Here is a 461373-nt window from a genome sequence, read left to right as displayed (position 1 = left end):
CGCGGCGATCGCCCACGACGTGGACGCGATCATGACGGCGCACATCGTGGTGCCCGGGCTCGACCGCTCCGGCGATCCGGCCACCCTGTCCCCGGCGGTGCTGACCGGGCTGCTCCGCGGCCGGCTCGGCTTCCAGGGCGTCATCATCACCGACTCACTGTCGATGGCCGGGGCGCGGGTGAGGTACGGCCCCGGCGAGGTGCCGGTGCGGGCCGTCGCGGCGGGCGCCGACCAGCTGCTGATGCCGCCGAGCCTGCCCCGCGCCTACCGCGCCGTGCTCCGGGCGGTGCACGAGGGCACCATCTCGCAGACCCGGCTGAACGACGCGGTGAGCCGGGTCCTGCGGATGAAGGAGATCCGGGGCCTGTTCGCCGGCCGCCGCGCCGATCCCGCCGCCGCCGAAGAGATCATCGGTTCGGCCGCGCACCGGGCCGTCGCCGCGAGCACCGCCGAGCGCGCGATCACCCTGGTGAAGAACGACGGGGTGCTGCCGCTGCGCGGTGACAGGCACGTCCGGGTGACCGGGGTGGAGAGCGCCCGGGTGGCCGCCGCGCTGCGCCGCCAGGGCGTACGGGTCGTACCCGGCGCACGGGGCGCCGACGTCACCGTGCTGACCACCCACAACGCGGGCGGCGCGACGGCCTCCCAGGTGCACGGGCTGCGCGGGCGGCCGGTCATCGTGGTGGCGCTCGGCCGTCCCTACGACCTCGGCCACACGAGGCACGCCGCGGCCGCGCTGGCCACCTACTCCGCCGGGGACGCGGCGATCGGGGCGCTGGCCCGGGTACTGACCGGCAAGGTACGGCCCACGGGCCGGCTGCCGGTCGCGGTATCCCGCGCCTACCCCTTCGGCCACGGCCTGACGTACTGACTTGACGTACTGATTTGACGTACTGACTTCCCGTCCCGGAGCCGTCCGGCTTGGGCGTTCCCGCCATTCGTTCCTCCGCTGCGGATGGACGCGACGGGTCCCCGGCTGGGAAGATCGGGCACCAACAGGCTCGCCGGCCCACCGTGACCACGCGCCGCCGCCTCGGCCCGGAGGAGGTCTCGAGTGCTCAGACGTCCCCGCCTGCTGACCGCATGCCTCTCACTCGCCCTGGTGCCGCCGCTGGCCGGCTGCGGGAGCGGCCAGCCGGACACCTCCCTCCCGCCGCTGACCCCCGAGCCGGGCCTGTCCCTGGGCGGCCCGTCCGACGGCCCCCCGCGCGACGACCGCACCGCCTCCCGGTCGGCGCGGGCCCCCGGCTTCGCGGCCAGGGTCGCGCTGCAGCGCCTCCTGCGCGCCGCCGCCGCCGGAAATCCCGGCGCCTGCGTCTACGTGGCCCCGGACTACCAGAAGACCCTGTTCGGCGCGGCGGGCTGCCGGGCCTGGATGGGCCAGGCCGCCGGCCACCTCACGGCGGCGGAGCGCGCCGCCCTGCGCGGCGTACGGGTACCGGCCGCGACCGAGGGGGCGAACGACTCGGAGTTCACCGTGCGGTTCACCGATCTGCGCTGGAGCGGCGCGGCTCCGCAGCCCCGCGGGATCCTGCGCACCGAGTACGTACTGCGCAAGATCGGCACGCGCTGGGTCCTCGCCGCCTGATCTGCGGGCACCGGCCGGCCTCGCGCCTGGATTCCCCCGCCCGGCCGGGCGGGGCGGGCGGCCTCCCCGTCACAGGCCCAGGCCGGCCAGGGCGGGCAGCGCGGTGGCGGCCGCGGCACGGGCCGCCGCAGCGGAGGTGGCGGCCCGGGCCAGCGCGGCGGCGTCCCGGCACTCCGTCAGGGTGTGGGCGGCCAGCGCGGCCCGGACCAGCGGCAGGGCGGGGGCGTTCATCGACAGCGAGGTGACGCCCAGCCCGGCCAGCACACAGGCCAGGGCCGGGTCTCCGGCCGCCTCGCCGCATACCCCGCAGCCCTTGGCCGCCTCCTGGGCCGCACGGGCGGTGACCGCGATCAGGTCCAGCAGCGCCGGCTGCCAGGGATCCTGCCACCGGGCGACCTCGCCCACCTGCCGGTCCGCCGCGAAGGCGTACTGGGCCAGGTCGTTGGTCCCGATGCTGAAGAACCCGACCGCACCGATCAGCTCGCGGGCGCGGAGCGCGGCTGCCGGTATCTCGATCATGACGCCGGGGTTCTCGATGCCGGCGCCCGCGCACGCGTCGGCGAAGAACCGGGCCTCCTCGGCGTCGGTCACCATCGGCGCCATGACCTGGAGCCGCGCGGTCAGCCCGGCGGCGGCACCCGCCAGCGCGGCCAGCTGGGCCGTCAGGACGTCCGGATGGCGCTTCAGCGTCCGCAGGCCCCGCACGCCGAGCGCCGGGTTGGGCTCCGTCTCCGCCGGTGCCAGGAAGGCCAACGGCTTGTCGGCGCCCGCGTCCAGGACCCGTACGACGACCGGAGCGGACGGGAAGGCCTCCAGCACGGGCCGGTAGGCCGCCTCCTGCTCTTCGCGGGTGGGCGGGACGGACCGGTCCAGGAAGAGGAACTCGGTGCGGTACAGCCCGATCCCCTCCGCGCCGGCCGCCAGCGCCGCCGCGACGTCGCGGGGGGCACCGATGTTGGCCAGCAGCGGGACGGCGTGCCCGTCCTTGGTCATGCCGGGGCCGGCGAGGGCCCGCGCCGCCCTGTCCCGGGCCCGCGCGGCCGCCCGCGCCCGGCTGACCTCGTCCTCGCCCGGTTCGACGCGTACGCTCCCGGAGGCGCCGTCGACCAGCACGGTCGTGCCGTCGGACAGCCCGGTGGCACCGTGGCAGGCGACCACCGCGGGCACCCCCAGGGTGCGGGCCAGGATCGCGGAGTGGCTGGTGGGGCCGCCCTCCTCGGTGACGAAGGCGAGCACCAGCGCGGGATCGAGCAGCGCGGTGTCGGCGGGCGCCAGGTTGCGGGCGACGAGAACGTAGGGGATCGGCTCGCCGTCGGGTCCCACCGGCTCGGGCATGGCGGGCATCGGCACGCCGTGCAGCCGGGCGAGGGTCCGGTCCCGTACGTCGTCGAGGTCGGCGGTGCGGGCGGCGAGGTACTCGCCCGCGCCGGCGAGCATCACCCGATAGTGGCGGAACGCGCCGGTGACCGCCCGTGCCGCGGGCAGTCCCTCCCGCGTCCTTTCCGTGATCTTGTCCGCGAGCCCGGGATCGCGGGCCATCAGCGCCTGGGCGTTGAGCACGTCCCGGGCGTCGGCGCGCCCGGCCGCGGCGGCCTTGCGGGCCCGGGTCTCCAGGTCCGCCGCGACCGCTTCGAGGGCGGCGCGCGCCCTGGTCCGCTCGTGCTCGGGGGTGCCGGTGTGCGGGCCCTCGGGAGGCGGGGGCAGGACCGTCTCCACGACGCGGTGCACCGGCCCGACCCCGACGCCGGGGCTCACTCCGAATCCGATCATCACTTCCTGGGGATCACCCAGGCTAGCCATCACCCGGCTCCGGTGCCGTCACCAGAGCCTCGAGCTGATCGAGCACCTCGTCGGCGCCCTCGCCGTCGGCCGCGATGGTGATCTGGTCACCGTGCCGCGCGTCCAGGCCGAGCACCGACAGGATGCTCTTGGCATTGACCGGGGCGCCGTTCCACTTGGCCACCGTGACGGCGGCGTCCGCCTTCATCGCGGTCTGCACGAACAGCGCCGCCGGCCGGGCATGCAACCCGACCTCGGGCTCCACTATGACCCGACGCTTCTCCATGAATACCTCCGTATGCTCCCGGCGTGCGGGATCGGCTCCCGAACGTCGGAAGCCGCCTCATTTTCGGCAGATGGTCCCCCACCTGGCCGACCGCGGAGCGAAGCGCCGGCGGCCGGGCGGTGGCCATCCTCCTACAACGCCCGGTAAAGGTCATACCCGTCGCCCGGCGACGGCGACCTCACCCACCCTCCTCCACCCCATCAACCCTTCCGTGATCATGCAATCGATCGTCGATGGATTGCATGATCACGGAGGGAGAGAGGGCCCGGCCGTTCGCCGGGCTCAGCCGGTCTGGGTGATCTTGTTGAGACCGCGCGGAACGTCGGGGTCGATCCCGATCCGGCGGGCCAGGGCCTCGGTGAGCAGCTGTCCTGGGACGATCAGGCCCAGCGGGGCGACCCACTCGGGCAGCGCCGGGCCGGGCAGGGCCAGCGAACCGGCCCCGGCCAGCCCCGAGCCACCGCCGACGGTGTAGACCCGGGCGCCCTCACCGGTCACCCGCCGGGCCAGGGCGATCGTGCCGGGCAGTGTCGGGCCGGAGTCCGCGGCGACCAGGATCGCCGGGGTCTTCGCGTCCACGACCGCGATCGGGCCGTGCAGCAGGTCCGCGTACGACAGTCCCATGGCATGCAGGTAGCACGCCTCCTTGAGCTTGAGCGCCAGCTCCAGGGCGGTGCCGAACGCGATCCCGCGGCCGGAGACCACCGCGCCGGGCACGTGCGCCAGCTCCGCCACGATGGCCGGCAACGCCTCCGACGCCTCGGCGGCCTCGATCAGCCGCTCCACCTCGTCGGGCACCCGCCGCAGGTCGGACGGGTCCACGTCGGCGCCCAGGCCCAGCCCGACCAGGGCGACCGCGGCGAGCTGGGTGGTGTAGGTCTTGGTGGCGGGGACGGCGAGCTCGTCGCCCGCCTCGGTGATCAACGCCACCTCGGCGGCCTCGGCCAGCGGCGACCCGGCGCCGTTGGTTATCGCGATCGTGCGGGCACCGCAGTCCGCCGCCCAGCGCAGCGTCTCGACGATCTCCTCGGTCTTGCCGGACTGGCTGATCGCCACTGCGAGAACGCCGGTCAGGTCGAGTCTGCGCCTGTACTCCGTGGCGACGGACGGCGCCGCCAGCGTGGAGAGCCTGCCGGTGTGGGTCTCGGCCAGGTACCGGCCGTAGACGGCGGCGTTGTCGGACGAACCGCGGGCGATGAACAGCACCTGACGGGTGCCCTCGGCCAGTGCCCGGATCTCCGGCACCCTCGGCACCAGGGAGTCGAGCGTGCGGCGCAGCGCCTCGGGCTGTTCGCCGATCTCGGCCCGCATGCGGGAGCTCATGGTCTTCCTCTCGTGGTGGTTCTGGTGGTGGTTCTGGTGGTGGTGCGCGGTACGACATCGGTCGTGCGAAGGTTCGTCTCGGCCGGGAGCGGGCCCGCCGCAGGGTGGTCGCCGGGGGTGTTCACGGGGCCTGGAAGACGGTCTCGCCCGCGATCCAGGTCCGGCGGGCGCGCAGGTCCTCGCCGAGCCACACCAGGTCGGCGGTGGCACCGGGTTCGAGACGGCCGAGGTCGGGCCGGCCGATCAGATCCGCCGGCACCCGGGTGGCGGCGTCCACCGCGGTGACCAGGTCTATGCCGATCAGGACGGCGTTGCCGATCGCGGCGTCCAGCCGCAGCGCGGATCCGGCGATGGTGTCCCCGCCCACCCGTACGGGCGGGCCCTGCGCCGGCAGGTCGATGGGCAGGCCACCGAGGTCGTACCGCCCGGGGGGCATCCCGGCCGCGGAGGCGGCGTCGGTGACCAGCACGATCCGGCCGGCCGCGGCCTGGAAGGCCAGCCGGCAGACCACCGGCGCCACATGGTGCAGGTCGACGACCAGGCCGGAGCTCAGCCGCTCGTCGGTGAGCGCCTGCGCCGCCACCCCGGGATCGCGGTGGTGAACGCCGGACTGCGCGTTGAACAGATGGGTGACCTTCCGGGCGCCGGCGTCGGCGGCCTGCGACACCTGCTCGGCGGTGGCGTCGCTGTGCCCGATGCTGACCAGCACGCCGGCGCCGGTCAGGACGCGTACGGCCGCCAGCCCGCCGGTGCGTTCCGGGGCCAGCGTCACCATCTGCACCAGGCCGGTCTCCAGCAGCGCCGCGAGCGCCTCCGGCGTGGGGTCGGCCAGGTGGGCGGGGTTGTGCGCGCCACGCCGTTTCTCCGACAGGAACGGCCCCTCCAGATGAACGCCCAGCACCCGGCTGCCCGTGGGCAGTCCGGGCAGCAGCGTCACCGTGCGGCGCAGCGCGTCGGCCAGCAGCTTCACCGGAGCGGTGATGAAGGTGGGCATGAACGCCGTGACACCGGTCTCGGGCAGGCGGCTGACCACGGTGTGCCAGCCGGCCTCGTCCGCGTCCACCAGGTCGTGGCCGTAGTAGCCGTTGACCTGAAGGTCGACCAGGCCGGGGACGAGGGTGCCGCCGGACAGGGTCACGTCCGGGACGCCCGGGGGCGGGCCCTCCCCCACCTCGGCGATGACGCCGTTCTCGACTCGCGCGTAGCCGGGCCCGAGGACCCCGCCCCCGCTGATGAGCCGATCCGCCGCGATAAGGGTGCTCACGTGTCACTTCCGCTCATTGACATCCCGTCGCCGTCTGTGGTCTAGTCCGGACTAGACCAGTACGAACCATACCTCCCGATCTTCCGAGCCACCAGAGGCGGTTCCGTGCCCATCGACCAGGGCGCCATCGACCCGGCCAGCCCCGTGCCCAAGTACACCCAGCTCCGTGAGCTGCTGGTCGGCCTCATGGAGCAGGCCCGGCTGCCCGTGGACGCCCCGATCCCCTCCGAGCGCGAGCTGTGCCAGCGGTACGGCCTGTCCCGGATGACGGTCCGGCAGGCCGTGGACCACCTGGTCGCGGAGGGGCGGCTCTACCGGGTTCCGGGCAAGGGCACCTTCGTCGCCCGGCCGAAGATCGATATGCCGCTGCGGCTGGTCTCCTTCACCGAGGACATGCTGGCCCGCGGCATGGTGCCGGGCGCGCGCGAGCTGGACCGCCGGACCATCCCGGCGGGGGCGCACCTGGCCGGCGCCTTCGGGCTCGGCGCCGGGGCCGAGATCCACGTCGTGGAGCGGCTGCGCACCGCCGACGCCCGGCCCATGGCGATCGAGCGCTCGCACATCCCGGCGGCCCTCGCCCCGGGGCTGCTCGGGCGCCGGCTCGCCGACCGGTCCCTGTACGAGGTGCTGGAGAACGTCTACGGCATCGTCTTCGACGCGGGCGAGCAGACCATCGAGGCGGCCGTCGCGGAGCCCTCCGACGCCAAGCTGCTCGACATCCCGCGGGGCAGCGCCGTGCTGCGGATGGAGCAGCGCTCGTACGCGGGCGGCGTCTGCGCCGAACTCGTCGAGTCCACCTACCGCGCCGACCGCTACCGGCTGCACACCGCCCTGGAGATTCCACGCCGGGGGCGCTCGGTCTCCCGTTGACCGTCTCGCTGAGCCCCGCCGCATGGGCCGCTGCTCCGGCGCGCCCCGCTTCTGTCTGCTACGCGCCCTGCTTGATACGCGCCCTGTGTGGCGCGCCCTGGGTGCTGCGCCCTGGAAACGGCCGCATCCGGCCAGAACGTATCGTCCGGCGCCTTCGCGCCTCTGGTGAGTGGCCGCCGTCATTCCACGGCGCCGGGCGACCGCTCGAAGGGGCCGTCGCTCCCAGGTCATTCACGTGGAGGCCTCCATGCGCAGGCGTGTTCCCCGCCGTCCCCCCGCTCCCGTACGGCTGATCCCCTATCCCGCGGGGCCGGGCGCCCGGCGTGCCGAGATCCGGGCCGAGGGGTCGCTCGCCCTGGATCCCGGCCACTCGCCGCCGACCGGCCCGCCAGGACCGCCGCGGGCGCTGCGTTCGGTCAGCCGCCCGCCGGCCCTCGAAGGCCCGCGCCCGGCAGTGCCCGGAGCGGATCGGGCGGCACGAACGGCCGGAGCGGGCCCGCAGGCGCGGCTGCGGGCCGTACCGGCGGGCGGTGCGCGGGAAGAGCCAGGCCCGCCCGCCGTGGCGGAGGCGATCACGCAGCTGGTGGTGGAGGTGCTGGTGGGGGTCCGGCCCGCCCATCAGCTGAGCCGGCGGGCCACCCCCTCGGTCTGCGCGGAGCTCGCGCCGTCCGCGGCGCGGCCGCCCGCCCGCCCGGGCACCGGCACCGGCACCGGTGCGGGCCGTACCGGCCGATGGCCGGCCACCCGGCCGCGAGTGGTGTCCTGGCGGGTCCAGGAACCCGTCTCCGGAGCGGCCGAGGTGTCGGCGGTGGTGCTGCTGGCCGGTCGCTGCCACGCCGTCGCGCTGCGGCTGGAGCTCTTCCGGGGCCGGTGGCTCTGCGCCGCGATCGAGACCACGCTCCGCCCGGCCTGACCGAGCCGTACGGCCCGGAGCCGGAGCCGGCAGGCGCGGCGCCCCGAACAGCAGGCGGCACATGGCCGCCGGTACGGGAACGGCCTCCCCGGGGATTCCGGGGAGGCCGTTCTCGATGCTGCTGGCTACGCGTGCCGCGGGTCGCCGTGGCAGCGCTTGAACTTCTTGCCCGAGCCGCAGGGGCAGGGGTCGTTGCGGTTCACGCCCGCGTACTCGTCGTCGGCGACCGCCTCGGTGTGCTCGACGCCGCCGTCCTCGCTGGGCCCGGAGTAGTCGAGCTTGCCGGGCCGCTTCGGCTTCTCCAGCCCCTTGGCGTGGATGGCGGGGGGCTCGGTGGTCTCGGTGGTCTCGACCTCGTCGGCCACGGCCGTGCCGGAGGCGGAAGCGGCGACCGAGACCGGCTTGGCACCCACCGTGGGCGTCTCCGGCTGCTCCTCGACCTCGACCTCGAGGTGGTAGAGGTAGCCGACCGACTCCTCCTTGATGGCCTCCAGCATGGTGTTGAACATGTCGAAGCCCTCACGCTGGTATTCCACCAGGGGGTCGCGCTGCGCCATCGCGCGCAGCCCGATGCCCTCCTGGAGGTAGTCCATCTCGTAGAGGTGCTCGCGCCACTTCTTGTCCAGCACGGACAGCACGACCCGGCGCTCCAGCTCCCGCATGACCTCGTCGCCGAGCTCTTCCTCACGCTTGTCGTAGGCCGCCAGCGCGTCCTCGCGGAGCTTGTCGGTGAGGAGCTTGGCGTCGACGTTCGCGATCTCGCCGCCGGCCTCCTCGATGATGTCGTCGGCCGTGAGGGAGATCGGGTAGAGCTGCTTGAAGGCCTTCCACAGCTTGTCGAGGTCCCACTCCTCGGCGAAGCCCTCGCTGGTGGCGCCGGCGACGTAGCCGCTGACCACCTCGTCGATCATGCGCCGGATCTGGTCGTGCAGGTCGGCGCCCTCGAGCACCTTGCGGCGCTCGGCGTAGATGACCTGACGCTGCCGGTTGAGGACCTCGTCGTACTTCAGGACGTTCTTGCGGATCTCGAAGTTCTGCTGCTCCACCTGGTGCTGGGCCGAGCGGATCGCGTTGGAGACGATCTTCGACTCGATCGGCACGTCGTCGGGGATGTTGAGGCGGGTCATGATCGCCTCGACCCTGGCGGAGTTGAACAGCCGCATCAGGTCGTCCTCGAGCGAGAGGTAGAACCGGGACTCACCCGGGTCGCCCTGCCGTCCGGACCGGCCACGGAGCTGGTTGTCGATGCGCCGCGACTCGTGCCGCTCGGTCGCCAGCACGTAGAGACCGCCCGCCTCGGCGACGTCCTCGTGCTCGCCCTTGACGGCCTGCTGGGCCTTCTCCAGCGCCTCGGGCCACGCGGCCTCGTACTCCTCGGGCGTCTCCAGCGGGGACAGCCCGCGCTGGTGCAGCTCCAGGTCGGCGCGGAACTCGGGGTTGCCGCCGAGCATGATGTCGGTGCCACGGCCGGCCATGTTGGTCGCCACGGTGACGCCGCCCTTGCGGCCCGCCTCCGCGACGATGGCGCCTTCCTTCTCGTGGTACTTCGCGTTGAGCACCTCGTGCGGGATGCCGCGCCGCTTGAGCAGCTTCGACAGCCGCTCGGACTTGTCGACGGAGGTCGTGCCGACCAGGACCGGCTGGCCGTTCTCGTGGCGCTCGGCGATGTCGTCGACGACGGCCTCGAACTTGGCCTGCTCGGTCTTGTAGACCACGTCGGCGACGTCCTTGCGGATCATCGGCCGGTTGGTCGGGATCGGGATGACGCCGAGCTTGTAGATCTTGTTGAACTCGGCCGCCTCGGTCTGGGCGGTGCCCGTCATGCCGCCGAGCTTGCCGTACATCCGGAAGTAGTTCTGCAGGGTGATCGTGGCGAGCGTCTGGTTCTCGTCCTTGATCTGCACGTTCTCCTTGGCCTCGATGGCCTGGTGCATGCCCTCGTTGTAGCGCCGGCCGTGCAGCATGCGGCCGGTGAACTCGTCCACGATGAGGACTTCGCCGTTCATGACGACGTAGTCCTTGTCCTTCTTGTAGAGCTCCTTGGCCTTCAGCGCGTTGTTGAGGAAGCTCACCAGCGGCGTGTTGACCGAGTCGTACAGGTTGTCGATGCCCAGCCAGTCCTCGACCTTCTCGACACCGGACTCGAGAATGCCGACGGTGCGCTTCTTCTCGTCGACCTGGTAGTCGCCGTCGTCGCCCTCGGGACCACCGCTGGACTTGCGCAGCCGGGGCACGATCTTGGCGAACTCGCTGTACCACCGGGAGTTCTGCTCCGCCGGGCCCGAGATGATCAACGGTGTCCGGGCCTCGTCGATGAGGATCGAGTCGACCTCGTCCACGATCGCGAAGTTGTGGCCGCGCTGCACGCACTCTTCCAGGCTCCAGGCCATGTTGTCGCGCAGGTAGTCGAAGCCGAACTCGTTGTTGGTGCCGTAGGTGATGTCGGCGTTGTAGGCCTTGCGGCGCTCCTCCGGCGTCATGTCGCCCAGGATCACGCCCACCTCGAGCCCGAGGAACTGGTGGATGCGGCCCATCCACTCGGCGTCCCGCTTGGCGAGGTAGTCGTTGACGGTGACGACGTGGACGCCGTCGCCGCCCAGCGCGTTGAGGTAGGCGGGCAGCACACAGGTCAGCGTCTTGCCCTCACCGGTGCGCATCTCGGCGATGTTGCCCAGGTGCAGGGCCGCCCCGCCCATGATCTGCACGTCGAAGTGACGCTGGCCCAGGGTGCGCTTGGACGCCTCACGGGCGGTCGCGAACGCCTCGGGCAGCAGGTCGTCGAGGGTCTCGCCGTCGGCAAGCCGTTCCCGGTACTTGTCGGTGAGCTCGCGCAACTCCGCGTCGCTCATCTCGACGAAGTCTTCCTCGATCGAGTTGACCTGGTCCGCGATCCGCTTGAGCTTGCGCAGGAGCTTGCCCTCGCCTGCCCGAAGGATCTTGTCGATGACTGCTGGCACTCTCGGAAGCTCCTTGCAGATTCAGGTGGCCCGGTGTGTGGCAACGGTTCCGGCGATCAACGGTGACACACCACGCGTACGCTGCCATCGTAGGCGAGTCCAAGGATGGTAGAGGCCAGCCCGTGACGCAATCTGCGCCGCTCTTTGAACCGGACCGTTTCAGCTCGGTCTTTAGCGGAAGGTTTGGGGAGTGTTCGGAGCAGTCCGGGACCAGTCGACGACGGAGAGAGGGACGATGGCGCAAGACCACGACCAAGGTTCTCACGGTGGCAGGCCGACGTCATGGATCGCGGTGGCCGTGATGATCACGGGTTTCGCGATCGGCGGGGCCGCGCTGACGACCGGCCCTTCCTGGCCGCTTTTCTGGATCGGCCTCGCGGTCGTCGCGGCGGGCGGGGTGTTCGGGCTGGCCGTCGGCATCCTGGGCGATGTCGTGGTGGACGCGCCGCGGGTCATCCCGGAGCTCACCGACAAGTCCGCCTTCGGGACGGAGGGATCGGGCCGCCGCGGCGGCTCGCACGGGGAGACCATCGACAAGCCGGTCCGCACCGACCCCCAGGAGGCCCCGCACGGATGAGCACGGCCTGACACCGGCTTTGTTGCTTTGTCGGTGTCGGGACGTACGATCGGCGGCGTGACACCTATTTCCCCCCTCGCTTCCATGGCGCCCATTGAGATCACCGCCGACGAGGCCCGGCGCATCCAGCTCCGCGCCCAGGGACTGCTCGGCACGGACGGACGCCGGGGCGGCGTCCCGGGAATGCTGGAGCGGCTCGGCGCCGTCCAGCTCGACACCATCTCGGTGCTGGCCCGCTCGCACGAGCTGGTGCCGTACGCCCGGCTGGGGCCCGTCGGACGGGACGCCATCGAGGACGCCTACTGGGGGGCGGAGGCCAGTTTCGAGTACTGGGCGCACGCCGCCTGCGTGCTCCCGATCGACGAGTGGCCGCACTTCGAGTTCCGCCGGCGCGCCTTCCGTGCCCGCGGGCAGCGGTGGCACGAGGTCCCCGAGAAGGTCTGCGACCAGGTGCTGGAGCGGCTGCGCGCGGACGGCCCGCTGACCACCGGGGACCTGGGCGGCGCCCGCGCCCGGTCGGGGCCGGGCGGCGGCGAGTGGTGGGACTGGTCCGAGGTGAAGGTCGCGGTGGAGTGGCTGCTCGACATCGGCGAGGTCGTCTGCGTCCGCCGGGTCGGCTGGCGGCGGGTCTACGACCTGCCGGAGCGGGTGGTGCCCGCGGAGCTGCTGGGGCGCGACGTGAGCGACGAGGAGTGCCTGACCCGGCTGGTCGGCCGGGCCGGCACCGCGCTCGGCGTGGCGACCCGGGCGGACCTGGCCGACTACTACCGGATCAAGGGCGAGCAGGTCGACGCGGTGGTGGAGGCCACCGGGCTGGTCGCGGTGACGGTTCCCGGCTGGCGGGGCGGCACGTGGGCGGACCCCGCCGCGCTCGCCGGTCCGGTACGCGGCCGGCACCGGACCACCCTGCTGTCACCGTTCGACTCACTCGTATGGGATCGCCGGAGAACCTCCCGGATGTTCGGCTTCGACCACCGGCTGGAGGCGTACGTCCCCAAGGACAAGCGCGTGCACGGCTACTTCACGATGCCGCTGCTGGCCGGCGGCAGGCTGATCGGGCGGGTGGACCCGGCCCGGGAGGGCGGGACGCTCGTCGCCCGGCAGGTGTCCTTCGAGCCACGGGCGGTGAGCACCCGGCCCAGGGCCGAGGCCGCCGTGACGGCCCTGCGCACCGCGCTGTGGCAGGCGGCAGCCTGGGTGGGCTGCCACGACGTACGGGTGGAGACGGTGCGCCCGCAGACTCTCAGCTCGCCCATCCGCCGGGCACTGCCCCTCGTCGCCCAGGCCGACCTCGACTGACCGGAGCGGACACGCCGCGCTCGCACCACCGGAGCGGAGCGGGGGCCGACGGCTAAGTGATCTCGAGGAGCTTCTCCCTGACGGCGTAGACCACGGCCTCCATGCGGGAGTGCAGCTGCAGCTTCTCCAGGATGTTGCGGACGTGGTTCTTCACCGTGTTCTCGGAGATGAACAGCTCCTTGGCGATCTCGCGGTTGCCCAGCCCCCTGGCGACGAGGCGGAGCACCTCCATCTCGCGGTCGGTCAGCTTGGGCGCCGGCACCTGCTGGCGGCGCTCCTCGCTCCGCTTGGCCAGCGAGGCGAACTCGGTGATCAGCTTGGAGGCCATGGACGGGCTGATGAGCGACTGCCCGCCGTGCACGGCGTGCACCGCCTGCGGGACCTCGTCGATGGCGATCTCCTTCAGCAGGTAACCGGTGGCACCGGCCTTGATCGCCTCGAAGAGGTCCTCCTCCTCGTCGCTGATGGTCAGCATGACGATCTTGGCGCTGGGCACCGCCTCCTTGATCGCCGCGCAGGCCTCGATGCCGCTGCGCCGCGGCATCCGGATGTCCATGAGCACGATGTCGGGCAGCAGGTCGCCGGCCTTCTGGACCGCCTCGTGACCGTCGCTGCCCTCGCCGACCACCTCGATGCCGTCCTCCCCGGCGAGCACCATCTCCAGCCCGCGGCGGAAGAGGGCGTGGTCGTCGACGATCAGCACGCGGATGGGCTCCCCGGCGCCGCCACCGGAGCCCTCGGGGGACGCCCCGGGGTCATGGCCGGAGACCTGCCGGGGGACGACCGGCGACCGGGGTCCGCCACCTGGGGTCGCGCCGCGAGACTCGGGGTTCACGCTCACCTGCTCCTCCTCACCGAGGCGCCCATGCGGGGGGTTGCCTTGATGGCTTCGGTCCGGGCGCCGGCCGCGGGCCCGCAGGCCCGGCCTCGGCGACGCCTTCGCGTCCGCCCGAGGGCGACCTGGGAGCAACCGCGGCCGCGCGCCCGGACTCTCCGCTCACGGCTTTCTAGATCATGGCACGGTCGGGGCGGTGACGTGACGCAAGCGGCACATCACTCTTCGACGAGACGGATGACGCCGTAGTCCCATCCGACCCGCCGGTAGACGACACTCGGTTGGCCGTTGTCGGTATCACGGAACAGGAAGAAGTCGTGGCCGACAAGCTCCATCTCGAACAGAGCCTGCTCGATGTTCATCGGTTCGGCCTTGTGGAACTTTTCACGGAGCACGACGGGACCGTCGCCCTCCATGGCGATCGGAAGTATGTGGTCATCCATCTCGGGCACCGGTGCGTACAGGTCTGGTTCCCGCTCCGCGACGGCCGCCTTCCTGGCCGCGGCGGTGGTCGCCATCTCGGGGACGGCCTCGCGCGGCGGCTCCATCGTGGCGAGCTTGGGCGGGGTGTGGTTGCCGTGGTGCACCTTGCGTCGATCCGCCATCCGCCGCAGACGGGAGTCGAGCTTGTCGAGTGCCAGGTCGAGCGCGGCGTAACGATCGTCGGCGGCGGCCTCCGCCCGGATCACCGGGCCACGCGAGAGGATGGTCAGCTCCACCCGCTCTCGCCGGTCGGCCTGCCTGGGATTGCGCTCCTGGGACACCTCCACATCCACCCGGATGACCTTCTGGTCCAGTTTTTCGATCTTGGCCAGCTTGGTGTCGACATGCCGACGGAACCTGTCGTTCACGTCCGTGCGGCGGCCCTTAACGATGATGTCCACCCTGGGACCCCCCTTCTCTTGGGAACTGAATGTCCACCTGGAAGCCCCTCAAAACTGGGCTCCCCGATCTACGGGGAGGCACCCGCCCGGCCGACCTGGTCTTCGTCCCCACATCCGCCTGCTGAAAGTCTCGCGGCGCTTCGCCGCTACTGCTCTTCTCTCGGTACGGGGGATATCTGATCCTCCGGCGAGGCAGGACTTACTTCTAAGCCACACCGTGATCGGTCGACGAGAAGTCGCCTTACGTGGACCGCTTCGCCTGCGGCTGGCATCGGCTTGCCGGACCATCGGTGCTCTCGATGAGCACCGTGCTCCGACGCAACCACGGACCCGGGCGGGTGCCATGTCCTGAACGCTAACCCCTCCGGCGGCGAATGTCAGGGGGGTGAACGCCAGAAAAACTCACGGACGGTCATCGGGCCCTCCACCTTCCGCGAGGGCCCGCGCGTCACGAACGGTGAGAAGCCCCGCCAGCGGGGCGTTCCCGGCCCGGGGGCCGACCCAGGTCGCGGCGAGGGGGCCGCCGGGCGGGCTTTCGAAACCGCACGAAAACTATGACCGGCCGTGACTTCGCGGGCGTGTCCTGCCCGACATATATGGATAAGTCTGGTCAAGAAATCTCTTACGGTACGTGACCGGGTATCAGGAACGTCGCCGCCGGGTGGCGGCGACCACCGCGACCGCGGGCACCTCCGCCCCGGCCGCCCGCAGCGCCCGGGCCGCCTCGGCGAGCGTCGCACCAGTGGTGATCACGTCGTCGACGACGATCAGGCGCCGGCCCCGGACGGCCGCCGGGCGCCGCACCGAGAGCGCACCGGCCAGGTTGGCCAGCCGTCCCGCCGCGGTCAGGCCCGTCTGGTCGGCCACCACGCGCGTCTGCGCGAGCACGTCCAGGCAGCGGGCGGGCAGCCGGCGGGCCCGCAGCGACCGCACCGCCGCGAGGGTGATGCGCAGCGCCGGATCGTGTCCGCGAGCGCGCACGGCGGTGCGCGCGGAGGGCACCGGGACCAGCACCACCCCGGCGGCGGGCCAGGCGGGGCCCGGGCCCGCCGGGGCTCCCCCGGCTCCGCACCGCGGCGGCGGGCCGGCCGGCGCCGCGGCCAGCACGCCGAGGGCCAGCGCCGCGCCGAGATGGCGGGCGAGGCCCATCCGGCCCGACTCCTTGTGCGCCACGATCATGCTGCGCACCGCCCCGTCGTACGGAGCGGCCGCGTACGGCGCCGGGAGCCCCGCAGGGGCGGGCACGGGCCACGCGAGCCGCACGGGGCCGCTCAGCCGCTCCTGGCACCCCGCGCACAGCAGCCCGGCCGCCATGCCGCACCCGGCGCACACCTGTGGCAGCACCAGATCGAGCAGGTCCCCCAGTGGCCCCATGGCCCCGACCCTGCCGGAGCGGGCCACCCGGCGAAAGGTTCTCCACAGCCTGTGGAGAACTCCCCGGCTATCCGGGGTAGGCCGGATCCGCTCCGGCGATCGGGCAGTCCCACTGGCTGAACAGCCGGTCGTCGGGGTCGTGCAGCCGGCACACCTGGTCGGCGGTGGAGTCCTTGCCGGTCACCGGGCCGCTGACGAGCACCGGGGAGTTGGGCGCGGCGGTGATGGTGCGCATGTTGCCCTGGGTGCCGGTGCCGATCGGGCGGCTCGATCCGCCACTGACCGGGACGGTGTAGGGCAGGGCCTGGCCGGCCTGGTCGGTCCGGCCGAGCACCGCGAGCTCGTCGGCGTCGGCCCAGGCCAGGTCGATCGCGTCCACGTCGGAGCTGATGGGCAGGAAGTTGTCCGCGGTGAGGCTGCCGCTGCCGTACCCCGCGATCCGGCCCAGGTGGATCTGGGCGTGCCGGTCCGCCTGGACGATCGCCGCCACCCGTACGCCGTCGCGGGCGACCCGCAGCGCGAGCACCTTGGAGGCGCCCAGATCCCAGTGGTCGACCCGCACCGGGGGCTTGCCCGGCTCCTTGATCCACAGCCAGGAGTGGTCGTTGGTCGTCTCGACCACCCACAGGTTGCCCAGCCGGTCCCAGGACGGCTGGGTGAAGGTGGATCCCGGCTGCCGGGAGGTGAGGACCCGCTGGATCGACGGGCCCGAGGTCAGGTCGCCCATCAGCACGCCGTTGCGCGTCTTGGTGAGCCCGGCGACCTGGTGGGCGTCCAGCGAGACCGCCGGCTCGAACATCCGGACCCGCGACAGCGGCAGCACCTTGCCCGTCTTGTTCCCGGCGAGCTCCTCCAGGCGCCCCTCGGGATCGCGCAGGTAGACCGGCTGGGAGGTCTCCCCCGCGGTGGAGTCGGGGTCGTTGCGCGCCCAGTCGCGGGGCGACTGGGTCGCGTCCGGGAGGCCGGGGTTGACGGTCTTGCCGTCGATCTGCAACCGCATGCCCTTGACCTCGGACAGCTGCTTGAGCGCCCACATCAGCTGCGCCGACATGCCCTGCCGGTTGCCCTTCTCGGCCTCCTTGCTGAGGTTGACCGTGGCGATCCCGTCGGTGACGTCGACCCCGCCGAGCAGCCGGGTGCCGGTGGGGAACCAGGTCGTGACGGCACGGGAGAGCCACGCGGTCGGGCCGTTGAGCTCGGCCACCACGATCTGGGCGGGCAGGTCCCGCCGGATCACCAGCGGCAGGAACACCGGGTTGGGCACCAGGACCTTGGCGTCGGGCGCGAAGAAGTAGAGATTGCGGGTCCGGAAGGCCCGGGCGACGTCCCGCGAGCTGAGCAGCAGGCTGTTGGTCAGCCGCTCCGGCAGCTCACTGATCCGCCACTGTCCCTGGGCGTTCTTGGCCAGCCGGAAGGTCTGCTCCAGCGGCCTGGCGTCGGCTTCGTACTGACCGTCCGAGCCGATCCGGCCGAGCTGGGAGCCGCGCACGCTGACCATGCCGGAGGGGTCGTCGGGCTTGCTGGTGGCCAGCACGTCGGTCTGCTTGTCGTACACGGTCACCACCGGCCGCGGGTCCGGCTGCCACACCACGCCGGGGGCGAGGTACTGCCGCGCCACCTCGTGCTGGTCGTCGAAGCCGGCCGAGGCGGCCAGGAAGCCCTCGACGATCCGGTCCGGCGCCCAGTCCTTGCCGGGCGCGACCGGGACCATTCGTACGTACGGGTCGTCGATCGGCTCGGCGCGCTGGGCGGGCCGGCCGGTGACCACGCGTCCGCCGGTCGGCACCGTCGCGCATCCGGCGGTCACCAGCACCGCCACCACCACGATCAGCCGGGCCGGTGCCCGGGTGCCCCTCATTCGCCCAGCTCCAGTCCTGCGAAGGGAGCGCGGGTCAGCTCGACGTCGGGCGGTACGAGCGGGAGCGGCGAGCCGCGCAGCTCCTCCCCGGCCACCCGGGGCAGCGACAGCCGGAACTGCGAGCCCACGCCCGGCTCGCCCCAGGCCTGCAGCCAGCCGCCGTGCAGCTGGGCGTCCTCCCGGGAGATGGACAGCCCGAGGCCGGTGCCGCCGGTGGTGCGGGCCCGGGCCGGATCGGCCCGCCAGAAGCGGTCGAAGACCATCTGCGCCTCCCCCGGCTTGAGCCCCACCCCGTGGTCGCGCACCGCCACCGCCACCGCGTCCCGGTCGGCGGCCACGGTCACCACCAGGTCCTCGCCCTCACCGTGCTCGACCGCGTTGACCAGGAGGTTCCGCAGGATGCGTTCCACCCGGCGGCGGTCCACCTCGGCCATGCAGGGCTCTCCGGGGAGCTGGAGGAGCAGCTTGCTGCCCTTGCGCTCGGCCAGGTCCTCGGTGTCGCCGACGGCGCGCAGCACGAGGTCGCGCAGGTCCACCGACTCGGCGTCCAGCGTCGCCGCGCCCGCGTCGTGCCGGCTGATCTCCAGCAGGTCGGCGAGCAGCGACTCGAACCTCTCCAGCTGGCTCTGCAGCAGCTCCGCCGACCGGTTCACCGACGCCTCGAAGTCCTCACGGTGCTCGTAGAGCATGTCCGCGGCGATCCGGATCGTGGTCAGCGGGGTGCGCAGCTCGTGCGAGACGTCGGAGACGAACAGCCGCTGCACCTGGGACAGCCCCTCCAGCGCCGCGAGCTTCTCCTGCAGGGTCGCGGCCATCCCGTTGAACGAGGCGGCCAGCAGGGCCAGATCGTCCTCGCCGCGGACCTTCATCCGCTCCTCGAGCCGTCCGGCGGCCAGCCGCTCGGCGGCCTGCGCGGCGAGCCGTACCGGGATCACCACCTGCCGGGTGACCAGGGAGGCGATGGCGGCCAGCAGCAGCACCAGCCCGGCGCTGACCCCGACCAGGGTGCGCTGCACCTCGGTGATGGTCTGCTGCTCCTGGGTCAGCGGGAACAGGTAGTAGAGCTCGAACCGGCCCACCCGGGCGCCGACGATCAGGCCCGCCACCGGGTCGTGCCCGATGTAGCTCAGCTCGCCGTAGGTGCGCTCCTGGGTGCCGTTGACGTCCTTCTCGAGCTGATCGCGGAGCCGTTGCGGAATGCTCTCGCTGCGCAGCTCGTTGGTCGCGAAGCCGCCGGACATGGTGTCGTCGGTGTCGCGGATGTAGACCTCGTAGAGGCCGAACGTCCCGCTGCGCGCCTTGAGCTGGTTGGCGATGTCCTCGAGCTTGGTCTCGGTGTCGCCGACGCCCGCCCGGGACAGCTCGGACTGGGCGATGCCCAGGCCCTCGTCGAGCTGGAGCACCGCCGTCTTTTCCTTGGCGTCGAGCAGGGCCGTGGTGATCTGCTGCATGAGGAAGACGCCGAGCAGGGCCACCGCCACCGCCGAGATGACCAGCGTCGTGGTCACGATCCGGACCTGGATGGAACGGCGCCAGCGGGTGTACGCCCGGCGCAGCCCACCGCGCAGTACGCGGCGCAGCGTACCGAGTGCGCGGCGGACGCGTCTCTTCCACGCCTTCACGGCCGGGCCTTTCAGGGGGTGCCTGGCCTCAGGTCAGGCCGGGCCGGCCTTGTAGCCGACCCCGCGTACGGTGACCACGATCTCGGGGTGCTCGGGGTCCTTCTCGATCTTCGCCCGCAACCGCTGGACGTGCACGTTGACCAGCCGGGTGTCGGCCGCGTGCCGGTAGCCCCAGACCTGCTCCAGGAGGACCTCCCGGGTGAAGACCTGGCGTGGTTTGCGGGCCAGTGCCACCAGCAGGTCGAACTCCAGCGGCGTCAGCGGGATGTGCTTGTCCAGCCGCTTCACCGAGTGCCCGGCGACGTCGATCGTGATGTCGCCGATCGTGAGCGTCTCGGGGGCGGGCTCGTCGGTGCGGCGGAGCCTGGCCCGCACGCGGGCGACCAGCTCCTTGGGTTTGAACGGTTTGACGATGTAGTCGTCGGCACCGGATTCCAGGCCGAGGACGACGTCGACGGTGTCACTCTTCGCCGTGAGCATGACGATCGGGATGCCGGACTCGGCGCGGATCTGACGGCATACGTCGATGCCGTCGGCGCCGGGCAGCATGAGATCGAGCAGCACGAGGTCGGGCCGGGTCTCCCGGAACGCCTCGAGCGCCTTGTCGCCGTCGTGCACGAACGACGGCTCGAAGCCCTCGCCCCGCAGGACGATGCCGAGCATCTCGGCGAGAGCGAGGTCGTCATCGACGACCAGTACTCGTCCTCTCATGGCCCTCATCGTTACATGTAGAAGCGAAAGACCTGCGGAGCTGCCAGGTGAGCTAGAGGCTACCCGCGTTTGCCGACCATCTGGCCCGCAGCGAGGCGAAGACCGGCACCCAGGTGACAAACACCCAAGGGCCGGATTGTAAGCGGGACCAAGCCCCAATGTCCTCGATTGGCCCCTTATTCGTCTGGCTGACCGGGGCACATGGGGGTTCTCCAGGCCACTTCCCCCAAAAACGCGGTGATCTGCGACACAAGGGGATACGCTACGTCGTGCTTCGCACACGGGGCGCCACCTCGGGTGCGGACTCGTCACGACACTTCGCCCAGGGGCGGGCACGCCGCAGACCAGAAACGATCATGGAGGGGTCCGGTCGATGGGTATTTCATGGATTCGTAGTTGACCGCCTGAGGGTGGCATTTCCCATACCGTGACAGGATGACCTGATCGAGTCATGGCAGGGGGCACCGATGGCGGGTCTACAGGCGTGGGCGGCGCCTGGCTCGGGCGTGCCCGAAGATCCATCGCCGTTGCACGAACCCGCCGGTCAGGAGCCGGGCCCCGTTCCGGTACGGCTCGCGGCGGACCGCTCCGAACTGCTCGGCGGCGACATCCCGCTGCGCCCGCTGGGGATCTCCGAGACGCTCGACGCCGCGATCACCAGTGTCCGGCGCAATCCGCGGGCGGTGCTCGGGCTGGCACTGATCCTGACGAGCGCCGTCCAGGTGACCCTCACGCTGGGGGCGTACTTCCTCGTCGGCCGCTCGGCGAGCGACGAGGTCACGCCGGGGCCCCTCGTGCGGTCGGTCGGTACCCAGTCGCTGCTGGTCGTCATCGGGCTGGTGCTCAACGCCTACATCGTCCTGCTGCTGGCCGGGATGCTCGCCCCGGTGCTGGGGCGCACGCTGTTCGGCCTGCCGGGGACGCTGCGCCAGGCCTGGCGTGACGTCCAGCCGAGCCTGGTCCGGCTGGTCCTGGTGTCCACGGTCACGATGACCCTGTCGCTGGTCGCGATGACCGTCCCGGTGGTGCCCTTCATCCTGCTGGCGGCCGGCGGGGCCCCGGCCGGGCCGACCCTGCTCGCCGGCCTCGTCGGCTTCCCCGTCGGCCTCGTGCTGATGATGTGGCTGTACGTCACGTGCGTGCTGGCCGCACCCGCCGTGGTCATGGAACGACAGACCGTGCCGCAGGCGTTCCGCCGGGCCCGTCAGCTGCTGAGCCGCCGCTGGTGGCGGGTCTGCGGGACCCTGCTGCTCACCCTGCTGATCACGATCTTCATAAGCCTGATCGCGCAGGTGCCCTTCTTCCTGCTGACCCGGATCCTCTTCGGCGAGGACCCCACCGGGTGGGCGGAGCTGCTGTCGCTGGCCGTGAGCACCGTGGGCCGCATCCTGAGCTGGTCGCTCATCGGCCCCTTCGACGCCGGAGTGATCGCCCTGCTCTACATCGACCTGAGGATGCGCCGGGAAGGGCTCGACCTCGAGCTGCAGACCCGCGAAGACCTGGAGATCCACGACTTCCTGGAGCTGTGGCGGCCCAGCCCGCTGGTGACCGGCCCCGGCTCGGGACACCGGCCGCCGCGCGGGGGCACCCCGCTGCTGCGCCCCGCCCCGCCCCAGGCCGCCCCGCCGTACGGAGCCGCCCCGCCGTACGGAGCCGCCTCGCCGTACGGTCCCACCCAGCCATATGGCCCCACCCAGCCGCACGGGCCCGCGCAGCCGTACGGCCCGACCCAGCCCCATGGGACGGACCCGGCCTACGGCCCCACGCAGCCGTCCTCCCCCTATGGGCCCCCGCCCTCGTACGGGGCCGCGCCGCCCGCCGCGGGCACGCCGCCGCACGACACCGTTCCACCGGCCGGGCCCGGCGCGCAGAGCGACGGTTCGCGATGACGGGCGCATGGCAGGGCCTGGCGTCGCTGGTGCCCGCCCCGATCGGCCGCGACCAGGCACGGGATCTCGCCCGCCGGGAGCTGGACAAGCCCATCTACCACCGGGACGAGCCCTCGGTCCTGGACAGGTTCTTCGACCGGGTCGGCGAATGGCTCGACTCACTGTTCCGGCAGACGCACGGCCCCGGGCCGGGCGGTGGAGGCGGCGGCGTCCTCGCGATGATCGTGATCGTGGTGCTGATCCTGGTCGTGGTGGGGCTGGTCCTGTGGTGGGCGCGCGGCGGCCGCAACACCAAGTCCGAACGCGAGGCGCTGCTGGAGGGCACGCCCTCCGCCGCCCGGGACCACCGGGCGCTGGCCGAGCGGCACGCCGCCGCCGGGGAGTGGGCGGAGGCCATCCGGGAGCGGCTGCGGGCCATCGCCCGGGGCCTGGAGGAGCGCGTCATCCTCGATCCGCGGCCGGGCCGTACCGCCGACGAGCTGGCGGCGGAGGCCGGGGTGGCGCTGCCGGAGCACGCCGAGGAGCTCATGCTGGGGGTGCGGATCTTCGACGACGTCTGGTACGGCGACCGGCCCGGCACCGAGGCGGGCTACGCGCGGCTCAAGCGGCTGGACGAGCGGGTGCAGGCCGCCAAGCCCCGGCCCATGGAGCAGGGAGAGCCCGCGTCCACGAGCGCCTGGAGCCCGATGTGAGCACCACGCTGACCGACCCCGGCCCGGCCCTGACCGCGGAACCGCCAAGCGCCGGCCAGATCGCGACGCGCCGGTGGCGGCGGTGGCGGGGGATCCTGCTCTTCGTGCTGGTGCTGGTCCTGCTTGGGCTGGTGCTCGCGGCGCTCCGCCCCCGGGTGCAGGCGCAGTACCTCGACCCGGAGACGGCCGGCCGCGACGGCGCCAGGGCGCTCGCGCAGATCGTCGGCGGGCACGGGACCCAGGTGACGGTGTCCCGGTCCGCCGCCGACGCGGCCGACCGCATGCGCACCACGCCCGACGCGGTGCTGGTGGTCGTCCGGGCGGAGCGGCTGACCGAGCCCGATTTGCGGACGCTGCGGTCCACGCCCGGGGACCTGCTGCTGGTCGAGCCCACCCGGACCGCGCTCGCGACGCTCGTACCCGGTGTGGAGCAGGCCGGCCCGGCCGCCAAGAACGTCGTGCCGCCGGCGTGCGGGCTGACCGCCGCGACCCTGGCCGGTGACGTCGGCTTCGACTACGCGATGACGTACGAGGTGACCCCGCAGGCGGGGTCGGCCACCACGTGCTATCCCGAGGAGGAGCACCCGCGGCTGGTCCAGCTCGCGATCGGCGGCCGCCAGGTCACGGTGCTCGGCTCCGGCGGGCCGCTCACCAACGGGCAGCTGCTCGAGCGGGGCAACGCGGCTCTCGGCATGAACCTCGTCGGAGGCCGGCCGAACGCCGTCTGGCTGATCCCCGGCCTGCCCGAGCAGGGCGCCGGCGGGGACAAGTCGATCCAGGACCTGGTGCCGTTCGGGGTGAAGCTCGCCGTCCTGCAACTGATGATCGCCCTCCTGCTGGTGGCGCTGTGGCGCGCCCGGCGGCTGGGCCCGGTCGTCACCGAGCCGCTGCCGGTGATCGTGCGGTCGGCGGAGACCGTGGAGGGACGGGCCCGCCTCTACCGTGCCCAGCACGCCCGCGACCGGGCCGCCGACGCGCTGCGTTCCGGCGCCCGCGAACGGCTCGTCCCCCGGCTCGGGCTGCCCCGCAGCCTGGCCCAGGATCCGGCCGCCGCCCAGGAGATCGTCACCGCGATCGCCGGGCGGCTGTACTCGACCGGTCCGGTCCCGGGCACCCGGCCTCGCCAATGGGACGAGACGACCATCGGCTTCGCCCTGTACGGTCCTGCACCAGCGGACGACGCCGGGCTGGTCGGGCTCTCCGACCTCCTCGACGATCTGGAGAGGCAGGTCCTCGGGTCGTGATCGCCGCAAGCATGCACGGCGGTTCCTCATCGCCGTGCGCCATAAGAGGGGAATCATGAGCGCGGACTATCAGCCGGACGTGGTGGACACCGGCGACGGAGCGACCGCCCGCAAGGCGCTGACGGCGCTGCGCGGCGAGATCTCCAAGGCCGTGGTCGGGCAGGACGCGGTGATCACCGGCCTGGTCATCGCCCTGCTCTGCCGGGGCCATGTCCTCCTGGAGGGCGTGCCGGGCACGGCCAAGACACTGCTGGTCCGTGCGCTGGCGCAGTCGCTGGCATTGGACTTCAAGCGGGTGCAGTTCACGCCCGACCTGATGCCCGGCGACGTGACCGGCTCGCTCATCTACGACAACCGCACCTCGGAGTTCGAGTTCCGGGAAGGCCCGGCGTTCACCAACCTGCTGCTGGCGGACGAGATCAACCGGACGCCGCCGAAGACGCAGGCGTCGCTGCTGGAGGCGATGGAGGAGCGGCAGATCTCGGTCGAGGGACATCCCCGGCCGCTGCCGGACCCCTTCATGGTCTGCGCGACGCAGAACCCGATCGAGTACGAGGGCACCTATCCGCTGCCGGAGGCCCAGCTCGACCGTTTCCTGGTCAAGCTGAACGTGCCCGTACCCGGCCGGGACGACGAGATCTCCGTGCTCCAGCGGCACGCGACCGGCTTCGACCCGCGCGACCTGTCCGCCATCGAGCCCGTGGCCGGCGCCCAGGAGCTCACGGCCGGCCGCGAGGGCGTACGGAAGGTGCACGTCGATCCGAAGGTCGCGGGCTACGTCGTCGACCTGTGCCGGGCCACCCGCCAGTCGCCCTCGCTGCAGCTGGGCGTGTCCCCTCGCGGAGCGACCGCGCTGCTGGCCACCTCGCGGGCCTGGGCGTGGCTGTCCGGCCGGGACTACGTGACGCCCGACGACGTCAAGGCACTGGCCCGGCCGACGCTGCGGCACCGCATCCAGCTGCGTCCCGAGGCCGATCTCGAGGGCGCGACCGCCGACGGCGTCCTCGAGGGCGTGCTCACCACCGTCCCCGCCCCGAGATAGGTGAACCGCCCCATGCCCCTGACCAGCACCTCCTCCGTGATCATGCAATCGTTCGCCGAACGATTGCGTGATCATGGACTGGAGGGGGGCCGGGCATGGCGCTGACGGGGCGGACCGGGCTGCTGGCCGCGCTGGGCGCCATCGTGCTGCTGTTCGTGCCGCACTGGTGGGCGCTGCTGGCGGTGGAGGGCGTGCTGGCCGCCGGCGTGGCGGTGGACCTGCTGCTGGCCGGCAACATCCGGCGGCTGCGGCTGCACCGGTCCGGGGACACCAGCGTGCGGCTCGGCGAGACCGCGCACGTGTCGCTGATCGTGGAGAACCTGGGACGGCGGCGGGTGAAGGCGCGGCTGCGCGACGCCTGGCCGCCGAGCGCCGGCGCGATGCCGGCGGGCATGGCCGTCTCCCGCGCCGGCCGGCTCCCGGACCTCCGCCGCACGCCGGCCAACGTCAAGCTGAGCGTCCCCGCGGGCGAGCGCCGCCGGGTGGACCTGACCCTGGTCCCGACCCGGCGCGGCGACCGGCGGCCCGCCGCCGTCACGGTGCGGTCGACCGGGCCGCTGGGGCTGGCCGCCCGGCAGCTCTCCCGCCCGGCCCCGTGGACGCTGCGGGTGCTCCCGGGCTTCCCGTCCCGCCGTCACCTGCCGGGCAAGCTGGCGAAGCTGCGCGAGCTGACCGGCAACCACGTGGCGCTGATCCGCGGGCAGGGCACCGAGTTCGACTCGCTGCGGGAGTACGTCGACGGTGACGACGTCCGCTCGATCGACTGGCGGGCCACCGCGCGCCGGGCCGACGTGGTCGTGCGGACCTGGCGGCCGGAGCGGGACCGGCGCATCTACCTGGTGCTGGACACCGGACGCACGGCGGCCGGCCGGGTCGGTGACATCCCCCGGCTGGACTGCTCGATGGACGCGGCGCTGCTGCTCGGAGCCCTCGCCTCCCGGGCCGGTGACCGGGTCGACCTGCTGGCCTACGACCGGAAGGTACGGGCGCGCGTCGAGGGCGCCTCCCGGACCGACCTGCTGACCTCCATGGTGCAGGCGATGGCGCCGCTGGAACCCGCCCTGATCGAGTCCGACGCCGCCGGCATGGTCTCGACGATCATGTCGAAGGTACGGCAGCGCTGCCTGGTGGTGTTGCTGACCGAGCTCAACTCGGCCGCGATCGAGGAGGGCCTGCTGCCGCTGCTACCCCAGCTCACCTCCCGGCACCTGGTGATGATCGCGGCGGTCTCCGACCCCCGGGTGACCGAGATGGCCGCCGCCCGCGGCGACCTGGCGGCGGTGTACGACGCGGCCGCGGCCGAGCGGGCCCGTGCCGAACGGCGCCGGCTCACCGCGGAGCTCCGCAGGTTCGGCGTGGAGGTCGTGGACGCGCCTCCCGACGCGCTGGCCCCCGCCCTGGCCGACGCCTACCTGGGGCTCAAGGCCGCCGGGCGGCTGTGACCTCCGTACGCACCCCCGAGGCCTGAAGCGGTACGGGGGTAACGGCGGTTCACGGGGGTGTCGGTCAGGGGGACTTTCGTTTGGAGGCCGTCCGGTGGACCTTGAGCGCCAGGGCGGCCGCGGGCAGCTCGACGAAGGCGGCGAGCAGGACGGCGGCCAGCAGCGGCCGGCCCGGAGCCGCCGTGGTGATGTCGAACCACGCGTCCGCGACCAGCAGGGCGGCGGTCGCCGCCGAGGTCGAGGCGACCAGGGGGCTGCGCCGATAGGCGAGCCAGGCGGTGGTGAGCACGAGAACCGCCAGCAGCGCGTCGAACCCGGCCCAGGCGACGTTGTAGTGCGGGCTGAGGCTCTGCGGCGGCAGGCTCAGGGCGAGATAGCCCGTCCACACCGCCAGCCCGGCACCACCGAGGCCGAACAGCGGGGCCGCCCAGGCCAGGACCTCCCGCCGGCCGGTGCGCGGCGAGGCCGGCTCCCGGGCCGGGGCGAGGGCGGGCTCGTCGGCGACACGCCAGTGCGCGAGGCCCGTGTCATCTCGCTCGTACACGAGGGTCGCCACGCTGCCACCCTCCTTCCTCACCAGGACGTCCTCACCGGGACGAGAACCGGAGATCTTCCTCCAGTTAATGCGACCCTAAAACACAACCGGAGGAAAGTCTACGGTTAGCTGCGCCACACTCGACCTGGTCAACCGGCCGTTCAGGACGTGTTAACCCTGGTCCAAGAGCCGCCGCCACTGGGCGGGCCGGGCTGTCCCGCACGTCGCCCGGTCGGCAGGTTGCGAATTAGCCGGAGGATATTCTCCGGATGAGCTAGGGTGAGCGCGTGGTAGATACTCCGCCCGCCGTGACGGCCGACCGGGCGCTCCGGGCCGATGCGGAGCGCAACCGGCGGCGGATCCTGGACGCCGCCGCGAAGGCGTTCGCGGAGCGCGGCCTGGAGGTGCCGCTCGACGAGATCGCCGAGCGTGCCGGGGTCGGCATCGCCACCCTCTACCGCCGGTTCCCCAGCCGGGAGGACCTGATCGCGGCGGCCTTCGCCGACAAGCTGGCCGAGTACGCCGAGGCGGCCGAACGCGCCCTGCGAGCCGCCGACCCCTGGGACGGCTTCCGCGACCTTGTCGAGCACATGTGCGCGCTTCAGGCCGCCGATCGCGGCTTCACCGACGTCATCACGCTCACCCTGAACTGCACCTCGGCTCAGGCTCAGCGGGACCGCGCGCAGACCGCCTTCGCCGTCCTGGTCCGCCGGGCCCAGGACGCCGGGGTGCTGCGCGACGACTTCGTACCCGAGGACCTGCTCCTGCTGTTCCTGGCCAACGCGGGCGTGGTGCAGGCGACCAACCAGGCCGCGCCGCACGCGTGGCGGCGCCTGGTCGCCCTCATGCTCGAAGCCTTCCGCGCCGACCGCCCCGGCCCGCTGCCCGCGGCGCTGACCCTCCCCCAGGCCGAGCGCGCCATGCGCGACCTCGCCCGCGACAAGGGCGTCTGCCCGGGACCCCTCCCACCCTGCTGAGACCGCACTGCGGCGCCACGTGCCGGTCGGTCCCCGAGACCGCACGTTCGGCCTGCCTCGTCCACCTACCGGTCGGCTGCATCGCCGGGACCGCCCTGCGCCTCGTGATGCCCTCGGGACAGTAGATCTCAATGCCTGTGGTTCAGCACTGGCGTTCACACAACCTGGGGGAACGAGATGAAGTTTTTCCAAGCCACCATCATCAGTGGCATGGTGGGAGGCACCGCCTACGTAGTCAAGGGTCACGGTGCCGGCTACCTGCACATCGGTAGCCTCGTGTGCATCATTGCCACGGCCCTTGCCGCCCTGGGCGGCGCCTACCTGGGTAGCATCATCCTCCGCCTTCTCGGCGGAAGAATTGGCGCAGAGACCCCCGGCACCTTCGCAGCAGGTCTTTGCGTCATCGTCATCGGCGCCGAGGTCATCGGAGGTCATGACGGCATCATCGTCGCCATCGGCCTCTTCCTCGGCCTCTTCCTCGGTCTCGCCACCGGCTGGCCTTCTCAGGCCCGGTGACCTGACCGCTCATCCGCAGGGGCCCGGTGGACACCACCGGGCCCTTGATCTTTGCCTGGCGCCGGCCGCCGGTGTCAGTCAGATCGCGGTGACGTGTACCGTGCGCCCACCCTGGAGCGGGCGGGTCAGGGCTTGAGGCGGGCCCAGGCCCATTTGCCGCCGGCCGGGTCGGGGGTGCAACCGCAGTCGGCGGACAGGGCCTGTACCAGGGCGAGGCCCCAGCCGCCGTTGTCGTCCCAGTGCTCCTCGCGGAGGTCGAGGGTCTCCAGGGTGGGTTCGGTGACGGGCCGGGCCACCGGAGGTCGCGGGCTGGAGTCCCAAACGGCGATCAGGATCCCGGCGCCGTCCCGGGCCAGCCGGAACCGGATCTCACGGTGGGGCGTCTCGGCGATCGCATTGGTGACGAGTTCGGTGATGACCAGAAGCGCGTCGCCTGACATATCCATCAAGCCCCATTTGTACAGCCGGGTCTCAGCGAGAGTCCGAGCGAGGCCGGCAGCCGCCTTTGTCGCGAGCAGAGAAATGCGCAGGTCGTGTGTCATCGGGCCACCGCCATACCGTTTCAATCGAGTTCCGCATCCACCACCCAAGAATCGTCGCCTCCAATTACCGTGCGTATTACCCGGACCAACTGGATACACAGGAGGCCTCATGGCGATCGTCCGCGACCCCCTCGACCCCAAGCTGTCCCACTGGCATCTGCTCGCCTACCTGCTCAGGTGGGAGCGGGAGAAGCACGACCTGTCGCTGGCCCAGTGGGGGAACATCATCAATGCCGCCCGCTCGACTGTTTCCAACGTCGAGGCCGGGCGGCGGAAGCTGGATGAGAACCAAGCGAAAATCATCGACAAGCGCTATCGCACAGGTGGGCTTTTCGAGCTTTTACTGTGGTATGCCAGAAATGGCCACGACCCCAACTGGGCCCAATCCGTCACGGAGTACGAAGCCGCCGCCCTGGTGATCAGGATTTACCAGGGCCAGATCATCCCGCCGCCGTTCCAGACCGAGGACTACGCACGCGCGCTGCTGATGGCGAGCAATGTCAAGGATCTCGAAGCCACGCTCAAGGCGCGCATGGACCGGCAGAAGGCGATCCTCGGTCGGCGGGACAGCCCGTTCGTCTGGGCCCTGCTGGACGAGAGGGTCCTGGACGACTGCATCGGCGGCCCCCGGGTCATGCGGGCCCAGCTCCGTCACCTGCTGGAGCTGGTGCGGCGACCGCACATCTCCATCCGCATCATCCCGAGGTCGGCGGGGGCACATCCCGGGCTGGACGGGGTCTTCCGGATCATCAGCATCGATTCCCGCGATATTGCCTACGCTGGAGCGGCACGGGGCGGTCGGCTGATCGAGATGCCGGGTGAGGTCGCGGCCTTCCGGCTCGACTTCGACCTGATCGGGCAGAGGGCGGCATCCGACGACGCCTCGCGCGTCCTGATCGAACGGCGATTGGAGGCCATCGAGTGATGGTGCACTGGCGCAAGAGCTCCCACAGCGGCGGGGTCAATGACGAGGCGTGCGTCGAGGTGGCGCGGCTGGCCGCCGGGCTCACCGGGGTCCGCGACTCCAAGCACCCCGGTGCCGGAGACCTCCGGCTGACCGGCGCGCAGTTCGCCGGCCTGCTGGCCCAGATCAAGAGCGGCGACCTCGACCGCTGACATGTCTCCCCTTGGGGTCATGCGACGCCCCACCGCATGGCCCCAAGGCGCCTGGCGACACCCGAATTCCCGAGCCCCTGAGGACAGCGGCACCGGCCTGGCTGACACCGAACGAGCGCCACACCGCTGAGGCCGCTGGGGCCGTGCATTCGCCAGGTGCCGTCATCTCGGACCAGGTCAGGTGCGGCCATGTTCACGCGTGCCTTCTGAGGCGGGGTTACCTCACAAAATGCTTTGCCCTGACCACCCGGAGGCGGCCCTGGTGGTCCGGGTGACGAATCGGGGGCGATGAGCCGGGCCGTTTGGCGGAGGTAGCAGGCCAGGGTGTTGTTCGTCGTGTCTCTCCCCCGGGACGGCGCCGACCCGCCGCCCGCGCCCTCGTGCTGCTGTGGCGGGATAACGCCACCGGCACTGGCCACAGTCTCAATGCGGCCATCAACGCCTCCGGTGGCCACGCACGTAGACGCCTCCATGATCACGCACGTACCGGATTCCTCGATCGCCTAGAACATCCTTGCGAGGACCACCGCCCTACAGGGGCCGTCACCGTCTACGGCGAGACCACCCGGTCGAGGCCCACGAGCAGGCTCCGTCCCAGGCGACCCGTCACACGTTCGAGGCCGGGTACGGCCACGGAGGCGGTCACGGCACATCACCCCGCCCCACCAACAATCCGCAGCCACGCAGAAGCCGACCCCCCCACCCTCGAGCCCAGGTACGACCACAAAGGCGGTCACAACACACCACCCCGCCCCACCAACAATCCGCAGCCACGCAGAGGCCGACCCCCCCACCTTCGAAGCCGGGTACGGCCACGGAGGCGGTCACGGCACATCACCCCGCCCCACCAACAATCCGCAGCCACGCAGAAACCGACCCCCCCACCCTCGAGGCCAGGTACGACCACGGAGGTGATCACAACACACCACCCCGCCCCACCAACAATCCGCAGCCACGCAGAAACCGACCACCCCACCCTCGAAGCCGGGTACGACCACAGAGGCGGTCACAGCACACCACCCCGCCCGACCGATAACGCGGCCGCGTAGATGTGGTCACGGCAATGCTTTTTGAGAGGCACTCCCTCCATGGCGGCGGGTGGCGCGCTGTCGACGAAGTGGCGGAACTGCTCGGCGGAGACGCGCACGTGCGGTGACGGTTCCCGGACGGGTCGTCAGGCGGCTATCGGGGCCACGTCGGGGGTGATGCCGTCGTCGGCGGTCTCGCCCCGTTTGACGGCCCGGCGTCCGAGGACGAACACGTAGGTGAGGAAGGCCGCCTCGGCGACGACCCCGATGCCGATGCGCAGCCAGGTGATGCTGACGTAGCCGGTGACGAAGCCCTCGATGGCACCGGAGATCAGCAGCACCGCGACCAGCCCGATGGCGATGCTCACCAGCGCCCGGCCCTCCTCGGCCAGGGCCCGGGCGCGCGGCCGGCCGCCGGGGTCGATGATCGTCCAGCCGAGTTTCAGTCCCGTACCGCAGGCCAGGAAGACCGCGCTCAACTCGAGCAGGCCGTGCGGCAGGATCAGGCCGAAGAAGATGTCGCCCTTGCCGTAGGCGAACATCAGCCCGGCGGTCACGCCGAGGTTCAGTGTGTTCTGCCAGAGCGCGAACAGCGTGAAGATGCCGAGCGTGATGCCGCCGATCAGGGCCAGCGCCGAGACCCAGAAGTTGTTGACCCAGACCTGGAACGCGAACGCCGCCGCGTCGTGCTCGGTGTAGTAGTTCGCGAAGTCGTGCTCGACGAGCCGGCGGATCTGACTGGGGGCACCGATCGACGCCTGGACGTCGGGATTGCGGACGACCCAGACGGCGATGATCGCCGCCACCGCGATCGACACCGCCGCGTTGCCCAGCCACCACCAGCGCATCCGGTAGGCGGCGGCCGGGAAGGTCACCGTGATGAACCGGGTGGAGTCCCGCCACAGCGGGGCTTGCGCACCGGTCACCGCCGCCCTGCCGCGGGCGACCAGCGACGACAGCCGGCCGACGAGCACCGGGTCCGGCGAGCTCGACCGCACCACGGACAGATGGGTGGCCGTCCGCTGATACAGCTCGATCAGCTCATCGACCTCGGCACCGGTCAGCTTCCGGCTACGGTTGATGAGCCGCTCGAGACGCGACCATTCGGTGTGATGTGCGGCCACAAAGGCATCGACGTCCACCGCCTGAGATTAGCGCTCCCGGCCACCGACCCGGCAAACTGGACCGTACAGAATCAGGACCACCGAAAACCCGCACCGACCGCAGGCCCTTTCCGGGCCGCCAGAGAGCAGGAGCGCCGTGGCCGAACTCGTCACCGGTGAGGCCGTGGCCCTCGACCTCCGGGTGGCACGGCTGCCCAGCCGAGGGATCGCCCTCTTCCTCGACGTCCTCTTCCAGTACGCGCTGCTCTACTTCGCCAGCATCCTGACCGCGATGACCGCGGCGCTGGACGAGGCCTGGGGCATCGGTTTCGGCATCCTCGGCACGGTGGTGATCCTGGTCGGCTATCCGACGGCCTGCGAGACGCTCAGCCGGGGCCGCACGCTCGGCAAGATGGCCCTCGGCCTGCGGGTGGTCAGCGACGACGGCGGGCCCATCCGGTTCCGCCAGGCGCTGGTCCGCGCGCTGTCGGCGGTGCTGGAGATCTGGGCGCTCTTCGGGTCGCCCGCGCTCATCGCGTCGCTGTTCAACCGGCAGGGCAAGCGGCTCGGCGACCTGTTCGCGGGCACGATCGTCATCCAGGACCGGGTGCCCGCCTCGGCGCTGCTGGGCCCGGTGGCGGTCATGCCGCCGCAGCTGGCCGGCTGGGCGCACTCGCTCGAGCTGTCGCAGATCTCCGACGGGCTGGCGCTGACCTCGCGGCAGTACCTCCTGCGCTTCTGGGAGCTGCTGCCCGAGGTCCGGGACGCCATGGGCCAGCGCCTGGTGGACCAGGTCGTGGCCCGCGTGAGCCCGCCGCCGCCCCCGGGCGTACGCCCGGAGATCCTGCTCTCGGCGGTGCTGGCCGAGCGCCGGCACCGTGAGGAATGGCGGCTGGCCCAGCGCCGGGGCCGCCGGAACGCGTTCGCCTGGGGCGGCGCCGCGGCGTACGGCCCCCAGCCGGTGCCCATGATGGCCGTCGCCGGCCGGGCACCGCAGCCGCCGCCGGCGAACCGGCCGCCCGCGCCACCGCCGTTCAGCCCGCCCGGCCCGGGGCAGCCGCGGTTCCTGCCGCCTCCGCAGTACGGGCGCGGCCCCTACGAGCAGGTGCTCGCACCCCGTCCTCCGCAGCAGCCTCCTGGCGGGCCCCTCGGCCACTGATCCGGGATCGCCGATCCCGGTCGTCCGGCGGCGGCTTCCCGCAGTACGGCCCCGCCGGCACGGCTCAGTCCGTCGTATCCGAGCGTTTCTCATGTTTGATCGGCCAGTGCCCGGGGACATCTGGGGCGTCCGCGTCCTCGCCGGTGGCGCCTTCCCGGCCCCGCCGGCGGCGACGGCCTCGAACCCTCCGCGCCGGTCACCGGGCGGAGACGGCGACCCGCCTCGGCGTCTCCGCCCGGGAAGTCCCCGCTGCACGGCCACGATGGTTGCGCCCCGCGTGGTCGTGCAGCGGCCCGCCGTGCGGAGATCTTGCCGGCGCGGTCCGCGCGGGCTCAGCCCAGGGTGGGCGGGCTCTGGAGGTCGGTGAGCTCGATGCCCGGAGCCGCGAGGACGACGTCACCGGCGAGATGCACCGCGACGACCTCCCCGGTGGCCAGGTCGGCGACCTCGTAACGCTCGACCGGCAGCGGCCCGAGGTCGGTGTCGTGCCGGGTGGTCCCGGCCAGTCGCCAGCGCTGCGTCACCGTGAGCGCCGCCAGCTGCGGGCCGGTCACCTGGACCAGCCGTACCTCCGCCTGCCCGCCCGGCTCCAGCCGGAGGGATCTGGCCACCGCCACCAGGAACGCCGGGGAGTCGCCGAGGAAGCCCGCGGCCCGCGCGACGTGCTCGGTGGTGCCGGGCGCGTCCAGCGGCGCCGCCCCGGACCCGGCGGGTGAGCGCAGCCACAGCAGCTCCGGGCCGGTCAGCCCGCCCCGGACCAGCCACTCCCGGGTGCGCAGCTCCAGCCTGACCGGGCACCACCGGCTGTCCACGGTGAGGTCGGTGTGCGGGCCGTCCGGGCGATCGGAGACGTACCGCCAGCCGGCCGGGCCGGGAGCGCACTGGAACCGCTCTTCCGCTCCGTCCTCGAGGTGGAGGTACGTCCCGCGGGGCACCGGCTCAGGAGCCGTGCCGCCAGGAGGAGAGATAGTCCTCCTGGTCCGCGGTGAGGGTGTCGATCTCGACCGCCATGGAGGCCAGCTTGAGCCGCGCCACCTCCCCGTCGATCTCGGCCGGCACGTCGTAGACCCCGGGGTCGAGGGTGCCGTGCGCCGTCGCGAGCCACGCGCAGGTGAGCGCCTGGTCGGCGAAGGACATGTCCATGACAGCCGCCGGGTGGCCTTCGGCGGCGGCCAGGTTGACCAGCCGGCCCTCGGCCAGCAGGACCAGGCGGCGGCCGTCGGCCAGGACGTACTCGTCGGCGAAGGGCCGGACGCCGTGGTGCGCCTCGACGGCGAGCTCCTGCAGTCCCCGGACGTCGATCTCCACGTCGAAGTGACCGGAGTTGGCCAGGATCGCCCCGTCCTTCATCCGGGCGAAGTGGTCGCCGGTGATGACGTCACGGTTGCCGGTGACGGTGATGAACACGTCCCCCTGCGCGGCGGCCTCGGCCATCGGCAGCACCGAGAAGCCCTGGAGCAGCGCGTCGAGGGCCTTCACCGGGTCGATCTCGGTGATGACCACCCGGGCGCCCAGCCCGCGGGCCCGCTCCGCCAGCCCCCGGCCGCAGTAGCCGAAACCGGCGATGACGATCGTCTTGCCCGCCAGCAGCAGGTTGGTCGCCCGGATGATGCCGTCGAGCGTGGACTGCCCGGTGCCGTAGCGGTTGTCGAACATGTGCTTGGTGTCGGTGTCGTTGACCGCGACCATGGGGAACTTCAGCGCGCCCTCGCGGGCCATCTGGTGCAGCCGGATGACCCCGGTCGTGGTCTCCTCGCAGCCCGCCTTCACACCGCCGAGCAGGTCGATGCGCTCGGTGTGCAGGACGTTGACCAGGTCGCAGCCGTCGTCCAGGACGAGATCAGGCTCGATCGCCAGGGCCTGCTGGATGTGCCGGTAATAGCCTTCCCGGTCGATGCCGGACCGCGCGTAGACGGTGGCGCCGTACTCGTGCACGAGGGCGGCGGCGGTGTCGTCCTGGGTGGACAGCGGGTTGGAGGCCGCCAGCGCCACGGTGGCGCCGCCCGCCTGCAGGGCCCGGATCAGGTTGGCGGTCTCGGTCGTCACGTGCATGCAGGCGGCGATCTTGAACCCGCTCAGCGGAAGGTCCGCGGCGAAGCGTTCCCTGATCTGGCGCAGCACCGGCATGGCCCGGTCCGCCCACTCGATCCGCTTCACCCCGCCGTACGCCAGCGAGGCATCGGCTATGTCGCTCATCGTCACCTCCCTGAAGCCTTCCCCGGAACCATCCCGACCTCCGTGATCATGCAATCGGTCGTCGATCGATTGCATGATCACGGAGGGGGCCGGGGACGGGACTCGTCACGGCCTCGGTCGGCGTCCGGTCGCTCAGTACCGGTAGTGCTCGGGCTTGTAGGGACCCTCGACGTCCACGCCGATGTACTCGGCCTGCACCTTGGTGAGCGTGGTGAGCTTCACGCCCAGCGCGTCGAGGTGCAGCCGGGCGACCTTCTCGTCGAGGTGCTTGGGCAGCACGTAGACGCCGACCGGGTACTGCTCGGTCTTGGTGAACAGCTCGATCTGCGCGATGACCTGGTTGGTGAAGGAGTTCGACATCACGAACGAGGGGTGGCCGGTGGCGCAGCCCAGGTTCATCAGCCGGCCCTCGGCCAGCACCAGGATCGAGTGGCCGTCGGGGAAGACCCACTCGTCGACCTGCGGCTTGATGTTGTTCTTGACGATGCCGGGGACCTTCGCGAGACCGGCCATGTCGATCTCGTTGTCGAAGTGGCCGATGTTGCTGACGATGGCCTGGTGCTTCATCCGGCTCATGTGCTCGGCCGTGATGATGTTGAAGTTGCCGGTCGTGGAGACGAAGATGTCCACGCTCGACACGACGTCGTCCAGGGTGGAGACCTGGAAGCCGTCCATCGCGGCCTGCAGCGCGCAGATCGGGTCGATCTCGGTGACGATGACCCGGGCGCCCTGGCCGCGCAGCGCGTCGGCACAGCCCTTGCCCACGTCGCCGTAGCCGGCCACGAGGGCGACCTTGCCGCCGATGAGCACGTCGGTGGCGCGGTTGAGGCCGTCGATGACCGAGTGCCGGCAGCCGTACTTGTTGTCGAACTTCGACTTGGTCACCGAGTCGTTGACGTTGATCGCCGGGAAGGCGAGCGTGCCGTTCTTGTGCATCTCGTACAGGCGGTGCACACCGGTGGTGGTCTCCTCGGTGACGCCCTTGATCTCAGCGGCGGCCGCGGTCCACCGGCCCGGCCTGGCCTCGATCGTGCGGCGCAGGGTGGCGAGGACGACGTGCCACTCCTCGGGGTCGTCCTCGCTCGCCGAGGGGACCGCGCCGGCCTTCTCGTACTCGGCGCCCTTGTGCACGAGCATCGTGGCGTCGCCGCCGTCGTCGAGGATCATGTTGGGACCGCTGCCGTCCGGCCAGGCCAGCGCCTGGTCGGTGCACCACCAGTACTCCTCCAGCGTCTCGCCCTTCCAGGCGAAGACGGGCACGCCCGCGGGGGCGTCCTCGGTGCCGTCCTTGCCGACGACGACCGCGGCGGCGGCGTGGTCCTGGGTGGAGAAGATGTTGCAGCTGACCCAGCGGACGTCGGCACCGAGCGCGACCAGCGTCTCGATCAGCACGGCGGTCTGGATCGTCATGTGCAGCGAGCCCATGATCTTCGCGCCGCGCAACGGCTGCGCGTCGGCGAATTCCCTGCGTACGGCCATCAGCCCGGGCATCTCGTGCTCGGCGAGCCTGATCTCCTTGCGACCGAACGCCGCCAGCGACAGATCGGCGACCTTGTAATCCATGGTTCGTAGCTCCTGAGGTCCATATCGTGCGGCCTGCTGCCGCGCCGTCGGTCCGTCCGGCCGCGTCGAACGCCCTGCCGCGATCGGCGCCGGGGACGGCGCGTGCGGCGGATTCGACGTGGCTTCGTCAGCGAGTCTAGGTGGGTGAATCACCGCAATGCACGGCCAGGCAGGTGCTTCTGACATTAATTTGTTAGCTTTGCGCCATACTTGAGCTCATGCGCATCACGGAGGCCGCCCGACGGCTCGGCACCTCACCTCGAATGCTCCGCTACCGCGAGGCACTGGGACTGCTGCCGCCGACCCGGGAGCGCGCGGGAGGGCCGGCCGACCACGGGGGCGACCACGGAGGGCACCGGCGATTCGGCGAGGCCGAGTTGCGCGCGGTCGCGCTGGCGCTCGCACTGGAGAAGAAGTACGACATCAGCCCCGGGGAGCTGGCCTTCGGGCTGCGGGTGCTGGCCGAGCCGGAGGTACGGATGCGCGTCCAGGAGCTGGGCGAACGCATCGGCCGACTGTCCGCGCCGCCCACCCGGGCACTGGACTTCGAGAAGGAGAAGGCACTGCGGCTACTGCGCCGCCGCTGACGCCGGGACCCGGGTGACGGAGTCCTCCCTCGCCGGCCGACCGATCCGGTCGTCCAGCCCCAGCCCAGGCGAAGACCGTACGTGCTCCCACGGAGACACGGCTCCGGTCGAACCGGCGAGGGACGTTTCTCGGTCACCTGCCCGCCCGGCTCCCGAACCGGGCGGGTCGGTGGCGTGACGGGCGGGTGCCTCCCGACCCCCTTGCCCCGGACCGCCGTAGGCTCTCAGCCTTCGGCACCCGCGACGCTCGCGGAGGCACACCGCCGTTGTCACAGCTATGACGTTACGTCCTCGCAGATCAGCGGGGCGTCCCCCGGGAGGAGGGAACGCGCGTCGTCCTTAAGGGGGACACCGTCGCGCGGCATCGCACCCCACGGTGAGGTGAGAAGCCGACGAGAAAGGTCAAGATGGTTCTGTGACCAGCAATGACACCCCGCCACTGGGCCAGGGCCTCGCCCACCACGCCTTCCGGCTGTCCGGCCGCATCGTGGCCGGGGTCGGCCAGATCCTGCTGTGGCTGCTCCACGGGCTCGGCCGGCTGCTGCGGCCGCCGGCCACCCGCATCGGCGGCTGGCTCTACGGCCGCACGTCCGGACGCCCGGCGGTCCCCACCGCGCCCGGCGCGCCCGGCGCGAGCCCGTACGCCCCGCCCGGGCCGCCGCTGGGGCCGCACGGCACCCGGCAGGTGCCCCAGGGGATGCCGTACGGCGCCCCGCCGCCGGCCCCGAACGCCCCCGGGAGCACCACCGCCCCGCTGCCCCGGTGGATCAACGCCTGGAAGGAGTTCGCTGGCTCGTGGTGGTTCGCGCCGCTGACCGGGGTGGCGCTCACCCTGTCCGCGCTGGCCGAGCTGTACGCCCGCACCAGGGCGCCGCTCAGCCTGGCCGGCGGGTTCGCGGTGGCCGCGACGCTGCCGCTGGTCTGGCGCCGGGAGTTCCTGTACCCGGTCGCGGCGGTCGCCCTCGGCGCCTTCGCCGCCGCCATGCTCTCCGGCCAGCTGCTCCTGGTCACGGTCGCGTTCGCGGCGCTCTGCACCCTCTACGTCCTGGGCCAGCACCTGCCCCGGCAGGCCGCGGGCGTGCTCGCGGTGGCCGGGGTGGCCAGCGTCCTGGTGGTCTACCTGGCCTCCAACAGCCTCAACGACATCCCGTGGCCGGTCGCGATCAGCGCGATCATCGCGGCGATCGGGCTCGGCGACGCCCGCCGTGCCGTCGAGACCGCCGGGCGCACGGAGGCGGAGGCGCAGGAACGCACGACCGAGACCCTGACCCGGCTCAACGCCGTCCAGCGTGAACAGGCCGTGCTCCGGGAGCGCGCCCGGATCGCCCGGGAACTCCACGACGTCGTGGCCCATTCGGTGTCGATGATCGCGGTGCAGGCCGAGACGGCCCCGTACACGGTCCGCGACATCTCCCCGGAGGCCGCCCAGGGCTACCAGGAGATCGCCAGCACCGCCCGGGAGGCCCTGGTGGAGATGCGGCGGCTGCTCAGCGTGCTGCGGGCCGACGCGAAGGGCGAGGCGGAGGTGAGCCCGCAGCCCCGCCTGGACCGGCTGCCCGAGCTCATCGAGAAGCACCGCGGAGCCGGCGGCAACGCCGAGATCTCGGTCCAGGGCGATCCGCGCACCCTGTCCGCGACGATCGAGCTGTCCGCCTACCGGATCGTCCAGGAGTCGCTGACCAACGCCCGGCGGCACGCTCCGGGCGCGAACGTGCGGGTGGAGCTGGTCTACCTGCCCGATCGCCTGGCGGTCCGGGTGCGCGACAACGGGCACGGCCAGACCCTGGTGCTGGATCCGCGTTCGGCCGGAGGAGGCCATGGGCTGCTGGGCATGCGGGAGCGTGCGACGATGCTGGGCGGACGCTTCTCCGCCGGGCCCGCCACCGAGGGCGGCTTCATGGTCGAGGCGGAGCTGCCCTTCAGTGAGGAGCGCGGCGGTGGCTGAGCGAGGAGCCGAGAGCGAGGAACGAGCTCTCGGACGACGAGCGATGCCGACGCCGTCAAAGCGCGACGAACCGCCGCCAATGAGCACGTGAGGAGCACCCCCGCCCGTGATCCGAGTGCTGATCGTCGACGATCAGACGATCGTACGCGCCGGTTTCGCCGCCCTGCTGTCCGCGCAGTCCGACATCACCGTGGTGGGTGAGGCGGGCGACGGCCGGGAGGCCGTCCACCTTGCCTCGCTGCACCGCCCCGACGTGGTGGTCATGGACATCCGGATGCCGGGCATGGACGGCATCGAGGCGACCCGCCGCATCCTGGCCCAGCCGGCCTCCGGCTCCCTCCGGGTGCTGATGCTGACCACCTTCGACGTGGACGAGTACGTCTACGACGCGCTGGCCATGGGCGCCAGCGGCTTCCTGCTCAAGGACGCCACGGCCGAGGAGCTCGTGTCCGCGGTCCGGGTCGTCGCCCGGGGCGACTCGCTGCTGGCCCCGCAGGTGACCGGCCGGCTGATCCACGAGTTCACCCGGCAGCGCCGCAACCAGCCGCGGCCCCCGGCCGAGCTGGCCAGCCTGACCGCCCGGGAGACCGAGGTCCTTGTGCTGATCGCGAGCGGGCTGTCCAACGCGGAGATCGCCGCCCGCCTGGTGGTCAGCGAGCACACCGTCAAGACCCATGTGGCCCGGGTCTTCACCAAGCTCGGCCTGCGCGACCGCGCCCAGGCCGTGGTGCTGGCCTACGAGTCGGGGTTGGTCACCCCGGGCACCTCCGCCCCGCCGTGATCAAGGAGCGCCCGGCCGGCGGCCACCGGTAGGGCAAGAGTCGGCAAACGAACGGCCAGGCTTCGGCGGGCCGCCCCGCCACCGGCCCCCGGGCGCGTCACCCTCCTGAGGGAACGAACTCGGGGGTCTCACCATGGCAGCGCGCCGCACCACGCACGGACCACCTGGCGGTCGAGCATCGGGCACCCGGGCACGGGGCCGGCGAGGTGCCGTGCGGCGTGCCCGGCGGCTGCTGCTGCCGGGAGCCCTCATGCTCGCCGTGGGCCTGGGGCTCACCGCGACCGCGATGCCCACTCTCTCGGCGGACTGCGGCTGCTGGCGCTACGTGCGGCTGAACACCCCCGGCACCCCCGCCGTGTCCACGGCCGAGACCACGCTGAGCGACGTGGCGGCCCCCTCGTACCAGGTGGCCTGGGCGGTGGGCAGCCGGGGCAGCGAGCCGCTGCTGGCGCGCTGGACGGGCGTCGGATGGCGGGAGACGGAGCTGCCGGTACCGGCCGACACCCTGATCGAGGGGATCTCCGCCGCGTCGCCCCGGGACGCCTGGACGATCGGGTACGGCCCCGGCGGCGTCCCCCGGGCCGCGCACTGGGACGGAGACGGCTGGCAGCCGGTGATGGTGCCCGGGCAGGCGCCCGCGTTCCCCCGGGGGATCGACGCCCGTACGTCCGGCGACGCGTGGATCGTGGGCAGCGCCGGCTCCGGGATCACCCAGGCGACCACCTGGCACTGGGACGGCCTGATCTGGCGCCAGGTCGTCATCCCGGACGGCCCGGGGACGGCGAGCACGCTGGCCGCGGTGTCCGCCCTGGCCCCCGACGACGTGTGGGCGGTCGGCGGCCGGGGCTCGTTCCCCGCCCGGCAGCTCCTGCTGCACTGGGACGGGCAGGGCTGGACCCCGTACACCGCCCCCGACCTCGCCGGGGAGGCCATGCTGTCCGACGTCGTCGCGCTCGGCCACGACGACGTCTGGGCCGTGGGTTCCACCACCGTCCCGCCGGGCACGGGCTCCGCCGCCGGCCCGGTGACGGACCGGCCGCTGGCCGAGCACTGGGACGGCCTGTCGTGGCGCGAGGTGCCGCTTCCGGAGGCGCGCGGACGGCTCTACGGCGTGACGGGCGACGGCCACGGCGGGGTCTGGGCGGCCGGTGAACGGCCGGACGGCCGCGGCTTCTTCGCCCGCTGGGACGGCCGCAACTGGGAGCTCTCCACCGCCCCGGTGCCCGGCCCGGCCGGGACGGCCGCTCCGGCGTCCGGAGTGTGGAGCCTGACCAGGATCGCCGCGACGGACTACCTCTGGGCGGTCGGTGCCTACGAGTCGCTCAACGGACGGCTCCCCGCCCGCCGGGCCGTCACCTGGACCAACTCCCCCCGGCCGCGCTGAGGCCGGGGGGAGGCCGCTGAGGAGTCCCGGCACTCCGGTCCCGGCGCTCCGGTCCCGGCGCTCCGGTCCCGGAGCCCCGGGGACGGGCCTGTGCCGCCGGGTCCTGCTGCGGAAGTGCCCTATGCCGTGGGCTCCGGGGTGGCGGGGTCCTGCCGGGCGACCCGGGCGGGATCTCCGAGCGCGGGCTCGAGGAAGATGTGACCGGCCATCGGGACGGCGGTGCGGATCCTGGCCTCGGCGGCGTCGATTCCCTTGGCGACCTGGGCCGCGCTGTCGTCGTGGTGGACCGCGATCTTGGCCGCGATCAGGAGATCGTCGGGGCCGAGGTGCTGGGTGCGGAGGTCGATGACGTGATCGACCTCGTCGACCGACTCCAGGGCGGCCCGGATGGAGCGCTCGACCTCCGGGTCGGCCGCCTCACCGATGAGCAGGCTCTTGGTCTCGATGGCCAGGATGATCGCGACGACGCCCAGCAGGACGCCGATGGTCATCGAGCCGATGCCGTCCCAGACGCCGTCCCCGGTGATCACGGCGAGCGCGACTCCGACCAGGGCGATGATCAGGCCGAGCAGCGCGGCCAGGTCCTCCAGCAGCACCACCGGCAGCTCCGGGGCCTTGGCCCGGCGGATGAACGCGACCCATGACCGCCCGTTGCGCAGCTCGCCGGCCTCCTTGATCGCGGTCCGGAAGGAGTAGCTCTCCAGCAGGATGGCGAAGATCAGGACGCCGAAGGCCCAGGCCGGCGCGTCCACCGGGTGCGGGTCGGTGAACTTGTGGAACCCCTCGTACAGCGAGAACAGCGAGCCGACGGTGAAGAGCACGACGGCGACGATGAAGGCGTAGAAGAAGCGCTCCCGCCCGAACCCGAAGGGGTGCTCGGGCGTACGGTCCCGTTCCGACCTCTTGCGGCCCAGGATGAGCAGCGCCTGGTTGCCCGAGTCGGCGACGGAGTGGACACCCTCGGCCATCATCGAGGTGGAGCCGGTGAATCCGAACGCGACGAACTTCGCCACCGCGATCCCCAGATTGGCCGCCAGTGCGGCCATGATGGCCTTGGTCCCGCCCTCGGCGCTCATCGATGTTTCCTTTCACATGTCACCCGTGATCATGCAATCCATCGACGAACGACTGCATGATCACGGCGGTGGGGGTCAGACGATCCTGGCCTTCAACGTCTGGATGGCTGCGACCGGGGTCGGGTCGACGCCCAACGCGATCGCCAGGTAAACCGTGGCATAGTCGGCCAAAGCGATCAACGTGGCGATCCGCTCCAGGGGGTGTACGCCCTCGGCCATGAGCTCGGTGACCGGCACACCGCGGTCGCGGGCCAGCGCCTCCGACACCTCGCGGCGCTTGGCCACCTGGGGGTGCTCCTCGGTGTCGCGCAGCAGGATCAGGTGCAGGCCGGTGTCGCTGTCATCGGCGCGGTCCCGGAAGAAGTCTTCCTCCTCGGACCCGGCGGCCTGCTCTCCGGAGGAGCCCCGGGCGCCGCCGAAGAACCCGTCCAGCGCGACGATCTGGTTGTGACCGGCCTCGGGGAGTTCACCGTGCACGGCCGGATACTTGGCGTTCTCGTTGAGCTGGCAGGCGAACCGGTAGGCCGCGACCCCGGCGAGCGGGGACGTCCCCCAGATCATGGGCACCGAGCCGGCCAGTTCGCCGGCCAGCTGCTTGCCGGGGTTGACGAACGTCTCCCTGGCGGGCCCGCACCGGTGGCTGACGTCCTCCAGCCGGGTCGCCGTGGCCTCCAGGGCCGCGTCCGGTACGTCGGCCAGCCCGAACGCCCGGGCGACCAGGAGCAGCGGGACGGTCAGCCCCCACAGGCAGGCGCGCGGCTGCCCCACCGAGTGCACCGGGATGAACAGCGCCCGCCCCTGGGCCGCGATCCCGGCCAGCGGGGAGTCCGGCGCACCGACGCACACCAGCCGGCAGCCGCGGCGGATCGCCTCGACCGCGACGGCGAGGGTCTCCTCCGTGCCACCGGAGCACGACACGGCGATGACGAGATCGGGCACCCCGACCCAGCCGGGCAGCATGTGCCCGCGGACCGTGACGACCGGCACGGGGCAGCTGGTGCCGCAGACGGCCGCCAGCACGTCGCCGGAGATGCCGGATCCGCCCATGCCGGCGACCACGACCGCACGGGGACGGTCCTCGTGACCGAGCCGGGCCAGACCGGCCTCGGCCGCCGCCAGCTGCGCCTGCCGGACCTGCGCGGCGGCAGAGGCCACCTGACGCAGCATCTCCCCGGGATCGGCGGCGGCCAGCGCCGCGGGGTCGTCGAGCGGGACGGTGAGGTTCATGCGCGCGCTCCGGAAGCCACCGGCCCGATCACGAGGCCGGGGCGCCCTTCTCCGGTCTCCGGCCTTCGTCCACCAGGAGCACCGGGATGCCGTCCCGCACCGGGTAGGCGTACTTGCACTCGCCGACACAGACCAGCTCGTCGCCCTCGGCGACGAGGCCGCCCCGGCAGTTCGGGCAGGCCAGTATCTCCAGCAGCCATGAGTCGATCTTCATAGGAGTCCGCCCCCACTCTGTCTACAACGTGTGTTCATGTTCGGTCACCGGACCGGCGACGGGGCCGGCTCCCTGACGGTGGAGAGCACCTCGTCGCGGATGGCCGCCATCGTCTGCTCGTCGGCGGCCTCGGCGTTGAGCCGCAGCAACGGCTCGGTGTTGGACGGCCGGAGGTTGAACCACCAGTCGGCGCCGCTGACGGTGAGGCCGTCGAGCTCGTCGAAGGTGACCCCGGCCCGGCCGGCGAACGCGGCACGGATCTTCTCGGTGGCCGCGGCCTGGTCGGCCACCTCGCTGTTGATCTCGCCCGAGGCGACGTACCGGTCGTAGACCCCCAGCAGCACCGACAGCGGCCCGTCCTGCTCGCCGAGGGCGGCCAGCAGGTGCAGCGCCGCCAGCATCCCGGAGTCGGCGAACCAGAAGTCCCGGAAGTAGAAGTGCGCGGAGTGCTCTCCGCCGAAGACCGCGCCCTGCTCCGCCATCGTCTGCTTGATGAACGAGTGGCCGACCCGGGTCCGGATGGGCGTGCCGCCGTGCTCCTTGATGATCTCTGGTACGGCGCGCGAGGTGATCAGGTTGTGCACGATCCCGGATCCCGGATGCTTGGCGAGCTCGCGTACGGCCACCAGCGCGGTGATCGCGGACGGGGAGACGATCTCGCCCCGCTCGTCCACGGCGAAGCAGCGGTCGGCGTCGCCGTCGAAGGCCAGCCCCAGGTCGGCGCCCTCCTTCAGCACGGCGGCCTGCAGGTCGCGCAGGTTGTCCGGCTCGATCGGGTTGGCCTCGTGGTTGGGGAAGGTGCCGTCCAGCTCGAAATAGAGCGGCACGACCTCGAGCGGCAGACCGTCGAACACGGCGGGCACGGTGTGCCCGCCCATGCCGTTGCCGGCGTCGACGACCACCTTCAGCGGGCGGATCCCCGACAGGTCCACGAGCGTCCTGAGATGGGCGGCGTAGCCGGACAGCAGGTCCCGGGCGGTGATGGTGCCGGGCGCGCCATGGTAGGCGGGGACACCCGCGGCGACGAGGTCGCGGATCTCCAGCAGGCCGGTCTGCTGGCCGATCGGCTTGGCGCCCGCCCGGCACAGCTTCATCCCGTTGTAGCGAGCCGGGTTGTGGCTGGCCGTGAACATCACCCCGGGCAGGTCGAGGCTGCCGCTGGCGTAGTAGAGCAGGTCGGTGGAGCCGAGGCCGGCCTCGATCACGTCGGCGCCCTGGCCGGCCGCGCCGCGGGCGAAGGCCCGGGCCAGCGGCACCGACGAGGCCCGCATGTCGTGCGCGGTGACCAGCGCCGTCGCCCCGGTCACCCGGACGAAGGCGGCGCCGGTGGCTTCGGCGATGTCCTCGTCGAAGTCGTCGGGCACGACTCCGCGGACGTCGTACGCCTTAAAGATCTTGGTGAGGTCGCCCACCCGCACTCCCCGCTCGCTGGCACACGCCGTGTCGCATTTGCCACCCGAGCCTATCGGGTCCTGTTGATGGCGTTCACTCCACTCGAACGGCGGCCTCAGCGCTCGCGGGGCGGCTTGGGCAGCGGGGGTGCGGACTTCAGCACCCGCAGGTGCCCGCGGCGGCTGACCTCCACCCCCTGGCCGACCGGCTCCTGCCGGTCGACGGGCTTGGCCGCCTCGCGCACGGCGTCCGCGAGCGCCTCGAGGTCGTCACTGCTGGGCTCGGAGATCTGCTCGGCGGGCAACCGCACCAGCTCCCAGCCCATGGGGGCGGTGAGGCGATCGGCATGGTCGGCGCACAGGTCGTAGCAGTGCGGTTCGACGTACGCGGCGAGCGGTCCGAGCACCGCGGTGGAGTCACGGTAGACATAGGTGAGCGTGAAGACTGCGGGCTCCTTGCAGGCGGTGCGGGAGCAAATGCGGACGGGGCTCACGATGGCCGACCGTACCCCCCTCTCGGCCCCTCCGCCACTATCTCGGCAACCGTGTCCTCGTTACTGCACTTTTTCGCCACGGACCGTTACAAAAAGCAGTGCTCTCCGGGGGTCTCAGCACCCACAGCGGCCCCATCACGTCGCGCGATCTCCCCCCGGGAATCGTCCTCGGATCGGGCCGGCTTCGCACGATCTTGAAGTTACCCGCCCGGGGTGTGCCCGAGCGCTCAGGCTTGTAAGCTCAGAGAGTGCGATCCCACATCGGCAGTGGAGGTGGGACCCTGTCTGAGGGCAGCAGGCAAGACGCCGGAGGCGGTCGCCCATCGAACGGCCGGCCACGCACCCGGCGGCGCGACCGGCGGGGCCGCGGCCTCCGCGGCATGCTGGCGCCCCCGGAGGTGCCGATCTCACGGTCCCGGTCCGAGCGCTTCGACGATCTGGTCACCGACGAGGTGCGCCGGGTCGCGCAGCGATGGAGCCGGGAGCTGGCCGGGGTCGAGTTCGCGGTCGAGGAAGTGCCTCCCACGGAGCCGTGGACCGGCGGGCCCGAGCCGGTGCCGCTGGGCCGCCTGCGGCCTTCGGCCGGGACCAACGCCGCCCGTATCGTCATCTACCGGCGCCCGCTGGAGGCCCGGGGCGGCGGCGACGAACGCGACCTGGCCCGGCTGATCCGCGACGTCGTGGTCGAGGAGGTCGCCGACCTGCTCGGCCTCTCCCCCGAGTCCATCGACCCCAGCTACGACACCCCCGACGAGTAACGGCGCCTCAGGGGATCAGCGAGGTCAGCGAGTCGGCCACCGGCGGGAACCGCACGCTGGTGGGGGCTGGCACGACCGGCACGATGGTGATCAGCTTGTTCATGGTGAGCACCCGGGAGGCGTAGACCGGACCGGACCCGGGCTGCGGAAGGACCATCACCCCGAACCCGCCGGTGGCCCCCGGCGGGGCGGCGAGCCGTACCTCCAGCGTCCGGTTGCCCGGGACCCTGGCGACGTACGGGTTGGCCGCCGCGCCCTGGGCGGTGAGGGCGACCAGCTTCACCGTCGCCGGGCCGTCCGGCGCGGTCAGCAGCACGGAGGACACGTCGCGGTTGTCGGCGACCGCCCCGCCGGACTCCCCGGCCGCGCCGCCGAGAGGCGGCGTCGCCGCACCGTAGGCCACGTCGTCGCCCTGCTGCACGACCAGCCCGCCCAGGATGGGCTGGTCCGCCACGAGCCGGACGGCGGCGGCCTTGCCGGACAGCGCGCGTTCGAGGTCCACCGGCGTGACCGTGCCCGCGGGGGCGTCCAGGGTGTCCTGCCCCTGCGGGGCGAAGGCCCCCGCCGGGGTGATCACCTGGATCTTGATCCGGGCGTCGACGTCGCCGGGCACCGCGATGAGCAGCTGCCGCCGGCCCGCCCCGGACGGTACGCCGGGCACGACCAGCCGCGGCGTGGCGGGCGCGGTGACGGGCAGCCAGTCCACGCCCTTGCCCTTGCCCATCCGCACGCGTACGGAGGCCGCGACCCGCCCGGTGTTGACGTGCACGTGCAGGGCCAGCAGCCGGGCCTGGGCCACGATCACGCCGAGCCCCTCCGGGCTGCCGCCGATGGGCACGACCCGGGTGGTGTGCGGTTCGACGATGGTGCCACGGCCGTCGGCGGTGTCCAGCGGCCCGTCGTCGGACAGCGCCGAGGCGTCCACCGCGGCGGCCTGGTCGTCCACGTTGGTGAGGTAGAGGTCGAGGTGCGAGGCGTCCGCCGGGCCCGGCCCGAGGAACCACAGGTCGGTGCCGGGATCGGCGCAGCGGACCGCCGCCAGGCCCCGGTCGTCGCCCTTCTTGGCCAGCGTCGTCTGCTCCGCCTCGAACCCGCCGGCCAGCGCGCCCGACGCCCGCAGGGTGTACGAGCCCTGGGCGGTCTTGACGTCCTGGGACCACGCGGTGCCCGGCACGTTGACCGAGCCGACCGGGGCGGCGCCCTGCGTCTGGGTCAGGTCGACCCGGCCCTCCCTGAGGGGTGCGGCCTCCTTGCGGCCGGACGAGGGCGGCGGAGGGGCCGACAGCGCGCTCAGCCTGGCACCGCCGGGAGCCGGGCAGGCCACCACGGTGGACCTGATCGGGGAGCGGCCGCCGCCCTCGGCCTGTGCGGTGCCGGCAGGCCGCGAGAAGTCCGCCGCACCGTACAGCGCGAGCACCGCCAGGAGCACCAGCAGCGTGACGCCGTAGCGGTGGGAGAGCAGTCGCAGGACCGAGCCCGGCACGTTCACGCGCCCACCTCGCTGGATTCGCTGGAGTCTCCGGGACCGCGGGACCTGCGGCCGCGCGCCGCCTCATCCCCGGCGCGGCCCACCGGCTCACCGGCGGCCGGCGTACCGGGCAGCGGATCACCGGAGCCCGGCTCATGACGATCCGGCTCGGTCGAACCCGAACCCGAACCCGAACCCGCCTCGCCGAGACCTGGATCGCCGTAGTCCGGCTCACTGAAACCCGGCTCACTGAGATCCAGGTCGGCGGGCTCGGTGTCGCCGAACCACGAGCCGCCGGACAGCGGGTCGCCCAGACCGGCATCACCGAAACCCGGCTCGCCGGGCTCCGGGTCGGCCGGACCGGGGTCGTCGAAACCGGTCGGGCCAGAGTCCGCAGCCAGACCGGGATCGCCGAGGTCCGGATCGCTCAGCCCGGCGTCGCCGTAGCCGGATGGCCCGGGATCCGGATCGCTCCAGGCCGATCCGCCGCGATACCGGTCGCCGGCGGCCGGCTCGCTCGAGCGGTACTCACCGGAGTCCTGAGCTCCGAGGCTCGGGCCCGGTGTGAAACCCGACCCGGTGTAGCCCGGGTCACCGGAACCCGGTTCATCGAAACTCGACCCGCTGAAACCCGAGCCGCTGAAACCCGACCCGCCGAAGCCCGTGCCGCCGAAGCCCGGCCCGCTGAGATCTCGATCGAGGCCCGGCTCGCTCGAGCCCGCTTCGTAGGATCCCGACCCGCCGGGGGGCCGTTCGCCGAAGCCCGGCCCGATGCGGCGGGTCTCACGACGCGGCGACCCGGCCGGATACGACCCGCTCGAGGACGACCCATCGGCACCCGGCCGGCCGGATCCGCCCGAAGGGCTCACCGGATCGGTCGCGGCGTCGTCCCGGCCACCGGACTTCCGGCGGCGCCCGCGCCCGGAGCGCGCCTTGCGCGACCGCGAACCGGTGGGGCTCTCGGCGTCACCGTCACCGCGGCCTGTGCCGTCGTCCGCCTTGCCGGGCTCTGCCGGCTTCGCGGTCGTCTTGCCGTTCGTCCCGGCGATCCCCTCGGCCCGCAGTGCCTCGGGTGGCCCGTCGGCGGCGTCGGTCCCGTCGCCGGAGGCGTCCTCGCCGTCGTCCGCCGGAGCGAGGTCGTCCCCCCGCCGGCCCCGCCGTGGCCTGCGCCATCCGCGCACCGCGTCCAGTGCCGCCCCGGTGCCCTCCTCCACCTGGCCACCGGGCAGCGCCAGCACCGCCACGACCGCGAGCCCGATGGCCTGCACCACCAGCCAGAAGTGCCGCCACCACATGCCGTGGGAGAGCTCGAACCGGCCGCCCGCGGCCGGGACGTCGTAGCCCTGGGCCCAGCCGTCGACGACCCGCGAGCGTATCGGGGACCCGTCGAGGGAGGCCTGCCAGCCGCCGTCGGCGGGCTCGGCCAGCAGCAGCGTGCGGGCGGGACCGCCGGGCGGGATCCGCACCGCGCCGTCCCGCTCCCCGACGGGCAGCGGAGTGATCGTCTGCCCTTCCAGGAGCATCAGCCGGCCGGCCGACGGCACCAGCCGCCACAGCGCGAACTCGTTGGTGCGGCTGAGCCGGGTGAGGTCCGGGGCCGCGTCCATCACGCGGGTCAGCGGGTCCTTCGCCGGCCGCGGGACGAGGACGAACTGGATGCCCATGCGGGCCAGGGCCCGGCCGTCACCGTGACCGGCGGCGAGCTCCCCCACCAGCGTCTTCATGCGGCGTGCGGCGTCGCCGGAGGTCGGGGTCTCGGAGTCGCCGAGCATGGGGGCCGAGCCGCGCAGCACCGTGTAGGAGACCTGGCCCGCGGGACGGCCGGCGCCCTGCACGAGGACGAGCGTCCGGGGCTGCATCGCGCCACCGGCGGTGGCCCCGATGAAGGCCGGGACGACGTCGGGGCCGACCTCGCGGAGCGGCCCCGGGACGCCGGTGACGATCCAGCTCCCCGCCGCGAGCAGCGGCGTGGACAGCGCCGCGAGCGCGACCACCGCCCCGCCCGCGCGGTAGAGGAAGTCCTTGCCGGCCAGCACCTCGGCGGCGCGCTGCACGGCGGCCGTCGCCGCCAGCAGCAGGCCCCCCGCCGCGACGAGGACCGCCACGCTCGGCCAGGCGCGGGCGGAGTCGGCCCCCAGGGCACCGCTGCGGACGGTGGCGGCGCTCACCAGGATCGCCCCGAGCAGGCCGAACAGCGCCAGCATCCAGCCGGCGAGCACGGCCGTCCGCCGGCTGCGCAGCGGGAGCGCCAGCAGCCCGGCGGCCACCAGCCCGGCCGTGACCCACCAGACCGGGGTGCCCGGACCGCCCGGATCCATCATGAAGATCGACTTGGCCTGGAGCCGGGAGTCCACCAGCTCGGGCCGGTGCAGCCCCGCCTCCAGCAGGAACCTGGACGGGTGCAGGAGCAGGCCGAAGGTCCACGGCAGCAGCAACAGCGGCGCGGTCGCCAGCGCGATGGCCAGGTCGACGCCGAGGCCACGGCCGGGGGTCCGCCGCGCCGCGCCCGAGCCGCCGGGAGCGAAGGCGACCCACACCAGGGTGCCGATGACCAGGGCGAGCAGCCAGGTCAGCGGGGCGAACGCCATCGCCACCGTGAGGAGCAGGCCCACCCCCCAGGCCGCCCGGCGCGCGCGCCTGGCCCGCAGGGCCCTGGTCTCACCGGCCGGGGCGGAGTGCGGACGCGGCACGCCGAGCATCCGGGCGACCAGCAGCCCGATCAGCGGCAGCAGGACGATCACGACCGCGGTGCCCAGCCGCCCGCCGCTGACTGCGCCGGTGGCGACCGGCAGCAGCGCGTACGTGCTCGCCAGCCAGGCGCGTACGTACGCGGCGGGGATGCGGCGGCCGTTGCGGGTACGGCGCTCGGACAGGGTGCTGTAGGTGTCGGGGACGAGCGTGCGGGCCGCGAGGTAGGCGGTGAGCCCGGCCAGCGGCACACAGCCCAGCAGCAGCAGCGCCACGGCCAGCCACGGCTTGCCCAGCAGCACGGTCGACAGCAGGGCCAGCACGCCGACGTAGGGCGGGGAGCCGCCGTTGGAGCCGAGGCCGGTCGGATGCCAGCCGGAGAGGTACTGGTCCCACAGGTCGGTGGCGCCGCCCCAGGCGGGCACCAGGGCCCCGCCGCCCAGCCGGCCGCCGGTCGCGATCAGGGAACGCTCCGCGACGAGGGTCACCGCGGTGAGTGCCATCATGAACACCACGCCGGGACTGCTCAGGAACCGGCGCAGCGGGCCGCTCTCGGGAACGATCGGATCGTCCTCGCCCGGCCGGCCGTGATGGGCTCCGATGGAGTCGCCGGACAGCAGCGAGGCGATCCACTCGCCCACCCGGCGCAGCGCGACCCGGCGCGCCATGAACCGGCGGATGCTGTGGTAGACGCGCTTGCGGTTGTGCGAGCGGGCGGCCCGGCCCCGGCGCAGCCGCGGCAGGTCCCGCAGCAGATCACCGACGGCCGCCAACTCGTCCCTGGCCGCGGCGGGCCGCTTGGTGATCAGCAGGGACAGCGCCCGGATCAGCGCGCCGACGAGGTTGCGCACGATCGCGCGCGGCAGCACCCGCAACGGCAGGTTCGCGAGCAGGACGAACAGGGCGTTGCGGCGGTCGAGCCGGCGCGGGTGGTCGGTGGTCACGCCCAGCGCGCGCTGCTGCCGGGCGGAGGCCTCGGCGTGGAAGACCACCGCGTCGGTCACCGCGACCACCCGGTGGCCTTCGGCGTGCGCCCGCCAGCCGAAGTCGAGGTCGTCGCGGAAGAGGCCGAGGTTGACGTCGAAGCCGCCGAGCTGGTCCCAGACGTCGCGGCGGACCAGCATGCCCGCGGTGCTGACCGCGAGGACGTCGCGCAGCCCGTCGTGCTGGCCCTGGTCGAGTTCGCGGCGTTCCACGCCGGTCTCCCGGCGGCCGAACCCGTCGATGGTGACGCCGATCTCGAGCAGCACCCGCCGGTCGGCCCAGTCACGCAGCTTCGGGCCGAGGACACCGATGCGGGGATCGCTCTCGGCGGCGTTGAGCAGCCGGTCGAGCGCGTCGTGCGCGGGCGCGGAGTCGTCGTGCAGCAGCCAGACCCATTCGACCCTGGCCTCCTGCTCCATGGCCCGCTCGTAGGCGGGCCGGTCGCTCGGCACCGCGATGGAGGCGGCCGGGTGCCGCAACGCCTCGGCGACGGCCTCGCCGTAGCCGCTGGTGCGCGGCAGGGACAGCAGGTTGCCCGCGCCGACGACCTCGGTGAGCACGGCCGGGCCACGGTCCTGGCTGTCGGTGTCGACGGCCACCAGACGCTGTACCGGCCGCGTCTGGGTGAGCAGCGCCTTCAACGTCTCCGGAAGCCAGCGCGCCCCGTCATGGCTGACGAGGACCGCGGTGACGACATGACGATCAAGGTCATGCTGCAAGCGTGCGATGTCACGGGCAGGCGACAAGGGTCCGCTCGATCTGTCAAGAGTAGTGAGCCGTGCCGACCCATCCGGTCGGCACGGCTGACCACTGTACGCGAAGCGCCGCTTTATCACGCCATCGATGGGCTCACAGCCCGCGGCAGCCCCCTAAACGGCCTGCCGTTTCAGCTTGCGCCGCTCCCGTTCCGACAATCCCCCCCAGATGCCGAAACGCTCGTCATGCTGAAGTGCGTATTCAAGGCACTCCGCACGCACCTCACAAGCGCGGCACACCTTCTTGGCCTCGCGAGTCGAGCCGCCCTTCTCCGGAAAGAACGCCTCCGGATCGGTCTGCGCGCACAACGCGCGCTCCTGCCAGCCCGGCTCTTCAACCTCTGTGCCGTGCGCCAGCGGGATGAGCACCTCGCTCACAGCGCACCTCCTAGCCCCCTGGAGCCCCTAAGTCATGCCTTCCCTCGAGCTCCATCCCCCGGGAAGGCGCAGAACTACACCGATGAAATTACACGCGTGATAGACCCGGCCCGTCAAGCGGAACGAGTTCCAGGGGGGATGAAGAGGCTGTTTTGGTGTGATAGCGACGTGGCTGGAACCGTGATTACTGCGAGCCGCGTTCGCCGCCGTACCAGTTGCGGTCGTTGCCCTCGGGGTTCTGGCCCTGCGAAGGCTGCTGACCGGCCTGCGGATCGTAGGTCTGCTGCGGGTTCTCCGCGCCGCCGTAGGCCTGTGTCCAGCCCGCCGCGCCCTCGGCCTCACCCTGACCGGGCTGCTGCTGAGGGTACTGCTGACCGTAGCCCGCCTGCTGGCCGTACTGCTGCTGACCGTAGCCCGCCTGCGGGTACTGCTGCTGCCCGTACTGCTGGGGGTCGTAGGCGGGCTGCTGGCCCGGCTGCTGCGGGTAGCCGTACTGCTGGCCGTAGGCCTGGTAGCCGGGCTGGAGGCCGCCCGGCTGCGCGCCGGGCTTCGGCGGCTGGAGCGTCTGGAACACCGTGAAGGCGAAGTAACCGGCCAGCCCGGTCAGCACGAGCTTGGAGACCTCGTACAGGAACGCGCTCAGCTTGATGCCGAGTCCGGCGCCGCTGACCACGGAACTGCCGGCCAGCATCCCGGCCAGCAGGGAGATCACACCGAAGAGCAACCCGGCCCCGAGCAGGCCGAGCCCTATCATCGTGACGGTCTTGGCCTGCGGCGACGGGCCGTCCCCACGGGTGACGAACAGCACTGCCAGGATCACCAGCACCGCCAGCGTGAAGCTGGCGAACAGCCCGTGGCCTTGCGCTTCGTTCAGCGCACGATAGGTGAATTTGTACTCACCGAACAGCAGGTACACCAGACCGGCCAGGAGCTGCAGAGCCGCAGCCCCGATGAGGGCCCAGGCGGCCGGTTCACGGAACCGCTGCAACGCATCCTTATCCACGAGAAACTCCAGAGAGAGATATTCCGCTTTTCATCGCAAGCTTTGCATACCACGTGCGTTCACGTCCCCCATCCAATGGTCGATCTTGCGTTTGTCAACGTTCCGCCCCAGGTCCCAGCCGATGTCCGGGCAGTGGGAGACTTGCCCGCATGCGCATCGTGGTGCTGGCGGGCGGGATCGGCGGAGCACGATTCCTGCGCGGGCTCAAGCAGGTCGTGGCCGGGCCGGACCCCGGCCGGGAGGCCGGCGCGGAGCCGACCGAGATCACCGTCATCGGCAACACCGGCGACGACATCAGGCTGTTCGGACTCCAGGTGTGCCCGGACCTGGACACCGTGATGTACACCCTCGGCGGTGGCATCAACGAGGAGCAGGGCTGGGGCCGCGCCGAGGAGACGTTCACCCTCCGCGACGAGCTCGCCGAGTACGGCGTCGGGCCCGCCTGGTTCGGCCTGGGCGACCGTGACTTCGCGACGCACATCGTGCGCACCCAGATGCTGGACGCCGGCTACCGGCTCTCCGCGGTCACCGAGGCCCTGTGCGCCCGCTGGCGGCCGGGCGTCCGGCTGATCCCGATGAGCGACGACCGGGTCGAGACCCATGTGGTGATCTCTGACGAGTCCGGCCGGCGGGCGATCCACTTCCAGGAGTGGTGGGTCCGGCTGCGCGCCGGCGTGCCGGCCGAGACCATCACCGCGATCGGCGCCGAGGACGCCAAACCGGCCCCCGGGGTGCTGGAGGCCATCGAGGCCGCCGACGTGGTGCTGCTGCCGCCTTCCAACCCCGTCGTCAGCGTCGGCACCATCCTCGCCGTCCCCGGCATCCGGCCCGCGATCGAGGCCAAGACCGTGGTGGGGGTCTCCCCCATCATCGGCGGCGCGCCGGTGCGGGGCATGGCCGACGCCTGCCTGACCGCCATCGGGGTGGAGACCTCGGCGCAGGCGGTCGCCGCGCACTACGGGGCCGGCCTGCTCGACGGCTGGCTGGTCGACACCGCCGACGCCGGCGTGACGGTGGACGGCGTCGAGGTCCGGTCCCGGCCGCTGCTGATGAGCGACCCCGACAGCACCGCCGCCATCGCCCGCGCCGCCCTCGACCTCGCCCTGGAGCTCCGGTGAGCCCGGTCGCCGCCGCGCGCACGCCCGGCGGCCTGCTCCGAGCGGACGGCGCACGATGAGCCCGCGGATCGAAATCTGGGGCCCGCCGGGCCTGCCCGAGATCCGTGAGGGCGACGACCTCGCCGCCCTCATCGCCGCCGCGAGCACCACCGAAGCCGTGAGCACCACCGAAGCCGTGAGCACCACCGAAGCCGTGAGCACCACCGAAGCCGTGAGCACCACCGAAGCCGTGAGCACCACCGAAGCCGTGAGCACCGCCGACGGACCGGGCACGCCGGGCATCCGGGACGGCGACGTGATCGTTGTCACGTCGAAGATCGTGAGCAAGGCCGAGGGCCGGGTGCTGGCCGCCGACGACCGGGAGAAGGCGATCGACGCCGAGATGGTCCGGCTGGTCGCGCGGCGGGCGCACGCCCGGGGCGAGACGCGGATCGTCGAGACCCGGCACGGGCTGGTCCTGGCCGCGGCCGGGGTGGACGCCTCCAACACCGCGGCCGGCACGGTGCTGCTGCTGCCCGAGGACCCGGACGCCTCCGCGGGCCGGATCCGGGCTGGCCTGCACGACCTGCTGGGCGTCAACGTCGGGGTCATCGTGTCCGACACCCTCGGCCGGCCGTGGCGCAACGGCCTCACCGACGCCGCCATCGGGGTCGCCGGGCTGCCGCCCCTGGACGATCTGCGCGGCCGCAGCGACGCCCACGGCAACCGGCTGGACGCCACCATCACCGCGATCGCGGACGAGGTGGCGGCCGCGGCCGAGCTGGTCAAGGGAAAGCTGGCCGGAGTGCCGGTCGCGGTGGTCCGCGGCCTCGGCCACCTGATCACCGCTCCGGGCGAGGACGGGCCGGGCGGCCGTGCCCTGGTGCGCCCGGCCGCCGAGGACATGTTCCGGTACGGCTCGGCCGAGGTCCTGCACGCCCGCCGCACCGTCCGGGAGTTCACCGCCGACCCCGTCGATCCCCAGGCCGTCCACCGGGCCGTGGCGGCGGCGATCACCGCGCCCGCGCCGCACCACACGACCCCGTGGCGGTTCGTGCTGCTGGAGTCGGCCGCGTCGCGGACCCGGCTGCTGGACGCCATGCGCGACGCCTGGATCGCGGACCTGCGCCGGGACGGTTTCACCGAGGAGTCGATCGGCCGCCGGGTCGCCCGCGGTGACGTGCTGCGGCGCGCGCCGTACCTCGTCGTGCCGTGCCTGGTCATGGACGGCTCCCACGACTACCCCGACGAGCGGCGGGCCCGGGCGGAGCGGGAGATGTTCCTGGTCGCCATGGGCGCCGGAGTGGAGAACCTGCTCGTCGCGCTCACCGTCGAGGGCCTCGGCTCGTGCTGGGTGTCGAGCACGATGTTCTGCTCCGAGGTCGTCCGCGAGGCCCTGGAGCTGCCGGCGTCCTGGGATCCGATGGGCGCGGTCGGGGTCGGCCATGCCGCCGCCCCGCCCCGGGCCCGCCCGGACCGCGACCCGGGCGCCTTCATCGTCACCCGCTGACCGGGCCGGGCTCAGGGCGAGGAGGCGGTGCAGGCGGGAGTGCAGAGGTGCGGAGCGAGCGCCTGCTCGAAGGGGACTCCGAGGCGCGCCGGGTCGCCGATCGAGTACAGGCCCCCGCCGGTCAGTTCCCCGACCCGCCGCAACTGATCGGAGCCGGCGCCTTCGGGCCCGAAGGCCACCGTGACGACCTGGACCGGCCGCCGCGGGTTCTGCTGGGCTCGTAGCGCGTCGTAGAGGCCGCGGAGGCGTACGGTGTCGTCATCACCGTCGGTGAGCACGAGGACGACGTCGGTCGAGCCGGCATCCCGATCCGCCGTGGAGCCCTGCCCGAGGGTCCGGTAGGCCGCGAGGATGGCGTCGTACAGGCCGGTGCCCGCGCTCGCCAGGGGCCGGATCCGGCTCGCCGCCGACCCGATGCGGTCGGCGGTGGCACTTCCGGTGGCGGCGCCCTTACCGCCGCCGGTGACCGGGCTCAGCGGCACCAGCTGCCGGTAGGGCGCTGGGCCGCCCGAGCCGGCGGGCGGGGCGGTGGCGACGGACCACAGCCCGGTCCGGGTGCCGTCCGGAAGGAGCCGCAGACCGGTCCGGAGCGCCTGAGCGGCGAGTTGCAGGCGGGTACGGCCGTCGGCGTCGTGCCGGCCCATCGAGCCGGACGCGTCGATCAGGACCAGCAGCCGGAGCCGGGGCGCCAGCCGGTTCCACTGCCGGATCGTGCTGACGACCACCTTGGCGGGGTCCGCCAGGGCCAGCTGCCTGGGGGCCGCCGCGCCCAGCCCGAAGCGCCGCGCCAGGTCGGCGTTGAGCGTGCCCTGCGGGGCACGGAACCCGAAACCCTGGAAGGTGTCCTGCGCGGCCCGGGAGAGCAGTGTGGCGCGGAACGCCTCGGCCGCCTCCTTCCGGGCCGGGTCCGTCGCCGTGACCAGGAACGGGTAGTTCAGGTTGAACGTCCCCTCCTCCGGCACCAGCGCCACCGCGGGGTTGGCCCGGTGGGTGTCGTTGTAGGCCACGACCTGCTGCTCGGTGGAGGCCATGAGCGATCGCTGGTCGCGGGTGAGCGTGGTCAGGTCCGTGAACATGGCGGGGGCAGTGAGCGCGGCACGCGATTCCATGGCGCCGACGAAGCCGGGCAGAGCGGCGGAGTCGACGGTATGGGCCGCCAGCAACGTGGTGATGCCGACCGCGCTGGCCGCCGGATCGAGGATCCGTCTCGACAGCCCGAGCGTGTCGGCACGGCCCTTGAGGAGCAGGTTCCAGCTCTTCGCGACCTTGCGCCGCCGGAGCTCTTCGGCCGTCCCGGCGGAACCGGCGAGCACCAGCGGCGAGGCGGCGACCGAGTCGCCCCCGAAAGGCACGTGTGCGGCGCCTGCCGGGGTCGACCGGGCGAGGTAGATCCAGATCCACGACTCGGGCAGCCAGCCGTCGACGGCGGGCCGGACCCCCTGGGCGCCCAGGGCCTGACCGGCGAACGTCCGGGCCACCGTGGCCGGGTCCCGCTCGGTGACCTCGACCCGCACGCACCGGCCTCGGACCTCATGGGTCTGCACGTTGAACCGCGCTGCGACCTTGCGGACGGCCGGGCCGATGTCGGGCTGCACCGCCACGCCGATCGCCATCGGGGCGCCGTGGCAGGTCCGGGGGATCTCCCGCAGCGCCCAGGCCCCACCGGCCAGCCCCACGACCAGCACTCCCGCGGCACCGATGGCCAATATCGGCCATCTTCGAGGGCGCGGTTCGGCGGCCGGCGCGGCCTCTGTCACGGATTCTCCCCTCGCTGGGCTATCGCCAAGAAGGTCTATCACCCCGGCACGCGGGAAGCCCGCCGCCACGGCACAACCCATGGCCCGCGTGGCGGCGGCCGGTGCTGCCCTCCAGCGTCAGACCAGCGGGAGGCTGCGTTCCTGCCGTGGGGCTCCGAAGTGGCCGATGCCGTCGGTGCGGCGGGCGGCCTCGGCGCGCTCCGGCGGTACGACGCCGTACGAGGTGGTGCGCTGCCGGGCGGGCCGCCCGGCGCGCGCCGCGACCTCCTCCAGCGAGCTCATCGTCTTGAAGGAGCCGTTCTCCGACCCCGCCATCCGGCTGATCGTCTCCTCCATCAGGGTGCCGCCCAGGTCGTTGACGCCGCCCCGCAGCACCTCCGCGCACAGTTCGTCGCCCAGCTTGACCCAGGAGCACTGGATGTTGTCGATGGCGCCGTGCAGCAGGATGCGCGCCAGCGCGTGCACGGCGCGGTTCTCCCGTGCGGTGGGGCCGGGCCGGGCCAGCCCGGCGAGGTAGATCGGCGCGTTGTGGTGCACGAAGGGCAGCAGCACGAACTCGGTGAACCCGCCGGTCCGCTCCTGGATGCCGCGCAGCAGCTTGAGATGCGCGACCCAGTGCGCCGGCGTGTCCACGTGCCCGTACATCATCGTCGAGGTGGTCGGCAGGCCCAGCTCGTGGGCGGTGGTGACCACCTCCACCCACGAGGCGGTGGGCAGCTTGCCCTTGGTGAGCACCCAGCGGACGTCGTCGTCGAGGATCTCGGCCGCGGTGCCGGGGAGCGAGTCCAGCCCCGCCTCCCTGGCCGCCAGCAGCCAGTCCCGGATCGAGAGGTTCGTCCGGCTCGCGCCGTTGACGACCTCCATCGGGCTGTAGGCGTGCATGTGCATGTCGGGGGCGCGCCGCTTCACCTCGCGGGCGATGTCGAAGTAGGCCGTGCCGGGCAGGTCCGGGTGGATGCCGCCCTGCATGCAGACCTCGGTGGCGCCGGCCGCCCAGGCCTCCTCGACCCGCTGCCCGACCTGCTCCAGGGACAGGGTGTAGGCGTCGGCGTCGGTCCGCCGCTGCGCGAAGGCGCAGAACCGGCAGCCGGTGTAACAGACGTTGGTGAAGTTGATGTTGCGGGTGACGACATAGGTCACCTCGTCGCCGACGGCCTCCTTGCGCAGGTCGTCGGCGAGCCGCATCAGCTCGGCCAGCTCCGGCCCGTCGGCGTGCAGCAGCGCGAGCGCCTCGTCGTCGGAGAGCCCCGCGGGGTCGCGCTCGGCGCTGCGCAGTGCCGCGCTGACGTCGGCGTCGAACCGCTGCGGGGCGTGCATGCGCGCCCGCAGCGCGTCCCAGTCGCCGTAGACCTCGTCGAAGTCGTCCCGGCGGTCATGGGTCCGCCCGGAGGTGTCGATCTCCACGTGCAGGTCGGTACGGCCGCTGGCGGTGAGCCCGAAGCCGCCGTCCGGCTCCTGCCAGGGCAGGCCCTGCGGCATGGCGTCCTCGCGGGCCAAGCCGGTCGTGCGGTCGGCCAGCGCGGCGACGTGCGCGGTCAGCCGCGGATCCAGCCACGGCTCGCCCCGCCGCACGTACTCGGGGTAGATGGTGAGCCGCTCGCGAAGGGTGAAGCCCTGCTCGGCGGTCCGCCGCGCGAGGTCGTCGATCTGCGGCCAGGGCCGCTCGGGGTTGACGTGGTCGGGGGTGAGCGGGGAGACGCCGCCCCAGTCGTCGATGCCGGCCCGCAGCATCAGCGCGTACTGCTCGGCCACCAGGTTGGGCGGGGCCTGGATCCGCGCCCTGGGGCCCAGGACCAGCCGGGCCACCGCGATGGTGGCGGCCAGCTCGGCGAGCTCCGCGTCCGGGGTGTCGCGCATCTTGGTGTCGGGCTTGGCGCGGAAGTTCTGGATGATCACTTCCTGGACGGCGCCGTACTCGCGCATCGTCTTGCGGATCGCGAAGAGCGCGTCGGCGCGCTCCGCGACGGTCTCCCCGATGCCGATGAGGATGCCGGTGGTGAAGGGCACGTTGGTGCGGCCCGCGTCCTCCAGCACCCGCAGCCGCACGGCTGGGTCCTTGTCCGGGGAGCCGAAGTGCGGGCCGCCGCGCTCGCTGAACAGCCGGGTGGCGGTGGTCTCGAGCATCATCCCCATCGACGGGGCGACCGGCTTGAGCCGCTGGAAGTCCTGCCAGGTCAGCACGCCCGGGTTGAGGTGCGGGAGCAGCCCGGTCTCCTCCAGCACCCGGATCGCCATGGCGCGGACGTAGGAGAGCGTGTCGTCGTAGCCGTGCGCGTCGAGCCACTCGCGGGCCGGCTTCCAGCGGTCCTCCGGGCGGTCGCCCAGGGTGAAGAGCGCCTCCTTGCAGCCCATCGCGGCCCCCTGGCGGGCGATGTCGAGGACCTCGTCGGGGCTCAGGTACGGCGAGTCGAGCTTGTGCGGCACGGTGGCGAACGTGCAGTAGCCGCAGCGGTCCCGGCACAGCCGGGTGAGCGGGATGAAGACCTTGCGGCTGTAGGTGATGATCCCGGGCCGGCCGGCCGCCTCGAGACCCGCGTCGCGGGTGCGCCCGGCATAGGCCAGCAGGTCGTCCAGCTGCGCGCCGCGGGCGTGCAGCAGCGTGGTGGCCTCGGCCTGGTCGAGGGTCTTGCCGTCCCGGGCCCGGGCCAGCGCCCGGCGCAGACCGGATTCGGTGGGCGGGCCGGCCGGCGCGGCGTCCGCTCCCGCCGCCCGCTCGGTCGCTGTGCTGCCTGCCTCGGTCCGCGCGGGGCTCACTGCATCGTCCCGGCCGGGCGTCACACCATGGTCCATAGGCGCACTGTATGCCAAGCGTCATATTGGCTCGCAAGCCACCTCCGGGCGGACGAGGCGATTCCGACCCGCGAGCTCACGCTTCGCACCATATGTCCCTTCGATCCCTTCCAGACCCGGCAGGGGTAGATCTCTTGCCGGGCAGCCCGGGATCGTTCAGCTTTGCTCAACTGTTCCAGGGAGAAACAATCGCTGGACCTGAACAGTCAGGCGGCGCAGACTGAAGTCGTTCCACCCCGCGGGAAGTCCCGGGCCACGGCCATGGCCCAGCACCTCGTCATGCGAAGGACACCCCCATGCTGGTCATTCTCGCCCTCTTCATCGCACTCGCCATCCTGACCCCGCTGTTCGGCGCGGACACCCGCGACGGCCTCGACCGGGTGCCCGGGCACTTCTGGCTGCGCCGCCGCCCCACCCCACGCGGACGCCGTGCCCGCCCGGACGACGACGTCAGAACGCCCGGTAGTCCCGCACGGGCATCCTCGGCCCCCTGCGCGGCGGACCGCCGCCGGACAGCTCCAGCAGCCGGGTGACCCGGTACCGCTGGCCCTGGTACGGCGCCAGCAGCTCCAGCATCCCGGCGTCGTCGACCTTGGTGCCGGCCAGCGCCCAGCCCACCAGGCCGGGCAGGTGGTAGTCACCGACCGAGACGGCGTCGGGATCGCCGAGCGCCCGCTGCCGGATCTCCGCGGAGGTCCACACCCCGATCCCCGGCAGCGACCGCAGCGTCTCGTCCGAGGCGCGGTCCTCCAGCCGGGAGGCCAGCCGGGCCGCGTGCACGATCGTACGGGCCCGTACCGCCTCCGCCCCCGAGCGGTGCCACTCCCAGGAGGGGATCTCCGCCCAGACCTGGGGCGGCGGGGGCACCCGGAGCCGGGGCGCCCCGGCCGAGGCGGGCGGCCCCGGGGCGGGCTCGCCGAACCGCCGCAGCAGGTAGCGCCAGGCACGCCAGGCCTCCCTGCTCACGACCTTCTGCTCCAGCACGGCGGGGACCAGCGCCTCGAAGACCCGGCGGGTCCGGCCGATCCGCAGACCCGGCTGCCGCAGCACCGCGTCCCGCAGGGCACGGTGCCCCGGGGTCAGCGCCGCAGGATCGTCGCCGGCGCCCAGCAGGTCCGGCAGCCCGTCGAGCAGCCACCCCGCGCCGGGGCCGTAGGCGGCCGCCTCGACGAGCTCCCGGCCGGGGACGATCCGCAGCGTGCCGGGGCCGTCGGGAGTGTGCGACGCCCGCCAGACCGCCCCGTCGGGCGTGATCTGGTAGGCGGGGTCGCCTGCGCCACGCCGGTGCGGGGACAGCGTGCCCCGCGCGTCGACGGGCCACGGTGGCCGCCACTGCCTGGTCAGCACGCTGGTCGGCATGGTTGCCAGTCTGCCGGTCGCATGCCGGGTGCTCGCGCCCGGCCCTCAGCCGTCGTGCGAGAAACGGACCGCCGTCTCGGGGAGCTCGACGCCGGGCCACAGCCGCAGACCGGCCAGCAGCTCGTTGCCCGACCCGACGACCGCGCCGTCACCGATCACCGCGTCCTCCAGCACCGCCCCGGCGCCGATCCGGGCCCCTCGCCCGACGACCGAACCGGTCACCCGGGCACCGGACTCGACCACCGCGCCGTCGAAGAGCACGCTCGCCTCGACGCGGGCCTCGGACTCCACCCGGGCCCCCGCTCCGACCGTGGTGCCGCCGCCGACCCGGGCGTCGGGGTGCACCACCGCGTCGTCCAGCAGCAGCACGCCGTGCGACGACGGGCAGGCCACCTCCGTGGGCATCGTCCCGAGCACCAGGTCGCAGGCTCCTCGCACGAACGCGGCGGGAGTCCCGACGTCCAGCCAGTAGGCGGACTCGACGTAGCCCAGCACCAGCCCGCCCGCGGCGAGCAGCCCGGGGAAGGTCTCGTACTCGGCGGAGACGACCCGGCCGGCCGGAATGCCGTCGATGACCGAGCGCCGGAAGACGTAGCACCCGGCGTTGACCTGGTTGGTCGGCGGATCGTCCGACTTCTCCACGAAGTCGAGGACCCTGCCGTCCGGGCCGGTCGGTACGGAACCGTACCGCCGCGCGTCCTCCACGACGGTCAGGTGCAGGGTGAGGCTCGCCTCGGACTTCTCGTGCGTCGCCACCTGCACCGCGATGTCGTGGCCGGAGAGGATGTCGCCGTTGAGCACCAGGACGGGGGCGTCCGGCCCGCAGGTGAGCGCGGCGGAGGCGTTGCGGATGGCGCCCGCCGTGCCCAGGGGCACGTCCTCGGTGACGTACACGAGCTCCAGGCCGAGGCGCGCGCCGTCGCCGAACGCCTCGTTGAACATCTCCGCCCGGTACGAGGTGGCGAACACGATGCGGTCCACCCCGGCCGCCCGGGCCCGGGTCAGCTGGTGCTCGAGCATCGGGACGCCCGCCATCGGCAGCAACGGCTTGGGCGTGGAGATCGTCAGGGGCCGCAGCCGGCTGCCCTGGCCGCCGACGAGGAGAATCGCTTCCATTCGGGCGAGCTTACTTGCCGACGGCCCGCTCGAAGGCCGCCATGTGAGCCTCCGCGGAGGCCTCCCAGCTGAACTCGTAGGACCGGATGTGAGCGGCGTCCCCGAGTTTCTGCCGCCGGGCGGGATCGCCGATCAGCTCGCCCAGTGCCTGCCCGATACCGGCCGGGTCGGGCTCGGTGTAGGCCACCGCGTCACCGCCCACCTCGGGCAGCGACGCACAGCGGGTGGTCAGCACCGGCGCCCCGCAGGCCATCGCCTCCAGGACCGGCAGCCCGAAGCCCTCGCACACGCTCGGCAGCACCACCACGGTCGCGCCGCCGAAGAAACCGGGCAGCGAGGACCAGCTGAGATAGCCGGGCCGGATCAGCCGCAGCCGCTCGGGCACGTCCGCCAGCGCCGCGTCGATGGCGTCGTCGCGCCCGCCCGCGCCGGCCAGCACCAGGGCGGGCGGGTCGGGCAGGTCGGCGGCGGCCGCCACCCAGCCACGGATGAGGTTGGGCACGTTCTTGCGCGGCTCCACCGTGCCCAGGAAGGCGAGGTAGGGCTGACCGTGCAGGCCGAGCCGGTCCGACACCCGGGTCCGCTCGTCCTCCCGCGGCCGGTGGAAGACCTGGTGGTCCACCCCGTGGGGGGCGACGTCCACCCGGTCGGTGTCGACGTGCAGCAGCCGTACGATCTCGTCGCGGGTGAACCGGGAGGGCACGATCAGCCGGGACGCGCGGCGCGCCGCCGTCCGGGTCGCGGACCGGAGGTAGGTGGCCTTGCCCGGGTCGTGGACGTCGGGGTCGGTGAAGTAGGTGACGTCGTGGATCGTGACGACCGTGGGCAGGCCGGGGCTCAGCGGGACCGTGTAGTACGGCGAGTGCAGGACGTCGGCGCCGACCTGCTTGGCGATGTACGGCAGGCCGTACTGCTCCCACGCCTGCCGGGCGGAGCGATGGGTGATCGAGGCCGGGCCGGCGACGACCCGCGCGCTCGGGGCGAGCGTCGCGTACCGCTCCTCGTCGGGGCGCTGACACGCGACCGCCAGATCCGCACCGGCGGCGTGCAGCGCCACTATCAGACCGTCGACGTAGCGCACCAGTGCCCCGCGGTCGGCGGGGGCGGCGGTGGCGTCGACCAGGATCCGAGGCGCCAAGATTCTCCCTTGCGAACAGACGGCGGGGATCGCTCCGGACGGCGAGCCTGTCTCCCCTGATCGCCAGACTACGCCGCCGTACCCCGGGAGACAGGGCCATTTCGCGTGATCATGCGTGTCCCGGGGGTTACCGCGGGCTCACTCGCTCGGCCGGGCTGAGGAGCGGGGGCCCGGCCGGGGGCCGCGGCGTCTTGGTGGCGACCCACAGGAAGGTCGGGATGATGGGGCGCAACGCACGGACGGCCTGCTCCGGCAGCTTGGCCACCGGGCCGGGCAGGTCGTCCTCCCCGTGGAAGCGATCCGGCTCGGCGATCACGGAGAAGGTGTAGTCCCAGACCTCGAAGTCGCTCAGCATCCGGCGCAGGTCGTTGCGGCCGCGGAACCGCTCGTAGTACTGGTCGGCCCGGCCGCTGGCGCGGACGTACCGGTCGGCCATGCCCGCCGGGAGGTACGACAGGAACGGCAGCCGGTAGTGCGGCTCCATGATCCCGTACTTGTTGCCCAGGCCGAGATAGAGCGCTCCGTCGTCGGCCAGCACCCGGTGCAGCTCCTTGACCACCGCGTCCGGGTCCACGACGTGCTCGTAGATGTGGTTGAAGACGATCGCGTCGAAGGTGCCGTCGGGGAACGGCAGCCGCTCGCCGTCGCCGCAGACGAAACCGACCCGCTCGCCGAACCGGTCCGCCGCCTTGCGCAGGCCCGGCACGTCGATGTCGATGCCGATGGTGTGCGCGGCCCCCGCCTGGGCCAGCTCGTCGGAGATGAACCCCGCCGAGCAGCCGACGTCGGCGACGGTCAGCCCGCCGAGGTCGTCGCGGCCCAGGAAGTGGCGCAGCACCGAGATCAGCTTTGCCGCCTTACGGCGCCGTTTGTCCTCCTCCAGCATCTTGCCCTGGAACTCGGAGTACGCCAGCTGTGGTGCCCGCTCCTTCGACATGCGCCCGATTCTAGGGGCGTCGCGCCGGTATCCCGGCGGCCTTCCCGGTGCCCACCTGCGGCTGTTTCCCCGCCGTTAGGCCAGCGTTCACGGAGTGCACCACCCCCTCGCGGACGTGATCTTGCCGTTGTCCCCATAGCCTGGGCGGGTGCTGCGCCGTCTGGTCGCGAGCCGGGCCCTGCGGCTGGGGTTCGTGCTGCTCGCCATCGCCTTCATGGCCTATGCCCTGATCTCCCAGTGGGACAAGGCCTGGGCCGCGCTGTCCGCGCTCTCCTGGTGGTCGGTGGCCGGGGCGCTGGTCGCCGGCGTGCTCGCCCCCGGCCCGGCCATGCTGGCGTGGCGGACGCTGCTGGCCGATCTCGGCTCGCCGTTGCGGCTGCCGGTGGCCACCCAGGTGATGTTCATCGGGCAGCTCGGCAAGTACGTCCCCGGCGGGGTCTGGCAGGTGGTGGCCACCGTGGAGCTGGCCCGCGACCACGCGGCCCCGCGCAAGCGGACGTTCACCGCCACGGTGGTCGCCATGGCGATCACGCTGGCCTCCGCGCTGGCGCTGACCGCGCTCGCCCTCCCGTTCACCTCCTCGTCCGCCGCCCGCGACTACTGGTGGGTGCTCGCCCTGGTGCCGCTCGCCCTGGTCGCGCTGCACCCCCGGGTGCTCAACTCGGCGCTCAACCTGGCGTTGCGGCTGGCCCGCCGGGAGCCGCTGGAGCGGGCCGTACGGCTGCCCGCCATCGGCCGGGCACTGGCCTGGACCGTGCTGGGCTGGCTGCTGCTCGGCGTGCAGACCTGGCTGCTCGTCGCCGACATCCACGGCGGCGGGCTCGGCGACCTCCTCCCGGCCGCGGCGGCCTTCATGCTGGCCTGGTCGGTCGGCTTCCTCACGATCTTCGCGCCCGGCGGGCTGGGCACCCGCGAGCTGGCCATGACCGCCGCCCTGGCCCCCCTGATGGGGCCGCCGCAGGCGCTGGTGGTCGCGGTCGTGGCCCGGCTGATCTCGACGGTGGCCGACCTCGCCTGGGCCGCCCTCGCCTTCGCGCTCAGCCGTACGGCCCGTACGTCCGTCACGGCCACGCCGACCGCACCGACCGCACCGGCCACGCCGGCCGCACCGGCCGCCGAGACGGACACCCCGGCCACGCCCGGCAGCACCACCCCCCTCGCCAATCCGTGATCATGCAATCGTTCGACGATTGATTGCATGATCACGGAGGTGGTCGGGGGTGAGGGGCCCGGGGTGGGGTGGGGTCAGGCGTCGAGCAGTGCTTTGAGGTAGGCGGTCCACAGTGGCTCGTGGTCCACGGGGCCGACGCCGGCCCGGAGCCGCTCCGGCTCGCCCGGGGCGTAGAAACGCCGGAGCGCCTCGGTGAGGGAGCCGACGTCGTCCGGTTCGCACAGCAGCCCGTCCACCCCCTCGCGGATCTGGCCGGGGAACGAGCCGACCCGGGTGGCGATGACCGGCACGCCGTGCTCGTAGGCCATCCAAACGTTCTGTGACGCGGTCGCCGACCGGTAGGGCAGCACCAGCGCGTCCGCGGCGGCGAACAGCCCGGGCACCTCGGCCGCGGGCACGTAGCCCGGCCGCAGTTCGACCCGCCCGTCCAGCCCGAGCTCGGTGATGAGCGCCCGGGTCTCCTCCAGGCCGCCCCAGAACTCCCCCGCCGCCGTCAGCGCGACCTCGGGCGGTCCCGCGGCCAGCGCCCGGAGCAGTACGTCGAGCCCCTTGTAGGGCCGGACCATCCCGAAGAACAGCAGCCGGTGGTGCAACTCCGGGTCCCCCGCCGGGCGGCCAGGCGGGCCCCCGGCGGCGGGGTCGGTGGGGAAGTGCGCGGGCAGTTCGGCGACCTGGGCCGGCCGGGTGGTGAGCGTGCCGGCCAGTGCGGCCTGCTGCTCGGAGTGCACCAGGACCCCGTCGACCCGCCGCAGCAGGGCCTTCATCAGCGGCTCGTCGTAGAACGCGCGCTCGTGCGGCAGCACGTTGTGGCAGAGCGCCACCACGCGGGGCCCCCGGCCACCTGTGGACCCGATTCCGGCGGACCCGGCACCGGCGGACCCGGCACCGGCGGGCGCGGCCGGGCCGGAACGCCGCGAACGCCGTCGCAGCCCGGTCAGGATGCCCAGGTAGGACGGCACCTGGACGGGGCTGAGCACGGCCAGGATCACCAGGTCGAACGGTGCGGCGTCCGGCCGCTCCCCGGAGCCGGCCTCGCCGCGGCGTCCGGCCCTGCGCCCGGAGCGGGCGCCGAGGCGGCGGCCCAGCCGCAGCCAGCCGTCCGGGCGACGCCAGGACAGCTCGCGGCGGGTCGCCGGAAACGGCCTGCCCTCGGGCTCGTCGATCATCTGCTCGCCGGGGTACAGGAACGACGGGTACTGCGCCTTCCAGGACTCCAGGGTGACCGAGTGCCCCGCCTCCGCCAGCCGGTGCGCCAGCTCGGTGGTGTGGTGCGCACCGCCGCCCTTGTAAGGGAAGGCCGGGCCTATGATCGCGATCCTCATCGGGCGCCTCTCCGTCGGGCCGCGGTCGTGTGCGGCGTCAAGCGTCGTTCCGGGAGCGGACGATGAGGTCTGCGAGCAGCGCCAGCGAGGCGATGATCAACCCGGTGACGAACAGCATCACCGTGTTGGCCGGGAAGTACAACGGGTGGACGATCATGTCGTAGAAGAGCCCCTTGCCCAGCCCGATGACCAGCAGCCACAGGGCGGGCGGCATGAGGACCTTCAACGGGTTGAAGTACATGACCATCCGCAGCACCTGGAGGATGTAGCGGTAGGCGTCCTTGGTGAAGTGGAACTTCGACGTGCCGGCCCGCTTGTAGTAGTCGATGGGCAGGTAGCGCACCGGGTGCTGGTTGGACAGGAAGGCCAGGGTGATGGTGGTGACGCAGGAGAATCCGGGCGGCAGCAGCCGCAGGTAGGGCAGCGACACCGAGCGCCGGAACGCCCGCAGGCCGGAGTTGAGGTCGGGGATGTGGGACGCCGTCAGCCGTTCGGCGATCTTGCGGATCAGCCACTTGGCCGGCACCCGCAGCAGCTTGTGGGTGCCCTCCTCGGTGGTGCGCGCGCCGACGACCTGGTCCACCGACGGGTCCTCGTCCAGGATCGCGACGAGCTCGGGGATCCGCTCGTTGGGATAGGTCATGTCCGCGTCGGTCCACACCACGATCTCGCCGCGGGCCTGCTGGGTACCGATCCGGCGTACCGTGCCCGAGCCGCTGTTGTGCTGGAACGCGATGACCTTCATCTGGGGGTACCGAGGTTCGGCCTCGCGCAGCCGTTCGAGAGTGTCGTCGGTCGACTTGTCGTCGACGGCGAGCAGCTCGTAGGTCTGACCGCTCGCATCCATGGTCTTGCAGATGCGGTCGACCTCGTCGATGACGTGGTCCTGCTCGTTGTAACACGGCAGGACGATGGTGACATGCACAGGCTCGGTACTCACGCACGGCGAGAATACTCGCCTCGTGGACCGCAATCGCTCCGCACGGCGACGTGATCATGACCAACGGATGAACAACGGAGGACCGAAAGCGCTTCCACGAAGGGCGGCCGCGGAATCGGGCCAGGACGGACCGCGGAGGCACGCGGCTCGGGCGCGCCGCGGCCCGCGCGGAGCGGCCGGCGGGTCAGCCGGGCCCGGGAGGCTCGGCCATCCAGACGGATATGTCCAGTCGCCAGGTGCCGTGCGGTGGGCTGACCAGCGAGTGACCGTCCTGCCTGGTGACCACGTGCAACGCGGGCTGCGGGGGTCCGTAGGGCGCCACCTGGGAGGCCTCCGCCCCCAGCACCACCGGGCGCCGATGTGAACCGTAGATCTTTTTGATGACCCGCTGCATCTCCGCCTGGTCGGGGGTCCTCGCCCCGGCCGGGATGCGGACCCGCGCCGTGGGCAGCCCGCACATCCCGCGCACCACCTGGGTGAACCGGTCGGCGGTGACCCGCTCCACGATGAGGACGGAGGCTCCGTGCCCGAGCTTCTGGCACAACTGGCGCACCGCGGTGATCTCACCCTGCTCGGTCCGGGTGAACATCAGCCCGACGGACGTGGCGGCGATCGGCACCAGCAGCAGCGCCGCGCCGGCCAGCGCCGCCGCACCGGTCGCCCGCGGCCCGTACCCCAGCCGCCGGATCCTGCGCACCAGCCAGGCGAGCGCCCAGATGGCGAACAGCAGCAGGCCGGGCACGACCACCGAGATCAGCCGGCGCGAGGCCCACGGGTGGTCGGGGGTGATGCCGGGCCGCAGCAGGGTGGTCACCGTGGTCCACACGATCACCGAGTACGGCAGCAGCCACTCCAGCGAACGGCGTCGTACCATCCGGCGCGCCAGCAGCGCGGCGCCGTAGGTCGCGAGCAGCAGCGCGGGCACCCCGATGTACCAGACCACCCAGTAGAGGGTGATCTCGGTGTAGAGCCGGCCGCGCTCGACCGGCAGGCCGGTGACCGTCTGCACGTACTGGATGAAGGCCGCGTTCACCTTGTCGTCGTGGGACCGCGGGATCCGGACGGCGGTCTGCAGGTACGGCCGGACCGCGAAGAAGATCATGACCAGCACGGTGGTGACCGCGGCGAGGTCCGGCCACCGGCCCGCGGAGACCCGGGCGCCGAGCCGGCGCAGCGGGACGCCGGTGACCGGCCAGAGCAGCAGCGTCACCATGAGGACGGTGGCGGCGACGACGGTGGCCGTCATCAGCAGCAGCGGATCGAGCGAGTCCCGCAGGTAGGAGAGGTACGGCCGGGACAGCGTGAAGCCCTCGAGCAGGCCCGCCCCCGCGCCGGCGGCCAGGCCGGCGAACAGCGGCAGTCCCGTGCGGCGGCGCCGGGCGACCAGCAGCCCGGCGAACACCGCGACCGGCAGCACGTCGCGCAGCCCGTCGATCCGGACCAGCACCGTCAGCCCGAAGGCCAGGCCGGCCAGCGCGGCCCGGATCCGGACCGGCTGCTTCCACCCCGGCACACCCTCCAGGTCGGCCGGGAGCTCCCGTACGTCGTGCATCAGCGCCAGCCCGCCCAGCAGCAGGACCAGCGCGGGCAGTTCGCTGTAGGTCGATCGCGAGACCCACTGCATCGGCAGGGTCAGGGCCAGGGCCAGCGCGCCGACCGGGGCCCAGCGGGGGCCGACCAGCCGGGCCGTCAGCCCGCCGAACGTCAGCACGGCGCAGGCTCCCAGCAGCGGGGCCATGGCGACCATGGCGGCGGAGCCGCCGATCCAGCCGCCCAGCGCCAGCACCATCGGCAGCCCGGCCATGAACTGCGGGACGACGGTGCCGCCGTCCTCGAAGAACCCGGGACTTCCGTACGACAGGGCCGGGTCGCCGCCGCCGAAGGCCCACTCGAACCGCGAGACCGGCAGCGAGCCGTGCTCCTGGAGCCAGACGGCGAACTGCACGTACGACGCGGGATCGCGGCGGACGATGATCTGTTCCGACTGCATGGCCAGCTGGAGCACGAGGAAGCCGGCCGTCACGGCGAGCACGCCGCCGACCACCCACCACGAGGCCGGCCCGCGGCGCACGTCGGTCCGGGGCGTCCCCCGGAAGCCCAGGACGAGGATGAGCCCGGCGACCACGACGAACAGCAGCAGCGCGGGCCCGATGCCGAACGTCCCGGCCATCAGCAGCGGCAGCGACACCACCAGCCACGCCACCAGGAGCAGCGCGGGGGCGACGGTGAGCCGCGCGAGCACGCGGTCGGGGCCGAGGTTGTCCATCAAACCCCGCAGCGTATAGGCCCGGACCGGGTGCTCGCTCGACAGTACGCCAGGTGGCGGCGTTGATCACGATTCGCGGTGGTCCCGTCCCGGCCCCCCGGACGGGGGCGGCCCGCACCGCCGCCCGGCCGCGGGTACGAGGTCGTACGCTCCCTGTCATGCCTCTGACAGGACCTGCGGAACTGCTCCGGCTGGTGGTGGCGGCGGAGCCGTCCCGCCCGCTGGTGACCTTCTACGACGACGCGGCCGGCGAGCGGATCGAGCTGTCGGCCAAGACGTTCGACAACTGGGTCGCCAAGACCGCGAACCTGCTCGTCGACGGGCTGGACGCCGAGCCGGGCGACCGGGTGGCGATCGCCCTGCCCCCGCACTGGCAGACCGCGGTGTGGTTGTTCGCCTGCTGGTCGGCCGGGCTGGCGGTCGAGCCGATCGACCCGGCCGGCGCCGCCGCGAGCGACGCGGAGATCGTCGTCGTCGCCGGGACCGGGCCGCCCGGCGGGGCGCCGGCGGCGCGCGACCTGGTGGGCCTCTCCCTGCACGCGATGGGAGCGCCGCTGCCGGACTGCCCGCCCGGGGTGGTCGACTACGCGGCCGAGGTCCGGGCGTACGGAGATCGCTTCGCGCCGTACTCCCCGGTCGATCCGGACGGCACCGCCCTCGTCCTCCCCGCCGCGGAGACCGCCGCGGAGACCGCCGCCGAGACGGCGGGGACAGCCGGATCCGAGGAGCCTGCGGCGACCGAACAGACCTCTGGGGCCCGTGAGTCAAATGTGATAAAAACCACATACAGCGGGACCGAACTGGTGGAGCGGGCCCGCGTGGCGGCCGAGAACTGGGGCCTGGACGCCCAGAGCCGGGTCTTGGTTGACATGCCCTTCACCACACTTACAGGGCTCCTAGCTGGGCTGATCGCACCCATCTATGCCCAAGGTTCAGTCATAATCTGTAGAAACCTCGACAAAGTAACCCTCGATCAGCGAGTCTCCGTAGAACGTGTGACCGCTGTGGCCGGTGTCGCCGGTTGGGATGAGCCATCCGTATACGTACGTCGGCTTCCCTGACCTATTCTCTGGAGCCGATGAGCACCAACTTGATGTACGTGGACTACGTCGACGACGCCGACCTGGAACCGGCGTCCCGGCGCGGCTGGCGCATCGCCGGATGGGTCTCCGTCGGGCTCTCGGTGATCATGGTCGCGGTCAGCCTCGTGGCCTACGGCACGTACCTCAAGTTCAACGGCAACATCAACCACGACGATCTCAACAGCCAGATCAACGCGGCCTCCCGCCCGAAGAAGCTCAACAGCGCGCTCAACGTCCTGATGCTGGGCACCGACTCGCGGGCGGGCAAGAACTCCAAGTACGGCGCCGGGCTGAAGAACGAGCCGCCCCGCTCGGACACGATGATCCTGCTGCACCTCTCCCCCGGCGGCGGCCAGGCCATCGGCATCAGCTTCCCCCGGGACCTGATGGTGCCGATCCCCTCGTGCAAGCGGAAGAACGGCAGCATCGTCCCGGCCCAGTCGGTGGCGATGATCAACTCGTCGTTCACCTCCGGTGGCGCCGCCTGCACCATCAAGACCATCGAGGGCATCTCCAACATCCGGATCGACCACTTCCTGCAGGTCGACTTCACCAGTTTCAAGAGCGTCGTGGACGCGCTCGGCGGGGTGGAGGTCTGCCTGCCCAAGGCGGTCAAGGACAGGGATTCCAAGCTCAACCTGTCCGCGGGCAGGCACGTCATCAAGGGCGAGGCGGCGCTGGCCTTCGTCCGCAACCGGCACGGCCTGGGCGACGGCTCGGACCTGCAGCGGATCAAGCGCCAGCAGCAGTTCCTGGGCTCGGCAGCCAAGAAGGCGCTCAGCGCCGGCACCCTCAGCGACCCGGCCAAGCTCCTGCGCCTGCTCAACGCCGCCACCAAGTCGCTCACCACCGACGAGGGCTTCGACGCCGGCGCGATGCTCAAGGTCGGCTCGGGCCTGCAGGGCATGACCAGCGGCAAGATCCGCTTCATCACGGTGCCGTGGGGGGCCTACCCCCTCGACCACAACCGGGTCGCGCTGGCCCAGCCCGCGGCGGACAACTTCTTCGCCTCGATCCGCAACGACAAGACCGTCCCGGCCGAGCCGAAGGCCACCGGCAAGACGATCCCGGCCGGCCAGGTGAAGGTGCGGGTGTACAACGCCAGCGGCACCCCCGGGAAGGCGCAGCGGATCGCCGACCAGCTGACCGCGCAGGGCTTCAACGTCATCAAGGTCGGCAACGCGAGCGCCGCGTACGGCAAGAGCACCCAGGTGCTCTTCGGGCAGGGCGCCGACGACCAGGCGGCCACGATCGCGGCGCTGGTGCCGGGCGCCAAGCCGCTGTCCCGGTCGGACGGCGTGGCCGGGGTCGTCGACCTGGTGGTCGGGGCCAACTGGACGACGCTGAAGAACAAGAAGTCGGCCGTCATTCCCAAGCTGCAGGGCGAGATCAAGGCAAACGACAACATCTGCAAGGCCGCCACCTGACGCTCGGGCTTGGATAGTCTCGGGTGTTCCGCCAGCGATCTGAGGCCCCCGGGATCCATGACTCAGCTTGTTCGTCCCCCCGCCCCCGCCGCGTCCGCGCAACCGGCCGCCCGGCCGGGTCCGTCCGCGCGCGACCCGTTCTTCGACAACGCCAAGTTCCTCGCGATCCTGCTCGTCGTGGCCGGTCATTTCATCGAGGGCGTGTGGGACGTGCACCTGGCGCACGCGCTGTACGTCTTCGTCTACCTGTTCCACATGCCGGTGTTCATCGTGATAACCGGCTACTTCTCCCGCAACTTCACGTTCAGCGGCGGCAAGGCGCGCAAGCTCATCACCAACCTGGGCGTGCCGTACGTCGTCTTCGAGACCTCGTACTCGCTGTTCGACTGGCTGGTGGGCAAGGACACCTTCCGGATCAGCCTGCTCGACCCCTACTACCTGACCTGGTTCCTGATGGCGCTGTTCCTGTGGCGGCTGTCCACCCCGGTCTGGCAGCAGATCCGGTGGCCGCTCGGCGTGGCGGTGGCGATCTCGCTGCTGTCCTTCATGGCGGAGCTCTCCGGCCAGCTGGACATGCACCGCGTCTTCGGCCTGGCGCCGTTCTACGTGCTGGGCCTGATGCTGCGCCCCGAGCACTTCGAGCTGCTGAAGCGGCCCGCGGCCCGCGTCCTGGGGGCCCTCACCCTCACCGGGGGCCTGGTGGCGGCGTTCCTGGTCGACCGGCACATGAGCACCGAGTGGGTCTACTGGCGGAGCTCACACGCCACGCTGGGCGTCGACAACGTCACCGGCACCCTGATGCGGATGGGGATGCTGGTGGGCTCCACCGTCCTGGTGGCCGCCTTCCTGGCGGTGGTGCCCGCGCGCCGCACCTGGTTCACCGCGCTCGGCGCCACCACGCTGTACGCCTACCTTCTGCACGGCTTCGTGCCCAAGCTGATGACGTTCATGGGCTGGTACCACATCCACTGGCTGCACACCGTCCCGGGAACACTGAGCCTGGTGGCGGGCGGAGTGGTGCTGGGGACCGCACTGTGCACCCCACCTGTGCAGCGGGCGATGCGGTGGGCGCTGGAGCCCCGCATGACGTGGGCCTTCACTCCGCTGCGCAGGCCGGGTACTCACAGCGAACGTTAATCACATCTCAATACAAATAGGGCAATCACCCTACTCTTAGTCGGTATCGTCGCCCCCTGTGGCCCCAATCGGCCGTCCAACCCCCCAGACGGAGCCGACCTATCAAGATGTCCGAAACCCAGCAGGTATCCGATCCGCAACAGCAGATACCCGGCCCCCCGCAGCAATCCGACCCACAGCAGGCATCCGATCCGAAGCAGGCGTCCGCCCCCCGGCAGACGGCGGAGACGCCCGGCGCCGAGGCGGCGCCGGTCAAACGACGCGACCCCTATTTCGACAACGCCAAGTTCATGGCGATCACCCTGGTGGTGCTGGGGCATCTCTGGGGGCAGTACTACCAGCGTGACGAGCTCATCCGGACGGTCTACACGTTCGTGTACGCCTTCCACATGCCGTTGTTCGTCTTCACCACCGGGTACTTCTCCCGGGGCTTCGCGCGATCCACGGACAAGGCCCGTACGCTGATCGGCCAGGTCGTCGTCCCGTACGTCATCTTCATCCTGCTCTACCGGGCCGAGGTCTGGTGGATCAACGGGGCGGGGTTCGACCTCAACGAGGCGTTCCGGCCGCACTTCCTCATGTGGTTCCTGCTGGCCCTGCTGGGCTGGCGGCTGTCGGCGCCGATCTGGCCGCACCTGCGGCATCCGTTCGCCGTGGCCGTCGCCGTGGCGCTGGTGGCCGGCAGCAGCCAGGTGATGCTGGACAGCACCACGGCCCGCATGCTGACCCTGCTGCCGTTCTTCGTGCTCGGCCTGACCATCACCCCCGAGCGGCTGGCGCTGCTACGCCGCCCGGCCGCCCGGTGGTACGGCGCGGCGGTGCTGGCCGGCGGGCTGGCGACCGCGATGGTGCTCGCCTACCGGTACCACCGGCATCCGTTCGAGATGCGCTGGCTGTGGTGGACCGACGGGTACCAGGCGATGGAGGTGGCGCCGCTCACCGGCATGGCCATCCGGTCGGGCATGATCCTGATCGGCCTCGTGCTGGCGGCCGCCTTCCTCGCGGTGGTGCCACGCGGACACACCTGGTTCACGTGGCTGGGCACCGGAACGATGTACGTTTTCCTCTTGCACGGGCTCATTCTGAAGGTGTTCGACTACCTTGGGCTGCTGACCGCATCGCCGCTCCTCAACCCGATAGGCGTCGTCGCCCTGACACTACTCTGCGTAGCGGCTACTATCGTGCTGGCCACCGAGCCGGTCCGGCGCGTCACCCGATGGGCCGTCGAACCCAACGTCTCCTGGCTGCTGCGCAGGAGCACCGATCGATGAGCCCACCTGGCAGAAGAGCTCGAGCCCCGACCTAGCCACACCATGTTCGACAGCCCGGCCGCGGGAACACCGCCCGCTATAATTGTCAACCACTCTCTAGCAGGTCATAGGTTCTTCTGAATGAGCGCGAATCCGGTTTCACTGAGCGTCATCGTCCCCGTGCACGGAGTCCAGGGATACCTGAGGCAGTGCCTCGACTCCATTCTTAACCCCGGATGCCAACATCTCGAGGTCATCGCGGTGAACGATGCGTCTCCAGATGGTTGCGGGAAGATTCTCGACGAGTACGCCGAACGCGACCCCCGAGTCCGGGTGTTCCACCTGGAGAAGAACGTCGGCCTGGGTGAAGCGCGCAATTTCGGCCTCGACAAGGCCACCGGCGACTACGTCTGGTTCTTCGACAGCGACGACTACGCCACCGAGGGCAGCGTCCAGGCCATTCACGACCGGCTCGCCGAGACCCGCCCCGACGTGCTCATCTTCGACTACGCGCGGGGCTACTGGCACGGCAAGGTGCAGCGCAGCGTCATCAACCACCTGTTCCGCGAGCCCCCGGCGCCCGAGGTGTTCACCCTCGCCGAGCGGCCCAGCGTGCTGCAGCTGATGATGACCGCGTGGAACAAGGCGATCCGCCGCGAGTACCTGCTGGACCTCGGGCTGCGCTTCAGCAGCGGGTTCTACGAGGACCTGAACGTCACCTACCCGATCCTGATGGCCGCGGACAAGCTGAGCCTGCTGGACCGGAACTGCTACGTCTACCGCCAGCGGCGGCGCGGAGCCATCACCCGGACCGCGGGCAAGAAGCACTTCGACGCCTTCCAGCAGTACGAGCGCGTCTTCGCGTTCATGGACGCCCACCCCGGCACCGCGGAGTACCGGCCGGTCATGTTCGACCGGATGATGTGGCACCTGCTGGTCATCCTCGAACGCGGCGACCGGGTGCACCGCAAGGACGAGCCCGCGTTCTTCACCGCCATGTCGGAGATCTACCGCAAGTACCTGCCCGCCGGCCACCAGCCGCCCACCGAGCCCGGCAACCTGGCCCGCAAGTACCGCCTCATCGAGAAGAACGCCTACGGCACGTTCACCCGGCTCCGGCGGCTGAGCGCGCAGCGGTCCAAGGCGCGCAAGCGGGTCAACGCCGTCAAGCGGCGGCTGGCGTCGCTGCGCAAGCTGACCAAGGGCAAGGGCCGGGGCCTGTACTACCGGCTGCAACTGCGCCGCCCGATCGACCAGAACCTCGCCGTGTACGGGGCGTACTGGTACCGCGGCTACGCCTGCAACCCGGCGGCCATCTACGAGAAGGCCGCCGAGCTCGCCCCGCACATCCGGGGGGTCTGGGTGGTCAAGCCCGGCGCCGTGCGGAAGATGCCCGAGGGCGTCGACTACGTGGTCGCCGGCTCCAAGGAGTACGTCGCGGCGATCGCCCGGGCGAAGTACTTCGTCAACAACGTGAACTTCCCCGACGACGTGGTCAAGCGCAAGGGCGCCGTGCACCTGATGACCCAGCACGGCACGCCGCTGAAGAAGATGGGCCTCGACCAGATGGACTCCCCGGTCGGCGCCAACGACATGGACTTCCGCAAGCTGATCGAACGCTCCGACCGGTGGGACTTCCTGCTGTCGTCCAACCCGCTGTCGACGGAGGCGTGGGACCGCGGCTTCCCCTGCCGCTACGAGATGCTCGAGATCGGCTACCCGCGCAACGACCGCTTCTTCCGGGTCACCGCCGAGGAGGTCGCCCGGCTGCGCGCCGAGCTCGGCATCCCCGAGGGCAAGAAGGCGATCCTCTACACGCCCACGCACCGCGACTACATGAAGAACTTCACGCCGCAGTTCGACATCGCGCGTTTCGTACGGCGGCTGGGCCCGGAGTACGTCCTGCTGCTCCGCGCGCACTACTACTACAAGGTCGGCGAGCCCCAGTGGACCGACGAGCAGGTGATCGACGTGTCGGACCACCCCACGGTCGAGGACCTGTGTATCGCCTCGGACGCGCTGCTCACTGACTACTCTTCGATTATGTTCGACTACGCGAACCTGGACCGGCCCATCGTCATCTACGCCAACGACTGGGACACCTACGTCCGTACCCGGGGAGTCAACTTCGACCTCACCAGGATGCCGCCCGGCGTGGTCGCCACCACCGAGGACGAGCTGGTCGAGGCGTTCCGGTCCGGTGCCGCCTGGGGCGACACCGCGGCCAAGGACCGGGCGGAGTTCCGGGCCCGGTTCTGCTCGTTCGACGACGGCCACGCGGCCGAGCGCGCCGTTCGCCGGGTCTTCCTCGGCGAGAAGCTGAAGTAGGAGATGGTGACAACCGCCCGGATCAGCGTCGTCGTCCTCACCCACGGCGCGGGGTCCTCTCTGCAGAGCTGCCTGGCGTCCATCGCCGACCAGTCCCGCCCCGACGTCGAGGTCCTGCTCGTCGACGACGGCACCGGCACCGTCGCCGAGGAGGACGGTTTCCGGCTGGTCCGGGCGGGTGCCCCCAGCCGGGGCGCCGCCCGCAACCTGGGCGCGGCGGCCGCCACCGGCGACTACCTGATGTTCCTCGACGGCGACGACGTCCTGATCCCCGGGGCGCTGGACGCCCTGGCGGGGGCGCTGGACGCCGGTGACGCCGACTTCGCGATCGGCAACGTGCGGCTGCCGGCCGACGTCACCAGGCGCTCCCGCGAGAGCGCGGAGCCCGAGCGGCGGGAGGTCCGCGCTCGCCGGGAGCTGTTCTCACGTCCCCGGCCGGACGCGCACATCACCCGCGACGAGGCGCTGCTGCACGACCGGCAGGTGTCGAGCCGGCTCTTCCGGCGGTCGTTCTGGAAGGACCGCCGGCTCGAGTTCCCCGACGGGGACTGCCACGAGGACCTCACCGTCGCGGTGCAGGCCCACTTCCTGGCGTCGTCGGTCCACGTCATCCCGGATCGGGTCGTACGGCGGCGCGCCGCGCTGCCCGAGCTCACCAGCGCCGCGAAGGACGTGGCCGACGGGTTCGCCGCGGTCGAGGCCGTGCTGACCCGGCTGGAGGGCCACTGGCGGGCCAAGGACCGGCGGCGGTTCCTGGAGACGGTGCTGGAGCGGGAGCTGCGGGTCTTCATCGACGCGCTGCCGGACGCCGACGACGAGGAGCGCACCGCCATCCTCGAGCAGGCGGCCGCGTTCGCCGGCGGCCTGGACCCGAAGGTCTTCGACCGGCTGCCGGCGTTGACCCGGCTGAAATGGCACCTCGCGCAGCGCCGGCTCAAGACCGAGCTGGTCAAGCTCGTGCGGTACGAACGAGGAAAGATCACTCCGACGATCGTCCGTAACCCGCTGCGCCGTTACGTCGTCTATCCGTACTGGAAGGACGACAAGCTGGCGATTCCCGAGCGCCTCTACCGCGCCCGGGACGAGGTCTCGCTGCGCACCCGGGTGCACGAGGTCACCTGGGAGGACGGCAAGCTGCGGGTCAGCGGCGAGGCCTACATCAACTCCGTCAACGCACGCCGCAAGTGGACCTCCGTCAAGGCCATCACCCTGCGGCGCGGCAAGCGCCGGATCCCCCTGCTGGCCACCCAGACGCACAAGCCCGGCAAGACCTCCGGCGCCTGGAGCGGGTTCACCTTCACGATCGACCCGAAGCGCCTGCGCCGCCGGGGCCGCTGGATCGACGGCGGCTGGAAGGTGCACGCCGCGGTGTTCAACTCCGGCGTCTACCGCAAGGCCGCGTTGCGCGGCGGTGTCTCCGGCAGCGGCGCCAACCCGCCGTACCACTACGTCTCCGACGACGTACGGATCGTGCCGAGGATCAAAGGCGGCGAGTTCCGGGTCCGGGTCGAGACCGTACGCGCCCTCGCCACCTCGCTGGAGTGGTCGGGCGACACGCTCACCGTGTCCGGGACCGCACGGGAGAAGGCACCGAGCGCGCTGCGCCTCAGCCGGGGCGACCGGGTCGTGCCGGTGCCGGTCTCGGTGTCCGGCCGTGACTTCACCGCCTCCGTCCAGCTCGGGGAGCTGGCCAACGACGCCGGTGTCCTCGAGTGCGGGCGAGGCACCGACGACACCAGTCACTGGTGCGTGAGCGCGGTCATCTCGGGGGAGTCCGTGCCCCTCGTGCTGGCCGAGGCGGTGGCCGACGCCAGACAGCTCAGCGGCACGCAGGAGGCGATCGCCGAGCGCGGCTCGGGCGGCTACCTGCGGCTGAGCGTGCGGACCGCGCGGCTGGTCGTCACCGGCTGCACGTGGCGCAACGACGGCACGCTGGTCGTCACCGGCGCGCATCCGGTGTTCGAGAGCGGGGAGATCCTGCTGCGCAGCCAGGGCCGCCGGCAGGAGTACGTCTACGGGCTGGTCCCGTCCGGCACCGAAATGCGGGCCGAGATCCCGGTGACGTCCGTGCCGACCCTGGCGGGCGTTCTTCCGCTCCGGCAGGGAAAGTGGGATGTGCTGTACCGGCCCACCGGGCCGGACCGGCACCGCGCGTTCGCCGTCTCGATGGCGCCGGAGGTGACGGCCGGGCTCCCCGTCTCCATCGAGAAGGCGTTGCGCTCCTACACCCTGCAGAACCAGCAGGGCCAGCTGGTCCTCGCGGTGGGGTCGGACCTGCGCCCCGAGGAGGTGGGCGCCGCCACCAGGCTGCGTGAGGAGGCCCGCCGGCTGGTCGCCAAGTCCGGTCTGCGCGACGCGGTGCTCTTCTCGTGCTTCAGCGGCCGGCAGTACTCCGACAGCCCGCGCGCCGTTCACGAGGAGCTGATGCGGCGGGGCAACGGTCTGGAACAGCTGTGGGTGGTCAACGACGCCCAGGTGGAGCTGCCCGACTCGCTCAAGGCCGTGCGGCTGAACAGCAAGGAGTGGCACGAGGCGATCGCGACCTCCCGCTACATCGTCGCCAACCACCGGCTCGGTGACTGGTTCCAGCGCCATCCCGACCAGGTGGTGCTGCAGACCTGGCACGGCACCCCGCTGAAGAAGCTGGGCAGCGATGTCAAGGAGGTGCACTTCGCCTACGCGCCCGGCATGAAGAAGGCGCTGCAGTCCGCCAAGTCCGACCCGAAGGCCCCGGCGCTGCCGGAGTGGAACTACCTGGTCTCTCCCAACGCGTTCAGCACCGAGATCTTCCGGCGGGCGTTCAAGTTCAAGGGCGACATCATCGAGGCGGGCTACCCGCGCAACGACGTGATGTACAGCCCGGAGGCCGACTCGATCGCCGCGTCCGTGCGCGCCCGGGTCGGCGTCCCCGCCGGCAAGAAGGTCGTGATGTACGCCCCCACGTGGCGGGACGACCAGTTCTACGGCCGGGGCCGCTACAAGGCCGACTGGCGGATCGATCTGGACCACTTCGCCGAGGTGCTCGGGGACGATCACGTACTGCTCGTCCGGCTGCACCCCAACGTGGTGGACGGCGCACCCGCGCACCCGCTGGTCTACGACGTGTCGGCCTACCCGGACATCTCCGAGCTCTACCTGATCACCGATGTCATGGTCAGTGACTACTCGTCGGTCATGTTCGACTTCGCCAACACCGGGCGGCCGATGCTGTTCTTCACCTACGACCTGGCGCACTACCGGGACAAGCTGCGCGGTTTCTACTTCGACTTCGAGGCCGAAGCGCCGGGCCCGCTGCTGGAGTCCTCCGCCGACCTCATCGAGGCGCTGCGGTCGGTGGACTCGATCTCGGAGTCCTACGGCAAGGCGTACGCGGCCTTCGCCGAACGGTTCTGCGCGCTGGAGGACGGCAAGGCCGCCGCCCGCGTCGTCGACCGGGTCTTCCCCGGCTGACGTCCCGCACGGTCAACCCCCGGCGCCCGGCTTCCATCTCTGGTCGCTGGTCGCCGGGGGCGATCCCGGCGTCCATGAGGGGTCAGCCGCCCTCGGCCTCGCGCATCCGCTCCGGGGTCCAGTAGGTCTCGACGTCGTGCGGGTTCTCCGTCATCCGGTGCCCGACGGAGCCGGCGGGGTCGCCGGAGCCGGGCCGGTCGTCCGCGCCCTCCGACGAGGTGACGGCCACGGCCACCGCCGCGGCGAGCAGGGCTCCCGCCACGGACACGAGCACGATCAGGCGTCGGTTCATCCTCCGGCCATCAAAGTACGGACGAGAGCTCCGCGTCAACGGGGGGCTGGTCGGCGCCCTGCTTCGGCGGCCGGAGGAACGCCAGTCCGGCGGCGACCGTCGCGAAGATCAGTGCGGGCAGGACGTACCGGTAGTCGAAGTCGGCGGTGGCCGCCGGGATGACCAGCAGGGCCACCGACGTCAGCCAGGGCAGCAGCGCCGGGCCGCCCCAGCGCCGCCACTGCAGGACCAGGCCGGCGAGCCCGGCGAGCAGGATGACCCCCAGGAGGGTGCCCCGGACGTACGCCCAGTTCTGGTAGCCGCGGATCCAGCCCGCGTACGGCTCTTTCACCTGGGGCGCCGCCGTCGATCCCCCGTACTCGTAGGCCACCTCGGCCAGATACCCGTTGATCGCCTTGGGCTCGGCCGGAAAGGTGTACTCGCGCACGGTCCACGGCGTCGGGTACGGCTCGCGGTCCCACCCGAAGGCCCGGAAGGTGTCGCGCAGCACGACCTGCGCGTAGTCCCCCGGCTGGGTCCTGATCGCCAGCCGGGCGAACTCCCCGGCCCGCCGGTTGGCCTCGTCGCTGCCCAGCTTGCCGGGAATCTGGTGGAATCCCGAGCTGCGCGTCCAGATGGCCTGGTACGCGGGCGCGGCGATCCGAGGATCCCGCTGGAGGTTCTCGAGACACAGCACGGCGACGTCGGGTGGCGGCTTCATCTTCGCGCATTCCGCGAACGCCACCGTACGGCCGTACAACACGACCTGGTCGGTGTTGGTCAGGGCGAACTTGCCGTGCGCCGACTGGTACCAGAACCCGTAGGCCAGCAGCGGAACCGCGAAGGCCACGGCGGCGGCGGTGACGGGCCGCCAGCCCGCGCGGCGGACCAGCAGGCAGGCCACGAGCACCACCAGCAGTGGCAGGCCCACCGACCGGGTCACCGCGCCGAACCCCATCAGCAGCCCGGCCGCCGCCCCCGTCCACCAGCGCGGCCGCGGCCCCCACAGCGCCACCGAGACGGCCGCGACCGTCAGGAAGATGAAGAACTCGTCGGCCATCAGCAGGTGCTCGAGCTGGATCAGATAGGCGTCGAGCAGCACCGGCACCGCCACCAGCCCGGCGAGCGGCCCGGTCCGCCGGCGCCGGTGGACCCCCGCCGCCCTGGCCACCCGCCATACGAGCGCGTACACCATCACCCCGACGGCCAGCCCCATCGCATGCTGCACGATCACCACGAGGGTGAGGCTGTGCGCGGGTTTCAGCAGCCACAGCAGGACGGAGTAGCCGCAGGGCCGCAGCAGCGACGGGGTGAGATCGACGGCGCTGCCGAGATAGGTGGCCGAGTCCCCGAACCAGGTGGGGCAGGGGTAGCCGAGCACGGTGAGGACGCGCAGCACCAGGCCCGTCATCAGCACGACCAGGAACACGCCGTGGGCACGGGCGAACCCGCCGACGTCCGGGCGGGACACGACGTCTCGGACGCTCAGCGCCCTTCTCACCGGCATGCAGGCGATCATAAAGGTCCGCTCCCGGCGGTGCCGCTGATGCCGGAAGTTCACCGCGGTCCTCGGGCGCGGCTCAGCCCCGGGCGGCGGACTCCGGACGTTCCAGGGCCGGTTCCGGGTCGGGCGCGACGCCCGGCGGGGCCGCCGGATCGCGCGGGCGGAGCCAGGCCAGGGCGGCGGACAGGACCGCGAAGGGCACCGCGGGCAGGACGTACCGGTAGTCGAAGTCGGCGGTGGCCGCGGGGATCACCAGCAGGGCCAGCGACGTCAGCCAGGGCAGCAGCGCCTCGCCTCCCCAGCGGCGCCACTGCCTGAGGATGCCCGCCAGCCCGATCAGCAGGACGGCCCCCAGCATCGTGCCGCGCAGGAAGAACCAGCGCTGGTAGGCCCGCATCCAGCCGGCCCACGGCTCCACCACCTCGGGGGTCGCCGAGGCCCCGCCGTACCGTCGCCCGAACCGGGCGTCGGCGGCCGACAGCGGGACGGGCCGGGCCGGGAACCGGTATCCCTCCATCGTCGCCCGGTTGGGGTAGGGCGCACGGTCCCACTCGAACGTCCGGAGGGTGTCGCGGCCGATGACCTTGAGATAGTCGCCCGGCTGCCGCTGGATCGCCAGCCGGGCGAACTCCCCGGCCAGCCGGTTGGCCTCGACCCCGCCGACGCCTTCCGGGATCCGGCGGAACGCCGAGCTCGGGCCCCACAGCGCCTCCCAGGCGGCGGCCGACTCCGGGTCCCGGGGCAGCCCGTCCCGGCACAGCGCCGCCACCTCGGGCCGCGGCTTCATGACCGTGCAGTCGGCGAAGTCGACGGTCCTGCCGTACAGCCAGATCTGGTCGGTACGGGTCAGCGAGTACGTCTTGTGTGCGGCGTGGAACCACAGGACGTACGCGCCCATCGGGATCGCGAACACCACGATCGCCGCGCAGACCGGCCGCCAGCCGGCCCGGAGCCCGCCGCCGCGCACGAGGCGGACCAGCAGGCAGACCACCAGCACGATCAGCAGCGGCAGCCCGGCCGACCGGGTCAGCGCTCCGAACGCCATGAGCAGGCCGGCCGCGGACGCCGCCCGCCAGGTGATCACGCCCGAGGCGGCGGGCCGCCACATCACGACCGTGACGGCGGCGACCATCAGGAAGGTGAACAGCTCGTCGGCCATCAGGAGCTGTTCGAGCTGGATCTGGTAAGCGTCCAGCAGGACCGGCACGGTGACCAGGGCGCCGAGCACCCCGGGCGGCCACCGGGCGTCCGGCCACCGGGCCCGCGCCGCCCGCCGGACGAGGGCGTACACCATCACCCCGGTCAGCACGCCCAGCAGATGCTGCACGGCGGCGACCAGGAACAGGCTGTGGAACGGCCGCAGCAGCCAGAGCAGGACCGAGTAGCCACTGGGCCGGATCAGGGACGGGACCAGGTGCAGCGCCGCCCCGAGATAGGTGCCGGAGTCGCCGAACCAGACCACCGACGGATAGCCCAGCAGCACGATCACCCGGAGCGCGATCGCCACCACGAGCACGACGGCGAACGCCCCGTGTGCCCGGGCGAACCGCCCGGTGTGCCTGCCGGCCCCTCCCATGGCGCCTCTCCCTGTCGCTCGCGTGTGCCGGACGCCAGCTTAGGGGCGGCACCAGACGGAGGCACCGTTTCGCCAGGTACGGGCTCTGAGCGAGAAGCCGGGCAGCGCCTGTGGCACGTCGAGGATCGCGGCTCCCTGGGAGAGGATGACGCATTTCACGTGGTAGCGCCCGGCGATGGCCGTCCGCTCCCGCGGGGTCGTGGACGCGGCGAAGAACGCCTGGCTGTCCCGGCGCCGCGCGGCCTCGTCCACGAACGGGTACGGCCAGGCCGGCACGACGGTGTAGGCGCCGCGGGCGTTGACCAGCCGGCCGGCCCAGGGGTCGTCACTGATCACCACGTCGCCGCGGTGGATCTTGGAAATGACCGGGTCGTAGCGGTTCGCCGGATCCCGCGCACGCCAGGTCGCCAGGTCGGCGCTGGTGACCTTGCCCCAGTACGCCCGGATCAGGCCACCGGCGTTCCCGTACACCCCGACGGCGCAGGCGACGACGGTGACGGTGGCGTAGGTGATCCACGGGATGTTCCAGCCCAGCGCCCGGTCGGCCAGGTAGGAGGCGAGCGCCAGATGCAGCGAGAGCACCACGACCGGGATGACCCGGGCGAAGCCGTACGACCCGGCCGCGGCGCCCAGGGCCACCAGGCCCGCGGAGAGCCCGCACAGGATCTGCAGCTCACGGCCGAGCGGGCGGCGGGCGGCGGTCACCAGCGCGGGCAGCCCGAGCAGGGCCAGCCCGTAGCCGAAGAAGCCCCAGTCGCGGACGACGTCCTCGATGAGGATCAGGTGGACGCCGGAGAACTCGCCGGACGCGCCGAACAGCGACAGCACGTCCGACCACGGCCACAGCACCACGATGGCCACCGCGGGCACGGCGGCCAGCGCGAGCCGGCCGGGCCGTCCGCGCCACAGCCCGCGCAGGTCGGCGAGGGCGAAGGCGATCAGGCCGAGCACGGTGTTGATGGCCGTGAACGGGTGGATGAGCGCCACCAGGGCGACCAGCACCGACACCACGGCGAGGTGCGCCCAGGCCAGGTTCTCCGCGGGCCGCGCCCGGAACCGCAGGAAGGCGTCCCAGGTGAAGAACATGAGGGCGGCGGCGAAGACGCTCGGATAGCCGAGCGTCCACGACAGGGAGTAGAGCCCGAGAAAACCGCTCCAGTCCCGCGGTTGCAGGCCCCACAGCGTCAAGGTGAAGACCAGCACCAGCGTGGCGGTGAGTGAGGGCCTGCGAAAATGGCTGCAGAAACGGCGGATCGCCACCAGGAGCAGCACGATGTTGAAAATCCCGGCGTATTCCACCAGGCTCCGCACCGAGACACCGGTGAGCTTGCCGAGCGCCGCGAGTACGACCACGTACGGCGAGTAGTAAGGGCTGCCCGAGACAGCACCCACCATGGGATCCCGCGGCGACCAGAAGTTCCGCTCCAGCGCGTAGATCGTCGCATAGTGGAGACGGATATCTCCGGCCCACACGTGCCGCGCCGTCACGAGAAACGCCCATACGACCACACAGATCGCAACGAATAGGTAAGGCCCGGGGCGCGGGAAACGGCGGCCGACTCGGTCGCCGACCTGTGATGCCAGGTCGGCGACCCCTTCTCGCACCAGCACGTCAGCCCACCGTCGCCCTATGAGAAATGGCCACCCCGATTTGAGGGATCCAGATTATGGGAAATCGCCGTAATCCGCGAAATCATGATCGCGGGTTTCGCACACTCCCCCTGAGGCGCTTGAGCACCCGTACCACCCGGCGGTCGCCGACCCGGAGGGACAGGTCCCCGTCCTTGGTCTCGTAGGGCTCGGCCAGCCGGGTCGCCGAGCACGACGACCGGCCGGGCGGCCGGTCGAGGGCGGCCACCCGGATCCGGGCCGTGGCGGAGCCTGCGGAAATCTGGCCCCACAGGTCCCAGCGGCCTCCTGCGGCACCGCGCAGGTCCAGCTCGACCGTGAAGCCGCCCCCTGCGTCCACCTCCGCCGAGGAGAGCCTCGTGTCGTCGGTGCCACGGCGCCGCAGCTCGGCGCGGAACGCGAACTCCCCCGACCCCGGGCCCGCGTCGAGCAGCCGGCCGGTCAGGCGCAGGCGGCCCCGGCGCACCCAGGCCGCCTCCGTCACCTGGACGGGCTCCCGGCGGCCCCGCGCGCCCAGGCCCACGGTGAGGTTGCCGTACTCGGTGAAGTACGGGGTGACATAGGGGCCGTCCGCCGCCAGCCGGATCCCGGGGGCGACGACCTCTTCGTCGCGAACCGCCCCCAGCCGGGCTTCCCGGACCAGTCCCTCGACGGCCACCTCGACGTAGGCGTCCCACTGGGACGGCGGCCGGAGCTCGGCGGGAGTGATGTTCGCGGTGAACCCGGCCTCGGGATAGGTGTAACGGCCCTCGGCCAGGTCCGGCGTGGCGACCCGCTCGACCGGCACCCGGTGCTCGATCCCGGGATGCTTCTTCGAGCGCAGCACCAGGGCGACCTCCTGCGCCTGGGTGCCCACCCGCCAGATGAGCGCGTGACCGCGCACCGTGAGGCCGGCGTCCGTCCAGGCCAGCCCGGTCAGCCGGTGGCCGGCGGTGAGCCGGTCGGTGATCTCGTAGCACTCGTCGGGGATGGCGACCGCCGGGTCGCGGAAGTAGGGGTAGGCGGCGAACGCCTTGCCCTTGTCCACCACGGTCACCGGCGGTTCGCCTCGACGGTGTGCCGCGATGATCTTTCGCAGCTCGTCCAGGAGGTCGTAGCGCAGGCAGTGCACGAGCAGCCGGGCGTGCGGCGGGAGCAGTTCCGTCGTACCCGGGGTCAGCCATCGATCGATCAGGCGCATGGCGGCCGCCCTGCTGAACGGCCAGTCGTCGTCCGATCCCAGGTACGGCTCGTCGAAACGCCAGTTCAGCACGTCCCACTCGAAGTGGCGGGCGAACATGCGGTCGCGCATCTGACCCGGTTCGGTGTGCGCCTCGACCAGCTCGAAGACCTCGGTGATGTAGGGGAAGAACGTCTCGGCGGGGGTACCGCTGTTCTGCATGATGCTGGTGCCGTCCTCACGGCCGACCCAGTAGTAGCAGTCGTAGTCGGCCAGCACCGATATGCCCTTGGCCTGCAGGTAGGCGTGCGCGGCGAAGATCAGGTCTTCGCCCGACAGCACGCCCTCGGGGAAGCGGAGCCGGTGGTCCTCCAGCAGCGACCGGCGGAAGAGCTTCAGCACCGAGAGCGTGGCATAGACGTTGGGGTCGGGCTCGGCCAGCGTCGTGACGGGCACGGTGCGGCGGAACATCCGCTCGGGCACGCTGCGGCCGACCCCGACGTACTTGCCGACGACCACATCCGTGTCGTGGGCGTCGGCCATGGCGGTCATGCGCTCCAGCGCCTCGGTGCCCAGCCAGTCGTCGGCGTCCAGGAAGAAGACGTACTCCCCGGTCGCCCGCTCGATGCCGGCGTTGCGCGGCCCGCCGGGGCCCCCGGAGTTCGCCTGGTGCAGGGCGATGAGCTGGGGATGCTCGCCGGCCAGCCGGTCGAGCTCCTCGGCGCTGCCGTCGTCGGAGCCGTCGTCCACCGCGACGATCTCGATGTGCTCCATGCCGAGTGACTGGGCGAAGACCGAGTCCAGGGCGCGGCCGAGGGTGCCCCGGCAGTTGTACACCGGGACCACAACCGTAACTTTCGGCCCCACTGGCCCCACATCCGTACGTGTCGAATTCGTCCAGACGTAGCGTACGGAATCCACCGGGGCGGCGCTCCACAGGCTGCCCAATTCGTCTACTGAGTTGATGTTTTAGGTAGATGTAGTGAACGCTGTACCTTCCGCCGGGTTCGGTCACCGGCACAGGGGGAGCAGGACCGAGCGATTGGGACCAGATGACGGCGACCGATGCCGATACCCAGAGTCAGCCGGAACGGGACGTACAACCCGCAGACGATCAAGGACGTGACGGCTCACGCCGCCGTCCCCTCATCCTCAGGCTGCTGTGCGCGCCGGGGACCGTTGCGCTCCTCACCTGGGTGGTCGTCGGGCCGATCGCCGCGTGGGTCCCGGCGAGACTCGACCTGAACCCGTTCCTGCAGGCCGGCGCGGACAAGCCACTGGTCATCGGCGGGCTGATGCTGGCCGTGGTCGGCGTGCTGTGCCGCTGGCAGCGGGGTCCGGTGGTCGCCGGCCTGGCCGCGGGGCTCTACGCGTCCTTCCTGGTGCTGGTGCTGCGGTCGGCCTGGGAGGGCACGCCGTTCCCCGCCGAGGGCGTGTTCGGCGACACCGGGCGGCTGGCCGCCATGGCCACCCGCTACACGATCACCTCCGCCAGCAGCGACGGCATCGTCGCCGGGGTGCCCTCGGAGTACCCGCCGCTGTATCCCTGGCTGATCGGCAAGGCCGCGGTCCACCTGCACACCGAGGCCTGGCGGCTGCTGGCGCCCGCGGCGATCATCGCCGTCTCGGGAGCGGTCGTGGCCGGCTTCGCGCTCTGGACCCGGCTCACCTCGGCCGGCCCCGCACTGGCGATCACCGTGCTCGTCTCGATCATCTTCAGCGACCCGACCAAGCCGTACGAGATCCTCGCCCTCGCGGTCGTCGTGCCCTGGCTGCTCCTGACGTTCGGCGATCGCAACCGCCTGCCCTGGCCGGTCGCCGGGGTCATCGGCGGCCTGATGTTCCTGGTGTACTTCGGCTACCTGGTCTACGCGGGCCTGGGCATCGTCGCGCTCGCCTGGTCGGCGTGGCGCGCGTCCACCGCCCGCCTCCGCTACGTGCTGTACCTGCTCGCCATCATGCTGATCATGCTGGTCATGGCCTCCTGGTTCCTGTTCCCCTACGGCTCGGCGATGCTGGACGGTGGTCAGCAGCTCGGCGACAAGTACGAGTCCAGCCTGATCTCCGCCAACCCGTTCCCCTTCCTGGAGTTCAGCCTGCTGGGGCTGGTCCAGCTGGCCGGCGTGGTGGGCCTGCTGTGCCTGCGCCGCTCGGTCTGGTGGGGCACGCCGCTGCTCGCCCTCGTGGTGGGGACGTACGGCTACTACCTGATCAGCCTGCTCCGCTACACGACGTCCGGGCACAGCGGCCTGCTGTACTACACCCGGCCGCTGATCTCGTCCTGTCTCCTCGCCGCCGCCGTGCTCACCGTGGCGCACATCGGCCAGGAACTGCTCGGACGGCTGGACCTGTCCGCCCCCTCGGGCAGCGGGGCCATCGCCCTGTCCATCGTGCTCGTCTTCGCCGGATACCACTACTGGCACGCCAACATGCCCGTCAACCGCTGGTCGGCGCTCCGGGAGGGCGGGGGCCAGCCGATGCTCGACACCGGCTCGGCCCTGTCGAACCGCAAGGCGGCGCACGCCCACAACCAGTCGCTCCCCGACGGCGAACGTCCGAGGTACGCCATCGCCGCGGCCAAGGCGGGAGACTGGTCCTACTTCCCCGCCGAGCCCATCCGGATGGCCGTCGAAGGCGTCCTCGGCCCGGGCGCACGGCCCCGCACGCTCTCCTACGACGACCAGCTCTTCGCCTTCTACCCGTGGCCCGGCTACATCGGCGTCGACCGCAACGCCTCCGGCGCCCCGGCCCGGTGGGACGACCGCTTCGCCGAACTGCGCAAGCTCGCCGGCACCACCGACCCGGCGGCGTTCGCGCAGGCGTCCAAGCACACGCCCTTCGGCGCCATCGACGTCTTCATCCTGCACCGCAGCCGCGGCGACCTGGTCTGGCAACCGCTCCGCCGGCCACAGGAGGTGCGTTTCACCCGCGAGCAGTTCGACCCGGCGAACTTCGTCACCATCGAGCCCCTCCAGAGCAACACCGTCGTAGTGATCCGCCTCCCCGGCCGCTGACGGGGCCGTGGGTCACCGGGCGGTACGGTGCTCGTCGTCGTGTCAGCGGGGCCCGTCGTCCCAGGGCTCCCATCCCTCGGTCGAGATCTCGAAGCCGAACGGCTCGGGGAGCGTGATGGTCTTGCCGAAAGCCCAGCTCGCAGACTTCGTGTAGGTACCCTCGCGCTGATCCGGATCAGTGAACAGCGTCGCCCGCGCCTGGGATGGCGCACGGTCGACCAGCAGGTAGTAGGGGATGTCCAGGTGCGCGTAGCCGCTCCACTTGGTGCCGTAAGTCCGCGTGGGGCCCGGCTCCCGGTCATCGGCGGCATTGGAACAGGAGGTCACCTCCACAACGAGGTCGACCTGGTGCGCCATGACGTACTTGGCCTTGAGACGGCCGATCTCAGCATCGATCTCGCGGTCGCTCGGACCTGGCGACACGACGATCTCTGCTCCGACGACCTCGACCCTGGTGCCGTCTTTGGGGAGATGGAGGTACTCGGCCAGCTCACCGCGAACCCACATGGCGTACGGGGTGTCCGGCATCAGACGCTCCGCCGCAGCTCTTCGAAGCGGCCCACGAGGCGTTCGACGAGGGCGGCGAGATCGTCCACCGGATGTACGGCGGGGGCGGTCTGGCCGTGCCGCCAGCGGAACCGCCCGTCCCGGCACCAGACCGTCAGGCCGTACGGGAGGGAGACCACCGACATGTCCCACCGATGGGACAGATAGACGGGCGCGACTCCACGACTCTGAAGGCGGGCGCGGAGCGTACGCCCGGCCTGCGCGGAGTCGAGCGGACGCCGGGACCACTGGGCCGGCATGTGCGGCGACTCCAGCCCGAACCAGACGAGCTTGCCCGGGACCGCTGTCCCCAGCCGCGAGCGGGTCACCTGGACGCCCCACCTGCCGCCGGACAGTTCGTGCACGATGGCCAGACCCCTGCCGGAGGTGGCGCAGAGATCGTGCTCGGACGCTTCGGTTGCCGGGAGCCTCGCCACGGGTGAGCCGTCGAAGACCCCGCAGACGAGCTCACCGCCCACAAGGTGTGGATAGAGCCACAGCTCATGCGGACCGTACTGCCCGGCGTGCCGATAGGCGTTGGTCGACAACTCGCTCGCGATGACCTCGGCGTCCCGGATCCGCTCTAACGGCAGTCGTACGGCGGCGAGTTTGTCCGCGACCAACGTCCGGGCCAGCCCCGCACAGGTCGCGTCACGCGGCAGCGCCCAGCTCCACCCGAGCTCACCACCCGACCCTGGCCAGGATAAGGGTTCGTTGCAGTTGGGGGACATGCTCGCACCTCTCTGCACCGCTGGGCTTTGCCGGACCTTCCGCCGCAAGTCCTTTGGAACTTTCACTGAGATTCCGACTACCGCTTTGGCCCATTTCAGGAGGCTGATCACATATGCCGCCACGGCGACGCAGACACGTGCCTACTGTCCCCAGCCAACGCCTGACCGAAGAACTCCGACGTCTACGAGAGAGCGCCGACCTGACCAACGACCAGGCCGTGGCCGCACTCCAGGAACAAGGCGATGGCCGCTGGTCAGCGGCGAAGCTCTCCCGGATCGAGAACGACAAGCAGCACGTAACGCTCCCCGATCTTCGCCGGATGCTCGACGTATACGGCGTGAAGATTCCCAGCGCGAGGCTCTGGAGACGTTGGCTCGTGGCGCCGGGGAGGACGAGTGGTGGCATCGCTACCGCGATCTGCCCGAGTGGTTCCAGATCTTTCTCAGCCTCGAAGACGCCGCGCTCGTAGAACGCCTCTACGACACCCACCTGGTTCCCGGCCTGCTCCAGGTCCCGTCCTACACCGAAGCCGTGATGCGGTCCGGACGACCCATGCTTCCCCGACGTGAGATGCAGCGTCGCCTTGAAGTGCGCATGAAACGGCAAGATCTGCTCGACAAGGCCGATGCGCTGGAGCTGTGGGCCATCATCGATGAATCGGTTCTCCACCGGGTCGTCGGTGACCGAGCCGTCATGGTGGAGCAACTGACCCACCTGCTCACCGCCATCCAGCGGCCCAACGTCACCCTGCAGATCCTGCCGTTCACCGCCGGAGCGAATCCAGCCGTGGGACGGCCCTTCGCGGTCATGGAGTTCGCGGCCTCGGCCGATCCCGTCGTCTACGTCGAGGTCACTGCGGGTGGCCTCTATCTACGCAAGCCAGACGACATCAGCATGTATAGGCTGATTTATGAGCACCTACAGGTATCGGCTCTACCCGAGTCGGCTTCAGCCGAGCTGATCACCAGGGCGCTGCAAAACCACTCCTCCTGACGCAAGGAAACCGCGACATGACGAACGTGGATCTTTCCCGCGCCCAGTGGCACAAGTCCTCCCACAGCACCGTCAACGGCGAGTGCGTCGAGGCCGCAGCGATGATCCTCATCCGCAACAGCAACGACCCGGCCGGCCCCACCATCGCCTGCACCCCCGAGGACTGGCGCACGTTCCTCGGCCAGGTCCGCACCTCCGACTATGACACCGCCGGCCCCTTCACCATCACCCACCGAGCCGACCGGAGCGTGTCAATCCGATACCTCACCGGCACCGAGATCACCTACACCGCCGCCGAATGGCAGGCCTTCGAGCAGGGCGTACGCACCAGCGACTTCACCCTGCTGTGACAACCGATAGTCAATTCAGCCCCGAGCCGTCATGCGCAGGAGCGGGCGGATGGTGGTGTTCTCGGGTTGCTTTGCCGTGACCACTCTGGCGCGGCCTCTACACGGTCTGGCGCCCAGATGGCCGGGGCCGCGTATCGGTGGTCAGGGCAAATCAACGAGAGAAGGTCACCCGGACCGGAGGTGAGGCATGCTGCGGTGAGCTTGCCGCAGCCGTGCGCCTCGGGCCGCCGCCGGTGGATGACGGACCCGCAGGCCGGAACCGAAACGTCGAGGTCCTGCTCCGGCCCCGGCGGAAGCCCGCGATGTACGCCGCGCCCAGCCCGTACCTGCTCGCACGGGAAACGGCTATTCCCGGCTCCCGGGATGGACGGCCGCTTCGCGGAGCAGGTTCCAGACCTGCTCGACGTGGCGCCTTTCGGTGTGCTCCTGGCCGACCGACAGGCGCAGCACCATCCGGTCGTCGAGCTTCGCGTGCGTGAGAAACGCCCGCCCGGAGGCGTTGATGGTGTCGAGGACATGCTGGGTCGCGGCATCGCCCGCCACGTGGCGGAAGCACACCAGACTGAGCGGTGTCGGGGCGGCCAGGGTGAACTCCTCGGACTCCTCGACCTGGGTGGCGAACCATCGCGCCAGTTCGATATGGCGTCGTACCATCGCGCGCAGTCCTTCGGCGCCGTAACTGCGCAGCACGAACCACAGTTTCAGGGCCCGGAACCGTCTGCCGAGCGGAATCTGCCAGTCGCGGTAGTCGATGACGGCGCCGGACTCCGTGGCGTAGTTGCGCAGATATTCGGGGACGATGCTGAGCGCGTTGATCAGCGCACGCCGGTCGGCGACGTAGAAACAGTCACAGTCGAAGTTGGTGAGCAGCCACTTGTGGGGGTTGAAGCAGTAGCTGTCGGCATGGGCGAGACCGGCCTGCATGTCACGGAATTCGGGGCAGATCGCGGCGCTACCGGCCATGGCGGCATCGACGTGAAGCCACACACCGTACTTCTCGCAGATCGCAGCGATCTTCGCGACCGGGTCGATCGCGGTGGAGGCCGTGGTGCCGATGGTGGCCACCGCGAAGCAGGGGGTGCGGCCTGCGGCGATGTCGGCCTCGATGGCTTCGGCGAGCGCGTCCGGGTCCATGGCGAGGGTGTCGTCGGTGGCGACCATGCGCAGGTTGTCGGCGCCGAGCCCGGCGATGCGCACGGCCTTCGGCACCGAGCTGTGTGCCTGATCGGTGGTGTAGGCGATCAGCGGGGCCCGCGTCCCCGACCGGTTGCTCTCGCCGCCGGTGGACCTCTCCCGTGCCGCGATGAGCGCGCACAGCACCGCGCTGGAGGCGCTGTCCTGGATGACCCCGCCACCGGCTCCGTCCGAGCGGAAGCCGGGCGGCAGCCCGAGCAGGTCGACGATCCAGTCAAGGACGTGGGTCTCCAACTCGGTGCACGCCGGGCTGGTGAGCCACATCATCCCCTGAACGCCCAGGCCGGCGGACAGGAGCTCCCCGAGAATCGAGGGCCCGGAGGCGTTGGCCGGAAAGTAGGCGAAGAAGTTCGGTGACTGCCAGTGGGTGATTCCGGGCATGAGGATCCGATCGACATCGGCGAGGATGTCGGCGAACGGTTCGCTCTGTTCCGGGGCCTTCTCGGGCAGCTGATCCCGTACCCATCCCGGCTTCACCTCCGTCAGCACGGGATACCGCTCGACCTCGGCCATGTAGTCGGCCAGCCAGTCGATGAGGCGATGGCCCTCCCTACGGAACTCTTCGGGTTTCACGAACGCACCTCCGAGGGCGTTTCTGCGATGAGCCGTTCGACGGCGGTCAGCAGGCCGGCGAAGAGGGCCGGATGGGTCACATGGCCGGGATGGCCGACTCCGTCAAGCTCCTCGTATCGGCCGTTCTGGACCAGGTCGGCGAGGTGAGCGGCTACACGTTTGTGGTGTGGCAGGCTCTCCGACCCCGCGGCGACGATCACCGCTGGGACGATGTCCAGGGGGTCGAACCCGGGCGGTTCCTCACCGAGTTGCCGCATTTCGGTGCTGAGCAATCGTCCTTCACCTCGTCGTTTGTCGCGGATCCGTTGTGGAAGGCGTTCCCAGTCGGCATCGCCGAGGAGTTCACGCATGAGTGCTTCGGCGGCCGCTTCGGGCTCGTGTCCCTCATCGAGGACGATCCGCTCCCAAGGTGCCCGCTCCGGCCACCACGGGAGCCAGGGAACGGGTGGCTCGTAGGCGACGACGCCTCGGACTCGTCCCGGGACCCGCGCGGCCGCGGCGAGTGCCAGTGTGCCGCCATAGCTGTGGCCTACAAGGATCGCTGGACTTTCGGGCAGCAAGGACAGCAGGTCCTCGAGGTGCTGCTCCGGGGAGGCGACGCCCAGCTCCGCGGAGCGCCCCCACCCACGGCGGTCGTAGGTGGTGACATCCCAGGCGGCCAGCCGGTCCAGGAGCCGGCGAAAGCCGGAACTCTCATCGAGAGTACCGTGTACGAGCAGAACCGGGCCGTGGGACTCTTCCCGTGCCGCCCTGGTCCGCGTGTCCGGGGAGTTCACTGCCGCCCCGCCTTCAGCAGCACCAGCTCGGCGATCCCCTCCGGGGTCGGAGTGGCGATCACCTCATCGACTTCGAGCACTGCCAGGTGTTCGTCCTCGATCGCGGTGAGGAACTCCGCGAAGGTGAGGGAGTCACCCCCCAGCAGAAAGAAGTCAGAGTCGGTGCGAACCCGGCGCTGGGGCAGTGTGAGGCAACCGGCGAACAGCCGCGCGATCTGCCAGACCAGCCGGGTCCGCCGCTTCGGATCAGGCGGAACGACCGGCGAGGATGCAGGCGGGCCGACCGGCAAGGATATGCGCGAAAAGCGCTGGACCGGTCTGGGCGGCTCCGCGTGCACGACCGGTACGGTGACTCCGTCGGCGTCGCCGAGGAGCAGTTTGCCGGTGACGGAGAGCGCAGGCGCGTCGGTCAGGGTGAACACGGCGGGAATCATGCCGCTGTGCAGTTTGCCGCTCAGGTGCTCGCGGACCTTCTTTTCGTCGAAGGCCCCGTCGGCACTGACGACGGTGGCGACCAGCCGATCCCCTTCGATGCGGACCGACGCGTTGCTTATCCCAGGTGCGGCACTGAGCACCCGCTCGACCTCGCCGAGCTCGATGCGCTGCCCCCTTATCTTGACCTGCCGGTCGGCTCGCCCGACGAACTCGAGGCTGCCGTCCTCGCGCCACCGGCACAGATCTCCGGTGGCGTACATGAGCCGGCCGGGCGGCGTGCCGAGCGGGTCAGGGCGGAACCGCTGTCGGGTCAGGTCGATCTGGCGGACATAACGCCCGACGCCGACACCCCCGATCCATAGTTCCCCCACGACGCCGGTTCCGGCCGGTCGTCCCTCCGGTGTGAGCACGTAGGCCTGCTTGTTGATGATCGGCCGGCCGATGGGCGGTTCGCCCTCGCCGGGTTCACACTCGTGCCAGGTACTCCAAACGGTCGCCTCCGCCGGCCCGTACAGATTGAGGACGCGCCGGCGTGGTGCGGCGAGCCGGTCGACGAGCTCGGCGGTGCACACCTCGCCCGCGGTGGCCGCGATGCGCAGTTTCAGCAGGTCACCGGTGGTGATCGTGCGCCAGGCGGAGGGCGTGAGAGCGGCGACCGTGATGGCCTCGTCGCGGAGTATCCGGTGCAGGGCGGAACCCACGCAGACCTGCGCGCTGGGCGCCAGCACCAGCCGGACTCCGGCGGTGAGGGCGAGTACGACGTCGAACGGCCAGCCGTCGAAGTTCGGTGAGAACCACTGCAGCACCCGATCATCAGGCGTCAGGCGGAAGATCTGCCGCTGGGCGACCTGCAGGTTGATGAGTCCCTCGTGGTCGATGGAGATCGCTTTGGGCCGCCCGGTGGAGCCGCTGGTGAAGACCGTGTACGCGGTGTCTCCGCGGCGAACCCCGGAGATGATCGGGGCCGGGCGCTCAGCGGCGGCGAGCTCGTCAAGGGTGACGGTGACGATGGGGACGCCGTCGGCGAGCCCGCCGGCCTTCGCTGCCAGCTGCGGCTGCACGCAGAGTATCCCGGCGTCGACCTCCGCCAGCATGGTGCGCAGCCGCTCCGGCGGACAGACGGTGTCGGCGGTGAGGAACGCCGCTCCGGCTCGTCCGACGGCGAGCGCGGCGACCAGCGCCTCGGGGCAGCGATCCATGACGATCGCCACGGTGACGCCCGGCTCCACGCCGAGATCCTGGAGCCGGGCGGCGAGAACGTCGGCGGCCCGGTCGAGCTGCGCGTAGCTGACTTGGAGCGTTCCGGCCTGCACGGCGACACGGTCCGGCGAGTGTCGGGCGTGTCCGGCGACGGCCTGCATCCATGGCCGTTCGCCGTCGAGCGAGACCGGGTTGTCGTTGCGCCCGCGAAGAATCTCCAGCTCGTCCGGTCCGACCTGGCCGACCTGGCCGCGGGCGGACACCGGCGCGGCTTGCGGTACGGCCAGCGATGCGGCCTGCGGTGCACCGAGGTCGATCATCACCCGCTCGGGGCACCTGGTGTTGGCGTGCGGGCCCCAGCTGATGGCGTCGGGCTCCGGGGCGACCTCGAAACGGGCGTACCTGTCGAGGAACGCGGCGATGGCGATCCGGGCGACCTGCTCGGCGTCCACCGCGCCGATGCAGTGGTGCCGACCTGCACCGAACCCCATATGGCGGCCTTCGGCACGCGTGATGTCGAACTGGTCGGGGTCACGGTAACGTCGCGGATCAAGGTTCGCGGCGCCGAGCAGGATCACGACGGACTGCCCCGGCTCGATCCGCCGGCCGGCCAGTTCGACGGGTTCGACGGCCTTGCGCGCAACATACTGACTGGACCCCTCCAAACGCATGATCTCGTCTACGGCGAAGTCGATGCGCTCGGGCTCGGCGCGCAGTGCCGCGAGCTGGTCCGGATGGCGGCTGAGCAACACGATCCCCATGGCGATGAGCTGGGTGAGCGTCTGGTATCCGCCGCCGAGCAGGACGAGACAGTTGGCCGCCACCTTGTCGAGGGCGCTGTCGAGCTCCGCTCCCGCCAGTGGGAGGGGGGCGAGCGCGTTGGCCAGCACGGTGATCAAGTCCTCGGACCGCGTGCCGCGCCGCCGCAGGGCTTCGGCACGAAGCGCGGCCAGGCATTCGAGGAGCGTTGAAACGACGGCACGATCGCGCACGTGCGGCAGGGTGGTGAGGCTGCCGAGCAGGGTCTCGTAGGCCGACGCCCAGGCGGCGACCGCACCGATGCGATCCGAGAGCCCGAGTCGTTCGGCGATGAGCAGGATGGGCAGCGGGCCGGCGAAGCCGGTGACGATGTCGACCGGGCCATGCGCGGGGAGCGTGTCGAGCAGGCCGAGAGTGATACGGCGGACGGTCGCCTCATGTTGAGCGAGCGCCGGCCTCGCGAATGAGCTCTTGAGGTGGTTCCGTATCGCCGCATGATCGCCTTGATCGAGGAACAGCATTTGCAGCGACAGCAGCTCGGCGATCCTGCTCACGTCGTTCATGCCCCGTTCACGGAGACTTTCCGCTTCGGGCAACCGCATGGATCGAAATCGTTTCTGGTCTGACAGGATCAGCGAGCACTCCGCGAACCCACTGCAGACCCAGACCTTTCCCACCTCGTCCCAGAACAGTGGTCCGAGCTCCCATACGGCATTTCGATAAATAGACGGATCAGCAACCACTTCGGGGCTTGACAAGCGATGAACCCCATGCCGCTGGCGCTGATAAACGGAGCTTGAAGGCGTTATGCCCACCATGAACTACCTCTGACGATCCCAAGTAAGTCAACACCGGTACGGCTGCGCCATCGCCTCGATGCCCGCTCCGGTACGGATCCGGTTCTCCGTGCTGCGCTTCTGTGGCTCAACGCACTCAGTCGCGCCACTTGCGTAACTTTGTCCCCTGGCATCTTATTTGCCAGATGATCATCCCACATAGCGTTCGAACGGCGCAAGACAGTCATCGCCTACTTCACCGGAATTACCACGACCAATCAACAGCCGATCCACGCGCCACGATCCGTCCAGGCTCGATCTTTTCGTGCGTAGGGTTGACCGCCAGTGACCGAACCCGACCGAACCCGATCTTGTCTCCGTCAGGTGGTCGTGATGCGGCGTCCGGTTGCGGAGAGCGGGCGTGGACGTTCGGATCTCCGGCGCGAGGTCACCCAGGCCGGGAAGTCGTGGGTGCCGCCCCGGTGGCCGGCGAGCAATTGCCAACGGGCCTGCCCTGTGGACGGTACTCGGCAGCAAGTATCTACAAACGGAGGAGAAGGCCATGCAACTACGTGACGAACTCACCGTACTGGCCATAGGCGGCCTGATCGTCCTGGGGTCGCAGGCGGGATACCACTTGATCGAATACGTGGATCCCCTCAAGGTGTCCATCGCTGTCACCCTCAACCTGCTGATCCTGGTGCCGTACTACCTGCGGTCGCGGGTCGGGGCCAGGCGGTCGCTTCGTCCCAGGCTCCGCGGCCGGCACATCAAGCGCGGCGCCGGCGCCGAGTAGGAACGTGCGGCCCCTGGGCTGCGCGAAGCAAGATTGCGTGCCGCCGGCTTTCAGCGGCACGTTTTGCTGTTCCTGCTACGGATCAGGCGGCGAACGCACAAGGGTGTTCGTCCGCAGGGCAGGAGGCCGTACGGGGCCTACCGGCCGCGGAGGCGGTTGAGGCGGCCCTCGACGCCCCAGACGGTGACCCGCCACATGGCCTCGGCCACGATGGACTGGCTCATCTTGCTGGTGCCGAGCACCCGCTCCACGAAGGTGATCGGCACCTCCACCACCCGCAGGCCCTGCCGGACGGCGCGCAGTGCCAGGTCGATCTGGAAGCAGTAACCCCGCGAGTCGACCCGGTCGAGCCCGATCTTCTCCAGCGTGGTCGCGCGGAACGCCCGGTAGCCGCCGGTGGCGTCGTGCAGCGGGACGCCCAGCATGAGCTTCACGTAGGTGTTGCCGCCCCGGGAGAGCACCTCGCGCGACTTCGGCCAGTTGACCACCTGACCGCCGGGCACGTAGCGGGCGCCGATCACCAGGTCCGCGTCCTGGAGGGCGTCCAGCAGCAGGGGAAGTTCCTCCGGCTGATGCGACCCGTCGGCGTCCATCTCGACCAGGACGTCGAAGCCCTGCTCCAGCCCCCAGCGGAAGCCCGCGATGTACGCGGCGCCGAGCCCGTCCTTGACGGTCCGGTGCAGCACCTTGACCTGCGAGTCGGCGGCGGCCAGCCCGTCGGCCAGCTCTCCGGTGCCGTCCGGGCTGTTGTCGTCGACGACCAGGACGTTAGCCTCCGGCACCGCGGCCCGCACCCGGCCGACGATCAACTCGAGGTTCTCCCGCTCGTTGAACGTCGGGATCACCACCAGCACCCGGCCGACATCGCCTGAGGTCTCCACCGGTCCAGCCCCCTCGTTTCGCTCCTTCTGGCGATCGTAAAGCGCCCCCGGCGGGGCCGGTGACGCGCTGCGAAGCGCCCATGGTGATCCGTAGGAGCGTACGCGAGAAACATCCCGAACACGGTCACCACAGGGCATCAGCTGACAGAAGGCGAACTCCCCCTGTCAGCATCCCCATTCGGACCAGCGGGCGGCGCGGGCACCGGCGGCCGGAGTCAGCCGGCGGAGACGGGAATGTGACCTCCTGCCAGCAGGTCCGTCCACTGCCTGCACACGTCGTCGAGGGCGTACGCGGCGCGTACCTCGGCGTGTGCCGCCGCCCGGTCCTCGTCCCAGCGGCCCTCGCGTACGGTCTCGGCGATCGCCGCGGCCATGGTGGCGGGTCCCTGGTGGATCCAGCGCCGGTCGTAGATGGTGTCCGCACCCGGCCAGCCGAGCAGCGCGGGCACCGCACCGGAGGCCATGCCCTCGGCGGGCGCCAGGTGGAAGCTCTCGTCGTCGCTGGTGGACAGCACCCAGCCGATCCTTCTCAGCCAGGCCGCCACGTCCCGGCCGTAGGCGTCGAAGACCACGGCCCCGGCCAGCAGCGGCGAGCGGCGGATCCGGCGGAAGACCTCCTCGAAATGGGCTCGCTCGTCGGGCCTGTCCCAGATCCACCAGTAGTCCCACGGCAGCTTGGACTTGACGAACAGGGTGTAGCGCGGGTCCTCCCGGCGCAGCGTCTCCAGGACGTCCAGTGCCAGGTCGAGGCGCTTCCGCGACGGCGCGATGCCGATCATGCCCAGGTGGAACTGCGCGCCGTCGAGCTTGGGCCGGTCGAGCTGGTCGACGTCGACCCAGTTCGGCACGGTGACGATCTTGTCCTCCGGCCAGCCGGTGAGCTTACGGGTCAGCTCCGCGTAGTGCGGGCTGACGCAGATCACCTGGTCGACGGCGTCGATGTTCAGCTTGGAGGGCCAGGCCGCGTACAGCTCGAAGCGGTGCAACCGGACGACCAGCCGCTGGCCGGGCCGCTTGTGCGCGGCGAACCACAGGGCGTTGGGCCCGCACCACTCGCAGACGATCACATCGGCCCAGTCGACCAGTTCCTGGCTGCGCTCCGGGTCGTGGACCTTCAGTGCGGCCCAGTGGTCGACCCGGACGTCGAGGTCGGGCCGGGACTTGAGGTAGTCCAGCAGCGCGGTGAAGAACTTCAGGTCGTGCCCGGCGACCCCCACCCGCAACGGCCGCTTGGGACCGCCGGCCCCGGCAGATCGCATGACCTCGTCGGAGGGGGCGGGGAAGGCCTGGGCGAGATAGCGGGTCAGCCTGCCCGCGGCGGCCTCCAGGCTGTAGCCGGCGGCCGCGGCCCGGCAGCGCTCGCGGGCCAGCGCGTAGACCTCCGGCTCCGTCGCCGCCCGAGCGAGCACGTCGACGACGTCGGTCTCGGTCGCGGCGAACAGCGGGTAGTCCGCGCCGAGCAGCCCCTCGTGCATGGGGGTGCGGTTGAGCACCACGGGCACCCCGAGCGTGCCGCATTCGAGGACCTTGGTGGACAGCTCCAGGCTGGCGTCGAGCTCCGGATCCCGCCAGGACAGCCCGATGTCGCAGCCCGCGGTCAGCCGCATGGCCTCCGCGCGGGGATGCCCGCCATGCCAGACGACCCCCCGTCCCGACTCCAGGGCGGCGCGCATCCGCTTGCCGTAGCCGGGGTCGGCGGGGTCCTCATGGATCTTGTCGCCGATCATGTGCAGCTCGGCGTCGATCCCGCGCGCCTGCAGCAGCCGGGGCAGCGCGGCCATCTCGTAGGTGTTCCACCGCGGCGCGAACTTGCCGGTGTAGACCAGCCGCAGCGCACGGCCGGCCGGCGGGGTGTGGTCCCGCGGGCGCAGCTCGTCCGGAAGCGCCACCACCGGCGGGAACAGCACGCACTTGCCCGCGGTCGCGGAGACCGCGCTCTCCAGGAAGGAGCGCAGCTCCTCGGTCTGGCAGAGCAGGAACCGCGACGACCTGGCGATCCGGGTGAGCTCCCCGCGTGCCTGGCCGGTCATCTCGGCGGCCGACTGCGGCATGTCGGTGAGGTAGGTCCACAGCCGTCCCTTGAGCGGGCTCTCCGCGAGCTTGCCCGCCAGCCGCTTGCCGCGGACCACGACGAGGTCGTACGGCTGCGCCGCGTCCAGCTCGGTGAGCACCCGCACCGCCTCCTTGGGCGGCATGCTGCGGCTCGGGTCCGCGACCATCGACGGCTGGTCGTGCGGCCGGAACACGGTGACGCCGGGGATGCCCGCCAGCGGGTCGACCAGCCGGCCTGTCCGCACCGGCGCCTTGAGCACGAGCGTCACCGAGCAGCCGGCCCGGGCGAGGGCCTGCACCACCCCCTGAGCCCAGATCGCGGAGCCGTCGATCAGGTTGAGGTCGACGTCGCCGTATACGAGGGCGCGTAGTCGCACGTACTTGCCTTTCTGAGGGGATGAGGGGCCGCGAGTTATGAGGGAGGTCAGACGGTGATGGCGAGCCGCCCGGCCAGCTCGGCGAGATCGCCGGCCGGCGAGGGGCCCGGCGTCACGGTGGCGTCCCAGCCGAGCCGGGTGAGGGTGGCGGGGGGCGCCGCACCCCACAGCACCAGCGGCAGGTTCCGTACGGTGGCCACGTCGCGCACGTCGAGCAGGGTGCGCTCCCGGTCGTACACCCCGGGCACCCCGAGGTAGGCCCACGGCCCGCCCGGAGCGCCCGCCGCGGCATCGACGATCACCAGGTCCACGTCGGCGGCGTCGAGCACCAGTGCGGCGTCGTGCGGGAACAGCCGGATCACCCGGGCGTGCGGGGCCAGCGCAGCGGCGGTCTCCGCGCCGAAGATGCCCGCGACGACCAGTCCCTCGTACGGATCGACGATGAGCAGCCGGTCCTCGATGCGGTCGAGCCCCTCCATGCGGGGGCGTTCCCGCAGCGGCCCGGAGGCCTGGGCGGCGTTGCGCTTCTTCCACAGCCCGTACAGCTGCTTGGGCAGCCGTACGGCGCCCCGCGCCTTCTTCCGGCCCGCCCCGGCGACGAGCTTGCCGACCTGGTAGGTCGTCGATCCCTCCAGCGCCGCGAGCCGCGTCTCGAGCTCGTACAGCCGCTCGTCGCGTTCCCGCAGCGCCCGGCGCAGCCGGGCCACCTGCCGGCCGGCGCGCGCCGAACTCTTCTCACTCACTCATCCACCTCGTGATCACTTCTGCGATGCGGGGACCCGCCTGGCCGTCCCAGAGCGGCGGGGTCCGGTGTGGCACGTCCTTCGCCGGGGACGCGGCGTCGATTTCGAGCACCTTCCGGGCCGCGGGCGCCAGCTCGTCGAAGGTGACCAGCCGGTTGGTGCCGTGCGTGATCGTGATCGGCCGCTCGGTGTTGGGCCGTACGGTCAGGCAGGGCACGCCGAGGATGGTCGTCTCCTCCTGGAGCCCGCCCGAGTCGGTCACCACCGCGGCGGCGCCCCGGACCGCCGCGAGGAAGTCGATGTAGCCCAGCGGCTCGAGGATGTGCACGCCGGAGTGGTCGTCCAGGCCCGCGCCCAGCAGCACCTGCCGGCCGCGCGGGTGCAGCGGGATGACCAGGTCGGCGAGGTCGGCGACCTCGTGCAGCCGGCGGACCAGCGCGGCGGCGGTCTCGGGCGAGTCGACGTTGGCCGGCCGGTGCATGGTGGCCAGCACGTAACGGTCCGGCAGGCCGTAGGTCTCCCGGACGGCGGCGGTGTCGAACTGCTCGAGGTTCTTCAGCAGAGTGTCGATCATCGGGTTGCCGACGAAGTGCACCCGGTCCACCGAGACGCCCTCGTTGGCCAGATGGCCGATCGCCTCCGGGCTGGTGACGAAGCACAGGTCGGAGAGCTGGTCGGTGAGGCGGCGGTTGACCTCCTCGGGCATGGTCAGGTCGAAGCTGCGCAGCCCGGCCTCCACATGGGCGACCGGGATGCGCAGCTTGGCCGCGACCAGGGCGGCGGCGATCGTCGAGTTCACGTCGCCGTACACGATGACCAGGCCAGGTGAACGCTCAGTGAACTCCCGCTCGAGGCCGACCATGAGCGCGGCGGTCTGCGCCGCGTGGCTGCCCGAGCCCACCCCCAGGTTGACGTCCGGTTCGGGCAGGCCCAGGTCACGGAAGAAGATCTCCGACATGCGCTCGTCATAGTGCTGGCCGGTGTGGATGACCGTCTGCTCGGTGCCCTGGAGGGCATCGATCACCGGGGCCGCCTTGACGAAGTTGGGCCGGGCGCCCAGGACATGGGCAATGGGGGCGAACATTATTTCCTCTCTGTTCATCAGGGGTGTCTACGCTCGGCCGCCGTGTTGAGAACACTGGGACAACGGGCCAAACTGATCGTCTTTCTGTCCGGTCTGAGCTGGCGGCAGCTGCGCGACGATCCGCTGCGGGCGCTGCGGCTGGCGGTGCGGGTGCTGCTGCGGGTGACCCCCGCGCGGCTGGTCCCCGCCCGGCTGCGGACCCGGCTGTCCGCCGTCGCCGTGCCGCGCCCGCGTGACCCGGAGCGCGAGGCCCGCGATCTTCAGGCCCTCCTCGACGGCGGCCCGGAGACGGGTCGTGCTCAGAACGCATTGCCGTGGCCACCCATACGCGGCCGGCGGACCGGCGGCAGCGCCGAGGTGGTCACGGCAAATAAGCCCGGGACCACACCCCCGCCCGGCACGGGGAGCGCGACGGGCGACCCGGCGGCCGTCCTGCAGTTCGTGACCAACGCCCTCCCGCGGACCAACGCCGGCTACACCGTGCGCACCCACAAGATCGCACTCGCCCAGCGGGAGCTGGGGCTGGCGCCGCAGGTCGTCACCCGGCTGGGCTATCCGATGGCCCAGGGCATCGCCGACGTCCGGCCGCGGGTCGAGGTGGACGGGATCGCCTACCACCGGCTGCTGCCCTGGCTGCCGCCGCGCGATCCGGCCGCCGCGGTCGCGAAGGGCGCGGATCTGGCCGGCCCGCTGGTCGAGCGGGTACGGCCCGCCGTGCTGCACGCGGTCAGCAACCACCTGAACGCCGCCGTGGCACTGGAGCTGGGCCGCCGGCACGGGCTGCCGGTCGTGTACGAGGTGCGCGGCTTCCTGGAGGACTCCTGGCTGTCCCGTGATCCTGCGCACACACCCGAGGCCGCCTTCTACCGGCTCACCCGGGAGCTGGAGACCCGGTGCATGCGCGACGCGGACGCGATCGTCACCCTCGGCGCCGCCATGCGCGCGGAGATCGCCGAACGCGGCATCGACCCGGCCAAGATCTTCGAAGTGCCGAACGCGGTCGACGAGGAGTTCCTGCGCCCCCTCCCGGACGCCACCGGCCTGCGGCGGGAGCTCGGCATCGAGGCGACGGAGTTCGTCGTCGGCCTGACGTCGTCGTTCTACGGCTACGAGGGCATCGACACCCTCATCGACGCGACCGCGCTGCTGCGGGACCAGGGCACGCCGGTCGTCCTGCTGCTCGTCGGCGACGGCCCGGAACGCGGCGCGCTGGAGGACCGGGCCGCCCGGCACGGCCTGCTCGCCCGCCCGCCCGGCACCGGCGGCGCGGGGGACGGCGGACGGCCGGGCGCCGCCCGGGTCCTGTTCACCGGCCGGGTGCCGATGTCGTCCATCCGTCAGTTCCACGCCGTCCTCGATGTGTTCGCCGTCCCCCGCCGGGCGGACCGGGTCTGCCAGTTGGTCACCCCGTTGAAACCGGTGGAGGCGATGGCCGGGGGAATCCCAGTAATAGCAAGTGATGTCAAAGCACTCCGCGAAATAGTGGAACCTGGCGTGACCGGCACGTTAACTCTTCCCGAAGAGCCGGAAGCATGGGCGATTTCGCTCCGAGAGCTGATTTACAGTCCCGAACGACGCCAAAAAATCGGACAGGCTGCCCAGGAATGGGTCAGGGCGGAACGCACCTGGCGTGCGGTGACCGCCCGCTACGAGGACGCCTACCGATGGGCGCGGACCGGCTCCGCCCGGAACCCGCGCGACGGCGTCGGCTGACCGGGACGCACCGCCCCACCCCCGGCCGGCCACCTCTCCGGGGCATCGTTTCGAAGGGAGCCACCGCGTGGATCTGGTGGTCATCGGGCTCGGCTATGTCGGGCTCCCGCTCGTCCGGGAGGCCTGCCGGGCCGGGTTGCGCGTCGGCGGCCTGGATCGCGACCCCCGGGTCGTGGCCGGTCTCACGGCGGGGCTCTCACACATCGACGACGTCTCCCCGGACGAGGTCGCGCAGATGCTGGAGGCCGGGTTCACGCCCAGCACGGACGAGTCGATCATGGACGGTGCGCGCACCGTGGTGATCTGCGTGCCGACCCCGCTCTCCGAGGACGGCGGCCCGGACCTCACCGCGGTCCGCGGCGCGACCGAGGCCGTCGCGCGGCACCTGGCCCCGGGCATGCTCGTGGTGCTGGAGTCGACGACGTACCCGGGCACCACCGACGAGGTCGTCAAGCCGCTGCTGGAGAAGTCCGGGCTGGTGGCCGGCGAGGAGTTCCACCTGGCGTTCTCCCCCGAGCGCATCGACCCCGGCAACCCGGTCTACGGCGTGCACAACACCCCGAAGATCGTGGGGGGTCTCACCCCGGCCTGCGCCTCGCTGGCGGCGGCCTTCTACGGCAAGTTCGTCGAGCGGGTCGTGCAGGCCAAGGGCACCCGCGAGGCGGAGATGGCCAAGCTCCTGGAGAACACCTACCGGCACGTCAACATCGCGCTGGTCAACGAGATGGCGGTGTTCTGCCACGAGCTCGGCATCGACCTGTGGGACGCGATCGAGTGCGCGGCGACCAAGCCCTTCGGCTTCCAGGCGTTCCGCCCCGGCCCCGGCGTCGGCGGCCACTGCATCCCGATCGACCCGAACTACCTGTCGTACAAGGTGCGGTCCCTGGGCTACCCGTTCCGGTTCGTGGAACTGGCCCAGGAGATCAACGACCGGATGCCGCGGTACGTGGCGGAGCGCGTCCAGCAGCTGCTCAACCGGGAGGGCCGCGCGGTCAGGGGCGCCAAGGTGCTCCTCCTCGGCGTGACCTACAAGGCCGACATCGCCGACCAGCGCGAGTCGCCGGCCCGGCCGGTGGCGCGGCGGCTGCTGCGGATGGGCGCCGAGCTGAGCTTCCACGACCCGTACGTGGACTCCTGGCAGGTGGACGGCGCGGACGTGCCGAGCGCCGGAGCCGATCTCGCGGCCGCGCTCGCCGCCGCCGACCTGGCGATCGTGCTGGCCGACCACACCGCGTACGACCCCGCGACGCTGACCGGGCACGCGCGGCTGCTCTTCGACACCCGCGGCCGCACCCGTGACCATGCCGGCGCTCGCTCCGGCCCGGCCGTCGAACTGTTGTGAGATGGCCATCTTGAATTCACCTGCAATTTCCATGACGCCACCAGAGTCACCAAAGGTGGTTTTTCGAGGAGAGCGGCGAATGCGGGTTTGCGTGTGCACGGTGGTGCACCATCCCGAGGATGCTCGAATTCTGCATCGGCAGATTCGTGCCCTTCTCGATGCCGGTCATGAGGTCACCTACATAGCGCCCTTCCGGGCCTGCAATGTGACGCCCTGGCCGGATGTCGCGCCGGTCGACGTCCCCCGGGCCACCGGCCGCAACCGGCTGGCCGCCCTGCGCGCTGCCCGCACGGTGCTCGCCCGGCACGCCCAGTACGCCGACGTGGTCCTGCTGCACGATCCCGAGCTGCTGCTCGCCGTGCCTCGCAAGATCAAGGCGACGGTGGTGTGGGACGTGCACGAGGACACCGCCGCCGCCCTGTCGGCCAAGGGCTGGGTCCCGCGTCCGCTGCTCCCGCTGGCCCGCCCGCTGGTGCGCATGCTGGAGGCACGGGCCGAGCGGCGGCACCGGCTGCTGCTGGCCGAGGAGGGCTACCGCCCCCGGTTCCGCAGGGAGCACCCGGTGGTGCCCAACACGACCTACGTCGCGGACGCGCCTCCCGGTCCGCCGGGAGACCGGCGCGTGGTCTACGTCGGCCACCTGTCGGCCGCCCGCGGCGCCCTGGACATGATCGAGGTCGCCCGGCTGGTGCGCCCGTACGGCATCGAGGTGGAGCTGATCGGCGCCGCCGACGCCGACATCCGGCCGACCCTGCGGGACGCCCAGCGCGAGGGCATCCTGCGGTGGTACGGCTTCGTGCCCAACGACCGGGCCCTGCGGATCGCCGAGGGCGCGATGGCCGGCATGGCCCTGCTGCACGACGAGCCGAACTACCGGCACTCGATGCCCACCAAGATCATCGAATACATGGCGCACGGCATCCCCGTCGTCACCACCCCCAACCCTCCGGCGGCCGGCATCGTCGAACCGGCCGGCAGCGGCCTGGTCGTGCCGTTCGGCGACCCCGCCGCGGTCGCCGAGGCCATCCGCCGCCTGCAGGGTGACCCGGTGCTCCGGGCCGACATGGCCAAGCGCGGGTACGAGACGGCCAGGGCCCGGTTCCACTGGCCGGTACAGGCCGAGCTGTTCGTCGCCCAGCTGGAGTCCTGGGCCGGCCTGCACGCCGAGGCCCCGCTGCTCTCGTGACCTGAGCCGGGCCGGTGCCGTGCCCACGGAGCGGGCGCCGGACGGCGGGCTACGGCGCCGTCACGGTGATCATCAGGATGCTCTGGCGTGCAGGGCGAGGGCGACGGCACGGGCCAGCCGGGTGGCGAGCCCGGGGGTCTGGAAGGCGCTGACCCCGATGAGGTAGCGGCCGACGCGGGCGGCGATCGTGCCCGAGGACGGGTTGAGCTCGTACGCCTCGTCTCCGATCTCCACCGGACGTGCCTGCGGCTCGGAGGCCCGCAGGGCGGCGAGGAGCGCGGAGGCCGAGGCGGCGCTGTCGGCCACCCATTCGATCGTCACCGTCGGGGCCCCGGCGCTCTGCTCCCGGCCCGACGGCTTGGGCCGGTCGCCGTCCGGCTCGTAGGTGCAGCTGACCGGGCGCGGCAGCCGTACCGTGCCGACCGTGACGTACACCGGGCGGGAGCGGTGCCCGCCGGGCAGGTCGCGGCGGTTCAGCAGGCCGCACGCGTCCGGCCAGTCGGCGGCCGGGACCCCGCCCAGCTCCGCCGGGCCGGGACCGCCGGCGGCGGCGCGCAGCGCCATCAGCCGGACCGCTCCCGACGGGCTGGGCAGCGCCTCCGGCACGGACACGTACAGCAGCCCGCCCCCGGCCGCCAGCCAGGGCCGGGCCCGGTTGGGCCCGGGCGGCACCACCAGCGGCGCCGGCACGGTGGCCGTCCGCCCGTCGCCGGCGTCGATGACGTCGATGCCGGCGGGCCGCAGCTCGGGCGTGAGGTTCGGCCGGAGCGCGTAGAGCCGGTCCCCCTTGGCGACGAGCGCCGGGTAGGCGGGCGCGGTGCGGCGCCACGCGCTGCGGTGCGAGGAGATCTGGATCGACTCCAGCCGCCGGCCGTCGTCTCCCGGCCCCGACCGGTAGACCACGATGAGGTGCCCGCCGGAGACCACCGCCGGGCACATCGTGGCGCCGCAGACGTCGTCGCCGGGCCGGGTGAGGAACTCCCGGCCCGCCTGGTCGTAGGCGCGCAGCGCCGTGCCGTCGGAGACCAGGACCACCTCGCCGCGCACCGCGATCTCCGGCGGATCCTGCGCGTCGAACTCGCGAACCCACCTGGTCCGCCCGCTCTGCGGGTCGATGGCCAGCACCCGGCTGCGGTCCTCGCAGTCCAGCGAGATGGCGGCCAGGGCGTCGTCGGCGTCCGAGGCGTACGTGCCCGCCTCGGGGAGCGTGCAGCCCCGGGGCAGCGCGTGCGTCCAGACCTGCTCCCCGGTGGCCACGGAGCGGCCCCGCAGCACGCTCCGATCGCCCGCGGCGGCGGTGAGCACGACGTCCGAGCCGGCCGGCCAGCGCAGCGTCGAGCGCTCCGTGGCGGCCGGGACCTCGTCCTGCTGACGCCACAGCAGCCGCCCGCCGGCCGCGTCGAAGCCGAGGATCATCCGGTTGTCGCGATGGCCCGCCCGCTCGACGTAGGCGATCAGGTGGTGCCGGGTGGCCGCCCAGCCGAGCAGCACCCAGTCCTCGCGGTGGTAGTGCCACCTCCGCTCGCCGGTGCGCGCGTCCCGGACGTCGAGGCCGCGGGTGGTCGCGACGAGCAGCTGGCCGTCGACGAGCGCGTGCGCCACCTGGTCGTAGGGGGAAAGACCGCTCCGCCGCACCACGGTGTCCAGCTGCCAGCCCAGCGCCACCGGCCCGGGGGGCGGTCCCACGTCCAGCAGCGGCGGCGCGGGCTCGGTGGTGGTGCGGTGGTCCTCCTGCCACCATTCGGCCTGCAGGACGAACTTGTCGACCACCACGCCGAGGGTGGCGACGGCGAGCATCGCGGCCACGAGGCCCACCACGGCCCGCTGCCGGCTCCCCGCCACGTCGTCTCCCGCCTCTCCTGCGCCTGTCCCGCGCGGTGACGTCGTGCGTGACGCCACGGTCGCTCGGCTCATCGTCCCGCACAGCTTGCCGTGCCCGGGCGGCCTGCGCGAGGTGACCGCGCTTGCGGTGCCCCGGGTAATTGAGGACCCTTGCAAGTGTGGAGACCTTCACCAGCTGGCGCACCTGGGACGGTGCCCGCCCCGTCCTCGCGGAGACGCTTCCCGCGCCCACGATGGACGTGCTGGACCGGGCGGCGAGCGCGGCGATCGGCTGGCACGGCACCCAGTTGCGCCCGACCGGGGTGCCCTACGTCGAGCACCTGCTGGAGGCGCTCGAAGTGCTGGTCCGCGGGGCCGAGGTGACCGACCCCGACGCGCTGGCCGCGGTGCTCCTGCACGACACGGTGGAGGACACCGGGGCCACGCTCGGTGACATCGAGGACAAGTTCGGGCCGGGCGTCGCCGAGCTGGTCGACTGGGTCACCAAGCCGCCGCCCAACGGCCAGGGCCGGACGGCCAAGCGGACCGCCACGACCGTCTACCTGCGCCGGCTCCGGCAGGCCCCGCGCCGGGCGATCCAGGTGAAGCTCGCCGACCGGGCCAGCAACGTCCAGCGGCTGTTCCAGATGTCCGCGGACTTCCAGCGCCGCTACTACGCCGAGACCGTGACCTACCTCGTGCCGCTCACCGCGCAGGAGCCGTTCTTCGGCCCCTGGTACGAGTCGTGGCGCCGCGAGTTCGCCTACCTCGCCTAGAGCCTGGACAGGCCCCGCCCGGGCCGAGCTCGGGGGCTCCGGACCGGCCGCTCAGGTCTCCAGGGCGGCCTTGATGCGGGCCAGGGTGGAGCGCATGCCCTCACGGTTGAGGGCGGCGCGGTCGGCCGCGGGCACCCCGGTGAAGATCCGGCCGAGCACCGAGATGACGCCGGCGCCGCGCGCGTCCCGGCGCAGGTCCTGCCAGTACTCCGTCAGCCGGGTCCCGTCCGGGCCGCCCTCCATCCGGTAGCCCCACAGGGCGACCTCCACGCCGAAGCTGGAGATCCGGAAGGCGAAGACCTTTCCCGGCTCGGCGGCCGTCACCCGGCCGTTGGTGAACCAGACCCGGGGGCCCCGGCGGTTGAAGCCGACGAACGTGGTGTCCGGGCCGACCGTGGCGCCCCGCACCCGGACGGCGAAGCACTCCGGGCTCCACTCCCCCATGCGCCGCAGATCCGCCACGGCCGCGTACACCTGCTCCGGCGACGCCGCGATCACGACGCTCTCCTCGGCCACCCACTCCCGCTCCATGAGCGATCCTCCCCTGAACGCTGATGACAGAAAAACAAGAACCTGTTCTACTTAGCAAGTGACGACTACAGCCGACACCCATGTGATTCAGAACCACCGGGTCACGATGCCCGTCGAGATCCGGGATGCGGCCGTCGCCTCCGCGATGTTCCCGGTCCCGGCCACGATCGCTCAGGCGATCATCGCCTATTCAGGTCTCGAAGTGGCCCAGCCACTTGCGGGCCGGGCGGTCTGCTCGCTGGCGTTCATACGCTACGCGGACGGCGATCTCGGGCCATATCACGAATTCGCGGTCGCGTTCCTGGTCCGGCAGCCGGACACACCCCCGGCCGACGGGGCACTGGACCGGCTCCGGGAGCTGAAGAACGTCGGGGCGTTCATCCACTGGCTGCCGGTCAACCAGACCTTCACGCTGGAGGCGGGCCGGTCCATCTGGGGCTTCCCCAAGGAGATCGCCGACATCCCGATGGACCTGTCCGGGCGGATCAAGCGCTGCGCCGTCCGGCTCGAGGGCCGTACGGCCCTCGAACTCGCGATCAAGCCGGGCCTGCCGATGCCGGCCGGGGCGGCGCCCGCCGGCAGCACGGTCGAGGCGTACTCCTGCCTGGACGGGGTCACCCGGCTCACGCCCTGGACGATGACCCCGGCCGGGATCCGCACCCGGCTCGGCGGCGCGACCCTGCGGCTCGGCCGCCACCCCGTGGCCGACGAGCTGCGGCGGCTCGGCCTGGACGGCGCCCGCGCGCTCAGCACCAGTACGATCTCGCGCCTGAGCATGAGCTTCGGCTCCGCCACGGAGCTGGTCCGATGATCGCCGGGCCGGGACCGGCGCCCCGGCGGACCGCCCTGGTGACCGGGGCGGCCAGCGGGCTCGGAGCGCTCGCCGCCCAGCGACTGGCCGCCGCGGGCTGGGCCGTCATCGCGGCCGACGTGGACGAGGCGGGGCTGGCCCGCACCGCGCTGCGCTCGCCCACCATGCACACCAGGGTCTGCGACGTCTCCGAGGCAGCGGCGATCGCGGAGGTGGCGGCCGCGGCTGGACCGCTGGACCGGGTCGTGCACGCGGCCGGGATCTCCCTGGTCGGCACCGCCCTGGACCAGCCCCTCGAGGACGCCGAGCGGATCTGGCGGGTCGACTACCTCGGCACCGTGCACGTCGTGCGGGCCACGCTGCCCGGGATGCTCGAGAGAGCCCAGGGAGAACTCGTTCTCTTCTCCTCCCTGGCCGGCTGGCTGCCGTCTCCCCGGCTGTCGGCGTACGCGGCGGCCAAGGCGGCGGTCAACGCCTACGCGGAGGTGCTGGCCCAGGAGCACCGAGGCGGCGGAGTGAAGATCCGTTGTGTCTGCCCGAGCCAGGTCGACACCCCGCAGTTCCGCCGGATCGCGGCCCAGGACCCCTCCGTCGTGGCCGGCCGGGCGGGCATGCCCGCCGGGCTCGTGCTCGACGAGGTGGAGCGCTCACTGGCCCGCGACGAGCTGTTCGTCTTCCCCGGAGCGACCGCCCGGCTGGCCGTACGGGGCAAGCGCTACGTGCCCGGCCTGCTCCAGCGGGTGGTCTCCCGCATGACGAGCGGCTGATCTACGCATAAGCTCTCTCTTTCGACTTGTTCACTGCACGTCTCGAGGGAGTCTCCGCATGTCGTCCCGGGTCAAGGACCAGGAGATCGCCGCCGAACAAGAGCGCGTCGATATCGCGTACGCACGCCTGGAGGAAATGCGCCAGGACGCCCAACGGATGATCAAGGAGGGGTTCCGGCAGTCGCTGGCCGGTACCAAGGCCTCGCTCGTCGACCGGGACGCCATGGTCTACCAGGGTTCCCTGCGCGCCCAGGCACTGGACGTCGCCGATGACGGCCTGGTGTTCGGCCGGCTCGACATGAAGCTGAGCGAGATCAGGTACGTCGGCAGGATCGGCGTGCGCACCCGTGAGCACGACTCCCTGGTGATCGACTGGAGGGCCCCGGCCGCCGAGGCGTTCTACCGCGCGACCCCCGAGGACCCGCAGGACGTGATCCGCCGCCGGGTGCTGCACTCGCGCGGGCACGCGGTCATCGACATCGAGGACGACCTGCTGGACCCGGCCGCCGCCGGTGATCTCACGATCGTGGGCGACGGCGCCTTCCTGGCCTCGCTGGCGCGCACCCGGGACGGCTCGATGCGCGACATCGTGGCGACCATCCAGCGGGAGCAGGACGAGGTGATCCGGGCCCCGGCCGACGGCACGGTGATCGTGCGCGGCGGGCCCGGCACCGGCAAGACCGCGGTGGCCCTGCACCGGGTGGCCTATCTGCTGTTCCGGCACCGGCGGCGGTTCGGTACCCGGGGCGTGCTGATCGTCGGGCCGAACCGCCGGTTCACCTCCTACATCGAGCGGGTGCTGCCGTCGCTCGGCGAGGGCTCCGCCGCGCTGCGCTCGCTGGGGGAGCTGGTCGACGGGGCGTCGGCCTCGGTGCACGACTCGCCGGACCTCCTGCGGATCAAGGGCGCCGCCGTGATGGCCCGGGTGCTGCGGCGGGCCGTCGTGGACCACGCTCCGGGCGCTCCCGACCAGGTGACCGTGGTGCACGCGGGCGTGGTCGTACGGCTGGACCGGACCCGGCTGGACAAGGTCCGGCGCAACGTCCACCAGCGCAGCCGCAACTCGGTCAACCGGGCCCGGTCCCGCGCCGCCGAAATGCTGCTCGACGCCCTGTGGGACCGCTTCCTGGAGATCGGCGGGCTGGTCGACGCCCCCGGGATCAAGAAGCGGGAGTTCGTGGCGAACGTCCGTGACCAGCAGACCTTCTCCGAGTTCCTGGTCGCCTGGTGGCCGATCCGCCGTCCGCTGGACGTACTCCGGTCGCTGGGGGACCTCAAGCGGCTGCGCGAGGCCGCGGGCCGTGACCTCGGCCGCGAGCAGACGGAGCTGCTGGCCGCCTCCTTCCGCGGCGACGCCCTCTCCTACCAGGACATCGCGCTGCTCGACGAGATCGACAACGTGCTCGGCCCGCTGCCCCGCCAGGCCCGCACCGTGGCCGACGACGATGACCCGTTCACCGTCGACGGGGTCAACATCATCACCGGCGAGGACGCCGCCGGCGACTGGGAGCCCGCGCTGCGTGAGCTGACGACCTCGGCCGAGCGCATGGAGCGCTCACGCCGGGTCGACGACGAGACCGGCGACGACCCCACCGAGTACGGCCACATCGTGGTGGACGAGGCCCAGGACCTGTCCCCGATGCAGTGGCGGATGCTCGGCAGGCGCGGCCGTCAGGCGACCTGGACGGTGGTGGAGGACCCGGCACAGAGCGCCTGGGAGGACCTGGAGGCCTCCCGGCAGGCCATGGCCGCGGCTCTGGGCACGGTGGCGTTCGGCGACGCGGCGACGGGCCGCTCAGAGCGCTCCGCGGAGCGCTCCCGGCGCAACCAGAACAACTTCGAGCTGACCACCAACTACCGCAACTCCGAGGAGATCGCCGCGGTCGCCACCCGGGTGCTGTCGGTGGCCGTGCCGTCGGCCCGCCCCGCCAGGGCCGTACGGGCCTCGGGGCACGAGCCGGTCATCGGCCTGGTGACCATCGAGGGGCCGGAAGGGTCTTCCGCCCCGCCGGCCGCCTCTTCCGGCTCTTCCGGGGCGCCGCTCACGGAGGCCCTGCTGGTGGCGGTCCGCGAACAGATCGGCGCCCTCCTCGGCCAGGTCGAGGGGACCATCGGGGTCATCGTGCCCCTGTCGGACCTCCCGGCCCCGTCCGGCGGCTCCGGCTCAGGCGCCGGCGGCCGGTCCGACAACGGTCAGACGGCCCTGTCGTTCGACGATCTCGACGATCTCGATGACCTCGACGCGGCTCCGGCGCCGGTGGGCGGCTCCACCGTCACCTGGACCTCCGCGGATCGGCGCGAGCTGGAGGCGGGCCTCCCGGACCGGGTCCAGGTGCTGGACGTGCTGGAGGCCAAGGGCCTGGAGTTCGACGCCGGGCTGATCGTGGCGCCCGAGCTGGTCGCCGCCCAGTCCCCCACCGGCCTGCGGACCCTGTACGTCGCGGTCTCCCGGGCCACCCAGCGCCTGGTCGTCCTCACCACCGACCCGGAGTGGCGCGACCTCCTGACCGGATGAGCGGTGCGGCCCACCCGGAAAAGGTGCAGGGCCGTCAGACCCGCTGGTCTGACGGCCCTGGCCGGCCCGCTCATGGTCAGGCCTTGTTGAAGGTGCTCTTGGCCCAGAGGTAGGAGACGGCGGCGATGCCGGCGCACCAGGCGGTGGCGATGGCGGCGCTGTTGCCGATCGGGGTGCCCAGGAGGAGACCGCGGACGGTCTCCATGATCGGGGTGAAGGGCTGGTACTCGGCGAACCAGCGCAGGATGGTGGGCATGGAGTCGGTGGGGACGAAGCCACTGCCGAGGAAGGGCAGCAGGATCAGGGGCATCGGGGCGTTGCTGGCGGCCTCGGGGGTCTGGGCCTTCAGGCCGAGGGCGACCGACAGCCAGGTGATGGCCACGACGAACAGGGTGAGCAGACCGGCGGCGGCCAGCCATTCGACGACGGTGGCGTTCGGGCTGAAGCCCATGGCCAGCGCGACGCCGATCAGGACGGCCATGCCGAGGAGCTGCTGGATCACGGCGCCGACGACGTGGCCGGTCAGGACCGCCGGCCGCCAGATCCGGATGGTCCGGAAGCGGGCGATGATGCCTTCGGTCATGTCGGTGGCGACCATGACCGCGGTTCCCGTCGCGGCGGTCGCCACGGCCATGAGCAGGATGCCGGGGACGACGTAGTTGACGTAGACATCGCGGCCGCCGCCCAGGCCGGCGCCGAGGGTGCCGCCGAAGACGTAGACGAACACGAGCAGGAGGATGACGGGCGTGGCGATCAGCTGGATGGTCATGGAGGGGTAGCGGAGCAGACGCTTGAGCTGGCGCCGGATCATGGTGGAGGAGTCGCGCATGGCGAGGGTGATGGCGGTCATCGGGTGGCCTCCTGCTTCTGGCCGGTGAGGGTGAGGAAGACGTCGTCGAGGTCGGGGGTGTGGACGCTCATCTCGTCGATGTCGATCGAGTGTTCGTCCAGGAGGGTGAGCAGTTCGCGGATGGCGCGGACGCTGCCGTCGCTCGGCACCCGCAGGGTGAGCGCCTCGGGGTCGGCGCCCCCTGTGCCGGCGAGGTCGCGGGCCTTCTCGAGCAGGTGCGCGTCGGCGAACTTGAGCTCGATGTGGCCGCCGGGGATGAGCCGTTTGAGCTCTTCGGCGGTGCCTTCGGCGATCAGCCGTCCGTGGTCGAGGAGTGCGATCCGGTCGGCGAGTTCGTCGGCCTCCTCCAGGTACTGGGTGGTGAGGAAGATGGTGACGCCGCCGGCGACGAGTTCGCGGACGATCTGCCACATGGAGCGGCGGCTGCGCGGGTCGAGCCCGGTGGTGGGCTCGTCCAGGAAGATCAGACGAGGGTCGCCGACCAGGGTCATCGCCAGGTCGAGGCGGCGCTGCATGCCGCCGGAGTAGGTCGCTGCGGTCTTGCTCGCGGCGTCGACCAGGTCGAACCGCTCCAGCAGCTCGGCGGCCCTGCGCTTGCCGTCCCCGCGGGACAGGTGGTGCAGGTCTGCCATGAGGAGCAGGTTCTCCTCGCCGGTCAGCAGCTTGTCGACGGCCGAGTACTGCCCGGTGACGCCGATCGCGCCGCGCACGTCGTCCGGCTGCCGGGCCAGATCGAACCCCGCGACCTGGACGGTGCCACCGTCGGCCTGGATCAGGGTGGACAGGATCTGGACGGTCGTGGTCTTGCCCGCACCGTTCGGGCCGAGCAGGGCGAAGACGGTGCCCTGCGGAACGTCCAGGTCGATGCCGTCGAGCACGACCTTGTCGCCGGACTTGTCGCGGTAGGACTTGCGCAGCCCGTTCGCCGCGATGGCCAGGTTCGTCATGGGGGGAGCTCCTTCGAGGCTGAGGGTCACAGGCTGCGGGCGGTGATGTCGCCGTAGGCGGTGGTCGCGTGGATGTCGAGCTCGGGGGCGCCGTCGTTCTTGAGCGCGTTGTGGATCCGGCCGTAGGGGGTGCCGGCGTCCAGCGAGGCCGAGACGCCAGGGGCGGCGCCCACCGAGATCGCGCCGGCCTGGGTCCGCAGCGCGACCGTGCCGCGCACGGCCTCGGTGATCCGGATGTCGCCCTTGCTGGTGCTGATCTCCGCGGGGCCGCCCAGGCGGCCGACCTCGACGTCCCCGGCGACGGCGGTGAGGCGGACGCTCGCGGCCTCGTCGACCTTGATCTGGTCGTAGGCGCCCTCGAATGCGACGTCGCCGAACCGTCCCACGGCCCGGAATTCGGCGGCGGCCGCCTTCGCCTCGATCCGGGAACCGGCGGGCAGCTGGATGGTCACCTCGACGGATCCGGTGGGGCCGAAGAACTGGTCCTTCACCAGGGCCTCGATCCGCAGGACTCCGTCGGCGTACTCGACCTTGGTCTGCTCCGCGGCCTTCACGTCGCGGCCCTTCGAGGCGTCCGCGGGCAGGACCTCGACCGCGGTGTCGGCCCGGTCTGCGGCGATGAACTGCACGCGCCCGGCGGGGATGTTCAGGACGGCGGCGATCGGGGCGGGGGTGTCGAACTTCTGCATCGTGCTCTCCTGCGACTCGTTGTTTCCGATGTTGGAAAAGCTACGTTGCATTCAAGAATCCTTCAACTGCTTCATTGCGCTTGAGATTCATCATTGCAGGTAGATGGCGTGAAATCGTTGCAATCGCTCTGATGATAAATGCAACGTTAGGCACGAGGCCGTTGCAATGGCGGCGAGTGAACGCTATGCTCGGGGCATCACGGAGCACGAAGGAGAACGCGATGCCAGGGGGCAGACTCACCCAGCAGGAGCGCCAGCAGATCGCCTTGGGGGTGGCCGACGGGCTCGCCTACGCGGAGATAGCCAGACGTCTGGACCGTCCGACCTCGACGGTCACGCGTGAGGTGATGCGCAACGGCGGCCCCACCGGCTACCGCGCCGACCTGGCCCACCGCGCCACGGAACGGCGCTCGCACCGGCGCAGGCCCGCCTCACCCGGAGGGGCGGAGTCGGCCCCTCAGCCGCACGGACGCGACGCCGAGGCCGTCCGTGAGTACGAGGAGATGTTCACCACCTTCATGATGGCCTCAGGCCTGCCGAAGATGATGTCGCGGGTACTGGCCTGCCTCTACACCACCGACTCCGGCAGCCTCACCGCCTCAGAACTCGCCCAGCGGCTCCAGGTCAGCCCGGCGTCCATCTCCAAGGCGATCGCGTTCCTGGAGAGCCAGGACCTCGTCCGCCGGGAACGCGACGAACGCCGCCGCGAACGCTACGTCGTCGACAACGACCTCTGGCACCAGTCGACGATCGCCAGCGCCCGGTCCCTCGTCCAGCTCGTCGAGGTCGCCCGGCAGGGCGCCGGCGTCCTCGGCCACGGCACCCCGGCCGCCGTCCGCCTCGAGAACATCGCCCGTTACCTCGACTTCGTCGCCGAGAGATTCACCCGCGCCGCCGAACAAGCCCGCGAAATCCTCTACACGAAAGCCGAAACGACCTCGGACGGCACTGCCGAGCCGAGTTCGGACCGCGGATAGCCGCCACCCGACATGCCGCGCCGCGAACCCGATATGCCACGACGCCCGCGCGGCGCACGTCGCCCACGGCATCCGGCCTCAAGTCACCTGTGCCTGCGGCCGAACCGCAGCCTCCACGGGGTGAGCGCGGACTCGATCTGGGTGCCCAGGCTCATCTTCGACGCCCCCTTGGCCCGTTCCTCGAACCTGATCGGCACCTCGAGGATCTCGAGCCCGCGCTGGACGGTGCGGTGGTTCATCTCAACCTGGAAGGAGTACCCGTTGCTGTGGATGGAGGGCAGGTCGATGGCGCGGAGGGTGCCGGCGCGCCATGCCTTGAACCCGGCGGTGGCGTCCTTCACGTGCAGCCGCAGGACCGCGTTGACATAGAAGTTCGCCCACGCCGACAGGAGCCGGCGATGCCACGACCACTCCGCGGCGGTCGAGCCGCCCGCCACATAGCGGGACCCGAGCACCACGGCGGCGTCCGTCGACGACAGGGTCTCCAGCATGACCGGGATCACCGAGGTCGGATGGGACAGGTCGGCGTCCATCTGGATCACCACGTCGGCGTCCTCGGCGAGCGCCCGGGACATCCCGGCGATGTAGGCCCGCCCCAGCCCGTCCTTCTCGGCACGGTGCAGCACTCCGATGACGCCCGGCGACTCGGCCGCGAGCTTGTCGGCGACCTCGCCCGTGCCGTCGGGCGAGTCGTCGTCCACCACGAGCACGTGCAGGTTCGGTATTTTCAGGTCCGCGAGCAGGCCGACGAGAATGGGCAGGTTCTCCCGCTCGTTGTACGTGGGTACGACGACAACGACCTTCGGGGAAGCCTCTACCATGATCAATCCCTTGCGTGATCTTCGGAACACGAGCGCGAGGCCCGTGCGTCACTACATTCTTCAGTCTGCCCAGTGCTCGCGGCGACCAAGAGGTTCCAGGAGACCGAGGCCCGTGACGGCACGCGCCGGGAGGCGCTCCCTGATCACGAGGGCTCGGTCTCAGATGATCGGCGGCCGGCCGATCCGGGTCATCCGCCAGGCCGTACGCCACCGGATGGGGCGGCGCCGTCCGGCGGGGTTGCGCCAGCCCTCGGCGAAGCCCCTGAGCCACGGCCGCAGCGCGGAGGGCTTGCGTTCCCGCAGCACGGTCAGCGTCAGCCAGACCCCGACATAGGTAAAGGCCAGCGCCCAGGGCAGATTGCGCTTGGCCAGCCAGACCCGGTTGCGGGCGTTGTAGCGGTAGAACATCTCGTGCCGGGTCGGCAGCACCGCCGGGTGGTACATCACGGCGGAGGCGTCGTACTCGATCCGGTAACCCGCGTTGAGGGCCTGCCAGGCCAGGTCGGTCTCCTCGTGCGCGTAGAAGAAGCGCTCCGGCAGCCCGCCCGCGGCGTCGAAGGCCGCTCGCCGCATGGCGCAGGCGCCGCCCAGGAAGGTCGTCACCTCCGAGGAGCGCTCCGGGTCACCGGCGCGCAGCCGGGGTACGTGCCGCCGCTCCCCCGCGCCGCCCTCGGGGTCGCGTACCCGGAAGGAGATGATCCCCAGCGAGGGATCAGCCTCGAACCGGTCCCGGAGATAGGCGCCGAGCCGGGTCGAGCGGTACCACCCGTCGTCGTCCAGGAACAGCACGAGCTCGCCGCTGGAGGCCTCCACTCCCCGGTTGCGCCCGGCGGGGATGCCGACGTTCGCGGGCAGCTGCACGAGCCGTACGCGCTTGTCCGCGAGCGGCGAGGAGTCGGGCAGGCCGACGGGCAGCGGGTCCGCGCCGTTGCCGACCAGGACCACTTCGACCTCGACGTTCTCCTGGGCCAGCGCGGAGGCCACCGACCGCTCCAGCTCCATCGGCCGGTTGCCCATGGTCAGTACGACCACCGAGACCTTCACCGACCCACCACCCTCTCAACCGTGATCTTGCAGAAGTCTGTCATCTCGATGACACCTTCGTGCAAGAGCCCGGCCACCGGGATGTGATCTCCCAGGTGTTTACACCGGAGCGTCACTTGAGCCTCCGCGAGGCGACGATGCTGACGAAGTGCAGCACCGTCTGCACGCCGGCCACGAGCGCGACCGCGACCGCGAGCACCCGGGTGGCGGTCAGCCCTCCGGCGAGCATGTCGATGACTCCGGCGACGAGGATCAGCAGCGACAGCTCGACCGCGCCGATGATGCGGTGGAACCGCAGCGCGGCGGCCGCCTGGCGGGCCAGCGCCAGCCCGGTCGACCGGGGCCGGGCCGCCCGGTCACCGGACGCCGGCTCGGCCGGCAGCCCGGACTTGGCCCGCGCCACCACCACGTTGTCGGTCTCCGCCTTGATGAGCGCGGCACCGAGGGCACCGATCAGGCCCAGCTCCACCCAGCCGCCGTTGGTGAGGGCGCCCTGGGCACGGAAACCGAGCCCGATGAGCAGCGACACCTCGGAGAAGTAGTGGCCGAGCCGGTCCAGGTACACGCCCGCCACCGAGGTCTGGCCGGTGAACCTGGCGGCCTCCCCGTCCGAGCAGTCCAGCAGCAGGTACAGCTGCACCAGCACGGCCGTCACGATGGCGCCGGCCAGGCCCGACCACAGACCGGCGACGACGCCCGCTCCGATGCCGCACGCGATCATCAGATAGGTGAGCTGGTTGGGCGAGAAGCCGACGCGCAGGAACACCCACGTGAAGTAGGGCGACAGCGAACGCATGTAGAGGCGGCCGGCCCAGTGCTCCTCGTTGCGCCGTTGCTTCAGCCCGGGAGGCTGGCCGCCGGCCCGGACATCGGCGACCGACGCGGACCGCCGGGAGGGGCGCGCCTGCTCGGCGGGGCCGGAGTCGGAGGTCTCCGGCCCGCCGGCCGAGTCAGCGTCCGTAGGCGTCGACATAGTCTCCTACCGCCTTCAGGGCCGCGCTCTCGTCGAGGCCCAAGTGCTCGAGGATGGTGTACCGGCCGGGACGTGTCTCCGGGGCGTGCAGCACGGCCCGGGCGAACTGTTCCTCGGTGAGGCCGATATGGGAGGGCACCAGCGGGAGCTTGTGCCGGGCCAGGCACTCGGCGACAACGCGGGCCCGCTCGGGGTCCTCGCCGAGATGCCGCTGACGCAGGAAGAAGCAGAACAGCGCGCCGATGCCCGCCAGCTCGCCGTGGTTGGCGGTGCCGGGGTAGAGCGCGTCGACGGCGTGCAGGATCTCGTGGTCCCCGCCGCTGGACGGCCGGGACGATCCGGCGCACGACATCGACATTCCCGACAGCACCAGCCCCTCGGCCAGCACGGTCAGGAACTCGTCGGACTCGATCGACCTCGGCTGGTAGATGAGCGCCTCGGCCGCGGTGCGCGACAGGGTGAGCGCCAGCCGGTCGATCGGGTCGCCCTGCTCGCTGTGCGACAGTTCCCAGTCCGCCACCGCGGACAGGTTGCTGATCACGTCCCCGACGCCGGAGCGCACCAGCCGCTCGGGTGCCGCCCGGACGTAGTCCAGGTCGACGACCATCGCGATCGGCAGTGCGACGCCGAACGAGCCCTTGCCCTTGTCGTGCTCCAGCGACGCCACCGGCGAGCAGATGCCGTCGTGCGAGAGGTTGGTCGCCACCGAGACCATGGGGATGCCGGCCAGTGTCGCGGCGTACTTCGCCACGTCGATCGTCTTGCCGCCGCCGATGCCGACCAGCGCCTCGTACGACCCGCCGCGCAGCTTCGACGACAGCGCGACCGCCTCGTCCACGGTGCCGCCGTCGACCTTGAAGACCTCGGCGGAGCCCAGGGTGGGGGCGATGTCCGCGGCGATGGCGTCACCCTGGCCGGGTCCGACGGCGACCGCGACCCGCCCCTCGGTGGCGATGCGCCGGTCGGCGAGCAGCTTGCCCAGGTCCTGGATCGCCCCGCGTCGTACGTCGATCGACAGCGGGGCGTTGAGCATCCTGGTCAGCAGCGGCATCAGCGGACTCCTGCGCGGTACCCCTTGGCAATGACGCGGGCCTTGGCCAGGTCGTCGTGGTTGTCGACCTCGACCCAGTCGACCGCGCCGATCGGGGCGACCGCGATCGTCCCGCCCCGGTTCACCAGCTCCTGGTAGCCGTCCTCGTAGTAGAGGTCCGGGTCGCGCTTCCAGGTGGCCTCCAGCGCGTCCGCGAGGGCCTGCGCGGCGGCGGGCTCGATCAGCGTCGCCCCGATGTACTCGCCGTACGCCTGCGCGGGGTCCATCAGCTTGGTGATGCGCAGCAGGTTGCCGGCGGCGTCGAGGGTCGTCTTCATCTCCTCGTCGGCCAGTGTTTTCACATCGTCCACTGCCAGGAGGATGTCCGGTCCCCGCTGGGCCAATAGAGTCTTCTCGATGCTCACCGGATGCACCGTGTCCCCGTTGACCATGAGGACGCCCTTGGCGAAATACTCCCTGGCCAGCCACATGGAGTAGGCGTTGTTCCACTCCTCGGCCTTGTCGTTGTGGACAAGGGTGATGGTGACGCCGTACTTCGCCTCGAGCTCGGCCTGCCGCTCCTCGACGGCGTTCGCGCAGTAGCCGACGACGATGACGACGTCGGTCAGCCCGACCTCGGCCAGGTTGCTCAGCGCGATGTCGAGAATCGTGGTCTCACCGTCGGCGTCTGAAGCCACGGGGACCAGCGCCTTGGGCAGCGTGTCGGTGTACGGGCGCAACCTGCGTCCGGCCCCCGCTGCGAGCACCATGCCGATCATTGGGCTTCCTCCTCCTCTTCGAGATTGACCATCACGCCACTGCCGCGATCGGTCCGCGTCCAGGTGAGGACGCTCTCGACAACGAACAACACGCCAAGGTAGGCGGCGAGTGCCGCATACGCGAACGGCAGGACACCGGCGAAACCGGCGGCCGCCACGACGAGCATGCGCCCCTCCCAGCCGAGGCCGGCCCGGAACACCCATTCCTGGGGCCAGAGCTTCTGCCGGGTGCGGTACACGGTGTCGTAATGGTGGTAAGCCAGCACCGCGATCAGCACATAGATCAGTGGTTCCGACACACCGTGTGCGAATCCCAGGACGGCGAGGTAACCATACTCGATCGCCCGTATCAGGGGGGGTACGAGCCAGTCGAGGCGGCCGTCGTGCGGGTGCGTGGACGCCGGACCGGTGAGCAGCAGCGCCACGACCGGGGCGAACAGCGCGAGGCCGCCCTCGCCGCCGACTCCGGCGAGCAGCAGCACCAGGGTGACGACCGCCGCGACCAGCGCGGGCAGCAGCGGCGGCAGGTTGCCCTGCGCCAGCCGTCCCAGCACGCCACAGATCGGGCCGTCGTCCCGGTAGACCACGAGCTGGTCGGTCCGGCCGGCGACCGCGGGGCGGGAGAGCACGCTCATTTGGCGAGAGACCTCAGAACTCGTCCGGTCAGGGTGTACGCCGCGGCAAGGGAACCCCATACCAGCAGCGCGATGAATGTCACCTGCGCGTTGAACAGCGCGGCGGTGATCGAGATGAGCGCGAAGCGCTCGCCGATGGGCAGCACGACTATCTTCTTCGCCCACCGCAGACCCGGGATCTTCTCCGTCCGGTGGGACAGCCGGACCACCAGCCGGCCGGCACCGGCACCCCGCCCGGCCGGCCGCGCCACCGGGGCGGCGGCCGGTTCGCTCACCGGCTGCGCGCCGTCTCCCGGCTCCGCCAGGGCGCGGGTCGGGCGCGGCTCCGGGGTGGCCCGGGTGCGGCCAGCGGCGAAGGAGAAGTCCACCATGTGCCGGAGAGTCTGCAGGATGAGCGTGGCGACGGCCAGGCCCCAGACGTCTCCGCCGGACACCCCGCTGCCGGCCGCCGCGACGGTGGAGCCGACCGCGAGGCCCGCGTAGACGACGTACTCCTTGGCCCGGTCGAAGGTGGCGTCCAGCCACGCCCCGAGGGTGCTGTACTGCCGGGTGTAGCGGGCGAGCTGCCCGTCCACGCAGTCGAAGACGAACGAGAAGTAGAACAGCACCGCGCCGACGACCATGCCGAGCCGGGTGCCCGCCGCGAACCAGACCGCGGCGACCACGGCGATCCACATGGAGAAGGACGTCACCATGTTGGGGGTGAGCCGGCGCTTGGCGGCCCAGCGCGCGATGTACCGCGAGTACGAGCTGACGGCGTAGGTGGTGAAGAACCCGTCGTTGCTCTTCACCGCGGCGTCGAGGCGGAGCTTCTCCTCGTCGACCGCCTCCACGGCGGTACGGGCCGCGGCGGCCTCCTCGGCGGTCAGCACCCGGTCGCAGACCAGCCCGCCGGCGCCGCGCGCGGTCACCCGGACCCCGGACCGGACCAGGCCGACCAGCAGCAGCGCGGGTACGTCGTCGCCCGTGGGAGCGGTCGTGGCCGGCGGCCCGGACACCCCGCCCTTCCCCGCGGCCAGGTCGCCGTCCACGTCGTTGTCGACGAAGACCTCGAGGTGCTCGGCGATCTCGCCGCTGGTCCGGTGCACCGGGTCGGGGCGGCCGAGGGCGCCCGGGGTCTCCACCAGTGTGGCGAGCTCCTCGGCGGCGTCCGCGAGCACCCCGGTGGCGGGCGGCGCGATCCGCAGCACGCCCCGGAAGACGCCGTCGGGGTTGGTGACCTGGTGATGGCGGGAGCCGGCCGAGTCGATGAGATGCCGGCTCACCCGGATGGGCGGGCGGGTGTCGGTGAACGGACCGGTCACCGCGGCGGCGGGGCCCTTGGCCCCGCGCTCCAACCGGCTCAGCAGCTCGTCACTGGCGACGACGTCGCCGTGCAGGACGAGCATCGGCTCCGTCGCGGCGCGGGCCAGCCGTGAGATCTCCCGCAGGTCCTGCGCCAGGTCATCGGACTCGATGACCTTCAGGCAGGGCTCCTGCGCGTCGTTGCCGGTACCCGGCCCGGGGCTGAGCGTGCGGAGCACCGGGACCATGTCCCGCCTGGCGATGACGTGGATCTCCGGTACGTTGAGCGAGGCCAGCTGGTCGAGCAGACGCCCCAGGAGCGACCTGTCCGCGTCGTACGCGAGCCCGGCGGCGGCCCCCAGGTCGATCGGTTCGGTGGCGACCACTACGGCCAACGTCATCGACGCCCTCCACGGCAGGACAGGTTATGCACCGCAAAGATCGGGATCATGGAAGCGGGCGCCCCCACAGCGTAGCGGCTCCCATGAGAACGCTCGCCGTGATTCTGGCCGGGGGCACCGGCCAGCGCGTCGGGTCGGCGATCCCCAAGCAGTTGATCGAGGTGGGCGGGCGGTCGATCCTGTCCTACGCCATCGAAGCGTTCGACACTTTCCCCCGGAGCGATGACCACACCGGGGGCATCGACGAGATCATCGTGGTGATGGCGCCGGGGTGGGCCGACGAGGCCCGGACCATCGCGGCGCCGTACGGCCGGGTCTCCGCGGTGATCGAGGGCGGTGCGAGCCGTACCGAGTCGACCGTACGGGCGCTGACGGCGCTGGCCGCGGAGCCCGACGACGCCCGGGTGCTGTTCCACGACGCGGCCCGGCCCTTCGTCGGCCACGACGTGATCGGCCGGTGCCTGACGGCGCTCTGCTCGTACGAGGCGGTGGCCGTCGGGATGCCCGTCGCCGACACGATCGTCGAGGTGTCCGGCGAGCTGGTGAGCGCGATGCCGGCCCGCTCCGGGCTGCGCCGGTTCCAGACCCCGCAGGGCTTCCGGCTCGGCACCATCCGCAAGGCGTACGAGCTCGCGCTCGCCGCCCACGCGGGCCCCCTCGGCTCCGCGACCGACGACTGCGGCATCGTGCACCGCTACCTGCCCGACGTGCCCATCCCGGTCGTGGAGGGCAGCGAACGCAACCTCAAGGTCACGCATCCGATGGACGTGGCCATCGCCGAGCACCTGGCCGGGCACCCGCCGCTGTGACCAGGCGGACCCGCCGCCCCCATGTCTCTGACGCTGACGGGAGAACCTCGTGATCTTCACTTCCAGGCCGGCCATCATCGGGCACCGTGGCTCCGGCTCCGGCTCGGTGCCCGTGCGCGGTGTCAACGCGGCCGGCCGGGCCGCCGGCGCGCCGCACACCGGCGGCAGGCTGCTCGAGGGCGTGCTGGACCCGGTCGACGCGAGTCCGGACGGCGGCCTGGTGGTGGAGAACACCGTCGACTCGATGCTCGCCGCGGTCCGCGCCGGAATCTCCTGGGTGGAGATCGACGTGCAGCGCACCGCGGACGACGAACTCGTGCTGCGGCACGACCCGGTCACGGCCGGCGGCGACTTCGTGGTCGAGCTGACCGCCGACGCGTGCGGGCTGCCCCGGCTGCGGGACCTCTTCGAGGCGCTGCCGACCTCGGTGGCCGTGGACGTGGACGTCAAGACCATCCTCGAGGACGCCGTGGACGCACCGGCCCGCCGCACCGGGCAGTTGCTGCTGCCGGTGCTGGCGGCCGAGGCCCGGCGCCGGGAGTTGCTGGTGACCTCGTTCGACCCGGCGGTCCTGCTGCATCTGAAGGAGCACCTGCCGGGAGTGCCGCTCGGGCTGCTCACCTGGCTGGGCTTCCCGATGTGGCACGGCATGGCCGCCGCGGCCGGGCTCGGCCTGCAGGCGGTGGGCCTGCACACCGGCTCGTTCCGGTTCACCGAGGCCGGGGCGGGAACCGGCGGGACGGACCCGGGCACGACCGCGCGGCCCCGGCGGTATCGGCCGGTGGAGCACTCGGTCGAGGTCGCGCACCGGGCGGGGCTGGAGGTCCTGGCGTGGTGCCCGAAACCGGAGGACGCGCCCGCCTACGCGCGAGCCGGGGTCGACGCGTTGGTCGTCGACGACGTGCCCGGCACCGTGGCAGCCCTCTGACCGGCCTCTGACCGGCCTCTGACCGGCCTGGCCGGTCTCTGGGCGGCTAGGGCCGGAAGGGGGGCGGGCCGGGGGGCGGCGAGGCCCAGTCCGGGGGGTCCTGGTCCTCGCGGGACCGATATCCGGGGGCGGGTCCCGGGCGCCCGGGCACGGGGCCCGCGGAGCCCTGGCCACGGTAGGAGAGCGGCCGTGCGTCCTGCGGGCTCTGCAGGCCCGGCGGGCGGAACACGTCCGGCTGCCCCGCCCGGTCGGGCCGCTGCCCCGCGGTCCCGTACTCGTCGGTGTGCCGGGCCGCGTGCCGCGGCTCGCGTGCCCGCCATCGGGACGGCGGCAGCGAGGCGACGAGCAGCAGCAGCCCGAGGACCAGCATCACTCCGTACGGGCCGACGACCTGGTAACCGCGGTCGAGGCTGTCGGGGAGCTCGCGCGCGGTGTGCCGCGCCATCCACGTGGGGGTGAGCGCCCAGAGCCCGCCGACGGCGGCGAAGAGCAGGCCGGGGACGAGCGAGGCGAGCGGCGAGATCCGCGAGCCGGCCAGCACTCCCAGGGTCACGCCGACGGCGGTCAGGACCGCGAGGGGCACCCACTGCGCGCCGCTGTGGAAGAAGTAGACCTGGAAGGCCCGAACCATCCGCTCGGTGCCGTAGAACAGCCCCACCGCGACCGCCGGGGCCAGCACCAGACCCGCGATCAGGCCGAGTACGTGCCGTAGGCCGTTGGGCATCGCTACCTCCTCGGCCCGCAACAGGGCCCGACTTGGCGCGCCGCGCGCCGGTCACGCAGCAGCGTAGCCCGCAATGCGGGGGTTTGAGGCTGTCCGCAGGTCAGGCTACTTGCACAGGACGTTCTGGGTGGCGGTCCGCGCCGTGGGCTGCTGCCCGCCGCCACCGGCCGGGGTCACCTTGACCTTCTTCACTCCGGCCCAGTTACGCCCGACGAGCACCTGCACGGTGTTGCCGAGCGCGGGCACCTTCTTGAGCCTGGCTCCCGGGATCGCCGCCGCGAGGGTCTTGGCGGAGTCCTCGCGCCCCGGGCCGTACTGGATCAGCGTGGTCTTCATGCCGATCGTCTTGGCCGTGCCGGAGACCACCACGGGCACGAAGCCGGCCTTTCTCAGGTCGGCCGCCGAGTCGCGCGCGATCCCCCGGGTGCCGACGCCGTTGAGCACCCGGACGGTGATCTGGGCGGGCGGCACGGTCAGCTGGTCCTTGGGCTTGGCCTGCGACGGCCCCTGGCCGGGGGCCGCCGTCGGTGTGGGCTTGATGAGCGGCTGGTCCTTGCGGAAGTGGGCGAAGAGGTCGGCCGCCGCCGGGCCGTCCCACAGCACCGTCGACTGCGGCAGCCGGGCGTTCCACATCACCACGTTGTAGCCGGGGTTGGACAGCGGCACCTTGGCGAACGCGACGCTGTCGGTGGACAGGCTCTTCATCTGGCCGGCCAGCGCGGGGAGGTTCTTCTTGAGGTCGTTGTCGACGCGTACGGCCTTGAGCGCGGCACTGAGGAACTTCGCGGACTTGATGGGGTCGCTGAGCGTGTTGGAGCTGAGCGCCTTCTTCATCATCGTCGACATGAACTGCTGCTGGCGGTCGATCCGGCCCAGGTCGGTGCCGTCGCCGAGGGTGTAGCGGGCCCGCGCGAAGCCGAGCGCCTGCACGCCGCCCACGTTGGGATGCTTGCCCGCCGACAGTTGCAGGCCGCTCTTGGGATCGTTGATCGGCTCTTCGGCGCAGATGTCCACCCCGCCGAGCGCGTCGACCATCTTCACGAAGCCGAAGAAGTTGACCTCGATGTAGTGGTCGATGGCCACTCCGGTGGCGCGGGAGATCGTCTCGACGGCGAGGTCGCGCCCGCCGAACTGGTAGGCCCAGGTGAGCTTCCCGTAGCGGGCCGGCACCGGGCTGTTCTTGGCGCCTTCGGAGCCGTTGGACCGGTGCGCCGGGATCATGACGTACGAGTCGCGGGGCAGGCTGACGACGGAGATCTTGTCGTGGTCGGCGGACACGTGCACCAGCATCATCGTGTCGGAGCGCTCACCGGGCTCGTGGCCGAGATGCAGTTGCTGCTGCTGGGCCCTGGTCAGCCCCTCGCGCCGGTCGACCCCGGCGATCAGGATGTTCATCGCTCCCTTGGGCCCGTCGTTCTTGCCCTTCCGGAGCCCGCCGACGTCGACGCCGTCGATGCTGCCGGTGATGTAGCTCTGGAACGCCCAGGCGCCGCCGGAGGACAGCAGCACGAAGCCGGATATCACCGAGGCCACCATGAGGAACCTGCGCTGCCGCCGGGCGCTGACCACACCGCGGCGCGGCGACCTGCGCTCGGCTCCCGGGCCGTCGGGCTTGCGGTGACCGCGCGGCGCGGGGACCGAGACGTTCACCCGGGGCGCCCGGGTGTCGTCGATGGCCACGCCCGCGGGCGGCCCGTCGTCGGGCGAGCCGGAACCACCGGGGTCGCCGGGAGCGTCCCCGCCCGGTCGCGGCCGGAAGTAACGCTCGAACGGTTCTCCGTCGTTCTCGTCCGCCATGCTCGACACCGCCTCCCGGCGCCTGGTCAGGCGCCCCCTGGTCCGGTTTCTCGCGCGTCCTCTGACAATCGACAGATAATGGACACCGGAAACCGTACGTTCGTTGCCTGCAACCCGGGATTCGTACAGTAGCGTGGCGGCGTCATGAAACCCTCTCCCAACGCGCAGAGCAGCAGCGAAGTGAGTGTCGACCAGCGCACCTGGCCGGCCGTATCGGTGATCATGCCGGTCCTCAACGAGGAACGGCATCTGGCCGACGCGGTCGGGCACATCATGCAGCAGAACTACCCCGGCGAGCTGGAGCTCGTTCTCGCCGTGGGCCCGTCCAGGGACCGCACGCAGCAGATCGCCCAACGGCTCGCCGCCGAGAACCCGCGGGTCATCGTGGTGTCCAACCCCACCGGCCGTACGCCGCAGGGACTGAACATCGCCATCAAGGCCTCGCAGTACTCGATCCTGGTGCGGGTGGACGGGCATTCACTGCTGCCGTCCGACTACGTACGCGCCGCGGTCGAGACCATGGAGGAGACCGGGGCCGACAACGTCGGCGGCATCATGGCCGCCGAGGGCGTCACCCCGTTCGAGAAGGCCGTGGCCCGCGCGATGACCTCGAAGATCGGTGTGGGGAACGCACGGTTCCACACCGGTGGCGAGGCGGGCGAGGTCGAGACCGTCTACCTCGGCACCTTCCGGCGTACCGCGCTCGAGCGGGTCGGTGGTTACGACGAGACGTTCGTCCGGGCCCAGGACTGGGAGATGAACCACCGCATCCGGCAGAGCGGCGGCCGCGTCTGGTTCACGCCCCGGATGAAGGTCACCTACCGGCCCCGGCCCGACCTGCGCTCGCTGGCCAGGCAGTACTTCCACACCGGCCGCTGGCGGCGGGTCGTCGGCCGCGAGCACCAGGGCACCCTCAACCTGCGCTACCTCGCCCCGCCGATCGCGGTGGTCGCCATGGTGTGCGGTTCGGTGGCGGGGGCCTTCGGGTTCTGGCCCGGCTGGATCATCCCGGGCGGTTACGCCGCCGCGGTGATCATCGGTTCGGTGCCGACCGGCCGGGGGCTGCCGCCGGCCGCCTGGGTACGGCTTCCGCTGGTGTACGCGACCATGCACATCTCCTGGGGACTCGGTTTCCTCACCAGCCCTCCCAGGCTCGGCCAGCCCAAGGTCTAACCTGGACACGTCACGGTTTCTACCGGACGGGGGCGTGATGGCAGCCAGGGGATCGCGGGGCCGGCCGGGCTCGGGAGCACGGCGATGACGCTGCACAAGGGTCGTCGGGACGCGCGGCCGTTGTCGGTGAACCCGCTGGTGGGAGAGGCCGATCCGGCCGCGGGAGTGCAGACGCCGCTGCCCCGGCACCGGCTGCCGGACGGCCCGATGGCGCCGACCGTCGCCTACCGGCTGGTCCACGACGAGATGATGCTCGACGGCAACGCGCGCCTCAACCTGGCCACGTTCGTCACCACCTGGATGGAGCCGCAGGCCGACCGGCTGATGGCCGAGACCGTCGACAAGAACATCATCGACAAGGACGAGTACCCGCACACCGCCGAACTGGAGCGGCGCTGCGTCTGCATCCTGGCCGACCTGTGGAACGCCCCGGTCCAGGACGAGGCGATCGGCTGTTCCACCACCGGTTCCAGCGAGGCGTGCATGCTGGCCGGGATGGCGCTGAAGCGGCGGTGGATGCGCCGCAACGCCGGCCGGTACCCCGCGACGGCCCGGCCGAACCTCGTGATGGGCACCAACGTGCAGGTGTGCTGGGAGAAGTTCTGCAACTTCTGGGAGGTCGAGGCGCGGCTGGCACCGATGCGCGGGGACACCTTCCACCTGACCGCCGAGCGGGCCGTGGAGCTGTGCGACGAGAACACCATCGGTGTCGTCGGCGTGCTCGGCTCCACGATGGACGGCAGCTACGAACCCATCGAGGAGATCTGCGCCGCCCTGGACGACCTGGAGCGACGCACCGGGATCGACGTGCCCGTCCATGTCGACGGCGCCTCCGGCGCGATGATCGCGCCGTTCCTCGACCCGGATCTGCGGTGGGACTTCCGGCTGCCCCGGGTGCAGTCCATCAACACCTCCGGCCACAAGTACGGGCTGGTCTACCCGGGGGTCGGGTGGGCGCTGTGGCGCGACAGGGAGGCGCTGCCGGAGGAACTGGTCGAGCGCGTCAACTACCTCGGCGGCAACATGCCGACCTTCGCGCTGAACTTCTCCCGGCCCGGCTCCCAGGTCGTCGCGCAGTACTACAACTTCCTGCGGCTCGGCTTCGACGGCTACCGCGCCGTTCAGCAGGCCGCCCGCGACGTCGCCGCGCACCTGGCCGGAAAGATCGAGGAGCTGGGCTGCTTCCGGTTGCTCACCCGCGGCGACCAGCTTCCCGTCTTCGCGTTCACCACCACCGACGACGTCAGGGAGTTCGACGTCTTCGACGTGTCGCGGCGGCTGCGCGAATTCGGCTGGCTCGTGCCCGCCTACACCTTCCCGCCGGACCGCCAGGATCTCGCGGTCCTGCGGGTGGTGTGCCGCAACGGTCTGTCCCTCGATCTGGCCGACGACCTGATCGAGGACCTGCGCAGCCTGCTGCCCGGGCTGCGCCGGCAGCCCGGGCCGCTGTCCGGTCCGGAAGACGGCACCGGCTTCCACCACTGACCGAGGTCACCGGCCGGCGTCACCCGGCATCCGAGGTGTGCGGTGCTACTTGAGGAGCTGGCGTGCCATGACGACGCGCTGGATCTGGTTGGTGCCCTCGTAGATCTGGGTGATCTTGGCGTCCCGCATCATCCGCTCCACCGGGAAGTCACGGGTGTAGCCGTAACCGCCCAGCAACTGCACCGCGTCCGTGGTGACGTCCATCGCCACATCCGAGGCCAGGCACTTGCACGCCGACGACACGAACGTCAGGTCGGGAACCTTCTCCCCCAGCATCGCCCGCTCCGACTTCACCGCGGCGTGGTAGGTGAGCTGGCGAGCCGCCTCCAGCCGCATCGCCATGTCGGCGACCATGAACTGCACGCCCTGAAAATCCGACACCGGCCGGCCGAACTGACGGCGCTCCCTGACGTACCCGATGGCATAGTCCAAGGCGCCCTGCGCGATGCCCAGCGCCTGCGCCGCGATCGTGATCCGCGTGTGGTCCAAGGTCGCCAGCGCGGTCTTGAAACCCGTGCCCTCCGCCCCGATCAGCCGGTCCCCCGGGATCCGCACGTTCTCCAGGACCACCTGGCGGGTCGGGGACCCCTTGATGCCCAGCTTGCGCTCCTTCGGCCCGAACGAGACCCCTTCGTCCTCGGCGTCCACCACGAACGCCGAGATCCCCCGCGCCCCCGCCGACGGATCGGTCACCGCCATCACCGTGTAGAACCGCGACACCCCCGCGTTGGTGATCCACATCTTGGTGCCGTTGAGCACCCAGCCGTCCCCGTCCCGCACCGCCCGGGTCTTCATCGACGCCGCGTCACTGCCGGCCTCCGCCTCCGACAGCGCATAGGAGAACATCGCCTCACCCCGCGCCACCGGCCCCAAAAACCGCTTCTTCAGCTCCTCCGACCCCGACAGCAAGATCGGCACCGTTCCCAGCTTGTTCACCGCCGGAATCAACGACGACGACGCGCACGCCCGCGCCACCTCCTCGATCACCACCACCGTCGCCAGCGCATCCGCTCCCGCGCCCCCATAAGCTTCCGGAATGTGGACCGCATGCAGATCAGCGCCCACCAGCGCGTCGAGGGAGTGCTGGGGGAACTCGGCCGACTCGTCGACCTCGGCGGCACGAGGCGCGATGGTGGCGTCGGCCAGGTCACGGACGACTCGCCGGAGAAGCTCATGCTCCTCCGAGGGTGCATATGCGGGAAAGTCTGCGTTCATGTCCCAGATGCTACCCATGAGTAAAATGCGCCACCGGTGCAAGGGGGCACCACCCCGGAAGGAGCGGCCATGACCCTGCGATTGACGGTTATCGGCACCGGATATCTCGGTGCCACCCATGCGGCGTGCATGGCGGATCTGGGCTTCGAGGTACTCGGTCTCGACGTCGACAAGGACAAGATCGATCGCCTGTCCGCAGGGGATCTCCCGGTCTTCGAGCCGGGTCTGGAGACGGTGCTGCGGCGCAACCTGGAGAACGGGCGGCTGCGCTTCACCACCTCCTACGACGAGGTCGCCGAGTTCGGGGACGTGCACTTCATCTGCGTCGGCACTCCGCAGAAGGCCGCCGAGTACGCCGCGGATCTCACCTATGTCGACGAGTCGCTGACCGCGCTGGCCCACCGGCTGGAGCGCCCGTGCCTGGTGGTCGGCAAGTCCACGGTGCCGGTGGGCACCGCCGAGCGGCTGGCCGAGCGGCTGGCCAGGCTGGCCCCCGTCGGCGCGGACGCCGAGCTGGCCTGGAACCCGGAGTTCCTGCGCGAGGGCTTCGCGGTCCAGGACACGCTGCATCCCGACCGGATCGTCGCCGGGGTGCTGTCCGAGCGGGCGGAGAAGACCCTTCGCGAGGTGTACGCGCCGATGATCGCCGATGGCACGCCGTTCATCGTCGCCGACTACCCCACCTCCGAGCTGGTCAAGGTCGCCGCCAACGCCTTCCTGGCCACCAAGATCTCTTTCATCAACGCGATGGCCGAGGTGTGCGAGGCCGCGCACGCCGACGTGACCAAGCTCTCCGAGGCGCTTTCGCACGACGACCGGATCGGCGGCAAGTTCCTCGGGCCGGGGCTGGGCTTCGGCGGCGGCTGCCTGCCCAAGGACATCCGCGCCTTCATGGCCCGGGCCGGTGAGCTCGGGGTGGACCAGGCGCTGTCGTTCCTCCGCGAGGTCGACGCGATCAACATCCGCCGCCGGCTGCGGATGGTGGACCTCGCCCGCGAGCTCATGGGCGGTTCCTTCATCGGCCGTACGGTCGGGGTCCTCGGTGCGGCGTTCAAGCCCAACTCCGACGACGTACGCGACTCGCCGGCACTCGACGTCGCCGCCTCCATCCGTGCCCAGGGCGGGCACGTCACCGTGTACGACCCGCAGGCGCTGAACAACGCCCGCCGGGCGCAGCCCGATCTCAACTACGGTGCCTCCACCCTCGACGCGGCACGCGGCGCGCACGTCATGTTGCTGCTGACCGAGTGGGCCGAGTTCCGCGACATGGACCCCGACACGCTCGGGGCCGTGGTCGCCGAGAAGAACATCGTGGACGGCCGCAACGCCCTCGATCCCGAGGTGTGGCGCAGCGCCGGCTGGAACTACCGCGCCCTCGGCCGCCCCTGAACGGGAATCCTGGGCCGGTGACCGCGTTGTAGGGGACATGGATGTCAGGTTCGCGGACCAGAGCGTGATCAGGCGGCTGCTACGGGAGTCGAAGACCTGGGCCTTCGTCGGCCTCAGCGACAATCCGCACCGGACGGTGTACGACCAGGCCCGGTTGCTGCAGTCGCGCGGGAAGCGGATCGTGCCGGTCCATCCGGCCGCGGCGACCGTGCTGGGCGAGCAGGGCTACACCTCACTGGCGGAGGTGCCGGTCCCGGTCGACGTCGTCGGTGTCTACCGGCGCACCGAGCACGCCGGCGCGGTGGTCGACGAGGCCATCGCGGCGGGCGCCGGGGCCGTCTGGCTGCCCCTCGACGTCATCGACGAGGCCGCCGCCGGGCGCGCCCTCGGCGCCGGGCTGGACGTCGTCATGAACCGCTGCCCCGCCGTGGAGTGGACACTGCGCCGCTGACCCGGCGGGCCGCGGCGCCGGTCACGGGGAGGGGGGTGCGGCCTGCTCCGGAGAGACGATGTCCCGGAGCCGGGCTCCCTTGGCCTTGGCCTGGTCGTAGAGGTCTCGCTGGAAGGCCGTCATCTTCGCCTGGAGGCTCTGGTCGGCGGTCGCGAGGATGCGTACCGCCAGCAGGCCGGCGTTGCGGGCCGCGCCCACCGCGACCGTCGCCACCGGGACGCCCGCCGGCATCTGCACGATGGACAGCAGCGAGTCCATGCCGTCGAGGTACTTCAGCGGCACCGGCACCCCGATCACCGGCAGCGGGGTCACCGAGGCGAGCATGCCCGGCAGGTGCGCCGCACCGCCCGCCCCCGCGATGATCACGCGCAGCCCGCGGGCGGCCGCCTCCGAGCCGTAGGCCATCATGTCGTGCGGCATCCGGTGGGCGGAGACGACATCGGCCTCGAAGGGCACGTCGAACTCCTCGAGCGTCTCCGCCGCGGCCCGCATCACCGGCCAGTCCGAGTCGCTCCCCATCACCACACCGACCAGTGGCGTCGTCATGCCCCATTCCCCTCTGTCAGGACCGGCTCCCACCCCGTCACGAACGGGAAGGGCCCCGGCGCAGGTAGTCGGCGGCGTGGCGGGCGCGCTCGCGAACCTCGTCGAGATCGTCGCCGAGCGCGGTCACATGGCCGATCTTGCGGCCGGGCCGGACGTCCTTGCCGTAGAAGTGCACCTTGATCGCTGGATCGTGGGCCATGACGTGGATGTAGCGAGGGTAGACGTCGGGGTCGGTCCCGCCGAGCACGTTGGCCATCACCGCGTACGGAGCGGTGGGCGACGGGGTGCCCAGGGGCAGGTCGAGCGTGGCCCGCAGGTGCTGTTCGAACTGGGAGGTGCGGGCGCCCTCGATGGTCCAGTGACCGGAGTTGTGCGGGCGCATCGCCAGTTCGTTGACCAGGAGCCCGTCGGCGCGTTCGAACAGCTCGACGGCGAGCAGCCCCACCACTCCCAGCCGGTCGGCGATCTCCAGCGCGAGGCGCTGAGCCTGCGCGGCGACCTCGTCGTCCAGGCCGGGCGCCGGGGAGATCACCTCGTGGCAGATCCCGTCCCGCTGGACGGTCTCCACGATGGGGTACGCCGCGCCCTGGCCGTGCGGGGACCTGGCCACCAGCGCGGCCAGCTCCCGGCGGAACCCCACGTGCTCCTCGGCCAGCAGCCCCACGCCCTCCGTGGCCGCCCGGTCCACCACGGCCGCGGCCTCGCCGGCCGAGCCGCAGACCCACACGCCCTTGCCGTCGTAGCCGCCCCGGGTAGCCTTGAGCACGACCGGCCAGCCCGTCTCCTCCGCGAAGGCCATGACGTCGGCCGCCGAGGAGATCACGGCGAATCTCGGGCAGGGCACGCCCAGCGCGGAGAGCCGCTCGCGCATCACCCGCTTGTCCTGGGCGTGCAGCAGCGCGGCCGACCCCGGCCTGCAGACCACTCCGGCGGCCTCCAGCGCCTCGATGACGCGGCCGGGCACCTGCTCGTGGTCGAAGGTGACCACATCACAGCCCTTGGCGAAGGCCAGCAGATCATCGAGCCGGTCGGGGTCGCCGATCCGTACGTCCGCGCAGACCCGGGCCGCGGAGTCACCGGCGGACTGGCTGAGCACCCGGAGCGTCACACCGAGCCCGATCGCCGCCTGCTGGGTCATCCGGGCGAGCTGGCCCCCGCCCACCATTCCGACGATCGGCATCTGACCTGGATCTCTCACGCTCGAAAGGGTAGCCGCAGCAGGGTGCTCCCACGTCAGGAGTCCCGTGGGAGGGCTCCCGCCGGGCCGGAGGTCCACCCGGCGCCCGGCCCGGGGCCTCTGCCCGGGTATTCGCGGGGGCCGTGAACGGACCGGGGCCCTCGTGCGTCAAACTGAACATGACCTCGGTGTCAGGGACGCGTTCGCGCCATCGCTGTTCCGATCATGAACTGGAATTTCGCGATGGCCGCAACACGTTGACCAAGCGATGCCACAATGATCACGGTGAGCGCCGCCATCGTCGGCGGACGGCCGGTGTTCCACATGAAATCGCCGGGCCCCACGGGGCTCTAGTGCCCGTGGTCCACCGGGTCGGCGCCCAGAGGGAAGGTCTTTCTTCGTGAGCTTCATCGCTGGTCTCAACCGGAGGTTCGCCCATCTGCGGCGTGAGCTCGCGAAGTTCGGAAGCGTCGGTGCGATCGCCTTCCTCATCACCTTCGGGATCTTCAACCTCCTGCACGTCAGCCTCGGCGTCGGCCCCGTCTCCGCCAACGTGATCGCCACCGTGGTGGCCACCACGTTCGCCTACTTCGCCAACCGCCACTGGACGTTCCGGCACCGGGACCGCACCGGGGTGGGCCGCGAGTACGTGCTGTTCTTCCTCCTCAACGGCGTCGGCCTGGTGATCACCTCGCTGTTCGTCGGTTTCACCACGTACGTGCTCGGCCTCGAGGGCGTCATCCCGTCCAACGCCTCCTTGATCATCGGCACCGGGGTGGCCACGCTCTTCCGGTTCTGGTCGTACAAGAAGTGGGTGTTCCGGTCCGTCCGGCACGCCACCCCCCACGAGGCGTACTCCCGCGCGGCCGGCGCCCGGACCGCGGAGCACACCCGGCCGGACCCCGTCACCCAGCCCCGCTGACCGCCCCTGCCACGGGCCCGCCACGGCCCCTCAGACGGGTCCGCTGACCACCCGCTGGTTCGCGAGCCGGACCTCGGTGGCCTTGCGCAAAAAAATGGCAAAGCTTGCCGGCCGGGCCCGTACGAGCTCGAGCCGGCCGCCGTCGACGGCCGCCAGCGACCGGGCCAGGTAGAGCCCCAGCCCGGTGCCCTCGCCGCCGGTGACGCTGCGCTCGAACACCCGGCGCTCGATGTCGGCGGGCACGCCGGGGCCCTCGTCGCCGACCTCGATCACCACCGAGGCGTTGGTGACCTTGACGTGCATGGTGACGGTGCCGGCGCCGTGCACCAGGGAGTTGTCCAGCAGGGTGGCGATGATCTGCGACAACCCAGCCGGAGTGGTGATCGCGACGAGGCCGCGCTCGCCGGTGAGGCGCACCTCGCGGCCGTCCCGGCCGAAGATCGGCTGCCATTCCTCGATCTGCTGAGCGACGATCTCGTCGATGTGGGCCGGGACTGCCGCGCCCGTGCGGTCATGCCGGGCCCGGGCCAGCAGCTGCTCCACGACCGCGACCAGGCGCTCGATCTGGGCGAGCGCGGCGTGGCCCTCCTCCCGGACGACGTCGGGGTAGTCCGCAGCCTCCACCATCTCGTCCAGCCGCATGGTCAGCGCGGTGAGCGGCGTACGGAGCTGGTGGCTGGCGTCGGAGGCGAACTCCCGGCTGGCCGCGAGCAGGTCGGCGATCCGCACCGCACTGCGGTCCAGCACCTCCGCCACCCGGTCCACCTCGGGGATGCCGTAGCGACGCCGCCGGGGACGGGCGTTGCCGGTGCCCAGCCGGTCGGCGGTCTCGGCGAGATCGATCAGCGGCAGGGTCAGCTTCCGGGCCTGCACCATCGCCAGCCCGACCGTCACCGCCACGCCGAGCAGGACCAGGCTCCCGATGAGCAGCATCGAGCGCAGCGCGTCGTCCTCCACCTGCGACGCCTCTTCGGAGACCTCGACCTGGACGCCCGCCGCGGCCCGGCGCTCGGAGATGACCGAGGTGTTCCTGGCCGGGGACCCGCCCGCCATGAGCAGCGTGTCGTCCGGCAGCCGGACCATGATGTAGCGGCCGGGGAACTCCTGTGCGATCAGCTCTTTGGTGATCGGCTGCTTGGACTCCAGCCGGAACTGCACGCCGGCCAGCACCGTGGAGGCCTCTCGCTCCAGCGATTGCTGGGCCTCCTCGTGGATGAGCCGGTTGGTCGCGTAGGCAAGGGGGATGCCGAGCAGCAGAATCGCGACGAGCGCGACGGCGAGCGTCGACAGAAGCAGCCGACGCCTCATCGGGGGCTCCTTACGTTGTGGGGAGGCCGCGCCAGGGCGCGGTCGTAAGGTCACCGCGCGGGCGATTCACCCCCTGGAGAGTGAACGCCCGCGCGCACACGGCTTCGGGCAGGGGCTGGGAGCCGGTCACGGCGAGGTCTAGTCGCCGCGCTCGAACCGGAACCCGACTCCCCGCACCGTGGTGATGTAACGAGGGCTGCCGGCGTCGTCCCCCAACTTGCGCCGCAACCACGATATGTGCATGTCAAGGGTCTTTGTGGATCCCCACCAGTTGGTATCCCATACCTCCCGCATGATCTGTTCTCGGGTGACCACCTTTCCGGCGTCCCGGACGAGCACCCGCAGCAGATCGAACTCCTTGGTGGTCAGTTGCAGCTCCTGTTCCCCCATCCAGGCGCGGCGTGATTCGGCGTCGATGCGGACGCCCTGCACGATCGGGGTCTCGGTGCTGCCCCTGCGCAAGAGCGCCCGCACCCGGGCGAGTAATTCGGCGAGCCGGAAGGGCTTGGTCACATAGTCGTCGGCGCCCGCGTCGAGACCGACGACTGTGTCGACCTCGTCGGCGCGGGCGGTCAGGATGAGGATGGGAACGCCGTGCCCTTCGGAACGGACCCGGCGTGCCACCTCAAGCCCGTCGAGCTCGGGCAGCCCGAGGTCGAGAACGATGAGGTCCACACCGCCCCCGAGCGCCCGCTCGAGAGCCTGTGGCCCATCGGGGCTGACTTCGACGTTGTACCCCTCCCGTCGCAGTGCGCGAGCGAGGGGCTCAGAGATGGACGTGTCGTCCTCGGCGAGCAGTACTGAGGTCATGCCTTGATGTTAGGACCAATGATGAACGTTTCCCGGCTACTGCAAGGGCCTTGACCTGTGGTTTGCCACTCGTAGTACATCCTCGAACACGGCATAACACTTTATAGGGGGAGTAACTCTATGTGATCAGACGCTCACCGGCCGGGCGTCTGAGATACTTGCGGCCTCACCCACCGCCACCAAGATGCCACCCGGACGCCATCCGGACGTCACGAAGAACGGAAGAGCTCGTCCGTGCCCGCACGAGAGACCGGCCCGCGCGCCGCCTGGCCTCCCCGTCCGGTCTATCTGACCGCCCTGCCGTTCTTCGTGCTCTACACCCTCTACTCGCTGCTGCGGCACGCCCAGCTCGGCACCGCCGGCTTCGATCTGGGCATCTTCGACCAGGCGGTCCGCGCCTACGCGAACTTCGACGCACCGGTGGTGCCGCTCAAGGGCCCCGGGTTCAACCTGCTCGGGGACCACTTCCACCCGGCCCTGATCGTCCTCGTGCCGCTCTACTGGCTCTGGGCCGATGCCCGCATGCTCCTGATCGCCCAGGCGGCCCTCATGGCGATCTCCGTCGTCCCGATCGCCCGGCTGGCGATCGGCCGGCTCGGGGTCCGGGCCGGGCTGGCGGTCGCCGCCGCCTACGGGCTGTCCTGGGGGATCCAGGGCGCGCTCGGATTCGACTTCCACGAGATCGCGCTGGCCGTGCCGCTGATCGCCTACGCCATGGCGGCGCTGGCCGAGGAGCGCTGGCGGGCCGCCGCGCGGTGGACCCTTCCGCTGCTGCTGGTCAAGGAGGACATGGGCCTGACCGTCGCGGCGGTCGGCGGCTACCTGCTGCTGCGCCGGCAGTGGCGGCTCGGCGGCGCGCTGGTCGCGGCCGGGGCCACGGCGCTGGCGCTGATCCTCCTGGTGGTGATCCCGCACTTCAGCCCCTCCGGTGAGTACCGCTACTGGGGCTCGGTGCGCCAGGGCGGCGATCAGGGCCTGCTGGGGCAGTTGCTGAGCCTGCCCGGCGGCTTCGCGGAGCACCCGGACAAGTGGATCCTGCCGATCTGCCTGCTCGGCGTGACCGCCTTCGCCGCGCTGCGCTCGCCGTTGCTGATCATCGCGGCCCCCGTCGTGCTGTACCGGCTGGCCTCGAACAATCCGCTGCACTGGAGCGTCGGGTTCGTGCACTACAACGCGATCCTGATGCCGATCGTCTTCGTCGCCTTCCTCGACGCCCTGAGCAGGCTGGGGCAGAGTGACCGCCGGGCCGCCCGCGCCTTCGCCCGGCTCTCGGTGCCGGTGGCCGTGGTGTTCGCGGTCGGGGTGCTCCCGCAGTTCGCCTTCTGGCGCTTCACCAGCCCCGACTTCTACCGGTTCTCGCCGGGGGTGACCGCCGCCCGGGACCTGATGCGCGAGATCCCCGACGGTGCCACCGTCGCGGCCGGCGACTACCTGGCGCCGCAGCTGACCGATCGCTGCGCCGTGGTGCTCTTCCCCGACCCGTTCCGCCGGGCCACCGACTGGGTCATCGTCGACACCACCCGCCTGTCGGTCGTGCCCGCCCCGGAGGCACAGCAGCGGGCCGCCCTGCAGGCCCTTCCCGGGCAGGGGTTCCGGCTGGTCGGCGACCGGGCCGGCATCCTGCTCTTCCACCGGGCCTGACCGGGCCTAAGAGGGCTCCGGCGCGGCGCGCTCCAGTACCCCGACCGATGACGGCGGCAGTTCCAGCTCCGCCCCGTGCTCTCCGGTGGTGAGCCGTACGGCCGGCGCGGAGGCGAGCAGCAGGCGGTCCGCCCGTACCAGCAGGCGCAGGGCCTCGGCGCCCAGGTTGGCGGCGACCAGCAGCGACCCCCGGGTCATCAGCAGCCGGCCGGTGTCCTCGTCGGCCTCCACCTCGACTTCGGTGAGCCGGGGGTCGGTCAGCTCCGGCCTGGCCCGGCGAAGCGCGATCAACGCCTGGTACCACTCCAGCAGCTCGCGGTGCCGGGGCTCCTCCGGCTCCGTCCAGTCCAGCACCGACCGCCGGAAGGTGTCCACAGCCTGTGGATCGGGCACCTCGACGGCCGGCCCGGCGCCGTCGTCCGTCCCCTCCGGCCTCCCCTCCGAGATCGCCCCCCAGTCGTGCCGGGCGAACTCCCGGCGCCGGCCCTCGGTCACCGCGCGGGCCAGTTCCGGCTCGAGGTGGTCGGTGAAGTAGCACCACGGGGTGGTGGCCCCCCACTCCTCGCCCATGAAGAGCATCGGCGAGTACGGCGAGGTCAGCAGCAGCGCCGCGCCCGTCTTGAGGCGATCGGCGGTCAGGCTCGCCGACAGCCGGTCGCCCGCCGCCCGGTTGCCGATCTGGTCGTGGTTCTGCAGGAAGCCCAGGAACCGGTGGCCCGGCGTGCGGAGCAGGTCCACCGGCCGGCCATGGCGGCGTCCGCGGAACGACGACCACGTGCCGTCGTGGAAGAACACCCTGGTCAGGACCTTGGCCAGCGCGGCCATCGAGCCGAAGTCACCGTAGTAACCCTGGCGTTCACCGGTGAGGGCGCTGTGCAGGGCGTGGTGGAAGTCGTCGCTCCACTGCGCGTCCAGCCCGTACCCGCCCGACTCCCGGGAGGTGACCAGCCGGGGATCGTTCAGGTCGGACTCGGCGATGAGGAACAGCTCCCTGCCCGCCCGGGCCCGCAGCCCGGCCACCTCGGCCGCCAGCTCCTCGAGCAGGTGCACCGCCCGCTGGTCGTTGATGGCGTGCACGGCGTCCAGCCGCAGCCCGTCCAGGTGGTAGTCGCGCAACCACATCAGCGCGTTGCCGACGACGAAGTCCCGGACCTCGTCGGAGCCCGGCTGGTCGAAGTTGACCGCCGCCCCCCACGGGGTCTGGTGCGCCTCGGTGAAGTACGGGCCGTACCGGCTCAGGTAGTTGCCGCTCGGGCCGAGGTGGTTGTAGACGACGTCGAGGGCGACTGCCAGCCCCCGGCCGTGGCACGCGTCGACGAACCGCTTCAGCCCGTCCGGGCCGCCGTACGGCTCGTGCACCGCCCACAGGTGGACGCCGTCGTAGCCCCAGCCGTGCCGCCCCGGGAACGCCGCCACCGGCATGAGCTCCACGACGTCGACCCCGAGCCGGACCAGATGGCCGAGCCGTCCGATCGCCGCGTCGAAGGTGCCCTCAGGGGTGAAGGTCCCCACGTGCAGCTCGTACAGGACGCTGCCCGCCAGCGGCCGGCCGCGCCACAGCCGGTCCGTCCACGCGAAGCCCTCGTGGTCGTGCACCCGGCTGGGCCCGTGCACGCCGTGGGGCTGCCGGGGCGACCGCGGATCGGGCAGCGGCCCGTCACCGTCGAGGTAGAACCCGTAGTCGGTGCCGGGCCCCGCCGCGGCGACGTCGGCCGCCCACCAGCCGGGCCGCCCGGCGGGCCGCATCTCCCGGCGGGCGCCGGCACCGGGTCCGGGCAGGATCTCGACCTCGACGCGTTCCGCCTCGGGAGCCCACACCTCGAACGTCGTCACTCGACCTCCCCATGACGTCACCGAGACGTCGACTGAACGGCACTGAACGGCCCGGCCGGACGGGTCATGGGCCCGCCTGCTCGACGAGCAGCGCCACCGGCAGCCCGTCCAGCACGTCGGCGAGGCGCAGGGACGGGCCGTGGTGGACGCCGTCCGTGAGCACGTCCCGGTAGCGGGCGCCCGGCACCGTCAGGGTGGTCTCGCCCCACCCGCCGCGCCGCCGCAGGCCGTGCGGCAGCCGGGTCACGACGGTGAGGGCGCGGCCCCGGCGGAAGGCGACGACATGCGCGGCCGCGGGCCCGTCGGCCAGGACCGGCTCGTAGGGCGCGGCGCCCGCGTCCGGGCCCACCCCGGCGCCGAACCAGCCGGGCTCGCTCCGGCGCAGCCGCAGCGCACGTGAGGTGACCAGGAGTTTCTCGTCGTCGAGGTCCTGAGGGGGCTTGCCGGTGTCCAGCCGGGCCAGCCGCTCGCGGCGGACCGCGTAGTCGACCGGGCGCCGGTTGTCCGGGTCCACCAGGGACAGGCCGGTGAGCTCGCAGCCCTGGTAGACGTCGGGCACGCCCGGCATGGTGAGCTGCACCAGCTTCTGCCCCAGTGTGTTGACCCGGGCGTACGGCTCCAGGGCGGCCACGAACTCCGACAGCTCGGTCACCAGGGCGGGGTCGGCGAGGACCCCGCGCGCGTAGTCCAGGACGTCCCGCTCGTACCCGGGGTCGCCGTCCGTCCACGAGGTCCGGGTCTTGGCCTCGCGCATGGCCTTGGTGAGGTACTCGGTCAGCCGGCCGGCGTCGATCGGCCAGGCCCCCACCAGGGTCTGCCACATGAGGTACTCCAGGTCGGGCTCCAGCGGGGAGGCGTGCTCCCCGGTGCGCTCCGGCCCGTGCCGCGAGGCGTACCCGGCGGCCGCCCGCTCCCGCCACCCGGTCACCGACGCCCGCCAGCGTTCCGGCAGCTCGGCGAGCACCGCCAGCCGGGCGCGGACGTCCTCCTGGCGCTTGGTGTCATGGGTGGACAGCGTCGTCATCGTGGCCGGCCAGTCGTGGGCCAGCCGGGTGGCGTAGGCGTGGAACCCCCCGGGCGACACCGAGAACCGGGACGGGTCGCCGCCGACCTCGGTCAGCGCCACCAGCCGGGACCAGCGGTAGAAGGCGGTGTCCTCGACCCCCTTGGCCATCAGCGGAGCGGAGGTCTGCTGGAACCGCACGGCGAACTCCGCCCGCGCGTCCGGGACCGCCCCGCCGGAGCCCTCGGCGGAACCGCCGGAGCCCTCGGCGGAGCCGCCGGGCTCGCCCAGGGCGAGCCGGGCCACCGCGTCGAGCTCCGGGCCCAGCTCGGCCGGCAGCCGGGTCATGGCGCGTTCCACCGCCTGGCCGATGATCTCCACCGAGGTCCGGGGCGCCTTCTCACCGGGTACGACGTAGGCACGGTAGACCGGCATGGCGACCAGCAGCTCGACGAGCACCCGCCGCAGTGCCTGCGCGTCGCCGGACGGCAGGCACCGGCACAGCACCCGGTGCAGGCGCTCCACCTCCGGCCGCAGCCCGCCCTCGACCGCATCCCGTTTGGCCGCCTCCTCCACCCGGGCGAAGCCGTACTCCCCGGCGGGCACGGCCGGCCCGTGATCGCCCGCCTGGCCGCCGGTGAACGCGCGGTGGGCGTCGGTGAGGGGCTCCTCGCCGGCGGGGTCCACGAAGAGCCCGCCGACCCGCCCCAGCGCGTCGTACCCGGTGGTGCCGGCGCACGGCCAGTCGGCCGGCAGCCACTCCGTGCCGGTGAGGATCTTCTCCACCACCGTCCAGGTGCCCGGGGCGGCCCGGTCGAGCATCCGCAGGTAGCCGCGCGGGTCGGTGAGGCCGTCGGGGTGGTCGATCCGCAGTCCGTCGATCAGCCCCTCCCGGACGAGCCGCAGCAGCACCTCGTGGGTCTGCCGGAAGACCTCCGGCTCCTCCACCCGCAGGCCGATGAGCGTGGAGATCTCGAAGAACCGGCGGTAGTTGGGCCCCTCCCGCCAGTACGCCAGCCGGTAGTGGTCGTCCGGCAGCGGGAAGCGGTGCCCGAAGTAGTGCAGCTGTCCGTCCACGGGCCGGAGGTCGCCACGGCTGTCCTCGTACGGCCCGCCGAGCACCGGCAGCACGATCCGCTCGCCCTCGACGTCGAACCAGGCGGCGTACGGCGAGGCCGGGCCGTCCGCCAGGACCGACCAGAACTGGCGGTTGAGGGTCTCCGGCTCCGGGGCGGCCATGTGGTTGGGCACCACGTCGACGATCACCTTCAGGCCGCGGGACCGGAAGCGGGCGGCCATCGCGCGGAAGGCCGCCTCACCGCCGAGGTCGTCCGAGATCCGGGAGTGGTCCACGACGTCGTAGCCGTGCGCGGAGCCGGGCACGGCCTGCAGGATCGGGGACAGGTAGACGTGCGAGACGCCGAGTGCCGCCAGGTGGTCCGCGATCTCCGCGGCGTCGGCGAACCCGAACTCCGCGCGCAGCTGAAGACGGTAGGCACCCGACGGTGACCGGTGGGCGGGCTCAGACACGTCGCAGCACCTGGGTGGACCGCGCCTCCACTTGGATGATCTCTCCTGCCTTCGCCGCCGGCCGTTCGTTCTCCAGCAACGGGATGGGGACGGCGGTGTCGAGCTCCTTGCGCCACATGGCGCCGTAGCGGACCGGGGGCATGGTGAACGGCAGATCGCCGTAGTGCGCGTTGAACAGCAGCAGGAAGGAGTCGTCGCGGACCCGCTCGCCGCGGCGATCGGGTTCGGCGATCGCGTCGCCGTTGAGGAAGACCGCCAGCGACTTGGCGAAGCCCGCGCTCCAGTCGCTGTCCGACATCTCCTCGCCGCCCGGGGTGAGCCACGCGATGTCCGGCAGGTTGGAGTCGTCGGCCTGACCGCCCGCGGGCGTGTCCCGGATGGGTTTGCCGTGGAAGAACCTGCGCTGGCGGAGCACCGGGTGATCGGCGCGCAGCCGGATCAGCCGCTGCACGAACTCCATCAGCGTCCAGTTGTGGCGGGCCGTGGCCCAGTCGATCCAGGCGAGTTCGTTGTCCTGGCAGTAGACGTTGTTGTTGCCGCGCTGGGTGCGCCCGATCTCGTCGCCGTGCGACAGCATCGGGACCCCCTGGGACAGCAGGACCGTGGTGAGCATGTTGCGCTTCTGCTTCTCGCGCAGCGCGATCACCTCGAGATCGCCGGTCTCGCCCTCGTACCCGCAGTTCCAGGAGCGGTTGTCGTCGGTGCCGTCCCGGTTGGCCTCGCCGTTGGCGTCGTTGTGCTTGGTGTTGTACGAGACCAGGTCGTGCAGCGAGAAGCCGTCATGGCAGGTCACGAAGTTGATCGAGGCCAGCGGCCTGCGGCCGTCGTCGGCGTACAGGTCGCTGGAGCCGGTCAGCCGGGAGGCGAAGTCGGGCATGGTGGCCGGCTCGCCGCGCCAGAAGTCCCGGACGGTGTCGCGGAACTTGCCGTTCCACTCCGTCCACAGCGGCGGGAAGTTGCCGACCTGGTAGCCGCCCTCCCCGACGTCCCACGGCTCGGCGATCAGCTTCACCTGGGAGACGATCGGGTCCTGCTGGACCAGGTCGAAGAAGGCCGCCAGCCGGTCGACCTCGTGCAGCTCGCGGGCGAGGGTGGCGGCGAGGTCGAAGCGGAACCCGTCCACGTGCATCTCGGTCACCCAGTACCGCAGCGAGTCCATGATCAATTGCAGGACGTGCGGGTGCCGCATGAGCAGGCTGTTGCCGGTGCCGGTGGTGTCCATGTAGAAGCGCGGATCGTCGTCGACCAGCCGGTAGTAGGCGGAGTTGTCCAGCCCCCGGAACGACAGCGTCGGGCCCAGGTGGCTGCCCTCGGCGGTGTGGTTGTAGACGACGTCGAGGATGACCTCGATGCCCGCCTCGTGCAGGGCCTTCACCATCGACTTGAACTCCAGCACCTGCTCGCCGCGCTGGCCGCCGGCGGAGTAGGCGTTGTGCGGGGCGAAGAACCCGATGGTGTTGTAGCCCCAGTAGTTGCGCAGGCCCTTCTTCACGAGGTGGTCGTCGTGCACGAACTGGTGGACGGGCATCAGCTCGACGGCGGAGACGCCCAGCCCCTTCAGATAGTCGATCATCACCGGATGGGCGAGGGCGGCATAGGTGCCGCGCTGCCGCTCGGGGATGTCCGGATGCAGCCTGCTGACACCCTTCACGTGGGCTTCGTAGATCACCGTCTCGTGGTACGGCGTCCGCGGCGGCCGGTCGTCGCCCCAGTCGAAGTACGGATTGACCACGACGGACCGCATCGTGTGCGGCGCCGAGTCGAGATCGTTGCGGGAGGACGGATCGTCGAAGTCGTAGCCGAAGCAGGACGGATCCCAGTCCATCTCGCCCTCGATCGCCTGGGCGTAGGGGTCGAGCAGCAGCTTGGCGGGGTTGCACCGCTGGCCCTTGGAGGGGTCGTAGGGCCCGTGCACCCGGAATCCGTAGCGCTGCCCCGGCATGACGCCGGGCAGGTAGCCGTGCCAGACGAACCCGTCGACCTCCGGCAGGTCGTAACGGGTCTCCGCCCCGTCCGGCGCGGCCCCGTCGAAGAGGCACAACTCGACCCGCTCCGCGGCTTCGGAGAAGACGGCGAAGTTGGTGCCCGCTCCGTCGAATCTGGCGCCGAGCGGATAGGCCTCGCCCGGCCAGAGGTTCGTCACATCGTGCCCTTCCCTAGGTCAGCAGGGGCCTTTCCCAGGCGGGGCAGGAACATGCCGACGATGAGCGACTAGCCATATTCATCACACTTGGGGTAACTTAGGGAAGCCTTACCTTAACCCCTGTTCACCGGCTGTTCCGCCTGATCAAAGGTTGCTCCGTATGTACGTCTGCGTCTGCAACGCCGTCACCGAGGACGATGTGCGCGGCTGTGTGCTGGCCGGCGCCTGCTCCACCCGGGAGGTCCGGTCGGCCTGCGGCATGCAACCCGGCTGCGGGTCCTGCACCAAACGTATCCGCGCACTGGTGAGCGAGAGCCTGACGGCCATCGACCTGGTCGACTCGATCACCGGCGGCCCCCGGCGGGCCGCGGACGCCGTGCCGGCGCCGCCGCGGACCGCGCCCGGTGCCGCCCCGGCGGCCCCGGCGGCCCCGCTTGTCACGGCAGGCACCCGCGACACGGGACCGGTCGAGCACGCGGCCTGACACACGTGTCACGATGAGGGGTATGGAAGGCGACAAGGACATCATCATGCTGCTCAACGAGCAGCTGACGGCCGAACTGACCGCGATCAACCAGTACTTCCTGCACGCCAAGATGCAGGAGCACTGGGGCTACACGGCGCTCGCCCGGCACACCCGCGCCGAGTCCTTCGACGAGATGCGGCACGCCGAGACCCTCACCGACCGCATCCTGTTCCTGGAGGGCCTGCCCAACTACCAGCGGCTGGGCACCCTGCGCATCGGCCAGACGGTGCCCGAGCAACTGCGCTCCGACCTGGACATCGAGATGGAGGCCGTGGCACGGCTGCGGCCCGGCATCGAGTTCATGCGATCGCGCGGCGACGTCACCTCCGCCCGGATCTTCGAGATGATCCTCGCCGACGAGGAGGAGCACGTCGACTACCTGGAGACCGAGCTCGGCCTGCTGCAGACCCTCGGGGAGGGCCTCTACCTCCAGCGGTTCGCCACGCCACCCGGCGACGACTGATCCGGCTCTCGTCACGATCACGATCGGGTGTCATGCTGAGTCCACCTCCCTTCGAGTCTCCCGGGAGGAGACTGCGTGACCCAGCATCTCGAGATCGAACGCAAGTACGACGCCGACTCGCATTTCGTCCTTCCCGACCTGACCGACCTTCCGGGCTGCGCCTCGGTGAGCGCGCCGGAGACCCACCATCTGGTGGCCCGGTACTTCGACACCGACGACTTCCGGCTGGCCGGCCGGAGCATCACCTTCCGTCGGCGTGAGGGCGGCGAGGACGCCGGCTGGCATGTGAAGATCCCGGCCGGCCGGGACGCCAAGAAGGAGATACGGGCCCCGCTCGACGGCTCCGACCCGCCCGGCACGCTCACCGACCTGGTCGCCGGCTGCCTGCGCGGGCACGCCCTGAGCCCGGTCGCCACCCTGGAGACGCACCGGACGGTCGTCCGGCTGCTCGACGCCGACGGGCGGATGCTCGCCGAGGTCGCCGACGACGCCGTGTCCGGGGAGGTGCTCACCACCGAGGACACCGCCCTCAGCACCTGGCGGGAGATCGAGGTCGAGCTCGGGCCGGCCGGCTCCCCCGAGCTGCTGAAGGCCGTCGGCCAGCGGCTGCGGCTGTCCGGGGCCCGCCGGGCGGGGTCTCACTCGAAGGTGGGGCGCCTGCTGGAGACGCACGGCGCCGTCCCCGCCAAGCACGCGGCCCGCCCGTCGCGGCAGCCGCGGACGGCCGGTGCCGTCGCGATCGCCTATCTCGCCGCCCAGCTCGAGGCGCTGGCGGTGTACGACCCGAAGGCACGGCTGGCGGAGCCCGACGCGGTGCACCGGATGCGCGTCGCGGTCCGCCGGATCCGCAGCCTGCTCAAGAGCTACGGCCCGGTACTGGACCGCGCCCGGACCGACGCGCTGCAGCCGGAGCTGAAGTGGCTCGCCGACGGTCTCGGCGAGGTGCGCGACCTGGAGGTGCTGTGCGAGCGCTTCTCCGGGCGCCTGCGGGACCTGCCCGCGGAGGTCAGCCGGCACCGTGGCTGGCTGGACGCGATGACGGCCCAGGAGCGGGAGGCCTACCGCCGGGTCAACGCGAACCTCAACAGCCGGCGCTACTTCGACCTGCTGGACGCGCTGGACCGGCTGGTGGCCGAGCCGCCCTACACCGACCGGGCCGGGCTGGACGCCGCCCGGGAGGTGCCCCGGCTGGTGATCCGGGCCTGGCACCGGCTCGCCCGGGCGTACGAGCTCATCGCGGGCCTCGACGATCCGGCCGAGATCGACCTGGCCCGGCACGAGGCGCGCAAGGACGCCAAGCGCGCCCGCTACGCCGCCGAGGCGGCCACCGCCGCGCTCGGCCGGCCCGCGGCCAGGGTGGCCGCGCAGGCCAAGAAGGTCCAGGAGGTCCTCGGCGGCTACCAGGACGGCGTGATCGCCCAGGAACGCCTCGCGCTGGCCGCCGCGTCCGCCGCCCCGGAGGAGCTGTTCACCCTGGGCGTGCTGTCGGGCATCGAGTACTGCGCCGCCCAGGAGGCGCTGCGCGAGATCCCCGAGGTCTGGCGACAGGTGACCCACCCCAGGCATCTCAAGCCGCTGCTCACCCAGGCCGACACCTCTCCCGGCCCCTGATCCCCGGCGTCCGCGGCCTCCTCAGGTGCCGTGGCGTTCCAGGCAGGCGAGGGTGCCGTGGGCGACGTGCAGGATCCAGAAGCCGCCCTTGCGCAGTGCCGGCTCGTCCGGGGGCTTGCCGTCCAGCCGGGCGCAGATCTCGGGGACGAGGTCGGTCAGCAGCTCGCCGTGGGTACAGACCAGCGTGGGCACGCCGTCCGCGACGAGGTCGTCCATCCGGTCCGCCGCTCCCCCGGTGGTCGCCGGCCCCACCGTGAAAGCCCGGTCGGTCATGACGCTGACGCCCAGGTGCAGGGCGTACGGCAGCACGGTCTCGGTGCAGCGCGCCGTACCGGAGCTGAGCGTCCGCAGCGGGCCGAAGCCGGCCAGCAGCCCGGGGAGCCGCCCCGCCTCAGCCCTGCCGCGCGGATCCAGCGGGCGCAGCACGTCGTCCCCGAGCCAGTCCTGCTTGTCGCCGGCCGAGCCGTGCCGCAGCAGGATGTACGGGGTGGTCAGCAGCGGGCCGGCCAGCATCTCGTCCAGGACGTCGAGGTCGCGGGGGTAGGTCAGCCGGTCCCTGGCGACCTGGACGGACGACCATTCGAACCGGTCCACCTCGTGGCCCGGTGTGAACCGTCCCGCCCCGCCGGGGGCCACGGAGGCGACCCAGTAGTCCACCCGCTTGGGCCGCCCGTCCTTGGTGTAGAACACCGGCCGCAGCCGGCGGCCCAGCCGGGGCGTGCACCCGGTCTCCTCCTCCACCTCGCGCACGACGGCCCGCAGGACGTGCTCGCCCTTCTCCAGCTTGCCCTTGGGGAACGTCCAGTCGTCGTACCTGGGCCGGTGCACGAGCGCCACCTCGATCCCCGCGCCGTCCCGCGCGCCGGGATCCTCGACCGGCCCGAAGTCCTCGTCGCCGGCAGCCTCCGGACCGGGCCGCCGCCAGAGCACCGCTCCGGCGGCCCGGATCAGGTCCGGCTCATCCTGTGGTGGTCTCAAGGCCGCCGTCCGCCCCCAGCCTGTCGCCGCCCAGCACCGTCTTCCAGCGCCGGGATTTCATCAGTTCGACCTGGATGTCCACTCGTCCGGCGGGGTCCTCCGGCCCGCGGGTCCACACCCCGTCGCCGTCGAGCCGCCAGGAGCAGGTCGAGTCGTCCATCGCCCGGTCCAGCAGTTCGAGCAGGTCGTCCCGCTGGGCCCGGTCCTCCACGCGTACCAGCGCCTCGACCCGGCGGTCCAGGTTGCGGTGCATGAGGTCCGCGCTGCCCAGCCAGACCTCGGGCTCCCCGCCGCATTCGAAGGCGAACACCCGCGAGTGCTCGAGGAACCTGCCGAGCACGCTCCGCACCCGGATGGTCTCCGACAGCCCCGGGACGCCCGGCCGGAGCGCGCAGATGCCCCGCACCCACACGTCCACCGGGACCCCCGCCTGGGAGGCGCGGTAGAGGGCGTCGATCAGGGCCTCGTCCACCAGCCCGTTGCACTTGATCCGGATCCGGGCCGGCCTGCCGATCTGGTGGAACTCGACCTCACGTTCGATCCGGCTGACCAGGCTGGTGCGCAGCGCGTGGGGCGCCACCACCAGCCGCTTGTAGGAGTTCTGCCGCGAGTAGCCGGTCAGGTGGTTGAACAGGGCGGTCACGTCCTCCCCGACCTCGGGATCGGCCGTGAGCAGGCCGAAGTCCTCGTAGACCCGGGCGGTCTTGGGATGGTAGTTGCCGGTGCCGATGTGGCAGTAGCGGCGCAGGCTCCCGTCCGCCTCCTCCCGTACCACCAGGGCCAGCTTGCAGTGCGTCTTCAGCCCCACGAAGCCGTAGACCACGTGGCAGCCCGCGTGTTCCAGCTTGCGCGCCCACTCGATGTTGGCCCGCTCGTCGAAGCGGGCCTTGAGCTCCACGACCACGACGACCTGTTTGCCCGCCTCCGCGGCGTCGATCAGCGCGTCCACGATGGGGGAGTCGCCGCTGGTCCGGTAGAGCGTCTGCTTGATCGCCAGCACCCGGGGATCGGCGGCGGCCGCCTCGAGCAGCCGCTGCACGCTGGTGGTGAAGGAGTCGTACGGGTGGTGGACGAGGACGTCGCGCTCCCGCAGCACCGCGAACAGGTCCTTGTCGAGGGGCAGCGTCATCTTGGACGGGACGAACGGCGTGTACTTCAGCTCGCCCCGGTCGAGATCCGCGATGGCGTGCAGGCCGGCCAGGTCCAGCGGGCCGGGGACCCGGTAGATCTCCCGTTCCTCGAGCTCGAGCTCGGTGGTGAGCAGGTCGAGTACCTCCGCGGAGATGTTCTCCTCGACCTCCAGCCGCACCATCGGCCCGAACCGGCGCCGCAGCAGCTCCCGCTCCAGCGCCTGCAGCAGGCCCTCGCTGATGTCCTCGTCGACCTCAAGGTCCTGGTTGCGGGTCACCCGGAAGGCATGGTGCTCCATGACCTCCATGCCGACGAACAGCTGGTCCAGATGGGCGGCGATGACGTCCTCGAGCGGGGTGAACCGGTTGGCCGAGGCCTCCACGAAGCGCGGCAGCACCGGCGGAACCTTGACCCGGGCGAACATCGTCGCCTCGGTCTCCGGGTCCCGCACGACCACCGCGAGGTTGAGGGAGAGCCCCGAGATGTAGGGGAAGGGGTGTGCCGAGTCGACCACGAGGGGGGTCAGCACCGGGTAGATCCGCTCTCGGAACATCCGCCGCAGGCTCTCCTGCTCGGTGTCGGCGAGATCGTCCCAGCGGAGGATCTCGATGCCCTCCTTGGCCAGGTCGGGCCGGATCTCGTCGCGATAGCAGGCGGCGTGCCGCAGTTGCAGATGGTGGGTGACGGTGGCCACCCGCTCCAGGACCTGGCGGGGCTGCCGGCCGCTGGCCGACTGCACCGCCAGCCCGGTGGCCATCCGCCGGGTCAGCCCGGCGACCCGCACCATGAAGAACTCGTCGAGATTGCTCGCGAAGATCGCCAGGAACCGTACCCGCTCCAGCAACGGCAGGTCGCGGTCTTCCGCGAGCTCGAGGACCCGCTGGTTGAACCGCAGCCAGCTCTCCTCGCGATCAAGAAATCGGTCTTCGGGCAGGGCATCATCTCCGAGAGGGAAATATCCGGTATTGATACTCATAGACCTAATGATCCCCACTGGAAGTGAACATCAGTCGAACTTCCGGGTCAGGTTTGACGTCGCAGGTCAGATCGTTCCCACGGTACGGGCGTCAGGTCAGTGCTCGGGCCACACGGGCGGCCGTTTCTCGGTGAAGGCGGCGATGCCCTCGCGCCGGTCGGCCGAGAAGGCCACCGTCCGCCACGCGGCGTCCTCGATGTCCAGCCCGGCCGCGAGATCGACGCTCGCGCCGTGCCGCATCGCCCGCTTGGCCGCGCGCACCGCGAGCGGTGAGTTCCCGGCGATCCGCGCGGCGACGCCCAGCGCCTCGGCGCGCGCCGCCACCCCCGGCCGTTCACCGACCGGGACCCGGCGGTCGACCAGGCCGACGGCGACCGCCTCGTCGATGGCCAGCCGGCGGCCGGTCAGCACCAGGTCGGCCGCCCGGCCCGGGCCGAGCCGGCGCGTCGCCAGCTGGGTGCCGCCCCCACCGGGCACCAGCCCGACGCTCACCTCGGGCAGCCCGAACACCGCGGACTCCTCGGCGACGATCAGATCGCAGGACAGCACGAACTCGCAGCCGCCGCCCAGCGCGAAGCCGTGCACCGCCGCCACCACCGGCTGCGGCAGGCCGAGCACTCCCCCGAACGCGGCCCGGAAGACCTCCCGCTGGTCGAGGATCTGCTCGTCCGACATGGCGTTGCGTTCCTTGAGGTCGGCGCCCACGCAGAACGCCTTCTCCCCCGCCGCGGCGAGGACGACGGCGCGCACCCCCCGGTCGGCGGCCACCTCGGCGCACACCGCGGCGAGCCGTACGGCCATCGCGGTCGACAGGGCGTTGAGCGCCTCGGGCCGGTCCAGCACGATCTCGGCGACATGACCGTCGCGCCGCAGCGTCACACCATCCACACGATCACCTTAAACAACGCCAGACCCCACCACACCGGCCCCCCGACCGCGCACACCCACCAAACCTCGGCCCACCCCTCCCACCAGGCCCCGCTCTTCCGTGATCATGCAATCAATCGTCGATTGATTGCATGATCACGGAAGGGTGGCCGGGAGAGGCGCGTGTTGGGTGGGTGCGGGCGGGCGGGGGCAGGTGCTCGGGGTCAGTCGAAGAGGCCGCCGATGGCGTCGCCGATGTCGCCGAAGCCGTCCCCGGCCGCGTCGAAGACATCGCCGGCGACGTCGAAGCCGGCCCCCGCCACGTCGCCGGCCACGTCGAAGCCCGCGCCCGCGACATCGCCGGCCGCGCCGAAGGCGTCTCCGGCGAAGTCCCCGACCGCCTCGACTCCGTCACCGATCGCGCCGGCACCGCCGCCGATGAGCGCTCCGCCCACCAGGCCGGCCGCACCCGCGGCGGCCACTCCGCCCCAGCCGGGGCCGCTGCGGTGCCCGCCGTGATGCCCGCCGTGGTAACCGGGGTGACCGTGGCCGCCCTGGGCGTAGGGGTCATGGTGACCCGGGGCGTAGCCGTACCCGGGCTGGGGCGGGTAGCCGTGCCCGCCGCCGTGGCGGCGGCCGATGATCGCCTGCAGCCAGCCGGAGAGCTCCTGCTCCCAGGGCATGCTCAGGGCCTGGTCGTGACTGACGTGGAAGCGCCCGAACGCGTCGCTGCCCTCGTGGAACAGCCCGCCGCGCTTGTCCGCCTCCAGGATGACGACGAGCCCGTGCGGGTCGGCCACGAAGGTCAGCTCGACCTCGTTGATACGCCCGCTGTACTCGTGCGAGGCGTAGAACTCGATCTCCTGGTAGAAGGGCAGTTGCTGGTGCACTCCGCTGATGTGCCCCTGCTCGACGTCGGCGCCCTTGAAGCGGAAGCCCAGCTGGCCGAAGGCGTCCAGGACCCGCTGCTGGGACGGCAGGGGGTGGATCGCGATGGGGTCCAGATCGGTCTTGTCGATGGCCCGGGCGACCTCAAGCTCGGTCCGGACGCCCATGTTCATGCCGTGCAGGTGCTGGCCGTGGACCACCGTGATCGGGGTCTCCCAGGGCACCGGCATCTGGAAGGGGATGGAGTACGGCTGGCCGGGCGCGAGGTGGAAGGCCCCGGTGATCGCGCCGCGGTGGAACTCCCGCGTCGACTGGCCCTCATGGTCGTCGTACTCGGTCTCGACCCGGGTGACCAGGCTGACCAGCACCTGGTGGATGTCCACCGGCTGGTCACCGCCACGGATGTGAACCTGCCCGGCCACCTGCTCACCAGGGCGACCGTGCGGCGCCGCCAGCACGGTTTCCACCGACGGGCCGCCGACCCCGAAGGCACCCATCAACTGTTTGAAGACCACCGGACTTCCCTTCACTGCCTCGCTGCGCGCCGCTTCGCAGTCACCCGTACGTCCTTCCGACGCAATCATGAACCCGCAGGTTCCCACGTGAAAAGGCGGAATGTGGCCACAACTTCGAGTACCCGAGCCGCGATCTGGGCGGCGTCGCGAGCCGGTCAGTCTCTGGCTTTGCGCCGCAGGACGTACGGCTGGATGATCCCCAGGCCGCGAGCGGGACGGCGCACGATACGGGTGATCTCGTACCGCTCCGACTGCTCGAGCTCGCCCGCCAGGCCGGCGTCGACCACGATCGAGCCGGGCCGGGCGATGGAGGTCAGCCGGGCCGCCAGGTTGACCGTGGTGCCGAACAGGTCGCCCATGAGCGGCACCACCGACCCGTACGCCACCCCGACCCGCACGTCGGGCACCTCGGCCTGTTCCTTGATGGCCTCGGAGATGCACAGGGCCAGCTCGGCACCGAGCTGGGGGGAGTCTGCGCTGAACAGCACCTCGTCGCCGAGCGTCTTCACCAGCCGGCCGCCGTTGGCCGCCACGACGTCCGAGGCGGTCTCCTCGAAGCGCTCCACCACCCGGGCGAGATCCAGCTCGTCGAGCTCACGGCTCATCTGGGTGAAGGCGACCATGTCGGCGAAGCCCACGGCCGCGTACGTCCGGGCCGGCGCCGACTCGTCGTCCTGACCGGCGGCCACCGCCCTGGTGCCGGCCGCCGCGAGCTGGCGGCGCCAGGCGTGCACGATCAGGGGTTCGAAGTCCGCGATGTGCTTCTCGGCGATCTCCAGGATCAGCTCGACCGCCTCCGAGCTGGGCGTCTCGGCCACCTCGCTCACCAGCCTGGCGGTGAGCAGGTCGACCTGCCACTCGGCCAGCCGGGACATCGTCTGGCCGACCGCCCGCACCATCCGCATCACGCCGTCCTCATCGAGGACGTCGTCCTCGATGAGCCGCCGGACCCGGCACAGGGCGGCGATGTCGCCCTCGGTGAAGGCCACCGCGTCGTCGGGCATGTGGGGATAGCCGAAGGCCCGCCAGAGGCGCTGGGAGAAGTCCGGGGTGACACCGGCCAGGCGCACCGCGTCCATCCGGGTATAGCGCAGCTCGCCACCGAGCAGGAGCTCTTCGATCTCCTTCGGATCCGGCGTCCGAGCCGACATCCCCGAGCTCCCTTCGCGATCACCCTCTGGGCCACCCCGTCACCGGGACCGCCCAGGCGAGATCACCGTTGCTGGCGCGGCCCGTCGTAATGCCCGTCGGACAGATCCTCGATGATCCGGTACAGCTCGCTCTGTACCCGCTCCACCTGCGGAATGTTCCGGAGGACCAGCTGGCCACGCTCGCCGCCGGACTCGACGACCAGCGTTCCGGTGCCCAATATCCTCTGGATCAGATTATGGGAGAACGACACGTCGTTGACCCGGGTGAGAGGGATATCTCGCCCAGATCTGGACAAGATGCCCTCACGCAGGGTGAACCGTTGCGTGGTGAGCACGTAACGCGTGGTGAACCAGCGCAGGAAGGGCACCAGGCAGAAGATCAGCGCCACCAGCACGGCGGCGCCCGCGATACCGAGACTCACCTGCGTCCGCAGATCGAAGTCCGGCAGGAAGAAGATCACGGCACCCGCCACGACCGCTACGAGGAGCAGCAGGAGGAACGACTTGAGCAATGTCGTCCAGTGCGGGTGAAAGTCGAGGACGATCTGCTCGTCATCGGTGAGAGCGCGCTCGGGAAGACCCATGCGACGTATCGTGGCAGATGGTCTCGTCGAGGGGGCACTGATCGCGGCGAACTTCACCTGACATGTACGACATCGCCTGCTGTCAGCGCATGGTCATCGACCACCAGGCGCCCGATGCCGTCTATGTCGCGAGCCGTACCGGTGATCGTTCTGTCGCCGGGCAGCTCCGCGCGCACCTCCCGGCCCAGGGTGGCGCTGAGGTTCTTGTACGCCTTCCGCAGCCCGCCCTCCAGCGACTCGCTCACCGGCACGCCGCTCACCATCGGATAGCCGCCCGGCACCTCGGCCTCCGGGTCTCCCGCGACCGTGCACCAGGCGGAGTACCACAGCTCGAACTCGCGGAGAATCGCGCGCAGCAGGGGTTCCCGGTCGGTGAAGGCCGCCTGCTCGATGGCCAGCGAGGTCGCGGCGGGCACCGGCAGTTCGTCCTCGTGCAGGCTCACGTTCAGCCCCACGCCGACCACGATCCCGCCGTCGGCCCGCTCGGCGAGGATGCCGGCCAGCTTGCGCTCACCGACGAGCACGTCGTTGGGCCATTTGAGCCGCGCGTCGAGCACGTTGCCACCCGCCGCGTGCCCGGCCTCCGCGCCGGTGCCCTCCAGGTCCGCCAGCGCCGAGAACCGCGCGTTGCGGCCCTGCGCGGTGGTCTTCCGTACGGCGGCGGCGACGGCCACCCCGGTCAGCAGCGGCAGCCAGGCCTGCCGGACCACCGGTACGCCGACCTCGGCAGGCCGCAGCAGCATGGAGAACATCAGCCCTGAGCGGGGCGGCGCCGACCAGGCACGGCCCAGCCGCCCGCGGCCGGCCGTCTGCTCCTCGGCGATCAGCACGACCCCCTCGGGTGCGCCCTCCGCCGCCCGGGCCATCAGGTCGGCGTTGGTCGAGCCGGTCTCGGGCACCACCCGGAGCTCCCGCCACAGCGATCCGGGCCGTACCAGCAGCCTGGCCAGGGCCTTCTCGTTCAGCGGCGGCCGTTCCAGGTCGCTGTAGGGCGAAGAGCTCACCCCTCCATCCAACCGCACTCCACCTGCCCCGCCCGTCACCGGTGTCAGCCGCTCACCGCCGTGTCCCCTCCGCAGCCGGCCGGTGCGCATCGAACTCCTCCAGATCTTCCGCCTCGTCGAGTCCGCCGAACGCCTCGTACTCGGCCACGGACCCGGTCTCCGAAAGGAGGATGGGCCCGGAAAGCCCGTCGTTGCGACCCGACGCCGCACGGCTCCGCTCAGCGCGTTTCTCCCGCAGGTACTCCACCCAGGCGACAGGAGCGGAGGGCGGCAGATGGGAGAGATACCTCTTCTTGCGAACCTGCCACGCGGAGAGACGCCGCCGATACTCCCGGACTTCCGGGGGGTCGCGGTGAAACGTCTCCGGCGGACGCTCGAATCCGTAGATGTCCGCCCACCATTCGCCCAATGCCGGGTCGAGCACGACGTGGAGGTGCGCGGGATAACGCCGCCCTGCTCCGTCGCGCACTCCGCCTTGCCAGTCCTCCATAGGCATCACCACATGACCCGCGTCATCGATCACTACCAGGTGGAGCGCCGCCACAGCCAGAATGCGCTGTAACGCATCCATGCTCGGGATCAGGTCACCTGTCTCCGCCCGCTGCACCGTGGATCGGGACAGCCCGGCGGACGCCGCCATCTGCCGTTGGCTGAACCCGGCGATCCGCCGTGCCCTCCGGATGAGGCCCGGGATCGGATAAGCGCCCAAAGTCGGTCCGTGCTCTTCTGCCCTCGCCATCTCCCAAGCCTGCGTGCCGTCCTCACCATGGCGCCAGACCTGCTCGTACATGTGGACAACTCGAAAGTTCAGTGCTCCGGCGCCGTCATCGCCCTCCCTGCTCTTCCGGGGGGGGGAGAGCTCCCCGCAACGCTTTGCCCTGACCACCTATACGCGGCAACCGCGGGCGGCGGCGGGCTACGCAGAGCAATTTGCCGTGACCATTCATACGCGGCAACCGCTGGCGGCGCCAGGCTATGCAGAGCAGTTTGCCGTGACCATTCATACGCGGCCGGACCCGACCCCGCCCCGACTCGAACCCCACTCGGCCCCACCCGGCTTCTGGCCCCGGGCCAACCCCGTCCCCACCGCCGGCCTGGCTCCGGGCGCGGCCCGGCCCGGCCCCGAGAGCGAGAGCGGCCGCGCAGGGGTGGTCACGGCAACCGCCCCGGCCAATCGCCCTGGCCGCGCAGAGATGGTCAGGGCAACCGCCCCGGCCAATCGCCCTGGCCGCGTAGAGGTGGTCAGGGCAATGCTTTTTGCGGCACCTTCCTCCCCCAGCCGTGGAAGGCGCATGTGATCACGACTTCAGAAGGGGTTCAGCCCGAAGACGGCAGGACCTTGCGAAGGTGGACCGCTTGGCGGCCTTCGATGGTCTCGTGGTCGGTCCGCTGGTAGCCGAGCGACTCATACAGGGCGATGTTCGAGGTCATCTTCACGTTGGTGTAGAGCCGCATGACCCGCAGTCCCCGGGAGCGTGCCTGGTCCTCGGCGAAGGCCAGCAGCCTGCGGCCGAGCCCCCGGCCCTGCGCGGCCGGGTGAACGGCCACGTTGTCCACCAGCAGCGCACCGTCCTCGGGGATCAGAACGATCAGGGCGTCCACCGGGCCGCCCGGCACATCCCCGCTCACCCAGACCCGGTCCGCCGCGATCAGCGCCGGGTAGTCGGCCTCCATGGGCATCGGCCGCATGCCGATGATCTCCACCCAGGGGAGGTACGCCTCCCGTACGAGCTCCCGCACGGCGGTCGTGTCGGCCGCGGTCGCGAGCCTGAGTCCGGCACTCGTCCCAGGCTGGTCCCGACCGGCCTCCTCCCGGCCGGTCCCGTCCTGGCCGATCCCCTCCCGGCCGATCCCCTCCCGGCCGATCCCGTCCTGGTCAATACGATCCTGGCCGATCCCGTCCTGGTCCACCGCCGAGACCCGCTCAGCCGGTGTTCTGCAGGCCGGCGGCGACGCCGTTGACCGACAGCAGCAGCAGGTTGTCCAGCTGTTCGCGTTCGCTCGGGTCGGAGACCCCGGACCGCAGCGCGGTGAGAGCACGCAGTTGCAGATGCGACAGGGCGTCCACGTAGGGGTTGCGCAGCTCCACCGCGCGGGAGAGCACCCGGCGGTTGGCCAGCAGCCGTTCGTGCCCGGTGACCGCCAGGACCAGGGAACGGGTCCGGTCGTACTCGGCGAGCACGGCCTCGGTGAGCTCGGGGCGGCCGCCCAGCGTGAGGTAGCGCTCGGCGATGGCCCGGTCGGTCTTGGCCAGGCTCATCTCGGCGTTGTCGAGGAGCGCGGCGAACAGCGGCCAGGACCGGTAGGCCTCCTGCAGCTCGGTCAGGTTCCCCTCGCCGGTCCCGGCCTCGCCCTGCTCGCCGGAGATGCCCGCCGCGGCGGCGAGCCCGCTGCCCAGGCCGTACCAGCCGGGCAGGTTGACCCGGGTCTGTGTCCAGGCGAACACCCACGGGATGGCGCGCAGATCGTCGAGGGAGGCGGCCCCGCTGCGCCGTGCCGGGCGGGAGCCGATGCGCAGCTCGGCGATCTCGGCGAGCGGGCTGACCTGCGCGAACCACTCGGCGAAACCGTCGGCCTCGACCAGCGAGCGGAAGGCCGAGTGCGCCGCCCGGCTCATCGTGTCCGCGATCGGGCGGAACCGTCCGGCGGCCTTCCGGGCCCGCTCCTCGACGGCCGGGGTGGAGGCGAGCAGCACCGCGTTGGTCACCTGCTCGACGTGCCTGCGAGCGATCTCGGAGTGGCCGTAGCGGGCGAAGATGACCTCACCCTGCTCGGTGACCTTGAATCTGCCCGCCACCGAACCCGGCGCCTGCGCGAGGATGGCCCGGTTGGCCGGTCCGCCACCGCGGCCGAGCGAGCCGCCGCGGCCGTGGAACATCGTCAGCTTGAGATCGTGCTTCTCGGCCTTCTCGGCGAGGGCGGCCTGGGTGTCGTACAGCCGCAGGGTGGCGCTGGTCGGGCCGAGCTGCTTGGCGGAGTCGGAGTAGCCGAGCATGACCTCCAGCCGCCGGCCGGTGTCGGCCAGCCGGCGCTGGACCGCAGGCTGCGTCACCATCTCCTCGAGCACGGCCGGGGCTCGCTCGAGGTCCTCGCCGGTCTCGAACAGCGGCACGACGTCCAGCACAGGCACCCTGCCGCCGACCGCCTCGGCCAGCTCGTAGACGTTGGCGACGTCCTCGGCGGTACGGGTGAACGACACGACGTAGCGGCGGCAGGCGTCCACCCCGAAGCGCTCCTGGATCCAGGACACCACCCGCAGCGTGTCGAGGACCTCCTCGGTCTGCTCCGACAGCGCGCCGCCGGCTCTCACCTCGGCGAGGGCCTTCTCGTGGATGCCGGAGTGCTGGCGGATCTCCAGCTGGGCGAGGTGGAAGCCGAACGTCTCCACCTGCCAGATCAGGTTCTGCAGTTCACCGTAGGCCTGCCGGGTGGCACCCGCCGCCACCAGCGAGTCCTGCACGACGTGCAGCTCGGCGAGCAGGTCGTCGGGCGAGGCGTAGGCGAGATCGGCGTGCCGCTCGCGGGTGGCCCGGATGCGCTCGGCGGCGAAGAGCAGGACCTGGCGGTGCGGCTCCTCCGGAGAGCGCTTGACGATCTCGGCGATCCGGTCGGGCCGGGAAGCCCGGGCCGCGGCCAGGACCCCGTTCAGCGCCGCCGAAGGCGCGGTGGTCGCCTGGGCCACGGTGAGCCGGCGGCCGATCCGCGTGCAGGCGTTCTCCAGGGCGCGCAGCACGTGGTCCGCCTGGATCATGATCGCTTCACGCGTGATCTTCGCGGTGACGTACGGGTTGCCGTCCCGGTCACCGCCGATCCAGCTGCCGAAGCGCAGATACGCGCGGGCCTTCGGCGGCCGCCGTCCCGCGCCGCCCGGATCGGTGTCGTCCGACAGCGCGCCGTCCAGCACCCGGTAGATCTCCGGGACCACCCGGAAGATGGTCTCGTCGAACGCCGCCATGGCCGTCCGGACCTCGTCGAGCGGGTCCATCTGCGTCTGCCGGCGGTGCGCCGTCCGCCAGAGCAGGTCGATCTCCTCGTACATCCGGCGGCGGATGTCGTCGCGCTCGCTCGCCCCCAGCCGCGCGTCGTCCAGCGCCGCCAGGAGGCCGCTGACCCGCATGATCGCAGTGACCACGGCCCGGCGGCGCGCCTCGGTGGGATGCGCGGTGAAGACGGGGTGCAGCTCCAGCCCGTCCAGCGCCTCGGCGAGCCGGTCGTCGCCGGTGGCCCGGATCTCCGCCACGGCGGCGGCCACCGAGCTGCTCACCGGAGCCTGGTCCGCCACGTCGCGCTCCCGGAGCGTACGGATGCGGTGGTGCTCCTCGGCCAGGTTGGTCAGGTGGAAGTACACGGTGAACGCCCGGGCGATCAGCTCGGCACGCTCCAGTGACCAGCCCTCGACCAGCGCGGAGACCTCGTCGAAGGTCATCTGGCCGCGCCGGGCCGCGATGACGGCGTGCCGCAGCCGCTCGACGTCGTCCAGCAGGTCCTGGCCCCGGTACTCGACCAGGACGTCGCCGAGCATGGCACCGAGCAGGCGTACGTCCCGGCGCAGCGGCTCGGGCATCTCCTGACGGGCGGAGTTGCGCTCACCGTGAGCGGCGCTGGAGGGGGTATTCGCGTTGGTCACCACGGGCTTCAGCCTAGCGAGCGGCGACCAGCGGCGAAGCGGTGGGACGGACCCGGTAGAGGACACTTCGCCGCAACGGTCCCTCGGGCACGCCCGGGTCGTCGAAGTCGTCGGCGGGATCGCGGGTCATGCCGATCCGGCGCATCACCGCCTGGGAACGAAGATTCGTGGTGGCGGTCACCGCGACGATCTCGGAAAGGCCGAGAGTTCCGAACCCGAAGGCCAGACTCGCCAGGGCGGCCTCCGTGGCGTATCCATGGCCCCAGGCCGACCGGGCCAGCCGCCAGCCGATCTCCACCCCTGTGAACGGCATGTCCTCCTCCACCTGATCCAAGCCGGTGAAGCCGATGAACTCACCGGTCTCCAGCACCTCGACCGCCCACCACCCGTAGCCCCGTTCGTCGAGTTCGGCCTGGAAGCGAGCCATCGAGGCCGCACTCTCCTCCCGGGTGAGCACACTCGGGAAGTGTTCCCGAACCTCGGGGTCGCCGTTCAGCGCCGCCCAGGGCTCAAGGTCGGACTCCCGCCATTGACGGAGCGCCAGTCGCTCGGTGCGTAGTTCGGCCATGCGGTGAGGCTACGCAACCGTCGTCGGAACGTCCGTGGCCGGCATCGGTCGTGGACAGGCTCTTTCGGGACATGGCGCCTGTCAGGGCAGGGCGTCGGAGTCGTCGGCGACCCGTCCGTCGCGCAGCCGTACGACCCGGTCGCAGTGGATGGCCAGTTCCGGGTCGTGCGTCGCGATGAGCACGGTCAGGCCCTCCTCGTCACGTACCCGTAGCAGCAGCTGGATCAGGGCCGTGCCTTCCGCCGAGCCCAGCGCACCGGCGGGCTCGTCGGCGAGCAGCAGCGCCGGCCGGCCGATCAGCGCCCGGGCGACCGCCACTCGCTGGCGGTCCGCCGGGGAGAGCCGGTCGGCCCGGTCGTCCTCCCGCCCGGCCAGCCCGGCCCAGGCGAGCAGCTCACGGCCGCGCTCCTGGGCCGCCCGCCGCCGGTCGAGGGTGGCCTGGGTGTGCACGATGGGCACCAGCAGCGAGACCAGGGCACTGCGGACGGGCACCCGCATCCTGGCCAGCGGGCCGAGGCCGGGGGGTGCGGCGGTCCCGTAGGCGAGCGGCGCGGGAGTCGGGGCGATCAAGGCGGGGGCGACGACGTTGTCGAGGACGCTGAGGTCGGGCAGCAACGCACCCTGCTCGAAGACGATGCCGATCCGGCGCCGGTAGGCGGGCAGCGCACGGCCGGGCAGCGCGCTGACCGTCTCGCCGCCGACGAGGATGACCCCGGCGTCCGGCCGCTCCAGCCCGCCGAGCAGGCGCACCAGGGTCGACTTGCCCGAGCCGGACGGGCCGACGAGCGCGGTGACGCTCCCGGGTACGAGATCGAGATCGAAGTCCTCGATGCCCCCGCCATGCGGGAACGCCCTGGTCAGCCCGGCGATCGAGACGGCGGCACCGGCCTCGGAGTCGGCAGGGTCGCCGGCCGGGTCGAGAGGCTGCGGTTCGATCATGCGTGCTCACCTCCGAGCGCGGCCGTCGGCCGGGTCCGTACCGCCCGTACGGCCAGGACGACGCCCGTGACCAGGACGATCAGGACGGTGACCGGCGGGGCGGGCGCGTGCCGGCCGGGGAGGGCCAGGGTGGCCACCGCGGCGAGGATCCCGGCGAGCGCGGCGATCATCAGGGCCTCGGCCAGCACCACGCCCGCGAGCGCGCGGCCCGGCCAGCCCAAGCAGGCCAGCGCGCCCAGATCACGCCGCCTGCGGGCGTCGATCGCCGTCACGCTCACCACGTAGAGCCCGCAGGCCAGGAAGTACGACGGCGTACCCTCAGCGAGCACGCCCAGCGCCGCGGCGGCCAACGTGAGCGGCAGGGTCACCGCGGGGTGCCGCAGCAGCCTGGACCAGGCGATACGGATCATGCGTCCTCCCTGCGAACGCCGGTTTCGCCGGGGTACTACCCCAGAAGAGGCGAACTAGCCGGGGTGCGCCGAACTTGCGAGTCAGGGTCCGGTTACTCTTGCCCGCATGGCGATGGAAGCTGTTGAACCCACGGGTGACGTAGACATCCACACGACCGCAGGCAAGATCGCGGACCTGGAGCGCCGCCGGTACGAGGCCGTGCACGCCGGGTCCGCCAAGGCGGTCGAGAAGCAGCACGCCAAGGGCAAGCTGACCGCCCGCGAGCGGATCGACGCCTTCCTCGACGAGGGCTCGTTCGTCGAGTTCGACGGCCTGGCCCGGCACCGCTCCACCAACTTCGGCATGGAGAAGAACCGGCCGTACGGCGACGGGGTGGTCACCGGCCACGGCACGGTCGACGGCCGTCCGGTCGCGGTCTTCAGCCAGGACTTCACCGTCTCCGGCGGTTCCCTCGGCGAGGTCTTCGGCGAGAAGATCTGCAAGGTCATGGACCACGCACTCAAGACGGGGTGCCCGGTCATCGGCATCAACGACTCCGGCGGGGCGCGGATCCAGGAGGGCGTGGTCGCCCTCGGCCTCTACGCCGAGATCTTCAAGCGCAACGTGCACGCCTCGGGCGTCATCCCGCAGATCTCGCTGATCATGGGCCCGTGCGCGGGCGGCGCGGTGTACTCCCCCGCCATCACCGACTTCATCGTGATGGTCGACCAGACCTCGCACATGTTCATCACCGGGCCGGACGTCATCAAGACGGTCACCGGCGAAGAGGTCACGATGGAGGAGCTGGGCGGCGCGCACACCCACAACTCCAAGTCCGGTGTGGCCCACTACCAGGCCACGGACGAGCCCGACGCGATCGAGTACGTCAAGGCGCTGCTGTCCTACCTGCCCTCCAACAACCTCGACCAGGCCCCGGTGTTCGACACTCCGGTGGACCCGGATGAGCTGGACGAGGCGCTGGACACCCTGATCCCGGACTCTCCCAACCAGCCCTACGACATGCACACCGTCATCGAGCACGTGCTCGACGACGGCGAGTTCCTCGAGGTGCACCCGCTGTTCGCGCCCAACATCGTGGTCGGTTTCGGCCGGGTGGAGGGACACTCGGTCGGCATCGTCGCCAACCAGCCGATGCAGTTCGCCGGCACGCTGGACATCGACGCCTCCGAGAAGGCGGCCCGCTTCGTCCGCACCTGCGACGCCTTCAACATCCCGGTGCTGACCTTCGTGGACGTGCCCGGCTTCCTGCCCGGCACCGACCAGGAGTACGGCGGCATCATCCGGCGCGGCGCCAAGCTGCTCTACGCCTACGCCGAGGCCACCGTCCCGCTGGTCACCGTGATCACCCGTAAGGCGTACGGCGGCGCCTACGACGTCATGGGCTCCAAGCATCTCGGCGCCGACATCAACCTGGCCTGGCCGACCGCGCAGATCGCCGTCATGGGGGCGCAGGGCGCGGTGAACATCCTGTACCGGCGGGAGCTGGCCGAGGCCACCGACCCCGACACCCGCCGGGCCTCGCTCATCACCGAGTACGAGGACACGCTGGCCAACCCGTTCATCGCGGCGGAGCGTGGTTACGTGGACGCGGTCATCAAGCCGTCCGAGACCCGGGGGCAGGTCATCAAGTCGCTGCGCGCGCTCCGCGACAAGCGCAAGACCCTGCCGCCCAAAAAGCACGGCAACATCCCGCTCTAGCGCATTTCCGCCGTGACCTCGCCTCCCCGGCCCGCCGTGATCATGCAATCCATTGCATGATCACGGTAAAGGGCGATTGCGTGATCACGGCGGGGTAAAGGCCGGTCGGGTGAGCCCGGCATCGAAAGAGCGGCGTCGAAAGAGTAAGGAGGGCCTCGTGGCGGAAGAGCGACCGTTCCTTCAGGTCGTACGCGGTGACGCGACACCGGAGGAGATCGCGGCGTTGGTGGCGGTGCTGGCCGCACGGGCGGCCGCGGCCGCGCCCACCGGCCCCCCGGCCCGCAGGCCTTCCGAGTGGGCCCGGCGTGCCCGGCTGGTCCGGCGACCCGTCGCTCCCGGCCCCGGAGCCTGGCGCGCCAGCGGCCTCCCCGGATAGCCCTCTCAGGCTTTCGCCTGGTTTGCGAGATACGCTCTGAAGTGGGCCGTCCTCAAGAGGACGTGCGGGGGGCTGATAGCCGTGGTTCACGCCCTGGAACGGCCTCAGCCCGAATAAGGTAGAAAGCCCATGGCTAACTCGGAGCTCGTTCCTCAGCCCGCCCGCTATGCCGTTTTCGTGGACGCGGGGTATCTCTATGCCGCCTCGGGGGCGCTGCTGCTCGATGTCGGTTCACGCCGGGAATACCGCGTCGCGGCGGAGAAGCTCATCCGATCGCTGACCGCGCACGCGGCCGAGCGGATCCGCGGTGAGCTGCTGCGGATCTACTGGTTCGACGCGGCGCCCCGGCGCCAGCCGACCGTCGACCAGCGAGTGATCGCCAACCTGCCCCTGGTCAAGCTGCGGCTGGGCAACCTCAACGCGCAGGGCCAGCAGAAGGGCGTGGACGCGCAGCTGAGGGCCGACCTCGAGGCACTGGCCCGGCACCGCGCGATCACCGACGCGGTGCTGCTGGCCGGGGACGAGGACATGCTGCCCGCGGTGGAGGCGGCCCAGCGTTACGGCGTGCGGGTCCACCTCTGGGGCGTGGAGCCCACCCACGGCTCCAACCAGGCCGAATGGCTCGTCTGGGAGTCCGACACCGTCGAGGTGCTGTCCGCCGACTTCCTGCGTCCGTACTTCAGCAAGGCGGGCGTGCTCTCGGTCCCCCCGGCCGAGCAGCCGCGGGTGGCCGTCCGCACCAGCCCGGTGCCCTCCCCGTCCCAGGTTTTCGCCGGCCGCGCGCCGGCGCCCGTCCCCGCGGCGCCCAAGCCCTCCCCCGCGACGATCCGGCCGGCCGCGCCGTCGCCGCCGAGCGAGGGCAAGCTCGGCCCGGAGCGGCACCAGATGCTGGAGATCGGCGAGCACGTCGCCCAGAAATGGCTCTTCGAGCGGGGCCGCGACAACATCCGCGACCTGCTCCCCGGCCCGATCCTCCCGCCGGTCATCGACAAGGAGCTGCTCATCGAGGCGGAGAAGGAGCTGGGCCGCTCGCTGCGCCCCTACCAGGAGGCCCGCACCTGGCTGCGCGACGGCTTCTGGGAGCGCGTCTACCGCGAGTTCGGCATCGGCGTCGGCCGCTCGGACTGAGGCCGCCCCGGCCGCGCGCCAGGCCGCCACGGCGACGTCCGAAACCCGCCAGCGTGAAGCTGTGAGCTGGGGTTTACTCGAAGCATGCTCGACTTCGACTCCTGTTACCTGGCGGTGAGCTCGCGGGACGCCCGCTTCGACGGCCGGTTCTACACGGGCGTGACCTCGACGGGGATCTACTGCCGGCCGATCTGCCCGGCGCGTACCCCCGCCCGGCGCAACGTGCGCTTCTATCCGGACGCCTCCGCCGCCGAGGCCGCCGGGTTCCGGCCCTGCAAGCGCTGCCGCCCCGAGTCCAGCCCCGGCTCACCCGAGTGGGACGTCCGCGGGGACCTGGTCGGCCGCGCCCTGCGGCTGATCGACGACGGGGTGGTCGACGAGACAGGCGTACGCGGGCTCGCGTCCCGGCTGGCCGTCACCGAGCGGCACCTGCACCGGCTCTTCGTGGCCGAGATCGGTGCCGCGCCCCTGATGGTCGCCCGCACCCGGCGGCTGCAGTTCGCCCGCCGGCTGCTCCGCGAGACCGGCATGCCGGTGACCGATGTGGCCTTCGCCAGCGGCTTCGGCAGCGTACGCCAGTTCAACGCCAGCATGCGGGAGGCGTACGGGCTGGCCCCCTCCGAGCTGCGCAACGGCGCCGGCCGCCCGCCGGGGCTGGTCCTGCGGCTGGCGTTCCGCAAGCCGTACGACTCCGCCGGGCTGCTCGCCCTCCTGTCCGCGCAGGCGGTTCCCGGGGTCGAGTCGGTGACCTCCGGCCGCTACCTCCGTACGGTGCCCGGCGGCACCATCGAGCTGGTCCCGCACGACGACCACGTGCTGCTGCGGGCCTCGATCACCGCGGGTTCCCGCCGGGGCGAGGGCAGCCGCGCGGTGGACTCCCGCCCCGGTGCCGGGCTCCGCGGGCTCGCCGGGATGGTGGCGCGCTGCCGCCGGCTGTTCGACCTGGACGCCGACCCGTACGCCGTCAACCAGGTGCTGGGCGCGGATCCGCTGCTCGCCGGGCTGGTGCGGGCCAGACCGGGGCTGCGGGTCCCGGGGGCCTATGACGGCTTCGAGGCGGCGGTCCGCGCGGTGCTGGGTCGGCAGGCCTCGGCGGCCGGTGCCCGCGTCCTCCTCGGGCGCGTCGTCGCCCGCTGCGGCGCCCCGGCGGCCGATCCCGCCCCCGGCGATGCCACTTTCGCCGGGGCCGACCGCACCCTCACCCATGTGTTCCCCTCCGCGGCGGCCGTGGCGGAGGCGGACCTCGGCGGCCTCGGCCTGTCCGAAGGACGGACGCGCGCGCTGCACGCCCTCGCCACCGCGGTGGCCTCGGGCGAGCTCGACCTCGACGGCGGGGCCGACCCGGCCGAGACGACGGCGAAGCTGCTCGCCCTGCCGGGCATCGGCCCGTCGGCCGTCTCCGCCATCCGGATGCGGGCGCTCCGGGACCCGGACGCCTTCCCCGCCGCCGACCCGGTCCTGCACCGCGCCCTCGACCGGCTGGGCACGGACCTGGCCCACACCGAGGCCTGGCGGCCCTGGCGGGCCTACGCCGCCGCCCACCTGTGGGCGGCCGAGCCCGACGCGGCGAGCTGAGCCACGAGCCCCACCACGACCACCCACCCACTGCCACAAGACCCACTGCCTCAGAACATGGGAGACACCATGATGATCCGGACGACCGTTCTCGAGACCCCGATCGGACCGCTGGCGCTGCTGGCCCTCGACGCCGACGGCCAGGCCCCGTCCCACGGCCAGGGCCCACCGAACGGCCAGGCCCCGGCCCCCTTGGGGGAACCCACGCTCATCGCGTCCGGCTTCACCGCCGACCCGGAGGAACTGCACGCCCGGCTGCATCCGTCCCTGCGCTCGTACGGGCTGGAGGCGGTGGCCGATCTGGGGGCGATCGGCACAGCGCACGAGGCCTACTTCGGCGGAGACCTCGACGCGCTCGCCGACCTCGCCGTGCACCAGCCGGGATCGTGGCGCCGGGAGGCGCTGTGGAAGGCCCTGCGGCAGGTGCCCGCCGGGCACACCGTCACCTACGGAGAGCTCGCCGCCCAGGCCGGTCTGGAGCGGGCCGCCCGGGCCGCCGGCCAGGCCTGCGCGCAGAACCTCATCGCCCCCGCGATCCCCTGTCACCGGGTGCTGCCGGCGAGCGGCCCGCAGAAGTCCGGCGGCTACTACTACGGCACCGATCGCAAGGAATGGCTGCTCCGCCACGAAGCCGCCCGTCCCTGACCCCGGCCCATGCTTTTCGTGACGGATCCACCACGGACCGTCATCGGGGCGGTACAGTCACCGGGTTATGCGGGCGACCTCGGGCAGGCGATCGACCGGCACGCTGGCGGGCGCGCTGGTCATGGCCGCCTTGCTCGGCGGCTGCCAGACGATGCCGTTCGAGGCGCGCCCGCCCAGCCCGTCCGACCCGGTCCTGGGGCTCGGCGCCCCGTTCCCGTACCTCCGGCCAGGGCTGCCTCCGCCCGCGGCCGCCGCCGGAGGCGCGCTCGCCACGGGTCCCGGCCGGTCCGCGGACCGGACCCGCGACGTGTACGCCGCGACCCGGAACGACCGGCTGAGCAAGGTCGTCCGGCACTTCCCGGAGCGCCTCTACGTGACCAACGGCCGGACCGGCGCCGTCGACGTGGTCGATCCCAGGTCGTACACGGTCGTCGGGCGCTTCGCGGCGGGCCGGCTGCCACAGCACGTCGTGCCGTCCTGGGACCTGAGGACGCTGTGGGTCAACGACGACCGGGGCGGCGCCCTGATCCCGGTCGACCCGCGGACCGGGCGCCGGGGCAGGGCGGTGCCGGTGGCGGCCCCGCACGACCTGTACTTCACCGCCAACGGGCGGCACGCGCTGGTGCTGGCCGAGCGGCTGCACCGGATCGACGTCCGGACTCCGCACACCATGCGGCTGCAGGCCTCCATCCCGGTGCCGTGCCAGGGCCTGAGCCACGCCGACTTCACCGCCGACGGCTCGTACGCCCTGGTGGGCTGCGAGCAGTCCGGGCAGTTGCTCAAGGTCGACGTCCGCCGCCGTACGGTCGCCGGGGTGATCGACCTGGTCCCCCCGCACCGGTCCGGGCTCGCCGTGCCACGCCCGGCGCCGCAGGATGTGCGGCTCTCCCCCGACGGCGCGGTGTTCTACGTCGCCGACCCGGCGGGCGGTGGCACATGGGTCGTCGACGCCGCCGGGTTCCGTGAGATCGGCTTCATCCCGACCGGCCGGGGCGCGCACGGGCTCTACCCCAGCCGGGACGGCGAGCTGCTCTATGTCACCAACCCGGGCGAGGGCACGATCTCGCTGATCTCGTTCGCGAGCCGCCGCGTCGTGCGGACCTGGCGGCCCGCCCAGCCGGCCGCACCCGACCTGGGGGCGCTGTCGGCCGACGGCTCGGTGCTGTGGCTGTCCGGCCGCCGCGACGGCGCCGTGTACGCGATCTCGACCCGGACCGGCGCGCTCATCCGGAAGGTCCAGGTGGGCGGCGGTCCGCACGGGCTCTGCTTCTATCCCCAGCCGGGCCGCTACTCACTGGGCCACGGCCTGCGCTAGGCACCTCGCGTGACGACCTGGCCGTACATCGGCATGAGCTCCTCGATGAGGGCCTCGGTCTCGGGCTGGAGCTGGTCGAGTGCCGGGTCGTACTGGACCCGGCGCCGCAGCTCGTCCACCACCGCACGCAGCCGGGTCTGGTCGCCTTCCGCGTGCGTGGCCCGCAGTAGGTTGCGCCAGAGCCCTTCGTCCTCGGGCACCATGAGCAGCCCGGCCCGTGCCGCCGCGATCGCACCCCGGGCGTCGAACTCGTCGAGCCGCAGCAGCAACAGCCGCTGGGCGACGTCGATCACCCGGGCGCTCGCCTCGTACTCCAGCACCTCACCGGCCAGCCAGCCGTAACGGCCGCGCTCGCGGTCGGCCAGCAGCGGGCCGCGGACGAGGTCCAGGGCGTAGGACATGTACGCCATCTCCGAGCCCGGCTCGGCGGCCGACCGCCAGATCAGCCAGCGGAAGACCTCCCAGTCGATGCGCACCTCGGAGCCGAGCTTGATCCGGCCCCGGTCGTCGTAGTAGAGGTTCGGCCGGCCCCGGGAGTCGCGGCCGAGCCAGTCGGAGACGCGGGCGATCGTGGCGTCGCGCACGCCCGCGGTGACCCCGCGCGGCCAGACCGCGCCGCTCAGCACGGTCGGGTGCACCCCGCCCGGGTGGGTCGCCAGATAGACCAGCAGCTCGGTGCACAGGGCCCGGCGGCTCTCCTCCATCGGGCCCGGGGCGTCGATCTCGATCGGACCGAGCAGCCGGATGTCGGCCGCCGGCTGCTGCTCTCCCGCCTGCGCCCCGAACGGCTCCTCTTCCAGCTGCGGGTCCGCCAGCGGGACACCGTCGAGCGTCCCGGCCGTACGGAACAGCGCGGCGAGCGCCGCATAGTGGCGTTCGGGCACGAGCTGCGCGTCGACGTCGAAGCCGAGCACCCCGGCCTCCAGCCGGCCCTCGGCGGTGACCTCCCAGGTCCAGGTCGCCCCGGGCACCTCGCCGGGGACGATGTAGCCGGCCGCCATTCGCCGGCCGGTGCGGGCCAGCGCCACCAGGCGGTGCGCCTCGTCCCCGGTCGGCTGGTCCGCCATGATCAGGTAGTGCGGCATCCAGGCCTCGCCGAAGACCCCGCGGCAGCGGCCGGTCAGCACCGAGTCGACCCCGGACGCGGAGAGCGCCTGCTGCACCTCGGCCGAGCGGGCCTCCAGCTCCGGCAGCGCCTCGGCCAGCGAAGCGACACTCCGGATGCGGTCGGGCGCGATCTGCTGGAGTTCCGTGCCGAAGCCGACCAGGGTGATCCGCATATGGTCGGACCAGCGATTGGTGGCCAGCTCGACCGCGACCGCGGCGAGCACCGCGCGGCGCATCTCGTCCGGCCCGTGCAGTGCGATCAGTCCGTGCGCCGCCTCCAGGTCGACCAGGATCCGCCCGTTGTCGTTGGTGCCGATGGAGATGAGCCCCGGGTAGGGGGCGAGCACCTCGGTGAGGTCGGCGGTGTCGAGCCCTTCCAGCGCGTCGTGGTGCAGCCGCCAGACCTGGCCCTCGTCGTGCGCCTCCCAGGGGGCGGGCGGATTGCGGTCGGCGGGGGCGATCCACAGGTCGAGGCTCTCCTCGCTGAGATGCACTCCGTAGACGGTCGGGAGAGTGCGCCCGTCGGCCGCCATCGACTTCGACATCTGGCGCAGCCCCAGATCGAGCAGGCGGACCGCCTCGGTGTCCGCGCCGATGCGCAGGGCCTCCTCGGCCAGGGCGGCGTCACCGTCCGGCCCGGTGATCCGATGGCCGAGCGCGCGGTGCCACAGCTGGACGCGCCGCCGGCGGCCCAGCGCGACCAGTAGCCCGGCGGCCAGCAGTGACGCCGCCGCCAGCTCCTTCGTCCAGCCGATGCCGAGCAGGCCGTGGTCCTGGGAGGCGTCCTTGTCCTGCTGCGCGCCCGGGGGCGTGCCCTGGTGCGCGCCCGGGCCGCCGGACAGCTGCCCGCCGGAGGCGTGGCCGTTCTTTTCCTGGCCCGGCGGAGTGGCGGGGACCTGCTCGCCCTGCGGCTGCGGTTGCGGCCGCTCCGTACCGGGCTGCTGGGACGCGGGCGGCTGAGACGCGGGCGGCTGGGACACCGAGGGCTTGGACGCGGGGGGCTGGGTCACCTGCCCGCCCGGCTGCGCATGGCCGCCCTTGCCCGTTCCGCCCGCCGTCCCCTTCTCGCCACCGGCGGGCAGGCCCGGCCGCTGGGGAGCGGCCTCGTGACCGTGCCGCGGGTGGCCGTGCGCGAAGTAGTCGCCGAGCTCACTGACCTGGACGACCTGCGCCCCGACCGCGTCGGCGGGCATCTCCAGGATCCAGCCGGGCCGGATCAGGCTCGCCTTGTGCAGCCTGGACCCGTCGGGCTGCTGATGGCCTTTGTTGAGCTCGTAGATCTCGTGGTAGCGGCGCCCCTCACCGAGGCACTTGTCGGCGATCTCCCAGAGGCTCTCGTGGTGACGGCCCTCCGGAGGCTGCACCCGGTAGATCTTCGTGGTGGTGGCCTTCTGCTCCGGATGGGCCGCGGCCTCCTCGGCCAGCCGCTGCGTGGCCTGGTCCACCGTCGTCGGGGACGGCTCGACGTAGTCGGTGGAGGCCGCCACCGTGTGCATCGGATGCAGGTCGCGCCCGCTGAACGCGGGCATGATCGCGGTGGTCGCGGTGAACAGCAGCAGCGCGCTGACCACGAGCCGGTGGATCAGCGACTGGGTGCCGCCGGCCAGCGGCACCCGAGCCGGTACGCCGATGCCGCGAACGCCCGCGTACAGCTCGACGAACACGCAGAACAGCAACTGGAGCCAGGCCAGCCAGGCCAGCACCACCAGGATGTGGATGAGCGAACTGGGCCCGATCTTCTCGGTGAAGTCGCTCATCGCCGGCGCCTGCGTGGGGACGGGTGAGCCGAAGAACGTCAGCAGCGCCAGCGGAATGCCGACGACCAGCGCCGCGAGCGCGACGATCGCGCAGAGCCCCGCCAGGACATCGCGCACGCTGCGCCTGCCCCGTACCTTCACCGCCTGCTTCGCTGCCATAACGCCCCTCAGGGGTTGCCCTCGTCAGGATGAGCGGACGCCGTACCCGTCATAGTAAACGTGCTGAGGCCGGGCACGAGGCCGAGCAACTGCGAATGCACCGTGAGGTGGATGGTCACCGTCACCTGGTCGTCGGTGCGCCGGCAGTCGTCCACCGTGGCCTTCGAGTCGTACGCGGCCACCAGATCGTTCACCTTCCCGCAGACGACCTCGCGGCTCGGGTCGATCCGGATCTTCCCGGTCTGCCGCAGGGCGTCCTCGTCGATCTCGTTGGCCCCCGCACGCGCCGCCTGTTCCGCGATGTCGAACGCCCGCTCCCGGGCGTGAATGGCCAGACCACCGTCGACCAGCAGTCCGGCCAGCAGGATCACGGCGATCGTGAAGATGGCGGTGAACACGGAGATGCTCCCGCCGTCACGCTCCGGCGACCGCGGACTCCCGGCCGCCGCGGCGGCCGCGGCGGGCGATGTCCGGCACCGACGCACAGGGCCGCTCATCGGGTACCCACCGATCCGTCCCGGCGAGTGAACCTGTCGATCGGCGCGGTGGCCGAGCCGCGCATCGACTTGGTGCCGGGAATGCCGATCCACGCCACGTCACCGAGGTCGACGGAGCAGCTCACGGTGGCGGTGACCTGACCTCCCGGTCCCCAGTCACTGACGTCCACCGTGGTCTTGGGGCCGCCCGAGCACCAGCCGTCTCCGCCCAGACTCGCGACGGCCGCCCGCTCGGCCATGCTCCGTGCCCCTCCCGGACCGTCCTTGCCGCGGGCGACGGACGCGGCCCTGGCCGCGTCCCGCGCCGCACCATCGATCTGGCTCTGTACGTCGACGATCCTGCCGAACCCGGCCAGCAACATCATGAAGCCGATGAACACCGGGGTGACGATCACCAACTCCAGCGACATGGTGCCGCGATCGGCCCCGGGCCCGCGGAGACGACGGCGGGTCATGGCTGATCCTGGCAGGTGATGCCGCCCCCGACGTCGGGACGGAAGCACTCCCTCGGACCACCGGCCTGTTCGCGCACATTGAAGTCCAGGAGCGGCACGACGGCCACCGCCCGGCCGGTCACCACCACTTGGCGGTCCCTCTGATCACCAGTGGCCACCGCCCGGATGTTCGTGAGCAGCCCTGGACCCACCTGCGCGACACTGTCGGTCGCCCGCCGCTCCGCCTTGGCCCGCCACGCGCTCGAGGTGTCGGTGCGGGCGACGCGCGCACCGCTCTGTGCCGCGGCCAGCGCGACATGCCGAGCGTGATAGATCATGGCGAACTGCACCACGAACAGGATCATCGTGATCAGGACCGGTGTCAGCAGCGCCCACTCGAGAGAACTCGCCCCCGAGTCGCGAGCCCTCTCCTTGACGGACACGGAGCGCACGGACTAACGGCCTCCGTTGCCGGTGCCGTTGCCGACCTTGATGTTGTTGCCGGCATCCTTGACCTTGTTGAAGATGACGAGCCCGATGGCGATGGCGATGCTCGCCAGGATGCCGGTGATGATGGCCCACTCGATGGCGGAGGCGCCCCGGCTCCGCTCCTCGGTGCGCAACCGGTCCAGACGGACGCCGAGCCAGGCTCTCGTGTAAAGGATGAGCGGATCGTCCAGGGGGTTCATGTGTACTCCTCGGGGTCGGTTCATCTCAGTTCAGATCATGAGGCGAGCACTCGCACCACGGCGGGGTAGGCGAGAAAGACCATGAAGGCCGCGCAGAAGAGCAGTTGCGCGACCAGCATCGACTGGGACCGCTCACCCGCCTTGCCCTCGAGTTCCGACAACTGCCTGTTGCGCATGGAGGCGGCCCGGGCCGTCAGCGACTGCCTGACCTTCGCTCCGTCATCGGCGACCAGGGCGAGCGCGGCAGAGAGGTCACGCAACTCCGCGATGTCGACCTCGTCTCCCAGCCCGCCGAGCGCCTGCCAGGGCGTCTGCCCGGTGATCCGCGCATTGGCCAGGGCCTCGCGGATGCGGCGCAGGGCCCATCCGTCACCGATCTGGGAGGCCATCATCAGCGCCTCCGGCACGCCCCTGCCCCCGGCGAGGTTCATCGCCACCAGATCCAGGAAGGCGCCGACCACATGGCGGAAGTCCTTCCTGCGCTGGGCCGCCTCCTGCCGAAGCTGCATGTCGGGAAGGACGAAGAACAGCGCCGCGAGCAGGAGCCCCATCCACAGCGGTATGGCCAGGGGCAGGCCGATCACCGCGCCCATGACCGCGAAGAACGGGGTGACCACGAGCGCCACGGCCGGGAAGAGGAACTTCGTGGCGAGAAAGGACTCGAAGGACTTGTCCAGGATCGCCAGGTCCGCCCTGACGTTCCGCAGTTTCCACCCTCGGGCCTCGTAGACCCGGGCCAGTCCGGCACCGAGGTCGGCCCGGATCCCGCTGCGCTGCTGCGGTGACGTACCGGTGCGGCTGGCCCGGGCGTCCTCGTTTCTTCGGCGGTTCACGGCGTCGAAGGCCGCCAGACTGGCGGCCAGCCCCGGCCGCGCCGGGAACAAGGCCCGCAACAGCAGGAAGAGCCCTGCTCCGAAGGCGACCCCGGCCAGAAGTGCCGCCGTCATGGCAGACCACCCCCGGCGTCCATCGTGGCCCGCCCCCGCAGCGGAACGCTGTCCTGCCAGCCGGAGACGGTGGCCGGAACCTCTCCGGGGACACCCGGCCGCGTCCCTGGTTCGGCGAGGAACCGCTGTGGCAGTTCGTACCTGGCCAGCCGCCGCAGCCAGAGGAACGCCGCGGCGTAGAGCGCGATCACGACGATGAGGACGAGCTGGCCGAGGAAGCTGTCATAGGGCTGTACGTAGTCGTGGTTGAAGATCGCCAGAAGCAGGGAGGTACCGACCGAGACGAGCACGACGATCTGGACGCTGCGGCGCGTGGTGCGGCGGTCGGCCTCGACCCGGCGGCGCATGTCGAGTTCGGCGCGGGCGGAGGTGGCGAGCGCACTGAGCATGTCGCGCAGGCCCGGGCCGCGCAGCCGGGCGTTGAGGATCAGCGCACCGATCACCAGGTCGGCGGAGGGGTCGTCGAGATCGTCGGCGAACCTGCGCATCGCCTCGGCCATGGGCATCCGCGTGTGCATCCGGTCGACGAGCACTCGCAGCGGCGGCTGAAGAGCAGGGGCCGCGGCCCGCAGCGACGCCGGGATGGCCTGCTCCAGCCCGACCGCGCCCGCGATCGTGTCGCGCAGCGATTCGGTCCAGGCCGCGAGTCCCTCGAGCCGTACCATCGCCTTGCGTTCCTCGCCCGCTCCGCCGGCGATGCCGTTCCAGCCGAGCACCAGCAGTCCCGCGCCCACCGCGGCGACCACCCACTGTGTCGCGATCAGCACCACCGCACCGACCCCCGCCGCGATGGCGAGGCGCCGGCCGAACACACTCAGCAGGTCCCGGAGGTCACGCCCGCTCGCCGGCTTACCGGGGCGTACGGGGAAGCCTCGCAGCGACATGACCAGCAGCAGCACGCCGCCGCCGAGCACCGCCCCGGACAGGGCCGCCCCCAGGACGTCGGTGCCGAACACCGCGCTCACTGCCACATCACCCCCCGATTCGGGTCGTAGCCCTGCTCGGCCAGGTCGTCCATGCAGGAGATGGGAGCGGCGGGCACCGCGTACCCGTTCGGGGCCGACGCGAAGACCTCGCTGGACAGCACCCGGCCGTCGCAGCCGGTGACCTCACGGACGCTGGAGACGAACCGCCGCAGCCGCCCACCGTGGACGTACTCGTTGCGCTTCTCTATGAAGACCACGAAGTCGATGGCCCCGGAGATGAGCATGTGGGTGGCCTCGATGGGCAGCCGTTCCTCGGACTGGATGGCGTAGGTCGCGATGCGGTTGAAGACCTCCATCGAGGAGTTCGCGTGGATGGTGGAGAGCGAGCCGTCGTTGCCCTGGGTCATCGCGTTGAGCATGGTCACGATCTCGTCGCCGAGGACCTCACCGACGATGACCCGCGAGGGGTTCATGCGGAGCGACCGGCGGACCAGCTCGGCCATGGAGATGGCTCCCTGGCCCTCGGAGTTGGGCAGCCGCTGCTCGAACGCCACGCAGTTGGGGTGCAGCTCGGGGAACTGGTCGAGGCCGAGTTCCAGTGCCCGCTCCACCGTGATGAGGCGTTCGTGCGGCGGGATCTCGTTGGCGATCGCCCGCAGCATCGTGGTCTTGCCCGCGTTGGTGGCCCCGGCCAGCATGATGTTCTTCCGGGCCAGCACGGCGGCCTTGAGGAACTGGCCCAGCTCGGGGCTGACCGTCCCGTTGCCGATCAGATCGGAGAGGAACACCTTGCCGAGCCGCGCCCGGCGGATCGAGAGCGCCGGCCGGAGCGTGACGTCCATGACGGCGGACAGCCGGGAGCCGTCCGGCAGCCGCAGGTCGAGCTGCGGATTGGCGGTGTCGAAGGGACGGGAGGACAGCCCACTGTAGGCGGCGAGGATCTGGATCAGCTCGACGAGCTCTTCGTCGGACTCGGCGACCGGCTCACCCATGACCTCGCGCCCGTCCGCGTACCCGATGAAGACCTTGTCGCAGCCGTTGACGTCGATGTTCTCGATCTCGAGGTCCTCGAGCAGCGGCTGTAGTCGGCCGACGCCGAACAGCGCCGCGTGGACCCCGGCGGCCAGCGCCTCCTCCTCCTCGGCGGAGGGCGGGCGGCGACCCGAGGTGATCTCGCCGCGGGCGAACTCCTCCAGGACCTGGGAGATGATGGCGCGCGCGAACTGCCGCTCGTCCTCGCCGGACATCGGTGCGAGCCCGCCCGCGGCGTCGAGGCGTCGCTGCTGCGCCAGCCGGTCGCCGACCTCCTGGCGCAGTCGCTTGACCAGACCGTGGTCCACTTAACGCCCCCCCTCGGCTCGCGAACCGGTCGGCGGTGCCCCCGGGGTAGTCCCCGCCGGATGACCAGGGCGCGGATCGGCCGGGGGTGCCGCGGGGGTCGTCGTTGCGGGGCCTTGGCGCGACTCGGCCGAGGGTGCCGCGGGCGTCGCCTCCGTGGAAGGTGCCGCTGCGGGGGCCGTGTTCTGGGCGGGAGCCGGTCGCTGCCCGGTGGTGGCGGGCGGTGCGACCTCGGCGCCGTTGCGCGGGGCGGCGGAGCGGCCGGCCGGCGCCGGGCGGTGCGGCGGCTGCGGCTGGGGCTGGGGCTGGGGCTGCTCGACGGGAGAGGCCAGCGGCCCGGGGCGGTCCGGGGGTGCGGCGTGCGCGGGCCGGGGTACGGACTGGCGCGAACGCTGAGTGCCCGGGGGCGGCACCAGCGGCGCCGCCGTCACGGGAGGGGGCAGGCTCCCGGCCGGCGACCCCGGAACGGTCAGCCGTCCGAGCAGACCTCCGGCGAGCTCGCGCGCCGATCGGATGAGCAGCGACTTGTCGAGCCGGCCGCCCCACTGCCCGCGGAGCATCTCGGCGCCCTTGGGGTCGTAGGCGAGACCGCCGAGTACGGTCGCGGGCAGCTGGGCCTGCACGATGATCCGCTCGACCTCGGCGATGGAGCCCCGGTAGTCGCGTGGGTCGGCGATGACCACGATGCCGATCGGCGGTCTCGTCCGTGACTCGACCGCGGCCAGGGCCGAGACGCGGTCCCGGAGATGGGCGACCTGCTCCAGCGAGGGCCGGGTGAGCAGCACGATCATGTCGGCTTCGCGCAGCAGGTCGTTCAGCGGGCCGCCGGCGCCGAGCCGGCCGCAGTCGGCGAGGACGTCGATGGGATGGAGGCTGGCGAAACACCGCCCGAGCGGCCCCCACAGCCAGGTGAGGCCCTGGGCCTGTTCGGCGTTGGTGAGCCCGGCCAGCACGTCCATGCCGCCGACGAGCCGCTGGGTGTGCTCGCCGATCTGGTCCGGCCGCAGCCCGCGCCGTGCGGTCGCCGCCAGGCTGAGCAGGCCGCGGGCCGGGTTGAGCATCCCGCCGTCCTCGGCGGGCAGGCGGTAGACGAGGTCTCCGCCACCCTGGTCGCACTCGGCCACCAGCACCGGCCGCGGCCACACCGCGCCCAGGGCGACGGCGGCGGTGGTGACACCGGGAGCTCCCTTGTCGGCGGCGAGAGCGATGAGTGCCACGATCAGCCGCCCGTCCCGCCGGTCGGGACGGCCCCGCCGGTCTGCCTGCCGCCCGGCGGTGTGCTCTTCTCCGGGACGACGGGCTGGGTCCCCGGTGGCACGGTCGCGGTCTTGTCCACCTTCACGCCGGTGGGCAGCAGGGCGACCGCCACCGCACCGTCCGAGGCCGCCTGGGTGACCAGTGGCGCCTCGTCCGGCGGGATCGCGACGGAGACCGAACTCGTGTCGGAGGAGGTCTGGTCGCTCTGGCCGCCGGTTCCACCCGTGTACGACACGATCGCGTCGTTGGACAGGACCGTGCCGGGCTTGACCGAGGTGCTGGTCCCGCCCACCGAATAGAGGCTGACGTGGTCGCCCGTGCGGAGCCCGCTGGCCGGCAACTGGCCGGTCTTCAGCGCCAAGCCCACGATCACCCTTCCCTGCGTGGCGGCGTCGGTCGAGCTCAGCATGCCGTTCGTGAGCAGCGCGCCCTTGACCAGCGGCACGGCGGCGAACGCCCGGGCGACCTTGAACCGCTCGCTCCAGCTGATGTAGCTGATGCCGGTGTTGCCGATCTGGGTCTCTTGGAGCGCTCCGATCGGAATCTGCTGCCCGGCCGCCACCGGCTGGTTGATCTGGATCGCCGACACTCGCTGCCCGCTGGCCATCACGAGGTACGCGCTGGCGAGCGCGCCGCAGACGATCAGCAGGACGGCCAGTGCCGCGAGAGCGGGCTTGCGCTCGCGTGGCGGCACCGGAAGGCGCTGCTGACCTGTGGTTCCGCCGAGCCCGGTTCGTTGCACCGCTGCGGAGTTGCTCTTCGCCGGGGGCGTCGTCTGGCTGGTCCTCATTGCTTTGGCCACTCCGGAGGGTTGCACATTGCCGGAGCGACCCATGGTTGCGGGCTTGACAAGGTCACGTCAACGGATTGGAACAGGTGACGCCTTCCCGTAACCCAGCGGACAATTCTGTCAGCGATGTGGATCACACTAACCCTTACGGTCAGTCACAATGGCGGCCCATATTGACCCCATCCGGACAGGACGGAAAGGTTTGACGGCCATTCGGGCGGGGTAACCCCAAGCGATCTTGCCGGACCGTACGCTCCCGGAACCCCCTGCCCGCAGGCGGTGCGGCCCTGATGACCGGCCGGTGCGAGCGAGGGTACGGGCAATGGAACACCGCCAAGCGCCCGGCGCGGCCGGGAGGGGGCGAATTAGGGTGGCCGCAGGCAGAACGGCGGAGGACACGAATGCGGATCTCGCTCACGGCGCTGACCGGTCACGGCCCCCGGGACCTTGTGATCAATGGCGATTCCGATATGACGGTGGAGAGCGTCGCGAGATCGCTTTTCGGCACGCTGAACACCGGCTCTCCAGCGGAAACACCGGATCAGGACCGGCGGCCCCAAGGAGAGCTGGCCGAGGTCCTCCCGCACCCCCGCGCGCACTGGCTGGCCAAGTCCGCACCCGCCCCGGCCCCGCGCGCGCTGTGGATGAACGGCCGGATGCTGGACCCCGCGGCCAGGGCCGTCAAGGCGCTCCGGGACGGCGCCATGGTCACCGTCGAGCAGGGCAGCGCACCGGCGACGGTGCTGACCGAGCCGACCGGCCTGGTCGAGATCCGGGTGGCCGGCGGCCCGGCCGCCGGCGCGGTGCACCGGCTGGGCATCGGCACCACGACCCTCGGCACCTCCCAGGACGCCGATCTGCGGCTCGGCGACCCGGCCGTCCCGGGCCGTTCGCTGCGGGTCATCGTGGAGCGCGACCGCGTCACCGTGGAGGCTTCCAACAACACCCAGGCCACCCTGGACGGGCTGCCGATCGAGGCCAAGACCGAGTGGGCGGAGGGCGGCATCCTGATGGTCGGCTCCTCGGTCCTGACGCTGGCGCCCAGCTCCGCCGCCGACACGCATCTGGAGCCGCTCGACGAGGGCGGGCTGGCCTACAACCGGCCGCCGCGCATCACCCCGTTCCAGCGGCCCAAGCGCCTCGACGTGCCGCAGCGGCCCGAGCGCAACGACAAGCAGCGGCTGCGGCTGTTCGGGGCCCTGCTGTTCTCGGTGTTCGGGCTGGTGATGGCGTTCGCGCTCAAGCAGTGGTGGTGGGCGCTGTTCGCGTTGAGCTGGCCGGTCATGCAGGTCGGCGAGTGGATCGGCGACCGGCTGCACGGGCGCAAGTCGTACAAGAAGGCGCTCAAGGCCTACCACCAGAAGGTCGCGGACTTCGACGGCGCCCTGGAGCTGCTCCGGCAGGAGGACGAGCGGGAGCGGCGCGCGTTCCATCCCGACCCGGCCGAGGTGCTGCTGACCGCGACCGGGCCGCGCAAGCGGCTGTGGGAACGGCGGATCACCGACCCGGACACCCTCCACCTCCGGGTCGGGCTGGCCGACCAGCCCGCCCGCATCGAGCTGGCCGGGGCCGCGGAGGGCGAGGACCGGCCCCCGGTTGCCAGGACGGTGCCGGTGGCGCTGCCGCTGGCCGAGCTGGGCGTCATCGGCCTGACCGGTCCCCGGAAGGACTCCCGCGCGCTGGCCCGCTGGATGGTCGCGCAGGCCGCGGCGCTGCACAGCCCGCGTGACCTGGCCGTCGTCGTGCTCTGCGCGGACTCCGGCCCGGCCGGGGACGACGCCGGCGCCGCGGAGCAGTGGAACTGGGTGCGCTGGCTGCCGCACTGCGCCCCCCACGAGGGCGAGGACTGCTCCGTCCTGGTCGGCACCGACCCCGAATCGGTGGCGCACCGGGTGACCGAGCTGGCGATCCGCATCACCGAGCGCCGCCGCGCGGCACAGGCGACCACCAGCCCGTTCGGAGGGGGCTCCGGCCCGGCCGGCGCGCCGCCGTACAACATCCTGGTGGTGCTGGACGGCGCCCGGATGCTGCGCCGGGTGCCCGGCATGCCGCAGGTGCTGGCGCACGGCCCCGAGCACGGCGTGTACGCGCTCTGCGTGGACGACGACGAACGGATGCTGCCGGAGGAGTGCCGGGCCGTCGCGGCCTGGGACTGGGACCGGCCGGACTCGGTGCGGCTGCGGGGGCACGGCCTCGACACCGTCGGACGGGTCCTGGCCGACCAGGTCTCGCCCGCCTGGTGCGACCGGCTGGCCCGCGCGCTGGCGCCCGTGCGGGACGTCTCGCGGGAGGACTCCGAGAGCGGGCTGCCGGTGTCGGCCCGGCTGCTGGAACTGCTGGGCATGCCCAACCCGACCGCCGACCACGTGCTCGCCAGGTGGTCCAGGTCCGCCGACGACGGGAAGGGCTCGCAGGCGGGGACCCGGGTGCCGATCGGCCTGACCACCGACGGGCCCTTCTCCCTCGACCTGCGCACGGACGGGCCGCACGGGCTGATCGCCGGCACCACCGGCGCGGGCAAGTCCGAACTGCTGCAGACCCTGATCGCCTCGCTGGCGGTGGCCAACCGGCCCGACGAGATGACGTTCGTGCTCATCGACTACAAGGGCGGCGCGGCGTTCAAGGACTGCGCGGAGCTGCCGCACACCGTCGGCATGGTCACCGACCTGGACGGGCACCTGACCGAACGCGCCCTGGAGTCGCTCGCCGCCGAGCTGCGGCGGCGGGAGGAGATCCTGCTGCGCGCCGGCGCCAAGGACATCGAGGACTACCACGACCTCCGGCACCAGGCCGACCGCCTGGTCTCCGCGGCCGGGCGGAGCGGTGACCGGCCGCCCGGGGCGCACGGCCGGTTCGGCCCGCGGACACCGGCGCTGGAGCCGATGCCCCGGCTGGTCCTGGTGATCGACGAGTTCGCCGCGATGGTCGCGGAATTGCCCGAGTTCATGACCGGGCTGGTCGACATCGGCCGCCGGGGCCGGTCGCTGGGCGTCCATCTGATCCTGGCCACGCAACGCCCGGCGGGCGTGGTGACCGCCGACATCCGGGCCAACACCAACCTGCGGATCGCGCTGCGGGTCACCGACGCCGACGAGTCCACCGACGTGCTGGACGCGATCGACGCCGTCAAGATCTCCAAGGCCACCCCCGGTCGCTGTTACGTACGGGCCGGAGGGTCCTCGCTGCACGCCGTACAGTCGGCGCGCATCGGAGGCCGGCGGCCCGGCGGCGCGTCCGAGCCGTCGGCGGCCCCGGCGGCCTCGGTGCGCACGCTGGAGTGGCACGACCTGGGCCGGCCGGCGCCCGGCGGGAAGGCCGAGCCCGACGCGGACGAGTCCATGGTCACCGACCTGTCCGTCCTGGTGGAGGCGGTGCGCGAGGCGGCGGCGCGGGCACGGATCCCGGTCCAGCCGTCCCCGTGGCTGGAGCCGCTGCCGGAGCGGCTGGCGCTGTCGCCGCGGGTCGCGGCCGGTGGATCGGTGGTGGACCTGCCCCCGATCGAGTTCGGGGTGACCGACGTGCCGGAGGTGCAGTCGCGGGGCGCGCTCTCCCTGGACCTCGCCGCGGGCGGCCACGTCTACATCGCCGGGTCGGCGCGGTCGGGCCGGTCGACGGCGCTGCGGTCGCTGGCGGGCGCGGTGGCCGGCTCGTGCTCGCCCTATGACGTCCATCTGTACGCGATCGACTGCGGGGCCGGGGCGCTGCTGCCCCTGGTGGCCCTGCCGCACTGCGGGGCCGTGGTGGGGCGGGACCAGCTCGACCGCGTCGAACGGCTCATCAGCGCGCTGTCCGCCGAGGTGTCCCGGCGGCAGCAGCTGCTGGCCGAGGCCGGGTTCGCCTCGCTGGCCGAGCAGCGGGCCGCGGTCCCGGCGGCGGAGCGGCTGCCCTGGATGCTGCTGCTGCTCGACCGGTGGGAGGGCTTCGTCGCCGCCTTCGAGCACTACGACTACGGGCGCCTGGTCACCGCCGTACTGCAACTGCTGCGGGAGGGCGCGGCGGTCGGGCTGCGCGGTGTCTTCGCCGGCGACCGGTCCGGGCTGGGCGGTCAGGTCTCGACGGTCTTCGACCGCCGGCTGGTGCTGCGGATGGCCGATCCGGCCGACTACGGCTATGCCGGGTTCAACGAGCGTTCGGTGCCGTCGGAGATGCCGCCGGGCCGGGTGCTGGAGCAGGTCGTGGCGAACGGGCCGCTGCGCGAGTCGCAGGTGGGGCTGCTCGGCGACGACGCCTCCGGTACCGGGCAGGTCGCGGCGCTGCAGGCGCTGGCCCGCTCGTGCGCGTCGCGCTACGGCCGGTTGCCGCGCTCGCTGCGCCCGCTGCACGTGGACGAGCTTCCCGTACGGGTGACCTACCGCGAGGCGCTGGCGCTCGATCCGGAGGCCCTGGCGCCCTCCCGGCTGTGGGCGCTGGTCGGCGTGGGCGGGGACGCGCTGGCGCCCGTGGGCATCGACCTGCTGGCCGACGGGCCGGGGTTCATGGTCGCCGGGCCGCCGCGGTCCGGCCGGTCCACCACGCTGCGCACGATGGTCTCCTCGCTGCTGGACCCGGCCACCGGCGGGGGGCTGGTGCCGGTGGTGCTCATCACCCCGCGACGCTCGCCGCTGCGGCAGCTCGCCGGGCAGCGCGGGGTGCTGGGAGTGCTGGACGGCTCCGCCGAGGAGGCCGAGCTGAGCGCGCTGGTGGAGGAGGAGGACCGCTACGTCGTGGTGGTCGACGACGCCGAGCTGCTGGACGAGACCGACCTGGACGACGCCCTGGCCAGGGTGCTGCGCAGCGCCCGGGACGGCGAGCACGCGGTCATCGTGGGCGGGACCACCCAGGACCTGTCGCGGGGCTACCGGGGATTCCTCTCCGACACCCGGCGGTCCCGGTCCGGGCTGCTGCTGTCGATCGAGTCGGCGGAGGACGGCGACATCTTCGGGCTCCGGCTGCCGCGCAACGCCTCGATGGGCGGGCCGGTCGGCCGAGGCCTGCTCGTCGCCACCGGCGTCCACACCCAGATCCAGGTGGCATTGCCGCCCGCCGGGCAGGACTGACCCTGACCCTGACAGAACCCTGTGTAGTCAATTGACTACGTTCCGCTGAAACGATCTGACTGGGCATGGCAGGGTCATGCCGTGAACGAACGATGGAGATCACCGCAGAGCCGGCGCCCGGGCCGGCACCGATCACCGCTCGACCAGCCACGACTGGTCGATGGCGCCTGGGCCGATCCGTACGCGGACGACCTGGGCTCGGCCTTCGGGCTGGAGCTGCACCACGGCCGCCACGACGGCACCCACCACCGGTCCCGCGCCGCCCGCTCGCCCGAGGAGTCGCGAGGTCCCGGTCCGGGCGCCGGCGAATAGCGGCCCGCCGGGCACCCACCCACGCGGGCCCCGGCCGGGCATCCCGGCCGGGGCCCGCAGTGGGTCCGTCCCGATCGTCAGCGGGTCGCGGCCTCGATGTTCTGCTGCGACCTCTTGATGTCCTGCGAGCCGTCCTCGAGGGCCACCGCCATCTTCTCGAAGGCACTGCGCGCCTCCTGCCAGGCGCTGCGGAACCGTTCCGCATTCGGGCCCCACCAGTCGTTCCGGCTGCTCTCGGTCTTGGAGTTGAGATCCTTGATCAGAGCATCGAGGTTCTTCGAGTGCTTGTTGAAGTCCCGGGCGAGCTGTTCCAGCACCGCGATGTTCGCGCCGCGCCTGTCTCCACTCATGATCCGATCCCTTCGTTGCAGAAAGAGCCTGCCCTCGTCGGGGCCGCTCGACTAACTCCGGCCATCCGTGCGGCTCTGCCGATGATTGCCATATCCACAGAGCCGGGTAACTCGATGAAGAGAACTGGTGGACGCTTTCCCACTCCCCCGATCCAATCCGATCACCGCTGGGTGAGGCACGGACGGAACATCATTTCGGCATGGGCGTCCAGCGTACGACCCCACGATTACCGATTCCAGGGGAACATTGCCGATCTGATGCGGATACGGGGATATTCACGACGGTGACGAATGGCCGCATGCGGCCACGCGCGGGTCAGGCCGGAGCCGCCCCGGCGACGTGGCGAGCCGCTGCCCCTCGCCGCGCCGGGGCCCGCGCCGGGCCCGCACGGTGGGACGGGAATGAAAACGGTTCCGGTTTCCTTACAGGGACATGGCCAGGAACGAGAAGCGACCGGTGATCCGGCTCAGGGCCACCACCGGCTCGGGCTTCACCTACGTGACCACCAAGAGCCGGCGGAACGACCCCGGCCGGCTCACCCTCCGCAAGTACGACCCGATCGCCCGCCAGCATGTGCTCTTCCGGGAGGAACGATGAAGAACTCCATCCACCCCGCCTACGGTCCCGTCGCGTTCCGCGACCGCGGCACCGGCGATGTCTTCCTCACCCGGTCCACGGCCACCAGCGCACGGACGATCGAGTGGGCGGACGGCCGGACCTACCCGGTGATCGACGTGGACGTCTCCGCGGCGAGCCACCCCTTCTACACCGGCCGGCAGCGCGAGCTCGACACCACCGGCCGGGTCGAGAGGTTCCGCAAGCGCTACGCCCGCACCGCCTGACAGGCAGGGCTCACCTCGGCCCGGGAGCACCCGGGCCGGGGTGATCCGGGCCGGTTCACTCGGACTGGGAGCGCAACGCGGCCACCCGCGAGCGGGCCTCGGCCATGAGCAGGTGGTAGGCCCCGTCCCAGTCCTGGGCGTCGTCGGGCACGGTGCCGACCACCTGGCGCCCCAGCTCGGCGGGTCCGCCCCGCGCCCCCGGAGCGATCTGACGGACCACCACGGTCGTCACGCCACCGCCCGACTCGGTGTGGACCTCCCAGTCCGCGGCGGACTCGAGCTCGCGAGAGCCCCGGGGCCGGACCAGGAGATAGATCACCCAGCCGACCCCGACCACGACGGCCGCCTCGACGACGAAGAGCAGGACGCGCATGACCGCTACTTTCCTGGTACCGCGATGCCGCCCGGATTGCCCGGCGCGTAGACCGTGATGCCCTGCGGGAGGGCCTTCAATTCCTCGATCTTGGCGCAGGTCGGGCACTTGGTGTAACCCTCCTGCCGGGCCTTGTTCGCCGCGGCCTCGGCACGGGCCTGCGCGACCTTCGCCTGCGCCTCACTGACGGTGGCGAACGCGGCCTGGGCCCGGTCCACCGCGCCCTGGACCGAGGTCGGCAGGGTCACCCTGGACAGGTTGAAGTGCAGGTTGGTGAGGAACTTCGCGCCGAGCGTCTGGAGCAGGTCCTGCTCCAGGCTGGTGTTGATCGCGCTCTGCACCTTGGCGATGTTGCCGTTGTTGTTCTGTACCTGCCCGGCCGCCGGCGCCTGCTGCCCGGGGGCGGAGGCGTTCTGGACCAGCGCGCAGGACGAGACCAGCTCGGCGCAGCGGAAGCTGTTGATCTGGGTGCGGAGGTCGTTGTCGATCACCGGCCGGATGATCTGGTCGAGGAAGGTGGCCCAGCCGTCGTCGCCGTCCCAGGCGAACCGCGCCTTGCCGTCCGCGCCGGTGAACTTCCGGGTGCCGAACTTGTCGTCGAACGTCTTCAGCGTCGCGTGGTCGGTGTTGAGAGTGAAGTAGAGGGTGCCCTCGATGCCCATGTTGACGCCGTCGGACGACGGCACCGTCACCACGTCGACGCCGACCCGCTCACCGCGCCTCACGTCCGAGGTGATGGTGTAGAACCGCTGCTGCGCCGGGTACTTGTGGCTCTTCGAGCCCCAGCCGATCCAGGTCATGCTCGATCCCGGGTCGATGATCTGCCGGATCCGGTTGTTGTCGAACATCCCGCCGTTGCGCACGACCGCGATCTCACCGCCGGTCGTACGGTCGAAGCCACCGAACAGGTTGGGCAGGGTCACCAGCGCGACGATCACCATGACGACGGCGATGGCGATCCCGCCCCGGCGACCGGGGCTGAACCGGGCTCGGGCGGATCCGGATCTGGCGGCCGCGGACTTGGCAGGCATGGGGTTCCTTTCGGAAAGCGGCAGAGCCAGGGATTGGGAGGCGCCGCAGGAGTGTGACGGTACCGATGACTAGCAGGATCCAGGTCAAGCACTCCTACTTGCGGCTAATCCCTCACATCCAGTTCAAGGCCTGCTGCTTCACGCCAATCCATGGGGATCCAGGTCAGCCCCCTCCCTCCTCGGCGCAATCCATCGGGATCCAGGTCAGCCCCCTCCCTCCTCGGAGCAATCCATCAATAAGGAGGGGCTTACGGAAGTCAGAAATCCCGGTTGCCTAGACTGCCGTCCAGGTCGAGTCAAGGAGACGTACGTTGCGCAAGGTCCTGATCGCCAATCGTGGTGAGATCGCGGTCCGTATCGCCCGTGCCTGCAGGGATGCGGGGCTGGCGAGCGTCGCCGTATACGCGGAACCCGACCTCGACGCGCTGCACGTGCGCGTGGCCGACGAGGCCCACGCCCTCGGCGGCCGGACGGCGGCCGAGAGCTACCTGGACATCGAGAAGCTCCTCAAGATCGCCGCTGACTGCGGGGCCGACGCGGTGCACCCCGGCTACGGCTTCCTGGCCGAGAACGCCTCCTTCGCCGAGCGGGTCGAGGCCTCCGGGCTGATCTGGATCGGCCCGCCCCCCGCCGCGATCACCGCGCTGGGCGACAAGGTGCAGGCCCGGCACATCGCCCAGAAGGTCGGCGCCCCGCTCGTCGCCGGTACCGCCGACCCGGTGTCGGGGGCCGACGAGGTCGTCGAGTTCGCCCGGGAGAACGGCCTGCCGATCGCGATCAAGGCGGCCTTCGGCGGCGGCGGGCGCGGCCTGAAGGTCGCCCGCACCCTGGAGGAGATCCCCGAGCTGTACGACTCCGCGGTGCGTGAGGCGGTCGGCGCCTTCGGCCGCGGTGAGTGCTTCGTCGAGCGTTACCTCGACAGGCCCCGGCACGTCGAGACCCAGTGCCTGGCCGACAAGCACGGCGCCGTCGCGGTGATCTCCACCCGTGACTGCTCGCTGCAGCGCCGGCACCAGAAGCTGGTCGAGGAGGCGCCCGCGCCGTTCCTCTCCCAGGCCCAGATCGACCTGCTCTACACCTCCTCCAAGGCGATCCTGCGCGAGGCGGGCTATGTCGGCGCCGGCACCTGCGAGTTCCTCGTCGGGCAGGACGGCACCATCTCCTTCCTGGAGGTCAACACCCGGCTGCAGGTGGAGCACCCCGTCAGCGAGGAGGTCTCGGGGATCGACCTGGTCCGCGAGATGTTCCGGATCGCCGACGGCGAACCCCTGGGCTACGACGACCCGGAGCTGCGCGGTCACTCCATCGAGTTCCGGATCAACGCCGAGGACGCCGGCCGGGGCTTCCTGCCCGCGCCGGGCACCGTGACCGCGTGGCAGCCGCCGTCCGGTCCGGGCGTACGGCTGGACACCGGCTACGACCGGGGCCAGACCGTCCCGCAGGCGTTCGACTCCCTGGTCGCCAAACTGATCGTCACCGGCGCCACCCGCCGGCAGGCCATCGAGCGGTCCCGGCGGGCGCTGGCCGAGTTCGTGCTCGAGGGCATGCCGACCGTGCTGCCCTTCCACCAGGCCGTCCTGCACGACGCCGCCTTCATCTCCGACCCGTTCACCGTGCACACCCGGTGGATCGAGACCGAGTTCGACAACCGGATCCCGCCCTACGAGGGGCCGGTGGACCAGGACGGGCAGGCCGAACGCGAGACGGTGACCGTCGAGGTCGGCGGCAAGCGCATCGAGGTCGTACTCCCCGCCGGGCTGGGCGCCTCGGGCGCCGGCGGCCAGGGGCGCGGCTCCGGGGCCCAGCCGCCCCGCCGGGCCGGCGGCAAGAAGGCCGGCGCCGCGGCCGGCGGGGACGCGCTGGTCAGCCCCATGCAGGGCACCATCGTCAAGGTCGTGGGGGAGGAGGGCGCCACCGTCGCGGCCGGCGACACCATCGTGGTCCTGGAGGCCATGAAGATGGAGCAGCCGCTCACCGCGCACAAGGCGGGCACCGTCACCGGTCTGTCCGCCGAGGTCGGCCAGACCGTCACCAGCGGCGCCGCCATCTGCGAGATCAAGGACTGACCCGCCGGCCCGCCCCCGCGACGACGCCATCCGGCGGGGGCCCCGGCGACCTCCATCACAGCAGGTGACGGACGGAACCAAAGCCGTCCGTGGTTCGTCCCTGTGAGCGAAGGAGGAGACTTAACCTATGAGCTCCGAGTTGACCACCCAGTTGACCACCACGAGGCGGGTGCGCACCGTACGCCGCCTCGCTCTGCCCGCCGTCCTCGCGATCATCGGCGTGCTGCTGTTCGGCTTCATGGCGCCGGCCCAGGCCGACGACGTGTCCCAGATCGCCAACGGACTGCGCAGCAGCAAGCTGTACGTCTCCACGGACGTGCCGACCGCCCTGTCGCCGTCCGACCAGGAAGCGATCCGCATGGCGCTGAACAACGCCAAGAACGTCGACATCCGGGTCGTGGTGACCAAGAGCACCCAGGACGGCGTCACCCAGCGGCAGCTCGTGCAGATGCTCAGGTCGGTGCAGCAGCGGGTCGGCAAGGGTGAGGTCTACCTCGCCGTCACGGCCGACGACAAGATCGCGGGCATCGCCAAGAAGGGCGTGCTGTCCGGCAACGAGCTCAACCGGCTCGTCAGCCAGGCGAGCGGCGGCGACATCAAGACGCGGGTGATCACGTTCGCCCAGCTGGCCGACAAGAAGGCCAAGGACAAGGCGTCCTCCAGCGCGACCACCACCGCGGTGGTCCTTGGCGTCCTGGTGCTGCTCGCGGCCGGTGGAGCCGGGCTCTTCCTCGTCGCGCGCAAGAAGAAGCGCGACCGCCAGGCCCAGCAGATGGCGGAGCTGAAGTCGAGCGTCGAAGAGGACGTGACCCGGCTCGGCGAGGACATCAGCGGGCTGGACCTGGCCATCACCGACCCGAACCTGCCCGCCGAGGCGCGCGAGGACTACACCCGGGCGCTCGACTCCTACGACTCGGCGAAGACCGCGACCGAGCGGGCCCAGCGGCCCGAGGACATGACCCTGGTCACCAAGGCGCTCGAGGAGGGCCGCTACTCCATGATGGCGGTCCGGGCCCGGCTCGCCGGTGAGCCCGTGCCCGAGCGGCGCGCGCCCTGCTTCTTCAACCCGCAGCACGGCCCGTCGGTCCAGGACGTCAGCTGGGCGCCGATGGGCGGCATGCCGCGTTCGGTGCCCGCCTGCGCGGACGACGCCGCCCGCATCATGCGGGGCGAGAGCCCCGACACGCGGCTGGTCGAGGTCGGTGGCCGGCGCACGCCGTACTACGACGCGGGGCCCGCGTACGCCCCGTACGCCGGCGGCTACTACTCGGGCTACGGCGGCGGGGACATGCTGAGCGGGCTGCTCATCGGCACCGCGATCGGCTCGATGTTCGGTGGCGGCTGGGGCGGCGGTTTCGGCGGCGGCTGGGGTGGTAACGACTCCGGTGGCGGCGGAATCGACTTCGGCGGTGACTCCGGTGACGCAGGCGGCGGTTGGGACTTCGGCGGCGGCGACTTCGGCGGCGGCGGGGACTTCGGCGGCGGCGACTTCTGACCGGAGCGGCGGAGCCCCCGACCGGGCTCCGCCGTGACCCGGCTGGCGGGCGACCCGGGGCCCTGGCGGCGCGTCCGCTACGCCCTCGGGTTCCGGTTGCCGGCCGACAACCATGACTGGGTCAGGCACGATCTGACCGATGTGGGGTGGCGGAGCCGGATCCTGGTCCGCCACCTCGCCGTCATGACGCCCGTGTGCGTGGTGCTGGCCCTGCTGCCCGGCGAGTGGTGGATCCGTCTCCTCACCGTCGCGCTGGCCCTGGGGGCCAGCACCTTCGTGGTGGCGATCAGCGCCGGGGACATCCGGATGTCCCGGCTGCACCAGCACGGCCTGCCGGACGACCTCGGCCGCCGGACCCGCCCCGGCGAGTAGGCCGGGTCAGTACGCGGACTCGCGCATGAGGCGGCGGGAGGCCTCGGTGAGGCTGCCCGACAGCGAGGGATAGACCGCAAACGTGTGCGCCAGCTGGTCCACGGTGAGGTGCTGCTGCACCGCGATCGACAGCCCCAGGATGAGCTCGCTGGCCCGCGGTGCGACGATCACGCCGCCCAGGATGATCCCGGTGGAGGGACGGCAGAACAGCTTGACGAAGCCGTCCTCGAAGCCCTGCATCTTGGCGCGCGGGTTGGTGGACAGCGGCAGCATCACCGTGCGGGCGTCGACCTCACAGGTGTCGATCATCTGCTGGGAGACCCCGACGGTGGCGACCTCCGGGTCGGTGAAGATGTTGGCGGCCACCCAGCCCAGCTTGAGCGGCTGGACCGCCTCGCCCAGCGCGTGCCACATGGCGATCCTGCCCTGCATGGCCGCCACGGAGGCGAGCATGAGGACACCGGTGCAGTCTCCGGCGGCATAGATGTGCGAGGCCGAGGTGCGCGAGACCTTGTCGACCTCCACGAAGCCGCCTCTGGACAGGCGTACGCCCGCGGCCTCCAGCCCGATGCCGCGGGTGTTGGGCACCATGCCGACCGTCATCAGGCAGTGCGAGCCCTCGACCTTGCGGCCGTCCTCCAGGGTGACGATGACGCCGTCTCCGGAACGCTCCACAGCACCGGCGCGCGAACGGGACAGCACGTTCATGCCGCGGCGCCGGAAGACCTCTTCGAGCACCGCGGCGGCGTCGGCGTCCTCGTTGGGCAGCACGCGATCCCGCGAGGAGACCAGGGTCACCTTCGACCCGAGCGCCTGGTAGGCGGCGGCCAGCTCAGCTCCCGTGACCCCGGAGCCGACCACGATGAGCTCCTCGGGCAGCGCCGGGAGGTCCCACAACTGCCGCCAGCTGAGGATGCGCTCACCGTCCGGCTCCGCACCGGGCAGCACCCGGGGCGTCGCGCCGGTGGCGATCAGCACGATGTCGGTGGAGATCCGCTCCCCGCAGACCTCGACGGTGTGCGGGTCGACCAGCCGGGCCTCGCCCCGCACGACCCGGATGTCCTCGTAGCCCAGCCGTTCGGCCACGTCGAAGGACTGTGCCCGGGCCAGGTCGCGGACCCGCTTGTTGACCACGGCCATGTCCGCCAAGAGGCCACCGACCTCACCGTCCGATCCGCCGGAGAACTGCAGACCCAGCCGGGTCGACTCGGACATCACGGCCATCCGGGTCGAGGTCGCGATGAGTGTCTTGGAGGGCACGCAGTCGGTGAGCACGCAGGCGCCGCCCGGCCCGTCCCGCTCCACCACGGTCACGTCGGCGCCGAGTTGTGCCGCGACGAGAGCGGCCTCGTAGCCGCCGGGGCCTCCTCCGATGATCACGATCCTGGTCACCCGTCCATTGTTTCTCACCTTCAGGGGTGGTTGGGCGTAGTCGTAGGGGTTTGAGAAGGACCACGAGAGGGAAATCGGGTGCCCCTGCGCCGTTCTCCCGACCGGACGCCGTACCCTTGCGGATCGTGGCCTTGTACGCGGCATACGACTCCAACATGGACCCCGAGCAGATGGCTCAGCGGGCCCCGCATTCGCCCCTGCACGGAACCGGCTGGCTGCAGGGATGGCGGCTCACCTTCGGCGGCCAGGACGTCGGCTGGGACGGCGCGCTCGCCACGGTCGTCGAGGACGCCGACGAGCACGTGTTCGTGGCGATCTACGACGTGCCGGAGATGGACGAGCACGAACTGGACCTGTGGGGCGGCAACGGGCTGATCCCGCACCACAAGATCCGGGTACGGGTGGAGACCCTGGACGGCGACGCCCTGTGCTGGCTGTACGTCCTGGACGCCTACGAGGGCGGCCTGCCGTCGGCGCGCTATCTGGGCATTCTGGCCGACGCGGCGGAGAAGGCCGGCGCCCCGGACGACTACGTGAAGGACCTGCGGACCCGTCCGTGTAAAAGTCTGGGCGAATAGCCCTCTACCGTAGGTACGTGAGCAAAGAGGCTTCTGATCTGGCCCAGGCCGCCGCCGACGAGCTGCGGTCCCGTACCCACGACGCGTTCGACGTCGCCCTGGTGATGGGCTCCGGCTGGGTGCCGGCCGCCGATGCCCTCGGCCCGGCCGAGGTGGAACTGCCCGTCACCGAGCTGCCGGGCTTCGCGCCCCCGGCGGTCGAGGGGCACGCGGGCACCATCCGCGCGGTGAACGTCGGCGGCAGGCGGGCCCTGGTGTTCCTCGGCCGGACGCATCTGTACGAGGGCCGCGGCGTGGACGCGGTGGTGCACGGGGTCCGTACGGCGCTGGCCGCCGGGGTGCGCACCGTGATCCTCACCAACGCCGCCGGTGGGCTGCGGCCGGAGACCCAGCGGGTCGGCGATCCGGTCCTGATCAGCGACCATCTCAACCTGACCGGGGCCAACCCGCTCACCGGCGCCACGTTCCTGGACCTGTCCGAGGTCTACTCCCAGCGGCTGCGTACCCTCGCCCGCGAAGCCGACCCGTCGCTCGCCGAGGGCGTGTACGCGGCCTTCCGGGGGCCGACGTACGAGACGCCCGCCGAGATCCGCATGCTGCGGACGATGGGCGCCGACGTGGTCGGCATGTCGACCGTGCTGGAGGCCATCGCGGCCCGCCAGGGCGGCGCCGAGGTGCTCGGCATCTCCCTGGTCACCAATGTCGCGGCCGGCCTCTCCGACCAGCACCTCGACCACGAGGAAGTGCTCGCCGCCGGCCGGGCCGCCGCCACGCGGATGGGCGGGCTCCTCGCCACGGTCGCCGGCAAGCTCTGAGCGGGTCCTGATGCACGGAACACGGCGGGGAGACGATCAGTGACGGGCACGTACCGCGAGCGGGCACTGGAGTGGCTGGCACAGGACCCCGACCCGGCCACCAGAGCGGAACTGCGAGCGCTGCTGGACGCCGAGGCGGGCGATACGGGAGCCGGGAGCACTGGTGCTGAGGGCACCGGTGCCGGGGACACCGATGCCGGGGACACTGCTGGTGGTCCTGCCGCTGGGGACACCGTTGCTGGGGACAGCCTTGCGGGGAACACCGTTGCGGGGAACACCGCTGCTGGGGACACCGCTGCGGGGAACACCGCTGCGGGGGCGCGGGCCGCGCTGACGGACCGGTTCGGCGCCAAGCTGGAGTTCGGCACCGCGGGGCTCCGCGGGGAGATGGGCGCCGGGCCCAACCGGATGAACCGGGTCACCGTCATGCGCGCCGCCGCCGGCCTCGCGGCCCGCCTGCTGCGTTCCGCAACGTCCACGCCGTCCGTGGTGATCGGCTATGACGCGCGGCACGGGTCGGAGCGGTTCGCCCGGGACACGGCCGCCGTCATGACCGGAGCGGGGCTGACGGCATGGCTGATGCCGCGTACGCTGCCGACTCCGGTGCTGGCCTTCGCCGTACGGTTCCTGGGCGCGGACGCGGGGGTCATGGTGACCGCCAGCCACAACCCGCCCCGCGACAACGGCTACAAGGTCTACTGGGGCGACGGCGCGCAGATCGTGCCGCCGCTGGACACGGAGATCTCCGCGGCCATCGACGCGGTGGGCCGGGTCGACGAACTTCCCCTGGGCGAGCACTGGACCGTACTCGGTGAGGAGATCGTCGAGGCCTACCTCCAGGCGCTCACCACGATCCCGCTGGGCACCGCACGCGACGTCACGGTGGCCTACACGGCGCTGCACGGTGTCGGGGCGGAGACGCTGGCACAGGCGTTCCAGCGCGCCGGATTCCCTGCCCCGCTGCCGGTCGAGGAGCAGATCACTCCCGACCCGGACTTTCCGACCGTGGCGTTCCCGAACCCGGAGGAGCCGGGCGCCATGGACCTGGTGCTGCGCCTGGCCGAGGTTCGGGGCGCCGATCTGGTGATCGCCAACGACCCTGACGCCGACCGGTGCGCCGTGGCGGTTCCGCTGCCCCCAGTGCTCCCGCCGGTTCCGCAGGTCGCGGCGGATCCGGCGACCGGCCGTACGGGCGGCGCCGGGCGGGAATGGCGGATGCTGACCGGTGACGAGGTCGGCGGGTTGCTCGCCGAGCACGTCCTGCGGCACACCAGCGGCCCGGACCGGACCGTGGTGACCACCATCGTCTCCTCGTCCCTGCTGGGCCGGATCGCGGCGGCGCACGGGGTCCGCTTCGCCGAGTCGCTCACCGGCTTCAAGTGGATCGTCAAGGCCGCGGGGCCCGGCGACCGGTTCGTCTTCGGCTACGAGGAGGCACTGGGCTACTGCGTGGGCGGCGACGACGGTCCCGTCGTCCTCGACAAGGACGGTATCGGCGCGGCCCTGGCGGTCGCCGGGCTGGCCGCCGAGGCCGCACGCGACGGCCGTACGCTGCTGGATCTGCTCGACGACCAGGCCCGGCGGTACGGCGTGCACGCGACCGGCCAGCTCTCCTTCCGGGTGGACGACCTTGCCCTGATCACCGACGCCATGGCCCGGCTGCGGAAGGCCCCGCCGTCGCGACTGGCCGGCCGCGCCGTCACGGCGGTCGACGACCTGGCCACCGGCGCGGGCGGGCTGCCCCCGACAGATGGCCTGCGCCTTCGCCTGGACCCCGCACCAGGAAGTGCCGGAGAGCCGGGCAGCGGCGCCCGGGTCGTCGTACGGCCTTCGGGAACCGAACCGAAGCTCAAGTGCTACCTCGAGATCGTCGCCCCGGTCGGCACCTCCGCCGACGGGGTCACCGAGGTTCGCACCCGGACGGCCGCCGAGCTCACCGCCCTCCGCGACGCCCTGTCCGAGCTGTTCTCCTTCGCCTGACGACGCGCGGCCACAGCCGACGCGAGCGGCGCCTTGGTACCGTCTGCACCGGCGATGGAGGGAGCAGGCGTGCTGGTGTACTCGACGATCGCGTCGCTCGACGGCTACACGGCCGATTCGGAAGGCAGGTTCGACTGGGCTGAGCCGGACGAGGAGGTACACGCCTTCGTCAACGACCTGGAGCGCGGGATCGGGACGTACCTGTACGGGCGCCGGATGTACGAGGTCATGCTCTTCTGGGAGACCGTCTCCCTTGACGGGCAGTCGCCCGCGGTGCGGGATTACGCCGGGATATGGCGCTCCGCGGACAAGGTCGTCTATTCGAGCACGCTGCAGACCACGTCGAGTGCGCGGACGCGGATTGAGCGGAGTTTCGACCCCGAGGCCGTCCGGGCGCTGAAAGAGCACGGGAACGTCAGCGTGGGCGGCCCGGCCCTCGCCGCCGAGGCGATACGGGCGGGCCTGGTGGACGAATACCACCTGTTCGTCACGCCCGTGGTCGTGGGCGGAGGCACGCCCGTCTTCCCGGAAGGGGTTCGCGCCAAGCTCGTCATGGCCGACGAACGCCGCTTCGCCGGCGGCGTGGTGTACCTGCGCTACCGGGCTCAGGGCTGATGTGTCTCTGGCGCGGATAGGGGTCGCCCGGCCTGGTTTGGCCCGTATTTCACCATTCTGCATATTTGACAGAAATGCCATTCAATAGAACCAGTACGATCTTACCGGCATTGGCTTGTGAAGATTCTTCGACAGGTCTAGAAAAGCCTTGAAGGGTTCGCTAGTATTTTCGAATGAAGGTACTTGAGGCGCCTGGGGGTGTTGAAAGTGTCAGTGGCGGCGGCCGAATACGACTCGCATGTCGCGGGTCCGGTGGTTCCGGGTGGTGTTCCGGGGCCTGCTGTGGCCGCCGCGCTGGACGCTCTGGACGTCGCCGCGCTTTCCGACGACGACTTGACGGACGCGATGGCGGCCTGGCGGCGGCTGACGTCGTGGGCGCAGTCGCAGGAACTCGTGGTCGTGGCGGAGCTGGTGCGCCGTCGTGAGGAGCAGTACGAGAACGCGCCCGCAGTGAAGCTTGGTGAGTTCATCGCCGATGAGATCGCCCTGGCGTTGACGTTGTCGGGCGGAACCGCGGGCATGTGGGCGGGGCTGGCGTCCAAGCTGGCCGATCGGCTTCCGCTGACCCGCCGTGCGCTGGCGAAGGGGCATATCGACCTCGCGCGTGCCCGAGTGATCGCCGACGGGCTGCTCGATGTGGACGCGAAGACGGCAGCCCTGGTCGAGCGGGCGGTGCTGGACGAGGCCCAGGTGATCACCACGGGCCGGTTGCGGCACCGCCTGCGTGAGGTGATCAAGGCGGTCGACCCGGAGGCGGCCGAGCAGCGCAGGCGAAGAGCGCACAAGGTGCGCAGCCTGGAGAAATGGGCGACCGTCGCCGGTACGTGTGAGCTGGCGTTCCGTGAGATGTCCGAAGATGACGCAGAAGTGATCTACAACCGGATCAACGCCGCCGCTCAGGCGATGAAGGCCGACGGTGACGTACGCCCGATCGACGCGATTCGGCACGATCTGGGAGTCGCGCTCCTACGTGGCACTCCCCTTCCCGACGCCGCCCGCGATCTACATCACAGCGCGGACGGCGACGAGGCGGCCGCCCGCCCGATGGCACGCCATGACGGCATCCCAGCCGGCCAGGGCCGGGCGGGGCAGCCCGCAGGGCCCACCCGCCCCACCGGCGCACCGGATCTCGGGACGCCGAACGGCCCGTGGCCGTCCGGTTTCCCTCCGCCCAGTGAAGACCCACCTAATGAAGTCCCACCCAGTGAAGACCCACCCAGTGAAGACCCCCCTCGCGCAGCAGAGGAAAGCGGCAGGCCGGACGGGCCGAGCCGAGCCCATTCAAGGAGCCGGGCGGCGAGCTCGAACTGCAGGTCGGCCGCGGCCGACCACGGAGCAGCCCCTGGACACGGCGAGACGCCTGGTCATCGCCGGTCTCCGCGAGTCGGCCGGGACGACGAGCCTGGCGAGCACTATGGGCGTGCGGTGACGGACGCGGCGGTGAAGATCACCGGCTTGCTGGCCGAGGTCATCGACGAGCGCCTCGACTCGGCGGCCGACCGGCACCGAAGGACCGGCCGTCACACCGGCTTGGCGCTGCGGATCGCCGCCGCGCTCCAGACGATGTCCAACACGCTGGCCGACGCGAAGAGCCACTGGTGCCAGACCGTCACCGGGCACGTCTCCACCGACCTCACGACCGGCGCGCAGGGCAGGCAGAGCGGATCCGGCCACCCGGACCGCCATGGCCATGACGGTTACCGGCCACCGGCGGCGATGCGGCGGATGATCGAGCATGCGTATCGGGTCTGTGCCTTCCCGACCTGCGAACGCCCGGTCCAGCGGTGCGACCTCGACCACACCGTCGCCTGGCAGCAGGGTGGATCGACCTGTTCCTGCAATCTGTCGCCGCTGTGCAGACGGCATCATCGGCTGAAGCAGCACCCGCAATGGCACCTCTTTCAACCATGGCCGGGCCTACTTGTCTGGGTGGCTCCCTCTGGAAAATGGCATACCGTCATTCCAGAGGACCGGCAGTAAGACGTACCGCTCACTGACTGTCAGCCCATACCCGTGGATCAATGACGAGGGTCATTGCGCCTCGGGGCGTGAGGGGTTCTCTGGTTCGAGTCGCCGGCGGAGCCGCTTGATTTCGGCGATCAGGCGCGGGATGTCCTGGCGGGCGTTCGCGATGAAATGGGCGTTCTCATCCCAGCGTTCGTCGGCGACGTCGACGTAGCGGGGGTGCTGGACGAGGGTTGCGGCCACGATCCTCCCGACGCCGACCCTCAGGACCTGGGCATGCCTCTGGGTCAGCTGAGACTCACGGCGAGGACCACGCCGATCAGCAGAACGGCCGGCCCGACGAGTGCCAGGACGGCTGGTGGCCACCAGACGAGTCGTCCGGCCGGCTCTTCGCCCGAGCCTGCGCCGGCCTTGTCCGGGAGGGCCTTGCCGGAGGACACCTTGCCGGCCGGAGCCTTGCCCGTGGGTGCCGTGCTGGTACGGGTCTTGCCGGTGGAGGCCGCGCCGGTCGGGCGATGAGCCCGGGCCAGTTCGGTGAGCTGTTCCGCGGCGAAGTCGGCGGGGGTGCGGTCCTGGAGGTACCGGCCGATCTTGTCCTCGGGAGTGCGGGCGGCCCGGCGCTCGGCCTTGGCCCGGGCACGTGGCGAGGTCTGCAGCACCCAGGAACGCGTCTGGTGCCGTTCGCCGTCCGGACCGATATAGGCGATCAGAAGGGAGTCGGGAGCCGTGATCTCCAGAAGGGCCGGCCAGGGGACCACGACGTCGCGCAGCGGGTTGTGCACCCGCAGCCCGGTCTCGTCCGCCTCGACCCGAGGTCGCAGGCCGATGACATAGGCGATCCCGCACCCCAGCAGCAGCACCGCCGCGGCGATCACCGCGGCGGAATCGCGGCCGCGTATCGCGACGTCGACCAGGTTGGCCACGGCGAACACCAGCCACACCCAGCCACCGACCCGGGCGCCCGTCGAGCGGAAGACCAACCGGCCCGGAGCACCGCTCGTCATACCGTTCCTCGTATCTCGCCCCACATGCCGACTCCCACATGGGCCCTCGTACCCGCCGCCACACGAGCCCCCATGCCGGTTCTGACCCGTGTGCCCACCCGTGTACTCATACGAGTTCTCATACCAAGGGCCGGCCGGAGCGCCATTTGAGCTGCTCGAATCCCGGCTTGATCACACCGTTGATGAACTCCAGCCGTTCGTCGAAGCCGATGAAGGCCGATTTCATCGCGTTGACGGTGAACCAGCGCAGGTCGTCCCAGTCGTAGTCGAAGACCTCGACCAGTTTGGCGAACTCCTCCGACAGGCTGGTCCTGCTCATCAGCCGGTTGTCGGTGTTGACGGTGACCCTGAAGTTGAGACGGCGCAGCAGGCCGATCGGGTGCTCGGCGATGGACTTGGCGGCACCGGTCTGGATGTTGGAGCTGGGGCACATCTCGAGCGGGATCCGCTTGTCCCGTACGTACGCGGCCAGCCGGCCGAGCTGGGGGAGTTCGGTCTTGCCCTCGGTGATGTCGTCGATGATCCGGACCCCGTGGCCGAGGCGGTCCGCACCGCACCACTGGATGGCCTGCCAGATCGACGGCAGCCCGAACGCCTCACCGGCGTGGATGGTGAAGTGGGAGTTCTCGCGTTGCAGGTACTCGAAGGCGTCCAGGTGCCGGGTGGGCGGATACCCCGCCTCGGCGCCCGCGATGTCGAAGCCGACCACCCCGGAGTCGCGGTAGGCCACCGACAGCTGGGCGATCTCCATGCTGCGGGCCTGATGCCGCATCGCGGTGACCAGCGTGCCGACCCGGATGCCGAACTCGGCACCGCCCCTGCGGAAGCCCTCCAGCACCGCCTCGACGACCTGCTCCAGGCTCAGCCCGGTGCTGGTGTGCAGCTCGGGCGCGTAGCGCACCTCGGCGTAGACGATGCCGTCGGCGGCGAGGTCCTCGGCGCATTCGTACGCCACCCGCTCGAGGGCCTCGACGCTCTGCATCACCGCGACCGTGTGGTTGAAGGTCTCCAGATAACGCTCCAGCGACCCGGAGTCCGACGCGTCCGCGAACCATGTGCGCAGCTCGCCCGGGTCGGTGGTGGGCAGCCCGTCGTAGCCGTTCTCCCGGGCCAGATCGACGATGGTCTCCGGCCGCACTCCCCCGTCCAGATGGTCGTGCAGCAGCACCTTGGGGGCCCTGCGGATGTCCTCGAGGGTCGGCTTCATCGTCATCTCCTCAAAGTACCGCCCCATCAGGCGGGGATCGCCGCCGCAAAGCCCCGGCGGCCGCGGCGGCCGGAAGGCCCTCAGGCGATACGGTCGATGATCAAGGGGAGCAGGTCCGGGGTTCCGGCACCGGCTGAGGCGATCTCGATGGCCCCGTCGAGGGACTGCAGGGCCCGCTCGAACCGGGTGGGATCATCGGCGTACAGGGTGAGCAACGGCTCCCCCTCGGTGACCTCGTCGCCGGGCTTGGCGTGGCAGACGACACCGGCCCCGAAGGACACCGGGTCCTCCTTGCGGACCCGGCCCGCGCCGAGCCGCCAGGCCGCCACCCCGACACCCAGCGCGTCCAGCCTGGTCAGGGTGCCCGACTTCGACGCCTTGAGCTGGTACGACTCGCCGGCGACCGGGAGGGGCGCGTCCGGGTCACCGCCCTGGGCGGAGATCATGCGACGCCAGACGTCCATCGCGGAGCCGTCCTTCAGCGCGTCGGCGGGGTCCTTGGCCGCAGACAGGCCGGCGGCGGACAGCATCTCCCGGGCCAGCGTGACCGTGAGCTCCACGACGTCCGCGGGGCCGCCCCCGGCGAGGACCTCGAGCGACTCCGCGACCTCGAGGGCGTTGCCGACGGCCCGGCCGAGGGGCCGGTCCATCGCGGTCAGCAGCGCGATCGTCTTCACCTGGTGGTCGCTGCCGATGGCGACCATGGTCTCGGCCAGCTCACGGGCGTCGGCGAGCGTCTTCATGAAGGCGCCCGAGCCGACCTTGACGTCCAGGACCAGCGCCCCTGTGCCTTCGGCGATCTTCTTCGACATGATCGAGCTGGCGATCAGGGGGATCGACTCGACGGTGCCGGTGACGTCGCGCAGCGCGTACAGCTTGCGGTCGGCGGGCGCCAGCCCGGAGCCGGCCGCGCAGATCACGGCTCCGGCGGTGCGCAGCACGTCGAGCATCTCCGCGGTGGACAGCGAGGCGCGCCAGCCGGGGATGGACTCGAGCTTGTCGAGGGTGCCGCCGGTGTGGCCGAGCCCGCGGCCGGACAGCTGCGGCACCGCGGCACCGCAGGAGGCGACGAGCGGGGACAGCGGCAGAGTGATCTTGTCGCCGACGCCGCCGGTCGAGTGCTTGTCGGTGGTCGGCCGGTCCAGCGCGGACCACTCCATCCGCTCACCGGAGCGGATCATGGCGGCCGTCCAGGCGGAGATCTCCTCCCGGTCCATGCCCCGGAGCAGGATGGCCATGGCGAGCGCGGACATCTGCTCGTCGGCCACGGCTCCCCGGGTGTAGGCGTCCACCACCCAGTCGATCTGGGCACCGGACAGCCGGCCGCCGTCCCGCTTGGTCGCGATGACCTCGATGACGTCCATCAGGCTCCCCACGTGCTCTTCCGGCCGAGATCGTCCGGGCCGAAGGCGTCCGGGAGGATCTCGCTCATGGGACGGATACCCGTCGAGGTCTCCAGCAGCAACGCCGGGCCGCCGTGCTCCCACAGCAACTGGCGGCAGCGGCCGCACGGCATCAGCGGGTCACCGTGGCCGTCCACCACCGACAGTGCCACCAGCAGCGGCCTGCGCAGCGCCGTCTGCAGGTCGGGCCTGGTCGAGTCCGCCGAGTCCGCCGCCAGGCGGCCGCTGTAGAGCGCCGAGACCAGACTGCACTCCGCGCAGAGCCCGACCCCGTACGACGCGTTCTCGACGTTGCAGCCGCTGATCACCCGGCCGTCGTCGACCAGTGCCGCCGCCCCGACCGGAAAGCCGGAGTACGGCGCGTACGCCCGCCCCATCGCCGCCACGGCCGCCTCACGCAGCCCGGCCCAGTCGATCTCGTTCATTCACTCCCCCAGTCCCACCGTTGATCATGCACGATGCCGCATCGGGCGCACGAGCGGAGGGGCCGTGCTCAGCGGGCTTCGCCCTTGCGGTAGATGAGCCCGTCGGCGGCGGGCATGCGCAGGCGCTGGCTGGCCAGGGCCAGCACCAGCAGGGTCGTCAGGTGCGGCGTGAAGGACACCAGCTCACCGGGCACCTCGCTGCTCAACGCGAACCACAGCAGCAGCAGCGCGCTCGCCGCCACGGCGATGACCGCGGCGAGGTACCGGTTGCGGATGGCCTTGCGCCCGAGGTCTCCCGCCGCGGCGACCTCGCCGGACAGCGTACGGGCCCGGACGACCTGCCAGACGGCGATGCCGAGCAGGATGACGGCGACGAACAGCAGCAGGGCGTGCACCGAGTCACCGCCTCCCCGGAGGTTCATCGCGTCGGTGTACCCGAACAGCAGCGAGCCGATCGCGAGCCCGCCCGGACGCCAGTTACCGAAGATCATCGCGGCCAGGCCGATGTAGCCCCGGCCGCCGGTCTGGCCGTCCTGGTAGAGCGGCGAGGAGACGGTCACCAGGAAGGCCCCGGCGAGTCCCGCGCACGCGCCGGAGATGAGCACGGCGGCGTACTTCATGCGGTAGACCTTCACGCCCAGCGACTCGGCGGCGTACGGATCCTCACCGCACGAGCGCACCCGCAGGCCGAACGGCGTCCGCCAGAGCACGAACAGCGTCAGCGGGATCAGCAGGATGGCCACGATGGTCAGCAGCGACAGGTCCGTGGTCAGCCCGCGCAGGATGCCGGACAGGTCGGACAGCAGCAGCCAGTGCTTGTGCTCCAGCCAGCCCAACGTGTCCGGGCTCCGCCAGCCGAAGATCTTCCCCCCGGACAGGATCGGCACGGTGATCGTGCTGATCGACTCCACCGGTGGCGACTGACGTGGACCACCGCCCAGCGCCTTCGCCGCACCGGTGTTGAACAGCAGGCCGGACAGGAACTGGGTCAGCCCGATCCCGAGGATGTTGATCGCCACACCGGACACGATGTGGTCGACCCCGAAGGTGACGGTGGCGACCGCGTGCACCAGCCCGCCGAGGGCGCCGCCGAGGATGCCCACGGCCACACCGGCCCAGGGCCCCCACTGGTAACCGGCCCAGGCACCGGTCCAGGTGCCCAGGATCATCATGCCCTCGAGGCCGATGTTGACGACGCCGGCCCGCTCCGCCCACAGGCCGCCCAGCCCGGCCAGGCCGATCGGCACGGCGAGCCGCAACGTCGCGGCGATCGTGCCGCTGGAGGTGATGTCCTCGGCGCCGGTCAGCGCCCGGATCACCGACAGGAGCACCAGCAGCCCGGCCACCAGCAGCAGGATCCGGGGCAGGCGCGACCCGCCGGCCGAGGGGGGCGAGGCCTTCCTGCGGAGGCCGTCAAGGAGGGTCTGGGTCATGCCGGCTCCTCGGTGAGGGCGTGCCCTGCTGCCAGCTCCGCGGCCACGGCCCGTTGCTGCAGCTGGATCTCGAACCGGCGGACCAGCTCATAGACGATGACGACGGTCAGCACGACGACGCCCTGCATGACCTGGACGATCTCCTGGGGGATCTGGGCCAGCTGCAGCACGTCCGACGACTGGTCGAGGAACGCGAACAGCAGTGCCGCGAGCGCGACCCCGAACGGATGGTTGCGCCCGAGCAGGGCGATGGTGATGCCGGTGAACCCGAGCGTCGCGGGGAAGTTCAGCGAGTACTGGTGCGAGGCGCCCAGCAGTTCCGGCATGCCCGCCAGCCCGGCGACCGCCCCGGACAGCAGCATCGTGATCACCACCATGCGCCGGCTGTCCACGCCGCTGGCCTGCGCCGCGGTCGAGGACAACCCGGAGACCCGCAGGTCGAAGCCGAAACGGGTCTGGTTGAGGACGACGTAGAAGATGATCCCGACGGCCACCGCCAGCAGGAGCAGGACGTTCAGGTCCCCGGGCAGGTCGATGCCGATCGAGGAGAGCGGTCCGGTGAGCGAACCCACCTGGCCGGACTTGGGGATGGGCGGGGTGGCGACGTTGTTGCTGCCCGGCCGGAGCTCGGCGAGCCGCTTGTCGTTGAGCAGGTAGGCGATGATCCCGGTGGCGATCGCGTTGAGCATGATCGTCGAGATGACCTCGCTGACCCCCCGGGTGACCTTGAGCACTCCGGCGATCGTGGCCCACAGCCCGCCGACCAGCATCGCGCAGACGATCACGAGGATCTGGCCGAACGGCGCGGGCAGCGTCAGCGCCCCGCCCAGCGCGGCCGCCAGGAAGGCGGCCATGCGGTACTGCCCGTCCACCCCGATGTTGAACAGTGCCATCCGGAAGCCGATCGCCACCGCGATCGCCGACAGGTAGTAGCCGGTGGCCCGGTTCAGGATGGAGACGATCGACGACGGGGTGGTGCCGTAGTCGATCATGCTGTTGATGGCGTTGAAGGGGTCGGCGCCGGTCAGCCGGAGCACGATCATCGTGATGATCAGCGCGATGCCGATCGCCAGGATCGGGGCGCCGATCTGCAGCGCCAGCCGGCGCGGTCCCAGGCCACGCAGGATCGCCTGCCACGCGGGTACGTGGTCGGCGCCGCCGGGCTTGGGATCGGACGGAGGGGACGAAGGGGGTGCGGGGGGCGCGGGGGGTGAGGTCATGAGGCGGCCTCCGCGCCGGTCATGGCCGAGCCGAGCTCCTCCGGTGTGACACCGGAGGGATCCACCCGGGCGACCAGCCGGCCGCGCAGGACGACGTGCAGTGTGTCGGACATGCCGATGAGTTCCTCGAGATCAGCGCTGATCAGCAGTACCGCCAGCCCGGCGGCGCGGGCCTGGCGCAGGTGCTCCCAGATGGCCGCCTGCGCGCCCACGTCGATGCCGCGGGTGGGGTGCGCGGCGATGAGCAGCCGGGGTTCGCCGGACATCTCCCGGCCGACGATCAGTTTCTGCTGGTTGCCACCGGACAGTGCCGCGGCCGGCACGTTGATGCCGGGCGTGCGCACGTCGTACTCGCGGACGATCCGGGTCGTGTCGCGCTTCGCGCCCCGCCGGTCGATCCACGGACCACGCGCGTTGGGCCGCTGGGTCTGGTGGCCGAGCATCCGGTTCTCCCAGAGGGCGCCCTCCAGCACGAGCCCGTGCCGCTGCCGGTCCTCCGGGATGTACGCGATGCCGGCCTCCCGGCGGCGGCGCGTCGGCCAGTGGGTGATGTCGGCCCCGGCGAACGAGATCCGGCCGGCGTCCGCCCGCAACAGACCCATGATCGCTTCAACGAGCTCGCTCTGGCCGTTGCCCTCGACCCCGGCGATGCCGACGATCTCTCCCGCGTGGATGGTCAGCGAGACGTCGTCGAGCACCGTACGGCCCATCGCCGTGACGCCCGCGGCACCGGCCTTGGCGACCTCGCCGGTGTCCGCGACCTCGCTCTCGGGGACCGGCCCGGCGCCCGGCGCCAGCAGGGTCAGCCCCGCGATGTCGAGCACCACCTGGTCGGTCACGGTGGATTCGCGGAGCTCGGGGGTGGGCAGCTCGGAGCCGACCATCAGCTCGGCCAGCTGCCGGGAGGTGACCGACCGCGGGTCCGCGGTCCCGACCGTCTCACCGCGGCGGATCACCGTGATGGAGTCGGCGACCTTGCGGACCTCGTCCAGCTTGTGGGAGATGAAGACGACCGTGAGTCCCTCTGCCTTGAGCTCGTGGAGGTTGGCGAACAGCTCGTCCACCTCGTGGGGCACGAGCACCGCGGTCGGCTCGTCCAGGATGAGGATCCGGGCGCCCCGGAAGAGCACCTTGATGATCTCCACCCGCTGCCGGTCGCCCACGCCGAGCGTCTCGACCAGCGAGTCCGGGTCGACGGTCAGGCCGTACTGGCCGGCGATCTCGACGATGCGCGCCCGGGCACGGGCTCCGATGCCGTGCAGGCGCTCGGCGCCCAGCACGATGTTCTCCAGAACGGTCAGGTTGTCGGCCAGCTTGAAGTGCTGGTGGACCATGCCGATGCCGCGTGCGATCGCGTCGGCGGGCGACCGGAAGGCCACCTGCTCGCCGTCGATCTCGATCGTGCCCTCGTCCGGCCGCTGCATGCCGTACAGGATCTTCATCAGGGTGGACTTGCCGGCACCGTTCTCTCCGCACAGGGCATGGACCTCGCCCTTGGCGATCGAGAGATTGATGTCGCGGTTGGCCACCACGCCGGGAAACCGCTTGGTGATCGACGTCAGCCGTACAGCCGGTACACCGTCAGTCACCCTTACCCCCCTACCGAACCTTTGCCGCGCTTTCCAGCAGGCAGTGAACTCCTGGTGGAAAGCGCGGCAAAGGGCTTCATCGAACCGATCAGCTGGTCGGGACCTTGATCTTGCCGCTGACGATGTCAGCCTTGAGCGCGTCCAGCTTGGCCTTGATGTCGTCGAGCTTGCCGCCGGAGATGGCGTAGCCGACACCGTCGTTGGACAGGTTGTACTGCTTGGTCCCTGCCGCTGCGGTGCCGTCCGAGACGGCCTTCACGAAGTCGAACACCGCGACGTCGACGCCCTTGACCATCGAGGTGAGGATGTAGTCCTTGACCTCGGCCAGCGCGGGCTGGTTGTACTGGTCGGAGTCGACGCCGATGGCCAGCTTCTTGGCCGCGCCCACGGTCTTGATGACCCCGATGCCGGCACCACCGGCCGCCTGGTAGATGACGTCGGCGCCGGCGTCGAGCTGGCCCTTGGCGGCCTCGGTGCCCAGCGCCGGGTTCTTGAAGCCGTCGAAGTTCGGCGGCTGGGTGAGGTACTTGGCCGGGAGCACCTTGATGCTCGGCTTGGCGGCCTTGGCGCCCGCCGCGTAGCCGGCCTCGAACTTGTGGATCAGCGGCACGTTGACGCCGCCGATGAACCCGATCGTGCCGGTCTTCGACTTGAGCGCCGCCGCCGCGCCCACGAGGAAGGAGCCCTGCTCCTCGGAGAAGCAGGCGCCGGTGACGTTGGCGCCCTCGACCTTGCACTGGTCCGCGTCGACGACCAGGAACTTCGTGTTCGGGAAGTCCTTAGCGATCTTCAGCACGGAGGCGGTGTAGGCGAAGCCCACGCCGATGACCGGGTTGTAGCCGCTCGAGGCGAGCAGCTTGAGCCGGGCCTCCTTGTCGGTGTCCGGTTCACCCGCCTTGGCCGAGAGCTCCTCGGTCTTGATGTTCAGGTCCGACTTGACCTTGTCGAGCCCGCGAGCGGCCGCGTCGTTGAACGACTGGTCGCCGCGGCCGCCGATGTCGTAGGCCAGACCGACCTTCAGGGTCTTCTTGGTGTCACCACCGCCGCCACCGCCATCGGTGGTCGTCTTCTTGCCACCACAGCCTGCGGCGCTCAGCGCGAGCGCTACGCCGGTCAGCGCGACGGCTGCCATCCTCAGTTCACGGCGCAAGATAGCACCCTCCGTTCACACCCCAGCGGAAAAATACGCATTTGTACACGAAACCGATCGGAGGCTACCTGTTGTGGTGAGCGATCCGTACCGGTCGTACAGTGTCGCAACGGATCCGTTACCGACACGCAAGCGCATCGTCACAGGTCACAGCGGCATTTCAGCCATGATCGTCGTCGCGACGGGACTGTGACGGGGTGTGATGGTGAAGGTGTTTCAGGCGAGCGCGGCACCCTCGACGGGCTCGGCGCCGGCGGGCCGCCGGCCTTCCCAGAGGGCGGTCAGCGCGGTGGCGGCCATCACCCGGACACCGATGGCGATCGACCGCTCGTCCACGTCGAAGTCGCCCCGGTGCAGGTCATAGTCGGCGGCGCCGGGGGTACGGACCCCCAGCCTGGCGAGCGCCCCGGGGATGGACTCGAGGTACCACCCGAAGTCCTCGCCGCCGAGGCTCTGCGGCGTGGGCACGACCGCGTCCTCGCCCAGCATCTGACCGGCGGCGTCCCGGACCATCTGCACGCTGGTGGCCTCGTTGACCGCGGGCGGCACGATCCGGGTGTACTCCAGCTCGGCCTTCACGTCGTACGCGCCCGCGACGGAGTCCAGCAGGGACCTCATCATCTCCGGCGCCTTGTGCCAGGCGTCGTCGTCGAGGCAGCGCACGGTGCCCTCGGCCAGCCCCTCGTCGGGAATGGCGTTGGCCACCGAGCCCGCCACCACCCGGCCCCAGACCAGGCTGAGGCTCGAACGCGGGTCGACCCGGCGGGACAGCGCCGCCGGCAGCTCAGTGACGATCTTGGCGAGGGCGTACACGAGGTCACCGGTGAGGTGCGGGCGGGCGGTGTGGCCGCCGGTGCCGGTGACCTTCACGCTGACCCGGTCGCAGGCCGCGGTGATCGGGCCGACCCGCAGCCCGATCTGGCCGACCTCGAAGCGCGGGTCGCAGTGCAGGGCGAAGATCCGGTCCACGTCGGTGATGCCACCGGCGGCCATGATCGACAGCGCTCCCCCGGCGACCTCCTCGGCCGGCTGGAAGAGCAGCCGTACCCGGCCGGGCAGCAGGCCCTCGGCCGCCTGGTGGGCCAGGAACAGGGCCGCGCCGAGCAGTACGGTCGTGTGCACGTCGTGCCCGCAGGCGTGGCAGACCCGGGTCGTCGTGGAGGCGTACTGCACCCGCTTCTCGTCCTGCAGCGGCAGCGCGTCGATGTCGGCGCGCAGTGCCACCGTGGGACCGTCGCTCGGGCCGATGTCGCAGATCAGGCCGGTGCCCTTGGGCAGCACGACCGGCTGCAGGCCGACCGCGGTGAGCTCGTCGAAAATGCGCTCGGTGGTGCGGTGCTCATGGAAGCCCAGCTCGGGGTGCATGTGCAGATCCCTGCGGAAACCGATCAGCTGGTCTTCGTGCTCACTGAGAAAGGCGTCGAGCTGGATCTGCAGTGCCGCCCCGTCGTTCGCCCGCGGCACCTGTGCCGCCGGCATGGGTTCAGCATCGAGCTCGGGCATCACCCCTTGCCCCGGTTGCCCCATATGTGCTCCCTCCGGTCGGGCGCCGTTCGGCGCCTCCTCGTCCGCGGGGTCATGTCCCGCCATGGGCCACCTCCCGCGGGCTGACGAATCTGTCCTCGCGAAATTCCGTGATCGACGCTGTGACGATGCTCTCCAGGCCGCCGCCCTCGGCGCGGATCGCGCGTTGGCGTTCGTACGGGGCGCCCTGCTCGAGAACGTCGCTCGCCACCTTGAGCTCTTCCGCACAGCCGAGACGGTCGGCGACAGGTTCGAGCTCGCGGATCAATTCATAAAGGTCGTCGCGCAACGGAGCGGTGTTTCCAGTGTCGTCCGTGATGACGATTGCGTCGAGACCATACCTGGTCGCGCGCCACTTGTTGTCCCGTACGACCCAAGCGGCAGGTCTTGGCAACGTGTAGCCGCGGTCAAGCTGTTGGTCGAAGAGCGTGACCAGGCTCTGACAGAGCGCAGCCGCCATACCGACCTCGCGGAGGGTCGGGATTCCGTCGAACATCCGGATCTCGATGGTGCCGAAGTCGGGATGCGGACGGATGTCCCACCAGACCTCTTTGATGCTGCGGATGGTGCCGGCCCGCAGCAGGGTGTCCATGTAGTCCTCGAACGCCGCCCAGTCGTCGAGCAGATGCGGTGGGCCCGCCGTGGGCAGCGAGCCGAAGACCACGGCCCGGCTCGACGCCAGCCCGGTGTCGGCTCCGCTCCAGTACGGGCTGGAGGCGGTCAGGGCGAGGAAGTGCGGGAGGTACGCCGACAGGGCGTTGACGATGGGGATGACCTTTTCCACATTGCGGACGCCGACGTGGACGTGCACACCGAAGGTCTGGATGCGCCGGGCCAGCCACTGCATCTGCTCGATCAACTCGGCGTAGCGCTGCATGGGGGCCATCACGGCGTCGCGCCAGTTGCTGATCGGATGGGTCCCCGTGCAGGCCAGCACCGTGCCGCGGGCCTCCACGACCGACCGCATCTGGGTGATGGTCTGGGCGAGGTCCGCCTTGGCCTCGCCGACGGTGTGGCAGATGCCCGTGACGATCTCTACCTGCGACTCCATCAGCTCGTGGCGGATCTTGTTGATCTCGCTGCCCTCGCTGAGGCCGGGCAGTGCGGCCAGCACCTCGCGGGCATCCTGCCTCAGGTGCATGGTCTCGGCGTCGATGAGCTGCAGCTCCCATTCGACGCCCAACGTCGCCCCGCGCGACGCATTGAAGTCAATGGCCACGGAAACCTCCGCTCTCAATCCTCGCAGGTCGGCGCGTGGCACGTGGCGCGATTGGACCAGCGCGCGTGCTTACCGGACAGACCTTGGATCCGGACAGTCCCTGCCTGCTTGGACCGGTTCCATCATGCCGATACATACCCGCCATCTCGCCCCAGTCTTTGCCCGAAGCCCTGGACTTGACTCTTACGGGGGACGGCCGACCGTGGCCCGTGATCAGATTCGGCCACTATGCGGACGTACCAGACCCCCCAAATGGACTAGTCCCCAAAAGATGTTTGGGACGTTCAAAATTCCCGTCTGTAGATCATCGGGCAGGTCGGCCCGAGGTCTCCGCGTCCCGCGATCTTCTAGGGGAGGACCGCCTGTGCCTGCTGCGTTCGTCCGGGCACCTCCTCTAGTGTTGCCAGGGCCATGGGAATAGTTCGCCGCATCTCCGTCTCCCTGACCGCGCCGCTCGCCGCCGGGTGCCTGCTGGCATCCACGACCGGCGTGAGTCCCGCTCAGGCCGCCCCGCCCCGGGAGCCCGTCGGGGGCCCGCAGCTCGCGGGCTCCGGGGTCATCGTCAACGGAGCCCCGGGGGTACCCGCGCTTCCCAAGATAGACGCCGGGTCGTACATGATCTCCGACGCGGACACCGGCGAGGTGCTGGCGGCGAAGAACCCGCATGGCGCCTTCCTGCCGGCCAGCGCGCTGAAGACCCTCACCTCGATCGCGCTCATCCCCAAGCTGGACCGCAAGGCCCTGATCAGGCCCAGCCAGAAGGCCTGTGACGTCGAGGGCACCAAGGTCGGCATGACCCCGAAGCTGAAGTATCCGGTCGAGGACCTCTTCCGCGCCCTGCTCATGGTGTCGGCCAACGACGCGGCCCTCACCCTGGCCCAGGCGGGCGGCGGGCTGAAGAACACGCTGGCCACCATGAACGCCGAGGCCAAGCGGCTCCAGGCCAACGACACCCTGGCCGGCTCGCCCAACGGCCTCGACGTGGACCTGGGGCTGACCGTCAAGACCCAGCACACCTCCGCCTACGATCTGAGCCTGATCATGAAGCAGGGACTCAGGCTTCCCGACTTCCGCGAGTACGTCGGAACCGTCAACGCGAAGTTCCCCGCCGAGCCGCCCAAGCTTTCCGAAAAGGACAAAAAAGCGGGCAAGAAGCCCAAGAAGACCGCTTCTATGCCAATTTACTCCCACGACCGGCTGCTGCCCACCGAGGGCTACGCCTACCAGGGCATGATCGGCGGCAAGAACGGCTATACCGTGCACGCCGGGCAGACGTTCGTGGGCGCCGCGCGCCGCAACGGGCACACCGTCATCGTCTCGCTGATGCGCGGGGAGGTCCTCTGGGCGAACATCGTCAAGCTGCTCAACTGGGGCTTCGCGGCGGACGGCAAGGTCAAGCCGATCGGCACGCTCGTCGACCCGGTGGACACCGCGAAGAAGGACGAGGGCACCGGCGACGGCGGTGGCATCCTGCCGGTCGGCCCGCTGAAGAGCAAGAGCTCGTCGGTCCAGTGGACGCTCGTCGCCGCCGGAACCGGCCTCGCCCTGGTGGTGGCGGGCGGGCTGGTCGTGCTGGTGAGGCGGCGCCGGAGGCACGCCCCGGCCGGCTCACCGGCGGAGGGCGCCTTCCTGGGAACGGGCGATTCCGGCGAGGCGGCCACGGACGGCTCGATGCCCGGGGACTCCATGCCCGGGGGCAGAGCAGCAGATGACGCATCTCCCAGTAAGTGAGACTTTTCTCCCTACCGGCCGGCGACGGGCAGGCGTAACTTCGCCCCTGTAGGCACCGGTCAGTACGCCGCCGTACGGCCGCGGACCGGGGCCCGGGAGGTCAGCGTGTCCCACGCCCCATCGACCGCCCTGCCGACCCTGGGGCGGGAGCATCCCCACGTGACCGCGCTCCGCGACGGCTACGCCGCCTTCACCAAGGGCGATATGGACTTCATCCGGGAGATCCTGGCCGAGGACGTCGTGCACACCGTCACGGGCCGGAGCCGGATCTCCGGCGACTACCACGGCAAGGACGAGGTCCTGGACTTCTACGTCCGGGTGTTCGAGCTGTCCGGCGGCACCTTCCACTCCGAGCCGTACTGCTTCCTGGCCGACGATCATCACGGAGTGGTGCTCGTCCACGCAACGGCCGAACGCCGCGGCAGGACGCTCGACGATCGCGGCGTGGACGTCCACCGGTTCGTCGAAGGCCGGATCACCGCGATCCGCAGCATGGCCGGCGACCAGCACACCGTGGACGCGTTCTGGTCCTGATCAGGCGGTCCTGATCGGCCGGTCCGGCTCTGGGGACCCCGGCGTGGCGGGCTCGGCGGGCTTGGCCGTCTCCGGTTTGGCCACCTCCAGCTTGCCCCTCTCCGGTTTGGTCACCTCGCTGGTCACCTCGCCCTTGGTCACCTCGGGTTTGGTGGTCACCGGGGGGGCCGTGCACTCGGCGAGCTCGGGGTTCTCGGCGTCGGCCCGCAGGATGGCGGAGCGGGTGGCCGTCCAGGAGGCGGTGAACAGCATGAGCCGGGAGGCGAGGTTGATCCACACCAGCACTCCGACGAGGACCGCGAACGAGGCGTAGACCGGGTTGTGGGTGGTGTGGCCCACCAGGTAGGTACCGACCAGCTTGAGCACCTCGAAGCCGACGGCCCCGAACAGCGTGCCCTTGACCAGCCGCCGCCACGACGCGCGGGTCCCCGACAGCCGCGAGAACATCACGAAGAAGATCACCATGTCCGCCAGGATCGCGGTGGTGATCGACAGCAGCCGGATCATCGTCCCGGCGCCCGCGACGTCGGCGAGCCCCAGCCAGGACAGGACCACCTGCGTGGCGGAGGTGGCGAAGCTCGTCACGATGACGGAGGCGACCAGGGACAGCCCGAGCAGCACCAGGACGAGCAGGTCCCAGACCTTCTTCATGAAGAAGTTGCCGCCGCCGGTGGGATCCACCTGCCAGATGGTGCGCAGCGACTCCCGGAGCGCGCCGATCCAGCCCAGCCCGCCCCACAGCAGGCCGATGAGGCCGATCGCGCCGGCCCCCGCCTTGGCCTGGGCGATCTGGTCGACGTGCAACTGGTCGGCGAGCCCCGGCAGGATCTGCCGGATCGCGTCGGTGACCAGCCCGCGGGCGTGCGGGTCGACCGCCACCGCATAGCCCACGAGCGCGAAGGCCAGCGCGGTCAGCGGGAAGAAGGCCAGGAAGGCGTAGAAGGTGAGGGCGGCCGCGAGCCGATCACCGTGCTGTTCGGAGTAGCGCTCGTACGCCCGGGCCAGGTGGTCGAACCAGGCCCAGCGCCGCCGCATCCACCCCAGCAGCCCGGTGACCCGACCCTGACCCGTCTCGATCCGGCGTTGCACCGAATCGATCACCTTGACCATGTCCGTCCTCTACCCCGAGATGGTGCTTCCTCACGCCGGCGCCCCATCTTCCGGTGATCGTTTCAGCGGCCGTCATCCGGGCGGGAGGCGGCGGCGAAGGCGAAATGGCGTTGCGGGCGCCATACGCCGTCGGACCCGTGCTCGTACAGCGAGAAGCCCCAGACCGCGAACGTCGCCTCGTACCCGGACAGCTCCTTGAAGGCCTGGTCGAGCACGTCCTCGCGGAGGTCGTGGGCGACGGTCACGTGCGGGTGGTAGGGGAACTGCAGCTCGCGGTGGAGCGGACCGCTGCGCACCTTGCTCTCCACCCGTTCGCAGGCGCCGATGCCCTCGGCCAGCGCGACGAACACGACCGGCGACACCGGCCGGAAGGTGGCGGTGCCGCGCAACCTGATCGGGAACGGCTGCTCGGCGGCGGCGACCTCCCGCAGGTGCTCCTCGATCGCCGCGCGGTCCGCGCCGCCCACGGGAGTGGGCGGCAGCAGGGTGATATGCGTCGGTATGGAGGCGGCGAGCGGGTCCCCGAAGGACTTGCGCCATCGCTGCAGCTCGAGGCCGTAGGGATCCGGGATCGGGATGGCCACCCCGATCGTCCGTGCTGGTTCGGTCAGGCTAGACACCACGTCCCAGGAAGCCCACCCGATCACGGACGACCTCCATGGTCTGGGCGGCCACGGCTCCGGCCCGTGCCGCGCCCTGGGCGAGGACCTGCTCGAGCTGGCCCTCGTCGGCGAGCAGCTTCTCGGTGCGCTCCCTGATCGGGGTGAAGGTGTCGAGCACCAACTGGGCGAGATCCTTCTTGAACTGCCCGTAACCCAGGCCGGCGTAGCGCCGCTCCAGGTCCTGGATGGAGGTGCCGTCCAGCGCCGACATGATCCGCAGCAGGTTGGTGACGCCCGGCTTGTGCTCCTCGTCGGCGACGACCTCCGAGCCGGTGTCGGTGATGGCCCGCATGATCTTCTTGCGCATCGGGCCGGGCTCGTCGCGCACGTCCACGATGCCCTGCGGGGAGGACCCGGACTTGCTCATCTTGCTCGTCGGCTCCTGCAGGTCGGTGATCTTCGCCGCGCCCTGCGGGATGTACGGCTCCGGGGCGACGAACGTCTCTCCGTACCGGTGGTTGAACCGCTGTGCCAGGGTCCTGGTGAGCTCCAGGTGCTGGCGCTGGTCCTCGCCCACCGGCACCCGGAAGCCCTGCGAGCCCTGCCCGGGCGTCGGCGTGTAGAGCAGGATGTCGGCCGCCTGCAGGATCGGGTAGGTGAACAGGCCGACGCTGGCCGCCGACGCGCCCTGCTTGGACGACTTGTCCTTGAACTGGGTCATCCGGCCCGCCTCGCCGAAGCCGGTCAGGGTGCCGAGGATCCAGGCGAGCTCGCTGTGCTCACGGACGTGGCTCTGCACGAACAGCGCGCTGCGCTCGGGGTCCACGCCCATCGCCAGGAGCTGCGCGGCGGCCGCCTTCGTGCGACGCCGCAGGTCGGCCGGCTGGTAGTCGACCGTGATCGCGTGCAGGTCCACGATGCAGTAGAACGCCTGGTGGTCATCCTGCAGGGCCACCCACTGGCGCAGTGCGCCCAGGTAGTTGCCGAGGTGGAAGGAGTCGGCGGTGGGCTGGATCCCGGACAGTACCCGGGGCGGCGCTGCTACGGACATACTCACGATCCGATTCTGTCAGGAGTCATCTGGTCCGACCTCACCAGGTGAGACGTCATCAGAAGAGCTCTGGTTGGCGGTTCCGTCGGCGGATGTGGCGCCGACGCGCGGGGGGACGACCCGGATCCGCGCGACCCTCCGGCCGTCCATCTCGCTGATCACGAGCCGGTGGCCCAACGCCTCCACGACCTCCCCCACCTGGGGCAGGTGCCCGAGCACCGCCACCACGTGCCCCGCGACGGTCTCGTACGGTCCCTGGGGCAGCTCGAGGCCGGTCGCGGCGGCGAAGGCGTCGAGGTTGAGCAGGCCGTCGACCTCGACCGCTCCCCCCTGCAACCGGCGGGCCTGCGCTCCTTCGACATCATATTCGTCCCGGATGTCGCCGATCAGTTCCTCGACGAGGTCCTCCAGCGTCACGATGCCCGCGGTCCCGCCGTACTCGTCGACGACGATGGCCAGGTGATGGCCCTCGCGGCGCATCTCCGACAGGACGGCCAGCACCCGCTTGCCGGTCGGCAGGTACTTCACCGGCCGGACGACCTCGGAGATCGGGGTGGAGCGGCCGGAGAACTCGGGGTCGAGCAGGTCGCGCACGTGCACGAACCCGATCACCTCGTCGTGGGAGTCGCGATAGACCGGGAACCGCGAGTGCGGGCTGCCCACGGCGATCCGGGCGGCCTTGGACAGCGGCGTGGCCGCGTCGAGGAACTCGACCTCCGTCCGGGGCACCAGCACCTCGCGCAACTGGCGCTCCCCGGCGGCGAAGACCTCCTCGATGAGCTGCCGCTCGTCCGCGGTGATCTCGGTGTTGCCCGCGACCAGCGCCCGTACCTCCTCGGCGGTGATCTCCTCCCGGCTGGTGTCCGGGTCCCCGCCCAGCATCCGTACGACCACGTTGGTCGACTTCGACAGCAGCCAGATCAGCGGCCGGGAGATGGCGGCCATCCGGTCCAGGAACGGGGCGACCAGCAGGGCCGTGCCCTGGGCGCGCTGCAGGCCGATCCGCTTGGGCGCGAGTTCCCCGACCACCAGCGTGACGTACGAAATGATCAAGGTGACGCCGAGCACGCCGAGGAACCCGGCCGGCCCCTCGCCCATGCCGGTGTGCCTGACCAGGGCGTTCTTGGCCGTGTCCGACAGAGTGATGGCCCCGTAGGCGGACGAGAGCAGCGCGGTCAGCGTGACACCGATCTGCACCACGGCCAGGAAACGGTTGGGATCGCGGACCAGCCGGGCCACCGCGGCCCCGCGGTGGCCCCGCTCGGCCAGCGCGCGCACCTGGCTGTCCCGGAGGGAGACCAGCGAGATCTCGGCCCCGACGAACAGCCCCTCGATGATGATCAGAGCCAGGACGATGGCCGCGCTCTGCAGGGTTTCGTTCACCGAGCCGCGGCCGATCGATCGAGGAGCTCGCCCGGAAGACAGGAGCCGTCTTGATCAATGAGCTCATCTCGGTCGATGAGCCCGTCTCTACTACCGGAGTCGTCCATGTCCCATGCAACGGGTCGGGTGCAACAGGTCGAGTGGTGGATCACCAGCCTACCGCCGCGGAAGCCCGGGTTCGGGGACGCGACGGCTACGCTGAGACCGCCGGTCCGCGACGGATAACCAGACGGATAACCAGGAGGTCTTGTGAAACTGCTCGTCACCGGTGGTGCCGGCTACATCGGTAGCGTCGTCACCGCCGCCCTGCTCGAGGCGGGGCACGAGGTGGTCGTGCTGGACGACCTGTCGACCGGGCACGAGGACGCGGTCCCGGCCGGCGCCCGGTTCGTCCAGGGCACGCTGCGCGCGGCGGCGTTCGGCATTCTCGACGGGGCGGGCTTCGACGCGGTGCTGCACTTCGCCGCCAAGTCCCTGGTGGGCGAGTCGGTGCAGAAGCCCGGCCTGTACTGGGACGGCAACCTCGGCGAGTCGCTGGCCCTGCTGGACGCCATGCGCCGGACCGGCGTGTCCAAGATCGTGTTCTCGTCGACCGCCGCCACCTACGGCGAGCCCGAGTCGACCCCGATCCTGGAGACCGCCCCGACCCGGCCCACCAACCCGTACGGCGCCTCCAAGCTGGCCATCGACACCTCGCTGGCGGAGTACGCCAGGCTGCACGGCCTGGGCGGGGTCTCGCTGCGCTACTTCAACGTCGCCGGCGCCCTGCTCACCGGCGAGACCCGGCTCGGCGAACGCCACACCGTCGAGACGCACCTGATCCCCAACGTGCTCGCCGTGGCGCTGGGCACCCGGGAGTCGGTCAGCGTCTTCGGCACGGACTACCCGACGCCCGACGGCACCTGCGTCCGGGACTACATCCACGTACAGGACCTGGCGGCGGCCCACCTGCTCGCGCTGGAGGCCTGCGCGCCGGGCACCCACCAGATCTTCAACCTCAGCAACGGCGACGGCTACTCGGTCCGCGAGGTCATCGACGTCTGCCGGGAGGTGACCGGCCACCCCATCCCCGCCGTGGTCGCGCCGCCCCGCGCGGGTGACCCCGCGGTGCTGATCGCCTCCTCCGCCAAGATCCAGGCGGAGCTGGGCTGGAAGCCCGAGCGGGGCCTGCGGGACATGGTCAGCGACGCGTGGACCTTCCTCCGGTGATAGTCGCCGAGACGTTCGCCGAGGCCCACGCCCGGCCCGCCGAAGGCGTCTGGCACGCGCCTGGACGGCTCAACCTGATCGGCGAGCACACCGACTACAACGGCGGCCTGGTGCTGCCGTTCGCCCTCGCCGAGGGCGTCACGGTCGCCGCCGCCCGCCGCGACGACGACCTGCTGGAGTTCCGGTCGCTCCAGGCGATCGGCGAGCCGGTCTCCGTCCGCCTCGGCGACCTCACCCCGGGCTCGGTCGGCGGCTGGGGGGCCTACCCGGCCGGCGTGGCCTGGGCACTGCGCGACCTCGGCATCGGCGGCGCGTCACTGCTCTTCGACGCCGACCTGCCGCAGGGCGCCGGGCTGTCGTCCTCCGCCGCGCTGGAATGCGCCACCGCCCTCGCGCTCTCGGACCTGTACGCGTTGTCCGTCGAGCGCCCGGCGCTGGCACTGCTGGCCCAACGGGCCGAGAACGACTTCGCCGGGATGCCCTGCGGGATCATGGACCAGTCGGCCTCGCTGCTGTGCACGGCGGGGAACGCCCTGCTGCTGGACTGCCTCACCGGCCTGTCCAGCCCCGTCCCGCTCGACCTCGGCGGGTTCACCCTGCTGGTCATCGACACCAGGGCGCCCCATCGGCTGGTCGGCGGGGAGTACGCCGACCGCCGCGCCTCCTGTGAACGGGCCGCCGCCGCCCTCGGCATCACCACGCTGCGGGAGGTCAAGGATCTGGCCTCGGCGCTCACCGCCCTGCCGGACCCGGTGCTGCAGCGCCGGGTGCGGCACGTCGTCACCGAGAACCACCGGGTGGAGGCGACCGCCGGGCTGCTCCGCGCCGGTGCCGTGGCGGAGATCGGGGCGCTGCTGACGGCCTCGCACCTGTCGCTGCGGGACCAGTTCGAGGTCTCCTGGCCGGAGGCCGACGTCGCGGTCGAGGAGGCCATCCGGGCCGGTGCCCGGGGCGGCCGCATGGTCGGCGGCGGCTTCGGGGGCTCCGCGCTCGCCCTGGTGCCCTCGCCCCGCGTGCCCGAGGTCGAGGCGGCCGTCACGGCGGCCTTCACCTCCCGCGGCTGGACGTCACCGGCCTTCCTGCACGCCACCCCCTCGCCCGGCGCCCACCGCCTGAGCTAGCGAACACCCACCCGCCCTGATCACGGCGGGTGGGAGCGGGCTTGGGCCTGGGCTTGGGGTTGGGCTGCGTTCAGGTGCGCTGCTGGAGGTCGGTGCGCAGGTCACGGGCGGCTCCGGCGGCGTCGGCCTCGTCCAGGGTCTCGAAGCCCGCGATCGCCTCGTCGGCCCGGGTGATGGCCTGCCGCCAGCGCCCCAGGGCGCCGAGGAGGCGCGCCTCGTCGTAGGACACCAGCGCGGTCTCCCAGGTCAGCGCGGGCGCGTTGTCGGCGGGCAGCTCCGCGAGCCCGTCCCTGGCCAGCTCCATCACCCGCAGTCCCTCCTCGGCCCGGCCCGCCCAGGACAGGCACATCGCCTGGCGGCGCCGGGCCTGTACGACGCCGTACGGCTCGTCCGCCGCGGCGTGCGCCCGTGCGGCGGCGTCGAAGCGCTCGGCCGCGAGCGCGTCCTTGTCCAGCTCGCTCAGCAGGTCGCCGGCCGACCGCAGGAACTCGGCGGCGATCCCGGGGGCGGCCGTCTCCTCCTCGCCGGCCAGCAGGGTGAAGGTCTCCGCGGCCTGTTCCCGCTCACCGAGCTCGCGCTGCGCGTGGGCGAGCAGGAAACGGCAGCGGCGGGCCGCTTCGGGATCGCCCAGCTCGGTGAGCATCGGGACGGCCTCCTCGGCCACCTCCGCGGCCTCCAGGTGCCGTCCGGTGTTGAAGTACGCCACGCACAGGTCCCGGCGCGCGTAGGCCGCCTGCGGGTGGGCGCCCAGGGCCGTGAAGAGGGCGACCGCCTCGATCAGGTCCTCGGCCGCCTGGCCGTCCTCGCCGCGGGAGAGCAGCCAGCCGCCCCGGTGCGCGTACGCGGCCGCGCGCAGTCCCGGGATCTCGGCGGGCGTGTGGACGACGGCCTCGGTGCACAGCTCCCCGATGAGCTTCTGGGCGGCCTCGTCCGAGGGGTCCGACGTGCCGGCGAGCACCTGGGCGAGCGTCAGCGCCGCCTCCGCCAGGGGCCCCGGCCGGTCCGTCCCGCGATAGCCGTCGCAGGCCTGCCGGAGGGCCTCCGCCGCCGGCTCCTCCCGGCCGCCGATCCGCAGCAGCGTCCGGGCCCGCTCCAGATCCACGTCCGCGAGGTCCGCCCGCAGGTCCTCCGCGTCCCCGCCGGGAGTCCCGGCCTCCCCGGTCGTCAGCTCGGCGACGGCCTCGTCCAGCGACGTCAGGGCTTCGGCCCCTCGTCCCGTCGCGGTGTAGGCCGCGGCCAGCCGGAGCCGGGCGGCGAGCGCACGGCGGCGGCGGACCGCGTTCGCCCTCAGGTAGGCCTGCGCGGTCTCCAGCACCTGCAGTCCCTCGTCCTCCCGGCCGGACTGGCACAGCAGCGAGCCGATCCGGCTGAGGGTGGCCTGGCGGCGCTCCTCGTCACCGGCGCGCGCGTAGAGCCCGGCGGCCCGCCGCCACTCCCGCTCGGCGCCCTCCAGGTCACCGTCCAGCGCCCGTTCGAGCCCGTGCCCGTCGGCCCGGCGCCCGGCCCGCAGCAAGGCGGGCCCGGCCTCCGGCCCGGCGTCTCGTCCCTCGTCCAGGCCGGCCTCCGGCCCGGCGGGCCCTCCGGCATCCGGCGCGGAACCGGGTCCGGTCAGCTGGTCGAAGCGGCGCCAGGCGGCCAGTGCCGCGCTGGAGTCCCGGCGGTGCCACGCCTCCTCGGCGGCGTCCAGCCACCCGTCGGGCGTGACCGGGACCTCACCCTCTGACCGAACGGCGGCGGACAGAACGGCGGCGGGCTCACCGGCGAGGGGCTGACCGGTGAGGGGAACGGGCCCTTGGGCAGGCCGCCGGGCGTGCGGGGTCAGCGGCAGGTGGTCGGTCAGGAGCGGGGCGTCCAGCACGGTCCGGACCAGGCGGGTCTGCTCGGCGGTGCCGTTACGGAGGTCGAAGCGGGCCGCCAGCTCCAGGGCCCGCTCGGTCAGCTCGGTCAGCAGCTCCCGGGCGGTCACGGTGCCCGCGGGCCGGTCTCCGTGGGCGGGCCTGCGGACGACCACGGCGTCATGGCCGGCCTCCGTCAGCCGGCGCAGCACCAGCGCCCCACCGGCCGAGAACCACATGGCGGCCGACGGGGTGGGCGCGCGGTCGAGCCAGCCCAGATGCCGCTCCAGGATCTCCAGCCCGCGGACCTCGTTGCCGCTCTGCCCGCAGAACAGCAGATGGTCGCCGATCAGCGCCATGTCACTGAGGTGGGTGCGCAGCAGCCGGTAGGCCCGGCGATGCGCGTCCCTGGCCTCGTCCAGCCGTCCGGTGCGCAGATGGACCGGCAGCAGCTCGGTCAGGATGTCCTGGGGCTGCTCGGTGCAGCTGAACTCCTCCCGGAGCAGCGGCTGCGCGATGGTCAGGGCGTCCTCGTCCCGGCCGCGCCAGGTGAGATAGCGGACCTTGGCGCTCGGGTCACAGCCCATGCAGTCGGAGAGCTCGTCCCGCGGGGCCGCGTGCCACCGGGTGTACCAGTGGTCGGCCGCCTCGGTGTCGCCCAGGTGCTGGGCGACCCACGCCCGGCGCGCGTACACCGCGTGCAGGCTGTGCCCGCCCAGCCGGTAGCGCCGCTCCATGTCGTCGAGCACGGCGTACGTCCGGTCCAGCGGCACCTCGGGGAACTTCGTCAGCGAACTGATGATCCACTTGAAGTGCCAGAGCAGCCGGTGCTCGGCGCCCGCGTCGAACCGGCCGGGGTCCCGGTCGAAGTCGGCCAGGCACCGGCTGAAGGTCGTGAACGTCTTGGCCGGCTCACCGCCGTACTGGTAGGCCGAGCTCAGCTCCATGCGCACGCCGAACGCCAGGGACTCGTCCCGGTCCGCCTCCGCCCGCCGGAGCGCGTCCTCCATCAGGACCGTGCGCGCCTCGCCGTACGGCAGCTCCAGCGCCCGGCTCATGAGGTCATGGACGGTGGTCACGTGGCTCGCTCCACTCAGCTGTGCACGGCCCAGTCGAGGAGGCCGAGGAAGGATCGGTTCAGAACGGCGGTGTCGGCGGCGCGCAGGGGATGGTGGCCCAGCAGCAGCGCCTGGCCGTACAGCCCCTGGACGGCCAGCTCGATCAGGCCCTGCTGACCGGGCTGCCCGGGCCGGCCGTGCTGGGCGGACCGGCCGTCGCCGAAATGATCGCCGTCCTGGCCGCCCTGCCGGTCCTGAGCGTCGTGCGGGTCCTGGGCGGGCAGTGAGGTGATCCGGCGGGTCAGCGGGTTGCGGTGGTTGAGCACCAGTTGCGGCCGGTCCACGGCGGCGGCGCTGTTGAGCGCGCCGAGCACGTCCGACCACAGGTCGCCGGCCACGTCCCTGGCCTGCTCCAGTTCCGCCTGGTGCTCGGCGGAACGGCTGGTCAGATAGAGCGCCGGCAGGGAGGCCGGGTCGAAGTCGCGGACCACGACCTCGCAGCCGAGGGGGTCCAGGGCCCGCTGGGCGGCCGTCAGGAAGGGCCGCAGCGCCAGCTCGGTGCCGGGGTCCAGCACCCCGAAGTGGGTGGTCAGCTCGGCCGGGTCCAGCCGGCGCAGCCGGAGGTCCGGGTCGATGGCGGGCAGCCGCTCGATGATCTCGGCGTCGTACACGTAGCCGCCGTTGACCAGGCCGATGCCCTGCGCCCCGGAGACCGCCGACAGCCGGCGGTACTCGTCCACGTTGGTGGTGTAGCGGCCGTCGGCGTGCCGGGTGCGGAACTCGGCCAGCGTCATCGGGCCGGCACTGGTCTCGAACTCCAGCCAGCGGTAGACGATCCGCAGCATGTCGTCGTCCTGCACCGCCATCGCCTTGACGCCCAGCTGGTGCAGGCGCAGGAACGCCCGCAACCGTGCCGGGTCGGTCTCAGCCAGGCGCACCAGCCACTGCCGGAGCCGCTCGCCCAGGGCCAGCCGCGTGGACTCCAGCAGCTCGTCGTCGTACAGCGCCTCCCGGCTGGCGGTGGGCCGCAGCTCGCCGGCGTCCACCACGCAGCGTACGAAGAACGCCCAGTCCGGCAGGAGGCCCTCGACACCCTCGGCCAGCAGCATCCGCTTGAGATAGACGCGGTGCGAGCCCCGGCTCGTCGGCGTGACGGCCTGCGGCAGGACGAACGCGACACCGGTCAGCCCGGCCTCGGGGACGTCCAGATCGATCACGTCGAACGGGACGAAGCCGTACAGCTCGCGGCAGTAGGCGTCCAGGGCCGCCCGCCGTCGGCCCGGGTCGGGGTGACGCGTGCGCCAGGGCGGCCCGTCGCCGGTGATCTGCTTCCCGTCGACGCTGAGCGTCACCGGAAGGAGCGAGCCGTACGTCCGGGCGAGCTCGGTCACCGTCGCCGGGCTGACCCAGTCGGTGGCGCCGGGGCGCGGCCGCAGCGTCACCGTGGTGCCCGGCTCGTCCGGCTGTTCCCCGTCGCGCAGGGGCTCGACGCGGTAGCGGCCGTCGGCGAATCCGGTCCACCGCACGGCCGGGCCGCCGCGGGCCGAGCGGGTCACGACCTCGATCTCGTCGGCGACCAGGAAGGCCGACAGCAGGCCGATGCCGAACTGGCCGAGGAAGTCGTGCCGGGAGAAGCCCAGCTCGTCGCGCTTGGAGGAGCGGCCGATCGTGGCCAGCAGCTGGTGGACCTCGTCCTCGGTGAGGCCGATGCCGTTGTCGTGGACCCGCAGGGCCGCGCCGGTCTCGATCCGGACCTCGCCGGGTCCCGTGCCGCGGGCCGTGATCGCGTCGACGCCGTTCTGCAGCAGCTCCCGCAGGTAGACCCGGGGGCTGGAGTACAGGTGCCGGCTCAGGAGATCGACCACGCCGCGCAGATCGACCTGGAACGCCTGGTCCACGCGCAATGACCTCCTGATCAGCAAACGCAGCGAACCATCACCTTATCGGCGGTGAGGCCGGCGCCGCCCGCCAATATGGGGCCCGTGCGACGGCCACCGCCCCCCTGGAGGGCCGGTGGCCGTTGCGCTCGGGGCTCAGATCAGGCCGAGCTTGCGGACCGCCTCGCGCTCCTCGGACAGCTCGGCGACGGAGGCGTCGATCAGGCCACGGGAGAAGCCGTCGATCTCGAGGCCCTGGACGATCTCCCAGGAGCCGCCGGAGGTGGTGACCGGGAAGGAGGAGATCAGGCCCTCGGGCACTCCGTAGGAGCCGTCGGAGACGACCGCCATGGAGGTCCAGTCGCCCTCGGCGGTGCCGTTGACCCAGGTGTGCACGTGGTCGATCGCGGCGCTCGCCGCGCTGGCCGCGCTGGAGGCGCCGCGCGCCTCGATGATGGCGGCGCCGCGCTTGGCCACGGTCGGGATGAACGTGCCGGCCAGCCATTCCTGGTCGTTCACGGCCTCGGCGGCGTTCTTGCCGTTGATCTCGGCGTGGAAGATGTCGGGGTACTGGGTCGCGGAGTGGTTGCCCCAGATGGTCAGCTTCCTGATGGCCGAGACCGGCACGCCGGCCTTCTTCGACAGCTGGGCCAGCGCGCGGTTGTGGTCGAGGCGGGTCATCGCGGTGAACCGCTCGGCCGGTACGTCCGGGGCGTGCTGCTGGGCGATGAGGGCGTTGGTGTTGGCGGGGTTGCCGACCACCAGCACCCGGATGTCGTCGGCGGCACCGGCGTTGATCGCCTCGCCCTGGGGCTTGAAGATGCCGCCGTTGGCCTCCAGGAGGTCACCGCGTTCCATGCCCTTGGTGCGGGGGCGGGCGCCGACGAGCAGCGCGACGTTGGTGCCCTCGAACGCCTTGGTGGCGTCGTCGAAGATGTCGATGCCCTGCAGCAGCGGGAAGGCACAGTCGTCGAGCTCCATCGCGGTGCCCTCGGCGGCCTTGACCGCCTGCGGGATCTCCAGCAGGCGCAGGCGCACCGGAGTGTCCGGGCCGAGGAGCTGGCCCGACGCGATGCGGAAGAGCAGTGCGTAGCCGATCTGGCCTGCCGCACCGGTGACGGTGACGTTGACGGTCATTGCGTTCTCCTGCTGGTACGTGATCGAGCTCGGTGCCCGAGGGACTCCGGGGTGGTGAGCCGGTGCGAATGATCTCTCGTCGTCGAGATAATCGGCTGCCAGGCTATCGCGAGGTCTCCGCACCGGGTCCGGCAGGTACGACTCGTACCGGCCGTCTCAGCCGCTCGGGCCGCCCGCACCCGACCGTACTCCGTACGCGCGAAGGCCGCCCCGGAGACTCCGGGGCGGCCTTCGTCACATCTCTCGCCGTACGGGGCGCACCCGCGGTGGGCGCACCCGCCTCAGGCGGACTCGCCTCAGGCGGACTCGGAGATCTTCTTCTGGAGGTTGACGTCCAGAGCGTGCAGGAACTCCTGGGTGGTCAGCCAGGACTGGTCGGGCCCGACCAGCAGAGCCAGGTCCTTGGTCATCTGACCGTTCTCGACGGTCTCGACGCAGACCTGCTCGAGGGTTTCGGCGAACGCGGTGACCTCGGGGGTGTTGTCGAGCTTGCCGCGGTGCGCCAGGCCCCGCGTCCAAGCGAAGATCGACGCGATCGGGTTGGTCGAGGTCGGCTTGCCCTGCTGGTGCTGCCGGAAGTGCCGCGTCACCGTGCCGTGGGCGGCCTCCGCCTCGACGGTCTTGCCGTCGGGGGTCATGAGCACCGACGTCATGAGGCCGAGCGAGCCGAAGCCCTGGGCCACGATGTCGGACTGCACGTCACCGTCGTAGTTCTTGGTCGCCCAGACGAACCCGCCCTCCCACTTGAGCGCCGCGGCGACCATGTCGTCGATGAGCCGGTGCTCGTAGGTCAGGCCGGCCGCGTCGAACTCGGCCTTGAACTCCGCCTCGAAGATCTCCGCGAAGAGGTCCTTGAACCGGCCGTCGTAGGCCTTGAGGATGGTGTTCTTCGTCGACATGTACAGGGGGTACTTCCGGTCCAGCGCGTACCGCATCGTGGCGCGCGCGAAGTCCCGGATGGAGTCGTCGAAGTTGTACATGCCCATCGCGACGCCGCCGCCGTGGAACTTCGCGACCTCCATCTCGATGGGCTGACCGCCGTCCTCGGGGACGTAGGAGATGGTCACCGTGCCGGGGCCGGGGACCACGAAGTCGGAGGCGCGGTACTGGTCACCGTGGGCGTGCCTGCCGATGATGATCGGCTTGGTCCATCCGGGCACCAGCTTGGGCACGTTGGAGACGACGATCGGCTCACGGAACACCACACCACCGAGGATGTTGCGGATCGTTCCATTGGGGGAGCGCCACATCTTCTTGAGGCCGAACTCCTCCACCCTGGCCTCGTCGGGGGTGATGGTCGCGCACTTGACGCCCACGCCGTACTGCTTGATGGCGTTGGCGGCGTCGATCGTGACCTGGTCGTCGGTCGCGTCCCGATGCTCCATACCGAGGTCGTAGTACTTCAGATCCACGTCCAGGTACGGGAGGATCAACTGGTCCTTGATGAACTGCCAGATGATCCGGGTCATCTCGTCGCCGTCGAGTTCGACGACGGGACCCACTACTTTGATCTTGGGCATGCCGTTGCTGTCCCTTTCCTACCACCGGCCAGCAGTCCTTTGTAAAGGCTCACTGCGAGGCTATCCGAGCCCAGGAAAAGGTCTAGACCTGGGCTCCGCTACTCATTGAACACGCAAACAAGGGCATCGGGTACTCAAGGCCCTGGCCTGCGAGATCTTCGCGGGTCATCTCGGCGGCGGGACCACCCAGGCGACCACGGCGATTCCGATCGCGAAGGCGACCATGATCAGTACGTCCGTGCCCTTCTTGCGGGTGGCGAGCATGCCGACCTGCCGGTCGGAGAGCACCAGCCTGGCCAGCGCGCCCAGCAGGGCCGCCGCCGCCAGCAGCACCGACCCGCGCTTGAAGTGGTTCAGCGCGACCAGCACCAGCCCGGCGGCCACCCCGCACAGCACCAGGACATAGGGCAGCTGGGCCAGCCACCCGGCCATCCCGTGGCGCTGGGGCGCCCTGCGCCTCCTGCGGCGTACCTGCGGCTCGGTCACCCGTCCCCGTCCCGCTCGCCGATCGGCGTCCACTTCTGGTCGCGCTCGCCGATGTACTCGCTGTCCGGGCGGATCAGCCGGTTGTCGGCGTGCTGCTCGATCACGTGCGCCGTCCAGCCCGCCATCCTGCTGACCGAGAACACCGGGGTGAACAGGTCCGTCGGGATGCCGAGGTAGTGGTAGACGCTCGCGGCGTAGAAGTCGACGTTGGGATACAGGCCCTTCTCCGCCAGGACGATCTCCTCCATCCGCTTGGACATGCGGAAGTAGGTCTCGTCGCCGCTCGCCTCCGCGAGCTCCTGGGACATCTGCCGCAGGTGCGTCGCCCGCGGGTCCTCGGTCTTGTAGACCCGGTGGCCGAATCCCATGATCTTCTCTCCGGCGGAGAGCTTCGCCCGTACGGCCGCGTCGACGTCGGCGAGCGAGCCGATGGACTCGAGGGTCCGCATGACCTGCTCGTTGGCGCCGCCGTGCAGCGCGCCCTTGAGCGTGCCGATCGCCGCGCAGATCGCCGAGTGCATGTCGGACAGCGTCGCGGCGCACACCCGGGCGGCGAACGTGGAGGCGTTCATGGTGTGGTCGGCGTGCAGCACCAGGCATTCACCGAAGATCTGGGCCTGCCGCGGGCTCGGCGCGGTGCCGGTGATCTGCAGCAGGAAGTTGCCGGCGATCCCCAGGCCGGGGTCCGGGTCGGGGGCGCTGATCCCCTGGCGCGCCGCGTGGTAGCGGGCGACGAGGACGGGCTGCTGGGCGGCGAGCCGGGCCGCCTTGCGCAGATTGGCGTCGTGGTCGTTGGCGGCCTTGTCCGGGTCCTGGGCACTGGCCAGCGAGACGAACGTGCGCAGCGCCTCCATCGGGCTCTGGTAGCGCGCGATCTCGTCGATGTTGTCGACGACCAGGCTGTTGAGCTCGCGTCCGGCGGCCAGCTCGGCGGTGAGCGCGTCGAGGTCGCGCCGGGTCGGGAGGCTCCCCCGCTGGAGCAGGTGGACGCACTCCTCAAAGCTGATCTTGCCGGCGAGGTCGTGGATGTCGTATCCGCGGTAGAAGAGCCGACCGGCCTTTCCGTCGATGTCGCTGAGCGCTGTCGACGCGGCGACGACATCGGCAAGGCCCTTGGACGGTGAGGTGGGGGCCATGTGTTTCCTTCCGACTGTCGACCATGGAGTGTATCCGCGAGCGGCCGGGGCGCGCTCGTGTGGATCACCGGGCCCGCGCTCCTCCGGGGCCTCCGGCGAGTCGCCGGCGGCCCTTCCGGCGCGATCCGGGACGAATTCCGGGGCGACGAATCCCCTGTGCCGTCGGTCCTACCCGCCGGTAGGTGGGTGTGACCCAGTCGCGGCCGGGTAACCGTGCAGACAGGGGTCGCTAACTAGCTGGGAGGAACCGCCGTGGAGGGGCCGTTCATACGGATCGAGGACAGTGGCACGGTGATGCCGCTGCGCCCCGATGTCACGACGGTCGGACGAGGTCGCGGAGTGGACGTCCGTCTCGAAGACCCGAGTGTGTCCCGGTTGCATGCCGAGATCGTGCGGCGCGGTCCATATGTCTACGTCGTGGACATGGGTCTGTCTCGCAACGGCACCCGGGTCAACGGGCGCCCGATCGCCCGCCGAGTGCTGGAGGACGGGGATGTCGTCAGCTTCGGCACATCCCGCTGTCGGCTGGGGGGCATCCCCCGGGAGGAGGTCGACCCGGACGTCGAACTGCGGCGGGCGGTCGCACCCGAGCTCACCCGCCGGGAGGTCGATGTGCTGACCTCGCTGTGCAGGCCCGCGCTGTCCGACGAGGCGTTCGTCGCCCCGGCGACGGCGCGGGACATCGCCACCGATCTGGTCGTCACCGAAGCCGCGGTCAAACAGCACCTGCTGCGGCTCTATCAGAAGTTCCGGATCCCGGAGGGGGCCAACCGGCGCACCCGGCTCGCCAACGAAGTGATCGCGATGGGGCTCGTGCGGCCGCTGCCGCCGGTGCACGTTCCCCAGCAGGGCCGCCCGCCGGCGGAGGGCAGGACGACCGGCGAGCTTCGCCATCCGGCACCAACCTCAGGGCGTGCGCCCCTTCCCGGCCGTACGCCCGCCGCCGGCCGCACACCGGTGCCCGCACCGGCGTCCGGCCACGCACCGGCTCAAGGCCGTCCCGCGACGGGGGCGGGGCGCAGAGCCAGCTGAGCGTGTCCGGGGGTCGCACCGGCACGGGCAGCGCTGCCGGTGCGACTCCCGGGCCACCAGCCGGCACTCCGTGAGTCACCTCACGAGTGCGCGGAGTGCTCGGCGCTTTCCACGACGTTGGACAGCAGCATGGCCCTGGTCATGGGGCCCACGCCGCCGGGGTTGGGGGCGACCCACCCGGCAACCTCGTTGACCTCGGGGGCGACGTCGCCGGTCAGCTTGCCGTCCACCCGGGAGACGCCCACGTCCAGCACCGCCGCACCGGGCCGCACCATGTCGGCGGTGATCAGGCCGGGCACCCCGGCCGCCGCCACGACGATGTCGGCGGTCCTGGTGTGCGCGGCGAGGTCCCTGGTGCCGGTGTGGCAGAGGGTGACGGTCGCGTTCTCGGTGCGGCGGGCGAGCAGCAGGCCGAGCGCCCGGCCGACGGTGATGCCGCGCCCGATGATGGTGACCTCGGCGCCGTTCAGCGGGACCTCGTAGGCCCGCAGCAGGTGCACGATGCCCTTGGGCGTGCAGGGCAGCGGGCCCGGCTGCATCAGGGTGAGCCGGCCGAGGTTGATCGGGTGCAGCCCGTCGGCGTCCTTGAGGGGATCGATCAGCTCCAGCACCCGCTGCTCGTCCAGCCCCTTGGGCAGCGGCAGCTGGACGATGTAGCCGGTGCAGGCGGGGTCGGCGTTCAGCTCGGCGACGGCCCGCTCCACGTCCTGCTGGGTGGCGTCGGCCGGCAGGTCGCGCCGGATGCTCTCGATGCCGACCTCGGCGCAGTCACGGTGCTTCATCCCGACGTACGCGTGGCTGCCCGGGTCGTCGCCCACCAGCACGGTGCCCAGCCCGACCCCGACTCCACGCTCCCGCAGAGCGGCGACCCGCTTCTTGAGGTCGGAACGGATTGCCGCTGCGGTGGCCTTGCCATCCAGGATCTGTGCGCTCACAACCCCCATTGTCTCAGGTCCCGTCCGGGATCCGATCCGGCTCCGGCCGCCTTCTCAGGGCCCGGTCCGCCGGGCCCGATCCTCCCCGGTGCCGGGTCTGCTCAGACTCACGTCTTGAACAGCAGGACGTTGGCGATCTCGACGCCCAGCTCCCGGGCCGCGGAGTTGACCACGCCGGTGCTGCTGCCGACCGCGCCACCGTCGGTCCGGCAGGCGACCGCGTAGACCACGCGGGAGCCCTGCGTCCGGCTGAGCGTCCAGTATCCGACCCCGCTCCGCGGAGGGTTGATCAGCGGCGGGGAGGCCTGCGAGTTGGTGGCGTTACTGATCGCGCGGGCGTCCGTGCTGCTGTCGAACTGCATGATGTAGATGCTCACCCGGACCGACTTGCCGGGGTTGGTGTACAGGGCCCCGGTGACCGGGGCCGAGCACGGATGGGCCTTCAGCGCCTTGCGCAGCGCCGCGTTCGCGTACGACGTGCAGGAACCGTTCCGGGTGCTCAGCCGCGTGTAGGTGTTGCCGCGCAGCGCGGCCTTGACCGTGGGCGAGAGGACCCCGCTGAGGTCGGTCGGCCCGGCCGGGGCGGTGGGCGCCGGCGTGTAGGGGTCGGGGGTGTAGGTCGGCTGTGTGGGAAGGGTGGTCACCGTCGGCAGCGAGAACGTCCGCGCCGCCGGGCCGGCCTTGCCGCCGTCCGAGGAGAGCAGGACCGCCGCGGTGACGACGACCCCGAGCACGGCGACGACGGCGACGATGCCGATCACCCAGAAGATCGCCGCGTTGGAGTTCCGCGGCGGTGGCGGGTACTGCTGCTGCGGCGCGCCGTACGGATTGGCACCGTACGGTCCCTGTGGGCCAGGACCAGGTCCCGGTCCCGGGCCAGGTCCGGGGCCGTACTGGCCCTGGCCCGGCTGCTCGGGTCCGTAGGGTCCCTGCGGAGGCGGCCCGTAGGGATTCTGCCCGTACGGGTCCTGCGGATCGGGGCCGGAAGGCGGACCCTGCCACTGGCTCATCTGACTCCCCCAGTTCACGTGGATTCCCGGAGAGAGTACGGAATCAACCTCTGTCTCCGAAAGCGGACCAGAGACAATAAGTCGTACTAAACGCAGTGAACACGAGGTGTCACCCGATTACGGGCGCCTGGATCAGTCCTCTTCGGGGCGCTGCCGCCAGGCGATCAGCCGGTCGGTGACGTGCCAGCTCGCGTAGGAGGCGAGGATGGCGGCCAGGATGCCCGCCGCCAGGCCGATCAGGGGCCTCACCTGGTTGAGGGAGGTCGAGGTCTGCAGGACATAGGCCAGCAGGATCTCCACTGCGGCTCCTCGGGTCGGGCGCGCCGGACGGCACTCCAGAGGGGGGTACGGATCCGGGACACGGAAGACGAAATCGCCGCGGGCGGCCCTCGGCCGGCCAGCGAACGATCACCTACGGGAAGTCATGAGCGGGACTGCATGACCTCCGCGAGATTATCAGCAGAATCCCGCCAAACCTCCCATGATCAGCAAAAACGGCAGCTTACTGCCATCGAGCGCGCGCCGGTTGCCGGTGGTCTGCCAGCGGAAACACGGCTCTGCACGGCGTCCCGTACCGGCCAGGCCGCGTGCGCCCGGCCAGGCGACGCGCGCCCGCCCAGGCCGCGTCCGCCCGGCCTACCACCGGCCCCATCCACCGGCCGGAGTTAGTGGAAGAAGTGCCGGACCCCGGTGAAGTAGAGGGTGATGCCGGCCTTCTCCGCGGCGGCGATGACCTCGTCGTCACGGATCGAGCCGCCGGGCTCCACGATGGCGCGCACCCCCGCCGAGGTGAGCACCTCCAGGCCGTCCGGGAACGGGAAGTACGCGTCCGAGGCACCCACCGAGGAAGCGGCCCGCTCGCCCGCACGGGACACCGCCAGCCGGGCCGAGTCGACCCGGTTGACCTGGCCCATGCCGACGCCGACCGTGGCCCCGCCGGCGGCCAGCAGGATCGCGTTCGACTTGACCGAGCGGCACGCCTTCCAGGCGAAGGCCAGGTCGCGCAGGGTCGCCTCGTCGGCGGCCTGGCCGGCCTTCAGCTCCCAGCCGTCGGGGTCGTCGCCGGGGGCGTCCACCCGGTCCACGGTCTGCAGCAGCAGGCCGCCGTCGATGCGCCGGAACTCGGCGGTGTTCGCCGGGCCCTCGGGGCAGCGCAGCAGCCGGATGTTCTTCTTCTGCGTGAGGATCCGGACCGCCTCGGGCTCGAAGTCCGGGGCGACGACGACCTCGGTGAAGATGTCGGCGACCTGGGCGGCCATCTCCCCGGTGACCGGCCGGTTGACCGCGATCACCCCGCCGTAGGCGGAGACGGGGTCACAGGCGTGCGCCCTGCGGTGCGCCTCGGCGACGTCCGCCCCGATCGCGATCCCGCACGGGTTGGCGTGCTTGATGATCGCCACACAGGGGTCGGCGAAGTCGTAGGCCGCCCGCCGGGCCGCGTCGGAGTCGACGTAGTTGTTGTACGACATCTCCTTGCCGTGCAGCTGTTCGGCGTCCGCCAGCGCCGAGGCCGCCGGCCGGCCGGAGTCGGTGTACAGCGCGGCCCGCTGGTGCGGGTTCTCGCCGTACCGCAGCACCGCCGAGCGCTGCCAGGTCGCGCCCAGGAAGTCCGGCCACTGCGCCTCGGCGGCGGTCTCGTCCGGGGCGTGCACATTGGCGAACCAGGAGGCGACCGCGACGTCGTACGACGCGGTGTGGGCGAAGGCCAGCGCCGCCAGCCGGCGGCGCTCCTCCAGGGTGAAGCCGCCCGCCCGCACGGCCGTGAGCACGGCGTCGTACGAGGCCGGATCGACGACGACGGCGACGGAGGCGTGGTTCTTGGCGGCGGCCCGCACCATCGTGGGCCCGCCGATGTCGATCTGCTCGACGCACTCGTCCGGATCGGCGCCGGAGGCGACGGTGGCGGTGAAGGGGTAGAGGTTCACGATCGCCAGGTCGAAGGGCTCGACGTGCAGGTCCTCGAGCTGCTGCAGGTGATCGTCCTTGCGCCGGTCGGCGAGCAGGCCCGCGTGCACCTTCGGGTGCAGGGTCTTGACCCGGCCGTCCAGGCACTCGGGGAAGCCGGTGAGCTTCTCCACCCGCATGACGGGGACCCCCGCCGAGGCGATGCGCTCCGCGGTCGACCCGGTGGACACGATCTCGACACCCGCGGCGTGCAGCCCCTGGGCGAGCTCCTCGAGCCCCGTCTTGTCGTACACGCTGATCAGCGCCCGCTTGATCCCGATACGGCTCACTTGCCGATCCTCACCTTCCGGTCGTCAAACGTCCATCCCTCGCGGGCCAGGCGACCCACGGTCCGCACGAACAGCGGATTCTCCACGGCCTTGATCCGCTCGTGCAGCGAGCTCTCGTCGTCCTCGTCACGGACCGGCACCGCCTCCTGGGCGATGATCGGCCCGGTGTCCACCCCGTCGTCGACGAAGTGCACCGTGCAGCCGCTCAGCTTGGCGCCGTACGCCAGCGTGTCCCGGACCGCGTGGGCGCCGGGGAAGGAGGGCAGCAGCGCCGGGTGGGTGTTGACCGTACGGCCGCCGAACCGGTCCAGGAAGCTCTTGCCGAGGATCTTCATGAAGCCGGCCGAGACGACCAGGTCGGGCCGGTGGGCCGTGACGGCCTCGGTCAGGGCCGCGTCCCAGTCCGCGCGGGTGGCGTGATCGGCGACCCGCACCACGAAGGTCGGCAGCCCGGCCCGCTCCGCACGGGCGAGCCCCTCGATGTCATGACGGTCCGCGCCGACGGCGACGATCCGCGCACCGTAGGCTGGATCTGCGCACGCGTCGAGCAGCGCCTGTAGGTTGGTCCCCGCGCCGGAGACGAGCACGACAAGCCGGGCGGACACCGTGACTCCCTTGCGATGGACGAGTACAGAAAGCCTATCGGCACTGCTCCGGCGCAGTTCACGCGACACCGCAGACCGATTCGACGTGGGGAGCAATCAGGGTGAGTGAGGAGCCGGGGCAGGAACCGCGGGTGCGGCTTGACGCTCCGGGCGAGCAACTTGACGCTCCGGGCGAGAAAGAGGCGGGGCAGGGCACCAATCCCATGCAGACGCTCCAGCCGGGCCCCGAGGGCGATCCTCAGGTCACCCGGACGGGCCGCCGCGCGCTGTGGCTCGGGATCGTCGCGATGGTCATGGCGATCATCGTCGCCTACCTGGGCGTGGTGATGGCCGTCGTCGCCCTCTACGTGGGCATCCGTACGCTGCGTGCGGCGCGGCGGACCCGGTCCCGGGCACCCGGCGCGGTGCCCGGCATCGTGCTGGCGTCGATCGCCCTGGTGATCTCCATCATCGGGATGGCCTTCCAGATCTTCTTCTGGAACGAGCTGCAGACCTACAGCAAGTGCATGTCCGCGGCCAACACGATCAGCGACGAGCACGAGTGCAAGGACGCCTTCGCGCGGGACTTCGAGAAGAAGCTGCACCTGCCGAAGGGCAGCTTCAAGGGCAGCAGCTACCTGTGACGCCTCACCGGCGGATGCCTGACCGATCGACGCCTCACCGGTCGACGTCTCACCGATCGACGCCTCACCGGTCGCGGTCGGGCTGCTCCGGCCGCAGCACATGGATGGTCGCGCCCTGATCGTCTGACTGGCCACTGGGCGGGGGCGTCTCCGAGACCCAGTCCGGCAGTCCTCCCTCGTCATCGCCGTCCTCGTCGAACCGGACCGGACGCGGCTGCCTGCGCGGCGCCAGCACCGGCTCCGGATCGACGAACTGCAGCCGGGAGGGCGCCGGAGCCGGCCGCGCGGCCGCCTGGGGCTCCCGCACCGGCGGCGGGGCCGGCTCGGCCGCAGCCCTGCGCCGTCGTCTCAGCCGGCTCCAGATCCCGCCCCGGGTGGTGGTCCCCGACCCGGTCCCGGTCGCGCTCCCGCCGGTGGCCCTGCCCTCGGTTCTGGCCTTGGCGCCGGTCTCGGCCCTGGCGGTCTCCGGCTCGGTTCCGGTCTCGGGCATGGCCGGGTCGGCCTGCGTCGTGTCGGCCTGCGCGGTGCCGATCTGCGTGGTGTCGGCCCGCTCGGCCCCCTCGGCCGGGGCCGGCCGCCGCAGCAGCGCCCAGTTGGTGATCCATGCGGCGATGGCGGCCGAGACGCCCACCTCCAGCGCCGCCATCAGCCCGACCTGCCAGGCGGAGGGTCCCATGGTGATCATCCGGCCCCCGCCCAGCGGGCCACCCGCCAGCGCCGCCAGCACGGCGGTGAGGCAACCGGTCAGCGCACCCGACAAGAACCCCCACAGCGGCGCGGCCTCGTACACCGGACTGGGCATGGAGCGGATCGTGAGCACTCCCCCGGCGGCCCCGGCCACGAACGGCATGGCGAGCGCGATCAGTGACAGGGCGGGCGCGGGCCCCGGCTCGGGCAGCGCGGCCAGCGGCGGGAAGGCGGGGACCGCCCCGAGCAGCACCCCGGTCGGCGAGACGGTGGTGCCCGCGCCGACCGAGAAGCCCGGGCCGATGGTGTAGGCCATGCCCCAGATCACCACGTTGGGCAGATAGACCAGCTCGACGAGCAGCAGCAGGATGCCGCCCACCACCCCCGGCGCGAGCAGGTCGTAGAGGTCCTTCACGTCGTTGAAGCGCACGGCCAGTGAGATGCCGACCAGGACGGCCCCGGATCCGAGCAGCACCGCGGTGGAGGCGACCACTCCCATGACCATCGACCTCGGCCGTTCGGGCAGCAGCCGGAGCAGCGCGCCCAGCCCCGACCGGACCTTGCCCCGGGTGGCCACCAGCGCCCGGGCCGCTCCCAGACCGCCCGCCACGAAGGCCAGCATGAAGCACACCACCAGGGCCTGCCAGGCCGACGGCCGGACCACCGGGGAGCGGACGGCGAGGGCCAGCAGAGCCGCCAGAGCCGCGTACGGCCCGGCCAGGCCGAGCGCCACGTGGATGACCCCGATGCGACGGCGGGCCTGGATCTCGGCGGCCCGGATCATCCAGCCGCCGCTGCGGTAGAGCAGCACCCCGGGCAGCACGGTCAGGCCGAGCGGCAGCAGGCCCACCCGCCCGCTCTCCACCCAGAATCCGGCGTGGTGGGCCACCAGCCAGAAGTTGACCGCCGTGCGGAAGACGCCGGGCAGCCCGGGGCCGAGAGCGGTCCGCGGAGCGGCGATCCAGCCGACGAGCGTGATCGTGGTGAGCACCGCCAGCCCGATGCCGATGGACCAGGCCGCCGCCACCAGCCCGGTCACCGCCAGCGGCCGTGCCCCGTCCGCACCCCTGGGCGGCGCCGGCTTCGGCGGCACCGGCTTGGGGGGCGCGGATTTGGCAGGCGCGGGCTTGGGACGCACGGGCTTGCCGGGCACCGGCTTGGCGGGCGCGGCTTTGGACGGTACGGCCGCCTTCGGGGCACCGGGGGCCTTGGGGGTCGTCGCGTCGCTCACGCTCTCATGCTGGCAGCCCGGACGGTCCCGCCCCCGCCTGACGCCCGGCGTGTCGCCCTTCGCGTCAGATGTTCACGATGGGCGTGTGCGGAGGGGGCCGATGGCCGGACACGCGAACGGGCCGCCCCGGAGGACGGCCCGCTCACGTACCCGCTGTTCAGAGGTTCTGCATGATCTCGCGCATGAGGCGGGCGGTCTCGCTCGGGGTCTTGCCGACGCGGACGCCGACCTTCTCCAGCGCCTCCTTCTTGGCCTGCGCCGTCCCCGCCGAGCCGGACACGATCGCACCCGCGTGGCCCATGGTCTTGCCCTCGGGGGCGGTGAACCCGGCGACGTAGCCCACGACCGGCTTGGTGACGTGCGCCGCGACGTAGTCGGCGGCGCGTTCCTCGGCGTCACCGCCGATCTCACCGATCATCACGATCGCGTCGGTGTCGGGGTCGTCCTGGAAGGCCTGCAGGGCGTCGATGTGCGTGGTGCCGATGATCGGGTCGCCACCGATGCCGACCGCGGTGGAGAAACCGATGTCGCGCAGCTCGTACATCATCTGGTAGGTCAGCGTCCCCGACTTCGAGACCAGCCCGATCCGGCCCGGCGTGGTGATGTCGGCCGGGATGATGCCCGCGTTGGACTTGCCCGGCGAGGCGATACCGGGGCAGTTCGGCCCGATGATCCGGGTCGCGTTGCCCTTCTCCGAGGCGTACGCCCAGAACCAGGCGGAGTCGTGCACCGGCACGCCCTCGGTGATGACGACGCACAGGCCGATCGCCGCGTCGATCGCCTCGACGACGGCGTCCTTGGTGAACTTCGGCGGCACGAAGACCACCGAGACGTCCGCGCCGGTCTGCGCCATCGCCTCGGCGACGGTGCCGAAGACGGGCAGGTCCTTGCCCTCGAAGTTCACGCTCTGCCCGGCCTTGCGGGCGTTGACCCCGCCGACCACGTCGGTGCCGGCCCGCAGCATCCGCGCGGTGTGCTTGGAGCCTTCGGAGCCGGTCATCCCCTGGACGATGACCTTGCTGTTGTCAGTGAGCCAGATGGCCATGCTCATGCACCTGCCGCTGCGAGTTCGGCGGCGCGCTTGGCCGCTTCGTCCATCGTGTCTACCCGCTCGACGCCCGGGAGCGCGGCGTCGGAGAGGATCTGACGCCCGAGTTCGGCGTTGTTGCCGTCCAAGCGTACGACGAGAGGCCGGTCGACGGTCTCTCCCCGGTCGGACAGAAGCTGGTACGCGGAGACGATGCCGTTGGCGACCGCGTCGCAGGCGGTGATGCCGCCGAAGACGTTGACGAACACCGACTTGACCGACGGGTCCGACAGCACGATCTCCAGCCCGTTGGCCATCACCTCCGCCGACGCGCCGCCGCCGATGTCGAGGAAGTTCGCGGGCTTCTGCCCGTTGAACTCCTCACCCGCGTAGGCGACGACGTCCAGCGTGGACATGACCAGGCCGGCGCCGTTGCCGATGATGCCGACGGTGCCGTCCAGCTTGACGTAGTTGAGGTCCTTGGCCTTGGCGGCGGCCTCCAGCGGGTCGGCGGACGCCTTGTCCTCCAGCGCCTCGTGGCCCTCCTGGCGGAAGGAGGCGTTGTCGTCCAGGGTGACCTTGCCGTCCAGCGCCACCACCCGGTCGTCGGCGGTCAGGATCAGCGGGTTGACCTCGACCAGCGTGGCGTCCTCGTCCACGAAGACGGCCCACAGGCGCTCGATCAGCTCCGCGGCCCCGTCGAGGGCCTCCTCCGGCAGCCGGCCCGCGACCGCGATCTCCCGCGCCTTGGCCCGGTCGACGCCCTCCAGCGCCGAGATCGGGATCAGGCCCAGCTTCTCGTGCGGCACGTCCTCGATCTCCATGCCGCCCTCGACCGAGCAGATCGACAAGAACGTCCGGTTGGCACGGTCGAGCAGGAACGAGAAGTAGTACTCCTGCTTGATCGCGCTACCCTGCTCGATCAGCACCTTGTGGACCGTGTGGCCCTTGATGTCCATACCGAGGATCCGGTCGGAGAGCTCTACCGCCTCGTCCGCCGAATCCGCCAGCTTCACACCGCCGGCCTTACCGCGCCCACCGGTCTTCACCTGGGCCTTCACTACGACCTTCGAGCTTCCCCCGGCGATGAGTTCCGCCGCGATCGCCCGTGCTTCCTGGGGAGTATGGGCGACCTTGCCGGCAGGCACCGGCAGCCCATACTCGGCGAACAGTTCCTTCGCCTGGTGTTCGAACAGGTCCACGAGGGTTTCGTCCTTAACGGATCGACAGCCAAAGACCGCTCCATTGGCCACGTGTACAGAGCGCGTGTCACGGGCTGTCCGCGTGGCCACTCAGCGGTCCGCTCCGACCAGGCAGCCTAGTCGGCTCCGCTCCGTGAGCACGCCGGTGGGTCGCCTTCCGGGTGACAGCCGGGTAAATCCAGGGGGCGCACGGGTAAATACCGGGTGACTGCGGGCCGTTTGACCACGTTTGATGTACTGCTCTCACAGTTGTTGATCAGGCATGTCGAGCAGGAAGAGGGAGCCGCCGGTGACCAGCCCCATGGCGAGCGCGGTACGGCGGGTGTCCGTACTGCTGATCGCCGCCTCACTGGTCGCCACCTGCGCGGCGCGGCTGCCCTCCGCGCCCCCCGACTGGGCGAGCCCCGGGCTCATCGGGGGAGGCGGCTGGCCGTACGCCAGCCAGGCGGTCGATCCCGAGACCGCCGAGGGCGCCTCCTACCTGCCGCGGAGCTCGGTGATCGGGCTGCGGGACGGCCGCGCGCTGCTGATCCCCTTCGGCTGGGACGAGGCGATCTCCGTGCCGCGTGACGATCCGCGGGTCGCGGCGGCCGTGCGCAACGACAGCACCTGGCTGGCGAGCGGCGAGGTTCCCGGGCGTACGGGTACGCAGCGTGACATGGCCTCGCGGGCCCTGCTCGACCTGCGTCTGCTGACCCGGCCCAACGGCGCCTCCACGGCCTCCTGGTACGGCGAGTGGAACTACGTCTGGCCCCGGGACGCGGCCTTCACCGCCGCCGCCTTCGACGTGACCGGGCATCCCACCGAGGCACGCCGGATCCTGCAGTTCCTCGCCCGCACCCAGAACCAGCGAGGGCTGTGGGCGGCCCGCTACAACGCCGACGCCACCGCCGTCAGTGACGGGCGGCAGGTCCAGCTGGACGGCCTGGGCTGGGCGCTGTGGGCGACCTGGCTGTCCCACCGCATGGACCCGCCCGGGATTCCCCAGCCCGCGGAGCTGTGGACGATGGTCCGGCGCGCCGCCAACCGGATGTCCCGCTCGCTGGGCGCCGACGGCCTGCCGCCGCGTTCCTCCGACTACTTCGAGCGCAGCCCGCGCACCGAGCAGGACCCGCGCCGTCCCACGCTGGGGGTGGTCGCCCCGATCCTCACCGGGCTGCGGGCCGCGACCTCGCTGGCCATCGACCGGGGCGCGAACGCCGAGGCGCAGCGCTGGCAGAGCGCCGCCCGCCGCCTGGCCGCGGCCGTCGACCGGAAGTTCAGGCCGTACGGCTACCCGCGCTCCCCGATCCGGAACGGCTACATGGACGCCGCGGTGACCTTCCTCGCCCCGCCCTTCGGCCCCTCCGACATCGCGGTGGACACCGCGGTGCTGACGGCCGAGAACCGGCTGGCCCTGCCGGGCGGCGGCGTCCTGCCCGGGGAGCGCTGGCAGGGCAACCGCACCCAGGCGTGGACGCCCGAGACCGCGATGTTCGCGCTGGCCGCGGCCGCCGGCGGCCGCACCGACGAGGCCACCGCACGGCTGGCCTGGCTGGCCGCGCACCGCACCACGCTGGGCGCGCTGCCGGAGAAGGTCGACGAGCACGGACGGCCCGCCTCGGTGGCCCCGCTGGGCTGGACGGCGGCGCTGGTGCTGCTCACCCTGCGGGCCCTGGACCACCCGCTGCCCGTCCCACCGGCCGGCTGACCCCGCGGTCCCCGCCGGACGAGGACCGGTCGCCCGTCAGGGTCGCCCTCGAGAGCCTGCCGTTCAGAGCCTGCCGTTCAGAGCTCGCCGTTCAGAGCCTGCCGGGTCGGCGCGAGCCGTCCAGAGCCTGCCGTCGAGCCTGCCGGGAGCTGAGCTCTGCCGCTCAGAGCTTCTCGACGGGGGCGTACCGCAGGACGAGGCGCTTGACGCCGTAGTCGCCGCCGAAGTCGATGCTGGCGGCGGCCTTCTCCCCCGCCCCGTCCACGGAGACGACGGTGCCGAGGCCGAAGGAGTCGTGGGTCACCTTGTCGCCCGCCGACAGCGCCGGGACGGCCCGGTTGCCCGGCGAACGCACGCCCGGCCGGGAGGCCATCGAGGCCATCGCCGGGCGGGACACGGTCGCGGCGTCCCGCTCCCAGACGATGAGCGAGCCGGGCACCTCGCCGAGGAACCGGGAGGCCGGGTTGACCTGCGGCGCGCCCCAGGAGCTGCGCATCGCGGCCCGTGAGACGTAGAGCCGCTGCCGGGCCCGGGTGATGCCGACATAGGCCAGCCGGCGCTCCTCCTCGAGCTCCTTGGGGTTGCTCATGGCACGCAGGTGCGGGAAGACGCCGTCCTCCATGCCGGTGAGGAACACCACGGGGAACTCCAGGCCCTTGGCGGTGTGCAGGGTCATCAGCGTGACGACTCCCTGCTCGGTCTCCGGGGCCCGCTCGCCCGGCGGCACCGGGGCGCCCTTGGTGCCGGGGATGGAGTCGGCGTCGGCGACCAGCGCCACCTGCTCCAGGAAGTCGACCAGCCGGCCGGCCGCGGACTCGCCGTCCAGACGCTCCTCGAACTCGCGGGCCACCGCCTCGAACTCGTGGAGGTTCTCGATGCGGGTCTCGTCCTGGGGGTCCCGGGAGGCCTGCAGCTCGGCCAGGTAGCCGCTCTTGCCCAGGATCGCCTCGATGAGCTCGGCCGGGGTGAGCGACTCCGCCGAGGCGCGCAGCTCGTCCAGCAGCGCCACGAACTCCCGGACCGCGTTGATCGACCGGGTGGCCATGCCCGGCACGTCCTCGGGCAGCCGCAGGGCCTGCCAGAACGACATCCGCTCGCGGGAGGCGTACGCCTCGACGCACGCCTCGGCGCGGTCGCCGATGCCGCGCTTGGGGACGTTGAGGACCCGGCGCAGCGACACGGTGTCCTCGGGGTTGGCGAGCACCCGGAGGTAGGCCAGCAGGTCGCGGATCTCCTTACGCTCGTAGAAGCGCACGCCGCCGACGACCTTGTAGGGCAGGCCGACCCGGATGAAGACCTCTTCGAAGACCCGGGACTGGGCGTTGGTCCGGTAGAAGATCGCCACCTGACCGGGGGTGAAGTCTCCCGTGTCGGTGAGCCGGTCGACCTCCTGGGCGACGAAGGCCGCCTCGTCGTGCTCGTTGTCGGCGACGTACCCGGTGATCTTCTCGCCCTCGCCCTGGTCGGACCAGAGCCGCTTCGGCTTTCGGTCCGCGTTGCGCTCGATGACCGCGTTGGCCGCCGACAGGATCGTCTGCGTGGAGCGGTAGTTCTGCTCCAGCAGGATCGTGGTGGCCTGCGGGTAGTCGCGCTCGAACTCCAGGATGTTGCGGATGGTCGCGCCGCGGAAGGCGTAGATCGACTGGTCGGCGTCACCGACCACGCACAGCTCGGCCGCGCCGAGGTCCTGCCCGTGAGAGTGCTCCGGGCCGGCCGGCTCCCCGGCACCCCAGGGCTCGGTGGAGATGGGGGCGGTCAGCTCGCGGACGAGCTGGTACTGGGCGTGGTTGGTGTCCTGGTACTCGTCGACCAGCACGTGCCGGAACCGCCGCCGGTAGTGCTCGGCGGCCTCCGGGAAGGCCTGTAGCAGGTTGACCGTGGTCATGATCAGGTCGTCGAAGTCCATCGCGCCGGCCTGCTGCAGCCGGGCCTGGTACATCTCGTAGGCCTCGGCGAGCGTCTGCTCCATGTGCGTCAGCGACCCGCGGCTCTTGAACGTCTCGTAGTCGATGAGCTCGTTCTTGAGGTTGCTGACCTGCGCGGAGAAGGACTTGGGCGGATAGCGCTTGGGGTCGAGGTCGAGCTCCCGGCACACCAGCGCCATCAGCCGCTGGGAGTCGGACTGGTCGTAGATCGAGAAGCTGGACGGGAAGCCCATCCGCTTGGCCTCGCGGCGCAGGATCCGCACGCAGGCCGAGTGGAACGTCATCACCCACATGGCCCTGGCGCGGGGCCCGATGAGGGCGTCGACCCGCTCCTTCATCTCCCCGGCCGCCTTGTTGGTGAAGGTGATGGCCAGGACCTGGCCGGGGTGCACGTCCCGCTCGCTCAGCAGATAGGCGATCCGGTGGGTCAGGACGCGCGTCTTCCCCGAGCCCGCGCCCGCCACGATGAGCAGCGGCCCGCCCTGGTGGACGACGGCGGCCCGCTGCTGCGGGTTGAGGCCCTCGAGGAGGGGATGAGAGGTTTCTGTGGACATCACAGGCGAGTCTACGGGCGGGGGCCGACGCTTTCGCTGACTACCGGCCGTTCCCGTCCTCGCCGGGCCCGGCCCGCCTCGCACGGACCCCCGATCCGGGACACGCCGGGCGAACGGAAGGAAGTGGGGAGCCCGGGCGTTGGCACGGACGGCTCCGACGAAAGAGGATGGTCCCGTGCCGAATGTGGTGGACGACAGTGAGATCAGCCGTGTGCTGGCGGTGATGGCGCATCCCGACGACATCGACTTCAGCGCGGCCGGCACGATCGCCGGGTGGACCGGCCGGGGCATCGAGGTCACCTACCTGATGGTCACCGACGGTGACGCCGGCGGTTTCGACCCCGCGGTGCCGCGGGCGGACATCGCCGGGATCCGGCAGGCCGAACAGCGGGCCGCGGCCAAGTGCGCCGGGGTCGAGGACGTACGGTTCCTCGGCTATCCCGACGGCAGGGTGGAGGCCACCCTGGGCCTGCGCCGCGACCTGGCGCGAGTGATCCGGCAGACCCGGCCGGACCGCGTGATCATCCCCAGCCCGGAGCGCAACTACCAGCGGATCCACGCCGGCCACCCGGACCACCGGGCCGTCGGAGCCGCCGCGCTGGACGCGGTCTATCCCGACGCCCGCAACCCCTTCACGTTCACCGAGCTGCTCCTGGAGGAGCACCTGGAGGCGTGGACGGTCCGCGAGGTGTGGATCAGCGGCGGGCCCACCCCCGACCACTACGTGGACGTCACCGCGACCTTCGACCGCAAGGTCGCGGCGTTGCGGGCGCACGTCAGCCAGACCGCCCACATGGACGGCCTGGAGGACATGCTGCGGGCCTGGCTGGGCGCCGGAGCGCGGGCGGCCGGGCTCCCCGAGGGCACGCTGGCGGAGGCGTTCCAGGTGGTTCCCACCGGGTAGGGCCGAAGCGCGGCTTGCCGGAGAACCGAATGCTGTTCTAGCGTGCGGGGTCTCAACGGCCCCAGGAGCCCCGTATGCCGTACAGCATCGAGATCAACGCCACCTCGGCCGCACCGCCCGAGGTGCTGTTCGAACATCTGGCCGTCGCGGAGGCATGGGGCGTGTGGGCCCGCTTCCCGGTCAAGCCGGTCCGGGAGCGCGCGGGCGACCCCGTCCCCGACGGCGAGGGGGCGATCCGCCGGATCTGGCCGGCCCGCGAGCAGGTGGTGGCCTACGACCCGCCCGGGCACTACTCCTACATCGCGCTGTCCGGCCTGCCGATCAAGGACTACCGGGCCGACGTCACCTTCACCGCGCGGCCGGACGGCGGCACCGCCCTGCGCTGGCAGGGCCGGTTCGAGCCCAGGATCCCCGGCACCGGCCCGCTGTTCCGGCTGTTCCTGACCCGGATGCTGGGCGGTTTCGCCCGGGGCGTGGCCGAGCACTGCGAACGCTGCGAGCCGGGCTGCCCCGCCCACCGCTGAGCCCCGGGCCGGTGCGCCGCTGACGCGTGCGACGGCGTACGAGACACGTGGCCACGGCGCCCGAACGGCGCACGACACGTAAGGCGCGGGCCAAGAATCCGCCCACGGTCGGTAAGGCGCCGCCGATACCGGTCCAGCGGCCGGTGGATTCCGCACTACGTTCGCCGCAGTCATCGATCGGGGGAAAGATGCGGCACGTCAGTGCGATCGGCCTTGCGCTGCTCCTGACGGTCACCGGCTGCCGGGCGGGCCAGGAGAGCTCCGCGGCCGAGGATCGGGAGATCGACCAGGTGGTGTCGGCCATCGAGGCCCAGCGCGACCACCGCACGCTCAGCCGGGCCCGGGCGCACCGGGCCACCCTGAGACGGCTCAACGCGTTCCACCGGTCCATGGCGGCCTATCTGGCCACCCGGCCGGGCCGGGCCTCCGTGCTGGTGGAGGACCTGCGGACCGGGGCCACGTTCGGCTACGACCCGCACAGCCGCTACATCACCGCCAGCGTCATGAAGGTGAACATCCTGACCGGCCTGCTGCTCCAGCGGCAGGACGCGCGCCAGGGCCTGAGCGAGGCGGAGCGGGTGCTGGCCGCGAAGATGATCCGCTACAGCGACAACAAGGCCGCCAACGCGCTGTACCGCGCGGCCGGCGGCGCCCTGGGGATCGGCCTGGTCGACCAGCGGCTCGGGCTGCCGCACACCGTCCCCCATCCCGAGTCGTGGGGCGCCACCTCCACCTGCCCGGCCGACCAGGTGCGGCTGCTGCACGCGCTGACCGATCCGGGCAGCCCGCTCGGCGCCCCCGAACGGCGCTACGTGCTGGGGCTGATGAGCTCCGTCACACCCGGCCAGCGGTGGGGCGTCAGCGCCGCCGCCCTCCCCGGCGACCACGTCGCGACCAAGAACGGCTGGGTCCCGACGCACCGGCGGGGCGTCGGCTGGGCGGTCAACAGCGTCGGCCGGATCACCGGGCACGGCCACGACTTCCTGGTCGCGGTCTTCACCGCGGGCGATCCCCACATGCGGTCCGGCGTCGAGACGGCCGAGCACGTCGCCACGCTCGCGGTGGCCGCGCTGCGCGGGCGGGGCCCCGTCCCGGCGAATCCGGGACGGGCGCCTCATGTACAGGGGACACTCGTTCTGCGACCGTGAGACCTACTCACAGGGGTGCGTGGAGCAGGGGAGAGCGGCGAGATGTACGACCCGTACAACCAGGGCGGCTACCCGCCCGCCAACTACTACGGTCCCCCCGGCGGGCCGGTCTACCAGGCCAGGACCAACGGCCTCGCGATCACGGCGATGATCATGGGCATTCTCGGCTTCCTGACCTGCGGGGTCACCTCGGTGCTCGCCATCATCTTCGGCCACATCGCCAGCGGCCAGATCAAGCGGACCGGTGAGAACGGCCAGGGCATGGCACTGACCGGCATCATCCTCGGCTGGATCCTGACCGGCGTGTGGATCCTCTACTGGGTGCTGGTGCTGGCCGGTGCCGTCGTCGGGGTCGGCACCAGCCTCGGCGAGAGCAGCAACGGCTACTGATCCGGCGAGCCCGTCGCAAGAGCCGATCAGACCAGCCGGCGGGCGGCGGCCCAGCGGGACAGCTCGTGGCGGTTGGAGAGCTGGAGCTTGCGCAGCACCGACGACACATGGGTCTCCACCGTCTTCACCGAGATGAAGAGCTCCTTGGCGATCTCCTTGTACGCGTACCCCCGGGCGATCAGCCGCAGCACCTCGCGTTCCCGCTGGGTGAGCTGGTCCAGCTCGGGATCGGCCGCGGGCGCGTCGGTGGCGGAGAAGGCGTCGAGCACGAACCCGGCCAGGCGGGGTGAGAAGACCGCATCCCCCTCCGCCACCCGCCCGATCGCGCTCGTCAGCTCCGGGCCCGAGATCGTCTTGGTCACGTAGCCCCGCGCCCCGCCGCGGACCACTCCGATGACGTCCTCGGCCGCGTCCGACACCGACAGCGCCAGGAACCGCGAGCGGACCGAGCCCTGCAGCCTGCGCAGGACCTCGATGCCGCCGCCGCCGGGCAGGTGCACGTCCAGCAGCACCACCTCCGGCGCCACCTCCGTGATCACCGCCACGGCCTCGTCGACGTCCCCCGCCTCCCCGACCACCTCGATGGACGGGCCGAGTTCGGCCTTGACGCCCGTGCGGAACATCTGGTGGTCGTCGACCAGCACCACGCGGGTCATTCGCCCGCTCCGGCAGTCACGTGCACGTTCAGGGGCATTCGCTGGCTCCTCGGTCCGGTCACCGCACGCATGGTCACGGTCATTTCTTGATCTCCAAGCGCACTTCGGTGCCTTCTCCCGGGGCCGTGCGCACGGTGGCGGTTCCGCCGTTGCGCTCCATACGGCCGATGATGGACCCTCGTACGCCCATCCGGTCCAGCGGCATGGCCTCCAGGTCGAAGCCCTTGCCGCGGTCCCGTACGAAGATCACGATTTCGTCCCCCTCGACCTCGGCGTAGACCGACACCGAGGTGGCCTCGGCGTACTTGGCCGCGTTGACCATGGCCTCCCTGGCCGCCTGCAGGACCGCGGCCAGCCGTTCGTCCAGCGGGCAGTCGCCCACGCACACCACCTCGATGGGCACCCCGTGGGTGTCCTCGACCTCACCGACGATCTTCTGTACGGCGGCGGCGAACGTCTCGTCGGGGTCGGCGCGCGGCGTGTACAGCCAGGTCCGCAGCTCCCGCTCCTGTGAGCGGGCCAGCCGCTGGACCTCGCGCGGGTCGACGGAGTTGCGCTGGATCAGGGTCAGCGTGTGCAGCACCGAGTCGTGGATGTGCGCCGCGAGCTCCGCGCGCTCCTGCGACCGGATCCGCTCGTGCCGCTCGGCGTCGAGGTCCCGCCAGAGCCGCATCAGCCACGGAGTGGTGATCACCGCCACCCCGGACAGGATGATCGCGGTGGCCATGAGCACCTGGCCGGCCTGGTCGGGCTGGACGCTCTGGGCGAGGAACGTGCCGATGCCGCCGATGACCAGCAGCGCGCCCAGCAGGCTGCGCAGCCACATCCGCTTCAGCGGCATCGTCCGGACCCAGCGCTGCCGCTGCTCCCGGTCGGCCTGCTGATAGAGGATCGCCGCGCCGATACCGGCGATCACGACCGGCCACAGGGCCAGGTGCACGATCCCGGAGCCCCAGGTGACGAAGGACGCGCCGACCATCAGCGCGGCGTACGCCGCCACCTGCGTCCAGTCCCGGCGCCCGGCCGGCTCCTCCCGCGCCGGGACCAGCACCCAGAAGGCCAGGTAGGCCGCGATCCCGGTGCCACCCGCGACGAACAGCAGCACGAACGCGAGCCGCACGACCACCACTTCGAGACCGAGGTGATCGGCCAGGCCACGGCAGACCCCGGCGACCAGCCGGCCGGAGGCCCGGCGGTCCAGCCTGGCCTGGGGCGGCTGGTCCTCGATGGTGGTGGGAGTCGTCACCCGACAAGACTGACACGACCGACGAAATGCGGCATCCGGGCGATACCCCGGTCTTCACCCTGAATTCTCAGGGTCGGCTCAGGGGTCTCCCGGATACCCCCGGCGCGGCCGGACCGCCACGATATGACCATGACCGAGGAGAGCAAGGACCGTCCCGCACCCGCCACGCGGCTGCCACGCTCCCACGACCGCCGTGTCCTCGCGGGGGTCTGCGTGGGGCTGGGCCGCCACACCCAGGTCGACCCGGTGGTGTTCCGGGTCGGCTTCGCCCTGCTGGTGCTGGCCGACGGCTGGGGAGTCCTGCTCTACATCATCGCCGCGCTGCTGATGCCCGCGGACGAGTTCCGGGCCTCCCCGATCGAACAGCTGGTCAAGCGCCGGTTCGACGCCGACTCGGTGCTCGCGATCCTCACCGCGCTGCTGGGCGTGGCGGTGCTGCTGAGCCTGCCGGGCAGCGGCCTGGACGGGCCGTTGACCCTGGTCACCCTGTTCGCGCTGGTCCTGCTGGTCGCGCACGGCCGCGGAGTCGATCTGGTCGGGCTGGCGCGCACGCTGCCCGAGCGCATCCAGGGCAGACCCGCCGAGCCGGAGGAGTCCGCGTCGGCCATGTACGGGCCCGCCGCGGCCGGCGGCGTCCACATGTACAAGTCCCCGACGGCCCCGATCCAGCCAGAGATGATCGACTTGGCCACCCTGCACACCCGGCCCCGGACGGCGGCCACCGGCACCTACGACCTGGCCGACGCACCGGTACGCTCCCAGCCCGCCCCGCCCGCGCCCGGCACGCCGGCGGACCCCGCCGACCCTGCGGACCCCTCCGACCCGTCCGACCCCTTCGACCCCTTCGACCCCGCGGACCCTCTGGCCCCTTCGGTGCCGGCGGCGCCCGCCGCGCCCGCCGTACCCGCGGCACCCCGGCAGCGGTCGGTGCTGGCGCCGCTGACGTTGCTCGTCGCGTTGCTGGTCGCGGCCGTGATGGCCCCGATCGCCTCGGCGTACCCGCAGAACTCCCAGCTCCCGATCGTGCTGGGATCCGGCCTGGCGGTGATCGCCGCCGGCCTGATCGCCGGATCCCGGTACGGCCGGCCGCGCGGGCTCGTCGCGGCGGGGACCCTGCTCTCGCTGGCCCTGGTGACCACCTCGGTGGCGGCGGCGGTGCCCAGCGGCGGCCGGTTCGGAGACGTCACCTGGCGGCCGGTCGACGCCGGCAAGAGCGAGCAGACCTACAAGATCATCGCTGGTCAGGGCGCACTCGACCTCACCGCGCTGCCGCTGCGGCCCGGCCAGCGGATCAAGGTCCAGGCCGAACTCGGCCTCGGCGGGATGCGGGTGCGGCTGCCCCGGACCGCGCGGGTGGAACTGCGTGCCAGGGCCGGGCTCGGCGACGTGACCGTGGACGGCCGGATCACCGGCGGCCCGCGGGCCAAGGTGGACGAGATCCTGCAGCCCGAGGGTGATCCGGTCACCGATCCCCCGACCATCGAGCTCTCCTTCAACGGCAGGGTCGGCGATCTGGAGGTCACCCGTGCGTAAGCATCGATTCGACCCGGGCGCGCTGGTCGCCGGGCTGTTCTTCCTGGCCATTGCCGTGATCTTCCTGGCCGGGGGCTTCTCGGAGACCTCGATCCTCCCGGTCTACGGTCTCGCTCCCGCGGTGGTCGTCGGCCTCGGCGTGGTCGGCCTGGTCCGGGCCCTCACCCGCTCCCGCCGCCGCGAGCCATAGCGCGCGAAGACAGCCGTCCTCTCCAGACGGTGCGGCGAACTCCACCCAGACCTCGCCACGACCGTCGAGCCGGGCGTCCGAGCCCCAGCGACACGACAGTTCCTCGACCAGCCGCAGCCCCCGGCCACCTTCGCCGAGGAGGTCGGTACGGACCTGCAGCTTGGTCCGGGCACCCCCGTCATCGATCACAGCGATCCGTACGACTCCGTCACCGGCCTCGATCACGGCGGTGACCTGGCCACCGCGGCCCGAGGCGGTGTGCGCGACGGCATTGGCGACCAGTTCGTCCACGCACAACTCGAGGTCTGCCAGCGTCTCGGGATCGAGCCGGAGACCGATGGCCGTCAGCCGCCGGCCCACAAGACGCCTGAGGTCCCGGGCCACCGCGGGGTGCCCCGCCATCACGATCGTCGCGAGCAGGTCCACGGCGTCACACAGCCCGGCGCTGCGCGACGGTCCCGGCGATCTCCCGGGCGGCCAGATCGGGCCGTACGGCGGGCACCTCGCCGTGCGTGCTCCAGATGATCAGCCAGCGCCGGTCCTGCTGGGCGGCCAGCACCGGAAGCCGGAAACCGTCCGGGCACCGGACCAGGAGCACCGCCTCACCGTCGGCGGGCAAGGTGACCGCCGAGCCGATCGCGAGGCATCTCAGCTCCCATCCGAGCCTGACCAGAACGGCGAATCGCGCCTCACTCGATGTCATCGGTCAACTCCCCTCCGTGGTGGTCGACCGCCAGCATGGAACGCCTGCTCAGCGGCCACAACCGCCTTGCCCGACAAGGGGAGGCGCGGACCCCGGGAGGCGCGGAAAGCGGGAAATCCCCATCTTGAAACTCTCGCCGAAAAGCCGTAGCCGACTGCTCACAATGAGTTGTATGGCGAAGAACCCCCCGACCATCCGGATGCGTCGACTCGGCTCCCAGCTGCGAAAGATCCGCGAGGAACGCGGTCTCACTCTCGACGAGGCGGCAGACCTTCTCAAGCTCTCCAAATCCGCCCTCAGCCGGATGGAGACCGCCCAGGTCATCACCCGCCGGCACGAGGTGGACTATCTCCTGTTCCGGTACCGGGTGGCCGACAACGGCCTTCGCGAGTCTCTCCTCGGGCTTGCCGCCGCAGGCCGCTCCAAAGATTGGATCAAGCGCCACGGAGCATTGTCGCCTGGTCCCGTGATCGGGGACTTCGTCCGGCTTGAGCAGGATTCTTCGCTGATCAGAGTCTTCCAACCGACCGGCATTCCCGGCCTACTGCAGACGGCAGATTACGCACGCGCGGTCATACAGTCAGCGCCACTCGATCCGGCCAGGCACGTGGAGCGCTCCGTCGCCTTTCGCATGGCCAGGCAAGAGGTCCTCAAGCAACCCAATCCGGTCAGACTGGAGACGGTGATCGGCGAAACCTCACTACGGCAGCGCCTGGGTGACACTGCAGTTCTACGCACGCAACTCCGCAGCCTGCTGGAGTCCTCACGGCGTGGCAACACCACTGTGCAAGTCCTGCCGCATGAGGCGACGAGAAATCCTGGCTTCGACGGGCCGTTCACTCTCTTGGAGGTAGAGAACGGCGACTTCACCGTTGTGGTCATCGATAGCCTGACTCGTAGCATCTATGTAGAAGACGACGATGAGGTCACGCGCTACAGGTTGGTCTTCGAGGACTTGCGCAAGGTAGCCCTCACCGAGGCCGACTCGCGGACTCTGATCGAGCAGGTAATCCAGGACCTACCAGATTCTCCCGGCAGAGGAGCAGGATGATCGCCTGGCGCAAGAGCAGCCGCAGCGGAACCAACGATGACTCCGCATGCGTCGAGGTTGCGGCGCCGTGCGGGTGTGGTGACCGGGTGGTCGGGGTGAGGGACTCCAAGGACCCGGACGGACCCAAGCTCTGGCTTCCCACCACGGCCTGGGCCGCCTTCGTGGCCGACATCAAATCCGGCTCACTCTGACCCTGCCGAGACCTTCGCGGGCACAGGACATACCAGCGGCCCCCAGCCCGTGCGGCGCCGCCCAGTGGCCCAAAAACCCCCAAGTGCTCGGCAAAGCGGACATGCGTCTGTCCCCAGAGCAGGCGGCGGGATGCTGTCTCCCAGCGCATTTGCCCTGACCACCTCCGCGCGGCCGAGCGCATTTGCCCTGACCACCTCCGCGCGGCCGGCGGCAGCGCGAGCGGCGCGCATGAAATGCGCCTGGCATCCCAGGGACCCGGCAAGGTCGCGCGCCCGGTTCAGTAACTCGGGTGCACCCACCTGCGGCACGCCAGGCTTGGCACTGTCGGCGCAACCACGTGATCATGCAATTCGACGATTGACGGCATGATCACGCACGGGAGCGAAGACCCCAGAAACCAGTCGGCCGCGTACGGGTGGTCACGGCAAATAAAACCTGCACCACCATCCCCCCGGACACGGCCCCCGGCCCGACAACCGCAGGCCCGGGCGGGTTGCGGGAAGCGCCTGGAGCTTCTCGAGCCGTTCGGCTCGCTCGGCCCACTCGAACTACCGAAGCGACGCCCCTGAGACCATGCCCTGGGGTTGTGCACGGCCGGATCACCGGCGACCCCTGGGCGGGTCGTCCCGCGGACCGAGGGCGATGTGGCCGCCGATCCCGCCACCTCCGTTGCCGCAGACCGGCGGAGTTATGTCCTAGTTCGTCATCTCTGTGAGGTTTGCCGAGAGTTCATTTACGCCTCATCTTGATGGCCGCGTTTCCGGGCAGGTCCGCCAGAGCAGGCGGAGATGCCCGGGAGGATGGATGGACCACATCTCACTGCTCGTCGTGGTGGTGATCATCACCGCACTGGCCTTCGACTTCACCAACGGCTTCCATGACACCGCCAACGCCATGGCCACGTCCATCGCCACCGGAGCACTGCGGCCCAAGGTCGCGGTGGCCGTCTCCGGGGTGCTCAACCTGGTGGGCGCGTTCCTCTCCGTGGAGGTCGCCAAGACGATCTCCGGTGGCATCGTCGACGAGAAGCTCGTGACGCCCGCCATGGTGTTCGCCGGGCTGGTGGGCGCCATCCTGTGGAACCTGCTCACCTGGCTGCTCGGCCTGCCCTCCAGCTCCTCGCACGCCCTGTTCGGCGGGCTCATCGGTGCCGTGGTCGTCGGCGCCGGCCTGCACGGGGTGCACTTCGACACGGTCGTGGAGAAGATCCTGATCCCCGCCGTCGCCTCACCGCTCATCGCCGGGTTCGTCGCCATGACCGCCACGTACCTGGCGTACGTCATCACCGGCCGGGCCCACGAGAAGACGGTGGGCAGAGGGTTCCGACTCGGGCAGATCGCCTCCGCCTCGCTGGTCTCGCTCGCGCACGGCACCAACGACGCCCAGAAGACCATGGGTGTGATCACGCTGACCCTGATCTCGGCCGGTGCGCTCTCCGCCGGTGCGAGCCCGCCGCTCTGGGTCATCGCGGCGGCGGGAACGGCCATCGCCCTAGGCACCTACCTGGGTGGCTGGCGCATCATCCGTACGCTCGGCAAGGGGCTGACCGACATCGAGTCCCCGCAGGGCTTCGCCGCCGAGGCCGGCGCCACCGCGGTGATCCTCACCTCCTCGCACCTCGGGTTCGCGCTCTCCACCACCCAGGTCTGCTCGGGCTCCATCCTCGGGGCCGGGCTGGGCCGCAGGCTGGCCGAGGTCCGCTGGAGCGTGGCCGCCCGGATGGCGGTGGCCTGGCTGCTCACCCTGCCCGCCGCCGCGGCCGTGGGCGGAGTCGCCGCCGCGGTCGCCACCACCGGCACCCTCGGTGTGATCGTCGCCGGGCTGGCCGCACTGGCCGTGGCCGCGGCGATCTACGTCATCTCCCGCCGTGACCCGGTGCACGCGCGCAACGTCAACGAGGCGCCCGTACGGCGCCGGGAAGCCGTATCGGTCTGAGGAGTCCGGCCATGACCATCAAATGGGATTCGCTCGGCGAGGTCTTCGTCGTCAGCCTCGGCGCCACCGTCACCGTCGTCGTGATCTTCGCCCTCGGCATCATGGCGTTCTCCGCGCGCCAGACGGCGCAGGAGCGGGGCCGGTCCACCGGCCTCGCGACCACGGCGGCCGCCCTGTGCTTCGCCTGCTGCGCGGCGATCGCCGTGTACGGCGTCTATCTGATCGTTCCGCAGTTCCCCAAATGATGGGCGGCGACGGGACGGGCCTGCCCGCCGTGGGATTGGCGGACGCGAACCCGGGGATGGACGGCCACGGCACGCCGTATCCCGTGGACGGAGACCAGCAGAGCATGATTCGCGCAGCCGGTACCGTCCTGTGGCGGCCAGGTGACGAGGGCCCCGAGGTGGCGTTGATCCACCGGCCCCGCAAGAAGGACTGGAGCTTTCCCAAGGGGAAGCTGCGGTCGGGCGAGAGCGTCCGGGAGGCCGCGGTCCGCGAGACCCGCGAGGAGACCGGCATGACGCCGGCCTTCGGCAGCCCGCTCCCGCCGCGCCGCTACGTCAAGGGGTGGCGGCTCAAACGCGTCGACTACTGGGCGGCCACGGTGACCGGCCCGGCGACGTTCGTCCCCAACCACGAGGTCGACCGGCTGGAGTGGCTCTCCCTCCCGGCGGCGCGCCGCCGCCTCACCCACGCGCGCGACCGCCGCCTGCTGGACGCCTTCGCCACGGCGGCACCGGAGATCCGCTGACCCGGCCGGCCGCTCCTCAGGAGCCGAGGCGGGCGTGCAGCGTGATGGCGAACGCGGGGCCCGGGTTGTGCAGCTCGTGGGTGTGGCCGCTGGCGTGCACGCGCACCCGGTTGGCCCGCAGCGGCCGCTCGGTGACGCCGTCGGGAGCGATGGTGAACTCGGTCAGCTCCCCGGCGATCACCGTGGACACCTCGGTGACGCCGTGGTCGTGCCGGTCCGTACGGTGCCCCGGGGGCCAGGTGGTCAGCCACGTGTCCACCTCCCCGGGGCCGGGGAGCATCACCCGGCTGGGACCGGCGGGGTCGAGGCGGACCAGGTGCCACCAGTCCGCGGGACGCCCGGCGAGGTCACCGATCCGGGCGGCCAGCTGCCCCACGGTCGGCGGACGCGGGGTCGTGACGCGGCCGTGCGGGTCGTCCTGACCACGCATCGTGAGATCGGGTATGACGTCGAGGTCCACGGGAGTTCCTTCGTGTCGGGCGCAGGCCACGCCTCAGAGGACGGGTCGGATACCGGAAATGCCGCTGGAAGCAGAGGTGATCAGCGACAACAACACGAAGGACACAGCGCGGCGGCCGAGTGGCGGAAGACCACGAGGCTACGGCGGAAGGCACGCGCTGGCATGAGCAATAGGAGACACTCCGTCACCCTGTGTTGTCAAGTCGATCGGCATTTCCTCCCGAAGGCGTTTTTGCGGTGTTCACCGGCCGGCCACGCCAGTGCCGGGCGGGGCGGCGAGCATGCGGGCTGACCGACCGGTCGACATGATCGAGAGATGGAGCGATCCATGGTGTTTGACAGGCGTACCTTCCTGCGAACCGGGCTCGTCGCGGGTGGCGGCGCGGCCGTGCTCGGCTCGCTGGAATCCGCGGCCGCCGCGACGCCCGGGCTGGTGCGCGCCCGGCCGGCCCTGACCCACGGGGTACAGAGCGGCGACGTGACGGCCGACGGCGCCGTCGTCTGGGCCCGGGCGGACCGGCCGTCCCGGATGCTCGTCGACGTGTGCGCCCGCCCCGACTTCCGCGGAGCCCGTACCGTGCGGGGGCCGCTCCTGACCCCCGACACCGACCTCACCGGCAAGACCCTGCTGCGTCACCTGCCCTGCGGCAACGAGATCCACTACCGCGTGCGGCTGGCCGACCCCGACGGCCGCACCGAGTCGGCGCCCGTGACGGGCCGGTTCCGTACGCCCGCGTCGCCGGACGCGCACAGCGGGCGCGACGTTCGATTCGTCTGGGGCGGCGACCTGGCCGGGCAGGGGTGGGGCATCAACCCCGGCTTCGGCGGATACAAGATCTTCAATGCGATGGCGGCGGCCGACCCCGACTTCTTCCTGTGCAGCGGCGACTGGGTCTACGCCGACGGCGCGCTCACCGAGTCCGTGCCGCTGCCGGACGGCACCACCTGGCACAACCTCGTCACCGCGGAGAAGTCGAAGGTCGCCGAGACGCTGGCGGAGTACCGCGGGCAGTTCCGCTACAACCTGATGGACGGCCCCCTGCGGGCGTTCAACGCCCAGGTGCCGATGATCTACCAGTGGGACGACCACGAGGTGCGCAACAACTGGTACCCGGGGCAGATCCTCGACGACGCCCGGTACACCGAGAAGCGGGTGGACGTGCTCGCGTCCCGGGCCCGCCGCGCGGCCTTCGAGTACACGCCGATCTCGATCCTGCCGCCCAAGGACGGCAAGATCTACCGGAAGATCTCCCATGGCCCGCTGCTGGACGTCTTCGTCCTGGACATGCGGACCTACAAGGACCCCAACGGCCCGGACAACGCCCCCGGCGCCAAGGCCGGGACACTCGGCGCGGAGCAGACCGCGTGGCTCAAGCGGGAACTGCGCCGGTCCACCGCGACCTGGAAGGTCATCTCCAACGACCTGCCGCTGGGACTGATCGTGCCGGACGGCGCCAACCAGGAGGGCGTCGCGCAGGGCGACAACGGCGCCCCGCTGGGCCGTGAGGGCGAGTTCGCCGGGATCCTCTCGTACGCCCGGCGGCACGGCGTCACCAACCTGGTGTTCGTCACCGCCGACGTGCACTACACCGCGGCCCACCACTACGACCCGGCCAAGGCGGCCTTCACCGACTTCGACCCGTTCTGGGAGTTCGTCGCGGGACCGCTCAACGCCGGCACCTTCGGTCCCAACACCCTGGACGGCACCTTCGGGCCCCAGCTGAAGTTCATCAAGACCGGCCCGCGGGCCGGCGCCTCACCCGCCGAGGGCGCCCAGTTCTTCGGGGAGGTCGCCATCGACGGCCGCTCCGGGGTCCTGACTGTCAGGCTGCGCGACCTCGACGGCGCAGTCCTCTACTCGGTGGATCTGCAGCCGCGGCGCTGAGCACTCCGGCCGCGGTGCGCCTCGCGGGGCACACCGCGGCCATCGGAGGGCAACGCCGTCTTAAATGGGCCTGTTCAGGTCTGGTGTGCCGATCCACCTAGGCATACGTTCGTGGGGTCGTACTCCCTCAGGAGGTGGCCCCGATGCAGTGGCCGCACGCCCCTCCTCGGGCCGCCGTGTCCCGATATCACCCCACGCACCGGGGACACCGCCAGTCCTGAGGAGGATGTATGCCACGAATCAAGGTCGAGGTCGACGGAGTGACGTACGAGGACGACGTCCAGCCGCGGCTGCTGCTCGTTCACTACCTGCGCGAACGGCTGGGGAAGGTCGGCACCCCCATCGGTTGCGACACCAGCAACTGCGGCGCCTGCACCGTGCTGCTCGACGGCACCAGCGTGAAGAGCTGTTCGATGCTCGCCGTCCAGGCCGACGACCGCGAGATCACCACCATCGAGGGCATCGGCATCGCCGGAGACCTCCACCCCATGCAGCGCGCCTTCCACGAGGAGCACGCGCTGCAGTGCGGGTTCTGTACCCCCGGCATGATCATGGCGTCCATCGATCTGCTGCGCGAGAACGCCGACCCGTCCGAGGACGAGATCCGCGACGGCCTGGAGGGCAACCTCTGCCGCTGCACCGGCTACCAGAACATCGTCCGGGCCGTCCGCCACGCCGCCGACGAGATGAGGCACAACGGCGGTACGGCCGGCCGGCAGACCCCCGCGGAGGCGACCCATGAGTGAGATCGCACCCGAGGCAGTCGCCGAACAGGTCGCGCAGAGCGATCAGTTGGCCGACCCCGGCACGCGCCGGGAGGTGGGATCGGCCCGGAAGCGGAGCGAGGACGCCCGGCTGATCACCGGCCGCACCCAGTGGACCGACAACCTCCAGCTGCCCGGAATGGTGCACGTGGCCTTCCTGCGCAGCCCGTACGCCCACGCGCGCATCACCAACGTCGACACCACGGCGGCACGGGAGCGGGCCGGGGTCGTCGCGGTGTTCTCCGGCGCCGACCTCGCCGACGAGCAGGGCAGCCTGCCGTGCGCATGGCCGGTGACCGAGGACATGGTGCTGCCCGACCACCCGCCGCTCGCGGTCACCGAGGTGCGCTACGCCGGGGAGCCGGTGGCCTGCGTGGTCGCCCGCGACCGGTACGCCGCCGCCGACGCGCTCGAGGCCATCGACGTGGACTACGAGCCGCTGCCCCCCGTACTCGACATGGAACAGGCCCTCGAAGAGGGCGCCGACACCGTCCACGAGGCGGGCAACAAGTCCTACACCTGGGTGTTCGAGAACGGCGACCTGGACGCGGCCTTCCGCGACGCGCCGGTGCTGCTGGAGCGCAGGTACGTCCAGCAGCGGCTGATCCCGGCCGCCATGGAGCCGCGCGCGGTGGTCTGCGAACCCCGCGGCGACGAGTTCACCCTGTGGTCGGCGACCCAGATCCCGCACATCCTGCGGCTGATGCTGGCCACCGTCACCGGCATCCCGGAGCAGAAGCTGCGGGTGATCGCACCGGACGTCGGCGGCGGCTTCGGCTCCAAGCTCCAGGTGTACGGCGAAGAGGTCATCTGCCTGCTGCTGGCGCGCAGGCTGGGCCGGCCGGTCAAGTGGACCGAGTCGCGCAGCGAGGGCACGATGGCCACGCACCACGGCCGGGACCAGATCCAGCGGATGACCCTCGCCGCCGAGGCCGACGGCACCATCCGCGGCCTCAAGGTCGACCTGCTCGCGGACATGGGCGCCTACCTGATGCTCGTCACCCCGGGCATCCCGCTGCTGGGCGCGTTCATGTTCAACTCGATCTACAAGATGAACGCCTACTCCTTCACCTGCACCGGGGTCTTCACCACCAAGACCCCGACCGACGCCTACCGCGGCGCGGGCAGGCCCGAGGCGACCTTCGCCATCGAGCGGATGATGGACGAGCTGGCGGCCGAGCTGGACCTCGACCCGCTGGAGGTACGGCGCCGCAACTGGATCAGGCACGAGGAGTTCCCGTACGACACGATCGCCGGGCTGACCTACGACTCGGGCAACTACGAGGCGGCCACCGAGAAGGCCATGCAGCTCTTCGAGTACGACAAGCTGCGCGCCGAGCAGGCGGACCGCCGCGAGCGCAACGACTCCGTACAGCTCGGCATCGGCGTCTCCACCTTCACCGAGATGTGCGGGCTGGCGCCCTCACGGGTGCTGGGGTCCCTGTCCTACGGCGCCGGCGGCTGGGAGAACGCGTCCGTACGGATGCTGCCGACCGGCAAGGTGGAGGTGGTCACCGGAAGCTCGGCGCACGGCCAGGGGCACGAGACCGCCTGGGCGCAGATCACCGCGGACGCGCTCGGCGTGCCGTTCGAGGACGTACGGGTACTGCACGGTGACACCGCCATCTCCCCCAAGGGCATGGACACCTACGGCTCCCGGTCGCTGACCGTCGGCGGCATCGCGCTCGTCGGGGCCTGCGACAAGGTGGTGGAGAAGGCCCGCCGGATCGCCGCCCATCTGATGGAGGCCGCCGAGCAGGACATCGAGTTCCGCGACGGCACCTTCTCGGTACGCGGCGTACAGGACGCCTCCACCACCATCCAGCAGGTGGCGCTGGCCACCTTCGCCGCGCACGACCTGCCCGAGGGGGTCGAGCCCTCCCTGGACTCCGACGCGACGTTCGACCCGGACAACTTCTCGTTCCCGCACGGCACCCATCTGTGCGCCACCGAGGTGGACACCGAGACCGGGTTCGTGCGCATCAGGTCGTACGTGGCCGTCGACGACGTCGGCACCGTGGTCAACCCGATGATCGTGGAGGGCCAGGTGCACGGCGGCCTCGCGCAGGGCATCGCGCAGGCGCTCTACGAGGAGGCGGTCTACGACACGGACGGCAACCTCACCACCACCACCCTCGCCGACTACCTGGTGCCGTCGGCCGCCGACCTGCCGACCTTCGTCACCGACCGGACCGAGACCCCGGCCACCACCAACCCGCTGGGGGTCAAGGGCGTCGGCGAGGCCGGCACCATCGCCTCCACCCCCGCCGTCGTCAACGCGATCGTCGACGCGCTCCGCCCGTACGGGGTGCTCGACGTGCCGATGCCCTGCACGCCCGAACGCGTCTGGCAGGCGCTGCGCGGCGGAACAGGCGAACGGTCCGTGCAACCGGGCGCCGGTGGCGGACTGGGCTCTGTCTCCGGAGGTGCCTCATGATCCCCGCCGAGTTCGACTACCTGCGGCCGTCGTCGGTGAACGAGGCGGTCACCGCGCTCGCCGAGGCCGGGGAGGACGCCAAGCTGCTGGCCGGCGGACAGAGCCTGCTGCCGCTGCTGCGGTTGCGGCTCGCCTACCCCGAGGTGCTCATCGACCTCGACCGCGTCCCGGAGCTGCGCGAGATCCGCGACGACGGGGACGCACTGGTGATCGGTGCCATGGCCACGCACCACCAAGTGGTCCACGACCCGCTGGTCCGGGAGCACGCGCCGCTGATCTCACTGGCCGCGGCGACGGTGGCCGATCCGGCCGTACGCCATCGCGGCACGTTCGGCGGGGCACTGGCGCACGCCGATCCGGCCGGGGACCTGCCCGCGGTGGCGGTGGCCCTGGACGCGGTGTTCCTCACCCACCGGCGCCGGATTCCGGCGGCGGAGTTCTTCCAGGACTACCTGACCTCGGCCCTGGAGCCCGACGAGCTGCTCACCGGCATCCGGGTGCCCAAGCTGGGCCCGGGATGGACCTTCCACTACGAGAAGTTCCACCGGACGGCACAGGCCTGGGCGATCGTCGGGGTCGCCTGCGCGGTCCGCCGGGCCAACGGCACCATCGAGGACGCCAGGGTGGCGCTGACCAACATGGGGCCGGCCCCGGTGCGCGCGGTGGCCGTCGAGGACGCGCTGCGGGGCGGCACCGCCTCGGCGAGCACCTTCCGCGCGGTCTCGGCGCACGCCGCCGAGGGCGCCAGTCCGTCCGCGGACCTGCACGGATCGGTCGAATACCGGCTGCATCTCGCCCAGGTGCTGACCGCGCGCGCCCTCACCACCGCCGCCGCGATCTGAGCGGGAACAGGCCCCGCCCGGCGCCACCGGGCGGGGCCTGTTCCGGTGGGTAATTACAATGTGTGTCACGACAAGACCGGTTTGCCCGTCGCCTGTCGCTGGGACACCTGTGGCGGATGGGTGCGAGCGGTCATAGGGTGCCAAGCACGTCACGGCTGACAGGAGGGCAGGCTCTCATGGAGCTCGATCACGAGTTCACCGTTCCCGTGCCGGTGGATCGAGCCTGGCCGGTGCTGCTGGACCTCGAACGAGTGGCGCCCTGCGTCCCGGGCGCGACCCTCGACTCGGTCGACGGCGACGAGTTCACCGGCCGGCTCAAGGTGAAGCTCGGCGCCATGACCATCACCTACAAGGGCAACGCCCATCTCGTCGTCACCGACGAGTCGGCCCGCATCGTCACCATCGAGGGCTCGGCCAAGGAGGCGCGCGGCACCGGTACGGCGGCCGCGACCGTCCAGGCCCAGCTGCACGCCGAGGGCGACGCCACCCGCGTCACCGTGCACACCAAGCTGAACATCACCGGGCGGCCGGCGCAGTTCGGCCGGGGCATCCTGGCCGAGGTGGGCGGCAAGCTCATCTCCCGGTTCGCCAAGGCCCTGTCCGAGGAGCTCCAGGTCTCCGACGAGGAGCGGCGAGCACCTGCCGCGCCGCAGGCCGCCACGGACACACCGGCCCCGGCCGGGAAGCCGCGGGCCGCCGCGGAGAAGCCGGCCACCACCGGAGAGCCCCAGCCGGCCGCGGAGAAGGCGGCCGCCACCGGCGCACCGGAGCAGGCCGCCGCGCCGGCTTCCGCCGGAGAGCCCCAGCCGGCCTCCGCCGGGGCACCTGCCCCGGAAACGGCGATCCCCGCCGCGGCCCCGGAGCCCGCCGTCGAGGCCGCGGGCGCCGCCGGCTCGCCCGTGGAGTCGCCGGCCGGGAGCCCGGCAGGGCGGCAGGACGTGCCCAGCGCCCCGCCGACCATCCCGGACGGGTTCTCCGTCGCCGAGCAGCTCCCGAGCCAGGAGCCCGCGCAGGCGGCGCCCGCCACCGGCGCGGGCACCGAGGCCGCTCCGGAGCCCGCGACCCCGGCCGCTGCTCCCGCCGCCGCCACGAGCCCGGGTGCCGGTGACCGGCAGAGCCCGGTGGCGCCCCGTCCGGTGCGGCAGACCGAAGAGGCCATAGACCTGCTGGAGGTGGCCGGGCCGTCGGTCGTCAAGCGGGCCGCCCCGGTCTTCGGCGGCATCGTCGCGCTGCTGACGGTCCGTTACCTGTTCCGCCGCCGCCGGGGCCGCCACCACCGCTGAACCGCCCGCGCCCCATCGCTGCGACGGCTCAGGCGCCGGCCTCCGGCCAGTCGGCCGCGCCGTACGGGCTCCGGGTGACGGTCGGCGGGCGCCTGGCCGGGCGTGCCCGCCGCGACGACCGGACGGCGGCGCCGAGGCCGGCCAGCTCGCCGCACAGCAGCAGGCCCGAGGCCGCGACGATCATCGGGACGTACGCTCCGGTCTGCGGCGCCAGGACGCAGACGGCCAGACCGTATTCGGCCTCGGTGACGGGCCAGGTCAGCGGTCGTGGACGGGCGATGCGCACCGCTCGGGCGCCCCGGCCCACCCGGGCCCGAAGGGCCGAGGGCCTGCGGGCGAAGCCGGCCGGGAACAGCTCGGCGTGGCCGTCGGTGATCTCCAGCACCGCGCAGCAGATGAGCACCAGCGCGGTGAGGAAGAGGTAGGCCCGGTCGTCGGTGCGGGCGTACTCCCCGGCCAGCAGCGCGGTACCGCACATCATGAGGCGGGCCCGCCCGGCCACCGCGCCGAACCACGCGCCGAGCTCGGTGGCCGTACCGGTGAGGCGGGCCAGCGTGCCGTCCATGCGGTCGGTGAGCAGGCTCAGCTGTAGCAGCAGCGCACCCGCCACCAGCCCGAGCGGGCCGCCCTCCAGCAGCCCGCCCGCGGCCGCCACCGTCAGCATGGCGCTCAACGCGGTGACCTGGTTGGGGGTGGCGGGCGTGTGGTCGGCCAGCAGCCGCACCAGCCGGAAGGCGACCGGCTCGAGCAGCACCGGGGTCCACCAGCCGTCGCTCGGCCGGCCGGCCGCCACCACGTCCCGGTAGGGATGGCGACGCCGCCGGAACGTGGCCGGCATCAACGCACACCGGCGTCGCTCAGCCGCCGTCCCCTGGTGGCGGAGCCCTCGGTGGAGCCGCCCGGCCCGCCCCGCACGGCCGCGGCGAGGTCCCCGACCAGTTCCTCGCACTCACGGGTGGACGACCAGAGCCGGTAGATGGCGATCACTTCGAAGGCCATCAGCAGCCCTCCCGCCGCCAGCGCGACCGGAGCGATCAGTCCCGTCGAGGGCCCGACGACGAACAGCGCCATCTGGAACTCCACCCCGGTCACCATCTGGGTGCGCTCACAGCGGCTCTGCAGCTTGCCGCGGGCCTGGTCGTACCAGCGGGCCCGGCCAGCGGGGATCGGCCCGCTCCGCGCGGCGCGGCCCCCCGCGTGCAGCAGGTCCTCGACGTACCGCAGGCGCTCGTCCTGGCTGGGCAGCGTGTACCGGCCGTCCCCGGCGGGTTCCGGCAGCCCGGCGAGCTCGGCCGCGGCGCCCAGCCGGTGCCGGATCGCCCGCCGGGTCCTGGCCGTGTGCACGGCGTTGAGATGGCGGAACATGTCCAGGGCCAGGATCATGAATCCCAGGTAGAACAGCTCCACCCGGCCGGTCCGCGCGTACTGCCCGCCGACCAGGGCCACCGTGCAGCACAGCATCCGGAGCCGGTCGACGACGTAGTCCAGCCAGGGGCCGAACGGCGTGCCGGTGCCCTTGAGCCGGGCGATCTTGCCGTCGCAGCAGTCGAGGATGAAGCTGACGTGGTACGCCAGCGCGCCCAGTGCCAGCCAGTACGGCGTCGCCGCGGCGAAGCAGCCGGCCGCGGCCAGGCCCACGGCGAAGGACGCCAGGGTGAGGTGGTCGGGAGTGAGGGACGTCCGGTTCGCCAGCAGCCGCGTGAGCCGCACCGCGACCGGGTCGACCAGCAGCACGGTCCACCACGCGTCGCGTTTCCGCCAGACCCCGCGCACGTCGTCGAGTGAGTACGTCGCCATGCGCGCAAGCATGCTCGCGTGCGGTGATCGGCCGGTGTCGATACGTGCGGGGCTGGGCGTCTCATAGCGGAGTCTTTACCGGCGGCCCGGGCCGGACCCCGCGGCCCGGGCGAGGCGGGGGACGCCGATCCGGAGCGCTCCCGATCCGCTGTCGCGCCACCAGGGACGATCGATTTCTCTCAGGCCCGTACCTGCGGCAGTCTGGTGCCCGGTCACCAGCACGGGGGCGGTGTGCCTCCCCTGTCTGCGCGGATCGACATCCGCCCCGCCGAGTTCCAGGGGCGCCACAATCGCTATCAAGGAGGTCATGTGCTCACCGTCGGTGACCACTTCCCCGAGTACGAGCTCACCGCGTGCGTCTCGCTGGACGCCGACAGCGCGTTCCAGACGATCACTCACAAGTCCTACACCGGCAAATGGCGTGTCGTGTTCTTCTGGCCCAAGGACTTCACGTTCGTCTGTCCCACGGAGATCGCAGAGTTCGGCCGGCTCAACGACGAGTTCGCCGACCGTGACGCCCAGGTGCTCGGCGCGTCGGTCGACAACGAGTTCGTGCACCACGCCTGGCGCAAGGACCACCCCGACCTGCGCGACCTGCCCTTCCCGATGCTCTCGGACCTCAACCGGGAGCTGTCCTCGGCGCTGGGCATCCTCACCGAGGACGGCGTGGCCAAACGCGCCACCTTCCTCGTGGACCCGGACAACGAGATCCAGTTCGCCATGGTGACCGCGGGCTCGGTCGGCCGGAACGTCAAGGAGGTCCTACGGGTCCTCGACGCCCTCCAGTCCGACGAGCTCTGCCCCTGCAACTGGAACAAGGGTGATGCCACCCTCGACGCCAAGGCCCTGCTGAACGCCTGACCCACGCCCCCACTCCCCCCTCCGTGATCATGCAATCGTTCGTCGATCGATTGCGTGATCACGGAGGGGGCCGGGATGGGGGTGGGTCAGCGCGCCGGGCCCGGCTCAGTCCGGGCGTGCGAATTCCTGCGGGCCGTGGCCGAGAGCCAAGGAGAAGAGACGAACGATGAGCATTGACGCGTTGAAGCAGGCCCTGCCGGCGTATGCCAAGGACACCAAGCTCAATCTGGGCTCGGTCGTCACGACCTCGGCGCTGTCGGAGCAGCAGCTGTGGGGCGCGGCACTCGCCTGCGCCCTGGCCACCCGGAACGCGCGGGTGATCAGGGAGATCGCCGAGGACGCGGGCGACCTTCTGTCCGCCGAGGCGTTCGAGGCCGCCAAGGCCGCCGCCTCGATCATGGCGATGAACAACGTGTACTACCGGGCCACCCACCTCATCGGAGACGAGACCTACGCCGCCCTCCCCGCGAAGCTGCGGATGAGCGTCATCGGCAGGCCCGGCGTGGACAAGGCCGACTTCGAGCTGTGGTGCCTGGCCGTGTCGGCGGTCAACGGCTGCGGCCGCTGCCTGGAGTCGCACGAGAAGGTGCTCCGGGAGAGCGGGTTCTCCCGCGAGCTGGTCCAGGAGGGCCTGCGGATCGCCGCCGTCGTCATGGCCGTGGCCACCACCCTCGACGCCGAAGCCGCCCTCAGCCCCGCCTGACACCCGTGACCCGCCCCATTCCTCCGTGATCATGCAATCGATCGTCGATCGATTGCATGATCACGGAGGGTGGGGTCGTGAGCACGGGGTGGGTCAGGGGGTGGGGTGGGTCATTCCCATTCGATGGTGCCCGGGGGCTTGCTGGTGATGTCGACGGCGACCCGGTTGACGCCGGGGACCTCGTTGGTGATGCGGGTGGAGATCCGCTGGAGCACGTCGTAGGGCAGCCGGGCCCAGTCGGCGGTCATCGCGTCCTCGCTGGTGACCGGGCGCAGCACGATCGGGTGGCCGTAGGTCCGGCCGTCGCCCTGCACTCCCACCGAGCGCACGTCCGCCAGCAGCACCACCGGGAACTGCCAGATGTCGCGGTCGAGACCGGCTTTGGTGACCTCCTCGCGGGCGATGGCGTCCGCCTCGCGGAGCAGGTCGAGCCGGTCGCGTGAGACCGCGCCGATGATGCGGATGGCCAGACCGGGGCCGGGGAACGGGTGCCGCCAGACGATCTCGGCGGGCAGGCCCAGCTGCTCCCCCAGCGCGCGGACCTCGTCCTTGAACAGGGTCCGCAACGGCTCGACCAGCTGGAACCGCAGGTCGTCGGGGAGCCCGCCCACGTTGTGGTGGGACTTGATGTTGGCCGCGCCGGTGCCGCCGCCCGACTCCACGACATCGGGGTAGAGCGTGCCCTGCACCAGGAACTCCACCGGCCCGGCCGCGGCGCCCCCGCCCAGCGCGGAGGGGGCCGCGCCGCCGTCGCCGGCGTGCACGATGTCACGGGCCGCCGCCTCGAAGACCCGGATGAACTCACGGCCGATGATCTTGCGCTTCTGCTCGGGGTCGGTGACCCCGTCCAGCGCGGCCAGGAAACGCTCGGTCGCCTCGACGACGTGCAGGTTGACGCCGGTGGCGGCGACGTAGTCCTTCTCGACCTGCTCGGCCTCGCCCTTGCGCAGCAGCCCGTGGTCGACGAACACGCAGGTCAGCTGATCGCCGACGGCCCGCTGCACCAGCGCCGCCGCCACCGCGGAGTCGACCCCGCCGGACAGCCCGCAGATCACCCGCTTGCCGCCGATCTGGGCGCGTACGGCCTCGATGGCCTCCTCGGCGATGTTGACCATCGTCCAGTTGGGGCGGCAGCCCGCGGCCTCGTACAGGAAGCGCCGCAGGACCTCCTGGCCGTGCTCGGTGTGCATGACCTCGGGATGGAACTGCACGCCGTACAGCCCGCGGTCGCGGTCCTCCATCGCGGCCACCGGGGTCACGGCGCTGGTGGCCGTCACGGTGAACCCGAGGGGGGCCGTGCTGCAGGAGTCCCGATGGGACATCCACACCGACTGCTCGGCCGGCAGCCCGGCGAACAGCACGGATCCGGGGTCGTCCAGGCCGGGCGCGCCCGCCCCGGCACCCGGCAGGACGGTGACCCTGGTGCCGCCGTACTCGGCGACGTCGGAGTTCTCGACCAGGCCGCCGAGGGCCTGCGCCATCACCTGGAAGCCGTAGCAGATGCCCAGGGTGGGCACCTCGGTCTCGAAGAGCCCGGCCGGAGCCGCGGGAGCGCCCTCCTCGTACACCGAGGACGGCCCGCCCGAAAGGATGATCGCCTTCGGCCGCTTGGCCAGCATTTCGGCGACCGGCATGGTCGACGGAACGATCTCGCTGAAGACATTGCACTCACGCACCCGCCGGGCGATCAGCTGCGCGTACTGCGCGCCGAAGTCGACCACGAGGACGGTGTCGAAGGACTGCTCTGCGGACACCAAGAACGCCTTTCGAAGTCACGGAGAGGTTCCAGTCTATGGCGCCGCTGCCTGCGGGAACGCCTCGGCCCGCGGGCCCGGTGGGATCGGCGTGACCCGGCGCGACCGCCCCATGACCACATGCGGCCACTTCCTGGGCCGCCGACACCATCAGCGAGGTTGAACTCCATTCACCCCGTGGAGATCCTCTTGTAGGTTGTATCACTCCCATACCACCCCCCTTCCCCACAGTTTTCCTCCCGGCTTTCCCCCCATTTCCCCCCGAGGAGTTCCATGAATCGCGCCGGACTGCTCGCCACGATCGGCGCTCTCTCCGCCGTCGCGGCGACGCTGCCCGCCACCTCGCTGGTGAGCGCCTCCGCGGCTCCAGCCGCACCCTCCGCCGTACTGAAGTCCTCGAGGGACTGCGCCGCCCCGCAGTCCGCCGCCCGGGTGCGCGGCGGCCTCAAGAACGTCAAGGAGCCGAACGAGATCACCGCGGCCGCGGCCGCCGCGGTCGAGCAGCAGTCCCAGGCGCTGGCGGCCCAGCAGACCGGAGCCCGCGTCGTCGCCGCCAAGGCCGTCACCCAGATCAAGATCCCGGTGTACTTCCACGTCCTGTACTCCGGCAAGAAGGGCACGGTCTCGACCTGGCGGATGAACAAGCAGATCGAGGTGCTGAATGCCAGCTACGCCGGCAAGACCGGGGGCTACAACACCCACTTCTCCTTCTACCTGAAGGGGAAGAGCTGGACCAACAACGCCAAGTGGTACAACAACCCACTCCCGGCGTCCGAGGGCGGTTACGAAAAGGCGTTCAAGACCGCGCTCCACAAGGGCGGCGCCGGATCGCTGAACATCTACACCGGCAACCTCGGTGACCAGCTGCTGGGCTACGCCACCTTCCCGTGGAACTACAAGAAGTCCCCCAAGCTGGACGGCGTGGTCGTGCACACCGGCAGCCTGCCCGGTAACTCGATCAAGAACTACAACAAGGGTTACAGCGCCACCCACGAGGTCGGCCACTGGCTCGGGCTCTACCACACCTTCCAGGGCTACGACCCGTCCAACCCGGCCGGCGCCGGAGGCTGCGGAGGCAACGGGGACCTGGTCAAGGACACCCCGGCCGAGAGGGAGCCCGCCTCGGGCTGCCCGACCGGATCCGACACCTGCCCCACGGCCGGCGTCGACCCGATCCACAACTTCATGGATTACTCGTACGACACCTGCATGACCCAGTTCACTAAAGGGCAAAGCGATCGTATGAGAACGAAGTGGTGGATCTACCACTAGATCGTTCTTCACAGACGGAGGCTGCGGCGCCCACCCCCCGGTGCCGCAGCCTCCCTGTGTGCCGGCGGTGTGTACGGGCCCGCGGGCGGGATGCGCCGGGCCCCCGGTCAGCGGCTCCGGTACGACTCCAGCAGCCGGGCCGCGTCGGCCTCCGGCAGGCGGCGTACCGCCTCCCGCATCGTCACCCCTGAAATGACCTTCACCCGGGGGGCCACCCAGGCGATCACCCACTCCGGGTCGCGTACGGCCAGCTCCCGCAGCACCCAGCCGAGCGCCTTGCGGATGAAGAACTCCCGCTCCTCGATGAGCGCGTCGCCGTAGCGGGCGAGCCGGTCCAGGTCGCCCCGGCCGGCCCGGATCCCCGGCAGGAGCGCGAGCAGCGCGGTCCGGCGGATCCAGAAGTTCGCGTCGCCCGCCCAGCGGTCGAGCACTCCCCCGAGCGCGGGCGTCCCGGTGAGCAGACCACCGACGATCTTCACCGCGATGCCGTCGACGTACGCCCAGGAGCGGGAGTCACGGATCAGCCGTTCGGCGAAGGAGAGATCGCCGGCCTCCAGCAGCGTCACCCGGCGGCTCAGTACCTCGATGGCCGCCATCCGCAGTTCGTGCACCGGCACGCCGCCGTCGGTGGCGGCCCAGAGCCCGTCCGCCAACGCGAGCAGGTCCGCGCGGGACGGTTCCCGCCGTACGGCTCCGTTCGCGATCTTGCGGATCGCCGGCAGCGGGACACCCAGATGGACGAGATCGCTTTTGAGATAGCTCCGCTCGCTCGTGGCCCGAGCCGGGTCCGCCAGCGCCCTGAGCTCGCTCTCAACGTGCCGCAGGGCCCCTTCCACGTCCATCCGCCCACCCTAGGACGTGGTCGGCCACACGTGCGGCCACCGGGCGCGCCCCGGGGCGGGGGGACGGGCCGGGGGCTCAGGTGATGCCGACGATGGGCAGCCGGAGCGCGCCGGGAGCGCTGACCGGCACGACGGGGTTCTTCGGCGCGACGGCGGCGAGCCGCGCGTACGCGGAGCCGACCGCGGGACGCGGGTCCTCCTCGCCCTTGTTGGGCCACAGCGACATGGCCCGCTCGGCCTGCGCAGTGATCGTCAGCGAGGGGTTGACCCCGAGGTTGGCCGAGACGGCCGAGCCGTCCACGATGTGCAGGCCCTCGTGGCCGTACACCCGGTGGTAGGCGTCGATGACGCCCCGCTCCGGCGAGTCCCCGATCGCGCAGCCACCGAGGAAGTGCGCGGTCATCGGGATGTCGAACAGGTCGCCCCAGGTGCCGCCGGCCATGCCGCCGGTCTCCTCGGACATGATCCGTACGGCGTCGTGGGCCTCCGGGATCCAGATCGGGTTGGGCTCGCCGTGCCCCCGGCCGGCCCGCACGCTCCAGCCGAACAGCCCCTTCTTCGGCCGCAGGGTGATCGAGTTGTCCCGGACCTGCATGACCAGGGCGATGACGGTGCGCTCCGACCAGCCGCGCACGCTGAGCAGCCGCACCGCCTCCCACGGACGGCGGGCGAGTTCACCTCCGAACTTGACCCAGCGCGGCAGGCCCTTCGGCGCCCCGGGCCGGTCACCGTCGATCAGCAGGGTCTGCAGCAGCGCCATCGCGTTGGAACCCTTGCCGTAGCGCACCGGTTCGATGTGGGTGTCCGCGGAGGGGTGGAACGACGAGGTGATCGCGACGCCCTTGGAGAAGTCGTCGGGGCCCCTGCGCAGCCGCCCGGCGCCCAGGATCGCCTCGGAGTTGGTGCGGGTGAGCACGCCGAGCCGGTCGGAGATCCCCGGCAGGTCACCGGTGGCCTTCAGCTTGTGCAGCAGCTTCTGCGTGCCGTAGGTGCCCGCGGCGAACACCACCTGACCGGCGGTGAGGGTCCTGCGGTTCCGGCGGAACGACCCGGTCCGTACGATCTGGACCTCGTAGCCGCCCCCGGCCCGCGGCGTGACCCGGGTGGCCCGGCTGAGCGGCAGCACGCGGGCCCCCGCCTTCTCGGCCAGGTAGAGGTAGTTCTCGGTCAGCATGTTCTTGGCGCCGTGCCGGCAGCCGGTCATGCACTCGCCGCACTCGGTGCAGCCGCGCCGCCGCGGGCCCTCCCCGCCGAAGTACGGGTCGTCGACCTCCACGCCGGGGCCGTCGCCGAAGTGCACCCCCACCGGGGTGAGCCGGAAGGTGTCGGCCCGGCCCATCCGCCCGGCCACCTTCTTGATCACCTCGTCGGCCGCGGTCACGGTCGGGTTCCGCACCACCCCGAGCATGCGCTTGGCCTGGTCGTAGTAGGGGGCCAGCTCGCTCCGCCAGTCGGTGATGTGCGCCCACTGCGGGTCGTCGAAGAAGGGGTCCAGCGGGACGTACAGCGTGTTGGCGTAGTTCAGCGAGCCGCCGCCGACCCCGGCCCCGGCCAGCACCAGGACCCGGCTGCCCTTGTCGCCGCGGATCAGATGGGTCCGCTGGATCCCGGTGAGGCCCAGCGCGGGGGCCCACAGGTAGCGGGCCAGCCGCCAGTTGGTCCTGGGCAGCTCGGGATAGCGCTCGCCCGGCCGGGCGGCCCCGGTGTCGAAACGGCGGCCGGCCTCGACAACTCCGACTTTGTATCCCTTTTCGGTCAATCTGAGCGCGGAGACGCTCCCGCCGAATCCGGAGCCAATGATCAATACGTCGAAATCCATCGATCGTCCTTACTTCAGCCGAAGGCGCTTCATGACCTTGATGGCGCCCGCGAGCATATTCGCGTACTTCTGGTACGAGATCGATGGCGGTGGCTCGAGATCCATGAAGTGCTGACTCGCGATGGTCTGCACCTCGGTGTATTTGAGGAGCCCTTCGGCGCCGTGCCGGCGGCCGACGCCGGACTGCTTCATGCCGCCCATCGGGGCGTCGTACGAGGCGAAGGCGGCGCCGTAGCCCTCGTTGATGTTGACCGTGCCCGCCTGGATCCTGGCCGCGACCCGGCGGCCGTGCGCGACGTCCTTGGTCCAGACGCTGGCGTTGAGACCGTACGGGGTGTCGTTGGCGCGGCCGATGACCTCGTCCTCGTCGCGGAAGGAGTAGACGCTGACCACCGGGCCGAAGGTCTCCCCGGCGCACAGGTCCATGTCGGTGGTGACGCCGGTCAGCACGGTGGGCTCGTAGAACAGCGGCCCCAGGTCCGGGCGCGCCTTGCCGCCGGTCAGCACCGTGGCGCCCTGCTCGACGGCCTGGTCGACGTGCCGGGTGACCGCCTCGAGCTGCCGCACGTAGGTCATCGAGCCCATGTCGGACGCGAAGGTGAGATCGGTGCCCAGCTTCATGGCCTCGACCAGCTCGACGAACCTGGCGACGAAGGCGTCGTGGACGTCCTCGTGCACGTACAGCCGCTCGATCGAGATGCACAGCTGGCCGGCGTTGGTGAAGCAGGCCCGTACGGCGCCGCGGGCGGTCCGCTCCAGGTCGGCGTCCGCGAGCACGATCATCGGGTTCTTGCCGCCCAGCTCCAGCGAGTAGCCGACCAGCCGGGGCGCGACCTTCTCCGCGATGGCCCGGCCGCCCCGGGTGGAACCCGTGAACGCCAGATAGTCGGCGTTCTCCAGCAGCGGGTCGCCGATCTCCGCCGGGTCGCCGAGCACGATCTGCCAGAGGTCCTTGGGCAGCCCCAGCTCCACCAGCAGGTCCAGCGCCCAGAGACTGGACAGCGACGTCTGGGTGTCGGGCTTGTGCACCACCGCGTTGCCCGCCAGCAGCGCCGGCACGATGTCGCTGACCCCCAGGCTGAAGGGGTAGTTCCACGGCGAGATCAGGCCGACGACGCCCTTGGGCTGGCGGTACTCGTGCGCCCGGGTGGCCAGCGGGAAGGCCCCCTGGCGGCGCTTGGGCCTGAGCAGCCGGCCGGCCCGGCGGGCGTAGTAGAGCGAGCACAGCGCCACGTCGAGGAACTCCTCGTACGCGTGCCGGCGCGCCTTGCCCGTCTCCAGCTGGATGACGTCGAGGATCTCCTCCCTGCGGTCGACGAGCGCGTCGACCATCGCCAGGAAGGGCTTGACCCGCTGCTGCACCGGAACCGCGGCCCATCTGCGCTGCGCCTCACGCGCCGAGTCGTACGCCTTGCGCACGTCGTCGGCGGAGGACAGCCGCAGTGTGGCCAGCGGTTCGCCGGTGAACGGGGTCGGGATCGTGGTGCTGCCTCCGCTGGAGGTGACGCGGGAGGCGAGCCGCTCGATCAGAGCGGGTGCGAGCGTACGCTCCGGGACCGTCTGGTTGCCCGTCGAGAGTGCCATGGGCGCAGCTTATGACCGCCCGGCCACTCATGGCTACCCGCAAGTAACCCATGATTTTTCACGGTTTGACGCACTTGGATGAGTGGTCATCGCAGAAAGGTGGATCGCTCCACAAAGCCTTTGTGACACAACGTATTGAATGACCATGCTTTCGCGGTGTATTCCGGAACAAGAGGTAGCCGGTCCCTGTCGAGGAGGCCGAATCGGGTCGGAGCTGAAACGGAGAGGGACCGCAATGATCAACAGCGACGATCGGGCGGACAAGCGTCAGGAGAGACGAGAACAGACGCGCGCCGCCCTGCTGGACGCGGCGGAACGGCTGTGGGCGGAGCGCGGTATCCACGGGGTCTCGCTCGACGAGATCGCCGGGACCGCCGGGCTGACCAAGGGCGCCGTCTATTCCAACTTCACCGGGAAGACCGATCTGCTGCTCGCGCTGCTCGATCGCCACGCCCAGCACGATCACGACCTCGACCTGTGCGAAGAGCTCCGCGGCAGCCGCCAGGACCGCCTCGAGCAGGCCGGTCACCACTACACGAGCCGGCTCGAGGGTGAGGACGCCCGGCTGCCGGCACTGCTGCTGGTGGAGTTCTGGCTCTACGGGATGCGGGACTTCGCGGCCGGCTGGCGGATCGCCGACTGGTACCACGCCCGGCGCGACAACCTGACCCGCGAGCTCACCGACGCGGACGGCATCAGCGCGACCGACCGCGCCGCGATGGCGATGGCGATGGACCTGGGGCTGGCGATCCAGCATCTGCTGGACCCCGAGCGCGTCCCCGCCGAGACCTGCGCTTCCGGTATCCGCCTGGTCCTGGGCCCCGCCCTCCCTGACGATCTTTCTTGACAGGATTAAATGCAGCTCGGTCCGCTTTTCACGTTTCACCGAGTGCCGTTCACCGGCATTTTCCCGCCGCAAAATGGGCTTTCCCCGGTGGCCCCGGGTCTCAGGGAGAGCGCACCGGGGCGGCGGTCGGGACGATCTCGGGCACGCCCCGGCGGCGGGCGTCGGCCTCCTCGTCGCCCTCCTGCCGCTGGGACTCCCGCTCCGCCTCCACCCGCCTGCGGTAGTACTCGATCTCCTGGTCCCGCTGCTCCTTGGTCCAGCCGAGTTCGCCGGCCATCAGTTCGGCGACCTCCTCCGCGGCCCCCAGGCCGCGGTCCCAGACCTCGATGGAGATGCGGGTCCGCCGGGTGAGGACGTCGTTGAGGTGCCGCGCGCCCTCATGGCTCGCCGCGTACACCGCCTCCGCGCGCAGGTAGTCGTCCGCACCGGTGAGCGGTTTGGCCAGGTCGGGCCGCTCGGCGATGAGCTCCAGCAGCTCGTCGATGAGCGTGCCGTACCGGTGGAGCAGGTGCTCGATCCGCGCGACGTGCAGCTTGGAGGACCGCGCCAGCCGGTGCCGGGCGTTCCACAGCGCCTGGAAGCCCTCGCCGCCGACCAGGGCGATCCGGTCGGTGCACGACTCGGCGATCCTGCCGTCCAGCCCGTGCGCCACCGCGTCCACGGCGTCCTTGGCCATCACGCGGTAGGTCGTGTACTTGCCGCCGGCGACCAGCACCAGACCGGGGACGGGGTGCGCCACCACATGCTCGCGGGAGAGCTTGGAGGTCTCCTCGGACTCACCGGACAGCAACGGCCGCAGCCCCGCGTAGACGCCCTCCACGTCGTCCGGGGTCAGCGGCACGTTGAGCATGGCGTTGATGTGCTCGAGCACGTAGTCGATGTCGGCCTTCGAGGCGGACGGGTGCTCCTTGTCCAGGCTCCACTCGGTGTCGGTGGTGCCGAGGATCCAGTGCCGCCCCCAGGGGATCACGAACAGCACGGACTTCTCGGTCCGCAGGATGATCCCGGAGGAGGAGTGGATGCGGTCGCGCGGCACCACCAGGTGCACGCCCTTGGACGCCTTCACGTGGATCTGCCCACGTCCGCCGACGAGCTCCTGGATGTCGTCGGTCCACACCCCGGTGGCGTTGACCACCTGCTTGGCGCGGACCTCGATGGAGTCGCCCGCCTCCAGGTCGCGGACCCGTACCCCGGTGACCCGCTCCCCCTCGCGCAGGAACCCGGTGCACTGGGCCCGGGTGGCGACCTGGGCCCCGTACTCGGCGGCGGTGCGCAGCGCCATCATCACGTAGCGGGCGTCGTCGACCTGGGCGTCCCAGTACTGGATCGCGCCCACGAAGGAGTCCTTGCGCAGCGCCGGCGCCACCCGGAGCGACTTGCGGCGGGTCAGGTGCCGGTGGTGCGGCACCCCGCGGGTACTGCCCATCTGCAGGGACAGCGCGTCGTAGAGGGCGACCCCCGCTCCGACGTACGCCCGCTCCCAGGCATGCCGGGTCAGCGGGAACAGGAACGGGACGGGACGGACCAGGTGCGGCGCGATCCGCTGCAGCAGCAGGCCGCGCTCGGTCAGCGCCTCGCGTACGAGATCGAAGTTGAACTGCTCCAGGTAGCGCAGGCCGCCGTGGATGAGCTTGGACGACCGCGACGAGGTCCCGGAGGCCATGTCCCGGGCCTCCACCACGGCCACCGACAGGCCCCGGGTGGCGGCGTCGAGCGCCACGCCGGCGCCTACGATCCCGCCTCCCACCACGACGACGTCGAACTCCTCCGTCGCCATCCGGGCCAGCGCGAGCTCGCGTTCGGCCGGACCCAGCTGGGAGGTCCCCAGGGCCGTGGCGGCCGAGTCCGCCCCGTGACTTCCGAATATGGCTCCCTCGCCGGTGCCGGACCCGGTCGCCGATCCGTTGGTCGAACCTCGAACTGACATCGCGCTCTCCCCCGCAGGACAGATGGCTACTCTCCAGTAATGCCCACGCTACGGCGTTTCCAGTGCGGTGTCCGCCACACAAACCTGCCCCCGTCGTGATCGGGCGAGGAACGTGTCCTCCATCACCTGATCACGACGGGTCGGCGATATGTCGTTATAAGCCCGGTACGGTCGCGCGGGAGCTCGCCCGATCAGTGCGGGGTGACGACCACCTGCACGCGCTGGAACTCCTTGAGATCGGAGTAACCCGAGGTCGCCATGGCCCGGCGGAGCGCGCCGATGAGGTTCATGGAGCCGTCGGAGACGTGGGCCGGGCCGTACAGGATCTGCTCCAGGCTGCCGATCGTGCCCAGGTTGACCCGGGTGCCGCGCGGCACCTCACTGTGGTGCGCCTCACTCCCCCAGTGATGGCCGCCGCCGGGCGCCTCCTGGGAACGGGCGAAGGGCGAGCCGACCATGACGGCGTCGGAGCCGCAGGCGAAGGCCTTGGCGATGTCACCGCTGTTGGTCATGCCGCCGTCCGCGATGACGTGGACGTAGCGGCCGCCCGACTCGTCCATGTAGTCACGACGGGCCGCCGCGACGTCGGCGATCGCCGTCGCCATCGGCACCGCGACCCCCAGCACGGTACGGGTGGTGTGCCCGGAACCGCCGCCGAAGCCCACGAGCACGCCGGCGGCGCCGGTCCGCATGAGGTGCAACGCGGCCGTGTACGTCGTGCAGCCGCCGACGATCACCGGCACGTCCAGCTCGTAGATGAACTGCTTGAGGTTGAGCGGCTCCGCCCTTCCAGAAACGTGCTCCGCCGACACCGTCGTACCGCGGATCACGAACAGGTCGACCCCGGCGTCGACGACCGCCTTGTAGTACTTGGCGGTGCGCTGCGGTGACAGGCTGGCCGCCACGGTGACCCCGGCCTCCCGCACCTCCTGGATGCGGCGGCCGATCAGCTCCTCCTTGATGGGCTCGGCGTAGAGCTCCTGCAACCGGCGGGTCGACCGGCCGTCGTCCAGCGAGGAGATCTCGGCCAGCAGCGACTGGGGGTTCTCATAGCGCGTCCACAGGCCCTCCAGGTCGAGCACCGCGAGCCCGCCCAGCCTGCCGATCGCGATCGCCGTGGCCGGGCTCACCACACTGTCCATCGGCGCGACGACCAGCGGGATCTCGAAGCGGTAGGCGTCGATCTGCCACGCGACGCTGACCTCCTCGGGGTCGCGGGTGCGGCGCGAGGGCACGATGCCGATCTCCTCGAGCGCGTACGCCCGCCGGCCGCTCTTGCCCCGCCCTATCTCAACCTCAGCAGCCACTGGTCACTTTCCTCTCGAAACTCAGCCGTGATCATGCAATCGTTCGACGAACGATTGCATGATCACGGCTGTGACCGGTGTGCACCGGCCACTGGATCACGCTGGTCAGCGGCCCTGGTAGTTGGGGGCCTCGATGGTCATCTGGATGTCGTGCGGATGGCTCTCCTTGAGCCCCGCCGCGGTGATCTGCATGAGCGTGCCGGTCTCCTGCAGCTCGGCGACCGTCCGGGTGCCCGCGTACCACATCGCCTGGTGCAGGCCGCCGACCAGCTGGTGCGCGACGTTGGAGAGGGGGCCGCGGTAGGGCACCTGGCCCTCGACGCCCTCGGGGATCAGCTTCTCCTCGCTGTTCACGTCGGCCTGCGAGTAACGGTCCTTGGAGTACGACCTGCCCCGCTCGCGGTTGCGCATCGCGCCCAGCGAACCCATGCCGCGGTAGGTCTTGTACTGCTTGCCATGGACGAAGATCAGCTCTCCCGGGCTCTCCTCGACCCCGGCGAGCAGGCTGCCCAGCATCACCGTGCTGGCACCGGCCGCGATCGCCTTGGCGATGTCGCCGGAGTACTGCAGGCCGCCGTCGCCGATGACGGGGATCCCGGCCGGGCCGGCCGCCCGGGCCGCCTCGTAGATCGCGGTCACCTGGGGCACCCCGACTCCGGCGACCACCCGGGTGGTACAGATCGAGCCCGGGCCGACACCGACCTTGATGCCGTCGACGCCCGCGTCGATCAGCGCCTTGGCACCCGCGTACGTCGCGATGTTGCCGCCGATGACGTCGACCCCGGAGTTGGCCTTGATCTTGGCGACGGTGTCGACGACGCCCTTGGAGTGGCCCTGTGCCACGTCCACGACGATGGCGTCGACGCCCGCCTCGATCAGGGCCTGCGCCCGGGTGAAGCCGTCCTCGCCCACGCCGACCGCGGCGCCGACGACGAGCCGCCCGTCGCCGTCCTTGGTGGAGTCGGGGTAGCGCTCGCTCTTGGTGAAGTCCTTGACGGTGATCAGCCCGCGCAGCCTGCCCTGAGCGTCGATCAACGGCAGCTTCTCGATCTTGTTGTCGGCGAGCAGCCGGAAGGCCTCGTCCCGGGAGACGTCCACCGGCGCGGTGATCAGCGGCATCGGGGTCATCACCTCCCGCACCGGACGGGAGTGGTCGGACTCGAACCGGGTGTCACGGTTGGTCACGATGCCCAGCAGCACGCCGCGCTCGTCGGTGACCGGGACCCCGGAGAAGCGGTAGCGGGCGCACAGCTCCTCGACGTCGGCGAGGGTCGCGTCCGGTCCGCACGTCACCGGGTTGGTGATCATGCCCGCCTCGGACCTCTTGACCATGTCGACCTGCTGGGCCTGCTCCTCGATCGGCATGTTGCGGTGCAGTATGCCGATCCCGCCCTGACGGGCCATGGCGATCGCCATGCGCGCCTCGGTGACGGTGTCCATCGCCGAGGACACCAGCGGGATGCGCAGCGTGATGCCGCGCGAGAGCCGGGTCCTGGTGTCGGCCTCCCCCGGCTGCAGGTCCGAGTAGGCGGGCAGCAGCAGCACATCGTCGAAGGTCAAGCCCGGCGGAAGGAACTTGGCTGACTGAGAGGAGAACCCGGCGGCGGAGCTCATGAACAACCTTCCATCGGAGGTCGAGGGCGTCTGGGCAGGTCACGGCGTCCCTCACTATCTTATGGCGCCTCCCTGGCCGACGTGCCTGACAGAGGTTTTATGGCGATATCTTCCCTCACGGGCAGTCTTTTTCCCCACCGCGCCGGCCCGCCGATGGCCGGAGCGGGCGGCATCGTGGCACGTCCCGGCCCCCGGTCCCGCCCGGGGGCATCGCTCCGGGCAAAGGATCTTTCCGCGACTTGGCGCTACTTCGCTGGGCGTGGTTGCCCTGCACCTGGTACGGCGCAGTAGCGTGGGGGGGTGCACGACGAAGCCCCGCTCGACCCGTTCGCCGGCGACCCGGACGACCCGGCCGCGGCACTCGGCGACCCCGATGAGGAGACCGCCCCGCTGAACGCGGCGGAGCGGGACGACGTGCTCGCCGACCTCGCCGACCTCGAGGTCTTCAGGGCCCTGCTGGAGCCCCTGGGGGTCCGGGGGCTGACCGTCGAGTGCGGCGACTGCGGCAAGACCCACTACATCGACTGGGATCTGCTGCACGGAAATCTGCGCCACCTGCTCGACGAGGGGCTGCCGCGGGTCCACGAACCCGCCCTGGCCCCCGATCCCATCGACTACGTGAGCTGGGAATACGCTCGCGGCTACGTCGACGGCGTGATCGACAGCGAAGAGGGCCGCAGCAGCTGAGCGGCCGCACCGGCAGGACGCACGGCCCTCAGGGCACCGCGCCCTGACCCGACGCCGGCTGGCCCGGCCGGTCCTCTCCCTGGCCCTGCCCCGGAGACTGCTCGGGGCTCCCCGACGGATCCACGAGGGGCGCGGGGGACCCGCTCGTGCCCGGCGCCGGATCCGGTGAGTCCGGGGTTCCCGCGTACAGGTCGTACGGCGTGGGCTCCGGGCTGGGGCTCACCGTGACCGGCTTGGTCGGCCGCGGATCCGGCTGCTGGTCGCCGTAGGTCCCGGCCGCTTCACCGCCGCGCGGGAACACCACCTGACGGCGCTTCAGCTCCGTCGGCACCGCCGTGGGAGAGCCGCTCACGCCACCGGTCGCGGCGCCCCGCGACTCCGGCAGGTCGGGCCGGGACCGGATGTGCGGCTCCGAACCACCCGGAGTCGGTGCGAACGGGCTGAGCGCACCCCCCGCCGCGGCCACCCCGGTGGTCATCAGCACGGTGGTCGCCACGCAGAGGGAGACCAGCGTGCGCGGCACCCGGCGGCGGGACGCCCGCCTGCCGCGGTCCTCCCTGGCCGGCCGGGACAGCGGCGGCGCACCGGCGTCCACGTCGTCGACGAGCGCCTTCAGCAACGCGAACGCAGGATCGTCCGCATCGTCAGAGGAGACATCGCGACGTTCCGACAGCGCGTCGAAGAGCTCGTCGCTGCGCCGCAGCGCGCCGAGGTCCGGCGGTCGACGATCGTCGGTTCCGTGGGATGAATCGCCGATCGGCTCCGGGTGCGTTCCCGTCAAACGATCGACTCCTCACTCGCCATCGCCCGAAGCCGAGCGAGAGCCCGGTGCTGGGCGACCCGTACCGCACCCGCGGACATGCCGAGTACATTACCGGTCTCCTCCGCCGACAGGCCCGCGACCACCCTGAGCAGCACCAGCTCCCGCTGGTGATCGGGCAAACGGTCCAGCAGGCTCTTGGCTCGTTCGGTCTCGATGTAGCGGACGACCGTCTCCTCCGGGCCGGGCCGGTCATCGGGCCCGTCCGGCAGGTCCTCGGTCGGCACCGCCGCCCGGATGGCGCTGCGCAGCGCGTCCGCGATCTTGTGAGCGGCGATGCCGAAGACGAAGGACGCGAACGGCCGCCCCATGTCCCGGTAGCGGGGCAGCGCGGACAGCACCGCGATGCACACCTCCTGGGCCACGTCGTCCGCTATGTGGTACTGGCCCGACACCCGCCCCAGACGTGCCCTGCAGTAGCGGACCACCATCGGGCGCACCTGCCCGATCAGCACCTCGATGGCCGCCGGATCCCCCTGAACGGCAAGGCTCGTCACGTCTTTCAGCTCGTCACGCAGCCTGCCCTGATCGGCCTTCGCCGTACGCATCACCCGCATATCACTGGTAGCAAGCGCAGTCGTGGTCCCCGCGAAGCATCCCTCGGTCACGTAGAGCATGATGCCCAGGGAGATCGGGCCTGTCTCCACTGTCCACGACAACGGAATGGTCACAGTGCGGGAGTCGGGTAACAGAAATCACAGAGTGCGATAGCGCAACTACTGTACGTAGAAGCCAATTCCGTAGCGGTGTCATATTGGGCGCCGAACCGCACACGGTGGCCGCAAAACGACAGAACCCTTAATCGTCTGAAAATACACCGAGCCCCCTGCCGGTGATCGGCAGGGGGCTCGGTGTGCCGCGTCCGGGACGCGGCTCGTCACTCAGTGACCGTGACCGTGGCCGTGACCACCGGCGGCAGGGGCCTCCTGCTCCTCCGGCTTCTCGACCACGAGGACCTCGGTGGTGAGCAGCATGCCCGCGATGGAGGCGGCATTGGTGACCGCCGAGCGGGTGACCTTCACCGGGTCGATGACGCCCTGGCCGACCAGGTCGCCGTACTCGCCGGTCGCGGCGTTGTAGCCGTGACCGACCGGCAGCTCCTGCACCTTGGAGACCACGACGTAGCCCTCGGCGCCCGCGTTCTCGGCGATCCACCGCAGTGGCTCGACGAGCGCGCGCCGCAGCGCCTGGGCTCCGACGGCCTCGTCGCCGGAGAGCCCGAGCGCGTCGAAGCCCTCCTTGGCGACGTGCACGAGGGCGCTGCCGCCGCCGGCGACGATGCCCTCCTCGATGGCCGCGCGGGTCGCGGAGATGGCGTCCTCGAGGCGGTGCTTCTTCTCCTTGAGCTCCACCTCGGTGGCCGCTCCGACGCGCAGCACGCTGACGCCGCCGGACAGCTTGGCCAGCCGCTCCTGCAGCTTCTCGCGGTCCCAGTCGGAGTCGCTGTTCTCCAGCTCGACCCTGATCTGGCGGATGCGGTCGTTGATCTCCTGCTGGTCGCCGGCACCGTCCACGACGGTGGTCGTGTCCTTGGTGACGGTGATCCGGCGGGCGCTGCCGAGCACCTCCAGGCCGACGCTGTCGAGCTTGAGGCCGATGGCCTCGCTGACGACCTGGCCGCCGGTGAGGGCGGCGATGTCGCCGAGCATCGCCTTGCGGCGGTCGCCGAAGCCGGGGGCCTTGACCGCGACGCTGGTGAAGGTGCCGCGGATCTTGTTGGCCACCAGCAGCGCCAGGGCCTCACCCTCGACGTCCTCGGCGATGACCAGCAGCTGGCGCTTGCTCTGCGCCACCTGCTCGGCCAGCGGCAGGAACTCCTGCACGTTGGAGATCTTGCCTTCGACGATGAGCACGTAGGCGTCGTCGAGGACGGCCTCCATGCGCTCGGGGTCGGTCACCATGTGCGGCGACAGGTAGCCCTTGTCGAACTGCAGGCCCTCGGTGAACTCCAGCTCGAGCCCCATGGTGTGGGACTCCTCGACGGTGATGACACCGTCCTTGCCGACCTTCTCGAACGCCTCCGCGATCAGCTCGCCGATCTGCGCGTCCTGAGCGGAGATCGTCGCGACGTGCGCGATCTCACCCCGCTCCTCGACCTCACGCGCCGACTTCAGCAGCAGGTCGGAGACGTACTGCGCCGCGGCGTCGAGCCCCCGCTTGAGCGAGAGCGGCGAGGCGCCGGCGGCCACGTTGCGCAGGCCTTCGCGCACCATCGCCTGGGCGAGCACGGTGGCGGTGGTGGTGCCGTCACCCGCGACGTCGTTGGTCTTGGTCGCCACCTCTTTGGCCAGCTGGGCGCCCAGGTTCTCGCGGGGGTTCTCCAGCTCGATCTCACGCGCGATGGTCACGCCATCGTTGGTGATGGTGGGTGCGCCGAACTTCTTGTCGATGACGACGTTGCGGCCGCGCGGGCCGATCGTCACCTTCACGGCGTCCGCGAGGGCGTTGACGCCGCGCTCGAGGGCCCGGCGAGCGTCCTCTTCGAACTCCAGGATCTTCGCCATGCTCAACTCCTTTCAGCTTCATTGACGCGCTGCGCGCGCCGGCTCACGGACGCTTGCAGGCGGCCCCGTCCGGCGGTGCCCGGCACGGCCCGGTCCCCGGTCGTGTCCGCGCTCCGCGTGGCCGCGCGCCCGTTCACGCAGCCGCCCCGGCCCGTTGCCACAGGGGCCGGACCGGGGCGGTGCATCACGTCTCGGGTGATTACTTCTCGACGATCGCGAGCACGTCGCGGGCCGAGAGCACGAGGTAGTCCTCGCTGTTGTACCTCACCTCGGTGCCGCCGTACTTGCTGTACAGCACGACATCGCCGACGGAGACGTCGAGCGCAACGCGCTGACCCTTGTCGTCGACGCGGCCCGGGCCTACCGCCAGGACGGTGCCCTCCTGGGGCTTCTCCTTGGCGGTGTCCGGAATGACAAGGCCAGACGCGGTGGTCTGCTCTGCCTCAAGCGGCTTGACCACGATGCGGTCCTCGAGCGGCTTGAGAACAACCTTGGTGGCGGTCGTCACGATCTGACCTCCCCTTCGATTGCGATCCTCGACCGGCCAGATTGACCGGTCGCACATGAGAGAGGCGACCCTGGCGGCCTGCCGTCGCGGGTGTCAGACCGACCGTGTCGCTGATTGGCACTCTCCGATTGAGAGTGCCAATTACGGAGGTTATGCCGTGCCGGGAACGTCGTCAACCTGGTCCGGTACAAGGCTCCGGCATGGCGGTGTTCTCGCACGTCGCAGCCTCCCACTCGGCCGTACGGGACACGCCCACCGGGGTGTGCGCGGCGATGACGGACCGATGACAGGAGGATGGCGGACCGGCGGCCGGACGGTGGCGAGCCGGTGCCCGCGGCGGGCCGGGGACACGGGGCCGGGGCCGCGGCGGACGGCTGGTCCATGCCTGGCCAGGTGGTCCCTCGAGGGTGCGGCGGTGGGCTCACGGTGGGACGGGGTGGTCGACGGTGGTCGGTAACGTGGCCGCCGTGGACATCGAGGGGTTCCAGGCCCTGCTCGGCCGGACCGGCCAGGCGATTCTGGCCGAGGCCGCCGACGCGGACCTGAGCGAGGCCGGGCTGCTGGCGACGGCGTCGCGGCTGCGCTCCCGGCACCCCGCGGATCTCGTGGCGGCCGCGCTGACCCAGCTGCGGCTGCGGGCACGGGCCCGCGACAAGTTCGGCCCCGACGCCGCGCGGATGTACTTCACGCCCGCGGGGCTGGAGCAGTCCACCCGGTCGAGCGTCGCGGCGCACCGGGCCCGCCGCTTCGCCGCCCACCTGGGCACGCTCTCCGCGCACGGGCCGGCCGGTGCGCCGCCCGCCCGGCGGCCCCGGCTGCCGCACCCGAGGAGACCCGACCTGGAGCTCACCGGCCCCGAGCCGGAGCTGGAGCTGGAGCCCGCCTGGGGCCCCGGCCTGGAGCCCGTCCCGCAGCCCGGACCGCGCGCCGGCTCCGCGCCCCTCCTGGGATCCGTCCCGGAACCCCTCTGGGCACCGGCCTCGGAGGCGCGGGTCCTGGAGCTGTGCTGCGGGATCGGGGCCGATCTGGTCGCCCGGGCCCGGGCCGGCTGCCCCGGCGACGGCGTCGAGCTCGATCCGCTGACCGCCGCCGTGGCGCGCGCCAACCTGGACGCGCTGGGGCTGGCCGGGCCGGCGACCGTACGGGAGGGTGACGCCGCCCGTCAGGATCCCGCCGGATACGCGGCGGTCTTCGCCGATCCCGGCCGCCGGAACGCCCGGGGCCGCGTCTTCGACCCCCGGGCCTACGAACCGCCGCTCGACGTACTGCTCGCGCTGGCGCGGCGCGCCCCGGCCGCGTGCCTGAAGGTCGCCCCGGGGATCCCGTACGAGGCCATACCGGCGGACGCGGAGGCCGAATGGATCTCCGACCGCGGCGAGGTCAAGGAGGCCGCGCTCTGGCTGGGCGGGCTCAGCGGCCTCGACGGCTCCGCCGGGCGGGGCGGTTCGGACGCGCCGGCCGGAGGAGGCGGGCCGGGCCTGCGGCGTGCCACGGTGCTCAACCCGCCGGGGTCCGGCCGCTCCGGCGACCCGGGCGGGCCCGCGACGCTCGTGCCCGAGCCCGGGCTGGGCACGCCGCCGGTGGGGCCGTGGCGGCGTTATCTGTACGAGCCCGACGGCGCGGTGATCCGGGCCCACCTGGTGGCCGAGGTGGCGGCCCTGACCGGCGGCGTCCTGGCGGACCCGAACATCGCCTACGTGACCAGCGACACCCTGCTGGCGACCCCGTTCGCGAGCGCGTACGAGATCGACGACGTGCTGCCCTTCTCGCTGAAGAGGCTGCGGGCGGAGCTGCGCAGGAGGCAGGTCGGCATCCTGACGATCAAGAAACGCGGTTCGGCGGTCGACGTCGAACGGCTGCGCCGGGATCTGCGGCTCGGCGGCCCGCACGAACTGACGCTGGTCCTCACCCGGATCGGCGCGGCGCCCTTCGCACTCCTGTGCCGGCCCGCGCACGCCATCCGCTGACACGCGACGCGCCAGGACTTAGCAAATCCTGCGCCTTTTCCAGCATTCAATTCACCGGCATTGGTGGATCGTCGGAGCGCGGGGCGGGCGTTCCCGTAACGAATTGACGTGGTGCAGGGGATGAGCGAGTGATGATGCCCGCGAAGCCCGCGCGGGTGTGCTCACGGCGTCGCACAGAATGGCGTTTCATGATCGAGCAATGTGCCGGTCGCCGCGCGGAAACGGCCGCGAACACCGGCCTCCGAGCGGTCGACCACCAGGAAAGCGACAAGCTAGACGACCCGGATAACCATCGCATTCAACAGAACTGAGCACGTTTTCTGCTCCATGTATTACCCACCTTCCAGAGCCACTAAGGTTGGCCCTTCAGCATCACTGCCACTCGCATATATCTGAGGGACAGATATTTGCGGGCGGGCATACGAAGGAGCATCGGGTGGAAACGAATCACAACTTCCTGCAGGCGGGGGGTCAGCCGGTCTCGGACCGGATGCGGGAGTTGCTCGCCCGGGCGGCGCAGGACCACGTCTACGAACAGCGCTCTCAGGGTCAGGTCCTGGACGAGATACGCCAGCGGCTGGAAGGCATGGAGTGGCTGCTACGCGAGGTCCGGGAGCGTGAGCTCAGCGGGCTGACCGGCGACCTGAACACCGTGCGGGGGCAGGTAGACGAACTCTCCAGCAAACCGCCCGAGTGGGCCGAGGGGCTGGCCGAGCACATCGAGGCGGTCGGGGAGCGGGTCAAGCCGGTCGCCGAGCTCCCGGCGCTGTGGGCGGACGTAGGGGTCGTCGCGGAGAACGTCGACGAGGGCCTCACCCGATTGCAGTCCGTCCTGGATTCGGCGCAGCAGATCGCGGACGCCACACAGCTGACATCGCAGCGGCTGGAGGAGATGACCAAGCGCCTGGACAAGCTCCAGGGCAGCATGGAGGCCGCCTCCGTCCGGTTCAACCGGCTGGACAAGTCACTGGCCGAGCTGGGCCACCGCTCGGAGAAGCTCGAGCACTCGATCACCGGGGTCACGACGCGGGTGGATCAGTCGCTCACCGAGATGGGCGACCGGGTCGACCAGGGACTCGAGGCGGTCAGCGGCCGGGTCGAGGGCGTGGGCGGCCGGCTCGACGGGCTGGACGGGCGCCTGGAAGGGCTGGACGGCCGGCTCAAGGGGCTGGGGGGCAAGCTGGACGGGCTCGACCGCCGGTTCGGAGGGGTCGACGAACGGATCGAGACCACCAACGAGCGCATCTCCCAGCTCCCCGCCGCGCCGGAGATCAGCGAGCTGCACCGGAAGCTGACCGAGCTCGCACAGCGGCCGTCCGTCGATCACACCGACCGCTTCGACGCGCTGGAGAAGCGGCTCGTCGAGGCCGTGGAGCCGCTCATCCTGGAGCTGCGCACCCGCCCCGATCGCGGCGAGGTCGAGGAGACCATGTCGAAGATCGTGGAATCGGCGCACAATGACGTGATCAAGCGGGTCGAGGAGGTCACCCGGCAGGTCGACGGCATCCACGCGGACGTCGCCAGGAAGGTCGACTCCGCGATGCACGGCTTCACCAAACAGGTCGACGCCGTCACCAGGCACATGGAGTCCATGAACGCCGATGTGACCAAGCAGGTCGGCGTCGCCAACGAGGAGGTCGTCCAGCGCATGGGCATCTTCCGCGAGGACGTCGGCAAGAGGGTCGACGGCATCCTCGGGGACGTCCTGAGGCGCGTGGACGGGGTGAACGAAGAGGTCGCCAAACGGACCGAGTCCGTGCAGATCGACGTGGCGCGGAAATTCGACGGCATCCATGACGACGTGCTGAAGCGGGTCGACTCGGTACAGGACGAGGTCGGCAAGAAGGTCGACAGCGTGCACGACGACGTCTCCAGGAAGGTCGCCAGCGTGCACGAGGACGTCCTCAAACGGCTCGGTACTCTGGAGGAGACCATGCTCGCGCTCGCGGAGGCGTTGCTGCGTCCGCGCCGTGAGGGCGAGAAGTAGCGCCGTCGGGCGCCGGTGACCGCTCAGGCATGGGTCATGTAGCTTCCCGGATCCGGGAAGCTACATGACCATGTTCGGCACGCCCAAAGGACTTGCAACCTCTGTGCCGATTTGTACGGGAAAGTTGCCGGTGGTCGGTACAGGCACGCTAATGACGTGCAATCTGTTACGTTCCGTCTTCGCAAAATCACTCCCCATACCGTTCGGAATCCGTTTACATGGATCGCGTGACCCACACCCAGGTGCCCACTCTTGCCCACGGTGATCCCCCCACCGTCGCGACGTTACGCTGGGTGGAGCGCTGCCTCGGGCCGGGCAGTGAAGTCAAGATGGTGCGCCCGCTGGCCGGCGGCATCTCGCACGCCAACCACGCGATGCTGGTGGAGAGCCGCTCCGGCACCGTGCACCGGCTGGTGCTGCGCCGCTGGTGCCGCCGGGACTGGTCGGTGACCGATCCGGAGTTCTCCCCGGAGCGTGAGATCGCCGCTCTGGCGCTGCTGGCCGGCTGTGAGATCCCGACCCCCTCCCTCGTCGCCGCCGACCCGGCCGGCGCCTACTGCGACGTCCCCACCCTGCTGATCACCAGGCTGGTCGGGCACCCGCCCCGCCCGGCCCCCGACGACCTGCCGGAGTACCTCATCCAGCTGGCCGCCGCGCTGCTGTCGGTGCACTCGCTGCACGGTGCGTCGACGATGCCGCCGTACAGCCCGTACAACCTGCTCACCTCCCGCAAACCGCCCCGGCTGGCGCTCCGCCCCGAGCTGTGGGAGCGCGCGTTCGACGTGGTCAGCGGCCCGTCTCCCGAGGCGACGCTGCACTTCATCCACCGCGACTACCACCCGGACAACACGCTGTGGTCCTACGGCCGGCTCACCGGGATCGTCGACTGGTCCAACGCGTCGTACGGCCCGATCGCGATCGACATCGCGCACATGCGCTGGAACCTCGCGCTGCGCTACGGAGCGGCGACCGCGGACCGGTTCCTGACCGCCTTCGACCAGGTGCACGGCGGGTACGACCACCATCCCTACTGGGATCTGCGGTGCGTGCTGGATCTGCTGCCCGAGGAGCCCGGCTGGACCATCAGCGAGGCCCAGGTGCCGCTCTTCGAGAACTACCTCGCCGGTGTGCTGGCCCGGCTGGGCAGCAACGCGCGCTGAGCACCGCCCGGCGTGCCTCAGACGGTGATCGAGGTGACGGGCAGGTACGCGTCCGCGGGCAGGTCCAGCGCCGAGGGCTGCAGCCCGGCGATCATCAGCTCCGCGCCCAGCGTGGCCACCATCGCGCCGTTGTCATCGCACAGGCCGGGCTCCGGCAGCCGCAGCCGGATCCCGGCGACGTCGCACCGCTGCCGAGCCGGCTCGCGCAGCCGGGCGCCGGCCGCCGCGCCGCCGCCGATCAGCAGATCGCGGACCCCGTGCTCGCGGCACACGGCGATCGCCTTCCTGGTGAGCACGTCGACCACCGCGTCCTGGAACGCCGCGGCCACGTCGGCGGCCGGGACCGGGCCGCCCGCGCGTTCCCGGGCCTCGGCCCGGCGCACCACGGCGGTCCGCAGCCCGGCCAGGGAGAAGTCGTAGGCTTCGCCGTCGCCCGTGCCCGGGGGGAACACGATCGCGTCCGGGAGACCGTCACGCGCCACCCGGTCGATGCCCGCCCCCTCGGGGAAGCCCAGGCCGGGTGTCCCGGCCACTTTGGCGAACACCTCGCCGACCGCCTCGTCCATGGCCGCGTCGAGCGGCCGTACCTCCGTGGCGACGTCCGGGACCAACAGGAGCGACGAGTGCTCGTCCGACATCAGCAGCGCGGCGCACGGCTGGGGCAGCGCCCCGTGTTCGAGCCGGCCGGCGGCGACGTGCGCGGCGAGATGGTTCACGCCGTACAGCGGCCTGCCGAGCGCGAGCGCGTACGCCTTGGCGGCCGCCACCCCGACCATCAGCGACCCGGCCAGCCCGGGACCGGCGGTCACCGCGATGGCGTCCAGGTCGGGCAGTCCCACCCCGGCGCGCGAGAGCGCGCGGTTCACGGTCGGCGTCATGGCCTCCAGATGGGCCCGTGCGACGTCCTCGGGCCCGGCCTCGCCCGACCTGGCCCGCTCGGCCACGCCCGGGGCGACGGCGTGGGCGAGCAGCGTGTGCCCGCGCACGACACCGATCCCGGTCTCGTGACAGGAGGTCTCGATGCCGAGGACCAGCGCCCCGTCAGGCCCGCTCACGGCCGCGCCTCCGCGGCCCCTCGCTCGGTCACCGGCCCCCCTCAGATGCCCTTGGTCATGACGATCGCGTCCACCCCGGACGGCTGGTAGTAGCGCTTGCGGACGCCGATCCGCTCGAAGCCGAACCGCTCGTAGAGCTTCTGGGCACGTTCGTTGTCCGCCCGCACCTCGAGGTACACGGTGGTGCACCCGCGGGCGGCCGCCTCGGTGATCAACGCCGTCAGCAGCGCCGCGCCCACCCCGTGCCCCCAGCGGTCCGCGCGGACGCCGATCGTCTGCACGTCGCCGGCATCGCCCACGGCGCACAGCCCCGCGTAACCGACGATCTCCTCGTGCGGTTCGAGCTCGTACGCGACCACGTAGTGGCGGGTGGCGGGCTGCTCGGCCAGCTCGCCGCGGAGCATGTTCTCGCTCCAGGCGTCGTCGGGGAACAGCGCCCGCTCGATCCGCATGACCGCGGGCAGGTCCTGCTCGGTCATGACGCGCAGCCGGGACTCGCGCCGCTCGCCGTCGGGACTCACCGGGCCACCTTCTGGTCCGGGCCGGGCTCACGGGTGTCCGGACGGCCCAGGTACAGCGGTTCGGGTGACAGCAGCGGCAGCCCCCCGGGCCCGCCGTTCAACCGGGTCACGGTCAGGTCGGCGATCGCGGCGGCGGACGGATGGCCCGGCTGCGACGGCTCGCCCAGCACGTCGGGGTACAGGGTCGCGGCCTCGCCGAGCACGGGGAGCCCGGCGGCCGCCGCATCGGCCGGTGGACCCACCCGGGGTGCCCCCTCGGCGCCGGAGGCGCGCCGGTCCGCGGAGTCGTAACGCGCCCAGTACACCTGCTTGCCGCGGGCGTCCGTGGCCACCACGAACGGCTTGGTACGGCCGGAGGCCCAGGCGATCGCGTCGAGCGTGCACACTCCGTGCACGGGCACCCGCAGTGCGTTGCCGAGCGCGCCGGCCGTGGCCAGCCCCACCCGCAGCCCGGTCCAGGGCCCGGGGCCCACCCCCACGGAGATCACGCTGAGGTCGTGCTGTGCCACCCCCGCCTCGGCGAGCACGGTGGCGATCGAGGGGGCCAGCAGCTCGGCATGCCGGCACCGGTCGGGATTGTCCATGATCGCGCGCATGTGCGCCCCCTCGCCGGGAGCCCATTCGTAGAGCGCGACGGTGACCACGGCGGTGGCGGTGTCGAAAGCCAAGACCAGCACGGATGTCAAGCGTAGTCCAGTGCGCCCGGTCCGGTGGACGGACGCCCGGCGGACCGCCCGGGGAGGTCCGGCTCGCTCAGGGGGCCGCGGCGAGCGCGCGGATCAGGTTCTTGGCGGTCTCCGTCGCTCCGGCCGTCGCCTGGTCGGCCCCCATCGGGCCGCCCTTCTCGCTGCCGCCGTAGTGCACGGTGATGAGCACGTTGGCGACCCGGGTGCTGAACCCGGCGTCACCGAATCCCTGGGATCCCAGGTCCTTGGAGTCGTCGACGCTGTAGGCGACGTAGGCGGCGTCGCCCACGCCCTTCACCGCCTGGTGCGCGGTGATGCGCTGGGTGGTGGACAGCCCGCCCTTGCCTGCGTCGTCGCTGGCCTCCTCCGCATCGAAGGTCTGCTTGGCCACCGCGGTGGCGGATTGGCCACCCGACGCGGCGATGACGCGGAGCTCGACGGTGAGCTGATGTCCGGAGTTGGTGGAGAACAGGGTCCACGCGCACTGGCTGTGGGTGTCGGTGTTGGAGGCCGAGTTGAGCTGGTTGCGGTCGAAGTGCGGCACCAGCTTCTCCGCCTGCTGGTCCGTCACGAGGGAGCAGGCGTCGGGAACGGCGGCGCGCTCTCCGCGGGTGGAGCCCTGCTGGGCGCCGGGCTGCTGCGCGGACACCCGCCCCGAGGCTCCGGTGGAGGACCGGTCGCCGAGCATCAGCACGACCACCGCGGAGACCGCGCACACGGCGACGCCGGCCGTCACCCCCGCCAGAACGAGAAACAGCCGCCACTTGGACGGCGCCCCCTGATCCACTCGGTGGCTGCCACTGGCTGAGCGGTGGGCGCCGCTGGCAGTGCGGTACTCACCGCTCGGGGTCCGATAACCACCACTCGCGGTGCGGTACTCACCGCTGGGGGTTCGATAACCGCCGGTGGGCGTGCGGTGATTACCACTCACCGATGCCACCCCTTGTCGGTCTAGGTCCTGTTATGCCAGGAAGGTGAGGTTCATTGCGGAAAGGGTACGACACGCGATCGTAACTTGACAGGCCGAACAGAAGGTGGACCGCTTCAGGTCCATCCGGTCAAGGCAATCGAGCCAGGCCCTTATCCGCCTATCGGGCCTCGGCAGGTGTCAACCGTACCGCCGCCCCCACATCCGTGTTTGCGCAGGGCGATCAGATCGGGAGGCGATCGCCGGCCGGGCTCCCGGCCGTTCCGAGCCCTCCGTCACGCCGGACGCTCCGTGGCGGCCGAGCCGGCCCGCCCGATCAGCCGGCGGATCGCCGCCGTCACGATCCCGGGATACTCCAGCGGCAGCAGGTGCCCCGCCTCGGCGACCTCCACCAGCTCCGTGTCGCGGATGGCCTCGGCGATGGCCCGGCCGTGCGCGGCCGGGGTGAGCCGGTCCGCGCCGCCGGTCAGCACCACCGCGGGCACCCGCCCGAGCACCTCCAGGGCCTTGATCTTGTCGTGGCCCATGAGGGTCGGATAGAACTCGGCGATCACGTCGATCGTGGTCCCTCTGATCATCTGCTCCACGAAGTCGACCATCGTGGGGCTGACGTGCTTGTCGGCGAAGCCCATCCGGCGGATCATGATGAACGCCAGGTCGGCGCCGGCCTGACGGGTCCGGTCCACGAACTCCGCCCGGCGGCTGAGGCTCCGGATCACACCCGGCGCGAGCGGCAGCACCACCTTGGCCAGGATCAGCGGCAGCCCCAGCGTCATCTCGGACAGCTCGCCGGACGAGGTGTTGGCCATGACGACCCCGGTCACCCGCACCCCCTCCCCGCGGCTCCCCGGCACCACCTGCGGGTCCCCGAACAGCTCGGGATGCTGGTCGGCCAGGGCCATGATCGTCATTCCGCCCATGGAGTGCCCGACCAGCACGACGGGTTCGCCCTGCCGCACGGTCGCCTTGAGCACCGCGTGCAGGTCCGCGCCGGTCTGGTCGATGGTGGCGTGCGTGGGCTTGCTGTGCCCGGACCGGCCATGGCTGCGCTGATCCCAGAAGACCATCCGGAGCCCGGTGGCGTCCGTGCCGAGATCGCGGCGCTGGTAGTGCCAGGAGTCCTGGTTGAGGCAGTAGCCGTGGCTGAACACCACGGTCAGCGGCGCGTCGTCGGCGCCTTCGATCTCCACATGGAGCGGCAGCCCGTCGTCGGCGAGCACGGTCAGCGGCCGGCCGCGCAGCGAGCCGAACGGCTCGGCGGCGTCCGGGTCCGGGCGGAGCCGGACCCGGCCCACCGCGAACTTCCGGATGCCCACCGCGGCGCCGAGCCCCGCCGCGCCGAGCCCGGCCGCGGCGCCGACGATCCCGATCCGCCGCCTGCGCCTACTGTCCATGCCCAGTCCCCTCGCGCCCGGCGTACGACCGCGGAACCCGGCCTCCGATCCGGGTGACGATCTCGTAGGAGATCGTGCCCAGGGCCTCCGCCCACTCCTGCGCCGTGGGCTCCCCATGATCGCCCGGACCGAACAAGATCACTTCATCTCCGGCCTCGATCTGGTCGTCTCCGACGTCGACCATGAACTGGTCCATGCACACCCGGCCGGCGATGCGCCGCCGGCGGCCGGCCACGAGAACCTCCAGCAGGTTGGAGCCGTGCCGGGGCACTCCGTCGCCGTAACCGGCCGGGACCAGCGCGAGCGTCGTCTCCGCCGAGGTGATGTAGGCGTGCCCGTAGGACACCCCGCTGCCCTCGGGGACCCGCTTGGCCAGCGCCAGCCGGGCGGTCAGGGTCATCGCGGGCCGCAGGCCGTACGTGCCCAGCGCCGGCACGGGCGTGAGCCCGTAGATCGCGATCCCCGGCCGGACGAGGTCGTAGCGCGCCTCCGGCAGGGTCAGGATCGCCGCCGAGTTGGACAGGTGCCGCACCTCGGGCCGCACCCCTGCCTTCTCGGCGAGCTCCACCGCCTCGGCGAAGACCGACAGCTGACGCTGGATGGAGGGATGACCGGGCTCATCGGCGACGGCGAAGTGCGACGACAGCCCGACGATCTTCAGGTGTCCCTCGGACTGCGCGGCCAGCGCCGCGTCGACGAGATCCGGCCAGTCGTCCGGGCCCGCGCCCCCGCGCGACATTCCGGTGTCGGCCTTGAGGTGCACCCGGGCCGCACGCCCGGCGGTGAGTGCCGCCGCCGCGAACTCCGCGATCATCCGGACGGAGCCCGCGGTGAGGTCGATGTCCGCCGCGATCGCCCGGTCGTACGGCTCCCCCGGAGCCGTCACCCCGACGAGCACCGGCACCTCGGCGCCGATCCCCGCCGCGCGCAGCCGCAGCGCCTCGGACAGCTTGGCCACGCCCAGCGAGGTGGCTCCCCCGGCCAGTGCGGCCCGTCCCGCCCGCACCATGCCGTGGCCGTAACCCTCCGCCTTGACCATGGCCATGACGGGGGTGCCTCCGGCCCGTTCCTTCAGCAGCGCGACGTTGTCGCTGATCGCCTGAAGATCGACCCGGGCCACGACCGGATGCGCCATGGCGTCCACGTCCGCCGACTCCTCTGCCCACATCACGGCATTACCACTTTCCCCGAAATTCCTGTCCTCATAGGACGATCCGGCGGCCGTCCCGGTTCGGCCCGTCACCGACCACCTGTCTGCCCGGCGATCCCCGCGGATCACCTCCCGCCGCATCGCCGCAGGCCGTGGGCGGTTCGCCGCCCTACCGTGTATACCGCCTCACCGTGGGTGACCTCACCACGAGTCACCACACCGCTCTGTCACGGCCGGGTCACCGGCCCGGGTCATCTCACCGCGTCGAACGCCTGCGGAAGCGCCGCGACGACGTCGTGGGCGCCGATCGGTGCGCCCTCCGGTGCGGCGAGCCGCGCCGCCAGGCCGTGCAGGAAGGCCCCGGCGGTGGCCGCGTCGAGCGCCGGCAGACCGCCTGCCAGCAGCGCGCCGATCAGTCCGGAGAGTACGTCACCGGTCCCCGCCGTGGCCAGCCGCGGGGTTCCGGTCGGATTGGCCCGCACCGGCCGGTCCGGCTCGGCAATCAGCGTGGTCGACCCCTTCAGCAGCACGGTGGCCGACAGCTCGGCCGCCGCCCGGCGTACGTGCTCCAGCCGCCGGGCCTCGACGTCCTCCCGCTGCGCGCCGAGCAGCCGGGCCAGCTCACCGGCGTGCGGGGTGAGCACGGTCGGCGCGGCACGCCGCTGGAGCTCGCGCCGGCGCGCCCCGCGTTCCGCCAGCACGGTGAGCCCGTCGGCGTCGATCAGCACCGGAAGATCGGTGTTCAGCACGGCCGCGACCAACGCCTCGGCGTGCTCGTCGGTGCCCAGTCCGGGCCCCGCGATCCACGCCTGGACCCGGCCCATGTCCATCGCCGACCGCGCGTCCCCGGGCTCGATCACGGTGGTGACGGCCTCCGGCCACCACTGCCGGACCAGGTCCACGACGTTCTGCACGGAGGCGAAGCGCACCATGCCGGCGCCCGCGCGGACGGCCCCGCCGGTGCTCAGCACCGCCGCGCCCGGATAGCGCTCGCTGCCGGCGAGGACTCCCACCACCCCGCGGCGGTACTTGTCGGACTCCGCGGTCGCCACGGGAGGACGGACGTCCTCGAACTGGAACGCGACCACGTCCGGATCAGGCAGCTCCGGGCCGAGCCCGATGTCGACCAGCTCGACGACACCGCTGTAGGCGGCGCCGGGATCGATCAGCAGGCCGGGCTTGTAGGTACCGAACGTGACCGTGACGTCCGCCCGGACCGCCGCGCCCGCGACCTCACCGGTGCTCGCGTCGACCCCGCTCGGCACGTCGCACGCCACCACGAGGGCGCCGGAGCCGGCGGCGCGCGCCGCCAGCCGCGCGTAGGGCTCGCGCAGCCCGCCCTGGCCGCCGATGCCGGTCAGCCCGTCGATCACCAGGTCCGCGGTCTCGATCGCCGCGTCCTTCGCCGCGTCGTCCGCGGCCTCCGCGAGGACCCGGCCACCGGCCTTCCGCAGGGCGGCCAGGCCCTCCTGGTGCACCCGGGAGCCCGCCAGGATCGCCTCGACCCCGGCCCCCCGCCGGGCCAGCGCGGCTCCGGCGTAGAGGGCGTCGCCGCCGTTGTCGCCGCTGCCGACCAGCAGCACCACGGCCGACCCGTACAGGGCGGGCAGGAGGCCGGCGCAGACGGAGGCCAGCCCCGTGGCGGCCCGCCGCATCAGGGCGCCTTCGGGCAGCCGGGCCATCAGCGCCCGTTCGGCGGTCCTGACCCTGTCCACCTCATGCGCGTGTCTCATGGCCCGCTCCGATGATCAATTCGGTGATCGATTCGTTCAAGGGTGCCACGGGCTGCCGCGGCCACCTCAGCGTTGCTCGGCGATGACCACGGCGGTGGCGATTCCGCCATCGTGGCTGAGCGAGAGGTGCCAGTGATTGACGCCGCGCGCCTCGGCGGCCGTGGCGATCGTGCCGGAGACGTGCAGGCTGGGGCGGCCGTCGTCGGCCCGGCGGATCTCGGCGTCGGTCCACAGCAGGCCGCGCGGTGCGCCGAGCGCCTTGGCCAGCGCCTCCTTCGCGGCGAACCTGGCCGCGAGCGACCGCGGCGGGAGATCGCGCTCGGTCTCGGTGAACAGCCGGGCCCGCAGCCCCGGAGTCCGTTGCATGGACCGCGCGAACCGGGCGATGTCCACCACGTCAATGCCCACACCCACGATCACACCCCGATCGTACGAGTTCCCGGCACCGGAGCGGAGCGAGCACAGCGGTGAGCGGCCCGCACACACAAAATGTTGCCTGCGGCACGAACACCGCAGGCAACATTTTATGCGAACCGGATGAATTCCGAATATGTTGACTAGATGGCTCGAAGGCAAACCATCCAGGTTAACCGAGCCTAGGCCAAGTCCAGCCGTCCTGCCTTGACCTCACCGACGAAGGCCCGCCATGCGCCTGGCCCAAAGGAAAGAACCGGACTCGCGACCACGTCCTTGCTATCCCGTACGCCAATGCGTTCGACGGACAGCCGAGCGGTCTCGACACATCCGTAGTTGGCGCCGGAGCGTACGCTCTTCCTCCACTGGGCACCGGAGCTGGCGTCACTAGATGGCATGGTTCATCTCCTTGTGGGCTCGCCCATGCGAGAAAGGGCATGGGCGAGGTCGCTGAATCCAATGGGCGACCGCCCCCGCTGCCGCAATCCCGGCCCGGACGATCAAGGCATCTTAAACCGAGGCGGAGCCGGGTAGTTCCAGTTGTGCCACAAAAGAAGCTGAGATCTCAGTCATCCATTGTTAAGTGGATCGTCAACGCCAGACGCTCTTGGCGATGCGGGTGATGCACTCTATCGACCCGGCCCGGTCGAGCGCCGCCTCGTGCAGCCAGTCGAAGGCGAGCCGATAGCGGTAGGTGTCCGACTCCTCTTCGAAGTAAAAGTTACTGAATAGTTGCTCTACATAGATCACATCGTGAAAAGTGATGTCGTAAACGGGCTCGAAACGCAGCAGGGTGAAAGACCCCGCGTCGACCGGATGGGGTCCCTTCAGCGGCAGGATGTGCAGCGCGACGTTGGGCAGCTCCGCCAGCTCCACGAGTTTCATCAGCTGAGCGTGCATGGTGCGCTGGTCGCCGCGCTCCCGCCGGAGCACGGACTCGTCGAGCACCACGGTGAACTGGAGTGGCTTCTCCCGGGTCAGGACCTCCTGCCGGCGCAGCCGGGCCCCCACCCGGGTCGCGAGCTGGCCCGGCGGGATCCGGTCCAGTGACTGCATCGCGAGCATGGTCTGCCGGGCGTACTCCTCGGTCTGGAACAGCCCCGGGATGGCGAGCGTCTCCCACTGCCAGGCGGCCTCGGCCTCGGCCTCCATGCTGACGAACGTCGCGAACTTCTCCGGAAGGGCGTCGGAGTAGGCCTCCCACCAGCCCTTCCGCTCCGCCTCCCGGGCGAGCGCCAGGAGCTCTCCCGCGTAGGTGCCGTCCACCTCGTACAGCTCGAGCAGCCGGCGGACATCGACGATCTTGACGCCCGTCTTCGCCGTCTCGATCCGGCTTATCTTCGCGGCGGACCAGCCCAGGCTCCGGGCGACCTCGTCGCCGGTGTAGTCGGCCCGCTCCCGCAACCGCCGTAGCTCGGCGGCGAGACGGCGGCGACGAACGGTCGGACTCACAGGTGGCGGCACCGCTGCCCTCCTCCGGACCCAAGGAGTGGATATTCCCTTCAGCAGTGTGCCTCACGCGTGCCGACGACGGTACGGATATGTGCATTGAAAGATGTAGATAAATGTCCACGGCATCTAACGGTGCAACTTGCAGTGAAAGACGCGAAAGTTCACAATCAGGGAGACTGCTCAGCCTCACCAGGACCTGCGGCAGCACGTGCCCGGACGGCAAGGACGCCGGCGGGCCGACCGGTCACGACGCGGTGACCCCCACCTCCCCTCCCCGCGACCAGGCGGGGCCGCCTCACGGCAAGGGACCACCGGCCCACCGGCCGGAGAACAGGAGGGTACCGTGCAGAGCCTTCCCATCCACCGGAGCATCCTCGCGGTCGACATCGAGAAGTCGACCGGCCCGCTGCGCACCAACCCCGTCAAGGAAGAGCTACGACGCCAGGTCTACCGGCTGCTGGAGACGGCCATGGCGAGCGCCGGCATCGAGCGCCGGCATCTGGATCCCTTCGAGGACCGCGGCGACGGCGTGCTCGCACTGATCCATCCGGTCGACGAGATCCCCAAGACCCTGCTGCTCAATCCGTTCGTCCCCGAGCTCACCCGGCTGCTGCTGGACTACAACGCCGATCTGCCGCCGGGCGAGGCCGCCCGGCTGGGGCTGCGGTTGCGCGTCGTCGTCCACGCGGGAGAGGTCCACTACGACGGGCGCGGCCACTTCGGTGAGGAGCTCGACGTGGCGTGCCGGCTCCTGGACGCGCCGCGGGTGAAGAAGTCCCTGCGGGAGACCACCGCACCGCTGGTGCTGGTCGTCTCGGAGGACATCTACTGGGCGATCGTGCGGCACGACTACGACGGCATCCGGGGCGAGACCTTCCTGCCGCTGGTGCGCCTGCAGGTCTCCGGGCGCCGCAGGCTCGGCTACGTGCAGACCCCGCACGTGGCTCCCCACGAGGCTCCGTACGAACTCGTCCCCGAGGTCCCGTACGAGCTCCCGAGGCAGCCGCCGTACGAGCTCGCGCGGGAGGTCCCGCGGATCGCGGCGATCGGCACGCCGGCGCCGGCGTTCGCACGGCGGCTGGGCACCGGCCCGTCGGCCGCCTGAACGACCCGGTCCGCGGGGAGCCGGCGAGGCCGCCCCGGCCTCACTCCACGGTCACGGACTTGGCGAGGTTGCGCGGCTGGTCCACGTCATGCCCCTTGGCGGCGGCCAGCTCGCAGGCGAACACCTGGAGCGGCACGGTGGCGACCAGGGGCTGCAGCAGGGTCGGCACGGCGGGCACCCGCAACAGCGTGTCGGCGTACGGCACGACCGACTCGTCGCCGTCCTCGGCGATCACGATGGTGCGGGCGCCGCGGGCCCGGATCTCCTGGATGTTGGAGACGATCTTGTCGTGCAGTACGTCGCGGGCGCGCGGCGGCACCACCACGACGACCGGCAGTCCCTCGTCGATGAGCGCGATCGGGCCGTGCTTGAGCTCACCGGCGGCGAACCCCTCGGCGTGCATGTAGGCGAGTTCCTTGAGCTTGAGCGCCCCCTCCAGGGCGACCGGGAAGCCCACATGGCGGCCGAGGAAGAGCACGCACCGCTCGCCGGCCAGCGAGCGCGCCAGCGCGCGCACCGGCTCCATGGTCTCCAGGACCTTCTCCACCTTCTCCGGCATGCCGTTGAGCAACTGGATGACGGCGAAGACCTCGTCGCCCCACTTGGTGCCGCGGACCTGCGCGAGGTACAGCGCGACGAGGTAGACCGCCACCAGCTGGGTGAGGAACGCCTTGGTGGAGGCCACCGCGATCTCCGGGCCGGCGTGGGTGTAGAGCACCCCGTCGCACTCCCGCGGGATCGTCGAGCCGTTGACGTTGCAGATGCCCAGCACCCGGGCGCGCTGTTCGCGGGCGTGCCGTACGGCCATCAGGGTGTCCATCGTCTCGCCGGACTGCGAGATGGCGATGACCAGCGTGGTGCGGGTGAGCACCGGGTCCCGGTAGCGGAACTCGCTGGCCAGCTCCACCTCGCAGGGCAGCTGGGCCCAGTGCTCGATGGCGTACTTGGCGATCAGCCCCGCGTGGTAGGCCGTCCCGCAGGCCACGATGATGATCTTGTCTACGTCGCGCAGCTCCTCCCCGGAGATGCGCATCTCGTCCAGGATGAGCCGGCCGTCCGTGCCGACCCGGCCCAGCAGGGTGTCGGCCACCGCCTGCGGCTGCTCCGCGATCTCCTTGAGCATGAAGTAGTCGTAGCCGCCCTTCTCGGCGGCGGACACGTCCCAGTCGACGTGGTACTCCTTCACCTCGGCCGGCCGGCCGTCGAAACCGGTGATCGTCACCCCGTCCCGGCGCAGCTCGACCACCTGGTCCTGCCCCAGCTCGATCGCGTCCCGGGTGTGCTCGATGAAGGCCGACACGTCGCTGGCGAGGAAGTTCTCCCCCTCGCCCCGCCCCACGACCAGCGGGGAGTTGCGGCGCGCGCCGACCACCACCTCCGGGTCCGCCGCGTGCACGGCGACCAGGGTGAACGCGCCCTCCAGCCGGCGGCAGACCCGCCGCATCGCCTCGCCGAGCCCGCCGGCCGGCTCGTCCCCGGCCGCCAGCTCGTCCTCGATGAGATGCGCGACGACCTCGGTGTCGGTGTCGGAGGTCAGCTCGTGGCCGCGCCGCTCGAGCCCCTTCCGCAGGGCGGCGAAGTTCTCGATGATCCCGTTGTGCACGACCGCGACCGCGCCGGTGCAGTCCGTGTGCGGGTGGGCGTTGCGGTCGTTGGGCGCCCCGTGCGTGGCCCACCGGGTGTGCCCGAGGCCCAGCGTCCCCTCGGGAGGCGACTGCTCGGCCAGCGCGTTGCGCAGGTTGACGAGCTTGCCCGCCCGTCTGACCGTCCTGAGCTTGTCATCGGCCAGCACGGCCACCCCGGCGGAGTCGTACCCCCGGTACTCCAACCGCGCGAGGCCCTCGGTCACGACCTTGAGGGCCGACTGCGACCCGATGTAACCCACGATTCCGCACATGGGCGACAGGTTAGCCGTCAGAACTCCACCCAATGCCAAAGGCACTGATCAACCATTTAAGGTCGTGACCATGACCACTGGCTGGGAAGGCGCGCCGAGCCCCTACGTGGAGCTCGACCGCGAGGCCTGGCGGGCGCTGCGCGCGAACACCCCGCTGCCGCTCGGCGCGGAGGAGCTCGACGCGCTGCGCGGCCTGCACGAGCCGATCGATCTCGGCGAGGTCGAGGAGGTCTACCTGCCGCTGTCCCGGCTGCTCAACCTCTTCGCCACCTCCGACGACCGGCTGCGCGGCACCGTGAGCTCCTTCCTGGGCGGGCCGGTGCGGCCCACGCCGTTCGTCATCGGCGTGGCGGGCAGCGTCGCGGTCGGCAAGTCGACGATCTCCCGGTTGCTGCGCGCGCTGCTGGCCCGGTGGCCGGAGCATCCGACCGTCCAGTTGGTGACCACCGACAGCTTCCTGTACCCCAACCGGGTGCTCACCGAGCGCGGGCTGATGGACCGCAAGGGCTTCCCGGAGTCCTACGACCGCCGCGCGCTCGTGCGGTTCGTGGCCGCGGTCAAGGCCTGCGCCGAGGAGCTGTCGGTGCCCGTCTACTCGCATCTGTCGTACGACATCGTGCCGGAGGCCCGTCAGGTCGTGGACCGCCCCGACATCCTGATCGTCGAAGGGCTCAACGTGCTCCAGGTCCCACCGCCGGGATCGCTGGCGGTCTCCGACTTCTTCGACTTCTCGATCTACGTCGACGCCCAGGTGGAGCACATCCGGCAGTGGTTCGTGGACCGGTTGCTCGCGCTGCGCGAGACCGCGTTCACCGACCCGCAGTCGTACTTCCACGAGTTCGCCACGCGGTTCGACCGGGAGCAGACCGCCGCGTTCGCCCGCGACATCTGGCGGGACATCAACGAGGTCAACCTGGTCGACAACATCCTGCCGACCCGCGCCCGGGCGACGCTGGTCCTCCGCAAGGGCGAGGAGCACGACGTCCAGCGCGTCCGCCTCCGCCGCATCTGACCCGGGCCCGGCGCCGGGACCCGGCCCCGACCCCGGCCCAGGTCGAGACCCGGGCCGGGCCGGAGCCGGGCGTCAGTCGGCGCCGGTGACGGCCAGGGAACGCAGCCGCGCGACGGCCGCCAGGGTGCCGCCGCCGGCGACGATCGAGAGCAGCACCACCGCGACCCCCAGCGACACGTCCGACCTCACCGCCACGGCGGAGGTCAGCGCGTCGGTGACCGACAGCGCCCACTGCTGGACCGACAGCGACTTGGCCCCCGGCGCGAAGTTGCCGATCAGGACCTCCCACACCAGGACGTACAGCAGGCCGATCACGACGGCGAACCGGCTGGCGACCGCAAGCGCCACGAACACCGCGCAGTAGGCCACCCCGCCGACCAGCGTGCCGATGGCGAACGCCAGCGCGAGCTGCGCGGTGAAGCCGGTCAGGATCGCCCCGGCCACCAGCGTGGGCAGCACGCCGAAGAGCACCATGAGCAGGATCGCGACGGCCAGCTTGGTCAGCACGATGACCTGCCGGGGCACCGGCTTGGTCAGCACGTACATGATCTGGCCGTCGTCGATCTCGGGGCCGATCACCCCGGTGCCCGCGATCAGCCCGAGCAGGGGCAGCAGCGTGCCGAGGGCGAACTTCTCCAGGACGCCCGTCGAGATCTCCAGGTCGTTGTTGCCGGTGAACCGCAGGATCACCGCGAGCAGCAACAGGATGGCCGGCAGCGCGAACAACAGCAGCGCGCGCCTTCGCCCGAGCATGGCCCGGAGGGTGATGTACGCGATCGTGGTGTTCATTGCACTCGCTCCCGCTCGCCCAGGCTCGCTCCAGGCTCGCCGGTTGCCGTACCCGGGCGCCCCGCCGTCCGCCCGGAAGTGTTCGTGGACGCAGCCGTGTTCATGTGCCCACCAGGTAGGAGAAGACGCTCTCCAGCGACTCGTCGGACGGGGAGACCTCCCACAGCCGTACGCCCGCGTCCCGCGCCACCTGCGGCAGCAGCCAGGTGAAGCGCCGGAAGTCCACCGCCTCGACCTGGAGGCCGCCGTCGGTGAGCTGCACGCTCCGCGCGGACCCGTCGGCGATGATCGCGGCGGCCAGCCTCCGGTCGTCTCCGGACCGCACGACGAACACGTGCGGGCGGTCGGTCATCAGCCGCCGGATCTCCCGGAAGTCGCCGGAGGCCGCGTGCCGGCCGGCCACGACGACCTCGATGTGCCCGGCCAGCCGCTCCACCTCTTCGAGGATGTGCGAGCTGAACAGGATGGTCCTGCCCTCCGCCGCCATGCCCCGGATCAGGTCCATCAGCTGCAACCGCTGCCGGGGGTCCATTCCGTTGAACGGCTCGTCGAGCAGCAGCACCGGCGGGTCGTGCACCAGCGCCGAGGCCATCTTGATCCGCTGCTTCATGCCCTTGGAGTACGTGCCGATCGCCCGGTCCTTGGCGTAGTCCATCTCGACCAGGCCGATCGCACGCTGCGCCGCGGCACCCGGCTGGGGCAGCTTGTGCAGCTTGGCCATGGCCAGGACGAACTGGCCGCCGGTCAGGAAGTCGTACGCCGCCTCGCGCTCGGGCACCAGGCCCATCCGCCGGTAGACCTCGGGGTTCTTCCAGATCCGGGTGCCCTCCAGGGTGACCGAACCCGAGGAGGCGGGCAGGAAGCCGCCCATCATGTGGATGAGCGTCGACTTTCCGGCACCGTTGGGGCCGAGCAGGCCGGTCACCCCGGGGCCGATCGTCATGGAGATGCCGTTGACCGCCACCACGTTGCCGTACCAGCGTGACACCTGCTGAAGTTCGAGCTTCACGACTCCACCCGCTGTTCGTACCGCCGCGGCTCGAGGCCCGCGCGTCTCATGAGGTGCCCGCCTTCTGGAAGCGAGCGGACAGGATCGTGATCGAGCCCGCGATGAGGGCGACGCAGATCAGCGCCGCCACCGGGCCGCCGAGCCACGACGAGGGCACGAACGGGGCCGCCCGCTCCGCGCCGAGCAGTTTCACCTGCACGATGTCGACGAGGTTGAACGGGGTGAACAACCCCATCCACCCCGCGAGGCCGTAGTTGCCGGTGGCCTCCGCGATGCCCTGGACGATGAGGACCGTCGCGCTGGTCACCATGTACACCGCCATCACGGCGGCCACCCCGAACCCGCGCCGCGGTGTGAAGGCCGCCACGACCAGGCCGATGCCCGCCAGCACCAGCGCGAACACCACGCACCCGGTGAGGCCGCCGAGGAAGTGCAGCGTGTGCTCACCGATGCTGGGCCCCTGCTGCCCGCCACCGTCCACCGGGCCGCCCGGCGCCGCGGGGTCCGGCTTCTGGTCCCGGGTCACCAGCGCGCCGACGTACAGCAGCGTCACCGGTGCGGCCATGAGCAGGAACAGCGCGGTCGTGAGCGCCGTGTACTTCGCCACCACGAAGTCCAGCCGTCCCACCGGCCGGGAGAAGTACAGCGGTACGACGTGGGAGCGCAGCTCGCGGGCCGCCAGCACCGGCGCCTGGCTGGCCAGGAAGATGGCGATGAGGACCTGGAGGAACACCGCGTACTTGGAGTAGCTGATGAGCAGATCGGGCCGCTTGGTGAGTGCCACCACCGCGATGCTGCCCGCCGCCGGGACCAGCATGAACGCGCACAGCAGGAACGGCATCACCTTCGCCTTGGCGGGCCGGCCCAGTCCGTAGGCCGCGCGCAGATTGTGGACGAACAGCGACCTCAGGACGTACGCCCTGCCCAGCCGGGGCCCGTCGTAATGCCGGTAACCGATGTCATGAATCGCCGTGCTCATGCTTCTTGCCTCGCTTCGCGGCCGCTCGCGCTCATGTCGCCGCCCCGCTCGGCGTGGCCCCGGTGGGGACCGGGGGTGGGGCGGGGGTGGTGAAGACCTCTTCGATGTGGTGGCGGCGCTGCTCCAGCCGGATGAGGCGGAGCCCGAGGTCGGCGACGCCGTCACGGATCAGGTCGTAGGTCTTCTCACCGTCGATGTCGATGAGCAGGAACCGGCCGTCCGGGCGGACCGCCAGCCCGCCTTCGGCCAGCCGCCGTCCCAGGGCGTCCAGGCCCTCCTCGACCTCCACCAGCAGCACTCCGCTGACCTCGGTGAACGCGGCCACCGCCTGTGAGCGGAGCAGCCGCCCGCCGTCGATGATCACCACGTGGTCGCAGATGCGTTCGAGCTCGCCCAGCAGGTGGGAGGTGACCAGGACGCTGATCCCGAAGTCGGCGCCGATCCGGCGGATCAGCGCGAGCATCTCGTCCCGGCCGGCCGGGTCGAGGCCGTTCGTCGGCTCGTCCAGGAAGATCAGTTGGGGGTCGTGCACCAGCGCCTGGGCGAGCTTGACGCGCTGCCGCATCCCGGTCGAGTAACCCCCGATCGGCCGGTAGCGCTCCTCGTACAGCCCGACGTGCCGCAGCGTGTCGGCGGCGCGTTCACGGGCGGCGGTGGCCGGCAGGCCCGAGATCCGCGCCATGTGCACGACGAACTCGGTGGCCGACACGTCCGGCGGCAGGCATTCGTACTCGGGCATGTAGCCGACCCGCTCCCGGATCAGCGCGCCCTGGTGGGCGATGTCCAGGCCGAGCACGGCCGCCTGACCGCTGGTCGGCGGAAGCAGGCCGAGCAGGATCTTGATGAGCGTCGACTTGCCGGCGCCGTTGGCTCCGACCAGGCCGACGACCCCTGGTTCCACACCGACGTTGAGGTCATCGAGTGCGGCGACACCTCGCGGACCGCCGTACCGCATGGTGAGGCCCTGGGTGGTGATGATGGGCATGCCCCGAACCTAGTGGAACCATCCCATCGCAGTCGTCACCCTGACGGGGGACAACCAACTCCACGCCACCCCTTCTTTCGGACGATGCCCCCGCCGACTAACGGGCAAAGGGTTTCAAACTGCCTCATAGCGGCTCGTCCGCACACAATTGCGCCCGGTGGCGATCGTAACGACCGCAACAGCTCGTACTCTGTTCGGCGTTTACCAACCGCATAGCGGGCATTTACCAACAAAAAACATGGACTCCCCGACATTGCGCGCGGGACAAGGCAGAACGGTGGCGTGCATGAGGCAGCGCAGAGTGGCCGGTGCGGCGGTGACGGCGGCTGCCGTGCTGGTACTGGGCTCGGGGGTGGCGGGCTGCGAGCCCACCACCGTGGGCGCCGGCGAGACACCCGGCCCGACCGGGAAGAAGCCGGCATCGCAGCATCAGGCCGGGAAGGCCGAGGTGAGCAAGGCCCGCCGGGAGCTCAGCGGGCTGCGGATCGCGCCGGAGGGCAGCCAGAGCGGGTACGCGCGCACGAAGTTCGGCCAGGCCTGGAAGGACGTCGACCACAACGGCTGCGACACCCGCAACGACATCCTCAGCCGGGACCTGAAGAGCATCAAGAAGCGCGGCCGGTGCGTGGTGATCGGCGGCGAGCTACAGGACCCGTACACCGGCAAGGCCATCCACTTCGTCAAGGCCGACGCCTCCGAGGTGCAGATCGACCACGTCTATCCGCTGGCCCTCGCCTGGCGGGACGGCGCGAAGAGCTGGCCCGAGACCGAGCGCGAGCAGTTCGCCAACGATCCCGGCAACCTGCTCGCCGTGTGGGGCAGGCCCAACCAGCAGAAGAGCGACAAGGGCCCGGCGGAATGGAAGCCGCAGAAGAGCTTCCAGTGCACCTACGCGGTCAAGTTCATCGGAGTCGCCGACAAGTACAAGCTCTCGGTGACCAGCGCCGACCACGACGCCCTGCAGGACTTCCTGGCCCTCTGCTGACGGCCGGTCCCCGGCGGCCGCCGGACCACGTCGGGCACGACGCCGCCGGGGCCGCCACAGGGGCCGCCGGTCAGAGGCCGCGGACGACCTGGGCGAGCCGCTCGGCGACCGACTGGGCCTGCTCCTCGACGGCCGCCTCGACCATGACGCGGACCATCGGCTCGGTCCCGCTCGGCCGGATCAGCACCCGGCCGGTCGCGCCGAGCTCGGCCTCGGCGGACGCGATCGCGGTCATCAGCTCGACCGACGTCTGGGCCTTGGCCTTGTCGACCCCGCGTACGTTGATGAGCACCTGCGGGAGCCGGGTCATGATCTTGGCCAGCTCGTCCAGCGGGCGCCCCCTGCGGACCATCGCGGCGAGCAGGTGCAGCCCGGTGAGGACGCCGTCGCCGGTGGTCGCGTGATCCAGCATGATTACATGACCGGACTGCTCACCGCCGAAGGTGAAGCCGCCCTCCTTCATGGCCTCGAGCACGTAACGGTCGCCCACCGCGGTCTCGATCACGGTCAGTCCCGCTTCCCGCATGGCCAGCTTGAAGCCGAGGTTGGACATCACGGTGGCGACCACCGTGTCGTCCCGCAGCCGCCCGGCCTCCCGCAGTTCGAGGGCGAGGATGGCCATGATCTGGTCACCGTCGATGGCCTCACCGGAACCGGTGACGGCCAGGCACCGGTCGGCGTCGCCGTCGTGGGCGATGCCCGCGTCGGCCCCGTGCTCGATCACCGCGGCCTGCAGCGCCTCGAGGTGGGTCGAGCCGCAGCCCTCGTTGATGTTGAGCCCGTCCGGCTCGGTGCCGATCTCGATCACGGTGGCACCGGCCCGCCGCAGGACCTCCGGGCCGACGACGGACGCCGCGCCGTGCGCGCAGTCGAGCACGACGCGTACGCCGTCCAGGGAGCCGGGCACCGTCGCCAGCACATGCTCCACGTAGCGCTCGGCCTCGCCGTGCGCGTCTCGCACCCGGCCCACCCCGGCGCCGACCGGGCCCTGCCAGGATTCACCGAGGTGCGACTCGATGGCGTTCTCGATCTCGTCGGCCAGTTTGTAGCCGCTGCGGTCGAAGAACTTGATGCCGTTGTCCGGGGCCGGGTTGTGGGAGGCCGACAGCATGACGCCGAGATCGGCGTCCAGCGCGTGGGTGAGATAGGCCACCGCGGGGGTGGGCAGCACGCCGAGCCGGAGCACGTCGACGCCCGCGCCGGCCAGCCCGGCCACCACCGCCGCCTCCAGGAACTCACCCGACGCCCGGGGGTCGCGCCCGACCACCGCGACCGGCCGATGGCCCTCGAACGCCCCGACCTCGCCGAGCACCCTGGCCGCGGCCACCGAGAGGTCGAGCGCCAACCGGGCGGTGAGGTCGCGGTTGGCGACTCCACGCACGCCATCGGTTCCGAAGAGACGGCCCATAACTCACTCCTGACGAGTCACTCTTGCTTCGAACGGAGGCGCCGGCTCTGGATACGCCGGGGGGCGGCCGAAAGGCGGGCGCTGGGGGGCGGAGCGGGTGCGAGGGGACGGGGCCGGTGTTCCGGACGGGGCCGGAGACGGCCGCCCGTGAGGGCCACCGCGCCGCGTGCTTCCGGCCGTTCACCGAGTACGGGTCGGGGGTGACACCGAGAACCCCTGTCGCCCGAAAACACGTATGGGCCGCCGCGGACTCGCGGCGGCCCATACGTGTGCCGAGGCTAGCGCTTGCTGTACTGCGGAGCCTTACGGGCCTTCTTGAGACCGGCCTTCTTGCGTTCCTTGGCCCGCGGGTCACGGGTGAGGAAGCCGGCCTTCTTCAGGGCCGGGCGGTTCTCCGGGTCGACCAGCTGCAGCGAACGGGCGATGCCCATGCGCAGCGCACCCGCCTGTCCGGTGACGCCGCCACCGCTGATGCGGCAGATGACGTCGAACTGGTCCTCGGCACCCAGCGTCACGAACGGCTCGTTCACGATCTGCTGGTGCACCTTGTTGGGGAAGTAGCTGTCCAGCGAGCGGCCGTTGATCGTCCACTGGCCGGAGCCGGGAACGATGCGGACCCGTGCGATGGCCTGCTTGCGGCGGCCGGTGGCACCCGCGGCGCCGGTCACGATCGACGGTACGGCGACCTCTTCGGCTGCCTGCGGGGTCTCGCTGGTGTACTCCGACGGGGCGTCCTCGACGAACGAGTCGGGTTCGACGCCGTCCACGTGCGTCTCGGTGCCGGTGGTCTCAGCCACGGTTCTCCTAGGGTCTTCTAGCCAAGGCGGCGGGCCCGGAGATCGGGTGCCCTGGCGGCCACGGGTGTTGAAAAGGTCTTACTGAGCGATCTGCTTGATCTCGAAGGGCACGGGCGACTGGGCCTGGTGCGGGTGGTCGGGGCCGGCGTAGACCTTGACCTTGCTGAACATTTTGCGGCCGAGCGTGTTCTTGGGCAGCATGCCCTTGATGGCCTTCTCGACCGCGCGCTCGGGGTGCTTGTCCAGCAGGTCGCCGTAGGCCATCGAGCGCAGGCCGCCGGGGTAGCCCGAGTGGCGGTAGGCCCGCTTCTGCTCGCGCTTCTTACCGGACAGCGCCACCTTGTCGGCGTTCACGATGATGACGAAGTCACCCGTGTCGAGATGCGGCGCGTAGATCGGCTTGTGCTTGCCCCGCAGCACGGTCGCGACCTGGCTGGCGAGCCGACCGAGCACGACATCGGTCGCGTCGATGACGTACCACTGACGCTGCACGTCAGCGGGCTTAGGGGTGTACGTGCGCACGGTCGTAGGCCTTCGTTTCTTGTCTTGGTCTTGGCAGAGCCAAGCATTTGGACACTTTGCGGAATCCAGGTCGCGCCGATCGGAAGCTGGTCCGATCTCGTGGCCCGGGAGCGGCCGGTCACCTCGAGGCGCACCGGCACACAGCGAACTGGCAGAATACCCAGCCCAAGGGGCACGGGTCAAAGCGGGTCGTCAGAGACCACTTGATCTATTGGTGCTACCGCTCGTTCTACCACGACCAGTATGCCTTACCCGCCGGGATGCGCGGGCCGCTCGGGCCCGGGACGGCCTCGTACCGATCTTCCCCGGCCCCCGTCGCCGGCCTTGAGAATCCCCGGACGCCGGGTGCATTCCGTGCAATCGTAGTGATTTGGCGACGTCCGGATCTACGCAATCCCGAGGATAGGGTCCTGATATGGGTTACCCGGGTGATCAAAGCCAATCCGGCGGCTGGCCTCCTGAGCAGCCGTCGCAGTCCCCGTCTCCGTACGATCCAGGCCAGGACGCCCCGACCTCTCGCTACAGGCCGGGTCCCTTCAGCCCCCCGCCGGACGGGCCGCCGTCGGCCGACCCCGCGGGGGACGACGGACCACCCCCCGGCCTGGTCCTGGGTGCGGGTCCGTACGAGCCGGGCCCCGGTCCCTACACCGGCCGGGACTCCTACGACCCGGGCCAGAGCGCCTACGAGCCCCGTCCGGGCGCCTACGAGCCGAGCTCGGGATCGTACGAGCCGGCCACGAGTCCGTACGAGCCGGGCCAGGGTGGTTACGAACCGGGCCAGGGCTCGTACGAGCCGAGCCAGGGCGCCTACGAACCGGCGCCGGGTTCCTACGAGCCGGGACCGGGTTCCTACGACTCCGGTCAGGACTCCTTCCAGCCCCGCGCGGGCGCCTACGAGCCGGGCCCGGGATCGTACGAGCCCTACGCGCCGTACGACTCACCCGGTGACGCGGACGGCAGGCCGAGCAACCCGTACGCCTTCGGCGGCTCCGGTGCCAACGGGACCTCCGGTGGGTTCTCCGGTCTCGCCGCCACTCCGTACCCGATGGGAGGCTCCGGAGCGGCGAGCGACCCCTTCGCGGGCCCCGGGCCCTACGACGGGCCGGCCGGGCCGTACGAGGACGCCCCCGGCTCGTATGATTCCGGTCACGACGGGCAGGCTCAGCACCGGGGCGGCCCCCTGCCGCCCGAGCGGTCCAAGATGCCACTGATCATCGGGGCTATCGTCGGCGCGATCGTGCTCGTCGCCGGCGGGTTCATGGTCTTCAGCGTCCTCGGTGGCGACTCCGGCAAGAAGACCGCGAGCGGCACGCCGTCAGGGGACACCAACCCGCAGGGCACCGGTGCGCCGACCGCGCCCACCTCACCGGCCGCCAAGCCGACGGCCGCCACCGGCCCGCTGGGCGCGAAGCTCAAGAACCGCGCGACCGACCCACAGCCCCTGACGCTCGCGGAGGTCTTCAAGCACCGCCGGTTCGGCAGATACGTCATGACGGCCAAGCGCCAGGACGGTAACTGCGCCAAGGTCGTGCACGGCACCAGGTTCGCGGCCGCTCTGAAGTCCGGTGGCTGCACCCAGATGCTGCGGGCCACGTTCTCCACCACGGACGGCAAGCTGATCGGCTCCATCGGCGTCGCCAACCTGCGGACCGACAGCGCGGCCAAGAAGGTCCAGGCGGCCGGCGCCGGCAAGGACGCCTGGCTGCTGCCGCTGCCCGGTACCGGCAGCACCAAGAAGATCGGCAAGGGCAGTGCGCTGGGCACCGCCGAAGCCCGTGGGCACTACGTCCTGCTCAGCTGGGTCCAGCGTCCGGACGGCAAGGAGATGACGGCCGGGCAACGCGGCACCGTCTCGACATTCGTCTCGCAGGTGATCCTCGGCAGCAACCTGTCGCCGGCCCTCCAGTACCGCGGAATTTCCGGCAAGCCGTACGGAACCTGACGTAGCGCATACCCTGTTTGACTATGTCTGGTCGTATGGAGAGCTCCGAGCCCGACGGGACCCCTGGGGCGGAACACGTGGAGAGCGCGGAGACCGCGCCTTTCCCGCAGTTCACCCAGCCCCCGCAGTCACCGACGCCGGCCCCGCCGAGCTTCGGTCACGCCGGCCCGGTCCAAACCCCCGCCACGGCCGGAGACGAAGCGGCGAGCCTCGAAACCCCGCCTTTCTGGGACCACCCCGGCGACCCCGCACAGCGACAGGATCTCGGGCCCGTCCCCGGCGGTTTCAGTGCCGTCTCGTCCCCGGCCGCCTACCCGCCACCACCCGGCCCGTCCGCACCACCGTCCGCACCACCCGCCGAGACCTTTACCGAGACCTTTGCCGAGACGGCTGAGCCGGACGGCCCGGCGAGCCCGGCGGAGGACGAGCCCGTGGTGGAGGCCGGGTCCCCCGGCATCCCGCCGGCGCTCCTGGAGCGGCCGAAGTCGCCGTGGTGGGCGGAGATCCCCGAGGACCCCGACCCCGTCTTCCCGTCCGCAGGGCCCGGTCATGACGCGACCGGACGCCCGGACGGCGCGGGCGACCCGGACCAGCCCGTCGCGGAGGCCGCCGACGGGAGCACGATGGGCCTGGAAGAGGCCCAGGACGACGATGAGGCCGCCGCACGCCGTACGGCCTATGTGGTGCCACCGACGCCGGGAACGCTCGTCGCGGGCCCTGGGGTGCCCACCGTGGACACCCGCCGGGCCGTACCGCCGGAGCCGCTCGTGGACCGGCGCCGCAGCCACCCCGACACCAAACCGGACGGCCTGCCCGTCATGGGCGCACCGGACGCCACCGTGACGGACACGACCGGAGCAGTGGCCGGAGCAGACGCGGCCGGAGCAGCACGGACCCGAGTGGACGGGCCCCGGGTGAACTGGTTCCGGCCAGGAGGGGCGGAGGGGGCCCCGGCGGACGAGGCCAAGGCCCACGAAACGGCCCACGAGACCGAGGCGGACGCGGCCGGCTCCGCCGCCTCGGCACCCACCGCGCAGGACCGCCCCGACGTCACCCGTCCGGAGGGCTTCGCCACAGCGGCGTTCTGGGCTCCCCCGGAGGGTTCCGGGAACGGTCCGGACGCCGGCGCCGAGACCGGCTCCCAGGCCGATCCCGAATCCGTACCCCAGAGTGACCCGTCCGAGAGCGACCCGTCCCGGACCGGCTCGGAGACCGGCTCGGAGGCGGGCTCCGGGACCGGCTCCGAACAGGACGCGTCCGTGACACCGGAAGGCGCCGAAGAGGGCGCCGAGGAAGCCTCACAGAGCGCCGTCGGGGCGAGTGCCGCGGAGACCGTGACCGACGCGGCGGCATGGAACGTCGCCGGGCAGGCACAGCCCGGCGCGGCGCAGCAGGCGGACGGCGAACCGGCCGGAGTCTCCTTCCAGAGCCTGGCCGGGCACGGCCCGGTGACGGTCACCATGCCCGTCGCGGAGCCGTCCACCGACTCCCCGGCGCCCGCGCCCTGGCCCATGATGAGCGGGGCGTTCACGTCGCCGACGACCTCGCCCGGACCGCACCCGGTCGCGGCACCGCCGTTCGGCACCGGGCACGACCCCTCGGGTCCCCCGCCCGGCATCCTGGCCTCCGCCTACCAGCCTCCGGCCTGGCCACCCCCCGAGCCGGACGCCCCCGGCGGACCCGCGAGCGCCGGGGACACCGGGGCCAAGGGTTCCGGCTCCGCCGGGCGGCAGCGGCTGCTGCTGGTCGGCGGCGGCGTGGTGGGCATGGCCCTGATCGCGGCCGTCGCCCTCCTGGTGATCTCGATGTCCGGGCCATCGGCCAAGAAGCCCGTCGCCCAGTCCGCGCCGTCAACGGCACCGCCGCCCAGCGCGGCGCCCAGCAGCCCGCCCGCCCGCTCGCCCGCCGCGCAGCCGGGACCGAAGGCGCCCAGCATCGACAGTGAGAAGACCGATCCCAAGGCCCTCGCCCTCACCGAGGTGTTCCCCTCGGCGAAGCTGGCGCTGGGCGGCCGTACGTACGTCCAGGACCGGACCTCGGTCAACCACCGCTGTGCGCTGGCGGCCCGGGGCGCGATGGCCAAGGCGCTGCAGCAGGGCCGCTGCAGCAGCGTCGTCCGGGCCACCTACGTCGACAGCACCAAGAAGTACGCCGTGACCACCGGCATCGCCGTGCTCCCGACCCGGGTGACGGCCGTGACGGTGAGCAAGGCGGGCGACCCGAGCCGGTACGAATGGTTCCGCGGCCTGCAGGGCAAGGTGGCCACGAAGATCGACCAGGCCGGTGGCTGGGCGGCGAGCACCGTGCGCGGCCGGTACATCGTGTACGCGTACGCGCAGTACGCCGACGGCACCAAGCCGCAGCCGGACGACGCCGCGCTGAAGGCCCTGTCCCGCCAGTTCATCGGCTACGCGGTCCGGCCCATCAACAAGCGCGCCCAGTGAGCGCGGCCCATGGCGGTGAGCCGCGCCCCGCTCACCGCCCTGGGCCGCCCAGCCGATCCATCGCGTGGAGCCCTCGGTGAGCCACGAGCCGTGAACCACGGCCGGTGAGCCGGGGGCAGTGCGCCACCGTCACAGCGTGCGGACGCGCCTGGTCTCCTGGGCCCGCTGCGCCAGATCCTCGTCGCCCGGGTAACGGATCTCCTCGAGCGAGAGCCCCAGGGCCGGCGCGACGTTGACGGCCGAGTCGCGCACCCGGGCGGCCAGCACGTCGGCCGGCCAGGTGACGTCCCGGCGCCCGTCACCGACCACGAGCAGCGCGCCCACCAGGGCACGCACCATCGAGTGGCAGAAGGCGTCCGCCTCGACGGTCGCCACCGCGTGTCTCGGCTCGACCCTGGTCCACTCGTACCGCAGCAGCCGCCGGATCGTGGTGGCGCCCTCGCGCTTACGGCAGTACGCGGCGAAGTCGTGCTCGCCGACGAGCAGGGCCGCGGCGGCGTTCATCCGGTCCAGGTTGAGGGGCCGGGGATGCCAGAGCACCTCGTGCCGGCGCAACGGCTCGACCCCCACCGGGTCATCGCAGACCCGGTAGACGTAGCGCCGGGACAGCGCCGAGAAACGGGCGTCGAAACCGTCGGGGGCCACCGCGACCCGGCAGACCCGGATGTCGGTCGGCAGCAGACCCGCCAGCCGCCGCGGCAGGGTGCCGTTGACGGCCGAGTAGGCGGCGACGGGTACCACGACGTGGGCGACCTGACCACGCGCGTGCACACCGGCGTCCGTACGGCCCGCCACGGTGAGCATCGGCGCCGGATCCAGGCGCAGCACCCGCGCCAGTGCGTCTTCGATGGTGGCTTGAACGGTCCTCTGGCCGGGCTGACGAGCCCATCCTGCGAAATCCGACCCGTCATAGCTGATGTCGAGCCGGAGTCTTACCAGCGCGGTCATGTCAGCGGGCGCTCGTTTCTCCACTTCGACAGCCTCTCGGCCGGTCCGTGTTCTCCGGGAACCGCCCCTGCGCGTTCCCCGCGGCCCTGGACCCGTTCCGGCACCACACCCCCGAAAATGACAACCCCCTGAGTACCGGCCATGCGAGCAGTCTTTCAAAGATCGAGCCCGCCGTCCCGTATCGGGACGGCGGGCTCTCGCGTGTTCGTCCGGCCTCACCGTACGAGACCGGCTCGCGGGCCGGCACCCGGTGATCACCTACCGGTGGTCACCATCCCGCGCACACACCGATCGCTACTTCTTCTCGGCCTCGCCGGCCTCGTCGGACTCCGCCTCGGCCTTGGTGTCGGCCTTGGTGTCGGCGGTGTCGGCCTCGGTGGCCTCCGACGCGGTGTCCTCGGTGCCGGCCTCGACGGCCGGCTCCTCGGTGACCGGGGTCTGGCCGGCCGTACGGGTCGTCACCTGACCGGACAGCGGCTCCTGGACCAGCTCGATGATGGCCATCGGAGCGTTGTCGCCCTTACGCGGCCCGATCTTGGTGATCCGGGTGTAGCCACCGGGCCGGTCCGCGAACTGCGGGCCGATCTCAGCGAACAGCGTGTGGACGACGCCCTTGTCCCGGACCACCTGGAGAACCTGACGCCGGGCGGCGAGGTCGCCCCGGCGGGCCTTGGTGATCAGCTTCTCGGCCAGCGGGCGGACCCGCCGGGCCTTGGCCTCGGTGGTGGTGATGCGGCCGTGCTCGAACAGCTGAGTGGCGAGGTTCGACAGGATCAGCTTTTCGTGCGCGGGGCCTCCACCGAGGCGGGGACCCTTAGTGGGCTTCGGCATGGTTCTCCCTCTCTGCGCTGGCCGTACGAGGTACCAGCGTCAGTCCGGCGGAGCCCCGGACGAGGCCCCGCCGCTCTCTCAACGAAATCCTCCGTGATCATGCAATCGTTCGACGATTGATTGCATGATCACGGAGGGGTGTATCAGTACTGCTCGGTCTCGGCGTAGCTCTGGTCGTCGTCGCCGTAGTTGTCCGCCGCCGCGCTCGGGTCGAACCCGGGCGGGGAGTCCTTGAGGGACAGACCCATGTCGATGAGCTTCTGCTTGACCTCTTCGATCGACTTGGCGCCGAAGTTCCTGATGTCGAGAAGGTCCTGCTCGCTGCGGGCCACGAGCTCGCCCACCGAGTGGATGCCCTCGCGCTTGAGGCAGTTGTACGACCGGACCGTGAGGTTGAGCTCCTCGATCGGCAGCGCCAGATCGGCCGCCAGGGCGGCGTCGGTCGGCGACGGGCCCATGTCGATGCCCTCGGCCTCGACGTTGAGCTCGCGGGCCAGCCCGAACAGCTCGACCAGCGTCTTGCCGGCGCTGGCCACCGCGTCACGCGGCAGCATCGAGTGCTTGGTCTCGACGTCCACGATGAGCCGGTCGAAGTCGGTGCGCTGCTCGACTCGGGTCGCCTCGACCTTGTAGGTGACCTTCAGGACCGGGGAGTAGATCGAGTCGATCGGGATGCGCCCGATCTCCTGGCCGACCTGCTTGTTCTGCGCCGCCGAGACATAGCCACGGCCACGCTCGACGGTGAGCTCCATCTCGAGCTTCGCCTTGTTGTTCAGCGTGGCGATGTGCAGGTCCGGGTTGTGCACCTCGACACCGGCCGGCGGCGCGATGTCGGCCGCGGTGACCTCACCGGGGCCCTGCTTGCGCAGGTACATCACGACGGGCTCGTCGTGCTCCGAGGAGACCACCAGCTCCTTGAGGTTCAGGATGATGTCGGTGAGATCCTCCTTCACCCCCGGAACGGTGGAGAACTCGTGCAGCACGCCCTCGACCCGGATGCTGGTGACCGCGGCACCGGGGATCGAGGAGAGGAGGGTCCGGCGCAGCGAGTTGCCGATCGTGTAACCGAAGCCCGGCTCCAGCGGCTCGATGGTGAACCGGGACCGGAATTCGTCGACCTGCTCTTCGGCGAGGGTCGGACGCTGTGCGATGAGCATGGTTGTGCTCCTTTACTTTCCGCGGCGCCCGCTATTTGACGACCGCGAGTAGTTCCAGTGCCATATCTACCCAGAACGGGTGATACGCCACCATCCACGGATCCCCGGACGGTGGGAGACCACCGCCCGGGGACTGCAGAGCCCTACTTGGAGTAGAGCTCGACGATCAGCTGCTCCTGGACCAGGGTGTCGATCTGCTGCCGCACCGGCAGCGAGTGGACCAGGATGTTCATCTTGTCGCCGTCGACCGTGATCCAGGCCGGGACCTGACGGTCGCCGACCTCGGCCGCGGCCACCTGGAACGGGGTGTCCTCGAGGGACTTCTTGCGGACCCCGATGATGTCGGACTCGCTGACGAGGAAGGACGGGATGTCGACCTTCCGGCCGTTGACCGTGATGTGACCGTGGCGGACCAGCTGCCGGGCCATGTCACGGCTCTTGGCGAAGCCGCCGCGGTACACGACGTTGTCGAGACGGCGCTCGAGCAGGGTGAGCAGGTTCTCACCGGTCTTGCCCTGCTTGCGGCTGGCCTCGGCGTAGTAGTTGCGGAACTGCTTCTCGAGCACTCCGTAGATGCGGCGGGTCTTCTGCTTCTCCCGCAGCTGGAGGAGGTACTCGGTCTCCTTGGGACGGCCACGACCGTGCTCGCCCGGCGGGTAGGGCCGGATCTCGATCGGGCACTTCGGCCCCATGCACTTGCTGCCCTTGAGGAACAGCTTCATCTTCTCGCGACGGCACAGCTTGCAGTCGGCGCCGGTGTATCGAGCCATATCTCCGTTACCTCTCAGACCCTGCGGCGCTTCGGTGGGCGGCAGCCGTTGTGCGGCACCGGCGTGACGTCCTGGATCGAGCCCACCTCGAGCCCGGTCGCCTGCAGCGATCGGATGGCGGTCTCACGACCCGAACCCGGGCCCTTCACGAAGACGTCGACCTTGCGCATGCCGTGCTCCATGGCACGGCGCGCGGCGGCCTCGGCCGCCATCTGGGCGGCGAACGGCGTCGACTTGCGCGAGCCCTTGAAGCCCACGTGGCCGGCGGAGGCCCACGCGATCACGGCGCCGGACGGGTCCGAGATCGTGACGATCGTGTTGTTGAACGTGCTCTTGATGTGGGCGTGCCCATGAGCGACGTTCTTCTTCTCTTTGCGGCGCACCTTCTTGGCGCCGACGCGACTCTTTGGAGGCATCTGCTCTCTAAACTCCTGAGGTCATCGGTCCATGCGGGGGACTCCGCCCCCACAGGGCTACTTCTTGCCGGCCTTCTTCTTGCCGGCCACGGTCTTCTTCTTGCCCTTGCGGGTGCGTGCGTTGGTCTGCGTGCGCTGACCGTGCACGGGAAGACCGCGGCGATGCCGGATGCCCTGGTAGCAACCGATCTCGATCTTGCGGCGGATGTCGGCCTGGATCTCACGGCGCAGATCACCCTCGATCTGGTAGTGCGCGTCGATCCAGTCGCGCAGCTTCACCAGCTCTTCGTCCCCGAGCTGGTGGACCCGGAGGTCACCGCTGATCTCGGTCTCCCTCAGGGTCTCGAGCGCACGGGTGCGTCCAATGCCGAAGATGTACGTGAGTGCGACCTCTAGGCGCTTGTCGCGCGGGAGGTCGACGCCAACGAGGCGTGCCATCGTCGGACGGTTTCCCTTCATTTCACGGAGGTCCTACGCATCGCGACCCTCACCCGGGCGCCCCGCGAGGGGCACTGCCGGGGTTCGGCCCCGGCCTCCGACCGGGGGTCCCCTTCACACAGCCATGCCGTACGACCTCGAGGGGTCATACGGCGACCGTGCGACGGCTTGCGATACGCGCGTTCTGTTGTGGCTGGTACTGCGGGTCCTACTGGTACTGCTGGTCTTACGGGTACTGCTGGTCTTGCGGTAAGCCCGTCGGGCCGTCTCAGCCCTGCCGCTGCTTGTGACGCGGGTCAGAGCAGATCACCATGACCCGACCATGACGGCGGATCACACGGCACTTCATGCAGATCTTCTTGACGCTCGGCTTGACCTTCACTGGGTCTCCTCACCTGCGGAGGCGATGGCCCCCGCATCCCCCCCGGAGAGATCCCCCAGGGGCCAGGGTCGTCCCTGCGCAGCCGTGCGCAGAGAAGGCAACCCCAGTGCGTTTTACTTGTACCGGTAGACGATCCGACCGCGAGTGAGGTCGTACGGGCTCAGTTCCACGACCACGCGGTCATCCGGCAGGATCCGGATGTAGTGCATCCGCATCTTGCCGCTGATGTGGGCGAGAACCTTGTGCCCGTTGTCCAGCTGCACCCGGAACATGGCGTTCGGGAGCGACTCGACGACGACGCCTTCGATCTCGATGGCCCCTTCTTTCTTGGCCATGTCCTCCGCGTTTCGCTGCTCGGCTCGTCTGGATTCGGTCCGCTGCGAGGGCGTGAAACCCTGGCGCCTGCCACCCCAAGGCGCAGACGCGCCACTCATTCGGGAGTCGACACAGGACCGACTAGGGAGTCTACGTCACCGGGCGCGGTAATGCGAAATCCTTACACACTCCATGAGAGACCGGTTGCCGTACCTGCCGGTTTTCCAAGCCACAGACTGGTTGTACGTTTCCAACAGTAAGGTTTTCTCAGGGGGTGTCGCAGGAACCCGGAGGGAGGGCGAGATGCCGGTCTACGGCTTCGAGCTGGTCCTCAGCCGACCGTTCTTCGAACCCGAGCTCGATCAGCTCTTCCAGCGTACCCGCGGTGAGGTGACGGTCGGCTTCGTCCGTGACGCCCAGTCGGCGGACCATCCCGGCCAGGCCGGCTGCTCCTGGGAGGCGCACTCCCTGGCCGCGGCGGTCCTGGAGGTGGTCGGGCACCTCGAGGCCAGCGCGCCCGGCCTCACGGTGCTGCGGGTGGAGGCCGATCCCCTGCTGTCCATGCGTGAGATCGCCGAGCGGGTCGGGCGCACCATCGAGTCCGTCCGCCTGTCGATCAAGGGAGCGCGCGGCCCGGGTCACTTCCCCGCCTCCGAGACCTCCACGCCGCGGCACCGGCTGTGGCGATGGTCCCAGGTGGCGCAGTGGTACGGCATCGACGACCCGCAGATCCAGGAGGCCGGCCCCACCGCCCGCGCGATCAACGGCTGGCTCGCCCTGCGAGAGGTCATCCCCGACGTGGCGCCGGATCCCCGCACCGTCGTGGCCGCCCTCAGCACCGCCGTCCGCGCCACCGCCTGACCCGCCACCGCCTGACGCACCGCCACCGGACGCCGTACCGGGCATCCCGCGGGCGTCACCTGCGCGGCTTGGGGCCGAAGATCTGGCCGGCCAGGATCACCGCCGCCCACGGGCCGGCCACCCAGACGAACCAGGGGTACTGCATCCCGTGGCCGCCCGCCACGGTGCCGATGGTGGTCAACAGCCAGATGACGAAGCAGACGAGGTTGACCGAGGCCCACGAGGCCCAGGCGGCCCGTACGCCCTTCTGGTAGACGTCGTGCGGATGCCGGTTGGCGGGCGCCGAGCGGGAGCGCTGCGTCGCCGGGATCGGCAGCTGGTAGGCGTCGTGCTCGGGCAGATCGGAGGTCACGGCCTGCAGCTCACCGAGCGTCTTGGCGCTGTAGGTGGCCTCCAGCCGCTCGTTGAGCTCGTCCAGCGTGATGCGGCCTTCGACGGAATGCTCACGCAGCGCCGCTGCCACCCGGTCCCGGTCGGCATCGGACGCTCGTATGTCGGGGTTCAACGCCATCGGGGTCCCTCCAACCAGGCTTCACCCTTAGGACGAGCCTACGCGCTGCGGAGTTCCGCGATCCGTTCTCTGCCGCCGTCCAGTGCGGTCAGCACCCACGGGCCGTCCTCGGTCACCGCGAAGGAATGCTCGAAGTGCGCGGACTGCCGCCCGTCCGAGGTGACCACGGTCCAGCCGTCGCCCAGCTCGTCGGTGCCCTTGGCGCCCAGGTTGACCATCGGCTCGATCGCCAGGCACACCCCGGGGATCAGCTCGGGCCCGTAGCCGGGGGCCCCGTGGTTGGGAACCAGCGGCTCCATGTGCATCTCCGTGCCGATGCCGTGCCCGCCGTAGCCCTCGACGATGCCGTACCGGCCCTGGCTGTGGATGTAGGTCTCGATCGCGTGGCTGATGTCGGTGAGCCGGGCCCCGGCCTGTCCGGCCGCCAGGCCGCGCCACAGGGACTCCTCGGTGACGTCCAGCAGCGTCTGCAGTTCCGGGGTGATCTCCCCCACCGGCACCGTGATCGCCGCGTCCCCGTGCCAGCCGTCGACGATGGCACCGCAGTCGATGGAGATGATGTCGCCCTCGTTCAGCACCCGCTGCACGCTGGGGATGCCGTGCACGATCTCCTCGTTCACCGAGGCGCAGATGACCGCGGGAAAGGGGGTCAGCGGCCCCGGGACGCCCCGGAACGACGGGATCCCGCCCTGGTCCCGGATGGACTCCTCGGCGAGCTGGTCCAGGTCGGCGGTGGTCACGCCGGGCTTGACGGCCTCGCGGAGCCGCTCCAGGGTGCGCCCGACCACGAGTCCGGCGGCCCGCATGAGCTCGATCTGGTCCGGACTCTTGACCTGAATCAACGGCCTACGCCTCTTCCACACGTGTTGCTCCTGCTCTGTTGCCCATGTGCCCCGGGCGCTCACGCCGGACGGCGACCCACGGACCGATCATCGGCATCGGCCCGGAGGGCCGGCCGGTGCCCCCGATCCGATCAGGATCAGATCAGGAGTTGAACGGGCGCAGCGTGGCCAGCGCCCGCTCTGTGACCTCGTCCACCGGACCGGTGGCGTCCAGGCCTACCAGAATGCCCTCATCGGCATAGAACGACACCAGCGGGGCGGTCTGTTCCTGGTAGACCTCCAGCCGATGCCGGACGGTCTCCTCCTGGTCGTCGTCACGCTGGAAGAGCTGCCCACCGCAGTGGTCGCACTTGTCGTCGCGCTTCTCGTCGAAGAGCACGTGCGAGATCCGCCCGCACTGCGCGCAGGTACGGCGGCCGGAGAGGCGGCGTACGACCTCGTCCTCATCGACCACCAGTTCGAGCACGAGATCGAGCTTTTCGTCCCATTTGGCGAGGATCTCTTTGAGCGTCTCCGCCTGTGGGACGTTTCGTGGGAACCCGTCGAGCAGGAAGCCCTCCTGGGCGTCGTCCTCGGCGAGCCGGTCCTGCACCATCGCGATGGTCACCTCGTCGGGAACCAGGTCACCGCGGTCCATGTACTGCTTGGCGAGCAGACCGAGATCGGTGCCGCCGCTGACATTGGCGCGGAAGATGTCACCTGTCGAGATCTTCGGGATGGACAGGTGAGATGCGATGAATTGGGCCTGCGTCCCCTTGCCCGCTCCGGGGGGACCCACGAGCACGATACGCACTACCGCAGGAAACCTTCGTAGTTGCGTTGCTGAAGTTGGCTCTCGATCTGCTTCACGGTATCCAGCCCCACGCCGACGACGATCAGAATGCTCGTACCGCCGAACGGGAAGTTCTCGGTCGCCCCCATCAACGCAAAGGCGATCATCGGTATGAGCGCGATCAGACCCAGGTAGAGCGCACCGGGGGTGGTGATCCGGGTGAGCACGTAGTCGAGGTATTCGGCGGTCGGCCTGCCCGGACGGATACCTGGGATGAAGCCACCATACTTCTTCATGTTGTCGGCCACTTCAGTGGGGTTGAAGGTGATCGCGACGTAGAAGTACGTGAAGAACACGATGAGCAAGAAGTACGCGCCCATGTGCCAGGGATTGTCCTGCTTGAGGTACGGGGCGACCGTGTTGGCCAGGAACTTGTTGTCCGACCACAGCTGCGCGGCCAGCGCGGGCAGGTACATCAGCGACGAGGCGAAGATCACCGGGATGATGCCGGCCTGGTTCACCTTCAGCGGGATGTAGGTCGAGGTCCCGCCGTACATGCGGCGGCCGACCATGCGCTTGGCGTACTGCACAGGGATCCGGCGCTGCGCCTGCTCGACGAAGACCACCCCGGCCACGATCGCGATGCCCACGATGAGCACCATGGCGAAGGTGAAGCCGCCCTTGCTCTTGTAGATGCCCCAGAACTCGGCCGGGAAGACCGCGACGACCTGGGTGAAGATCAGGATCGACATGCCGTTGCCGATGCCCTTGTCGGTGACGAGCTCACCGAGCCACATGATCACAGCGGTGCCGGCGGTCATGCAGACCACCATGGTGGCGATCGTGAAGACCTTGTTGTCGTGCAGGATCTGCTGCTGGCACTGGGGGAACAGGTTGCCGGTGCTCGCCATCGCGACGATGCCGGTCGACTGCAGGATCGCCAGGCCGATGGTCAGATACCGTGTGTACTGTGTGATCTTGGTGGTGCCCGCCTGGCCTTCCTTCTTCAAGGTCTCCAGGCGTGGGATCACCACGGTGAGCAGCTGCAGGATGATGCTCGCGGTGATGTACGGCATGATGCCGAGCGCGAAGATCGAGAGCTTGAGCAACGCACCGCCGCTGAACAAGTTGACCAGGCCGTAGACGCCCGCCTGGTTGCCCTTGCTCGCACCGTCGATACACGTCTTCACCGCTGAGATGTCCACGCCCGGCGTCGGCAACTGCGCGCCGAGGCGGAACACCGCGATGATGAAGAGCGTGAACAGCAGCTTCTTGCGCAGGTCGGGCGTACGGAAAGCCCGAATGAACGCGGTCAGCACCATTCCTCCTGCGCGAATTCCCGACCTACGGCCGCCGGCGGCCCCGGGTAGATGGTGGGCGGAGCCGGAAATTCGGCCACCGCCCGTCGAACTCTAACAGCACCAGCGGGGGGCAAGCCCCAAGCCGAACCCACGGTCTTGCCGACCGGAGTCCAGCGAAGGCCGACCCCCCGCTCCCTCATCTACAGCTCGTCGGCGGATCCGCCGACAGCGACGATCTTCTCTTTGGCGGATGAGGAGAAGCGATTGACCTTCACCTGAACCGCCACCGAGATCTCACCGTTGCCGAGGATCTTGACCGGCTGGTTGGGACGCACCGCGCCCTTCGCCACCAGGCCCTCGACGGTGACCTCGCCGCCCTCCGGGTAGAGCTCGGCCAGCCTGCCCAGGTTCACGACCTGGTACTCGACCCGGAACGGGTTGGTGAAGCCTCGCTGCTTCGGAACCCGCCGGATGAGCGGCATCTGGCCACCCTCGAACCCGGCCGGGACGCTACCGCGGGCCTTGGTGCCCTTGGTGCCGCGACCCGCCGTCTTGCCCTTCGAAGCCTCACCGCGGCCCTTGCGCACCTTGGCCTTGTTGGCCCCGGGCGCCGGGCGCAGGTGGTGCAGCTTCAGAGGTGCCGCCATCTCAGTCCACCTCCTCGACGGTGACCAGATGCGCCACCGTCCGGATCATGCCGCGTACCTCGGGCCGGTCCTCACGGACGACCGACTGGCCGATGCGGCGCAGGCCCAGCGTACGCAGCGTGTCACGCTGGTTCTGCTTCTCAGTGATCTTGCCCTTGATCTGGGTGATCTTCAGTTGGCTCATGCCGTGGCCTCCGCCCTGGGCTCCGAGCCGGCGGCACGCGCCCGCAGCATGGCCGCGGGAGCGACGTCCTCGATCGGCAGGCCGCGCTTGGCCGCGATCTCCTCGGGCCGGCTCAGCTGCTTGAGCGCCGCCACGGTCGCGTGCACGATGTTGATCGCGTTCGACGACCCCAGGGACTTCGACAGCACGTCATGAATGCCCGCGCACTCCAGGACGGCGCGCACCGGGCCACCCGCGATCACACCGGTACCGGGGCTGGCAGGCTTGAGCAGGACCACGCCCGCCGCCTCCTCACCCTGGGAGGTGTGCGGGATGGTGCCCTGGATGCGCGGCACCTTGAAGAAGTGCTTCTTGGCCTCTTCGACGCCCTTGGCGATCGCCGCGGGCACTTCCTTGGCCTTGCCGTAGCCGACACCGACCGTGCCGTTGCCGTCGCCGACGATGACCAGCGCGGTGAAGCTGAAGCGCCGGCCGCCCTTGACGACCTTCGCGACACGGTTGATCGCGACGACCCGCTCGATGTACGACGTGCCCTTGTCGGCGCCACCGCGGCGGTCGTCGCGCTTACCGTCGCGCCGCTCGCCGCCCTGGCCGCCGCCTCGACGTGGAGCTGCCATCAGTGGTTCCTCTTCTCATTTGCGTCGTGTCGCAGACGCGCCTTGCCAGGCTGCGTGGAGGTCATCAGAAGTCCAGACCTCCCTCGCGCGCGCTGTCGGCCAGCGCGGCGATGCGACCGTGGTACTTGTTGCCGGCGCGATCGAACACGACCGAGTTGACGCCGGCCGCCTTGGCCCGGTCGGCCAGCAGTGCGCCGACCTTCTTGGCCTTGGCCGTCTTGTCGCCGGACTCGGCGCGCAGGTCTGCTTCGAGGGTCGACGCGTACGCGAGGGTGTGGCCGACCGTGTCGTCGATGATCTGAGCGAAAACGTGCTTGGCCGAACGAGTCACGACCAGCCGCGGCCGCACGGCGGTGCCGACGACCTTCTTGCGGACCCGAAGGTGCCGGCGGGTCCTCGAAAGGGTCCGCGCCGACGTGGCCTTGCGGGCCAGGGTCTTGGTGCCAGCCATGACTACTTACCAGCCTTTCCGACCTTGCGGCGGATCTGCTCGCCTTGGTACCGCACGCCCTTGCCCTTGTACGGGTCGGGCTTACGGAGCTTGCGGATGTTGGCGGCGACCTCGCCGACCTTCTGCTTGTCGATGCCCTCGACCTTGAAGACCGTGGGCCGCTCGACGGTGAAGGTGATGCCCTCCGGCGCCTGGACGGGCACCGGGTGGCTGTAGCCGAGCGCGAACTCGAGGTCCTTGCCCTTGGCGGTGACCCGGTAGCCGACGCCGACGATCTCCAGCGTCTTGCTGTAACCCTGGGTCACGCCGACGACCATGTTGTGGATCAGCGTCCGGGTCAGGCCGTGCAGAGCCCGGTTGGTGTTCTCGTCGTTGGGACGGGTCACCGTGACGGTGCCGTCCTTGAGCTCGGCGACGATCGGCTCGGCGATCGTGTGCGAGAGCTCGCCCTTGGGACCCTTGACCGTGACGGCCTGGCCCTCGATCTTGATGTCCACACCACCGGGCACGGAGATGGGCAGACGTCCAATGCGCGACATTCTGTGGTCCCTCCCCTCTACCAGACGTAGGCGAGGACTTCCCCACCTACGCCTCTCTTGCCGGCCTGCTTGTCGGTCATGAGCCCGGAGGACGTCGAAATGATCGCGACGCCCAGTCCGCCCAGGACCTTCGGCAGGTTGTCCTTCTTCGCGTACACCCGGAGACCGGGCTTCGACACGCGCTTGATTCCGGCGATCGAACGCTCACGCGTCGGCCCGAACTTCAGGTCGACGACGAGCTTCTTGCCGACCTCCGCGTCCTCCACATGCCAGGCGGAGATGTACCCCTCCTGCTGGAGGATCTCGGCGATGTGTGCCTTGATCTTCGAATACGGCATGCCCACGGTGTCGTGGTACGCCGAGTTCGCGTTACGCAGACGGGTCAGCATGTCTGCGATCGGGTCGGTCATCGTCATGGCCTACAGGCCCTCCCTCGCCACGGTTTCCGTACGGACCTTTGGCGCGGTCATGGGCGCCTTCGTCAGGCACCCGGTGGTTATTTCCCTGGCCTTCCCCACCGCGATCACGCGAGTCGCGCGATCAGGCGGGAGGTCGGCTACCAGCTCGACTTGGTGATACCGGGCAGCTCGCCGCGGTGCGCCATCTCCCGGAAGCAGATCCGGCACAGGCCGAACTTCCGGTAGACCGCGCGCGGGCGGCCACAACGCGAGCACCGAGTGTACGCGCGCACGCCGAACTTCGACTTCCGGCCCGCCTTGGCGATCAATGCCTTCTTCGCCATCAGTTCTCCTTGTTGCGATCGTCAGTCGCCGCAAGCGACAACTGCCACGAAGCCATCAGGCTTCCTTGAAGGGGAAGCCCAGGAGCTTCAGCAGCGCCCGGCCCTCGTCGTTCGTCTTCGCGGTCGTGACCACGGTGATGTCCATGCCCCGCTGACGATCCGTCTTGTCGGGGTCGATCTCGTGGAACATCACCTGCTCGGTCAGGCCGAAGGTGTAGTTACCGTGGCCGTCGAACTGCTTGGGCGACAGGCCGCGGAAGTCACGGATCCGGGGCAGTGCCAGCGACAGCAGCCGGTCCAGGAACTCCCACATGCGGTCGCCGCGCAGCGTGACGTGCGCGCCGATCGGCATGCCCTCGCGGAGCTTGAACTGCGCGATGGACTTCTTGGCCCGGTTCACGGCCGGCTTCTGACCGGTGATCAGGGTGAGGTCGCGCACCGCGCCCTCGATGAGCTTGGCGTCCCGCGCCGCCTCACCGACACCCATGTTGACCACGATCTTGGTCAGCCCGGGAATCTGCATGACGTTGGCGTAGCCGAACTGCTCCTGCATCGCCTTCGCGATCTCTTCGCGGTAGCGGAGCTTGAGCCGCGGCTGCGGGATCTCCTGAGGCTGCGCCTCGGTGGTGGTCTCGGTCATCAGATTTCCTTGCCGGTGCGGCGCGAAACACGGACCTTCGTGCCGTCGTCCTTGATCAGGTAGCCGACCCTGGTCGGCTTGCCGTCCACGGAGATCTGCACGTTGCTCACGTGCAGCGGCGCTTCCACGGTGATGACCCCGCCGCCCTTGCCCTGGGCATCGGCCTTGGTGTTCTTCTTCACCAGGTTGCAGCCCTCGACGGTGACCCGCTGGCGGACCCGGTCAACAGAGATGACCTTGCCCGAGGCGCCCTTGTCCTTGCCTGCGATGACGATCACTTCGTCACCCTTTTTGATCTTCATCACAGCACCTCCGGCGCAAGCGAGATGATGCGCATGAACTTCTTCTCCCGAAGCTCCCGGCCCACCGGGCCGAAGATGCGCGTGCCGCGCGGGTCCCCGCCGTCCTTGATGAGCACAGCCGCGTTCTCGTCGAAGCGGATGTAGGAGCCGTCGGCGCGCCGGCGCTCCTTGCGGGTCCGCACCACGACCGCCTTCACGACGTCACCCTTTTTGACGCCGGCACCGGGAAGGGCGTCCTTCACCGTCCCGACGATGATGTCGCCGATTCCCGCGTAGCGCCGACCCGAACCGCCGAGCACACGGATGCAAAGAATCTCCTTGGCACCCGTGTTGTCGGCGACCCTGAGTCGCGACTCCTGCTGAATCACGTCCAACTCCTGTGTGTCACACCGGTTCTCTTGCGAGCCTGGCGGATTTGCCCCTGCTGGGTGGTCTCAGCCCCCGGTCAGGGGGGAGTGCGGGGGGCGTCGCCCCCCGCAGTTCCTCTTACTTGGCCTTCTCGAGCACCTCGATGACGCGCCAGCGCTTGGTGGCCGACAGCGGACGGGTCTCCATCAGGCGGACCCGGTCGCCGATGCCACATTCATTGGCCTCGTCGTGTGCCTTGTACTTCGTCGTACGACGAATGATCTTGCCGTACAGCGCGTGCTTCACGCGGTCCTCGACGGCGACGACGACGGTCTTGTCCATCTTGTCGCTGACGACGAGGCCCTCGCGGACCTTGCGGTTGCCACGCACGTGCGTCTGCTGCTCAGTCATCGTTCTTGTCCTCCACGGGCTCCTCGGCGACCGTGACGATGCCGAGCTCCCGCTCCCGCATCACGGTGTAGATGCGGGCGATCTCGCGCTTCACGGCCCGGAGCCGCCCGTGGCTTTCGAGCTGACCGGTCGCGCCCTGGAAGCGGAGGTTGAACAGCTCCTCCTTGGCTTCCTTCAGCTTGGAGACCAGCTCTTCCTCGGGCTGCGTCCGCAGGTCGTCGGCGGTAAGAGCCTTGGCCATTACTCACCCACCTCACGCTTCACGAACTTGCACTTCATGGGAAGCTTGTGCATCGCGCGGCGCATGGCCTCGCGAGCCAGCGGCTCCGGAACTCCGGCCAGCTCGAACATGACCCGGCCGGGCTTGACGTTGGCGATCCACCACTCGGGCGAACCCTTACCGGAACCCATGCGGGTCTCGGCCGGCTTCTTGGTGAGCGGACGGTCCGGGAAGATGTTGATCCAGACCTTTCCGCCACGCTTGATGTGCCGGGTCATCGCGATACGAGCGGCTTCGATCTGCCGGTTGGTGACATAGGCGGGCTCGACGGCCTGAATGCCGAACTCACCGAATGTTACCTTGGTGCCACCCTTGGCCATGCCACGACGGCGGGGGTGGTGCTGCTTACGGTGCTTGACCTTGCGAGGGATCAGCATTGGTCACTCAGCTCCCCTCACCAGTCGGGGCGGTCGCCGAAGCGGTCACGTCGGACGCCGGAGACTCGGGACTCTGCTTGGGCGCGGCACCGCGGTCGCCACCGCGGCCACCGCCACGGGCGCCGCCGGCACCGCCACGACGCTGCGGACGGTCACCACCGCGGCCACCGCCACGACGGTCCGCGCCGCCACCGCCGCCGGATCCGGCACCCGCGCGCTGCGCGGCGGCCTTGGCCTCGCGCTCCGCCCGGGTCGCCGGGGCGATGCCCTTGTAGATCCACACCTTGACGCCGATGCGGCCGAAGGTCGTACGCGCCTCGTAGAAGCCGTAGTCGATGTCGGCGCGCAGCGTGTGCAGCGGGACCTGGCCCTCGCGGTAGAACTCCGAACGGGACATCTCCGCCCCACCCAGCCGGCCACCGCACTGGACCTTGATGCCCTTGGCACCGCTCTTCATCGCGCTCTGGATCGCCTTGCGCATGGCACGGCGGAACGCGACGCGGCTGGACAGCTGCTCGGCCACGCCCTGGGCGACGAGCTGCGCGTCGATCTCCGGGTTCTTGACCTCGAGGATGTTCAGCTGGACCTGCTTGCCGGTCAGCTTCTCGAGGTCGCCACGGATCCGGTCGGCCTCCGCACCGCGCCGGCCGATGACGATGCCGGGACGGGCCGTGTGGATGTCCACGCGGACCCGGTCACGGGTGCGCTCGATCTCGACCTTGGAGATGCCCGCCCGGTCCATGCCCTTCTGGAGCATGCGCCGGATCGCGACGTCTTCCTTGACGTACTCCTTGTAGAGCTTGTCGGCGTACCAGCGGCTCTTGAAGTCCGTGGTGATGCCCAGACGGAACCCGTATGGGTTGATCTTTTGGCCCATTATCGGGTCCTCCTCGCCTTACTCGTGCCCGAGGCACGCTCAGACGCTCGTCCGGCGCCGGCCGAGGCCTTGTCCGGCTTCGGCTCCACGATCACGGTGATGTGGCTGGTGCGCTTGTTGATGCGGTATGCCCGGCCCTGTGCGCGCGGCCGGAACCGCTTCAGCGTCGGGCCCTCGTCGACCCAGGCACGGCTCACGACGAGCGTGTCGGTGTCGAGCTTGAAGTTGTGCCCGGCGTTGGCGATGGCGCTGTCGAGCACCTTGCCGACCGGCTCGCTCGCGGCCTGGGGGGCGAAACGCAGCACCGCCTGAGCCTCCGTGGCCGACATGCCACGGATGAGGTCCACCACGCGGCGGGCCTTCCTGGGCGTGACGCGAATGAATCGCGCCTGGGCCCTGGCTTCCATCGCTGTTCCCTCTCTCCTACGGTGCGCGCTCAGCCTCGGCGGCTGCGGCGGTCTTCCTTGACGTGACCCCGGTACGTACGGGTCGGGGCGAACTCCCCGAGCTTGTGCCCGACCATGGCGTCGTTGATGAACACCGGGACGTGCTTGCGGCCGTCGTGCACGGCGATCGTGTGACCGATCATCTCCGGCACGATCATGGAGCGCCGCGACCACGTCTTGATGACGGACTTGGTGCCCTTGTCGTTTTGGACATCCACCTTCTTCATGAGGTGGTCGTCCACGAACGGGCCCTTCTTAAGGCTACGTGGCATGACAGGCGACTCCTACCGCTTCTTCTTGCTGCGCCGACGGATGATGAGCCGGTCGCTGGCCTTGTTGGCCTGGCGCGTGCGGCCTTCCTTCTGGCCCCACGGGCTGACCGGGTGGCGTCCGCCGGACGTCTTGCCCTCACCACCACCGTGCGGGTGGTCGATCGGGTTCATGGCGACTCCGCGGACGGTCGGGCGCTTGCCCTTCCACCGCATCCGGCCGGCCTTGCCCCAGTTGATGTTCGACTGCTCGGCGTTGCCGACCTCGCCGATGGTGGCGCGGCAGCGCGCGTCGACCAGGCGCATCTCGCCCGAGGGCATCCGGAGGGTGACGTACTTGCCCTCCTTGGCCAGCAGCTGGCAGCCGGAGCCCGCCGAGCGGGCCAGCTTCGCGCCGCCACCAGGCTTCAGCTCGATGGCGTGCACGACCGTACCCGTCGGGATGTTGCGCAGCGGCAGGCAGTTGCCGGGCTTGATGTCCGAGCCCACGCCGTTCTCGACCCGGTCGCCCTGCTTGAGGCCGGACGGGCAGAGGATGTAGCGCTTCTCCCCGTCGGCGTAGTGCAGCAGCGCGATGCGAGCGGTGCGGTTCGGGTCGTACTCGATGTGCGCGACCTTCGCCGGCACGCCGTCCTTGTCATGGCGCCGGAAGTCGATCACTCGGTACGCGCGCTTGTGACCGCCACCCTGGTGACGGGTGGTGATCCGGCCGTGCGCGTTCCGGCCGCCCTTCTTCGGGAGCGGCCGCAGCAGCGACTTCTCGGGCTCGCGGCGGGTGACTTCGACGAAGTCGGCCACGCTCGAGCCTCGACGACCCGGGGTCGTCGGCTTGTACTTACGGATGCCCATCTTATTCGTTCATCCCTTATCTACCTCGGTGCTGCCGGCCTAGGCGGCCGGGCCGCCGAAGATGTCGATGCGCTCGCCCTCGGCCAGGCTGACGATGGCGCGCCGGGTGTCCGGACGCTTTCCATAGCCGTACTTGGTCCGCTTGCGCTTGCCAGGCCGGTTGATCGTGTTCACGCTCACGACCTTGACCCCGAACACCGACTCGACCGCCTGCTTGATCTGGGTCTTGTTGGCGTGCAGTGCCACGAGGAACGTGTACTTGTTCTCGTCCAGCAGTCCGTAGCTCTTCTCCGAGACGACCGGCGCGAGGAGGATGTCCCGGGGGTCAGCGATCTTGTTCACTTGTCGCTCCCCTGCTTCGTCTTCGTCGCGTGGGCGAGGAAGTCCTCGTACGCCTTCTCGGTGAAGACGACCTCGTCGTTGACGAGGACGTCGTAGGTGTTGAGCTGGTCGGACATGATCACATGCACGCTCGGCTCGTTGCGCAGGCTCTTCCAGGTCACCTCGTCCTCCCGGTCCAGGACCAGGAGCACACGGTTGGCCTCGATCACCGAACGCAGAGCGGTCAGAGCGTCCTTGGTCTTGGGCGCGTCGCCCTCGAGCAGAGCGCTGACCACGTGCACGCGGCCGTGCGAAGCCCGGTCCGAGAGCGCACCGCGCAGCGCGGCCGCCTTCATCTTCTTGGGCGTCCGCTGGCTGTAGTCACGCGGCTGCGGGCCGTGGACGACGCCACCGCCGGCGAACTGCGGGGCTCGCGTGGAGCCCTGGCGCGCCCGGCCGGTGCCCTTCTGCCGGTACGGCTTCCTGCCGCCACCGGAGACCTCGCCGCGGGTCTTGGCCTTGTGCGTGCCCTGACGGGCCGCGGCCAGCTGCGCGACGACGACCTGGTGGATCAACGGAATGTTGACCTTCTGGTCGAAGATCCCGGGGGCCAGCTCGATGTCCAGCTTGCTGGTCACTTGCCCGCTCCCTTCACCGAGGTACGGACCAGAACCAGGCCGCCGTTCGGACCGGGGATAGCGCCCTTGATGAGCAGCAGGCCCTTCTCCGCGTCGATGGCGTGGACGGTCAGGTTCTGGACGGTCGTGCGGGCGTTGCCGTGCCGCCCGGCCATGCGCATGCCCTTGAAGACGCGACCCGGGGTCGCGCAACCGCCGATGGAGCCGGGCGAACGGTGCTTGCGCTGCGTGCCGTGCGAAGCGCCGAGGCCCTTGAACCCGTGGCGCTTCATGACACCCGCGGTGCCCTTGCCCTTGCTGGTGCCTGTGACGTCGATCCTGGCGCCGGCCTCGAAGACCTCAACGGTGATCTCCTGGCCGAGGTCGTACTCGGAGGCGTCGTCGGTCCGCAGTTCGACGAGGTAGCGGCGTGGGGTCACGCCCGCCTTCTCGAAGTGACCCGTGCGCGGCTTGTTCACCTTGCGCGGGTCGATCTGCCCATAACCGAGCTGGACGGCCTGGTAGCCGTCGGACTCGGCGGTACGGACCTTGGTGACGACACACGGCCCGGCCTGGACGACGGTCACCGGAACCATCCGGCCCTCATCGTCGAAGACCTGGGTCATTCCGAGCTTCTCGCCCAGGACGCCCTTCCTGTTGTTACTCATCTCTGGCGCGTCCTTAGAGCTTGATCTCGATGTCGACGCCGGCCGGAAGGTCGAGCCGCATGAGCGAGTCGACCGTCTTGGGCGTCGGATCGATGATGTCGATCAGCCGCTTGTGCGTGCGCATCTCGAAGTGCTCGCGCGAGTCCTTGTACTTGTGCGGCGAGCGGATGACGCAGTACACGTTCTTCTCGGTCGGCAGCGGCACCGGGCCCGCGACCTTGGCGCCCGTCCGCGTCACCGTCTCGACGATCTTCTTCGCCGAGGAGTCAATGACCTCGTGGTCGTAGGCCTTGAGCCGGATGCGGATCTTCTGTCCCGCCATGGTGGCCTCGGTGTCCTTTACTGGTAGTGCCGCTGGTTACTTCGGAGATCGTGCCGCGGACCCGCGGGGGGCCTTGGCCCCGTCCGCCCCTGAGGACGGTGGGGGCATGCCCCCCGCGGGTCCGTGACGACGACCGGTTGCTGCTGTTACTACTTGAGGATCTTGATGACCCGGCCGGCGCCGACGGTGCGGCCACCCTCCCGGATCGCGAACTTCAGGCCCTCTTCCATGGCGATGGGCTGGATGAGCTCGACGCGCATCTCGGTGTTGTCGCCCGGCATGACCATCTCCGTGCCCTCGGGGAGGTGCACGACGCCGGTCACGTCCGTGGTGCGGAAGTAGAACTGCGGGCGGTAGTTGTTGAAGAACGGCGTGTGGCGGCCGCCCTCGTCCTTGGACAGGATGTAGACCTGCGCCTCGAACTCGGTGTGCGGGGTGTTGGTGCCCGGCTTGATGATGCACTGGCCGCGCTCGACGTCCTCACGCTTGATGCCGCGCAGCAGCAGACCGACGTTGTCGCCGGCCATGCCCTGGTCGAGCAGCTTGCGGAACATCTCGACGCCGGTGACGGTCGTCGTGGTGGCCTTCTCCTTGATGCCGATGATGTCGACGGTCTCGTTGACGTTCACGACACCGCGCTCGATCCGGCCGGTGACGACGGTGCCACGACCGGTGATCGAGAAAACGTCCTCGATCGGCATCAGGAAGGGCTTCTCGGTGTCACGAACCGGCTCGGGGACGTTCTCGTCCACGGCGGTCATGAGCTCGATGATCTTCTCGCCCCACTCGGCGTCGCCCTCGAGGGCCTTCAGCGCCGAGACGCGCACGACCGGCAGGTCGTCGCCCGGGAACTCGTACTCCGACAGCAGCTCACGGACCTCCAGCTCGACGAGCTCGAGGATCTCCTCGTCGTCGACCATGTCGGCCTTGTTGAGCGCCACGACGATGTAGGGAACACCGACCTGGCGGGCCAGGAGCACGTGCTCCTTGGTCTGCGGCATCGGGCCGTCGGTCGCGGCCACGACCAGGATCGCGCCGTCCATCTGCGCGGCACCCGTGATCATGTTCTTGATGTAGTCCGCGTGACCGGGGCAGTCCACGTGCGCGTAGTGACGCTTCTCGGTCTGGTACTCGACGTGCGCGATCGAGATGGTGATACCGCGCTCGCGCTCCTCCGGCGCCTTGTCGATGTCCTCGAAGGCGGAGGCGGCGTTGAGGTTCGGGTACCGGTCGTGGAGCACCTTGGTGATCGCTGCGGTAAGGGTGGTCTTACCGTGGTCAATGTGCCCAATGGTGCCGATGTTTACGTGCGGCTTCGTCCGCTCGAACTTGGCCTTGCCCACTGGTGTCTCCTTGAGAATCTGACGCCCTGCGACGTTCGTCTTTGATGGTTCTGGCTATTTGTCTGGCTGGTCTGCGGCAGCAGCGCTTATTCGCCCCGCGCCTTCGCGATGATCTCCTGCGCGACGTTCCCGGGAACCTCCGCGTAGGAGTCGAACTGCATGGTGAAAACAGCCCGGCCCTGGGTCTTGCTGCGCAGATCACCCACGTAGCCGAACATCTCGGAGAGGGGAACGATGGCCTTGACGACCCGTGCGCCGTGCACTTCGTCCATGGCCTGGATCTGGCCCCGGCGGCTGTTGAGGTCGCCGATCACATCCCCCATGTTGTCCTCGGGCGTGGTGACCTCCACCGCCATCATGGGCTCCAGCAGCGCCGGGTCGGCCTTGCGGGCCGCTTCCTTGAACGCCATGGAGCCGGCCACCTTGAACGCCATTTCCGAGGAGTCGACCTCGTGGTAGGCGCCGTCCAGCAGAGTGACCTTGATGCCGACCATCGGGTAGCCCGCGAGGACCCCGAACTCGGCGGCGTCCTGGCAGCCCGCGTCCACGGACGGGATGTACTCCCGCGGGATACGGCCACCGGTCACCTTGTTCTCGAACTCGTAGGCGTCGCTGCCGCCGCCGAGGGGCTCGAGCTTGATGATGACCCGGCCGAACTGGCCGGAGCCACCCGTCTGCTTCTTGTGGGTGTACTCGAGCTTGTCCACCGTGCGGCGGATGGTCTCGCGGTACGCCACCTGCGGACGGCCGACGTTGGCGTCGACCTTGAACTCGCGCTTCATCCGGTCGACGAGGATCTCCAGGTGGAGCTCGCCCATGCCCGCGATGATGGTCTGCCCGGTCTCCTCGTCCGTACGGACCTGGAAGGACGGGTCCTCCTCGGCGAGCCGCTGGATCGCGGTGCCCAGCTTCTGCTGGTCGACCTTGGTCTTCGGCTCGATCGCGACGTGGATGACCGGCGCGGGGAAGGTCATGGACTCCAGGATCACCGGGTTGCCCGGGTCGCACAGCGTCTCACCGGTGGTGGTCTGCTTGAGGCCCATGACGGCGACGATGTCGCCGGCGCCCACGCGCTCGATCTCCTCACGCTTGTTCGCGTGCATCCGGTAGATCTTGCCGATGCGCTCCTTGCGGTCGCGCACGCTGTTGAGCACCGCCGTGCCGGTCTCGAGCACGCCCGAGTAGACCCGGACGAAGGTGAGCTTGCCCAGGTGGGGGTCGCTCATGATCTTGAATGCCAGACCGGCGAAGGGCTCGTCCTCGCTCGGCTTGCGGGCGATGACGACGTCCTCGTTGCCCATCTTGTGGCCCTCGATGGCGTCCACGTCGACCGGCGAGGGGAGGTAACGCACGATGGCGTCGAGCAGCGGCTGCACGCCCTTGTTCTTGAAGGCCGTGCCGCACAGCACCGGAGTGAGCTTGGCCGCGAGAGTGGCCCGCCGGATCGCCGGGATCACCTGCTCCTCGGTGGGCTCGTTGCCCTCGAGGTACAGCTCCATGATCTCGTCGTCGGCCTCGGCCAGCGTCTCGATCAGCTTGTCGTGCCACTCACGCGCGACGTCGGCGTGGCTGTCGGGGATGTCGACGCTGTCGTACATCTCGCCCAGCTTGGCCTCGGCGTTCCAGACCAGGGCCTTCATGCCGACCAGGTCGATGACGCCCTTGAAGTCCGCCTCGGCGCCGATCGGCAGCTGCAGCACCAGCGGCACCGCGCTCAGCCGGTTGACGATCATGTCGACGCAGCGGTGGAACTCAGCGCCGACCCGGTCGAGCTTGTTAACGAAGCAGATCCGCGGCACGCCGTACCGGTCGGCCTGACGCCACACGGTCTCGGACTGCGGCTCGACACCGGCGACGCCGTCGAACACGGCGACCGCGCCGTCGAGCACCCGGAGCGACCGCTCCACCTCAACGGTGAAGTCGACGTGCCCGGGGGTGTCGATGATGTTGATGGTGTGCTCGACCTTGTCGACCGGCCACTTGCAGGTCACCGCGGCAGACGTGATCGTGATGCCGCGCTCCTGCTCCTGTTCCATCCAGTCGGTGGTCGCAGCTCCGTCGTGGACCTCGCCGATCTTGTAGCTCATCCCCGTGTAGTAGAGGATGCGCTCGGTCGTCGTGGTCTTGCCCGCGTCGATGTGAGCCATGATCCCGATGTTGCGGACCTTGGACAGGTCCACACCGGTGTGAGTAGCCACTGTGCTCGCGTTCCTTGCGTCGTCTCGTACGTCGTCTGCCGCTGATTACCAGCGGTAGTGGGCGAAGGCCTTGTTGGAGTCGGCCATCTTGTGCATGTCCTCGCGCTTCTTCACGCTCGCGCCGAGGCCATTGCTCGCGTCGAGCAGCTCGTTCATCAGCCGCTCGGTCATCGTCTTCTCACGGCGCGCACGGGAGTACAGCACCAGCCACCGCAGCGCGAGGGTGGTGCTGCGCGCCGGGCGCACCTCGACCGGCACCTGGTAGGTCGCGCCACCCACACGGCGGCTGCGGACCTCGAGGGTCGGCTTCACATTGTCGAGCGCGCGCTTGAGCGTCACGACCGGGTCGTTGCCGCTCTTCTCACGAGCGCCTTCGAGGGCGTCGTACACGATGCTCTGGGCGATCGAGCGCTTGCCGTCGAGGAGCACCTTGTTGATCAGCGCGGTGACCAGCGGCGAGTTGTACACCGGGTCGGCGATCAGCGGGCGCTTGCCAGCGGGTCCCTTGCGCGGCATCAGCTCTTCTCCTTCTTCGCGCCGTAGCGGCTGCGAGCCTGCTTGCGGTTCCGGACGCCCTGGGTGTCCAGGGAACCGCGGATGATCTTGTATCGAACACCCGGGAGGTCCTTCACACGGCCACCACGCACGAGCACGATCGAGTGCTCCTGCAGGTTGTGCCCGACGCCGGGGATGTAGGCCGTGACCTCTATCCCGCTCGTCAGCCGGACACGAGCGACCTTGCGAAGCGCAGAGTTCGGCTTCTTCGGCGTCGTCGTGTAGACCCGCGTGCAGACACCCCGACGCTGCGGGCTCCCCTTGAGCGCCGGCGTCTTGTTCTTGGTCACCTTGTCCTGGCGGCCCTTGCGGACCAGCTGCTGGATCGTGGGCACCGCGTCTCCGTCTTCCTCGTACGAGCCGGTAAGTCTTATCTGTTCAATCACGACCTCTTGCGAAGCTGTGACCTGCCGGTTTCCCGACCTCTCCGACCCCCGCGGTCGGGCGTGTCGCGCCCTCCGCAATGCGCCCGGCTCCCCACGAAGAGGGGCCGGATCGAGCCGGGGAGTTGAGCTGCGGCGCGCGGCAAGTGCCAGCACGCACGCAGACTGACCCGCGAACCGCGGGCACGAAGGGAGAGACTACCTAACCCTTGCGTCAAAGGTCAAAACGAAGGGCAGGAGTGCCCGTCGCGACGACCTTCCCGGCCATCATAACGGCAGAACGCCGACGGGATGCTCCCGTCGGCATTCTGTCCTGTCCTGGTGCGATTAGGGAAGAGGCCACGCGGACATGGGCCCGGCCGGGGCCGGAGCCGGGCTCAGCCGGAGAGCAGGAAGAACACCAGGATCGCCACCACGACGAGCACGATGACGGCTCCGATGCCGAAGACCATCAGCTTGTTGGAGCCCGACTTGGCCGAGTCCTCGTGGTACTCGCCCACCGTGCCGTAGCCCGGGTAGCCCTCGGCGCCCTGCCGGCCCTGGTGCTGACCACCTTGGTACTGCCCCTGGTGCTGACCGCCCTGGTACTGGCCGCCCTGCTGCTGATCGCCCTGCTGACCGTAGGCGTGCTGGCCGTAGCCCTGCTGACCCTGCTGCTGGCCCTGCTGCTGACCGTGGTGCCGGCCTTCGGGCTGCGCGTAGGCCTGCTGGCCCTCCTGGCCGTACCCCTGCTGGGCGGCGGCGTGCCGGCCCTCCTGGCCGTAGCCCTGCTGGCCTTCCTGGCCGTAGCCCTGCTGGCCCTCCTGGGCGTAGCCCGGCCGGCCCTCCTGGCCGTACTGCTGCTGCTGGCCGTACTGCTGGCCGTAGCCCGGCCGGCCGTCCTGGCCGTACTGCTGCTCCTGGCCGTACTGCTGCTGGCCGTATTCCTGCTGCTGGCCGTAGGGCTGCTGGGGGTACTGCTGACCCTCGGGCCGGCCATAGGGCTGCTGCTGGTCGTGGCCCTGAGTCGCGTCCTGCTGGCCGTACGCGGGGTAGCCACCCTGGGCGTAGGGCTGCTGCTCCGCGGCGGGCTCCGACCGGCTCTGCCACGGCTGGCCGGCATCGGCCCGGGTGGCGTCGTCGGCGGCCGGCGTCGAGGCGCGGAACGCCTGGGTCGCCATGGAGTCCTCGTCCTGAGCCCCCGGCGTGGCCTGACCCTGGCCGTACGACGGCTGCTGCTCGCCGTAGGACTGCTGCTCACCGTAGGACGGCTGCTGCCCGTACGCGGGCGGTTCGTCGGCGGCGGCACCGAACCCGCCGCCCTGCGCGGGCGGCGGCACGATCATGGTCCGGTCTCCGTCGGCGGCGTCCTCCGCCCGCGAACCGGACGTGGCGCCCGCGTCGGAGCCGCCCGGGTCGAGCCCGAACGACGACAGCGGCCGGTCCAGCGCGGTGGCCGGCGGAGCGTTCACCGGCGTGGCCGGGCCCGGGTCGGGCTCACCGGACGACGACCGGCCGCCCGCAGCCGCTCTCGGCGTCTCGGGGGCGGCGGGAGCCTGCCATGGATCGACGGAGCTCTCCCCCGCCACCAGGCGGTCGTTGGTCGGCGTGACCTGGATGTCGTCGGTGGGCGTCCAGGCCGCGGTGGCCTGCTCGTCCCCGGGAGTCCACGCCGCGGTGGCCGGGCCGCCGGAAGCGGCCTGCTGCTCGTGGGACGGCTGGTCGCGCTGCTCCCGGGCCTCCGGCGAGCGGTCATAGGACGGCTGCCCGTACGACTGCGGCGTGGCGCCCTCCTGGCCGCCTCCGTAGCCCGGAGCCGGCTGCTGACCGTACGGGTCCGGTGCCGTCTGCCCGTACGGCTGCTCGGTCCGGCCGGGGGCACCCGGCTGGGCGTACGGCTGGTACTGCTCCGGCTGGCCGTACTGCTGCCCGTAGGTCTGGTCCGGCTGCGCGTAGGAGCCCGGCTGCTGGGCGTGCCTCGGCTGCCGGCCCGCGTCCTGGCCGTGCTCGTACCCGGCCTGCGGCTCCTGCGGGTAGCCGGGCTGCTCACCGTACGGCTGGCCCTGCTGGGGCTGCTGGGGCTGGCTCTGCTGCGGCTGACCGTAGAGGTCCTGCGGCTGCGCGGGCGGCTGTCCGTAGGCTCCCGGCGACTCGGCCTGGCGGCCGTACGGCTGCTGCTCCTGCGGGGCCGGCTGCCGGCCGTACTCGGGCTGACCGTACTGGCCGCCCGGCTGCTGACCGGGCTGCTGGCCGTACTGCTGCTGGCCGTACTGGGGCTGGCCGTACTGCTGCGGCTCCTGGGGCGACTGGCCGGGCTGCGTGTCGTAGTGCTGCTGCCCGTACCCAGGCTGGCCGTACTGCTGCTGGCCGGGCTGCTGGCCGTACTGCTGCTGCCCGTACTCGGGCTGGCCGGCCGGTGCCTGGCCGTACTGCTGCTGCCCGTACTGCTGGCCCGGCTGCTGGCCGTAGGGGGCCTGCGGCTGCGCGGGCCGGCCGTAGGGCTCCTGGGCGCCGGGCGGCTGGGCGTAAGGGTCCTGGGGCGCCGCGGGCTGCGCGTACGGATCCGCGGGCTGCCCGTAGGGGGCCGCGGAGACCGGAGGCTGCCCGTACGCGGGTGCCGCCGGCGCCTGGCCGTACGGCGCCGCGGGGCTCTCCGCGGGCGGCTCGGGTGACCTGGGCGCCGGCGCGCCGGCGGGCGCGGACCCACCGAGCTGCGGTGCGCCGAATACCACGGTGCGATCACCCGGCGGCCGGACAGGCGGGTCGATCTTCGCGCCCTCGGCGTCCTTGTTGTCGTCGGCGCCCTTGTTCTCGTCGCTCTGGCCGCTCACCGGCGCGCCCGTCCCGGACTCATCCGGCAACGGCCACTGCGGTCCCTGCGTGCCGCCCTGCTCGGTCATCGTCAGGCTCCTTCAGTGCCATCACCCCAGACCCCCGTCCGGGCGTGCGGGTATCACCCCGCTGGGTTTTCTTCATACAGCCTGCCGTGCACCTTGTCACACCGCAAATCACCGCGCTTCCGTGAGCACCGGCAGGTCACCACCGGTTACCGCACGGTCACCTCATCCGTCGATCGCCCGGACGCCGCCCGGCCGCGGTGCGGCCCGTCCCCCTCTCGGCAAGCCGGCCCCGAAGAGCTCCCACCGACCACCGTCCGGCCCTCGCCCGGAGGAGCAACCGGCGACCTTCGAAGGACCGTGGGGGTGGGCCGACCCCGCCGCCCGCACGCGACTCGTCCGGACCCGTCAGCCGGACGTCCCGGTCTCGCACCGGGCGGCTGAGGGCTCACCGTGGTGGAACCAGGCGGCGGGTATCACCCGCCCGTCGGAGAGGCGGTGCTCCCTGGGTCCCTCGACGAACCGGAATCCCGCAGACGCCAGCGCCCGGCTACTGGCCTTGTTGGCCGGCTCGGCACCGGCCCAGATGTCGGGGAGGCCGAGATGCCGGTGCGCGAACCGGGCACCCCCGGCGAACAGCTCGGTCCCGAGGCCCCGGCCTCGATAGCCGGACGCCAGCCAGCCGCCCATCTCGAGACGCTCCAGGTCGATCGAGACCAGACCCGCGTAGCGGCGGCCGGCCGGATCGATGGCGAGCAGCTGGCCGGGGCAGGGATCGGCCGACTCGAGCCAGAGGGTGCCCACCCGCCGGACCCGCTTGGCCAGCAACCGTTTCCGCTCGTGGGAGGACATGAGCTGGTCAGGCCTCCAGCCCAGCCAGCGCTGGGCTTCCGGGTCGCTGCCACCGGCGGCGGCCAGGCTGAACTCCCAGGACATCAGCGTCCGCAGGAGCAGGTTTCCCGTCCAGATCTGGTGCGTTCCGTCCGCGCACCTCGCGATCCCGTCCCACCACGGCCGACGGCCCCACATCATGCGCACCTCGGTAGTCGCGGACCATGATCGGCGAAGAATATCCCGTCTTGCCCGTGATCCGTCGCCGGCGGGGCCCCGGTAACGCCAGAGGCCCTTCCCGAAAAGCTCGGGAAGGGCCTCTGAGCTGCTGAGCCCGGTGGTCAGCGGTGCCGTACGGCACCCTGACCGACCTCGCTAGCGGTTGTACTGACCGAAGTCGTACTCCTCCAGCGGCACTGCCTCGCCGGAGCCCGTGCCGAAGGCGTACTCGGCGCCGTCGTCGTAGGAACCGACGGAGTAGACCGCCGCCTTGGCCTCTTCGGTCGGCTCGACCCGGATGTTGCGGTACTGCGGCATGCCGGTACCGGCCGGGATGAGCTTTCCGAGGATGACGTTCTCCTTGAGACCCAGCAGCGAGTCGCTCTTGGAGTGCATGGCCGCCTCGGTGAGCACCCGGGTCGTCTCCTGGAAGGACGCCGCCGACAGCCAGGACTCGGTGGCCAGCGACGCCTTGGTGATACCCATGAGCACCGGACGACCGGCAGCCGGGGTACCGCCCTCGGCGACGACGGACCGGTTGGTCCGCTCGAAGATCGGCCGCTCGATCAGGTCGCCCGGCAGCAGGTCGGTCTCCCCGGCCTCGAGGATGTTCACCCGCTTGAGCATCTGCCGAACGATGATCTCGATGTGCTTGTCGTGGATCGACACACCCTGCGAGCGGTAGACCTCCTGCACCTCGCTGACGAGGTGCAGCTGGACCGCGCGCGGGCCGAGGATCCGCAGCACCTCGTGCGGGTTGATCGCACCCACGATGAGCTGCTGGCCGACGTCGACGTGCTGACCGTCCTTGACCAGCAGGCGGGACCGCATGGAGACCGGGTAGGCGATCTCCTCGGACCCGTCGTCCGGCACAATGATGATCTTGCGCGTCTTCTCGGTCTCGTCGATCTTGACGCGGCCGGCGACCTCGCTGATCGGGGCGACACCCTTGGGGATGCGCGCCTCGAACAGCTCCTGGACACGCGGCAGACCGTGCGTGATGTCCGCACCGGCGACACCGCCGGTGTGGAACGTACGCATGGTCAGCTGGGTGCCGGGCTCACCGATGGACTGGGCGGCGATGATGCCGACGGCCTCACCGACGTCCACCCGCTTGCCGGTGGCCAGCGAACGGCCGTAGCAGGCGGCGCAGACGCCGACCTTGGCCTCGCAGACCAGGGCGCTGCGCGTCCTGACCTCCTCGACCCCCGCCTCGACGAGCTTGGTGATGACCGGGTCGCTGAGGTCGGTGTCGGCCGGGAAGATGACCGTCCCGTCGACCACGATGTCCTCGGCGATGGTCCGGCCGACCAGGGCCGTCTCCGACGTCGTCGGCTTGACCAGCGTGCCGTCGGCGGTCTTGTCGGCCACCCGGAAGGGGATGGTGCGGTCGGTGCCGCAGTCCTCTTCACGGACGATGACGTCCTGGGCGACGTCGACCAGACGACGCGTCAGGTAACCGGAGTCGGCGGTACGCAGAGCGGTGTCGGCCAGACCCTTCCGGGCGCCGTGCGTCGAGATGAAGTACTCGACGACCGACAGACCCTCACGGAACGACGACTTGATCGGCCGCGGGATGGTCTCACCCTTGGGGTTGGACACCAGACCGCGCATACCGGCGATCTGCCGGATCTGCAGCGGGTTACCACGGGCACCGGAGTTGACCATCATCCAGACCGGGTTGGTCTTGGGGAAGGCCGCTTCCATGTCCTTGGCGACGTCCGCGGTCGCGTGGTTCCAGATCTCGATGAGCTCCTGACGGCGCTCGTCGTCGGTGATCAGACCACGGTCGTACTCCCGCTGGACCTTGTCGGCGCGCTTCTCGTACCCCGACAGGATCTCGGCCTTGTTCGGCGGCGCGATGACGTCCTCGATGGAGATCGTCACGCCGGACCGGGTGGCCCAGTGGAAACCGGTGCTCTTGAGTGCGTCGAGCGCGTTGGCGACGGTGACCTTCGGGTACGTCTCCGCCAGCTCGTTGACGATCACCGAGAGCTGCTTCTTGCCCACCTCGTAGTTCACGAAGGGGTAGTCGGGCGGCAGCGTCTCGTTGAACAGCGCCCGGCCGAGGGTGGTCTCCAGCCGGTACGGCTGACCGGCCTCGTAGCCCTCCGGCGCCTGCCAGCCGCGCGGCGGCGGGACGTCGGTGAGCCGGAGCTGGATCTTGGCCTGCAGATCCAGCTTCCCCTGGTCGTACGCCATGATCGCCTCGGGGATGGAGCCGAACGAACGGCCCGCCCCCTCGGCCTCGTCCTTGTCGGTCGTCAGCCAGTAGAGGCCGATCACCATGTCCTGGGTGGGCATGGTGACGGGCTTGCCGTCCGACGGCTTGAGGATGTTGTTGGTCGAGAGCATCAGGATGCGCGCCTCGGCCTGGGCCTCGGCCGACAGCGGCAGGTGCACGGCCATCTGGTCACCGTCGAAGTCCGCGTTGAACGCGGTGCAGACGAGCGGGTGGATCTGGATGGCCTTGCCCTCGACCAGCTGCGGCTCGAAGGCCTGGATGCCGAGACGGTGCAGGGTCGGTGCCCGGTTGAGCAGCACCGGGTGCTCGGTGATGACCTCTTCGAGCACGTCCCACACGACCGCGCGGGCGCGCTCCACCATGCGCTTGGCACTCTTGATGTTCTGCGCGTGGTTGAGGTCGACCAGCCGCTTCATCACGAACGGCTTGAACAGCTCCAGCGCCATCTGCTTGGGCAGACCGCACTGGTGCAGCTTCAGCTGCGGGCCGACGACGATGACCGAACGGCCGGAGTAGTCGACGCGCTTACCGAGCAGGTTCTGCCGGAACCGTCCCTGCTTGCCCTTGAGCATGTCCGACAGCGACTTGAGCGGGCGGTTGCCCGGGCCGGTGACCGGCCGGCCGCGGCGGCCGTTGTCGAACAGCGCGTCGACGGCCTCCTGCAGCATCCGCTTCTCGTTGTTGACGATGATCTCGGGCGCGCCCAGGTCGAGCAGGCGCTTGAGCCGGTTGTTCCGGTTGATGACCCTGCGGTACAGGTCGTTCAGGTCGGACGTGGCGAACCGGCCACCGTCGAGCTGCACCATCGGGCGCAGGTCCGGCGGGATGACCGGGATGCAGTCCAGCACCATCCCGAGCGGTGTGTTGGTGGTGTTGAGGAACGCGGAGACGACCTTGAGCCGCTTGAGCGACCGGGCCTTCTTCTGTCCCTTGCCAGTACGGATGATCTCGCGAAGCTTCTCCGCCTCGGCTTCGAGGTCGAAGTTCTCCAGGCGAGCCTGGATCGCGCGAGCGCCCATGCCGCCCTGGAAGTACTTCCCGAAGCGGTCGCGCATCTCGCGGTACAGCATCTCGTCGCCCTCGAGGTCCTGGACCTTGAGGCTCTTGAAGCGGCTCCAGACCTCGTCGAGCCGGTCCAGCTCGCGCTGGGCACGGTCGCGGATCTGCTTCATCTCGCGCTCGGCACTCTCGCGTACCTTGCGGCGCTGGTCGGCCTTGGCGCCGGCGGCCTCGAGCTCGGCCAGGTCGGCCTCGAGCTTCTGCTGCCGTGCCTCGAGCTCCGCGTCGCGCCGCTGCTCGATCTGCTGGCGCTCCACCGAGATGTGCGCCTCGAGCGTGGGAAGATCCCGCTCGCGCTTCTCGGTGTCGACGCTGGTGATCATGTAGGCCGCGAAGTAGATGATCTTTTCGAGATCCTTCGGAGCCAGGTCGAGCAGGTAGCCGAGACGGCTGGGCACGCCCTTGAAGTACCAGATGTGCGTGACCGGGGCGGCCAGTTCGATATGGCCCATCCGCTCACGACGCACCTTGGCACGGGTCACCTCGACGCCGCAGCGCTCACAGATGATGCCCTTGAACCGGACGCGCTTGTACTTACCGCAGTAGCACTCCCAGTCGCGGGTCGGGCCGAAGATCTTCTCGCAGAAGAGTCCGTCCTTTTCCGGCTTGAGAGTCCGGTAGTTGATCGTCTCCGGCTTCTTGACCTCGCCGTGGGACCACTGGCGAATGTCGTCTGCGGTCGCCAGGCCGATCCGAAGCTCGTCGAAGAAGTTGACGTCAAGCAACTTGTTTCCCCTTGAGTTGATCAGACCTCTTCGACACTGCTCGGCTCACGCCGGGACAGGTCGATGCCGAGCTCTTCCGCAGCGCGGAAGACGTCCTCGTCGGTGTCGCGCATCTCGATGGACATGCCGTCACTTGAGAGCACCTCAACGTTCAGGCACAGCGACTGCATTTCCTTGATGAGCACCTTGAAGGATTCCGGGATGCCCGGCTCCGGGATGTTCTCGCCCTTGACGATGGCCTCGTACACCTTCACGCGGCCGAGGACGTCGTCGGACTTGATGGTGAGCAGCTCCTGCAGGGCATAGGCGGCGCCGTACGCCTCCAGTGCCCACACCTCCATCTCACCGAACCGCTGGCCACCGAACTGGGCCTTACCGCCGAGCGGCTGCTGGGTGATCATGGAGTACGGACCCGTCGAACGAGCGTGGATCTTGTCGTCGACCAGGTGGAGCAGCTTCAGAATATAAATGTATCCGACGGAGATCGGGTCCTTGAAGGGCTCACCGGTCCGGCCATCGAACATCCGTGCCTTACCGCCCGGACCGACCATGCGCTGGCCGTCCCGGTTGGGCAGGGTGTGCTCGATCAGCCCGGTGACGTCGTCCTCGCGGGCGCCGTCGAAGACCGGGGTCGCTGCCTTGGTCCACGGCGGAGCCTCGTCGGCGCCGATCGCCTTGAGCGCCTTCTTCCAGTCGGCGTCGTCGCCCTCGACCTTCCAGCCACGGCTGGCCACCCATCCGAGGTGGGTCTCGAGCACCTGGCCGACGTTCATCCGGCCGGGCACACCGAGCGGGTTGAGCACGATGTCGACCGGGGTGCCGTCCTCGAGGAACGGCATGTCCTCGACCGGCAGCACCTTGGAGATGACACCCTTGTTACCGTGCCGGCCGGCCAGCTTGTCACCGTCGGTGATCTTCCGCTTCTGGGCCACGTACACGCGGACCAGCTCGTTCACGCCCGGCGGGAGCTCGTCGCCCTCGTCCCGGCTGAACACGCGGACACCGATGACCTTGCCGGACTCACCGTGCGGCACCTTCAGCGAGGTGTCGCGGACCTCACGGGCCTTCTCCCCGAAGATCGCCCGAAGCAGGCGCTCCTCCGGGGTCAGCTCGGTCTCGCCCTTGGGCGTGACCTTGCCGACCAGGATGTCGCCGGTGACGACATCGGCGCCGATGCGGATGATGCCGCGCTCGTCCAGGTCGGCGAGGACCTCTTCGGAGACGTTCGGGATGTCCCGGGTGATCTCCTCCGGGCCCAGCTTGGTGTCCCGGGCATCGACCTCGTGCTCCTCGATGTGGATCGAGGAGAGGACGTCGTCCTGGACCAGCCGCTGGCTGAGGATGATCGCGTCTTCGTAGTTGTGGCCCTCCCACGGCATGAACGCCACGAGCAGGTTCTTGCCGAGCGCCATCTCGCCCTGGTCGGTGCAGGGTCCGTCTGCCAGGACCTGCCCGACCTCGACGCGCGCTCCCTCGTCCACGATGGGCTTCTGGTTGAAGCACGTGCCCTGGTTGGAGCGCTTGAACTTGGCGACCCGGTAGGTGTTGCGCGTGCCGTCATCGTTCATGATCGTCACGTAGTCGGCCGAGACCTCCTCGACCACGCCCGCCTTCTCCGCGGTGATGACGTCGCCGGCGTCGGTCGCGGCACGGTACTCCATGCCGGTGCCGACCAGCGGCGCCTCACTGCGCAGCAGCGGTACGGACTGACGCTGCATGTTCGAGCCCATCAGGGCCCGGTTGGCGTCGTCGTGCTCGAGGAAGGGGATCATGGCCGTGGCCACAGACACCATCTGGCGCGGCGAGACGTCCATGTAGTCGACCTCGGTGGGCCGGATGAACTCGACCTCACCGCCCTTACGGCGGGCGAGGACGCGCTCCTCCACGAACGTGCCGTCGTCGTTGATCGGCGAGTTGGCCTGAGCCTTGATGTGCCGGTCTTCTTCGTCGGCCGTCAGGTAGTCGATCTGGTCGGTGACGATGCCGTCGACGACCTTCCGGTACGGCGTCTCGACGAACCCGAACGGGTTGATCCGCCCGAAGCTCGCGAGCGAGCCGATCAGGCCGATGTTCGGGCCTTCCGGGGTCTCGATCGGGCACATCCGGCCGTAGTGGGACGGGTGAACGTCACGGACCTCGAAGCCGGCCCGCTCACGGGACAGACCACCGGGACCCAGCGCGGACAGACGCCGCTTGTGCGTCAGGCCGGCCAGCGGGTTGGTCTGGTCCATGAACTGGGACAGCTGGCTGGTGCCGAAGAACTCCTTGATGGAGGCGACGACCGGCCGGATGTTGATCAGGGTCTGCGGCGTGATCGCCTCGACGTCCTGAGTGGTCATCCGCTCCCGTACGACGCGCTCCATCCGGGCCAGGCCCAGGCGGACCTGGTTCTGGATGAGCTCGCCGACCGAGCGCAGCCGGCGGTTGCCGAAGTGGTCGATGTCGTCGACCTCGACCGGTACGGGGGCGCCACCGACGGTGCCCTCCTCCTCACCGGCGTGCAGCCGGACGAGGTAGTCGATCGTGGCGACGATGTCGTCCTCGGTCAGCGTGCCCTGACGGACGCCCAGGTCGAGCCCCAGCTTCTTGTTCACCTTGTAACGGCCGACCTTCGCGAGGTCGTACCGCTTGGAGTTGAAGTAGAGGTTCTCCAGCAGCGTCTGCGCCGACTCCTTCGTGGGCGGCTCGCCCGGGCGCAGCTTGCGGTAGATATCGAGCAGAGCGTCGTCCTGGCCGGTGGTGTGATCCTTGTCCAGGGTGATGCGCATCGACTCGTAGTCACCGAAACGCTCGAGGATCCGGGCCTCGTCCCAGCCAAGCGCCTTGAGCAGGACGGTCACGCCCTGCTTGCGCTTGCGGTCGATCCGGACCCCGACGTTGTCGCGCTTGTCGATCTCGAACTCGAGCCATGCACCGCGCGACGGGATCACCTTGCAGCCGTAGATGTCCTTGTCGGACGCCTTGTCGAGCTGCCGGTCGAAGTACACGCCGGGCGAACGGACGAGCTGTGAGACGACGACACGCTCGGTGCCGTTGATGATGAAGGTGCCCTTCGGGGTCATGAGCGGGAAGTCGCCCATGAACACCGTCTGGCTCTTGATTTCTCCAGTGGAGTTGTTGATGAACTCCGCGGTCACGAACATCGGCGCGGAGTAGGTCATGTCCTTGTCCTTGCACTCCTCGACGGAGTACTTGGGCGGCTCGAACCGGTGATCGCGGAACGAGAGGGACATGGTCCCGGAGAAGTCCTCGATGGGACTGATCTCCTCGAAGATCTCCTCGAGACCCGACTGGGTCGGGACGCTCTTGCTACCGGCTTCCTGGGCCGCCTCGACCCGGGACTTCCACCTCTCATTGCCCAGCAGCCAGTCAAAGGACTCGGTCTGCAGCGCGAGGAGGTCCGGGACTTCGAGCGGCTCCTTGATGCGCGCGAAAGATACGCGGTTCGGACCGGTTGCGGGTTTCGAGGCGTTGCGCGAGGCTGCCAAGAGTGGTCCTTCCGAGGGCTCGCGGCGGGCTGACGACGCGCAGGCCAGACCTTCCATGGCAAGGCCGTGAGCAGGAAGCTCAGAGGTGGCACTCGCGCGTGAAAAGTCAGAAGGCAGCGCAAAGGGGCAGTGTAGCCGACCGGCACACTGCACGCAACTCTAGCCCCGCAGTATGCATCACAGTTGCCTCGTAGGATTGCTCGTCAGCGCCGCCCAGTCAAGGGCTGACGTGGACATTTCGTGCACGGATCAGCAGTGAGTAACGCCACAGTTTAGAGACCTGGATCACACGGTACCGGTCCTGGACCCCCGAAAACGGACCTAAAAGATCAAGCGGCCGGCCCCCGTGGGGGCCGGCCGCTCGAACGTCCGGATCCTGGTCGCGTGTCCGGTCAGAGGGCCTCGACCTTGGAGACCAGCCAGCGGCTCCCCACCTTGTCCACGGTGAGCCGCAGCCGGTACTGGTCGGTGCCGCGCGGCTGGTTCAGCCTGCTGGTCTCCTGGTTGAGGAAGACCACCGCGACGACCTGCTTCGCGCCGACCTGCTCGACCCCGGCCTTGAGCACGGTGCCGACCACGACGATCTGCTGCTGCATGGCCGTCTCGCGGACCCGGCCCATCATGTCCATGTACTGCTGCCGGAAGGCCCCGGTGGCGGCGTTCGCGGACGTCTTGAAATTGGACTCCAGGGTCCGGTAGTCGTACGACGAGAAGTCCTGGGCGGCGCTGGTGGCCGCGTTGAGACCGTCCTTCGCCGCGCTCTCCTTGGCGTTCAGGTCCTTCTGCCAGGACCACAGCAGCACCACCGTGGCGGTCAGCGCGATCGCGACCACCGACAGCACGGCGACGATCAGCACCGGGCCCCGGCGGGAACCGGCGGGCTCGTCGTCGTCCTCGTCCTCGACCGGTTCGGGCCGGGCGGTCTTGACGACCCTAGCCTGCCTGCCCTTGGCCGGCTTGCTCTGGGCCTGTACGCCCTTGGCCTGCTTGCCCTTGACCGGCTTGGACCCGGCCTGCTCCTCGGGCTCGTCCAGCTCGTCCTGCTCGTCCTGGTCGGCTTCCTCGTCGGCTTCCTCGCCGGCCGAGTCCTCCTCGTCGGCGAGCTCCTCGTCCGCAGGGTCCTCGTCGGCCAGATCATCCTCGGCCAGGTCCTGGTCCGCCACGTCCACGGCGTCCGCGGCGTCGTCCTCGGCGGACTCGTCCTCGGCCTGGGCCTCGGTGGCCGTGGTCTCCTCGTCGGCCGCGGCCTCTTTGGCCCTCTTGTCGCGCTTGCGACGACCCAGCATCGTCATGGGACCAGCACCACCTTCGACACGAGCCAGCGATCGCCGACCCGCGTGAGCTCCATCGAGTATCGGTAATTGCGCTGAACGCCCTTGGACACCTGCGGTGTGACCACCAGGGCCGTGACGGAGACGATGGTCTCCGCCGAGTCGGAGTCGAAGTTCACGACCCCGGCGTGGACCGTCTGGACCGTCTGCACGGCCTTGCCCTTGGTCATGACGTCCAGGAACTGCTTGGAGACCGTGCTGCCCCACTGGTCCTTGAACTCACCGGTGGCGCCGCTGAGAATGCGGTCCGAGGCCTGCTGAGCCTGCCTGTAGTCGACGTTGACGAGGTTGACGGCCTCCTGCCGGGCGGCGCGCTCGATCTGGGTACGGCGGTCCACGGCGTCCTGCGCGTGGCCCACTCCCAGCCCGAGCACGATCGCCGTCGCCGACAGGCCGACGATCAGCACCCCCAGCAGAGCGGCGGCGATCCACATCCCGCGCCCGGCGGTGGCCCGGGCGGGTACCGTCTCGGACTCGTCTGACGTCACTTCGTCAGCGGTCCTAGCAAGAGCCACTTCCACGAGGCATCCCCCAATAGGCGCTGTTGTCCTCCGGTCGCCCCGACGACGTACCGCTTACCGTCCGGCCCGACGTATGCGCCGGTCACGGGATCGTAGCCGGTCATATAGACCGAATTAGTCGACGCAGCCTGGTACGGCAGGATCTTGGAGTCTGATTCCTTGCTCTGGCCGCTCGCCTGGCTCCGCCCGGAGGAGGAGCCGGAGGAGCCGTACGCCCCGCCGGGGGGCGCACCGGCGGCGTCCGTGGCACCGGCGGGGAGCGCCGGGCCGGGCCGGGGCGCGGGAGCGTTGCGAGCACCCCGGACGACCAGATTCGAGCTCTTCGGCAGGGTACAGCCGAGGTTGAGGTTCGCGGGCGGATTACTGGTGACCTGTGGATAGCGGACCCGGGCCTTCTCGTAGCCCTTGGTGCACGGCGGCGGCGCGTCGAAGTTCAGGACCAGGCCGAAGTGCTCGGTGCCGTCTCCGGGAGTGACGGTGAAGGCGCCGCCCAGGGTCGCCGGGTAGAGGATCAGCAGCGACCGCAGCCCGTCGATGCGCTGGGCGATCACCTGCCCGGTCGCGGTCAGGTTCGACAGCAGCACCGGCAGGGTCGGGCCCAGGTCGTCGATCAGCTTGCTCACCTGGACCACGGTGGGCCCGGTGGCACTGATCGCCGAGCGGATGCTCGGGTCGTCCTTGCGGATCTCCTCGGTGAGGACGGAGAGGTTGCGGGCGAAAGTCTTGATCGCCGCGCCCTTGTCCCGCTGGGTGGCCAGCACGGTCTTGCTGTTGTCGAGCAGCTCGGACGTGGAGTCGTAGTTGTCGTCGAGCTCCTTGACCAGCTTGTCGCTGGAATCGAGGATCGTCTGCAGGTCCGCGGCCGAGCCGGCGAACCCCTTGTTCAGCTCGTCCACGATGGTGCCCAGGTCCTTGGGATCGACCGAGGTGACGAGCTTGTCGATGTTCTTGAGCAGCTCGGAGGTCTGGACCGGGACCCGGGTCTCCTTGATCGTGTAGGCGGGGCCGCTGTCGAGGTAGGGGCCCTTGTCGGTCCGCGGCTGCAGGTCGATGTACTGCTCGCCGACCGCCGAGCGGTTGGCCACCACCGCGATGGTGTCCCGGGAGATGTGCCGCCCGCGGTCGAGCTTCAGCTCGATGCGCACGCCGTCCCGGGTCAGTTTGATCGGCCCGACCCGGCCCACCCGTACGCCGCGGTAGGTCACCTCGGAGTTGGTGAACGCGCCGCCCGAGTCGGCCATCTCGACGTACGCCGTGTACCGGGTGTTGAACAGCCCCGAGCCGAAGCCGAGGTAGTGCACGAGCGTGTAGCCGACCCCCAGCACTGTGATCATCGCGAAGGCGATCAGCTGGAGCTTGACACCAGGCTTGATCATGACAGCCCTCCCGTGATCAGCGTCTGCACGCCGGGTTCGGCACTGCCCGCCGGCGGGAGCGCCCCGCCCGTGTTGGTGCCGCCGGTGCCGCCGGTCGACCCGCCGGACTGCCCGGTGGCCGAGGTCAGCCCGGCCGGGAGCACGCCCAGCGGCGACTGCGGAATGATGATCTGCGGCGGCTTGAGCTGGGACCGCAGCTGGTCGCCCTGCTTGGCGAGCTGCCCGTCGAGGGCGGTGCCGCCGAGCAGGTTGTGCGCCAGGTTCTTCAGATCGAGGTCGATCGTCATGTGGATGTTGGCGTAGTCGCCGACCTGGGTGTTGGTGTAGGTCGGCGGGAACGGATACGACAACAGCAGTTCCAGCCCCTTGGGCAGGTTCGCGCCCGCCCGGTTCAGGTTGATCAGGAGCGGTTCCAGCGCCTTGAGGTTGGCCAGCAGGTCGGCCCGCGACTTGTTGATCACGTTCGTGGTGACGTCGCCGAGCCTGCCGAGGCTGACCAGCATCTGCGTGAGGTCCGCCCGGTTCTGCTTGAGGACCTGGACGGCCGGGCCGGTCTTGTCGATGGTGTCGGCGATCGTCTTCTTCTCCGCCGCGAGCTTGCCCGAGAGCCGGTCGATGCTGTCGAGCGCCCGGGTGATGTCGGCCTTCTGCCGGTCCAGGGTGCCGACGAAGGTGTTGACCCGCCGCAGCACGTCCTTGATGGTGTCCTCACGCCCGTGCAGGGCCGCGTTGAGCTCCTGGGTGATGGTCGACACCTGCTCGATGCCACCGCCGTTGAGCAGCAGCGACAGCGCCGACAGCACCTCTTCCACCTCGGTCGTACGGGTCGTGCGCGACAGCGGGATCTCGTCGCCCTGACTGAGCGTGCCGGACGGGGCCTCCTGGGTCGGCGCCGACAGGGCGACGTACTTCTCACCCAGCAGGCTGGTCTGGCCGATGGTGGCGACGGCGTTGTCCGGGAGCTTCACGTCCCTGCGCAGCTTGCACACGACCTGCGCGTGCCAGCCCTGCAGCCGGATCTTGGTGACCTTGCCGACCGAGACGTCGTTGACCTTGCAGGTGGACTGCGGCACCAGGTCCAGCACGTTGGCGAAGTCGACCTTCACCTCGTACGGGTTGCTGCCGGTGTCCGGGCCGCCGGGCAGCGGCAGTGAGGAGATGCCGCCGAACGAGCACCCCGACAGGGCGAGCAGCCCGGTGAACGCCGCGGCCGCGGTCACCGCCTTGCCCCCGTGCCGGGTGGGCAGCACACGGCGCTTCATCGGGTACCTCCAGGGAAGAGCCCGCCGAGGGTCTTGTTCGGGTCGGTGCCGCCCGTCCGGGCCGTCGTGCCCGCCTTGGCACCCTTGCCGGCCTTGGCCTTGCCGCCCTTGCCGTTGGGGCCGTAGGCGTCCGGGGGCGGCAGTACGGGGTCGTAGGTGGTGGTCAGCGCCGTGATCCAGGACAGGTCCAGGTTCAGGTTGATGCCGGCGGCCGCCTTGTTCAGCGGAGCCAGCATCGCCTCGCACTGCTTGGGCGGGGAGCCCAGCGAGTAGGCCAGCGAACAGATCCACATGGCCGGGTTCTTGAACTGGCGGAGGTCCGCGCGGGTGCCCAGGGTGCCGCTGATCGGGTCGTAGGCGTGCGCCAGGTTGGCGATGCCGACCGGCGCCGTGCTCAGGAACTCGCCCAGCGCGTCCTTCTGCTTGACCAGCACCGCCGTCACCTGGGCGAGCTGCCGTACGTTGGCGGCCAGCTCGGTGCGGTTGCCCTTGACGAACTGGGTGACGTTGCGCAGCGTCGGCCCGAGGGTCTCCAGGGCGGCCCCCAGCTCGTCCTTCTCGCCGGCCAGCTGTCCCGAGACCCCCGCCAGGTTGTCGGTGAAGCTGCGGACCTGCTGGTCGTTGGCCGCCAGCGCCGCGGTGATCTTGCGCAGGTTCTCCACCGTCGCGGTGATGTCCTTGCGGTCCTCGCTGAGCGTGCTGAGCACCGTCGCGGTGTCCTTGATGGTGCCGCGGATGTCCTCTCCCTGCCCGCTGAGGTTGCTCGCGCCGACCTGGAGCAGCCGGGAGAGCGCCCCGCTGGAGTTGGCGCCCTCCGGCCCGAGCGCCTTGTTGAGGCCGTTCAGGCTGCCGGTGACGTCGTCGACCTCCACCGGCACGACCGTACGGGTCACCGGCAGCGTCGTGCCGTCCGCCAGCACGCCGCCGCCCCGGTAGACGGGGGTGAGCTGGATGTAGCGGTCGGAGACCAGCGTCTGGCTGACGATCACGGCTTGGGCGTTCGCGGGGATCTTCTGGTCGGCGTCGTACTTCATGTCGATCCGGACCGAGGCGCCGGCCGGGTTCACGCTGGTCACCTGGCCGACCTTGATGCCGAGCACCCGGACGTCGGCGCCCGGGTAGAGCCCGACGGCGCTGGTGAAGTACGCCGTGAGGTGGCGGTCCTTGCCGTCGGGCCAGAGCACGACGACGGCGCCCACGACCAGGGCTGCGATGACGAGCACGACACCGAGGCCGAGGATGGGCCGGCTGCGGCGTGGGGGGGAAGTGGGGGACGTCACGTCTACCTGCCTGCTCACGGGAGGGCTCACGGGAGGAACGGCAACGGGTTGGTGGACTGCTTGCCCTGGTTGCCGGATGGCGTCTTGCTCGTCCCTCCGGACTTCTGCGATGTCCCGTTCGAGGGGACCTGGCCGATGGAGGCCGGGATCGGGATCAGGTTCTGGATGTAGCTGTCGAACCAGCGGCCGGTGCCGGTCGCGTCGGTGAACTGCCGGGCGAAGGGGGCCATCAGCTGGATCGTGCGATCGAGGTTGCCCTGGTTCTTCAGCAGGATCTTGTTGACCCGCTGGAGGTTCGCCAGCATCGGGCCGATCTGGGCCTGGTTCTCCCCGATCACCGCGTTGATCTGGGCGGACAGTGCCACCGTGTTCACCAGCAGCTGGTGGATCACCGCGCGCCGGGCCGAGACCGCCTGGAGGATCTTGTCGCCGTCGGTGATCAGCTTGGCGAACTCCTGGTTCCGGTCCGCGAGCACCTGGGTGACCCGGGTGGACCGGCCGAGCAGCTGGTGCAGCTCGTCGTCGCGCGAGGAGATGGTGGCCGACAGCCGCCGCAGGCCGCGCAGCGAGGCCTTGATCTCCTCAGGGGAGTTCTTGAACGTGTCCGAGAGCACGTTGAACGACTGGGCCAGTTGCGCGGTGTCGATGCCGCCGGCCTCCGGGTTGAGCTTCTGGCTGAGCTCGTTGATCGCCGGCACGACCTCGAACGGCGTCGAGGTACGGGAGACCGGGATGGTCTTGTCCGGGTCCTGCCGGCTCGGGCCACGCGGGTCGATCGCCAGGTAGTGCGCGCCGAGCAGCGTCTTGATCTTGATCTCGACGCGGCTCAGGTCGCCGACGCGAACCCCGTCGTCGACCTGGAAGTCGACCTTCACGTGGTCGTCCTCGAGACCGAGGCCGGTCACCTTACCGACCTTGACCCCCGCGATCCGGACCTCTTCCCCGCTCTTCAGCCCGGCCGCCTCGGCGAACGCGGCGTGGTAGGTCTTGCCGCCCGAGATGAAGGGCAGGCTCTGCAGGTTCAGGGCCAGCGCGAGGACGATCACGATCACCGCCAGCGCGGCCAGTCCGAGGGGCAGCGGATTCCGCTCCCGGAAGGGAACTCTCATCTACTTGCACCTCGCGTTGTCGTTGATGATCGCGGGCGTCTGGTACGCGGGCCCGCCCGGCAGCACGACCCGGGCGTCGAGGGCGCACAGGTAGAAGTTGAACCAGGAGCCGTAGGACGAGGCGTTCACCGCCTTGTTCAGCCGCTCCGGGGCCTCCCGCAGTGCCTTGTCGACGCTTCCGCCGTTGTCGGCGAGGGTGTCGGCGACCTTGTTGAGCCCGGCGATGTCCTGCTTGACCGACGGCCGCGCCTTGACCAGCAGGTCCGCGGTGACCCCGGTCAGGTCGTTGATGGCGCCGATCGAGTCGAAGATCGCCTCACGGTCGGAGGCCACCCCGCTGACGAAGCTCTGCAGGTTGGCGATGAGTGTGCTGACCTGCTCGTGCCGCTGGTCGATGGTGCCCAGCACCTGGTTGAGGTTGGTGATGACGTCACCGATGACCTTGTCCCGGTCGGCGAGCGTGTTGGTGAGGGACGCCACGTGCGACAGCAGCCCGTTGACCGTGCCCGCCTCCCCCTGCAGGGTCTGCACGATCTCGAAGGAGAGCTTGTTGACGTCCTCCGGGGCGACCGCCTTGAACAGCGGGCGGAAGCCGTTGAACAGCACGGTCAGATCGAGCGCGGGCGTGGTCTGCGAGACCGGGATGGTGCCGCCCGGGGGCAGCACGTCGCCCGCCGCGCCGGGCCCCTCCGACAGCGAGAGATAGCGCTGGCCGGCGAGGTTGCGGTAGCGGACCTGGGCGGTGACCGACTTGGGCAGCCCGCCGGCGAAGATGCCCTCCTTGGCCACGGTGAAGGTCACCCGGGCCTTGTCGCCCTGGAAGAGGTCGATCTTCTTGACCTCCCCGACCCGGACACCGGCGACCCGCACGTCGTCGCCGGTCAGCACCCCGGCCACGTCAGTGAAGATCGCCCGGTAGCTCCGGGCGTCCTGGAAGCTCCGGTTGGAGATCGTGACCGCCAGCATGCCGGTGGCCAGCGACGTCAGCACGACGAAGATCAGCAGCTTGATGCCGGCACTGGCCGTACGCGTGTTCTCGCTCATTTGACCGTCACCACCCCGCCGTGCATGACCGGGCCGAAGATCAGCGCCGCGGCGTCGGGAACCTGGTCGGCCGGCACCCGCATCAGCGGCGCGACCACGTTCTTGATCATCTCTTCGTCGGTCGTGTCACTACCCGGCTGCAGGAAGATCGCCGACAGCGTGCGGCCCCGGTATCCCGGGGTCGTGGCGATCGGGTCCGTGTTGGGCACGCCGCTGTTGGCGGCGTCCTTCCACCACAGGTCGTCCTCGGTGCCGTCGAGCGCGATGTAGTCCGGGAACGGCACCTTGGGGTTGGGCAGCCCGTAGCAGCGCGGCTTTCGGTAGTCCTTGGCCTCGGGCAGGTCGATCCTCTTGTACGCCGGCCGCGGCTTCACGATCTCGACCGTGAGGTTCAGCATCGGGTTGCGCCCGCCGACCGCCGACTCGACCCGTGGCTTGAACTTCATCAGCCCGTCGAACACGCAGGGCAGTTCGGGCGAGTACGTCGCCGCCAGCTCCAGCCCGGCCCGGCTCGCGATGTTCACCCCGATGATCTTGTTGGTGTTGTCCCCGACGAAGCGCGTGCCCTTGCCCGAGACCGCGGTGACCGCGGGGATGAGAGCTTCGATCTCGGTCCTCTTGTCGACGATCGTCTGGCTGGTGACGTTGAGGTTGCGCAGCGTCTGCAGCAGATCGGGGGCGGCCTCGTCGTAGATGTCGGAGACGTCGGCGAGCGCGCGGATGTCGTACATCAGCGTCGGCAGCTTGGGGTTGATCTTCTTCAGCAGGTAGTCGACCTGCTCGAGGTTGCGCCCGAGCTGGTCGCCCCGGCCCTGCAACGCGGTGGCCAGGGCGTTCAGCGTCGCGTTGAGCTTCTCCGGCTGCACCGCCTGGAGCACGGGCAGGAGGTCGTCGAGGACCTTGCCCACCTCGACCGCGGCCTGTGTCCTGTCCTGCTCCAGCACCTGGCCCTCGCGGATGGCCGAGCCCGGCTGCGCGGGCGTCTCCAGGGCGACGTACTTCTCACCGAAGAGCGTCTTGGGCAGCAGGCGGGCCTGGGAGTTGTCGGGGACCAGCTTGGCCTTGTCGGAGTCGATCGCCAGGTCGATCTCGGCACCGTTCGCGGTGGCCCTGATCCCCCGGACCTCACCCACGATCAGGCCGCGCACCTTGACGTCCGAGCGGTTGAGCAACTGGAGCCCGGCGCGGTCGGTCCGCACCTTCACGCTGACGACGTCGTTGAACGTCTTCTGGTACAGCGCGATCGTCAGGGCGACGGCCAGCGCCACCACCAGCAGGAACGCCAGGCCGTAGAACCTGTAACGAACCCGCTGGCTGATTCCTGAGGGCGCGCTCGCATGAGTCATCGTGAGGTCACCCCGCAATCCGGACAGTGGTCGAGGCGCCCCAGATGGCCATCCCGAGCAGCAGGTCGGTGATGTTGATGACCACGATGCTGGTCCGTACGGCCCGGCCGACCGCGACACCGACGCCCGCGGGGCCGCCGCTCGCGTTGTAGCCGTAGTAGCAGTGGATCAGCATGACCAGGGTGGCGAAGACCAGCACCTTGCCGAACGACCAGAGGATGTCGGTCGGTGGCAGGAACAGGTTGAAGTAGTGGTCGTAGGTGCCGGTCGACTGCTCGAAGAAGATCGTCACCATCAGCCGGGTCGCGAAGTAGGACGCGAGCAGTCCGATGACGTACAGCGGGATGACCGCCAGCAGGCCGGCCACCATCCGGGTGGTCACCAGGAAGGGCAGCGACGGGACCGCCATCACCTCGAGCGCGTCGATCTCGTCGGAGATGCGCATGGCACCGAGCTGGGCGGTGAAACCACAGCCCACGGTCGCCGACAGCGCCAGCGCCGAGATGACGGGAGCGAGCTCCCGGGTGTTGAAGTACGACGACACGAACCCGGTGAACGCCGCGGTGCCGATCTGGTTGAGGGCGTTGTAGCCCTGCAGGCCGACCTCGGTGCCGGTGAAGAAGGTCATGAAGCCGACGATCGCGACGCTGCCGCCGATCACCGCCAGGCCGCCCGTACCCAGGCTGACCTCGGCGAGCAGCCGCAGCACCTCGGTGCGGTACCGGCGTAGCACGCGGAAGGTCCAGGCGAAGGTGCGCGCGTAGAACGCGAGCTGGTGACCGAGGTCGTCCAGCACCTCCACCGGGCGGCCGACCACCCTGTTCGCCACCTTGGTGACGCCCCGGCGCTCAGCCATCACATCCCCTTCTGCGGAACGAACTGGAAGTACAGCGCGCTGATCAGGAAGTTCTCCAGGAAGAGCAGCATGAAGGTGATGACCACGGTCTGGTTCACCGCGTCGCCCACGCCCTTCGGCCCGCCCTTGGCGTTGAGGCCCTTGTAGGCGGCCACCAGCCCGGCGGTGATGCCGAAGACGAACGCCTTGATCTCGGCCTGGTAGAGGTCGGGAAGCTGCGCCACCGCGCTGAACGAGGAGAGGTACGAACCGGGCGTGCCGCCCTGCAGCACGACGTTGAAGATGTAGCCGCCGGCGATGCCCACGACCGAGACCAGGCCGTTGAGGAACAGGGCGACGAAGGCACAGGCCAGCATGCGGGGCACCACGAGGCGGTGCAGGGGATTGATCCCCAGCACCTCCATCGCGTCGATCTCTTCCCGGATCTTCCGTGCGCCGAGGTCGGCGCACATGGCCGAACCGGCCGCACCGGCGATCAGCAGCGCGGTCACGATGGGGCTCGCCTCACGGACGATCGCGACCACCGCGGTCGCACCGGTGAACGACTGCGCACCCAGCTGGCGGATGAGGTTCCCGACCTGCAGCGAGAGGATCGCGCCGAACGGGATCGCCACGAGCGCCGTGGGGACCACGGTCACCCCGACGATGAACCAGGCCTGCTGGATGAACTCCCGCCACTGGAACGGGAACTTGAACATCGCGCGGAAGGTGTCAAGGCAGAGCGCGAAGAAGCGACCGGGCTCCTTCACGGTGAGGTTCACGAAACCGTCACCGACGGGACGAAGCCGCTGCCCCGCCCCGCCGTTCCTCGCCTTGATCTTCCCCCCCTCGCGCCTTGTGGGGGTGGTCATTAGCGTGGGCCTCCAGGCGGTGGGCCGCCGGCGACGGGAGCCGCCGAAGCCACATAGCGCGGCCACTCGTCGATCCAGTTGCGTCCGACGTCGTCGATGAACGAGCCGGGGGGCGCCTGGATGCCCTGCTGGCGCAGCCAGGCGCCGGGCGGATGCTGGGCGGGACGGACCCGTCCGTCGCTCGGCATCAGCTGCGGCGGGATGGGGGGCAGCCCGCCGGGGTCGTGGCCCAGCTTGGCCTCGGCCTCGAGCTCGGAGATGTCCTTCTCCTCCGACATCCCGATCGGGCCGACCTTGCGGGCGTTGAGGAACTGCCGGACGACGGCCTCCTCGCTGGACAACAGCATCTCCCGCGACCCGAACATGATCAGTTCACGGCGGAACAGCAGGCCGATGTTGTCGGGGACGGTACGCGCCGTGTTGATGTCATGGGTGACGATCAGGAACGTCGCCCCGATCTGCGCGTTGAGGTCCACGATCAGCTGGTTGAGGTACGCGGTGCGCACCGGGTCCAGACCGGAGTCGGGCTCGTCGCAAAGGATGATCTCAGGGTCGAGCACCAGGGCCCGGGCCAGACCCGCCCGCTTGCGCATACCGCCGGAGATCTCGCCCGGCAGCTTGCCCTCGGCCCCGATAAGGCCGACCATCTCCATTTTCTCCATGACGATGCGCTTGACCTCGCTCTCACCCTTCTTCGTGTGCTCGCGAAGGGGAAAGGCGATGTTGTCGAACAGGTTCATGGAGCCGAAGAGCGCACCGTCCTGGAACAGGACGCCGAACAACTTGCGGGTCTCGTACAGCAGGTTCTCCGACAGATACGGAAGGTCCCTGTCACCGACCCAGATGTGGCCGCGCTCGGGCTTGAGCAGTCCGACGAGTGTCTTCAGGAACACGGACTTGCCCGTGCCCGACGGCCCCAGCAGAACGGAGATCTCTCCGGCGGGAAGGGTTAGCGATACGTCTTGCCAGATGACCTGTCGTCCGAAGGCTTTCGTCAATCCTTCGACCCTGATCTCAACGCCCACGCGCAACCTTTCGTCCGGCCGGGGGTGGTTTCCGGAACAGCGAACGGGGACTCAAGCCGTAACGGAGTGTCACTAGCTTGCAACTACTGGCCAGTAGTAAGTACTGAGTTCCACTAAGGTAGCGGTAGATCCAAGAAAAGGAAGAGGTAGGGCATAGGTTCCCGGCCCAAACCCCCGCGTCGTAAGCGGATCGTTACTAAAGCCGCAGATGAGACTAGCGTTACAGCAGAGGCACCGACAAGGTCCCGGCGCCGCTTCCACCCTCCCCGAGGCCACGATTCGACCGTGCTCACGGCCCGCGATCGAGCCCCGCGACCGGCCGGGAACGCCGAAGAGGCGGCCACCCGAGATCGGGTGACCGCCCCTTCGCGGAGCAGCGGCGGGCGGGCCGGGAAGGCGTCCCCCGGCATCGCCCGCGCAGGCGCGGTGGTTACTTGACGGTGACCGTCGCGCCGGCCTTCTCCAGGGCCTCCTTGGCCTTGTCGGCCGCTTCCTTGTTGACCTTCTCCAGGACGGGCTTGGGCGCACCGTCGACCAGGTCCTTGGCCTCCTTGAGGCCCAGGCTGGTGAGCGAGCGCACCTCCTTGATGACCTGGATCTTCTTGTCGCCGGCACCCTCGAGGATGACGTCGAACTCGTCCTGCTCCGGCTCGGCCTCGGCGGTCGCGGCCGGGCCCGCCGGGCCGGCGACGGCCACAGGCGCGGCGGCCTTGACGTCGAAGGTGCTCTCGAACTCCTTGACGAACTCGGAGAGCTCGAGAAGGGTCATCTCCTTGAATACGTCGAGCAGCTCGCCATTGCTGAGCTTCGCCATGATGTGTTTCCTCCGCTATCGCGTTTCCCGGCCGTTCACAACGGCCGCAAGCCATGTCGTACTAACTGCGGGTCTCTCAGTGCAGCCCCGGGCTCAGGTGGCCTGGGGCTCCTCGGCGGGTGCCTCGTCCGCGGCAGCCTCGGGGGCTGCGGCGGCCGGCGCCTCGCTCGTCTCGCCGGACTCCTCGCGCTTGGCCCGGAGGGCGTCGGCGAGCAGCGCCATCTGAGTCGGCAGCGCGTTGAACGTCGCGGCCGCACCGGCCATCGACGCCTTCATCGCGCCGGCCAGCTTCGCGAGGAGCACCTCGCGAGACTCGAGATCGGCAAGCTTGGTGATCTCGGTGGAGCTCATCGACTTGCCGTCGATGACCCCGCCCTTGATCACCAGGAGCGGGTTGGCCTTGGCGAAGTCACGCAGGCCCTTGGCGGCCTCGACCACATCGCCCTTGACGAACGCGATCGCCGACGGGCCCTGGAGCAGTTCGCTCAGCCCCTCGTCGACCCCGGCATCGCGTGCGGCGATCTTGGTAAGCGTGTTCTTCACCACGGCGAACTTCGCATTGGCACCGAGGTTGTGGCGCAGCTCCGTGAGCTGAGCCACCGTGAGCCCGCGGTACTCGGTCAGTACGGCGCCGTTCGAGCTCTCGAAATCGGTCTTGAGCTCGGCAACCGCAGCTGCCTTGTCCGCCCTCGCCATGGGCCTCCTTCCGGCTGAAAAGGTGAAACTGCGAGATCACGCCGATGGGGTGCGTCGCACCCGTGCGTGGTCTTGCACTTCCGCCGATTGGTGGAGCCACCGGCCATGAAGGTCCCGAAAATGGACAAACGCCCCGGCGCAGGCGCACGGGGCGTCGAACACGATCGTCATATCGTGGAGAACGGCTCTCGTATCACCTGCGCGGGCCGCCCACTTCCGTGAGCCTTCGGCCATCCTCGCGAATGGCGACCGGCGGTCTTCGGCAGTCCACAGAGTACGCGCTCGCGGCCATTACCGCAAAACCGCGCCCCGGGGTAGCCCCGGAGCGCGGTTTCACCGGCAGGGATCGCTCAGGCGCGGGGCTGACCCGCGCCGCCGAGGCTCGGCATCACGCCGACCTCACCGGCGGGCGGTGCGGTGATCGTGACCGGCTTGCCGTAGTCGCTGAAGAGCATGGTGGTGTTCACCTGCCCCTGGGAGGTGTTGACCTTGTTGATCATCTTGCGGGTCAGGGAGTCACCGTCCACCCAGACGTCGAAGCCGATCTTGTCGGTGCCGAGCTTCTGGTAGAGCTGCTGGAACTGATCCCGGGTCTTGGCGTCGAACTTGCCCAGCCCCTCCTGGACGTTGACCGTGCCGGTGTAGTGCGTGGTCCGCACGCCGTCGATGGTCTCGGTCCCCACCTTGGTGACGTCCTTGGACGCGGTGAGCAGCTTGGTCTGGTCGGCCGGGTTGTTCTGCTGGGCCTGCTTGATGACCGAGTCGAAGTTGATCCCCGACTTGCTGCCGAGTTCGGTCAGCGAGAGCTTCACCCAGGGCTTGCCGTTGGCGAGCTGCTGGAAGGCCGGGCTCTTCATGTACAACACGTCGTCGACCAGCACGACCTGGACCTGGCCGCCGGCGCCGGAGTCGACGGTCAGCGACTCGGCCAGGGTGGGCCGGAACCTGAGCTGGCCGGTCATGTGCGTCTTCGTCGGGCGCTGGGCGATCGTCGCGTCGATGGACAGGTCCATCTTCACGGTGTCGGCCTTGCCGCTCTGCTGGGAACTCCGCTCGAGCACCTGGACGGCGGACACGGTGCCCGCGGCACCGGCCCCGCCCGTCCCATTGCCGGATCCGCCCGCCCCCTTGGTGCCGATGTCACCGGAGCACCCGGTGAGGGAGAGCACCAGCGCGGTCGCGGCCGCGGTCCCGGTGGCGAATCTATTGATCATGAGCAGGATTCCTTCCATAGTGCACGAATCGGGGGCTGCGCCCCCGATCGGCGGCGACCAGCGAGGAGTCTGACGCGTGAACCGTTGATCTGGTTCACCCTCCGCGCCGGCCGCCGCGCACGATGGCCCGCTCAGTGCCCGCCGAGGAGTCCTTGAAACCCGGTGACGTCTCCCACCTGGTCAGCGGGCGGAGGCGTCACGTTGACGGTCTTGCCGAAGCCGGAGTACACGATGGACAGCGTGCCGGCCTCACCGGACGCCGTGGCCATCTTGACCGTCAGCTTGCGGGCCTGGTCCTTGCCGTCCACCCACACATCGAAGTTGATCTTCTGGGTGCCCGCCTCGGTGTAGACCCGCTGGAGCTTCGCCCGGGTCTGCGCGTCCAGGGTGTCCAGGGCGTCCTTGACCGTGATCGCACCCGTGTAGTGCGTGGTCTTCGTGCCGTCGATGGTCTCCTCGCCGACCTTGCGGGCGTCCTTGGAGGCCGTGAACGTCTTGGTCTGCTGACCAGGATCGATCAGCTCGGCGTGCTGGACCACCGAGTCGAGGTTGACTCCGGCCTGCCGGCCGGCCTGGTTCAAGTCGATCTTGGCCCACTGCTTGCCGCCCACGAAGGTCGCGAACTGCTGCGGGACCTTGCCGTACAGCGTGCCGCGGAGGTAGCGCACGGGGACGCTGCTGCTGAGCGTGAAGCCGCCCACGGACAGCTTGTCGACCGTGCCGGTCAGCGCGACGTCGGGCTGCAGCCGGACCTGGGCGGTGAAGTGCGTGACCCCGCTGCCTCCCTTGCCGCTGCCGTTGAGGGTGACGTCCGCGGCGAACGAGTGGACCTGCGCGGACTTCTGTGAGGTCTTCTGCAGCACCTCGGCGGCCGTGAGCCGGATGCCTCCGGTTCCGCTGTCGGCGCTCTTCCCGCCGGACTCGCCGAGACAGGCGGTGAGGGAGAGGACGAGGGTGGTGCCCACCGCCGTCGCGGCGGCCAATCTGCGACTCATTGCTGGCTCCTTTCAGCTGACCATCAGTCTGGCCGGAGCCGGTTCGGGCCACATCCCCCGCTGGTACCACTGGCCTCCGGCCCGGTACGCCGCCAGTCGTAGGCCGTTCAGCGCGGCCCTGGCGGGCCCTGCCGCAGCCTTCCTACCCGCCGGGAGCGACGCTCACCTGTAGTCGCGGAAGACCATGACGAGGTTGGCCGAGCCGACCGCCGGCATCGACTCGGCGACGGAGAACCAGGACGGCCGGGCGGCCTTGTCGGCGTAGAGGTCCACCGCCACCCCGGTCTCCGGCGGGACGTACTTGGTGATCTCAGCGGCCGCGTCCTTCGGCAGGTACGGCAGGATCACGCTCAGCGTGAGGTTGATCTGGTAGTGCGTGGAGCCCAGTGCGTCGATCTTCTTGCTCACCCCGGGCACCGAGCGCAGCACGTAGGTGATCTTCCGGGGATCGGAGTCCGCGGTGTACCGGGCCAGCTCCTGGGCGGTCAGCCGCCGCTGCTGCCAGGTCTTGCCACCGTCGGTGGAGGTGGACTCGATGTTCCCCTTGACCTTGATGCGCGACGTCGAGGGCGTCTCGACGCCGGCCTGGAGCGAGGTGCCGGCCGCGTTGACGTCGAGGGCGAACTTGGGCAGCAGGACGACCTTGGTGGTCTCCTTGACCTTGTCGGCGTCCCCGCTCGCCAGCTTGACCTGGACATCGGTCACCCGGGTGTAGGAGGTGGTGCCGGTGGGGCCCGGAGGCGGCTTCTGGAGGTTCGGTATCGACGTCGCCAGCGGCCGCGTCCCGTGGCCCTGCGGCGTGACGCCCTTCGGCTTCGCGGTCCTGCCCTTCGGCGTCGGGCTGCGCCTGCCCTGCGGGTCCCGGCCGGCCGCGGCGGTCGTCGCCGGGTCGCCCGGATCACCGGTGAAGTCCATGTTGCCGACCTTGACGACGGCGAGCAGGACGGTGGGCACGATGGCCACGGCCGCGACGCTGCCGATGGCGATGAGCTGGTCCGTGCGCCGCTTCACGAATCCTCCGCATGGTCGCGCCCGACAGTGTGAGCCGACAAGGCGACACCAAGCAGTAACTTAGCCCAACGCACCAACAGTGGTATCCACAATCAACCGCCACACCAGCGAATATCTGTCCCAATGCGGACACCCCGCCAGGTATCCGCTACGGGGCCGTACGCAGCGGCGATGCGATGCCCAGTGACGGTACGACTCCCGGAACGGGCGCCGGCGGGGACGCCCGGACGAACGCCGAGGGGCGCCCCGGATGGAGCGCCCCTCGGTCGGTCGAGCAGGTGGTGCGAGCCGGCCGGAGCCGGCGGATCGAACGGTGGATCAGGCGGTGGCCTCGTCGAGCTCGGCGGTGAGGTTGCGGACCGCGTTGGGGTCGACCGGGATGCTCGGGCCCATCGAGGTCGTCAGCACGGCCTTCTTCACGTAACGGCCCTTGGCGACCGTCGGCTTGAGCCGCTGGATCTCGTCGATCGCCGCCGCGTAGTTCTCCACCAGCTGACGCTCGCCGAACGAGGCCTTCCCGATGATGAAGTGCAGGTTCGCGTGCCGGTCGACCCGGAACTCGATCTTGCCGCCCTTGATCTCGGTGACGGCCTTGGTCACGTCGGTGGTGACGGTGCCGACCTTCGGGTTGGGCATCAGGCCACGCGGGCCGAGCACCCGGCCCAGCCGGCCGACCTTGCCCATCATGTCCGGGGTGGCGACGACCGCGTCGAAGTCCAGGAATCCGCCCTGGATCTGCTCGATCAGCTCGTCGGAGCCGACGATGTCGGCGCCGGCCTCACGGGCCTCGTCCGCCTTCGCGCCGCCCGCGAAGACCAGCACGCGGGCGGTCTTACCGGTGCCGTGCGGCAGGTTCACGGTGCCACGGACCATCTGGTCGGCCTTGCGTGGGTCGACACCCAGGCGCAGCGCCACCTCGACGGTCGGGTCGAACTTCGTGGTCACCGAGTCCTTGGCGATCTTGACGGCTTCCAGCGGGCTGTAGAGCCGGTCGCGGTCGATCTTCTCGGCTGCGCTCTTGTAAGCCTTGCTGCGCTTCATGTGCGCTCCTTCTCATTGCGTAGGAGGTGTGGTGTGGGCCAGCGCCTGGCCCTCCCACGTATCTATTGCCGCGCCTTCGGCGCGGCGGTTCGCGGGCGCTTTCACGCGGCGTCTTCCCTCGTCGCGTTCGGGCGCAGAACGCCCTCTCGCTCCTCGGTCCAGACGCCGCGCGCCCGCTCACGTACCGGGATCGTCGTGATGACCCGGTCAACCGTGGCGACACCGGTGACGCCGGTGAAGCTGTGGAGTTAGTGGACCTCGATGCCCATGGAGCGGGCGGTGCCGGAGATGATCTTCTCGGCGGTGTCCAGGTCCTTGGCGTTGAGGTCCGGCATCTTGGTCGTGGCGATCTCACGGATCTGGTCGCGGGTGACCGAGCCGACCTTGGTCTTGTGCGGGACGCCGCTGCCCTTCTCGATCCCGGCGGCCTTGAGGATCAGCTGCGCGGCCGGCGGGGTCTTGGTGACGAAGGTGAACGAACGGTCCTCGTAGATGGTGATCTCTACGGGGATGACGTTGCCGCGCTGGGACTCGGTGGCCGCGTTGTACTGCTTGCAGAAGTCCATGATGTTGACGCCGTGCGGGCCGAGCGCGGTACCCACGGGCGGGGCCGGGGTCGCGGCGCCGGCGTTGAGCTGCACCTTGACGACGGCGGAGATCTTCTTCTTCTTGGGCGGCATGGCGTTGTGTCCTCTCGTTCCTGTTACGTGTGGTCCCTACTCCCGAATTCACGGGCAACACCGCAGCCGGAACGTGAGCCTTGGTGTTGGGACCCTAGAACCCCGCGGGCATGGCCCCCTGCCGCAGCCCGGCCACTGTCGTGACCACTGCGGAGACCGGGCCCGCCGCGGGGCGGAACCCCCGTACGCGACGGGGACGTCTCTAAGGATACGGCTAGATCTTGGAGACCTGGTTGAACGAGAGCTCGACCGGGGTCTCCCTACCGAAGATCGACACCAGCACCTTGAGCTTCTGGGTGTCGGCGTTGATCTCGTTGACGGTGGCGGGCAGCGTCGCGAAGGGGCCGTCCATGACGGTGACCGACTCGCCGACCTCGAAGTCGACGGTCGCGGCGACCTTGGCGGCCTCCTTGGCCTTGGCCTGCTCCTCCGGCTCCGGAGCGAGCAGGTTGGCGACCTCCTGCAGGCTGAGCGGCGACGGCTTGTTGGACAGGCCGACGAAACCGGTCACTCCCGGGGTGTTGCGCACCGCGGCCCAGGACTCGTCGGTCAGCTCCATCCGGACGAGGATGTAGCCGGGCAGGACCTTCTCGTTGACCTTCTGCCGCTTGCCACCCTTGATCTCGGTGACCTCGTGCTGAGGCACCTCGATCTGGAAGATGTAGTCCTCCATGTTGAGGGTGGTCGTACGGGTCTCGATGTTGGTCTTGACCCGGTTCTCGTAACCGGCGTACGAGTGCACGACGTACCAGTCGCCGGGCTGCAGCCGCAGCTGCGTCTTGAATTCGAGCAGCGGGTCGAGCTCGACCTCGGGCTCCGCCTCGTCGGCGTCGGCGCCCTCTGCCGGGGTCTCGTCGGCCGCGACGTCGTCGTCGGCCTTCAGCTCGGCGGGGAGCTCCGGCTCCGCGGGGGTCTCCTCGAGAGTCTCCTCGGGAACCTCGTCGGTCTCGACCGCAGCCGCTTCCTCCGACTGGGCCTCTTCGATGGCCTCGTCGTGGGGCTGTGGGGACTCGGGCACGGTGACTCTTTCTCTCAGACGACTGGGTGTGGTGGAGCGGGCGGCGGCTCTCAGCTGAAGAGCGCGAAAATGCCCTTCTGGAGAGCCCAGTCGAGAACGGAGACGATCGCAACCAAGATCACCACGAACGTGAGAGACACGATCGTGTAGGTGATGAGCTCACTGCGGGTCGGCCAGATGACCTTCCGCAGCTCCGCGATGACCTGGCGCACGAACAGAACGGGCGTCGTCCGCTTCCGAGCGGGCTTGCCCTTGTCCTCTGTCGCGGCATCGCCGCGGGTCTCAGTCGCCATCTGTGCCGCCGTTCACCTCATGGATCGTGTCAACCACTCCGTGGTACTCGCAGCATCGCCGCCCGTAGGCGTGCGCCACGTGCGGGAACCGCGTTCCCACAGTACGTGCGGGATTCGCACAACGCACATACTCCGCAGGGCAGGAGGGACTCGAACCCCCAACCGCCGGTTTTGGAGACCGGGACTCTACCAATTGAGCTACTGCCCTTAGCTCGCGGCAGGGCCCGTCAGGACATGTTCTCAGACCACGTCACCGACCGACACCCGCCACTAGTTGACGCAGTGTACGTGTCCAACCGCCTCCGCGTCGAACCAACTGATCCGTACGCGATGAATCGGCCTGTGACCAGCGCCTCGATCTCCCATGCTAATCGGTGATGTCCCCCCGAACCGTCCCCGGGGAGTCTGCGACGATGGAGTCATGAGCCGTATCTCCGCGCGCGTCGCCGCGATCTCCGAATCCGCCACGCTGGCCGTCGACGCCAAGGCCAAGGCGCTGAAGGCCGCGGGCCGGCCCGTCATCGGATTCGGCGCGGGCGAGCCCGACTTCCCGACGCCGGACTACATCGTCGAGGCGGCCGCACAGGCCTGCCGGGAGCCGCGCTTCCACAAGTACACCCCGGCCGGGGGGCTGCCCGAGCTGCGGGCGGCGATCGCCGCCAAGACCCTGCGCGACTCCGGCCTCCAGGTCGAGGCCGCCCAGGTGCTGGTCACCAACGGCGGCAAGCAGGCGGTGTACGAGGCGTTCGCCACCCTGCTGGACCCGGGCGACGAGGTCATCCTGCCCGCGCCGTACTGGACGACCTACCCGGAGTCGATCAAGCTGGCGGGCGGGGTGCCCATCGAGGTCCGGACCGACGAGACCGCCGGCTACCTGGTGAGCGTCGAGCAGCTCGAGGCGGCCCGTACGGACCGCACGAAGGTGCTGTTGCTCTGCTCCCCGTCCAACCCGACCGGCGGGGTCTACTCCCGCGACCAGCTCGAGGCGATCGGCCGCTGGGCCCTCGAGCACGGCCTGTGGGTCGTCGCCGACGAGATCTACGAGCATCTGGTGTACGGCGGCGCGGAGTTCCACTCGCTGCCGGTGGTGGTCCCCGAGATCGCCGACCGCACGGTCGTTCTGAACGGCGTGGCGAAGACGTACGCGATGACCGGCTGGCGGGTCGGGTGGCTGATCGGCCCCGCCGACGTGGTCAAGGCGGCACAGAACCTCCAGTCGCACGCCACCTCGAACGTCTGCAACGTCGCCCAGGCCGCGGCCCTCGCCGCGGTGAGCGGCGACCTGTCCGCGGTGGCGATGATGCGCACCGCCTTCGACCGGCGCCGGCTGGCCGTCGTCCGGGCGCTCAACGAGATCCCGGGGGTGCTCTGCCCGGAGCCGCACGGCGCGTTCTACGTCTACCCCTCGGTCCGGGAGCTGCTCGGCAGGCAGATCCGGGGCCGGCGCCCGCGGACCTCGGTGGAGCTGGCCTCGCTGGTCCTCGACGAGGCCGAGGTGGCGGTCGTGCCGGGCGAGGCCTTCGGCACCCCCGGCTACTTCCGGCTGTCGTACGCGCTCGGTGACGAGGATCTGGCCGAGGGCGTGGGCCGGATGGCCAAGCTGCTCGGCGAAGCCGTCTGAGGCCCCCTCCGCACCCCTGGGCCCCTCCGGCCCCGGGCCGTCCCGCGGCCACGCGCAGGCGCGCCGTGGCCACCCTCGGGCACCATCCTGAGACGAGATAGGGCAGAGTTACGTCATGGAGGCCCGTCCCGCTTCGCCGCCACCGAGATCACTCGTGGCGCTGCCGAAAGCGCACCTGCACCTGCACTTCACCGGCTCCATGCGGCATTCCACGCTCGTGGAGCTCGCCCTGGAGCACGGTGTCCATCTGCCCGACGCGCTCGTGGAGGACTGGCCGCCCAAGCTGCGCGCCACCGACGAACGCGGCTGGTTCCGGTTCCAGCGGCTGTACGACATCGCCCGCTCGGTGCTGCGGACCGAGGGGGACCTGCGGCGGCTGCTGCGGGAGGCGGCCGAGGACGAGGCGGCGGAGGGCTCGGGCTGGCTGGAGATCCAGGTGGATCCCTCGGGCTACGCGCACCGCTTCGGCGGGCTCACCCCCACGATGGAGCTGGTGCTGGACGCGGCGCGGGAGGCCGAGAAGGCCTCCGGGGTCGGCATCGGCGTGATCGTCGCCGCCAACCGGACGCGCCATCCACTGGACGCCCGGACCCTGGCCCGGCTGGCCGCCGGCTACGCCGGAAAGGGCGTGGTCGGCTTCGGGCTGTCCAACGACGAGCGCCGCGGCCGGGCGTACGACTTCGAGGCCGCCTTCCGGATCGCGCGCCGCGCCGGGCTGCTGTCGGATCCGCACGGCGGCGAGCTGCAGGGGCCGGACAGCGTACGGGAATGCCTGGACCTGCTGCGGGCCGACCGGATCGGGCACGGGGTGCGCGCGGTGGAGAACCCCCGGCTGGTCGAGAAGATCGCCTCCCGGGGGGTCACGCTGGAGGTCTGCCCGGCGTCCAACGTCAGCCTGGGCGTGGCCGAGTCCGCCGCCTCGGTCCCGGTGCGGCAGCTGTTCGAGGCGGGGGTGCCGATGGCGCTGGGAGCCGACGACCCGCTGCTGTTCGGCTCGCGGCTGACGCGGCAGTACGAGCTGACCCGTGCCGAGCACGGCTTCTCCGACGCCGAGCTGGCCGAACTCGCCCGGCAGTCCGTCCGCGGCTCCGCGGCCCCCGCCGACCTGCAGAAGCGGCTGCTGGAGGGCATCGACACCTGGCTCACGCCCTGACGGCCGTCCGGCGCCCCGCTACCGCCCGCGCGGGCGCTTCCCCGGTGCTGGTTCGTCCCACAGCCCCTGCCGCTGGAGGTGCTTGAGCAGCAGCTCGCCGGCGACCGTGATGTGCATCCGCATCGCGCCGCTCGCCGCGTGCCGGTTCCCCCGGCGCAGCGCGTCCAGGATCCGCTGGTGCTCCCTGACGCAGGACCCGGGCCAGTCCGGGATCCGGCCGTACAGCCCGCGCGGGACGTACCTGCTGACGGCGCCGAGGGTCCAGGCGAGCTTGGCGGAGTCCGCCGCCAGGTTGATCGCCCGGTGGAAGGCGTGGTTGAACTCCTCCACCTGGTCGATGTGCCCCTCGTCGGCCGCGCGCTCCATCCCCCGCTGGATCTCCTCCAGCTTGCGCAGCGTGGGTGCCGGCAGGTTGAGCGCGGCACGGGAGGTCAGCTCCGCCGCGATCACCGCCTGCACCCAGAACAGATCCTTGACGTCCTGCTGGGACAGATCGGCGACGACGAACCCGCGCCGGGGCTCGAGCACGACGAAGCCCTCGCTGCGCAGGGACTGCAGCGCCTCTCTGACCGGGGTGACGCTGATGCCGAACTGGGCTGCCAGCCGCTCCAGCCGAAGGAACTCCCCCGGCCGCACCTGACCAGCCATGATCAATTCACGGATTCGCGCCGCGACCTCATCGCTCAGCTGGGGCCGCAGACCCAGCCCTGACTCTGAACGGGGTATGGCCACTCTTGATACCGGCCCATCCGGGTCCTCTCACGCAGGGGGCTCCGCGAACCAAGAGGACCTCCTCCCGTTCATCATGCGCTTCCAAAACCGATGCGGGTAGCGGACATAATGTTCAGTATTTGACGGCAGACCCGATTTATTCGGCAACGATCCACATACGGAGAGCCACCGGATCAGAGCCGGACGCCGACGAAGACGGGCTCGTTGACGAGTTCCACGGCGAACGCCTCGCGGACCCCGTCCCGTACCTCCCGTGCCAGGGACAGCAGATCCGCGGTGCGGCCGCCGTCGGGGTTGGTCAGCGCCAGGGTGTGCTTGGTGGAGATCCGCACCGGCCCGCGCTCGTGCCCCTTGGCGAAGCCGGCGTGCTCGATCAGCCAGGCGGCGGAGGTCTTGGTCCGGCCGCCGTCGTCCGGGTAGCGGGGGAAGGTCGCATCGGCACCCAGCCGGCCGGCCACCCGCCGCTCGAGCTCGGCCAGCTGTGCGGGGTCCAGGATCGGGTTGGTGAAGAACGAGCCCGCGCTGCGGGTGTCCGGGTCCGCCTGGTCCAGGACCATGCCCTTACGGCGGCGCAGACCGAGCACCGCCTCCCGCGCGGCGGCGAGCGGGACGGTGGCCCCCACCTCGACGCCGAGCGTACGGGCCAGTTCCGCGTAGCGGATGGGCCTGGACTCCTCGGTGTCGGCGAGGGAGAACGTCACCTCGAGGACCACGTGCCGGTCCGACCCCTTGAAGACGCTGTTGCGGTAGGTGAACGCGCAGGCCGCCCGGTCGAGGGTGACGATCTCGCCGCGCTCGCGGTCGTAGGCGCGTACCTCGGTGATGGTCTCGCTGACGTCCTGCCCGTACGCCCCGATGTTCTGGATCGGCGAGGCGCCGACCCGGCCGGGAATGCCGGACAGGCACTCGATGCCGGACAGCCCCTCGTCCACGCAGCGGGCGACGAAGGACTCCCATTCCTCACCGGCCTGGACCCGTACCGGGACGCGCCCGTCGCCGGCCGCCTCGCGCGTGACGCCCCGGGTCGCGACGTGCACGACCGTGCCCGGGAATCCGTCGTCGGCCACGACGAGGTTGCTGCCCCCGCCGAGCACCAGCACGGGCTCGCCGTCCCTGTCGGCTCCGCGCACGGCCGACAGCAGGTCCTCCTCGGTGGCCACCTCGATGAAACGGCTGGCCGGGCCGCCCAGCCGCAGCGTCGTGTAGCCCGCCAGGTTCACCTGCTCGCACAGCACGGCCATTGCTCTCTCCCCGCTCGGGCCTTGACGTGAAACGTGCCGGGGGTCCCCGCCCCCATGCATAGCAGGGCCGGGGCCTCCCGGCACGTTCCGCTCTCGTTCACTCAGGCGAGCTGGACGGTCGCCTTGGCCCGGGTGAGGACCTTCTGGTCGTTGCTGCGGGCGGTGAGGTTCACCACGACCTTGTCGTCGTCGAGCTTCTGCTCGACCGTGCCGCTGATCACCAGGGTGGCGCCGCCCTCGTTGGGGACCACGACCATGCCGGAGAACCGCACGCCGTAGTCCAGGACCGCGCCCGGGTCACCCGCCCAGTCGGTGATGAAGCGCCCCGCCTGGGCCATGGTGTACATGCCGTGGGCGATCACGTCCGGCAGGAACACCGACTTGGCGACGGCCTCGTTCCAGTGGATCGGGTTGAAGTCGCCGGACGCGCCGGCGTACCTGACCAGGTCGAGCCGGGACACGTGGTACGTCTGCGCCGGGATCTCGGTGCCGACCTCCACCTCGTCGTACTTCACCTGTGCGGCCATCAGGCACCCCGCTCCACGATCGAGTTGTACGCCGTGCAGACCTGCTCGCCGTCGACCGTCTTGATCACGGTCTCGATGTTCATCACCTCGTTGTTGCCGGCCGACCGGATCCCGGTGATGGTCGACTCGGTCAGCAGGACGTCGCCCGCGTGGATCGGCCGGGTGTAGCTGAAGCGCTGCTCGCCGTGCACGACCATCGCGTAGTTCAGCCCGAGCTCGGGGTCGCTCAGCGCGGACGCGCCGAGCGAGATGGCGATCGGGAAGGTGGGGGGCGCGATGACGTCCGGGTGGCCGGCGGCCTTCGCCGCGTCCTGGTTCACGTAGATGGGGTTGGAGTCGCCGATCGCGGTCGCGAACTCCTTGATCTTGACCCGGCTGACCTCGTACGGCTCGGTGGACGGAAAGCTCCGCCCGATGAAGTCGCGGTTAAGTGCCATGCAATCCGTCCCTCTGCGTTTCCGGGGATGCCTTACGGGGTGGGGATCGGCCGGTCGAGCGCCCGCACCCGCTCATCCCGCCGTCGTCCGTGACGTTAACAGAACGACGTTCAGCCCGCCCTCGCCGGGTCTGGCGGGGACGGGCCGAACGATGAGGGCAAGCGATACGCGAGTCTCGCGGACTGTCACGCCCGCGGACTACCAGCGGAGTCCCACGGCGGGCCCACGCTCAGCGGGCCGCACAGGGGCTCGGTGAGTCCTGCCGCCTGGGGGAACGCGGCGGCAGTACTTCCAGCGCCTAGCGAGTCTCGCGGTGGGCTCGGTGAGTCCTGCAGTTCGGGCAGTACTTCTTGAGCTCCAGGCGGTCAGGGTCGTTCCGCCGGTTCTTCCGCGTGATGTAGTTGCGGTGCTTGCACTCCTGGCAGGCCAGCGTGATCTTGGGCCGTACGTCGGTGGCAGCCACGATGGAGTGCCTTTCTGAGCTAGGGACATGGACATGCGGTGCGTTCCACGGCCGTCCTGGGACGGTCGCCGGTGCGCGCCCTGCCGTCCCGTCCCGCGAGGGGAACGGGAGGACAAGGTAGTAGCGAGGGCCGGACTTGAACCGGCGACACAGCGATTATGAGCCGCTTGCTCTGCCTGACTGAGCTACCCCGCCGTGATGGCCGATGCGCACCGGTTTGCAGAATACCCGACCGCCGCACCGCCCCGGAAACAAGAGTGCCCGGCCCACGGTCATCGGCTGGCACAGTGGACCGGGTCTCGGGTTTCCTTGAGCCCCTTTACGGAATCGAACCGTAGACCTTCTCCTTACCATGGAGACGCTCTGCCGACTGAGCTAAAGGGGCCTCGCACCCGTGGGCGCGGTGGTAACCATACACGGCCCGGACTGCGGATGTGAAATCAGATTCCCCGCACGTGGGCGCAGGCGAATGGCCGTACCGGCGGCCCCGCGCAACCGGCCGGGCGGGGCCGCGGACGCGGGCCCGGGGACCGTACGGCCGGGTCAGCCGAGCAGCCGTTTGGCGATCACGACCTGCTGGATCTGGCTGGTGCCCTCGTAGATCCGGAAGAGCCGCACGTCCCGGTAGAAGCGCTCCACCGCCACCCCGCGCATGTAGCCCATACCGCCGAAGATCTGCACCGCCCGGTCGGCGACCCTGCCGACCATCTCCGAGCAGAAGTACTTGGCGCAGGAGGGCCCGAGCTTGGTGTCCTCACCGGCGTCGTAGGCCCGCGCGGCCTCCAGCACCATGGCGCGGCCGGCGTACAGCTCGGTCTGGGAGTCCGCGATGAGGCCCTGGATCAGCTGGTACTCGCCGATCTTGTGGCCGCCCTGGCTCCGCTCCCTGGCCCACGCCACGGTCTCGTCCAGGATCCGCTGGGCGAGGCCCACGCAGACCGCGGAGATGCTCAGCCGGCCGTGCGCGAGCGAGGCCATGGCGGTGCGGAAGCCGGTGCCCTCGGCGCCGACCATGGCGTCCGCGCCGACCCGTACGCCGTCGAAGAAGACCTCCGCGGTGTGCGCTCCGCGCTGGCCCATCTTCTGGTCCGCGGGCCCCACGCTGAGCCCGGGCGTATCGCGCTCGACGAGGAAGGTGGAGACGCCCCGGCCGCCGGGGCCGCCGGTCCGCGCGAACACCATGAAGACGTCGGCCTCGGGGGCGTTGGTGATGAACCGCTTCGCGCCGTCGAGGACGTAGTGCTCGCCGTCCCGGGTGGCGGTGGTGCTGAGCGTGCTGGGGTCCGAGCCGGCCTCGGCCTCGGTGAGCGCGAAGGCGCCCACGACCTCGCCGCCGGCCAGCTTCGGCAGCCAGTGCTCCTTCTGCTCGGCGGAACCCGAGTTGACGATCACCTGACCGGCGATGCCGTTGCTGGTGCCGAACATCGAGCGGAAGGCGGGGCTGGCGTAGCCGAGCTCGAAGGCCAGCCTGACCTCCTCACTCAGGTTGAGCCCCAGGCCGCCGTACTCCTCGGGCAGCGCGTAGCCGAACAGCCCCATGTCCCGGGAGACCTGCCTCAGGTCGGCGGGGATCTCGTCCTTCTCCTCGATCTCCTCCTCCCGCGGGATCACCTGCTCCCGCACGAAGGTCCGTACCGCGGCGAGCACGTCCGAGAAGTCCTGAGCGTCCATCCGTTATCCCTCCCTGGGGCGGCTGAGGTGAACCGAATCCTATTCGAGTTGAATGCCGGAGTTAACGGCGACCTCCGTGATCATCCGGTATGCGGCGGGCATGGGCCCGGGCATGCGGGAACCCGCGCGAACGCAAGATCATCACCCGCCGAACACGAGGATTCACGGGAAGTGGCCGATACACGCCATCACCATCTGCTCTCATGTCTGGTGGGAAAGGAAATGCAGTCGACAGAAGGGCAGTGCGTTGGCTGGCGAAGCTTCGTCATATCGCCGCACCAATGATCTCCACCATGTCCACTATGTGGCATTAGGGAGAGATCGGAGATTCGGTAGGCTCCACAAGCGGTTCGTGTACTTCTCACTCGCCATCTTGGCGGTCTTCTTCGCCTGGTACTCCCTTTATGTGGCCATGTCGGCATTTGGTCGGGACATCATGGACCACCGGCTGGTCGGCAATATCAACGTCGGCCTGGTCTTCGGCGTCCTGGAGTTCGCCTCGACCTTCGCCTTCGCCTGGTTCTACGCGCGCTACGCCCGGATCTCGCTCGATCCCCTCGCGGACCGCATCCGGGATGAGATCGACGCCGCGATCGGCGCCCCCCGGTCCCTGCGGACCGGGCAGCGCCCCGAGCTCGGCAAACCGCAGGCACGCCCCGAGCCCGGGAACGCGAGATGGTGACCGCCACCGCCACCGGGACGGAGACCTTCGGCAGCGGCCAGATCCTGACGTTCTCGCTGTTCGCCGTACTCGTCTGCATCACGCTGGGCATCACCGTGTGGGCCCGGCGCAACACCAAGGGCGCGGACGACTTCTACGCCGGCGGCCGGACCTTCTCGGGCGTGCAGAACGGATTCGCGCTGGCCGGTGACTACATGTCGGCCGCCTCCTTCCTCGGCATCGCGGGCATCATCGCACTCTCCGGCTACGACGGATTCCTTTATTCGATCGGCTTCCTCGTCGCCTGGATCCCCGCACTTCTGATCGTCGAGTTGATGCGCAACACCGGCCGTTTCACCATGGCCGACGTGCTCGCCTACCGGGCCCCGAAACAGCCCCCGGTACGGACCGCCGCGGCGATATCCACGGTCACCGTCTCGGTCTTCTATCTGCTCGCGCAAATGGTGGGAGCCGGTGCGCTGATCTCACTGCTGCTCGGCATCAAGCCGGGACAGGCGTTTCTCGGCATTCCGGCGGGCGCCGCCGAGGTCATAGCAATCATCATCGTCGGAATTCTGATGATCTGCTATGTCATGTTCGGCGGCATGAAAGGCACCACCTGGGTACAGATCGTCAAAGCCGCGCTGCTGATGTTCGGCGCCACGCTGATGACCGTGCTCGTGCTGCGTCATTTCGGTTTCGACATCAGCTCGATGCTGGGAACGGCCGCCGACGCCAGCGGTAAAGGCCGCGAGTTCCTCCAGCCCGGCCTGAAATACGGCAAGGAGGTGCCGGGCGACCCCGGTGCGACCCTGCTCAACAAGCTCGACTTCATCAGCCTGGCGCTCGCCCTCGTGCTGGGCACCGCCGGGCTCCCGCACGTCGTCACCCGGTTCTTCACCGTCCCCGACGGCCGCGCCGCCCGCACCTCGGTCAACTGGGCGATCGGCCTGGTCGGCGCCTTCTACCTGATGACCCTGGCGCTCGGCTTCGGCGCGACCGCGCTGGTCGGGCGGAGCAACATCCTCGCCCAGGACCCCTCCGGCAACACCGCCGCGCCGCAGCTCGCCCGGGCTCTCGGCGAGGAGCTCGCGGGCCGGATCGGCGGCGAGATCATGCTGGCGTTCGTCGCCTCGGTGGCCTTCGCGACCATCCTCGCCGTCGTGGCGGGGCTCGTGATGGCCTCGTCGACGTCGATCGCCCATGACTACTTCGGGCACGTGCTCATGCTGGGGCGCCCGCGTGAGTCGCAGGAGGTGAGCGTGGCCCGGTTCGCGGCGTTCCTGATCGGCTCGCTGGCCATCCTGCTGGCGGTCTTCGCCAAGAACCTCAACGTGGCCTTCCTGGTGGCGCTGGCCTTCGCCATGGCGGCCTCGGCCAACCTGCCCGCCATCGTGTTCTCGCTCTTCTGGCGGCGGTTCAACGCCGTGGGCACGGTCGCGGGCATCTACGGCGGGCTGCTGAGCTCACTGATCCTGGTGATCCTCTCGCCCGTGGTCTCCGGCAAGGTCGATCCGGTCACCGGGCAGAACCTCTCACTGTTCCCGGCCGGCGTCGACTTCCATGTCTTCCCGCTGGAGAACCCCGGCCTGATCTCCATCCCGTTCGGGTTCCTGTGCGCCGTCCTCGGCACCCTGCTCAGCCGGGAGAAGAGCGACCCCGCTCGCTTCACGGCGCTGGCCGTGCGTTCCCTGACCGGCGGCGGCATCCGGTGACACCGCCACCACGGTCGCGTCGTCGTGCCTCTTGCCCCGGCGGGCCGCCCGCTCGCCGTCGGTCTCGGCGCGCTCGGCCGTACGCGTCCGCTCGATCAGCCGTACGGGTCCCAGCCGGTCGAGCAGGTCGAGCAGTCCCCTCCAGTCGGTGACCCCGAAGCGTTCGACCAGACGGGCGGCTCCGTCGCTGAACAGAGCCGCCCGTCGCACCCGAGCCGTCTCGGCCGAGCCGGTCATCGCCTCGTAGGCCGCCTCGGGCCTGGTGCTCGCCACCCAGAAGCCGCCCGGGCTGTTACGGGCCGCCCGTACGTCCTCGACCGTGTAACCGGGCAGGTGCGCGACCCGGTCGTCCACCATGGCTCGTACCGTGCCGTCAAGATCGAGCACCACCGCCGAATCGGCCAGCACCAGCCACTCCAGCGTCGCACCGGTCGTACGCAGCATGGCGACCGCCGCCGAGGGGCTGTCCGGGTTGCCCAGGTCGCAGGTGCCCGAGTGCCGCCCGGCCGTCGTCGCGATCGCCTCCGCGAGGACGTCCCGCAACGGCTCCCCGGTCTCCTCCGCGAGGAGCTGGGCCAGCCGGCCGCCGAGCCGCCGGACCAGCCAGGCGGGCCCGTGGGCGCACCCGCCGTCCACATCGGCCCGAGGCGTGGCCCCGTCGAGCACCAGCGCCCAGTCCGCACCCGCCGCCACGAAGTCCTCGTTCACCCGGCCGGGGGTGGCTTCGGTCGCAAAAGTGATCTGCACGGACACCATCCTGGCCGCTCGGGCACCTCACGACCTCGGCCGCCCCGCGTCTGGATCACGTCTCACCGCTCTTGGCGGCCGCACAGCTCGCACACAGTGCGTACGCGACCCCGTCGGCGTCCTTGTAGACGTCCGCCGAGCCGTCCGAGCACTCCTCGCACTCCAGCTCGTCCTCGTCGCCAAAGCACGCGCTCACGCGGCCCTCCCTCGCCCGGCCTGTTGCAGCACCCAAAGCGGTATCCACCGTCCCTCCAAAGTGCTCTCACCTCTCAGACGCTTAGGGCAGGCCACTGATATGTCCCCGCGGACCGACTTTTCGGAAAGGCGCACGCGCGTCCGGCGACACGGACACCATCCGATTTACCCAATTCATGGGATTACGGGAAATAGGTCGTTTTCTTACTTGAACGGGCAGTAACCGGCCGCCGGGGTGGAGAGACTCTGATCAGGCACAGGTGGGAGGCGTAATGACCGAGCGTGAAGACGAGGTCTCGCGGGTGGCCGTCGACGCCTGGCTGTTCGGCTATCCGCTCGTGCTGATGGAGCTCACCCGGCGGGTGATGACCGGCACCCCCCGCTCGGCCGATGACGAGCGGGCGCCGATGAACCGGTTCCACCACCTGCGGACCGTGCCCGACGCGACGTTCACCAAGGTGGTGGCACCCAACGTCGACACGTTGTACTCCTCCGCCTGGCTGGACGTCGGGCCCGAGCCCATCGTCCTGTCGGTCCCCGACATGGGAGACCGGTACTGGATGATGCCGATGCTCAGCGGATGGACCGACGTCTTCGCCGCCCCCGGATCCCGTACCACCGGGCAGGCCGGCGGGCACTTCACGATCACCGGCCCGGGATGGTCCGGGACCGTCCCCGCGGGATCACGGCAGGTGAGATCGCCGACCTCGCTGGTGTGGATCATCGGCCGTACCACCATCGCGGGGATCAAGGACTACCTGGCGGTTCACGCGCTGCAGGACCAGATGCACCTGACGCCGCTGTCGGCCTGGACCGGTGACCCGACGGAGTACGTGCCGCCCGGCACGCCACCGGCCTCGATGGCCTCGACCCCGGCCATGGAGACACCTCCCGTCGACCAGATCGCCGCCCTCGACGGGATCACGTTCTTCACCCGGCTCAACCAGCTCATGGTGGCCAACCCGCCGCACCCGGGCGACGCCGCGGCACTCGAACGCTTCGGCACGCTGGGCATCGTCCCCGGCGGAGGGCCCGGCCCGCTCAGCACCGCTGAGTCGATCAACGCCGTCCACAGGGCCCCCGAAGGCGGCCGGGCGGCGCTGCGGCGGATCGTCGGCGACGCCGCGGACGACTCCGTCAACGGCTGGACCATCTACCGCGACCTGGGCGACTACGGCACCGACTACGCCAAGCGGGTCCTGGTGGCCGCCCTCGGCCTGGGCGCGAATCTCGACGCCGACGCCCTCTACCCCCGTGCCACCGTCGACGCGACCGGCGCCCCCCTCAGCGGAGAGCACCGCTACCTGCTGCACTTCGACGCGGGCGAGCGGCCACCGGTGAACGGGTTCTGGTCACTGACGATGTACGACGACAAGCAGTTCTTCGTGGCGAACCCGATCCGGCGTTATGCCGTGGGCGACCGCGACCCGCTGCAGCTCAACCCGGACGGATCCCTGGACATCCTCGTCCAGCACGACCCGCCCGAGGCCGGGCCCGAGGCGAACTGGCTGCCCGCGCCCACCGGCTCCTTCAACGTCTGCCTTCGCTGCTACTGGCCGAAGCCGTCCGCCCTCAGCGGCGAGTGGACTCCCCCGCCCCTTCGGCGAACCGGCTAGCGACGCCGTACCCGGCCTGGGGCCGTCCCTTCTGGGGCCGTCCTTTCTCTGGGGTCGTCCGGGCGAGGAAGCTCGTGGATCCTCATCCGAGGCAACCTTTTCCTGCCCCGGCCGCATTAGAGAGGCGTCGAGCAACCCCACGAGAGGACGGCTGTGTGACACCTGATGAGAAGTACACGGCCTACGTGACCGCGCGGCTGACCTGGCTGCACAAGGTCGCCTTCCTCCTCTGCCAGGACTGGGCACGGGCCGACGACCTCGTGCAGGTCGCCATCACCCGGCTGTACGTGAACTGGCGGCGGGCCGCCGCCGTCGACAACCTCGACGGCTACACCCGGACCATCCTGGTCCGGGTGTTCCTCGCCGAGCAGCGCACCGGCTGGCGTAAACGGGTCACCTCGCTCCGGCAGCTGCCCGACACTCCCGCCGTCACGGCCGACCCGGACATGACCCTGGATCTCCGTGCCGCGCTGGCCGCCCTGCCACCACGCCAGCGCGCCGCCGTCGTGCTGCGCTTCTACTGCGACCTGTCGGTCGAGCAGACCGCCGACGTCCTCAACTGCTCCACCGGAACCATCAAAAGCCAGACCGCGCGCGCCCTCGCGACCCTCCGAAGCGACCTGCGGCGGTCATCTGTGAAGGAACACCTGTCATGAGCGTGGAAGAGACCGACCTGCGGACCAGGCTGCACCGGCTCACCGACCAGCCGCACCCGGTGAACGCCTCGGTGGAGGCCGCCCGGGCGAAGGGCCGCCGGATCATCCGATGGCGCCGTGCGGGCACCGTCGCGGGAACGGCCATCGCCGTCGGCGCCGTCGTGTTCGGCACGGTGGCCGTACTGCCGGGCGGCAAGAAGGCCACCGGCGACAACATCGCGGGCTCGTCCTCCAGCACCGCCCGGCCCAATCCGTACGTGCAGAGGGCGTCCTTCGGCTGGCTTCCCCACGGGTACGGGCCGGTGACGACCAACTACGAGAACGGTGTCTTCTCCATGGCCGCGCTAAAGGGAGGCGCGGCCACCGGGACCCAGTTCTACTTCCAGCTGTTCCCGGCCGGACCGGAGCCGGCCCTGGGCAACATGCGGGGTGGAGTGCCCGCCAAGGCGATCACGGCCCCGCGGGTCAACGGCCGCGCCGCCCACTGGATGCAGCCGCCCCCGCCCGGCCCCGGGACCGCGCCCGGCGAGGCGCGGCTGCGCATCCAGTTCGGCCCGAAGCAGTGGGGCGAGCTGGAGTACGACGCGGCCCCGGCGGGCACCGACCTCAAGACCGTCCTCTACCAGGTCGCCCGCGCGATAAGGATCCAGGACACCCCGCAGGCGTTCCCCTTCCAGCTCAAGGGGCTGCCGGCCGGCTTCAAGGCCGGGAACGCCTCGATCTCCACCAACCCGCGGAGCGGCGGTGGCGGCTGGCAGACGTCCGTGGGTTTCGCGCCCGGCCTGTCGATCCTCGTCTCCCTGCCCGGCCAGGCCGAGGGGCCCTTGAAGCTCGGACGGGACGCACCCAACACCACGATCGACGGGCACCCGGCCTTCCACGAGGTCGGCACCTCCACCGGCCCGGCGCACTCCAAGCGGAGCCCGGAGAAGGCCACAGGGAAGGACCGGAAGTCACTGGCCGCGCTCGGCAGCGAACGCCTCTGCGTGTACGGCGTACACGGCCTGGACCTCTGCTACTCCTCGACCGCCCCGGCCGGCGAGCTGCTGAAGCCCTCCGGCGGCCTCCTCGCCCTCTACAAGAGGACCACCGTCTTCACCCCGAACCCCTCGACCTGGACCACCGACCCCCTCGGCTGATCCCGTGAAAGGAGCCGCCGTCGCCGCCCGGCCGACACGGTGCGGAGGCGGACCTCCCCACCGCCCGTGCACTGTCCTACCTGCCGCGTCGGCCTGCGAAATCGAAACCGGCCCTCACCCCCTGGGGGGTGAGGGCCGGCGGGTTGTTACGAAGTGGCCTTGCCGGCCTGGGCGCTACCGCCCTGAGCGGCTGCTGCGGCTGCGGCTGCTGCCGCCGCGGCGGCCTGGGCCGCTGCTGCGGCTGCGGCTGCTGCCGCCTGGGCTGCCATGTCGGCGGCAGCCTGAGCGTCCGGCGTTATTTCGCTGGCCATATGATCATCTCCTGAGAGAGTTCTCGTTTGTTTGTTCTGCGGTCGTTCACCGCGGCCGTCACCGTCCGGCCGTAACCCTCCGTGTCAAGCAAGGTGCCCGCCCGTCTTCCGCACGGCCCACGCCGTGCCACGTCTGTGCAGGACCACCGCGGCACAGTCCCGGCCCGTCCTGACCCCTGAGGGCGGGCCCGCGTGGCGGCCCCGAATGCGGACGAGAAATGGTCGGTACAGCGGGAATGGTGCGCGTCCATGGCACGTGCCCCGACGGTCTGTCCGGGGACGGTACTGGCCGTAAGGCACAAACCAGATCTCACGAAAGGAATCTCGCATGGTCGAGATCCCAAGGCCGACACTGCCGGACGGTGTCGACTCAGCAGCACGAGCGGCATTCCAGGAGTACGTCGAAAGGCGTGACTCCCTGCTCCGGACGGTCGCCGCGCAGTTCGACTCCCTCTTCTGGACGGTCGCCGCGGAGTGCGAGTCCCCTCAGGCCAGGGCCACGTGGTGGGACTCCTTCTTCCGGGACGTCACCGGGAAGGCCGACTCCTTCTTCAAGAAGTACGGCAGGGAGGGAGCCTGGCGCAGCGTGCGGCGCGACGCCTTCGGCCAGGAGTACGACGCCGCTGATGGCAATGCCGGTCCCGACCGGAACATCTACATCTGGGCGCGGGAGTTGTCCTCTTACGAGGAAATCATGGAGGCCGTCGCCGAGCTCAGCCGCCTGGACGAGTACGCATGCGCCCGGCGGTGGGGAGGCGCCTCCCACGACGAGGCCCTCGAGGCCGCCGCCAAGCTCGGCCCCCTTGAGGAGTACGAGACGGCCAGGCGGTGGGGAGGTGCCTCCCACCAGGAGATCATGGAGGCCGTCGCCGAAGGCGTCCGCCTGCCGGCCTACGCGCAGGCACGGTGCGGCGCCAAGCAGCGGTCCCGGCACGAACCGCGAGACACGAGCGCTTCCCACGAGGAAGTCATGGAGATCCACGCACTGGGACTCAACACGGCCGGCAAGCTGCGGGCCTACGTGGCGGTTCGGGTGTGGGCCTCTCACATGGAGGTCAAGGAAGCCATCGCCACCGGCGGGACCACAGTTGCCTTTCTGCGGGCCTATGCCAAAGCACTGAAGAACAGTGGGGCTTCCCACGGCCAGATCATGGAAGCCCTCGCCAAGGGCGAGGACCTCTCCGTCCTCACCTCGCAGCAGGGCTAAGGCATGCTCTGAGCGCTAGCCGAGCAAGCCGACACCGGACCGGCCCCCCGCACAGGGGGGCCGGCCCTTTTCGCCTTCGAGTGCCCACGGCATCGCTCACTGCATCACGAACTACTCACCCCCGCATCCGGCGCGGCCACCCAGTGGCTATCCCGGCCGCCGGCGGTTCAGGTCGGCGCAGTCGTCCTCGTTGGGCAACAGCGGCCGGATGAGGACGACGACGCCGCCGGACCGCTTCTCCCCGCTTGGCCAGTGGGTGCCCAGGGGGGTGCCGCGGCCGAGCGCCTCGATGCCCGGCACCGCCGCGCCGCTGCGGGTCGTGCACTCGCCGAGGTCGGTCCGTACGCCGGCCAGGAGATCGCCGTTCGGCCATTGCCGCTCGGGGATCCGGCTGACGTCCCCGCCGAACCAGCCGCCGGTCGCGAGCACGGCGACCCGGTCCGGTCGGTAGTCGGTGGTCCGGGCCGGATCGGTGGAGCCGGTGAGCTGCCGTACGGTCCGACGGAACTCGGCGATCCGACGGCGCGCCCCGATCTCGGACCTCCGCCCCAGGGAGACCACGGTGGTGGCGTGCAGACGCCCAGCCGACCGCAGCTCGGCGACCAACAGTGTCCCGTCGGTGGTCTCCTCCGGCTCGGGAAGATGTCGGGAGCGGGCGAGCCCGGCGGCGTGCGCGAGACGGTAGATCTGCCGGTACCGGTCCGGGCTGAGGGTGTACTCCCGGGCCCGGTGCAGCGAGCCGTCCCAGGCGTTCCCGACGATCACCCGGCCGCCGCCGTACAGGCTGAACTCCGGCAGTTCCGCCAGCTCTGGCGGCCCGCTCATACTCCGCCATAGGTGAAGCTGAAGCACCAGAGTGTTCGGGTCGGACGGAGGTTCGGGGACGTCCGATCCGGTGAAGTTCGGTGTCGAGCCGGTCAGCACGCCGACCGAGATGATAGCCACGACAACGGAGAACAAACCGGACAGGCGCCCCAGTGATCGCACCCGAATGTGACGCCGGCTCACCGGCGCCGGTTCCATGATCTCGTCCGGCGCGATCCGTCGTGTTCCAGTCGCCGACGGTGCCGCCCCGCTTCCCTTCCTCGGGCCGTGGCCGACCCTGCGGTACGGGGTCGGGGTCGCCCTCGAATCACGGGGGTACTGCCGCAGGTTAGAGCCACTGCGGTACAGCACGGACTGTGCCTCCCGTGTACGGGCATGTGGCCCGCCGCGCGCTATTCAGGGAAGTATTCAGGGAAGGAAGACCGTGCCCCGCGCGTGCCCGTACCAGCGGTCAATGACGGAGATCCCAGGGCAGCAGATGCAGGTGCCGGCCCCGCGATCCGCGCAGCAGCCGACCCGCGCTAAGTACATGGACGTGACCATAATCAGCGGGATACTTTCATCAATGGTGAAAACAAAGCTTCTGCCGCTGTTAGTGGCAGTCATCCTCATGGGTAGCCAAACGGCCTGTTCAGCGGGTCGGCCGACGGTAAAACAGGCAACGCCTAGCGTGCTCACCTGGACGAGCCCCGTCTCGCCGCCCGCTACGCCGAAGGACGGTGTGCCCTGCCTCGACGCCGACGGGGCAGGGGAGCAGGGCGCGGCGGCGGGCGGCGTACGCGTCGGCCCCTTCGGCGCGGCGCTTCGGAACCAGCGCGGCGGCGTGGCCAAGCTCTGGGTCGCCCAGGACCCTTACAAGCGACCGCTGGAGGCGCTGATCAAGATCGACCACGTGGAGTCGGGCACGATCGCCTACTACGTCCGCGACGCCGCGGCGACGTCCACCCCGCTCAACGACGACGGTACGCCGTCCCGTGATCGCATCTACCCCGGCTCGGTTCTCCTGCCCGCCGACGGCCACATCCGCATCATCATCACCATCGGGAACGCCTCCGCCTGCTTCGCGGCGACGCTATAAGGCAGGCCCGGCTCGCGCGGGGGTCACGTGCCGATGGCGGCGGTGCTCATCATGACCCACAACCCGCCGCGCGTCTGCGCCCGGACAGGGCGTACCAACCCGGAGGCCACCCCGTGACCAAGCCACCCGCCGGCCTGCGGCTGGTCGAGTCCGCTCAAGCCGATCTCGACTTCCTTCGCCCGGTGCCGCACAACATCGAGGCCGAACAGCGAGTGCTCGGCTCGGCGATGCTCGCCCCGTCCGCCCTGGCCGAGGTCCGCGAGCTGCGGACGGCAGCGAGTTCTACCGGCCCGCGCACACCCTGATCTGGGACACCATCACCGGGCCTGGCCGACCGTGGCGCACCGTATGACCCGCTCGCCGTCAGTGCCGCCCTGGACCGCGAGATCGCTCACGCTGGGGGAGGCCCGTACCAGGGGGGCGCGACATGCCCCGGTTAACAAGGTCGGCCGCAGCCCAACGCAAGTTTAAGGGCGGTCGATCCCGCCTGACCTATACCTCCGGGGTCTAACCGCGCCCTGGGCTGCACATCGGGTTACCCCGTTGAGGCCTTAACCCTGCACCAAGGAGGCCACCCTCCATGACGCCTTAACCCTGCACCAAGGAGGCCACCCTCCATGACGCCTTAACCCTGCACCAAGGAGGCCACCCTCCATGACGCCTTAACCCTGCACCAAGGAGGCCACCCCGGAGAGGGTATAAGTCGCCTGAGGTGAGACACGCGCGATGGAGAGCTTGCATCACGGGTCTCATAGGGGGCAACGTGTACACGTACCGAGTAATGTTAGTTAAGACGCGTCAGTGGTCTGACTAAAGCAAGAGGCCCCGCCCGTGTAACCACAAAGCCAAGGCGAGGCCCCTCGCTACCGGCGTGTCAGGGTCCGGCCCACACGTTAGCCGTGGTGGCCGGGCCCTCCGTCAGTCCACAGCGACTCCAGCACCCAGCGCAACAGCGCCGCGAGCAGGACGCCACCGTAACGGCGAAGGGATTTCCTGACGCGCTTGGTGGTGCGGGACCAGTCCATACTGGATCCTTCCTGTCGGGAGATCTTGTCGCACGCAACCGCCTCTCAGTTGAGAGGTTGTGACGTGCGCGCATCGCAGCAACCTCAGGGGAGAGGCGCGGAGCGTGCAGTACCTCCGACAGGCCGGACTCCGGCCAGTCGTCACACCATCCAGAACAGACGGTAGTGCGGTCGATCCGCCACGTCCCGGAAGATTCGCGGCGTGTCGCACTACTGATCGGGCGGCTACGGAATGGAGCCATGCACCATGGCCGTGGTGAATACACGGAAATCTTGGGTCGTTCCCAGAAAAGGCCAGGTCAGTGGGGTCGAGTCCCGACGGTCGGAAGGTTAATGGCTCCGTCCGCGTTCGATTGCCCTCCAGCCGCACGCGCAACAGAACGCTCACGCACAAGTGAAGATCGACAGAGGGAATTCTCAGCGTGAAGCCCTTTGTCTCTCGTAAGTCACCGTCGTTGAGCGCTCTTCGAGCACATCAGCAGTGTCGTATCTTGGTTGTCGAGACTTACAGCTGTCAGGGCTGGCCGGGGGCAACCAAACTAGGTGCGTTGCCCAACCGCCAAGGAGATCATCTCGAGCCTGTATGCGCTCTTCACGCTGGCCTGTCTCAGGCCGGACGGCCGGGATCCGGGGTGACCAGTCGCGTCTGGTGATCCATCAGCTCAAGGCGCTGCGTCGGATCGGGTCGGTCCGGAGAGGCCGTATGCCGTCCCGCAACCGGACATACGTCGACGTGTACCCGGCGCACTAAGGCGAGCCACATCCGCCTCAGTTGAGCAGTGCTTCGCCGCCCTCCAGCTTGAGCGCGTATTCAGCGCAGCCCGCCGCAGACGGCCGGATCCGACCGCAACCAGCCGGACACAACGCGAACGGCCCGCCACTAGGTTTCCCCTGGTGACGGGCCGTTCGCCGTGCTGTGGCGGCTGTTGGGTTCGAACCAACGTAGGCTGAGCCGGCAGATTTACAGTCTGCTCCCTTTGGCCACTCGGGCAAACCGCCATGTCTTCGCTCTCGCGAAGGCAGTAGCAAGAATAGCGGACGCCAGAGGTGGCCGTGACATCAGTTCAGCCACCCGGACCCGAGGGCCGGCACCGCCTCCCGGCCCCGGCCCCATGGCAGGTCAGCGTGGGTCCGTGGGCCCGTCCGGCCTACACCCCGGGCCGCGTTCATGGGCATAACCGAGATCTGTCCGCCGACCGGCTGATACGACATACCGGTGCGCAGGGCGGGCCTGTCGGCCGGGCGGCCCGCCGATGGGGGCTGCGACACTGGAGAGTGCGCCCCGCGCGCACCACAGCTCACTACGCTCTTCCCTATCTTGATCGTCACAATCTGTAAGGACAAGAACCGTGGCCTCAGAGAGCTCTTTCGACATCGTCTCCAAGATCGACCGGCAGGAGGTCGACAACGCTTTGAACCAGGCCGTCAAGGAGGTCGGCCACCGCTTCGACTTCAAGGGCACCGGCGCGTCGATCGCCTGGTCCGGGGACAGCATCGAGATCAGGGCCAACAGCGAGGAGCGCGCCGCCGCGGTCTTGGACGTCTTCAGGGACAAGCTGGTCAAGCGCAGCGTCTCTCTGAAGGTCCTGGACCCCGGTGAGGCGAAGCTGTCCGGCAAGGAATACCGGCTGCCGGTCGACCTCAAGGAGGGCATCTCCCAGGAGGACGCCAAGAAGATCAGCAAGATCATCCGGGATGAGGGCCCGAAGGGCATCAAGGCGCAGATCCAGGGCGAGGAGCTGCGGGTGAGCTCCAAGAAGAAGGACGACCTGCAGGACGTCATGAGCCTGCTCAAGGGCAAGGACCTCGACCTCGCCCTGCAGTTCACCAACTACCGCTGACGGACGCTCCGAGTGGGCGGGCCGACCTCCCCGCCAAGACAAATCGACCCGCCCACATTTCCTTTGACGAACGAGCCGACCCGGAAGTTCAACGTAGATCGCGAATGCTGAAAGTTCAGGCGTCGCGGGTCAGCACGACCACAGGGATGTCGCGGCCCGCCCTGGCGGCGAAGCCGGCGAAGGTCTGGCTTCGCTCCATCTGCAGGCCCCAGAGCCGCTCGCGCTCCTCCCCGGTGGCGACGGCCGCGGTCGCCTCGAACCGCTGTGTCCCCACCTCGACCACGACCCGGGGGTCGGCGAGCACGTTGTGGTACCAGCCGGGATTGGCCGGCCGCCCGCCGTTGGCGCCGAAGACCACCAGGCGATCGCCGTCCGGCAGGTAGGCCAGCGGGTTGATGCGGGCATCGCCCGACTTCGCGCCCTTGGTGATCAGCAGGAGCAGAGGTGTGCCGGCGAACTGCGCCACCTCACCACCGTTGGCGCGGAACTCTTCGATGATCTTCTGGTTCAGTTCCTGTCGCTCTGTCACGATCGAACACTAACGCCGGTTACCGGCCATCCGCTCGAGTCTGGCCACGCGCTCCGCGGTGGGCGGATGGGTCGAGAAGAGCCGCACCAGGCCCGCGCCGCGGAACGGGTTCGCGATCATCAGGGGGCTGGTCGCGGCGATCTGACTGTCGGGCGGCAGCGGCATGGCCTGCACGCCGGCCTCGATCTTGATCAGGGCGTCCGCGAGCGCCTGGGGGTCGCCGGTCAGGCGGGCACCCGAGGCGTCGGCCTGGAATTCACGGGTACGGCTGATCGCCATCTGGATGACCCCGGCGGCGAGGGGCCCGAGGACGAGCATCAGCAGCGCGCCCAGCACGCCGGGCCCGTCATCGTCGTCCGACCTGCCGATCGGCACGAAGACCGCCAGATAGGACAGGTACGTGATCACGGTGGCGAGTGCCGCCGCGACCGAGGAGATCAGGATGTCCCGGTTGTAGACATGGGAGAGCTCGTGGCCCAGCACCGCCCGCAGCTCCCGCTCGTCGAGCATCCGCAGGATCCCCCGGGTGCAGCAGACCGCGGCGCGGCGTGGATTGCGGCCGGTCGCGAAGGCGTTCGGCTGCGGGGTCTCCGAGACGTACAGCCGGGGCATCGGCTGCCGGGCGGACGTCGCGAGTTCCCGGACGATCCGGTAGAGCGCCGGGGCCTCGACCTCGCTCACCGGGTGGGCCCGCATCGAACGCAACGCGATCTGGTCGCTGAAGAAGAAGGCGATGCCGTTGGCCCCCAGCGCGATGAGGAGCGCGATGGTCAGCCCGGCCCCACCGCCGAACGCCCAGCCCGCGGCCAGCACCACGGCCGAGAGTGCGCCTATCAGCACCGCCGTCTTCAGACCGTTGCTCCGCACCGCTGCTTGCCTCCCCATGACCGCTGAACGGCCTCCCACCCTGGGAACGGCATGACCTGGAGAAACGTTCCCGGGCTAGGTGACGGCCGACACCGTCTGCAGAACGAGCTGCGGAGCCACCGACAGGAGCACCGCCCCGGCGGCCGCCGCGCCGATGGCCAGGCCGACCGTCACGCTTGTTCTGATCTTGTACGTCTCGGTGCCCGGCGCGGCGAAGAGCCGCACGACCCAGGCCAGGTAGTAGTACAGGCCGATCACCGTGTTGAGGGCCATGATGACCGCCAGCCAGGCCGCACCCCCGGCCACGGTCGCCCGGAAGACCACGATTTTGGCGAACAATCCCATGATGCCCGGCGGCAGGCCCGCCAGGCAGATCAGGAAGAAGGCCAGCGCCGCCGCGAGCAGGGGGCTCCGGCGCCCCAGCCCCCGATAGTCCTCCAGGTCTGCCGCGGCCGCGGGGGGACCGCCGGGGGGTACGGTGCGCCGGGCGACGGCGGTCACGACGGCGAACGCGCCGAGGTTCATGACCGCGTACAACGTCACGTACGCGGCGGTCGCCGCCACCGCCTCCGGCAGCCGTTTCGCGCCGACCGCGAGCGGCGCCAGCATGTAGCCCGACTGGGCCACCGACGACCAGGCCAGCAGCCGTACGGGATGCCGCTGCCACAGTGCGACGAGGTTCCCGAGCGTCATGGTGACGGCCGCCAGTACGCCGAGCAGCGGCCCCCACACGTGGCCGTAGGACGGGAAGCCGAGCGACACCGTGATCGCCAGGCCGGCGAACCCGGCCGCCTTCGACACCACCGAGAGGAAGGCCGCGACCGGCAGCGGAGCACCCTGGTAGACGTCGGGCGCCCAGAAGTGGAAGGGCACGGCCGCGACCTTGAACGCGAACCCGGCCAGCACCAGGACGACCCCGGCCGAGGCGACCGGCCGCAGGTCCGTCGGGGTGTGGGCCAGCGCCGCGGCCATCCGGTCGAGGTGCATGGCCCCGGTCACGCCGTACATCAGGCTGATCCCGAAGAGCATGACCGCGGTGGAGATCACCGAGATCAGCAGCAGCTTGACCGCCGCCTCGGTCGCCACCCCGTCGTACCGCCGCAGGGCGACCAGCGCGAACACCGGCAGCGAGAGGGTCTCCAGCGCCACCACCAGGGTGATGAGGTCGCGGGCGGCCACCAGGGTCAGCGCCCCGGTGATCGCGGCGAGCAGGAGGAAGTGGTACTCCCCCGCGGGTACGGCCCGTGACGAGCCCCCGGAAGAGCCTCCTCCGGACGGGACCGAGGTCGGCAGCAGGTCGAGCGACAGCAGCAGGACGACCACGGCGGCGCCCAGCACGACCACCTGGAAGAGCAGGGTGAAGTCGTCCGCGACGTACGAACAGGACGGCGGCCCGCCCGCCCGCAACCTGCCGGGCATGCAGAAGGTGGCCCGCCGGTCCCCCGCCACCAGCGCGAGCGCCGCGATCAGCGCCGCCCCGAGGGAGCCGGCGCTGATCCACGAGACCGTCCTCCGCGGCACGTCGAAGGCGTCCGCCACCAGGACCGCGACCGCGGCCAGCGCCACGATCAGCGCCGGCGAGATCGCCGCGTAGTCGATCCCCTGGATCACGGAGCTCATCGGCCGCCTCCGAGCAGGGCCTGTACGGGGACCGTGGTCAGGTCGAGCAGGGCCTTGGGCCACAGGCCGACCACGAGGATGAGGGCGACCAGCGGGACCCACGCGGCGTACTCGTACCGGGTGGGCGCCGCGATCGGGGGGACCTGCACGGACAGCTGTGTGGAGGCCTCCAGGGACACCTCCGGGGAGCCTTCGGCGAGCACGCGAGCGGGTTCGGGGCGCTCCGCCCGCACGGGCCCGACCGGCCCGTGGGTGATCGTGGACAGCAGGCGGAGGAAGTAGGCGGCGGTGAGCACCGCGCCGAGGCCGCCGAAGACCATGAAGGTCACGAAGGTCTCGCGGGGCAGGCCGGCGGCGGGCCGGTAGGCGCCGAGCATGGCCAGCATCTCGCCCCAGAACCCGGCCAGCCCGGGGAGCCCCAGCCCGGCGATGGCGGCGAACGTCAGGAAGGAGGCGAGCCGGGGGGCGCGGGCGAGCATCCCGCCGCCGAGCTCCGCCAGGTCACCGGTGCCGTACCGCTCCTTGACCGATCCGGCGAGGAAGAACAGCAGCCCGGTGATGAGGCCGTGCGCGATGTTGCCGAACAGCGCCGCGTTGACCCCGATCGGGGTGAGGGTGGCGATGCCGAGCAGCACGAACCCCATGTGCCCGACCGAGGAGTAGGCGATCATCCGCTTGAGATCGCGCTGGGCGAGGCAGGCCAGCGCGCCGTAGATGATCCCGATGACCGCCAGGAAGCCGAGCCACGGCGCCCAGGTCGTGGCGCCCTCCGGGGCCATCGGGAGGGCGATCCGGACGAATCCGTACGTGCCCATCTTGAGCAGCACCCCGGCCAGCAGCACCGAGCCGACGGTCGGGGCCTCGGTGTGCGCGTCCGGCAGCCAGGTGTGCAGCGGCCACATCGGCGCCTTGACCGCCAGCCCCAGCCCGACGAACAGGAACGCGGCGACCTGCACGCCGCGCGAGAGCCCGTCGCCGTGCCGGGCGGCCAGCGCCACCATGTCGAGGGTCCCCGCGTTGACCGCGATGAGCAGCAGCCCGACCAGCAGCACCCCGGAGCCCAGCAGCGTGTAGAGGATGAACTTGTACGCGGCCGCGCGCCGGCCCGGACCCCCCCAGAGCGCGATCACGACGTACATCGGGATCAGCACGACCTCGAAGAACACGAAGAACAGCACCAGGTCGAGGGCGGCGAAGGTGCCGAGCATGCCGACCTCGAGCGCCAGCAGCAACCCGGTGAACAACCGGTCCGCGTCCCGCACGGGCAGCGGATCCGCGCCGGCGGCGGAGCCCGCGTCGCGGCCGGGAAGGACCCGGGCCGAAGGCGGGTGCTTGATCGTGTAGAGGAAGCACAGGAACGTGAGCAGCGCGGTCAGGGCGACCAGCGGCAGCGACACGCCGTCGAGGCCGAGGTGGAAGCGGAGGCCGATCGCCGAAGCCCACGCCCAGTCGACCCCGAGCTGCATGTGCGAGGGCCGGTCGTGGTCGAACAGCAGCGCCGCGACCAGCGCCAGCACCAGCGTCAGTCCGGAGGTCAGCAGGCCGAGCGCGCGGGCGAACCAGGTCCGCGCCTCGTCGTCCTTGAAGCCCAGCCGGTCCGGTGGCGCGAGCGAGGCCAGCGCGCCGAGCAGCGGCACCGCCAACAGGGCGATCAGCATCATGTGAAGATCACCACCGCGAGCACGATGACCACGACGCCGGTGAGGAGCCCGGTGAGATAGCTCTGCGGGTTTCCGTTCTGGGGCAGCCGCAGCAGGCCGCCGAGCCTGCGGGCGGCGGTGGCCGAGCCCTCGACCCCCGCGTCGATGCCCTTGTCGTCCGCCGTCAGTACCGTGCCGGCCAGCGCCCGTACGGGTCGTACGAACGCCAGGTCGTAGACCTCGTCGACGTGGAACGCGCGCTCGAAGGCCGGCTGGGCGCGGCCGAGCACGCGCGCCGGGTCGAGGGCCGGGTCGCCGTTCCAGATCAGGAAGGCGGCCCCCGCGCCGACGGTGACCAGCAGCAGGGACAGCGCGGCCGAGCCGAAGTGCGGCCGCAGGCCGGGGTCGGCGAGGGAGACGACCAGGCCCAGGAGCAGCGCGGGGACGGCCAGCGCGGCGACCGGCCAGCTCATCAGGGGCGAGGCCTCCCGCGCCTCCGCGCCGGAGCGGGGCTCCCCGAAGAACGTCATCAGCCAGGCCCGCATGGCGTACGCCGCCGTCACCGCGACCGTCACCAGCAGCGCGAGGTAGATGAGCCAGGCCGTCCAGACCGGAAGGTCGATGCCCTCCCGGACGTAGTGCCCGGAGGTGCCCACCTGGCCGGTGTAGAGCTTTGTCTTCGACCCGGCCAGGGCGTGCTGTGCGGCCTCGATGACGGAGTCCTTGCTGAAGAAGCCACTGGCCGGCGGGATGCCGGCGAGCGCGGCGAAGCCGATCGTCATCGACCAGAAGGTGACCGGCATCCGGTCTCTCAGCCCGCCGTAGTCGCGCAGCAGGTTGGAGCCGACCGCGGTGATCACACAGCCCGCCCCGAGGAACAGCACCGCCTTGAACGCCCCGTGGGTGAGCAGGTGGAACATCGCGCCGTCGCGGGACCCCACGGCCAGCCCGGCCGCCATGTAGGCGAGCTGGCTGATCGTGGAGTAGGCCAGCACCCGTTTGAGATCCTGCTGCGCGAGTGCCGCCAGCGCGGCTCCCAGCATGGAGATCACCGCCATCACCCCGAGGACGGCGAGCGAGGCGGGCGCCGCGAGGAACGCCGGGTAGAGGCGCGCCACGACGTAGACCCCGGCCGCGACCATGGTGGCGGCGTGGATCAGGGCGCTGATCGGGGTCGGGCCGGCCATGGCGTCCGGCAGCCAGGTGTGCAGCGGGAACTGCGCGCTCTTGCCGGCTACCCCGGCGAGCAGCAGCAGCGTCCCGGCCACCAGGGTGCCGTGCGGCAGGCGGGGGACGGCGTCCAGGACGCCCGCGAGCGAGAAGGTGCGCGCGCCCATGCCCAGGACGAAGATCCCGAACAGGAAGCCGACGTCGCCGATCCGGGTGACGAGGAACGCCTTGACCGCGGCCCGCGAGCTGGTCCGGTCCTCCCAGTGGTGACCGATGAGGAAGTACGAGCAGACGCCCATGACCTCCCAGCCGGCGTAGAGCACCAGCAGGTCCCCGGCGTAGACCACCAGCAGCATCGCCGCGGTGAACAGCGAGATGAAGGCGGCGTAGGAGGAGTACCGGTTGTCGTGCCCGCCGCCGGGGAGTCCCCGGCCCGTCTCGGCCGGCTCGTGCCGCATGTAGGCGACGGAGTAGATCTGTACGGCCAGCGCGACGCAGCAGACCATGAACGCCACGGCGGCCGCCAGCCCGTCCACCGAGAGCCCGATGCCGATCCGGACGCCGCCGGTGGGAATCGTGGTGAGCGTTCCGGTGCGTACCCCGGGATCGCCCCACTGGACGAGCGCCACGATGGCGCTGAGCACCGTGGCGATCGCCATCGGCAGCACCGCGATCGGCGCCGGGGGGAGCCGCCGGCCCAGCAGCATCCCCGCGAACGCCGCGGCGAAGGGCAACAGGATCGTGGCGGCGGCCAGTGCGATCACTCGCCGCCTCCCGAGGTGGAGACGGCCGGGGCGGAGCCGGTCGCTGAGGCGATCTCCGCGCCGGACGCCCCGTCGTCCGGAGCGGCGGCGGGCCGGGCGTCCCGGTCGGACAGCGTGGTCAGGGTGTCGATGTCGATGGTCTGCCGGTTACGGAAGACCAGCAGGACGATCGCCAGCCCGAGGCCGATCTCGGCCGCCGCGATGACGATGGTGAACAGCGCGAGGGCCTGGCCGCCGTGCAGCCTGTCCTTCAGCCAGATGTCGAAGGCGACCAGGTTGAGGTTGACGGCGTTGAGCATCAGCTCGACCGACATCAGCACCAGGATCGCGTTGCGCCGGGCCAGCACGCCGTACACCCCGACCGAGAACAGCAGGGCGGCGGTCACCAGCGGATAGACGATGTGCATCAGTCGCCCCCGCCACGGGAGAGCACGATGGCGCCGACCAGCGCCGCCAGCAGGAGCACCGAGAGGATCTCGAAGGGCAGCACCCAGTTGCCGAACAGCGCCGCTCCGAGCGCGTCCGCCGAGCCTCCGCCGCTCTTCAGCGGCGTGTAGGCCTGGCGGAAGCCGCGGACCAGGACGGTCACCAGCACCCCGGCCGTGGCCAGGGCGACCGCCAGCGCGACCCAGCGGTTGCCCGAGTCCAGATCGGACGAGCGGCCGATCGGCGCCCGGGTCAGCATGATCCCGAAGAGCAGCAGCACCACCACCGCGCCGACGTAGATCAGCACCTGTACCCAGGCGACGAACTCCGCGGTCAGCACCAGGTAGGCGGCCGCCAGCGCCCCGAACGACACCACCAGCCACAGGGCGGCGTGCACCATCTGCTTGGTGGTGACCACCAGCACACCGGCGCCCACGGCGACCAGCCCGAGCAGCACGAAGACCACGTCGGGGGCGGTCACGGCCGACTCCGGCAGGCCGTGCCCACGGCAGGCTCCGCGACGCCCGGCTCGTACGCCTCCCGAGGGCTCACGGCGCGAAGCCCTTCGCCTCTTTCGGCGTCTCGGCGCCCGGGTCGTGGGCCGGCGGCGGCGGAACCGTCCACATCCACTCGCGCAGCCTGTCCTTCTCGTGGGTCAGCTCGGCGATGTCGTACTCGGCGTACTCGAACTCGGGCGACCAGAACAGCGCGTCGAACGGGCAGACCTCGATACAGATCCCGCAGTACATGCACAGGGCGAAGTCGATCGCGAACCGGTCGAGCACGTTGCGGGTCCGGGGCCGGCCGCCCTCGGGGGCGGGCATCGTCTCCTTGTGGGAGTCGATGTAGATGCACCAGTCCGGGCACTCCCGGGCGCAGAGCATGCAGACCGTGCAGTTCTCCTCGAACAGTGCGATGACGCCCCGGCTGCGCGGGGGCAGGTCGGGCTGGACCTCGGGGTACTGACGCGTGATCGATCGACGGGTCATCGTCCGCAACGTAACGGCGAGACCCTTCGCCAGACCGCCTCCTGGTAGCCGTGCCACGAGACCCCATGATTCCTTACGACGGGCGGCAGGGGAACCGGCGCCGGTCGCCGACCGTCCTTATCCATTATGGAACCCATGCCGGATCAAGGCCCACAGTGGAGGGGTTCTGGCCGGGGCCCAGGTCACGGTGCGGATTCCGGCACGGGTAGCCGATCCCGGCCGTTTCACGCTTACCATCCTGGTATGGCCAGGCCGGCACATGACCCCTCCCGACGGCCGCCCCATCCCGTTCAGCCGGGGTGGCGGCCGGTGCCGCCGGTGCCGATGCCCCAGCCGATGGTGGAGCCGCAGGGCGTCGTCTGGTCCGTCGTGCCGCTGCTGACCATGGGGCTCGGCGCACCGTTCTCCTTCGTCTACGCCGCGAACAAGAGCCGGTCCTGGCAGCTCGCCGCGGCTGGGGCGGGCTACGGAGCGGCCTATCTCCTGGACTTCTCCACGCTGCTCACGAGCTCGTCCACGTCCGCGATCGTCCTCGGGCTGCTGCTCTTCCTGGTCCTGTGGGTCACGACCTCGATCCACGCCTTCGTGGCGCGCCCCCGCGTCTTCCCCCGCCGGACACCGCGCGACCGGCTCAACCAGCACGCCGTGGAGGTGGCCAGGTACCGCCGGATGCTCCGGGACGAGGCCCGCCGGCTGCTGGCCGAGGATCCCGCGCTCGCCCACGAGCTGCGCATCGGCCGGCCCGATCTGCCGCGCGCCTACGACGACGGCGGGCTGATCGACGTCAACCACGTGCCGGCGCCCACGCTGGGCCTGCTGCCCGGGATGACCGAGGAGCTCGTCCAGAAGGTCATCCGGGTACGTACGGAGACCGGCACGTTCGTGTCGGTGGAGGAACTGGCCGTGGACGCCGACCTTCCCCCGGACCTCATCCACCGGCTCGCCGAGTACGCGATCTTCCTGCCCTAGGGTCCCGGCGCTTTGCGGCCCGGTGTCCACCGGGCGAGGCGTCCCCCGGGCCCGGCGGTCAGCGGGCCCGGCGGTCAGCCGGAGATCAGCACCTTGATGACGCCGGTGAGGCCGAGCTGGAGCAGGGCCAGCGGGACCAGGCAGGCCCAGGCGAACCTCTGCAGCTGGTCCTCGCGCAGCCGCGGATAGCTGACCCGCAGCCAGATCACCACGAACGACAGCGCGAACACCTTGGTCAGCGTCCACACGAAGCCGAGCTGGGTGTCCAGGAACGGCCCCTTCCAGCCACCGAGGAACAGCACGGTGGTCAGCGCGCACAGCACGACGATCCCGGCGTACTCGGCCAGCAGGAACAGGGCGAAGCGCAGCCCGCCGTACTCGGTGTAGGGACCGAAGATGATCTCCGAGTCGGCGACCGGCATGTCGAAGGGCGGGCGCCGCAGCTCGGCCAGGCCGGCCACGAAGAACACGAACCCGCCGATCGCCTGCCAGGGCAGCCACCACCAGCGCCACTCGTCGACGATGCCCGGCAGCGAGAGCGTGCCGGCCGCCATCGCCACCGACGACGCGGCGAACACCATCGGCAGCTCGTAGGACATCAGCTGGGCCGCCACCCGCATGCCACCGAGCAGGGAGTACTTGTTGGCGCTGGACCAGCCGGCCATGATCGCGCCGAGCACCCCGATGCCCATCACCGCGAGGGCGAAGAACAGGCCGATGCCGAGAGGCAGGCCCACCTGGCCGTCCGGCCCGACGGGGATCACGCTCAGCACCACCAGGTACGGCAGCAACGCGACCCCGGGGGCCAGCGAGAAGATCCACCGGTCGGCGGCCGCGGGGATCACGTCCTCCTTCTGGACGAACTTCACCCCGTCGGCGACGAGCTGCGCCCAGCCGTGGAAGCCGCCCGCGTACATCGGGCCCAGCCGCGCCTGCATATGGGCCATGACCTTGTGCTCGGCCTGGCCGACGAGCAGCGGCAGCGTCAGGAACGCCCCGGTGATCAGCAGCAGTTTGAGCGCGACGACCAGGAGTTCAGGCATCGCCGCTCTCCTCCGGGCCCTCGGGAGCCGGCCCGCGCGGTGGCCGGGCGGCAGGCGGCGGCGCCTGCTCCCGGCCCCAGTCCTCGGGTACTCCGGGCGGGAGCACCCGGCGGCGGCTCGGCGCGCTCTGCCGGTCGGCCCCGCCGCCCTCGCCCGGCTCCCGGGCGCCCGGCCAGGGCTTGGCGACCCGGGAGGCGAGCACGAACTCCTTGCGCAGTGGGTGCCCCTCGAAGCCCTCGGGCAGCAGCAGCGGCTTGAGCCCGGGATGCCCCTCGAAGATCACGCCGAACATCTCGCCGGTCTCCCGCTCGTGCCAGTCGGCCCCCCGGTAGACGGCGGTCACCGTTGGCAGTACGGGGTCGGCACGGGGCACCCGGGTGCGCAGCAGCACATGGTGCCCGCCCGTCAGCGAGAAGACATGGGCGACGACGGCGAACCCGTCCTCCAGCTCGTCCACGCCGGTCAGCCAGTCGAAGAACTCGCAGCCCAGGTCGTCGCGGGCGAAGGAGACCGCCTCGACCCACAGCTGGGCCGACACCGACAGGGTCAGCGTGCCGAAGGACTCCTCGGTGGCCGCGTCGTCCCCGAACCGCTCGTGGACCGCGGCGGCGACCTCCTCGGGAGTCACGCTCGCCCCTCGTCCCCGCCGCGCTTCCCGGGCTCACCGGGAGGGCCCGCCTCACCGGGCGCTCCGGGCTCGGCCGGCTCGGTCGGCTCGGCCAGCTCGCCGAAGCCGGGGATGATCGTGGGGTCGGTCGGGGAGGTGTCCTGCGGGCCGCCGAGCCGCCTGATGCGGTCCGCGAACCGCCCGGCCGGCTCCGCCCCCGAGTCACGCCTGCGATCCCGGGCCCTCCGGGGCACCGGCGGATCGGCCACCGGCCCGCCGGTGACCACCGGGAGCGCCTCGGTCTCCTGGTCCGGATCCACCGGTTCCGGAGCCGCGTGTGCCGGATCCGCCGGGTGGGCCGGATCCGCCGGGACCACCGGCAGCTTGCGCGTCGAGCCGTCCTGGGTGCCGGCCGGACCGTCCGCGGCGCCGGCGGGAAGGGGCTGCGGCCGGGTCCGCGCCGACGTCTCCGGGGACGCCTCCGTGGGTGCCTCCGTGGAGGCCTGGGGACGCGCCGGGCCGTTCACCGGCGGCAGCGGGGCGGTCTCCAGGGACCGGAAGGACTGCGTCGGCTCGTCGGCCGCCGCCAGGACCTCCGAGACGGGCGGCTCGACGACGGGCGGTGGCGGCAGGGGCGGCCGTCGCAGCACGGTCGCCGACATGGGCGGCCTGCGCGGCGGCGTGGCACCGATCGCCTCCCCGCCGCCGGTGTAGCGGTCGCCCAGCGACTCGGCCGCGATCTTCTCCTGCAGCTTGACGATGCCGTGCAGCAGCGCCTCCGGCCGGGGCGGGCACCCCGGCACGTAGACGTCCACCGGGATGATCTGGTCGACGCCCTTGGTCACGCAGTACGAGTCCCAGTACGGACCGCCGCAGTTGGAGCAGGCCCCGAAGGAGATGACGTACTTGGGCTCTGGCATCTGCTCGTACAGCCGCTTGATCGCGGGAGCCATCTTGTCGGTGACCGTGCCGGAGACCACCATGAGGTCCGCCTGCCGCGGGCCGGGCGCGAAGGGGATGACCCCGAGCCGGATGAAGTCGTGCCGCGACATGGAGGTGGCGATGAACTCGATCGCGCAGCAGGCCAGGCCGAAGTTGAACACCCACAGCGAGTAGCGCCGGCCCCAGTTGAGCACGAACTTGATCGGCTTCGGCGCCATCTTCGACAGCGCGCCGATGCGGGGCTCGGGGAGATCGACGGTACTCACATCTGCATTCTTACCCGCCCGCCGTGAGGACGGCCACCGCGGGCCGTACGGCAACGGTCACGGAGGGGCCGCGGCCTCACACCCAGGAGAGCACGCCCTTGCGCCATGCGTAGACGAGCCCGGCGGAGAGGAAGCCCAGGAAGACGAACATCTCCGCCAGCGTGACCCCGCCGAAGCCCTTGGCGGCGAACACCGTCGCCCAGGGGAACAGGAAGACGGCATCGGCCGCGAAAACCACATAGAGGTAGGCGAAGACGTAATAGCGGACATACGACTGGGCCCAGCCCTCACCGACGGGGTCGACCCCGCACTCGTAGGTCGTCAGTTTGGCCGGAGTCGGCCGATGCGGGCGGAGCAGCCGGTTGGCGCCCAGCGCTCCCGCGACGACCCCGCCGCCCACCAGGAACAACACGCCGACGACGAGGTAACGGCTGAAGTACTCCTGCATGCCTGCCTCCTCCCCACCTGCGGCCCGAGGGCGGCCGGAGGTGGCCGTCGACGATTCACAGTCAGATTACGACCTGGAGAACGGAACCACCTGGGCGCGTTGACGTCTGAGCTTTACGACACACTATGGACTTATTGCGGTGCTTTTAGGGAAGGACAGGGGCGATGGAGAACAACGGGCCGTACCCGCCGGCCGGCGAGCCCGGCCAGCCAGCGAACAACCCCCAGCCGGGCTGGGCCCCTGAGTGGGCATCGCCGGGCACTCCCCAGGACCAGGGCCCGGCCTACCCGGGTGGCGGTGCGTATCCCGGACCGGGCATGCCGCCCGCCGGGCCGGCCACCCCTCCGCCCTTCGCACAGCCGAACTACCAGCCCGGCTACGGACAGCCGCAGCCCGGTTACGGTCAGCCGCAGCAGCCGGGCTGGCCCCAGGGCGGGCAGCCCGGCTTCGGCGGCCCGGGCGCGCCCCCGCCGCCCAAGCGCTCGAACACCGGCTTGATCATCGGTGGCATCGTGGGCGGCGGCGTCCTGATCGTGGTGATCGTCGTGGTGGTGCTGATCGTGATCGGCAGTGTCGCCACCGACCCGAAGGCCGACGCCGTCAAGAAGCTCACCGCGGCCGCCACCAAGCTGTCCTCCGCGCCGGGCCTGAAGTACCACGGCACGGTGGCCTCGACCTCGGACACCCTGGACGGTGACTTCAAGGTCACCTCGGGCGGCCGGACGAGCGCGACCGCCTCCTGGGGCGGCAGCAAGGTCGACCTGCTCTCGCTCGACGACAAGCTGTTCGTCAAGGGCGACACGTCGTTCTGGAGCACCAAGGCCAGCTACACGCCGAAGTGGAACTACATCGACGGCAACCGCTGGGGCAAGCTCGCCTCGTACAACTTCAGCTTCGACTTCAAGCGGTACCTCAGCCCGTCCGCGATGGCGCAGAAGCTCCGCCAGGTCTCCAAGTACTCCATCACCTCGCAGACGAAGACCACGGTGGGCAGCACCTCGGCCACCAAGGTCGTCACCTACGGCAACACCTACTACGTCACCGACGACTCCCGGCTGGTCCGGGTCGAGAGCACGTCCTACCCGCGCTTCAGCGTGGACGTGAGCACGCTGGGCGCCGGTGAGGCCACCAGCGACATCCGCGCCGGGGTCAGCGCGCTCAAGGACTCCTTCGACTCCTCGCGCACCGCCAGCATCGAGAAGGTGCGGTTCGGCACGTGCAACACCTCGAGCTGCACCATCTTCACGAAGGTGTGGTCCACCGGGGTCTCCACCTCGCCGGTGCCGGTGAGCGTGTTCACCACGATCAGCTCGGAGAAGGGCAAGGCCGGGACTCACTACGGCGACTGCTCCACCACGGGCACCGTCACCTCGTACACTGCGATCGAGGTGTCGTGCACGGTTTCGGGCGGCGACTGGCCCAAGGCGCGCGGCGGCGGTGGCTCGTGGGCGCACTCCGACGCCTTCACGGCCGGCGCCTCGAGCGCCGAAATCCAGACCATGCTCGACGGCATCTCCCGGGAGTGATCCCCGGGCGAACGGATCAGGCAACTCCGCAGGTCAGGCTTACCAGTCGGTAGCAGCCTGGCTGACCGAATAAAATTCGGCACGCGTATAGTGCTGCCCGGAATCGTCGTCCTCGCGTGAAGTCCCGGCCAATGTGATACGCCGTCTGTGTCGGGACTCACGTCGGGGGACACCGGTTTTTCATGTCGTCCCGGACGTAACATGTAAGGCAAGCCTAAGTAGCATCCCCACTTCGGATACCTCCCCCGAGGTGGGGTGCTGCGTGTCGAGGAGGTCTTCTCCTGTGACCAAACAGGTCCAGCAGCTCGACCGTGTCATCATCCGTTTCGCCGGGGACTCCGGTGACGGCATGCAGTTGACCGGTGATCGGTTCACCCAGGAGACGGCGTCGTTCGGCAACGACCTGTCTACATGGCCGAACTTCCCCGCGGAGATCCGCGCGCCCGCAGGGACCCTTCCCGGGGTCTCGAGCTTCCAGCTGCACTTCGCCGACCACGACATCGTCACGCCGGGGGACGCCCCGAACGTGCTGGTCGCGATGAATCCCGCGGCCCTCAAGGCCAACCTTCCGGATCTGCCCCGCGGGGCCGACCTGATCATCAACACCGATGAGTTCACCAAGCGCAACCTGACCAAGGTCGGCTACGCGACCAACCCGCTCGACGACGACTCGCTCGACGCCTACCACGTGCACGCGGTACGGCTGACCTCGCTGACGGTCGGGGCCCTCGCGGACTTCGAGATCTCCAAGAAGGACGCCGAGCGGGCCAAGAACATGTTCGCGCTCGGCCTGCTCTCGTGGCTGTACCACCGGCCGACCGAGGCGACGGTCGCGTTCCTCGAGCAGAAGTTCGCCAAGAAGCCCGACATCATGAAGGCCAACATCGCGGCCTTCCAGGCGGGCTGGAACTACGGCGAGACCACCGAGGACTTCTCGGTCTCCTACGAGATCAAGCCGGCCGACCAGCCGGCCGGTCTCTACCGGAACATCACCGGTAACACCGCCCTGTCCTACGGCCTCATCGCGGCCGGCGTGCAGAGCGGGCTGCCGCTGTTCCTCGGCTCGTACCCCATCACGCCTGCCTCGGACATCCTGCACGAGCTGTCCAAGCACAAGCGGTTCGGGGTGCGCACCTTCCAGGCCGAGGACGAGATCGCCGCCGTGGGCGCGGCGCTCGGCGCCTCGTTCGGCGGGTCGCTGGGCATCACCACCACCTCGGGTCCGGGCATCGCGCTCAAGGGCGAGACCATCGGCCTCGGGGTCGCCACCGAGCTGCCGCTGCTGGTCATCAACGTGCAGCGGGCGGGTCCCTCCACCGGGCTGCCGACCAAGACCGAGCAGGCCGACCTGCTGCAGGCCCTGTTCGGCCGCAACGGCGAAGCTCCCGTGCCGGTCGTGGCCCCGCGGTCACCGAGCGACTGCTTCGACGCGGCGATCGAGGCGGCCAGGATCGCGGTGAAGTACCGCACCCCGGTGATGCTGCTGTCGGACGGCTACCTGGCCAACGGCTCCGAGCCGTGGCGGCTGCCCGACGTCGACTCGCTGCCGACGATCTCACCGTCCTTCGCGGAGGCCGTCGAGGGCGAGGAGTTCCAGCCGTTCCTGCGGGATCCCGAGACCCTCGCGCGCCCGTGGGCGATTCCCGGCACGCCGGGTCTGGAGCACCGCATCGGTGGTCTGGAGAAGGCCGACGGCACCGGCAACATCTCCTACGCCGCCGACAACCACGACCTGATGGTGCGGTTGCGCCAGGCCAAGATCGACGGCATCGCCGGCGACATCGCGCCGCTGGAGGTGGACGATCCGCCGGGACCCGACGGCGCCACGGCCAAGGTCCTCGTGCTCGGCTGGGGCTCGACCTATGGGGCGATCACCGCGGCCGTACGGCGGGTCCGCCGTGCGGGTGGCCAGGTCGCACAGACTCATTTCCGTCATCTAAACCCCTTCCCGGCCAACGTCGCCGAAGTGCTCCGGTCGTACGACAAGGTCATCGTGCCGGAGATCAACCTTGGTCAGCTCGCGCTTCTGCTGCGGGGCAGGTTCCTCGTCGACGTCATCAGCTACAACCGCGTACGCGGGCTTCCGTTCAAGTCGGAAGAGCTCGCCGGTGTGATCCAGGATGTGATCGACAGTGAGTGAGTTCGCTCTCAACAGCGGTCTGGCGCTCGTCCCGCGGGACGACGCCAAGCAGACCATGAAGGATTTCAAGACCGACCAGGAGGTGCGCTGGTGCCCCGGCTGCGGTGACTACGCCGTGCTCGCCGCGGTCCAGGGCTTCCTGCCGGAGCTGGGGCTGCGCCGCGAGAACATCGTCTTCGTCTCCGGCATCGGCTGCTCGTCCCGGTTCCCGTACTACATGAACACCTACGGGTTCCACTCGATCCACGGCCGGGCCCCGGCGATCGCCACCGGCCTGGCGGCGTCGCGTCCCGACCTGTCGGTGTGGGTGGTGACCGGTGACGGCGACTCGCTGTCGATCGGCGGCAACCACCTGATCCACGCCCTGCGCCGCAACGTCAATCTGAAGATCCTGATGTTCAACAACCGGATCTACGGCCTGACCAAGGGGCAATACTCACCGACCTCCGAGGTCGGGAAGATCACCAAGTCGACGCCGATGGGATCGCTGGACGCCCCGTTCAACCCGATGTCGCTGGCGATCGGGGCGGAGGGCACGTTCGTCGCCCGCACCATCGACTCCGACCGCAAGCACCTGCAGTCGGTGCTGCGGGAGGCCGCGCAGCACAAGGGCACGGCGCTGGTGGAGATCTACCAGAACTGCAACATCTTCAACGACGGTGCCTTCGAGCCGATGAAGGACCCCCAGGTCCGCGACGACGTCACCGTCCGCCTCGAGCACGGTCAGCCCATCCTGTTCGGCGCGGACGGCGACAAGGCGCTGATCCGCTCGGACTCCGGCGGCTTCGAGGTGGCTCGCACGGCCGACGTCGACATCTCGCGCGTGGTCGTCCATGACGCGAAGAACCCGGACCCGTCGCAGGCGTTCGCCCTGTCGCGGCTGGACTCGCCGTCGTTCGAGCACACCCCGATCGGCATCTTCCGCCAGGTCGAGCGCCCGTCCTACGACGAGCAGCTGCGCCACCAGCTCGACGAGGCCGTCGCGACGCAGGGCAAGGGCGACCTCGCCGCCCTGCTCGGCAGCGGAGACACCTGGCGCATCGACTGATCCCCCACCCTCCGTGATCATGCAATCGTTCGTCGAACGATTGCATGATCACGGAGGAGCCGGGGGCGCCCCTCGTGGAGTTCTTCCGCGAGGGGCGCGCCGCGTCAGCGGCCCCGTAGCTCGCGGAGGGTCCGCTCGGCGTCGGCGCGGGTGGCCGGGCCGGTGATGAGGATCTGTCCCTTGGTGATCGGCATGTCGACCCGGGGGGCGGTCACCAGCCGGCCCCGCACGACGAACGCGAGATTCTGCCCGACCATCCGCCGGGTGAGATCGGCGAAGGCCTTGGCGTCGGCGTTCAGCAGCTTGATGGACACGTCGTAGCCCCTGGTTCCGTGCTGTACGTGCAGGTCGCCGACCCGGTGGATGGCGATGCCCTGGGACACCTGGTAGCAGACCGGGCCGGAGGCCGCCAGCGCGCTGACGCCCTGGACCCCGGGCAGGCACTGCCCGGGCGTCGTCTGGGAGACCGGATACACCAGGAGCGGCGAGGCCAGCGGGGTCTGGCGGGCCGTCATCGAGGTGGCGGCCACCGTCCCGGTCACCGTCACGGCGATGATGACCAGGGCGAGCATGATGACACCGGCGAGCAGGGCGGATCTCGGCGTGACGGCCCGCGATGCGCCACGCCGGGCGACACCGTGGGCCGCCCGCCGGGCGGCGCGGTCCACGCCCCGGCGGGCCGCCCGCCGGGCCGCATGCGCGGCGGCACGGTCGTCGGACGTCACGATGGTGGCCGGGATCGTCGCCGCGGCGCGGTGACCGGGGGGGTTGCGGGTCCTTTTCCGCAGGGGGGAGCGCACGTCACCTCCTGTTAGACGTGATCTCCAGTCTTCCAGGCCGCGTGAGTGAGATGAGACACCGATCCCCGCGTGTACGGCCGATCCCGGCCACTTTCCCGAGGGCCCGGACGTTTCGGCTGGCGCCGGCCGGAGCCCGATCTTCTAGCTGGGGAACATCCCGCTCGTGACGTTGACGAAGGTGCCGGTGATGGCGCCCGCCTGGTCGGAGGCGAGGAAGGCGGCGGTGGCCGCGACCTCGCCCAGGCTGGGCGACCGGTGCAGCATCCTCATCTGCGCCAGCCGGTCGAGCAGCCCCTGGAAGGCGGCCTCGTCCAGTCGCAGGTCGCCGTTGACCGCGGCGAGCTTCTCCGGCGACAGCGTCTCGGGGATCCCGGCCGTCCACAGGCCGACGACGCGGACGCCACGCGGCCCGACCTCGGCCGCCAGGTTGCGGACGAGCAGGTCGGTGGCCGCGTCGGCGGGGCCGGTGCCGCCCATCATCGGGCTTCCGACGGCGGAACTGCTGTCCAGTGCCAGGATGACGCCGGATCCCTGCTCGGCCATCTGACGTGCCGCCGCCCTCGCGGTGATGAAGTTGGTGGTGATGCCGGTCGTGATGGGCCGGGTGAAGTCGGCCGTCGTCATGTCGACCAGCGGAATCCCCTGGACGTCCCCGCGCGAGACGAGGTTCAGGGAGACGTCGATCGTGCCCGCCGTGGCGACCACGGCCCGGGCGTGCTCGTCGACGGCCTGCTCGTCGAGCGCGTCGACCACGGCGACGTCGGCTGAGCCGCCGGCGGCCGCGATCTCCTCGGCCACCTTGTCGAGCTTCTCGCGGGTGCGGCCGGTCAGGAAGACCCTGGCCCCCTCGCGGGCGAAGGTACGGGCGACGGCGCCGCCGATCGACCCGCCCGCTCCGTAGATGACGGCGTTCTTGTTCTCGAGCAGCATGGTGACTTCTCCTGTCATCGGTCGTGTGCGATGTGAAGTTGCGCGCGGGTGGGCCCGCACGACGGGTGGTCGGGCGATGACGCCCAGGCCCGCGGCTGGATCCCGGTCAGCGGGGGTCGCGCCCGCCGAAGGCCGCGAGCCGGTCGTACAGCGGGGCGTCGTCGGGCACGGTCACCTGCGGGGCGATGTGGTTTCCGCTCGCCTCGTCGCCACGGAACTCGGGCTTGAGGTTGTCGAGGCCCCACTGCAGGGCCAGCCGCCCCAGCTCGGGGTCGAGGTCGGTCGGCTGCCCGGTCGCCTTGGCGATGTCCCAGGCGTGGATCACCAGTTCGGTGATCTGCTGGCCGACGGTCCAGGCGGCCGGGACCTCCCCGAAGGGCAGCCGCTGCGTCCGGTCCAGGGCACCCGGCTGCCGCCACGCGGTCAGCAGCGCGTCCGCCTCCGCGCGGTAGGCACCGGCCCAGTCGTCGCCGAGCACGTCGAGGCCGAGGTGCTCGCGCTTGCCGCCACCGGTCACCACGGCGAACTGGTGCACCTCGTCCACCACGTGATCGACCAGCGCCCGTACGTCCCAGGAACGGCACGGGGTGGGCAGCGCCGCCTGCTCCGGCCGGACCCGGGCGATGACGGTGCCGGCCTGGTCGAGCGCCCGCGCCAGCAGGTCGATGGGGGTCTCGGATCGGCTCATGTGTTCCCTCCTCCTCGCGGTCCGCGTGTGCTCTCCACGCGAAAGTCACCCGTAGAACGCACCCGGGCGGCGCAACTCATCGGTCCGCCGCGCAGAAGTTTCGGGAACGCCGCTAGGCCGGCAGGAGGGGCACGAGTGCGGCTGCGGCTGCGGCTGCGGCTGCGGAGGGTACGGCTAGGAAGGCAGGGCGGCGCTGCCGGCCTGCGGGCTCTCCGAAGCCCGCGAGACGTCCGGAGAGTCCGCCGCAGTCGGAGAGCCCGGAGAGCCCGAGGTCAGGGAGGACTCAGCCGCGCCGGGCTCGGCGGGAAAGACCTCCACCGAGCCCGGGGAGGACCGCAACGGCAGTTCCTTGAGCGCCAGCACGACCAGGAAGCCCGCCAGCGCGACCGGCACTCCCACCAGGAACACCGTCTGCATCGCGTCGGTGAACGACGCGACCACGATGGCCCTGATCGGGCCGGGCAGCCGCTGGACGGCCTCCGGCGAGCCCAGCTCGGATGCGCCTTCGACCCGCAGGTGCGCGGCGCGCAGCCGGTCGGCCATGCCGCCGCTCACCCGGTCGGCGAGGATCGCGCCGAAGGCCGCGACGCCGACCGCGCCGCCGAGGTTGCGGAAGAACGACACGCCCGAGGTGGTGGACGCCAGGTCGCGGTGGGCGGCGGCGTTCTGCGCGGCGAGGATCAGGATCTGCATCGTCAGCCCGAGCCCGATCCCCACCACGGCGATGTCGACGCCGATGACCAGCTTGCCGGACCCGACATGCAGCCGGGCCAGCAGCGCCAGCCCGACGGCGACACAGAGCAGGCCCAGGACGGGGAAGATCTTCCACCGCCCGGTCCTGGTCGCGACCCGGCCGGCCAGGGTGGAGGCGACGAACAGGCCGAGCACCATCGGCAGTGTCATGAGCCCGGACGCGGTCGGCCGCATGCCCTTCACGATCTGCAGGTACTGCGGCAGGAAGATGAGCACCCCGAACATCGCCACTCCGACGAAGAGCGAGGCCAGCGCGGTCAAGACGAAGGTCCGGTCGCGGAACAGGCGGGGCGGCAGGATGGGCTCGGCCGCGGTCCGCTCGGCCAGGACCGCCAGGCCCAGCAGCACCAGGCACAGCCCGGCGAGCCCGTACGTCCACGCCGAGTTCCACGCGAACTCCTGGCCCCCCAGGGACAGCAGCAGCATGACGGTGGCGGCGGCTCCGGTGATGGTGAACGCGCCGAACCAGTCGAGGCGTGAATCGCGGGGAACCCGGGGCAGCTTGAGGACCCGCTGGATCATCACCGCGGCGATGATCGCCAGGGGCACGCAGACGTAGAAGCACCAGCGCCAGCCCAGCCAGCTCGTGTCCACGATGAACCCGCCGAGCAGCGGGCCCGCCACGGTCGAGATCCCGAAGACGGCGCCCACGAATCCCGAGTACCGGCCGCGCTCGCGGGGTTCGACGATGTCACCGAGGATCACCTGGGTGAGGGAAGACAGCCCGCCGACGCCGAGGCCCTGCACGGCCCGGGCGGCGATCAGGAAGCCGATGTTCTGCGACAGGCCGGCGGCCATCGAACCGGCGACGAAGATGCCGAGGGCGGTCTGGAACATGAGCTTGCGCCCGAACAGGTCGGAGAGCTTGCCCCAGAGCGGGGTGGAGGCGGTCATGGTCAGCAACGCCGCGCTGGCCACCCATGCCAGCTGATCCTGCCCGCCGAGCTCCCCGACGATGGTCGGCAACGCGGTGCTGACCACGGAGGTCGAGATCATCGACGTCAGCAACGCCATGAGCAGCCCGGTCATGATCTTGAAGATCTGCTGCTGCGTGTAATGCCGCGTCACTCAAGCGCCCCTTTAGATGTATATTGCACATAAAAGTAGTACGCGCTTGTTTACTTGTCAATGATCTCTGTCGTCGTGAGGCTCGTTGCCGTGGCCACAATCTCCGTACGCACCCCTCCTGCCGGCGCCGCCCCTGCGGGCAGCACCACTGGGGCCACCCTCCCGACGGGCACCCTCCCCGCAGGCACCCTGCCGACGGGCACCGCGCGGGTACGGGACCGGGAGGCGACCCGGCGGCGGATGCTGGAGGCCGCGCGCGGGCTGTTCGCCGAGCACGGCTACGACCACGTCACCGTGCGCATGATCGCGGCGGCCTCCGCCGCCAACGTGGCGCTGATCAGCCGCTACTTCGGCTCCAAGGCGGCGTTGTTCGGTGAGGTGGTCGGCAGTGAGTCGACGGTCCGCCAGGTCGTCGAGGGCGATCCGGGCGGGCTGCCCCGGCGGCTCGCCGAGCACCTCGTACGGCAGATCCGCACCGGACCGGAGAGCGCGGTGCTGCGCGCGCTCGACCGTTCGGTGGGCAGCCGCGAGGTGCAGCCGGTGCTGCGAGAGTCGCTCGAGAAGGCACTGGTCGGGCCGCTGACCGCGCAGCTCACCGGTCCGGACGCGCGCCAGCGGGCCCTGCTCGCCACCTCGGTGCTGATGGGGCCGAGGACGCTGCGCCGGTTGCTCATGATCGACGACTTGCAGGCGGCGGACCCCGCCATGCTGACCGAACGGCTCACCGCGATCTTCGAGATCTGCCTGAGCTGATCGTTCCGGCCGCGTGATCTCCCCCGTACGGCGTAGGACAAGTGCCTCCCCTGGGCGTACGAATGCACACCTGGCGCACGACTAGGGTCAAGCCATGAAGCTACGGGGGCGGCCGGCCGCCATCGCGGCGGCGGTGGCCGTCCTGGCGGGCGGCGGGATCGTCTGGGGAGTGACCGCGGACGACACGCCGAAGGTACGGGCGGACGTCCAGCGGATCCAGGTCGTGGACGGCCCGAAGGACGATCAGCACATCACGCTGGACACCACGTACTTCCATCCGGTCTTCCGGGACGGCGACGGCGGCAAGGCCCCGGCCGTCCTGCTGGCGCACGGATTCGGCGGCAGCAAGCAGGACACCCGGGCCCAGGCCGAGGAGCTGGCCCGTTCGGGCTACGCGGTGCTGACCTGGTCGGCGCGCGGCTTCGGGACCTCGACCGGGGAGATCGCGCTCGACTCCCCCGACTACGAGGTCAAGGACGTACGCCAGTTGATCGACTGGCTGGCCCGCCGTCCCGAGGTGAAGCTCGACCGGCCGGGCGACCCGAAGGTGGGCCTGGCCGGTGAGTCCTACGGCGGCGGCATCTCACTGATGACGGCCGCCTACGACCCGCGGGTGGACGCGATCGCCCCGCAGATCACCTGGAACGACCTGGCGGACTCGCTGTTCCCCCAGGCCACCGGGGCCGGGGCGCAGACCGGGGTGTTCAAGAAGCTGTGGGCGGGGATCTTCTTCACCGGAGCCAACGACCCGGGCCGTAAGACCACCGGCGCCTGTGGCCGGTTCCAGCCGTCGCTGTGCGCCATGTACCAGAAGATCGCCGAGACGGGTCTGCCCACCCCGGAGGCGCTGGCCACCCTGCGCAGGTCCAGTCCCTCGTCGGTGGCCGGCCGGATCAAGGCACCCGCCCTGCTGATCCAGGGCCAGTCCGACTCGCTCTTCCCGCTCGACCAGGCGGACGCCAACGCCGCGGCCATCCGCAAGAACGGCACCCCGGTCTCAGTGGTCTGGTTCCAGGGCGGGCACGACGGCGGCGAACCGGAGACCGGTCGCGTCCAGCGGCTGGTCCGGAACTGGTTCGACCAGTGGCTGCGCGGCGGCTCCTCCCGCACTCCCGCCTTCACCGTGACGCGCACCGGCGGCATCGACTCCTCCAGCCAGCGGGTGGTGATCGAGGCCGCGACCGCCCGTGCCTACTCCGGCCTGGGCGCCGCGCCCCGTACGATCCCGCTGACCGGCGGCCGGCAGACGGTCAACAATCCGGCGGGCGGCTCGCCCGCCTCCATCTCGGCACTGCCCGGGCTGGGCGGGCTGGCCGCGCTGAGCGCGCTGGGAGGCGGGTCCGGCGGGCTGTCCCTCGACATGACCGGGCAGTCCGCGACCTTCGACTCGGCACCGCTCACCGCTCCGCTGCGGGTCACCGGTGCCCCGCGGGTGCGGATCAAGGTGGAGGGCCCGGCGACGCTGTTCGCCAAGCTGTACGACGTCGCTCCCGGCGCCGACGGGCGGGCGGGCCCCACCCGCCGGATCGCCGCCCCGCTGCGGCTGACCGCGGCCGGTGAGGCCGACGTGACCCTGCCCGCCGTCGACTACGAGTTCGACCGGGGGCACCGGCTGCGCGTGGTCCTGGCCAGCACCGACATGGGCTTCGCCACCCCGGTCAAGCCCGCCGCCTACACGGTGTCGGTGGTCTCCGGGCTCTCCGTGCCGACCGCCCCGGCGCTGCGCAGTCCCGCGCCGTCGCCGCCGTGGTGGACCTGGGCGATGCCGCTCGCCGCGCTGGTCATCGCGGTGGCCATCGTGCTGGCCGGACGCCGCCGCGCCACCGGATCGTACGACCCGGCGCTGGCCGAGGTGCCGCTGCAGATCACCGGGCTGACCAAGGCGTACGGCAACGGGCATCTCGCCGTCGATGATCTGTCGTTCCGGATCGAGAAGGGGCAGGTGCTGGGTCTGCTCGGGCCCAACGGCGCGGGCAAGACGACCACGCTGCGGATGCTCATGGGGCTGATCCACCCGGACGCGGGCGAGATCCGGATCTTCGGCCGGCGGATCACTCCGGGCGCGCCCGTGCTGGCCCGTCTCGGGTCGTTCGTCGAGGGGCCGGGGTTCCTCCCGCACCTCACCGGGCGGGTCAACCTCGACCTGTACTGGCGGGCCACCGGCCGGCCCGCGGCGGAGTCGCACGTCGATGAGGCGGTGGCGATCGCCGACCTCGGCGCGGCCCTCGATCGCCCGGTGCGCACGTACTCCCAGGGCATGCGGCAGCGGCTGGCGATCGCCCAGGCCATGCTGGGGCTGCCCGACCTGCTGGTGCTCGACGAGCCGACCAACGGGCTGGACCCGCCGCAGATCCGGGAGATGCGCGATGTCCTCACCCGGTACGCGACCGGGGAGGCGGCCGGCGGCGGCCAGGCCGGGAGACGGCGAACCGTGATCGTCTCCAGCCATCTGCTGGCCGAGGTCGAGCAGACCTGTACCCACGTCGTGGTGATGTTCCGCGGCCGCAAGGTCGCCGACGGACCGGTCGCCGAGATCACCGGCGAGGGCCGGCGGCTCGAGGACGCGTTCCTCGCGATCATCGGAGAGGGGGCCTGATGACGACCTATCAGGTACGCCGGACCCTGCCCCTGCGGGTGGAGGCGATCCGCCAGCTACGGCGGCGCCGCACGATGGTGGCCTTCGGCTTCCTGCTGGTGCTGCCCTGGATCCTGGCCGCGGCCTTCCAGCTCGGTGGCGGCGGCCGGGGCCAGAACGACAACTTCCCCAGCCTGGTGGACGTCGCCACCGACAGCGCGCTGAACTTCGCACTGTTCACGCTGTTCGTCTCGGCGGGCTTCCTGCTGGTGGTCGCGGTGGCGCTGTTCTGCGGTGACACCGTCGCCAGCGAGGCGAACTGGTCCTCCCTGCGCTACCTGCTCGCCGCCCCGGTGCCCCGGTCCCGGCTGCTGCGGCAGAAACTGATCGTCGCGCTGACCTACGCGACGGTGGCCGTGATCTCGCTGCCGCTGATGTCCCTGCTCGCCGGCACGCTCGTCTTCGGCTGGGACGACGTCAGATTGCCGACCGGCGGTACGGTCCCGACCGGCACGGCGCTCGGCCGCATGGTGATCATCATCGTGTATGCGCTGCTCAGCGAGCTGGTGGTGGCGGCGCTGGCGTTCCTGCTCTCGGTGGTGACCGACTCGCCGCTCGGCGCCGTGGGCGGCGCAGTCGGCCTGGTGATCGTCGGGAACATCCTGGACGCGGTGACCGCGCTGGGCTCCTGGCGGGAACTGCTGCCGGCCCACTGGACGTACTCGTGGACCGACGCGCTGCAGCCCACCATCCAGTGGACCGGCATGGCGAAGGGCGCCGCGATCTCGGTGTCGTACGCCGTGGTCCTGCTGGCCCTGGCCTTCCGCCGCTTCCGGAGCAAGGACATCGTCTCCTAGATCACCGAGGACCCTGCAGAGACGGCGGGCCGCCGCTCGCCGGGCGTTCCGGCGTCTCAGTGGCCCTGCGGTCAGAGCTGCGCGGCGACCTTCACCGCCCGGACGATCGGGTCGTCGGGATCGAGGCGGGCGGAGATGATCGCGTCCAGCAGGCCCGGGAACCGGGCGTTGAGGACGTCGAAGCGCAGGCTGGTGTAGCGGCGTGCGCCGACCACCCGGGTGCTGGTGATGCCGGCCTCGCGCAGCACGCGCATGTGGTGGGAGACCGTCGACTTGCTGACGTTGAACCCGGCCTCCAGCATCAGCTGGCCGCAGTAGACGGGGTCCTCGACCTCGGCGAGCGCGCGGACGGCCGCCAGCCGCCAGCGGTCGGCCAGTGCCGCCAGCACGGTCACCAGGTCGAGTCGCTCTGCGGGCGGCTCGGGAAGCGTCGTCACCTCGGTCATGACTGGAGGATATATCCGATTGCGGTAAGTTCGACATCTGTCGTACTGTTCGGGAATCATCAAACAGTTCGATGGTTCTCGAACCCCTGGAGTGCGCGTGACGTCCCCCGATCCACAGCGCTGGCGGATGCTGCCGGTGATCCTTTCTGCCACCTTCATGGCCCTGTTCGACTTCTTCGTCGTCAACGTCGCCGCACCGTCCCTGCAGTCCGACCTGCACGCGGGCGAGGCCGCCCTGGAACTGATCGTCGGCGGCTACGCCTTCAGCTATGCCAGCGGGCTGGTGAGCGGCGGCCGACTGGGCGACCTGTTCGGCTACCGCCGGATGTTCCTCATCGGGATGGCCGGCTTCACCGTCGCGTCCGGGCTGTGCGGGCTCGCACAGTCGCCCGGCCAGCTCGTCGCGGCCCGGCTGCTGCAGGGCTTCACCGCGGCCGCCATGGTGCCGCAGGTCCTCGCCCTGATCACCTCGGTGTTCCCGGCCGCCGAGCGCCCGCGGGCGGTGGCCTGGTTCGGCGTCGCGATCGGCGCCGGCTCGGTCGCCGGGCAGGTGCTCGGCGGGCTGCTGCTGGACGCCGATCTCTTCGGCCTGGGCTGGCGCGCGATCTTCCTGGTGAACGTACCGGTCGGCGCCGTCGCGCTGGCCGCCGCGGCCCGGCTGCTCCCCCACCACCGGGGGATCAACCGGCCCCGGCTCGACCCGCTGGGCGCCGCCGGACTGGCCGCCGCGGTCGCGCTCGCCCTGGTCCCGCTGACGCTGGGCCGGACCGCCGGCTGGCCGCTGTGGACCTGGGTCTCCATGGCCTCCTCGGTGCCCGTGCTGGCTCTCGTACTGTGGTGGGAACGCCGGCTGACCCGGCGCGGCGGCGAGCCGCTGCTGGATCTGACGCTCTTCCTCAGCCGGTTCTTCGTGGCCGGGCTAGTGATCAACATGGCGTTCATGGGGTTCTTCGCCAGCTTCATGCTGGGGCTCACCCTGTTCCTGCAAGGCGGCCTGCACCTGGAGCCGCTCGAGTCCGGGCTGACCTTCGGCCCGCTGGGCATCGTGTTCGCGGTGACCTCCGTCGCGGCACAGCGGCTCACCGCCCGCTACGGCGCCAAGGTGATCACTGCCGGCTGCCTGATCATCCTGGTCGGGCTGACCGCTCTCCTCGTCCAGCTGGAGATCTCCGGGACGAGCGTCGAAGCCTGGGAGCTGATTCCGGCCATGGTGGTCGTCGGCCTGGGCAACGGGCTGTCCTTCCCCGCGCTGATCGGCGCGGTCCTCGCCGGGATCCACCCCCGGCAGGCGGGCGGCGCGGCCGGCATCCTCACCACCGCGCAGCAGTTCTCCAGCGCCCTCGGGGTGGCGGTGCTCGGCGTGCTGTTCTTTTCGGCCATCGGCGACCGGCCGGACCGGGCCGATTTCGTCACGGCACTCGAACTGGTGACACTCCTCGGACTCGGCCTCACTTTGCTCGCCACGGGACTTACAGTGCTGCTACGAGCACGGAAGGCGACCGAAGCGGCACCAAAATCGGTCGAAGCAGTGGAACTAGTGTCATAAGCTCAGCCAACTCCTGGTACAGCGGGAGCGTCGAACGAAGTACGGCACGAAGAAGAGAGTGAGACATCACGTCGATCGGCCGGTTAACGGTCAGCAGAAGGGGGGACATGATCACAATGGCACGGCAACAGCTGGTCAAGCGCCCCAAGCCCCCGCGTCAGCCCATCACGCCCGACCTGCGGTCCCCTTCCGGGCGGGTACTCCCCTACTGAACCCATCACCGAGCCGACCTGCGTACGGTCACTCCCCCTGACTCAGGGCACGATCGTCGGGCGCGCCACGGAAGACCTCGAGCGAGTGCGCGACCAGGTCGCGCACTCGCTCTCTTCATCTCCGGCGCTCGCCACCTGTGTCGAAGTGCCGGTGCGAGGTAGTCGTCGGAGCCGAGAGGGCGGCCGTGTCTCCACGGGATCGGCTTGCAGGACGGCCCAGGCGGCCGCCTGTTCAGCCATCTGCCGGGGCGACTCCGATGGGGCAGGACAGGCCGGTGCCGCCGATGCCGCAGTAGCCGTTGGGGTTCTTCGTCGCGGACAGGTACTGCTGGTGGTAGTCCTCGGCGAAGTAGAACTCGCCGGCCTGGGTGATCTCGGTGGTGATCTTGTCGTAGCCCGCCGCGGTCAGTACCGCCTGGTAAGAGTCCCGGGAGGCCTCGGCGGCGACCCGCTGGTCTTCGTTGCGGTAGAAGATCGCGGAGCGGTACTGCGTGCCGACGTCGTTGCCCTGGCGCATGCCCTGGGTCGGGTCGTGGGTCTCCCAGAAGACCCGTAGCAGGTCGGTGTAGGAGATCTGGGCGGGGTCGTAGACCACCCGTACGGCCTCGGTGTGACCGGTCAGCCCGGAGCAGACCTCTTCGTAGGTGGGGTTGGGCGTGTAGCCGCCCGCATAGCCGGCGGCGGTCGAGAGCACGCCGGGCGTCTCCCAGAACTTCCGCTCCGCGCCCCAGAAACAGCCCAGGGCGAACTCGGCGATCTCCGCGCCCTCGGGGTAGGGGGGCGCCAGCGGGCCGCCCAGCACTTCATGACGCGGTGGGACCGGCAGAGGCACGTCCCGGCCTGGGAGCGCCTTCTCCGGAGAGACCATCTGTGACTTCGCGAATCCGAACACGCTCCCAGGCTAACTCGCCGACCGGCCTGCCATGCGCGTAGCCAGGTGCATGTAAGGCTTTCGTTCGGTATAGCCGGTGCCCGGCGAGCAGGACGACGACCTGGGGCGGCGCGGTCAGGGCCGGCGGGCGAGAACGTACGCCCGGGTGGTCGCGACCTCGCTCTCGTAGGGCTTCCGCTCGACGTAGGCGTCGGCGGAGAGGCCGGCCTCCTCCAGAGCGCCCTCCACGACATCGCGCCGATAGAACTGGAAGTCCAGCGAGACCTCATGGCCCCAGAGCTCGTCGAAATGCCGGAGCTCGTCGCCGAGATGGAACGACAGCAGGAGGGACCCGCCCGGACGCAGCACCCGGAAGAACTCGGCGAAGACCCCTTCGAGCTGCGAAGGCGGCACATGGATGATCGAGTAGAACGCCGCGATCCCGCCCCAGGACCGGTCGGGCACCGGCAGCGCGCGCATGTCGCCCACCTGGAAGCCGATGCCCGGATGCCGCTGTGCGGCGATCTCCACCATGCGCGGCGAGAGGTCCATCCCCAGCGACGGCGCGCCGTGGTCGTGGAGATGGCGGGCCACCTGACCGGGGCCGCAACCCAGGTCCGCGATCGGCCCCAGGCCTCCGACCCGTTCGGCGAGCAGCCCCAGCAGCAGCCGGTCGAGGGGTTTGCCCGCCAGCTCCCCCAGGAAACGGTCGGCGTAGTCGAGGGCCAGCCGGTCATAGCTCTCCGCCGTCATCCGGCCCTCCTTGATCGACATTACCGTGGAGCCAGTTGACTACTTACGCCCTGATATTCTACCGATCATGGTGGATCGTCGCGGAATGTTGTTCGGAGTCGCGGCATACGTCATGTGGGGGGTCTTCCCGCTCTACTTCCCCCTGTTGAAGCCCGCCGGGCCGTCGGAGATCCTGGCGCAGCGGATCATCTGGTCACTGGTCGCCGTGCTGCTGATGCTGGCCGTACGGCGGCACTGGTCGTGGGTACGGGACCTCGTCCGGCGGCCGAAGAAGCTGATGCTGCTCGCGCTGGCCGCAGTGGTGATCACCGTCAACTGGGGCATCTTCATCTACGCCGTCAACAACGACCGCACGCTCGAAGCCTCGCTGGGTTACTTCATCAACCCGCTGCTCAGCGTGCTGTTCGGAGTAGTGATCTTCCGGGAGCGGCTGCGGCCGTGGCAGTGGGCCGCCATCGGGCTGGGCGTGCTCTCCGTGGTGGTATTGACCATCGGCTACGGTCGGCTGCCGTGGATCGCGTTGCTCCTGGCCGCCTCGTTCGGGACGTACGGCCTGATCAAGAAGTTCGTGAACATGCCGTCGGCGGAGAGCCTCGCCACCGAGACCTTCATCATCTTCCTGCCCGCGCTCGCCTACGCGGTGTACGTCCAGTCGCAGGGCACCGCCGACTTCGGCCACCACGGCGCCGGGCACGCACTGCTGATCGTGGGCACCGGGCTGGTCACGGCGGTGCCGCTGATGCTGTTCAACGCCGCGGCCATCCGCATCCCGATGAGCACCCTCGGGATGCTGCAGTACCTCGCGCCGGTCCTGCAGTTCCTCATCGGCCTGCTGGTCCAGCACGAGGCCATGCCCGCCACCCGCTGGGCGGGCTTCCTGCTGGTCTGGGCCGCCCTGGTCACCTTGAGCGTGGACGGCCTGCGCAACGCCCACCGCAACCGCGCGAACCTGCCCCGCCCGCTGCCGGAACCGGCACTCCAGCGAGGCTAGACCCCCCTCAGACCACGACCCGGACACCCCGACCTTCCGTGATCATGCAATCAATCGTCGATTGATTGCATGATCACGGCGGGTGAGGGATGGGGCGGGCGGGTGGCGGGCGCGCCGGTGGGACGTGCGTGCCGGTGGGGGCGGTGCGGGGGTGGGTGGGGTCAGCGGGTGGGGTCAGCGGGTGGGGTCAGCCGGTACGGGAGACCACGTAGTCGCACAGGCCCTCGAAGGCGGCCCGCACCGGTACGTCCGGCAGGGTGAGCAGCTCGCCGCGGGCGTCCTCGGCCCACTGGCGCAGGTCGGTGTTCGCCCGGTCCATCGCGGGGTGGGCGCGCAGCAGCGCCAGCGCCTCGGCGTGCAGGGCGTCGTCGGTGAGGTCGGTGACCAGCAGCTCGCGCAGCCGGGCGTCGCCGGGGCTCCCGGCGCCCAGCCCGGACAGCACATGGTGCATCGGCAGGGTGCGGATGCCCTCGCGGAGGTCGGTGCCGGGGGTCTTCCCCGACTGGTCGGCCTCGGAGGTGATGTCCAGGATGTCGTCGGAGAGCTGGAAGGCCACACCGATCTTCTCGCAGGCCGAGGTGATCGTGTCGACGACGTGCGAGGGGGCACCGGACAGCAGCGACCCGAACTGCCCGGAGGTGGCGATCAGCGACGCGGTCTTGTCCGCCACCACCTGCAGGTAGTGCTTGAGCGGATCGGCGTCCGAGGTGGGCCCCACCGTCTCCTGGATCTGGCCGCGGACCAGCCGCGCGAAGGAACGGGCCTGGATGCGCACCGACTCGGGGCCGAGGTCGGCCAACAGGTCCGAGGCGCGGGCGAAGAGGTAGTCGCCGGTGAGGATGGCCACGGTGTTGGTCCACCGGTTGTTGGCCGACTCCTGGCCCCGGCGCATGACCGCCTCGTCCATGACGTCATCGTGGTAGAGCGTGGCCAGATGGGTCAGCTCCACCACGACCGCCGCGGGAACGATCCCGGGTGCGGAGGGGTCGCCGAAGTGGGAGGCGAGCAGCACCAGCATCGGCCGGAACCGCTTGCCTCCGGCGTCGACCAGATGCCGTGAGGCGTCGGCGAGGAGAGCGTCGTCGCTGGACACCGAGTCGAGCAGCAGCTCCTCCACCTCGGCGAGCCGCCCCTGCATGTCCGCGGCGAGCGCATCGTCAACGGTCAGCCCGAACGGAATCGCGCTACTCACCCAAACCCCCTGCTCGACCCATCGGCCTCTACCGCACGAAAAGCTGCGAAGCCGCTTGCTCGGCAAGGTCGAGCATCGGCTGCGGCAGCACACCGAGTACAACAGTAGCCGTCGCTCCGAGGGCCACCGCCGCCGCGGTCGGCACGCTGGCGACGACGACGGGGCCGTCCGCCTCCGGCTCGCTGAAGAACATCACCACGATGACCCGGAGGTAGAAGAAGGCCGCGATCGCGGACGAGACCACACCGATGATCACCAGCGGAGTGGCGCCGGCCTCGATGGCCGCCTGGAACACCGCGAACTTACCGGTGAACCCGCTGGTCAGCGGGATACCGGCGAAGGCCAGCAGGAAGAAGGCGAAGACGCCGGCGATGAGCGGCGAACGCTTGCCCAGCCCGGCCCACCGGCTCAGGTGACCGGCCTCGCCACCGGCGTCGCGCACCATGGTGATCACCGCGAACGCGCCGATCGTGGTGAAACCGTACGCCGCCAGGTAGAACAACGTGCCCGACAGGCCGGCCTTGGAGACGGCGATCACACCGGTCAGCAGGAAGCCCGCGTGCGCGATGGAGGAGTAGGCCAGCATCCGCTTCACGTCGGTCTGGGTGATGGCGATCACAGCACCGACGATCATGGTGATGATCGCGACGCCCCACATCATGGGCCGCCAGTCCCACTTGAGGTTCTCCAGCGCCACGTAGAACACCCGGAGCGTGGCGCCGAAGGCCGCCACCATGGTGCAGGAGGCCATCAGCGCGGTGATCGGGGTGGGAGCGCCCTGGTAGACGTCCGGCTTCCAGGCCTGGAAGGGCACCGCGCCGATCTTGAACAGCAGGCCCACCGCCAGCAGCGCCACTCCGGCCAGCAGCAGGATCTCGCTGCCGGCGTTCCGCGAGGTGGCGGCCGCGATGTCGGAGAACCGCACCGATCCGGCGTAGCCGTACAGCAGCGCCGTGCCGTAGAGGAAGAAGGCCGAGGAGAACGCGCCCAGCAGGAAGTACTTGACCGAGGCCTCCTGCGAGAGCAGCCGGCGCCGGCGGGCCAGCCCGCACATGATGTACAGCGGGAGGGACAGCACCTCGAGGGCGACGAACATGGTCAGCAGGTCGTTGGCCGCCGGGAACAGCAGCATTCCGCCCACCGCGAACAGCATCAGCGGGTAGACCTCGGTCTGGAAGGCGCCCGAGGCCAGGCTCTCCCGCTCGGCCTCACTGCCCGGCAGCGCGGACGCCTGCGGGGTGAACGCGCTGTTCTCGCGCTCGGCGATGAGCAGCAGGCTCACCAGCGCGAGCACCAGGATCGTCCCCTGGAGGAACAGCGTGGGCCCGTCGATGCCGACCGCGCCCTCGGCCGCCACGTGGAACGGCTTGTCCTTGAAACCCAGCACGAGGGTCCACACGAAGGCGCCGGCCAGGCCGAAGAAGGCCAGCGGGACCTGGATCGGCTGCCGCCAGTCCCGGTTGGCCAGCGCCTCGACCAGCACCCCGGCGATGGCCACGCCGAACACCAGCAGCATCGGGCCCAGTTGCCCGTACTCGATGTGCGGGGAGGGGATCTCCCCTTGCGCGACCGTGTTGATCACTACCTGGCCGGTCACGGGCGTACTCCCTTTTCAGCGAGCTTCACAGTGGGATTGGGATCCTGCATCTGGACCCGCTCCAGCGTCTTCGAGACCGACGGATTGATCACGTCGAGCACCGGCTTGGGGAAGAAGCCGAGGGCCACGATGATCGCGATGACGGGGGCCACCACGACCAGCTCGCGCCACGACAGGTCCTTCATGCCCTTGACCCGCTCGGCCGTGGGGCCGTTCATGGTCCGCTGGTACATCCACAGGATGTAGACGGCCGCGAGGATCATGCCCAACGTGGCGATCACGGCCGGCACCCTGTAGCGGGTGAACGTGCCCACCAGCACCAGGAACTCCGACACGAACGACGACAGCCCGGGCAGCGAGAGCCCCGACAGCCCGGCTACCAGGAAGGTGCCCGCCAGCAGCGGGGCGACCTTCTGTACGCCGCCGTACGCGTCGATCCGGGCCGAACCGCGCCGGGAGATCATGAACCCGGCGACCAGGAACAGCGCCGCGGTGGAGAAGCCGTGGTTGACCATGTAGAGCGTCGCGCCGGACTGCCCCTGCGAGGTCATCGCGAAGACGCCCAGGATGATGAACCCGAAGTGCGAGATCGAGGTGTAGGCGATCAGGCGCTTGAGATCGACCTGGCCGATGGCCAGCACCGCGCCGTAGATGATGCCGACCACCGCGAGCGTTATCACGACCGGGGTGGCCCACTTGGCGGCACCGGGGAAGAGCTCCAGGCAGAACCGCAGCATGCCGTACGTGCCGACCTTGTCCAGCACTCCGACGATCAGCACCGCCGCACCCGCGGGCGCCTGCCCGGCCGCGTCCGGCAGCCAGGTGTGGAAGGGCACCATCGGGGCCTTGATCGCGAAGGCGATGAAGAAGCCCAGGAACAGCCACTTGGCGGTGGTGGGGTCGATGTTCGCCTTGATCAGGTCGCCGAACATGAAGCTGGCTATGTGCTCGCCAGGCTTACCGGTTTTGCCACCCAGGTTCTGCTGGGCCGACAGCACGTACAGCCAGATCACCGCGACGAGCATGAGCAGCCCGCCGAACAGCGAATAGAGCAGGAACTTGACCGCGGCGTACGAGCGCTGCAAACCGCCGAAGGACCCGATGATGAAGTACACCGGGATCAGCATGGCCTCGAAGAACACGTAGAACAGGAAGACGTCGGTCGCCGCGAAGACGCCGATCATCATCGCCTCGAGGATGAGCAGCAGCGCGAAGTAGGTCTTCACCGACCGCTTCGGCGCCACCTCGGCGGCACCGCCCGAACGATCCGCGTCGTGCCACGACGCCAGGATGACCACCGGTACGAGGATGACCGACAGCAGGATGAGCACCAGGGAGAGGCCGTCGACGCCGAGCCCCCAGTGCACTCCGAACTGGCTGATCCAGTCGTACTTCTCTTCGAGCTGGAAGCGATGCCCGTTCGCGGGGCCGTTCGTGGCGAACTGCGTGGTCATCGCCAGGGTCAGCACCGCGACCACCGAGGACACGACGAGCGCGCTGATCTTGGCCAGCTCGTCACTGCCCTTGGGCAGGAGGGCGACCCCGAAGGCGCCCAGTACGGGCAGCGCGATGAGGACGCTCAGCCAGGGAAACTGGTGCACGTCAGATCCTCACCAGGAGCAGGGCGCCGACCAGGACGGCGGCACCGAGGAACATGGACAGGGCATAGGTACGGGCGAAACCGGTCTGGACCTTGCGAAGCCGCCCGGACGAACCGCCGATGGTGGCGGCGAGGCCGTTGACCACCCCGTCCACCCCCTTGTTGTCGAAGAACACCGCGAGCCGGGTCAGCCACTGCCCGGGACGCATGACCAGCGACTCGTTGAGCGCGTCGCCGTAGAGGTCCCTGCGGGCGAAGGTGGTGACCGGCGACCCCTGGGGCGCCTCGCGCGGCACCGGCCGGGAGCCGTACAGCCGCCAGGCGATCAGCAGGCCGATGACCACCAGCACCAGCGTGGCGATCCCGTACGGGGTGACCAGGTGGTGGGCCTCCTCCTGCTCGCCCACGACGGGCGCGAGGAAGTCACCGAACCGGTTGCCCAGGATCAGGAAGCCACCGGAGGCGACCGAGCCGACCGCCAGGATCCACAGCGGGACGGTCATCACCTTGGGCGACTCGTGCGGGTGCGCGTCCTCGTCCCAGCGCTTCTCGCCGAAGAAGGTCATGAAGATCAGGCGGGACATGTAGAAGGCGGTGATGGCGGCGCCCAGCATGGCCGCGCCGCCGAGGATCATCCCGGAGGTGCCGCCCTTCTCGAAGGCGGCGTCGATGATGCCGTCCTTGGTGAAGAAGCCGGCGAACGGCGGGACGCCCAGGATGGCGAGGTAGCCCAGCAGGAACGTGATGAACGTGGCCGGCATGACCTTGCGCAGCGCGCCGTATTTGCGCATGTTCACGTCGTCGTTCATGGCGTGCATGACCGACCCGGCGCCCAGGAACATCCCGGCCTTGAAGAAGCCGTGGGTGATCAGGTGCGCGATGGCGAAGACGTAGCCGGCCTTGCCGAGACCGGCGGCCAGCATCATGTAGCCGATCTGCGACATCGTCGATCCGGCCAGGGCCTTCTTGATGTCGTCCTTGGCGCAACCGATGATCGCACCGGCCAGCAGCGTGGCGGCGCCGACGATGGTGACCGCCAGCCGGGCCTCCGGCGACAGGTCGAAGATCGCGTGGGACCGGACGACCAGGTAGACACCGGCGGTGACCATCGTCGCGGCGTGGATGAGGGCCGACACCGGGGTCGGGCCCTCCATCGCGTCCAGGAGCCAGGACTGCAGCGGGAGCTGGGCGGACTTGCCGCAGGCGCCGAGCAGCAGCAGCAGGCCCATCGCGGTGACGACGTTGGGCGACGCCTGGCCGACCGCGCCGAACACCCCGGTGAAGCCGACCGTGCCGAAGGTGGCGAACATCAGCAGGATCGCGATCGACAGGCCGAAGTCACCGACCCGGTTGACGATGAAGGCCTTCTTGGCGGCGACCGCGGCGCTGGGCTTGTACTGCCAGAAGCCGATCAGCAGGTACGAGGCGAGACCGACGCCCTCCCAGCCGATGTAGAGCCCCAGGTAGTTGTCGGCCAGCACCAGCAGGAGCATCGCCGCCACGAACAGGTTGAGGTAGGCGAAGAAGCGCCGCCGGTCCGGGTCGTGCTCCATGTAGCCGATCGAGTAGATGTGGATCAGTGATCCCACACCGGTGATCAGCAGCACGAAGCTGATGGACAGCGGGTCGATGAGCAGGCCCATGTCCAGCTTGAAGGAGCCGACCACGAAGTACTCGTAGAGGTGCAGCGACCGCACCCGCTCCTCACCGGAGTAACCCAGCATCTGCACGAACGCCGCCACTCCGACGACGAACGAGCCCAGCGCCATCGCGCAGGCGAACAGATGACCCCACTTGTCCGTCCGGCGGCCACCCAGCAACAGGACAGCGGCACCGGCCAGAGGCAGGGCGATGAGGAGCCAAGCCAGGGACTGCACGCCCTCGGCACTCAACACGGCCTTCATTGACACACGTCCTAGTACTTCAGCAGGTTCGCGTCGTCGACCGACGAGGACCTGCGGCTTCGGAAGATCGCCATGATGATCGCCAGACCCACCACGACTTCGGCTGCGGCCACGACCATCACGAAGAAGGCGATGATCTGGCCGTCGAGGTTGCCGTGCTGGCGGGAGAACGTCACGAACGCGAGATTGGTCGCGTTGAGCATCAGCTCGACGCACATGAACACCACGATGGCGTTGCGGCGGATGAGCACGCCCACCGCGCCGATGGAGAACAGGATCGCCGAGAGGATCAGGTAGTTCACTTCTCTGCCTCCGCCTTCTCGACCTCCGCCTTGACGGCCGCGACGTCCTCGTCGATCGCCTCCTGCACGGTGTGGCCGTACAGGTCGGCGTGCCGCTCCGGAGTGTCCGGGCGCCGGGCGATGACGGGGTTGACCGACAGCTCCGAGACGGTGCCGTCGGGCAGCAGCGCGGGCATGTCCACGGCGTTGTGCCGGGCGTAGGTGCCCGGCCCGGGAAGCGGCGCCGGGTGCCCGCCGACCTTGAAGCGCTCCTCGGACAGCTGCCGCTGGGTGGCCTTCGGCGAGGTCCGCTCGCGGTGTGCCAGCACCATCGCGCCCAGCGCCGCGGTGATCAGCAGCGCGCTGGTCACCTCGAAGGCGAAGACGTACTTGGTGAAGATCAGCGTGGCCAGGCCGAAGACGTTGCCCTCGGCGTTGGCCTGCTTGAGACCCCGGGCGCCGCCCAGCGCGACATGACCGAAGCCGGTGACCAGCAGCACCACGAACGCGAGACCCGCGACGCCGGCCAGCAGCCGCTGCCCGCGGATGGTCTCGACCAGCGAGTCCGTCGAGCTCACCCCGACCAGCATGATCACGAACAGGAAGAGCATCAGCACCGCGCCGGTGTAGACGATCACCTGGACGAAGGCCAGGAACGGCGCGTCCTGCGCGGCGTAGGCGAGGGCCAGCGAGAGCATCACCACCGCCAGCATCAGTGCCGAGTGGACGGCCTTGCGCATGAAGATCATGCCCATGGCCGCCGGCACCGACAGGATGGTGACCAACCAGAAGATCACTTTTTCTCAGCCTCCTTGCGGACCGCCTCGTCCACACCGGCCCGGCCGCCGCCCTCGGAGGGGATCTTCGGAGCCGCCGCGTCGTCGCTGAGGCCGAGACGGTAGTAGTCCTCCTCGGTCTCCCCGAGCCGCATGGCGTGCGGCGGCGGCTCCATGCCCTCGCGCAACGGCGCGAGCAGCATGTCCTTGGTGTAGATCAGGCTCTCCCGGCTGTCGTCGGCGAGCTCGTACTCGTTGGTCATCGTGAGCGCCCGGGTCGGGCACGCCTCGATGCACAGCCCGCACAGGATGCAGCGCAGGTAGTTGATCTGGTAGACGCGGCCGTAGCGCTCGCCCGGCGAGAACCGCGCCTCCTCGGAGTTGTCGCCGCCCTCGACGTAGATCGCGTCCGCCGGGCAGGCCCAGGCGCACAGCTCGCAGCCGATGCACTTCTCCAGCCCGTCCGGCCAGCGGTTGAGCTGGTGCCGGCCGTGGAAGCGCGGCGCCGGCGGCAGCTTCTGCTCCGGGTACTGGACCGTCTCCGGCTTGGTCAGCAGCTGGTGGAAGGCGACCCCGAAGCCCTTGACGGGGTTCAGGAAATCAGTGAAGCCCACTGGGGACCTCCTTGTGGGTCGTGCCGGGAGTCCCGGACACGACACCGTGGTAGTGGGGTGCGTCGAGTGGCGGTACGGGGAACCCGCCGGCGGCGGGATCCACGGCATCCGCCGCGGGGAGATCCGCTTCGGTCTCCTGGCGCCTGTCCTTCCCGGAGAACGCGTCCCAGGCGAAGGAGAGCGCCAGCAGGGCGAGGATGGCCGCACCGCCCCAGAACCAGATCTGCTGCTGACTGGCCCCCTGCCGGCCGGCCGTCTTGATGGTGGCCACGAGCAGGATCCAGCCGAGCGAGATCGGCATCAGGACCTTCCAGCCCAGCTTCATCAGCTGGTCGTAGCGCACCCGCGGCAGCGAGGCGCGCAGCCAGATGAAGAAGAAGATGAACAGCCAGATCTTGACCAGGAACCACAGGACCGGCCACCAGCCCTCGTTGGCGCCCGACCAGACCGTGGAGATCGGCGGCGGCGCCCGCCAGCCGCCCAGGAACAGCGTGGTGGCCAGCGCCGACAGGGTGGCCAGGTTGATGTACTCGGCCAGGAAGAACATCGCGAACTTCAGCGAGGAGTACTCGGTGTGGAAGCCGCCGACGAGCTCGCCCTCGCCCTCGGGCAGGTCGAAGGGGATCCGGTTCGACTCGCCCATCATCGTGATGATGTAGATCACGAACGACGGGGCGAGCAGCACCGCGTACCAGATGTGCTGCTGACCGGCCACGATCTGCGAGGTCGACAGCGACCCGGCGAACATGAACACCGCCACGAAGGACAGGCCCATCGCGATCTCGTAGGAGATCACCTGCGCGCTGGACCGGAGCCCGCCGAGCAGGGAGTACGGCGACATCGACGACCAGCCGGCCAGCACGATCCCGTAGACGCCCATCGAGGACATCGCCAGCACCAGCAGCACCGCGACCGGGAGGTCGGTGCCCTGGAGCTGCGTCTGGTGACCGAAGATCGACACGCTCGGGCCGAACGGGATGATGATGAAGGAGATGAAGGCGGGGACCGCCGACACCACCGGCGCCAGCCAGAACACGGTCTTGTCGACCTGGCTGGGGACGATGTCCTCCTTGAGCGCCAGCTTGACGCCGTCCGCGAGGCCCTGGAGCAGGCCGAAGGGCCCGGCCCGGTTGGGCCCGATCCGCAGCTGCATCCGGCCGATGACCCGCCGCTCCACCCACATGGACAGCAGGACGGTCACGACCAGGAAGACGAAGACGACCAGGACCTTGGCGAGGATCAGCCACCAGGGGTCGCAGCCGAACCCTGCCAGGCCGTCCGTGGTGCACTTCACGCGGCACCTCCAGAGGAGAGCTTCACGACTGCTCCGGCGTCCACCCCGAGGTCGCGGTGGACCGCGCAGCCCAGAGAGTTGGCCGGCAGCCAGACCACCCGGTCGGGCATGTCCGGGACGATTTCGAACGGCACGGTCACCGAGCCGTGGTCGGTCGCGACCGTCACGGTGTCCGAGGCCACGATCTCCAGCGCGGTGGCGGCCGACAGCCGGGCGACCGGCGCCTTGGCCGTGCCGGCCAGGTGCGGCTCACCGTCCTGCAGCCGGCCCGCGTCCAGCAGCAGCCGCCAGGTGGCCAGCAGTGCCTCACCCCGCTCAGGGTGCGGCCGCAGCCTGCCGGACACGCTGGGCGGCTCCGGCCGGGTGCCCTTGTAGCCGCCCAGCTCGGTGAGCTCGGCTCGGGCCACCTCGGGACCGGGCAGGCCCAGGTGCACGTCCATCTCGGCGGCGAGCGCGTCCAGCACCCGCAGGTCCGACATGGCGCCCGGGACCCGCAGCGCGACGTCGAAGGGACGGCCGCGGCCCTCCCAGTTGACGAACGTGCCGGCCTTCTGGTCGACGGTCGCGACCGGGAAGACCACGTCGGCCCGGTCGGTGACCGCGCTGACCCGCTGCTCCAGGCTCACCACGAACGGGGTCGCCTCGATGGCGGCCAGCGTCGCCGCCGGGTCGGGCAGGTCGTAGGGGTCGACGCCGCCGATGACCAGCGCCCCCAGCTCCCCGGCCGCCGCGGCGGCGAGGATCTGGGCGGTGTCGCGGCCCGGCTGGGCCGGCAGGTCGCTGACGTTCCACACCCGGGCGACCTCGGCCCGTGCGGCCGGGTCGGTGACCGGGCGGCCGATCGGCAGCAGGCCCGGCAGGGCGCCCGCCTCGATGGCCCCCCGCTCGCCCGCGCGCCGGGGCACCCAGCAGAGCCGGGCGCCGGTGACGTGCGCCAGCCGTACCGCGCTGGACAGCGCGCCGGGGCTGGCGGCCAGCCGCTCACCGACGAGGATGACCGATCCGGGCAGCTTGAGCGCCTCGGCGGCGTCCGACGGCTCGGTCACCAGTGACCCGAGCGCCTCGGCCTCGCCGCCCGGGAGCGCCGGGAGCAGCGTGCCGCTCACCTTCTCCAGGCCGCGGGTGGCGTACGGGGCGATCCCGTACACCTTCAGGCCGTGCTGCCGGGCCGCCTTGCGGAGCCGCAGGAAGACGATCGGCGACTCCTCCTCCGGCTCGAAGCCGGCCAGCAGCACCGCCGGTGCCTTCTCGAGGTCGCGGTAGGAGACCTCGATGCCACGGCCCGCCACCGAGGAGGCCAAGAACTCGGCCTCCTCACGGGAGTGCGACCGGGCCCGGAAGTCGACGTCGTTGCCGGCCAGCGCCAGCCGGGTGAACTTGGCGTAGGCGTAGGAGTCCTCCAGGGGCAGCCGGCCACCGGCCAGCACCCCCGCCGAGCCGCGGGCGGCGGCCAGGCCGCGGGCCGCGATGGTCAGCGCCTCCGGCCACGAGGTCGGCTCCAGCACGCCCTCCTCGTTGCGGACCAGCGGGGAGGTGAGCCGGTCGGGCAGGGTCGCGTAGGCGAACGCCCACCGCCCCTTGTCGCAGTTCCACTCCTCGTTGACCTGCGGGTCGTCCCCGGCGAGCCGCCTGGTGACCTTGCCCCGCCGGTGGTCGGTACGCTGCGCGCAGCCCGACGAGCAGTGCTCGCAGATGCTCGGCACCGAGACCAGGTCGAACGGCCGGGCCCGGAAGCGGTAGGCGGCACCGGTCAGCGCGCCGACCGGGCAGATCTGCACGGTGTTGCCGGAGAAGTACGACTGGAACGGCTTGCCGTCGGCGATGCCGACCTGCTCCTTGGCACCGCGCTCGAACAGGTCGATGAAGGCGTCACCGGCGACCTGCGCGGAGAACCGGGTGCAGCGGGCGCACTGGATGCAGCGTTCCCGGTCCAGCAGCACCTCGGAGGACAGCGGCAGCGGCTTGGGGAAGGTGCGCTTGGTCTCGATGAAGCGCGTCTCGCCCCGGCCGTTGGACATCGCCTGGTTCTGCAGGGGGCACTCGCCGCCCTTGTCGCAGACCGGGCAGTCCAGCGGGTGGTTGATCAGCAGCATCTCCATGACGCCGTGCTGGGCCTTGTCGGCCACCTCCGACGTGAGCTGGGTCTTGACCACCATGCCCTGCGCCACCGTGATGGTGCAGGACGCCTGCGGCTTGGGCATCCCGCGCCCGTTGCCGGCGTCCGGGATCTCGACCAGGCACTGGCGGCAGGCGCCGACCGGGTCGAGCAGGGGGTGGTCGCAGAACCGGGGGATCTGGATCCCGAGCAGCTCCGCCGCCCGGATGATCAGAGTGCCCTCGGGCACCTCGATCTCGAAACCGTCGATGGTGAGGCCCACCATCGGCACGGCCACTTCCTGCGGCTCCTCCGCGGCGGCAGAGCCACCGCTGACCGTCACCGTCATCAGGCGTTACCCCCTGCCCAAACCGTGGACTTGGCGGGGTCGAAGGGACAGCCGCCGTGCTCGAAGTGCCGGAGGTACTCGTCGCGGAAGTACCTGATCGACGAGTGGATCGGGCTGGTCGCGCCGTCGCCCAGCGCGCAGAACGACCGGCCGAGGATGTTGTCGGCGATGTCGTTGAGGGTGCCGAGGTCCTCCTCGGACCCCTGGCCCTTCTCCAGCCGGGCCAGCACCTGCTTCAGCCAGTACGTGCCCTCCCGGCAGGGAGTGCACTTGCCGCAGGACTCGTGCTCGTAGAACGCCGTCCACCGCAGCACGGCCCGCAGCACGCAGGTCGTCTCGTCGAAGATCTGCAGTGCCCGGGTGCCGAGCATGGAGCCGGCCGCCGCGACGCTCTCGAAGTCGAGCGGCACGTCGAGATGCTCCGGCGTGAGGATGGGGGTGGACGAGCCACCGGGGGTCCAGAACTTCAGCTGGTGCCCGGCCCGGATCCCGCCGGCCATGTCGAGCAGCTCGCGCAGCGTGATGCCGAGCGGTGCCTCGTACTGGCCGGGGCGGGTGACGTGCCCGGAGAGCGAGAAGATCCCGAATCCCTTGGACTTCTCGGTGCCCAGCGACGCGAACCAGTCGGCGCCGCTGTCGACGATCGAGGGAACGCTGGCGATCGACTCGACGTTGTTGATGACAGTGGGGCCGCCGTAGAGGCCCGCCACCGCGGGGAAGGGGGGCTTGAGCCTGGGCTGGCCCCGGTATCCCTCCAGCGAGTCGAGCAGCGCCGTCTCCTCGCCGCAGATGTAGGCGCCGGCTCCGCAGTGCACGATCAGTTCCAGGTCGTAGCCGGAGCCGAGGATGTCCGTGCCGAGGTAACCGGCCGCGTACGCGTCCGCCACCGCCTGCTGGACCCGGCGGATGACGTGCAGGACCTCGCCCCGGATGTAGATGAAGGCGTGGTTGGCGCGGATGGCGTACGCGCTGATCACGCAGCCCTCGATGAGGGCGTGCGGATCGGCCATCATCAGCGGGATGTCCTTGCACGTGCCCGGCTCGGACTCGTCCGCGTTGACGACCAGGTAGGTCGGCTTGGTGCTGCCCTTGGGGATGAAGCTCCACTTCATGCCGGTGGGAAAGCCCGCGCCGCCGCGGCCGCGGAGGCCGGAGTCCTTGACCGAGGCGATCAGGTCGTCCGGGGTCATGCCGAGCGCCTTGCGCAGGGCCCGGTAGCCGCCGTTGCGCTCGTACGCCTCCAGGGTGAAGGAGTCCGGCTGATCCCAGTTCCTGGTGAGGATGGGAGTGAGAGTGGTCACAGGTTCACGTCCTCCTGGTTCCCGGAGGCCATCGGGCCGGTGGCCGGCTCGTGCGGCTCCGGGTGTCCTTCCGCCGGCGGTGCCTGCCAGCCCTGCTCCTTGGCCAGCTCCAGGCCGACCAGGGATCGCGGTCCGGCCTGCGGGCCCTCCAGCGCCTTGCCGTCGGGGAAGCCCGCCAGCACCCGGGAGGCGGCCTTCCAGGTGGAGAGGCTGTCCGGCCCGCGGGAGGGCAGGACCTCCTTGCCCACGCGCAGGTCGTCGACCAGCCGCTTGGCCTTCTCCGGGGTCATGTTGTCGTAGAACTCCCAGTTGACCGTCATCACGGGCGCGTAGTCGCAGGCGGCGTTGCACTCGATCCGCTCGAGGCTGATCTTGCCGTCCTCGGTGGCCTCGTTCTGGCCCACTCCGACATGTTCCGACAGCTCCGACCAGATCTGGTCACCGCCCATCACCGCGCACAGCGTGTTGATGCAGACGCCGACGTGGTAGTCGCCGACGGGCCGGCGCTTGTACTGGGTGTAGAAGGTCACCACACCCGTCACTTCGGCCTCGGTGATGCCCAGCACCTGCGCGCAGAAGGCGACACCGTTCCTGGTGACGTAGCCCTCCTCGGACTGCACCAGGTGCAGCAGCGGCAGCAGCGCCGAACGCGGCCTGGGATAGCGCGCGATGATGTCCTTGGCGTCTCGCTCGAGACGCTCCATGACCTCGGGTTCGAAGCCAGTGCTCACGGTCGTGCTCCCCCTATCACTCGCAAGCTCGCTCGGCTGCTCGCCGCTCATCGGTCCACACCCCCCATCACGGGGTCGATGCTGGCCACGGCGGCGATGACGTCGGCCACCATGCCCCCTTCGCACATGGCGGCGGTGGCCTGCAGGTTGGTGAAGGACGGCTCCCGGAAGTGCACGCGGTACGGCCGGGTGCCGCCGTCGCTGACGATGTGCGCCGCGAGCTCCCCGCGGGGCGACTCCACGGCGGTGTAGACCTGCCCGGCCGGGACCCGGAAGCCCTCGGTCACCAGCTTGAAGTGGTGGATGAGCGCCTCCATCGAGGTCCCCATGATGTGCGCGATGTGCGCCGGGGAGTTGCCCATGCCGTCGGCGCCGATCGCGAGCTGCGCCGGCCAGCCGATCTTCTTGTCCTCGATCATCACCGGGCCCGATTTGGCCGACCCGGTGGTCAGCCGCTCCAGGCACTGCTCGATGATCTTGAGCGACTCGTCCATCTCGGCCATCCGGACGAGATAACGGCCGTAGACGTCGCAGGAGGTCTCGGTCGGGACGTCGAAGTCGTAGGTCTCGTACCCGCTGTACGGCTCGGTCTTGCGCAGGTCCCAGGGCAGCCCGGCCGAGCGCAGGATCGGGCCGGTGATGCCCAGCGCCATGCACCCGGTCAGGTCCAGGTGGGCGATGCCCTGCGTACGAGCCTTGTAGACCGGGTTGTCGTCCAGGAGCTTGCGCATCGCCTGCAGGCGCCCCGGCATCCGCTCCAGATACTCACGGATCTTGTCGCTGGACCCGGGCGGCAGGTCCTGGGCCACCCCGCCCGGCCGGATGTAGGCCATGTTCATCCGCAGGCCGGTCACCAGCTCGAAGATGTCGAGGGTGTACTCCCGCTCGATGAAGCCGTTGAGCATGACGGTGGTGGCGCCCAGCTCCAGGCCGAACGTCGCGATCGCGACCAGGTGCGAGGAGATCCGGTTGAGCTCCATCATCATCACCCGGATCACCTGCGCCCGCTCCGGGATCCGGTCGGTGATGCCGAGCAGCTTCTCCACGCCCATGCTGTAGGCGGCCTCGTTGAACAGCGGCGCCAGGTAGTCCATCCGGGTGCAGAACGTGCTGCCCTGCGTCCAGGTCCGGAACTCCATGTTCTTCTCGATGCCGGTGTGCAGGTAGCCGATCCCGACCCGGGCCTCTTTGCAGGTCTCGCCGTCGAGGGTGAGGACCAGCCGGAGCACCCCGTGCGTGGAGGGGTGCTGCGGGCCCATGTTGATGACCAGCAGTTCCTCGGGGGAGTCCGCGGCGCCCTTGACGACGTTGTCCCAGTCCTGCCCGGCCACGTTGAGGACCGTGCCCTCGGCGGTGCCGTCGTCGGTGGCGGCCGCGGCGTAGGCGTCATAGGTGGTACTCATACGTACGTCCTCCGCTCGTCCGGCGGCGGAACCTCGGCGCCGCGGTACTCGACGGGGATGCCGCCGAGCGGGTAGTCCTTGCGCTGGGGGTGCCCCACCCAGTCGTCCGGCATCTGGATCCGGGTCAGCGCGGGGTGACCGTCGAAGACGATGCCGAAGAAGTCGTAGGTCTCGCGCTCGTGCCAGTCGTTGGTCGGATAGATCGACACGATGGAGGGGATGTGCGGATCCTCGTCGGGGCAGCTGACCTCGAACCGGATCCGCCGGTTGTGGGTCATCGACAGGAAGTGGTAGACGGCGCGCAGCTCGGCGCCGGTCTCCTGGGGGTAGTGCACACCGGAGACCCCGGTGCACAGCTCGAACCGGAGCTTCAGGTCGTCCCGCAGGGTCTGCGCCGCCTGTGGCAGGAAGGCCCGCCGGACATGGAAGGTCAGCTCGCCGCGGTCGACGACCACGCGCTCGATCGCGTCACCGAACTCGGGGAAGGCACGCTCCAGCTCGTCGTGGACCTCGTCGAACCAGCCGGGCTCGCCGGCGCCGTTCGGGTCGCCGAAGGGCCGGGGGGACGACACCTGGGCGGCCCGCCGGACGACCAGGCGGCCGTAGCCGGAGGTGTCGCCGGTCGTCTTCGCGCCGAACATGCCGGTGCGGGTGATCGGCCGCTCCGGCTGGGCCGCGTCGGGCGTGGCCGGCAACTGGTCGGCGGCCTGCTCGGCCTGCTGCTCGGGGTGCTGGGAGCTCATGAGGACACCCCCGTCTGGTTGAGCAGCGGCAACTGCCTGACCTTGGAAAGCTCGAGTTCCTGGATCTGCTTGGCACGGTGCGGGCCCAGCTTGGTGTTCTGGATCTTGTCGTGCAGCTTCAGGATGGCGTCCAGCAGCATCTCGGGCCGCGGCGGGCAGCCGGGCAGGTAGATGTCCACCGGGACGATGTGGTCGACGCCCTGGACGATGGCGTAGTTGTTGAACATGCCGCCGCTGGAGGCGCACACGCCCATCGCGATGACCCACTTGGGCTCGGACATCTGGTCGTAGATCTGCCGCAGCACCGGCGCCATCTTCTGGCTGACCCGGCCCGCGACGATCATCAGGTCGGCCTGCCGGGGGGTGGCCGATGCCCGCTCCATCCCGAACCGGGCGAAGTCGTGCCGGGGGTCGCCCGTGGCCATCATCTCGATCGCACAGCAGGCGAGGCCGAACGTCGCCGGCCACACCGAACTCTTACGCGCCCATCCGGCGACCTGCTCGACCGTGCTCAGCAGGAAGCCGCTCGGGAGCTTCTCCTCTAGACCCATTTCAGTCCCACTCCAGACCGCCACGCCGCCAGATATAGGCGTACGCGACCAGAACGGTGAAGATGAACAGCACCATCTCGATGAGACCGAACCACCCCGCGAACCTGTTGAACGCCACGGCCCACGGGTAGAGGAAGATGATCTCGATGTCGAAGACGATGAACAGCATCGCCGTGAGGTAGTACTTCACCGGGAAGCGCCCGCCGCCGGGAGGCTGCGGTGTCGGCTCGATCCCGCACTCGTAGGCTTCGAGCTTGGCCCGGTTCCAGCGCTTGGGGCCGGTGAACGCGGCCATCACCACCGAGCCGGCGGCGAAGGCGAACGCCAGCACGCCCAGCACGACGATCGGAACATAGAGATCCATCAGCCTCTACACCCCCTTCTCAAAACGTACGGTGTTGATCCCGGTGCCCGTGACGGAGGGGCTTCGCCCCTCGGCGCCGCAAAGGGCGCGCACGGAGTGTACCTGCGGGATGCCCCAGGTCACGGCCCGGAGAGTCACCCTAGTCAGAGCCAACATCGCCTATCCTCTCGGGGTCTCCGTTCGGGAGGACCCAACAAGGTCGGCCCTGTGGTGGGTCGGCCCAGTGCAGCGGTGTCATGTCATGCGGCCGGGGCCACCTTCGACATGGCATTGATGATCCGGTCCATCGCGTCGCCACCCCGCGGATCCGTGAGGTTCGCGAGGAGTTTCAGCGTGAAGCGCATCAGCGTGGGGTGCGGCAGGCCGTGCCTGGTCGCGAACTTCATCACCCGGGGGTCCCCGATGGCCTTCACGAACACCCGGCCGATCGTGAAGTACCCTCCGTGCGTCTCCTTCAGGATGCGCGGGTACTCGTACAGCGCCCGCTCCCGCTGGGCGGGGGTGGGCCGGGCCAGCGCCTGCACGATGATGTCGGCGGCGAGGTGCCCCGACTCCATGGCGTAGTCGATGCCCTCGCCGTTGAACGGGTTGATCATGCCTCCGGCGTCGCCGACCAGCAGCATGCCCCGGGCGTAGTGCGGCTGCCGGTTGAAGCCCATCGGCAGCGCGGCGCCCCGGATCGGGCCGGTGGCGTGTTCCTCGTCGAACTGCCACTCCTCCGGCAGCCCGGCGCACCAGCGCTTGAGCATCCCCCGGTAGTCGGTGTTCTGGAACGACTTGCTGGTGTTGAGCAGGCCGAGCCCGACGTTGGAGGTGCCGTTGCCGACCCCGAAGACCCAGCCGTAGCCGGGGAGCAGCCGCTCGCCGTCCCACAGCTCCAGCCACGACTCGAGGTAGTCGTCGTCGTGCCGCGGGTTTGTGTAGTAGCGGCGTACCGCGACCCCCATCGGGCGGTCATCGCGCTTGCGCACGCCCATGGCGAGGGAGAGCCGGGTGGAGTTGCCGTCGGCGGCCACCACCAGCGGGGCGCGGTACTCGTTGCCCTGCTTGTCGACGACACCGATGATCCGGTCCGTGCGCTCGTCCAGGATGGGGCCGGTCACGTTGACGCCCTGGAGCAGCTGGGCGCCGACCTTCGCGGCACGATCGGCGAGCAGCTGGTCGAGATCGAGCCGGGCGCGCACCAGGCCGAAGTCCGGGAAGCTGGCCAGCTCGGGCCAGGGCAGCTCGAGCTTGACCCCGCCGCCGTAGATGCGCAGCCCCTTGTTGCGGATCCAGCCGGGCGCGTCGATGTCGACGCCCATGGCGATCAGCTGCTTCACGGCCCGGGGGGTCAGGCCGTCGCCGCAGACCTTGTCCCGGGGGAAGGTGGCCTTCTCCAGCAAGAGGACGTTCAGGCCCGCCTGGGCGAGGTAATAGGCCGTCGTGGAGCCGGCAGGCCCGGCCCCTACGACGATGACGTCGGCCTCACGTGTCTCGGTCACGAGTTTCCTCTTCGCGCTCGTTCGCTTGTGAAGTACTTCACAAAGGCCCTCAGGGAGTCTATTCCTTTACGGGGACCACTGGGTACCCGATGACTTGCTTGGTTTGGACCGTTTCATCCAGATTCGGGCGGGACTTATGTCCGTACGGCGTGATGCAGGGCCACCACCCCGAAGGAGAGGTTGCGCCAGCGGACCTTCTCCCACCCCGCCCGGCGCAGCACCCCGGAGAGTTCCCGCTGGTCAGGCCAGGCGAGGGTGGACTCCCCCAGGTACCGGTAGGAGTCCGGATTGGAGCTCACCCTGCCCAGCAGCGGCAGCCCGTACCGCAGGTGCAGCCGGTGGCCGCGGTCCAGCAGCCCGTTCGGCGGGTGGCTGACCTCGCAGACCAGCAGGCGGCCGCCCGGCTTGGTCACCCGGAGGAGCTCCCGCAGCGCCAGGTCCGTGTCCGCGACGTTGCGCAGCCCGAACGAGATCGTGACCGCGTCGAACGAGGCGTCGGCGAACGGCAGCCGCAGCGCGTCGCCCGCGACGAACTCCAGCCCCTCGGTGCCCGCCTGGCGGCGGACCCCGACCCGGAGCATGCCCAGGGAGAAGTCGCAGGCCACGACCTGTGCCCCCGCCTCGACGAAGGGGATCGACGACGTGCCCGTGCCGGCCGCGAGATCGAGGATGCGCTCACCGGGGCGGGCGTCCAGCGCCGCGACGACGGCATGCCGCCAGCGCCGGTCCAGCCCGCCCGTCATCAGGGCGTTGAGCAGGTCGTAACGCTCGGCGGTGCGGTCGAACATCGCCGCGACGTCGGCGGGCTGCTTGTCGAGAGAAGCGCGGGTCATGCTCGCAAGCCTCGCAGATCCGCGGCGCTCCCCCGACGTCGAGGGTCGCCGCTACTCGGGAGCGTCTTCCTTGGCACGGGCCCGCTCGAACCCGCGCCGCCGGGCGGCGGCCACGGACACCAGGGCCGCGGACATGCGGTCCCGCTGCCGGGAGAGCAGCACGTAGCTGACGACGCCGCTGATCAGGATCGATGCCGCCAGCAGCAGCGCCGGAGACTCTCTCATCGGCGTGGTCACCCAGAGCACGCCGCAGGTGGCGGCGAAGATCAGGATTCGCGCGGAGGAATAGGCGAGTACGGAACGCATGGTGACTCCGAGGTTATCCGGTGCCCGGGGAAGCATCGTCCACGGCCTCCGTGGCGGCGGCCGGCTCCTCCGGGGAGGTCTCCTCCGGGTCGTCCGCCGGCGGGTCGCCGGCGAGGATCTCCAGGAACAGGGCCGGGTCGACGTTGCCGCCGGAGAGCACGGAGACGAACGAGTCGCCCCGGGGCAGTTCGTCCCGGTGGAAGAGGTAGGCGGCGGTGGCCACCGCGCCGGCCGGCTCGGCGATGAGCTTGGGCCCGCGGGCCAGCCGCCGCATGGCCTCGCGGATCTCGTCCTCGCTCACCACGACGATGTCGTCGACGTACTCGGTGAGGTGGGCGAACGGCAGGTTGCCCACCTGCTGCACCCGGAGCGCGTCGGCGATGGTGCGCGCGGTCTGCTCCGGCGTCCAGCCCACCCGGACGCCGCCGCGCAGCGACTGCCGGGCGTCCGCGGCCAGCGCCGGCTCCACGCCGACGACCTTGGCGTCCGGGCAGAGCGTCTTGACCGCGGTGGCGATACCGGAGATCAGGCCACCGCCGCCGACCGGCACCAGCACGACGTCGACCTCGGGGGCGTCCGCCACGATCTCCAGCCCGACGGTGCCCTGCCCGGCGATCACCCGCGCGTCGTCGAAGGGCGGGATCAGCGAGAGCGCGTGCGCCTCCGCCAGCCGGTCCGCGGTGCCGATCCGGGCCTCCATGCTGGGCTCCACGAAGACGATGTCGGCCCCCAGCGCCGCACAGGCGTCCACCTTCACGGCCGGGGTGGTGTGCGGGATGACCAGCACCGACGGGATACCGAGAGCACGCGCGGCATAGGCCACCGCCTGCGCGTGGTTGCCGCTGGAATGGGTGATCACGCCCCGCCGCCGCACGCTCCGGGGCAGTGCGGTGATCGCCGCGTAGGCGCCGCGCAGCTTGAAGGCCCCGACCGGCTGCAGCGACTCGGGCTTGATCAGCAAGGGCGGTCCGGAGGACGGCAACGAGAAGGAAACCAGCGGCGTGCGCACGATGACGTCACGCAGCCGGGCGGCCGCCCCCTCGATCTCCCCCAGAGTTACGAGATCGGACACAGCTCAGAGTGTAGTTTTCCCCTGCCACATCCGGGCCATGGAACCACTCCCGAATCCTACTGACCCGTAACTGGGGGTTCCGAGCACTACACGGCGGGTGTATGGAGATCATCGTGACGGGTGTGACGAATGCCCTGTTCACTTGCCGTTATAGTCCCAGCTCAGGGAACTACGTACGGTGATGTTTTCCGAAAACAAGGGAGAAACCGGTCTTGACCCGGCACACTTAGAAACAGTCCACCCGCACCGAGAGCGGGACAAAGGGGGAGAGAACGTGGAGAGTACGAGCGAGCGCCTGCTGACCCCCGGAGAGGTCGCTGCGCTCTTCCGAGTGGACCCGAAGACCGTGACCCGATGGGCCGCGGCGGGTCGCATCAGCAGCATACGGACTCCGGGTGGTCACCGCCGTTTCCGTGAGTCGGAAGTACACGCACTCCTGCGCGGCGAAGAGCCGCTCTCCGAGCTCACCCGATAGCGGTAGCTCACAGTTCCACCGCTTTACAGCGTGAGAAACTCCATAGTGCATTTGCACCACCTAGCCGGTTAGGGCGGGACGCACAGACAGCCGGGAATGCCCGACTCAATCCCCCTGGGCATCCTCTTGCTGGGCCTTCCAATCCTCGAACTGACGCAGCAGCGCTTCGTCTTCGTCCCGCCACCGGCTGCGTTTCACCGCCATCTCCTCCTCGGTGAGCGCCTGATCGGCCAGCCGTGAGTAGTCGGGGTCGTCCGGGCCGATCTCGATGTACGCCTGCCCGATGATGCGGCCGTCCTCGGTGGTCGCGCTGTGCGGCACCCGCAGGTTCCCGTTGTCGAGCTTGATCACGTACATGTCTGGGTCACCTACATTCCGTACCGGCGGTTGAAGAACAGCATCACGTTGAGCGCCGTCCGGGTGTCGCCGCCCAGCATGTCGACCAGCGCCGGGCGCTGCCGCGCCGCGATGGCGGCGAAGGCGTCGGCGAAGAACTCCTTGCGCCCCAGAGCGTCCGGCTGCAGATGGAAGTCGCTGGCCAGATGTGGCAGGCACTGTTCGTAGAGGGCGCGGAACTCCGGGCTGTCGGACTGCCAGCCGTCGGCCTCCGCGTCCAGGTCGTCCAGCGAGTGCCCCACCTCGTGCATCATCACGTCCGGCGTGGGCGACGGCCGGTCCCCCACCACGATCTTCCGATCCCCGTACGCCCCGGCGCAGATGTCCCAGGTCGCCTTGCCCGAGGGCAGCTCGCGGCCCTTGAGATGGCCCATGTCGTCGAGATCGGGCACTCCGCCTGGGCCGACATAGATCCCGTCGAGTCCGCGCGCCAGAAGCTCTTTCAGCGGCTCGGGCAGCGCGGCGAGGCTGTCGATGGCCCGGACGACCTCCGGGGTGGGCGGACCGAGCTCGCCGTCCCACTGCCGGTAGAGGATGCCCTCCAGCGGCCCGCAGTGCCGCCGCCCGTCCGGCGGCCCGGGCCGATCCGGTGAGCCGGGCGCGTCCGGCGGCCTGGCCTGGGTACGGGGCAGCTCGTCGTCGAGCTCGAAGTCGCGCCAGCGGAAGGCCGGCTTGGCCGGGGCCTGCCGGGCCGGCTGATCGCCCCCGGTCCGGAGCGCGAAGTCGTCGTCGCGTCCCGCCTTGCGGAACCGGCCCAGCGCGTCCCGCGGCTGGGTGCGCCGCGGCCTCGTCGTGGGGTGCTCCGCCCGCTGGTCGGAGGGGGACGAGGCATGGCTCCCCTCCTTGGAATCGCGGTGCTTGCGGTGTATGCCCCAGTACCGCATCGCGCTCCGTTCTCGGCCGGCCACGAGGCCCGGACCCCTACGGGTATTGCCTCTGTCTTGACTCCGCCATGGCAGAGTAAGCCGCGAGGCGGTTAACCTGCCAGCATGTTCTATGTCCTTGTCGCCCTGATTGCGCTCGGCGTCTGGCTGTACTGCCTGTTCGACGTGCTGACGACCGACGAGGCGGAGATCCGGGGGCTGCCGAAGTTCGGCTGGTTCCTGGTCGTGCTGCTGACGATGAACCTCGGCGCCATCGCGTGGCTGCTGTTCGGACGGCCGCGCGACGCACGGATCGGCCCGGACGGGCGGATCGGCCTGGACGGGCGCATCGGCCGGGAGGAGCGGATCGGCCGGGAGGGGCGGGGGCTCGAGCCGACCGGCGAGAACCGGTTCGCCGGCCCGCCTGCGCCGGTGCCGCCGGGCGTCGACCTCCCCCGCGGCCCCGACGACGACCCCGACTTCCTCAAGAGCCTCGACCGCCGCATCCGCGGCGAGGACTGACCCCCCGAATCCTCACCCCCCACTCCCCGCCCCTCACCCCATGACCCGCTCGGGCGCTTGGGGCGCTCGCGCTGGGGCCGCTTGGGTTCGGCTGGGGTTGGGGCGCGGGATTCGGTCGGGTCGCGGGTCACTTGTAGGAGTGCATGCCCGAGACCAGGTAGTTGATCCCGAAGAAGTTGAACAGCAGGCACGCGAAGGCGATCAGCGCGATGACCGCCGCCTTGTTGCCCTTCCAGCCCGCGGTGGCGCGAGCGTGCAGGTACCCGGCGTAGACCACCCAGGTGATGAACGACCACGTCTCCTTGGGGTCCCAGCCCCAGTAGCGGCCCCACGCCGAGTCGGCCCAGATCGCGCCCGCGATGATGGCGAAGGTCCAGATCGGGAAGCCGAACATCGTGATGCGGTTGGAGAGCCGGTCCAGCCGGTCCGCGGACGGGAACCTGCTGAGGAACCCGGTCGCGGGGGCGCCGGCCGGTGTCGCGGCACCGGTCACCGCCGCGGCACGGCCCTCCCGGCGGGCCACGGCCACGTAGAGCAGCGTGGTGACGGCGGCGACGCTGAAGGTGCCGGTGGCGATGATGGCGGCCGTGACGTGGATGCCGATCCAGTACGACTGGAGCGCGGGCCGCAGCGGGCCCGGGGCGTCGTACAGCCAGATGGTGGCGATGCCCAGCCCGATCACCACGGCGACCATGAGGAAGGCACCGAGGAACCGGACGTTCTGGCGGACCAGCAGGACGAGGTACGCGGTCACCGCGGCGAAGCAGATCGCCGAGACGAACTCGTACATGTTCCCCCACGGCAGCCGCTCGGCGGCCATGCCCCGGGTGACGAGCTCGCCCAGGTGGGCGCCCCAGCCGAGCACGTTGATCAGGACCGCGAAACGGCCCCAGTCGACCTCCCGCCGTTCCTCGTCCACCGCCGTGCCGTCCGACGCTCTGCCGTCCGACGCTGTGCCGTCCGGTCCGGCTTCGGCCGTCTCCGGGCCCCCGGCACCGGCCAGGACCTTGGCCCGGACGGCGGCCGCCGTCCGGCGGCGGTCGCCGAAGGCGAGATCCGCGGCGTAGCCGACCATGGCGACCACGTACAGAAGCACGGTGCCGACCATGAGCTGATTGCTCAGATCGGCGAGATGGGCGTCCACACTCGTCACTCCTCGTTCTGATCGCCGGGGGTTCCGGCACCGCTGTTGGACCCGGCGCCGGAGGCGCTACCGGGGCTTTCGCCGGCGGGGGTCTCCGGACCGGAGGCCTCATCGCCGGAGGACTCACCGGCCGGCTCCTCCACGGCGGGGACCCGCTGACGCAGATCCGCCACGATGTCGTCGAACTCGGCAGTGGCGTTGCCGAGGGCGAGTCCACCGACCTCGACCACCGTACGCCCCCCGTCCGCGGCACTCGCACGGACCCACACCCGGCGACGGCGGATCAGGAAGGAGGTCACGATGCCGAAGATCGCGATCACCGCGGCGGCCAGCGCGGGGACCCGTCCCGGGTCGTGGTTGAGCGCGAGGCTGACCCACTGCTGGTAGCCGGTGAAGGTGATCGATCCCGCCCCGTCCGGCAGGGTGAGCGTCTGCCCCACTTGCAGGCCCTGTGCCTTCCCCACCGGGAAGAGCGTCTTGCCGAGCCCCTCGAGCTTGTAGACCGACTGCGGGACCCCGGTGTCGAGGCCGAGGTCGCCCTTGAAGGGAACGATCGACACCCGCGGGTTGAGCGGCGCGGGGAAGGCGGAGATGGTCTTGCCGGCCTGGTCGGGCGCGGCGGACGGGAAGAAGATCCCGTAGAACCCCAGTTGGGTGGGCTGCGCGTCGGGCGCCTTGATGACGCCCTCGGAGGTGAAGGTCCTCTCCTCCATCGGCAGGAACGGCACCGAGCCCTGGAACGCGATCTGTCCCTTGCCGTCCTTGACGGTGAAGGTGGGCGCGTACCCATGGCCGAGAAGGTAGACCTTGGTGCCGCCGACGCCGAGCGGATGGTTGACCCGCAGGTCGTACGGCTTCTCCGGCCCCGAGCCGTCCTTGTAGCGGACCTTGGCGTAGAAGCTGGTGGGCTGGCCGATGTTCTTGCCCGAGGTGATGTACGAGGCGTGGAACTCGTCCAGGCTGATCGTGAACGGCGCGAGCTCGTCGGCCGAGAACTCCCGGCCCGGCTTGAACGCGTCGTAGTTGGTCAGGGTGTTGGAGAAGGCGCCGCCCTCGGTCACCAGGACGTTGCCCTTGTAGCCGAAGGCCGCGCCGCTGCCCACCGAGAACAGCAGCACCAGCAGCGCCAGGTGGAAGATCAGGTTGCCGGTCTCACCGAGATGGCCCTTCTCCGCCGCCACCGAGCCCTCGTGGGCGTCGACCCGGAACCGGCGGCCCTTGAGCAGGTCGCGCGCCCCGCCGAGCGCCTCCTCTGGGGTGGCGTCGGTCCGGTACGACGCCGACTGCGGCAGCCGGCCCAGGTTGCGGGGCGCCGCGGGCGGGCGGGCCCGTACGTTCTGGCCGTGCTTGAGGATGCGCGGGATCACGCAGCCGGCCAGCGACACGAACAGCAGGATGTAGATCGCGGCGAACCACGGGGCGGCGAAGACGTCGAACAGCGAGAACCGGTCCATCCAGGAGCCCAGCGACCCGTGGTCGGCGATGTAGGCGGCGACCTGCTCCGGGGCCTGCCCGCGCTGGGGCAGCAGCCCGCCGGGGATCGAGCCCAGGGCGACCAGGAACAGCAGGATCAGCGCGGTGCGCATCGAGGTGAGCTGCCGCCACCCCCACCGCAGCCACCCGATCGGTCCCAGCCCCTTGGGCTTCACCACCGGAGCGGTCTCGTCCTCGCCGGTCCGTACGTCGGCCGCCTGCACGTCGGCCACCTCAGATCACCACCCCGAACCCGCTCACCCAGGTCTGCAGGTGAGCGATCATTTGTCCCCAAAGCCCGGTCACCAGCAGCACGCCGATCGCGACCAGCATGCCTCCGCCGATCCGCGTGACCAGCTGGTAGTGGCGCTTGACCAGGGCGAAGACCCCGAGCGCCTTACGGTAGGCGAGCGCCGTCACGATGAACGGAAGGCCCAGCCCGATGCAGTATCCGAACGACAGTACCGCGCCTCTGGTGGCGCTCCCCTGGTCGTAGGCCAGGGTCAGGATGGCGCTCAGGGTCGGGCCGATGCACGGCGTCCAGCCGATCCCGAACAGCACGCCCAGCACCGGTGCCCCGGCCAGCCCGGCGGCGGGCAGCCGGCCGGACTTGAACGTCCGCTGCAGCCCCGGCACGAAGCCCATGAAGGCCAGCCCGAAGATGATCGTGACGGCCCCCAGCACGCGGGTGATGACCTGCTCGTACTCCTTGAGCCAGACGCCCAGGCCGCCGAAGGCGAACCCGTAGGAGATGAACACGAGGGTGAAGCCGAGCACGAACAGCGCGCAGCCCAGCAGTAGCCTGCCGCGCCGCTGCTCGGCGAGGTCCACCCCGGACAACCCGGTGACGTACGAGAGGTAACCGGGCACCAGCGGCAGCACGCACGGCGACAGGAACGACACCAGCCCGGCCAGCGCCGCCAGCGGCAACGCCACCAGCAGCGACCCGCTGGTCACCGTGTCGGCCGCGTTCACGGCCTCGCTCCGCTCGGCGGCTCGGGGCGCTTCGAGGCGGTGCCTTCCCTCGTCGCGTGCTCGCTCGTACCTCGCTGCGCGCGCTCCTCAGTCCAGACACCGCCGCGCCCCTCGCGAGCGCTCCTCGGTCCGGACACCGCGCGCGTGCTCACTTCTCCGCCGCCACCTGGTCGATGAGGGGACCGAGCTTGGAGTACGTCGTGGAGCCGATGATCCGGGCGGCCACCCTGCCCTGCCGGTCGAGGATCAGCGTGCTCGGGACCGCGCTCGGCGGGATGACCCGGAAGGCCAGCGTGACCTGGCCGTCGGGGTCGTAGATGCTCGGGTAGCCGATCTTGAAGGTGCGCTCGAAGGCCAGGGCGGCCTCCTTGCCGGAGTCCTTGATGTCGATGCCGACGAACTCGACGCCCTTGCCCTTGTGCTCTTCGTAGAGCTTCTGCAGCGCGGGTGCCTCACCCCGGCAGGGCGCACACCAGGAGGCCCAGAAGTTCACCACGACGACCTTGCCCCCGGCGCCGCCGCCGGGCGCCCCGGTCAGGTCGGCGAGGCTCAGCGGCTTGCCGTCCAGGGTCGTGCCCTTGGCCTGCGGGCCGGGCTTCCGGTCCTTGATCAACTGGCTGCTGCCGTCACCGGCGACGTAGCGGTTGTCGGCGCCGTCGGGGCCGGTCGGGTTCGCGTTGGTCCCCGCGCAGCCGGCCAGCAGCGTCATGGACAGGACGCCGCCCGCCAGGGCGCGTACGGACACGGCACGGGCACTCAACGGTTCTCCTACTGCGATCAGTACTGCTCCGAGCCACTACTTCTCAGCCGCTGCGTCTCAGCCGCTACTTCAGCCACTGCGTCTCAGCCACTGGTTCTCAGCTACTACGAGTCGTAGTTCTCGACTGTATTGCAGGCTCAGGCGCCCGGCACAACCGGACCGCTGATCAACGCCGCGGCGGGCTCGGCGTAGTCGACCCGGACGATCTCGTCGCCCTCGTAGACCAGGCTGGTCACGCTGGCCAGTCCGCACTGGCGATGGGAGGGGTTGTGCCACAGTCGCTTGCGCTCGGCCGCGCGCCGGGCGATCCAGATCGGCAGCTGGTGGCTGACGCACACCGCCTCGTGTCCCCGCGCGGCGTCCCGGGCGGTGGCCGCGGCGGCGAGCATCCGGCGGGCGAGCTCGTCGTAGGGCTCCCCCCAGGAGGGCCGGAACGGGTTGCGCAGCAGCGGCCAGGTGGCGGGGTTCTTCAGCGAGGCCTCGCCCTGGCCGAACCTCATGCCCTCGAACCGGTTGGCCGCCTCGATCAGTCCCTCGACGATCGACACCTCCAGGCCGAACGCCTCGGCCAGCGGGGCGGCGGTCTCCTGGGCGCGCTCCATCGGGGAGGAGAACAGCGCGGTGACGTCCCGCCCGCTGAACCACTTGGTCGCGGCCTTCGCCATGAGCACCCCGTTCTCGCTGAGGTGATAGTCGGGCAGCCGGCCGTACAGAACGCCCAGGGGGTTGTGCACCTCACCGTGCCGCAGCAGGTGAACGATGGTCTTCTGGGTCATGAAGTCTTCTCAGTCATGGCCGCCTCAGACTACCCGCGGGCCCCGGAGGTCGTGCCGCCACCCTCTGGTCACCGATGACCGGCGCCGGAGGGCCGGCCGGCGCTGCCTTGACAGCCGGTTTCCCGGAGGGCCTCGAGGGTGGCGCGGATGGCGGGGCGGCGGGCGGCCTCGGCCCGCCAGACCGCGTAGATCCGCCGGGTGAGCGGCGGGCGCAGCGGCACGATCCGGACGTCCGGCGGCACGTCGCAGCGGCCCAGCCTCGGCAGGATCGAGACGCCCAGCCCGGCCGCGACCAGTGCCAGCTGGGTGGCGTACTCGTACACGTAGTGGTCGATGGCCGGCTCCACCCCGGTGGAGCGGAGCGTGTAGGTGAGCCACTCATGGCAGATCGAGCCCGGAGTGGAGCTGATCCAGCGATCCCCGGCGAGCTCCTTGAGCGCGATGTCGGCCCGGTCGGTGAGCGGATGGCCGGGGGGCAGCGCGACGTCGGCGATGTCCTCGCAGATAGTGCTGCGGGCCAGGCCGTCGGGCAGGGCCAGCGGGTCGTTGTCCCAGTCCTGGACGATGGCCAGGTCGAGGTCCCCGCGCAGCGCCCGGGGGATGCTCTCGGTCGGGTCGGACTCGCTCAGCAGGATCCGCAGCTGCGGATGCCGGTGGCGCAGCAGGGCCAGCGCCCCCGGCCCCAGCCCGCGGACGGCGGTGGGAAAGGACGCCACGGTCAGCTCCCCGACCACCGCGCCGCGGTGCGCCTCCAGGTCGGACTTGGCCTCCTCGACCAGGGACAGGATGCGTCCGGCATGGCCGACCAGCAGCTCGGCGGCGTCGGTCAGGCGTACGCCCCGGCCTTTGCGCTCGAACAGCTTCTGGCCGGTCTCCCGCTCCAGCTTGGCCACCTGCTGGGAGACGGCCGAGGTGGTGACGTGCAGCGCGTCGGCCGCGGCGCTCACCGAGCCGTGGGTCGCCACCGCGTGCAGGGCGCGTAGCCGCTCCAGGTCCAGCATGTAAGCGATGCTACGCGCTCAGCCGGTGTTTCGTTAAGTAGCTAACGGGTCAGAGCGCGGTGGACGCCGCGCGGGCGGCGTGCGGCATGGCCTCGGCGATGCGGTCGAGGGCGGCGTCGTCGTGGGACGCGGACAGGAACCACACCTCGTAGGCCGAAGGCGGGAGGTAGACCCCGTGCTCCAGGGCCGCGTGGAAGAACGCCGCGTAGGCCTTGCCGTTCTGCTCCTGGGCGGCGTCGAAGTCGCGGACCTCCTCCTCGCGGAAGAACACCGAGAACAGGTTGCCGGCGGTCTGCAGCCGGTGCGGCACGCCCTCCTTCGACAGTGCCTCGGAGGCCAGCCGCCCGACGATCGAGGCGGCCCGGTCGACGGCGGCGTAGACCTCGTCGGTGGCCTCGCGCAGGGTCGCCAGGCCCGCCGCGGTCGCCAGCGGGTTCCCGGACAGGGTGCCGGCCTGGTAGACCGGCCCGGCCGGTGCCAGGTGGTCCATGACGTCGGCGCGTCCGCCGAAGGCCGCGGCGGGCAGCCCGCCGCCCATGACCTTGCCGAATGTGGTCAGGTCCGCGGCCACGCCCTCCCTGCCGTACCACCCGGACCGGGTCACCCGGAAACCGGTGAGCACCTCATCGATGATCAGCAGCGCGCCGTGCCGCTCGCAGAGCGACTTGAGCAGCGCGTTGAAGCCGTCGTCCGGAGGCACCACCCCCATGTTGGACGGGCTGGCCTCGGTGATGACGCAGGCGATCTCGTGGCCGTGGTCGGCGAAGGCCCGCTCCACCGCGGACGCGTCGTTGTAGCGCAGCACCAGGGTGTCCGCGGTCGTCGCGCCCGTCACCCCGGGGGTGTCGGGCAGCCCCAGCGTGACGACCCCGGAGCCGGCGGCGGCCAGCAGCGCGTCGACGTGCCCGTGGTAGCACCCCGCGAACTTGACGATCTTCGAGCGGCCGGTGAAGCCGCGGGCCAGCCGGATCGCCGACATCGTCGCCTCGGTGCCCGAGCTCACCAGCCGGACCTTGTCCACCGGGGTACGGCCGACGATCTCCTCGGCCAGCTCGACCTCACCCTGCGTCGGCGTGCCGTACGAGGTGCCGTGTGCCGCGGCGGCCTGGACCGCCTCCACCACCCGGGGGTGGGCGTGCCCCAGGATCATGGGCCCCCACGAGCAGACGAGGTCGACGTACTCGTTGCCGTCGGCATCGGTGAGGTACGGTCCCCGGGCAGAGGCCATGAAGCGGGGCGTGCCGCCCACCGCGCGGAAGGCGCGCACCGGTGAGTTGACTCCGCCCGGCACGACGGCATTGGCCCGGTCGAAGAGCTGCTGAGAGCGATCCGTGGATGTCACGACACTAGTCTGTCAGCCCTTGATTCCGATCCGGTGAATACCCTTGACCGCGCATGCCGGTGCCCGATATTCCACCAGTACGACTAGGGGGATGTGAAGGTGACGGACGGTTGGACGGCCCCGGGGTTCTTCCATGTGCGGGAGTTGGGCGGGGGAGCCACCGGGCAGATCGTTCAGGCCGTCGACGACGTCACCGGCAGTGAAGTCGCGATCAAGTACCTGAGCGACCGGCTGCTGGCCGACCATGCGTTCGTCACCCGCTTCCGGGAGGAGTCCCGGCTGCTGGCGCACCTGGAGGACCCCAACCTCGTCGACTTCTACGACTACGTGGAGTCGCCGACCGAGGGCCGGGCGGCGGTCATCATGGAGCTGGTCGACGGCGTCAGCCTGCGCAAGGTCCTGGCCACCCAGGGACCGGCGGGACCGCTGGGCGCGCTCGCGGTCCTCAGTGGCTCGCTGCTGGCCATGGCCGCCGTGCACCAGGCCGGGATCGCGCATCGCGACTACAAGCCCGCGAACGTCCTGATCCGCCGGGACGGGGTCAGCAAGGTGCTCGACGTCGGCATCGCGTCCAGGGCGGGCGGCGCCCCGCTGTATCTCGCCCCCGAGCAGTGGCTCGGCGCACCGCCCGACCAGGCCGCCGACCTGTACGCGGCCACCGCCGTCTTCTTCGAGTGCCTCACCGGCGGCCCGCCCTTCCCCGAGCGGTCCTCGATGGCGCTGGAGAAGGCCCACCGCTCCGGGCCCGTTCCGATCGAGTCGGTCCCCGGCCCGCTGCGTCACCTGGTCGCCGCCGGTCTGGCCAAGAACCCCGCGGACAGACCGGCCTCGGCCGCCGAGTTCCTCGGCCACCTCGAGGACGCGGCCGTCGAGGCGTACGGGCCCGCCTGGGAGGCCCAGGGGCGCGGCCGGCTGGCCGAGATGACCGCGCTCGCGTCGATGACCGACTGGACCCCGCCCGCACCGGCTCCCAGCTCGCCGCAGCCGGCCACCTCGCTCCGCTCCGGGAAGCGTGGTGCACACCGGGGCAGCATCGTGCTCGGGGTGAGCGCGGTGACCGCCATCGCGGTCGCCGCCGGGGTGGCCCTGTGGGCCACCAGCGGCGGCTCCGGTCACCAGGCCACCGACACCGGCCGGACCCTCTCGCCGGCGCCGGCGTCGAGCGGTACGCGGACGAAGGCGCCGCGCCGCCCGGTCACGCCCGACGGGGTGGCGGCCCAGATCTCCCGGGCGGTCGCCGAGAAGAAGACCGCCTCCTTCGCGTACCGCCGCACGGCCACGGCCACCGACGCCACCTCCGCGACCGGGGTCTTCCGGGTGACTTCCAAGACCACCACCGTCTACGACATGACGGTGTGGAATCCGGCCGGGGGGCCGGAGTCGAACAAGAAGCTCCGTACGATCCTCGTCGGCGGCGTCGCCTATGTGGCCTCGGGCGGCTGGCATTCCGCACCCGCGGTCCGGGTGCCCGCCCGCAGGGACGCCCCGCACCTCTACGGCTCGCTGGCGGCCAACACCCGGTGGGCCACCTCGACCTCCAACATCCTGGCGTTGCTGCGCGCCAGCACGAGCGTGAAGGTCGCCCCGTGGACCCCGCCGGGCGGCACCGCGACCGGCACCAGCTACACCGGCGTCGCCGCGGCGGCCAAGCTGGGACGGGAACAGACCATCGCCCCGCTCTACGACCAGTACCCCGACGGCCGCTTCCGCGTCAGCTACATCCTCAGGGTCGGCGCGGACCATCTGCCGCAACGGCTGGACGTCAAGCTGCAGCCGGTCGCCGCACCGGGCAAGCCGACGGCCTTCCACATCGTCTACTCACGCTGGGGCCGTAAGGCCGCGATCACGGCACCCGTCTGACCCGTCCCATGCGCCGAGACTTCCGGCGGACCGCCCGCCGGACGGCGGGGTCGCCGCCACGGTGCCTTGCCCGCCCTGTCGCAGATCGCCCTGCCCCGCCTGCCCTGCCCTGCCCCGCTCGCCCTGGCCGATCGCCACGGGAGGCGTCAGAGGGTCAGAAGTCGTAGGTGTCGGCGAGGACTTCCAGCAGCCGCAGGGGGTCGGGCAGCGGGGAGCCGTCCGGCGGCCGGATCCAGCCGACCTCACGGCCGTAGGGAAGCACCGACGGCGGGGCGACCACGTAGCTCTCCCGGCAGTGCCAGCGCATCCCGGGGGTCTCGGCGATGTTCTCCGGGGAGCAGTCCAGATGGCAGGACCACCATTCGTCCTCGTCGTCGGGAGCGCCACGGGTGGCCACGAAGAACAAGTACCGGTCCGCGCCGAACGCGGCGACCGGACCACCCTGGCCGCCGTCCCGGACTATCCGGTCGAGCGCCAGCGCACCCACCTCGGCGGGTACGTCGATGACGTCGAAGACCCGGCCGGTCGGCAGGATGACGTTGGCGGCGGGGTCCTCCGCCCACCATCGGTTCACCACCTCGACGTCGGTGGTGGCCTGCATCGCCCACGCCGCCGAGACCGGGTGGGCGGCCGGATCCGGACAACCGAGCCGGTCACAGGAACACGCCCGGTCACCGTCCACGGTGGCCTGTGCGCCCCGGACACAGGCCCATCCCAGCCCGGCGTAGCCTCGCGCCGCCGTGGCCAAGCGATCGCGCGTGCGCTGTCGCCTGCTCCCTCCGACCGTCAGCATCATCGCTCCCCCTCGATTAGGCGGCCGACCAGCACCACGGGCCACCCTCTGCACTGGCGGTCGAGGCGGCACGGTCAGCTGAGAGCCGCAAGGCCCTTAGTAACCGATGATGACGGGCGCGGTCGACGGCCCACGCGCCAACCCCCGGAAAACGACCCCAAGTGACTAGACGCCCATGATCAACGTCACTAATTCACGGACCCCAGCCGCACCTGGACCGAGCCGCCGAGCTCAGCTCGGCAATGAACAGGCCAGGAACACGTGAGCAGGCGCGCGGCGTCTGGACTGAGGAGCGCGCGCAGCGAGGAACGAGCGAGCACGCGACGAAGGAAGGCGCCGCGTAAAGGCGCCTGCTCACCGCCGAGCGAAGCTCGGCAATCAAATACGCCGTGCGACCTCGGTGGCCCAGTAGGTGAGGACGATGTCGGCGCCGGCCCGGCGGATCGAGGTCAGCGACTCCATGATGATCCGGTCCCGGTCGACCCAGCCCTGTGCGGCAGCGGCCTCGACCATCGCGTACTCCCCGCTCACCTGGTAGGCGGCGACCGGCACGTCGACCGTGTCGCGCACCCGGCGGACGATGTCGAGGTAGGCGCCGGCCGGCTTGACCAACACCATGTCGGCTCCCTCGTCGAGGTCGAGCAGGACCTCGCGGAGCGACTCGTCGGCGTTGGCGGGGTCCTGCTGGTAGGCCGACCGGTCGCCGAACTGCGGGGCGCACTCCGCGGCCTCCCGGAACGGGCCGTAGAAGGCGGAGGCGTACTTGACGGAGTAGGCCAGGATGGCCACGTCCTCGTACCCTGCCTGGTCGAGAGCGGTCCGGATGGCGCGCACCTGACCGTCCATCATGCCGCTGGGCGCGACCACGTCGGCGCCCGCGGCGGCCTGGGCCACGGCGATCGAGGCGTAGCGCTCCAGGGTGGCGTCGTTGTCGACCTCACCGGACGGGGTGAGCAGGCCGCAGTGCCCGTGGTCGGTGTACTCGTCCAGGCACAGGTCGGCCATGATCACGGTGCTGTCGCCCAGCTCGGCCGTCAGGTCGCGGAGCGCCTTCTGGACGATGCCCTCGGGGTCGTCGGCGGCCGAGCCCCGGCCGTCCTTCTCCGCCGGGATGCCGAACAGGATGAGGCCGCCGACCCCGGCCTCGACGGCGTCGTGCGCGGCCTTGCGCAGCGTGTCGGGGGTGTGCTGGAAGACCCCGGGCATCGAGCCGACGGGCTGGGGCTCGCTGATGCCCTCCTTGACGAACATCGGCAGCACCAGGTCGGCCGGGCTGAGCCTGGTCTCGGCCACGAGCCGGCGCAGCGCGCTGTTGCGGCGCAGTCTCCGGGGTCGGACGATGGGGAACTCAGCACTCATGAACGGACCTCGTCATTCCCTCCGTGATCATGCACTCGATCGACGATCGATTACATGATCACGCTGGAGTGGTGTCTTATCTGCGTTTCTTGGCGCCGCGACGCATCTGGCTGGGCTTGCGCAGTGGCTCACCGGCGGCGATCTGAGCGTCCCTGCGCTTGGTACCGTACTCCGCCAGCGCTTCGGCCAGGGCCGATACCGAGGGCTTGTCGGCCATCACGTCGACGCGCAGCCCGTACTCCTCGGCGGTCTTGGCGGTCTGCGGGCCGATGACCGCGATCACCGTCACGTTGTGCGGCTTGCCCGCGATCCCGATGAGGTTGCGCACCGTGGAGGACGAGGTGAACAGCACCGCGTCGAATCCGCCGCCCTTGATGGCCACCCGGATCTCCTCGGGCGGCGGCGCGGCCCGTACGGTCCGGTAGGCGGTGACGTCGTCGCACTCCCAGCCCAGCTCGGTGAGCCCGGCGATCAGGGCGTCGGTGGCGATGTCGGCGCGCGGCAGCAGCACCCGGTTGATCGGGTCCAGATCCTCGTCGTAGGGCGGCCAGACCTCCAGCAGGCCCTCGCTGGACTGGTTCTCGCCGGGCACGAGGTCAGGCGTGACGCCGAAGTCCACCAGCGCGGCGGCGGTCTGCTCGCCGACCGCCGCGACCTTGAGGCCGGCGTAGGCCCGCGCGTCCAGGCCGTACTCCACGAACTTCTCGCGTACGGCCCGTACCGCGTTGGTGGAGGTGAACACCACCCATTCGTACCGGCCGGTGACCAGGCCCTTGATGGCGCGGTCCATCTGCTGCGGGGTGCGCGGCGGTTCGACGGAGATCGTGGGGACCTCCTCGGGCACCGCGCCGTACGACCTCAGCTGGTCGGAGAGGCTGACCGCCTGTTCCTTGGTGCGGGGCACCAGCACCCGCCAGCCGAACAGCGCCTTGGTCTCGAACCAGGAGAGCTGGTCGCGCCGGCCGACGACGTCCCCCACGATGATCATCGCGGGGCTCTCCATGCCCTTGGTCTCGGCGTAGAGCCGGTTGAGGGTGGTGACGACGGTCTCCTGCTCGGTGGTCGTGCCCAGGCTGGTCATCGCGACCGGGGTGGAGTCCCGGCGGCCGACCGCCATGAGGCCCTTGGCGACGTCGCTGACCGCGCCCTCGGCCCCGAGGATGACCAGGGTGGCGTCCTGCGAGGAGTAGTCCTCCCAGTCCACCCCGCCCGCGGCGGCGTCGATGACCCGTACCTCACGGGTCTTGCCGTCGGTCAGCGGGATCCCGGCGTACCCGGGCACGGCCGTCACGGCCGAGACGCCCGGGACCACTTCGAAGGGCAGGCCGGCCTTGGCGCAGGCGGCTGCCTCGGCCGCGATGTCGCCGGCGACCCCGGGATCCCCCGGCGAGAGCCGGACCACCGTCCGGCCCGCTCTGGCCGCCTTGGTGACCAGCTTGATCGGGTCCACGTCGGTGGAGTCGAGGATCTCGGTGCCGGGGCGGCAGTGCGTCAGGAACTCCGGGTCGCATCCCGTGCGGTCGAGGACGACCACGTCGGCCTGGGCGAGCTTGGTCACGGCGCGCAGGGTCAGCAGGCCGGGATCGCCCGGTCCGATGCCGACGAACGAAACGAGAGGACTACTCACGGGGTTCAAGGTGCGTGCTCCCCATCAACTGGTCGGCCCCCTCGGCGAGAAGCCGGTCCGCGAGTTCGCGTCCCACCTTCTCGGCCTCCTGCGGGTGGCCGCTTGCGGACAGCCTTACCTGACGTGCGCCGTCGTATCCGATGACGGCGGCGGTCAGATGCAGCTTCTTCTCAATCTCAAGATCATTAACTGTGGCGTAGGCACCGACCGGGGCCGAGCAGCCCGCCTCGAGCGCGGCCAGGACCGTGCGCTCGGCGGTGACGACGGCCCGGGTCGTGGCGTCGTCCAGCGCCCCGAGCAGCTCCACCAGATCGGCCCGGTCCGCCCGGCACTCGAGCGCGAGCGCCCCCTGGCCGGGGGCGGGCAGCATCTGGTCCGGCTCGAAGACCTCCGCGACGGCCTCCAGCCGCCCGATCCGACCCAGTCCCGCGTAGGCCAGGACGACCGCGTCCAGTTCGCCGTCCGAGACCTTGCGGAGCCTGGTGTCGGCGTTGCCGCGGATCGGTACGACATCCAGATCCGGGCGAAGCGCCCGCAACTGGGCCATCCGGCGCGGCGAGCCCGTGCCGATGCGCGCCCCCCTCCGCAGATCGGCCAGCTTCGCGGGACCGCACAGCGCGTCTCGTGGATCATCACGTACCGGCACCGCGGCGAGCGCGATACCGGGAGCGGGCGTGGTCGGCAGATCCTTCAGCGAGTGCACGGCGAAGTCGATCTCACCGGAGGCGAGCCGGTCCCGGAGCCCGTTGACGAAGACCCCGGTGCCGCCGATCTGTGCGAGCAGTGCCTTTGATACATCACCCTCGGTCGTTACCCCAACCAAGTTTACGACATGCCCAGTAACCTGCGTGAACATGTCAGCGACCCGTTGAGA

The 461373-nt window shown here is 70.8% G+C and carries 416 protein-coding genes, 4 tRNA genes and 2 pseudogenes (2 of these 422 running past the window's edge); 131 read left to right on the top strand and 291 right to left on the bottom strand.

Annotated features, from left to right (window positions below; translation table 11 throughout):
• Positions 1–871 carry the 3' portion of a glycoside hydrolase family 3 protein gene (locus tag ACRYCC_RS02660; RefSeq protein WP_433808282.1) on the top strand. 830 nt of this gene lie to the left of the window's left edge, so only the last 871 of its 1701 coding nucleotides appear in the window; the start codon falls outside the window, past its left edge; the stop codon is at positions 869–871.
• 183 nt (positions 872–1054) lie between these two features.
• Positions 1055–1588, top strand: a complete 534-nt coding sequence (locus ACRYCC_RS02655; RefSeq protein WP_433808280.1) for a hypothetical protein — start codon at positions 1055–1057, stop codon at positions 1586–1588.
• A gap of 69 nt (positions 1589–1657) precedes the next feature.
• Here ACRYCC_RS02655 and ptsP read toward each other — a convergent pair whose 3' ends face one another.
• From ptsP to nagA, 4 genes are all read right to left on the bottom strand, one after another.
• Positions 1658–3388, bottom strand: coding sequence for a phosphoenolpyruvate--protein phosphotransferase (gene ptsP, locus ACRYCC_RS02650; protein ID WP_433808278.1), 1731 nt, complete (start codon positions 3386–3388; stop codon positions 1658–1660).
• Positions 3381–3653, bottom strand: a complete 273-nt coding sequence (locus ACRYCC_RS02645) for an HPr family phosphocarrier protein (RefSeq protein ID WP_433808276.1) — start codon at positions 3651–3653, stop codon at positions 3381–3383. The genes ptsP and ACRYCC_RS02645 overlap by 8 nt, the downstream gene beginning before the upstream one ends.
• Positions 3654–3935: 282 nt before the next feature.
• Positions 3936–4976: an SIS domain-containing protein gene (locus ACRYCC_RS02640; protein ID WP_433808274.1), complete on the bottom strand. Its 1041-nt coding sequence runs from the start codon at positions 4974–4976 to the stop codon at positions 3936–3938.
• A gap of 121 nt (positions 4977–5097) precedes the next feature.
• Positions 5098–6240 (bottom strand): N-acetylglucosamine-6-phosphate deacetylase, encoded by a 1143-nt coding sequence (gene nagA, locus ACRYCC_RS02635; protein ID WP_433808272.1) that lies wholly within the window; start codon positions 6238–6240, stop codon positions 5098–5100.
• Between the two features lie 105 nt (positions 6241–6345).
• Here nagA and ACRYCC_RS02630 point away from each other — a divergent pair, with 105 nt between their 5' ends.
• Together ACRYCC_RS02630 and ACRYCC_RS02625 are read left to right on the top strand one after the other, a co-directional pair.
• Entirely contained in the window at positions 6346–7110 is a 765-nt protein-coding gene (locus tag ACRYCC_RS02630; RefSeq protein WP_433808270.1) for a GntR family transcriptional regulator, read from the top strand.
• Positions 7111–7357: 247 nt separating this feature from the next.
• Positions 7358–8023, top strand: a complete 666-nt coding sequence (locus ACRYCC_RS02625; RefSeq protein ID WP_433808268.1) for an Rv3235 family protein — start codon at positions 7358–7360, stop codon at positions 8021–8023.
• A gap of 125 nt (positions 8024–8148) precedes the next feature.
• On the opposite strand, the gene secA is transcribed toward ACRYCC_RS02625, so the two are convergent.
• Positions 8149–10980 carry a preprotein translocase subunit SecA gene (secA, locus tag ACRYCC_RS02620; protein ID WP_433808266.1) on the bottom strand — a complete coding sequence of 944 codons (2832 nt, stop codon included), beginning with the start codon at positions 10978–10980 and terminating at the stop codon, positions 8149–8151.
• Positions 10981–11215: 235 nt separating this feature from the next.
• On the opposite strand from secA, the gene ACRYCC_RS02615 reads away from it, so the two are divergent.
• Together ACRYCC_RS02615 and ACRYCC_RS02610 are read left to right on the top strand one after the other, a co-directional pair.
• A complete protein-coding gene (locus ACRYCC_RS02615) occupies positions 11216–11557 on the top strand; it encodes an HGxxPAAW family protein (RefSeq protein WP_433808264.1) in 342 nt (113 codons plus the stop codon).
• Between the two features lie 84 nt (positions 11558–11641).
• On the top strand, positions 11642–12856 hold the full coding sequence (locus tag ACRYCC_RS02610; protein WP_433808262.1) for a winged helix-turn-helix domain-containing protein: 1215 nt from the start codon (positions 11642–11644) through the stop codon (positions 12854–12856).
• A 52-nt stretch (positions 12857–12908) separates the two neighbouring features.
• On the opposite strand, the gene ACRYCC_RS02605 is transcribed toward ACRYCC_RS02610, so the two are convergent.
• The 6 genes from ACRYCC_RS02605 to mtrA all read right to left on the bottom strand — a co-directional run bounded on the left by ACRYCC_RS02605 (position 12909) and on the right by mtrA (position 20140).
• On the bottom strand, positions 12909–13697 hold the full coding sequence (locus tag ACRYCC_RS02605; protein ID WP_433808260.1) for a response regulator: 789 nt from the start codon (positions 13695–13697) through the stop codon (positions 12909–12911).
• A gap of 212 nt (positions 13698–13909) precedes the next feature.
• Positions 13910–14575, bottom strand: a complete 666-nt coding sequence (hpf, locus tag ACRYCC_RS02600; protein ID WP_433808258.1) for a ribosome hibernation-promoting factor, HPF/YfiA family — start codon at positions 14573–14575, stop codon at positions 13910–13912.
• A 642-nt stretch (positions 14576–15217) separates the two neighbouring features.
• A complete protein-coding gene (locus tag ACRYCC_RS02595) occupies positions 15218–15949 on the bottom strand; it encodes a ComF family protein (protein ID WP_433808256.1) in 732 nt (243 codons plus the stop codon).
• Positions 15950–16016: 67 nt separating this feature from the next.
• The gene (locus tag ACRYCC_RS02590) at positions 16017–17807 is read right to left on the bottom strand and encodes an LpqB family beta-propeller domain-containing protein (RefSeq protein WP_433808254.1); all 1791 of its coding nucleotides are present in this window, start codon (positions 17805–17807) and stop codon (positions 16017–16019) included.
• On the bottom strand, positions 17804–19429 hold the full coding sequence (gene mtrB / locus ACRYCC_RS02585; RefSeq protein ID WP_433808252.1) for an MtrAB system histidine kinase MtrB: 1626 nt from the start codon (positions 19427–19429) through the stop codon (positions 17804–17806). The genes ACRYCC_RS02590 and mtrB overlap by 4 nt, the downstream gene beginning before the upstream one ends.
• A 33-nt stretch (positions 19430–19462) precedes the next feature.
• Entirely contained in the window at positions 19463–20140 is a 678-nt protein-coding gene (gene mtrA / locus ACRYCC_RS02580; protein ID WP_433808250.1) for an MtrAB system response regulator MtrA, read from the bottom strand.
• Positions 20141–20667: 527 nt separating this feature from the next.
• On the opposite strand from mtrA, the gene ACRYCC_RS02575 reads away from it, so the two are divergent.
• The 5 genes from ACRYCC_RS02575 (at position 20668) to ACRYCC_RS02555 (ending at position 26449) form a co-directional block, all read left to right on the top strand.
• Positions 20668–22029 (top strand): DUF7847 domain-containing protein, encoded by a 1362-nt coding sequence (locus ACRYCC_RS02575; RefSeq protein WP_433808248.1) that lies wholly within the window; start codon positions 20668–20670, stop codon positions 22027–22029.
• Positions 22026–22721 carry a DUF4129 domain-containing protein gene (locus ACRYCC_RS02570; protein WP_433808246.1) on the top strand — a complete coding sequence of 232 codons (696 nt, stop codon included), beginning with the start codon at positions 22026–22028 and terminating at the stop codon, positions 22719–22721. The genes ACRYCC_RS02575 and ACRYCC_RS02570 overlap by 4 nt, the downstream gene beginning before the upstream one ends.
• Complete coding sequence (locus tag ACRYCC_RS02565; protein ID WP_433808244.1) at positions 22718–23965, top strand: DUF4350 domain-containing protein; 1248 nt, start codon at positions 22718–22720, stop codon at positions 23963–23965. The genes ACRYCC_RS02570 and ACRYCC_RS02565 overlap by 4 nt, the downstream gene beginning before the upstream one ends.
• Positions 23966–24020: 55 nt before the next feature.
• Complete coding sequence (locus ACRYCC_RS02560) at positions 24021–25007, top strand: AAA family ATPase (RefSeq protein WP_433808242.1); 987 nt, start codon at positions 24021–24023, stop codon at positions 25005–25007.
• A gap of 95 nt (positions 25008–25102) precedes the next feature.
• The gene (locus tag ACRYCC_RS02555) at positions 25103–26449 is read left to right on the top strand and encodes a DUF58 domain-containing protein (RefSeq protein ID WP_433808240.1); all 1347 of its coding nucleotides are present in this window, start codon (positions 25103–25105) and stop codon (positions 26447–26449) included.
• A 64-nt stretch (positions 26450–26513) separates the two neighbouring features.
• Here the strand turns inward: ACRYCC_RS02555 and ACRYCC_RS02550 are convergent, their stop codons facing one another.
• Positions 26514–27005 carry a hypothetical protein gene (locus ACRYCC_RS02550; RefSeq protein ID WP_433808238.1) on the bottom strand — a complete coding sequence of 164 codons (492 nt, stop codon included), beginning with the start codon at positions 27003–27005 and terminating at the stop codon, positions 26514–26516.
• A 266-nt stretch (positions 27006–27271) separates the two neighbouring features.
• On the opposite strand from ACRYCC_RS02550, the gene ACRYCC_RS02545 reads away from it, so the two are divergent.
• Complete coding sequence (locus tag ACRYCC_RS02545) at positions 27272–27961, top strand: TetR/AcrR family transcriptional regulator (RefSeq protein WP_433808236.1); 690 nt, start codon at positions 27272–27274, stop codon at positions 27959–27961.
• 177 nt (positions 27962–28138) lie between these two features.
• Positions 28139–28477: a hypothetical protein gene (locus ACRYCC_RS02540; RefSeq protein WP_433808234.1), complete on the top strand. Its 339-nt coding sequence runs from the start codon at positions 28139–28141 to the stop codon at positions 28475–28477.
• A 125-nt stretch (positions 28478–28602) separates the two neighbouring features.
• Here the strand turns inward: ACRYCC_RS02540 and ACRYCC_RS02535 are convergent, their stop codons facing one another.
• Positions 28603–29019, bottom strand: a complete 417-nt coding sequence (locus ACRYCC_RS02535) for an ATP-binding protein (RefSeq protein ID WP_433808232.1) — start codon at positions 29017–29019, stop codon at positions 28603–28605.
• A 109-nt stretch (positions 29020–29128) separates the two neighbouring features.
• Here ACRYCC_RS02535 and ACRYCC_RS02530 point away from each other — a divergent pair, with 109 nt between their 5' ends.
• Positions 29129–29944 carry a helix-turn-helix domain-containing protein gene (locus ACRYCC_RS02530; RefSeq protein ID WP_433808230.1) on the top strand — a complete coding sequence of 272 codons (816 nt, stop codon included), beginning with the start codon at positions 29129–29131 and terminating at the stop codon, positions 29942–29944.
• On the top strand, positions 29944–30135 hold the full coding sequence (locus ACRYCC_RS02525; protein WP_433809899.1) for a DUF397 domain-containing protein: 192 nt from the start codon (positions 29944–29946) through the stop codon (positions 30133–30135). The genes ACRYCC_RS02530 and ACRYCC_RS02525 overlap by 1 nt, the downstream gene beginning before the upstream one ends.
• A gap of 1174 nt (positions 30136–31309) precedes the next feature.
• On the opposite strand, the gene ACRYCC_RS02520 is transcribed toward ACRYCC_RS02525, so the two are convergent.
• Entirely contained in the window at positions 31310–32305 is a 996-nt protein-coding gene (locus tag ACRYCC_RS02520; RefSeq protein ID WP_433808228.1) for a stage II sporulation protein M, read from the bottom strand.
• Positions 32306–32423: 118 nt separating this feature from the next.
• Between ACRYCC_RS02520 and ACRYCC_RS02515 the strand changes: the two genes are divergently transcribed.
• Complete coding sequence (locus ACRYCC_RS02515; protein ID WP_433808226.1) at positions 32424–33425, top strand: RDD family protein; 1002 nt, start codon at positions 32424–32426, stop codon at positions 33423–33425.
• Positions 33426–33757: 332 nt separating this feature from the next.
• Here ACRYCC_RS02515 and ACRYCC_RS02510 read toward each other — a convergent pair whose 3' ends face one another.
• The 3 genes from ACRYCC_RS02510 to ahcY (ACRYCC_RS02500) all read right to left on the bottom strand — a co-directional run bounded on the left by ACRYCC_RS02510 (position 33758) and on the right by ahcY (ACRYCC_RS02500) (position 37184).
• Positions 33758–34360, bottom strand: coding sequence for a hypothetical protein (locus tag ACRYCC_RS02510; RefSeq protein WP_433808224.1), 603 nt, complete (start codon positions 34358–34360; stop codon positions 33758–33760).
• Positions 34361–34364: 4 nt separating this feature from the next.
• Complete coding sequence (ahcY, locus tag ACRYCC_RS02505) at positions 34365–35621, bottom strand: adenosylhomocysteinase (protein WP_433808222.1); 1257 nt, start codon at positions 35619–35621, stop codon at positions 34365–34367.
• Positions 35622–35753: 132 nt separating this feature from the next.
• On the bottom strand, positions 35754–37184 hold the full coding sequence (ahcY, locus tag ACRYCC_RS02500) for an adenosylhomocysteinase (RefSeq protein WP_433808220.1): 1431 nt from the start codon (positions 37182–37184) through the stop codon (positions 35754–35756).
• Positions 37185–37402: 218 nt separating this feature from the next.
• Between ahcY (ACRYCC_RS02500) and ACRYCC_RS02495 the strand changes: the two genes are divergently transcribed.
• The 4 genes from ACRYCC_RS02495 (at position 37403) to ACRYCC_RS02480 (ending at position 41881) form a co-directional block, all read left to right on the top strand.
• Complete coding sequence (locus ACRYCC_RS02495) at positions 37403–37771, top strand: MerR family DNA-binding transcriptional regulator (protein WP_433808218.1); 369 nt, start codon at positions 37403–37405, stop codon at positions 37769–37771.
• A gap of 415 nt (positions 37772–38186) precedes the next feature.
• Entirely contained in the window at positions 38187–39716 is a 1530-nt protein-coding gene (locus ACRYCC_RS02490; protein ID WP_433808216.1) for a sensor histidine kinase, read from the top strand.
• A gap of 106 nt (positions 39717–39822) precedes the next feature.
• Complete coding sequence (locus tag ACRYCC_RS02485; RefSeq protein ID WP_433808214.1) at positions 39823–40497, top strand: response regulator; 675 nt, start codon at positions 39823–39825, stop codon at positions 40495–40497.
• Positions 40498–40708: 211 nt separating this feature from the next.
• The gene (locus ACRYCC_RS02480; RefSeq protein ID WP_433808212.1) at positions 40709–41881 is read left to right on the top strand and encodes a hypothetical protein; all 1173 of its coding nucleotides are present in this window, start codon (positions 40709–40711) and stop codon (positions 41879–41881) included.
• A 119-nt stretch (positions 41882–42000) separates the two neighbouring features.
• On the opposite strand, the gene ACRYCC_RS02475 is transcribed toward ACRYCC_RS02480, so the two are convergent.
• From ACRYCC_RS02475 to ACRYCC_RS02455, 5 genes are all read right to left on the bottom strand, one after another.
• Entirely contained in the window at positions 42001–42957 is a 957-nt protein-coding gene (locus tag ACRYCC_RS02475) for a cation diffusion facilitator family transporter (protein ID WP_433808210.1), read from the bottom strand.
• A gap of 75 nt (positions 42958–43032) precedes the next feature.
• Positions 43033–44184, bottom strand: coding sequence for an SIS domain-containing protein (locus ACRYCC_RS02470; protein WP_433808208.1), 1152 nt, complete (start codon positions 44182–44184; stop codon positions 43033–43035).
• A 28-nt stretch (positions 44185–44212) separates the two neighbouring features.
• A complete protein-coding gene (locus tag ACRYCC_RS02465) occupies positions 44213–44398 on the bottom strand; it encodes a Trm112 family protein (protein ID WP_433808206.1) in 186 nt (61 codons plus the stop codon).
• Positions 44399–44442: 44 nt separating this feature from the next.
• Positions 44443–45810 (bottom strand): phosphomannomutase/phosphoglucomutase, encoded by a 1368-nt coding sequence (locus ACRYCC_RS02460; RefSeq protein ID WP_433808204.1) that lies wholly within the window; start codon positions 45808–45810, stop codon positions 44443–44445.
• 95 nt (positions 45811–45905) lie between these two features.
• The gene (locus ACRYCC_RS02455; RefSeq protein ID WP_433808202.1) at positions 45906–46283 is read right to left on the bottom strand and encodes a DUF3499 domain-containing protein; all 378 of its coding nucleotides are present in this window, start codon (positions 46281–46283) and stop codon (positions 45906–45908) included.
• A gap of 380 nt (positions 46284–46663) precedes the next feature.
• Here ACRYCC_RS02455 and ACRYCC_RS02450 point away from each other — a divergent pair, with 380 nt between their 5' ends.
• The gene (locus ACRYCC_RS02450; RefSeq protein WP_433808200.1) at positions 46664–47041 is read left to right on the top strand and encodes a metallopeptidase family protein; all 378 of its coding nucleotides are present in this window, start codon (positions 46664–46666) and stop codon (positions 47039–47041) included.
• Between the two features lie 7 nt (positions 47042–47048).
• Here the strand turns inward: ACRYCC_RS02450 and ACRYCC_RS02445 are convergent, their stop codons facing one another.
• The 4 genes from ACRYCC_RS02445 to ACRYCC_RS02430 all read right to left on the bottom strand — a co-directional run bounded on the left by ACRYCC_RS02445 (position 47049) and on the right by ACRYCC_RS02430 (position 54317).
• Positions 47049–48530 carry a DUF5719 family protein gene (locus ACRYCC_RS02445; protein ID WP_433808198.1) on the bottom strand — a complete coding sequence of 494 codons (1482 nt, stop codon included), beginning with the start codon at positions 48528–48530 and terminating at the stop codon, positions 47049–47051.
• Positions 48527–52900 carry a glycosyltransferase gene (locus ACRYCC_RS02440; RefSeq protein WP_433808196.1) on the bottom strand — a complete coding sequence of 1458 codons (4374 nt, stop codon included), beginning with the start codon at positions 52898–52900 and terminating at the stop codon, positions 48527–48529. The genes ACRYCC_RS02445 and ACRYCC_RS02440 overlap by 4 nt, the downstream gene beginning before the upstream one ends.
• Before the next feature lie 150 nt (positions 52901–53050).
• Positions 53051–53314: a WhiB family transcriptional regulator gene (locus tag ACRYCC_RS02435; RefSeq protein WP_433808194.1), complete on the bottom strand. Its 264-nt coding sequence runs from the start codon at positions 53312–53314 to the stop codon at positions 53051–53053.
• A gap of 184 nt (positions 53315–53498) precedes the next feature.
• Entirely contained in the window at positions 53499–54317 is an 819-nt protein-coding gene (locus ACRYCC_RS02430) for a hypothetical protein (RefSeq protein WP_433808192.1), read from the bottom strand.
• Positions 54318–54466: 149 nt separating this feature from the next.
• Here ACRYCC_RS02430 and cofD point away from each other — a divergent pair, with 149 nt between their 5' ends.
• Both cofD and ACRYCC_RS02420 read left to right on the top strand, forming a co-directional pair.
• On the top strand, positions 54467–55435 hold the full coding sequence (gene cofD, locus ACRYCC_RS02425) for a 2-phospho-L-lactate transferase (RefSeq protein WP_433808190.1): 969 nt from the start codon (positions 54467–54469) through the stop codon (positions 55433–55435).
• A gap of 55 nt (positions 55436–55490) precedes the next feature.
• A complete protein-coding gene (locus ACRYCC_RS02420; RefSeq protein ID WP_433808188.1) occupies positions 55491–56924 on the top strand; it encodes a coenzyme F420-0:L-glutamate ligase in 1434 nt (477 codons plus the stop codon).
• Positions 56925–56935: 11 nt separating this feature from the next.
• Here the strand turns inward: ACRYCC_RS02420 and ACRYCC_RS02415 are convergent, their stop codons facing one another.
• The 6 genes from ACRYCC_RS02415 to ACRYCC_RS02390 all read right to left on the bottom strand — a co-directional run bounded on the left by ACRYCC_RS02415 (position 56936) and on the right by ACRYCC_RS02390 (position 66021).
• On the bottom strand, positions 56936–58630 hold the full coding sequence (locus ACRYCC_RS02415; protein WP_433808186.1) for a substrate-binding domain-containing protein: 1695 nt from the start codon (positions 58628–58630) through the stop codon (positions 56936–56938).
• A 168-nt stretch (positions 58631–58798) separates the two neighbouring features.
• Positions 58799–61471: a bifunctional FO biosynthesis protein CofGH gene (locus tag ACRYCC_RS02410; protein WP_433808184.1), complete on the bottom strand. Its 2673-nt coding sequence runs from the start codon at positions 61469–61471 to the stop codon at positions 58799–58801.
• A gap of 450 nt (positions 61472–61921) precedes the next feature.
• The gene (locus ACRYCC_RS02405) at positions 61922–62830 is read right to left on the bottom strand and encodes a DNA-3-methyladenine glycosylase family protein (protein ID WP_433808182.1); all 909 of its coding nucleotides are present in this window, start codon (positions 62828–62830) and stop codon (positions 61922–61924) included.
• A 45-nt stretch (positions 62831–62875) separates the two neighbouring features.
• Positions 62876–63946, bottom strand: a complete 1071-nt coding sequence (gene manB / locus ACRYCC_RS02400; protein ID WP_433808180.1) for a mannose-1-phosphate guanylyltransferase — start codon at positions 63944–63946, stop codon at positions 62876–62878.
• 10 nt (positions 63947–63956) lie between these two features.
• Positions 63957–65084: a glycosyltransferase family 4 protein gene (locus tag ACRYCC_RS02395; protein ID WP_433808178.1), complete on the bottom strand. Its 1128-nt coding sequence runs from the start codon at positions 65082–65084 to the stop codon at positions 63957–63959.
• 127 nt (positions 65085–65211) lie between these two features.
• Entirely contained in the window at positions 65212–66021 is an 810-nt protein-coding gene (locus ACRYCC_RS02390; protein WP_433808176.1) for a class I SAM-dependent methyltransferase, read from the bottom strand.
• Between the two features lie 148 nt (positions 66022–66169).
• Between ACRYCC_RS02390 and ACRYCC_RS02385 the strand changes: the two genes are divergently transcribed.
• Entirely contained in the window at positions 66170–67192 is a 1023-nt protein-coding gene (locus tag ACRYCC_RS02385; protein WP_433808174.1) for a lysylphosphatidylglycerol synthase transmembrane domain-containing protein, read from the top strand.
• A 74-nt stretch (positions 67193–67266) separates the two neighbouring features.
• Here ACRYCC_RS02385 and ACRYCC_RS02380 read toward each other — a convergent pair whose 3' ends face one another.
• The 3 genes from ACRYCC_RS02380 to ACRYCC_RS02370 all read right to left on the bottom strand — a co-directional run bounded on the left by ACRYCC_RS02380 (position 67267) and on the right by ACRYCC_RS02370 (position 71720).
• On the bottom strand, positions 67267–68514 hold the full coding sequence (locus ACRYCC_RS02380; RefSeq protein ID WP_433808172.1) for a glycosyltransferase family 4 protein: 1248 nt from the start codon (positions 68512–68514) through the stop codon (positions 67267–67269).
• Between the two features lie 37 nt (positions 68515–68551).
• Entirely contained in the window at positions 68552–69454 is a 903-nt protein-coding gene (locus ACRYCC_RS02375; protein WP_433808170.1) for a glycosyltransferase family 2 protein, read from the bottom strand.
• A gap of 184 nt (positions 69455–69638) precedes the next feature.
• A complete protein-coding gene (locus ACRYCC_RS02370; protein WP_433808168.1) occupies positions 69639–71720 on the bottom strand; it encodes a hypothetical protein in 2082 nt (693 codons plus the stop codon).
• Positions 71721–71878: 158 nt separating this feature from the next.
• Between ACRYCC_RS02370 and ACRYCC_RS02365 the strand changes: the two genes are divergently transcribed.
• The 6 genes from ACRYCC_RS02365 (at position 71879) to ACRYCC_RS02340 (ending at position 82394) form a co-directional block, all read left to right on the top strand.
• A complete protein-coding gene (locus tag ACRYCC_RS02365) occupies positions 71879–72781 on the top strand; it encodes a TIGR03089 family protein (RefSeq protein ID WP_433808166.1) in 903 nt (300 codons plus the stop codon).
• Between the two features lie 17 nt (positions 72782–72798).
• Entirely contained in the window at positions 72799–74229 is a 1431-nt protein-coding gene (locus ACRYCC_RS02360) for an LCP family protein (protein ID WP_433808164.1), read from the top strand.
• Positions 74230–74286: 57 nt separating this feature from the next.
• Positions 74287–75366, top strand: a complete 1080-nt coding sequence (locus tag ACRYCC_RS02355; protein ID WP_433808162.1) for an acyltransferase family protein — start codon at positions 74287–74289, stop codon at positions 75364–75366.
• Between the two features lie 107 nt (positions 75367–75473).
• Entirely contained in the window at positions 75474–76637 is a 1164-nt protein-coding gene (locus ACRYCC_RS02350) for an acyltransferase family protein (RefSeq protein WP_433808160.1), read from the top strand.
• Between the two features lie 120 nt (positions 76638–76757).
• Positions 76758–78944 carry a bifunctional glycosyltransferase/CDP-glycerol:glycerophosphate glycerophosphotransferase gene (locus ACRYCC_RS02345; RefSeq protein WP_433808158.1) on the top strand — a complete coding sequence of 729 codons (2187 nt, stop codon included), beginning with the start codon at positions 76758–76760 and terminating at the stop codon, positions 78942–78944.
• Positions 78945–78947: 3 nt separating this feature from the next.
• A complete protein-coding gene (locus ACRYCC_RS02340; protein ID WP_433808156.1) occupies positions 78948–82394 on the top strand; it encodes a bifunctional glycosyltransferase/CDP-glycerol:glycerophosphate glycerophosphotransferase in 3447 nt (1148 codons plus the stop codon).
• A gap of 82 nt (positions 82395–82476) precedes the next feature.
• On the opposite strand, the gene ACRYCC_RS02335 is transcribed toward ACRYCC_RS02340, so the two are convergent.
• From ACRYCC_RS02335 to ACRYCC_RS02315, 5 genes are all read right to left on the bottom strand, one after another.
• Entirely contained in the window at positions 82477–82686 is a 210-nt protein-coding gene (locus ACRYCC_RS02335) for a hypothetical protein (RefSeq protein WP_433808154.1), read from the bottom strand.
• A 10-nt stretch (positions 82687–82696) separates the two neighbouring features.
• Positions 82697–84172, bottom strand: coding sequence for a hypothetical protein (locus tag ACRYCC_RS02330; protein WP_433808152.1), 1476 nt, complete (start codon positions 84170–84172; stop codon positions 82697–82699).
• Between the two features lie 73 nt (positions 84173–84245).
• On the bottom strand, positions 84246–85745 hold the full coding sequence (locus ACRYCC_RS02325; RefSeq protein WP_433808150.1) for a hypothetical protein: 1500 nt from the start codon (positions 85743–85745) through the stop codon (positions 84246–84248).
• Between the two features lie 39 nt (positions 85746–85784).
• Positions 85785–87233, bottom strand: a complete 1449-nt coding sequence (locus ACRYCC_RS02320; RefSeq protein ID WP_433808148.1) for a hypothetical protein — start codon at positions 87231–87233, stop codon at positions 85785–85787.
• Between the two features lie 205 nt (positions 87234–87438).
• Complete coding sequence (locus tag ACRYCC_RS02315; RefSeq protein WP_433808146.1) at positions 87439–89400, bottom strand: glycosyltransferase family 2 protein; 1962 nt, start codon at positions 89398–89400, stop codon at positions 87439–87441.
• 329 nt (positions 89401–89729) lie between these two features.
• On the opposite strand from ACRYCC_RS02315, the gene ACRYCC_RS02310 reads away from it, so the two are divergent.
• Positions 89730–91547, top strand: a complete 1818-nt coding sequence (locus tag ACRYCC_RS02310; protein ID WP_433808144.1) for an arabinofuranosyltransferase — start codon at positions 89730–89732, stop codon at positions 91545–91547.
• 42 nt (positions 91548–91589) lie between these two features.
• Here the strand turns inward: ACRYCC_RS02310 and ACRYCC_RS02305 are convergent, their stop codons facing one another.
• Together ACRYCC_RS02305 and ACRYCC_RS02300 are read right to left on the bottom strand one after the other, a co-directional pair.
• Positions 91590–92075: a Uma2 family endonuclease gene (locus ACRYCC_RS02305; RefSeq protein ID WP_433808142.1), complete on the bottom strand. Its 486-nt coding sequence runs from the start codon at positions 92073–92075 to the stop codon at positions 91590–91592.
• Positions 92075–92824, bottom strand: a complete 750-nt coding sequence (locus ACRYCC_RS02300; protein WP_433808140.1) for an ATP-binding protein — start codon at positions 92822–92824, stop codon at positions 92075–92077. The genes ACRYCC_RS02305 and ACRYCC_RS02300 overlap by 1 nt, the downstream gene beginning before the upstream one ends.
• Before the next feature lie 113 nt (positions 92825–92937).
• On the opposite strand from ACRYCC_RS02300, the gene ACRYCC_RS02295 reads away from it, so the two are divergent.
• From ACRYCC_RS02295 to ACRYCC_RS02285, 3 genes are read left to right on the top strand one after another with little or no spacing between them, the layout of a single operon-like run.
• Positions 92938–93294 carry a helix-turn-helix domain-containing protein gene (locus tag ACRYCC_RS02295; protein ID WP_433808138.1) on the top strand — a complete coding sequence of 119 codons (357 nt, stop codon included), beginning with the start codon at positions 92938–92940 and terminating at the stop codon, positions 93292–93294.
• Entirely contained in the window at positions 93195–93818 is a 624-nt protein-coding gene (locus ACRYCC_RS02290) for a DUF5753 domain-containing protein (protein ID WP_433808136.1), read from the top strand. The genes ACRYCC_RS02295 and ACRYCC_RS02290 overlap by 100 nt, the downstream gene beginning before the upstream one ends.
• A gap of 17 nt (positions 93819–93835) precedes the next feature.
• Positions 93836–94168, top strand: coding sequence for a DUF397 domain-containing protein (locus ACRYCC_RS02285; protein WP_433808134.1), 333 nt, complete (start codon positions 93836–93838; stop codon positions 94166–94168).
• A gap of 345 nt (positions 94169–94513) precedes the next feature.
• Here ACRYCC_RS02285 and ACRYCC_RS02280 read toward each other — a convergent pair whose 3' ends face one another.
• The 3 genes from ACRYCC_RS02280 to ACRYCC_RS02270 are packed head-to-tail and all read right to left on the bottom strand — an operon-like array spanning position 94514 to position 99668.
• Positions 94514–95935, bottom strand: a complete 1422-nt coding sequence (locus tag ACRYCC_RS02280; RefSeq protein WP_433808132.1) for a pyridoxal-dependent decarboxylase — start codon at positions 95933–95935, stop codon at positions 94514–94516.
• Entirely contained in the window at positions 95932–96711 is a 780-nt protein-coding gene (locus ACRYCC_RS02275; RefSeq protein WP_433808130.1) for an alpha/beta fold hydrolase, read from the bottom strand. Before ACRYCC_RS02275 ends, ACRYCC_RS02280 begins: the two co-directional genes overlap by 4 nt.
• A complete protein-coding gene (locus ACRYCC_RS02270) occupies positions 96708–99668 on the bottom strand; it encodes an amino acid adenylation domain-containing protein (protein WP_433808128.1) in 2961 nt (986 codons plus the stop codon). The genes ACRYCC_RS02275 and ACRYCC_RS02270 overlap by 4 nt, the downstream gene beginning before the upstream one ends.
• A 775-nt stretch (positions 99669–100443) precedes the next feature.
• Here ACRYCC_RS02270 and ACRYCC_RS02265 point away from each other — a divergent pair.
• On the top strand, positions 100444–100677 hold the full coding sequence (locus ACRYCC_RS02265) for a hypothetical protein (protein WP_433808126.1): 234 nt from the start codon (positions 100444–100446) through the stop codon (positions 100675–100677).
• A 137-nt stretch (positions 100678–100814) separates the two neighbouring features.
• On the opposite strand, the gene ACRYCC_RS02260 is transcribed toward ACRYCC_RS02265, so the two are convergent.
• The 4 genes from ACRYCC_RS02260 to wecB all read right to left on the bottom strand — a co-directional run bounded on the left by ACRYCC_RS02260 (position 100815) and on the right by wecB (position 105832).
• Complete coding sequence (locus ACRYCC_RS02260) at positions 100815–101558, bottom strand: polyprenol monophosphomannose synthase (protein ID WP_433808124.1); 744 nt, start codon at positions 101556–101558, stop codon at positions 100815–100817.
• Between the two features lie 215 nt (positions 101559–101773).
• Positions 101774–103987 (bottom strand): glycosyltransferase, encoded by a 2214-nt coding sequence (locus ACRYCC_RS02255; protein WP_433808122.1) that lies wholly within the window; start codon positions 103985–103987, stop codon positions 101774–101776.
• Positions 103988–104034: 47 nt separating this feature from the next.
• Positions 104035–104730 (bottom strand): hypothetical protein, encoded by a 696-nt coding sequence (locus ACRYCC_RS02250; protein ID WP_433808120.1) that lies wholly within the window; start codon positions 104728–104730, stop codon positions 104035–104037.
• Positions 104723–105832 (bottom strand): non-hydrolyzing UDP-N-acetylglucosamine 2-epimerase, encoded by a 1110-nt coding sequence (gene wecB / locus ACRYCC_RS02245; RefSeq protein WP_433808118.1) that lies wholly within the window; start codon positions 105830–105832, stop codon positions 104723–104725. Before wecB ends, ACRYCC_RS02250 begins: the two co-directional genes overlap by 8 nt.
• Positions 105833–105856: 24 nt before the next feature.
• On the opposite strand from wecB, the gene ACRYCC_RS02240 reads away from it, so the two are divergent.
• Both ACRYCC_RS02240 and ACRYCC_RS02235 read left to right on the top strand, forming a co-directional pair.
• Complete coding sequence (locus ACRYCC_RS02240) at positions 105857–107527, top strand: glycosyltransferase family 4 protein (protein ID WP_433808116.1); 1671 nt, start codon at positions 105857–105859, stop codon at positions 107525–107527.
• A 67-nt stretch (positions 107528–107594) separates the two neighbouring features.
• Complete coding sequence (locus ACRYCC_RS02235; RefSeq protein ID WP_433808114.1) at positions 107595–108869, top strand: nucleotide sugar dehydrogenase; 1275 nt, start codon at positions 107595–107597, stop codon at positions 108867–108869.
• A gap of 46 nt (positions 108870–108915) precedes the next feature.
• Here the strand turns inward: ACRYCC_RS02235 and ACRYCC_RS02230 are convergent, their stop codons facing one another.
• Entirely contained in the window at positions 108916–109038 is a 123-nt protein-coding gene (locus ACRYCC_RS02230; protein WP_433808112.1) for a hypothetical protein, read from the bottom strand.
• A gap of 36 nt (positions 109039–109074) precedes the next feature.
• Between ACRYCC_RS02230 and ACRYCC_RS02225 the strand changes: the two genes are divergently transcribed.
• Positions 109075–110055, top strand: a complete 981-nt coding sequence (locus tag ACRYCC_RS02225; protein WP_433808110.1) for a glycosyltransferase — start codon at positions 109075–109077, stop codon at positions 110053–110055.
• 72 nt (positions 110056–110127) lie between these two features.
• Here the strand turns inward: ACRYCC_RS02225 and ACRYCC_RS02220 are convergent, their stop codons facing one another.
• On the bottom strand, positions 110128–111897 hold the full coding sequence (locus ACRYCC_RS02220) for an outer membrane protein assembly factor BamB family protein (RefSeq protein WP_433808108.1): 1770 nt from the start codon (positions 111895–111897) through the stop codon (positions 110128–110130).
• Positions 111898–112055: 158 nt separating this feature from the next.
• Between ACRYCC_RS02220 and ACRYCC_RS02215 the strand changes: the two genes are divergently transcribed.
• A complete protein-coding gene (locus ACRYCC_RS02215; RefSeq protein ID WP_433808106.1) occupies positions 112056–112652 on the top strand; it encodes an HD domain-containing protein in 597 nt (198 codons plus the stop codon).
• 51 nt (positions 112653–112703) lie between these two features.
• On the opposite strand, the gene ACRYCC_RS02210 is transcribed toward ACRYCC_RS02215, so the two are convergent.
• A complete protein-coding gene (locus ACRYCC_RS02210; protein WP_433808104.1) occupies positions 112704–113183 on the bottom strand; it encodes an SRPBCC family protein in 480 nt (159 codons plus the stop codon).
• 58 nt (positions 113184–113241) lie between these two features.
• Here ACRYCC_RS02210 and ACRYCC_RS02205 point away from each other — a divergent pair, with 58 nt between their 5' ends.
• Genes ACRYCC_RS02205 through ACRYCC_RS02195 form a run of 3 tightly spaced genes read left to right on the top strand, consistent with a single transcriptional unit; the run spans position 113242 to position 117276 of the window.
• Entirely contained in the window at positions 113242–113994 is a 753-nt protein-coding gene (locus tag ACRYCC_RS02205; protein ID WP_433808102.1) for an acetoacetate decarboxylase family protein, read from the top strand.
• The gene (locus tag ACRYCC_RS02200) at positions 113991–114761 is read left to right on the top strand and encodes an SDR family NAD(P)-dependent oxidoreductase (RefSeq protein ID WP_433808100.1); all 771 of its coding nucleotides are present in this window, start codon (positions 113991–113993) and stop codon (positions 114759–114761) included. The genes ACRYCC_RS02205 and ACRYCC_RS02200 overlap by 4 nt, the downstream gene beginning before the upstream one ends.
• 58 nt (positions 114762–114819) lie before the next feature.
• Positions 114820–117276: a HelD family protein gene (locus tag ACRYCC_RS02195; RefSeq protein ID WP_433808098.1), complete on the top strand. Its 2457-nt coding sequence runs from the start codon at positions 114820–114822 to the stop codon at positions 117274–117276.
• A gap of 76 nt (positions 117277–117352) precedes the next feature.
• On the opposite strand, the gene ACRYCC_RS02190 is transcribed toward ACRYCC_RS02195, so the two are convergent.
• From ACRYCC_RS02190 to ACRYCC_RS02180, 3 genes are read right to left on the bottom strand one after another with little or no spacing between them, the layout of a single operon-like run.
• Complete coding sequence (locus ACRYCC_RS02190; RefSeq protein ID WP_433808096.1) at positions 117353–118126, bottom strand: ABC transporter permease; 774 nt, start codon at positions 118124–118126, stop codon at positions 117353–117355.
• The gene (locus tag ACRYCC_RS02185; protein ID WP_433808094.1) at positions 118123–119073 is read right to left on the bottom strand and encodes an ATP-binding cassette domain-containing protein; all 951 of its coding nucleotides are present in this window, start codon (positions 119071–119073) and stop codon (positions 118123–118125) included. Before ACRYCC_RS02185 ends, ACRYCC_RS02190 begins: the two co-directional genes overlap by 4 nt.
• A 26-nt stretch (positions 119074–119099) precedes the next feature.
• Positions 119100–119762, bottom strand: coding sequence for a DUF4097 family beta strand repeat-containing protein (locus ACRYCC_RS02180; protein ID WP_433809898.1), 663 nt, complete (start codon positions 119760–119762; stop codon positions 119100–119102).
• A gap of 221 nt (positions 119763–119983) precedes the next feature.
• Between ACRYCC_RS02180 and ACRYCC_RS02175 the strand changes: the two genes are divergently transcribed.
• Complete coding sequence (locus tag ACRYCC_RS02175) at positions 119984–120739, top strand: helix-turn-helix domain-containing protein (RefSeq protein WP_433808092.1); 756 nt, start codon at positions 119984–119986, stop codon at positions 120737–120739.
• 83 nt (positions 120740–120822) lie between these two features.
• Here the strand turns inward: ACRYCC_RS02175 and ACRYCC_RS02170 are convergent, their stop codons facing one another.
• The 7 genes from ACRYCC_RS02170 to ACRYCC_RS02140 form a co-directional block, all read right to left on the bottom strand.
• Positions 120823–121560 (bottom strand): polyprenol monophosphomannose synthase, encoded by a 738-nt coding sequence (locus ACRYCC_RS02170; protein ID WP_433808090.1) that lies wholly within the window; start codon positions 121558–121560, stop codon positions 120823–120825.
• 159 nt (positions 121561–121719) lie between these two features.
• On the bottom strand, positions 121720–122577 hold the full coding sequence (locus ACRYCC_RS02165) for a glycosyltransferase family 2 protein (RefSeq protein WP_433809897.1): 858 nt from the start codon (positions 122575–122577) through the stop codon (positions 121720–121722).
• Positions 122578–122716: 139 nt separating this feature from the next.
• The gene (locus ACRYCC_RS02160; RefSeq protein WP_433808088.1) at positions 122717–123577 is read right to left on the bottom strand and encodes a CDP-alcohol phosphatidyltransferase family protein; all 861 of its coding nucleotides are present in this window, start codon (positions 123575–123577) and stop codon (positions 122717–122719) included.
• Positions 123555–124610, bottom strand: a complete 1056-nt coding sequence (locus ACRYCC_RS02155; RefSeq protein ID WP_433809896.1) for an iron-containing alcohol dehydrogenase family protein — start codon at positions 124608–124610, stop codon at positions 123555–123557. Before ACRYCC_RS02155 ends, ACRYCC_RS02160 begins: the two co-directional genes overlap by 23 nt.
• A 17-nt stretch (positions 124611–124627) precedes the next feature.
• Positions 124628–125386, bottom strand: a complete 759-nt coding sequence (locus tag ACRYCC_RS02150; protein WP_433808086.1) for a phosphocholine cytidylyltransferase family protein — start codon at positions 125384–125386, stop codon at positions 124628–124630.
• A complete protein-coding gene (locus ACRYCC_RS02145) occupies positions 125383–126021 on the bottom strand; it encodes a DUF5941 domain-containing protein (protein ID WP_433808084.1) in 639 nt (212 codons plus the stop codon). Before ACRYCC_RS02145 ends, ACRYCC_RS02150 begins: the two co-directional genes overlap by 4 nt.
• A complete protein-coding gene (locus ACRYCC_RS02140; RefSeq protein ID WP_433808082.1) occupies positions 126018–127706 on the bottom strand; it encodes a CDP-alcohol phosphatidyltransferase family protein in 1689 nt (562 codons plus the stop codon). Before ACRYCC_RS02140 ends, ACRYCC_RS02145 begins: the two co-directional genes overlap by 4 nt.
• 83 nt (positions 127707–127789) lie before the next feature.
• Between ACRYCC_RS02140 and ACRYCC_RS02135 the strand changes: the two genes are divergently transcribed.
• Both ACRYCC_RS02135 and ACRYCC_RS02130 read left to right on the top strand, forming a co-directional pair.
• Positions 127790–128515 (top strand): IspD/TarI family cytidylyltransferase, encoded by a 726-nt coding sequence (locus tag ACRYCC_RS02135; protein ID WP_433808080.1) that lies wholly within the window; start codon positions 127790–127792, stop codon positions 128513–128515.
• A 49-nt stretch (positions 128516–128564) separates the two neighbouring features.
• Entirely contained in the window at positions 128565–129443 is an 879-nt protein-coding gene (locus tag ACRYCC_RS02130) for a glycerophosphodiester phosphodiesterase (RefSeq protein ID WP_433808078.1), read from the top strand.
• 46 nt (positions 129444–129489) lie between these two features.
• Here ACRYCC_RS02130 and ACRYCC_RS02125 read toward each other — a convergent pair whose 3' ends face one another.
• Positions 129490–130167, bottom strand: coding sequence for a hypothetical protein (locus ACRYCC_RS02125; RefSeq protein ID WP_433808076.1), 678 nt, complete (start codon positions 130165–130167; stop codon positions 129490–129492).
• Positions 130168–130272: 105 nt separating this feature from the next.
• Positions 130273–131964, bottom strand: a complete 1692-nt coding sequence (locus ACRYCC_RS02120) for an LCP family protein (RefSeq protein ID WP_433808074.1) — start codon at positions 131962–131964, stop codon at positions 130273–130275.
• 144 nt (positions 131965–132108) lie between these two features.
• Between ACRYCC_RS02120 and ACRYCC_RS02115 the strand changes: the two genes are divergently transcribed.
• Positions 132109–133137 (top strand): glycosyltransferase family 2 protein, encoded by a 1029-nt coding sequence (locus ACRYCC_RS02115; RefSeq protein ID WP_433808072.1) that lies wholly within the window; start codon positions 132109–132111, stop codon positions 133135–133137.
• 84 nt (positions 133138–133221) lie between these two features.
• Complete coding sequence (gene gad, locus ACRYCC_RS02110) at positions 133222–134622, top strand: glutamate decarboxylase (RefSeq protein WP_433808070.1); 1401 nt, start codon at positions 133222–133224, stop codon at positions 134620–134622.
• Positions 134623–134667: 45 nt separating this feature from the next.
• On the opposite strand, the gene ACRYCC_RS02105 is transcribed toward gad, so the two are convergent.
• On the bottom strand, positions 134668–135837 hold the full coding sequence (locus tag ACRYCC_RS02105) for an acyl-CoA dehydrogenase (protein WP_433808068.1): 1170 nt from the start codon (positions 135835–135837) through the stop codon (positions 134668–134670).
• A 69-nt stretch (positions 135838–135906) separates the two neighbouring features.
• Between ACRYCC_RS02105 and ACRYCC_RS02100 the strand changes: the two genes are divergently transcribed.
• Together ACRYCC_RS02100 and ACRYCC_RS02095 are read left to right on the top strand one after the other, a co-directional pair.
• Positions 135907–137226 (top strand): UDP-glucose dehydrogenase family protein, encoded by a 1320-nt coding sequence (locus ACRYCC_RS02100; protein WP_433808066.1) that lies wholly within the window; start codon positions 135907–135909, stop codon positions 137224–137226.
• Positions 137227–137263: 37 nt separating this feature from the next.
• Positions 137264–137677 (top strand): CoA-binding protein, encoded by a 414-nt coding sequence (locus ACRYCC_RS02095; protein ID WP_433808064.1) that lies wholly within the window; start codon positions 137264–137266, stop codon positions 137675–137677.
• A gap of 21 nt (positions 137678–137698) precedes the next feature.
• On the opposite strand, the gene purE is transcribed toward ACRYCC_RS02095, so the two are convergent.
• Complete coding sequence (gene purE, locus ACRYCC_RS02090; protein WP_433808062.1) at positions 137699–138223, bottom strand: 5-(carboxyamino)imidazole ribonucleotide mutase; 525 nt, start codon at positions 138221–138223, stop codon at positions 137699–137701.
• Positions 138224–138260: 37 nt separating this feature from the next.
• Positions 138261–139403 (bottom strand): 5-(carboxyamino)imidazole ribonucleotide synthase, encoded by a 1143-nt coding sequence (locus ACRYCC_RS02085; protein WP_433809895.1) that lies wholly within the window; start codon positions 139401–139403, stop codon positions 138261–138263.
• Positions 139404–139800: 397 nt separating this feature from the next.
• Here ACRYCC_RS02085 and ACRYCC_RS02080 point away from each other — a divergent pair, with 397 nt between their 5' ends.
• Entirely contained in the window at positions 139801–140322 is a 522-nt protein-coding gene (locus tag ACRYCC_RS02080; RefSeq protein ID WP_433808060.1) for a GtrA family protein, read from the top strand.
• Between the two features lie 30 nt (positions 140323–140352).
• Here the strand turns inward: ACRYCC_RS02080 and ACRYCC_RS02075 are convergent, their stop codons facing one another.
• A complete protein-coding gene (locus ACRYCC_RS02075; protein ID WP_433808058.1) occupies positions 140353–141630 on the bottom strand; it encodes an ATP-binding protein in 1278 nt (425 codons plus the stop codon).
• A gap of 138 nt (positions 141631–141768) precedes the next feature.
• Positions 141769–142440 carry a response regulator transcription factor gene (locus ACRYCC_RS02070; protein ID WP_433808056.1) on the bottom strand — a complete coding sequence of 224 codons (672 nt, stop codon included), beginning with the start codon at positions 142438–142440 and terminating at the stop codon, positions 141769–141771.
• Positions 142441–142674: 234 nt separating this feature from the next.
• Between ACRYCC_RS02070 and ACRYCC_RS02065 the strand changes: the two genes are divergently transcribed.
• On the top strand, positions 142675–144081 hold the full coding sequence (locus ACRYCC_RS02065) for a DUF2079 domain-containing protein (protein WP_433808054.1): 1407 nt from the start codon (positions 142675–142677) through the stop codon (positions 144079–144081).
• A gap of 6 nt (positions 144082–144087) precedes the next feature.
• Here ACRYCC_RS02065 and treZ read toward each other — a convergent pair whose 3' ends face one another.
• The 3 genes from treZ to glgX form a co-directional block, all read right to left on the bottom strand.
• Positions 144088–145914, bottom strand: coding sequence for a malto-oligosyltrehalose trehalohydrolase (gene treZ / locus ACRYCC_RS02060; protein ID WP_433808052.1), 1827 nt, complete (start codon positions 145912–145914; stop codon positions 144088–144090).
• 64 nt (positions 145915–145978) lie between these two features.
• Positions 145979–148447 carry a malto-oligosyltrehalose synthase gene (gene treY, locus ACRYCC_RS02055; protein ID WP_433808050.1) on the bottom strand — a complete coding sequence of 823 codons (2469 nt, stop codon included), beginning with the start codon at positions 148445–148447 and terminating at the stop codon, positions 145979–145981.
• The gene (glgX, locus tag ACRYCC_RS02050; protein ID WP_433808048.1) at positions 148440–150590 is read right to left on the bottom strand and encodes a glycogen debranching protein GlgX; all 2151 of its coding nucleotides are present in this window, start codon (positions 150588–150590) and stop codon (positions 148440–148442) included. The genes treY and glgX overlap by 8 nt, the downstream gene beginning before the upstream one ends.
• 160 nt (positions 150591–150750) lie before the next feature.
• On the opposite strand from glgX, the gene ACRYCC_RS02045 reads away from it, so the two are divergent.
• The 3 genes from ACRYCC_RS02045 to ACRYCC_RS02035 all read left to right on the top strand — a co-directional run bounded on the left by ACRYCC_RS02045 (position 150751) and on the right by ACRYCC_RS02035 (position 153190).
• Complete coding sequence (locus tag ACRYCC_RS02045; RefSeq protein ID WP_433808046.1) at positions 150751–151074, top strand: (2Fe-2S)-binding protein; 324 nt, start codon at positions 150751–150753, stop codon at positions 151072–151074.
• A gap of 22 nt (positions 151075–151096) precedes the next feature.
• A complete protein-coding gene (gene bfr / locus ACRYCC_RS02040; protein WP_433808044.1) occupies positions 151097–151579 on the top strand; it encodes a bacterioferritin in 483 nt (160 codons plus the stop codon).
• A gap of 75 nt (positions 151580–151654) precedes the next feature.
• Positions 151655–153190: a CYTH and CHAD domain-containing protein gene (locus ACRYCC_RS02035; protein WP_433808042.1), complete on the top strand. Its 1536-nt coding sequence runs from the start codon at positions 151655–151657 to the stop codon at positions 153188–153190.
• A gap of 21 nt (positions 153191–153211) precedes the next feature.
• Here the strand turns inward: ACRYCC_RS02035 and ACRYCC_RS02030 are convergent, their stop codons facing one another.
• The 13 genes from ACRYCC_RS02030 to ACRYCC_RS01970 form a co-directional block, all read right to left on the bottom strand.
• Positions 153212–154168: an NUDIX hydrolase gene (locus ACRYCC_RS02030; protein WP_433808040.1), complete on the bottom strand. Its 957-nt coding sequence runs from the start codon at positions 154166–154168 to the stop codon at positions 153212–153214.
• Positions 154149–156275 (bottom strand): RNA degradosome polyphosphate kinase, encoded by a 2127-nt coding sequence (locus ACRYCC_RS02025; RefSeq protein WP_433808038.1) that lies wholly within the window; start codon positions 156273–156275, stop codon positions 154149–154151. The genes ACRYCC_RS02030 and ACRYCC_RS02025 overlap by 20 nt, the downstream gene beginning before the upstream one ends.
• 96 nt (positions 156276–156371) lie before the next feature.
• On the bottom strand, positions 156372–157163 hold the full coding sequence (locus ACRYCC_RS02020; RefSeq protein WP_433808036.1) for an enoyl-CoA hydratase/isomerase family protein: 792 nt from the start codon (positions 157161–157163) through the stop codon (positions 156372–156374).
• A 203-nt stretch (positions 157164–157366) separates the two neighbouring features.
• Entirely contained in the window at positions 157367–158545 is a 1179-nt protein-coding gene (locus tag ACRYCC_RS02015) for a sporulation protein (RefSeq protein ID WP_433808034.1), read from the bottom strand.
• Positions 158546–158700: 155 nt separating this feature from the next.
• A complete protein-coding gene (locus tag ACRYCC_RS02010) occupies positions 158701–159696 on the bottom strand; it encodes an adenylate/guanylate cyclase domain-containing protein (protein WP_433808032.1) in 996 nt (331 codons plus the stop codon).
• 62 nt (positions 159697–159758) lie between these two features.
• Entirely contained in the window at positions 159759–160280 is a 522-nt protein-coding gene (locus ACRYCC_RS02005) for a PH domain-containing protein (protein WP_433808030.1), read from the bottom strand.
• A gap of 53 nt (positions 160281–160333) precedes the next feature.
• The gene (locus ACRYCC_RS02000; protein WP_433808028.1) at positions 160334–161284 is read right to left on the bottom strand and encodes a biotin--[acetyl-CoA-carboxylase] ligase; all 951 of its coding nucleotides are present in this window, start codon (positions 161282–161284) and stop codon (positions 160334–160336) included.
• A gap of 52 nt (positions 161285–161336) precedes the next feature.
• Positions 161337–162074: a helix-turn-helix domain-containing protein gene (locus tag ACRYCC_RS01995; protein WP_433808026.1), complete on the bottom strand. Its 738-nt coding sequence runs from the start codon at positions 162072–162074 to the stop codon at positions 161337–161339.
• Between the two features lie 527 nt (positions 162075–162601).
• Positions 162602–163195: a GNAT family N-acetyltransferase gene (locus tag ACRYCC_RS01990; RefSeq protein WP_433808024.1), complete on the bottom strand. Its 594-nt coding sequence runs from the start codon at positions 163193–163195 to the stop codon at positions 162602–162604.
• Positions 163196–163208: 13 nt separating this feature from the next.
• Positions 163209–165848 carry a phosphoenolpyruvate carboxylase gene (locus ACRYCC_RS01985; RefSeq protein WP_433809894.1) on the bottom strand — a complete coding sequence of 880 codons (2640 nt, stop codon included), beginning with the start codon at positions 165846–165848 and terminating at the stop codon, positions 163209–163211.
• Positions 165849–165924: 76 nt separating this feature from the next.
• Entirely contained in the window at positions 165925–166479 is a 555-nt protein-coding gene (locus ACRYCC_RS01980; protein WP_433808022.1) for a GNAT family N-acetyltransferase, read from the bottom strand.
• A gap of 81 nt (positions 166480–166560) precedes the next feature.
• Positions 166561–167418 carry an ABC transporter ATP-binding protein gene (locus ACRYCC_RS01975; protein WP_433808020.1) on the bottom strand — a complete coding sequence of 286 codons (858 nt, stop codon included), beginning with the start codon at positions 167416–167418 and terminating at the stop codon, positions 166561–166563.
• Entirely contained in the window at positions 167415–167828 is a 414-nt protein-coding gene (locus tag ACRYCC_RS01970) for a hypothetical protein (RefSeq protein WP_433808018.1), read from the bottom strand. The genes ACRYCC_RS01975 and ACRYCC_RS01970 overlap by 4 nt, the downstream gene beginning before the upstream one ends.
• Before the next feature lie 106 nt (positions 167829–167934).
• Here ACRYCC_RS01970 and ACRYCC_RS01965 point away from each other — a divergent pair, with 106 nt between their 5' ends.
• The 6 genes from ACRYCC_RS01965 to ACRYCC_RS01940 all read left to right on the top strand — a co-directional run bounded on the left by ACRYCC_RS01965 (position 167935) and on the right by ACRYCC_RS01940 (position 174566).
• Positions 167935–169527 (top strand): acyl-CoA carboxylase subunit beta, encoded by a 1593-nt coding sequence (locus tag ACRYCC_RS01965; RefSeq protein ID WP_433808016.1) that lies wholly within the window; start codon positions 167935–167937, stop codon positions 169525–169527.
• Positions 169528–169684: 157 nt separating this feature from the next.
• The gene (locus tag ACRYCC_RS01960; protein WP_433808014.1) at positions 169685–169903 is read left to right on the top strand and encodes an acyl-CoA carboxylase subunit epsilon; all 219 of its coding nucleotides are present in this window, start codon (positions 169685–169687) and stop codon (positions 169901–169903) included.
• A gap of 129 nt (positions 169904–170032) precedes the next feature.
• The gene (locus ACRYCC_RS01955) at positions 170033–171031 is read left to right on the top strand and encodes an NYN domain-containing protein (protein ID WP_433808012.1); all 999 of its coding nucleotides are present in this window, start codon (positions 170033–170035) and stop codon (positions 171029–171031) included.
• 84 nt (positions 171032–171115) lie between these two features.
• Positions 171116–172606: a DNA-3-methyladenine glycosylase 2 family protein gene (locus ACRYCC_RS01950; RefSeq protein ID WP_433808010.1), complete on the top strand. Its 1491-nt coding sequence runs from the start codon at positions 171116–171118 to the stop codon at positions 172604–172606.
• Between the two features lie 69 nt (positions 172607–172675).
• Positions 172676–173251, top strand: coding sequence for a methylated-DNA--[protein]-cysteine S-methyltransferase (locus ACRYCC_RS01945; RefSeq protein ID WP_433808008.1), 576 nt, complete (start codon positions 172676–172678; stop codon positions 173249–173251).
• A gap of 67 nt (positions 173252–173318) precedes the next feature.
• Positions 173319–174566, top strand: a complete 1248-nt coding sequence (locus ACRYCC_RS01940) for a YncE family protein (protein ID WP_433808006.1) — start codon at positions 173319–173321, stop codon at positions 174564–174566.
• On the opposite strand, the gene ACRYCC_RS01935 is transcribed toward ACRYCC_RS01940, so the two are convergent.
• From ACRYCC_RS01935 to ACRYCC_RS01890, 10 genes are all read right to left on the bottom strand, one after another.
• On the bottom strand, positions 174563–177589 hold the full coding sequence (locus tag ACRYCC_RS01935; RefSeq protein ID WP_433808004.1) for an AfsR/SARP family transcriptional regulator: 3027 nt from the start codon (positions 177587–177589) through the stop codon (positions 174563–174565). The two genes, ACRYCC_RS01940 and ACRYCC_RS01935, sit on opposite strands and share 4 nt — an antisense overlap.
• A gap of 8 nt (positions 177590–177597) precedes the next feature.
• Positions 177598–177987 (bottom strand): pilus assembly protein TadG-related protein, encoded by a 390-nt coding sequence (locus ACRYCC_RS01930; RefSeq protein ID WP_433808002.1) that lies wholly within the window; start codon positions 177985–177987, stop codon positions 177598–177600.
• A 95-nt stretch (positions 177988–178082) separates the two neighbouring features.
• The gene (locus ACRYCC_RS01925; RefSeq protein ID WP_433808000.1) at positions 178083–178541 is read right to left on the bottom strand and encodes a TadE family protein; all 459 of its coding nucleotides are present in this window, start codon (positions 178539–178541) and stop codon (positions 178083–178085) included.
• Positions 178538–178972 (bottom strand): TadE/TadG family type IV pilus assembly protein, encoded by a 435-nt coding sequence (locus tag ACRYCC_RS01920; RefSeq protein WP_433807998.1) that lies wholly within the window; start codon positions 178970–178972, stop codon positions 178538–178540. The genes ACRYCC_RS01925 and ACRYCC_RS01920 overlap by 4 nt, the downstream gene beginning before the upstream one ends.
• Before the next feature lie 3 nt (positions 178973–178975).
• On the bottom strand, positions 178976–179209 hold the full coding sequence (locus ACRYCC_RS01915) for a hypothetical protein (protein WP_433807996.1): 234 nt from the start codon (positions 179207–179209) through the stop codon (positions 178976–178978).
• Positions 179210–179244: 35 nt separating this feature from the next.
• Positions 179245–180156, bottom strand: a complete 912-nt coding sequence (locus tag ACRYCC_RS01910; protein WP_433807994.1) for a type II secretion system F family protein — start codon at positions 180154–180156, stop codon at positions 179245–179247.
• Entirely contained in the window at positions 180153–181121 is a 969-nt protein-coding gene (locus ACRYCC_RS01905; RefSeq protein WP_433807992.1) for a type II secretion system F family protein, read from the bottom strand. The genes ACRYCC_RS01910 and ACRYCC_RS01905 overlap by 4 nt, the downstream gene beginning before the upstream one ends.
• Positions 181118–182422, bottom strand: coding sequence for a TadA family conjugal transfer-associated ATPase (locus ACRYCC_RS01900; RefSeq protein WP_433807990.1), 1305 nt, complete (start codon positions 182420–182422; stop codon positions 181118–181120). The genes ACRYCC_RS01905 and ACRYCC_RS01900 overlap by 4 nt, the downstream gene beginning before the upstream one ends.
• Positions 182423–183637 (bottom strand): MinD/ParA family ATP-binding protein, encoded by a 1215-nt coding sequence (locus ACRYCC_RS01895; RefSeq protein WP_433807988.1) that lies wholly within the window; start codon positions 183635–183637, stop codon positions 182423–182425.
• Between the two features lie 2 nt (positions 183638–183639).
• Positions 183640–184467 carry a hypothetical protein gene (locus ACRYCC_RS01890; RefSeq protein WP_433807986.1) on the bottom strand — a complete coding sequence of 276 codons (828 nt, stop codon included), beginning with the start codon at positions 184465–184467 and terminating at the stop codon, positions 183640–183642.
• A gap of 401 nt (positions 184468–184868) precedes the next feature.
• On the opposite strand from ACRYCC_RS01890, the gene ACRYCC_RS01885 reads away from it, so the two are divergent.
• Together ACRYCC_RS01885 and ACRYCC_RS01880 are read left to right on the top strand one after the other, a co-directional pair.
• The gene (locus ACRYCC_RS01885) at positions 184869–189503 is read left to right on the top strand and encodes a type VII secretion EssC family protein (RefSeq protein ID WP_433807984.1); all 4635 of its coding nucleotides are present in this window, start codon (positions 184869–184871) and stop codon (positions 189501–189503) included.
• Between the two features lie 81 nt (positions 189504–189584).
• A complete protein-coding gene (locus ACRYCC_RS01880) occupies positions 189585–189815 on the top strand; it encodes a hypothetical protein (RefSeq protein WP_433807982.1) in 231 nt (76 codons plus the stop codon).
• 77 nt (positions 189816–189892) lie between these two features.
• On the opposite strand, the gene ACRYCC_RS01875 is transcribed toward ACRYCC_RS01880, so the two are convergent.
• On the bottom strand, positions 189893–190165 hold the full coding sequence (locus ACRYCC_RS01875; protein ID WP_433807980.1) for a WXG100 family type VII secretion target: 273 nt from the start codon (positions 190163–190165) through the stop codon (positions 189893–189895).
• A gap of 433 nt (positions 190166–190598) precedes the next feature.
• Here ACRYCC_RS01875 and rpmG (ACRYCC_RS01870) point away from each other — a divergent pair, with 433 nt between their 5' ends.
• A complete protein-coding gene (gene rpmG, locus ACRYCC_RS01870) occupies positions 190599–190763 on the top strand; it encodes a 50S ribosomal protein L33 (protein ID WP_433807978.1) in 165 nt (54 codons plus the stop codon).
• Positions 190760–191008 (top strand): type B 50S ribosomal protein L31, encoded by a 249-nt coding sequence (locus tag ACRYCC_RS01865; protein ID WP_433807976.1) that lies wholly within the window; start codon positions 190760–190762, stop codon positions 191006–191008. Before rpmG (ACRYCC_RS01870) ends, ACRYCC_RS01865 begins: the two co-directional genes overlap by 4 nt.
• A 55-nt stretch (positions 191009–191063) precedes the next feature.
• On the opposite strand, the gene ACRYCC_RS01860 is transcribed toward ACRYCC_RS01865, so the two are convergent.
• Together ACRYCC_RS01860 and ACRYCC_RS01855 are read right to left on the bottom strand one after the other, a co-directional pair.
• Positions 191064–191381, bottom strand: coding sequence for a hypothetical protein (locus ACRYCC_RS01860; protein WP_433807974.1), 318 nt, complete (start codon positions 191379–191381; stop codon positions 191064–191066).
• Between the two features lie 5 nt (positions 191382–191386).
• Positions 191387–192412 carry an SPFH domain-containing protein gene (locus ACRYCC_RS01855; protein ID WP_433807972.1) on the bottom strand — a complete coding sequence of 342 codons (1026 nt, stop codon included), beginning with the start codon at positions 192410–192412 and terminating at the stop codon, positions 191387–191389.
• A 311-nt stretch (positions 192413–192723) separates the two neighbouring features.
• Between ACRYCC_RS01855 and ACRYCC_RS01850 the strand changes: the two genes are divergently transcribed.
• From ACRYCC_RS01850 to ACRYCC_RS01840, 3 genes are all read left to right on the top strand, one after another.
• Positions 192724–194478 carry an acetyl/propionyl/methylcrotonyl-CoA carboxylase subunit alpha gene (locus ACRYCC_RS01850; RefSeq protein ID WP_433807970.1) on the top strand — a complete coding sequence of 585 codons (1755 nt, stop codon included), beginning with the start codon at positions 192724–192726 and terminating at the stop codon, positions 194476–194478.
• A gap of 127 nt (positions 194479–194605) precedes the next feature.
• On the top strand, positions 194606–195973 hold the full coding sequence (locus tag ACRYCC_RS01845; protein ID WP_433807968.1) for a hypothetical protein: 1368 nt from the start codon (positions 194606–194608) through the stop codon (positions 195971–195973).
• 33 nt (positions 195974–196006) lie between these two features.
• A complete protein-coding gene (locus ACRYCC_RS01840; protein WP_433807967.1) occupies positions 196007–196345 on the top strand; it encodes a DUF5313 family protein in 339 nt (112 codons plus the stop codon).
• Between the two features lie 6 nt (positions 196346–196351).
• Here ACRYCC_RS01840 and ACRYCC_RS01835 read toward each other — a convergent pair whose 3' ends face one another.
• Positions 196352–197737: an NAD(P)H-quinone dehydrogenase gene (locus tag ACRYCC_RS01835; protein WP_433807966.1), complete on the bottom strand. Its 1386-nt coding sequence runs from the start codon at positions 197735–197737 to the stop codon at positions 196352–196354.
• A gap of 125 nt (positions 197738–197862) precedes the next feature.
• Here ACRYCC_RS01835 and ACRYCC_RS01830 point away from each other — a divergent pair, with 125 nt between their 5' ends.
• The 5 genes from ACRYCC_RS01830 (at position 197863) to ACRYCC_RS01810 (ending at position 203705) form a co-directional block, all read left to right on the top strand.
• Positions 197863–198315: a gamma-glutamylcyclotransferase family protein gene (locus ACRYCC_RS01830; RefSeq protein WP_433807964.1), complete on the top strand. Its 453-nt coding sequence runs from the start codon at positions 197863–197865 to the stop codon at positions 198313–198315.
• Positions 198316–198332: 17 nt separating this feature from the next.
• Positions 198333–199130: a purine-nucleoside phosphorylase gene (locus tag ACRYCC_RS01825; protein WP_433807962.1), complete on the top strand. Its 798-nt coding sequence runs from the start codon at positions 198333–198335 to the stop codon at positions 199128–199130.
• A gap of 39 nt (positions 199131–199169) precedes the next feature.
• Positions 199170–201110 (top strand): phospho-sugar mutase, encoded by a 1941-nt coding sequence (locus ACRYCC_RS01820; protein WP_433807960.1) that lies wholly within the window; start codon positions 199170–199172, stop codon positions 201108–201110.
• A 69-nt stretch (positions 201111–201179) separates the two neighbouring features.
• Positions 201180–201725 carry a dihydrofolate reductase family protein gene (locus tag ACRYCC_RS01815; protein WP_433807958.1) on the top strand — a complete coding sequence of 182 codons (546 nt, stop codon included), beginning with the start codon at positions 201180–201182 and terminating at the stop codon, positions 201723–201725.
• A gap of 282 nt (positions 201726–202007) precedes the next feature.
• Positions 202008–203705, top strand: coding sequence for an HNH endonuclease signature motif containing protein (locus tag ACRYCC_RS01810; RefSeq protein ID WP_433807956.1), 1698 nt, complete (start codon positions 202008–202010; stop codon positions 203703–203705).
• A gap of 51 nt (positions 203706–203756) precedes the next feature.
• On the opposite strand, the gene ACRYCC_RS01805 is transcribed toward ACRYCC_RS01810, so the two are convergent.
• The 11 genes from ACRYCC_RS01805 to ACRYCC_RS01755 all read right to left on the bottom strand — a co-directional run bounded on the left by ACRYCC_RS01805 (position 203757) and on the right by ACRYCC_RS01755 (position 215864).
• Positions 203757–203933 (bottom strand): hypothetical protein, encoded by a 177-nt coding sequence (locus ACRYCC_RS01805; RefSeq protein ID WP_433807954.1) that lies wholly within the window; start codon positions 203931–203933, stop codon positions 203757–203759.
• 44 nt (positions 203934–203977) lie between these two features.
• The gene (locus ACRYCC_RS01800) at positions 203978–204694 is read right to left on the bottom strand and encodes a PH domain-containing protein (RefSeq protein ID WP_433807952.1); all 717 of its coding nucleotides are present in this window, start codon (positions 204692–204694) and stop codon (positions 203978–203980) included.
• Positions 204695–204812: 118 nt separating this feature from the next.
• The gene (locus ACRYCC_RS01795; protein ID WP_433807950.1) at positions 204813–205907 is read right to left on the bottom strand and encodes an adenosine deaminase; all 1095 of its coding nucleotides are present in this window, start codon (positions 205905–205907) and stop codon (positions 204813–204815) included.
• A 74-nt stretch (positions 205908–205981) separates the two neighbouring features.
• Positions 205982–207265 carry a thymidine phosphorylase gene (locus ACRYCC_RS01790; RefSeq protein WP_433807948.1) on the bottom strand — a complete coding sequence of 428 codons (1284 nt, stop codon included), beginning with the start codon at positions 207263–207265 and terminating at the stop codon, positions 205982–205984.
• Positions 207265–207729, bottom strand: coding sequence for a cytidine deaminase (locus ACRYCC_RS01785; RefSeq protein ID WP_433807946.1), 465 nt, complete (start codon positions 207727–207729; stop codon positions 207265–207267). Before ACRYCC_RS01785 ends, ACRYCC_RS01790 begins: the two co-directional genes overlap by 1 nt.
• 68 nt (positions 207730–207797) lie before the next feature.
• Positions 207798–209162, bottom strand: coding sequence for an ABC transporter permease (locus ACRYCC_RS01780; RefSeq protein WP_433807944.1), 1365 nt, complete (start codon positions 209160–209162; stop codon positions 207798–207800).
• On the bottom strand, positions 209159–210382 hold the full coding sequence (locus ACRYCC_RS01775) for an ABC transporter permease (RefSeq protein WP_433807942.1): 1224 nt from the start codon (positions 210380–210382) through the stop codon (positions 209159–209161). Before ACRYCC_RS01775 ends, ACRYCC_RS01780 begins: the two co-directional genes overlap by 4 nt.
• Complete coding sequence (locus tag ACRYCC_RS01770; RefSeq protein WP_433807940.1) at positions 210379–211971, bottom strand: ABC transporter ATP-binding protein; 1593 nt, start codon at positions 211969–211971, stop codon at positions 210379–210381. The genes ACRYCC_RS01775 and ACRYCC_RS01770 overlap by 4 nt, the downstream gene beginning before the upstream one ends.
• An 88-nt stretch (positions 211972–212059) precedes the next feature.
• The gene (locus ACRYCC_RS01765; RefSeq protein ID WP_433807939.1) at positions 212060–213121 is read right to left on the bottom strand and encodes a BMP family lipoprotein; all 1062 of its coding nucleotides are present in this window, start codon (positions 213119–213121) and stop codon (positions 212060–212062) included.
• Between the two features lie 216 nt (positions 213122–213337).
• Positions 213338–214600, bottom strand: a complete 1263-nt coding sequence (locus ACRYCC_RS01760) for an amidohydrolase (RefSeq protein WP_433807937.1) — start codon at positions 214598–214600, stop codon at positions 213338–213340.
• A gap of 97 nt (positions 214601–214697) precedes the next feature.
• The gene (locus tag ACRYCC_RS01755; RefSeq protein WP_433807935.1) at positions 214698–215864 is read right to left on the bottom strand and encodes a glutamate--cysteine ligase; all 1167 of its coding nucleotides are present in this window, start codon (positions 215862–215864) and stop codon (positions 214698–214700) included.
• A 411-nt stretch (positions 215865–216275) separates the two neighbouring features.
• On the opposite strand from ACRYCC_RS01755, the gene ACRYCC_RS01750 reads away from it, so the two are divergent.
• Both ACRYCC_RS01750 and ACRYCC_RS01745 read left to right on the top strand, forming a co-directional pair.
• On the top strand, positions 216276–217595 hold the full coding sequence (locus ACRYCC_RS01750; protein ID WP_433807933.1) for a D-alanyl-D-alanine carboxypeptidase family protein: 1320 nt from the start codon (positions 216276–216278) through the stop codon (positions 217593–217595).
• A gap of 105 nt (positions 217596–217700) precedes the next feature.
• Positions 217701–218129, top strand: coding sequence for a nuclear transport factor 2 family protein (locus ACRYCC_RS01745; protein WP_433807931.1), 429 nt, complete (start codon positions 217701–217703; stop codon positions 218127–218129).
• On the opposite strand, the gene ACRYCC_RS01740 is transcribed toward ACRYCC_RS01745, so the two are convergent.
• The 4 genes from ACRYCC_RS01740 to ACRYCC_RS01725 all read right to left on the bottom strand — a co-directional run bounded on the left by ACRYCC_RS01740 (position 218130) and on the right by ACRYCC_RS01725 (position 222275).
• Positions 218130–219239 (bottom strand): YihY/virulence factor BrkB family protein, encoded by a 1110-nt coding sequence (locus tag ACRYCC_RS01740; RefSeq protein WP_433807929.1) that lies wholly within the window; start codon positions 219237–219239, stop codon positions 218130–218132.
• A gap of 62 nt (positions 219240–219301) precedes the next feature.
• Positions 219302–219823, bottom strand: coding sequence for a 2'-5' RNA ligase family protein (locus tag ACRYCC_RS01735; RefSeq protein ID WP_433807927.1), 522 nt, complete (start codon positions 219821–219823; stop codon positions 219302–219304).
• A 28-nt stretch (positions 219824–219851) separates the two neighbouring features.
• Entirely contained in the window at positions 219852–220892 is a 1041-nt protein-coding gene (trpS, locus tag ACRYCC_RS01730; protein ID WP_433809893.1) for a tryptophan--tRNA ligase, read from the bottom strand.
• Positions 220893–220910: 18 nt separating this feature from the next.
• Complete coding sequence (locus tag ACRYCC_RS01725) at positions 220911–222275, bottom strand: hemolysin family protein (protein ID WP_433807925.1); 1365 nt, start codon at positions 222273–222275, stop codon at positions 220911–220913.
• Between the two features lie 249 nt (positions 222276–222524).
• Between ACRYCC_RS01725 and galE the strand changes: the two genes are divergently transcribed.
• Together galE and galK are read left to right on the top strand one after the other, a co-directional pair.
• Positions 222525–223484 carry a UDP-glucose 4-epimerase GalE gene (galE, locus tag ACRYCC_RS01720; protein ID WP_433807923.1) on the top strand — a complete coding sequence of 320 codons (960 nt, stop codon included), beginning with the start codon at positions 222525–222527 and terminating at the stop codon, positions 223482–223484.
• A complete protein-coding gene (galK, locus tag ACRYCC_RS01715; RefSeq protein WP_433807921.1) occupies positions 223466–224605 on the top strand; it encodes a galactokinase in 1140 nt (379 codons plus the stop codon). The genes galE and galK overlap by 19 nt, the downstream gene beginning before the upstream one ends.
• Positions 224606–224675: 70 nt before the next feature.
• On the opposite strand, the gene ACRYCC_RS01710 is transcribed toward galK, so the two are convergent.
• The 6 genes from ACRYCC_RS01710 to ACRYCC_RS01685 form a co-directional block, all read right to left on the bottom strand.
• Positions 224676–227519, bottom strand: a complete 2844-nt coding sequence (locus ACRYCC_RS01710; protein ID WP_433807919.1) for a hypothetical protein — start codon at positions 227517–227519, stop codon at positions 224676–224678.
• A gap of 14 nt (positions 227520–227533) precedes the next feature.
• Positions 227534–229396, bottom strand: a complete 1863-nt coding sequence (locus ACRYCC_RS01705) for an HSP90 family protein (RefSeq protein ID WP_433807917.1) — start codon at positions 229394–229396, stop codon at positions 227534–227536.
• 135 nt (positions 229397–229531) lie between these two features.
• Positions 229532–230512, bottom strand: coding sequence for a malate dehydrogenase (locus tag ACRYCC_RS01700; protein WP_433807915.1), 981 nt, complete (start codon positions 230510–230512; stop codon positions 229532–229534).
• A gap of 296 nt (positions 230513–230808) precedes the next feature.
• A complete protein-coding gene (locus tag ACRYCC_RS01695) occupies positions 230809–232032 on the bottom strand; it encodes an NADP-dependent isocitrate dehydrogenase (RefSeq protein WP_433807913.1) in 1224 nt (407 codons plus the stop codon).
• Positions 232033–232197: 165 nt separating this feature from the next.
• Positions 232198–232518 (bottom strand): DUF3017 domain-containing protein, encoded by a 321-nt coding sequence (locus ACRYCC_RS01690; protein WP_433807911.1) that lies wholly within the window; start codon positions 232516–232518, stop codon positions 232198–232200.
• Positions 232515–233654, bottom strand: coding sequence for a citrate/2-methylcitrate synthase (locus ACRYCC_RS01685; protein WP_433807909.1), 1140 nt, complete (start codon positions 233652–233654; stop codon positions 232515–232517). The genes ACRYCC_RS01690 and ACRYCC_RS01685 overlap by 4 nt, the downstream gene beginning before the upstream one ends.
• Before the next feature lie 252 nt (positions 233655–233906).
• On the opposite strand from ACRYCC_RS01685, the gene ACRYCC_RS01680 reads away from it, so the two are divergent.
• Positions 233907–234686, top strand: coding sequence for an FHA domain-containing protein (locus ACRYCC_RS01680; RefSeq protein ID WP_433807907.1), 780 nt, complete (start codon positions 233907–233909; stop codon positions 234684–234686).
• Positions 234687–234766: 80 nt separating this feature from the next.
• Here ACRYCC_RS01680 and ACRYCC_RS01675 read toward each other — a convergent pair whose 3' ends face one another.
• From ACRYCC_RS01675 to purN, 5 genes are all read right to left on the bottom strand, one after another.
• Entirely contained in the window at positions 234767–235621 is an 855-nt protein-coding gene (locus tag ACRYCC_RS01675) for a bifunctional methylenetetrahydrofolate dehydrogenase/methenyltetrahydrofolate cyclohydrolase (protein WP_433807905.1), read from the bottom strand.
• Between the two features lie 107 nt (positions 235622–235728).
• Positions 235729–236631 carry a hypothetical protein gene (locus ACRYCC_RS01670; protein WP_433807903.1) on the bottom strand — a complete coding sequence of 301 codons (903 nt, stop codon included), beginning with the start codon at positions 236629–236631 and terminating at the stop codon, positions 235729–235731.
• A 132-nt stretch (positions 236632–236763) separates the two neighbouring features.
• Complete coding sequence (locus tag ACRYCC_RS01665; RefSeq protein WP_433807901.1) at positions 236764–236931, bottom strand: hypothetical protein; 168 nt, start codon at positions 236929–236931, stop codon at positions 236764–236766.
• A 365-nt stretch (positions 236932–237296) separates the two neighbouring features.
• A complete protein-coding gene (gene purH, locus ACRYCC_RS01660) occupies positions 237297–238865 on the bottom strand; it encodes a bifunctional phosphoribosylaminoimidazolecarboxamide formyltransferase/IMP cyclohydrolase (RefSeq protein WP_433807899.1) in 1569 nt (522 codons plus the stop codon).
• A complete protein-coding gene (gene purN / locus ACRYCC_RS01655; RefSeq protein WP_433807897.1) occupies positions 238862–239470 on the bottom strand; it encodes a phosphoribosylglycinamide formyltransferase in 609 nt (202 codons plus the stop codon). Before purN ends, purH begins: the two co-directional genes overlap by 4 nt.
• A 101-nt stretch (positions 239471–239571) precedes the next feature.
• On the opposite strand from purN, the gene ACRYCC_RS01650 reads away from it, so the two are divergent.
• Positions 239572–240093, top strand: a complete 522-nt coding sequence (locus tag ACRYCC_RS01650) for a hypothetical protein (RefSeq protein WP_433807895.1) — start codon at positions 239572–239574, stop codon at positions 240091–240093.
• 64 nt (positions 240094–240157) lie between these two features.
• Here ACRYCC_RS01650 and ACRYCC_RS01645 read toward each other — a convergent pair whose 3' ends face one another.
• The 3 genes from ACRYCC_RS01645 to sucC all read right to left on the bottom strand — a co-directional run bounded on the left by ACRYCC_RS01645 (position 240158) and on the right by sucC (position 244240).
• Positions 240158–242011: a cell division protein PerM gene (locus tag ACRYCC_RS01645; RefSeq protein WP_433807893.1), complete on the bottom strand. Its 1854-nt coding sequence runs from the start codon at positions 242009–242011 to the stop codon at positions 240158–240160.
• Positions 242012–242168: 157 nt separating this feature from the next.
• Positions 242169–243056 (bottom strand): succinate--CoA ligase subunit alpha, encoded by an 888-nt coding sequence (gene sucD / locus ACRYCC_RS01640; RefSeq protein ID WP_433807891.1) that lies wholly within the window; start codon positions 243054–243056, stop codon positions 242169–242171.
• Positions 243057–243058: 2 nt separating this feature from the next.
• Complete coding sequence (gene sucC / locus ACRYCC_RS01635; RefSeq protein ID WP_433807889.1) at positions 243059–244240, bottom strand: ADP-forming succinate--CoA ligase subunit beta; 1182 nt, start codon at positions 244238–244240, stop codon at positions 243059–243061.
• 289 nt (positions 244241–244529) lie between these two features.
• Here sucC and ACRYCC_RS01630 point away from each other — a divergent pair, with 289 nt between their 5' ends.
• Positions 244530–245930 carry a glycoside hydrolase family 15 protein gene (locus ACRYCC_RS01630; protein WP_433807887.1) on the top strand — a complete coding sequence of 467 codons (1401 nt, stop codon included), beginning with the start codon at positions 244530–244532 and terminating at the stop codon, positions 245928–245930.
• 163 nt (positions 245931–246093) lie between these two features.
• On the opposite strand, the gene pcrA is transcribed toward ACRYCC_RS01630, so the two are convergent.
• Entirely contained in the window at positions 246094–248409 is a 2316-nt protein-coding gene (pcrA, locus tag ACRYCC_RS01625; protein ID WP_433807885.1) for a DNA helicase PcrA, read from the bottom strand.
• Positions 248410–248593: 184 nt separating this feature from the next.
• On the opposite strand from pcrA, the gene ACRYCC_RS01620 reads away from it, so the two are divergent.
• From ACRYCC_RS01620 to ACRYCC_RS01605, 4 genes are all read left to right on the top strand, one after another.
• The gene (locus ACRYCC_RS01620) at positions 248594–249313 is read left to right on the top strand and encodes a PIG-L deacetylase family protein (RefSeq protein ID WP_433809892.1); all 720 of its coding nucleotides are present in this window, start codon (positions 248594–248596) and stop codon (positions 249311–249313) included.
• 74 nt (positions 249314–249387) lie between these two features.
• Positions 249388–249837, top strand: a complete 450-nt coding sequence (locus tag ACRYCC_RS01615) for an SRPBCC family protein (protein WP_433807883.1) — start codon at positions 249388–249390, stop codon at positions 249835–249837.
• A 188-nt stretch (positions 249838–250025) separates the two neighbouring features.
• Positions 250026–250985, top strand: coding sequence for a serine hydrolase (locus ACRYCC_RS01610; protein WP_433807881.1), 960 nt, complete (start codon positions 250026–250028; stop codon positions 250983–250985).
• Between the two features lie 15 nt (positions 250986–251000).
• A complete protein-coding gene (locus ACRYCC_RS01605; RefSeq protein WP_433807879.1) occupies positions 251001–251375 on the top strand; it encodes a DUF4190 domain-containing protein in 375 nt (124 codons plus the stop codon).
• Between the two features lie 26 nt (positions 251376–251401).
• Here the strand turns inward: ACRYCC_RS01605 and ACRYCC_RS01600 are convergent, their stop codons facing one another.
• Positions 251402–252031 (bottom strand): LuxR C-terminal-related transcriptional regulator, encoded by a 630-nt coding sequence (locus ACRYCC_RS01600; protein WP_433807877.1) that lies wholly within the window; start codon positions 252029–252031, stop codon positions 251402–251404.
• Between the two features lie 79 nt (positions 252032–252110).
• On the bottom strand, positions 252111–253277 hold the full coding sequence (locus ACRYCC_RS01595) for a PspC domain-containing protein (RefSeq protein WP_433807875.1): 1167 nt from the start codon (positions 253275–253277) through the stop codon (positions 252111–252113).
• Between the two features lie 129 nt (positions 253278–253406).
• On the opposite strand from ACRYCC_RS01595, the gene ACRYCC_RS01590 reads away from it, so the two are divergent.
• On the top strand, positions 253407–254810 hold the full coding sequence (locus ACRYCC_RS01590) for a PspC domain-containing protein (RefSeq protein ID WP_433807873.1): 1404 nt from the start codon (positions 253407–253409) through the stop codon (positions 254808–254810).
• On the opposite strand, the gene ACRYCC_RS01585 is transcribed toward ACRYCC_RS01590, so the two are convergent.
• Complete coding sequence (locus ACRYCC_RS01585; protein WP_433807871.1) at positions 254797–255426, bottom strand: ATP-binding protein; 630 nt, start codon at positions 255424–255426, stop codon at positions 254797–254799. The two genes, ACRYCC_RS01590 and ACRYCC_RS01585, sit on opposite strands and share 14 nt — an antisense overlap.
• A gap of 4 nt (positions 255427–255430) precedes the next feature.
• Complete coding sequence (locus ACRYCC_RS01580; protein ID WP_433807869.1) at positions 255431–255703, bottom strand: hypothetical protein; 273 nt, start codon at positions 255701–255703, stop codon at positions 255431–255433.
• A gap of 172 nt (positions 255704–255875) precedes the next feature.
• On the opposite strand from ACRYCC_RS01580, the gene ACRYCC_RS01575 reads away from it, so the two are divergent.
• The 5 genes from ACRYCC_RS01575 (at position 255876) to ACRYCC_RS01555 (ending at position 259632) form a co-directional block, all read left to right on the top strand.
• Entirely contained in the window at positions 255876–256754 is an 879-nt protein-coding gene (locus ACRYCC_RS01575; RefSeq protein WP_433807867.1) for a Scr1 family TA system antitoxin-like transcriptional regulator, read from the top strand.
• Positions 256751–256945: a DUF397 domain-containing protein gene (locus ACRYCC_RS01570; protein WP_433807865.1), complete on the top strand. Its 195-nt coding sequence runs from the start codon at positions 256751–256753 to the stop codon at positions 256943–256945. Before ACRYCC_RS01575 ends, ACRYCC_RS01570 begins: the two co-directional genes overlap by 4 nt.
• Positions 256946–257750: 805 nt before the next feature.
• Positions 257751–258881 (top strand): inorganic phosphate transporter, encoded by a 1131-nt coding sequence (locus tag ACRYCC_RS01565; protein ID WP_433807863.1) that lies wholly within the window; start codon positions 257751–257753, stop codon positions 258879–258881.
• A gap of 11 nt (positions 258882–258892) precedes the next feature.
• Positions 258893–259126: a hypothetical protein gene (locus ACRYCC_RS01560; protein WP_433807861.1), complete on the top strand. Its 234-nt coding sequence runs from the start codon at positions 258893–258895 to the stop codon at positions 259124–259126.
• Positions 259127–259230: 104 nt separating this feature from the next.
• Complete coding sequence (locus ACRYCC_RS01555; RefSeq protein WP_433807859.1) at positions 259231–259632, top strand: NUDIX hydrolase; 402 nt, start codon at positions 259231–259233, stop codon at positions 259630–259632.
• Between the two features lie 16 nt (positions 259633–259648).
• On the opposite strand, the gene ACRYCC_RS01550 is transcribed toward ACRYCC_RS01555, so the two are convergent.
• Complete coding sequence (locus ACRYCC_RS01550; RefSeq protein WP_433807857.1) at positions 259649–260092, bottom strand: cupin domain-containing protein; 444 nt, start codon at positions 260090–260092, stop codon at positions 259649–259651.
• Positions 260093–260419: 327 nt separating this feature from the next.
• Here ACRYCC_RS01550 and ACRYCC_RS01545 point away from each other — a divergent pair, with 327 nt between their 5' ends.
• From ACRYCC_RS01545 to ACRYCC_RS01525, 5 genes are all read left to right on the top strand, one after another.
• Positions 260420–261976 carry an alkaline phosphatase D family protein gene (locus ACRYCC_RS01545; RefSeq protein ID WP_433807855.1) on the top strand — a complete coding sequence of 519 codons (1557 nt, stop codon included), beginning with the start codon at positions 260420–260422 and terminating at the stop codon, positions 261974–261976.
• Positions 261977–262206: 230 nt separating this feature from the next.
• Positions 262207–262722 carry a (2Fe-2S)-binding protein gene (locus ACRYCC_RS01540; RefSeq protein WP_433807853.1) on the top strand — a complete coding sequence of 172 codons (516 nt, stop codon included), beginning with the start codon at positions 262207–262209 and terminating at the stop codon, positions 262720–262722.
• Complete coding sequence (locus ACRYCC_RS01535; protein ID WP_433807851.1) at positions 262715–265177, top strand: xanthine dehydrogenase family protein molybdopterin-binding subunit; 2463 nt, start codon at positions 262715–262717, stop codon at positions 265175–265177. The genes ACRYCC_RS01540 and ACRYCC_RS01535 overlap by 8 nt, the downstream gene beginning before the upstream one ends.
• On the top strand, positions 265174–266019 hold the full coding sequence (locus ACRYCC_RS01530; RefSeq protein ID WP_433807849.1) for an FAD binding domain-containing protein: 846 nt from the start codon (positions 265174–265176) through the stop codon (positions 266017–266019). The genes ACRYCC_RS01535 and ACRYCC_RS01530 overlap by 4 nt, the downstream gene beginning before the upstream one ends.
• A 176-nt stretch (positions 266020–266195) precedes the next feature.
• Positions 266196–267302 carry an SRPBCC family protein gene (locus ACRYCC_RS01525; protein WP_433807847.1) on the top strand — a complete coding sequence of 369 codons (1107 nt, stop codon included), beginning with the start codon at positions 266196–266198 and terminating at the stop codon, positions 267300–267302.
• Positions 267303–267330: 28 nt separating this feature from the next.
• Here the strand turns inward: ACRYCC_RS01525 and ACRYCC_RS01520 are convergent, their stop codons facing one another.
• Together ACRYCC_RS01520 and ACRYCC_RS01515 are read right to left on the bottom strand one after the other, a co-directional pair.
• Positions 267331–268140, bottom strand: a complete 810-nt coding sequence (locus tag ACRYCC_RS01520; RefSeq protein ID WP_433807845.1) for a CDP-alcohol phosphatidyltransferase family protein — start codon at positions 268138–268140, stop codon at positions 267331–267333.
• A complete protein-coding gene (locus ACRYCC_RS01515) occupies positions 268140–269099 on the bottom strand; it encodes a CDP-alcohol phosphatidyltransferase family protein (protein WP_433807843.1) in 960 nt (319 codons plus the stop codon). The genes ACRYCC_RS01520 and ACRYCC_RS01515 overlap by 1 nt, the downstream gene beginning before the upstream one ends.
• 309 nt (positions 269100–269408) lie before the next feature.
• Between ACRYCC_RS01515 and ACRYCC_RS01510 the strand changes: the two genes are divergently transcribed.
• Both ACRYCC_RS01510 and ahpD read left to right on the top strand, forming a co-directional pair.
• Entirely contained in the window at positions 269409–269960 is a 552-nt protein-coding gene (locus ACRYCC_RS01510) for a peroxiredoxin (RefSeq protein WP_433807841.1), read from the top strand.
• 166 nt (positions 269961–270126) lie between these two features.
• Positions 270127–270663, top strand: coding sequence for an alkylhydroperoxidase, AhpD family (ahpD, locus tag ACRYCC_RS01505; protein WP_433807839.1), 537 nt, complete (start codon positions 270127–270129; stop codon positions 270661–270663).
• A gap of 110 nt (positions 270664–270773) precedes the next feature.
• Here ahpD and guaA read toward each other — a convergent pair whose 3' ends face one another.
• Entirely contained in the window at positions 270774–272417 is a 1644-nt protein-coding gene (gene guaA, locus ACRYCC_RS01500; protein ID WP_433807837.1) for a glutamine-hydrolyzing GMP synthase, read from the bottom strand.
• A gap of 273 nt (positions 272418–272690) precedes the next feature.
• Here guaA and ACRYCC_RS01495 point away from each other — a divergent pair, with 273 nt between their 5' ends.
• On the top strand, positions 272691–273689 hold the full coding sequence (locus tag ACRYCC_RS01495; RefSeq protein WP_433807835.1) for a zinc metalloprotease: 999 nt from the start codon (positions 272691–272693) through the stop codon (positions 273687–273689).
• A gap of 107 nt (positions 273690–273796) precedes the next feature.
• Here the strand turns inward: ACRYCC_RS01495 and ACRYCC_RS01490 are convergent, their stop codons facing one another.
• The 3 genes from ACRYCC_RS01490 to ACRYCC_RS01480 all read right to left on the bottom strand — a co-directional run bounded on the left by ACRYCC_RS01490 (position 273797) and on the right by ACRYCC_RS01480 (position 277934).
• Positions 273797–274531, bottom strand: coding sequence for a DNA alkylation repair protein (locus tag ACRYCC_RS01490; RefSeq protein WP_433807833.1), 735 nt, complete (start codon positions 274529–274531; stop codon positions 273797–273799).
• A 76-nt stretch (positions 274532–274607) separates the two neighbouring features.
• The gene (locus ACRYCC_RS01485) at positions 274608–276350 is read right to left on the bottom strand and encodes a GMC oxidoreductase (RefSeq protein WP_433807831.1); all 1743 of its coding nucleotides are present in this window, start codon (positions 276348–276350) and stop codon (positions 274608–274610) included.
• 9 nt (positions 276351–276359) lie between these two features.
• On the bottom strand, positions 276360–277934 hold the full coding sequence (locus tag ACRYCC_RS01480) for a succinic semialdehyde dehydrogenase (RefSeq protein WP_433807829.1): 1575 nt from the start codon (positions 277932–277934) through the stop codon (positions 276360–276362).
• 235 nt (positions 277935–278169) lie between these two features.
• Between ACRYCC_RS01480 and ACRYCC_RS01475 the strand changes: the two genes are divergently transcribed.
• Positions 278170–278781: a TetR/AcrR family transcriptional regulator gene (locus tag ACRYCC_RS01475; protein ID WP_433807827.1), complete on the top strand. Its 612-nt coding sequence runs from the start codon at positions 278170–278172 to the stop codon at positions 278779–278781.
• Between the two features lie 100 nt (positions 278782–278881).
• Here the strand turns inward: ACRYCC_RS01475 and glpD are convergent, their stop codons facing one another.
• The 3 genes from glpD to guaB form a co-directional block, all read right to left on the bottom strand.
• Positions 278882–280558, bottom strand: a complete 1677-nt coding sequence (gene glpD / locus ACRYCC_RS01470) for a glycerol-3-phosphate dehydrogenase (RefSeq protein WP_433809891.1) — start codon at positions 280556–280558, stop codon at positions 278882–278884.
• A 341-nt stretch (positions 280559–280899) separates the two neighbouring features.
• Positions 280900–282015 carry a GuaB3 family IMP dehydrogenase-related protein gene (locus ACRYCC_RS01465; RefSeq protein ID WP_433807825.1) on the bottom strand — a complete coding sequence of 372 codons (1116 nt, stop codon included), beginning with the start codon at positions 282013–282015 and terminating at the stop codon, positions 280900–280902.
• A 105-nt stretch (positions 282016–282120) separates the two neighbouring features.
• The gene (guaB, locus tag ACRYCC_RS01460) at positions 282121–283629 is read right to left on the bottom strand and encodes an IMP dehydrogenase (RefSeq protein ID WP_433807823.1); all 1509 of its coding nucleotides are present in this window, start codon (positions 283627–283629) and stop codon (positions 282121–282123) included.
• A gap of 300 nt (positions 283630–283929) precedes the next feature.
• Between guaB and ACRYCC_RS01455 the strand changes: the two genes are divergently transcribed.
• Positions 283930–284316, top strand: a complete 387-nt coding sequence (locus ACRYCC_RS01455) for a DUF5319 domain-containing protein (protein ID WP_433807821.1) — start codon at positions 283930–283932, stop codon at positions 284314–284316.
• Between the two features lie 28 nt (positions 284317–284344).
• On the opposite strand, the gene ACRYCC_RS01450 is transcribed toward ACRYCC_RS01455, so the two are convergent.
• From ACRYCC_RS01450 to groES, 4 genes are all read right to left on the bottom strand, one after another.
• A complete protein-coding gene (locus ACRYCC_RS01450; RefSeq protein WP_433807819.1) occupies positions 284345–285097 on the bottom strand; it encodes a hypothetical protein in 753 nt (250 codons plus the stop codon).
• Complete coding sequence (locus tag ACRYCC_RS01445; protein ID WP_433809890.1) at positions 285094–285693, bottom strand: sigma-70 family RNA polymerase sigma factor; 600 nt, start codon at positions 285691–285693, stop codon at positions 285094–285096. Before ACRYCC_RS01445 ends, ACRYCC_RS01450 begins: the two co-directional genes overlap by 4 nt.
• Positions 285694–286017: 324 nt before the next feature.
• A complete protein-coding gene (gene groL / locus ACRYCC_RS01440) occupies positions 286018–287640 on the bottom strand; it encodes a chaperonin GroEL (RefSeq protein WP_433807817.1) in 1623 nt (540 codons plus the stop codon).
• A gap of 199 nt (positions 287641–287839) precedes the next feature.
• Positions 287840–288148, bottom strand: a complete 309-nt coding sequence (gene groES / locus ACRYCC_RS01435; protein ID WP_433807815.1) for a co-chaperone GroES — start codon at positions 288146–288148, stop codon at positions 287840–287842.
• A 446-nt stretch (positions 288149–288594) separates the two neighbouring features.
• Here groES and ACRYCC_RS01430 point away from each other — a divergent pair, with 446 nt between their 5' ends.
• The 3 genes from ACRYCC_RS01430 (at position 288595) to ACRYCC_RS01420 (ending at position 293262) form a co-directional block, all read left to right on the top strand.
• Entirely contained in the window at positions 288595–290115 is a 1521-nt protein-coding gene (locus tag ACRYCC_RS01430; protein WP_433807813.1) for a THUMP-like domain-containing protein, read from the top strand.
• Between the two features lie 436 nt (positions 290116–290551).
• On the top strand, positions 290552–292102 hold the full coding sequence (locus ACRYCC_RS01425; protein ID WP_433807811.1) for an apolipoprotein A1/A4/E domain-containing protein: 1551 nt from the start codon (positions 290552–290554) through the stop codon (positions 292100–292102).
• 218 nt (positions 292103–292320) lie between these two features.
• Entirely contained in the window at positions 292321–293262 is a 942-nt protein-coding gene (locus tag ACRYCC_RS01420; protein ID WP_433807809.1) for a phosphotransferase family protein, read from the top strand.
• A 17-nt stretch (positions 293263–293279) separates the two neighbouring features.
• Here ACRYCC_RS01420 and ACRYCC_RS01415 read toward each other — a convergent pair whose 3' ends face one another.
• From ACRYCC_RS01415 to ACRYCC_RS01370, 10 genes are all read right to left on the bottom strand, one after another.
• Positions 293280–294317 (bottom strand): tRNA (adenosine(37)-N6)-threonylcarbamoyltransferase complex transferase subunit TsaD, encoded by a 1038-nt coding sequence (locus ACRYCC_RS01415; RefSeq protein WP_433807807.1) that lies wholly within the window; start codon positions 294315–294317, stop codon positions 293280–293282.
• Positions 294318–294358: 41 nt separating this feature from the next.
• On the bottom strand, positions 294359–294796 hold the full coding sequence (gene rimI, locus ACRYCC_RS01410) for a ribosomal protein S18-alanine N-acetyltransferase (protein ID WP_433809889.1): 438 nt from the start codon (positions 294794–294796) through the stop codon (positions 294359–294361).
• Positions 294797–294834: 38 nt separating this feature from the next.
• Positions 294835–295515: a tRNA (adenosine(37)-N6)-threonylcarbamoyltransferase complex dimerization subunit type 1 TsaB gene (gene tsaB / locus ACRYCC_RS01405; RefSeq protein WP_433807805.1), complete on the bottom strand. Its 681-nt coding sequence runs from the start codon at positions 295513–295515 to the stop codon at positions 294835–294837.
• A gap of 76 nt (positions 295516–295591) precedes the next feature.
• A complete protein-coding gene (locus ACRYCC_RS01400; protein ID WP_433807803.1) occupies positions 295592–296311 on the bottom strand; it encodes a hypothetical protein in 720 nt (239 codons plus the stop codon).
• Between the two features lie 416 nt (positions 296312–296727).
• Positions 296728–297846, bottom strand: coding sequence for an alpha/beta fold hydrolase (locus ACRYCC_RS01395; RefSeq protein WP_433807801.1), 1119 nt, complete (start codon positions 297844–297846; stop codon positions 296728–296730).
• Positions 297836–298981, bottom strand: a complete 1146-nt coding sequence (gene alr / locus ACRYCC_RS01390; RefSeq protein ID WP_433809888.1) for an alanine racemase — start codon at positions 298979–298981, stop codon at positions 297836–297838. The genes ACRYCC_RS01395 and alr overlap by 11 nt, the downstream gene beginning before the upstream one ends.
• Positions 298982–299247: 266 nt before the next feature.
• On the bottom strand, positions 299248–300729 hold the full coding sequence (locus ACRYCC_RS01385) for an NAD(P)H-hydrate dehydratase (RefSeq protein ID WP_433807799.1): 1482 nt from the start codon (positions 300727–300729) through the stop codon (positions 299248–299250).
• Positions 300730–300795: 66 nt separating this feature from the next.
• Positions 300796–301149 (bottom strand): holo-ACP synthase, encoded by a 354-nt coding sequence (locus tag ACRYCC_RS01380; RefSeq protein WP_433807797.1) that lies wholly within the window; start codon positions 301147–301149, stop codon positions 300796–300798.
• A gap of 176 nt (positions 301150–301325) precedes the next feature.
• The gene (locus ACRYCC_RS01375) at positions 301326–301541 is read right to left on the bottom strand and encodes a DUF397 domain-containing protein (protein ID WP_433807795.1); all 216 of its coding nucleotides are present in this window, start codon (positions 301539–301541) and stop codon (positions 301326–301328) included.
• A 193-nt stretch (positions 301542–301734) separates the two neighbouring features.
• Positions 301735–302607 (bottom strand): helix-turn-helix domain-containing protein, encoded by an 873-nt coding sequence (locus ACRYCC_RS01370; protein ID WP_433807793.1) that lies wholly within the window; start codon positions 302605–302607, stop codon positions 301735–301737.
• Between the two features lie 331 nt (positions 302608–302938).
• Here ACRYCC_RS01370 and ACRYCC_RS01365 point away from each other — a divergent pair, with 331 nt between their 5' ends.
• On the top strand, positions 302939–303700 hold the full coding sequence (locus ACRYCC_RS01365; protein WP_433807791.1) for a hypothetical protein: 762 nt from the start codon (positions 302939–302941) through the stop codon (positions 303698–303700).
• Between the two features lie 40 nt (positions 303701–303740).
• On the opposite strand, the gene glmS is transcribed toward ACRYCC_RS01365, so the two are convergent.
• Positions 303741–305597 carry a glutamine--fructose-6-phosphate transaminase (isomerizing) gene (gene glmS, locus ACRYCC_RS01360; protein ID WP_433807789.1) on the bottom strand — a complete coding sequence of 619 codons (1857 nt, stop codon included), beginning with the start codon at positions 305595–305597 and terminating at the stop codon, positions 303741–303743.
• Positions 305598–305667: 70 nt separating this feature from the next.
• On the opposite strand from glmS, the gene coaA reads away from it, so the two are divergent.
• Complete coding sequence (gene coaA / locus ACRYCC_RS01355; protein ID WP_433807787.1) at positions 305668–306609, top strand: type I pantothenate kinase; 942 nt, start codon at positions 305668–305670, stop codon at positions 306607–306609.
• A 72-nt stretch (positions 306610–306681) separates the two neighbouring features.
• On the opposite strand, the gene ACRYCC_RS01350 is transcribed toward coaA, so the two are convergent.
• The 4 genes from ACRYCC_RS01350 to ACRYCC_RS01335 all read right to left on the bottom strand — a co-directional run bounded on the left by ACRYCC_RS01350 (position 306682) and on the right by ACRYCC_RS01335 (position 310371).
• On the bottom strand, positions 306682–307398 hold the full coding sequence (locus ACRYCC_RS01350; protein WP_433807785.1) for an ABC transporter permease: 717 nt from the start codon (positions 307396–307398) through the stop codon (positions 306682–306684).
• Positions 307399–307498: 100 nt separating this feature from the next.
• On the bottom strand, positions 307499–308407 hold the full coding sequence (locus tag ACRYCC_RS01345; RefSeq protein WP_433807783.1) for an ABC transporter ATP-binding protein: 909 nt from the start codon (positions 308405–308407) through the stop codon (positions 307499–307501).
• A gap of 46 nt (positions 308408–308453) precedes the next feature.
• Positions 308454–309386: an ABC transporter permease gene (locus ACRYCC_RS01340; RefSeq protein ID WP_433807781.1), complete on the bottom strand. Its 933-nt coding sequence runs from the start codon at positions 309384–309386 to the stop codon at positions 308454–308456.
• Positions 309387–309417: 31 nt separating this feature from the next.
• Entirely contained in the window at positions 309418–310371 is a 954-nt protein-coding gene (locus ACRYCC_RS01335; RefSeq protein WP_433807779.1) for an ABC transporter ATP-binding protein, read from the bottom strand.
• A gap of 286 nt (positions 310372–310657) precedes the next feature.
• Between ACRYCC_RS01335 and ACRYCC_RS01330 the strand changes: the two genes are divergently transcribed.
• Complete coding sequence (locus ACRYCC_RS01330) at positions 310658–311356, top strand: HNH endonuclease family protein (protein WP_433807777.1); 699 nt, start codon at positions 310658–310660, stop codon at positions 311354–311356.
• 70 nt (positions 311357–311426) lie between these two features.
• On the opposite strand, the gene glmM is transcribed toward ACRYCC_RS01330, so the two are convergent.
• The 3 genes from glmM to rplM form a co-directional block, all read right to left on the bottom strand.
• On the bottom strand, positions 311427–312764 hold the full coding sequence (gene glmM, locus ACRYCC_RS01325) for a phosphoglucosamine mutase (RefSeq protein ID WP_433807775.1): 1338 nt from the start codon (positions 312762–312764) through the stop codon (positions 311427–311429).
• A gap of 278 nt (positions 312765–313042) precedes the next feature.
• On the bottom strand, positions 313043–313561 hold the full coding sequence (gene rpsI / locus ACRYCC_RS01320; protein ID WP_433807773.1) for a 30S ribosomal protein S9: 519 nt from the start codon (positions 313559–313561) through the stop codon (positions 313043–313045).
• Positions 313562–313639: 78 nt separating this feature from the next.
• Positions 313640–314083: a 50S ribosomal protein L13 gene (gene rplM, locus ACRYCC_RS01315; RefSeq protein WP_433807771.1), complete on the bottom strand. Its 444-nt coding sequence runs from the start codon at positions 314081–314083 to the stop codon at positions 313640–313642.
• Between the two features lie 415 nt (positions 314084–314498).
• On the opposite strand from rplM, the gene ACRYCC_RS01310 reads away from it, so the two are divergent.
• Both ACRYCC_RS01310 and ACRYCC_RS01305 read left to right on the top strand, forming a co-directional pair.
• Entirely contained in the window at positions 314499–316025 is a 1527-nt protein-coding gene (locus ACRYCC_RS01310; protein WP_433807769.1) for a hypothetical protein, read from the top strand.
• 23 nt (positions 316026–316048) lie between these two features.
• Positions 316049–318469, top strand: a complete 2421-nt coding sequence (locus tag ACRYCC_RS01305) for a hypothetical protein (RefSeq protein ID WP_433807767.1) — start codon at positions 316049–316051, stop codon at positions 318467–318469.
• 129 nt (positions 318470–318598) lie between these two features.
• On the opposite strand, the gene truA is transcribed toward ACRYCC_RS01305, so the two are convergent.
• The 8 genes from truA to infA form a co-directional block, all read right to left on the bottom strand.
• Positions 318599–319417 carry a tRNA pseudouridine(38-40) synthase TruA gene (truA, locus tag ACRYCC_RS01300; protein WP_433807765.1) on the bottom strand — a complete coding sequence of 273 codons (819 nt, stop codon included), beginning with the start codon at positions 319415–319417 and terminating at the stop codon, positions 318599–318601.
• Positions 319418–319711: 294 nt separating this feature from the next.
• Positions 319712–320248: a 50S ribosomal protein L17 gene (gene rplQ, locus ACRYCC_RS01295; RefSeq protein WP_433807763.1), complete on the bottom strand. Its 537-nt coding sequence runs from the start codon at positions 320246–320248 to the stop codon at positions 319712–319714.
• Positions 320249–320391: 143 nt separating this feature from the next.
• A complete protein-coding gene (locus ACRYCC_RS01290; protein ID WP_433807761.1) occupies positions 320392–321405 on the bottom strand; it encodes a DNA-directed RNA polymerase subunit alpha in 1014 nt (337 codons plus the stop codon).
• A 143-nt stretch (positions 321406–321548) separates the two neighbouring features.
• Positions 321549–322175 carry a 30S ribosomal protein S4 gene (gene rpsD / locus ACRYCC_RS01285; protein WP_433807759.1) on the bottom strand — a complete coding sequence of 209 codons (627 nt, stop codon included), beginning with the start codon at positions 322173–322175 and terminating at the stop codon, positions 321549–321551.
• Between the two features lie 14 nt (positions 322176–322189).
• Complete coding sequence (gene rpsK, locus ACRYCC_RS01280) at positions 322190–322591, bottom strand: 30S ribosomal protein S11 (protein ID WP_433807757.1); 402 nt, start codon at positions 322589–322591, stop codon at positions 322190–322192.
• A gap of 57 nt (positions 322592–322648) precedes the next feature.
• Complete coding sequence (rpsM, locus tag ACRYCC_RS01275; protein ID WP_433807755.1) at positions 322649–323029, bottom strand: 30S ribosomal protein S13; 381 nt, start codon at positions 323027–323029, stop codon at positions 322649–322651.
• Between the two features lie 268 nt (positions 323030–323297).
• Complete coding sequence (gene rpmJ, locus ACRYCC_RS01270; protein WP_433807753.1) at positions 323298–323411, bottom strand: 50S ribosomal protein L36; 114 nt, start codon at positions 323409–323411, stop codon at positions 323298–323300.
• Between the two features lie 113 nt (positions 323412–323524).
• On the bottom strand, positions 323525–323746 hold the full coding sequence (gene infA, locus ACRYCC_RS01265; protein ID WP_187234325.1) for a translation initiation factor IF-1: 222 nt from the start codon (positions 323744–323746) through the stop codon (positions 323525–323527).
• Positions 323747–324029: 283 nt separating this feature from the next.
• Here infA and ACRYCC_RS01260 point away from each other — a divergent pair, with 283 nt between their 5' ends.
• The gene (locus tag ACRYCC_RS01260; protein ID WP_433807751.1) at positions 324030–324587 is read left to right on the top strand and encodes a hypothetical protein; all 558 of its coding nucleotides are present in this window, start codon (positions 324030–324032) and stop codon (positions 324585–324587) included.
• 55 nt (positions 324588–324642) lie between these two features.
• Here ACRYCC_RS01260 and ACRYCC_RS01255 read toward each other — a convergent pair whose 3' ends face one another.
• The 54 genes from ACRYCC_RS01255 to ACRYCC_RS00990 all read right to left on the bottom strand — a co-directional run bounded on the left by ACRYCC_RS01255 (position 324643) and on the right by ACRYCC_RS00990 (position 373753).
• A complete protein-coding gene (locus ACRYCC_RS01255) occupies positions 324643–325098 on the bottom strand; it encodes a DUF1707 SHOCT-like domain-containing protein (protein WP_433807749.1) in 456 nt (151 codons plus the stop codon).
• A gap of 38 nt (positions 325099–325136) precedes the next feature.
• The gene (map, locus tag ACRYCC_RS01250; RefSeq protein ID WP_433807747.1) at positions 325137–325961 is read right to left on the bottom strand and encodes a type I methionyl aminopeptidase; all 825 of its coding nucleotides are present in this window, start codon (positions 325959–325961) and stop codon (positions 325137–325139) included.
• Positions 325962–326082: 121 nt separating this feature from the next.
• Positions 326083–326733 (bottom strand): adenylate kinase, encoded by a 651-nt coding sequence (locus ACRYCC_RS01245; protein WP_433807745.1) that lies wholly within the window; start codon positions 326731–326733, stop codon positions 326083–326085.
• A complete protein-coding gene (gene secY / locus ACRYCC_RS01240; protein ID WP_433809887.1) occupies positions 326733–328031 on the bottom strand; it encodes a preprotein translocase subunit SecY in 1299 nt (432 codons plus the stop codon). The genes ACRYCC_RS01245 and secY overlap by 1 nt, the downstream gene beginning before the upstream one ends.
• A gap of 182 nt (positions 328032–328213) precedes the next feature.
• Positions 328214–328660 carry a 50S ribosomal protein L15 gene (gene rplO / locus ACRYCC_RS01235; RefSeq protein ID WP_433807743.1) on the bottom strand — a complete coding sequence of 149 codons (447 nt, stop codon included), beginning with the start codon at positions 328658–328660 and terminating at the stop codon, positions 328214–328216.
• A 1-nt stretch (position 328661) separates the two neighbouring features.
• Entirely contained in the window at positions 328662–328844 is a 183-nt protein-coding gene (gene rpmD, locus ACRYCC_RS01230; protein ID WP_433807741.1) for a 50S ribosomal protein L30, read from the bottom strand.
• Complete coding sequence (gene rpsE / locus ACRYCC_RS01225) at positions 328841–329464, bottom strand: 30S ribosomal protein S5 (protein ID WP_433809886.1); 624 nt, start codon at positions 329462–329464, stop codon at positions 328841–328843. The genes rpmD and rpsE overlap by 4 nt, the downstream gene beginning before the upstream one ends.
• Positions 329465–329525: 61 nt before the next feature.
• Positions 329526–329912, bottom strand: coding sequence for a 50S ribosomal protein L18 (rplR, locus tag ACRYCC_RS01220; protein ID WP_433807739.1), 387 nt, complete (start codon positions 329910–329912; stop codon positions 329526–329528).
• 2 nt (positions 329913–329914) lie between these two features.
• A complete protein-coding gene (rplF, locus tag ACRYCC_RS01215) occupies positions 329915–330451 on the bottom strand; it encodes a 50S ribosomal protein L6 (RefSeq protein WP_433807737.1) in 537 nt (178 codons plus the stop codon).
• A 17-nt stretch (positions 330452–330468) separates the two neighbouring features.
• The gene (rpsH, locus tag ACRYCC_RS01210; RefSeq protein ID WP_433807735.1) at positions 330469–330867 is read right to left on the bottom strand and encodes a 30S ribosomal protein S8; all 399 of its coding nucleotides are present in this window, start codon (positions 330865–330867) and stop codon (positions 330469–330471) included.
• 140 nt (positions 330868–331007) lie between these two features.
• Positions 331008–331193 (bottom strand): type Z 30S ribosomal protein S14, encoded by a 186-nt coding sequence (locus ACRYCC_RS01205; protein ID WP_433807733.1) that lies wholly within the window; start codon positions 331191–331193, stop codon positions 331008–331010.
• Between the two features lie 55 nt (positions 331194–331248).
• Positions 331249–331833, bottom strand: coding sequence for a 50S ribosomal protein L5 (rplE, locus tag ACRYCC_RS01200; RefSeq protein ID WP_433807731.1), 585 nt, complete (start codon positions 331831–331833; stop codon positions 331249–331251).
• Entirely contained in the window at positions 331833–332135 is a 303-nt protein-coding gene (gene rplX, locus ACRYCC_RS01195) for a 50S ribosomal protein L24 (RefSeq protein ID WP_433807729.1), read from the bottom strand. Before rplX ends, rplE begins: the two co-directional genes overlap by 1 nt.
• On the bottom strand, positions 332135–332503 hold the full coding sequence (rplN, locus tag ACRYCC_RS01190; RefSeq protein WP_433807727.1) for a 50S ribosomal protein L14: 369 nt from the start codon (positions 332501–332503) through the stop codon (positions 332135–332137). The genes rplX and rplN overlap by 1 nt, the downstream gene beginning before the upstream one ends.
• Positions 332504–332621: 118 nt before the next feature.
• Positions 332622–332894, bottom strand: coding sequence for a 30S ribosomal protein S17 (gene rpsQ / locus ACRYCC_RS01185; RefSeq protein ID WP_433807725.1), 273 nt, complete (start codon positions 332892–332894; stop codon positions 332622–332624).
• Positions 332887–333135, bottom strand: a complete 249-nt coding sequence (rpmC, locus tag ACRYCC_RS01180) for a 50S ribosomal protein L29 (protein WP_433807723.1) — start codon at positions 333133–333135, stop codon at positions 332887–332889. Before rpmC ends, rpsQ begins: the two co-directional genes overlap by 8 nt.
• Complete coding sequence (gene rplP / locus ACRYCC_RS01175; protein ID WP_433807721.1) at positions 333135–333551, bottom strand: 50S ribosomal protein L16; 417 nt, start codon at positions 333549–333551, stop codon at positions 333135–333137. The genes rpmC and rplP overlap by 1 nt, the downstream gene beginning before the upstream one ends.
• Positions 333552–333558: 7 nt before the next feature.
• A complete protein-coding gene (gene rpsC / locus ACRYCC_RS01170; RefSeq protein ID WP_433807719.1) occupies positions 333559–334428 on the bottom strand; it encodes a 30S ribosomal protein S3 in 870 nt (289 codons plus the stop codon).
• Entirely contained in the window at positions 334428–334835 is a 408-nt protein-coding gene (rplV, locus tag ACRYCC_RS01165) for a 50S ribosomal protein L22 (protein WP_433807717.1), read from the bottom strand. Before rplV ends, rpsC begins: the two co-directional genes overlap by 1 nt.
• A gap of 29 nt (positions 334836–334864) precedes the next feature.
• Positions 334865–335146 (bottom strand): 30S ribosomal protein S19, encoded by a 282-nt coding sequence (gene rpsS / locus ACRYCC_RS01160; RefSeq protein ID WP_433807715.1) that lies wholly within the window; start codon positions 335144–335146, stop codon positions 334865–334867.
• Positions 335147–335158: 12 nt separating this feature from the next.
• The gene (rplB, locus tag ACRYCC_RS01155; protein ID WP_433807713.1) at positions 335159–335992 is read right to left on the bottom strand and encodes a 50S ribosomal protein L2; all 834 of its coding nucleotides are present in this window, start codon (positions 335990–335992) and stop codon (positions 335159–335161) included.
• A 39-nt stretch (positions 335993–336031) separates the two neighbouring features.
• Positions 336032–336334, bottom strand: coding sequence for a 50S ribosomal protein L23 (gene rplW, locus ACRYCC_RS01150; RefSeq protein WP_433807711.1), 303 nt, complete (start codon positions 336332–336334; stop codon positions 336032–336034).
• Complete coding sequence (gene rplD / locus ACRYCC_RS01145) at positions 336331–336951, bottom strand: 50S ribosomal protein L4 (RefSeq protein WP_433807709.1); 621 nt, start codon at positions 336949–336951, stop codon at positions 336331–336333. The genes rplW and rplD overlap by 4 nt, the downstream gene beginning before the upstream one ends.
• Positions 336948–337598 (bottom strand): 50S ribosomal protein L3, encoded by a 651-nt coding sequence (rplC, locus tag ACRYCC_RS01140; RefSeq protein ID WP_433807707.1) that lies wholly within the window; start codon positions 337596–337598, stop codon positions 336948–336950. Before rplC ends, rplD begins: the two co-directional genes overlap by 4 nt.
• 13 nt (positions 337599–337611) lie before the next feature.
• Positions 337612–337920, bottom strand: a complete 309-nt coding sequence (rpsJ, locus tag ACRYCC_RS01135) for a 30S ribosomal protein S10 (protein WP_012854632.1) — start codon at positions 337918–337920, stop codon at positions 337612–337614.
• 149 nt (positions 337921–338069) lie between these two features.
• Positions 338070–339263, bottom strand: a complete 1194-nt coding sequence (gene tuf, locus ACRYCC_RS01130; protein ID WP_433807704.1) for an elongation factor Tu — start codon at positions 339261–339263, stop codon at positions 338070–338072.
• 86 nt (positions 339264–339349) lie between these two features.
• Positions 339350–341461: an elongation factor G gene (fusA, locus tag ACRYCC_RS01125; protein WP_433807702.1), complete on the bottom strand. Its 2112-nt coding sequence runs from the start codon at positions 341459–341461 to the stop codon at positions 339350–339352.
• 45 nt (positions 341462–341506) lie between these two features.
• Complete coding sequence (rpsG, locus tag ACRYCC_RS01120; RefSeq protein ID WP_433807700.1) at positions 341507–341977, bottom strand: 30S ribosomal protein S7; 471 nt, start codon at positions 341975–341977, stop codon at positions 341507–341509.
• Entirely contained in the window at positions 341977–342351 is a 375-nt protein-coding gene (rpsL, locus tag ACRYCC_RS01115; protein WP_019632621.1) for a 30S ribosomal protein S12, read from the bottom strand. The genes rpsG and rpsL overlap by 1 nt, the downstream gene beginning before the upstream one ends.
• A gap of 425 nt (positions 342352–342776) precedes the next feature.
• Positions 342777–345278 carry a hypothetical protein gene (locus ACRYCC_RS01110; RefSeq protein ID WP_433807697.1) on the bottom strand — a complete coding sequence of 834 codons (2502 nt, stop codon included), beginning with the start codon at positions 345276–345278 and terminating at the stop codon, positions 342777–342779.
• A 345-nt stretch (positions 345279–345623) separates the two neighbouring features.
• A complete protein-coding gene (locus ACRYCC_RS01105) occupies positions 345624–346247 on the bottom strand; it encodes a GNAT family N-acetyltransferase (protein WP_433807695.1) in 624 nt (207 codons plus the stop codon).
• Positions 346248–346421: 174 nt separating this feature from the next.
• A complete protein-coding gene (locus ACRYCC_RS01100) occupies positions 346422–350294 on the bottom strand; it encodes a DNA-directed RNA polymerase subunit beta' (RefSeq protein ID WP_433807693.1) in 3873 nt (1290 codons plus the stop codon).
• A 20-nt stretch (positions 350295–350314) separates the two neighbouring features.
• Positions 350315–353782, bottom strand: coding sequence for a DNA-directed RNA polymerase subunit beta (gene rpoB / locus ACRYCC_RS01095; protein ID WP_433807691.1), 3468 nt, complete (start codon positions 353780–353782; stop codon positions 350315–350317).
• Between the two features lie 392 nt (positions 353783–354174).
• The gene (locus ACRYCC_RS01090; protein WP_433807689.1) at positions 354175–355074 is read right to left on the bottom strand and encodes an Rv1363c family protein; all 900 of its coding nucleotides are present in this window, start codon (positions 355072–355074) and stop codon (positions 354175–354177) included.
• Positions 355071–355601, bottom strand: a complete 531-nt coding sequence (locus ACRYCC_RS01085) for an Rv1363c family protein (RefSeq protein WP_433807687.1) — start codon at positions 355599–355601, stop codon at positions 355071–355073. The genes ACRYCC_RS01090 and ACRYCC_RS01085 overlap by 4 nt, the downstream gene beginning before the upstream one ends.
• A complete protein-coding gene (locus tag ACRYCC_RS01080) occupies positions 355598–357010 on the bottom strand; it encodes an MCE family protein (protein WP_433807685.1) in 1413 nt (470 codons plus the stop codon). The genes ACRYCC_RS01085 and ACRYCC_RS01080 overlap by 4 nt, the downstream gene beginning before the upstream one ends.
• Positions 357007–358272: an MCE family protein gene (locus tag ACRYCC_RS01075; protein WP_433807683.1), complete on the bottom strand. Its 1266-nt coding sequence runs from the start codon at positions 358270–358272 to the stop codon at positions 357007–357009. Before ACRYCC_RS01075 ends, ACRYCC_RS01080 begins: the two co-directional genes overlap by 4 nt.
• Positions 358269–359552, bottom strand: coding sequence for an MCE family protein (locus ACRYCC_RS01070; RefSeq protein ID WP_433807681.1), 1284 nt, complete (start codon positions 359550–359552; stop codon positions 358269–358271). Before ACRYCC_RS01070 ends, ACRYCC_RS01075 begins: the two co-directional genes overlap by 4 nt.
• Positions 359553–359578: 26 nt before the next feature.
• Positions 359579–360661 carry an MCE family protein gene (locus ACRYCC_RS01065; RefSeq protein WP_433807679.1) on the bottom strand — a complete coding sequence of 361 codons (1083 nt, stop codon included), beginning with the start codon at positions 360659–360661 and terminating at the stop codon, positions 359579–359581.
• On the bottom strand, positions 360662–361705 hold the full coding sequence (locus ACRYCC_RS01060; protein WP_433807677.1) for an MCE family protein: 1044 nt from the start codon (positions 361703–361705) through the stop codon (positions 360662–360664). It lies immediately after the preceding gene.
• On the bottom strand, positions 361702–363051 hold the full coding sequence (locus ACRYCC_RS01055; protein ID WP_433807675.1) for an MCE family protein: 1350 nt from the start codon (positions 363049–363051) through the stop codon (positions 361702–361704). Before ACRYCC_RS01055 ends, ACRYCC_RS01060 begins: the two co-directional genes overlap by 4 nt.
• 7 nt (positions 363052–363058) lie before the next feature.
• Positions 363059–363907, bottom strand: a complete 849-nt coding sequence (locus ACRYCC_RS01050) for an MlaE family ABC transporter permease (RefSeq protein WP_433807673.1) — start codon at positions 363905–363907, stop codon at positions 363059–363061.
• Complete coding sequence (locus ACRYCC_RS01045; RefSeq protein WP_433807671.1) at positions 363907–364758, bottom strand: MlaE family ABC transporter permease; 852 nt, start codon at positions 364756–364758, stop codon at positions 363907–363909. The genes ACRYCC_RS01050 and ACRYCC_RS01045 overlap by 1 nt, the downstream gene beginning before the upstream one ends.
• A complete protein-coding gene (locus ACRYCC_RS01040; RefSeq protein ID WP_433807669.1) occupies positions 364758–365783 on the bottom strand; it encodes an ABC transporter ATP-binding protein in 1026 nt (341 codons plus the stop codon). Before ACRYCC_RS01040 ends, ACRYCC_RS01045 begins: the two co-directional genes overlap by 1 nt.
• A 430-nt stretch (positions 365784–366213) precedes the next feature.
• Complete coding sequence (gene rplL, locus ACRYCC_RS01035) at positions 366214–366597, bottom strand: 50S ribosomal protein L7/L12 (RefSeq protein WP_433807667.1); 384 nt, start codon at positions 366595–366597, stop codon at positions 366214–366216.
• A 93-nt stretch (positions 366598–366690) separates the two neighbouring features.
• Positions 366691–367293, bottom strand: coding sequence for a 50S ribosomal protein L10 (gene rplJ, locus ACRYCC_RS01030; protein WP_433807665.1), 603 nt, complete (start codon positions 367291–367293; stop codon positions 366691–366693).
• A gap of 350 nt (positions 367294–367643) precedes the next feature.
• Positions 367644–368507: an SCO4651 family lipoprotein gene (locus ACRYCC_RS01025; RefSeq protein WP_433807663.1), complete on the bottom strand. Its 864-nt coding sequence runs from the start codon at positions 368505–368507 to the stop codon at positions 367644–367646.
• A gap of 131 nt (positions 368508–368638) precedes the next feature.
• Positions 368639–369502, bottom strand: coding sequence for an SCO4651 family lipoprotein (locus ACRYCC_RS01020; protein WP_433807661.1), 864 nt, complete (start codon positions 369500–369502; stop codon positions 368639–368641).
• A 162-nt stretch (positions 369503–369664) separates the two neighbouring features.
• Positions 369665–370513 (bottom strand): molybdopterin-binding protein, encoded by an 849-nt coding sequence (locus tag ACRYCC_RS01015; protein WP_433807659.1) that lies wholly within the window; start codon positions 370511–370513, stop codon positions 369665–369667.
• A 318-nt stretch (positions 370514–370831) separates the two neighbouring features.
• Positions 370832–371554, bottom strand: a complete 723-nt coding sequence (gene rplA / locus ACRYCC_RS01010) for a 50S ribosomal protein L1 (RefSeq protein ID WP_433807657.1) — start codon at positions 371552–371554, stop codon at positions 370832–370834.
• A 248-nt stretch (positions 371555–371802) separates the two neighbouring features.
• Positions 371803–372234 carry a 50S ribosomal protein L11 gene (gene rplK / locus ACRYCC_RS01005; RefSeq protein WP_433807655.1) on the bottom strand — a complete coding sequence of 144 codons (432 nt, stop codon included), beginning with the start codon at positions 372232–372234 and terminating at the stop codon, positions 371803–371805.
• Between the two features lie 214 nt (positions 372235–372448).
• Positions 372449–373252 carry a transcription termination/antitermination protein NusG gene (gene nusG, locus ACRYCC_RS01000; protein WP_433807653.1) on the bottom strand — a complete coding sequence of 268 codons (804 nt, stop codon included), beginning with the start codon at positions 373250–373252 and terminating at the stop codon, positions 372449–372451.
• 50 nt (positions 373253–373302) lie between these two features.
• Entirely contained in the window at positions 373303–373545 is a 243-nt protein-coding gene (secE, locus tag ACRYCC_RS00995; RefSeq protein ID WP_433807651.1) for a preprotein translocase subunit SecE, read from the bottom strand.
• A 135-nt stretch (positions 373546–373680) separates the two neighbouring features.
• A tRNA-Trp gene (locus ACRYCC_RS00990) sits at positions 373681–373753 on the bottom strand.
• Positions 373754–373966: 213 nt separating this feature from the next.
• On the opposite strand from ACRYCC_RS00990, the gene ACRYCC_RS00985 reads away from it, so the two are divergent.
• A complete protein-coding gene (locus tag ACRYCC_RS00985) occupies positions 373967–375166 on the top strand; it encodes a pyridoxal phosphate-dependent aminotransferase (RefSeq protein WP_433807649.1) in 1200 nt (399 codons plus the stop codon).
• A gap of 115 nt (positions 375167–375281) precedes the next feature.
• A complete protein-coding gene (locus ACRYCC_RS00980; protein WP_433807647.1) occupies positions 375282–376319 on the top strand; it encodes an adenosine deaminase in 1038 nt (345 codons plus the stop codon).
• An 18-nt stretch (positions 376320–376337) separates the two neighbouring features.
• Here ACRYCC_RS00980 and ACRYCC_RS00975 read toward each other — a convergent pair whose 3' ends face one another.
• The 8 genes from ACRYCC_RS00975 to ACRYCC_RS00940 all read right to left on the bottom strand — a co-directional run bounded on the left by ACRYCC_RS00975 (position 376338) and on the right by ACRYCC_RS00940 (position 381390).
• A complete protein-coding gene (locus tag ACRYCC_RS00975) occupies positions 376338–377051 on the bottom strand; it encodes a GntR family transcriptional regulator (RefSeq protein ID WP_433807645.1) in 714 nt (237 codons plus the stop codon).
• A gap of 173 nt (positions 377052–377224) precedes the next feature.
• The gene (locus tag ACRYCC_RS00970; RefSeq protein WP_433807643.1) at positions 377225–378292 is read right to left on the bottom strand and encodes a UDP-N-acetylmuramate dehydrogenase; all 1068 of its coding nucleotides are present in this window, start codon (positions 378290–378292) and stop codon (positions 377225–377227) included.
• A gap of 101 nt (positions 378293–378393) precedes the next feature.
• A complete protein-coding gene (locus tag ACRYCC_RS00965) occupies positions 378394–378819 on the bottom strand; it encodes a MaoC family dehydratase (protein ID WP_433807641.1) in 426 nt (141 codons plus the stop codon).
• Positions 378819–379256, bottom strand: a complete 438-nt coding sequence (locus tag ACRYCC_RS00960) for a MaoC family dehydratase N-terminal domain-containing protein (protein WP_433807639.1) — start codon at positions 379254–379256, stop codon at positions 378819–378821. The genes ACRYCC_RS00965 and ACRYCC_RS00960 overlap by 1 nt, the downstream gene beginning before the upstream one ends.
• Before the next feature lie 298 nt (positions 379257–379554).
• Positions 379555–379719, bottom strand: a complete 165-nt coding sequence (gene rpmG / locus ACRYCC_RS00955; RefSeq protein ID WP_101786011.1) for a 50S ribosomal protein L33 — start codon at positions 379717–379719, stop codon at positions 379555–379557.
• A gap of 121 nt (positions 379720–379840) precedes the next feature.
• A tRNA-Met gene (locus ACRYCC_RS00950) sits at positions 379841–379914 on the bottom strand.
• Between the two features lie 117 nt (positions 379915–380031).
• Positions 380032–380104: transfer RNA gene (locus ACRYCC_RS00945), tRNA-Thr, on the bottom strand.
• Between the two features lie 158 nt (positions 380105–380262).
• Positions 380263–381390: an acyl-CoA dehydrogenase family protein gene (locus ACRYCC_RS00940; RefSeq protein ID WP_433807637.1), complete on the bottom strand. Its 1128-nt coding sequence runs from the start codon at positions 381388–381390 to the stop codon at positions 380263–380265.
• Between the two features lie 52 nt (positions 381391–381442).
• On the opposite strand from ACRYCC_RS00940, the gene ACRYCC_RS00935 reads away from it, so the two are divergent.
• Both ACRYCC_RS00935 and ACRYCC_RS00930 read left to right on the top strand, forming a co-directional pair.
• Positions 381443–382072, top strand: coding sequence for a DUF485 domain-containing protein (locus ACRYCC_RS00935; protein WP_433807635.1), 630 nt, complete (start codon positions 381443–381445; stop codon positions 382070–382072).
• Complete coding sequence (locus ACRYCC_RS00930) at positions 382066–383766, top strand: solute symporter family protein (protein WP_433807633.1); 1701 nt, start codon at positions 382066–382068, stop codon at positions 383764–383766. The genes ACRYCC_RS00935 and ACRYCC_RS00930 overlap by 7 nt, the downstream gene beginning before the upstream one ends.
• Before the next feature lie 132 nt (positions 383767–383898).
• On the opposite strand, the pseudogene ACRYCC_RS43985 reads toward ACRYCC_RS00930, so the two are convergent.
• Together ACRYCC_RS43985 and ACRYCC_RS00925 are read right to left on the bottom strand one after the other, a co-directional pair.
• Positions 383899–384522: pseudogene (locus ACRYCC_RS43985) on the bottom strand (protein phosphatase 2C domain-containing protein); the annotation flags it as partial.
• Positions 384523–384568: 46 nt separating this feature from the next.
• Complete coding sequence (locus tag ACRYCC_RS00925; protein WP_433807631.1) at positions 384569–384709, bottom strand: hypothetical protein; 141 nt, start codon at positions 384707–384709, stop codon at positions 384569–384571.
• Positions 384710–384980: 271 nt separating this feature from the next.
• On the opposite strand from ACRYCC_RS00925, the gene ACRYCC_RS00920 reads away from it, so the two are divergent.
• From ACRYCC_RS00920 to ACRYCC_RS00905, 4 genes are all read left to right on the top strand, one after another.
• Positions 384981–386324 (top strand): DUF1254 domain-containing protein, encoded by a 1344-nt coding sequence (locus ACRYCC_RS00920; protein ID WP_433807629.1) that lies wholly within the window; start codon positions 384981–384983, stop codon positions 386322–386324.
• 155 nt (positions 386325–386479) lie between these two features.
• Positions 386480–386980 carry a SigE family RNA polymerase sigma factor gene (locus tag ACRYCC_RS00915; protein ID WP_433807627.1) on the top strand — a complete coding sequence of 167 codons (501 nt, stop codon included), beginning with the start codon at positions 386480–386482 and terminating at the stop codon, positions 386978–386980.
• Complete coding sequence (locus tag ACRYCC_RS00910) at positions 386977–388119, top strand: hypothetical protein (protein ID WP_433807625.1); 1143 nt, start codon at positions 386977–386979, stop codon at positions 388117–388119. The genes ACRYCC_RS00915 and ACRYCC_RS00910 overlap by 4 nt, the downstream gene beginning before the upstream one ends.
• A 639-nt stretch (positions 388120–388758) precedes the next feature.
• Positions 388759–389637: a hypothetical protein gene (locus ACRYCC_RS00905; protein ID WP_433807623.1), complete on the top strand. Its 879-nt coding sequence runs from the start codon at positions 388759–388761 to the stop codon at positions 389635–389637.
• A gap of 147 nt (positions 389638–389784) precedes the next feature.
• Here ACRYCC_RS00905 and ACRYCC_RS00900 read toward each other — a convergent pair whose 3' ends face one another.
• Entirely contained in the window at positions 389785–390462 is a 678-nt protein-coding gene (locus ACRYCC_RS00900) for a hypothetical protein (RefSeq protein WP_433807621.1), read from the bottom strand.
• Between the two features lie 721 nt (positions 390463–391183).
• Here ACRYCC_RS00900 and ACRYCC_RS00895 point away from each other — a divergent pair.
• Together ACRYCC_RS00895 and ACRYCC_RS00890 are read left to right on the top strand one after the other, a co-directional pair.
• A complete protein-coding gene (locus ACRYCC_RS00895) occupies positions 391184–391540 on the top strand; it encodes a hypothetical protein (protein WP_433807619.1) in 357 nt (118 codons plus the stop codon).
• Positions 391541–391653: 113 nt separating this feature from the next.
• A complete protein-coding gene (locus tag ACRYCC_RS00890; RefSeq protein WP_433807617.1) occupies positions 391654–391845 on the top strand; it encodes a hypothetical protein in 192 nt (63 codons plus the stop codon).
• Between the two features lie 588 nt (positions 391846–392433).
• On the opposite strand, the gene ACRYCC_RS00885 is transcribed toward ACRYCC_RS00890, so the two are convergent.
• Both ACRYCC_RS00885 and ACRYCC_RS00880 read right to left on the bottom strand, forming a co-directional pair.
• A complete protein-coding gene (locus ACRYCC_RS00885; RefSeq protein ID WP_433807615.1) occupies positions 392434–392565 on the bottom strand; it encodes a hypothetical protein in 132 nt (43 codons plus the stop codon).
• 917 nt (positions 392566–393482) lie between these two features.
• Positions 393483–393564 (bottom strand) — tRNA-Tyr (locus tag ACRYCC_RS00880).
• A gap of 350 nt (positions 393565–393914) precedes the next feature.
• On the opposite strand from ACRYCC_RS00880, the gene ACRYCC_RS00875 reads away from it, so the two are divergent.
• Positions 393915–394406 (top strand): YajQ family cyclic di-GMP-binding protein, encoded by a 492-nt coding sequence (locus tag ACRYCC_RS00875; protein WP_433807613.1) that lies wholly within the window; start codon positions 393915–393917, stop codon positions 394404–394406.
• Between the two features lie 115 nt (positions 394407–394521).
• On the opposite strand, the gene ACRYCC_RS00870 is transcribed toward ACRYCC_RS00875, so the two are convergent.
• From ACRYCC_RS00870 to ACRYCC_RS00835, 8 genes and pseudogenes are all read right to left on the bottom strand, one after another.
• Positions 394522–394935, bottom strand: a complete 414-nt coding sequence (locus tag ACRYCC_RS00870) for a nitroreductase family deazaflavin-dependent oxidoreductase (RefSeq protein WP_433807611.1) — start codon at positions 394933–394935, stop codon at positions 394522–394524.
• 9 nt (positions 394936–394944) lie between these two features.
• Positions 394945–395802 carry a zinc metalloprotease HtpX gene (gene htpX, locus ACRYCC_RS00865; protein WP_433807609.1) on the bottom strand — a complete coding sequence of 286 codons (858 nt, stop codon included), beginning with the start codon at positions 395800–395802 and terminating at the stop codon, positions 394945–394947.
• 75 nt (positions 395803–395877) lie between these two features.
• On the bottom strand, positions 395878–397422 hold the full coding sequence (locus ACRYCC_RS00860) for an NADH-quinone oxidoreductase subunit N (RefSeq protein WP_433807607.1): 1545 nt from the start codon (positions 397420–397422) through the stop codon (positions 395878–395880).
• Positions 397419–399083, bottom strand: a complete 1665-nt coding sequence (locus ACRYCC_RS00855; protein WP_433807605.1) for a complex I subunit 4 family protein — start codon at positions 399081–399083, stop codon at positions 397419–397421. The genes ACRYCC_RS00860 and ACRYCC_RS00855 overlap by 4 nt, the downstream gene beginning before the upstream one ends.
• Positions 399080–400996, bottom strand: a complete 1917-nt coding sequence (locus tag ACRYCC_RS00850) for an NADH-quinone oxidoreductase subunit 5 family protein (RefSeq protein WP_433807603.1) — start codon at positions 400994–400996, stop codon at positions 399080–399082. Before ACRYCC_RS00850 ends, ACRYCC_RS00855 begins: the two co-directional genes overlap by 4 nt.
• Before the next feature lie 110 nt (positions 400997–401106).
• Positions 401107–401403 (bottom strand): annotated as a pseudogene (nuoK, locus tag ACRYCC_RS00845) (NADH-quinone oxidoreductase subunit NuoK); the annotation flags it as partial.
• Positions 401403–401903, bottom strand: a complete 501-nt coding sequence (locus ACRYCC_RS00840) for an NADH-quinone oxidoreductase subunit J family protein (RefSeq protein WP_433807601.1) — start codon at positions 401901–401903, stop codon at positions 401403–401405. The pseudogene nuoK (ACRYCC_RS00845) and the gene ACRYCC_RS00840, both read right to left, overlap by 1 nt.
• 67 nt (positions 401904–401970) lie before the next feature.
• Complete coding sequence (locus ACRYCC_RS00835) at positions 401971–402411, bottom strand: NuoI/complex I 23 kDa subunit family protein (RefSeq protein ID WP_433807599.1); 441 nt, start codon at positions 402409–402411, stop codon at positions 401971–401973.
• A gap of 324 nt (positions 402412–402735) precedes the next feature.
• Here ACRYCC_RS00835 and ACRYCC_RS00830 point away from each other — a divergent pair, with 324 nt between their 5' ends.
• A complete protein-coding gene (locus ACRYCC_RS00830; RefSeq protein WP_433809885.1) occupies positions 402736–403380 on the top strand; it encodes a ComEA family DNA-binding protein in 645 nt (214 codons plus the stop codon).
• Between the two features lie 74 nt (positions 403381–403454).
• On the opposite strand, the gene ACRYCC_RS00825 is transcribed toward ACRYCC_RS00830, so the two are convergent.
• From ACRYCC_RS00825 to ACRYCC_RS00810, 4 genes are all read right to left on the bottom strand, one after another.
• Positions 403455–404423 (bottom strand): complex I subunit 1/NuoH family protein, encoded by a 969-nt coding sequence (locus ACRYCC_RS00825; RefSeq protein WP_433807597.1) that lies wholly within the window; start codon positions 404421–404423, stop codon positions 403455–403457.
• The gene (locus tag ACRYCC_RS00820) at positions 404416–405051 is read right to left on the bottom strand and encodes an NADH-quinone oxidoreductase subunit C (protein WP_433807595.1); all 636 of its coding nucleotides are present in this window, start codon (positions 405049–405051) and stop codon (positions 404416–404418) included. The genes ACRYCC_RS00825 and ACRYCC_RS00820 overlap by 8 nt, the downstream gene beginning before the upstream one ends.
• Complete coding sequence (locus ACRYCC_RS00815) at positions 405048–406238, bottom strand: NADH-quinone oxidoreductase subunit B (RefSeq protein ID WP_433807593.1); 1191 nt, start codon at positions 406236–406238, stop codon at positions 405048–405050. The genes ACRYCC_RS00820 and ACRYCC_RS00815 overlap by 4 nt, the downstream gene beginning before the upstream one ends.
• 76 nt (positions 406239–406314) lie before the next feature.
• A complete protein-coding gene (locus tag ACRYCC_RS00810; protein ID WP_433807591.1) occupies positions 406315–406686 on the bottom strand; it encodes an NADH-quinone oxidoreductase subunit A in 372 nt (123 codons plus the stop codon).
• Between the two features lie 164 nt (positions 406687–406850).
• Here ACRYCC_RS00810 and ACRYCC_RS00805 point away from each other — a divergent pair, with 164 nt between their 5' ends.
• From ACRYCC_RS00805 to ACRYCC_RS00795, 3 genes are all read left to right on the top strand, one after another.
• Complete coding sequence (locus ACRYCC_RS00805; protein ID WP_433807589.1) at positions 406851–408212, top strand: hypothetical protein; 1362 nt, start codon at positions 406851–406853, stop codon at positions 408210–408212.
• A gap of 283 nt (positions 408213–408495) precedes the next feature.
• On the top strand, positions 408496–410352 hold the full coding sequence (locus tag ACRYCC_RS00800; RefSeq protein ID WP_433807587.1) for a 2-oxoacid:acceptor oxidoreductase subunit alpha: 1857 nt from the start codon (positions 408496–408498) through the stop codon (positions 410350–410352).
• Positions 410345–411400 (top strand): 2-oxoacid:ferredoxin oxidoreductase subunit beta, encoded by a 1056-nt coding sequence (locus ACRYCC_RS00795; protein WP_433807585.1) that lies wholly within the window; start codon positions 410345–410347, stop codon positions 411398–411400. Before ACRYCC_RS00800 ends, ACRYCC_RS00795 begins: the two co-directional genes overlap by 8 nt.
• A gap of 104 nt (positions 411401–411504) precedes the next feature.
• Here ACRYCC_RS00795 and ACRYCC_RS00790 read toward each other — a convergent pair whose 3' ends face one another.
• The 4 genes from ACRYCC_RS00790 to ACRYCC_RS00775 all read right to left on the bottom strand — a co-directional run bounded on the left by ACRYCC_RS00790 (position 411505) and on the right by ACRYCC_RS00775 (position 415639).
• A complete protein-coding gene (locus tag ACRYCC_RS00790) occupies positions 411505–412200 on the bottom strand; it encodes a SecDF P1 head subdomain-containing protein (protein ID WP_433807583.1) in 696 nt (231 codons plus the stop codon).
• Positions 412201–412341: 141 nt separating this feature from the next.
• On the bottom strand, positions 412342–413130 hold the full coding sequence (locus ACRYCC_RS00785; RefSeq protein ID WP_433807581.1) for an SDR family NAD(P)-dependent oxidoreductase: 789 nt from the start codon (positions 413128–413130) through the stop codon (positions 412342–412344).
• Between the two features lie 106 nt (positions 413131–413236).
• Positions 413237–413818, bottom strand: a complete 582-nt coding sequence (locus ACRYCC_RS00780) for a TIGR03086 family metal-binding protein (protein ID WP_433807579.1) — start codon at positions 413816–413818, stop codon at positions 413237–413239.
• A gap of 174 nt (positions 413819–413992) precedes the next feature.
• On the bottom strand, positions 413993–415639 hold the full coding sequence (locus ACRYCC_RS00775; RefSeq protein WP_433807577.1) for an MDR family MFS transporter: 1647 nt from the start codon (positions 415637–415639) through the stop codon (positions 413993–413995).
• Between the two features lie 90 nt (positions 415640–415729).
• Here ACRYCC_RS00775 and ACRYCC_RS00770 point away from each other — a divergent pair, with 90 nt between their 5' ends.
• The 3 genes from ACRYCC_RS00770 (at position 415730) to ACRYCC_RS00760 (ending at position 419824) form a co-directional block, all read left to right on the top strand.
• On the top strand, positions 415730–416392 hold the full coding sequence (locus ACRYCC_RS00770; protein ID WP_433807575.1) for a TetR/AcrR family transcriptional regulator: 663 nt from the start codon (positions 415730–415732) through the stop codon (positions 416390–416392).
• Between the two features lie 94 nt (positions 416393–416486).
• On the top strand, positions 416487–418988 hold the full coding sequence (locus tag ACRYCC_RS00765) for an alpha/beta fold hydrolase (RefSeq protein ID WP_433807573.1): 2502 nt from the start codon (positions 416487–416489) through the stop codon (positions 418986–418988).
• Positions 418988–419824 carry an ABC transporter permease gene (locus tag ACRYCC_RS00760; RefSeq protein ID WP_433807571.1) on the top strand — a complete coding sequence of 279 codons (837 nt, stop codon included), beginning with the start codon at positions 418988–418990 and terminating at the stop codon, positions 419822–419824. The genes ACRYCC_RS00765 and ACRYCC_RS00760 overlap by 1 nt, the downstream gene beginning before the upstream one ends.
• Positions 419825–419895: 71 nt before the next feature.
• On the opposite strand, the gene ACRYCC_RS00755 is transcribed toward ACRYCC_RS00760, so the two are convergent.
• Entirely contained in the window at positions 419896–420270 is a 375-nt protein-coding gene (locus ACRYCC_RS00755; RefSeq protein ID WP_433807569.1) for an ArsR/SmtB family transcription factor, read from the bottom strand.
• Between the two features lie 97 nt (positions 420271–420367).
• Between ACRYCC_RS00755 and ACRYCC_RS00750 the strand changes: the two genes are divergently transcribed.
• A complete protein-coding gene (locus ACRYCC_RS00750) occupies positions 420368–421816 on the top strand; it encodes an MFS transporter (RefSeq protein ID WP_433807567.1) in 1449 nt (482 codons plus the stop codon).
• A gap of 444 nt (positions 421817–422260) precedes the next feature.
• Here the strand turns inward: ACRYCC_RS00750 and msrA are convergent, their stop codons facing one another.
• Positions 422261–422920, bottom strand: a complete 660-nt coding sequence (gene msrA, locus ACRYCC_RS00745; RefSeq protein ID WP_433807565.1) for a peptide-methionine (S)-S-oxide reductase MsrA — start codon at positions 422918–422920, stop codon at positions 422261–422263.
• Positions 422921–423034: 114 nt separating this feature from the next.
• Entirely contained in the window at positions 423035–423652 is a 618-nt protein-coding gene (locus ACRYCC_RS00740) for a class I SAM-dependent DNA methyltransferase (protein ID WP_433807563.1), read from the bottom strand.
• Positions 423653–423719: 67 nt separating this feature from the next.
• Here ACRYCC_RS00740 and rarD point away from each other — a divergent pair, with 67 nt between their 5' ends.
• Complete coding sequence (rarD, locus tag ACRYCC_RS00735; protein WP_433807561.1) at positions 423720–424643, top strand: EamA family transporter RarD; 924 nt, start codon at positions 423720–423722, stop codon at positions 424641–424643.
• 187 nt (positions 424644–424830) lie between these two features.
• Here rarD and ACRYCC_RS00730 read toward each other — a convergent pair whose 3' ends face one another.
• The 19 genes from ACRYCC_RS00730 to ACRYCC_RS00640 all read right to left on the bottom strand — a co-directional run bounded on the left by ACRYCC_RS00730 (position 424831) and on the right by ACRYCC_RS00640 (position 445133).
• Positions 424831–425835 (bottom strand): polyprenyl synthetase family protein, encoded by a 1005-nt coding sequence (locus ACRYCC_RS00730; protein ID WP_433807559.1) that lies wholly within the window; start codon positions 425833–425835, stop codon positions 424831–424833.
• A gap of 28 nt (positions 425836–425863) precedes the next feature.
• Entirely contained in the window at positions 425864–427432 is a 1569-nt protein-coding gene (gene nuoN, locus ACRYCC_RS00725; protein WP_433807557.1) for an NADH-quinone oxidoreductase subunit NuoN, read from the bottom strand.
• The gene (locus ACRYCC_RS00720; protein WP_433807555.1) at positions 427429–429033 is read right to left on the bottom strand and encodes an NADH-quinone oxidoreductase subunit M; all 1605 of its coding nucleotides are present in this window, start codon (positions 429031–429033) and stop codon (positions 427429–427431) included. Before ACRYCC_RS00720 ends, nuoN begins: the two co-directional genes overlap by 4 nt.
• A 1-nt stretch (position 429034) precedes the next feature.
• Positions 429035–430936 (bottom strand): NADH-quinone oxidoreductase subunit L, encoded by a 1902-nt coding sequence (gene nuoL / locus ACRYCC_RS00715; protein ID WP_433807553.1) that lies wholly within the window; start codon positions 430934–430936, stop codon positions 429035–429037.
• Positions 430937–430947: 11 nt separating this feature from the next.
• Positions 430948–431238, bottom strand: coding sequence for an NADH-quinone oxidoreductase subunit NuoK (gene nuoK / locus ACRYCC_RS00710; RefSeq protein WP_433807551.1), 291 nt, complete (start codon positions 431236–431238; stop codon positions 430948–430950).
• A complete protein-coding gene (locus ACRYCC_RS00705; protein ID WP_433807549.1) occupies positions 431235–432014 on the bottom strand; it encodes an NADH-quinone oxidoreductase subunit J in 780 nt (259 codons plus the stop codon). Before ACRYCC_RS00705 ends, nuoK (ACRYCC_RS00710) begins: the two co-directional genes overlap by 4 nt.
• Positions 432011–432607, bottom strand: coding sequence for an NADH-quinone oxidoreductase subunit NuoI (gene nuoI, locus ACRYCC_RS00700; protein ID WP_433807547.1), 597 nt, complete (start codon positions 432605–432607; stop codon positions 432011–432013). Before nuoI ends, ACRYCC_RS00705 begins: the two co-directional genes overlap by 4 nt.
• On the bottom strand, positions 432594–433901 hold the full coding sequence (gene nuoH / locus ACRYCC_RS00695) for an NADH-quinone oxidoreductase subunit NuoH (protein WP_433807545.1): 1308 nt from the start codon (positions 433899–433901) through the stop codon (positions 432594–432596). The genes nuoI and nuoH overlap by 14 nt, the downstream gene beginning before the upstream one ends.
• Positions 433898–436345: an NADH-quinone oxidoreductase subunit G gene (locus tag ACRYCC_RS00690; protein ID WP_433807543.1), complete on the bottom strand. Its 2448-nt coding sequence runs from the start codon at positions 436343–436345 to the stop codon at positions 433898–433900. The genes nuoH and ACRYCC_RS00690 overlap by 4 nt, the downstream gene beginning before the upstream one ends.
• Positions 436345–437646, bottom strand: a complete 1302-nt coding sequence (gene nuoF / locus ACRYCC_RS00685) for an NADH-quinone oxidoreductase subunit NuoF (protein WP_433807541.1) — start codon at positions 437644–437646, stop codon at positions 436345–436347. Before nuoF ends, ACRYCC_RS00690 begins: the two co-directional genes overlap by 1 nt.
• Positions 437643–438350: an NADH-quinone oxidoreductase subunit NuoE gene (nuoE, locus tag ACRYCC_RS00680; protein WP_433809884.1), complete on the bottom strand. Its 708-nt coding sequence runs from the start codon at positions 438348–438350 to the stop codon at positions 437643–437645. The genes nuoF and nuoE overlap by 4 nt, the downstream gene beginning before the upstream one ends.
• Positions 438351–438424: 74 nt before the next feature.
• On the bottom strand, positions 438425–439780 hold the full coding sequence (locus ACRYCC_RS00675; protein ID WP_433807539.1) for an NADH-quinone oxidoreductase subunit D: 1356 nt from the start codon (positions 439778–439780) through the stop codon (positions 438425–438427).
• Positions 439777–440523: an NADH-quinone oxidoreductase subunit C gene (locus ACRYCC_RS00670; RefSeq protein ID WP_433807537.1), complete on the bottom strand. Its 747-nt coding sequence runs from the start codon at positions 440521–440523 to the stop codon at positions 439777–439779. The genes ACRYCC_RS00675 and ACRYCC_RS00670 overlap by 4 nt, the downstream gene beginning before the upstream one ends.
• Positions 440520–441074 (bottom strand): NuoB/complex I 20 kDa subunit family protein, encoded by a 555-nt coding sequence (locus ACRYCC_RS00665; RefSeq protein ID WP_433807535.1) that lies wholly within the window; start codon positions 441072–441074, stop codon positions 440520–440522. The genes ACRYCC_RS00670 and ACRYCC_RS00665 overlap by 4 nt, the downstream gene beginning before the upstream one ends.
• A 1-nt stretch (position 441075) precedes the next feature.
• A complete protein-coding gene (locus ACRYCC_RS00660; protein ID WP_433807533.1) occupies positions 441076–441438 on the bottom strand; it encodes an NADH-quinone oxidoreductase subunit A in 363 nt (120 codons plus the stop codon).
• Positions 441439–441677: 239 nt separating this feature from the next.
• On the bottom strand, positions 441678–442922 hold the full coding sequence (locus ACRYCC_RS00655) for a geranylgeranyl reductase family protein (protein WP_433807531.1): 1245 nt from the start codon (positions 442920–442922) through the stop codon (positions 441678–441680).
• A 134-nt stretch (positions 442923–443056) separates the two neighbouring features.
• Positions 443057–443755, bottom strand: a complete 699-nt coding sequence (locus ACRYCC_RS00650; protein WP_433807529.1) for a demethylmenaquinone methyltransferase — start codon at positions 443753–443755, stop codon at positions 443057–443059.
• A 51-nt stretch (positions 443756–443806) separates the two neighbouring features.
• Positions 443807–444061, bottom strand: a complete 255-nt coding sequence (locus tag ACRYCC_RS00645; RefSeq protein ID WP_433807527.1) for a DUF4229 domain-containing protein — start codon at positions 444059–444061, stop codon at positions 443807–443809.
• A 13-nt stretch (positions 444062–444074) separates the two neighbouring features.
• On the bottom strand, positions 444075–445133 hold the full coding sequence (locus ACRYCC_RS00640) for a threonine ammonia-lyase (RefSeq protein WP_433807525.1): 1059 nt from the start codon (positions 445131–445133) through the stop codon (positions 444075–444077).
• A 274-nt stretch (positions 445134–445407) separates the two neighbouring features.
• On the opposite strand from ACRYCC_RS00640, the gene ACRYCC_RS00635 reads away from it, so the two are divergent.
• Entirely contained in the window at positions 445408–445608 is a 201-nt protein-coding gene (locus tag ACRYCC_RS00635; protein WP_433807523.1) for a BldC family transcriptional regulator, read from the top strand.
• Positions 445609–445713: 105 nt separating this feature from the next.
• Here the strand turns inward: ACRYCC_RS00635 and ACRYCC_RS00630 are convergent, their stop codons facing one another.
• Together ACRYCC_RS00630 and ACRYCC_RS00625 are read right to left on the bottom strand one after the other, a co-directional pair.
• Positions 445714–445965 (bottom strand): hypothetical protein, encoded by a 252-nt coding sequence (locus ACRYCC_RS00630; protein ID WP_433807521.1) that lies wholly within the window; start codon positions 445963–445965, stop codon positions 445714–445716.
• 11 nt (positions 445966–445976) lie between these two features.
• Positions 445977–446888, bottom strand: coding sequence for a hypothetical protein (locus tag ACRYCC_RS00625; protein ID WP_433807519.1), 912 nt, complete (start codon positions 446886–446888; stop codon positions 445977–445979).
• Between the two features lie 105 nt (positions 446889–446993).
• Between ACRYCC_RS00625 and ACRYCC_RS00620 the strand changes: the two genes are divergently transcribed.
• A complete protein-coding gene (locus tag ACRYCC_RS00620) occupies positions 446994–447389 on the top strand; it encodes a PLD nuclease N-terminal domain-containing protein (RefSeq protein WP_433807517.1) in 396 nt (131 codons plus the stop codon).
• Positions 447390–447516: 127 nt separating this feature from the next.
• Here the strand turns inward: ACRYCC_RS00620 and ccsB are convergent, their stop codons facing one another.
• The 7 genes from ccsB to hemL form a co-directional block, all read right to left on the bottom strand.
• On the bottom strand, positions 447517–448533 hold the full coding sequence (ccsB, locus tag ACRYCC_RS00615) for a c-type cytochrome biogenesis protein CcsB (RefSeq protein WP_433807515.1): 1017 nt from the start codon (positions 448531–448533) through the stop codon (positions 447517–447519).
• A gap of 5 nt (positions 448534–448538) precedes the next feature.
• Positions 448539–450119 (bottom strand): cytochrome c biogenesis protein ResB, encoded by a 1581-nt coding sequence (resB, locus tag ACRYCC_RS00610; RefSeq protein WP_433809883.1) that lies wholly within the window; start codon positions 450117–450119, stop codon positions 448539–448541.
• 121 nt (positions 450120–450240) lie between these two features.
• Positions 450241–450981: a cytochrome c biogenesis CcdA family protein gene (locus tag ACRYCC_RS00605; protein WP_433807513.1), complete on the bottom strand. Its 741-nt coding sequence runs from the start codon at positions 450979–450981 to the stop codon at positions 450241–450243.
• A gap of 148 nt (positions 450982–451129) precedes the next feature.
• Entirely contained in the window at positions 451130–451741 is a 612-nt protein-coding gene (locus ACRYCC_RS00600) for a TlpA family protein disulfide reductase (RefSeq protein WP_433807511.1), read from the bottom strand.
• 137 nt (positions 451742–451878) lie between these two features.
• The gene (locus ACRYCC_RS00595; protein ID WP_433807509.1) at positions 451879–452517 is read right to left on the bottom strand and encodes a histidine phosphatase family protein; all 639 of its coding nucleotides are present in this window, start codon (positions 452515–452517) and stop codon (positions 451879–451881) included.
• A gap of 68 nt (positions 452518–452585) precedes the next feature.
• Positions 452586–453518: a LysR family transcriptional regulator gene (locus ACRYCC_RS00590; protein ID WP_433807507.1), complete on the bottom strand. Its 933-nt coding sequence runs from the start codon at positions 453516–453518 to the stop codon at positions 452586–452588.
• A 49-nt stretch (positions 453519–453567) separates the two neighbouring features.
• Positions 453568–454860 (bottom strand): glutamate-1-semialdehyde 2,1-aminomutase, encoded by a 1293-nt coding sequence (gene hemL / locus ACRYCC_RS00585; protein WP_433807505.1) that lies wholly within the window; start codon positions 454858–454860, stop codon positions 453568–453570.
• A gap of 99 nt (positions 454861–454959) precedes the next feature.
• Between hemL and ACRYCC_RS00580 the strand changes: the two genes are divergently transcribed.
• Positions 454960–456720, top strand: a complete 1761-nt coding sequence (locus tag ACRYCC_RS00580; protein WP_433807503.1) for a serine/threonine-protein kinase — start codon at positions 454960–454962, stop codon at positions 456718–456720.
• Positions 456721–456874: 154 nt separating this feature from the next.
• Here ACRYCC_RS00580 and ACRYCC_RS00575 read toward each other — a convergent pair whose 3' ends face one another.
• The 4 genes from ACRYCC_RS00575 to hemC form a co-directional block, all read right to left on the bottom strand.
• Positions 456875–457513, bottom strand: coding sequence for a bifunctional DNA primase/polymerase (locus tag ACRYCC_RS00575; protein WP_433809882.1), 639 nt, complete (start codon positions 457511–457513; stop codon positions 456875–456877).
• 378 nt (positions 457514–457891) lie between these two features.
• Positions 457892–458872: a porphobilinogen synthase gene (gene hemB / locus ACRYCC_RS00570; RefSeq protein ID WP_433807501.1), complete on the bottom strand. Its 981-nt coding sequence runs from the start codon at positions 458870–458872 to the stop codon at positions 457892–457894.
• Between the two features lie 76 nt (positions 458873–458948).
• Entirely contained in the window at positions 458949–460508 is a 1560-nt protein-coding gene (locus ACRYCC_RS00565) for a bifunctional uroporphyrinogen-III C-methyltransferase/uroporphyrinogen-III synthase (protein ID WP_433807499.1), read from the bottom strand.
• Positions 460492–461373, bottom strand: the 3' portion of a protein-coding gene (gene hemC, locus ACRYCC_RS00560; RefSeq protein WP_433807495.1) for a hydroxymethylbilane synthase. It continues 51 nt past the right edge of the window; 882 of the gene's 933 nt are visible here — the last part of the coding sequence; its start codon lies beyond the right edge, outside the window; it ends in the stop codon at positions 460492–460494. Before hemC ends, ACRYCC_RS00565 begins: the two co-directional genes overlap by 17 nt.

This window comes from Actinomadura scrupuli (assembly GCF_050971785.1).
Taxonomy (GTDB): domain Bacteria; phylum Actinomycetota; class Actinomycetes; order Streptosporangiales; family Streptosporangiaceae; genus Actinomadura_E; species Actinomadura_E scrupuli.
This window is presented reverse-complemented; position numbering and strand designations above follow the sequence as displayed.

Bases quoted from the DNA above. Each gene is read 5' to 3' on its own strand.
- ptsP (WP_433808278.1), bottom strand. From the start codon at position 3,388: ATGGCTAGCCTGGGTGATCCCCAGGAAGTGATGATCGGATTCGGAGTG.
- ACRYCC_RS02645 (WP_433808276.1), bottom strand. From the start codon at position 3,653: ATGGAGAAGCGTCGGGTCATAGTGGAGCCCGAGGTCGGGTTGCATGCC.
- ACRYCC_RS02640 (WP_433808274.1), bottom strand. From the start codon at position 4,976: ATGAGCTCCCGCATGCGGGCCGAGATCGGCGAACAGCCCGAGGCGCTG.
- ACRYCC_RS02625 (WP_433808268.1), top strand. From the start codon at position 7,358: ATGCGCAGGCGTGTTCCCCGCCGTCCCCCCGCTCCCGTACGGCTGATC.
- ACRYCC_RS02615 (WP_433808264.1), top strand. From the start codon at position 11,216: ATGGCGCAAGACCACGACCAAGGTTCTCACGGTGGCAGGCCGACGTCA.
- ACRYCC_RS02610 (WP_433808262.1), top strand. From the start codon at position 11,642: ATGGCGCCCATTGAGATCACCGCCGACGAGGCCCGGCGCATCCAGCTC.
- ACRYCC_RS02595 (WP_433808256.1), bottom strand. From the start codon at position 15,949: ATGGGGCCACTGGGGGACCTGCTCGATCTGGTGCTGCCACAGGTGTGC.
- ACRYCC_RS02590 (WP_433808254.1), bottom strand. From the start codon at position 17,807: ATGAGGGGCACCCGGGCACCGGCCCGGCTGATCGTGGTGGTGGCGGTG.
- mtrA (WP_433808250.1), bottom strand. From the start codon at position 20,140: ATGAGAGGACGAGTACTGGTCGTCGATGACGACCTCGCTCTCGCCGAG.
- ACRYCC_RS02570 (WP_433808246.1), top strand. From the start codon at position 22,026: ATGACGGGCGCATGGCAGGGCCTGGCGTCGCTGGTGCCCGCCCCGATC.
- ACRYCC_RS02560 (WP_433808242.1), top strand. From the start codon at position 24,021: ATGAGCGCGGACTATCAGCCGGACGTGGTGGACACCGGCGACGGAGCG.
- ACRYCC_RS02555 (WP_433808240.1), top strand. From the start codon at position 25,103: ATGGCGCTGACGGGGCGGACCGGGCTGCTGGCCGCGCTGGGCGCCATC.
- ACRYCC_RS02540 (WP_433808234.1), top strand. From the start codon at position 28,139: ATGAAGTTTTTCCAAGCCACCATCATCAGTGGCATGGTGGGAGGCACC.
- ACRYCC_RS02535 (WP_433808232.1), bottom strand. From the start codon at position 29,019: ATGACACACGACCTGCGCATTTCTCTGCTCGCGACAAAGGCGGCTGCC.
- ACRYCC_RS02530 (WP_433808230.1), top strand. From the start codon at position 29,129: ATGGCGATCGTCCGCGACCCCCTCGACCCCAAGCTGTCCCACTGGCAT.
- ACRYCC_RS02525 (WP_433809899.1), top strand. From the start codon at position 29,944: ATGGTGCACTGGCGCAAGAGCTCCCACAGCGGCGGGGTCAATGACGAG.
- ahcY (WP_433808222.1), bottom strand. From the start codon at position 35,621: ATGAGCGACATAGCCGATGCCTCGCTGGCGTACGGCGGGGTGAAGCGG.
- ahcY (WP_433808220.1), bottom strand. From the start codon at position 37,184: ATGGATTACAAGGTCGCCGATCTGTCGCTGGCGGCGTTCGGTCGCAAG.
- ACRYCC_RS02495 (WP_433808218.1), top strand. From the start codon at position 37,403: ATGCGCATCACGGAGGCCGCCCGACGGCTCGGCACCTCACCTCGAATG.
- ACRYCC_RS02475 (WP_433808210.1), bottom strand. From the start codon at position 42,957: ATGAGCGCCGAGGGCGGGACCAAGGCCATCATGGCCGCACTGGCGGCC.
- ACRYCC_RS02470 (WP_433808208.1), bottom strand. From the start codon at position 44,184: ATGAACCTCACCGTCCCGCTCGACGACCCCGCGGCGCTGGCCGCCGCC.
- ACRYCC_RS02465 (WP_433808206.1), bottom strand. From the start codon at position 44,398: ATGAAGATCGACTCATGGCTGCTGGAGATACTGGCCTGCCCGAACTGC.
- ACRYCC_RS02450 (WP_433808200.1), top strand. From the start codon at position 46,664: ATGCTGGCGCCCCCGGAGGTGCCGATCTCACGGTCCCGGTCCGAGCGC.
- cofD (WP_433808190.1), top strand. From the start codon at position 54,467: ATGCGCATCGTGGTGCTGGCGGGCGGGATCGGCGGAGCACGATTCCTG.
- ACRYCC_RS02420 (WP_433808188.1), top strand. From the start codon at position 55,491: ATGAGCCCGCGGATCGAAATCTGGGGCCCGCCGGGCCTGCCCGAGATC.
- ACRYCC_RS02410 (WP_433808184.1), bottom strand. From the start codon at position 61,471: ATGGACCATGGTGTGACGCCCGGCCGGGACGATGCAGTGAGCCCCGCG.
- ACRYCC_RS02405 (WP_433808182.1), bottom strand. From the start codon at position 62,830: ATGCCGACCAGCGTGCTGACCAGGCAGTGGCGGCCACCGTGGCCCGTC.
- manB (WP_433808180.1), bottom strand. From the start codon at position 63,946: ATGGAAGCGATTCTCCTCGTCGGCGGCCAGGGCAGCCGGCTGCGGCCC.
- ACRYCC_RS02390 (WP_433808176.1), bottom strand. From the start codon at position 66,021: ATGTCGAAGGAGCGGGCACCACAGCTGGCGTACTCCGAGTTCCAGGGC.
- ACRYCC_RS02380 (WP_433808172.1), bottom strand. From the start codon at position 68,514: ATGAGGATCGCGATCATAGGCCCGGCCTTCCCTTACAAGGGCGGCGGT.
- ACRYCC_RS02370 (WP_433808168.1), bottom strand. From the start codon at position 71,720: ATGGACAACCTCGGCCCCGACCGCGTGCTCGCGCGGCTCACCGTCGCC.
- ACRYCC_RS02365 (WP_433808166.1), top strand. From the start codon at position 71,879: ATGCCTCTGACAGGACCTGCGGAACTGCTCCGGCTGGTGGTGGCGGCG.
- ACRYCC_RS02360 (WP_433808164.1), top strand. From the start codon at position 72,799: ATGAGCACCAACTTGATGTACGTGGACTACGTCGACGACGCCGACCTG.
- ACRYCC_RS02355 (WP_433808162.1), top strand. From the start codon at position 74,287: ATGACTCAGCTTGTTCGTCCCCCCGCCCCCGCCGCGTCCGCGCAACCG.
- ACRYCC_RS02350 (WP_433808160.1), top strand. From the start codon at position 75,474: ATGTCCGAAACCCAGCAGGTATCCGATCCGCAACAGCAGATACCCGGC.
- ACRYCC_RS02345 (WP_433808158.1), top strand. From the start codon at position 76,758: ATGAGCGCGAATCCGGTTTCACTGAGCGTCATCGTCCCCGTGCACGGA.
- ACRYCC_RS02340 (WP_433808156.1), top strand. From the start codon at position 78,948: ATGGTGACAACCGCCCGGATCAGCGTCGTCGTCCTCACCCACGGCGCG.
- ACRYCC_RS02335 (WP_433808154.1), bottom strand. From the start codon at position 82,686: ATGAACCGACGCCTGATCGTGCTCGTGTCCGTGGCGGGAGCCCTGCTC.
- ACRYCC_RS02330 (WP_433808152.1), bottom strand. From the start codon at position 84,172: ATGCCGGTGAGAAGGGCGCTGAGCGTCCGAGACGTCGTGTCCCGCCCG.
- ACRYCC_RS02325 (WP_433808150.1), bottom strand. From the start codon at position 85,745: ATGGGAGGGGCCGGCAGGCACACCGGGCGGTTCGCCCGGGCACACGGG.
- ACRYCC_RS02305 (WP_433808142.1), bottom strand. From the start codon at position 92,075: ATGCCGGACACCCCGTACGCCATGTGGGTTCGCGGTGAGCTGGCCGAG.
- ACRYCC_RS02300 (WP_433808140.1), bottom strand. From the start codon at position 92,824: ATGTCCCCCAACTGCAACGAACCCTTATCCTGGCCAGGGTCGGGTGGT.
- ACRYCC_RS02295 (WP_433808138.1), top strand. From the start codon at position 92,938: ATGCCGCCACGGCGACGCAGACACGTGCCTACTGTCCCCAGCCAACGC.
- ACRYCC_RS02285 (WP_433808134.1), top strand. From the start codon at position 93,836: ATGACGAACGTGGATCTTTCCCGCGCCCAGTGGCACAAGTCCTCCCAC.
- ACRYCC_RS02270 (WP_433808128.1), bottom strand. From the start codon at position 99,668: ATGAACGACGTGAGCAGGATCGCCGAGCTGCTGTCGCTGCAAATGCTG.
- ACRYCC_RS02265 (WP_433808126.1), top strand. From the start codon at position 100,444: ATGCAACTACGTGACGAACTCACCGTACTGGCCATAGGCGGCCTGATC.
- wecB (WP_433808118.1), bottom strand. From the start codon at position 105,832: ATGAACAGAGAGGAAATAATGTTCGCCCCCATTGCCCATGTCCTGGGC.
- ACRYCC_RS02230 (WP_433808112.1), bottom strand. From the start codon at position 109,038: ATGACCGGCATCGAGAAGGGCACGAATCTGCCGATGCAGAATTCGAGC.
- ACRYCC_RS02210 (WP_433808104.1), bottom strand. From the start codon at position 113,183: ATGGAGCGGGAGTGGGTGGCCGAGGAGAGCGTCGTGATCGCGGCGTCG.
- ACRYCC_RS02200 (WP_433808100.1), top strand. From the start codon at position 113,991: ATGATCGCCGGGCCGGGACCGGCGCCCCGGCGGACCGCCCTGGTGACC.
- ACRYCC_RS02195 (WP_433808098.1), top strand. From the start codon at position 114,820: ATGTCGTCCCGGGTCAAGGACCAGGAGATCGCCGCCGAACAAGAGCGC.
- ACRYCC_RS02190 (WP_433808096.1), bottom strand. From the start codon at position 118,126: ATGACCGCCATCACCCTCGCCATGCGCGACTCCTCCACCATGATCCGG.
- ACRYCC_RS02185 (WP_433808094.1), bottom strand. From the start codon at position 119,073: ATGACGAACCTGGCCATCGCGGCGAACGGGCTGCGCAAGTCCTACCGC.
- ACRYCC_RS02180 (WP_433809898.1), bottom strand. From the start codon at position 119,762: ATGCAGAAGTTCGACACCCCCGCCCCGATCGCCGCCGTCCTGAACATC.
- ACRYCC_RS02175 (WP_433808092.1), top strand. From the start codon at position 119,984: ATGCCAGGGGGCAGACTCACCCAGCAGGAGCGCCAGCAGATCGCCTTG.
- ACRYCC_RS02170 (WP_433808090.1), bottom strand. From the start codon at position 121,560: ATGGTAGAGGCTTCCCCGAAGGTCGTTGTCGTCGTACCCACGTACAAC.
- ACRYCC_RS02165 (WP_433809897.1), bottom strand. From the start codon at position 122,577: ATGGGCAACCGGCCGATGGAGCTGGAGCGGTCGGTGGCCTCCGCGCTG.
- ACRYCC_RS02160 (WP_433808088.1), bottom strand. From the start codon at position 123,577: ATGTCGACGCCTACGGACGCTGACTCGGCCGGCGGGCCGGAGACCTCC.
- ACRYCC_RS02155 (WP_433809896.1), bottom strand. From the start codon at position 124,610: ATGCTCAACGCCCCGCTGTCGATCGACGTACGACGCGGGGCGATCCAG.
- ACRYCC_RS02150 (WP_433808086.1), bottom strand. From the start codon at position 125,386: ATGATCGGCATGGTGCTCGCAGCGGGGGCCGGACGCAGGTTGCGCCCG.
- ACRYCC_RS02145 (WP_433808084.1), bottom strand. From the start codon at position 126,021: ATGAGCGTGCTCTCCCGCCCCGCGGTCGCCGGCCGGACCGACCAGCTC.
- ACRYCC_RS02140 (WP_433808082.1), bottom strand. From the start codon at position 127,706: ATGACGTTGGCCGTAGTGGTCGCCACCGAACCGATCGACCTGGGGGCC.
- ACRYCC_RS02135 (WP_433808080.1), top strand. From the start codon at position 127,790: ATGAGAACGCTCGCCGTGATTCTGGCCGGGGGCACCGGCCAGCGCGTC.
- ACRYCC_RS02125 (WP_433808076.1), bottom strand. From the start codon at position 130,167: ATGCCCAACGGCCTACGGCACGTACTCGGCCTGATCGCGGGTCTGGTG.
- ACRYCC_RS02120 (WP_433808074.1), bottom strand. From the start codon at position 131,964: ATGGCGGACGAGAACGACGGAGAACCGTTCGAGCGTTACTTCCGGCCG.
- ACRYCC_RS02115 (WP_433808072.1), top strand. From the start codon at position 132,109: ATGAAACCCTCTCCCAACGCGCAGAGCAGCAGCGAAGTGAGTGTCGAC.
- gad (WP_433808070.1), top strand. From the start codon at position 133,222: ATGACGCTGCACAAGGGTCGTCGGGACGCGCGGCCGTTGTCGGTGAAC.
- ACRYCC_RS02105 (WP_433808068.1), bottom strand. From the start codon at position 135,837: ATGAACGCAGACTTTCCCGCATATGCACCCTCGGAGGAGCATGAGCTT.
- ACRYCC_RS02100 (WP_433808066.1), top strand. From the start codon at position 135,907: ATGACCCTGCGATTGACGGTTATCGGCACCGGATATCTCGGTGCCACC.
- ACRYCC_RS02095 (WP_433808064.1), top strand. From the start codon at position 137,264: ATGGATGTCAGGTTCGCGGACCAGAGCGTGATCAGGCGGCTGCTACGG.
- purE (WP_433808062.1), bottom strand. From the start codon at position 138,223: ATGACGACGCCACTGGTCGGTGTGGTGATGGGGAGCGACTCGGACTGG.
- ACRYCC_RS02085 (WP_433809895.1), bottom strand. From the start codon at position 139,403: ATGCCGATCGTCGGAATGGTGGGCGGGGGCCAGCTCGCCCGGATGACC.
- ACRYCC_RS02075 (WP_433808058.1), bottom strand. From the start codon at position 141,630: ATGAGGCGTCGGCTGCTTCTGTCGACGCTCGCCGTCGCGCTCGTCGCG.
- ACRYCC_RS02070 (WP_433808056.1), bottom strand. From the start codon at position 142,440: ATGACCTCAGTACTGCTCGCCGAGGACGACACGTCCATCTCTGAGCCC.
- ACRYCC_RS02045 (WP_433808046.1), top strand. From the start codon at position 150,751: ATGTACGTCTGCGTCTGCAACGCCGTCACCGAGGACGATGTGCGCGGC.
- bfr (WP_433808044.1), top strand. From the start codon at position 151,097: ATGGAAGGCGACAAGGACATCATCATGCTGCTCAACGAGCAGCTGACG.
- ACRYCC_RS02025 (WP_433808038.1), bottom strand. From the start codon at position 156,275: ATGAGTATCAATACCGGATATTTCCCTCTCGGAGATGATGCCCTGCCC.
- ACRYCC_RS02010 (WP_433808032.1), bottom strand. From the start codon at position 159,696: ATGTCGGCTCGGACGCCGGATCCGAAGGAGATCGAAGAGCTCCTGCTC.
- ACRYCC_RS02005 (WP_433808030.1), bottom strand. From the start codon at position 160,280: ATGGGTCTTCCCGAGCGCGCTCTCACCGATGACGAGCAGATCGTCCTC.
- ACRYCC_RS01995 (WP_433808026.1), bottom strand. From the start codon at position 162,074: ATGTACGAGCAGGTCTGGCGCCATGGTGAGGACGGCACGCAGGCTTGG.
- ACRYCC_RS01985 (WP_433809894.1), bottom strand. From the start codon at position 165,848: ATGCCCGAGCCGCTGCGCCGGGACGTACGCCTGCTCGGTGCCATGCTC.
- ACRYCC_RS01980 (WP_433808022.1), bottom strand. From the start codon at position 166,479: ATGGCCGAACTACGCACCGAGCGACTGGCGCTCCGTCAATGGCGGGAG.
- ACRYCC_RS01975 (WP_433808020.1), bottom strand. From the start codon at position 167,418: ATGATCGAACCGCAGCCTCTCGACCCGGCCGGCGACCCTGCCGACTCC.
- ACRYCC_RS01970 (WP_433808018.1), bottom strand. From the start codon at position 167,828: ATGATCCGTATCGCCTGGTCCAGGCTGCTGCGGCACCCCGCGGTGACC.
- ACRYCC_RS01965 (WP_433808016.1), top strand. From the start codon at position 167,935: ATGGCGATGGAAGCTGTTGAACCCACGGGTGACGTAGACATCCACACG.
- ACRYCC_RS01955 (WP_433808012.1), top strand. From the start codon at position 170,033: ATGGCTAACTCGGAGCTCGTTCCTCAGCCCGCCCGCTATGCCGTTTTC.
- ACRYCC_RS01950 (WP_433808010.1), top strand. From the start codon at position 171,116: ATGCTCGACTTCGACTCCTGTTACCTGGCGGTGAGCTCGCGGGACGCC.
- ACRYCC_RS01945 (WP_433808008.1), top strand. From the start codon at position 172,676: ATGATGATCCGGACGACCGTTCTCGAGACCCCGATCGGACCGCTGGCG.
- ACRYCC_RS01940 (WP_433808006.1), top strand. From the start codon at position 173,319: ATGCGGGCGACCTCGGGCAGGCGATCGACCGGCACGCTGGCGGGCGCG.
- ACRYCC_RS01935 (WP_433808004.1), bottom strand. From the start codon at position 177,589: ATGGCAGCGAAGCAGGCGGTGAAGGTACGGGGCAGGCGCAGCGTGCGC.
- ACRYCC_RS01925 (WP_433808000.1), bottom strand. From the start codon at position 178,541: ATGACCCGCCGTCGTCTCCGCGGGCCCGGGGCCGATCGCGGCACCATG.
- ACRYCC_RS01915 (WP_433807996.1), bottom strand. From the start codon at position 179,209: ATGAACCCCCTGGACGATCCGCTCATCCTTTACACGAGAGCCTGGCTC.
- ACRYCC_RS01910 (WP_433807994.1), bottom strand. From the start codon at position 180,156: ATGACGGCGGCACTTCTGGCCGGGGTCGCCTTCGGAGCAGGGCTCTTC.
- ACRYCC_RS01890 (WP_433807986.1), bottom strand. From the start codon at position 184,467: ATGAGGACCAGCCAGACGACGCCCCCGGCGAAGAGCAACTCCGCAGCG.
- ACRYCC_RS01885 (WP_433807984.1), top strand. From the start codon at position 184,869: ATGCGGATCTCGCTCACGGCGCTGACCGGTCACGGCCCCCGGGACCTT.
- ACRYCC_RS01875 (WP_433807980.1), bottom strand. From the start codon at position 190,165: ATGAGTGGAGACAGGCGCGGCGCGAACATCGCGGTGCTGGAACAGCTC.
- rpmG (WP_433807978.1), top strand. From the start codon at position 190,599: ATGGCCAGGAACGAGAAGCGACCGGTGATCCGGCTCAGGGCCACCACC.
- ACRYCC_RS01865 (WP_433807976.1), top strand. From the start codon at position 190,760: ATGAAGAACTCCATCCACCCCGCCTACGGTCCCGTCGCGTTCCGCGAC.
- ACRYCC_RS01860 (WP_433807974.1), bottom strand. From the start codon at position 191,381: ATGCGCGTCCTGCTCTTCGTCGTCGAGGCGGCCGTCGTGGTCGGGGTC.
- ACRYCC_RS01855 (WP_433807972.1), bottom strand. From the start codon at position 192,412: ATGCCTGCCAAGTCCGCGGCCGCCAGATCCGGATCCGCCCGAGCCCGG.
- ACRYCC_RS01845 (WP_433807968.1), top strand. From the start codon at position 194,606: ATGAGCTCCGAGTTGACCACCCAGTTGACCACCACGAGGCGGGTGCGC.
- ACRYCC_RS01800 (WP_433807952.1), bottom strand. From the start codon at position 204,694: ATGACGAGCGGTGCTCCGGGCCGGTTGGTCTTCCGCTCGACGGGCGCC.
- ACRYCC_RS01795 (WP_433807950.1), bottom strand. From the start codon at position 205,907: ATGACGATGAAGCCGACCCTCGAGGACATCCGCAGGGCCCCCAAGGTG.
- ACRYCC_RS01790 (WP_433807948.1), bottom strand. From the start codon at position 207,265: ATGGACGTCATCGAGGTCATCGCGACCAAGCGGGACGGCGGCCGGCTG.
- ACRYCC_RS01785 (WP_433807946.1), bottom strand. From the start codon at position 207,729: ATGAACGAGATCGACTGGGCCGGGCTGCGTGAGGCGGCCGTGGCGGCG.
- ACRYCC_RS01780 (WP_433807944.1), bottom strand. From the start codon at position 209,162: ATGACCCAGACCCTCCTTGACGGCCTCCGCAGGAAGGCCTCGCCCCCC.
- ACRYCC_RS01775 (WP_433807942.1), bottom strand. From the start codon at position 210,382: ATGACCTCACCCCCCGCGCCCCCCGCACCCCCTTCGTCCCCTCCGTCC.
- ACRYCC_RS01760 (WP_433807937.1), bottom strand. From the start codon at position 214,600: ATGCCGGCGGCACAGGTGCCGCGGGCGAACGACGGGGCGGCACTGCAG.
- ACRYCC_RS01750 (WP_433807933.1), top strand. From the start codon at position 216,276: ATGGGAATAGTTCGCCGCATCTCCGTCTCCCTGACCGCGCCGCTCGCC.
- ACRYCC_RS01740 (WP_433807929.1), bottom strand. From the start codon at position 219,239: ATGGTCAAGGTGATCGATTCGGTGCAACGCCGGATCGAGACGGGTCAG.
- trpS (WP_433809893.1), bottom strand. From the start codon at position 220,892: ATGTCCGTAGCAGCGCCGCCCCGGGTACTGTCCGGGATCCAGCCCACC.
- ACRYCC_RS01700 (WP_433807915.1), bottom strand. From the start codon at position 230,512: ATGACCGTCAACGTCACCGTCACCGGTGCGGCAGGCCAGATCGGCTAC.
- ACRYCC_RS01695 (WP_433807913.1), bottom strand. From the start codon at position 232,032: ATGCCCAAGATCAAAGTAGTGGGTCCCGTCGTCGAACTCGACGGCGAC.
- ACRYCC_RS01685 (WP_433807909.1), bottom strand. From the start codon at position 233,654: ATGGCCCCCACCTCACCGTCCAAGGGCCTTGCCGATGTCGTCGCCGCG.
- ACRYCC_RS01670 (WP_433807903.1), bottom strand. From the start codon at position 236,631: ATGAGCCAGTGGCAGGGTCCGCCTTCCGGCCCCGATCCGCAGGACCCG.
- sucD (WP_433807891.1), bottom strand. From the start codon at position 243,056: ATGGCCATCTGGCTCACTGACAACAGCAAGGTCATCGTCCAGGGGATG.
- pcrA (WP_433807885.1), bottom strand. From the start codon at position 248,409: ATGTCCACAGAAACCTCTCATCCCCTCCTCGAGGGCCTCAACCCGCAG.
- ACRYCC_RS01615 (WP_433807883.1), top strand. From the start codon at position 249,388: ATGCCGTACAGCATCGAGATCAACGCCACCTCGGCCGCACCGCCCGAG.
- ACRYCC_RS01610 (WP_433807881.1), top strand. From the start codon at position 250,026: ATGCGGCACGTCAGTGCGATCGGCCTTGCGCTGCTCCTGACGGTCACC.
- ACRYCC_RS01600 (WP_433807877.1), bottom strand. From the start codon at position 252,031: ATGACCCGCGTGGTGCTGGTCGACGACCACCAGATGTTCCGCACGGGC.
- ACRYCC_RS01590 (WP_433807873.1), top strand. From the start codon at position 253,407: ATGACCGAGGAGAGCAAGGACCGTCCCGCACCCGCCACGCGGCTGCCA.
- ACRYCC_RS01580 (WP_433807869.1), bottom strand. From the start codon at position 255,703: ATGACATCGAGTGAGGCGCGATTCGCCGTTCTGGTCAGGCTCGGATGG.
- ACRYCC_RS01575 (WP_433807867.1), top strand. From the start codon at position 255,876: ATGGCGAAGAACCCCCCGACCATCCGGATGCGTCGACTCGGCTCCCAG.
- ACRYCC_RS01570 (WP_433807865.1), top strand. From the start codon at position 256,751: ATGATCGCCTGGCGCAAGAGCAGCCGCAGCGGAACCAACGATGACTCC.
- ACRYCC_RS01565 (WP_433807863.1), top strand. From the start codon at position 257,751: ATGGACCACATCTCACTGCTCGTCGTGGTGGTGATCATCACCGCACTG.
- ACRYCC_RS01560 (WP_433807861.1), top strand. From the start codon at position 258,893: ATGACCATCAAATGGGATTCGCTCGGCGAGGTCTTCGTCGTCAGCCTC.
- ACRYCC_RS01555 (WP_433807859.1), top strand. From the start codon at position 259,231: ATGATTCGCGCAGCCGGTACCGTCCTGTGGCGGCCAGGTGACGAGGGC.
- ACRYCC_RS01545 (WP_433807855.1), top strand. From the start codon at position 260,420: ATGGTGTTTGACAGGCGTACCTTCCTGCGAACCGGGCTCGTCGCGGGT.
- ACRYCC_RS01540 (WP_433807853.1), top strand. From the start codon at position 262,207: ATGCCACGAATCAAGGTCGAGGTCGACGGAGTGACGTACGAGGACGAC.
- ACRYCC_RS01535 (WP_433807851.1), top strand. From the start codon at position 262,715: ATGAGTGAGATCGCACCCGAGGCAGTCGCCGAACAGGTCGCGCAGAGC.
- ACRYCC_RS01530 (WP_433807849.1), top strand. From the start codon at position 265,174: ATGATCCCCGCCGAGTTCGACTACCTGCGGCCGTCGTCGGTGAACGAG.
- ACRYCC_RS01525 (WP_433807847.1), top strand. From the start codon at position 266,196: ATGGAGCTCGATCACGAGTTCACCGTTCCCGTGCCGGTGGATCGAGCC.
- ACRYCC_RS01520 (WP_433807845.1), bottom strand. From the start codon at position 268,140: ATGCCGGCCACGTTCCGGCGGCGTCGCCATCCCTACCGGGACGTGGTG.
- ACRYCC_RS01515 (WP_433807843.1), bottom strand. From the start codon at position 269,099: ATGGCGACGTACTCACTCGACGACGTGCGCGGGGTCTGGCGGAAACGC.
- ahpD (WP_433807839.1), top strand. From the start codon at position 270,127: ATGAGCATTGACGCGTTGAAGCAGGCCCTGCCGGCGTATGCCAAGGAC.
- ACRYCC_RS01495 (WP_433807835.1), top strand. From the start codon at position 272,691: ATGAATCGCGCCGGACTGCTCGCCACGATCGGCGCTCTCTCCGCCGTC.
- ACRYCC_RS01490 (WP_433807833.1), bottom strand. From the start codon at position 274,531: ATGGACGTGGAAGGGGCCCTGCGGCACGTTGAGAGCGAGCTCAGGGCG.
- ACRYCC_RS01485 (WP_433807831.1), bottom strand. From the start codon at position 276,350: ATGGATTTCGACGTATTGATCATTGGCTCCGGATTCGGCGGGAGCGTC.
- ACRYCC_RS01480 (WP_433807829.1), bottom strand. From the start codon at position 277,934: ATGGCACTCTCGACGGGCAACCAGACGGTCCCGGAGCGTACGCTCGCA.
- ACRYCC_RS01475 (WP_433807827.1), top strand. From the start codon at position 278,170: ATGATCAACAGCGACGATCGGGCGGACAAGCGTCAGGAGAGACGAGAA.
- glpD (WP_433809891.1), bottom strand. From the start codon at position 280,558: ATGGCGACGGAGGAGTTCGACGTCGTCGTGGTGGGAGGCGGGATCGTA.
- guaB (WP_433807823.1), bottom strand. From the start codon at position 283,629: ATGAGCTCCGCCGCCGGGTTCTCCTCTCAGTCAGCCAAGTTCCTTCCG.
- ACRYCC_RS01445 (WP_433809890.1), bottom strand. From the start codon at position 285,693: ATGCGGGTGATGCGTACGGCGAAGGCCGATCAGGGCAGGCTGCGTGAC.
- groL (WP_433807817.1), bottom strand. From the start codon at position 287,640: ATGGCGAAGATCCTGGAGTTCGAAGAGGACGCTCGCCGGGCCCTCGAG.
- ACRYCC_RS01420 (WP_433807809.1), top strand. From the start codon at position 292,321: ATGGATCGCGTGACCCACACCCAGGTGCCCACTCTTGCCCACGGTGAT.
- rimI (WP_433809889.1), bottom strand. From the start codon at position 294,796: ATGACCGAGCAGGACCTGCCCGCGGTCATGCGGATCGAGCGGGCGCTG.
- ACRYCC_RS01395 (WP_433807801.1), bottom strand. From the start codon at position 297,846: ATGGACAGTAGGCGCAGGCGGCGGATCGGGATCGTCGGCGCCGCGGCC.
- alr (WP_433809888.1), bottom strand. From the start codon at position 298,981: ATGGCGCATCCGGTCGTGGCCCGGGTCGATCTTCAGGCGATCAGCGAC.
- ACRYCC_RS01385 (WP_433807799.1), bottom strand. From the start codon at position 300,729: ATGAGACACGCGCATGAGGTGGACAGGGTCAGGACCGCCGAACGGGCG.
- ACRYCC_RS01375 (WP_433807795.1), bottom strand. From the start codon at position 301,541: ATGCCATCTAGTGACGCCAGCTCCGGTGCCCAGTGGAGGAAGAGCGTA.
- glmS (WP_433807789.1), bottom strand. From the start codon at position 305,597: ATGTGCGGAATCGTGGGTTACATCGGGTCGCAGTCGGCCCTCAAGGTC.
- coaA (WP_433807787.1), top strand. From the start codon at position 305,668: ATGACCACTGGCTGGGAAGGCGCGCCGAGCCCCTACGTGGAGCTCGAC.
- ACRYCC_RS01350 (WP_433807785.1), bottom strand. From the start codon at position 307,398: ATGAACACCACGATCGCGTACATCACCCTCCGGGCCATGCTCGGGCGA.
- ACRYCC_RS01340 (WP_433807781.1), bottom strand. From the start codon at position 309,386: ATGAGCACGGCGATTCATGACATCGGTTACCGGCATTACGACGGGCCC.
- ACRYCC_RS01335 (WP_433807779.1), bottom strand. From the start codon at position 310,371: ATGCCCATCATCACCACCCAGGGCCTCACCATGCGGTACGGCGGTCCG.
- ACRYCC_RS01330 (WP_433807777.1), top strand. From the start codon at position 310,658: ATGAGGCAGCGCAGAGTGGCCGGTGCGGCGGTGACGGCGGCTGCCGTG.
- glmM (WP_433807775.1), bottom strand. From the start codon at position 312,764: ATGGGCCGTCTCTTCGGAACCGATGGCGTGCGTGGAGTCGCCAACCGC.
- ACRYCC_RS01310 (WP_433807769.1), top strand. From the start codon at position 314,499: ATGGGTTACCCGGGTGATCAAAGCCAATCCGGCGGCTGGCCTCCTGAG.
- ACRYCC_RS01305 (WP_433807767.1), top strand. From the start codon at position 316,049: ATGTCTGGTCGTATGGAGAGCTCCGAGCCCGACGGGACCCCTGGGGCG.
- truA (WP_433807765.1), bottom strand. From the start codon at position 319,417: ATGACCGCGCTGGTAAGACTCCGGCTCGACATCAGCTATGACGGGTCG.
- rplQ (WP_433807763.1), bottom strand. From the start codon at position 320,248: ATGCCGAAGCCCACTAAGGGTCCCCGCCTCGGTGGAGGCCCCGCGCAC.
- ACRYCC_RS01290 (WP_433807761.1), bottom strand. From the start codon at position 321,405: ATGCTCATCGCACAGCGTCCGACCCTCGCCGAAGAGCAGGTCGACGAA.
- rpsD (WP_433807759.1), bottom strand. From the start codon at position 322,175: ATGGCTCGATACACCGGCGCCGACTGCAAGCTGTGCCGTCGCGAGAAG.
- rpsK (WP_433807757.1), bottom strand. From the start codon at position 322,591: ATGCCTCCAAAGAGTCGCGTCGGCGCCAAGAAGGTGCGCCGCAAAGAG.
- rpsM (WP_433807755.1), bottom strand. From the start codon at position 323,029: ATGGCACGCCTCGTTGGCGTCGACCTCCCGCGCGACAAGCGCCTAGAG.
- infA (WP_187234325.1), bottom strand. From the start codon at position 323,746: ATGGCCAAGAAAGAAGGGGCCATCGAGATCGAAGGCGTCGTCGTCGAG.
- ACRYCC_RS01260 (WP_433807751.1), top strand. From the start codon at position 324,030: ATGCCGGTCTACGGCTTCGAGCTGGTCCTCAGCCGACCGTTCTTCGAA.
- ACRYCC_RS01255 (WP_433807749.1), bottom strand. From the start codon at position 325,098: ATGGCGTTGAACCCCGACATACGAGCGTCCGATGCCGACCGGGACCGG.
- rplO (WP_433807743.1), bottom strand. From the start codon at position 328,660: ATGGCGGCACCTCTGAAGCTGCACCACCTGCGCCCGGCGCCCGGGGCC.
- rpmD (WP_433807741.1), bottom strand. From the start codon at position 328,844: ATGAGCCAACTGAAGATCACCCAGATCAAGGGCAAGATCACTGAGAAG.
- rplR (WP_433807739.1), bottom strand. From the start codon at position 329,912: ATGGCTGGCACCAAGACCCTGGCCCGCAAGGCCACGTCGGCGCGGACC.
- rplF (WP_433807737.1), bottom strand. From the start codon at position 330,451: ATGTCGCGCATTGGACGTCTGCCCATCTCCGTGCCCGGTGGTGTGGAC.
- rpsH (WP_433807735.1), bottom strand. From the start codon at position 330,867: ATGACGATGACCGACCCGATCGCAGACATGCTGACCCGTCTGCGTAAC.
- ACRYCC_RS01205 (WP_433807733.1), bottom strand. From the start codon at position 331,193: ATGGCGAAGAAGGCATTGATCGCCAAGGCGGGCCGGAAGTCGAAGTTC.
- rplE (WP_433807731.1), bottom strand. From the start codon at position 331,833: ATGACCGAGACCACCACCGAGGCGCAGCCTCAGGAGATCCCGCAGCCG.
- rplX (WP_433807729.1), bottom strand. From the start codon at position 332,135: ATGAAGATCAAAAAGGGTGACGAAGTGATCGTCATCGCAGGCAAGGAC.
- rpsQ (WP_433807725.1), bottom strand. From the start codon at position 332,894: ATGACTGAGCAGCAGACGCACGTGCGTGGCAACCGCAAGGTCCGCGAG.
- rpmC (WP_433807723.1), bottom strand. From the start codon at position 333,135: ATGGCCAAGGCTCTTACCGCCGACGACCTGCGGACGCAGCCCGAGGAA.
- rplP (WP_433807721.1), bottom strand. From the start codon at position 333,551: ATGCTGATCCCTCGCAAGGTCAAGCACCGTAAGCAGCACCACCCCCGC.
- rpsC (WP_433807719.1), bottom strand. From the start codon at position 334,428: ATGGGCCAAAAGATCAACCCATACGGGTTCCGTCTGGGCATCACCACG.
- rplV (WP_433807717.1), bottom strand. From the start codon at position 334,835: ATGGAAGCCAGGGCCCAGGCGCGATTCATTCGCGTCACGCCCAGGAAG.
- rpsS (WP_433807715.1), bottom strand. From the start codon at position 335,146: ATGCCACGTAGCCTTAAGAAGGGCCCGTTCGTGGACGACCACCTCATG.
- rplB (WP_433807713.1), bottom strand. From the start codon at position 335,992: ATGGGCATCCGTAAGTACAAGCCGACGACCCCGGGTCGTCGAGGCTCG.
- rplC (WP_433807707.1), bottom strand. From the start codon at position 337,598: ATGAGTAACAACAGGAAGGGCGTCCTGGGCGAGAAGCTCGGAATGACC.
- rpsJ (WP_012854632.1), bottom strand. From the start codon at position 337,920: ATGGCGGGACAGAAGATCCGCATCCGGCTCAAGGCCTACGACCACGAG.
- rpsG (WP_433807700.1), bottom strand. From the start codon at position 341,977: ATGCCGCGCAAGGGACCCGCTGGCAAGCGCCCGCTGATCGCCGACCCG.
- ACRYCC_RS01110 (WP_433807697.1), bottom strand. From the start codon at position 345,278: ATGACCGAGCAGGGCGGCACGCAGGGACCGCAGTGGCCGTTGCCGGAT.
- ACRYCC_RS01105 (WP_433807695.1), bottom strand. From the start codon at position 346,247: ATGATGTGGGGCCGTCGGCCGTGGTGGGACGGGATCGCGAGGTGCGCG.
- ACRYCC_RS01090 (WP_433807689.1), bottom strand. From the start codon at position 355,074: ATGACGATGCTGGGTCGTCGCAAGCGCGACAAGAGGGCCAAAGAGGCC.
- ACRYCC_RS01080 (WP_433807685.1), bottom strand. From the start codon at position 357,010: ATGATCAAGCCTGGTGTCAAGCTCCAGCTGATCGCCTTCGCGATGATC.
- ACRYCC_RS01075 (WP_433807683.1), bottom strand. From the start codon at position 358,272: ATGAAGCGCCGTGTGCTGCCCACCCGGCACGGGGGCAAGGCGGTGACC.
- ACRYCC_RS01065 (WP_433807679.1), bottom strand. From the start codon at position 360,661: ATGAGAGTTCCCTTCCGGGAGCGGAATCCGCTGCCCCTCGGACTGGCC.
- ACRYCC_RS01060 (WP_433807677.1), bottom strand. From the start codon at position 361,705: ATGAGCGAGAACACGCGTACGGCCAGTGCCGGCATCAAGCTGCTGATC.
- ACRYCC_RS01055 (WP_433807675.1), bottom strand. From the start codon at position 363,051: ATGACTCATGCGAGCGCGCCCTCAGGAATCAGCCAGCGGGTTCGTTAC.
- ACRYCC_RS01050 (WP_433807673.1), bottom strand. From the start codon at position 363,907: ATGGCTGAGCGCCGGGGCGTCACCAAGGTGGCGAACAGGGTGGTCGGC.
- ACRYCC_RS01045 (WP_433807671.1), bottom strand. From the start codon at position 364,758: ATGACCACCCCCACAAGGCGCGAGGGGGGGAAGATCAAGGCGAGGAAC.
- rplL (WP_433807667.1), bottom strand. From the start codon at position 366,597: ATGGCGAAGCTCAGCAATGGCGAGCTGCTCGACGTATTCAAGGAGATG.
- rplJ (WP_433807665.1), bottom strand. From the start codon at position 367,293: ATGGCGAGGGCGGACAAGGCAGCTGCGGTTGCCGAGCTCAAGACCGAT.
- ACRYCC_RS01025 (WP_433807663.1), bottom strand. From the start codon at position 368,507: ATGATCAATAGATTCGCCACCGGGACCGCGGCCGCGACCGCGCTGGTG.
- ACRYCC_RS01020 (WP_433807661.1), bottom strand. From the start codon at position 369,502: ATGAGTCGCAGATTGGCCGCCGCGACGGCGGTGGGCACCACCCTCGTC.
- rplA (WP_433807657.1), bottom strand. From the start codon at position 371,554: ATGAAGCGCAGCAAGGCTTACAAGAGCGCAGCCGAGAAGATCGACCGC.
- rplK (WP_433807655.1), bottom strand. From the start codon at position 372,234: ATGCCGCCCAAGAAGAAGAAGATCTCCGCCGTCGTCAAGGTGCAGCTC.
- secE (WP_433807651.1), bottom strand. From the start codon at position 373,545: ATGGCGACTGAGACCCGCGGCGATGCCGCGACAGAGGACAAGGGCAAG.
- ACRYCC_RS00985 (WP_433807649.1), top strand. From the start codon at position 373,967: ATGAGCCGTATCTCCGCGCGCGTCGCCGCGATCTCCGAATCCGCCACG.
- ACRYCC_RS00980 (WP_433807647.1), top strand. From the start codon at position 375,282: ATGGAGGCCCGTCCCGCTTCGCCGCCACCGAGATCACTCGTGGCGCTG.
- ACRYCC_RS00970 (WP_433807643.1), bottom strand. From the start codon at position 378,292: ATGGCCGTGCTGTGCGAGCAGGTGAACCTGGCGGGCTACACGACGCTG.
- ACRYCC_RS00965 (WP_433807641.1), bottom strand. From the start codon at position 378,819: ATGGCCGCACAGGTGAAGTACGACGAGGTGGAGGTCGGCACCGAGATC.
- ACRYCC_RS00960 (WP_433807639.1), bottom strand. From the start codon at position 379,256: ATGGCACTTAACCGCGACTTCATCGGGCGGAGCTTTCCGTCCACCGAG.
- ACRYCC_RS00940 (WP_433807637.1), bottom strand. From the start codon at position 381,390: ATGGACGCTCAGGACTTCTCGGACGTGCTCGCCGCGGTACGGACCTTC.
- ACRYCC_RS00935 (WP_433807635.1), top strand. From the start codon at position 381,443: ATGCCGGAGTTAACGGCGACCTCCGTGATCATCCGGTATGCGGCGGGC.
- ACRYCC_RS00930 (WP_433807633.1), top strand. From the start codon at position 382,066: ATGGTGACCGCCACCGCCACCGGGACGGAGACCTTCGGCAGCGGCCAG.
- ACRYCC_RS00920 (WP_433807629.1), top strand. From the start codon at position 384,981: ATGACCGAGCGTGAAGACGAGGTCTCGCGGGTGGCCGTCGACGCCTGG.
- ACRYCC_RS00910 (WP_433807625.1), top strand. From the start codon at position 386,977: ATGAGCGTGGAAGAGACCGACCTGCGGACCAGGCTGCACCGGCTCACC.
- ACRYCC_RS00905 (WP_433807623.1), top strand. From the start codon at position 388,759: ATGGTCGAGATCCCAAGGCCGACACTGCCGGACGGTGTCGACTCAGCA.
- ACRYCC_RS00900 (WP_433807621.1), bottom strand. From the start codon at position 390,462: ATGAGCGGGCCGCCAGAGCTGGCGGAACTGCCGGAGTTCAGCCTGTAC.
- ACRYCC_RS00885 (WP_433807615.1), bottom strand. From the start codon at position 392,565: ATGGACTGGTCCCGCACCACCAAGCGCGTCAGGAAATCCCTTCGCCGT.
- ACRYCC_RS00860 (WP_433807607.1), bottom strand. From the start codon at position 397,422: ATGAGCTCCGTGATCCAGGGGATCGACTACGCGGCGATCTCGCCGGCG.
- ACRYCC_RS00855 (WP_433807605.1), bottom strand. From the start codon at position 399,083: ATGATGCTGATCGCCCTGTTGGCGGTGCCGCTGCTCGGCGCGCTGGCC.
- ACRYCC_RS00835 (WP_433807599.1), bottom strand. From the start codon at position 402,411: ATGACCCGTCGATCGATCACGCGTCAGTACCCCGAGGTCCAGCCCGAC.
- ACRYCC_RS00830 (WP_433809885.1), top strand. From the start codon at position 402,736: ATGCCCCAGCCGATGGTGGAGCCGCAGGGCGTCGTCTGGTCCGTCGTG.
- ACRYCC_RS00825 (WP_433807597.1), bottom strand. From the start codon at position 404,423: ATGCCTGAACTCCTGGTCGTCGCGCTCAAACTGCTGCTGATCACCGGG.
- ACRYCC_RS00810 (WP_433807591.1), bottom strand. From the start codon at position 406,686: ATGCAGGAGTACTTCAGCCGTTACCTCGTCGTCGGCGTGTTGTTCCTG.
- ACRYCC_RS00805 (WP_433807589.1), top strand. From the start codon at position 406,851: ATGGAGAACAACGGGCCGTACCCGCCGGCCGGCGAGCCCGGCCAGCCA.
- ACRYCC_RS00785 (WP_433807581.1), bottom strand. From the start codon at position 413,130: ATGCTGCTCGAGAACAAGAACGCCGTCATCTACGGAGCGGGCGGGTCG.
- ACRYCC_RS00780 (WP_433807579.1), bottom strand. From the start codon at position 413,818: ATGAGCCGATCCGAGACCCCCATCGACCTGCTGGCGCGGGCGCTCGAC.
- ACRYCC_RS00765 (WP_433807573.1), top strand. From the start codon at position 416,487: ATGAAGCTACGGGGGCGGCCGGCCGCCATCGCGGCGGCGGTGGCCGTC.
- ACRYCC_RS00760 (WP_433807571.1), top strand. From the start codon at position 418,988: ATGACGACCTATCAGGTACGCCGGACCCTGCCCCTGCGGGTGGAGGCG.
- ACRYCC_RS00755 (WP_433807569.1), bottom strand. From the start codon at position 420,270: ATGACCGAGGTGACGACGCTTCCCGAGCCGCCCGCAGAGCGACTCGAC.
- ACRYCC_RS00740 (WP_433807563.1), bottom strand. From the start codon at position 423,652: ATGACGGCGGAGAGCTATGACCGGCTGGCCCTCGACTACGCCGACCGT.
- rarD (WP_433807561.1), top strand. From the start codon at position 423,720: ATGGTGGATCGTCGCGGAATGTTGTTCGGAGTCGCGGCATACGTCATG.
- nuoL (WP_433807553.1), bottom strand. From the start codon at position 430,936: ATGAAGGCCGTGTTGAGTGCCGAGGGCGTGCAGTCCCTGGCTTGGCTC.
- ACRYCC_RS00690 (WP_433807543.1), bottom strand. From the start codon at position 436,345: ATGACGGTGACGGTCAGCGGTGGCTCTGCCGCCGCGGAGGAGCCGCAG.
- nuoE (WP_433809884.1), bottom strand. From the start codon at position 438,350: ATGGAGCGTCTCGAGCGAGACGCCAAGGACATCATCGCGCGCTATCCC.
- ACRYCC_RS00675 (WP_433807539.1), bottom strand. From the start codon at position 439,780: ATGAGTACCACCTATGACGCCTACGCCGCGGCCGCCACCGACGACGGC.
- ACRYCC_RS00670 (WP_433807537.1), bottom strand. From the start codon at position 440,523: ATGAGCTCCCAGCACCCCGAGCAGCAGGCCGAGCAGGCCGCCGACCAG.
- ACRYCC_RS00665 (WP_433807535.1), bottom strand. From the start codon at position 441,074: ATGGGTCTAGAGGAGAAGCTCCCGAGCGGCTTCCTGCTGAGCACGGTC.
- ACRYCC_RS00660 (WP_433807533.1), bottom strand. From the start codon at position 441,438: ATGGATCTCTATGTTCCGATCGTCGTGCTGGGCGTGCTGGCGTTCGCC.
- ACRYCC_RS00650 (WP_433807529.1), bottom strand. From the start codon at position 443,755: ATGACCCGCGCTTCTCTCGACAAGCAGCCCGCCGACGTCGCGGCGATG.
- ACRYCC_RS00645 (WP_433807527.1), bottom strand. From the start codon at position 444,061: ATGCGTTCCGTACTCGCCTATTCCTCCGCGCGAATCCTGATCTTCGCC.
- ACRYCC_RS00630 (WP_433807521.1), bottom strand. From the start codon at position 445,965: ATGTACGTGATCAAGCTCGACAACGGGAACCTGCGGGTGCCGCACAGC.
- ACRYCC_RS00625 (WP_433807519.1), bottom strand. From the start codon at position 446,888: ATGCGGTACTGGGGCATACACCGCAAGCACCGCGATTCCAAGGAGGGG.
- ACRYCC_RS00620 (WP_433807517.1), top strand. From the start codon at position 446,994: ATGTTCTATGTCCTTGTCGCCCTGATTGCGCTCGGCGTCTGGCTGTAC.
- resB (WP_433809883.1), bottom strand. From the start codon at position 450,119: ATGCGCACCGCGCTGATCCTGCTGTTCCTGGTCGCCCTGGGCTCGATC.
- ACRYCC_RS00595 (WP_433807509.1), bottom strand. From the start codon at position 452,517: ATGACCCAGAAGACCATCGTTCACCTGCTGCGGCACGGTGAGGTGCAC.
- ACRYCC_RS00590 (WP_433807507.1), bottom strand. From the start codon at position 453,518: ATGCTGGACCTGGAGCGGCTACGCGCCCTGCACGCGGTGGCGACCCAC.
- ACRYCC_RS00575 (WP_433809882.1), bottom strand. From the start codon at position 457,513: ATGCTGACGGTCGGAGGGAGCAGGCGACAGCGCACGCGCGATCGCTTG.
- hemB (WP_433807501.1), bottom strand. From the start codon at position 458,872: ATGAGTGCTGAGTTCCCCATCGTCCGACCCCGGAGACTGCGCCGCAAC.